We start from the raw sequence: 461373 nt of genomic DNA, 5'->3' as shown, positions 1-461373 counted from the left end.
TTCAAAGTAGGATTTTTGTTGATCTTATCGACCATTTGATCGTTCATTTCAGTTACTCCCCTCACAATGGTTTTTTTCACTTCTACTGCTTGTTTGCGTGTATAACCACCAGGATTTTTTTTAAATGCTTCGAACTCTCTTTTGGCATTCTGATAAGTTTGTTCAACATCTGCTCCAAACTTTTTGACATCTCTAATTACCCCTGGAGCATGCTCATGATAAACAGTAGGAAATTGAAGGTGTTTAATAACTGGTGCATTTTTAATGATCCAAGCCCTTAACATACCATCTACTTTTGTGATCCATTCGTTTTGCACCATAGCCGGATGTACAAAATAAGTATCCGCTACATAGTTGGCCAACGTTTCTCCGCTGGTACCACTTTTATATCTTGTTCCTACATCTCTTACCGCCATAATGGCCAACTCTGCGGCTAATTTGTGTAATGGATGATGTGGATCATCTTTGGCAATCTGCGTATGCGTAGGGTTATCGCCATAACCTTGAGGCAGCGACTGGATAATCTTAATTCCATCATCAGTAATATCTAAAAAAATATTAAAAGAGATATTCATTACAAAGGCAAGGCTATTCCCCATACTGTTCATTTGCTTATCAATAATAGTCATGCCTTTGCCCCAAACCGTATTTTTATTCTTCTCCATAAAGTCGGCTTTCCAATCAACGAAGTTTAGCCATTGGTTTAAGCTCTTTAAAATGGTACTTATGGCCATGCCTTTATAGGTTGCATTATTTTGAGTATGATCGCCTTTTTGAGATTTAGATAAATTGGTAAGCATAGTTAGCATAAAGCCTTCTGCAAAAGTACGTTCTCCTTTTTTTCTTGTTTCATAAGGCCTGGGCTTAATCGGAAACATGGCCTCAGCCATTTTTGGTGCCACGCTGGCCACCGTATCATCTAGTAAGAAAATACCAGTAACAATCGGGATTTCTTTAGCTGGCCTTCCTTGTTTTTTTTCTACCCATGGATATACCATTTTTGCACCATTTTTAATCAGGGCAACTTCCAAAAAATTAGAATGTGAAAAATAATCCTCCAAAACATGTAGTGCAGCACCAAAATGCATAAAACCTTCATTGTTTTTCCCTTTCCGGCTAGCCAGTATTAATTGCTGTTTCATATAGGTAACAGCAGAAGGATTTATGGCGTTCGATTTTTCTGAAGCATAACCCTTTCCATGGATATACATCTTCATGTTGCGTACAGGATCGATTGGGCTGGAACTACTTTGGCCGTAAAACAATTTTTTCTCGATACTCCCTTCTGGTGTTTGGTATGTAAATGCAACAGTTTTGCCGGTGGCCATATCAAGCGTTTTACTCTCATCAGGAAGTTTAAACGCATTATCAATATGTTCTTCTGGCCGATAAACACCTAAAACATCTTTGGAAAGTTGTTTAAATTTTTTCCTAAAGGTATTGAGGTGTGCCTGGTAATTTTCGGTTACCGGCTTTTTGGTTCTTTTCGCTTCTTCTACAGCCACATCATATACAAATTCCTTTGCAGCAAAAATTTCCAATAACTCTACCCATCCTTGATGCGACATTTTAAGGTTATTATTCTGAACAACTTTCTTGCTCGCCTGGCTTGCTGCTCCAGATGAATTAATGGTTGCAGCAACAATCATCTGCGAGTAATCACGCAGCCAATTGCCATAATAGATCTGTAAAACCTGATCTTTCTCAAAGATCTTTGGTGATTTAGAAAATAGTGCTTCCATCTCTATAGTGCCATGGCCATAACCATGTGCTGCATCTAGAAAACCAGCGCCAAAATATTCTACATCTGCCAAGGGGATACCATCGTACTGTTGCTCTTCGTTTACAAAAGCTTTAAGCTGTTCATGTTCCTTAGCAAAGTCAACAACCAGTTTTCCATTAAACTCAGGTGTTTCTGCTTCGGCATAAGTGATGCTACTTTCTTCAAATATGTTAAAGGTGAAAAAGTTATAAGCAAACCTGGCCCCTTCGTCGATAATATCATCATCAGCAATTGGTTCAGGACTAAAGTCTGTTCTCAATAAATTATCAATGTGGTGACCATACTCTTCTACCAGTGCGGCAAAAAGTACTGTTTTGCCATCGTTGCTCGCCACAGCCTCTTTTAAAACATTTTCCGAAACCAGAATTTGTTTTCGTTTATTGCTATATGCTGCTTTATGCCCCCCAACTGCACCTTTTACCACAATTATCTCGGGAGCCTGAAAACTTCTATCACTTAATGCCCGGTATAGTTTACTATAGGCCTCGGGTTTAATGTCGTGGCCGAAAAGATAGAGCGCCCAGTACATAAACATTTTCTCGCCCATTTCGTCGGCTAAAATGCAAAGCTGATCGTGTGCATAAGTACTTTTTAATTTATACTCACTTTTTTCTATCACCAGATCGGATGGCGCATATTTATTGTATTTTATTCCCTCTTCACCATTTATATGGATTGTTTTATGGCTTATGAACGATAAGTCGTCATTTTTAGCTTCGATATTTACCTTATTGGCAATTTCTATTAAACTTCCGGTATTTACAGTATAATCGCCGGTGGAAGTAATGAAAATATTTTTTGCTCTTTTTGTAATGGCCATAAATAATTTCTTTAGAAAGAGATCGATTTTTCTGCACTATTATGCTCTACAGTCTGTTTGCTCTGCAAAGTCATTTTATCGTTTTCACTAAAAATGCTGATTCCATTATTCGCAAGTGTTTCCATGTTATCAGATTGCCTGCGGATCTCCTGATCTGCAAATTCCATTCGTTTATCAGAACTTTCCTTAATATCTCCCGTGGCTACGATTTGCATATCACGACCAGCAATCTGACTAATGTTGTTTCCGGCATCTATAGAAATATTTTCACCTGCGCTTTCAGCAATATTTTTACCTACTTTGGTATTCATATTCTCCTGCACATTAATCTGCATATTTTTACAGTTTAACGTCATGTTTTCTAGTGCTGTTATCGTAATATTATTACCCTTGGTATCAATATGGATAATATTTTCGTGTATGTCGGTAATTTTGATGCCCTGTGTATTCGGATCGTCATCAAACTCAACAAGGTGGCCGCTTCTGGTAATGATACTCTTTAAATGGTTTTTAATCAAAGGGCTGCTATCTACACTGGCACTGTGGTAAACACTTCCCATTACCACCGGCCTGGCAATATTTCCTTCTTCAAAAGCGATCATCACCTGATCATCAATTTCGGGTATGGCAAAATAGCCACGGTTGTTTCCTCTATCGCCTATACCTGCACTTGGTGTAACTACGCGTAGCCACTCTGTAACATCGTTGGTTAAGCACTCCCATTTAAACTTCACTTTAATACGGCCCTGGCCTTTTGGATCGTTATTATCGATTACATCGGCAAGCTGCATATCTGGTTGTGGTTTTTCGAAGTTTTTTACCAGTATCCTTTCTGTGGTCGATATTTTCCCCTCAAAGGTGTTATGGTATTTGCCATTTTCATCGATATGATGTTTTATACTGGTAATCAGGAATTTGCCTAAACTTTCTGATGTAAAAGCCAGTTCTTTGCGTAAACTCATGGTGATTTCGGCAATCCCACCAATGCTTAAACCCGCATTATCTCCTTTAGCAGTTACCTTTAACAGCTCGCTTACATTTGCTTTTTCCTGATTTTCTACATGATTTGAAATATCGCTATTGTTATCAACCCGGATGGCTGAAGGCTGATTAAATGTTTTACTAAAAGTAAGGTTCGAGGCTTTAACGGCATGTGATAAATCGGGTGTACCATCAACACTTCCTGTACTTTCACTCTGCAGCATCTCATCCTGTTTAGGATTATAAGAGAAGCGTTTATTTTTAATCGGTGCAATTTCCATTGCATATTGCATTTCCTGAACGTCTCTGCCGTAAAATAAAGCTATTTCTTTTTGCGTGTTGGGTTTTCCAAAATTAAGCTGCTTACCATCATAGAAAAACCACTCGTGGTATTCGGCCGAAAGCCGGTTCAAAAAAGCAAAATCGCTTTCTCTATATTGAATAATGTAATCGATTGATGAGGTTCTGGCTGCATTTGCCACAACCTTTAAATCATTGGCAGGAGTATCTTTTGTGGCCAGTTTTACGATCTCATTTAAATCTTTATCCAAATAAGACCCAAGATCTGGCCCACGGTCAATCAAAATCGTTGGGCTATAGCCACTTACAATTAAAACCCCATGGTAACCATGGCTTTGAGACAGTTCTACTTTCGAAACCAGTCCAACAAAATTTTGCATGCCTTCTGGCGAATGACCAAAAGATGCGGTTAAGGTTTTGCCTACAAAATCCCGGCTATCCTCTAAACTGATCAGTCCCGGTGCGCCCATTTGATCGTGGTTAAAACGCAGCTCGAAATAATGATGTTCGTTAAAAGCCTGCTGAAGGCTAAAGGAAGCAAAATGAGTAATTCCCTTATCCTCTATATTGATTTCTGCTATGAGTTTCTTTTCCATATTGATTAATCTTGATCACAACAATTGCCCTTAGCTAAGCCTAATGCGGCGTTTTTTTTTGCATGGCCACCTCATAAAAATGAGTTTATTTTTATAGGCGGTATGTTCAGATGAAAATTGTGTGCTTGTACCAAACCAAATACTTTACCTGGGCGGTAATCGTTTTTTACGACAATATATTTGAACTGGTTAGACATGGTTGAGCTTTAATTTGATTGAGATAGCCTTAAGCTAATGACTGTAAGACTAAACGCGTTATTTAGTGTTTTAGGATGATAAAAATAGAGATGAACTCAAAGCGACCAGCATAAACCGGTCGCTTTTGTTTATTTTATAATTGATTACGATTAAGCTTTAGGCCAATCGTTTTCATGTTCTGCGTTGCCCAGTTTTAGCTTACGGGCCGATACCACAAAACTTAATGTCATAGGTGTATTGTCATTTACCGCAATACCCTCGTTATACTGGATGATGTAGCCATCTTCGAAAGATAGTTCCTTCATTTTTGCGTCTTCTTCGCCTTTTTTGAACACCAAGGTTCCGGAAAGCGGCTTGTACTGGTTGTTTACCATCGATTCGATCACAGAAGTATCTTCGGTTGATTCGATTTCGATGTGGATGGTGCCACCATAAACACCTGATGATGGACGCCCTTTTGCGTCGACGTCTCTATTTAATGAAAAGCTGCACTGTAGTACATCAAATTCTTTTGATCCTAAGTTTAAACGGGTTTTGAATGCCATTGTAGTAAGTTTAAATGTTTTGAAATGAATGAATTGCGGTTGGCGGTTGGCGTGGAGCGCATGGCGTTTGGCATTTATTTACCTCATGCCCTAAACCTTACACCCTCTACCTTTCTACCTTCAACCTTTCTCTAGGCTTTTGGCCAGTCGTTAAGGTGCTCGGCGTTTCCTAATTTAAGCTTTCTTGCAGAAATCTGGAACTTAAGCGTCATCGGGTGATCGCCCACAATGTTGATTCCTTCGGAATACTTAACAATGTAGCCATCCTCGAAGTTAACTTCTTTCATTTTGGCATCTTCCTCTGTTTTCTTGATCAGAAGTGTTCCTGTAATGGGTTTGTACTGGTTGTTTACCATCGCCTCGATAATTGAGGTGTCTTCGGTTGATTCGATCTCAATGTCGATGGTACCGCCGTAAACTCCGGAAGAAGGTCTTCCCTTTGCATCTACATCGCGGTTTAACGCATAGGCACAATGAAGCACATCGTACTCCTTGCCCGAAAAATTTAATCTAGCTTTGAAAGCCATAGTTTTAAAATTTAAAGGTTAAAAATTTGATTAATTGTAGCCTCCGCTACACGAATGTCTTTAACCAAAGATCAGGCCAACAACTCCCTATATCGCTCATCTATAGCGAATAATCTTATTTTTAAAACCAGGGCAAAATCAATAAATCATACTAAACGCTTAGTTAAACAAATATTATTGTGGAAAAAGTGTGGATAAGTTTTAAGATAATTTTAGTGTTACACATACAGCATCCCCATGAATAACTTACATAACTGTAGTTATTTCACCCAAGTTGTAGTGTTTTAGGACAAAAATTTACCTTAGTTTGATGACTAAATGAGCTGCGCACCAAATTTTTCCATTTTAGCTACCCATTTTTGGCTGTAATGATTTTCCAGAGAATGTAATTCGCCAATGGTATTGGTGAGCACAGGGCTCATTCTGCATTTTTCGAAAACTACTTTTTTAATCGAGAGATAAGTTGTTTTTTTATTTGCCTTCCATTCTTTAAAAGTTGCCTCATCTAAAATAGACACAATCCGCGCCGAACGGCCGCTAAAGTTATTGTTTACGTTTTGCTGCTGGGTAGTAAAAATCTGGTCGGGCATAAATAAGCGATCGAAAAAACCTTTAATCTTTGCCGGAATATGATCTACATACACCGGGCAAAAAAGCACCACATGATTGCTTTGCCTAATTGCAGTTAAAGCTTTTTGCAGATCGGGCTCTAACTCGGCAATTTGCCTGTTATTAAACTGCTTGTTCGAGTTAAATATCAGGTCGATGATGGCCAATTCTCTTACCGTTGCGCCAGCACTTTCAGCACCTTGCTTATACGCGTTAATCAGGAAATTTGTAGATGCGTTTTTTTCAATATCCCCATTCAGGATAAGTACTTGCTTCATTTTTTTTGATTAATCTGATCTGGCCGATGCATTACAAAATTATAAAGAATTTGTTAAGTGTTATGCATAACCCATAAAAAAACCCAACGCTAAGGTTGGGTTTTTATTTCAGCGCTCAAAAAACTACTGCTGATTGTACTCTGTATTCCAGGTGGTATTCTCATCTTCACCTTTATGGCCATCAAGCTTTACGACAAAACTTTTAGCCGGAAAATACGGCGTGATGTGAATATCCAGGTGGATTCTGTCTTTTTGAAGTTCGTCTCTCTCAAAACGCATGATCTTAAACCTTTCGATTAAACGATCTGCACCCTGGATTCCATCTAAAAATTTAACGATCTGGCTGCGCAAATCCTGTTCTGTTTTAGAAGTCCAGTTTTCGAATGCCCTTCTGTTTAAGAAATCGAACAATACTTTGGTGATATAATCGAATACCCGAACAACTGAATAGGTCTGTAAACCAATATTGTCGCCATTGAACAAGGTTTTAGCCGAAAAAGCCATTACTTTACCGTATTCGTTAACCATTGGCACTAAACCTACGCGCTCTAAATGAGAGATTTCACTTTTCTTTAAATCGAATTTTACACCGTCAACTTCGTTTATTGCACCATGTTTTTTACCTGCGGTAACCTGCGACATTAACGTGTAATACATTTTACCTGCAAGAGCGGCCGATCCAGGAACGGTAAGATCATCTTCCTCACCTACTTCTGCTACCTTACCACGACCTACCAGCCAGTTACAGGTCATAATTACGTTCGATCTAAAGGCATCGCCACCTGTAAAATTAGCTGCAGTAAATAAATCGAGTACATCATCAGGCTGGTCTAAATCGGCAAAATCTGTTACCAGCATCGCTTTATTGTTATGCGCTATTTTAGCCCATCTTTCTAACACTTTGTTAGAACCCATATAACCGGGAACAACCATTAACGAATAATTTTTACGGAGATCTAAACGATCGTAGTTTTGTTTTAATTCATCATCTACGTATTCGATAAAACGTGGATTATCGAGATCTTTCACCTGATCCATTGATGCATTTAACAGCACCACATTTTTCAGTTTATCAGACTCGGTGTTTTTATAGAATAAGTGAACCGATCGGTATGCCTGCTCCAGTTCTCTTGTACTTTCGAGCGCTGTACCAATATTTTTATTTAAGTTTTCTTCTGCAGCATTGAGTTTTTCGGTGCTTTTTTCAACCATATTGGCTACCGAGGTGGAAGACTCAAGCACATCTATCCAAAGCTGGATTTTCTTTTTCAACTCTTCACGTTCCTTCTTCTTTTCATCACCCGTTAAGAAAATCTGTTTTCTTGCTTTTCTTTCCGGATTTAAATTCTGAAGTCCATCAACAGTTGCTTCTAACAGATCGAAACCACCAACCCTGGCCAGTTTTTCTAAGTTATCTTTAAGCGATGTTTTTTCTATGGTTTTGCCTTCAGCAGGTTTAAAACCTGCCTGAGCTGTATTTTGGTCTGTTTTTAATTCTTGAGGATTTGACATGTTTTCTCAGCGTTTAGATTATTTATTTTGCTCCAATTCATCAACAAAGTTCTTCAAAGCACTTATGAAGGCCGCTTTAGTTTCTTCATCATCAAGCGTAGCTTTTAAGGTTTTGTTCGATTTTAACTGTTTAATTACATTCAAAGACATTTCTCGCTCGATATTAACATTGGTGAGGTAGTTACTTTGATTGATAATATTTTTCACGCCGAAATCGCCCAGGTCGTTAAAATTCAGGGTTTCGCCCACGGTAGATCCATCTTGCTTTTCGAAAGCTACTTTAACATTTGGTTTATAATGTTCGAATACCTCTTTTACGGTTTTTAATCCCTCTACCTTTTCGGGTTTAATGGGATCATTATCGGTAAGTTTTTGTACAAAAAGCGTTTTGTTGTGGGCAATTTCTGCGAAAGCTTCTGAGGTATCAATTTTCCGCTCATTACCACCAATTTCATAATTAAACATAGTATGTAGATTTAGATTTACGATTAATTTATTCTAATAATATAATAGTTAACGTTTTAGCTCAATTTTTGTTCCAATGTTGCAGCTTCTGGCTGAATTATATTCCATTGCAATGTATCTTCTTTAGGATGTTTGCTCACCTGTATCTTCGATCCTTTTTTGAGTTCGCCTGAAATGATGTATTTCGAGATTGGCCTGCGTAAAAGATTTCTGATTACTGCCGATAGCTGCCTTGCTCCATACTTAGGGGTAAAACCATCTAAAGCAATCATTTTTTTAGCATCATCTGCTATTTCAAATTCGATACCCATTTTATTTAACGATTGCACCAAACTGCTCAGCTGTATTTCGAAAATGCGCACCACATTGCTTTCGTTAATCGGTGCAAAAGGAACAATTTCTGAAATCCGTGCTAAAAACTCCGGACGGAAATGCCCTGCCATTACCTCCATCAACTGATTTGATGCCGGAATAATACCCTTGCTAATTTGTTCTGCTATCCATTCACTACCAATATTTGAGGTAAAAAGAATAAGGGAATTACTAAAATCGCCTTCTTTGCCCAAGCGGTCGTGCATATGGCCTTCATCCAAAATCTGCAAAAAGGTATCGAATACTGAAGGGTGTGCTTTTTCAATCTCATCAAATAGCAATACCGAATAGGGCTGCTGCCTGATTTTGTTCACCAATAAGCCACCTTCTTCATAGCCAACATAACCCGGAGGCGCTCCATATAGCAATGCGGCACTGTGTTCTTCTTTAAATTCCGACATGTCGAACCTGATCATCGCCTTTTCGTCGTTGAACAAAAATTCGGCTATTGATTTAGCCAGTTCGGTTTTACCCGTTCCGGTAGGCCCCAATAAAAAGAAAGATCCTATGGGCTGTCCTTTTTTGTTCAGTCCGCTGCGCGATTCCAATATCGCATCAGAAACCGCTTTAAGTGCCTGGTCTTGCCCTACCACACGTTTTTTCAGGTATTGCTCCATATTCAGCAATTTTTCTTTTTCACCAGCCTGCAGTTTTCCCATTGGGATACCTGTTTTATAAGCCACAATCGAAGCAATATCCTGTTTGGTAATGCGGTTGCTTTTTTCGGCAGCATATTTTTTTAGCTCCTGCAGGCTACTGTTAATGTAACCCTGATATTCATCGGCTGTTTCGAAGGCATCTGTTTGTGTTTCGTCGGTTAGCCGCCCTAATAAAACCGGACTTAATTTGTTCTGGAGCAAAGAGAAAAGCCATTTATAATCGGCAAAGCGCTCTGCCTCTGATTGATCTTTATTGGCATCTAATGCTTCCAGATCGGTTTCCAAGCTATTTATTACGGCGTCGGAGGTATCGTTCATCATTTTCATTGCCGCCATGGTTCTATCCAGCAAATCAAAAGCAGAATCGGGTAACCTCCTGTCTTTCATGTAACGTTTGGCTAAACGAACACATTCGCCCAAAGCATCGGGTTCGATGGTTAAAATATGGTGCTCTTCATACTTCACCGCCAGTTTTTGCAGCATTTTTATGGTGCTTTCCTCATTTGGCTCATTTACCTGAAGCACTTCGAAGCGCCTGCTAAAAGCCTGTTCTGGCTCAATAATTTTGCGATATTCGTCAATAGTGGTTGCACCAATTACCGTGATTTCGCCACGGGCGAGTTCTGGCTTTAGTAAATTGCCAATTCCGGCACCCAACGGGCCTTTGCTATCCAATAGCGTGTGGATTTCATCAATAAAGAGCACTGCTTTTTCAAACTGTTTTATTTCTTTGATGATGTTTTTTAACCGGTCTTCTATTTCTCCTTTGTACGATGCACCTGCGATTAACGAACCTAAATCCAACTCAAAAAGCTGAACCGGCTTAAGGTTTTCGGGTACATTCTGATTGACAATATCGATGGCAAAACCATCAACCAATGCGGTTTTACCTACACCGGCATCGCCAGTAAGAATTACGTTTGGTTTAGTGCGGCGACAAAGGATTTCCATCATCATCCTCGTTTCTTTATCACGGCCGATAATCGGATCAGTTTTACCATCACGAACCAGTTGTAACCGGTCTATACAATATTTATGCAGTGCATTGCCTGTACTTTTGCTTTCGGCACCAGTGGTTGTCTGACCTGGCGAAACTACCCTTGAAATTTCTTCATCCTTTACATAGAGGTCTAAAATCTCACGTTCTTTTATCGGAAAAGACTTTAACTGATCGGGCTGAAAACCGATTCCGGGTTTAGCCAATGCAGTTAACACACACACAGGTGTAATTAAATCCAAGCCCAGTTTAATGCGTACATTATCAGCCTCTTCAAAAACAACGGCAATTTCTGGTGAACCACTAACTGTATCGCTAAAACTTGCCGATTTGGTCTGTTCATCAATCCGGACTTCAGCCCACTCACTAATGTATTCTTCATCCTTCCCAATGGAAGTGATAAACGACCGTAAACCCACATCTTTATGCATTAAGCCTTTGAGCAAATGAGCCGCAGAAAATGTTTCGTTCCTGTATTCTTTTGCTAACGACTGTGCAATGTGCAGGGCTGTTTTTACCGATTCACTTAAATTTGTAATTGCCATATCCCTTAGTTGGTTGTAGGCAAAACTGCCGGGTTAAAATTATTTTCGGTGATGTAATAGTATATTTTTCCGTTTGAAACAAATTGTTGCTCAATCTGCGTAGCCCTTTTAATTTGTTGCACCGATTGGCTTAACAATTTGATATAACTTTCGAACTGATCGAGCGGCATTTTAGACGTGTTCTTCAAATCGCTTACCGTATATTTTGACAAGAACTCGTTATTTAAAGGCAAACCTGTTACCAATTTAATATAGTTGGCCAAAGTCATCGCTTTAATATCGCCTGATGATATTTTCATGCCCAGCAGTTGCTTAGGCATTTTAACGTAATTTTTAACCAGCTTGCTTCTGAAAGAAGACTGATCAGCCTGCAGGTTTTGCCCTAACATAATAGAAAAAACATCTACAATCTGCTTGTATTCCATATTATTTAATACAATGGCATACTGTAAGGTAGAACGATTGTTTTTTACCACATCGGCCGACAGGCTTGCCGTATTGTAATATTTAAAGGCGTTATGTGGCATCCGATCGGCTACTTCTATTCCAACCGGCGCAGGTAATAAACCTTCTACATCAGCTGATAGGTTTTTGCGTGTGATACCTGTTAAACGGAATGCACTGTCTAAAGAACTGATCTGGTTATAAATATCCATATTGGTTTCTTTAACAAAACGGCGTAAAGCAATGGTCATACTCTGGTTCGAGTTTACCGATCCTTTAGTGGGAAAAACCACTCCACCTTGTATTAAACTGTTTTTAGGATAATCCAAATAGTAAGAAATCGAATCCTGAAGGCTGGTATTATACGGCTGGAAGCTTTTTAATCCCTCGCCTTTAACCATCGTGTTTTTTCTGTACTCAGCAGCGCGGATGGCTGATTCTGATACCAATTTACGCGATTGAATTACAAAATCGTTAAATGACGGATTAAAATCGCTGTAAACCTGTAGTGCTAAAATCCGGGCATCGGCCAGTGCCACCTGCTCGCTCAGCTCATTAATGAGGTAATTATTGGTACCCCCTACATTGCCCGTACTGCCAACCAAAATAATTAAATTGGTTTCGTTCTTTTTGGCTTTAAACAAATTTAATCCGGCTTTTAGTGCGGCAAAAACAGGTTCTTCCGTAATTTCGCCATTACACCTCAGCGTATTTTTAGCCTGGTTTGACAGGAAAGTCATCAACTGGCGATAATCATCCTGAACCGGACTAACAAAAATTCCCTGCAAGGAGCATCCGGTTTCGCCACGATATACCACACCGCCATAATTTACTTTGGTTCCTTTTCCAAAATCGCCCATTATGCTTTCGAAAGACGCAATGGTATTGGTCATTCCCGCAAGATATTTGGTCATCGGACTTCCGCCATCAACCACAAAAACCACATTTACCTTGCTTTTATTTTTACGGAGCTTTAAATAATCCTGATATGATAATGCTGAACCGTTAATGGTTAATATTTTGTTGTCCTTTTTATTGTAAACATCGGCAGCTATGCCCACGGCATAAGCACCGGCATCATCAGAAACTACAGGGACACTTCTTAAAATCAGGTTTTCTCTTGGTAACAAAGGATCTACCACGAAAGCTGTTCCGTTGTTTATTCCATTTTTAATGGCTGTTGAAGTAGAATCATCGTTATCATAATTACCAGGCTTAACAGATGTAATATACAACCGATCTCCCCAGCTGTGTACTGCTTCGGCAGAAACCCATCCGTAAATGCTTTTTAAGGCGGTATCTGCAACCAGCTGATCATCAGATCCGATTAAGTATTTTTTACCGTCTTCCGATTTTTTGTAGATATAAGCAATTTCGTGCAACCGCACTTTGGTGCGCCTGTCTTTAAGTTCAGGAGTATTGTAAACCAGGATCGAATCGGTGGTATCGAAATAGAATTTTGGTTCGGTTAGTGCATTTTTGCCGTTGATAATGCCAATGGCTTTTTCGGCATAACCTGTTTTTTGATTAGAGAATGCCCGTTGCCATAAAAGCAGTTTAGATTTTGCTATCCAACCGTAACTGATGGCACTTTTTTTATCGTTTATTTTTCTTCCCCTGATCATTCCCGCCTTGTATTTGATTAGTTTCAGGTAACCGTTTTCTTCTTTTGAAACATAAAAAGGCTCCATAAAACTTATTTTTTTCATGATCAGGCTTCCACCTGGAGCAGTAGTGGTGTAATTATCTTCGCGGTCGGAAAAAACAATCCAGGGTAAACTGCTGCTACTGGTATTATCGTTAACATTTATGGTTTCGGCTGGCCTTTCATACGATTTAGGCATGTATTTTACTTTTTTGCCAAACGATGCGGGCGATTGTGCATACGCAAAGGATATTCCTAAAAACAGGATGGTTAAGGCATAATATTTTTTCATAATATTGTAGATGAGCTTTAAAATTAGGTTCAGATGTTAATCTATTTTGTTTTCGCCGCAGCATCAGTAGTTGCTGTTGCCGCAGGCTGGGCTGTTCCCGAATGTTGCTTAATGTTTAACAAACTGGCACAGGTAGAATTGGGCTTAATGGTTAACTGCGCTTCATCAACGGCTATTTCGCCACCAAAAGTTAGCCCCATGCAATAAGAATAAATATCGGTCTGCTTTTTCTTTCCGTTCATCTCCACATTTACCGTTACTTTTTCATTGTTGCACATGTATTTGTTAATGAGGTAATAATAGTTGGAGTTGAAATCGGCACCATTTGCAATGGCCTGTAAGCGGGCCCTGATATCATCAATGGTTTTACGTTCACCATCGCCGGGTGCAACCAGATCTTCCACTATTTCCGCATTGGGATCGGTAATCAGGATGGTTAAAAAAGCAGGCTTACGTGCTTTATCTGAGCGAAGTTTAACGACATATTTTCCTGGAGCGCGGTAAGTATATAGGGCGGTTTTTCCCTTAACATCAACCCTTCCGGTTTCGCCAAAAGACCATTCGAAATCTTTTCCTTCACCATCGCCCTCCAGCCTGATTTCTTCGTTAACCAGACCAGCAGTTGGCCCGCTTATGGTGAGTACGCTATCGATCACCGCTGCTTTCACAGTATCTCGTACGGTTATTGGAAATTCCTGGCGCAGTTCGCCGTCTACCGTTAAACGTACAATATAAGTATCCGGCTTGGTGTAATGATAGGAACCAGTTTTTGTAGTTGCTTTTTCGCCATTACCGAACTCCCATAACCATTTAGTGGCTTTTGGTGTATTATCGGTAAAAACCAAATCCTCGTTTAAATAAATTTCATCTTTAAGGATCCGTGCATCAATGGCCCTCTTTTCGAACAAGGAGCTTTTAAATAAAAAAATCAGGCCTGTTAAGAGCAGCACAGCCAAAAGGATGTAGAGAATAACGTAGCCTTGCGAATTTGAGTTAACTTGCTTGGTGTTTGTGTCAGACATAGGTAGCGTTTTTTATAGGTTGTGGGATGTTTATCTTGCAGATATGGTTTGCTGCAGCTGACGTCTGTTGGTAATGCAGTCGTCTAATTGCCTTTTGTGCAGTTCGATATCCGTAATATTTCTATTTTGTTCTTGTCTATCGTAAAATAACCTGTCGTACAATTGCGAGGTTTGAACGAAGATTTTGTATCGTGAATCTGATGCTTTGCGATCAAATGCGGCTTTAATGGAGCCTAACGAAAGCTGAATATCATTCTTTAAAAATACCGCCTGTACATTTGGGTTATAGCGTGTAATTTGTTTAAAGGTGGTGTCAACCGTAGGCATGGTTTCTTTCACCATATTTTCAAAGGCCTCGTTTTCACTAATTTTAACTTCCAGTTCTTCTTTAGAAATTTCGTACCGGGATGTACCGCTGTAAAAAATGCCAAAGCTTAAAAGCCCGACAGTAAAAACAAATAGGGCTAAAAAAAACAAGAATTGTTCCCGTCTTTCTTTTATGCTTAGTTTTATCATAATCTTTAATTATCGACCGTATCTGCCATTTCTAATTTTGTTCGCTGCCGACTGGTTTGCCCGATGGCAGTCGTTTATTTGTTCTTTATATCTTTGAATATCCCCTCTCGATTTGATCAGAGAATCCTGTAAATCGGCCATTGCACCAACATTATTATTGAGTTTTCCGTAAAGATCGAAACTCGGGCTCGCTTCGGTTTTCCTGGTAATCAAATCTTTTATCCTGTTGTTGGCGGTTTGAATGTCGCCCAATAAAATGCTTTGTTTGCTCATTTCGTTTGCATTATAATCGCGGTATTGGGCAAGCTCTTTAAAGCGGACTAAAATGAGATCGAAATTGGTATTGATATCTTTTCGTAAATAGGATAGTTTTTCAGTTTCTTTTACTTTTTTATCGAGTAAAGTGTATTCATAATCAGAAGCTGCAAAAAAGAGATAAATACAAAGAATGGAGAAGAGTGTTAGGAAAACAAAGTTTAAAATAAACTTCGTATATGAATTCCTAATTTCAGTGGCGTTAATGGGTTTCATATAGATTTAATAGTTTCACATAGCAATTGACTAGTAATTAATCTGACATCAACCTCACTGAAAATCATGCAAACCTTTTCAAATTAACATTGTACTATAACAATTTTTAATATTTGTTGTTTGGTTATTAAAAACGATTTTATTTCTTTTACTTTTAACAAACTTTAAGCCAAACATCTATGTCTGAAAATTTTTTCAACAAACCCTTCAGATTTAACTCCATCTTTTCAGGTGCTGGCCTACAGGCAACTAATCTCGGAAAATCGATTTCTAACCACATTGAATTGATTATTTTCACCCGTTTTGGAGAGCATAGATTCCATCGTGATTTCGGATGTGAGATATGGGATCTGGATTTTGAATTAATTGTAAGCGAGAGCATTTGGGAGGAAAAATTCCGCAAATCGTTGCTAAAATCCATTATTGATTATGAATTCAGGATATATAATACCGAGGTAGAAGTACGTATTACTGAGGTCGAAAATGTATACCCACTGCGTAAGATAACCGAGATTAAAAAAAAGGTAGATATTAGTGTTAGCGCACTAATAAAAACCACAGGAGAAAAATATTTCTTCAATACCGCTTTATTTCTTAGCCCACTATCAACTTAATCTAAAACGCCCAAAATATTCTACACATGAAACCAGTTTTTTATTCATCAAAAGATGAAATCCGGAACAGAATTTTAAAAAATGCCGAAGATTTTTGGAACGTTAAGGATAGTCATGATTTCGATCCGCTTGTAAAATTGATTATTGAAGCCTTAAGTAACGAACTTTTTAATGTGGCCAATGATGTTAAAAATCTTGAGAATAGAATTTTTGATAAGATCAGCCGCATTTTAGCTCCCGATCATCTCACCTCATCGTTGCCCGCACATGCGATTATCCATGCCAGGCCAATCGAAGATGAGGATTACCTTTCGCCCTATACACAATTTGCCTTTAAGAAAAATATTCAGCAAGAAAATGATAAGGCAAAAAAAATCGATATTTTCTTTAGTCCCTTACACCATGTAAAAGTTCAAAATGCTGCTGTAAAATATATTGCTACCGGAAATACCCTTTTTAATGTTGAGCAATTGAGCAAGCAACCTGTTTTAAACACATTACCCGGCTCAGCAATTGAAAAAAACACCATCTACATTGGTTTTAGCGGGATAAAAAACTGGATGGATTTTAATAAACTGAATTTATTTTTCGACTGGAAAAATTATTCGGTGCCTGAAAACACTTACGATCTGTTATCCTTAGGGAAATGGTTCTACAAAGACAATGAGCTTAGTGCTTATACCGAACGCTTTATGGACGAGCCTTTAACAGGAAAACAAGAGGCGCCTTTTCAGCATAAACAACTGCTTAATCTGATTAAGGCTGATGTGCTCCAGTTTTACAGCAACAGGTTTATTACCCTTGGCGATCTCAACGACTTTAACATTGATGAAAGCAAAGAATTGCCAGCTGCTTTTGAAAACATTTTCCAGTCAGCCAGCTTAAACCAGATAGACGAAAAAGTGAAATGGCTTAAAGTGGTTTTTCCTGCGGCCATCAATCAGGAAATGCTGAACGAACTTCATATCTACATCAATGCATTTCCGGTGGTGAATAAAAGGTTAAGCCAGATAAAACACCGGCTAAAAACGATGAATAACATCATCCCGATTAAAACCGAAGCGATGGACCAAATGCTGGCAGTAGAAAATCTGAAAGACAATAAAGGCAAAAGTTATAACGAAATTCCATACACCAACGAGAACGATAAGGGTGATGGTTCGTTCTCAATCAGATATGGTGGCACCGAACGTTTCGATACCAGAAATGCAAAAGAACTGGTCGATTACCTGTTTGAATTGCTGAGAGATGAAAAGGCTTCTTTTTCTGCCTATGGTCCTGATTTTTTAAGTACTGTGCTCAAAAATTTAGAACAAAACATTGCCCTCATTGAGCAAAAGAGCCGTTCGGCATTAAAAGATATCAAAGAATTACCCAGCTATATTGTTTTAAAACCGATTGATGATGCCGATATTCTATTTTTGGATATCTGGGTTACACAGGCCGAGGAGGCTAACCACATTAATGCAGGCAGCCGATTAGTGGCCTACGACAATAGCAAAGTTAATGCAGAAAGCATTTTTTTATTGAGCCAAACAAAAGGAGGCCGCAGCCGGCTAAATGCGACCAACCGCGTTCAGGCTTACAAGTATGGACTAACTACTGCAGATCGAATTATTACCAGGGCAGACGTGATTAACTTTTGCCGTTACGAATTGGCCCAAAAGCTTAAAGGCATTACTTTAGCCAAAGGTATTGTGATGGATAACAGGCCTAATGCTGGATTTATTAAAACCACCGATATTATAATTGAGCCGGCAGATAACCTAAACCTTACGCCGCAAGACTGGGAAGAACTGCTTGGCCTTACCCTGGCTAAATTAAAATTAAGGAGCACCATGAATGTGCATTACCGCTTACTATTAAAGCCAACGGTATATAAAATGGTTTAAGGTGCTAAGATGGATATGCTGGTTTGTAAGCAGTTAGTGAAATGACAAGAGGATCTTAAGGAGATAAATCTCTTTAAATGATCGTCATTTGAATTGCTTCTTTGTTCCTTCCTGCAATTAAATATATACCGTGTACCCTAAATAGGCGCTTTCACCATCTGCACTCAATACTGTTTCCTGAAAATCGGTTGCGGTAAGCAGCTCAACACTTACCTCCGCATCAAGCGGCATGAGGTAACTCAGCGCCATATCTAAAATGGCCCGGTTCTTTTGACCCGGAATAAAGCCAATCAGTTCTTGTGGTGTGGTGGGACCAATATTAACATGATAAGCCTCATGCTCTGGCATAAAACTATCGCCAATAATGGTATCAATGCCTAGTGCGCTGGTGCCAAGCTCCATCTGCAGTTCATCTGCAATTTTTAACGGGCCAATATTAGCCGTAGTATCAACAAGGTTTACCGGCAAATTAAACAAGGCGGTAAGCACTTTAGATACAAAGCCAATATCATTTCTTTTTAGTTGAATTTCGGGCAATAGATGCATCCAGATGATGCTTTGTTCTTTATTCAATAGGTTAAATTCACCCCAGCCAAATTCGAATATCTGGCTTAAATCAGAATAAGTGGTTTTTTTATCGAGCCTGTTTTCATAAAGCTCGGTCATAATCCTTACATGATTAATTTCAGCATCAAAGGGGGTGAAAAACAACCTCGCCTGCTTTTCTTCTTCTCTCCTATCCCTGATATCCTTAATCATCGACTCCTCATCCATCCCTGCACTGCCTGTTGGCGGCCGATGAAAAAGCCCTTCGGGCAGCATATCATATAAACTTTCTCTATTGGTGTTGATGCGGATACGGTCGTGCCTTCTTCTTTCAGTATAATAGGTACTGGTGTTTTCAATATCTTTTGCAAAAGCACGCTTATCTGGCCCTATTGGGATAACTTCAACACGATCAGCATCTATTACTTCACGCTCTATTAAGTCGGCAGCATGGGCTACGGCTTTATAATCGGTAAAGAGTTCGTTATTAATCAAAGTTCCTTTTTTCATTTAAACTTTAAGCTTGCTTATTTGTTATAGGTTAAATTTATATTATCGAAAAAAAATAGGATTATAATCAAATACTAAAGATACTATATTTGTAATACATCACATCTATAAAAATTAATGGACGTTCAATCATTTTTTATTCGCTTTCTCTTATTTCCGCTGATTTTCCTTATCTCAACGGCGGTTCTTTCCATCATTAATAAAAAGAACCAGTTTCTTAATAACAAAAGACTTATCGTAAGTGTTCTGCTCATCGGTATTATTTTAGCTGCTCCAGGTTTCCTGGGTTTTCTGAACTTTAATTTTATGCCCTGGGGTTATATTATTTGCTGTATTTTTTATCTTTTAATGGGTACAGTTTTCGTTTACCTGTTAACTAAATATTACCCAAAAGACGTACTGGAACGCAAGATTTTTATCTTTTTCGCCACACTAATCTCGGCTATTTTAGCTGTTTATTTATTTCAGCTGGCCTTTAACTGGTTAAGCTCGGTAAATTTTGGATGGTTTGGTGCGGGCAGCATTACCTGCTTTTTTGTTCCGCTTATTTTTTGGTGGGCTTATGTTTCATTGCTTGGCATCCCTTCCGAAATCTATAAAATCTGGAAATATCCTGATACGCCCCTGGACATCAATATGGACCATGTTGATTTTAACAGGTTATTGGTACTGGAACTGGAACTGTATAAAAAAAGTACCGATCCTGAGCCCCTTAAAGTAAAAGTAAAGGCGGTAGAAAACATGAATTTCGGCACCTGGTTCCATAAATTTATTGACGATTATAACCTGAAGTTTGCCAAAAGCCCGGTAGCTTTTAAAGGCGATGACCAGGAGAATTACAAATGGATTTTCTTTATTAAAACCTCCTTTTTTAAACGCAATATTTTTATTGATCCGGATCTGGATATTGTAGAAAATGGCATTACCGAAAAAATGACGATTTATGCCAAACGCGTTTCAGAAAATGTAAATAAGCCTAATGAAGTTGGAGAAAGTGCTATCTTTATCTAACCTATATAAAAACATTTACCATGATAAAGCCGCTAAAATATAAATCCATTAACTGGATTAATGGCATGAAGCTTTCTAGTGATCATTTTACAGTAAGCGACCTCTATTTACAGGATTTTGTTCGGGATGCCGTATCTATACATTTAAATAATAGCAATTATGGATTCTTGCCGCCGTTTACGGGTTACAAAAGTTCGCATGATATTGAGATTATCGAAAAAGCAACCAACCATATCGAGGTAAGGGTAAGATATTGTAATGCCATCACACCTGAAGGCTGCCACATTGATATTGTACAATCAGATAACATGGATACGCTGGTACATAACCACTATTTTGGTCAGTCAGAGCCGCGTAACTACGTTATTTTATTGGTGGTGAATCCGTTTAACCGCGTCCCAACAGGTACACCAAATCCCGAAGAAAGCCCAATCCGTTATCCTGAGCTGGCAAAAAGCTACTCCATTGCCGTTTTACCCGAAAGTGAAGTAAGCACGCAAACCGCCGACAGTTATTTTCTAACTATCGGGCAGGTTTATTACGAGAACGGAAGATTAACGATCAACAACAATTATATACCGCCCAGTTCAACCATAACCAGTCATCCGGCCCTGATCAGATACTATGAATCTTTTAGTGTTTTACTAAATGATTTACAGCTGGCGGCTTTTAAAATTATTGATAAAACTGGAGGACGTGATAATATTACCCCGCTAGGCAAGAATATCCGTTTGATCTCGGAGAAAATTGTAGATTATATTGCAGGTTTATTTTACGAATACAGAAACATAGCACACCGTGAATCGCCGGCAGTTTTAACCGGTTATTTCTCCAGTCTGGCTCATATCTTTTTTACAGCCATCAAACTGATTGATCCCCGTGAAAGAGAAGAACTGCTTAAGTATTTTTACGAGTGGAAAGATGTAACTCCAGGAAATTTTGAAGAGCTATTAGCCAAAACCATCGAACTGGTTTACGATCATAAACAAATTAATAACAGTATGCTAATGGCCAGCGAATTTATGAATGTACTGGTGGCGCTTTGGAATAAGTTGAGTGGATTAGAGTATATTGGCCAGCGCAAAGAAAATATTGTGGTTGCCGAACAGCAGGTTGTACAGCAGGTACAGGCCAGAAAAACCTGGACATTGCTCGATTAAAATAATTTCTCGGAGTAAATTGATAATGAAGCTGTACCCATAACCAAGTACAGCTTTTTTTTCTTATAAATTTAGAAATTAACCAGGGCCTGCCCATCATAATAGCTAGGCGCAGTGATTCCTAAAAACTTTAATATGGTTGGTGGCACGCTATATAAGTAAGGTGCGCCATGGTAATCGGTTATTTTACGTTTAAATATAGGTGTAGTTAAAGCACTCCAGGTAACCGTTGCGCTGTTTTTGGTGAGGATGCTAATTTGAGGGGTAACCAAACTTCCATTATAAGTGGTTCCGCTTCCTTCGTTTCCTTTGGTGTATAAAACCAGATTAGCGTATTGCGGGTGTGCTGAAGTTAAAGCAGTAAAGCTGTAAGCGCTAATGCTTGTTGCAGGCAGTGCAGATTTAAACAACCTGATTTCTGAAATATTACCTGTAAAGTATGGGCTGTAATTTCCAGTACCATCTTGCCCGATCTGAAAGGCAATATTACTCTGCAAATCGCCAACTGCCGAGATATTACCTTCGGCCACCTGAACCCCGCCATCGTACATGGTTGCTTTTTGCGTGCTGCGGTTAACCACTATCGCCACCTGGTGCCACAACTGATCGGTTAAATCAACACCATCAATATCCAACCTGTGGGTGCCATCGCCAAAGTTTGCTCTGATTACCCCGTTTCTATTAGCAATGATAATTCCTTTATTGTAACCGCTTGCCCAGTTTTTGTTCCCGATAATTACCGGATCGCTTGTGGCAGTTGTTGCCCTTGCCCTAAACTCGATGGTAAAACTACTGGTTGCACTAAGATTAAGACTACTGAGCGTAGGCAACTGACCATAAACATTGGTTTTAAAATTAACAGTAGAGATGCTGTGCGGCGTCGATTCTGTTGAGGTGGTTGGTAAAGCATTAACCAATTGAGGAGCAATGGCACTGTTGTTTAAAATGATAAATGCATTTTGTTCCAGATAACTCGCACCGCCATGAGTTAAATCTCCACCATGATCTGTTGCCACAACGATTAACCAATCTTCGTTATTATAAGTTGGTCTTGCTTTTAAAGCAGTTAATATCCTTCCTACACGCAAATCGACCGCTTTTACCGAATCCATGTACATTTGCGTTGTGGTTCTGTAATTACTGGCATGACCGGCATGATCAACATTATCGAAATGGCAAAATGCAACATCGGTATTGCTGGTGGTAATTTCCTGAATAATCCTGGTTTCGGTAGCATTATCATTTGCGCTGTTCTGTTTCACGGTTACATCAGGGGTTGCCACTATATAGCTATTGATCGATGACCAGGTAACAATTGATGCCGTGCGCAACGCAGGTAAACTCGTTTTAATCTGCCTAAAAAAAGACGGGTAGTTTACAAAATCAGAACCCGAAAAACTATTATCGGATGCTTTGTGTTTGGCTACGCCCACACCGGTAAACAATGCCGACCAGCCATTTGATGACCAGGTAGGCACCTGGGCCAATGCATTGGTACTGGTGTACGACTGATCCATTAAGGTTTTAAGGTTTGGTGCGTTTGTGGCCGTAATGGCTTTCCATACACAGCCATCAATACCAATAAACAAAACCTTTTTAGGTTTCACAACCAATGCACTCTTTGCTAAAGATTGTTCATCTGAAATTTGTTTTTCTTCTTGAATTGTCGTGCCGGCCTTTTTACAGGACATGATGGACAAAGCCGTTAACAAAATTAGGGATGGTAAAAGTTTTAATGTTTTCATAGTTAAGTTAAGGTTAAAATATTGTTTACATAAAACACAATTTTGTTTAACTAAACTAAACAAACAAATTGACAACTACAAACTTTTATTTCTTAAAACACTACATACTAGCGTGTTTAATACTACTCAATAATTGTTAGGTATATTGTCGCCTTAAATAACTTAAAACTGTATAACGGCTGATATCTATATTAAACGGGTCTATTAACCGGTTTTTTTAGGCCCGCGGTTGTCTAGAAATTCCCATTCTAACAGGTGCGCTGCCTGGTGTTCTTTTTTTACAATTTCATCAAACCGTTTTGCCAGTTCCGGATGTTCGGCAGCTACATCATGCGCTTCAAAACGATCATTCTTAATGTTGAAGATCTGCCAAGCGGTATTTTTCGGGTTTTTACGCACGGCTGTTTTAACACCTTTCCAATCACCCAGACATGATGGACAAAGCCGTTAACAAAATTAGGGATGGTAAAAGTTTTAATGTTTTCATAGTTAAGTTAAGGTTAAAATATTGTTTACATAAAACACAATTTTGTTTAACTAAACTAAACAAACAAATTGACAACTACAAACTTTTATTTCTTAAAACACTACATACTAGCGTGTTTAATACTACTCAATAATTGTTAGGTATATTGTCGCCTTAAATAACTTAAAACTGTATAACGGCTGATATCTATATTAAACGGGTCTATTAACCGGTTTTTTTAGGCCCGCGGTTGTCTAGAAATTCCCATTCTAACAGGTGCGCTGCCTGGTGTTCTTTTTTTACAATTTCATCAAACCGTTTTGCCAGTTCCGGATGTTCGGCAGCTACATCATGCGCTTCAAAACGATCATTCTTAATGTTGAAGATCTGCCAAGCGGTATTTTTCGGGTTTTTACGCACGGCTGTTTTAACACCTTTCCAATCACCCATCCTGATGGCGAGCTGACCTCCGTTTTCGGGATATTCCCAGTAAATATATTCGCGTTGTTTTTGTTTGGCAGGTGTTCCCAGCAAAGTTGGCAATAATGAAATGCCATCGGTGTTATTGGCTTTTGTTCCTGTTATTTCTGCAAAGGTAGCCATCATATCAAACTGTACCGATGCAAAATCGCTCATCGAATTTGCCGGGATTTTGCCTGGCCAGCGGGCAATTAAAGGTTCTCTTATCCCGCCTTCATAAACATCCATTTTTAAACCCCTTGAACCGTTAACACTATTAAAAAATTTCGCATCAACGCCCCCATTAAAAGTAGCCCCATTATCACTCGAGAACATAATGATGGTATTTTCATCAAGCCCCAGCTTTTTAATCTCCGCTAAAATAATGCCTACCTGATCATCTAAATACGTAATCATAGCAGCATAGGTTGATAAGGGATATTTAGTAGCGGCATAACCTTTTTGTCCGTAATATGGCCTTTCATTAAATAATCCTATGTATTTTTTGATGTATGCTTCTGGTGCCTGCAGCGAAACATGCGGGATAGTATAAGGCATATAAAGAAAAAAAGGTGCGTCCTTATGCCCTTCAATAAAATGGAGCGCTTTTTTAGTGATCAGATCTTGTGAGTATTCTTTTCCCTTGAAATAATCCCAATCGGCATCATTGAGTGTTTTTGTGCTGTCTAACTGGCGATGAACATCGATAAATGTATTGTTTAATGGAACCACCTTATCGTTTTCCCACAAATGGGTTGGATAAAAGCTATGCGATTGCTTTTGATCTAAATAACCATAATAATAATCAAAACCTTGTTTTAAGGGCGAACCTGAGGTATTATTCATTCCCAAACCCCATTTTCCCGTTAATGCTGTAGCGTAACCGACTTGCTTCAACATCTTAGGAATTGTAAAAACGCCTTCGGGTAAAGGCATCTGTCCGGCCTCTAAACTATCAGGGAAACCACCCATTTCATAATTCCCGCGGATATAGGAATGCCCTCCATGTTTACCAGTCATTAACATACACCTTGCAGGTGCACAAACGGGCGTACTGGTATAATGCTGCGTAAATTTCATCCCCTCTTTGGCCAACCGATCCAAATGAGGTGTCTTTATTTTTGTTTGTCCATATGGGCCGATATCAGCATAACCCAGGTCGTCTGCATAAATGTAAATGATATTAGGTAGTCTTTTGCCTGTCTTCTTTGCTTTTTGCTGCGCAAATACTGAAACTGCCATCATCATTACAGCAGCAAAAAACAGATACTTCTTGAATCTTCTCATAATTTTAGGTTTACATTACCAGCTTCTCACTCAAACCAGCAGTAAAGATTTCTAATAAAAGTATCACCAGAAATCTGCTTAATCAAGCTTAAAAATCACGCAAACGATTGACCAATTTTATTGTTACTCAACAAATTAGTTCATTATGATAAAAAAAATCCCGGTAGAAAATCACAAAACAAAAAAGACTCAGCTTATAAAAGCCAAGTCCATCAAAATCTATAAAGAATACTGATTAATCGAAAGCAATCTGTTGCGGACCTGAGATTTTATCGATGTGACAAGCGCACTTGCCCCCGCTAACTTTAATAATGGCAGATTTAGTCTGACTAGTTTCTACTGATGTACCCGTAATTTTTAAATCATCCCCTTCTTCAGACAAGCTTTGAATATTACCATCATCAACTACAACAAAGGCTCCTTTTATGGTATTAATCGAAATGCTCGAATTGGCCTGCAGTTTCTCTCCGGTTCGTTGGTTGATTACTTTAAAGTCTTTTACTTCGGTAGCCTCGCCTTTGTTGTTAACAAACCTGATCCCTACCGAGGCAAACTGGTAAGTACACATTTTCTTTTCACAATCAGAAGTTTTATTTTTTTTGCACGAAAGCAGGGCCATGCCCATTAATAATAGCAGTGTTATTTTTTTCATCGTTTTCCGGTTTTTAAGGAGAAACGACCAAAGCGATTAAAACGCTACAAAGGATTAGCTGCGAAAATGACCTTCGAATAATAGTTTGATTTCTACCTGTATCGGCTATTTGTGACAGATAGCTTTTTCACCAAGAAGCTTTTAACACGTTAACCAGCATTCTTGTACCCGCATCTTTCACTGAAAATAGCCTTACCAAAAACATCAACCAGATAAAAACTATAAAAATCAAAATAAAGGGGTCCTGAAAAAGACAAATCAGTACAATAATGCCTGTTAATAGGATTTCAAAGGTTAAAGTGATATAAAAAGTAAAAGTGATACTTCCACCTTCAGGGTTAATTTCGAATATTCCTCCGTCTACACGACGAAAGGTTTCACTCCGGGAACCCAATCGCCATATATTATCCTTAAAGTCTATACCCTTTTGATCTTGTCTAGTTACATTATAACCTGACTTATCAAGTTCAAATAATATATTTTTAATTAAGTCAGTATTTGACAAATTCGTTTGAGCTACCCGTTTTTTGTATTGTATTTTAAACATTTTGAAAATCTACGACAATATTTAAGGTTCAGGTAAGTGATTTGCCGGACCAATATAATAAGGTTTTCCTGCTATTATTGTAATGCCTTTAGATGATTGTTTATAGAGCGAAAAAGGTCTTAGCGAGATCTTAAGGCTAGTGTGATTCTTATGATAAATGGGAATCTTTACTACTCACCGTTATACGCTCATTAAACAAGAATACCCGCCTAGGCATTCAAACTAATTTTATTTTTATTCTTCACAAGCCATAGGCCTGTAACGGCTTCGCAACAATCAACTCACATCTTATTTAGCTCATTAATTAAGATTGCTATTCCCATTCCCGTTAAAATCAATCCTCCTAAAAATATTTTCAGTTCCGCTACAAATAGCATATCGCTTGATTTATGTTTATAGAATCTGTTTCTAATCATTAAGATTATTCCAATTATCATGGTAACAAAACCTATTGAAAAAAGTGTGATGTCCATACTTTATTTATCCATAATAAGGTAGGCTGCAGAGCTTAAAGTAATACTAATTGACAACCTTCTTTAGCTCATCATATAAAACCAACAGCCCAAACAAGGTTAAAACTGCAGAACCTAAAAACACCCTCAATTTAGCAACAAACAGCATATCGCTTGTTTTATATTTGTAAAACTTATGGTTCAACATCAAAACCACGCCCAATATTGCAGCTATAATACCAACTATGAAAAATTGAATATTCATATTAATTTTTGTCTTTCTTTTTCATCAATTCTTCAGACATGCTTTTTGCCACTTATTCCCCCCCTGTTAAGAAATTGTTACCACCTTCCATCAGGATTAGTAAACTTAATAGGATTATCAAATCCATAGTTATATGGTGACCATCTTCTACCAGGCTCTGCCTGCTAAGACTAGATGGGGACGCTAAGACCAGAAAGGCACCCAACTCGCCAAACTATATTCCCGAACATATGGAGCCTCAAAGCCAGGCTAATCAAACTGGAACTCTTACAAAAATAACAAAGCCCAACAGTTTTAAACTGCTGGACTTTGATTTTGTCTTAGGCAGAAGTCACCCTGCACTTAACACTTGCGCCAGATTGGAGATTAATTCTATTATTTAAAAATAAGAATAAAAATATTAAGGATTATAATTACAGATATTCTCCAATAATTTGTTGAATTAAAAACATCACTATTGTTTTTTCTATTTAAAAATATATACAAGCTAACAGATAAAATCAGTAAGGCTTCTATAAGATAAAAGAACCAGCCCAGTTCTCCAAACATTTTAACTGTACAAGCACCAATAATTAACCAGATTAAAGCATATAAGATCCCAAATGATATTGAGCGAAAAATCCTTTTTTCATTTTTCACAGCGAACAAATACCAACAAAAAGCCAAATAATAAAAACTCAACAAGCAACAAGATACTAGTGCTGGAACAACAGAGCCTGTTTCTAATATAATTGATGGAATAGCTATTCCTCCAAATATTAGCTCTTCTGGTTTAAACCCTTTTAACAACATAATTGATAGACAAATAAAAGTATACCAATAACAACGAAAAACAGCCAATATTTTCTGTAAGACGACCAGCCATCATTTATGGAAAACCTAAGCAATATTCCTAAAAAAATAATTAAGACTGGTGCCAAAAAACCAATAAAAATCTGAAAACTCATAAATTTAAAAAAATATACTACACCAATAATTAGAAAAAAATAACAACCAATTTCTAGGAATAATACTTCCTTTATCAAAAACTGTCTAAGCCCTCTGTTTTTTTCTTATGCAAGATCCACCTTTTATTTGATGTTTGTAAATGAGGGCAGTTTTATTACATATTCAGTTTTTTGTTGCCTCCGTTTTGGCCTTAGCGAGACGCTAAGACTAGATGGTCAAAGCGATTAAAACGCTACAAAGAATCGGGCTTAAGGCTTATAATGATCGAAAAGATCGAAAACAAAAAAACCCTTACTTTTTTCAAGTTAAGGCTTTTGTTGCGGAATGGACGGGACTCGAACCCTACTCATATATCTTTGACAGTTAGCTTTTTAAATTATACCGATGTAGCCTGCTCACTACATGCTCACCTTTTTTCTGCATATATTTGACTATAAATGACTATAGTAAAGGAAATATTAATTCTATCTAATGCAATTTATTTATAGGCCTTGTCTAAATACCTCATCTGCAGGCGTTGTGCTCACGGTTTAAATGCGGACGAATTGCGGTTTTTGCCAAAATGCCCAATCATCATTATATTGCATTTTATCCCAACGAAAAAATAACTCTTGCACCAGCATTCATAGAAACAGAAAACCCAACATTTCTGATGGGTTTTGCTGTTTACAGTTAACAATTGTGTCATACCGCAATACTCCGACTGGAAAGAGATTTAATATTTAAAACTTTGTTCTGATATTTCCTTTCGAAACTATCGACAACCTCGATAATTTCAAACCTTAAAATTCTTAACTCCTCTCCTAAGATCCCATCTAAAAGTATCTCACAGGCAATTTGTTTTTCATCAATAGATAGGCGGCTATCAACATTTTCACACTTAATCAATATTTCAAATACACCATCATCATATTTTAACAAGACATATTCCCATGTATTTGCGTTTACTTCAATCTGTTCTCCTGAATATCTATAGAAATCAAAAATAAGATCCCATTGCTTTGGTGGCTTAGCATAAAAAAAATCCCACCCTTTGCACTTTATAGAATATGAAATAATTTTTTTGGTCTTCTCTAATAAACTTAACTCACCACCTGGAGAAATAACCAGCATGTTGCTCGAATTAATTCCGGGGCCTAACTCCCAGGTAAAATCGCCAAGCGAACGAATTCTTTTATCCAAGTCATCAATTAAGTCGTAATTATCAAATGCCTCTCCGAAATCTTCACAAATCGAAGCAAACCATTTCCAAAATTCTTTTATTGAATTTACATTTAATTCCTTATTCATTTTTTTGAGTCTTTTTTTCTCCATTTCTATCAATCTTTCTTTACTCACTTCTCTCCTCTTATTGTCAAGATTTTCGACCCCACCTTTCGCATCAATTTCTTTTGCTCTTTATATTGGCCTTCCTTTGGATTTTTCGTATCGTACATTTATACCGTTTAATGTGCTCACCGAATTGCTCACCTTTTTATTGCGAAGAAATGAATAATTGCTATTATCAGAAAACAAAAAAGCCCTAACTTTTTTCAAGTTAAGGCTTTTGTTGCGGAATGGACGGGACTCGAACCCGCGACCTCCTGCGTGACAGGCAGGCATTCTAACCAGCTGAACTACCACTCCTTTTGTTCTCTTTAAAGTTCGAACCTCTTTCCCCTTTCGGGAATGCAAATATAGACACTATATTCAGTTTATCACTATAATAACCGACTTTTTAATCAATAATTACGTAACACACTGAACCTCATTCCAAATATTTTAATCAAAATGATTCTTAAACAAAAAAGCCTCAACTTTTTCAAGTTAAGGCTTTTGTTGCGGAATGGACGGGACTCGAACCCGCGACCTCCTGCGTGACAGGCAGGCATTCTAACCAGCTGAACTACCACTCCTTTTGTTCTTCTTTAAAGTTCGAACCTCTTGTCTCTTTCGAGGTTGCAAATATAGAGACTATATCTTAATTTGCAAACTTTTTTTTCAAAAATATTTAACTCCTTAACCTACAGCACCTTCCTGCATCTTCTCTGCATTTTCAGCAAACTGAAGCGCATCGATAATTTCCTGAATATCGCCGTCCATAATGGTTGGCAGGTTATACATCGTTAATCCGATGCGGTGTTCGGTAACGCGGCCCTGAGGATAATTGTAGGTTCTGATTTTCGCCGAACGATCGCCGGTTGATACCATTGTTTTACGTTTTGCAGCAATATCGCCATTCTTTTTCTGCAATTCGATATCGTAAAGTTTACTGCGCAACATCTCCATTGCAATAACGCGGTTACCCAACTGCGAGCGTTCCTGCTGACAAACCACCACAATACCCGACGGTTTGTGCGTTAGCTGCACCTTGGTTTCTACCTTATTTACGTTCTGTCCACCGGCACCACCTGAGCGCGAGGTTTGCAATTCAATATCGGCAGGATTAATGTAAAGATCAATCTCTTCGGCTTCTGGTAAAACCGCTACAGATGCAGCTGAAGTATGCACACGGCCCTGTGTTTCGGTATCAGGCACGCGCTGTACGCGGTGTACACCACTTTCGTACTTTAACTGGCCATAAACATCATCGCCACTCACTTTCAGAATCACCTCTTTATAACCACCAGCAGTACCTTCGGTTACATCAACGGTTTCTACTTTCCAGCCTTTGGTTTCGAAATAACGGGTATACATGCGGTATAAATCGCCGGCAAATAAAGCCGCCTCATCACCACCGGTACCGCCACGGATCTCGAATACGGCATTTTTAGCATCTTCCGGATCTTTAGGAATCAACATCAAACGGATATTACTTTCCATTTCTTCCTGTTGCTTTAACAAAAGATCGAGCTCTTCTTTTGCCATCTCACGCATTTCAGCATCTTTCTCAGTAGCTAAAATTTCTTTGTTGGCATCAATATTACTCATTACATTTTTGTAGATTTTATATTCATCCACAATCTTGCCTAAGTCTTTATATTCTTTATTTAAAGCCGCAAAACGCTTCATATCCTGAATAACATCCGGATTACTCAACGATTCTTCCACATCTTCCCAACGCAGCTTTATAGCTTCTAATTTATCTAACATATTTATTCTTGTTGAAATTTCCTGAGCTTGGCATAGACCCAAAAATTCAGGAAATGCAAAAATAAGGAAAAAAGCTGAATTAGTTTGGAAAGGAAGGATGGTTAATTGGCTAATCGCTTAGACATAAATTGAAATCGTTACAGTTCAATTTGAAAATGAAAGGTTCTGAGCCCGTGGAGGGCGGTGCTCTCAGGCACCAGGCAAACCCAAATAGCAGCAGGAACCTGCGTACCTAAACGGGATTGCAGTGGCAGCTCCCGGTTTTCCTTCAAAAATCGGGACTATAACGAAAAGCCCGGCAAACATTAAACTGATGCTACAGGCCCTACTTTCCAAAAAACATCAAATTATAGTGCTGAAAAACTGATTTACAAAGGGAAAGCATTATTTAAAGGTTTTGGAAATGAACAGTTAGATGCCCATGGCAGCCGGTAGCCCTGCTATCCCTCCAAGTCCTCACTCGTTCCTCGCTCCGGGCTTTTCGTTCTATCAGGTTTATAAACTGAGGGCGGTGTATCTAATCACTAGGCAAATCTAATAGCAGCACAAACCCGGGTACCTAAACGGGATTGAAGTGGCAGCTCCCGGTTTTCCTTCAAAAATCGGGACTATAACGAAAAGCCCGGCAAATATTAAACTGATGCTACAGGTTCTGCTTTCCAAAAAATAAATAGGAACTATAAATTTGGCTTATAATACTCCAGTTTCAACTCCTGTTCATCAAACACTGCGTAAGAATTATAATTAAGCCATTCACCAGTATTCACATAGCGGCTTCCGTTACCCAAATCGATATCGAGCGGCAGGTGCCTGTGTCCGAAAATAAAATAATCGAAATGTACTTTTTGTAATTGTTCTTTGGCATAAATGGCCAGCCATTCTTTATCCGCTCCTAAAAAAACTTCCTTTTCGGTTTGCGCAGCCCTGCTGCCCCGGCTCCATCCATTGGCAATACCAATGCCCAGGTTTGGATGCAAACGGGCAAATAACCATTGGCAAAATTTGCTTCTAAAAATCTTTCTTAAGAATTTATATTTTTTATCCCCTGGTCCTAAGCCATCGCCATGGTGTAAATAGAATTTCTTGCCACCCCTTTCAATAATCAGTTCATCGCTGATGATTTCCATACCTATTTCCTGAGTGAAATAATCGCGTACCCACATATCGTGGTTACCCTTAAAAAAGTAGATTTTTATCCCAGCATCGGCCATGGCAGCCAATTTACCCTGCAAGCGGATAAATCCCTTCGGAATTACTTTAGCATACTCGAACCAGAAATCGAAAATATCGCCCATCAAAAACAGTTCGCCACAATTTGGTTCTATAAAATTCAACCAGCTTACAATACGCGCTTCACGGGCACGGCTTTCGGCATAACTGGGTGTGCCTAAATGAAAATCGGAAGCGAAGTAAATATTTTTTGCCATGGATTTTCAAAGGTAAAGGAAAAAAGCGGAAAGACTAAAGAAGAAAGACCAAAGCTTAAACCACTATAATCTGTGCAATCAATAAATCTGTGCAATCAACCCGCAAGGAAAAAAGCGGAAAGACTAAAGAAGAAAGACTAAAGCCCTTAATCTGTGCAATCAACCCGAAAGAAAAAAGCGGAAAGATTAAAGTAAGGAACCAAACTCCGTGTAAATCTTTGTTTGATATGGGCAAGCAAGACAAAAACCTTAATGCCCTTAATTTCTCAATGGTAAAATTCTGGAAACTAAAGCTTAAAGCATCTAAATCTGCGAAATCTAAAAATCTGTGCAATCAAGCCGCAGGTAAAAACATATATTAGTAAATAATCTGAATACGAAGTATCTTCATTAAAAAAGACAATAAAACCATGAAAAAACAAATTCTATTGAGCTTATTTGCATTAAGTCTGTTTGCCTGTAACCAGGGCAAAAAACCTGCAGAAAAAATAACATTGATGAAATACCCTGAAACAAAAAAAGACAGCACAAAAGATAATTATTTCGGAACGACCATTGCCGACCCTTACAGATGGCTGGAGAATGATACCTCGGCCGAAACAAAAGCCTGGGTTATCGCCGAAAATAAGGTTACCCAAAACTACCTGGAGCAAATTCCCTACCGCGCGGATATTAAAAAGCGCTTAACCGAATTGTGGAATTACCCTAAAGAAAGTGCCCCATTTAAGGTGGGCGAATATTATTTCTTTACTAAAAATGATGGCCTTCAGAACCAAAGTATCTGGTTTATTAAAAAAGGTTTAGCAGGTAAGGAAGAGATTTTTCTCGATCCCAATAAACTCACTAAAGATGGAACAGCAGCCGTTTCACTGCTTGGTTTCTCGCACGACAAAAAATACCTGGCTTATTCGGTTGCACAGGCCGGATCAGACTGGAGCAATATTTATATCATGGAGGTTGCCAGTAAAACCAAATTAGCCGATGAGCTGAAATGGACTAAATTCTCTGGCGCAGCCTGGAAAGGCGATGGTTTTTACTACAGTAAATTTGACGAGCCTGCTAAAGGAACCGATCTTTCAGCAGCCAACAAATACCAAAAAGTGTATTTCCACAAACTGGGCGATCAGCAGCAAAATGATCGGTTAATTTTTGAAGACAAAAGCAATCCAAATCTATATTTTGGCGCCAACGTTACCGAAGATGAACGCTTTCTGGTGGTTTACGCCAGTGCCGGTACTTCAGGCAATGCACTTTATTATCAGGATTTAAAAGCGCCGGATAGCAAAATTGCCTTATTGGTTAAAGGTTTTGAAAACAACCACAGCGTTGTTGATAATATCGGTGATAAACTGCTGGTAAATACCGACCTCGGTGCCGAAAACAAACAGGTAGTTTTAGTCGATCCAAAAAATGCAGATCCTAAAAACTGGCAGAAAATTATCCCTGAATCGAAACTGGCTTTAGAAGGTATTGGAACTGGCGGAGGATTTCTTTGGGCATCCTACTTAAAAGATGCAAGCACCAATATTGTTCAGTTTGATTTAACAGGAAAGAAAATTGGCGATGTAAAACTGCCAGCTATCGGAACCGTTGGAGGCTTTGGCGGGTACAAAGAAGACAAAGAATTCTTTTACACCTTTACCAACTTCACCACTCCGGGTACAATTTACCGTTACGACATCAATAAAAGCGAATCGATATTATATAAAAAATCAGATCTGCAGTTTAACACCGATAACTACGAAACCAAACAGGTGTTTTACCCATCAAAAGATGGCACAAAAGTACCCATGTTTATTGTTCACAAAAAAGGTATCAAACTGGATGGCAACAATCCGGTTTATCTGTATGCCTATGGCGGCTTCCAGATTAGTCTAACCCCAGGCTTCAGCCTCTCGCGGATGCTCTTTTTAGAGCGTGGCGGCATTTACGTTCAGCCGAGTTTACGGGGTGGAAGCGAGTATGGTGAGGCCTGGCACAAAGGCGGTATGTTAGCCAAAAAACAGAATGTTTTCGACGATTTTATCGCCGCAGCCGAATACCTCGTTAAAGAAAAATATACCAATCCGGCTAAAATAGCCATATCTGGTGGCTCAAATGGCGGCCTGTTGGTCGGTGCCTGCATGACGCAAAGACCTGACCTGTTTAAAGTGGCTTTGCCTGCTGTTGGCGTTTTAGACATGTTGCGTTACCATAAATTTACCGTAGGCTGGGGCTGGGCCGTTGAATACGGGAGCAGCGACAAAAAAGAAGATTTCGATTACCTGATTAAATATTCGCCGCTCCATAACTTAAAAAGCGGGGTTAATTATCCGGCCACCTTAATCACAACTGCCGATCATGATGACCGCGTGGTACCCGCACACTCCTTTAAATTTGCAGCAACCTTACAGGAAAAATATAAAGGCGAAAACCCTGTTTTAATCAGGATCGAAACCAAAGCTGGACACGGTGCAGGCAAACCTACTACGAAATTGATTGAAGAGGCTGCTGATGTATGGAGTTTTGTATTTCAGAATTTAGGAATGAGTTGGTAACGAAAGATTATCATGGTAAAAAACAAAGCACTCTGGGCAGCCACTCTTGCTTTTTTCCTCATTATTCAAACCGTATATTATTGGGAAGGTAAAACTGGGCTATTTGCCTTCCCGATAACCATAGGGTTGTATATCTTTTACCTCATTTTATTTTTCTTTTTAATAAAGCAAATAGTTTTACTTATAAAGAGAAAATTCAAGGAAAAACATAGAATCTACATCAGTTCTACGTTGGCAATAGTTGTGATATCAACAGGTTTTTTTCCTTCGGGCATAATTGATTTCGAGAAATTTGAGGGTAAAGACGTATTAATTGCGGGCTGGACTGGTTCGGCTGGCTGCACAACAATATTAAAATTTAAAGAAAATGGCAGGCTTTATAAAAGAGTGACCTGCTTCGGAGTAAAAACAATGGATTCACGATACTATATAAAAAACGATACTATATTCTTTGTTAACAATATCGACTCCAAATTAGAAGACCAATATCAATTTGCGATAATTGGTAAGTCTAGATTATCATGGAACAACCGAGATGGCTTATTTTCTTATAAAACCAAAAACGACAGCCTACCTAATGAGCTGATAATTGTTTATGATAAATTGGCTTTGAAAAAACGATATAAAAATTAAATTCTACAATATCCATAGACCAATTATAATTTGCTTTAAACTCCTAAAAACCCTTAACTTTTGTTTTTAGCCAATGCAAAGCATATAAAATATTGAATACAACATTATTACAAAATTATCTAGAATATTTCTAAATAGCAGAATTGATAATACTTTATTTTGTAACTTTGCGTCAAATTTTTTTTAATGATCACTACTGATATAGCCGTAATAGGCGCTGGTCCGGTTGGCTTATTCGCCATTTTTGAAGCCGGTTTATTAAAAATGCGTTGCCATTTAATTGACTACTTGCCGCAGGTTGGTGGTCAGCTGTCTGAAATTTACCCTAAAAAACCGATATACGATATCCCTGGTTATCCTTCTGTGTTGGCTCAGGAACTTATCGATAACTTAATGGAGCAGGCAAAACCTTTCCATCCAACGTTTACTTTAGGCGAGCGTATTGAAGGTTTAGAAAAGCGTGGCGAAGCAGATTTCGTTTTAACCACGAACATGGGTACCGTTATTGAAGCTAAAGTGGTGGTAATTGCTGGCGGTTTAGGTTGCTTTGAGCCACGTAAACCGGCTGTAGAAAACTTAGAAAACTTTGAGAATGGTAAAGGCGTAAACTATATGATCCTTGATCCTGAGAAGTACCGCGATCAGAAAATGGTGATTGCCGGAGGTGGTGACTCGGCTTTAGACTGGACCATTTACTTAGCTGAAGTTTGTTCTGAATTAACTTTGGTGCACAGAAGCGAGAGTTTCCGTGGTGCGCCAGATTCGGTTGCCAAAGTAATGGCATTGGCAGAAAGCGGAAAAATCAATTTGATTTTAAACAGCAATCTTCAGGCCGTACAGGGAACGGATAAATTAGAACAAGTAGAAATTGTGCAGAACCGTACCATGGAAAAAACGGTGGTAGAGGCTGATCACTTAATTCCTTTATTTGGTTTAAGTCCTAAATTAGGTCCAATCGAAGATTGGAACTTAAATATCAACAAAAGTGCAATTGAGGTTAATGTGGATGATTATTCGACAAATATCCCTGGAATTTATGCCATTGGCGATATCAATACGTACACCAACAAATTAAAGTTGATTCTGTGTGGTTTCCACGAGGCAGCATTAATGAGCCACAGTGCTTATTCTTACATGAACCCAGGTGTGAAATATACCATGAAATATACAACTGTAAACGGAGTTTCAGAATTTTAAGCTTTCTCCTATATTTGTCGCTACAAACATAAGAGAACTAAAAAAATGGAAAACAACATTAACATATATATGCAGGAGCCGGATGGCTCGGTTACGGAACACGTTGCACCAACTGACATGGGTTTAAGCCTGATGGAGTTTTTAAAAGCATCAGAGTACGATATTCTGGCTACCTGTGGCGGAATGGCCTTATGTGCTACCTGCTGCGTAGATGTGTTAGAAGGCGAAGAGAAACTGAACGAAATGACAGACGATGAGTATGCCATGTTAGATACTTTGCCTGATCTGTTACCAAATTCGCGTTTAGCCTGCCAGTTGCAGTTAAATAACAACATGGACGGATTAAAAGTAAAATTACACGGCGTAAGCTAAGGCTGTAAAACATATTAAAGCAAAAAAGGCGATACGTAAAGTGTCGCCTTTTTTTGTTTTAGATCTTGTTGGTCGAGATTTGCAATCTCGACTCTCCGTACCTTGGATCCATCGGAATCTGGAGCAGCGCCCCTTGTTATTAAACCTGATAAAGCGAAAAGCCCGGAGCGCAGCGAGGACTTGAAGCGGATAGCAGGACTGCTGTCCGCCATTGAAAAAGAACCCATCATTTCCAAAAAAATCAATTTAACTAGTTTTTAATCAACCTTTAAGATTGCTTCGTACCTCGCAATGACGAACTTTGCTATTATTGAATACTTACTTTCTGCTTTGCTACGTTCCAGCCATATACCTCTACAGCCAGATTACTTTGTTTCCCTGTATATTCTACCGTTACCATTTTACTTTCGCCCGGTAAAATACTTACATAGTTATCATCATAAAAAGCAGGAAGTATACGTTCACCGCTATTGCCGTTTATTAAAGCAACACGGTTAAAAAATGCCACCGGATTTCCGCTTGCATTGCTCAAAGTCACGGTAACCTTACCGTTTTTCTGATCGACAGCTGCAACTTTTAAAGGTGTTTGTTTGATGTTTTTTAACCCTGAATATTCTCCATCCTTACCAGGAAGCCAGTAAATATTCTCACTTAAAATATTTTGCTTTTGATCTAAAATCCTTAAAGAAACAAATACACCTTCTTTTTTATCCAGTTTGGTTAAGAATTCGTTCATAGGAAAAAGTCTCCTCACTGAAGATGGGCCTACTGAGTTGAATACCTGCGAATAGAAATAATCTTTTCCATCCATGTCATAAGCTTTCGCTTGTACCATCAGGTTATTTCTGGTGCTAAACCCATTGTTTACGATGGTAACCATACTATCCAAAGGATTCATCATCACATGCAAGGGCTCACTCCCTTTTCTTAAGCCATATAAACAGGCATTAGGATCAAGGTAATAATCATACATCTGTCCACGCATGGCTGTCCATGGATTTTGGGTTTTCCAGATGATTGATCCGGTATACCAATCCCACATTTTATTAGAAAAGCCTTCCATTAATGCCCTGTATTGATCGTAATTGGCCAGCTGGGCCTTCATGACAAAATCTTCTGCACTTTTTGGCTTACCGTATGGATTAAGGTATTGCTCATAAGAAATATATTTATGATAATCCCATACCGAATCGGGCTTAGCTTTGTATTGCGGTGCAATCAGGTTTTCTTTTGGGATAAAACGGAGCAGGGAAACATAATCGCCCACACCTACCGATCCAACTTCCGAATTATAAGGAAAGGTCCTGGTACCCCAGAAAGTTTTAATGTCCTGTATGCCGTAAGGGCCATCGCCATTTCCACCGATTGAATTGAACGACATTTCGTCGCTATTAGAGAAATCGAAAAGTTTTCGAGTACCATCCAGGCGTGGCAGGATATCGTTTTTTAACGGCTCTAAAATGTCTTCTGGTGGTGTAATTTCATTCCCTCCACACCAAAAAGCCAGTGAAGCATGGTTCCTGATCATCTTGATCTGATCTTCAATGGCTGTTAAGGTTAAATTGTGGTCATCAGGATAATTTCTGCGCGTCCATTGATCTTCCTTTTTCATCGGATCTACCCAGCGACCGTTACAATCGCCGCTGAACCAGAAATCCTGAAATACCAATAAACCATATTTATCGCAGGCGTTGTAAAACTCTGGCCTTTCTAAAATTGCCCCTCCCCAAATCCTGATCAGGTTGAGGTTCATATCTTTATGGTAACGTACTTCGGCATCGTAACGGGCATCACTAAAACGGAGCATTGCATCAGAAATAATCCAGTTGCCTCCTTTAATAAAAATCTTTTGTCCGTTTACATAGGCGCCCATGCTTTGGGTATGTTCATTCCAGATATTGTCAATCTGGCGAACACCTACTTTAAGCTGTTCCTGATCTAATACCTGATTGGCGGCTACAAATTCGATCTTCACCTCATACAGGTTTTGCGGTCCATATCCGCTTGGCCACCATAATTTAGGGTTTTCGAGCTGTAAGTCCGGTAGTTTAACTGTGGTGGTTTTGTTTGCCGCGATAGTGGCGGGCTGTTTAATCAGCTTTCCGGCAATTTGATATTGCAAGGTACCCGAAACCGCCTGGGCGGTAGGATTTTCTACCTCAACTGAAACTTTAACTGTAGCTGGATTTTGTTTCCCTTCGGGTAAGCGTTTGCCCGGAACCAGGGTGATTACCTGTGGATGCTGGATATTTATACTTTTTGTTTTCTCGATAGTCACTTTATCCCAAATGCCCGTGTTACGGTCGCGCGTGGGCTGAATCCAGTCCCAGCCAGCTGTATATTGCGTGGTTAAGCCTTTTGCAATGGTACCATCGCCACCTTGTCCACCATTCGGATTACCCGGAAAATCTGGTGGATAAACGATAACAGCCAGCCTGTTTTTCCCGCTCGAAGATAACAGTTTAGTGATGTTGTATTGCGCCCTAAGGTGCATGCCTACCTGGGTTTTCGGATTAACTTTTTTCCCGTTTAAATAAATTTCGGCTTTGTAATTTATCCCTCTAAACTGCAGCCAAACCTGTTCGTTACCCACAGCACGCTCCTCAAAATCTTTTACAAACCAATAGGTATAATAGTCGTTACCCGTTTTATATACATCCGGAATTTTTTCATTATTCATTCCATAAAATGGATCTGGAACCTTTTTATTATTTAGCAAAGTGGTTAATACCGTTCCGGGAACAGTTGCAGGCATCCAGTTATTGATCGAAAAACCTGCTTTCGAAATTTCTGAGCCGGTAGCTTTCGCCTCTTTAATATTGGTACATACCCAGCCCGAATTCAACTCGTAACGCTGTTGCGCATCGACAATTAAAGCTGAACAGAGTAAAAAAAGTAAAAATATTTTCTTCATTTATTTAAGATATTTTAGTTGATACTTGTTTATGGTTAATGTTCATAAGGATGTATTTATAGTATAGAATTGTCATCCTGAGCTTGTCGAAGGACTTTCCACAACGCCGTGCGGAGCGTTTCGACAGGCTCAACGAGACAAAATCCAGATAAACTAACCTCTTTTTCATCTGGAATTATTTCCCGGATGTTGGTCTATCCCCAGGTTTTACGCCCCAGCTTTCCGATGGTTTATTGCCCATGTAAATTTGCATATTTCCTCCTGCTGTAATGGTTTTATGCAGGATAAATGATTTTGTATAAGCTTTGCCATTCAGTACAATTTTCTGAATGTATTTATGCTCAGCACTATTACCTATCACCTTAATATCGAATTTCTTATTCCCAGGCAATGAAATGTTAGCACTGTTAATCAAAGGCGTTCCAAAAACGTAAGCACCGTTTGCCGGATTTACGGGATAAAATCCCATTGCTGAGAAAACATACCAGGCACTCATCTGCCCTACATCTTCATTGCCGCACAATCCATCTGGTTTAGCCGAATAAAAATCTTTATCAATTTTACGGATCAGATCGGCAGTTTTCCATGGCTGGCCTGCATAAGTATATAAATAGGGAATGTGGTGATTGGGTTCATTTCCCTGTGCATAATTACCAATCAATCCGCTAATATCCGGCGAACCATTGGTCCCTAAATCTAAAGGTAAGGTAAATAGCGAGTCGAGTTTATTGGTAAAAGCTTTATCTCCTCCAAAAAGATTAATCAGCCCTTCTACATCTTGTGGCACCAACCAGGTATACTGCCAGGCATTGCCTTCTACGTAGTCATCTTCACGGTGTTTGGATGAAAAAGGATCGAAAGGACTTCTCCAGTTTCCATTGGTGAGTTTACCCCGCATAAACTGAACGTTTGGATCGAAATATAAACTATACAACTTCGATCTTTTGCTAAAGTAAGTGTAATCTGCCGTTTTGTTTAGTGCTTTCGCCATTTGAGCGATGCAATAATCGTCAATAGCATATTCCAAAGCCTTACCCACTGATTCGTTTATTTTATCGGCCGGAATATGTTTAAGCTCCTGAATGTATTCGATGCCATCCGTTTTCTGCATGGCCGATTGTTTTATGGCTTCGTATGCCAGGTTTACATCGAAACCGCGGTAGCCTTTTAAATAAGCATCAACAATAACCGGAACGGCATGATAGCCTACCATGGTATTGGTTTCGCTACCCATTAAATGCCAAACCGGTAGTTTACCCTGTTGCTTGTAAATGGCCAGCATGGTATTTACCACATCGTTTACCTTATCCTGGTGCAGGATCGTGAAAAGCGGATTTGCTGCACGGTAGGTATCCCAAAGAGAGAAAGTAGTTAAATTATTAAAACTGGCCTTTTTGTACACCTTTTTATCTGTACCCAGGTAATCTTTGTTTACATCGTTAAAAAGTGATGGCGCCACCATCGTGTGATACAAAGCGGTATAAAACACCTTTTTGGTTGTATTTGAAGCCTCAATCTTTACCTTGGCGAGTTCCTTCTCCCATTTTGCATCACCGTTTTTAACTGTTGATGCAAAGTCCCAGCCTGGTAATTCTGTTTTTAGATTTAAAATGGCATTTTCGATGCTTACCGGAGATAAAGCTACTTTAATCTGTAATTTATCGTTGTTAATGGCATTAAAACTTACCGCTGCTTTTAGTTTTTTGCCAGATAATGCCGCGCCACTTTTCACTGCAGTGCTGTCATACAATGCCAGACTTTTAATCGGTTGCGAAAGTTTAATTACAAAATATAAACGTTGATCGTTGGCCCAGCCTTTCGAATTACGATGCCCTACAATAGTGGTGGCATCAAGCTGTTTAAATGAAGCAGATACAGGTGCATCCCAGCCTATACCTTCAATCAAATCGATAATGATATGTGGATTTTCAGCATCTTTTTTAAAGGTATATTGGTGAAAGCCTACCCTTTCGGTCGCAGTTAGTTCGGCTTTAATGCCATACTTATCTAACAGCACACTATAATAACCAGCTTTGGCGGTTTCATGCTGATGAGAAAAGGTAGATAAATAACCTGCAGGATCATTGGCCGTTTTGCCCTTTTCTAAAAGCGTTTTTCCGGTTGCAGGCATAATCGAAATATCACCTAAATCGCCAATACCGGTACCACTTAAATGCGTATGCGCAAAACCGGTAATGGTGTTGCTGGCATAATTATATCCACTGCACCAGTCCCAGCCTTCAAAAATATTGTTCGGCCCAAGCTGTACTGCTCCAAACGGAACATTGGCACCTACAAAAACATGCCCATGTTTTGCTGATCCGATTAATGGATCGATATACTGGGTTAAATTCGTTTTTTGTTGTGCAAAGGTATTATTGGTAAAAAGAGAGGCCGTTAAAAATAGAATGGAAGAGATTTTCTTGAACTGCATGGTGCTTATAATTTCCGACAATAGATTTAAAAATCTAAAAGTAAAACGTTTTACGTTTATTTTCTTATAAAGAGGTGAAGAATTGTGTTGAAATTAAGTAAAAGCATTGAATTAAGCCCAATTATAGGAAGATAAATTGGCTTTTGAACAAGAGAGATCGTCATTGCGAGAAGGCTTTTTCAGCTGACAGCTTTTCCCGACCTTTCGGGGAAGCAATGAGAACTCTTTTGATTGGAATTCGGAAAGATCCTTCACTACATTCAGGATGACAGCATATATAAACGTCCTCTTAGCCAATCTCCAAAACGATTACCTGATCGGGTTCCTCTCCATTTAAAGTTGTGGTAATGGTTAATTTCGATTTTTTAAAGGTATAGTTTACCGGGCTTTTATCTTTCAGTAAATATGCCTTTTTAATTTTCTTTACCGGAACGTTTTCCAAATCAAGGGATGCCGTTTTTCCGTCAACCAGGTGAATGTAAATTTTATTGTCGCTTTGTGTAATGCTGCCCCAGGCTTGCGGTTTAATAAATCCTGCTTTTGTACCATAAATGCTTTCGCCATAAATTTTAAGCCAATCGCCCAGGCCTGTTAACCGGTCTTGAAACTCTGGCTGGATTTTACCGCTTGGCATCGGACCAATGTTCAGTAAAAGATTAGAACCCAAACTCGCGGCTTTAACCAACATATGAACCAGTTCTTTATTCGATTTGTAATAGGTATCGCTCAAATTATATCCCCACGAATTTGAAATGGTTTCACAGGTTTCGAGTGGCAATTTGTCTGATGCTTTTTGAAAGCTCAAGCCCGATTTATTCTCGCCCGGAAGATCGCGCTCAAACATCTGAAAATCTTCTCCGGCAAAGGGTGTAAGGTGATGGTTGTTACCAATCATACATTGTGGTTGAAGTTTGTGGATTAAACCATAAATTTCATTGTATTTCCAATCAATCCGCGAAGTCCGGTCTTTTGATCCTTCTGGCTCGGTTTGATCCCAATGCCCGTCAAACCAGATCCCTCCGATTTCACCATAATTGGTTAACAACTCGGTCAGCTGGTTTTTCATAAACTGCAAATAACTGGCGTAATCGCCTTTGCCGGTCCTGCCTGAATTCTGACCAGTACGGCCGGTTTCATGCGGATAATCTTCCCTGCGCCAATCTAACAAAGAATAATACAGGTATAGTTTTATACCCTGCTTATGGCACTCATCGGCCATCATTTTTACAATATCTTTTTTATAAGGCGTATTCATGATATTGAAGTCAGAATACTTTGTATCCCACATACTAAAGCCATCATGATGGCGGGTGATTAGCGTAATGTACTTCATTCCGGCATTCTTCGCCATACTCACCCATTGCTCAGCATTAAATTCAACCGGGTTGAAAAAATCTTTCAGGTTGGTATAATTATGAACATTCAGCTTCCGTTCGTTCATTACCCATTCGCCGCTTCCCGGTATGCTAAAAGGCCCCCAATGGATAAATAAGCCAAATCGGGCTTCGTTAAACCAGGCTCTTTGTTTTAAATTAGCGGCCGCAGGTGTATAATCCTGTGCTTTTAACTGTAAGGCGATTAATAGCACAAGGCATATCAGGGCTAATTTCTTCATAAGGGATAGCGGTATAGTTTGGTCGGGTTTAGTCTATTGATGCCGTGGCTTTGGTTGGTTTTCCAATCACCTTATAATTGCCATCTCCTTTTAAAATGGCCAGTATCTGCGATTGATTGGTAAAAAGATTTTTCGCCGCAGCCAATTCTTTATCGTATTGGAAGCTTTGCTCAATTCTTCCTTTTTCGTAAAAATAACGACTCACAATCTGTGTTTCTAAAACCCTTTTAATTTCTGCTTTATGGCTGACCAGATCAGTTTTTTTAGAAGAGGTAAGTTTATATTTAAGATTTTCCAGATCGGTTTTTACTTCAGCAGATTTATTTTCCTTTTCAGCCTCTAACCTTAAATCGGAAAGCAATCTTTCGGTACGGCTTTGGTAAGCCAGATCTTTATCGGCAAGGCTGCCAGAAAATGTTGCATAATCTGCATCTGATAGCTGGAAAGTTTTGGCTGATGCCAGACTTGGTTTCTCTTTACGGTATTGATTTGCGTAGTTGAAGAACAGGTTTTTATTGATCATTGAAATCGTAATCGGGCTGAGCTTTTTGGCATCAACCACAATATCAGGATAAACACCATTACCACTGTACACGTTTCTTCCTGCTTTGGTTTGGTACATGACCATGGTCGAATCGGCAAAACGCTCGGCAACGCCATCCGCATTTTTATGTGCATAATCTAATTTTTGGATACACCTGCCTGATGGGGTATAATATTTAGCAACCGTTACTTTAACCAAACTGTTATAAGGCAGGTTGAAGGTTTGCTGAACCAGGCCTTTGCCGTAACTACGTTGACCGATTACAATGGCACGATCTAAATCCTGTAACGAACCGGCCACAATTTCTGAGGCTGAGGCCGAATTTCCGTTTACTAACACCACCAGCGGAACAGAAGTGGAAACTGGGCTTAAAAGTGTTTTATAGGCAATGGTTTTCTCAACATTTTTACCTTTTTGGGTTACAATAAGCTGATCTTTATTCACAAAGAGGTTCACAATTTTAACCGCTTCCTGCAAGATACCACCACCATTGTTTCTCAAATCTAAAACAACACCTTTGGGATTTTCTTTTTGAATAGCCAACAGGGCATCTTTAACTTCCTGACCAGAATTTTCCAGAAATTTATCAAGCTTAATATAACCTATCCCATCGCCAACCATTCCGGAGTAAGAAACGTTAGGTTGTTTTATTTCATCACGGACAAGTTTTTTTGTAATTTCTTTACCATCTCTGATCACCAGCAAATCAACCGGCGTTCCTTTGGGGCCACGCAACAACTGACTAATTTCCTGACGGTCTTTACCTTTTACCGCAATTCCGTTGATACTCACTACCTGATCTCCGGCTTTAACTTCGCTTTTATTTGCCGGGTAACCTTCACTCACATCGTTAATAAACAGTTTGCCATCGATAAAAACAGTGCTGGCACCAATACCTCCGTACTGCGTGCTTACATATTTCAACTTGTAATCTTCAATTTCCGATTCGGGAACATACTCGGTATAAGGATCTAAACTATCCAGCATAGCATCAATACCGGTTTTCACCAATTGCGGGGCATTGGTATCATCTACATAGTTGATGTTGATTTCTTTATAGAGCGAAGCAAAAATATCCAGGTTTTTAGAAACCAGAAACAAATCTTCCTTAAATGAAAAAGATAAAACAGCCAGCCCAAAACCTGCTGCTAAAAGACCATATTTTAGTTTTTTCATCCCCTTTATATTTTAATTCCAAATCGTACAAATCAATAGATGAGTCCTGTTTGAAAGATTATTTAGTAATTGTGTACAAACGTAAATGTACAAAAAGCGATAAAGATTAAAAACAGCTTATTTGGTCGATGCGTAAATTAAGCGTTACGCTAAAAAGAAACAGAAATGGCTTTGTAAAGAGATAAACTAAAGTCTGTTGCCTTTGGTATCAGCAAGTGCTTTTTGAATTGTAAATTCGATGTAGGTACGGTCGCGTTTTACCAAACGCATTAAATCTTCAATTAACTGATCTTCTTTGCCTGGCGTAAATTCTAAAGGTTCGTTCGCCAGATCGCGGTATTTCCTTAAAAATTTAGTTTTTACTTTAAACGCAGTTTCTGAAGTAAGTTGAAAATTAGCCATGGCATATTTTGTTTGATGCAAAAGTAAAAAATATTTGCTCAGGTTAATACCTTTTTATGTGATGTGACAAAAAAAGTAGAGATTCGCGGAATATTTTTGCACGATAATTGTGTTAAAACCGCGTTATAAAACCTAACCCGTTATAACAACGGCTTGATGCGAATTTAAAAAGAACCATAGCACAAAAAATGCAGGTTAAATTACTCAAACGCTGTTTATGGTTTTATAACCCTTAAAAAACAATTTAAACAACATGAAAAAGATCATCTTCTCTATTGTTTTCCTAACCTTGGGTTGGGCAACATCAAAGGCACAAACCTTTAACCTTGGGGTTAAAGCAGGCGTAAACTTGGCCAAGTTAAATGCAGATTTCGCAAGTGAAGAAAACCGTTTAGGTTATCAGATTGGTGCCTGGGCACGTATTGGCGGTGCCAGCTTTTATGTACAGCCAGAGGCCTATATTGGCAGTAAAGGCAACAAATTTATCAGCATTACACAGGATAACGGGAATGAAGTTTCAGCTGAAGGAAAAGTAAAATTTACCACTTTAGATGTTCCTGTTTTACTGGGAACAAAATTTGGCGCTAAAAATTTAAACTTCCGCTTAATGGCTGGTCCGGTTATTTCGTTTGTTTTAGACGAAAATTCTTCATTTAGTTCTGCCTACCAGCAAGCTACCGATTTCGACAATTACAAAAACCAGGCATTAGGTTTACAAGCCGGTGCAGGTGTAGATGTTGGTAGTATTTCAGTTGATTTGCGCTATGAGGCTGGTTTATCAAACATCAGCAAAAGCGAAAAGTACACGCAAAAACCTAACTTATTTCAATTGAGTTTAGGTTTTAAAATTTTGTAAGGATTAATAAGCGCCAGATTATTTTTTCTCTGGCGCTCCTTTTAAATTCAGGTCTTTTAATCTATTTCTGACCCGCTTCATAAAAGACTTACCCGGGTCTGTTTTCTCGGTAAGATAATCTGGATCGCTTTCCTTCCATAAGTTTGTGCCGATAAACTGTTTATACTCATAATGCCCGATTACATACTCAATAGGGTATTTGGTTTTCAGGTACCGAACCAGATTTTCATTGGCCCGTAGCTGTTTACCTGTTAATGGTGCTTTTTCGCTACCTACGTTTTCCACTCCAATAGCACAGTAATTTAAGCCGATGACATGTCTGGCAAATACAGAATCGGGCATTAACTGAAAGATTGTGCCATCCCTGTCGATGAGGTATTGACTGGAAACATTTAATGATCCTGCTGTTGAAATGGCTTTTCTGGCTTCAGGCAAAGTTGGCGGATTAAAAGCATCGAATGTTTTCTCCAGACTAGGAATGGCGGTCCAGTGTAACACCACCATCACCGGTTTAATAAAGGCATTATCCTGTCTGATTCCGTGCCTGACCTTCAGGTAATCGATACTGAGCTGCTTGCGCTGATCGTCGAATATCACAGGTTTATAAAATGTTCGGAATGTGGGTTTAGCACAACCCGCAACGAAGGTTATTAAGAAGGATATGAAAAGTAGTTTTTTCATCTAAATCGGTTTAAAAAGAGGTTGTATCATAAATAAGAGTTGTCATTCTGGGCCTGTTGAAGGAATAGCTTAATGCTTAGCAAAGCGTTTCGACTACCTGTCCCAATTCATCGGGAAGCTCAACGTGACAAATTTGGATCAAATTTTATGATACAACCTCACATCAATAACTTAGTTGGTATCCCACCAAAGTGGTGTTAACAAACGGTATTTCTCTGAGTTATCGCCTACTGCTTCAGGGTTACGGGTTTGTTCGTTGGTTTCATAAACCATTCCCCTTATCCATTGATTTGCATTATTGGCATCAAAAACAACCGTATTCAGGTTTACGGGGCGCACTAATGACGGGCCATATATCGCCTGACTAAAATCAGCTCTTCGCATATCCACCCAGGTTTCGGGATTTAAACAAAGTGTGATATATTTTTGACGCATAATATGGCTCAAGCCTTGCGTAAGGTTTGCAAAATGAGCTGCTAAGCCATCTGCTAATTGTGCCGTCCAATACGTGTTAATTTCGGTTGCGGTAACACCTAGTTTACGCATATTGGCTTTAACACCTTCTTCATAAGCGGCAAGGGCACCGGCCACATCATTGGAACGCAGTTTGGCCTCTGCTTCGATCAACTTAATTTCGGAATAGGTAATAAAAGGAATGGGTGAGGTTTGTTTAGTATAAAAACCACTGTTACTGAACCGCCCATAATCGTTCCCGTTTGTTTTAGTGGCATCACCTGCCTGCCCATTGGCCAATATACCCTGACCACCCGCCAGACCAGCTCCGGCTTTTAAACCACGGTACTGCCCATCAGAAGCGGCTGGCTGCATAATCCTGCTTATCCTCGGATCTTGAAAAGTAGTGTTGGTAACAGGAAAAGACGATAACATATTTACAAAAAACTGGCTCCAGGCAAAATATCGTGGATCGTACAGGTTGTTGTTGGGATCTGTTACGGTTAATACAAAACCTCCCCAACTGTACCATGGGTTTTCATCTGTTTGAATACCACCAGATAAATAAGCGAATTGGGCATCCATACCATCGGCATTAAAGGCGTTATTACAAGCTTCGATAATTTTCGCAGGACTGTATAACGCTCCTTTTTTTGATAAGTGGTTCAGATATCTTGCTTTTAACGCCCAGGCAAATCTTTTCCATTTGGTTACATCTCCCTGAAACATAATATCGCCCCCGCTGGCATTAAGCCCGGTATTATTGGTTGTGCTGCTAAATGCCACAATAGCCTCATCAAGTAATTTATCTATGCGCTGATAAACATCTTGCTGTTGTTGCATTTTGGGCAATAGATTTAGCTGGGTTTTACCATCATAATAATCATCTACCACAATGGCACCGTACTGGTCGGTAAGCAAGCCAAAATTCATAGCTAACAATGTTTTTCCGGCCCCCACAAAATAGGGGCTCCCTTCTTCTTCGCCAAGGTTGATCAGATCGACACAATTAGGCATGGTATACACATAAGCATTCTGCCAAAGAAAGTAACTGGCGGTGAACCGCCATTGTTCTGCATTACGGTTTGTACCTGTTAGCAGTTTAGTAGTTCCGTACTGAACAAGCCCCGAGATCTCTCTGGTGCCTCTCCACAATGCCGCACCATTTGAGGTGGTAATGGCGCCAACCAAACGGCTCGCCGCCGAAATTTTTGTCGGGTTATTTGGATCTTTATTTACATCAAGGTACTTCTTGCATGAGGTACCTAAAAACATACCACTAATTAATGATGCTATTATTATTTTATTTTTCATGACGCTGCAATTAAAAAGTTAATCTTAAACCCATATCCACTCCACGGGTAGCCGGAATGCCGAGATTATCGAACCCGAACGAACCAGAGCCACCAACCCCAGCTCCGCTGCCCGAAACTTCAGGATCTACACCCGAATATTTGGTAATCAGGATCAGGTTCCTGCCAGTTATTGTAAATGCTAAACCTTTTAATTTCGTTTTAGTTAAAAAGCTGTTTGGCATATTGTAGGTTAAGGTAGCGTATCTCAATCTGTACCAGCTACCATCCTCCACAAAGTCGTAGCCTTGATTGGCATAGATGGTTTGATAATAATTTTGATTTAGTGGAACTGATATTGCACTTGGTAATCCGGTAGATTCTATAATTCCATCAAAAACTTTTGACCCGCGATCTAGTGTTTTTGTGCTTAAGCCCGAACGGACTAATGAATTTTCGGTTGCATTGAATACATCTCCACCTACACGAATATCGATCATAAAAGAGAGTGATAAATTTTTATAATTGAAGGTATTGGTAATGCCCGAAGTAAAATCGGGGTTCCGGTCGCCAATATTAGCTAAGGCTGTTTGCACTTGTGGATAACCAGTATTACTGAGTAATAATTGCCCCTGAGCATTTCGTTTCCAGACATTGCCATTAATACCAAATAAACTTCCGTTTAAGAATGCTGCACCCTGAGCAGCGTTGGCGGCTACCCAGGCATCAGATAATTCAACCCGATCTAAAGCCCCCGGAAGCTCTTTCACAATCGATTTATTATGTGCAAAATTGATATCGATAGTCCATCTGAAATCTTTTTTAACAATCGCCTGTGCATTCAACACCACCTCAATTCCCTTATTCTGAATAGCACCGCCGTTTAGATAAGTAAGGAAAGCTCCGGCTGAGGGCGGAACCCTGGTTGCCAATATCTGGTTATCTGATTTACTGCTGTAATAAGTAAAATCGATACCAAATCGGTTTTTAATGAACCTTAAATCTGCCCCAACCTCAAACGCCCTGGTAAACTCGGGTACAAGCTGTGGATTTCCAAATGCATTGTTGGCATTGGTAATAAAACCACGCGGATTGATGGTGAAGGTATTGGTAACCGCAGCAAGCGAAGTGGTCGTTACATGTGGCGGTGCATCTTTACCTACATTGGAGTAGGCTGCTCTGATCTTTCCATATGAAAAAACCTGATCATCCGATTTCAGTTTAAGCTCTTTCAACAAATCGGTTAAAACAACAGAGGTACTTATAGCCGGATAAAAGAAAGCATTATCGCCAACCGGAATGGTTGATGTCCAGTCGTTCCGCGCCCTTAAGTTTACATAAATAATGTTTTTCCAGTCGAAATTAAAATCGCCGAATAAACCTATAATCCTTCTGCGGTTTAAGGTTTCAGAAACAGAACGATCGGTAGCAACAGTATTATTTATGCTTGGAAATGTTGGATCGATAAAATTAATGGCATTGGCCGTTAAGGTTTGTATGCGTGTATTTTCGATGTTGTTACCTAAAGCCAGGCTAAAATTGTAATCATTCCAGAATGTTTTCTTTGCTGTGGCAATGAAAGTGGATGTGGTAATCTGATTGGTATTCGTATTTTGCCCGATAGCACCTTTCAATGCATCAGCTTCCAAGGTACCAGGCATCCGCACTGCCTTAAAATTCTCGGTATACAAATCTGTACCCAAACGATAGGTTAGATTTAAAAAGCTAAAGGGATTGTAGTTGATATTGGCTACCCCGATAAATCGATTGATTCCACTGGTAATAGGTTTGTTTTGGATGGTCCAGTATGGATTGTCATTTCCTCCCGGAAAAACCCTTTGCGAGCCGTTTGGATTTAAGTAATTGGTCATATCATCATTACGTGGCCAATAAAGTGCGCCCATTGTGCCATTCGAACTACCCTGTGGCACCGAAGTACGGTCTGTACGGACATAATTGGCAGATCCTCCTACAGTAAGTTTTTCGCCAATTTTAGTATCCGCATTCACCCTGAACGATTTTCTTCTGAAATCAGAATTATCTACAATGGAACCTTGATCGAGAAGTGAGGCTGAAGTATAAAAAGTGCTTCGCTCAGAGCTCCCACTTACCGAAAGATCGTGGCTTTGAGAGAAGGCTGTTTTAAAGAAATTATTCAGATTATCGTAAACGGTTTCATTTGCAGCAAATTCCGAACCCCATGAATTGGGTGCTGTTGCGCTAAAATTACCTGCCTCACCCTGTTTATATTTACCTTGCAGCTCGGGTAGTTGATTAACATTATCTAGCGAAAAAGTATTCTGATAAGTAATTTTTGCTGCCCCACCAGAACCTTTTTTCGTAGTGATTACAATAGCACCTGATGCCGCCCTAATGCCATAAAGTGCCGCAGCTGCTGGTCCTTTTAGTACTGTTAACGACTCGATATCTTCGGGATTGATATCAATGGCCCGGTTTGATGCAGGTGCAGTACTGGCTACAAGCCCTGCCTGACTTACCGGCGTTGAATTGTCGACAGGGATACCGTCGACTACAAAAAGTGGTTGATTATTTCCACTTAACGAGCTTCCTCCCCTGATCATAATATTTGCTGATGAACCTGGCGCTCCACTCGAGTTGGTGATTTGAACCCCAGCCACTTTTCCCTGCATGGCATTTACCAGATTGGGCTGTTGCGAATCGACAATTTCTTTGGCTTTAACGTTTTGGGTAGAGAAACCTAAACTTCTCACTTCCTGCTTAACACCAAATGCAGTTACGGCCACCTCATTTAACGTTTTCGCATCCTGCTTTAGCTGAACATTAATTACCCTGTTATTTCCTATTGGCCGCTCTTCGGTTATCGAACCGATGTAGCTAAAAACCAAAACCTGATCGCTGGTGGCTTTAATGGTATAACGCCCATCAGAATCGGTGCTGATTCCTGCAGTAGACCCTTTAACTTTTACTGAAACACCAGGTAACGGCGTACCGTCATCCGCTGATGTTACTTTACCAGAAATGCTTACTTGCTGGGCAAATATTTGCCCAACCAAAAAACACATTCCCAGAAACAAGAATAGTAGTTTTTTTTTCATAAAATTGATTAATTAAGGATTAGAAACTGATGAATTAATACGAAAAATGCAGGCTAATACTGCCTTATCTTAAATATCACTAATATTTTCTTATCAAAAGAAAGCATCTCAGCCTTTTTACATAAAATCTTAACGATTAGGCCGGTATGCAGCCATACATACAAAAAAACTCATTTTGAAACACTTAACCCTGCAGCACTAAACAATAAAGGGGCGATATTAAATTAATACCGCCCCTTTATCAAAAAATCAAAAATACATTTAACCAATTAAATCGAATCAACCCTTCGTATTTTCGACACCTATAAAACTCGATGCATCAATAAAAAGTGGTATAAAATGTTGCTGCAAAAGGATAGGTCGCATTACCTATTATCCCCCTTACATATATCGTGTATGCCCTACCCTTTGATAAGGCAAAGGTTGAACCTGCTGCAAGTAATGGTGTAGTTGTTCCGGTTGGGTTAATAAAAACTTTTATTGATGGAGATATTCCCGGCCCTAAATTAGGTATTTCAGTCCAGGTAGTTGCTATTCCGTATGCGACATTGGAGATGATTTTAGTTCCCGTAGCTACATCTTTAACCAGATCCAAATTTGGGCTACCAGCTGATAAATTAACCATGCGGACAAAGATTTTTGTTGTATCTAACAATGGTCTGTTATCCTCTACCATTAAAGAAGAAGGAATTTTTTTAGTTGTCGTGTTATACTGCCCTGTGGTATAAATGGTATAATACTTACCTGCCTCTGGGGCAATTGTGGTATTAAAAACCTCCAGATTAGCATCGGTAGCAGCTGAGGCAAGAATTTTACCTGTTAAATTCCGTGAGCCCGGGGTGGTAACTGCGTATCCCAAATCAGGAAATAATCCGTTATATGCATAACCCGCATTCTCCGTTCCTGACGTAGAAAGTGCTGATGAAAATTTAGCGCCATCCATGTAAAAAGTTAAGGCTGGACTTGCCGGGCTTAAATTCAGAATCTTAAGGTAAGTGTATTTAGGATCGCCTGGACTTATCTTTTCATAAGCCGTATTTTCAACAAGTTCACCTTTTTTACAAGCGGAAAGTAATCCTATACTCACCACAATAAAATATAATATTTTTTTCATTTTTCCTTTTGATAAATAGTGAAATTACGGTTGAGAAAACCACATTTTATAGGTGTGATAATCATTTTTGTCGGCTCCGATTTTTTTCAATGCATCCACATTCCATAAGTACTCGGAGTTGTAACGAGGGCGATAGCGTTGCGCTGGTTTTCCAGCATTATCTACATAAAAACTTGATGGAAATCTATAAACATTGAGGTATGGATTATTTCCAGCTGCATCTCCTACGTTATAGTTAAACTTCCTTAAATCGCACCAGGTTTCCACAAAACCGTAGCCATAAAGTGCCAGGTATTTTTGCAACATAATATCTCTTAAGGTTAAGGTTGCCGAACTTTGCTGAACTGAGGTACTTGCTAAATACGCCGCCTTTTCGGCAGGTGTAATTGCAGTACCTAAAGCGCTTACAAAATCAATACTTGATGTAATTCCGTTTAGGTATGCCGTATAAGCTAACGGACGATCACCTTTTCTAAACGCGGCTTCTGCTTTAATAAACTGCATTTCAGTATAGGTCATAATCGGGAAACCGGCATTATCTTTAAACAGGTATTTACCTTGGTTTGGCCCAGGGTTGGCTGAACCTAATGATCCCCATTGATTAGGAATCTGATTTTTATTGGCCACTGTACCTGCATCACTGGCATATGGCGCAGTACCCCGAAATATTCCGTCAGGAGATGCCGTTATCATATTATTACGACGCGGATCGATAACCAAAGGCGCGTTGGCTACTGCAAAAGAAGTACCATCAAGCAAGGCAACAATTATCGCTGTTTGGCGATACGCACCTAAATTTGCTCTTAACGGACCAAAAAAGTTACCGTTAATGGCAGTTGTTCCGGTATTCGGTACAATAAAGTTATCCGCATTGCTGGCTAAAGATTTATCAACATATTCAATCACTTTAGCCGGATCGTAAGTGGCTTTATTAACCAGGTTATTTGCATTTCGGGCCAGAATACCATAGTTAAATTTTATCCATTTAGCATTATCGCCGGCATAGATCAAATCGGCAGGGCCAAATTTCACCACTGTGCCTGCACCATCCGTTCTGGTAAAATTAGAAATAGATTGATTGGCTAGCCTTACTACCTCGGCATAAACCTCTGGTTGTGTATCGTAATCGTAAACATAACGGTTAACATCGAAGGCCTGCTTTAAAATAATCTCCCCATGATAATCGGTTGTGGTTTGCCAGCTCCAGGCTTTTAGTGCTTGCGCCATACCTACATAATTCCACTCTTGTTTAGCCTCAGAGTCTTTAATAATTAAGTTTAGGTTTGCGCCTAAGCCAAAATAATTGGTTCTCCATATTTCGCCCATGGCATCGCTACCGGCAATCCAGCCATGCTGCTCGCCAACATTTACTGCTCCGCCAAAATATTGAATAAGCCCCCCTAAATACCTCGAATCGAACTGAATTCCCCGCTCCATTTGGGCAAATAAAGGCGGTGTTAATGTTTTGCTCGAAACTTCCTGCGGGGTTGCCGGATCGGTATTTACATCCAGGTATTTTTTACACCCTGACACAATTACGAGTACAGCAAAAACCGATAATAATAAATATATCTTTTTCATCTCTTTAATCTTTAAAAACCAATTTTCACACCTAAATTATAACCTCTTGGTAAGCCTACAGAACCGAAATCGATACCTGTTCCGCCTAAACCACCCGATGCAGCACTTAATCCGTTAACTGATGGATCTACACCCTTGTAATTTGTAATCAACAACAAGTCGGTTCCGGTTACGAAAACACTGGCATTTTTAATCACCCTGCTTTTTTCAAAAATAGCTTTTGGCAGGTTATAACTTAAAGTAATATCTTTCAACCTGATCCAGTTGATATCTTTTTCTAAGAAATCGGCTGTATTGTAAAAAGTTGAATAATAAGAAGTGGTGATATAAGGAATAACCACTACATTATTTTTGGTTGGGTTAGCAGAATTTTCTAATCCATCACGCATTACGCCTGCTATAATACGAGGCTCTTCACGATCGGTGCTTAACTTAGATAAACCTCTTGCATATAAGTATAACTCTGTGGCATTATAAATATCGCCACCTTTGCGCATATCGAGCAAGAACGAAAGGTTAAAGTTTTTATAGGTAAAACTGTTGGTTAAACCCACCATAATATCAGGAGCACGATCTCCCATTTGAGTGAAATTGGCATCCTTAATCGGCATTCCATTTGCAGGATTGATTAAGAGCTGTCCGTCTTTATTTCTCAAATAATCTATACCGGCAAAAGCTGAAATTGAGGTTCCAACAGCATATTGCGCCCTAACGTTATCAAACAGCCAGCTATCAGATACATAAAACACATCCTGATTTGCTGGTAACGATAAAATTTTACCTCTGGATCTTGATGCATTTGCTGAGATATCCCAACTAAAATTCGATGTTTTTACCGGCGTACCTTTCACCAATAATTCAAATCCATGAACACGGATTTTTCCACTGTTAATGTACTGTAACACTGCACCTGAAGCATAACTTAAGCGGGGTGCGGTTATTTGTTTATCAGAAAGGTTATGGTAATAAGAGAAATCGAATGATAAACGGTTATTAAAGAAACCCAACTCCATACCAATTTCTTTAGCCGTGGTAAATTCGGCTTCCAGATTTGGATTGCCCATATTCACATCCAGTGCATAACCACCTCCTGTTGTTTGCTGGGCAATGAGTTTGTTATCTGTAACGTAGGCTACCCTGGCATCCTTACCCGATTGACCCCATGAACCTCTTAATTTACCGTATGACAACCATCCTAAATCTTTTACTGCCTGCAAATTAGAAAACACAAAACTTAATGATGTTGCAGGATAAAAGAAGGCATTATTTTTTTGCGGCAAGGTTGAAGACAAATCCTGACGACCAGATAAGGTTAAGTACAAGAAATTATCATACCCTAGCTCGGCATTAGCAAAGAAACCAACTTTACGTTTCAGCTCATTAGTGTAGGCAACTCTTTGTGTAGTTGGATCAATATTATTCATACTGAAGAAATTCGGCTGGTAAAAACGGGTACCAAACTGCGCATTTACCTGATAAGAATCATCTTTTATCTCTGTACCCACACGGATTACAGGCTTAAACTTTCCAAAATCTTTTTTAGCAGTTGCTACAAAGTTGGCTGTTACCAAACGCTCGTTTGCGTTATAGGTATTTAAGCCACCACCAGCATTTGTGGTTTGGGCTTTGTTGGCTTCGTAGGACTGAACATCATAAGCAGAAAGACCTGTTTGCGAAAATATATCCGCCCCGGCTGTTCCTTGCATGCTTAACCAGTTTGTTGGCGCATAGGTAAATCCGATGTTTCCAAGCACACGGTTCATTTTATCATAATTTGGATTTCGCTCCACACCCCAGTAAGGATTATCCAGTTCGCCACTCAAGCTTCCGGTAATGGTTCTTCTTTCGCCAAGTGGTGTTAAATAATTCCGCATATCATCTGTTAGCGGCCAAGATAATGCACTTAACATTGGGCTACTTACGCCTTTGTAGGTTTTATCGGTTCTTGATGAAATCAGGTTTAGCGATGCATTCATGCTTATCTTATCGCTAATTTTAGAAGTCGCATTTATTTTACCATTGATGGTATTGTAAGCAGTACCAGGAATTATACCTTTCTGATCGGTATAACCTACCGTAGTACGAACAGAGAGTTTATCACTTCCGCCTTCAATGGTTGCATTATGTTTTTGTGTAAATCCGGTTTTATAAAAATTGCCGATATTATCGTACATCGCTTTATTGGCCGGATATTTTGAACCAAAGAAAGTACGGGTTCTTTGTTCTTCGTCAAAAATACCTCCTGTACCACCACCATAAGTGGTTTGTACTTCAGGATAACGGTAAGTGTTTTCTATTCTGAAAGAGTTGCTATACGATACACGGGCGGTACCTGCTTTTGCTCTTTTCGTTGTAATTACCACCGCACCTGATGCACCATCTGTTCCATATAGCGCTGAAGCTTCAGGTCCTTTCAGGATGGTAAGCGATTCGATCTCCTCGGGATTAATATCCATCGCCCTATTTCCGTAATCGTTCTGACGGTTAAAAGTTCCCTGTCCTACCAGGTTATACTCACTAAAAGTACGGTTAGAGATAGGCAAACCATCTACAACAAAAAGCGGTTGATTATCTCCGTCTAAAGAAATCCCACCACGGATAATCATTGTTGCAGATGCGCCAGGTGTACCCATTGTTGGTGTAATGGTTGCACCGGCTACACGCCCTTGCAGGGCATTCAGAAAGTTATCCCGCTGCGTATCGGCAATATCAGCCCCCTTTAAGGTTTGGGCCGAATAACCTAAGGCGTCTTTCGATCTTTTAATACCAAAAGCAGTAACCACAACTTCGTTTAAGTTACCGGCATCGGTAGCCATTGATACATTGATAATGCTGTTAGCACCCACAGGCCTGTCAACAGTTGTATAACCAACAAAACTAAAGGTTAGCACATCGGTTTTTAAGGCCTTAATAGAATAGTTTCCGTCGGCATTGGTTTGCGAAACGACTGTGCTTCCTTTTATCCGAATGGAAACACCAGGTATAGGTCCATCAGCCGATGTAACCTTACCGGTAACGGTTATTTGCTGCGCAATGGCGTGAGCCAGCAACAGAAACGTACCAATAAAAATTAGTAGTAGTTTTTTTTTCATAAACTGCCAGTTTAGGGGAATGAAATGATTGTTTAGTTGTTAGTTTTTTTTGTTTGCCAAAACACGCATAATAACGCATTTTACTTTAATATTTAGCTAATATCATAAATGTTTTTAAATAAAAAAACAATTTAACAAAGTATATCTTCCTATTAAACAAAATTTTATCGCACAAACACGCATAAAAACGCAAACATTATAATTTTAAAATGTTTTTATACATTCGTAGAAAATCAAATGATTTATGCTAAAAAAAGAACGTCACGATTTCATCATGCGCCAGATTAACCTGCACAACCGGGTGCTAACCTCAGATCTGGTTCAATTGCTTAATGTTTCGGAAGATACGATCAGACGAGACTTGCAGGAACTTGTTGATGATGGCCTACTGTTTAAAGTGCATGGCGGAGCCTTATCTAAATCATATCATAGCTCTTTCGATGATAGTACTGTATATGCAAGAGACAGTAAAATTGTGATTGCAAAAAAAACAATCCGTTTGATCAAGGACGGCATGGTGGTGCTAATTGGCGGAGGCACAACAATCTTAGAATTTGTTAAACAATTACCGCAACACCTGGGCGCCACATTCTTTACCATTAGTCCGCTTGTTGCTGTAGAACTGGCCAAATACAACAATATTGAAGTGATATTAATTGGTGGTCTTTTTTCAAAAAACTCTCAGATAACCTATGGCGGCCATGTAATTAGTCAATTAGCTGAAATTAAGGTTGATTTATGCTTAATGGGTACAAGTGCGATACACCCGGAAGAAGGACTAACTGATACCGATTGGGAAATTAACCAGCTCAAAAAGGCCATGGTAGCCTGCGCGAAAAAAACGGCGGTGCTTTGTATTTCAGAAAAACTCGATATCACGTTGAGGCTTAAAGTTTGCCCGATAGAAAATATAAGCTATTTAATCACCGAGTTAGAAGTAGAACACCAATCCTTAGCCGGTTACCGCGCTAAAGAATTAAATATTTTATAAAAAGCGCCCCGATTTTCATCGGGGCGCTTTTATTCTGCTAGAAAGTAGGATCTGCAGGGGTATTGGTATTGTTATCTCTTTCTGCGAAAGGATAAGGAAAAAAATTACGTTTACGATCGGTTAAAGGCTGATTGAACCTTCTCATATCTTCCAGTTTTAGTCCAGACATAAAGAGCTCGATACAACGGTGTTTGTAAATCAGATCTAATAGCTGTTGCTGTGTATAAGGACCTGTTAGCGCTGGCAATGCCGCACCAACACCAAAAGGATCCGTAGCAGCAGTTTTGGTTACAATCTTATTCAGCTCAGTAAGCGAAGAAGTTAAGTTAGGCGTAGCTTGACGGGCATAGGCCTCTGCCTTAATTAAAGTCATTTCGCCAGGCAGATAAATGGGAAACTGGGTAAAAGTACCTGCACCAAAACCATTAATACGCACAGTAGTATTAACAACAGTATAAAATGGAATCCTGGCATCACCTGCATCGGGAACATTAGCTCCGGTTTGCCCGAGATTCAAATTTTTAGGTTGAATAACGTTATTGGTAGATGTTGCGATTTCAAAAATTGGGTTCAAATTTAATGCATCGTAAGTAAATGTTGATTTTTTCGTTAAATCAACCGTATTTGCAGCAGTTAATGCTAATGCATAGTTTCCTGCAAATAAAGCATAGCGAGCTTTGAGTGCATTTAAAGTACTAGGAATATCTACTCCTGATGGAATGTTTCCTAAAAAAGATGTACTTATCGAGTTTGCTGCAACTACCGCTAATGCATTGTCAATGGTCGCAATTGCTTTATTATAACCATCAACCCGACTAATAAAGGTAACGTTTTGGCCTGTCCCTGCTGGAACCTTTTCCCAATACTCTGATAAATTACCCACAGCCAGGGCTTTAAAAATACTTGCGTAAGCTATTAAACCTGCTGCGTAGTTTTTATCCGGAAGATTAGCGGCATTATTAATCACATTATCCGCATCATAGATAATTTTATTGGCTCCAGCCCAAACATTAAGCAATATCGAATTGGTACCATCTACCTGTACACCTCCAGCCACCAATCTTTCTTCATTGGTATTACCCGTATTAATGGATATCAACTCATTTGTAGTTAAGCCATTAAGTGTAATAGTCGCATACAGCATTCCAGCCCGAGTTGTAGAATAATTTTTCTGTAAACCTACCGTAACGCCTGTTAAACCTTTTGCCGAGGTTAATACATCATCGGCCGTAGCCGCATTAGGATTTAAGTACTCCTTTTTACAAGCGCTTGAAAAAGCCACTATAGTAAGCAGAAATGCATAACCTATATATCTTGATTTTAAATTTTTCATAACAACAGTTTTAAATTAGAATCTTGCTTGTAAACCCAAAGAGAAAGTACGTGGAATTGGTACTGAGCCGAAATCGATATTTCTCAAGATTGTCGATTGACCACCAGAGTTCAACTCAGGGTCGTAGCCTTTGTAATTATCCCACGAAATGAGGTTCCTTCCACTAAGATTAACGGTTAAGCTCTTAATAAATTTAACCTGACCAATGTTATAGCTCAAAGAAATCTCTCTCAATTTCACAAAAGATCCGTCGTCAATACGCCATTCTTCTACATTGTATGCACCAGCTACGTAACCCCTAGGTAATTGACCCATCTGCTCTGCTTCAGCAACTTTCCCGTTGCCTACACCTTGACGTGTTCTCCAATCCGCATTCCATACATCCCCCCCTTGAACAGCATCCAGCTGAATATGTAAGCTTAATTTTTTGTATGTAAAATCGTTAACAAAAGACCCCGTATAATCTGGGTTTGGATCGCCGATTACTTTACGTAAAACATTACCTGCAGCTTGACCTGCAGTTAAAGGAATACCAGCAGGGTTTGTTGCAATATCTCCGGTGGATGTCCGCTCAAAATATGTTCCATAAAAAACACCTACCGGATAACCGTCAGTGATGGAAACAGGTGCGCCAGCATTGGTTGAAATTAATCTCTGTGCACCTGAACCCACTATTTTATTTCTATTTCTGTTATAGATCAGGGTAGATGTCCAGCTAAAGTCTTCGGTTTTAACTGGCACACCGGTAAGCATTAACTCGATCCCTTTATTTTTTAAAGTACCGCTAATATTGTCTAACAGACTAGAAAAACCAGTTGTTGGCGCGATTACAACGGGTAATAATAAATCAGTTACATTTTTATTATAATAACTGAAAGTTAAACCTAAGCGATTGTTAAAAAATGACATATCTGTACCGATTTCAAGTTCTTTCTGGCGCTCTGGTTTTACACTTGTATTAGCCAATGTTGTTAAAGATGTTAAAGACGTTTTGCTGTTTAGCGCACTTGGCGAATAAACGTTGAAACGATCGTATGCGCCAATTCCTGTTAAATTTCCTGACTGGCCATAAGCAGCTCTCAATTTGAAAGCATTCCACCATGATGATACACCAAAATCTTTCCAATAATCGGCAGATGACAATACATAACTCACATTAGCTTTAGGATAAAACTGTGTTCTATTGTCTTCTCCAAATACAGTAGATTGATCTACTCTTATGGCGCCGGTTACAAACAAATGGTCTTTATATTTAAAATTTTGTTGTAAATAAGCCCCGCTAATGGAGAATTCTGAACGACTATCAACATTAGGCAAAGTAGTACTTGCTCCGTTTACCACCTGAACAAAAGGTGCTAACCCACGTCCGTTTAGCAAACTGTACAGGTCTTTTTGATATTGATAAGATCCGCCCAGTTGAGTAGTTGAACTTAACGATTCAGAAATCTTAGTATCATAGGTGAAGTTTAATTCATTATTAAATAGTGTTGTTGTAGCATTTGCGGCACTGGCATAACCGTTTAAAGATGGATCTAAAGTTGGTCCGCCACCATAAAAACCTGTACTTACATTATAAGCAAAAGGCGGAATAAATGTTGTTCCATTTTGAATTGAATTATCAACCCCCATGGTATAATCAATAGTTAAGTTTTTAACAGGAGTGAGCTTTAATCCTGCATTTGCAATAATGCGATTGGTAAACTGACGTTGTTTGATATCTTCAATTACCGATACTGGATTAACACGACCACGTTCTCCGATGGCTTTTAAATTGCCCAATGCATCTCTGGTAAACAAATCATGAAAATTACCAATAATCGTGACTGAATTCATGGGTGAGAAAAAAGAGTTCCCATCTGGTTTTTCGTTAGCATCACTATGGATATAATTGAATCCTGCAGTCATTTTTGCCCATTTATTAATGGTTTGATCCAGGTTTGCCCTGAAGTTCATCCTGGTGAAATCAGTGTTTTTTATGATTCCCTGGTTTGAAAAATAACCAGCAGAGGTATAGAATTTAGTATTGTCATTCCCCCCGGAAACTGAGACTGAATTATCTGTCCCGATACCTGTCCTGAAAATATAATCCTGGTAATTATACCTGGTTACCGGAGTGGTTGTGATTAAAGCAGGTGATAATACATCCTGAGTTTGCGCTGTTGGCCCATCCGTTGGTCCTCCAAATTTTGTTGGCGATTGATTGACATCAATTTGCTTGCGCAACTCACTAATCGTTAAACTTGTGCTAAAGCTCACTTGCGGCTCGCCGGTTTTACCTCTCTTGGTAAAAATCTGGATTACGCCTGCATTTGCCCTCGACCCGTAGATTGCTGCAGCGGCAGCACCATTTAAAACCTCAATATGATCAATATCAGAAGGGCTGATATCCACCATCCGGTTTTGTCCGATACTTCCAACAAAGTTTCCTCCATCATAATTGGCTGAGGTATTGGTTACCCTGGTTGTAGAATTGTTTACGATTACACCATCGATGATGTATAGTGGCTCAGAAGATGAGTTAACCGAGCTTACTCCTCTTAAACGAACAGATATCCCTCCTGCCGGATCACCGGAGTTTTGACTGATCTGTGCACCAGGTGTTTTACCCTGCAATGAGGCCAGGGCATTTCCACTGGGTGCTTTATTTAAATCATCGCCCTTCACTGTACTCACATAACTACCGAGCTGTTTACGGGTAGTTCCCTGAGACGTACCCGTAACGATAACTTCATCCAGCCCCACTGCATCGCCACTTAAAGCACTATTGGCCTGAACGGTGGTATTATCGCCAAGTGTTACAGACTCGATATTTGATTTAAAGCCGATGAAAGAAATCTGTATCTGGTATTTACCCGGCGCCAAATCAACCGAGAAACTATACGTCCCGGATGAACTTGTGCTTGTTACGAGATTGGTATTCATAATTTTTACAACAGCGCCAGGGACAGGGCTGTTATTTGAGGCATCGGTAACCTTACCACTTATGGTATACCGTTTGTTTTGTGCCTGTGCCATTCCTGTAAATAAGAGCAGCAGAAATGGGATCAACAAAATCGCGAAGAATCCTGGTGACCATTTTAGGTAACTTTTTTCCATAAAATTTGGTTTTGTTAGAAGATTAGTGTTAAAACAAATTTAACAAAATACCGCACAAACCAAATTTTTAACAGGTACAAACTGCTTTACAATTCGTAAAACGATCATATTTTATTAGGCTGGCAAACTAATTTTACCCATGCAAACCGAGGGTACACCTTGCCTGTTGCCAAAACTGATCGGTTTTCCACAAAGCGTTTCATTGGCTAACACAGCAAACAAAACAGCCTCTTTTGCATCGGGATTAATATTTAAATCATCAGTGGTTAGGAATTTACAAAAAGGCAACTTGCTTTGAAGAAGCTGCACCAGTAAAGGATTATGCATTCCGCCGCCACTCATAAAAACCTGTGCTTTAGCATCCTCACCAAAACAACGTTTAATTGCATTGGTAATGGTTTCTGCAGAAAAATGGCACAGGGTAGCCATCACATCATCCTTACTTAAATTTGTTGTTGAAGACTGTTCCTGTGCGCGGATTAAATATTCCAGGTTAAATAGCTCCGGCCCCGTGGTTTTAGGAAAATCTAAATCAAAGAAGCTGCAATTTAACAGCGCAGCCAATAGACTGGAATTAAATTCACCGGCCAAAGCGACAGCGGCATTTTTATCGTAAAATTGATTAAAGTGCTTTTGCATATACTGATCCATCAAGGTATTTCCGGGGCCAACATCCGTCGAAAAAATTTCACTGGCATCGGTACTTCCTGGCAAATAAGTGAAATTTGCTATACCACCTATATTTAACATCACCCGATCTTCACCAGTTTTCGAAAAGATCAAATAATCACCATACACAGCCAATGGCGCACCTTCGCCCCCGGCAGCCAAATGTTTTTGCCTAAAGTCAGAAAGCGTGATGATTCCAGTCCTTAATGCAATATGATCACCATCACCAATTTGCAAGGTACCATTGGGGTAATCGGCCAGTTGATGCAAGGATTTTGGCGCATGAAAAATCGTTTGGCCGTGGCTGGCAATAAAATCGATAGCTTCATTTTGATAACCCCATTCTTTTAGCGCTTCGTTTATGAGCTGCGCATGGGTATTTGCAATATGTTCGTTCATCAGGCATACCAACTGTAAGTCGACTTCTTTTTTAGAAAAAACGGCTTTTATTTTGGCCCTGAAATCATCGGAATAATCGCCGGTTTTAAATTCTAAAATTTGGATGTCCGTATCGGCGCCGCTTCCTTTAACCAAACAAAGCGCAATATCCAGCCCATCCATTGATGTGCCACTCATCAATCCTATAATTAAACGTTCCGATTTCGCTGCTTTCGAATACAACTTTTCAATCTGTGTGTTCATATTGGTTTTTTATCTGAAAAAGATCAAACGTTTGTCTGCCCCTTTAATCGAATTTTATATAAATACTTGCAATAAAAGTAAATAACCTTTGTTACAAATTGGGCATAACTCTCTATATTTACTGCTCCGTACATTAAAATCCATATAAAAAAAATGGCTAGATTAAATCTACTGGAGGAGACACGTTTCGAGAAATTACCGGTAAGCGTGTTCGAAAATCCAAAAATTGCTTCAATTAATGTAGCACACCGCATTGCCGAGCTCATTAAATCAAAACAAGCAAACAACACACCTGCAGTACTGGGCTTAGCAACAGGTGTTACTCCAATTGCAGTTTATGCCGAACTGGTTAGACTGCACAAAGAAGAGGGCTTGAGTTTTAAAAACGTAATTACTTTCAACCTGGATGAATATTATCCAATGGTGCCAACTGCGGCACAAAGTTATGTTACGTTTATGAACGAAAACCTTTTCAATCATATCGACATTGATAAGAAGAACGTTCACATCCCTGATGGCACGCTTGCACTGGAAGACATTCCTGCTTTCTGTCTGGAATACGAAAAAAAAATCGGCGATCTTGGTGGTCTTGATATCCAGATTTTGGGTATCGGCCGTACGGGTCACATCGGATTTAACGAGCCGGGCTCTGCACCAAATTCTGGTACGCGTTTAGTTACCTTAGATGATTTAACCCGTCGTGATGCTGCACGCGATTTCGGTGGAAAAACCTTCGTACCCACAAAAGCCATTACCATGGGTATTGGTACAATTTTCAAAGCAAGGGAAATTATATTAATGGCCTGGAGCCGTAAAAAAGCTTCGATTATCAAAAAAGCAGTTGAAGGCGAAATTTCAGGCGATGTTCCGGCAACATACCTTCAACTTTCTGATCATGTAGAATTCATTCTTGATGCACCTGCAGCTTCAGAACTAACCCGTTTTGATACACCATGGTTGGTTAAAGATTGCGTTTGGACCGATGCCTTGATCCGCAAAGCGGTGATCTGGTTGGCCAACACCTTGAAAAAACCGATCTTAAAATTAACGGAAGACGATTACAACAATAATGGTATGGCGCAACTGGCAACTGAAAAAGGACCAGTGTACAATATCAATATTCATATCTTTAATAAATTACAGCACACCATTACGGGCTGGCCAGGTGGCAAACCGAATGCTGATGATTCTCAACGTCCGGAAAGAGCAGAACCAGCGAAGAAGAGAGTCATTATTTTCTCTCCTCACCCTGATGATGATGTGATCTCGATGGGCGGTACTTTTCTCCGCCTGGTTGACCAGGGACATGATGTACATGTCGCTTACCAAACTTCAGGTAATACCGCAGTTTGGGATGACGATGCATTGCGTTTTGTGGAGTTCAATGTAGATTTCACAGAGAAAATGGGCATGGACAATACGCACTTAAAGGATCTTTATAACAAAATGAGAGCCTTTATCGAGCAGAAAAAACCAAACCAGATTGATACTCCAGAGATCCAAACAGTTAAAGGACTGATCAGAAAAGGTGAGGCTATTGCCGGCGCAAGATATTGCGGTCTTGAAGATGATCATATCCATTTCCAGGCACTTCCTTTCTACGAAAGTGGCAAGGTTCAGAAAAACCCGGTAACTGATGCGGATATCGAACTTACAATAGAATTATTACAAAAAGTTAAACCTCAACAGGTTTATGCAGCAGGCGATTTTGAAGATCCACACGGAACGCATATTGTTTGTTTCAATATTATTTTAGAAGCATTAAAGCGCTTACGTAAAACCGAAGCCTGGGCACAAGATTGCTGGTTGTGGATGTACCGTGGTGCATGGCACGAATTTGAAACGCATGAAATCGAAATGGCCGTTCCAATTTCGCCACAAGAGCTTGAGCGTAAAAAATATGCTATTTTCAAACACCAGAGCCAAAAAGATAGGGCAGTTTTCCCTGGTGATGATTCAAGGGAATTCTGGCAACGTGCCGAAGACCGTAACCGCGATACAGCAAAAGCTTATGATGAGCTTGGCCTTGCAGAATACGAAGCAATGGAAGCTTTTGTACGCTGGAAATTTGAAGATTAATTAAAAAAGAAAATAAATAGTAATCCTGCTTCGTTCATTCGAAGCAGGATTTTTTTTGCTACTTACTTCCGAAGTTTAGATGGCCAAAAGCGCTGCAAAACTTAGCAGTTTTGCTAAACATTTCCATAGGCTTCCGAAGTTAATCTGCCACTGCTGTCCACCCAAACTTCGGAAGTAATTTCTCATTCTAAAAACAATACTCTAAATTAGTTTGCTGAACCCCAAACAAACTAGCCATGACCGAACCTAAACAACGTTTACTATCTCTTGATTTTTTCAGGGGGTTAACCGTAGCCGCAATGATCTTAGTGAACAATCCGGGTAGCTGGGGGCATATTTACGCACCTTTAGAGCATGCGGAATGGAATGGATGTACACCCACCGATTTAATTTTCCCATTCTTCCTATGGATTGTTGGTGTATCTATTGCGTTTGCCATGAGCAGCAGCAAAACAGACCCAACCACCCATCAAAAAACAATCATAAAAGCCATTAAACGTGGCATTATACTTTATTTACTCGGGTTTTTCCTGGCCATTTTCGGGAAAATCATCAGCGCCATAATAGATGGCAGATCTATCTGGGAGGCTTTTCAAACGGTAAGGCTTTTGGGTGTTTTACAAAGAATCGGCATAGTTTTCATCATCAGCAGTATCATTTTCATCAAGGTATCTAACAAAACGATATTCAAAACATTAATTGTAATACTTGCTGTTTATTGGGCCTTAATGACCTTTATTCCGGTTCCTGGGGTGGGTTACCCAAACCTCGAAAAAGAAACCAACCTGGCCGCCTGGATCGACCGCGGAATTTTAACCGAAGCACATACCTGGGCATCATCTAAAACCTGGGATCCGGAGGGCATTCTGAGCACATTACCAGCAATAGGAACCTGCTTATTTGGCATTTTGGTTGGTGTTTGGATGCGCAGAAAAGATGTAGACAATCCAACTAAGGTGGCCTGGTTATTTACAACCGGCATAACCTCGGTAATTTTAGGTTTGCTTTGGGATTTACAATTCCCGATTAACAAAGCCCTGTGGACAAGCTCATATGTACTCTATGCAGGCGGATTGGCTTCTATAGGCTTGGCACTTTGTTACTGGATCATCGATGTTCAGGGTTATAAAAAATTCACCACTCCATTTGTTGTTTATGGTGTAAATGCCATAACCGTTTTTTTCTTAGCAGGATTAATGCCCCGGGTATTAAATCTCATCCAGATTACCAAACCCGATGGTACAAAAACAGGATTATTGGTTCGGTTTTACGAAACCTGCTATACTCCGTTTTTTAGTCCCATAAATGCCTCCTTGGTTTGGGCCATAACCTATGTGCTCGGTTTTTATGTATTGTTATATTTTATGTATAAAAAGAACATTATTATTAAGGTTTAGTAAATTTACGCTATAATTGATTGTCCCCCTCTGCAATTGAAAAAGAAAACCACCATATATGATATAGCAAAGGAGCTTGATATTACAGTATCAACTGTTTCAAGAGCGCTTAGCGGCTTTCCGGCGATAAGTGATACGACCAGAAAGGCTGTTGTCGAAATGGCTAAAAAATTAAATTATAGCCCGAATAAACTCGCATCTGCATTAAAATCTGGTAAAACCCATATCATTGGTGTAATTGTGCCCAGTGTACAGGCGCATTTTTTTGCATCTATCATCCATTGCATAGAAGATGGCCTGAAAGACAGCGGCTATCGCGTTATTATCTATCAATCCAACGAATCTGTAGAGAACGAAATAAATGGTGTAAAAACCTTGCTGGAGGCGCAGGTAGACGGCATTATGGCCTCCATGTCTTTAGAAACAGAGAATGTTTCGCACTTTGCCGAAATTATTAAACAAAATAAACCCCTTATACTATTCGATCGTGTAAACGTAGCATTAAAAGTCCCTACCATTACCCTTGATGATTTCAAGGCAGGTTATATCGCTACGAAACATTTAATCGATCAGGGTTATAAAAAAATTGCATTTGTAACCACCGTTCATCAGATTAAAATTTTTAACGATCGGCTAGAAGGATACAAAACAGCTTTAGCAGACCATCATCTTCCACTAATAGAAGAGCATATTATTTTCGGAGGTTTGTCAATTAAAGATGGCCGGTTTGGTGCGGGCAAGTTAATGCGCAGCAGAAACAAACCCGATGCTATTATTGCAGGTGATGATTTTACGGCACTGGGTGTAATCAAAAAACTTAAAGAGATTGATGAAACACCGCCTGAAGTTGGCGTAATTGGTTTCGCCAACGAGGCATTTTCCGCTTACATTACACCTAATCTGTCAACCATTGATCAGCATGCGCCACAAATGGGCAAAGAATGTGCTAAAATGTTTCTGAAAATGATTAATCAGGAGAGCCCATACGCCAATATGGAGCATATTGTGCTCGATCCAGCTGTTGTGGAAAGAGAATCGACCAATAAAAAGGATGAATAAAGCCTGTTACTCCTTCGCTAACGGAACTTCAATGCCAACAGGCCCGCTAGGCTCACTTTCATTTTTTAACCGGTCTAGCGCCGTTACCAGATAGCTATACCGCTTTCCACTTTCTACACTGGTATCAATAAATGAAAGATAATCTTCAAAGCTTATTTTAACAATATTCTTCGGGTCGAGGATCGAGATTTTCTCTCCTTCACTAAACCGGTAAATTACAAATCCCGAAGCCGTTTCTCCATCTTTTGCCTTTAACGGAAGTTGCCATTTTAAATGTACGCCATCTTTTAACGCATCAGCCGTTAAAGCCTGAGGCTCATTTGGCGGCACCTCATCCAGCCATGGCATTTGCGGCGGTAAAGCAGGGTATTTATAAAAATCGTTCCTTAGCGAGTCGCCAACGGCCTTAGCAACCGTACTTAACGATTTAGAACTAAAAAACACGCTACCCTGAATCCGGTTGTTATTTCTGATGTATCTAATCTGATTGGGTATTTCATTTAGGTTTTTCCATGCGGCTTCTGCCCTCGAATTAACCAGATAAGCACCCTGTCCGATATAAACATGCCTGCCAAAAGTATTATTGCTCCACCAATCAACTAAAATGCCATAAGGTGCTACTCTTCTGGTAAACGTAAAATAAATCTGAGGATTAATGTAATCTACCCAGCCTTCCCGCACCCATTTACGGCTATCGGCAAAAAGTTCTGCGTAATTGGATAAACCACTGGTAGCAGAACCTTCCGGATCTTCATACTTATTTTTCCAGATACCAAACGGGCTGATGCCAAATTTAACCCATTTTTTATAATGGTGAATACTATCATCTAACTGTTTGATCAGCAAATCGACGTTATTGCGCCTCCAATCTTTAATGTCAGAAATATTATTGGGGTATTTATAAAAAGTATTGCCATCGTTAATGGTCTGCCCTTCTACTTTATAAGGGTAAAAATAATCGTCGAAGTGAATACCATCAATATCATATCCCTTTACCACATCTAAAATTACCTGAACAATATATTCCCTTACATCTGGAATACCCGGATCAAACTGTTTTTTGCCACCATAGGTAAAAAACCAGTCAGGGTGTTTACGATAAGCATGGTTTTCACTCAAAACAGCCGTACTGCTCATACTGGCCCTGTAAGGATTAAACCAGGCGTGAAGTTCCATTCCCCTGAAATGGGCTTCTTTAATGGCAAAGGCCAAAGGATCGTAACCGGGGGCAGGTGCTAAACCTTGTTTACCCATTAACCATTGGCTCCAGGGCTCTCTTGATTTTGCGTAAAATGCATCAGCTGCCGGTCTAACCTGCAAAATAATTGCATTCATCCCCTGGCTTTTATGTCTTTCTAAAATACCAATCAGCTCCTGCTTTTGCTGATCAATGCTTAAACCTGGCTTCGATGGCCAGTCGATATTGGTAACAGTAGCCACCCAAACACCTCTAAACTCCCTTTTTGGTGCAATTTTTGATAAAGGTTGTGCATTTAATATATAAGGTACTACAGTTAAAGATAAAAGTGCGTATAGGAAGTTTTTAAGCATTATTTCTGTCTTATTTTTTATTCAGGTTGTGTGTTTGTGTTGATTTGAATACAAATGAACATTAGCAAGTAAACGATTTTTTTTAAAAACTCTTATAAGTTTATTAAAAATTTTAATTTGCGCCCTGCTAAAATTAATTGTGTACACCCATTTACCTATGGACAACAAAAGTATATTAATTTACAGAAGATACAGCGTTATTAAAAATGGAACCACAAAAGATTAATAAGGGTGATAGAAACAAAATTTACTTCCTGGTCATCGTTATTGCAGCTTTAATTGGCACAAATGCTTACTTGTTTTTTAAAGACCGACAGCAAAGTGAGCGATTTGTTACTGTTAGTGCAGAGAAGGATAAACTAAGGCTTGAGGTAGAAAAGATTGAGGTTGAGCTGGATAAGGTTAATGCTTTAAACCTCGATTTAAACGAGAAACTTGTTGAAGAACAGAAGCTTGCCCGTGTAAAAATCGAAGAACTTAAAACGGCTTTAGAGAAAAGCCAGATTACCCAGGGCGAACTCGACAAAGCCAATGCACAGATTAATGAGCTGAAAACATTTGTAAAAAACTACAATGATCAGATTATTCAGTTGCAGAAAGACAATATTTTTCTGAAAAATAGTCGTGATAGCTTACAGAACACCCTAAGAAACATCAGCAATAAGGCATCGAATTTAGAGAACGAAAACTCTAATCTAAATGCAAAAGTTAAAACGGCCGCAGCATTAAAACTTCAATCGGCCGAAATTATTGCTTTCAGAACCAAATCAAGCGGTAAAAAAGTCGAAGTAACTAAATCATCAACTGCAGAGAAGTTAAGCGTACGCTTTAATGTGGTGCCGAACCAGTTAGCAGAAAAAGGACATCACAACATTTATCTTCGGGTATTCGATCCGGCGGGGAATTTACTTGCCGACGAGGGAAACCATTTTGAGGCTGATGGGCAGGATATGCAGTTCAGCCATTCTATTTTTATAAACTACAATAACGATGACAGCACCTATGTTATCGACTGGGCAAATCCTAAGCCATTTATAAAGGGCATATATACCGTAATTTTATATGCTGACGGTAATACCATGGGTAAGGCTCAAGTGGAGCTGAGATAAACCCCACCACCTGATTAATTAAATCTCTACCTGTTATTTTAATTTAAGCTAAAGGAAAGTTCAAATAGAACGTTGTTCCTAAACCGCTTATCGAAGTAAATTTAACTGAACCGCCTGCGTTTTCTACAGCCTGCTTAACAAAGGCTAAGCCTAAACCCGTACCTGATGTTTTGGTCGTGAAGTTCGGCACAAATATTTTATCGTGCAGGGTCGGCGGAATACCTTTTCCATTATCTTTTATCTCTATATAGGCATTCTTTGCATCCACATAAACAATAATGGTAATACAGCATAAAGTTTCCTCATCTATAGCTTCTATTGCGTTTTTAAGTAAGTTATTAAACGTTCTTAGGAGCTGATCATGATCGGCCATGATTTCGATGTCCTTATCGCTTTTATTTAACACATCAATGGTTACATTTTCAGTGCTTTTAAATACCTCTCTTGCCTGGTCAATAATCGGAAGTAAAGAAAGACGCTCCAGGTTGGTATCGGGCATTTTGGCAAAATTAGAAAACTCAGAAGCGATTTTCGAAAGGCTATCAATCTGTTCTATAAAAGATTTGCTAAACTTATTAAACTTCAGTTCGAAGTTAGGATCTTTCTCTTTCCACGATTTCTCCAATAACTGAACACCTAATTTTAAAGGCGTTAGCGGATTCTTGATTTCGTGGGCAACCTGTTTCGCCATTTCGCGCCAGGCACTCTCCCGCTCCGATCTGGCCAGCTTAATTGCACTATCTTCCAGGGCTGCAATCATATGGTTATACTCCTTAATTAAAGAGCCAATCTCATCATGCCTGCGCCATATGATAGGCTCGTTCTTTTGCCCGATTTTCGTTTTACTAATGCTATCCTGAATAAAAGTTAAAGGATTGGTAATCTGATTGGCTAAAAATACAGCCAATACGCCAATAGCCACAAATACCAGTGCATATAGATTAATCAGGTTACTCACAAAAAGCGCCAGTTTATCGGTATATTCTTCTTCGGTAGAGTAATTTGGCAGGCCGATGTAGGCAATTGTTTTATTTTGAGCATTCCTAATCGGGGCATATGCAGCAGCATAGGTTAAATTGCCAATTTTCTCCTCAGCATTGATAAATTCTGACCGATGCAGGCCTTCTAAAGAAGCAAAGGCATATGGTCCCATTTTTTTACCGATAATTTTATAATTATAGAGTTTGGGATAGGTAGTCATGATCAGGTTGCCATTGAGATCATATAAATTTAAATCGGCATTATTGATATCTGCAAAGTTGTTAAAATCTGCAGCAGCACTTTCATCATTTGCAATAATGCCATTACTGAAAATCTGCTTTTCAAAATTCTGTTGAACCTTTCTTATTTTATCCTTTAATATAGCATCCTGCTGTCCACGGTACTCGTTGTTCATGTAATAATAAGTACCCCAACCTACAATAACCAGCGTGGCCACAACGGCCAATACTATAGAAACCTGGATTCTGGTTTTATACAAAATTTTATTGGCGTTAATCATCAACGACCTGTTAATACTAAACCAGCCGACCTTATCGTCATCAAGATTTTTGATTAACCATATTAAACCATACAGTAACAAGGAGAAGATGATAAATATCAGGAAGAAAAACGATAGCGCTGCCAAACGCTCTACATAATCAACCTTCTCTTTGCTGATCACCACCATTTTACTGTTAGTAGGCTTATAAATTAAATGGCTGTAATGAAGTTCATTGTCATTACTGGTGATAAAATCATCCTTTTTACCCTTAAATATGCTGCCATCTAAAGGATAGGTATAATTTCCAGATTGATTAAGCAATTTATTATTACTGTACAGGGCAATAGAATAACCCTTAAAATCTTCATCTTTGATCAATTTTTGATCGCCCAAAAGATCAGGTAGCCGATTGTTATAATTATATGGCTTGGACCGGAGTTCGATCACGAGTGTGCCTAATAAACTACCATTATTTACAACAGAAATGATTCCAAAATAATCCTGGTAACCAAACGTATTGTTAACCTGATAAAAAAAGTTAGATCCATCAATTTTGACCGAGCCAGCCTCGACCAGGTTTTTATATTTATCAATTGGTGGGGTATCAGAATTTTCTATCGCAGCACCCAATCTATCGTATGGATAGATCTGATAATCATACCGGTTTAAATAGCCATCTAAATAATCTTTAATGTGGTTTTTAAGTACGGCATAATTGCCCTTTCGATTTTGACTAAAATAGTTGGTCAGAAAATTATCTTTAACAATTTCATCACCCAAAGTACCTAAAGCAATAATGGCATTCGGATCTTCTGACGATTGTACTTTTCTGGCCAAAGGCTCGCGTAAACTTCTTTCTTTAATATCTTTATACTTGGTGTATTTAATGGAGGTATTAAAAGCCAGGCAGAAAAATACGATGGCAAACATGCCGATTGAAAAGTTCTTTTCCTTTAAATAAACAGCCCGCGCCACGATAAATAACACCAAGGCAAAAACGATAAAAAAGGCATTAAAATCTACCACTACTTTGTAGATAAACACACCTGCAAAACCAATTAAAAAAATTATAACCCGCTCTTTATTGCTTACATTTAACTGGCTGCTTACTGTTGCCGAAACGGCAGTGATCAGGTAAATCTGAAACCAGGCCAGACATAAAATCACAATGCCTACCCAGCTGGTTCCGCTGAGCTTAAGGATATTAACGATATCGAAATTAATTTTGGAGTTAAAAATCAATCCGAAGAAAATATCATCAGTATCCCAAACTATCCGACCAATCAGCACCATTAATCCGGCCTGAATAACCACTCCAATTATTTTGCTCCGCTTAATCCATCCCGGAAACTTATACTGTTCTTTATGGTTGTACATAAACAAGAGCAGCCAGGTTAATGCAATTACATTTAACAGAAAATCGCCCAGCGAAGGCATCAGGAAATTATCGGCATATATTCTCGGATCAAACAGATCTAAGGTAAACCTGTGGTTAAACCAACCATAATATAAATCGGTTAACCGAAAGGTTAAGAAGAAAAACAATAACAAAAAAGTACCCCATGCAATATGCCCACGTCTGGCAATAAACGAACTTAAAGAATTAAAAAACATGCAGATGCATAACATCCCGGCAACAAATAACCATAATTGTGTACCTGAATAATGGGTTTCTGCATAACCTGGTTTAACCTTAAGGCCAAATAAAAACTTATTGTCCAAACTTTTTATCACATATACATCCTTATCCGTAAAAGATGCAAACGTTAATATTTTGGTGGTTGATAAAATTGGATCGATATCATTTTTAAAATATTTTGTTTCTTTAAAAGGATATTGAGATTGAATGGTGATTAAGAAAATAAAGCTAAAATTTCCCTGGGTGCTTTTAATTACCTCGTACCAGCCGTTATAAAAAAACAAAACCGAGCTACCTTCCTTTATTGTAGCCGGATCTATTTCAGAAACTTTATTGGTACTCCAGAATTTAAGCTCGTTATTTTGATAGGTTAACAGGTTTATGCCGCTGTTTGTGCGGTAGGTTTTGATAAAATCTATTGCATGATTAGGATTGAGATGAAATTGTTTGGCTTTGGCAACCTGCTGTTTATCGGCCAGAAAACTTTGAACAGCTTTTTCTTTGATTAAAAGGTTGTGCTGAATTTCTTGTGCATCGTGCTCCAGAAGTTCGCTTTTGGTGGTAAAGCGGCTTAACGAAATAGAAGTTGCAATGAGGCAACAGCCCAAAACAAGCAATAGAAATCTTATTTTTACACCAAAGCTCATTTTCATCTACGGATAAAGATATTAAATATTGATAAAAAACAACGCCATAAACAGCTGAGTTTATGGCGTTGGCACTAATATTCTATTTTGAATAAAATTAAGCTATAGCAGCACTACTTGTTTGTACTTCGCGGCTTACCTTTTTAACCAATCCTTGTAACACATTACCTGGGCCAACTTCTACAAATTCAGTTGCACCATCGGCAAGCATATTCCCTACTGTTTGTGTCCAACGTACAGCACCGGTTAATTGTTTAATTAAATTGCCTTTAATTTCAGTTGGATCTGTATACGGCTTTGCATCAACGTTTTGATAAACCGGGCAAATTGGAGCAGAAATAGCAGTAGCTTCTATAGCTGCCTGTAATTCAATTTTTGCAGGCTCCATTAAAGGAGAGTGGAATGCACCACCTACATTTAATTTTAAAGCTCTTTTAGCACCTGCTTCTGTTAATTTAGCGCAAGCCAGGTCAATGCCTTCGATGCTGCCCGAAATGACCAATTGCCCAGGGCAGTTATAATTTGCGGGAACAACAACCGCATCAATTTCGGCACAGATTTTCTCCACTACATCATCGGCTAAGCCTAAAATAGCAGCCATGGTTGATGGTTGTGCTTCACAAGCTTTTTGCATGGCATTTGCACGCGCAATTACCAGTTTTAATCCATCTTCAAAGCTTAATGCATTTGCAGCCACTAAAGCCGAAAATTCGCCTAAAGAATGGCCTGCAACCATATCTGGTTTAAAATCATCGCCCAACACTTTAGCTAAAATAACCGAATGCAAAAAAATTGCCGGTTGGGTTACATTGGTTTGTTTAAGCTCTTCATCTGTTCCGCTGAACATAATATCGCTAATACGGAAACCAATAATCTCGTTGGCTTGTTCAAATAATGCTGCAGCTTTGGGGTTCTCGTAAAGATCTTTACCCATGCCTACAAACTGTGCTCCCTGTCCGGGAAAAATATATGCTTTCATACCCCTTAATCCCCTAAAGGGGAAATTAAATATTTAGTTAAATTATTATTGTTAAATCCATACCCCCCTCAAGGGGGATGGGGGTTAATCTAAACTTGCGGTAATTAACCTTAAAAACTCTGCTCTTGTTTTATCGTTACTTAAAAAAGTTCCTGTAAAGGCTGAGGTTGTAGTTACCGAGTTCTGTTTTTGCACACCACGCATTGACATGCATAAGTGCCTGCATTCCATCACCACCGCAACGCCCATGGGGTTAAGGGTATTCTGAATACAATCTCTGATTTCGTTCGTTAAGCGCTCCTGTACCTGTAAACGGCGGGCAAAAGCATCAACTACACGTGGAATTTTACTTAAACCCACAATGTGTCCGTTCGGAATATAGGCAATATGTGCTTTACCAAAGAATGGCAACATATGGTGTTCGCACATCGAATATACTTCAATATCCTTAACCACAACCATTTGGCTATAATCTTCTTCAAACATGGCACCCTTCAGGATTTCATCAGGTTTTAAATCGTAACCATGTGTTAAATATTGCAGCGCCTTAGCTACGCGCTCGGGTGTTTTTAATAAACCTTCTCGTTCTGGATTTTCACCCAACTGGCCAAGAATATCTTTATAATGTGTAGCTACAGCTTCAATTTTATCTTCGTTGTAACGGTCTATTTTCACATAACCGTCTCTCGATTCGCCTTTCAATACGTCTTTATCGCTCATTAATTCGGGTTTTTAACCAAAGTATTCAACAAAATTATTTTCGGTTTCGTATATTTTTACGCAATGTAAAACTGCGCCGCTCTCTGCAATCGGTGCCCATAATTGTTTCCAGATTTCTATGGCCAGATTTTCAGTTGAAGCCAACTTGCCTTTCATAAAATCTACATCAAGATTTAAGTTTTTATGATCAACCTTATCTACCACATAATCATTCATTACGTCTTTCAGCCATTTTAAATCAACAAGAAAACCTGTTTCCGGATTAACTTCGCCTTTAACTGTAACATATAACCAATAGTTATGGCCATGCCAGTTGGGGTTGGCACATTTACCATAAACTTCGTTGTTTTTATCATCATCCCAATCGGTACGGGCTAATTTGTGCGCCGCATTAAATGATGCTTTTCTCGTTATGTAAATCATTACTATAAAATAAAATGCAAATATACAGATAAAGGTTTAAGGTATGGAAAATGTATTAGGGATAATGGAAGATGTTATTAATTATCATTTCAAAAGCAAAATGCAAGTACTTCAATTTGCATCGAATTTTTATTCCATCATCCATATTACATCGGCCATACTACTTACACATCAGACTTCGCGCCATTTCATTAACTTTACCTTATGAAAACTTTAGTTGTTGCTGCTACAAAAGCCGAACTTGCCTTATTTTACCAGCATTTTAACTTGCAAGATGGAGATTTTGTAGAAAGTAAAAATTTCGATTTGCTGATTACAGGCGTTGGAATGGTGGCAACAGCCTTTGCCCTTGGCAAACATCTTTCATCTAAATACAACCTTGTGGTAAATTTCGGCATTGCCGGAAGCTTTGACCGGAACCTGGCCTTAGGTACGGTATTACATATTACGGAGGATACTTTTGCCGAATTGGGCGCCGAAAATGGAGACGAATTTTTAACCATAAGCGATTTAGGTTTTGGGGAGAACCACTATACCTCAAAAACACACCAAAGTATTAACCTGCCGATAGCAAAAGGCATCACTGTGAACTGTGTAACGGGAAGCGAAAAAAGCATTAAAAATCTAATTAAGAGGTTAAATCCAACGACCGAAAGCATGGAAGGTGCTGCTGTTTTTTATGCCTGCAAACAATTAAATGTAGATTGTTTACAAATCAGAAGTATCTCTAATTATGTAGAACCCCGAAATAAAGACAATTGGAAAATTGGTTTGGCCATTAAAAATTTAAACGACTGGGCCGTTGCTTTTGTTGGAGAAATGAACTGATTATGACTGATTAGTTTACCACAGTACTTAATTTTGATCTATGAAGCCGACACCGTTAAAATAATTATTTTAATTGTCAAAGGCTCCATCTAACAACTGAAGACAAAAAAATAAATAGATGAAACTTACACTTGGATTTTCTCCCTGCCCTAACGATACATTCATTTTCGACGCATTAATTCACCATAAAATTGATACGGAAGGATTAGAATTTGAGGTTTCTTATGATGATGTAGAAACTTTAAACCAAAAGGCGCTTAGGGGCGAATTAGACATCACCAAGTTAAGTTTCCATGCCTTTGCCTATGTTGCCAACCAGTATGCCTTATTGGATGCCGGGAGTGCCCTCGGATTCGGTGTGGGTCCGCTATTGATTAGCAAAAACCATTTTAACGGAGAAAAAGACACTGAACTGCAAACACCAAATTCCAAACTGAGGGTTGGCATACCAGGGAAATATACTACTGCAAATTTCTTGCTTGGAATTGCTTATCCCCACTTACAAAATAAGCAGGAACTTGTTTTTTCGGAAATTGAATCGGCTTTACTTAATGAGCAGATTGATTTAGGACTGATTATTCACGAAAACAGGTTCACTTACCAGGATAAAGGTTTAACCAAGATTGTTGATTTAGGCGATTATTGGGAAAAACTAACGGGCTGTGCTATTCCATTAGGCGGAATCGTAATCAACCGTAATCTAGACCGCGAGGTACAGTTAAAAGTAAACCGCCTGGTCCGACAGTCGGTAGAGTTTGCCTTTGCACACCCAAAATCGGGCATCGATTTTATCCGTCAGCATGCCCAGGCCATGGAAGAAAGTGTGATGTACAAACACATCGAATTATATGTAAATAAATACAGTATAAACCTCGGCGAAGAAGGCCGTAAAGCGGTTGATACTTTATTTAAACTGGCTCAGGAAAGGAATATCATCCCCGCTATTCAGGAGGATTTATATATCTAACGGTATTTCTTACCATGACGCGTCATGCTGAATTTATTTCAGCATCTTTCCTTTAATACCTTAAATTGGATCCTGAAACAAGTTCAGGATGACGAGCACTTTAATTGAATTTAACTCACCAATAGTTTATAGCCTTTTCCGTGCACGTTAATAATTTCAACTGCCGGATCAGCCCTAAGGTATTTACGCAACTTACTCAAAAACACATCCATACTCCGTCCGTTAAAGTAATTATCATCATGCCAGATGCTTAACAGTGCTTCTTCACGGGTTAAAACGGTATTCTTTTTCAAGCACAATAAACGCAACAACTCAGCTTCTTTGGTAGAAAGTTTTTGCTGGTGATCATTATCGGTAATAATCTGGGTAGTATAATCAAAATGATATTGACCGATAGAAAACTGCGTTTCGGCAGCCTCATCATTGTTATCTGTTTTATTGGCCACACGTTTAAACATGGCATTAATGCGCAATAAGAGCTCTTCTATACGAAAAGGTTTGGTAATATAGTCATCACCCCCTAAATCATAGGCAGCAGATTTATCTTCCAGCATGGTTTTAGCCGTTGCAAAAATAATGGGCACCTGCGTGTTTACCTTTCTGATGTCTTTCCCCAGGGTAAAACCATCTTTTTTAGGCATCATCACATCTAAAATACACAAATCGAAATTCTGCTTATTAAACGTTCTTAATCCATCCTCACCATCGGTGCATAATACTACATCAAATTTGCCTTTTAGCTGCAAATAGTCTTGTAACAATAAACCTAAATTGGGGTCGTCTTCTACCAGAAGTATTTTTTTCATTAGTATATAATTTATTTTCAATTGTGATGAAGCGATCAGATTTTTCACCAATGCAGCTGTTTTAACGGTGCTTAAGAAGGCTTGAGCCGGTTATTCATCTGCTTGTGATTTGAAAAATCATGATGGTTTCATTTCTCGTTTTTATTCAAATATGTGGGATTACCCACGCTGAAGGTTTGATTCTGAATATGCGTAACGGTTTAATTTATACTGTAGATTAAATTAATACTGTACTTATTAACCAAATTACACCTGTTCTATTTTAATGCATCGATAAAGCAAGCTTTTGTACCAACTGTTTATAAAGGTAAAGATATTTCGAACGTGGTTCCTCTATCTTTTTCGCTACTTACCTTAACTGTTCCGTTCAATTTTTTAATAATATCCTGAACATAATTTAAACCGAGACCAAAGCCTTTAACATCATGTAAATTACCCGTTGGCACCCTATAAAACTGATCAAAAATTCGTTTAGCATGCTCTTTGGTCAATCCAATGCCTTTATCTGCTATTTCGATAATTAAATTTTTGCCGGTATTGCGGGTAGTAATGGTAATCTCCGGAGTACCGCTACTGTATTTATTGGCATTATCAATAAGGTTATAAATTACATTCGACAGGTGTAGCTCGTCGCCATAAATAACGGCATGCTCTGCGTCGGTATGTACATTGATAATGGCATTTCTTTTCTGTAGCTGCAATTCCATGCTATCCAGCACAATCACGATCAAATCGTTCACATCTACTTCGGTGTTTTCCATTTTAAGTTCACCTTTTTCTAAACGGGCAATGCTTAAAACACGTTCGATATGACTACCCAGACGAACATTTTCATCATAAATAATCCCTGCCAAACGTTTTAACCGGGCTTTATCCTCTGTCACCTCCGGATCTTTCAAAGCTTCACTGGCAATCATAATGGTCGCTACCGGGGTTTTAAACTCGTGCGTCATGTTATTGATGAAATCTGTTTTCATTTCCGACAGTTTCTTCTGCTTTAATATAGCATACAGCGTATAAGAGAAAATGAAAACAAGTACCAGTAACAGACCTATTGATGAGGCGAGTGTTGCACTGAGGTTAGAAATAATTGCCGAATTTTTATCCGGGAAACTGACCAAAAGCATTCCGGGATCGCGAAAGATATCGTTTCCAAATAAAGGCGTTTTATAGGTGTTTTCGGGTAAAAACTCACCTTTAACATTAGCAGCCGCCATAAAAATGGTCGAATCTTTTCTGGCTAATGAAATCCGATAAGCAGGTTCCAGTGAAATATTATTGGCCAGGAGTTCTTGTTTTAATAAACGGCCTAAGGAGCTAAAATTAATGCGTTTATAAATTGGCACATTGGTTTCCTGCAATTCTTTAGATACATCCTCAACCACACTCGATCGGGTATACGAAAAAGTATCCTTACCCAGTGCTGCAATTTTAAGTTCCAGTTTTTTCCGCTCAATTTCATCTTCACGTTTAAATTTTTTCTCTAAATCGTCAGAAATCTTTGGAACGCTCACTGTAAGTGGCTTGGCATTTCCAGGATCGTAAACCAAATACCTTAACGTATCTGGCAAGCTTTGTAAACTTTTAAATTCGAATGCTTTTGGTGGCGCAGCAAAAGGTTTTGTGCGCATGCTATAACCTTTTAAAATAAGGCTTTTAACATCAATGAAAGCATCCATCTGCAAATCCAGCTTATCGCCGTTTTTCGAAGTCAGCGAAGTATATTCCATTTCAGAAATCACATTCGGCGCCCGATAAGATACACGGATAATACTATCTTGCTGGTTTAAGTAATTCTCAATCTGATTTTCTCTTTCCGCCTGCCTTAGTTCTGTCTCTTGTACATATTGCTGGCGCAAATCTTTAATATCTAAGGCACGTTGCCTGGAGTCTTGTAGTTGCTTCAGCTTATTTTCAGCATCTTTCCGGTTTAAGTGATCGGCAACATTTCTACGTTGTATTTTATTGACTACCGATGTTAGCGTTTGATTGACCTGTTCATCAAAAAGCTGAGATTTTAGTTTATACGATTCCCTGATGTAATACAGCTGCATTACAAAAACACCAAGCAAAGCTACCGTCATTAAAACAGTAATTAACCAAAAACTCTTTTTCTTCATTAAAGCATAGTATTCATATAGGTTGACAAAATGCTTTGAAAGGCATTTTTATATTAGTCAGTTATCAAAATTACCAATTACAGCGCTTGGACAATTGTTTTTAACATATTTTAACATGCTTATTGTATTGTAAATGAAGCTATAAGAACTAGCCTGATGAGTGTATATTATTATATTTCTTAGATCTTAAGGATATTATTTCTTCTATTCTTAGTATCCCGATACTAATAAGTTTCGTGATGCTTTTATCCCGCATTTTTGAAATCTATTGTAAGCCAACGCTGCTTTTGTTCTAACAGATTCATTATTACCACCTACAACATAACTACTTAGCGCATCGTGTAACGTATATGCCTCCGGACACATTAAACCTGTTGTCCAAATCACAGGAATTGCTTTTGTACTTTGTAAATACCTTGCAAAATACTTTTTACTGATGCAGGCCAAAATAATTGCATCCCGTTTTTTCCCATCGATACTTGTGAAAGTATCTGTTAAGCTAAAATCCATTAAACCGTCGTGTCCAATATAGGCCAACATTTTCGCATTACCATTTATACCAATAACGGTTTGGTTTACTTTAATTACCTCTTTAGTTTTTCCTGCGCAACTATTTAGGAAGTCGATCGTTGTTTGTTTAATATATCTACCATCATACGCATCTGCAACTAGATAATAGTTTTTCCTGGCATGCTTAAAAAGTAAACGTTCCATTCGTATTGCATCTATTTTTTGGCTTTTAATAAATTTCCATTCTTTACTTTTTTTAAAATAAGTACGTATGCCATTTGCACAGCCCCAGTACAAATTACTGTTTGGGTCTTGTCCATTGCCAATAGCTGCTGCTACTGGTACAATACCTTGATATTTGTTATCGCACAAAGCCACGAAGATGTGAATGGTTTTAGTTAATGTATCAAATTTCGATGTGTTTTTAGTTTTATCTGCTAAAATCGATGTGTTCTTGATTTGTCCATCACAACTCATGTTAAACAACATCAAACAAAGAAATAAGCCCTTAAAAATTAAATTGTTATTTTTCATTATTTAAGATATTAGGTTAAAAATCTCCTTGCTCAATATTCACAACGATTTAAACTATTAAAATCGGTTAATCCCTGGTCAAAACACTTCGCTTAAGATAACGTTTCCAAATCAGTGTTCAAAAAAAATGCCGAGGCTAAAGCCTCGGCATGGTTCAAAATTGTTTGCTTAAAAAAGATTCTTTATTTAGAAAGGCAAATCATCATCTTCACCTGGTGCATTGCTTACATCAACCGGAGCTGCATAAGCTGGCGTAGCTGCCGGAGCACCTGCTGCCACTGCATTTATACGCCAAATAACCAAACTGTTAAAATATGATGTTTTACCTGCTTTATCTGTCCAGGGGCGACCACGTAAATTAAAGAAAACCTCAACCTCATCGCCTGCTTTAAATGTATCTAATAATGCAGTTTTATCTTGTAAAGCCTCAAAACGGATATATTCTGGGTATGTTGGATTTTCTGCGTATTCTACTATTAAATCACGTTTTTTAAACGTTTCACTTACTTGTTGTGTGGCACCTACTTCGTGTACTTTTCCTTTAATTTCCATATCTAATACTACTTAATGTACTATAAACATCAAATCTCTATAATTTTATTGATAACTTCGCATATATTATGATGCAAGTTTTCCACAATAAAAGCAAGGTAATTATTACCTGCAACAAGCGCCTTTCGCCTTATTTACAAGAAGAGGTTACGGCTTTAGGTTATACCATCGAGCGGTCTTTTGCTACAGGCGTTGAGCTCAATATCACCCTTACAGAGTGTATAAAGCTAAATTTGAACTTGCGCTGTGCCAGTCAGATTCTATATGCCATCAAAAGTTTCAAGGCCATAACACCCGATGATTTATATAAAGAAATTGCAGCCATTGAGTGGGAAGAACTGATTGATTTTTCGGGGTATTTCTCGGTAACCTCAAATGTGGATAACCCAAATATTACGACACCACTTTTTGCAAACTTAAAAGTAAAGGATGCCATAGTTGACCGCATGAAAGAGAAAAAAGGCATTCGCCCTAATTCTGGATCTGATGCGAATAAAACGGTAGTACATTTATACTGGAAAGATGCAGATGCAGATGTTTTTATGGATACTTCCGGCGAAACCCTTGCCAAACACGGTTACCGTAAAATTCCCGGAAAGGCACCTATGTTAGAGGCTTTGGCCGCCGGGGTTATTTTAGCTACCAATTGGGATAAAAAATCCCCATTTATTAACCCCATGTGCGGCTCAGGAACCTTAGCCATCGAAGCAGCCCTGATTGCAACCAACCGAGCACCTGGTTTATACCGCATGAATTATGGTTTTATGCATATATTAGGTTACAATGAAGAAGATTTTTTCGCCGAGCGCAGAATTTTAAAAGATCAGGTAATTAAAAATGTTGATCTTAAAATTGTAGCTTCCGATCTTTCGGAAGATGCGGTTGAAGTAACCCGTAGAAATGCTAAAACTGCAGGGGTTGATACTTTAATCGAATTCGAAGTTTGTGATTTTGAATTAACACCAGTTCCTGAAGATGGCAAAGGTGTGGTTGTTTTTAACCCGGAGTATGGTGAGCGTTTAGGTGTGCATAGCAAGTTAGAATTAACTTATAAACGTATGGGCGATTTTATGAAAACGAAATGTAAGGGCTATTCTGGGTATATTTTCACTGGAAATCCTGATCTTGCAAAGAAAATTGGATTAAAAGCTGCTAAAAAAGTTGAATTTTATAATGGTAAATTAGACTGTCGTTTACTAGAGTATGAATTATATGATGGCTCTCGCCGGGCCCCATTAACTGAGGCCTAGTCTTTTTCATTGAAAATTAATATATTACGCTCTCTTACGTACCATAACGTAAAAAATTTTGAAAAATATGGAATTTGATGACATGGATCATATGCCCGAATGGGAGCATTTCAGCCGATTTGGCCGGGATGATGAGGATGAAGAAAATCTATCAAGTGTTGATGCGGAAAAGGTTAGGCTGAAAGTAACCAGGGCTAAAAGCCTTTATAACCAGGCAAGAGCCGTATACAAATATGCTGCCCTGTTCTGCGAAACATTAGAGGGAGAAATGGCCGAAATGACCGCTAACTTAATTATGCAGAATGCCCTCATGTTATGCCCTAAAATTGTTGGGGCAGAAGGTGCTGATATGTATATTTTAAGAATGGAAAATGCCTCTATTATCCGAACCAATTGCCGTGAATTAGAAACCCAGGTAAGGGCAGCAGACATGTTCGAAATCTGTACCCCTGAATATAAAGACATTGTTTTAGACGAAATTGAAAAATTTCGTCTACTCTTTATCGAATGGGTTAAATATTTCGAAAAAGATGAGTTTGAAGATGACTGGGGCTTATATTAACCCTTAAAAACAAACGCTGGATTTTCTCTTCCTTTTGTTGATTTGCACTGCATGTGTTATAAGTTCTTAAACACATCATATGCTGTTATCCATTCCATTTCCTATTCTAATCGCCTCTATCCAACCCACCACAAATACCTAATTATCAGCCAAAAATAGCACCCTTAAACATTTAGGTTGTTTTTTTGTTGTAACATTTAGTTCATTACTCCGTTTCGCGTAATTCTTAATAGTGCTAAAATTTATACTTTTAAAATCTGTTGAGGTGAAGGTTTCGTATATAATGAATAAACATTAAAAAATTTATCCCCTTTTTATGGAAGATGTATTGGCTTTAAAGACAAAGAATGTTGCCGGGAATATCAGAAAAATTAGAGAATACAGAGACTATACTCAGGATTATCTGGCGGCGAAATTGAAAATATCTCAAAATGCATACAGCAAAATCGAGCTCGGTTATAGTAAATTAACGATCGACCGTTTGTTTCAAATTGCTGCAATTTTAGAGGTAGAAGTATCTCATTTATTAACCCTTAACCACAATGATTTAATCAAAATTATTGCTGATGATGAAAACAGGGCAAAAGCGGCGAGCTAATGCGCAGGCACTGTTGATATCATTTCTTTTACCCTGCAAATAATTCCAATACCTTTGGAATAAATTTAGGACTATGCAGGCTACCATTCAAAAAACGATCGATTTTGTTCAGAAAACATTAGCTAACGCCGAGGCAGGGCACGATTGGTTCCATATTGAACGTGTTTTTAAAACTGCTAAAACCATTAATCAACAAGAAAATGGTGATGAACTGGTGGTAGCCTTTGCCGCGTTGTTGCATGATATTGCTGATCCTAAATTTAACAATGGCGATGAAGAATTGGGACCAAACATGGCTGCATCATTTTTAGCCTCGATTGCGGTTGATGCTGAAGTGATTGCCCATGTTAAACTGATTATCCAGAACATGTCGTTCAAAAATAGTTTTGATGGCGCAAGTTTTACGTCCAAAGAAATGCAGATTGTACAGGATGCAGATCGTTTAGATGCAATTGGGGCCATTGGTATTGCAAGGGCATTTACTTACGGTGGATTTAAAAACAGGGTGCTTTACGATCCGGCTATTTTACCGGAAGAACACCTCACCAAAGAGAGTTATAAAAATACCACCGCTCCTACCATTAACCATTTTTACGAAAAACTGCTACTGTTGAAAGACATGATGAATACGAATGCAGGGAAAGCAATTGCCACAGAGAGGCACAACTTTATGCTGCTGTACCTGGAGCACTTTTACAAAGAATGGGATGGTAAATAATTAAACAATTAGCGATAAAATACCGAATAGTAAGTATTCCAGAACGGTGCATTAGGACTTAACTTTATAAAAATTAATTCTCATGCATCCCTACAAGCTAAAATACCACAAAAACAGTGTTTTGTTAATCGCGATGGTTGGCATTCCTGTGTTCTTCATTTCCTTAATGTTGTATTGTCTTTTTAGTTTACCCTCATCGCTTTCAGAAACTTCTACTTTGATATTTGTTTCCCTTTCGATTATTTTAATGGCACTCCTTTTATTATGGATAACCAAAACACAGATTTTTGTCCATAGTAAAATTTTAATCAGCGAAAAAGGCATCAGCTTTAAGTTAAAAAGCACTTCATTTTTATATCGCAGGACCGAGTTTTTTTCTGGCTGGGAAAACGTAAGCAGCGTAACCGAAATGTTCGATAACCACAATGGAGGCTACTTTTATCAAATTGCATTTAAAAACCCCGATTTCGTAACCAATTTTAGTCCGCTTAAAAACCATGAAATCGAAGCAGATCGCTTCTTTTCTGAACTGCAATACTATCAGGAAAGCTATAATATTGCGCATCAACTGCCAATAAGCAGAAAGCTTAATCCCTCAAACAGTTTTTAGTTACTATTATTCCAAAATAGAATAGGTTAAACAAATCTATTTGCTAATATTTTTAGTTATTAAACTATCTTTGTTAGTAAATACATTCCTATGTCTGATCGAATTCGTGAAAAATTAAATATTCTTGCTGACGCCGCTAAATATGATGTTTCTTGTTCATCAAGCGGCGGCACGAGAAAAAACACCAATAAAGGCCTTGGCGACAGCCACACATCGGGCATTTGCCATACCTACACCGAAGACGGCCGATGTGTTTCACTGTTAAAAATTCTTTTAACCAACCATTGTATATACGACTGTTTATTCTGCGTTTCGCGGAAAAGCAACGATATAAAACGCGCAGCCTTTACCGTAGATGAAGTGGTAGAACTGACCATGAATTTTTATCGCCGCAATTATATTGAAGGTTTGTTTTTAAGCTCAGGGATTTTCAAAAATGCCGATTTTACCATGGAGCGGTTATTATTAGTGGTTAAAAAACTTCGTTTAGAGCAGAACTATAATGGCTATATCCATTTAAAAACCATTCCGGGCGCCAGCGACGAATTGATTAAGGAAGCCGGCTTATACGCCGACCGGATGAGCATTAATTTAGAAATGCCAACTGAAGCAGGTTTAAAACTTTTGGCCCCGGAAAAAAATCATGAAGATGTTATTAAACCTTTAGCCTTTGTTCAGCAACAAATTACACAGTTCTCGGCAGATAAAAAGTTAATCAGGCATGTACCTAAATTTGTTCCAGCCGGGCAAAGCACGCAAATGGTAATTGGTGCCACACCCGAAAGTGATAAGGATATTATGTATACCGCAAATGCATTTTACAAAAATTTCGCTTTAAAAAGAGTGTACTATTCGGGTTATGTACCTATCAGTAATGATACCCGCATGCCTATCTTAGGCACACAGCCGCCACTGTTAAGAGAAAACAGGTTGTACCAAACCGATTGGCTAATGCGGTTTTATGGCTTTAAAGTGCAGGAAATTTTAAACGATGCCAATCCAAATCTTGATGTAGATATCGATCCAAAATTAAGCTGGGCCATCCGCAATATGCAGCATTTCCCTGTTGATATTAATACGGCCGATTATAAAATGATTCTCCGGATACCAGGTATTGGCGTAATGTCGGCTCAAAAAATTGTACAGGCCCGTAAGTTTGGAAAATTAAGAATTGATCAGCTTAAAAAAATCGGCGTGGCTTATAACCGGGCCAAACACTTTATTATTTGTCTGGACAGCCCCTATCAGTTAAAAGATTATCAGGGCACTCAGATTAAAGCTTTTATTTTGGCAGAAAGCCAGAGTAAATATTTAAAAACAGATAGCAATCAGATGATTTTGTTTTAAAATGTCGATTAAGGAGACGCGTCATTCCCAACTTGATTGGGAATCTTAATGCCCTGGCTTTAAGATTCCCTCCTGCGCGGCAATGACGACCAATATAAATATGACTTACATTTTTGATGGTACTTTTCAGGGTTTATTAACTGCTGTTTTCGAATGGTTCGAACGCAAGCCGGGAAAGGTGATGCTAAAATCTACCTCGATTTTTCAACCCGAAGCTTTTGTTGAAAGCTTTACCGTGATCACCAATACAGAAAAGGCTGACCGGGTTTGGGCGGGACTGCAAAAGAAACTCAAAAAAGACTGGCAGCGCAAATACTATTGCAGTTATTTATCAGAAATTCCCGAAGCTTATAACCACCTCTTTCAGTTTACCCTATACATTTTTCAAAATCAACCGGGTGCAGAAAGTAATTATGGCAATCCGCATGTAATTGCATTGGCTAAATATGCCAAAAGTGTAGAAAGGGAAAAACACAGGATGGAAGCCTTTATTCGTTTTCAGAAAACCGGCGACGGGATATTTTATGCGAATATAGACCCTGATTTTAATGTGTTGCCCTTGATATCCAATCATTTTAAAAACCGTTATGCCGATCAGCCATGGGTAATTTATGATTTAAAACGCAAGTATGGCCTTCATTATAATTTAACTGCGGTGGAAGAAATTACGATCAGCTTTAGCAATGGGGTAAATAAACAAAACCCGGCACCGGTTTTAATGGACGATAGTGAAGCTTTATACGCAACGCTCTGGAAAGATTATTTTAAAAGTGCGAATATTGTTGCCCGAAAAAACACCAAACTGCATTTGCAGCATGTGCCTAAAAGGTACTGGAAATATTTAACAGAGAAAGCGATATAAAAGGGGCGAAACCTAAACTCATTTCAATCACCCAGCCCTCATCCCGATCCGATAGCTATCGGATAGAATGGAGCGCGCTAACCAGGCAGATTTAGCTTCGCTGAGCAATCGTGGTTCTCGACTTCTTTTCACTCTGCCCGAATGACAAGCGGTGATTCAATAATAAATCTGGCTCAAAAAACTAAAACTTACTGCCATGCTGACACCCACATTCTCAATTAGGGTAAAAAGTTTGACAGTTTGGTGAAAATTTGTCCCTCAAAACCGCTTGGCATAAAAAGTGTTAATTGTAAGCTTAGTTAAAAAACTCAAATCAAAATAAAAAAATAATAAAAGTTATGGCGTTAAACCTTAAACCAATTGCTGGCAGTTCGAACAGAGTAATAGTTGAACCGGCTGCGGCAGAAGAAAAAACTGCATCAGGTTTGTATATCCCTGATACTGCAAAAGAAAAACCATCTAAAGGAACTGTAGTTTCTGTTTCTGAAGAAGATGCTGAAGGTAAAAAAGCAAGTGTAAAAGTTGGCGATGTTGTAATTTATGGTAAATACGGTGGTACCGAATTCCCTTATGAAGGTAAAGATTACTTAATTATGCGCGAAACTGATATTTACGCGGTTGTTGGGTAAAAATTAAAATGTTGCAATGTTAAAACGTTGTAATGTTAACATAAATCGGAGGATTGAAATATTTCAACCTTCCAACATTAAAACTTTAAAATATTCTTAAAAATGTCAAAACAAGTAAAATATAACGTAGAAGCACGCGACGCCCTGAAAAGAGGTGTTGATATTCTTGCAAATGCAGTAAAAGTAACCTTAGGACCAAAAGGCCGTAACGTAATTATCGATAAAAAATTCGGTTCACCGGCAATCACTAAAGATGGTGTTACCGTTGCAAAAGAAATCGAATTGAAAGATGCGGTAGAGAACATGGGTGCTCAAATGGTTAAAGAAGTAGCTTCAAAAACAGCTGATATTGCTGGTGATGGTACAACTACGGCTACTGTATTGGCGCAGGCGATTATTACTACAGGTATTAAAAACGTTGCTGCTGGTGCAAACCCAATGGATTTAAAACGTGGTATTGATAAAGCGGTTGCTGCTGTTGTAGAAAACTTAAAATCTCAATCGCAAGCGGTTGGTGATGATAACAATAAAATTAAACAAGTTGCGTCTATTTCGGCTAACAACGACGAGGTGATCGGTTCGTTAATTGCTGAGGCCATGAGCAAAGTTGGTAAAGATGGTGTAATTACGGTTGAAGAAGCAAAAGGTACCGAAACTGAAGTTAAAACAGTAGAAGGTATGCAATTTGACAGAGGTTATTTATCTCCATATTTTGTAACCAATGCAGATAAAATGGAAGCTGAATTAGAAAATCCTTACATTTTAATCTACGACAAAAAAATCAGTAACATGAAAGAATTGTTACCGGTTTTAGAAAAAACTGTTCAAACAGGCAAACCATTGGTAATCATTTCTGAGGATTTAGATGGCGAAGCTTTAGCAACATTGGTAGTAAACAAAATCCGCGGTTCGTTAAAAGTTGTTGCAGTTAAAGCACCAGGTTTTGGCGACAGAAGAAAAGCCATGTTGGAAGACATCGCGATCTTAACTGGTGGTATTGTAGTATCAGAAGAAAGAGGTTACAAATTAGAAAATGCTGATTTAACTTACCTAGGTTCTGCAGAGAAAGTTGTTGTTGATAAAGACAATACAACTGTAATTAATGGCGCTGGTAACTCAGATGACATTAAATCTCGTGTTAGCCAAATTAAATCTCAAATCGAAACAACTACATCTGATTACGATAAAGAAAAATTACAAGAGCGTTTGGCTAAATTAGCTGGCGGTGTTGCGGTTCTTTACGTAGGTGCAGCTAGTGAGGTTGAAATGAAAGAGAAAAAAGACCGTGTTGATGATGCTTTACATGCAACCCGTGCGGCTGTAGAAGAAGGTATTGTTGCTGGTGGTGGTGTTGCTTTTATCCGTGCGGTTGAAGCTTTAGCTAACCTTAAAGGTGCTAACGAAGATGAAAACACTGGTATCCAGATCATCCGTCGCGCTATCGAAGAGCCATTACGTCAAATTTGCGAAAACGCAGGTATTGAAGGTTCTATCGTAGTTCAAAAAGTTAAAGAAGGTAAAGCCGATTTCGGTTACAATGCACGTACTGATGTTTACGAAAACTTAATTGGTGCCGGTGTTATCGATCCTACTAAAGTAAGTCGTGTAGCATTAGAAAATGCAGCTTCTATTGCAGCGATGTTATTAACCACAGAAGTTGTTTTAGCAGACGAACCTGAAGAAGGTGGTGCTCCAATGCCTCCAATGGGCGGCGGCGGTATGGGTGGTATGATGTAATAACCATTCTATAACGAAACGATTTCGTGTAAAAATACACCCTCAAGGTATAATGCCTTGAGGGTTTTTTTATGCTTTATTATAGCAAAAACACAGCTTTACCTGCGCTGTAACCTACTCATTTAGTTAAAGTTGGTGTAAAAATTTGGCACTGTAATGCAAAAATTACGTTCTTTGTAGCGAATATTTATTGACGCGTCTTAGGCCAAATACTCATTTCTGGTATTGGATTAAGCAAGTTGAACAAACAAAGCTTCCAGAACGCAATAAAATCATTCCCTAGTGTTAGAGATTTATGAAGATTCGTTGTACGAGGAAATGGCTTTCTTTTGTCCTATTTTTTGGGGCATTTTTGTTCACGTCAAATGTTTTCGCCCAAATTACCATAGGCTCAGTAGATGCAGGGCCTTTTACCCCGGGCAGTACCATTGCAGTTCCTTTTAGCATTAGCGCAGGCTGTGCGGCTCAAGGAAATCAATTTCAGCTCTATTTATCCGATCAAAACGGAAATTTTGGCACCGAAACGCTCATAGGCAATTACACAGGTTTTTATACGACTTATATAAACGGTAAACTTCCTGCAAGCCTTACACCCGGCACAGGTTACAAGGTTAGGATAAAATCAACTGCTCCGGCATTCACCAGCACCGCCTCGACGGCGTTTGAAATAAAGGCCGGACCTGCCGTAGAAGCCAAATTAACCTCAACGTTATTAAATCCCGCAAACGACGAAACTTTTGGTACCTGCACCAGCAAAGCCAATAATGCTTTTTTCCTTACAAATGCTTCTACAGCAAACAGCACGGTTACCGCAAGCATAACCGATGAGGTAAATGGAGGGAGCCCAACTTTAATCAATTTCCCTACAGCCATACAGCCTTTTACGGCCCAACAGACACATTATACCATTTATACCAAAGCCGTAATGCCCGATGGGTCTGTAGCAACCAAGGCTTATCTGCTCATCAACAATAAAGCAATAACCGCTTTTGCCAATTCGGGCAATACAGTGGTTTGTTTGCCACTGGGCGCCTTAACATTTAGTGTAGATGTAAGTTCGAGCGCAGGTATTCAAAATAACTTCCCCGGAGACATTTATACGATTACCTGGGGTGATCAAACGACATCAACCTACACCCTTTGTGAGATTATTGCCGATGGTGGTAAGGTTACACATGCTTATACCAGATCCTCTTGCGGAAGTGTTTCTACCTCAAGTGCCGGCACAATCTACAATGCTTTTGATGTATCTATTAATGTATCGAATGCATTCTGTACCACCATGGGCACGCCTGTTTCTTCTTCGGCTAAAGTGGTGGTTAAACCGATAAATTCGTTTGCCTTTAATACCCCCGGCTGTACCAATGCCAACATCACCTTTGTGAACACCTCTATTCTGGGCGAAAATCCGAACACCAATACCGCAGCCTGTACACCCAATAACGTAACCTATAACTGGTATGTTGATGGGGTGATTAAAGAAGTTGATAAACCAAAATCATACAATTTTGTATACAAGTTTCCAAGCCATGGAGAATATACTATCCGGCTAGAATCTAAAAACATTACAGGCGAGTGTGATGCCGATCCCGTAGAAATGAAAATCTGTATCCAGGATCCGCCCAAGCCCGATTTTAGTTTACCATCAACGACCATTTGCGCCGGAACCACATTAAAGGCGACCGATCTTTCTGTTTTAGATAATATCTGTAATGCAGCCAATAACTATTCATGGTCAGTTACACCTGCTGTGGCTTTTACAGGTGGTACAAATGCAGCAAGCAAAGAACCTGAGTTCAATTTTACCAGTCCGGGCACCTATACCATCACTTTAAGCATCAGTACGCCGTCGTGTGGAGTAATTACCAGCTTACCACAAACTGTTGTGGTTAATGCGAATCCCGTAGCTACACTATCGTCCGATATTACGTTGTGTAACCTGGCCACTTACGATTTTAACAATACCACAACAGGGCCAACCAAAACATTAATTACCGGTACTACGAAAGATTTACCAGACAGCTATACCTGGACGGTTGTTCCATCAGGCACAGGAACTTATAGTTTTACCGGAGGTACAACTGCTAATTCTAAATATCCATCCATCAAGTTTGATAGTTATGATACCTATACCGTAACGGTTGTTCACAAAAACAATTGCGGTACCGCAAGCGATACCCAAATCCTAACCTTCAGTACTGCACCGGTGATTAGCGCTGGACCTGATCAAAACATTTGTTTTAACGACCCGGGTTTTACGCTCAGCGGAACCATAACCGGCGCTACTGCGACACAAACCTGGATTGGCGGACTGGGAACCTTTAGCCCCAGCAGAAACGATTTGAATGCGACTTACACGCCAACCGCAGCTGAAAAAGCAGCGGGTACGGTGACTTTACGATTAAGGGTTACCACGGCACTGGCGGCACCCTGCAACCAGATTGACGATGATATTATCCTTAAAATAAAACCCAATATCAGTTTAACGAGCGCAGCAGCTAAAACTATCTGTACGGGAAATAATGTTGCCTATACACCTGCTTCTGCGGTCGCGGGTGTAACCTACACCTGGACCGCTACCGGAACCGCGTCAGCAACTGGCTATACTGCCAGCGGAAGCGGAGCCATTAACGATATCCTTAGCAATACCGATTTAAATGCCGATGCAAACGTAACTTATATCATCACACCTCATTTGGATGGCTGCGATGGAACACCCTTTAATTTGGTGGTGACCATTAAACCCAATCCTATTGTAACACCTACTGCCGCCAATGCAAGCATCTGTAATGCCACTTCATCGGCCATTACCTTAACAGCAAACCTAACGGGTGTAAATTATACTTATACCAGTGCGATCACCGGAGCAATAACCGGAAACAGCAATAGAGCAATCCCATCTGCAGGAACGCAAATCAATGATATCTTAACCAATACAGGCACCACCGCAGGTACAGTAACTTATACCATTACACCTGTCTCTACAAATGGCTGTCCTGGCACACCAAGCAGCATTACCATTACGGTTTTGCCGGGTGCAACGCTGCCCAATGCCGGGCCGGATGAAGCCATCTGTAATGCAAGCACTTACACCTTAAAAGGAAATACACCAGTAGTTGGCACAGGCAAATGGACAATCGTTACTGCGCCTACAGCCATAACTTTTGCTGATGATACGCATGGCAATACAACAATCACTGGTCTGCAGGCAGGGAATAGCTATACTTTAAGGTGGACCATAAGCGACACCAACTGCGCTACTTGGGGTGATGATGTCAGAATCACGGTTAACCCGCTCAGTGTTGGCGGCACAACCACAGGCGATGTGAGTGTATGTGCAGGTGCAAATGGCGGAAGCATCAGTTTAAGCGGGCAGGTTGGAAATATTATCCGTTGGGAAAGATCTATCGATAACGGTACAAACTGGTCTACCCTTACCTCTACAGCAAATCCATATGTATTTTCTAACCTTACCATAACCACGCTGTACCGTGCGGTAATTCAAAGTGGTAGTTGTGCAGAGGCCCTATCAACCGTAACCACCATCACGGTAAATCCGGGCACTGTTGCGGCCAATGCAGGGGCAGACCAAAACCTTTGCAGTGGAAACGGTATTACTTTAAATGGCAATAATCCTTCGCCGAACAGTGGTGCATGGACTTTAACTTCAGCACAAACCGGCATTACCATTACCGATCCTACGCTTTACAACACCACCGTTACTGGTCTGGTACCAGGACAAACTTATACCTTCAGGTGGACCATTTCTGGTTTTAATGGCTGTCCACCATCTGTGGATGATGTAACCGTCACCTATTATTCGCCTGTTACCAATAATATTACCGCATCAACAGCGCCGGTTTGTGCCGGACAAAGCATCACCGTTACCGGTGATACCCCAACAGGCGGAACCGGAACATTTGCCTATCAATGGCAGAGCAGTGCGGATGGAAATACCTGGAGCAATGTTCCTTCGGCCATTAATAAGGATTTAACCCTAATCGTAAACTCCTCAACTTACTTCAGAAGACTGGTAAACAGCACCATCTGCACTTCAATCAGTAATTCGCTACAGGTTACTGTTTTACCAGGCTTAACGAACAATGTTATTTCAGCCGATCAAAACATCTGTATTGGCACATCGGCAGCAGCTTTAACCGGTACTACGCCGAGTGGTGGCAGCGGGACTTATGTGTATCAATGGCAATCGAGCTTAAACGGAACAGCCTGGAGCGATGTACTGGGCGCAAATGGTGTAAACTTTACGCCTCCGACACCAACTGTAAGCATTTATTACCGCCGATCGGTAAGTAGCGGAGCTTGCAGCAACAACTTAAGCGACCAGATTAAGATCACAGTTAATCCACATGCTAAGGCAGAATTGGTTTTTAATACAGATAAAGGTTGCTCGCCCTTCGTTTTAACGGCCACCAATATATCGGCTACACCTTATACAGACCGCAACAATACGTACACCTGGTTTGCCAATGGCGTACAGATAGGCACAGGAATCACCTTTCCTGGCTATACCATTGCAACAGATAACGAAAACGTGATTATCAAATTGGTCGTAACAAGTAGCCTGGGTTGTAATAGTGATGAAACCACCCATACTTTTAGTACAATACAAAATGTAACCGCCGCCTATACACAAAATGCAACATCAGGCTGCGGGCCCTTAAATGTTGCTTTTACCAACACTTCCAATTCGTTAACAGCAGCAACCTTTACCTGGGATTTCGGAAACGGTACCACTTCAAATTTGGCTCAACCGCCGGCGGTTACCTATCAGGCAGACCCTGCAGGGAAAGATCTCACTTATACCGTTACTTTAAAGGCAACTACCGCCTGTGGTACGACCACACAAACATCAACCGTGTTGGTAAAAGCAAAACCAGTTTCCGTATTTTCTCCTGATAAAACAACAGGCTGCTCCCCACTGAACATTACCTTTAGCAATACATCACCTGGCAATTATACCAGCTATACCTACGATTTTGGAGATGGCTCAGCACCTTTAACTGTTACCGATAAAAATAGCGTAAGCCATACCTATACCACTTTGGCTGTGCGAGATTACATCGTAAAAATGACCGCTACCAATGAGTGCGGGAGTAATGAATCACAATATTCTATTCACGTTTCACCTAATGACATTATTCCAGAACTGGTGGTAAACAGCAACCAACTTAAAGGTTGTGCACCTTTAAAAGTCGATTTTTTTAACAATACCAAAGGTGCCGGCACTTTTGTTTACGATTTTGGCGATGGAAGCACTACGGTTACCCATACCGCTCCCGAAACCATATCGCATACATTTACCGAACCTGGAAAATATACCATTACCCTATACGCATCAAACAACTGTTCCAATGCATCAACAACCGAAACCGTTGAAGTTTTGCCACAACCCTTAGTGAGTTTTACATCAGATAAGACCAGTGGCTGTGATGGTGTTACCATAAAGTTTAAAAATACCAGTACAGGTGCAATTGGTTATGTCTGGGATTTTGGAGATGGTTCTCCAACATCAAATGCCATCGAGCCTACACATACTTTTAACGACGCTGGAAAAAATTATACGGTTACCTTAACGGCAACCAATGCACTCGGCTGTACAAACAGCGCGACAATATCCGATTTTATCCATGTGGTGCCACCACCCATAGCCACTTTTACTGTTAATCCGGGCAATGAAGTATCCATTCCCAATTACTCATTTACCTTTAAGGATATTAGTACCGATGCCGTAAGCTGGGAATGGACTTTTGGTGATGGATCGGGCTCAACCCTGCAAAACCCAAACCACACCTATGCCAACGAAGGCACTTATAATGTAACGCTAAAAGTGCTGAACAAAGAAGGTTGTTCTTCGAGCACGTTCCAATCAGTGCGGATTATCGGCGTACCGGGCTACTTAAATATCCCCAATTCATTTATGCCTGCAAGTGCGAAGAACGAAATCAAAGTATTTAAAGCAAAAGGCCGTGGCATTAAAGAATGGCAGATGTCTGTTTTTAACAAGTGGGGGCAATTACTTTGGGAAACCACCAAGCTGGATGATGGCGCACCGCTTGAGGGCTGGGACGGTACTTATAAAGGACAGGAACAACCACAAGGTGTTTATTACTGGAAAGTAGATATAAAATTTATTAATGGCAGCGATTGGAAAGGAATGACTTACGATTCATCTCCTCCAAGGAAAACGGGTGTAATATATTTAATAAGATGATGAGGAGAGGGATAATATTATTTTGGTTTGTGTTAGTGCTGCCTTTAATCGTTTCAGCGCAGGATCACATTTATTCGCAGTTTTACAATGCCCCTGTTTATTTAAATCCGGCTTTAACAGGTCAGTTTGAGGGCGACATTAGGTTTAATGCCCTATACCGAAACCAGTGGACGGGTTTAGCCAGCGATTTTTCCTACATGAGTGCTTCTGGTGATTTAAACCTTCACCAGTTTAACAGTGGTATCGGTTTAATTTTTAACCGCAGCAGCGAGGATACGGCCTACCTGGTAAAGAATAACATCGCGCTGAGTTATGCTTATATTATCGGTGGTGATGACTTTGCACTCTCCTTTGGGTTGCAGGGTGGCATCACCAATCAGAAATTAAACTGGGATAAACTTGTTTTTGGCGATCAGATCGATATCAATACCGGTTATATTCCGGGCAGTATTTCTGGCGCCGAGCGACCAAGCGTTGATAGCCGTTTTTATTTTGACGCCAATACAGGAGCGAATCTGGTTTATAAAAAATTTATGATGGGGCTCGCTGTTCATCATCTTAACCGTCCTGACGAATCGCTCTCCGGTTTCCAGGCGAAATTACCCATGCGCATATCGGGGAATTTAAGTTATAAACTCACCCTGATCCCTGACCAATATGATCGGGATGGAAGTTACCTGATCCCTTCCATTGTTGCCTACAAACAGGGCAATGTAAAATCATTCAGCGTGGGCACACAGTATAAATACGCCGGAATAAATGCAGGCATATGGTACCGAAATGATGGCAATTCGAACGGGAATGATGCCATTGTATTTTCTGTAATCTTCGATATATTTAACCGCAGAACAAACGGCGAGAAATTCAGGTTAGGCATCAGTCATGATGCTACAACATCTAAAATCAACTACACCAACACCGGCGGAACATCCGAAATTGGTGTGGGTTACGAAAAATATTTTCCAAATAGTTCAAATGGTGGCCGAGCAAATGGCCTAAGATGTTATGATTTTTATTAATTTGCCTGTGATAATTCAAGGCGATGAACGAAATCATAGACCAAAACCATTTCATTACACAGAGTGAAATCAATAAATTTTTATTGGCTACCCTACTTTGTGGCATCATTGGTGCCGAACGCGAGTACAGAAGTAAATCTGCCGGACTTAAAACCATGATGATGATTGGTTTGGGCGCTACCCTGTTTACCATCCTGTCCATCAAAATCGGACCAACCAGTCAGGATCGGATTGCCTCGAACATTGTTACCGGAATAGGTTTTTTAGGTGCCGGGGTAATTTTTAAAGAAGAAAACCGCGTTAAAGGGCTCACCACTGCCTGCATTATCTGGATTGTTGCCGCCATCGGAATGGCTGTAGGCTCAGGTTATTACGAACAGGCAATAGGCGTTACCATTGTGGTTTTACTGGCGCTGATTATTTTTCCCTTTTTAGAAGAAATTGGCGACCGTCGTTTTACCAAAAGGGTTTACCGAATCGTTAAAAAACAGCATACACACGGCAATTTAGAAAGCTACGAGGAGGTTTTTCGCGAAAGCAAACTTAAACCCCAGCGTGGGAAACACCAACTGGTGGATAATATCATCACCGGAAACTGGACAGCTACAGGTACCCCGCAAAACCATCAGAAATTTGTGGAGCGGATGCTTAAAGATGATGATATTATAGAGTTTGATTTTTAAAAAGATCTTGACCAGGGAATTGGAAATTCTTTTGTTCCATAGTCCAAATTTTTTCATCAACTACAATGGTGTCCGACCAGCGATCATGCCATGGCGTGCAAGGATTACCCAATGCACTTAATGCATTAAAAGGGATCGAGCGTACCATATTCCGGGTTAAAGCTTTTGCAAAATCAATTTCGGTGCCATCCACGTTCACCACCTTGGTACCGGTAATGAGTTTGCCGATTGATTTCCCATGCGAAACAGCCTCTGTTAAGCACATGATAAAACCATAACACACTATTGCAATCAAACGGACTAAAAGATCATTAATCCCGATCAACACACTTGGCATCAGGATTTGCGCGCAGATGCAGATTACAATGAAAATAATGAAAAAAGCAATTTGATCGATAATATAATTAGCGAACCTTTTTCCTGTACTGGCCCGGCAGTAATTCAGGTTTATAGTTTCTTTATAGCTGTATCCTTCCATTAGCGTGCTTATAATTAGACCTTTCTAAGGTAAAATATTTTCATCTTCGGCCAAAATTAATTCATCCAAAATCATAAAACAATCATAGCTTTGTATAACTATATTCATAATGATCAAGGAACAGATTTCAGTTTTCGATATTTTTAAAATAGGCATAGGCCCATCCAGCTCACATACCTTAGGTCCATGGCGGGCTGCACAACAGTTTACAGCTTCGCTTGCTCAAAACCATTTGATTGATGAAATTGAAGGGATAAAAATATTGCTTTATGGTTCACTTGCCAAAACAGGTAAAGGCCACGGAACTGATGTCGCGATTCTACTCGGCTTAACAGGTGCCGATCCGGTAACTTTTGATGTGGATGCCGTTACACCTACTTTCGAAAGCATCCAAAGAGATCAGAAATTAAATCTTGCTGGTCATTTAATCATTGATTTTGATTACGATAACGACCTGCTTTTTCTTTTTGCTGAAAGTTTGCCCTTCCACCCAAATGCAGTTACTTTTCAGGCATTTTTAAAGGGCGGAAAAGCATTTTCAGAAACCTACTACTCTATTGGTGGTGGTTTTGTGGTTAAAGAAGGAGAAGACAATAGTAAAAAACCACAGGTAGACCTTCCTTTTCCTGTAGAAAAAGCAAAAGACCTTTTACACTGGTGTTTATCTACCGGTTTAAAGGTGAGCGAAATTGTAATGGAAAACGAACTGGCCTGGCGCACTGAAGCTGAGACCAAAAAAGGCATCTTACAGCATTTTGCGGTAATGCGCGATTGTATTTATCGCGGATGTCATACCACGGGTTTTTTACCCGGCGGGTTAAATGTGGCGCGAAGGGCATTTCCGCTAAATAAACGATTAATTGGCAAAAGCGAATATTCAGATTACAATAGCTGGGTAGAAGCCATTAGAAAAGGTGGAAATGGTTTTAATTATACTTTAGACTGGGTAAGCTGTTTTGCGCTAGCCGTTAACGAAGAAAATGCATCATTTGGCCGTGTGGTAACTGCTCCTACCAATGGTGCTGCGGGAGTAATTCCAGCCGTACTACAATATTTTATTACCTTTTGCGATGGTTACAGCGAAGAAAAAATCATGCAGTTTATTGCCTGCGCTTCAGAAATAGGCAGTATTTTCAAAAAAGGAGCAACAATTTCAGCGGCTATGGGTGGCTGTCAGGCCGAAATTGGCGTTTCCTCTGCCATGGCTGCGGCAGCGCTGACAGAGTGTTTGGGCGGTTCGCAAAGGCAGGTTTTAATGGCAGCAGAAATTGCCATGGAACATCATTTAGGTTTAACCTGCGATCCGATTGGCGGCCTGGTACAGATCCCTTGTATCGAAAGAAACACCATGGGCGCCATCAAAGCCATCACTGCTAGTCAGCTCGCCCTGCAAAGCAATCCCGATAAGGCAAAAGTAAGCTTAGATGCAGTGGTAAATACCATGTGGGAAACCGCCCTCGATATGAATGCCAAATACAAAGAAACATCTGATGGAGGCTTGGCAACCAATATTCCAATCAGTTTGCCAGAATGTTAATTCAACATTGTTGCAATAAAATGATAAATGTTATCGATTTATTACAAACTTTCTGGTGTCAAATGAACAAGTATTTTTACATTCGCTGAATTATTAATTATTCATAAAAAAATGATCAACTACACAAAAATCAGTGTGATTGGTTTGGCTTTGTCGTTATCTATATCCGCGACTTATGCTCAAGACAATCTCGTTAATTCTTTAAAAAACAACCAAAGCGAAAACAGTGCTGCTTCTTTTAAGTTCACCGAAGTGATTAACCTGGCCAATACACCAGTTCAAAACCAGGGTTCTTCTGGTACTTGCTGGAGTTATTCTACCAACTCATTTTTAGAATCAGAAATGATTAAAGCGGGCAAACAACCCGTAACCTTATCTCAACTTTTTTCGGCCCGCAATGCTTATGTAGAAAAAGGTAAAAATTACGTGCGTATGCATGGTGCAGTTTCATTAGGCGATGGTGGTGCTTTGCACGATGTAATCAACATGTACAGAAAATATGGTGCGGTTCCACAGGAAGTATACACCGGATTAAATTACGGCACTAAAATTAATAAAACCGCAGAGCTTGGCGATATCGAAAAAGGTGTTTTAGAAGCTGTTGTAAAGAATGCAAATGGCGAGTTAACGCCAAACTGGTTAAAAGCTTATACCGGCGTAATTGATGCTTATTTAGGCGCTGTACCCGAAAACTTTACCTACAATGGCAAAAAATACACACCAAAAACTTTTGCTCAGGAAGTGGTAGGTTTAAATGCCGACAACTATGTAGAACTTTCATCGTTTAATGATCATCCTTTCTATAGTAAATTTACTTTGTTAGTGCCTGATAACTGGTCTTTTGATCAGGTTTATAATGTTAAAGTGAATGAGTTAACTGACATTATTGATAATGCTTTAAAAGGTGGTTATACAGTTGCCTGGGCTACAGATGTAAGCGAAAAAAACTTCAGCTGGAAAAATGGTGTGGCTTTTGTTCCGCAAACGCCTTTCGCTGATATGACAGCTAAACAAAAAGCAGATATGTTTAATGGTCCGCAGCCAGAGATGGAAATTACCCAGGAGAACCGTCAGCTTGCTTTCGACAACTATCAAACTACTGATGATCATGGGATGCACATTGTGGGTTTAGCCAAAGATCAAACCGGTAAAGAATATTATATCGTTAAAAACTCCTGGGGAGCAAGCAACGATTATAAAGGATATTTATACGTAACGAAAAACTATGTAAAATATAAAACAACCGCAATATTATTAAACAAAGCAGGGATTCCAGCTGCAATTTCTAAAAAATTAGCGTTGTAATTAAACCTAAATTATTCAGGAAGCCGCAGAAGAAATTTTGCGGCTTTTTTGTTGGGTTTAACCGCAAAGAACACGAAGGTTTTCGCAAGACCTAATGGTCGCCACCCTGACCTGTAGCGCAGCGGAAAGCTACGCAGTAACCCGAGCTTTAAGCGAGCTCACCGAAGGTAATTTATTTCAGGGTCTATCCTAGCAAGAAAGATGCTGAAACGAGTTCAGCATGACGATCGTGGTAAGAAATTGTGTTAAAATTGATCATGGCGGGTAAATGTTAATCAAACTTAAGCGCATAAGACTTCCTCTGCACTCACGTACTTGGTGGTTAAAAACGGAATAAATTAAACTAAACCCGAGTAGGTCAATACCAGCCACCATAAACCTGTGGTCATAAAAGACAATAAAATCCCGATCCCAACAACCAGATTAGAAAGTTTAGGATTAAGATTATACTGATCGGCTACCACTCCTGCGGTTAATAGCGTTGGCATAGCCATTTCGAAAATGGTTATTTTGGTTATCATGCCATTCATGCCTAAAACAAGTGCCAGAAGCAAAACAACCAGTGGCGCTAATATCAGTTTGTACAATAAAGCAAAACTGATGTGTTTTAGTTCACTGAACCAACCGCCAAATTTTAGCTGTAAACCGATTGAAAACAGCGCCAGCGGCCCAACCGTACCTGCCAGTTTCTCGAATAACGGATCAAGTGAAGAAAGATCAATAAAACGTGGGAGGCTTAGCGCCAAAACGCAACCAATGAGCGGCGGAAAAGTTAATACTTTTTTCAGCACCAGTTTCGGGCTTAACTTTTGATGCTGTGATGAGCGGATGGCGACAATAATGCCAATGGTAGACAAAAGCGTAAAGGTAACCTGATCGCAGATTATGGCTACAGCCAGTTCTTTTTCACTAAAATAGGCCACAATTAACGGGAAACCTACAAATGAAGTATTACTTAAAGAACTGGTTAGTTTTAAGCCGCCTGAAGTGGCTTTACTCATATTCTGGATGCGGCTATAAAGCGTGATAAACAACCAGCCAAATAGCCAGATACAAATTGGTGCCAGTGCCGGAAACAATAGGTCTTTAGTCCAGGTAATATGTGGCAGATATTTAAACGAAACTGCTGGCAGCGCAATGTAGATAATCCAGGCATTAATGCCTTTGTGTGCATCTTTGGGAAGCGATTTACTTTTTCTGAAAAGAATCCCCGCCACAATGCATAAACCGATAAGAATGAAGTTTGCCATTTGAATAGCTCGGAATTAATCTAAAAACTTGAACTCGATAAATGTTCGTTAAACATCACAAAGCAAAAATCAATGATGGAGCACAGGTTAAAAGCAAATGGATGAATCTCCTATCGCTAGATCAATCATCCATATTACATTTTTAAGCAGAAGGTTTTGGTTTTTTCTTTTTGTGCCAAACCTTTTTCTTGCCTTTATGCTGCGGTCTTTTTTCCTCCACATGTGTAATTTCCATTGCGGCTATACTTTCTGGCAATGGCATCCGGGGAACTTCCTTCTCAATTAACTTTTCAATGTTATCGAATTTACGTTTATCTCTTCCGTTAACCAATGTAATAGCTGTTCCTTTGGTTGCAGCTCTTGCGGTACGACCAATCCTGTGTACGTAATCGGCCGGATCGCCGGGAACATCATAATTGATGACCAGGTCGATTCCCTCTACATCGATTCCGCGGGATAATACATCCGTTCCAATTAAAATTGGCAACCTGCGGTTTTTAAAAGCCAGTAAAATATCTTCGCGTTCTTTCTGCCCCAAATCGGAGTGAAAAGCTTCGGCTTTGATGCCTAATCCTTTAAAAGTTTTAAATAAAGCTTTTACTTTATCCTTGGTCGAAACGAAAATAATGCTGCTTTTATATTGTCCGCTTTTAAAAATATCGGTTAATAAAGCCTGTTTCTGTTGATCATGAATATTATAGGCCTGTTGATCTATTCCCTCGGCAGGTTTAGCAATTGAAATGGTAATCTGCTTCGGTTCGTGCAAAATCTTGCCCGCCATAGTCCTTATTTTCGGGGCCATTGTAGCCGAGAATAAAAGCGTTTGCCTTTTCTTTGGCAGGTAGCTAATAATGCGGATAATATCGTCGTAAAAACCCATATCCAACATCCTATCGGCTTCATCTAAAATCAAATGCTGCAAATGTTCCAGTTTTAGCACGCCTGAAGATAAATGTGCCATTAGCCTGCCCGGAGTAGCAATAATAATATCTACACCTTCGCGCATTGAACGTTTTTGCTGTTCGTAGGCAATACCATCTCCGCCGCCGTAAACTGCTAATGAACTGATATTGGTAAAATAAGCCAGCGCCTCTACCTGTAAATCGATCTGTTGTGCAAGCTCACGTGTTGGAGCCAGGATCAAGGTATTGTTGTGTCTATCAGCCGCTTTGCTAATTTTATCCATTACGGGTAATAAATAGCTGGCTGTTTTTCCGGTACCGGTTTGCGCGCAGGCAATCAGATCATGATTATCTAAAATTACCGGGATGGCTTGTTCTTGTATTGGAGTAGCGCTTTTATACCCCATGGCCATTAAACCTTCGTATAAATCGGGGTTAAAATTAAAGTCGTTAAAATTCAATCTATTGTGTTTATGTCTTTTAGCAAAAGTACCTTAAAATACCGCTAATAGCAAACTGCATTTCAATATCCCTTTGCTTAGTAATATGAAAAGCAATAACGAATGTATTCCTGCCTGTTGAAATTAAATAAAATAGCCCCAACTGCTTTAAAACAATCGGGGCCTGGAAATTATAATAGACGAAACTTAGTCTACCAGAATATCTTTCTCTGGTGTGTTCGTTTCAGGGTTTTTAGGTAGTGTAACTTTCAAAATTCCATCAGCATAACTGGCTGAAATATTTTCTACTAAAACCTTTCCGTTTAAGCCAAAAGCCCTTTCGAAAGTGCCGTTGCTATATTCTCTACGGCTATACTTTTTAGCTGAATCGGCTTCTTCTTTCGCTTGGTAAGAAACGGTTAATACATCATCTTTGGTAACCACTTTTAAGTTCTCTTTAACCAAAGCCGGTGCAAAAAGCTCAATAATAAAGCTGCTTTCTGTTTCTTCTATGTTTACAGGCACTTTTCTAAAGCCCTGGTTAAACATACCGTGTTTATGGTGACCGAAAGGACCACCAAAGTGTCTTCCAAATCTTCCCTCTCCTGCGCCGAAGCGACCATGCATCTTGCCCGAATGGCATCTATGTTCGTTGTACATTTTATTTAATTTTAATTGTTATTTATTTTGTTAATTCATCAGCCTGGGCCAATATTAGTTATAAACTGCCTGCTCCGTTTTAGGGATACCCAACAGCTGCGTGATGATATTTGCGTAGGGATATGCCGGCGAGAAAACGGCATAGTCAAATTTTAAACCCCTTATCTGAACCAAAATATCATCGATAAATTTCATGGGCTCAAGCAGTGCGCTGATCAGTCCCGATTTAGGTTTCTCTTCTTCATCAATAGCCTTTTTCCCCTGAAAAATATTCAATTCCTTGCTGTAGGCTTTAAAGTCTGCACCAATTTGTTCTATAGGAGCTTTAAACTCATCCGAGCTAAAGAAAGTTACCTTCTCCCCCCGGGTAATCAGTTCGTTTGCCATGCCCAAAATCGGTTTGACATCAGACTGAGATGGATCGCTTAAAAAAAGTACCTGTGACATAACGCTATCTATTTAATGGATTTATACTGTCAACAGGTGTAATCATGGTATCGTCCATTTTTCTGCTGTGGTGACTGTAATTATGGTTTCTATGATGTCCTTGCTGGCAGTCATCATGATAATGCCTGTTTTTAAAATCTAACCGATCGCGGTATCCATTCTGAACGGCCAGTACATTTAAGCTGTAAAAAGTTCCTGCAGCAACAGCCAGTGCCAGTAATATTCTAAATGTTCTCATGGCGGTTAATCATTTATGTTAATGTTGTTAACTGTTCCGTTGCCTTGTACGGTTGGTCTGTACCATTGGTTATCAATCGGCACAATAGGGTTATAATAATTTTCGAAGCCGTTAAAGCGGTTATGGAAATAGTGGCGTCTTCTGCCGATAAAAATCCTGAACATTAAACCGATCAGCATGATGGCTAATATAAATTTGAACACAAATGGTATGAAGAAAGCGACTGTACCAAGTACAATCCCGAATCCTATGGTTTTTAATATTTTTTTCATCCGTTTATAATTTTAAAGCATGGTAATCAATTCACCGTAAATGAGTTGAGTTACCAACACTGTTGTTTTTGTTATTTATATAGGAAGACGGCGAACCTTTATTTTTACTTTAAATTATTTTGATTTTTTTATTTACTAAAGGATTTTGTCATCCTGAATGCAATGAAGGACCTTTTAGTCGTTACCCTTTCGGTCGGTGAGACACCAACCGATAGAATAAGCGCTTTAAGATTCCCGCCTGCGCGGGAAAGACGGACCACTCTACTAAAAATCTGTCTTGATAGATCTCTCCACTCCGCGTTGCTGTGGTCGAGATGACGATTCGCGGAGAGGCTTTCACGATGTTCAGAATAACGGAGAAATAGATAAAACAAAAAAGCTCCGAATTTCTTCGGAGCCTTTGGCTATTCCTTATTTCGGTGGTGGCCCCATCCGCCACATCTCCGTTTATATTCTTCCTTAAATTTTGCCCGCTCCTCTTCGTTCATCGAATCCCATTTGGCCCGCATTCCCCTGGCGCGCTCACGGAAACCGCCGCCACCGTGTCCTCCTTTATTGAAATTTCCGAACAATATTCTGCAAAGTACGAGCAAACCAAGGGCCTGCCAGTAATTAAGCCGCCCTGCATGGGCTACTTCCGGCAGAATCCAGTTCCATAAAGACATAACTACGTAACCCAGTACCGCTGCAATAAGCACCGCTACAGGGAAAAAGAACATGAATTTCTTACCGCGATTAAAATTTCTATTCATCATGTCTGTAAATTTAATAGTTAATAAATTCCTGATATAAATTTTGTAAGCGGTTACGCAGGTGTTTTACCGCATAACCTTTTCTTGATATTAATGTTTTGATATTCTCTCCGCTCTCATCGGCCAGCTCCTGAAAGGTACGTTCTTCGAGTTCGTTCTGAACAAATACATAACGTTGATTTTCGGGCAGCTCCTCAAGTGCCAAAAACAATTGATCCCAGAATAGTTTCTTTAAACTCTCTTCTTCAGGCGAGTAAGCCTCAGCTAGTAAAATTTCTTTAAAATTGATTTCACCATCCTCCCCTTCGAAAGTAAAATCTTCTAACGATTCTTCTTTTTGTTTGCGGTATTTATCGGTGATCTTATTTCTGGCCACCCGATATAACCAGCCACTGATCTGCTCGATGGCACCTGCTTCGGGTTGGTTGCTGAGCTGAAACCAAACATCCTGTAAAATATCTTCTGCATCCTCATCCGTATTCACCCTTCCACGGATGAAACTGAATAAGCGTTTACCATAATTGGCAACTGTTGAAATGATATTTTGAGGTTCGTTTGTTGGCACTAAATTTTGCTTAATAACCCAGTAAACGGATGAAACTCAATATTACTTTAAATTTTCTTTACTTTTTTCAGGAAATTAGCATTTTCGATTAAAATCGCCTGATTTTTAGCGATTTACAATGATCTTCTTTTGAGCAATCCTTCGTACAGTTTATGATAAGTTGGCGTAGCCATGCCAAGTTTTTCGGCTTCACGCACGATGTAGCCTGTTAATGCTTCTACTTCTGTTTGCGGTTTTTGGTTGAGATAATCGCGGTGCATGGATGAAGTAACCTCATAGGGCATCGATTTCATCGTATTTAATGTTTTATCCGAAATGTCATCACTGATGCTTACGCCTTTAGCCAGGGCAAGGTTTTTCACTTCTTCAATTAACTTCAGGACCGTTTGAAGATTTTCTTCCAGTACCTTTCCAATGGTGCTATCGAAATAAGACGTGGAAGTGGCCGTAGGAGAAATAAATATAAATTTTTCCCAGATGGCGGTAGAGATTTTATCCGAAACTGTTACATCGATTCCGGCATCAAACATTAAATTTTTCAGCTGTAAAACCGCATCACTAAGTGGCCCATCCATACCAAAAGACAGTTTTTGAATGTTGCCAGAATTTTCGATGATGCCGGGTGATTTGATTTTGGAAACGATAAAAGCACAGCCTTTCAAAACATTTGCATGTGGCAGGGTTTCTAAAATTTGATCGCTTGCACTAACGCCATTTAAAAGTGGCAATAATACCGTTTTGTGGTTGATTAAGGGTTTTAACTTTTCGATGGTTTGTTTTAAATCGTAGCTTTTGGTGCAGATGATCACATAATCGGCAATGCCGATCTTACCATAATCATCAGTAGCTAAAAATGGCTGAGTGATAAAACTTTCGTTGCCGTTTATTACCGTTAAACCCTTTTTTTGTATCTCATTTAAATGTTCACCGCGGGCAACAAAAACAACTTCCACATCATTTGCGCTGTTGTATTTCTTTGACAGCAAACCTCCGAAATACCCACCCACGCCACCAATTCCTACAATAACAATTCTTGTTTTATTTGGCATGATCATGCGGATTATTTCAATGCACCCGTTGGATTGTTTCCTTTATCCACTATTGTTTTAACATTCCCGTTTAAATCAGCAACATATATTTTGCTCTGCGTGAAAGGTTTTTCAGCGCCGCTGTAAAAGATCCTGTCATCGGCAGTGAGAAAAACATAAGGAACATTTATACCTTTTGGCGAAATACGCGTTACTTTTTTACTGGCCAGATCCAAAATATAAACGGCTTCACTAGGTCCTGTCAATCCGTCCAGAACATCGTTATTCCCTGCATTAAAAATCAGTTTGGCTCCATCTCTTGTATAAAAGAAACGGTTGCTACTTGCGATGGTAAATTCCTTCCCGATCAAATCGGCTATCGGTTTGGTATCGATTAACTTTCCTGTTAGATCAAAGGTGTACAGGTTATTAAGATCCTGCCCGATGATTTCCTTTTCATTTTTCCAGGTTGGGGCATAAACATTTATTTTAGATGCACTATCGAGCATCACATATCCCGAGTTATCGGTTTTAATTACGCCTATCTTCCATAGGTTTTTACTGTTAAAAATATTGAAAGCGATCGCGCTTCCATCAGCCGACCACATGGCCTGATAATAATTATGGCTGTTTACCTGCAATTTGCCCTGGCTTTTGTTTTCCATATCGGCAATCCAAATTGACCTGTTCCCGATAGAATCGCTCAGGGTATAGGCCAGTTTATTCCCATCCGGAGAAATCGCCGGATCGGCAGCGCCACCAAATGAAATCTGTTTCATCGTATCAATACTCGTGGCTACAATTTTATCTCCATCCTGATAAGCCAGCGCAAAATTTTTACTGCTTAATGAAACAGTATCTAAAACGGCTTTGGCACTCTCTTCGGATTTGTTGCTATTGCAAGCAGTTAATACCATTGCAATACAAGCTAAAGCAAATGGTTTGTTGAACTTCATCATGTACAATTTTACAAATAGTTTTTGGCTCTGTTGTTCCGGATAAGCTCGGGGAGCTATATTTTACTTAATACAAACTTTCTAATTTCGGTCTGTTAGGACATAGACCGAGGCAATTGATTCTTTCCGCCACGGTTCGTGTCCTCGCGAGCCACAATTAAACAGATTAAATCTTTTTCTTATCCGCGTAACCAAATACCTTTTGCAATAATGTAGTGCTTCTTGAGCTCAGGTTGCCCCTAATTTTGAGTTCTTCCTTCGCAACTTCCACAAATAAACCATCTATCGCTTTTTGCGTAACGTATTCCGTTAAGTTGGTATTTACGGGTTTTACCAATGGCAAGCGGTTGTATTGTGTAGTTAAATCGCTGTAATACTTGGTGGCATTTACCTTATTCAGGCTGGTGGTTACAATCGGGCTAAATTTTTGCATCAATTGTGCAGTGGTTACCCTTTTAAAATATTCGGTAGCTGCATCTTTGTTTCCTAAAAGGATATTCGTTGCATCGGTTAAAGTCATCTGTTTAATGGCTGATATAAAAATAGGCTTCGCTTCGGTAGCCGCATCTTCAGCGGCACGGTTTAAGCTTACAATCACATTATCGCAAAGTTTGTTCAAACCTATACTGCGTAATGTTTTTTCAACTTTTTGTGCTTCCGGAGGCATTAGGATTTTAACGGCCAGGTTACCCAAAAAGCCATCTTTTAGCGAAAGCCTGTCAGCACCTGCAGAAACACCAATTTGGAGCGCTTCTTTAATGCCCTGTCCTATTTCAAAAGTAGAAGGTGTTCCGGTAGCTGCTGTTGTGGTGCCCTGTTTTTCGGTTATCTTTTTAAATATATCACTCAGCTTAATCTGTGCGCTAACATTTAGGCTTGCAAATACCAGCATGGCCAGTGATGCCGTTACAATATTGATCTTTTTCATTTCGTGTGTTTAATCATGCTTAGCAAAACAACTGCCATACTTTCTTTTACCCTCAAAGATAATCCTTTGCATAGGACAACACCATTTAAACCGTTCAAAAAGATAGCCAACAACGTAAAATATTTAAGACCTTCTCTTCCTAAAAAATTAGTTTATGTCTCATCACTCAGAAATATTTTTTATACTTGAAAGATAATTCGAAATAGCTGCCATTTTTTTGAGGTTTATAAAAAACACAGCTGGGAACACCCAGCAAGACGATGCCAAACTGATTGCTGAGTATAAAAATACCGGCGATTTGGACGCGTTGGGTACGCTTTACAATAAATATATGCATTTGGTGTTCGGGGTTTGCTTAAACTACTTTAAAGATGAAGAGCAAAGCAAGGATGCGGTAATGCAGATTTTCGAAGAACTGGTAACGAAGCTGAAAATATATGAGGTCCAGAATTTTAAAAGCTGGCTTCATGTTTTAACGCGGAACCATTGTTTAATGGCACTTCGGAAATCGGCAAAGCAAAATAATGTCTCCATAGACGATACTTTTGTGGAAAACAGCGAGTTTGTGCATCTGGATATAGACAACACAAAAGAAACGCAGCTTACCATTATGGAAAAGTGTATGGAAACTTTGCCCGAAGAACAGCGAAAAAGCGTAGATTTATTTTATTTACAAGAAAAATGCTATAAAGAAGTAGCCGATATTACGGGCTACGACATGCTTAAAGTTAAGAGTTACATCCAAAACGGTAAGCGGAATTTAAAGATTTGTATAGAGAAAAACAGTAGTGAATAACGATTGGTTAGATATTGATGTTCTGGAAGATTACCTGGATGGTAAGCTTGATGCTAAAGCTATGCACTTCGTAGAAAGACAGGCTTTAGAGGATCCTTTTGTTGCCGAAGCCCTGGAGGGACTGAAACAATCGCCTAAACGCAAGCAAACACTGTCTATCTTACAAAAACAACTCTACGACCGTGTTGCTGAGAAACCTATAAAACGCAAGCTTTGGGGCATTACTACGCAAAGGTTAAGTATAGCGGCAACAGCAACGGTAGCCTTTATTGCAGTGAGCATTTTATTCTTCATGCGCGAAACCAACCGCCGAAACGCAGAAATTGCAGCACACAAACAAGGCGGTGTAATGGTTCAGTTGGATAGCACAACAACAATTGCGGCTGCAAAACCAAAAGAAGATACCGTAGCACAAATTAGCACAAGAGCCGCATTAGTTGATAAAGCCATTACAACAGCAAAAACAGGCGATTTAGCAAAAAACACGAAAACCAAACCTATTGCACAACCTGCCGAACAACAAATTGCCGAAGCAAAAGCTGTTTCAGATTACAATCGGGCAAGATCGGCAAAAGCAGAAAGCCCTGGCGCTTATGCTTATAAAGCAAAAGCGGAACAAAATGCACTAAATGAAGCCGTGGTGGCTGCAGCACCTGCTCCGGCATTAGCATCGAGTAAAATTGCATTTAGTGGCAATGTTGTAGACCAAAGCAATGGCCGACCTGTACAAGGGGCTGTGGTAAAATTAGCCGGCTCGAAAAATGTAACCGCTACAGATGCGAAAGGTTATTTTTATTTACCTGCTGACAGCAATGCAAAGGATAAGGATTTATTGATTAATGCCATTGGTTTTAAAGAATTGCCTGTAGCTGGCCTGCAAGATCCTAACGCGATTAAAAGTGCATTAAGCGGAAATAAATCGCTAAATGAAATTGCATTAATTACGGGCTCGAACGGACACAAAAAAGAAAATATTGCTGCACCAAAAATTACATTACATGCAGAACAAAACCTGGATGGAAAATCGGCAGATGATATTACGAAGCCTATTCCGGTTTCTACCATTAACTATGGCCAATATTTAGAGAGCAACAATAAACTTTATAACCCTAAAGGCCCTGCACAATTTGTAATTTTAAGTTTCAAAGTTAAAAGTAACGGCCGGCCGGCCAATGTTAGCGTTATAAAATCGCTCAACAAAAAAGCCGATGCGGAAGCGAAACGGCTGATTCAGGAAGGTCCGGATTGGGTATTGCCTAAAAATGGAGTTGATTCAGTTGAAATAAGCGTTAAGTTTTAAATTTCGGATATTCACCGCAAAAGAATTATAATAGCATAAGGATAACATCATCGCTAATTATATTCATCGTAATTCTCTTTTTCTCAGCAGTAAATATTTACTTATGTACAAATCGCCACATTTTGTCGCTAACAATCAAGATGAAATTCTTGAATTTATGTACAAAAATACTTTTGTAACATTAATCGGTTTTGACGGAGAGTATCCTGTTGCCACACAGGTACCTGTTAAAACAGTAGTTAATGGCAATTCGATAAAACTTATTGGCCACATCATGACCAAAACTGATCATTGCAGGGCTTTTGAACAGCATCGAAATGTAATGGCCATTTTTACAGGTGTACACGCTTACATTAGTGCCTCCGTTTATGAAAAACCTGCTTCGGTTTCCACCTGGAACTATAAAACCGTTCAGGCCAAAGGCATCATCAGACTCATGGGCTCGGAAGAAACTTATCAGGTGATAAAAGAATTAACCGATAAATACGAAGATCCTCAAACAAGCGCTGCAGCGTTTAACAAAATGGATGAAGCGTACATCCAGAAACACTTAAAGGCAATTACTGGTTTTGAGGTTTCCGTTAGTCATATCGATCATGTTTTTAAATTGAGCCAGAACCATTCACTCAAAAACCAGGAAAGCATTGTGGCCAACCTGGAGAAAAGCGAAGATCCACTGTCAAAAGAAGTGGCTAAAGAGATGAAAAAGGGCTTCTAAGAGATTTACCTATTTTGAACCACAGAGTTGCACAGAGAAGAGCACAAAGTATATAATTTTGGAGCACCGTACATCGACTGCAGAGCTATCTTAATTATACTTGAATAAAATCTCTGTGTTGCTCTGCGTGAAACTCAACATCCTTTATGGTGAAAACGCCAAAAAAAAAGACCAAGGCGATTCGCTTTGGTCTCTTGAGTATATTAAAGGATTTTGTTTTTACTTTAAGTAGTAAATAGCTGCATAAATAATGGCGGCCAGTGTTGCCGATACCGGAATGGTTAAAATCCAGGCCCAGATTAAGTTGATGGTTACCCCCCAACGTACAGCCGAAACACTTTTTACCACACCCACACCCACAATCGAACCTGTAATGGTGTGCGTTGTAGAAACCGGAATACCGAAATGCTCTGTAATACCTAAAGTTACTGCACCTGCACCTTCGGCAGCTACACCTTCCAGCGCGGTTACCTTGGTAATTTTCGATCCCATTGTTTTAACAATTTTCCAGCCACCACTCATGGTACCTAATGATATTGCCGAATAACAGGCAATCGGTACCCATGCCGGCATGGCATCGAAATTAGGAATCACTTTAGAGGCGATTAAAGCTGTAGCAATAATACCCATTACTTTTTGTGCATCGTTACCGCCATGGAAGAAACTCAGTGCAGCAGAAGATAACAACTGCAGGCGTTTAAACCATTTCTCAGCTGTTGCCGGCTTAGCATAACGACAGATATTGATAATGATCAGTGTTAATACAACTGAAATCACCATACCAATTATCGGTGCCAATACAATGAAAGAAACAATTTTTATTACATAACCCATGTTTACAGCATCAAGCGGGCTAGCGCCTGTAAGTAAAGCATGTGTCATACCCGCACCGGCAAAACCACCAATTAAGGTATGCGATGAACTTGAAGGGATACCATACCACCAGGTTAAAAGGTTCCAGATAATTGCAGCAACTAAACCTGCAAGGATAACTTCAAGTGTGATATAATTTTCGATTACCGTTTTAGCAACCGTATTAGCCACTTTGTGGTCGGTAAAATAAAAGTAAGCAGCGAAATTGAACAACGCAGCCCACAAAACCGCCTGAAAAGGCGTAAGAACTTTTGTAGAAACAACTGTTGCAATCGAGTTAGCGGCATCGTGAAAGCCGTTAATGTAATCGAAAGCAATAGCCAGAATTACAACAACAACCAATAAGGTAGTTACCATGTTTGTTTTTTATTAAGCGTTTTTAACCAAGATAGTTTCAAGCACATTCGCCACATCCTCACACTTATCTGTCGCTTTTTCTATCGTTTGTAAAACCTCTTTTTGTTTAATTAATTCAATCGCATTGGTTTCGTATTCGAATAAACGGGCTACCGCTAATGTAAATACATAATCAGCCTGGTTTTCGCCGCTGTTAATACGGATACAAGCATCGGCAATTACGCGGATGTTTTTGAAACTGCGTAATTCTTTAATCGCTTTATCAATATCAGTACACATCTCTACCAAAAGCTCGGCAATTTTAACAATTGGCTCGTTAATGGTATTCATGTTATACATCTGCATGCGGTTTGCAGTACCATAAATATAATCGGCAACATCATCAACGGCAGTAGCCAATGCATGGATGTCTTCTCTATCAAATGGTGTAATAAAGTTCCTGCTTAGTTCAAGAAAAATTGAATGGGTAATATCATCACCTACATGCTCCAGGCGCTCAATTTCTTTAAAAATTGTTTTCCTGCTTTCAGCATCACCCGTGCTAACCATTTCTAAAAGGGTTTCTGCAATTTTTAATGCATTGCTACCGGCTTGTTCGAAAAGCGGATGAAACTTTTTGTCTTGAGGTGTAAAGAACTTAAAAATATTGTTCATGTTAATTTTTAATATGTTGCAAAGCTACAAGCCCAATGTTAAGTTAATGTTAATTTATTAATTATATTAACTAATTATTGCCTTATTTAATCAGGTCTGGCTTATTTCGATATTTTTAGGTGGCTGACAATGAAATAAATAGGTTTTTTGGAAAACTGCGTGAACAAGTACTTCGGTACCGATAGCCCCGCTAAACGCTTTATCCTGATGAAAAATCAGGATGCCCGCTAATATCGGGTTTAGCAACAGTGGTCAATGGCTTTTCGGAACCAAATCAGACGCTATATTTTCATGCGTTCCTTATTTCCATGGCCAAAATTGAAGAATGATTATCAAGGCACTCAGGCTACCCGCCTTTTTGTAGCGTAAAAGCAAAGGTAGTGCCTATACCGGGTGTACTTCTTACCGAAATGGTTTGCTGGTGCGCTTCCAAAATGTGCTTCACAATGGCTAAGCCTAAACCTGTACCACCAACTTCCCTCGCCCGGTGGGTATCGATGCGGTAAAAGCGTTCAAATAAACGCAACAGGTGTTTTTCTTCAATGCCAATTCCATTATCGGTCACTTCTATCAAAACCTGATCGTGTAGCTCAAAAATCTTGATGGCCGTCTCTCCTCCGTCTATTCCGTACTTAATGCTGTTGACCATTAAGTTAATCAACACCTGCCTGATCTTTTCGCGATCGGCTGAAACCAAGGTAATGGCTGTGTATTTATCTTTAAAAAAGAGTTTAATATTTTTTGCTTCTGCGCGGTCTTCGAGGTTTTCCATTACCTCTTTCGCCAGCTGCACAAAATCGAATTTTTGGTAGTTAATAGGCGATTCGCCCGTTTCTAACTTCGAAATAACGTCTAAATCATTAATTAAATAACTCAGTCGCTCTACATTATTTTCTGCTTTTTTTAGGAATAAAACAGCCTGATCGGGATCATCTACCAAACAGTCCTGTAAAGTTTCGATATAACCCTGGATGGCAAAAAGCGGGGTTTTAAACTCGTGCGAAACATTTGAAAGAAATTCTCTCCTAAACTGTTCCTGTTTTTTTAATAGATCTATTTCTTTTTTCTTTGCGCCCGCCCATTCTTTTACTTCCTGCTCTACATCATTAATCGGATCGGAACTCACATACTCGCCCAGTGCATCTTTTAAATCCTTACCTAATTTAAGGTTATGGATAAGCTTGTAGATGAGTTTAATTTTAGTGTAAATGTATTTTTCCAGCAAATAATAAAAAACCAAAAAACTACACAGAAACGATACACCAAAAGAAATAGCCATATAATACAGACTATGCTGAAAATAAAAATTAACCATCCCGATGGAAAGACCAACGGCAAGAGCAGTAAATAGAACCAGCACACTTAATTTCATGTTGCAATTTAAAGCTTTTTATGTTAAATGTGTGTTAAGAGATCAAGGGGATTGATTCATTTATTACGGAATGGTAAAAAACAAAAAAGCTTTCCCTTTTGAGGAAAGCTTTATAAAATACGGGTAAGTATTACTTATTTCTTTGTTGAATCAGCTTTAGCCGGAGTTGAAGCTGCAGGTTTAGTGCTGTTTAAATTTCCGCCAAGTGGAGATGGTGATGGCGTTTTATCTAAACGCTCCTGAATAGCTGAGTTTCCAACCGCTGCAGTACCACCGCTGGTTTTAGCAATTGTAGTCACCGCAAGCGTTAAAACCACGATCAGGGTTAACAATACCCACGATCCTTTTTCTAAAACATCGCCGGTACGTTGTACACCAAACATGTTACTGGTGCCACCACCGGTAGCTAAACCTCCGCCTTTAGGGTTTTGTACTAAAACAAACAAGCCTAAGGCTACACACGCAATAATTAATAAAATGATTAAAAAGGTTACCATGGTAATATTATATTTTAAAATTTCTTTTCTATAGATTGGATAAGGTCGGCAAAGTAACGGCTTTTTTCCGGATATTTCAAACTTAATTTTTTATAAGTATCTATGGCTTTGTGATAAAGCATTTGCTCGATATAAATTTTAGCTAAAGTCTCCGAAACTAGGTCGTAATTGTCTTCTGCACTTTTCTTTGCCTTATTTTCATTATCTATCTGTTCTGGCTTTGGCGGCTTGATTGTTGGATCTTCTTTCAAAAATCGCTCAATAATTTCGGCTCCCTTTGCATCTTTAATTTCGGCAGAAGGATATTCGGCTAAATGATCAGCTACTTCGAAAGGGGTTTGAATGTGGAAGATATGCTCCACATACTGTTGCTGAAACTCCGCTCTTTCCTGCTGCTGGTTATTTTGTGGCTGTGTTTTTACCTTAGCAGCGTTAGGGTGCGCATAAGGCTGAAAAATTTGTTCGTGTTCTTTGCGGGTTTTAGCCAACCACCATAAAAACGTATACGGAAGTTTATCGTCGTTATATTGCGAAACAAAATTCCTTTCAGGTTCATCGGGAACTACGGTTTCAATTTCTGGTGCGGTGCTAACCACATCTGTGCTTAGTTTCTGCTCAAAGGCAAAAAAATCGGTAGCAGCTACACTTTCAATAAAAGAATCATCATCTGCCGGCAAGTCCATTAAATGACGATCAATACCCGGCAGGTTATCTGGCGTTTCTACATTCGCCGTTTGACTGGCAGGTGAAGGGGTATCTGCAGTAAATTCATTTATTTCTTCGAAAACTTCCTGTTCGTCTGGTATATGTTCAGTAAGCACTGTATTAATTTCAGCATCCTCTTCCTGCTTCGGCTCACGCACTGAAACCATATTTAATACATGGAACAATACGTGCCCCTGGCTATAAAGTGCCGCCTTTGGCACTGCTGATGCACTGGCCTTAGCCAATAGTAAATGAATGGGCTGGGCATATGGAAATTGCTGCACCATTTCCTGCAACATGGATACATGCTCTGGTCCAACCTTTCCGGGTTGCGCAAGTAAATCTGCCAGTAGCTTTTTGTTATCCATTATCGAGGTTTGCCGCTAAGTTAAAAAAATGTAGACGGGTTTTGAAAATTTTGTCTTTTTAGAATCCTGCTTTATTTACCACTGCGCAAATGCACGGTTAAAAATATCTTCTGATAATTGTTTATTAATCGCTTCTATAGCCCCAGGCAGTAACGATTGGATTGGCGCCCCGTTGATCGGAAAATCGAAAAACTTAGTAAAGCTTTCTTCAAAACTTTCTTTTTCGTGCTCTTTTATATTATTCTTATACTTTACTGAAACGGTTATGGTTAATCTGTTTGCACCTGATGTAGGTGTGGCACTATTTTGAAGCGCAACTGGTTTAATTTCGTAACCTGTTATTCTGCCCTCAAACGATGCATCGCCCTCACCTGTAGGAGAAATAATCAATTTCGTTTGCGTGCGGATCCGGGTTTTTAATGATTCCGTAATCTGATTACTTAACGTTGGCACAACCAATGGTGCATTATTTTCAAATACGCGAACAACCACCGTTTTTAATCCGGTTGTAGAGGCCCCGCTGAATTTGTAAGAACAAGCGTTTAATACCGAAGCCAGAAGGATTAAAGCAAATATTTTAATTTTCATAGATCATTATTGATGCTTAAAGCAATTGTACGTTAAATTATAAATTTAATTCTTTAATTTTTCGGTACAATGTTCTTTCAGAGATACCCAGTTCCTGTGCTGCAAATTTGCGTTTGCCCTTGTGTTTCTTTAGTGCTTTTTTAATCAGGTCCGATTCTTTATCCACTAACGACAAAGATTCTTCTACTTCTTCTGCCTCGTGTGCAAAATAATCAGTATTGCCATTGTTGTTGATGTTATTATTGCCTGGTGTAGGTTGCTGAATGGTAAAGGCGTGTTCCTGCCCTGCCGGCAATTCTACATCGCGATACAGCTGATTGATATATTGTGGATTATCTGCCAGAACAGTCGCGGTATTTCCACCATGTTGAATAATTTCTGCAACTAATTTCTTAAGCTCAACCATATCTTTTTTCATATCGAAAAGTACCTTGTACAAAATATCTCTTTCTGTAAAATCTTCTTTCGATTGAGCATTAATCGTCATGGGCAGGTTACTTCCTGCTTCATTCGGGATATAGTTTAAAATGGCCTGTCCGGTTACATTACGGTCTTTTTCCAACACACAGATCTGCTCGGCAATATTTTTTAACTGACGAACATTGCCCGGCCAGCTATAGTTAGTTAAAATCTGAATGGCATCTGGTTCCAGGTGTAATGCCGGACTACGGTATTTATCGCTAAAATCGGCAGAGAATTTTCTGAATAATAAATAAATATCTTCTTTACGCTCTTGCAAAGCCGGTATGCGCAATGGAACGGTATTTAACCTGTAATATAAATCTTCGCGGAATTTTCCGTTTTTAACGCGGTTATACACATCAACATTGGTTGCAGCAATAATGCGAACATCTGTTTTCTGCACTTTAGATGAACCTACACGTAAGTATTCACCACTTTCTAAAATACGCAGTAAACGTGCCTGTGTGCCTAAAGGCAGCTCAGCAACCTCATCTAAAAAAATGGTTCCGCCGTTGGCTACTTCAAAGTAACCTTTACGTGCTTCGTGTGCACCTGTAAAAGATCCTTTCTCGTGACCAAACAATTCTGAATCAATGGTTCCTTCGGGAATTGCACCACAGTTTACGGCAATAAAAGCACCGTGTTTACGGGCACTCATTTGATGGATAATCTGTGAGAACACCTCTTTACCGCTACCACTTTCGCCGGTTATTAACACCGACATATCCGTTGGTGCTACCTGGCTTGCAATATCGATAGCACGGTTAAGCAATGGCGAATTGCCAATAATACCGAACCGTTGTTTAATATTTTGTGTATCCATTCTTTAGATTTGAGTATTGAGATTTGAGATATTAGACCTTAAGCCTCTTGCCTTCTACCCTCTACCTTTTTTAAACTATTTTACCAATTAACGTAGCTGAAGTGCATTTTTCGATAAATACATTTGCATACTGGCCCGGTTTAACGCCTTCAATGGCTGGGAAAATGGCCATTGCGCCGCTATCTCCTCTTCCGCAATAATCCAGATCGGATTTTTTAGAAGTACCTTCAATCAAAACGCGAACGGTTTTACCCACCCACTCTTGCAAGCGCATTAACGAATGTGCCTGTTGCTTGGCTAAAATCTCCGCTAAACGGCGTTTTTTCACCTCTTCAGGAATATCATCTTCCAATTTACGGGCAGCTAAAGTTCCTGGTCTTTCAGAGTAAGTGAAGTTATAAGCAAAATCATACTCCACATAATCCATCATGCTCAGGGTTTCCTGGTGCTCTTCTTCTGTTTCCGTACAGAAACCAGCGATGATATCGGTAGAAATTGCACAACCCGGGATAATGTTGCGGATGGCATCAATACGGTTAATATACCATTCGCGGGTATAAGTCCTGTTCATCAATTCTAATATGCGGGTATTACCCGATTGAACAGGCAAATGGATATAATTACAAATGTTATCGTATTTAGCAATAGTATATAAAACCTCGTCGGTAATATCTTTAGGGTGCGAAGTAGAAAAACGAACCCTTAAATCAGGATTAACCAATGCCGTTTGCTCCAAAAGCTGCGCAAAATTTACGGTTTCTGTTCCATCTTCTGATGTCCAGGTGTACGAATCTACGTTCTGGCCCAAGAGTGTAACCTCGCGGTAACCGGCTTCAAATAAACCTTTTGCTTCTTCTACAATCGAATGGGCATCGCGGCTACGTTCGCGGCCACGCGTAAAAGGAACCACACAGAAAGAACACATGTTATTACAACCACGGGTAATGGAAATAAAGGCGGTAATTCCGTTGCTGTTTAAACGAACCGGACTGATATCTGCATAAGTTTCTTCGCGTGATAAAAGTACATTAACCGCTTTATGCCCACTTTCTACCTGCTCAATTAAGTTCGGCAGATCGCGGTAAGCATCTGGTCCTACTACTACATCAACCAAACGCTCTTCTTCTAAAAATTTAGATTTTAAACGTTCTGCCATACAGCCCAAAACGCCAACAATTAATTTCGGGTTACGACGTTTTTCGACGCCGAACTGCGAAAGGCGGTTTCTAACCCTGGTTTCGGCGTTTTCGCGGATGGAGCAGGTGTTGATAAAGATTACATCAGCCTGGTGATAATCCCCTGTGGTTTCAAATCCAGTTTCGGATAAAATAGAGGCAACAATTTCGCTATCAGCAAAATTCATTGCACAACCGTAACTTTCGATATATAATTTACGGGCATCGGCTTTAATTGGTGTATCTAAAATTAAAGCTTCACCTTGCCTTGCTTCATCGTGCGTCTTATCCTGTACTTGTAAATCAATCATTATTTAAAAACATTTTGGGGATTGCAAAAATACATAAATAAAATTAAAAGTGACAAATTGACATATTTTGTTTAAATGTTTACAGTACGATTATGATCATACCACGATTGGCACCGAATGACTTCATGCTGGTTAAGAAAGATTTTTTGGGAAACGTACAGTGCCGTGCCTGTGGAGGACTGCAGATCCGCTACGGTCGCGTTTAAATTACTATGAGGGGTCTCTGTGCCAGCAGCCTAGCCGATTTAGCCCTTGGCGAAGCGGTACCCTGCAGGCAGGAGGCATCTCGAAGTTTCGGGAAAGCGTACAAGCGTAGCAAAGAAGCAAACACTGTTACATACACTGCACCTGCGCTCCAAAAATTATTTCATCATTCTTCCTTATTCGTCTTTCAGCTTTAGTCTTTTCCCTATCCGCTTCAAAAAAACCTTTCGCTCTTCTATCTGTTACATATCGATAAGCCATAATAAATGACAGCTCAGCATAGAAATAAAATTTGGACCTGGATAGGAAGCATATTCGGCATATTGATCTTAATTGTTGCATTTGGCGCTATGTTTTTAAGTGCCCGTTGGAAACCTATGTTGACCGAAAAAATTAAGGCCGGGGTATATAATGGTTCCCATCACCTGTACCGGATAGATTTTAAAAGCATTAACTTAAATGTAATTACCGGCAGCTTAGCCTTGCGCGATGTTACTTTGATCCCCGATACAGCTGTTTTCGACAGCTTGAAGAAAAAACAGCTGGCTCCTGCACATACTTTCGAGCTTAAACTAAAGAAACTACAGATTAGCCGTGTTGGAATATTAACGGCCTACTTTAAAAAACGGATAGATGTAAATGAAATCATTTTACAAAAGCCATCTATCAACATGATTTTTAATAAGGTCACTAAAAAACCAGATACCCTAAAAGATGAAAAATCGCTTTATGAGCAGATTTCGAAAACTTTTAAATCGGTACACGTTAAAAGTATCAAAATTGTTGATGCAGATTTCGATTATATTAACAAAACTGCTGCAAAGAAGACCAAAAACTCCATAAAACACCTCGACATTACCATTAACGATTTCTTATTGGATTCGCTTTCTGGCAACGACACCACAAGGTTTTATTATACTAAAGATGCATCCTTTCAAATTGCCGGTTACAAATCGGTAACGAAAGATAAAATGTACAACATGAAAGTTGATACCATTAAGGGTTCTACTGCATCAAAAAAAATAACAGTTAAGGGTTTTAAACTGACGCCATTATATGATGAACTTACTTTTGCCAGAAAATACAACGTTCAGAAAGACCGGTATAACCTCAGTTTTGATAAAATAGAATTTAACGGCGTTGATTTTATTGGTTTAAATACCGACCAGAAACTACATGCCAAATCGCTAAGGATTGGTCCGGCCAATGTGGAGGTTTTTATGAGTCGCGAATCGCCACCTCCTCCGGGCTTTGATAAAGGCCAAAACTACCCGCATATGGCATTGAAAAGGTTAAATATGCCTACCCTGATTGATACGGTAAAATTAAGAAACGTTAATGTTAAATACGCTGAATTTAATCCGGCGAGCAAAAAAACCGGAACGGTTGATTTTAAAGCAATCACCGGAAACATTTTAAATGTAACCAACGATAGTTTGCAATTGAGCAAAAAAAACCACGCTGTGGCTGATTTAAATACGCTTTTAATGGGCACAGGAAAGCTGAATGTAAAAATCGATTTCAACCTTAGCGATAAAAACGGGGCATTCGCTTACAGCGGCAGCCTGGGCCGGTTTGACATGAAAAATTTAAATCCGCTATCAAAATCGCTGGGCCTGGTTGAAATAGAAAGCGGCAATATACAACATCTTGATTTTAAGGCGAACGGAAATTTAAGGTCGGCATCGGGATCGATGAATATGCTGTACACTGATTTAAAGGTGAAACTGCTATCAGACAATATTGATGGCGAAGGAACTAAAGAGAAAGGATTTTTATCTTTTCTGGCTAATGCCATTTTAGTTAAAAATGAAAACCCACAAAAAGGCGAAGCGCCAAGAACAGCAAACATGACCAATACCAGAATTAATTCGGCATCCTTTTTTAACCTGATGTGGAAAACCCTTTTTGTAGGCATAAAGGATATTGTAGGTGTTGGTGTAGTACCCGAAAAGAATCCGGTAAAACAGCAAAAAGTAATTGCTAAAAAAATAAGGGAACAAAAACGGGCAGACAGAAAAGCGGCAAGGAAAGCCCGGAGAGAAAAAAACTGATCTTACATTTTTCATATATATGTTTATAACCGTATATTGCTAATAAAATCACAGCTCTCATTTTTTAATGCCTGATACTAAAAGATACCGTTACAAAGTTTTTAAATGGATTGCGTGTACGTTACTCAGTGTTTTTATTGTACTTGCAGGTATCGCCTGGTTATTAAATGTAAAATCCCGCCCTATTTTAACTGATAGGATCAAAACACTGCTCTACAAATCGACCGATAGCTTATATACCATTAGCTTCACCAAGGTTTCTACCAATGTTTTTACCGGAAATGCCACTTTACAGAACGTAAAAATAATACCCGATACCAATAGGTTTAAGCAACTCATTGCCTTAAAAAGAGCACCGAACAATTTGTATACGGTTTCTTTAAAAAAACTGGTGGTTAAACGCTTCCACCCATTAACCTTATATCGCGAAAAAAAACTTCAGCTGGAAGAAATCATATTTGATAAACCTGAGGTTACCATGGTGAATCAGCAGTTTAGCTTTAACGAAGGGCGTGCACCGAGGCCCATTAAATCGCCTTACGCGATCATCTCAAAAAACCTGAAAGAATTTAGCATTAAAAGCATCCGGTTTAAAGATGTAAGCTTTAAATACATCGACAAAAACATAAGCAATTCATTGCCTTTCTCTATTGATGACCTCAATATTACCTTAACCGACCTCCTGGTTGATTCGACCTCTGCAGAAGATCCCTCGCGTTTTTATCTGATTAAAGATATTGTAATTAACCTCAATAACTATGTATACCACACTCCGGATAAGATGTACGATATTAAACTGGACAAACTGGATTTCAGGGCTACAACAGGTAAATTGAGGATTAACAGTTTTGCTTTAGTGCCATTACATGATGAGATGAACTTTGGTAAAGTTGCCGGATATGCCAGAGAGCGCTTCAACATCAAAATGAGCGACATTATGCTTAATGGGATTGATTTGCCACTATACATTAGCAAACAAGAACTCTGGGCGAAGGAAATGGCCATTACCAATGGTTTCATTTCGGTATTTAACCATAACGGCCTCCCCAAAAAACCGCAGGAAAACAAGATTGGAAAATTCCCCCATCAGCTCTTACAGCTTGTTCGTGCCCCTATTCTGGTTCAGAAAATCCAGCTGAAAGATATCAATGTAAATTACGCCGTTTACAACAACGAGAGTAACCAGAAAGGGCAGATTACTTTTGAGCATACTTCAGGCATTATCAAAAACGCCACCAACCTCGAAAAAATTAAAGCCATAAACCCCATTATGGAGGTAAACCTAAACACTTACCTGTTTAGCCAGGGAAAGCTGGATGTAAACTTTATATTTGATCTTACCGCTAAAGATGGTGCATTTTCGTACAACGGGGTTTTACACAACTTTAATGCGCGCGTTTTAAATCAGATTACCAAACCGCTTGGTTTGGTCCGCATTAACCGCGGAAGTGTCGATAAACTGAAGTTTAATTTTAAAGCCAACGATTTAGGTGCAAAAGGAACAGTAGCTTTCTCGTACTACGACCTTTCGGTAGCGCTGATGAAAAACGATCCGGAAAAAGATCACCTGGTTACCCGTGGTTTCCTTTCATTTTTAGCGAATGCTTTAATCATCAAATCAGAAAACCCGGGTGCAGACGGAAAGCTGGTACCTGTAACCGTAAATTACAGCAGGCCGGTAAATACATCATTCTTCAACATGATCTGGAAGAGCCTATTTACCGGTATAAAATATAGCATCGGTATAACGGAAGAAAAACAGAATGAAGTGCGCGAGCATATTGCAAAGTTTAAGGCCATGCGGGCCAATCATATCCAAAGGAAACAGAAACGATTAGAACGCCGGATAAAGAGAGCGCGGGAACAAAATGAAAAGCGATAACATTTTTGTAACCTTTTGTTATCTTTATTCTCTAAACCTTAAACTAAAATTATGATTATTGCCCTCGTTATTATCGGATTTATATTTCTTATCGGGATTTTCTTTTACAACTCACTTATCGGGAAGAAAAACCAGGTAACCAATGCCTTCTCGGCCATTGATGTAATGCTTAAAAAGCGCTTCGACCTTATTCCAAACCTGGTTGAAGTGGTGAAACAATACACGACTTACGAGCAGGGAACCTTGACCAAAATAGTTGAACTGAGATCTAAAGCGGGCTCACCTAACATCAGCAATGCAGAAAAAGCAGATTTAGATGCCCAATTGAGCAGTAGTGTGAAAGGTTTAATGGTTAATGTCGAAAATTACCCTGATTTAAAAGCCAATACTAACTTTATTAACCTGCAAACCACCTGGACCGAAAGCGAAGAACAGATTGCAGCTGCCAGAAGAACCTATAATGCTTCGGTAACAGATTACAACAATTCGATTATGATGTTTCCAGGGAGTTTATTTGCCGGCATGTTAAACTTCCAACCGATTGCTGTTTTAGAAACCGCAGCCGAAGAACGTAAAAACATTAGCGCTAAAGAACTTTTCAATAATTAATGTCGTTCGATATTGCAAGTAATGTAGCCTTACAGCAAGTTTTGGCTACAATGGAGGTAGAACGCAAAAGAATTGCCGCCGCCCAAACCAAAGGCTATATTTTTATTGCCGCGGGTATTCTGGTTTGTATTCTGGGTTTTTTCCTGAGCTTTCCCATTCCTGGTGTAGTTGGGGGTTTAATTCCCCTTATTTATGGTGGTGTTGTGCTATTCAAGATCAACGATGCTTTAACAGCTTATCAAAATGCCTATAAAACCAATGTAATTGGTGCAGCCCTTAAATTTTTAGACGAAAGCCTGTCAATTAATCCCTACGAGGGAATTGAAGCTTCGGAGTTTATGTACACACAGTTGTTCAGCACCGAGCCCGATCGTTATAAAACAGAAGACCTGGTAACCGGATGTGCTGATAAAACCCGGTTTTACTTTGCAGAGGTGCATGCCGAATATAAAACCGTAACCCAAACAAAAAACGGAACCCGAACCGAGTGGCACGACATTTTTAGGGGAATTATCTTTGCTGCAGATTTTAACAAAAAATTTAATGGTGTAACCATTGTCAGACCAAAAGATTTCGGAGCCGCTTTTGGTGCCTGGTTTTCAAAAAACCTGTTTTCTTTTGGCAGTAAGGATGTGATTCAATTGGAGAATGTAGAATTTGATAAGACTTTTGTGACTTATGGCTCCGATCAGGTCGAATCCAGGTACATCCTTACACCTGCGATGATGGAGCGGATATTAAACCTGAATCATCAAACCAAGTATAACATCAGTTTATCTTTTATCGAATCGAGAATGTACATTGGTTTCCCGCTGAACCGGAATTATTTCGAAGCGCCAGTTTTTAAATCATTGCTAAGCCCTGAAACAGTAAATGAAGATATCTCCACCATCAAGTTTATGTACGATATTGTTAAGGAGCTTGACCTGAACACCAGGATCTGGGGAAAGGAATAAAAGGTAGGGTATTCACAAGAATTAAAAAAAGCCGTCATCTCGACCGGAACGCAGTGGAATGGAGAGATCTGCCACGATAGATTTAGCTTCGCTGAGCACTACGTAGTTCCCGAATTCGTTACACTCTGCTCGAAATGACGATCTTTCGAGTCCTAGAAAACTTCGGAAGTTTAGCAGGGCTCATCCTAGACTCACGAAGTTTTCCTGCACACCCGCTTCTTCAAACTTCGAGGGTCTTCGGCGCTAGCTCAAATGTTTTTTCACAATTTCTTCGAGCGCAGCAATATCAAATGGTTTTGATAAGTAACTATCCGCGCCAGCTTCATCCGCTAATGAAGATATATCATTATTGGCCGAAAAATAAATCACCGGAATATGTTTTAAATCAGGGTGGCTTTTTAATGCTTTAGTAGCCTGTATTCCGCCCAGATCGGGTAACCAATTATCCATAAAAATCAGATCAGGCATATAGGCCGCAACCTGTTCTTCTATGTTATTGGCATTTTCAGATGTTTTTATCTCATACCCGGCATCTTCCAAAATAAATGTACAGAGATCAAGGATGTCCCTATTATCATCAAAAACAAATACTTTTTTTGCAACTATCATATTAACCTCCGAAAAGCAATTAATCATTTAACTTATTTATATAATCAGCCATATCATGGCTATCCAATAACACATGCGGTTTAACGTTCAGTACCGCCTGCTGTGGCATATACGGCATTATTGCCGTATTTGGATTTTGTATAACCACCCTACCGCCAAAATTGTTTACACTTTTTAACCCTTCTACTCCATCTGCGTTGGATCCTGATAGTAAAATACAGACTAATTTTTCTTTATAAACCTCAGCTGCTGATTGAAAGGTTACATCAATTGATGGCCGGGAATAATTTACTTTTTCCGAATAATCTAAAGATATACTTTGGTCTTGCTCCACCAGCATATGATAATCAGCAGGTGCAATAAAAACTTTGCCCGAACTTAAAAATTCCTTCTCTTCTGCTTCACTTACCGCCAGTGTAGTACGCGATTTTAATAAGTCGGTTAAAAGAGACTCATTACTGGCCTTACGGTGCACCACTAACACAATAGGAAAACTGATATCATTCCTTAAGGCAGGGAAAATTTCGAGCAGCACATCTAAGCTACCGGCCGAACCGCCGATAATTAATGCTCCACATGGCTTTAGGTTTACAGTTTCCGCCATATTTTCTCCATTTTAACCCTTTTATATTCTTTGGCTTTTGGCCAGAACTCCAGGCTTTCTTTACTTCCTAAGGCAAGGTACCCTAATTTCTCGATGCTACCATCAAATAGATTAAATACTTTATGCTGTAAGTCTTTATCGAAATAAATTAATACGTTTCTACATAAAATAAGCTGAAATTCGTTAAAAGAATGATCGGAAACCAGGTTATGTGTAGAAAAAATCATTTTATTATTTAAACTTTCATCAAATTTTGCCAATGAGTAGTTTGCCGTGTAATAAGTAGAAAAATCTTTTAATCCACCCGATTGTAGATAATTTTCAGAATATTGCTTCAGGTAATTTAAGGGAAACATGCCTTTTTTTGCTTTTTCTAAAACCGATGGATTAATATCTGTGGCATAAATAAGCGATTTATTGAGCAAATTAAGTTCTTTTAAAACAATGGCAAGTGAATAAGCTTCTTCTCCGGTAGAACAGCCAGCCACCCAGATCCGGATAAACGGATAAGTGCCCAGTACAGGAAGTACGTCGTTCCGCAAAGATTTATAAAAGGAAGGATCGCGGAACATTTCGGTAACATTAACCGTAATCTCCTCTAAAAAACGCTTAAAATACTGCTTATCTGTTTTAATGGTGTAACGAAATTCGGCGAAACTCACAAAATTATCCAGCCCGTAAAGGCGAATAATCCTTCTTTTTATCGATGCATGAGAGTATTCCAGAAAATCATAACCGTGAGTTTCTAAAACATCATTCAACAGGATTTCTACCTGTTCATTATCTATTGCATCACTTATCACCAGCTATTTTGTAAAGTTTTCTATTTGAATTAATAACTCGTCAACATTTATCGGTTTTGAAACATAACCCGAGGCTCCTGCACTTAAGCAACGTTCCTTATCGCCAACCATCGCCTGGGCCGTTACCGCTAATACTGGTATATTCTGCATTTTCGCCGATTTTTTCATGGCTGCAATGGCCTGATAACCGTCCATATCCGGCATCATCATATCCATTAAAACAATGGCAACATTATCGTGCTTTTCCAGGATAGAAAAACCTTCTTTGGCACTTATAGCAGATAAACAATCAAAACCTTTGGCCTTTAAAACAGCTTTTAAAGCAAAAATGTTTCGGTTATCATCATCAATTATGAGAATTAATTTTTGAGGCATAAAATAAAAAATGGTTTATGATTTATGATGATTTTCGTACAACCATACTCTTAATAAGGATATCAGCTGATCCATATCTACCGGTTTGCTTATATAATCGGATGCACCTGCAGCAATACACTTTTCGCGATCGCCCATCATGGCTTTTGCCGTAACGGCCAAAATCGGCAGATTCCGGTATTTTATATCCTGCCTGATGGCGGTTGTCGTTTCGTAACCATCTAATTCCGGCATCATCATATCCATTAAAACGACATCAATTTCCGGATTTTCGTTTAATAGTTTAAGCGCTTCTTTACCATCAGTGGCTGCTACAACTTTCATTTGATGCTGCTCTAACATTTTGGTTAAGGAGAAGATGTTACGTACATCATCATCAGCCACCAGCACGGTTTTACCCACCAATACATCCTGCAATTCTGAAAACTTTTTAGGTGTTTTGGTTTTTTCCTTACTTTTTTCTTCTACCAGGTGAAGGAACAGGCCTGCTTCATCCAAAATACGCTGATAAGAATGTGCCGTTTTTACCACAATGGAATCAGCATATTGTTTGATCCGGTTTTCTTCTCCTTTTGAAAGGTTTTTACCGGTGAAAATGATGATTGGTAAATTCTCTAAACCAGGTGTTTTCTTTACCACTTCCAGGGTTTCGTAAGCATGTTTATCAGGAATACCCATATCCAAAATCACGCAGTTAACCTCTGGCTTATGCAGGGCAGAAACACTTTCGTTTACCTGGTTAACAATTTCTGTCTGGATATTAAAATTGCTTAAAAAATAACTTAAAGCCTTGGCGTGTTGTTCATTTTCTTCAACGATAAGTACCTTTTTAGGGTGACGGCTTAAGGCATGCTCCAGTTTCGAAAATATCTCCTGCATGTGCTCAAAAGCAAAAGGCTTATTTATAAAGTCTACCGCTCCTTTTAATAAACTTTCTTTTTTAACCTGCAAAGAAGACATAATGTGCACTGGAATTGGTCGCGTTGAAGGGTCTGATTTCAGCTCTTCCATGACCTGCCAGCCATCTTTAACCGGCAGCTGGATATCGAGTAAAATGGCAAGTGGTTTAAAGGTTTTAGCCATTTCAATACCTGCATCGCCCCGAACGGCAACCAAACCTTTATAGTTTCTTTTACGGGTAAAATCTAAAAGTGTTTTGGCAAAAGGGGTATCATCTTCAACAATTAAAATCACTTTATCATCAGGCTGAATATTATCGCGGTCATCTTCAATCTCCTGCGGAATATTCTCGACGGTTAAATGGCTTACTTTTTTTACCGGCGGCTCTAAAGCGATTACCGGTTTATCTGCACTCGGCACAACACCGTCAAAACCTTTATTTCGATCAATAGGTAAGGTTAGCGTAAAAATACTTCCTTCGCCCTCCGTACTTTTTAAATCAATGTAACCGCCCAATAGTTTGGCCAGCTCTCTACTAATGGAAAGCCCGAGGCCTGTGCCACCGAACTTACGGCGTGTAGAGCCGTCGGCCTGTTGAAAGGCTTCGAATACCATACCTTGCTTTTCGGGTGCAATACCTACGCCGGTATCGGTAACTTTAAACACCAGCGCACCTAGCTTTTCATTTTTATTGATATTCAGGGTTACTGCACCTACGGTAGTAAATTTAATCGCGTTTGACAGCAGGTTTTTGATAATCTGCTCTAAGCGCATTTTATCAGTATGAAAAAACTCCGGAACCTCTGCTGATTTTTCGATCACAAAGTTTAGGTTTTTTTCTTTAGCCAAAGGGTTAAACAGCGAACGCATGTTAAAGATGATCTCATCAACCTTAATATTGGTGCGATCGAGTTCCATTTTGCCTGCTTCAATTTTAGAAAGATCTAAAATTTCGTCGATTAAACTCAAAAGCCCCTGACCTGAACTTTGAATAACCTCTGCATATTCCTGGTGCTCGCGATCCATCGCCTCATTTTCGGCCATTAACCGCGACAATAGCAATATCGAGTTGAGTGGTGTTCTTAACTCGTGCGACATATTGGCCAAAAATTCTGATTTATACCTTGTACTCAATTCTAAAGCTTCGGCCTTTTGCTGAATCTCTATATTGCGTTCTTCTATCAGTTCATTTTTTTCTTCCAGCAGGCTGCTTCTTTCTTCCAGTTCCTGGTTGCTTTGCAACAGTTCTTCTTGCTGTACACGTAATTCCTCTTCACTGGCCTGAAGTTTCTGTGCCTGTGCTTCGAGCTCCGCATTTAAGCCTTCCAACTCATTGTGCTGAACCTGTAATTCTTCTGATTGTGCCTGCGTTTCTTCTAATAACTGCTGAAGCTTTTGTCTGTTTTGTGCGCCCAGCAATGCAGTACCCACATCAGATAAAACCAAGTTTAAAAAGTGTAATTGCAGATCGCTGTATTTACCAATGGTACCTAATTCTAAGCCGCCTATTGAAATTTCATTTCTAATAATTGGCAGCACAATGAGCTGTGCCGGTTTTATATTCCCGGTAGCATGCGTAACGGTGAGTTCGTTCTGCGGAACATCGTCCAGAAATATTGGTTTACCTGTTTTAACCGACTGGCCAATTAAGCCCTGGCCAAGTTCTATGGTTTGGGCTAAATTTTGTCCTTGTAAAGCATACTGCCCTTTTAAGTGCAGGTATCCATCATCTTTAAATAAATAAATGGCACCAATCTGGCTTCTGGTATAATTGGCCAAAAACGCTATAATATCTTCTGCCAAATGGAAAACGTCTTTTTCGCCCACCATTTTTACGTTTAAGTTGGCTACACCAGTTTGCAACCATTCGTTTTCTTCTAATGTATCGAAAGATTTTTTCAATGATGTTGACATTGTATTCAACGAATCGGCAAGTTCGCCGATATCATCCCGGCTTTGGCTATCGAGTTTTACGCCATAATTACCGTTAGAAATTTGATAGGCAATTTCTTTAATGGCAACAATACGTTTCTCCATCTCGTATTTTTTATCTTCAATTTCCTGTTGAAGTTTAACACGTTCATCAAAATCGATTGATACTCTACGGTAAAAAAACAACGTAATCAGAATGGCAAGCAGTGCCGCAATTAAAATCAGTATCGGGGTATAAGCGGTTAGCTTATTTAATTCGTTGGTTCTTTCTTCAAGCAATCTTTTCTCTTCAGTTACCATTTTGCTGACGATTGACCTCGCCTCATCCATGTAAACCTTGCCCTGAAACAAAACTGTAGGATCAATAACACCGCCCAAAGTTTTAATCTCAATGGTCGATTTAATGATATCCATTCTTTTAAAAAGAATATTTTTAAGTGCTGCTATATTTTTTTGCTGAACGCTATTATCCTTAGTATCCAGTTCAACTCTTTTCAGTATTACAGCGGCAGAATCGCTTGCACCGTAATAAGGTGCTAAAAACACCTTGTTTCCGGTTAGTAAAAAGCCCCGCTGACCCGTTTCGGCATCTTTTAAATAGGATATAATACTCTCCGAGTTTAAAATCACTTCATCACTGTGTTTAACCAGTTCGGTACTTTTAATCAGGTTATTAATACTGATATAGGAAGCCAGCGAACTGATAAATAGAATAATTAGCGATAAGCCAAGGCCTAAACGTAAATTATTTTTAAGAGTTGTTTTCATTATATGAATTAAGGATAATTAGATTTGATTTTTAAGGATTTCTTCTTCGGTAGTGGGAATGATAAAATAAAATTCAGAGCCCTCATCCGGCACACTGTTTACGCCAATTGTGCCTCCGTGGCGGTTAATAATTTCCGAACAGATATATAAACCAATACCCAGGCCGTTAAACCGGTTACTGTTTTCTTCTACCCGATAAAATTTATCAAAAATTTTGTGCTGCTGTTCTTTTGAAATCCCAATACCAAAATCTTTTACAGCCAGATAAAGTTTTTCATCTTTAATGTGGATGGTTACGTTAACCTGGTTGGTACCAGGGGCGTATTTAATGGCATTGGTAATAAAATTGATAACCACTTGTTCCAGTCGCATTTCATCTCCAAATACCATTTCGTCGGTTTTACCCAGTTTGCTGATTTTGAAATCAGGATTAGATTGCTGCAACATCTCGATGGCATTGTTTACCATGTTATCAACACAAAAGCTTTTCATGTTAAACTTCATCTTTCCGCTTTCAATTTTCGAGATATCGAGCAGATCGACAATTAATTCATTTAATTTTTCGAGCTGGATGCTGGCTTTTTCGAGATGGTTCTGGGCCATCGTTTTATCATCTCTGTTGAGGCTGCGCTGCAGCAACTGAATATATCCCTTTACACTGGTTAAAGGTGTTTTTAACTCATGACTGGCAATGCTGATAAATTCGTCTTTTTTATGTTCGGCCTGCTTTCGGAATTCGATTTCTTCGAGCAATTTTTCCTGTACTTCGTTAAGTTTTCTGTTCTGCTCGTAAATGCGATAAAATGTTTTTATTTTGAGGAGCAGCACATTAATATCAACGGGCTTGGTAATGTAATCCAGTCCGCCGCTAAGGTATCCTTTGGTAATAAATTTTAACTCTGTATTTACAGCCGAAAGAAATATAATGGCGGTATCTTTTGCCTTACTAAAACCCGAAATGGCTTCAGCCACCTCGAAGCCATCCATATCCGGCATTTGTACATCGAGAATAATCAGGACGTAGTTGTTTTTTAAAACTTTTTTCAGCGCTTCTTCGCCAGATGATGCGGTATCAACCTCAAAATTGTGTGCTTGGAGTACTTTCTGTAACGAGATCAGGTTTTCGGGCCTGTCATCAACTATAAGGATCATCTTTATTAAAACAAATAAGAAGCCGGGATAATTATGTTTGGTTTTGAGATAAAAATCTCATTAACTGTAAACAAACAACACTCTTTTAAAAAAGTTTTGATTTTTTATAAATTATTTGAATTAAAGGTATCACCCTGTTTAATATCTCCGGTTTCAAAGCCTTTTTTAAACCAATACATGCGCTGTGCAGAGGTGCCGTGGGTAAAGGAATCGGGCTGAACATCGCCTGTAGCCTGTTTTTGCAATTTATCATCGCCGATGGCATTGGCAGCAGTTAACGCTTCTTCAATGTCGCCTTCATCTAGTTTAAAATCTTTTAGGTTTTGTGCATTATGCGCCCAAAGTCCGGCAAAAAAATCGGCCTGCAACTCCAATTTTACCGACAAGCGGTTATATTCTTTTTCACTCACCTGTCCGCGTGCCTGGTCGAGTTTTTCCGAAATGCCCAATAAATTTTGAACGTGATGGCCAACCTCATGTGCAATTACATAAGCCTGGGCAAAATCTCCGGCAGCACCGAAACGGTTCTTTAAATCATCGTAAAATGATAAATCGATATAAACTTTATGATCGCCAGGGCAGTAAAATGGGCCTACATTGGCTCCGGCATTTCCGCAGGCCGTTTGCACAGCATCTCTGAATAACCTGAGTTTAGGATATTCATACTGTTTGCCCATTGCCTGAAATTCCTTATCCCAAACCTGCTCGGTTGATTCTAACACACCCGCAACAAACTGTGCCTGTGGATCGTTAGCGGGTACGCCCTGCTTTACTTCTTCTGTCCCAGCAGTAGCCGGAATCTGGCCAACTAAACCCGTTAAATCTTTACCGAAAATTAACCCGAGTACAACAATTATTATACCTACACCGCCACCGAGGATGGTTTTTCCACCACCGCCACTTCTGCCGTCTTCTACATTATTACTGCCTTTACCAAACCATTGCATAATCTATTCTTTTAGTTTAATGAATAACCTTAATTACGGGACAATTGTTATACTAAAGTATAAATTATTTTTATTGATTTACCCTTTCGCATTTTCACAAAAAAAAGAAGCCAGGTTTTAAACCTGACTTCTTCTATTATCGCTTGTAGCCATGAGGCTTATGCTAGCTATTAAAAACAGCAATTGCTTTTGTTATTCTTGTTTTAGTTTCTGCTACGCCTAACAAAACTGCAATATCAAAAACGCCCGGGCCAAATTTACCGCCTACCAGCATAATGCGGAAAGGCAACATCAATTCGCCTGGTTTAAAGCCTTTTTCTTCTGCCAGGGCTTTAAAAGCCGTTTCAGCACTTGCCGCATCAGTTAAGGTTAAACCATTAGCAAAAGCATTAAAAAAATCAGCTTTTTCTGCTGTCCATTTTGGCTTTACCGAGTTTACATCATATACTTCCGGTGAAGCAAAAAAGTAACTGCTCTGCGCTACAAAATCGGGCAATAATGTACAGCGATCTTTAATTAAATCAATAACGGTATTTAAAAAAGCATTGTCATTTACTTCAATTCCTGCTTTTTCCAGCTCCGCTTTAACAGCTGGCGCTAAGCGCTCAGCGCCCTGCGATTTAATCCACTCATGGTTATACCACTTGGCCTTTTCAAAATCGAATTTAGCGCCTGCTTTACTGATTCTTTCTATTGAGAATTTGTCTTCCAGCTCTTTTAACGAGAATAACTCCTGGTCGGTACCATCATTCCAGCCTAAAAGTGCCAGCATATTGATAAAGGCTTCGGGCATAAAACCCATTTCCTTAAATCCTTTGGTTATATCGCCAGTTTTAGGATCGGTCCAGTTCATGGCATAAACCGGGAAACCTAAGCGATCGCCATCGCGTTTACTTAATTTCCCATGTCCATCGGGCTTTAAAATTAAAGGCAAATGCGCCCATGCAGGCATATCTGCTTCCCAGCCTAAATATTTCCAAAGTAAAATATGAACCGGTGCCGAAGGCAGCCATTCTTCTCCTCTAAAAGCATGGGTAATTTCCATCGCTTTATCATCAACCACAACAGCTAAATGATAAGTTGGCATTCCGTCGGCTTTTAAGAGTACCTTATCATCAACCAATGAAGTTTCGAAACTTACATCGCCGCGGATTAAATCATTAAAATGTACAATTTCCTCGGCTGGTACTTTAATGCGGATAACATGCGGTGTTTTGGCCACCAATAACTCCTCCACTTCGCTAATGGTAAGGGTTAAAGAATTGCGCATCTGCATCCGTGTGGCCTGTCCGTATTGGAAATTGGGAATTTCTTTACGTTTGGCATCTAAATCTTCCGGTGTATCGAAAGCGTAATACGCATAACCATCACTAATTAACTGCTCGGCAAATTTGCGGTAGCTGGGTTTACGCTCGCTTTGGCGGTATGGGCCATATGCACCAGGATTATCAGGGCTTTCATCTGGCGTAATGCCGCACCAGTCTAAACAGTTCACTATATATTGTTCTGCGCCTTCTACAAAGCGGTTTTGATCGGTATCTTCTACACGAAGTACAAAAGTTCCATTATTCCTTTTCGCAAATAAATAATTGAACAAGGCGGTACGCACACCGCCTAAATGCAAACCTCCGGTTGGGCTTGGGGCAAATCTTACTCTAACTTTTTTATCCATAAATTGGTTTGTTGAGCGGTTGGCGTTAGGCGTTGGGCGCTCTGGCGCTTACCGCTCTGCGCAAAACGCAAGACGTTGCAAAGATATGTTTTTCATCCATTTTATAGTGTTTTCATCTGCGATGAAGCTATTATGCATTCGAAATGATCGCTTTAAGGTTTTTGAAAAAGCATAATGGTTTGATGTTTTTTTCGTTTTGTTATTGTAATTTGGCTAGCTAAAGCATGAACCCTTATCAAAAGAAACGCCGCTGGAAGTTTTTCCTTCTCATTTTTGCCATCTTAATTGGCATTGCCTCAGTATTTTACACCGATTCTTTTGTAAAAAAAATGGAACGCGAAGAGGCGGACCAATTTCACCTTTGGGTGAAAATTCAGGAGCGGGCGATGTTTCTCTACGATAACGATGATTATCGCATAGTGGTTGAAACCGTGAGAAAAAATACGAAAACGCCTGTAATCATGACCGATTCGGCCGGAACCATTACCTCCTTTAATGGGCTCGATAGTACTAAAACCAACTATCCCATTTCGGATGCAAAACTTACTTATGACAGCCTATATTTTGTAAGGCAGTTAAGGCAAATGAAAGCCCAGCATCCACCGGATGAAATGAATATTTTTGGCAGAAAATTTAAGGCTTATTATCGTGACTCCTTTATTTTAACGCAGTTGAGGTATTTCCCCTATATCCAGATGGGCGTTATCTTTCTTTTTCTTTTGACGGCTTACGCAGCGTTTAGTTCAGCCCGGAGGGACGAACAAGACCATGTTTGGGTGGGTTTGGCTAAAGAAACGGCCCACCAGCTGGGTACACCAATATCATCACTGATGGCCTGGACAGAGCTGATGAAATCGAAATTTGATGCAGAAGATGACCCGCTGATTGCCGAAATGGAGAACGATATTAAAAGATTGGAAATTATTACCGACCGTTTCTCGAAAATAGGTTCTAAACCGATACTCGAAGACCATACGGTTTATATCGTGGTGAGCGATTTTATCCGCTATTTTAAGGTGCGTACATCCGACAAGGTTAAATTTAGCATTACCGGTGATGAGCAGGTAAGGGCGATGTTAAATGTTCCATTATTTGATTGGGTGATTGAAAACCTGTTAAAAAATGCGGCCAATGCCATCGAAAACGAAGGCTCGATTTCCATCAATATTATAGAAAATTTAGCCAAGGAGCAGGTATTTATTGATGTGAGTGATACCGGAAAGGGTATTCCAAGATCTAAGTTCGATGCAGTTTTTCAACCCGGCTATACCACGCGTAAACGTGGCTGGGGACTGGGCTTATCGCTTACCAAACGGATTGTAGAAAATTACCACAGTGGAGAAATTTTTGTAAAAGACTCTGAACTGGGTAAGGGCACAACTTTTAGAATAATATTAAAAAGCAGTTTAAGATATGAACCGACCACAGCCTAACGAATACCCAACCTGGGGCGAAACCTATATCAGTAAAGTTGATCGGGATATTTTCGAAATTTTAAACGATCAGATGCAAAGTCTTCCGGCCTTGTTTAGGGCAAACGCCGATAAGGCTGATTATGCCTATGCCGAAGGTAAATGGACACTGAAAGAAATGTTAGGCCATATTATCGACGCTGAACGTGTTTTTGCTTTTCGCATGACCTGTTTTGCCCGGAAAGAACAGCAGCCTTTACCTGGTTTTGAAGAAGATGATTATGTAATCAATGCCCGCTTTGCCCAACGCGATCTGGAAGATTTGATTGAAGAATTTATTGCCCTGCGTAAAGCTAATTTATACCTTTTTAAATCTTTAAACGAAGAAGAGCTCAACAGAAAAGGAATTGCTTCGGGCAGAGAAATTAATGTAAAATCTATTTTATTTATTGTTGGCGGACACATTATTCACCATGTTTCCATTTTAAAAGAACGTTACCATGTGGTTTAAAAACTTTACGGTTGATGAGCTGAACAACCGCCCAAAAAATCATCTTGGAGCCTTGCTCGATATCAGATTTACAGAAATTGGTGAAGATTTTATTATCGGAACCATGCCTGTTGATGAGCGCACGCACCAACCTGCCGGAATACTGCACGGAGGTGCCTCAGTGGTTTTGGCCGAAACCTTGGGTAGCATTGCTTCTTATATGTGTATCGATCCGGAGAAATATGTTGCCGTGGGTTTAGAAGTAAACGCCAACCATTTACGACCAGTAAAAAGTGGTTTGGTTAAAGGCATCTGCAAGCCTTTACATATTGGGGCCAAAACTCAGGTTTGGGAAATTAAAATTTACGATGAACGCGGAAAAATGAACTGCATTAGCCGCTTAACCGTTGCGATTATTAACAAACCGCAATAAAAAGCAGTCAAGTTTTACAGCAAACTGGCTATGAAACTTGACTGCTCTGATCAGACTGAGAATTCATGTTATCAGATAGCAATACCTGACAACACTATAACATTTTATTGTTATCCAGCCATTTCTTCTCTACCAGGTAAGAAACAATTAGCCCCAGTCCGCCGAAAATTCCGATGCAACCAAAGTAAATGGCTACTGATTGACCTTGCTCACTATTCGTCATATCGCTGCCGAATACGCCCCTAACGGTAAAGAGTGCTACCAATAAGCCAACCCCTAAACCAACCAAGAGCAAGCCGAACTTTAAACTTAAAAACGGTTTTGGGGTAGCCTTATGCACTCCCGGATCGATTCCCCTTTCGATCATTGCCATTTTCTCCTTATTTGATAAATAGCGCATTCCGAATACCATTGCGAATGCACCTAAAAAAAGTGAGATGGGAACTAATATACCTACCATGATTATAATTTTTTAATTTGTAAATATTCTATTGTCTAAATTGAACCGTGTTCTGTGTATTATGACTACATGCTTTTTAATCAGGTTACACCCTTGCTGAAAAAAAATCGATAGCTTTATCAAACATTCAAAAATCCCCTTGCACAATCAATTAAAAAATATAGAAATTTTTAAGCCGCTCAGTAATGAAGCTTTAGAAAGGTTAGCTGCTGTTTCCAAACCAGTAGTACATTCAAAGGGAACGATATTAATCCACGCAGATAAAACAGAACCTTATTTCTATATCCTCGAAAGCGGTATTGCCCGGGCCTATTCTGATGGCGAAAACCAGCAGATTACCTTTTGGTTTGGCGAAAGCGGTGCGGTTCTTTTTTCTTTTAACAGCTATATTAATAACCGCCCGGGATACGAAAATATTGAGCTTTTAGAAAATTGCTGCTTAATTCAAATCAGGCTAACTGATCTTTTTTTACTCTACGACCAACATTTAGAAATTGCCAACTGGGGCAGAAAAATTGCGGAACAGGAATTAATTGCTACAGAAAGAAGGTTAATAGACCGGGCTTTTAAAGGGGCGGCAGAACGTTATCAGGACTTTGTAAATCAATCTCCTGAGCTGATTAAAAGAGTGGCTTTAAAACATATTGCTTCTTACCTGGGCGTAACACAGGTTACACTGAGCAGAATAAGGGCTGCGCATAAATAAAACCATTTTTTAACATTTGTAAAATGTTGCCTGATAAATGTGCCTTAAATTTGCAGAAACACATTTATTATGAACTGGATTATCTTAATTATTGCCGGCCTTTTTGAAGTTGGCTTTACCACCTGCCTAAAATTATCGAACAATTTTTCGAATATAAAATGGAGTACCGCTTTTTTTGTCTGCATTATTTTAAGTTTTTTATTGCTAAATAAAGCCACTCAAACTTTACCCATGGGAACTGCCTATGCTGTTTGGACAGGTATCGGTGCTGTAGGAACCGTAATTATCGGCATTTTCTATTTCAATGAACCCGCAACCTTCTGGCGGATATTTTTTATCTGTACGCTTATTGGATCAATTGCAGGATTAAAGTTCTTCGCTTCGCATTAGTGCGTGGCACCTTGCGAAGTTTAACAGGCCCCGGAGCAGGATGAAATTTCGCAAGTTTCGGCACGCCACAACATTTCATTTCTAGGATTTGCAAGGTGCACACATGATGTTCATAAACCTGATGGCAGCGGCAGCTCCCGACTTCACGTCGGGACTATAGCGAACAGCAGGACTACAGTCCGCCATGAAAAACTGCCCTTTCATTTCCAATAAAAAAAATGATCTCTTCTTGGTGATCAGCTAATTTTCTTTTTGGAGCGCAGCGCCTGCATAAAAAACCAACCTGGTTCCCGTGTTGCGCTTGTACGCTTTGGCTTCGTACCTCAGCCTGCAGGGTACCGCTTCAACCGGGGCCAAATGGCCAGAGCAGCATTTCATTTTTAGGGCTGCCATGAGCACACACGATGTTCATAAACCTGCTGTTCGCCATGAAAAACTGCCCTTTCATTTCCAAAAAACTATACTAAGTTTATTATCCACCAGGCAACGAATAAATAATAAATCTCTTTAATGATGTTTCACGTGTAACCTACTTATCTTTAATGTAGTCTTATTGCTAAACATGGAGCAAAAACCTACAGATTTAGAGCTGATCCAGAAGGTATTGAATGGCGAAACCGATCAGTATGCCTTGTTGGTAAAACGCCATCAGCGGTTTGTATTTACCCTTGCTTTACGTTTTTCGAAAAACAGGGAAGATGCCGAAGAAATTGCGCAGGATTGCTTTGTAAAAGCCTATAAAGCATTGGGAACCTTTAAACAAACGGCTAAATTTAGTACCTGGCTGTACTCGATAACGTATACCACGGCCATGACTTTTTTAAGGAAAAACCGTTTAGATACCACATCAATTCATGATGAAGGTGCCATATTGCAGCTCGAAAACCAGACTTCCAGTTTTAATGCGAATGGTTACGAGAAACAGGATAGCCATGCTTTTTTAAATATTGCCATTACCCAGCTTTTACCAGACGATGCCGCTATTATCACGCTATTTTATAAGGGTGAACAGAGTTTGGAAGAAATTGGCGAGGCGCTGCATATGGAGCCCAACACGATAAAGGTTAAGTTGCACAGAGCGAGGCAAAGACTTAAAGAAAAATTACAATATTTGTTAAAAGATGAAGTAAAGGAGTTACTATGAACACAATAGAACAACAGCTTTGGGATTATATTGATGGGAATTTGGATGATTCTTCAAAAAAAGCCATCGAAGAAAAAATAGAATCGGATGCTGAGATTAAATCGCAGTACGAGGATCTGTTAAAGCTCAATTTAGTTTTTAATGAGCTCGATCTTGACGAACCCTCTATGTCGTTCAACAGGAATGTAATGGAAAGTATTGCAGCAGCCCCGGCCCCGGTAGCAATGAAAACGAAGGTCGACAAAAAGATTATTTATAGCATTGGGGGCTTTTTCCTGATCTCTTTACTAGCCTTAATCGGTTATGTGTTTTATAAGGTTAAGCTCGACATGCCTGCATTCGATTTGAAGGTGAATTTGGATTTCAATTTAAACCAATACATTACACCTACGGCTATTTATGCGTTTCTTTTTGCAGACCTGGTGATTGGATTAATTTTTTTGGATCAGTTTTTAAGGAAGAAAGTTGCCCAGAAGTAAGAACGCTAAATAGCGCCCGCAGATCAAAGTGATTGACGCAGATTTTATTCATCTGCGCTATCTGCGACATCTGCGGGAATTCAACAGGTCCTGAATAAGTGAAAAAGATCCCGAAAGAGTTCAGTCCTCGAAAAATAAAACAAAAAAAGGCCGCCATCGCAAGAAAGCAGCCTTCTCTGTAAATATGATAAATAAATTAAATTACTTTCACATTAACGGCGTTTAAGCCTTTTTTACCGTTAGCAACTTCGTACTGAACTTTGTCGTTTTCACGGATTTCGTCGATAAGACCTGTTGAATGAACAAAAATTTCGCTATCGCCATTCGCAGGGATGATAAAGCCAAAACCTTTAGTTACATTGAAGAATTTTACTGTGCCTTCTTGCATTGTATTAAATATTAAAATTAAGTATGCAAGGTAAGTTTTAATTTTTAAAATCAAAATAAATTTTAACATTTTTTTAACGTTAAAATTTTGTAAATAGCAGATTACTAAGGCTTTTTAATTGCCTTCCCAATTATTGTTAAAGTAATTTCGCTATTGTGTGGAATCCCCAGCGTTGTTCCGGGAGCCACATCAAAAAGGTTTCGAACGTAGATATCGGCTATGCCCTGTGCCACTTTTTTCTTAGCCTCCTTATTCTCCGGAAGCACGTTATAAATCGTTTTTACATGTATGCCTCCCTGAAAATCAACAACGGCTGCAACCTGGTAAGCAAAATCTTTATAAGCCCGGTCTATCCGAATAATATACTGCGGAAACATGTAATCGTAAGCCTCGGTTCTATTGTTCGCACGGTCTACCGTACTGATTTTTTCTACCCGTGCAATTTTACTTTTAGGGATAAACTGAACCGGGTCTGTAGCAGCGAAAGCATCATTACTATTCCGGTTTACCTTATTACATCGTTCCAGAATAAAAGCAGTATCGGCTTTGGTTGGTTTTTGCAGGTCAGCAGCCGTGGTTTTTAATTTATTTTTAATGTAATCCTGTGCGTAAAAGGTCATGTTTACATCCGAACGTACATCGGCGGCAATCACCCTTCCTTCTACCTGCACACGCTGAAAAACCAGGCTATCTTTACTGATGTGTTTCACCTTAAAAAATTCTGCGGCGAAATTATATACGTTTCCGTGATCGTACTGCATATAAAATTTCTGCATCTTCTTTTTCTGCGGACTCCAGGCCGACATGGTATCTTCTTTAACCACTTCAATAATCCAGGATGGTTTTTGCATAAAACCTTCTGCGTTAAAAGAAAGTCCATTTTTAAACCGGCGTTTTACCTCTTGATAGCGAATGGCTTTTACAGGCTCGAAAGTAAAATCTCTTAAAGTTGGATCGCTGGTTTTAGAGCCAAATTTACAGGCAGAAAGCATCAGCACAAAAAAGAAAAAGTATATTGTATTTTTAATCATTTCAAGAAAATCTTTGGCTAAAATAAGTTTTTTTAACCAGAGCTAAACATGCTTGTTATAGATGCCGGTTTATCTGCGGGCTTGTTTTTTCACCAAAATGACATTAGCTACTTTACGCTGCCCTTCGTGGTCCCATTTTTTATTGTCGGTTGGATAGTTAACAACACCATTATCGGGCATGCCGTTTACCCATAAAGTGGTAGAACCACCACCATCAAAATTAATGGCACTGGTACAGCCTAACCAACGCATTAATTTGGTTAGTTCGAACAAACTCATGCCTGCGGAGTTTTCATTTCTTCCGTCAACGGTTAACAAAATTACCCTCCCGTTTGGTTTTATGCCCAGGCAGGTGCGCGGATGACGCAAGCGGTTAAATCCAGCTGTATCTAGTATTTCATCAACACGGTTTAAGGTTAATAATGGTCCATTTAGCAAAACATTTTGGGCAGTTAATTTGGTTTCCCAGTCGGTTGTTCCATCCCACTTTTTGATCGAAATCTTTCCGTTTTCAATAACAAGCGCTGCTTCCTGGTGCCTTGCCCGATTGCCATGCTTGTCCAGGCGGTTAGTATTAATGGTTTTTCCGTTAACGCGAACAAAATCTACTGAGCCTCCATTTTTCACATCAAAAAAATTGCCGTTGACCGCAGCAATTGCGGTATCGCGCAGTCCAATACTACTGGTCGCAATCAGTTCCTTTTCTTCTGCACCAATGGCGAATACTGCTTTTCGTCCTGTATTTTTAATTTCGAGAAAAGAAATATTTTCGTTTGCAGCGAAAAGATTTTTCTGATCAAAGTGATGCCGGTATAAAACCACCTGTTTGGCAACCCTGTTTTTCTGCCATTTGGTTTTTACGATCGTTAGCGAATCTGCACTTTGGCCAAAAACAGATAAACTGCAGGTAAATAAAGCAATGGCAAATGTTATTTTTTTAAGCATGATAGCCGTTTTGATCATAAAATTAAAAAACTGTTGTGGGTTTAGCTTAAAGCATCAAGAATTATACAAACGAGCCAAAACAAAAAACGGAGCGATCAATTTAATGATCTGCTCCGTCCTTTTAATTTCGATTGAGTAGATTAGATAATGAGTGAATTTGGGCGCTCAATAAGCGAACATGCTATCATTCAATCCCTCCAACATTTAATTATTTTATTTCTTCGGATCTAAAATATCTTTAATTCTGATATTTAAATCTTCATAGTGTGCTTTGGTAATGGCATCGCCCGCTGCTGCCCTGGCTTTTGTTGTAGCCAATAAGGTTTTCAACTCTGCCCTAACCAATGGTCTGATATCAGATAAGCCAACATTGATTGGCGTTAAACCATAACTTGCAGCATAATCTGCAGGGAATCCAACCGGAAGTTCTGCTTCTTTGGTCATTAAATCTTGTAAACGGTCTACATAAGCACGTTGTAAATTACGTTTAAATGCATCTGCTCTTCCTGCAACAAATACCGATGATCTTAAGTCAGTAAATAATTCAGGCAAGGTGTATGCTTTGGCTGCACCGTTTTTAGTTTCGTTATCTAACAAACGTGCAATACGCGGAGCAGATAATAAGTTGCCTAAAGTATTCGCTTGAACACTTTTAATGCGGTTTAACAATACACCGTTATCAAATTTGCTCAACTGATCATTGCTGATTAACCAAAGTGGCGTCGTAAATAGCTGTTGATTGAAAAAGGTAACCGCTTCCTTTTGTTTTGCTTTAGGCAAATAAGCGTAAACCGGTCCTTTTTGCTCGTAGGTTTTAAAGTTTTCGCTTAATCCACCAACGTTTGCAGCCACATGTCCCATATAACGGTTAAACTGGCCAACAATTTCTGTGTAGATTTCTTTTAAATCGCTATAGTCTTTTCCTTTTTGGTAAGTCCATTTTTCTACATTAGGTAAAATGCGTTTTAAGTTGGCAATACCATAAGTACTTGCTTTCATCGCATTGTCGCCCAAATCTTCGCTTTGCAAACGAGGATCTAATGAAGTTCCCTGGCGGCCATAGAAATACAGCGGATTACCTGCATTTTTTAATGTCCACTGATCTAAAATTTCTTTTTCCTGCTCTGCAGTTTTGTTTCCAGGAATCCAGGAGTATCCCCATTTCACTACCCATTTATCGTATTCTCCAATTTGAGGGTGAAGTTTGGTTACGCCATCGCCAGGTTGAGCGATGTAGTTAAAACGCGCATAATCCATAATAGATGGCGCAGTACCATGTTTATCTGTAAATGCTTTCGAACGCAATGAATCTACCGGGTAAGCATAGCTTGAGCCAAAGTTATGAGGTAAACCTAAAGTATGGCCAATTTCGTGTGAAGAAACAAAACGGATCAATTCGCCCATTTGTGCATCAGTAAATTTAGCTTTACGTACTTCTGGGTTAATGGCTGCTGTTTGTACAAAATACCAGTTGCGCAACAGGTTCATTACATTATGGTACCAACCAATATGCGTTTCTAAAATCTGTCCGGTACGCGGATCGCTAATGTGCGGACCATAAGCATTTGCAATATCTGATGCAAAATAACGAACAACCGAATATCTCGAATCTTCTACACTAAATTGAGGATCTTGTTGCGGTGTTGGTGCTTCTTTACCAATGATGGCATTTTTAAAACCAGCCGCTTCGAATGCCACCTGCCAATCGTTAATACCCTGGATTAAAAACGGCACCCATTTTTTTGGTGTTGCAGGATCGATATAAATTACAATCGGTTTTACCGGTTCTACCAATTCACCACGTTTGTAAGCATTGGTATCTTTCGGAACTAAATTCCAGCGGTGGATATAGGCTGTACGCTCTGCCTTTTGTGCATTGGTTCCATAATCAATTTGAGATTGACCAAAGAAACCAACTCTGCTATCCATTATTCTGGCTTTTACAGGGGTTTTTGGCAATAACAACATCGATGTATTGAATTCGAAAGTAACTGCTCCATTACTATTATCGGTTGGAGATTCTGCTGCACGATATGTTTTAGCTGTTTTTACTTCAACGTTAATAGGGAAAGTTTTTACCGTATCGATATAAGAACGTGTTGCATCGTACATGGTCACTTTATAAGCCTTGCGGATCTGATCGGTAGCACCAATCGCCATTACATCACCGTTATAGAAATCGGTAACATCAATTACAACACCTGTAGTGTCTTTATTATAAGCTTTAATTTCAAAGCTGGCTAAAATCTGTGCAAGATTAGAGTTTTGTACCGATTCGTACATATCGCTGTTCGGATCGGCTTTTGTTGAATAACTTGGTACGCGAATGTAAACTTGTTTACCTCTACGCTCCCATTTCCACACTTGTTCGTTTAATTGTTCCCCACCATACTGCTGGTTGCCAACTTTTACGCCCGCAGGTACTTTTGCTAAACGGGTAACCACAAGCATTTCGCGGTTGATCATCGAATCTGGTATCTCAAAATACCATTTATCGTCTACTTTGTGTGTTTTAAATAAACCGTTTGTTGTTCTGGCTTTTGCGGTAATTACTTCTGAGAATGGTTTAATTCCTTCTTTTTTTGGAGCTGCTGCCGGAGTTGCAGTTGGCGCTGCTGGAGTTGCTCCTTTTGTGGTTTTAGATTTTTTCTGGGCATATACGGAACCTGATCCGGCTACACCAAGTGCTACGATACCTGCAAGGGCAAGTACCTTAAAGTTTTTCTTCATGTGTATATAAAAGTTAGTTTGCTTGACAATAAGAGGTTAAAGTTAGAATCTTGTTACACGACAATTGTTTTGTAACTGGAAAATTACGCTTTTCAGATCCGCTTTTCAAGGCGCACCACCTTAAAATAGACTTGATTATCTCTAAAAATTTCGAAAATTACATTTCTATCGGCTTTCGATTTAAACATTTCGGTCAGCTCGTTTAAAGTATAAGCATCTACGCTTTTAAAGTTTACCGCAATAATTTCATCATCAGGACATAGTCCCGCTTTTTCTGCCGGGCTATTTTCGTCTATCTCGCCAATCAATACTCTTTTATACTCTTTCTGATCGAGATAAAGCACCATACCGATCATATCGTGCTCGAAAGGGGTTTTACTTAATCCATTGGGTTTAACATAAATAAAGCCTTCCTGGTAATTAAACTGGATGTTAAATTTCCGCAATAAATCAGCCCCTAAATTTCCATTTCGCTTTGATAAATCGATCTTGTCTGCAATAGTCTTAAAATCGGGAAATCCGGCAACAACGTCTTTAAAAGGATAACCTCCAACATTAAATTTACCTACGCGACCCACGTATCCTTTAATCTGCCCACTGATACTCATCCCGAGATTAGCTTTGATTTTTTTTTCAGGCAGGGGGAATTCAGTTCCATTTAACATTTCGAGTGATAAAGCATGGCTGGCACCGGTATCCATTAAAAACCTGGCCTCAACAGCTTTGCCCCCGGGAACATCAACAGTGGCCAGAATATATGGTTTCTGATTCTCTATCTCAATGGGTATTTTTTTTCCACGGTATTTAATCTTGGCGTAGCGATCGTAAATAATCAGCCTATTTTCACTGTAACGGATATCAACAATAAAGCTGTTAAAAAAACTAAAGCCCAACAATCCATAAATTTTCAGTCCCAAGTGCCCCGACAGGTTAAAAAGATCTTCTTTTAAGATTGCCGTTGGTATATTCTTAATGTTTGTGCTGCCTACTTTAACATCGAGACTTTGAGAAACATAGGCTTCAACGGTTTCGATGCCCAGGCCAGAAACTTTAATTTTACGGAGTTTACTAAAATTCAAAGAATCGATAATGGATGGATCGGTAATAATCATCGGTCCAACGCCGGTATCTAGCACAAAATCATAGGGTCCTTTCCCGTTTACGTATACCGGAATAACCATTAGGTTTTTAATGCACTTAAAAGAAATGGACTGTTTTTGCCGGTTTCTTTTAAAAAGGAATTCCTGTCCAAATCCGGAAAAAGTAAGCAATACCAAGCCCAAACAAATTGTGAATTTGCGTAAACAGATTATTACACCGGGGCTATATTTGGTTAACATTAAACTAAATTTAATAAATTAGTTGATAATTATGTCCCCCTAAATTTAGAACATGTTTCCTTTAAAAAGCTATAATTTTATTTTTCTTGCATTTGTACTCGCTGTTTGTTTGTTAACGGGTTGTTCAACCAATAAGATCATTTCGAAAAAAGTAGCTAAAACATTCAAAAATTCGCAGGTAATCAAACAGTATCAGGTGGGTTTCGCGCTTTATAATCCTGCAGATCAAAAAATGATTTATCAGAAAGAAGCCGATAAGTATTTCACACCCGCATCTAACACCAAACTTTATACTTTTTTTGCGAGTTTAAAAATGCTGCCAGATTTAATGCCTGCTTTAAAATATATTGAGCGGAATGATTCATTGATTTTCTGGGGCACAGGCGATCCGGCTTTTTTACAGTTTGCCGTAAAAGACAAATCGGCTTACAATTTTCTTTTGGCTTCGAACAAAAAACTATTCTTTTCTCCGGGAAGATATTCGGGAAGTTTTTTTGGCGACGGCTGGTCGTGGGATGATTACGATTATTATTATCAGCCAGAAATTACCGAAATGCCAATTATGGATAACATGGTTACTTCTACTTATCTTACTCCAAATAAAATCAACATCGAACCAAAGGTTTTTGCGCCCTGTTTTGAAATAGATTCTACCAAAAAAGCTGGTAGTTTCCAGGTAAGCAGAGATTTTTTAAGCAATCGTTTTCATTATCCGGCCGTTTCAGTGCCGCCAGGTTATAATCAGCAAAACCCATATAAAACCAGTGCACAGGTTACCGTCGAAATATTATCAGATACCCTGCACAAAGCAGTGGGCATTGTCGATTTTAAAATACCCTCCTATGCTAAAACTTTACCGGGCGCTAAGCGCGATTCGGTTTTAAAACACATGATGTTACCCAGCGATAATTTTATCGCCGAACATTTGTTATTGGTTTGCTCCAATCAGATTGGCGATACATTGAGTACTACAAAAGCGATTGATTACATTACTAAAAACTACCTTTCTTTCTTGCCCGATAAAGTAAAATGGGCTGATGGATCTGGACTGTCCCGTCAGAATTTATTTACGCCGCGTGATAATGTTTACCTTCTCGATTCCATTTACAAATTGGTAAACAATCCGGAAAAGCTTTTTAACCTGTTACCTGCAGGTGGAAAAAGTGGTACTTTAAAAAGCGCTTACCCCAAAACCGACAAACCTTTTGTTTTTGGGAAAACCGGCTCGCTGGGTGGTGTTCATAATCAAAGTGGCTATGTACTCACTAAGAAAGGTAAAACCTATATCTATTCTTTCATGAACAACAGCTTTGTAAAACCAACTGCCGAGGTACGTGCAGAAATGGTGAGGATAATCACTTATATACACGATAATTTTTAAGTATATGTAACATCAGTTAATACCTACCCTATGAAAAAAATCTATTTATTGATGGGCATTTCTATCCTGCTGGTCATATCATCCTGTAAGAAAAACGATCCCATAACCGATCCTACTGGACCTCCTATACCTGCAACACCCTATATACCCGACAATAGTTTTAAAATTGTGAGCTATTTTCCTAGCTACCGGGATCCGGCGGGTGTGGCAGATTCGAAGTTCAAAATGATTACGCACCTCTTTTATGCTTTTCTAAACCCCAATACTGACGGAAGCTTAGCGACATTGGAACAACCTGGTCGATTTACAACCGTAATGCAAAAGGCTAAGGCTAATGGTGTAAAAACAGGCATATCGATATCGGGCACGAAAAGTATTTTTGTAACCATGGCGGCATCTGCAACGGCCAGAAACCTGTTTGTGAAAAATGTGCTAACTTTTGCCAAAACAAACAATCTGGATGGCGTAGATATGGATTGGGAATACCCAAGTACCAGCGATGGATCGGCAGACAATTACGTGCTCCTGATGAAGGAACTTTCAGATTCGTTACACAAATACCATAAATTTTTAAGTGCGGCCATTACCCCGGGTGTATATGCCGGCAGTATTAGAGATGGATTAAAATCGGAAGTTTTCCCTGTTTTAGATTTCTTTAATATTATGGTTTATGATGGCATTGGCTGGGATAAAAACGAACCTATTCAACATGCATCGTACAACATGGCCGTTGCCAGTTTAAATTATTGGTTAAGCACCCGTGGCATGCCGAAGGAGAAAGCTGTTTTGGGTATCCCGGCTTATGGTAAAAATGCGAGTAACTCGGCCAAGGCCTACCGTGATTTTGTAACCGCGGGGGCCGATGTAAGTTTAGATAATGCATTAATTGATGGCGTTCAATTTTACTTTAATGGAACGATAACCACCAGAAAAAAAGCTAAACTCGCCAAAGATATGGCAAATGGAATCATGTTCTGGGAATTCTACCATGACGACAATGGCGATAAATCTATTATCCGTGCTGCCAATGATGAGCTTGGGAGAAACTACAATTAATATGAAACCTAACTTCAGATCGATTGATCAGCCTTTTGCTAACCACATAAATATTGAGGGAAAGACCTATTTATATTTTGGCGGAACAGCTTATCTGGGCATTCCCAAAAATCAGGATTTCATTGATTTATATATCGAAGGGATTAAAAAGTTCGGTTTAAACAACGGAACAAGTCGTACCAACAACATTCAATTAGGTATTTATGATGATGCCGAAAAAGTAGCTGCACTACGCTACGGAACTGAAGCCGCACTGATTACGTCGAGTGGTTATTTGGCGGCGCAGCTTACCGTTAAAGAACTGTCGAAATTAGGAAAAGTAATTTATGCTCCGGCTACACACCCCTCGCTTTGGCTGGCAGAAAATCAAACCAAAAATTTAATGTTATTTCGAGATTGGGCTGCAGAAACGATTGAAAGCATAAATTCATCGGAAGAAAAAACCTGGGTTTTGATCAGCAATTCGATGAACAACCTTGTGCCCGAAATTTATGACTTCGACTTTGTAAAAGAGATCCGTCAGGATAAAAATATAATTCTTGTAGTGGACGATTCGCATGGAATCGGTGTAAATAATAACGGGACGAGCGCTATCGCAAATCTTCCCAAACAAGAAAACATCGAAAATATAGTGGTTGCCTCGATGGCAAAAGCACTAGGTGTAGATGCAGGCCTGGTTTTGGCCTCAGATAAAATGATTCTTAAACTTAAAGCCGCAAACACCTTTATTGGTGCTTCTCCACCAAGCCCAGCCGCACTTTATGCCTTTATCCATGCGGAAGAAATATATCGAAAGGCCCTAAATAAACTGAAAAACAATATGGCAATGTTCGAAACGGTTTCAAATCTTACCTGGAAACACGAATATGGTTTTCCGGTCTATCTGCTGGGCGATGTAAACTTTTCAGAACGTCTTTTACAACAGCAGATCCTGATTTCGTCTTTCCCTTATCCAAATCCCAACGACAAAATTTTAGATCGTATAGTCCTTTCTGCCTGGCACGAAAAAGAGGATATTGAAAAGCTGATAACAGCTATAAATTTTTAACCTTTCCTTATCCAATTAATTTTTCAATATTTATAACATGAAAAAACTGTTCGTATTCCTGTCGTTAACGCTTCTCTTTGCCAATGTAATTTCTGCACAAACCACCAATGTTTGGATTGTTAGACACGCAGAGAAAGATAAGTCCAATCCACAGGATACCAACCCCAATCTCTCTGATGAAGGAAGGATTCGTGCAGGAGATTTAGCAACCTACTTAAAAAAGGTAAAATTCGATGTTGCTTTTGCCACCCCAACTAAAAGAACGCACCAAACCCTAGATTCGCTAGTGATTCCGAAGGTGATCGATTATAAAGACATTAAATCGCTTGTTGACAGCATTAAAACCAATTATGTTGGCAAAACTGTTATTGTAGCCGGCCACTCGAACACCGTACTGGAGATTATTGAAGCCTTTGGCGGCAAAAAGCCTAAGGAGGAATTAACAGACGATGATTACGATTATATTTTTGAATTATCAGTAAAGGAAGATAAAGCAAGGGTAAAAATGGAGCAATACGGGAAACCGCATCATTTGTAAACCTGCCATCGTCATACTGAACTTGTTTCAGCGTCTACTTATTTACCCAAAAGATCCTGAAACAAGTTCAGGATGACGAGACTAATCTGATATGCTCCCAGCCCAATAAACCAATGACAGCTGAACTAATGAACCCTTAAAGCTTCTCGAAGGGAATATCCATCAAGTCGTACTTTTTCCATCCCGAAAAATCGTAGTGCCACCATTCGTTCTCTAGTACGTTCATCTGGTATTTACGCATGATAGCGATCAGAAAATCGCGGTTTTTCTTAAGCTCTGGCGATACATTTTCGTATTTCGCAGCAGCAGCGGCCAAAAAACTATCGTAAGGGGTTGGCATTGGTATTTCTTTACCTGTTTTCAGGCTAATCAAAGTTAAATCTACCGCACAACCTCTGTTATGTTTAGATCCTTTTGCCGGATTGGCCACAAAATTTTTATCGCTGGCCTTTTTATAAAACTCAATGGTAACCGCATAAGGACGATAACCATCAAATATTTTCAAGCCATAGCCTTTTTTATTTAATTCCTTCTGGATTTTTTTTAATGATGTTACAACTGGTTTTCGGGCAAAAGCCCTCGCCTGTTTATACATTACCTGCTGCATAAAGTTGTTCTTAGTGGCGTAGCGGATATCTAACTTGATATTGGGAATGGCTTTTTTGATTTCAACCAGTTCGTTATCCGGATTTGTTTTGATCGCTGCTAGGTATTGATTATAGGAACTTATCACCACCAGCTTTTTTACGCTTAGAGGTTTATTTTGAGCGCAAGCCACCACCGAGAGGAAAAGAAATAACGTAAAGAGGTTGAATTTCATTTTTTTTAATGTCAAGTAGCAAGTGTCAAAAGGTAACCCATTATCCAGCTCACATCGTCCATTTTACATTTTTGCTTATTGATTCGAAACCACCAATAATTCAAGATCTTTAAAGGGCAGATTAAACATATCAGACAGGTCTTTATTAGTACAATTACCCTGATAAATATAAAGTGCTTCGCGAATACCCGGATTATTCCAAACCATGTTCATTAAACCGCCAAATTCACCTATATCCAATAAAATGGGAGCAAAAATATTCGTTAAAGCGTAAGATGCCGTTCTCGGTACACGGGAAGCTATATTGGGTACACAATAGTGAATTACATCGTATTTTCTAAACACGGGATTGGTGTGGTTGGTCACCTCAGAAGTTTCAAAACAGCCTCCCTGATCAATGCTTACATCAATTACCACCGAATGCGGTTTCATGCGTGCAACAGTTTCTTCCATTACAATACATGGACTGCGGCCATGGCTTGCTCTAATGGCACCGATTACCACATCGCAGGTAACAATGGCTTTATTCAAAACGATAGGCTGCATTACCGAAGTAAATACCCTGCTACCCAAATTATTTTGCAGGCGGCGTAAGCGGTAAATGGAACTATCGAAAACTTTTACTTCGGCCCCTAATGCCAAAGCTGTTCTGGCGGCATACTCACCAACTGTTCCTGCGCCCAAAATGACAATTTCCGTTGGTGGAACACCGGTAAAGCCACCAAGCATTAAACCTTTCCCGCCTGTTACATTGCTCAAATATTCTGCAGCAATTAAAATGGAGGTAGACCCCACTATTTCGCTCATGGCGCGTACCACACTGAGTACATTCCCTTCGTCGCGAAGATTCTCAAAACATAATGCATTAATTTTTTTCTGCATTAATGCCTTCAGGTAATCTTGCTTTAAAGTTCCGGTTTGCAACGAAGAAATGAGTGTTTGCCCTTTATGCATCATCTCGATCTCTTCTAACATGGGTGGTGCAATTTTCACCAGGATATCAGCATCGAAAACTTCTTTTTTGTTATAGGCAATTTTAGCACCCTGTTCAGCATATTCGGTATCCGAAAAATTTGCGCCTGTGCCCGCTCCGCTTTCCAAAACCACACGATGCCCGTTGTTAACGAGCAGCGCCACAGATAAAGGGGTTAGCGCTATTCTATTTTCCTGGAAAGAAATTTCCTTGGGTATTCCTATGTATAGACTGTTTTTTTTATTTCTGGTTTCTAACTTTGCCTCTTGCGTTTGTAGTAAACCCTGACGAGCTATATCGGCCATTCCTTCGCGTAATCCTGTAGCCATGTTGAATTAAAATTTTGGTAGTTTTAGGTTGTTCAAGGTAAGGAAAATCTGTTAATTTATTGATAACTAATTGTTATACCTTCGAAAACCTGAATAATCTGCGGTTTTCATCCAGCACATTTATCTCAACCTTAATATGATTTTCGGGCAATAACTCTTCCACTCGTTCCGGCCATTCTATTAAACAAACGCCACCTCCATAAAAATATTCTTCATAGCCCAAATCATAGGCTTCGTGAATATCTTTTATTCTATAAAAATCAAAATGGAACACCGAACCGTTAGGACTTTCATATTCATTAACGATGGAATAAGTAGGACTCGAAACCACGTCATCAACACCTAAATGTTTACAGAAATTTTTAATGAAAGTTGTTTTTCCAGCCCCCATATCGCCCTCAAAAATGAAGACTTTTTGGCTCCCGGCAAAATCTGAAAGCTGTTGTGCAACAGCAGGTAAATCGGCTAAACTATTTACTTCGATATCCATTTTAAAAAAATAAAGGCAAAAGTAATACATAATTGCATTGCTTTTGCCTGATTATTTTGCGATTTGTCAGTCTGAGCCTGTCGAAGACCCAACATAGTAAATTACTGATCTTTCGACAAGCTCAAGATGACAATAGACTAAACGTGTAACTTGATATTTATCTCGGCGAATACGTCACTACCGGAATAATCATTTCCTCCAGTGAAATCCCGCCATGCTGGAAGGTTTCATTGTAATAATTCACAAACTGATTGTAATTATTCGGATAAACGAAATAACTGTCTTCCCTTGCAAAAATATAACTGCTGCTGATATTGATTTTAGGCAACAACGCATCATGAGGATTTTTAATCAAAAACACCTCCTTGGCATTAAAATTAAGGTTTCTACCCTGTTTGTACCTTAAATTGGTGTTTGTACTCCTGTCGCCAATTACTTTAACCGGTTTTTTAACCCTGATTGTCCCATGATCGGTGGTTATGATCACTTTCACCTTTTTCTGAGAGATTTTTTTCAATAAATCCCAAAGTGGCGAATGCTCAAACCAGGATAGGGTTAACGAGCGGTAAGCGGCGTCATCGTTAGCCAGCTCGCGGATCATCTGCATATCGGTACGGGCATGGCTCAACATATCCACAAAGTTGAATACAATGGCGTTAAAATCGTTCTGTAACAAATTATTGGTCTGGTCTACCAAATCTTTTCCCTGTTCGAAAGTTAAGATCTTGTTATAACTGAACTTACAGTCTTTTCTGATGTTGCGTTTAATATTATCGGCCAAAAATGCCTCCTCATGCATGTTTTTCCCACCTTCATCATCATCATTCTGCCAAAGCTGAGGGAAACGTTTCTCCATATCCAGCGGCATCAATCCAGAGAAGATGGCATTACGCGCATATTGTGTAGCCGTAGGTAAAATACTGGTGTACATATCTTCCTCATCAATCCTGAAATATTCAGAAATTAATGGATTGATAATTTTCCACTGATCGTAACGTAAATTATCAATCAGAATAAAAAATACTGGTGTAGTATCGCTAATATGCGGGAAGGCCTTTTTCTTTAATAACTCGTTAGAAAGTAAGGGCGCTTTATCTTTTTCTTTAATCCAGCCTAAATAATGTTCCTCAATAAATTTAGAAAACTGTGTATTGGCTTCCTGTTTTTGCATGGTCAAAATTTCATGCATCTGCGGATCGTCGAGTTTTTCTAGTTCCAGCTCCCAGAAAACGATTTTTTTATACACATCCACCCACTCTTCATAATTGAGCCTATCGCCTAGGGTCATCCCCAACCGGCGGAAATCCTGTTGATAAGCCATAGAAGTTTTCTCGCTTACCAGACGTTTGTTATCAATCAGTTTTTTAATGGTTAACAGAACCTGTTTAGGGTTTACAGGCTTGATCAGATAATCATCAATTTTACTACCAATCGCATCCTCCATCAAATTTTCTTCTTCACTTTTGGTAATCAGCACAACAGGTACATCGGGATTAAGGTTTTTAATGGCCGAAAGGGTTTCAATCCCGCTCATCCCTGGCATATTTTCATCCAAAAAAACCAGATCAAAATGAGCTTTCCCAAAGGCCTCTAACGCATCGTTCCCGTTGGTAAATGTGGTTACATTGTACCCTTTATCATTTAGCAATAATATATGCGGTTTTAATAAGTCGATTTCATCATCGGCCCATAATATTTTAGTTTCTTGCATGTTTTTGTAAAAATAGGTAAGTATTGCCTTTTAATTTTGGCAGGTAAATCAAACTATAAATAAAAATAGCAATTTTTGTACCGTATCTATCTATTTAACTATTTTTAACGATTGAACAAGAAGAAAATAATAAATGACCCGGTATACGGTTTCATCAGCATTCCATCCGAATTAGTTTACGATGTGATCTCACATCCTTATTTCCAGCGTTTGCGTTATATCAAACAGCTTGGAATGACACATTTGGTTTATCCGGGGGCATTACATACTCGTTTCCATCATGCTTTAGGTGCCATGCATTTAATGAGTTTGGCCATTAATCTTTTAAGAAGTAAAGGGCATAACATCACCGAGGGCGAAGAAGAAGCCGCCATTTTGGCCATTTTACTGCACGATATTGGCCATGGCCCTTTTTCGCACGCATTAGAACATTCTTTGGTAAGTGGAATCAAACACGAAGATATCTCGGCAAAACTGATGCACGATTTAAACGCACATTTTGATGGGCGGTTAACACATGCCATCGAAATTTTTAACGGCACCTATCCTAAAAAGTTTCTTCATCAATTGATTTCTGGTCAGTTAGATCTCGATAGAATGGATTATTTAAACCGCGACAGCTTTTTTACAGGGGTTAGCGAAGGGGTAATCAGTTTCGACCGGATTATTAAAATGTTTAACGTTTACGACGATAATCTGGTAATTGAGGAGAAAGGCATTTATTCTATCGAGAAGTTTTTAATTGCCCGCAGGCTGATGTACTGGCAGGTTTATCTGCATAAAACCGTTATTTCTGGCGAGATGATTTTGGTAAAGCTATTGGAGCGTGCCAAAGAATTATCAGTCACAGGAACCGATTTATTTGCTTCACCCTCATTAAATTATTTCTTAAAAAACGATATTAATGAGGCCAATTTCTTCGCCCAGCACGAAAATCTTGAACATTTTACCAACCTGGATGATCAGGACATTTATGCCGCAGTTAAGGTTTGGACCAAACACCCGGATAAAATTTTGTCTACCTTATGTAAAATGCTTACTTCCAGAAATCTTTATAAAGTAGAAATGGGTAATGAAATGGCAAATCAAGACCGTGTAAACTTTTTGCAGGATGCCGCGGTTAATTTATTAGAAATTAAGCCGGAAGAAGCCAGTTATTTTGTTTTTACCGATTCTATCCAAAACCGTGCTTATAATGCAGGCGTTGGAAATATTAAGATTTTGATGAAAAATAACGATATTGTAGATATTGCAAAGGCCTCTGATTTATCAAATCTGGAGTCGCTGCAAAAAACTGTAGAAAAATATATCCTCTGTTACCCCAGAGGGATTTAAGGTTATTTAACAAAATATTTAACTTTTAGTGCCGTTTTAAGTCTTATTATTGTGTAAAATATACACAGTTAACCCGAGCAGGTTTTTTTGTTCATATCAATTTAACATATACCTTTGTACGATGCAATTTACTGCCACGCAGATAAGTCAGTTTCTAAACGGTTCCATTGATGGTAACCCTGACGTAGCCGTTACCGAACTTTCTAAAATAGAAGACGGAAAGGAAGGCTCTTTGTCTTTTCTTTCGAACCCTAAGTATGAAAACTTCTTGTATTCTACTCAGGCTTCTGTCGTTATCGTTTCAAAGGACTTTGCGCCTACCCAGCCTTATACCAGTACCTTAATCAGGGTTGAAAATCCTTATAGTGCTTTTACGATTTTGCTGGATAAATATAACGAGGCGGTAAACGCACAGGCAGCACAATCTGGAATTGATAAGCTGGCTTTTGTGCACCCAACAGCAAAAATTGGCAAAAATGTATTTATCGATGCCTTTGCCTATGTTGCCGAAAACGTAGAAATTGCAGATGGATGTAAAATAAATGCGCAAACTTTTATTGGCGCTAATTCTAAAATCGGCAATAACAGCACTTTTTTCCCTGGTGTAAAAATTTATCACAACTCGGTAATCGGTAGCAGGGTTGTTATCCATTCCAATACTGTTATCGGAAGCGATGGTTTTGGTTTTGCACCGCAAAAGGATGGCACCTACAATAAAATACCACAAATCGGAAATGTCATTATCGAAGATGATGTAGAAATTGGGGCAAACACAACGGTTGACCGTGCAACAATGGGATCAACAATTGTGAAAAAAGGTGCAAAAATCGACAATCTGATCCAGATTGCGCACAATGTAGAGATTGGCGAAAACACCGTTTTAGCTGCACAATCAGGTATATCAGGCAGTACAAAAATTGGCCCTAACAGTGTTGTTGGCGGACAAGTGGGTATAGCCGGGCACTTAACGTTAGCTAAAGGCACCCAAATTGGCGCGCAGGCCGGTATCAATTTTAATATTACTGAAGAAAATAAACAATGGCATGGTAGTCCGGCGCAACCACTGCGCAACTGGATGCGTGCCTCCGTAATTTTCAAACATCTTCCAGATGTAGAAAAAAGAATAAACGCGCTCGAAGAGGAATTGAAAAAGCTTACAGCTGAACTGGAAAAGAATACAATACACAATGAACGTTAGACAAAAAACGATTAAACAAGAAATATCAGCATCTGGTGTTGGTTTACACACAGGCGCTAATGTTACTTTAACATTTTGCCCGGCCCCCGAAAATCATGGCTTTAAATTTCAGCGTATTGATTTAGATGGCCACCCGATTATCGAAGCCGATGCAGATAACGTTACAGATACCTCAAGAGGTACTACGCTAACCCAAAATGGAGCCAGCGTAAGTACTGTAGAACACGTAATGGCATCTTTGATTGGTATGGACCTTGATAACGTGCTCATTAAATTAGACGGACCAGAAACACCCATTATGGATGGCAGCTCTATCCAGTTTGTTGATTTGCTGGAAGAAGTAGGTTCAGTTGAGCAAAATGCAGATCGCGAGTATTTCACCATTCCACATAACATTACCTATACCGAAGAAGATAGAAAAGTAGAAATTGTAGCCATGCCGTTAGACGATTATCGTTTTACGTGTATGATTGATTATAATTCTCCTGTTTTGGGCAGCCAGCATGCCGGCATTAATACCATTGCAGAGTTTAAGAAAGAAATTGCTTCTTGCCGTACTTTCTGCTTTCTACACGAACTGGAATACCAATTATCTCACAATTTAATTAAGGGTGGCGATTTAAATAACGCCATTGTAATTGTAGATAAAGAAGTTACGAAAGATGAATTAAGCCACCTGGCTAAATTATTTAATCGTAAAGATATCGATGTTGCCCCTCAGGGGATTTTAAATAACATGGAACTGCGTTATCAAAACGAACCTGCCCGTCATAAATTATTGGATATGATTGGCGATTTGGCTTTGGTTGGGATGCATTTAAAAGGCCATATTATGGCGGCCCGTCCAGGCCACGCAGCAAACGTTGCTTTTGCAAAAAAGATTAAAGCAGCCATTAAAAAAGAGAAAAACAAAAAAATACAAAAGGTTTACGATCCCAGTGCAAAACCATTATATGACGTAGTTCAGATTATGGATATTTTGCCTCACCGCCAACCATTTTTATTTGTTGATAAAATACTAGAGCTTTCAAAAAACCACGTGGTAGGCGTTAAAAACGTAACCATGAATGAGGAGTTTTTTAAAGGTCACTTTCCTGGTGCACCGGTTTTTCCTGGTGTAATTCAAATTGAGGCTATGGCTCAAGTTGGTGGTATTTTAGTGTTAAGCACCGTTCCAGATCCTAGAAATTATTTAACCTATTTCTTAAAAATAGATAACGTACGCTTTAGAGCTCAGGTTTTGCCTGGCGATACTATTGTTTTCCGCTGCGATTTACTTGAACCCATCAGAAGGGGCATTGCCCAGATGAAAGGCGTGGGTATGGTTGGCGAAAAAATCGTTGTCGAAGCCGAAATGATGGCTCAAATCTCAAAAGTTAAACAAGCAGAACCCGCTCAATAATGATACAACCTTTAGCATATATACATCCTCAGGCAAAAATTGCCGAAAACGTGGTAATTGAACCCTTTGTAGTGATACATAAAGACGTTGTAATTGGAGAGGGAACATGGATCGGATCGAACGTGACCATTATGGATGGCGCACGTATCGGTAAAAACTGCCGAATATTTCCTGGTGCTGTTATTTCTGGCGAACCGCAGGATTTAAAATTTGCAGGCGAAATTACGACTGCAGAAATTGGCGACAATACCACCATACGTGAGTGTGTTACCATTAACCGTGGTACTAAAGACAAATGGAAAACCACTATCGGTAGCAATTGTTTAATTCAGGCGTATTCGCACATCGCGCACGATTGTGAGGTTGGCAATAATTGTATTTTCTCCAACAGCACCACATTAGCTGGCCACATTACCATTGGAAACAATGTAGTTTTGGCAGGCTTGGTGGCTATACATCAATTTGTTAAAGTGGGTTCATATGCTTTTGTAACCGGTGGTTCATTGGTGCGTAAAGATGTTCCTCCTTATGTTAAAGCGGCCCGCGAGCCACTTTCTTATGCGGGTATTAACTCTGTAGGTTTACGTAGAAGAGGTTTTACCAACGAGCAGATTGACGAGATTCAGGAAATTTACCGTGTACTTTTTGTAAAACACAATAATGTAACCAAAGCTTTAGACATGATCGAAGCCGAATTTAAACCTACTGAAATCCGTGATGAAATTGTAGATTTTATCCGCAATTCTAACCGTGGGGTAATGAAGGGCTTCGGAATGGGAAGCTAATTAAGGTAGCAGGCTGAAGGGTTTAAGGTAGAGGGTGAAACCCATTGCCTTGACCAAATTCTAATAAATATTCATGAGTGATTTAACGCTAATCAGGACCAATTCAGACGATACCGATTTTAGGAATTTGGTTGCTTTATTGGATAAAGATTTAGCGCTTAGAGATGGTGATGACCATGCGTTTTATGCTCAATTTAATAAAGTCGATACCATTAAAGAAGTGGTTGTCGCCTATCAAAATGGAAGCCCTGTTGGTTGCGGTGCTATAAAGCCTTTTTCAGCAACTGAAGCCGAGGTTAAAAGAATGTTTGTACACCCGGATTACAGAAACCAGGGCATAGCGGCTAAAGTTTTAAATGAATTAGAAAGCTGGGCTACAGAACTCGGTTTTGCGGCATGTGTTTTAGAAACCGGCAAGAAACAGCCCGAAGCCATTGCGCTTTATCAAAAGATGGGTTATCACATCACCCCCAACTACGGACAATACATTGGCGTTGATAACAGCGTTTGCATGTCTAAGCCACTTAACGCTAAACCCTAAACGCCCGGCACAAATGAACATCACTTTACAAAATGTTGGCAGAAGGTTTAATAAAGAGTGGATTTTCAGGAATTTAAGCACTGAATTTTCTTCTGGCAATAGCTACGCCATATTAGGACCTAACGGCTCTGGTAAATCAACCTTATTAAGTGTGCTGACGGGCAGTTTATCCCCTTCTGAAGGAGAAATCTCCTTCTCAGACACCAAAGATATTCCTGTAGAGAACATTTACCAATACATCAGTTTGGCAGCACCGTACCTCGAATTGGTGGAAACCTTCACCTTAAGAGAGATCATCGATTTCCATTTTAAATTCAAAAATTTTGCCTTAGGCCTTGATACTAAAAAGCTTATCGGCATATTAGGACTGGAAAAAGCAACCAACAAAGAAATTAAATACTTTTCATCGGGAATGAAGCAAAGAACCAAACTAGCTTTGGCCTGCTGCACTGATACGCCAATTTTATTTTTAGACGAACCAACGAGCAATTTAGACGTTCAGGGAATAAGTTGGTACCGCGAACTCATCGAAAATTTCGGAAAAGACCGCTTAACGATAATTGGTTCGAATCAAATACAGGAATACGACTTCTGCACAAATCAAATACAAATATCAGATTATAAGCTATTTAACGCTTAAAACCACCCCTTACAAAACGTCTGTTTTGTCATACATTTGTATTAAAAATAAATTTTTAAAAAAATATTTTGTAATTGATAAATTGTTCTTACCTTTGCACCACCAAAAAGAGAAACAATTATTAATTTATCTCTTTAAGTAAAAGATCATATTTTCCGCATTGAGGAATTAAAATATATAGCCTGATAAGGCAAAAGAGTTTTTCATAGTTTAGTTTGAGGTTTAGGTTGATTATGCCTTTGGAGTGGTTCCCAAAGGCATTTCTTTTATACCAATAATTCGTCATTGAAAGAGGGCTTTTTCAGCCGACAGCTTGTCCCGACCTTTCGGAAAGTAATCTACTTAAAAGACGGTCTTCACTGGCAGACTACTAATATCCATTCATTTTTTTAACTTTGGTGCTCAAAAATTAACAAAACAATATTCACTATTATAAAATGGCAAAGGCATCAGAAGTAAAAAGCGGAAATGTGCTTCGTTTTAACGGAGAGTTGGTAAGTGTAGAAGAGTACATCCACCGTACTCCGGGAAATTTAAGGGCGTTTTATCAGGCGCGTATGCGCAATGTAAAAACCGGAAAAATTGTAGAATACCGTTTCCGTACCGATGAAGAGGTGACCATTTGCCGTGTAGAAACCAACGACTATCAATATCTTTATGAAGACGGCGATTATTTAGTGGTGATGGACAACAACACTTTTGAGCAGTACAACATCCCTAAGTTGCTTTTCGGAAACTCCATTAAGTTTTTAAAAGAGGGTATGAATGTAACCATCGCTTTTGAAAGTGATGAACCGATTGTTGCACAGCTCCCTAACAGTGTAGAGTTAGAAATTACCTATTCTGAACCCGCTGTAAAAGGCGATACTTCTACCAGTGCACAAAAATACGCCACTGTAGAAACCGGAGCCGAAATCAGGGTACCCTTGTTTATTAACCAGGGCGACAAGGTTAAGGTTGATACTAAAACCGGCGAATATATGGAAAGAGTAAAATAGTATAACCGGGGTTCTAAATCTCCTTAAACCCTAAGCCTTATACCATAAAGCTTTATAGGTTTTTATCAAAATAATTTTACCTTTGCCGTCACGAAAAACTGAAATATAAATCCAATTTAGGATCATACAATATGGCAAAAGCATCAGAAATTAAAACAGGTAACATCCTTCGCATCAACAACGAACTGGTTACTGTTGACGAATGGAATCACCGTACACCTGGAAAAGGCGGCGCATTTTACACTGGTAAATTCCGTAACATTAAATCGGGCAGAATTGTTGAAGCACGTATGAATACCGACGAGGCTGTAGAAATCTGCCGCGTTGAAACCAACGATTACCAATATTTATACGAAGAGGGTGACTATCTGGTTGTAATGGACAATAATAGCTACGAGCAGTTTAACGTAGAGAAAGCTTTATTTGGTTCGGCTATTAAATTCTTAAAAGAAGGCATGAACATTATTGTTTCTATGGAAAGTGAAGAAGCCATTATGGCTCAATTACCAAACTTCGCTGAATTCGAAATTACTTATTCGGAGCCAGCAGTTAAAGGTGATACTTCTACAAACGCACTAAAAGCGGCGACATTAGAAAATGGTGTTGAAGTGAAAGTTCCGATGTTTGTAAATCAGGGCGATAAAATTAAAATTGATACCCGTACCGGCGAATACGTTGAACGCGTAAAATAATTTGATTAGAACACAAGAAAAGCCCCTGAAGTGAATGTTTCAGGGGCTTTTTGGTTTCTGCATTTAGACCTGTAAAAACAACCTGCTTCGCTATCTTGTTATAAAAACATAAATTTGAATATTATGTTAAAAGCCGAAATCAGAAAGCAAGCCTTAAAAGATAGATTATTACTGAGCGACGCAGAATACGAAAACCTGAACGAAGCGCTCTTAAATGAGTTTAAAACGCTCGATTTTAGCCAAATTAAAACCTTACATATCTTTTTACCCATTACAGAAAAAAAAGAGCCCAATACTTTTTTACTGATCGAATGGCTCAATAAAAATCACCCCGAAATTAAAATCATTGTACCTAAAGCCGATTTTGAAACTGCATTAATGACCAATCATGAATATTTGGGTGTAAACGATTTAAAGAAAAACCTGTATAACATCCTCGAACCGCAAAAGGGGAACCTGCATGAGGGCGAGGTAGATCTTGTTGTTGTTCCGCTTTTAGCTTTTGACAGGCAAGGTTATCGTGTGGGTTATGGCAAAGGCTTTTACGATCGTTTTTTACAGCATATAAATGCTCAAAAAATAGGCTTATCTTTGTACCCTGCTATTGAAAAAATCGATGATGTAAATGAACACGATATCAGATTGGATTTTTGCATTACGCCAACAGAAATTATAAATTTTTAAGCATGCCACCAGAAATCGTTATCAAAACCGAAAAACAATACGAAGACAATATGATTGCGGTATTCGAGTTACAGGAAAAGGAAGAATTAACCGCCGAAGACCTGAAACAAATCGAACTGATGTTAAAGGCAGGAGAAAGATACGAAGCGGAGCATTTGTAGGCTACCCCGTGAATCGTCATCCTGAACTTGTTTCAGGATCTACTTCCAGGGCATAAGCCTCTCAATTAATAAAAACAAGAAAGACCCTGAAATAAATTCAGGGTGACGCGCTTAGATTAATGCGCCTTAATAAAATCACTTACCAAATAAGCAACCAGCTTAGACGTGAGTTTACTCACCCTTCCATCCAGCATCCGGGTGGCACCTTCACTGAGGTGCAAATAAGAAAATTTCTTCGCACTGGTTAAAATCAACTTTCTAATATCATTAACCGCAAAACCAGATGGGGTTTCGGCGCTGGAAAGCACATTTTGAACACAATCTAAATCGATCTCCAAACCAGCAACCGATCCTATTTCATTCACCAGGTTAGTAAAATCAGCTCCAGTTAAAATATCATCATAAAATACAGCCTTAAGCTTTGGGTTTGTATCTATTTGATTTAAAATGGCTTCATTATTATAGTTTTGATGCAAGCCATACATTAAATAACTGTTCAGGTAATTTTCCTTTAACGCATAAGAAAAACCATTGCCACTATGCCTACCTTCCAATTCTCTTAAATCTGCATGTGCATCAACATTTAAAACCATTATAGGGCTTTTATGGGCCAAAGAAGTACCCTTAATCATCGGGTAGGCATTATTGTGTCCACCACCAATTACAACAGGTATTTTACCCGCGGCTACAATTTTCTCAATTACGGGATAAACCAGGTCATCAATCTGTGCTACTTTGTGGCGCAAACCTTTTAGCGAAGAATCTTCAGGCTCATCGATTTCGAAATGCCCTAAAACCAAGACCTCCTTCCCATTTAAAAAGCGGTTGCTCTGGATATTTAAAAAAGCCACTAAACCTGGTTTCCACATCGAGGCTGCACCTGCAATACCTAAGTTTGCACGCACGCCAATATCTTCTGGAATACCTAAAAGGACAAATTTAGCGCTGCTGGCTTTTAATCCTTCTACCGAAATTCCAGCCGTTGATGAAGAATCTCCAGAGTATACATTAACCCTTTCACCCAGTTTAGTTTCACCATCACGAGTGATAATTAAATGATCGATGTCGCCCTGCGAATATATTTTAAGGTTATCCATTATAAATTTCACCGTTTAAAATAACCGTTTCTATCTGCGTTTCACCAAAGCTATATGGCAAATAGGCTATGGAAGGCATCGGCTTAGTTATAAACAGGTTCGCTTTTTTCCCAACAGTAATGCTTCCATAATTTTCACTGATCTCCATCGCAGCTGCGCCATTTAACGTTGCAGCATTTATCGCCTGTTCAGGGAACATCTTCATTTTAATGCATCCCAGTGAAACCACAAAATTCATATTTCCTGAAGGTGTTGAACCCGGATTGTAATCAGTAGCCAAAGCAACCGGCAAATCGGCTTTAATAAAACTTTTGGCATCAGCAAAAGGAATACCTAAGTAAAACGAGCAAGAAGGGAGTAATGTTACAATGGTATCAGCATTTCTTAACGCTTGGATCGTTTCTTCATCGCTTTCTTCGAGGTGATCAACCGAAATGGCTTTATTTTGCACAGAAACCTCTACTGCGCCCGAAACGGAAAGCTGATTGGCATGTACTTTTGGTTTCAATCCATATTTTGCACCCGCCTTTAATACCTGCTCGGTTTCTTCTACAGAGAAAAATCCCTTTTCGCAAAACACATCAATATAGTCGGCCAGTTTTTCTGCTGCTATTTGAGGTAACATTTCATGAACGATTAAATCGATGTAAGCCTGATGATTGTTCTTAAATTCGGCAGGATAAGCATGGGCAGCCAAGAAAGTTGCCTTGATAGGAATCGGGAACTGATCTTTCAACCTGCGGATTACCCTGAGCATTTTGATTTCGCTGTCTGTGGTTAATCCATATCCGCTTTTAATTTCAACGGCCCCTGTTCCCTGGAGGATCATTTGTTTTAACCGCACAGATGCACTTTCAAACAACTCATCTTCCGAAGCTTTTTGGAGTTTATTGGCCGAATTTAGAATCCCCCCTCCTGCAGCGGCAATTTCCTCATAACTTTTTCCCTGGATTTTCATGGCAAACTCCTCTTCGCGTGAGGCCGCAAAAACAATGTGTGTATGGCTGTCGCACCAGGAAGGAAAAATGTATCTGCCTTCAGCACTGGAAGATGGAAGATGGGAAATGGAAGATGGAAAATTATCCATCTCACCGAAATCTTTAATCAGGCCATCTTCAATTAAAAGCCAGGCATTTTCGAGAATAGGTAAGTGATCCAGGTTATTGCCACGGAGCACCGTTATGTGTTTGGGATGCAGGCCTACGAGGCCTTTTATATTTGTGATTAGCATTGGTTAGATTGAAGGTTAATTGTTTAAACGGTATAAATTGGTTAATCGGGTTTTGGTTACAATTAGCCGAATTAACCAGTTACCCAAATACTTAATCGATCTCTAAAAGAACCGGACAATGATCCGAATGGATCGCATCGGGTAAAATTTTAACATTTTTCAGGCGGTTTTCCATAGGCTTAGTGGCTAAATGGTAATCGATCCGCCAACCCAGGTTCTTCCCTCTAGAGCCCGCACGATAGCTCCACCAGGTATAATGGTGAGGGTCTTTATTAAAATGACGGAAGGTATCAATAAAGCCATTATCCAAAAACAACTGCATCCACTCCCGTTCTTCTGGTAAAAAACCTGATGAATTGGCGTTCGATTTAGGGTTATGGATATCGATGGCGGTATGGCAGATATTGTAATCGCCACTGACAATTAAGTTGGGGATCTCTTTTCGCAATTCTCCGATGTACACATCAAAAAAACGCATAAATTCATACTTTTTAACCTGACGTTCATCTCCGCTTGAGCCAGATGGCATATAAAGGCTCATCAAGGAAAAATCGTCAAAATCGGCTCTTAAAATCCGTCCTTCTTTATCTATCCATTCCTCACCGCAGCCAAATTCGATATGATTGGGTTTAATTCTAGTCAGAATGGCTACGCCACTATATCCTTTTTTTTCAGCAGGGAACCAATAATGATGGTAGCCGAGCTGCTCAATCAGCGCAATAATTTCTGGAATCTGCAATGGCAAGGCCTTTACCTCTTGTAAACAGACCATATCAGCGTCTGTAGCCTGTAGCCAGCCAAAAAAGTTTTTGGTACTTGCCGCCCTAATCCCATTAACATTATAGGAGATGATTTTCATTTAGTTAAGTGTGTTTTCGATAACGATGAAGCCATCATGATTTTCGTAACATATGATCTGTTTATCATGATCTTCTCATTCAGTAAATTTCAATTGTTGTGGGCGGTAAATTTAGAAATTAATTGAATAAATGCTTAGTAATTGAAGTTCAATTAATCATATGTACTCAGAAAGCTATTTTAGTGATTGATTCAAGCAGCCTGCAGCCTGAACTTATTTCTGGTTCTTTACAGATAAATATTGAAACGTGTTATCGAAGATGGATGTCTATAGAAAAATCGTCATCTCGACTGAAGCTTCGCGAAATGGAGAGATCTACAATAGATTTCTCGACTGCGTTGTACTCCGCTCAAAATGACGATAATTGTTAACAAAAATTACTTAAGACCCCATAATCATTTTATCTTTCAAAGATCCCTGTAACAACTGCTTCTCTAACTTCTTGGCCGCTCTTCTTTTCAATATTGCAACTTCCATCTTCACGTCCTGTTTGGGACGGTTGTTTTTATCCGTTGCCAGAACCGCTATTTTATCAACCATATCCAAGCCAACCACTATTTCGCCATAAACGGTATAGTTCCGATCTAAATGAGGCGTACCGCCTATGGTTTTATATACCTCACGCTGCCACTCAGGAATTTTGAATTTCAGACGTTTTTCTTCTACATTATCCAATTGCTGATCGGTAAAAACTTTTCCCTGAACCAGGTAAAACTGACTACCACTCGATGCCTTGGCCGGATTAACATCATCACCTTCTCTGGCCGCAGCCAAAACGCCCTTTTTATGAAACAAACTATCATTAAACTCTGCCGGAATGGTATATTTAGGCCCACCCTCTCCAAGTAAGGAATCGGGTTTTGCATTTTTAGAATCCGGATCTCCACCCTGAATCATAAAATCTTTAATCACCCTATGAAATAAAACACCGTTGTAATAGCCCTTTTTCGTTAATTTCAAAAAGTTATCACGATGTAGCGGCGTTTGATTATATAGCCTAACGATGCATTCTCCAAATTCGGTTTTAATGCGTACATATTGGTTTTTAGGCTTCGCTGCAAAAGCCGAAAGTATTGAAAAGGCACAAAGGAATAATAATATTTTCTTCATTTGACTGGTGTTTAAGGCTAAAGTAAGCTAAAAAATGAAATTCAATAAATAATTGCTAGCATTATTAGATATTTTTTACTTTACCTTTGTATTAATGAAGTTAAAACAAAAAATAGCACTTTCTTTGGCTGTATTCTATGCAGTTAGTGTTATGGGTTTGGCTTTAAGTCTCCATTTCTGTGGAGGCAAACTAGAAAACGTTAAACTTTTTAGCAATGAAGTTTCCTGCAAATTCTGTGAGGAAATTCCGGCCGAAAAGAAAGATGACGGATGTTGCAAAAATACCCAGGTAACGGTAAAAGTTAAAGATAGTCACCAGGCAGAAGCACAGTTACAAATGCCGAAGTTGTTTTCTATCCAGCTTTTCCTTCATCCTCCGATTTTAGAATTTCTGACCAACATTACCCCAAGGTTTTTCAGTAAAATTTCGAATAAAGCGCCGCCACTCTCCTCGCGGGTTGCGTTGCATATTTTCAATTGCATTTTTAGGAATTAGGATTTCTAATCTCTTCGTCATGCTGAACTTGTTTCAGCATCCATTTTGCTATGTGCCCCCTGAAATGAATCCAAGGGAGACGACATCTTAAAAATTATTCTAATTCAAAAAAATCATGAAAGCAATAAAAATATTCAGCATCATTATGCTATTCTTCGCCGCTAATGTTTCGGCACAACAAATATCTTCAGCAGATTTACAGGTAACCGGTTTAACCTGTTCCATGTGTTCGAATGCAACACAAAAATCCTTAGAAACCCTAAACTTTATCAGTAGTGTAAAACCCGATTTAAACAAAAATACTTTTGTTTTAACCTTTAAAAAAGATGCCAGTATCAATCTCGACATGGTTCGCAAAAAGGTTCAGGATGCTGGTTTTTCGGTTGGTGGTTTAACGGCAAGTTTCAATTTTAACCAGGTAAAAATAGACGATAAAGGTCAGGCAGTGGTTGATGGCACTGTGTACCGTTTTGTAAATGCTAAAAGCAAAACACTTAACGGAACGGTAAAAGCCAGTGTGGTTGATAAAAACTTTATTTCTGGTTCGGCATTTAAAAAACAAGCCACAACCGCTAATTCTGATGCCTACGCGAGTGGTACCGGTGTAGTTAACGGAAAAAAAACGCGCATTTACCATTTAGTTCTTTCTTAAGATGAGAAAGATATTCGTATTGGCGTTGATGATGATCGGCGCCTATACCAATGGTTTTGCACAAGAACTGTATGTATTTACCGAACCTGCCAGTAATATGCCAACCAAATCGATTGGTGTAAGAATTACGAACGAAGGCATGTTCAATAATCCAGGTTTTGTAAGCAGAACCATTCCGGAAGTAATGATAGGTTTTAATAAAAACCTGATGATGCATGCTCAAGGTTTTATGTCTGATATGGATGGCCGATTTCGTTTAGAAGGCGGAAGCTTATATGCGAAATATCGTTTTCTATCCCTTGATGGTGCCCAGAGTCATTTCAGGGCCGCAGCTTTTGGGAGGATAAGCACAAGTAACCGCCCTAATTTTACGAGAGATATTAATTTAGAGGGAGATAACACGGGATGGCAAACAGGCCTAATTTTCACGCAGCTCTTGCACAAATTAGCGCTTTCGGCAACGCTGGGTTATGCTGATGCCATCATTACTGACAAAGTTTTGAGGTTAAATACACCTCAGCCTGATAAAATGCTTTCGTACAGTTTATCATCGGGTTATTTGGTTCTACCCATAGTTTACAAAGATTATAAGCAGCCGAACTTTAACGTATATTTAGAACTACTGGGCAAAACCGATCCAGGTAGTGGCCAATCTTATTTGGATATCGCCCCTGCCCTACAAGTGATTTTGAACAGTACCACCCGCATCGATTTAGGCTATCGCTTTCAGGCGACGGGTAACATGGCTAACCGGTACACCAAAAACATGTATCTGCTTCGGGCAGAATTTAATTTCTTTAACGTTTTAAAATAACTCTAAAAAGATGAAACGATATGGCTTTCATATTAAACTGAACATAAAACCATGATCGTTTCATTACCATTAAAAGCAATAAAAAAATGAAAAAAATATTAGGAATAGTTGCCATTATGACGATTGCAACAACAGCGTTCACCTACGCACAAAGCAAAACAGATGTAACCCTAAATCAGGTACTAACGGCTTATTACGATGTAAAAAATGCCTTAGCAACAGATAAAAAAAACTTAGCCATTGAAAAAGTAAAAATTTTATCAACAAAGGTAAATGCTGTAAACCATAAAGATTTACCAGCAGATCAGCACAAAGTATTTATGGAACAAGCAGCCATCATTAAAAGTAAGGCGGCACAGCTTGCGGGCTCTAACGATATTAAAACACAGAGAAAAGCTTTTGAAGGGATTTCTTATGCGATGATTAAAACCTTAAAGGGTCTAAAATTTAATAGCAAAACCGTTTACGTTCAACATTGCCCAATGGCTAAGGCAAGCTGGTTAAACGAAAAGGAAAACATCGAAAATCCATATTATGGAAGTATGATGTTCGATTGCGGGGACGTTGCTGAAACCATAAAATCAAAATAATGAAGCTGCATATCAAAAACATGGTATGCAACCGCTGTAAAATGGTGGTTAAAGCTGAGCTGGAAAAGCTTGGCTTTAAACCATTATTGGTTGAACTGGGTGAAGTTACTTTAGTCGAAAATATTTCTTCGGAGGATAAAATCAACATAGCAGAGCGCCTGACCCATTTCGGTTTCGAGCTGCTGGCGGATAAAAAAACCCAGATTGCAGAGCAGATTAAAACGGCTATTATTAACCTGGTCCATTACACCAAAGAGCCATTAAAAATTAACCTATCTGCTTATTTAAGCGAGCAGGTAAAAATGGAGTATACCAGTTTGAGCAGTATTTTTTCAGAAATAGAAAATCAAACCATTGAGAAATATTTCATCGCGCAAAAAATAGAAAAAGCAAAAGAAATGCTTACCTATGGCGAGCTTACCCTGAGCGAAATTGCCTATCAGCTAAATTACAGCAGTGTTGCGCACCTGTCAGCACAATTTAAAAAAGTAACCGGAATTACACCTTCGGTTTATAAAGCGGCATCTACCGACAGCAGGAAAATGCTTGACGAGATATGATGAGAGGTAAAATGGAAGAGGTAAGATGGTAAATGGTTAAATAGATAATAGTTGATAGCCTTTGGCCATGAACCATAAGACCATCAGCTATTAACCACAACAATTTCTTACCATAAATCAAGACTAACCGATTGATTCTGTGATAACTTTGTGCTTAAATAAATTTACTAGGTATGAAACCATCATGATTTTTCAAACCACATTGGTGAAAAATCTGATAGCTTCATCACAGTTAAAACTAAATTATAAACTGATGAAAAAATTATTCTTATTTCTGATCGCTACCTCAATCAGTGTGGCATCATTTGCACAAACCAGCTGGAAAATAGATCCGATGCACTCGTTTGTTAATTTTTCGGTTAAACACATGGGCATTTCTTTCGTTGACGGTTCTTTTAAAAAATTCGATGGAACGGTTACCGCTTCGAAACCAGATTTAACGGATGCTAAAATCAACTTTACTGTTGATGTAAACAGCATTACTACGGGTGTTGACATGAGGGATGGTCATTTAAAGACTGATGATTTTTTTAATGTAGAGAAATTTCCTACAATGAAGTTCGAAAGTACATCATTTAAAAAAAGACCAACTAAATCTCCGAAGCAGGTCAGTAATATTTACATTTTAAGTGGAAAATTAACCATCCGCGATGTAACCAAAGATGTAAAATTTGTCGTGGTTTACGGCGGCACAGCTAAAGATCAACAAGGTAATACCAAAGCCGGATTTGGGGCGACTACAACCATTAACCGTTTAGATTATAATATCAAATATGATCCAACAGGTGCTGGTGTGGCTAAAGATGTTGCCATTACATTAAACCTGGAGTTTGTTCAAGCTAAATAATATCGGCATTCCGGGCTTGACCCGGAATCTTTCTCATTAGATCCTGAAACAAGTTCAGGAGGACGATTATTTAAATTTATATAGACCAACCACAACATGATGTCTGCACTGTCACAATTCAGGAACTTCACTCAGCGTTTGCCTCAAACGGATTTAATGCCAGCACTTTTTATTGGTCATGGCTCGCCAATGAACGGTATCGAGAACAATGAGTTTAGCCAGAGTTGGGCAGAACTGGCCAAGAATATCCCTGTTCCAAAAGCAGTGCTGGTGGTATCGGCACATTGGTACACTCATGGTACTTTTGTTACCGCGATGGATTTTCCAGGCACCATCCACGATTTTGGGGGCTTCCCACAAGCGCTTTTCGATGTTCAATATCCTGCGCCCGGCGATCCAAAGCTGGCCGCTGAAATACCAAATTTAATCCATTCCACTCCTGTGGGTTTAGACCACGATTGGGGTTTGGACCATGGTACCTGGACAGTTGTTAAACATATGTACCCTAACGCAGATATTCCTGTTTTACAACTCAGCATCGATTATACCAAATCTCCTGAGCAGCATTACGAAATTGCTAAAGAAATTTATGCCCTCCGCAAAAAAGGGATATTGGTTATCGGTAGCGGAAATATGGTACACAACCTGCGCATGTTAAGCTGGGAAATGATTAATGGCGGCGGTTACGATTGGGCAATAGAGATGAACGATAAGTTTAAAAATTTAATTGCAAACGGCGATCATCAACCTTTAATTAATTATCGAAACCTGGGTACCGATGCGATGCTGGCCATCCCTACCCCAGAGCATTATTTACCATTAATTTATACGCTTGGCATGAAAAACGATAAAGAAGAAGTTTCTTTCTTTAATGACAAAGCGGTTGGCGGTTCGTTAACCATGACCTCGGTTTTGGTGGGATAAGCAGGGGTTTAGGGTTTAGGGTTTAGGGTTTAGGGTTTAGGGTTTAGGGTTTAGGGAGGAACAGATCGTTACAGAACTTGTTTTTACCTGAACCTTAATTTTCTTAACTCCTTAATGATGAAAAACGAAATAACGCTCTCTATCATAGAGAAAGGGAGCATGCGTAGACTTCTTGGTTTTGCTCGAAACGACGATTATTCACAGCATGTCAGTACATAAAATTCTATAAAACTTTATGATTATTCTGTAACGCTTATGGCCCTATGAAGCGGTAAATTTGTATAAAGATTTTAATCATGACACACACCTATCAACTCACCGGCATGACCTGTGGCGGTTGCGAAAATAAAGTAAAAAGTAATCTGCTCGTTTTACCAGATGTAACCGCTGTCGAAGTTTCGAAAGACACCAATTCGGCTACCATTAGTATGGATAAACACATCAGCTTAGATACACTTCAACAAGCCCTGGGCGGATCAGATAGTAAATATCAGATTTCTGCAGCCCATCACAACGAAACATTAGAAGAAGCAAAATCGTGGGCCGAAACTTATAAACCCATTTTATTAATTTTTGGATACGTTACCGCCATATCACTTGTCGTTTCCTGGCAGGGAAACAGCATTAATTTTATGGTATTTATGCGCATATTCATGGCCGGATTCTTCCTTACCTTCTCTTTCTTTAAAATGCTTAACCTGAAAGCTTTTGCAGAAAGTTATGCCATGTACGACATTGTTGCTAAAAAATTCAACGCATGGGGTTATATCTATGCTTTTATCGAGCTTGGATTAGGATTGTCTTTTGCTTTAAACTTATCGCCTGCCGCTGTAAATTGGGTTACGCTGGTTGTAATGACAATAAGCATCCTTGGTGTTTTGGAAAGTGTTTTAAATAAGAAAAAGATTCAGTGCGCCTGTTTGGGTGCTGTGTTTAACCTGCCCATGAGCACCGTAACCATTGTTGAGGATGCGATCATGATTGCGATGAGTGCAGCCATGCTGATTTTGATGTAAGCTATATTTTTGTAAGCAGTTCATCTGGTGGAAAAACTGGAATTTCAGAATCTTTGAAATCTTTAATGTTTCGGGTAACAATGTAATCCAGTTTTTCAATATTATAAGCGCAAAGCATTTGAAGCGCATCTTCAAAATCCTTATGTTTTGACTTCAAACCTTTCTTAATAATATCTTGATCAATTGCAATAATCTGAATATAGTATAGAACGTTATAGATTACATCCCTTAATTTTTTTTCTTCTAGATGTTTCTTAAGCAGATAATGCGTTGTTGCGATTGAATGAGAGGAGGTAAATAATTGCACCTCATTTCGCTCAGCTCTTTCAAAAATTTCAATAGCAAATTTACTGAAAGGCTTTCTATCGGCAATTAAATCAACGATGATATTGGTATCAACAAAAATCTTTTTCATAGATGTTTGCCTTCAAAATAATCACGAAGTTCAGTCTCTTCGTCAAAATCATCAGGTAGTTTCACCGCTCCTACAATACCTCTTAACTTTGATGAAACAATAGTCTCCTCATCAAGTGTTATAGTTTCTAAATACTTTTCAACCAGTTCGGACAAACTTCTCCCTGTATGCTTTGCATAGGACTTAGCCTTTTCGATAGTCGATTTTTGCACAGTTAAGGTTAATTTCGTTGTCATTACACGTGTGATTTATTCAAATATACGTATTATAACCTAAAAGATCAAAAAGGTTACTTTGTTGCAATTTTATTAATCCATTCAATATAAACTATTGCCGCTTATACTTAAATTCCGATTTCCTGCTTTTACCATTAAGCTCGCCTTCAATCCAGGCGAGCATTTCAGCTTTGCCCTGATCTTGATAGACTATTCGCTGTGGAAAATCGTGCGTTTTATTTTCGAAAATATAGATTTTATCCTTGGTCGAGATCAATTTGAAACAAGTCTCTTTTCCTCCGTTCTGTCCGGTTACAGTTGAACAATAAAAAGTCTCTTTTCCGATCTTTCTGATCTGAAGGCTTTCTGTAAGCAAACTATCGCCCTTAGCATTTATTCGATAGCTTTTGCCGTTCAGGGTTTTATCCGGATTTTGAATCCATTGTTCGACAATTTTTCCCTTCGGCGTTTGCATTTCCCACGAGCCTAGTACAAAAGCAAAAGTTTTTGATGGCGCCTTTTGCGCTTGCGCATGAGTGCAAAAGCAAATCAGGATTAGCATCGCGAAACTGAAGTGGGTTCTTTTCATTTTATGTTTACGGCTTGCCAAGATAGCGATTTCAGCAAAAATCTTCATAAAGAAGAACAAAACCCACCACTTTGGCGTGGTGTTGTTATCAGCTGGCGTTTCGTCTGCTTTGTGTTTGCTTTTTGTCATTAGCCTGAAATCAAATATGTAGTTTTTATTTATATTGCTCAATAAGTCTCGTTACTTCCTTGTCAAAATTTATATTACTTATTGAAATTAATTCGTTCAAAGTTTTAAAAAAATTGTCGTCACCTTTACCACAACTAATAAGCTTCTTGATACCTTCTATTCCTTTTTTTCTTTCTACTTCATCACAAAGTAAACTTGAAATAGTGGATCTTACAGAAACTTCAATCGGTAAATGTGTGAATATTTTTGTGTTTTTGTTGAATAGTTCCAGTAAACTAATCTTAGGATTCTCTTTTAAATAAGATTTCAACTGCTGAACTAATTCTTTCTGTTCTATCATTGCTCCATTTCTATTTGTGTAATAAGCATTTCCCCAGCTGTAAGCAATTCCTTCCTCAACGGTATGATTTCTTTTTGATTCTCCTCTTATCTTAGAAGAGTAGTAATGAAAAGTATCATGAGAGAAGTCTTCACTATTCATTGTTGAAAAAATAGTGTTAGCGTCAACACCATAGCCATTCTTATATTTTCCATTTGACTCTAAATCGTATTCATAACCTAACAATTTTAAAATTATCTGATAATTTGCACATAAATAGAAATTAAATTTTTCAGGGATTACACTTAACTTGTTTGCTATAATTGTGTTTTTAGAATTAAATTTATTTGCCACGTCAAGATTTAATTTGTCTTGGAAGTAATATGTTATATTTCCAATTTTTTGTGTTTTCCAATTCTTAGTTAAATAGTTTAATGGTATTGAAAATATAATCCTATCGTGTTCATTTTTTGCAATAAGATTAACAATAACTTTTAATACAGGAGTTTCATTTGGCTTACTGCCGATGTAGGCAATTGAAATAGAATATTCATTCGCAGAAATGGGATAGAGATTAATTAATTGTTTTTTATAAAGACTGTTTATACTATCACTATTTTCATAATCTCGCAATGAGTTGATAATGGAGAGATTTAATAAATAATTATTTTTATCAATTAAACTGGTGTCTGTTTTACCCCTAATACTTGTCAACAAAGACTCCAACGAGTTTGTAATTCTTGTTTTTAAAGATTCTTCAATCTCATAATTCAAAAAAGAAGGTTTTGTTATTAGATGCTGTGCAGTAGCTTGAAGTGTTGCAAGAATTAAAAGACCAAATGTGAGAAATTTTGTCATTTGTTTCATATTGTATGTGCCTTTTAAATGTCAAAGCTAATGATTGTCGTGTCGGCCTTCACGTTTAGTGGTAATAGTTATATTTGTAATGTGTGTCAAATGGTGTTTTCCGTGCCAGGCATACATACCCAGCATATTTGCTAAGCTAAGTTCTTTTCCCAGGGCAGGATGAATATATTTCCTTTGGTAATCTTCTGGTTTTAATGTTTTCAAAAAAGCTACCCAGCGCTGGTGCAACGCTGCTAATAAATCAATAGAAAGTTTAATATCTCCGCCCTTTGCTTCCCCTGTTTCGGCCCAGCGTTCTTCGTAATATGGCCTGATTACTGGAATATCTTCGGTAATGGCTTGTTTAAAACGGATGTAGGCATTAATGTGGCTATCAGGAATGTGGTGCACCACCTGCCTTAAGGTCCATCCCTCAGGGCGGTAAGTTTGATTTAATTCCTCATCAGTTAAGTTTTCTGTCGCATTTTTAAGCTGCCCGGGCAAAGCCTCAATTTCCGAAATCCAGGTATCAATCTGTTTTTGATCGAAAATTTCAGGCATAGAGAACTGACCGATGGGGTATTTAAGCTTTTCTAAATCCATAATACCAAAATAAGGAGAATTATCGATTTTATTCCAGAAATAAATAGTTGGAAAGTTACAAGTTGAAAGGTTGTAAAGTTGAGTTAACTTTCAAACGTTCCAACATTAAAACACTAACTACATCAATTTCTTCAGCCACTTCAACAAACCCATTTTTGATGCATATGGTGGATAAATCATTTTGGTTAAACCCAATTTTGACTGAAAAACCACGGCCCTTTCGTGCGAAAAAGTTTTGAAGCCGAAAATACCATGGCAACTGCCTATACCGCTATTGTTAACCCCACCAAAAGGCAAATCCGGATTGCCAATATGAACGAGCACATCATTCACACAGGTTCCACCGGCACTGGTCTCGCTGATGATTTTATTCTGGTTTGCAGGACTATCTGAAAAAATATACAGCGCCAATGGTTTCGCTTTCCGGTTTACAACATCGATGGCATCCTGCAAGTTTTGATAGGTAATAACCGGCAAAACAGGGCCAAAAATTTCTTCCTGCATAATTGCACTACTTTCAGCTACCGAAGTTAAAAGCGTTGGTGTAATGGTTAAATCTTTTTCGTCCGATTTTCCGCCAAAAGCCAATACTGCACCATCGCGAAGGGCTTCTTCAATCAATTTATTTAAGCGCTGAAACTGTTTTATATTGATGATTTTAGCATAATCATTTTTGTCGATTTCTGCTTTATAGAAGAACATTTTTTGAACTGCTGCCTGATAGTACATTTCAAAATCAGCCGAAATGTTTTCTTTAATCAATACATAATCTGGCGCTATACAGGTTTGGCCGGCATTAACCAATTTACCCCAGGCAATTTTCGCTGCTGCTTTTTTTAGATCGCAGGTTTCATCTACAATCGCTGGTGATTTCCCCCCAAGCTCTAAGGTAACTGAGGTAAGATTTTTTGCAGCAGCTTCCATCACCACCTTACCTATTGCAGTACTTCCTGTAAAAAAGAGATGATCGAAAGGAAGTTTTAACAGTGCGGTAGAAACTTCAGCATCGCCTTCAAAACAGGCAATTTCTTCTGCCTCAAAAGTATTTGAAATCAATTTACTGATCACGTACGCCGTGGCGGCACTCAGTTCAGAGGGTTTCAGGATTACGCAATTCCCTGCGGCTATTGCCGAAACCAATGGGCTCATGATTAACTGCAATGGGTAATTCCAGGGTGCAATAATCAGGCAAACACCTTTGGGTTCGTAATAAATTTTGTTACTGGCGAAAAAATTACTCAGGGTTCTGCCGGCCGATTTTGGTTTCATCCAGCCCAGCAATTTTTTTATAGCATGATCTATTTCTGCGTAGGTGAAAAACAGTTCGGTTACTGCAGTTTCGAAACGATTTTTACGCAAATCAGCTTCTAATGCCGCATATATCTCTTCTTCGGCTTTTTCTAAAGCTTGCTTCAGTAATTTTAATTTTCCAATACGGGTTTTAGCATCGGTTTTGCGCAGCTCGAATTTGTGTTTTTGCTGTAAATCGAAAACTGATTTTATCTGTTCTTCCATAATTAACAAACGTTCACAATTTTTACCATATAAACAATTTAAGGAAATATAAGCTTGGTGAGGTAATATGAAAATTAAATGCTTAATCGAGCGGGTTATAATTGTGAGTTAAATTTAGTTAAAATGCATGCATTTCATTAAAAATTCATTCATTTAAAGCATATTGCAGCAAATTTTAATATTCAAAGATGAAAAGATTGTTTTTTGTTTTCGCATTCATAATTCCCCTGGTTATACATGCCCAAACCCTAAAAACAGATGTGCTGGTTATTGGCAGTGGTGATGCCGCCTATGCCGCATCTTTTCAATCGTTCAAATCGGGTGTTAAAACCATTCTCCTCACGCAAAAAGAACAACTTGATCTTAAGAAAGTTGCTGAGGGCAAGCCTGAAACAGCGACTACTTTCTATCAGGTTTTTTTAAAAAGGGAAATTGAAAATGAAAAAAGTTTGGCGGCTCCAAAACCAAAAGCAGATAAAAAGAAGCCGGTAAAAGTGACAGTAGATAGTACGCTGCTATTGAATGTAATCAACAACACGCCTTACACCGAAATTAAACGGTCAGGCAGTGGCTGGGAAGTGAAACTCACGAAAGACAAAAGTGTTAAGGCAAAAATTCTCGTACTAGCTGATAGTCCTGAAAAATTAATAGCAGCATTAAAAATTACAAGCTTAAATCCTGCTGCTTCCAACCAGTTAAATTATAACGAAAACCTGTACAGAACCTCAATAGCCAGTATTTCTTCAAATGGTGCAGGTTTTCTATCCTTGTATAACTTACTCCTCCCAAATCAGGAAAACCTTTTATATATTCCTGCCAATCAGTTTGAAATCGGACCTGCGGCTGGTGCAACCGCTGCTTATGCGGCTTTTTTCGATACGAAAACCAGCTTATCAAACCTAAAAAGGATTCAGGGCGAACTGCTCAGCTACAAACATGCGTTGATGCCTTTTGAAGATGTAAAAGTGATCGATTCTAATTGGTTAGCGATTCAAAAAGTTGGTGTAACGGGCATTCTTAAGGCCGAAATAAAACAAAATAAGGCCTATTTCAATCCGGAAAAAGAGGTTACCTATGATGAAATTAAGCAGCCGATAAAAGATTATTATTACAAGGCACAGATCTGGTTTGATGACCATCAAAAGACTGCCATCACGCTAGAAAATACCATTGGCATGATTTGTTATGTGGGTAATAAATCGGTTGAGGCAACCAAAACGGAGCTGCAAAAAAAATGGAACAAAAATTACAAGTTCGTTGCTAAATACGATCTTAAAAAGGTATTAACCAGACGAGAATTTGCAGTAATCATCAACGAGTACCTCGAACCTTTTGATAAAGTGAATGTAGATAGAACCGGACAGGTAATCCGTTAACCTCACCCTATGTAAGTTAATGCAGCTACTTCTGTATTTCGTGTCCCTCTCCTCAAGGAGAGGGAATGAACAGCCTTTGCAATAAAGCATACCGTTCATAGGGTGAGGTTGTTGTAACATTTCCATTTCCTGCTAAAATTAGCGTGTCCATTCCCTAAATTGCAGCCAAACCTAAAATTCATGAAGAAATATTTACTTTTCCTTTTGCTTTGCACGGGCGAATATGCTTTTGCACAGCAATTAGCGCCTTTAACCGTTGAGAAGATCATGCGCGATCCAAAGTGGATGGGCGTTGCACCAACTAATTTCCGCTGGACTGCAGATAGCAAAACCCTTTACTTTAACTGGAACCCTGAAAATAAAGCTAAAGAAGAATTATTCAAAGTTTCAGCAACCTCTACCAAACCCGTTAAAGCGGCAGAAAAGGAAGATGAAAAGCTTTTAAGTTTAAACTACACCTATAATACTGATCGCTCGCTTGGTTTAATCGAAAAAAGCGGCGATATCTACTTACAGAATTTCAAAAGTAATAAAGAAACCCGTTTAACCAGTACACAGGAAAGAGAAAGTAGCCCGCTCTTTTTAACCAATGGAAATATTGTTTATCAATTGGGCGATAATTTATTCGAAGTTGATCTAAAATCAGCTGAAACCAAACAATTAACCAATTTTATTAAAGGTAAAAAAGCCGGAAGACCAGAAAGCAAACCAGTTACCGAACAGGACAAATGGCTGAAAGCACAGCAGACTGAACTGTTCGATATCATTAAAAAGAGAAATGCTGAAACCAGAAACAGTTCGCGGGCGGGAAGAGGCCGTTCTGGTGCAGCCGCCGGGGATACCAAACCATTAAAAGAACTTTATACCGAAGATAAATTTTTAAATGGCGTAAGCATTAGTCCGGATGGGCGCTTCATTACGTATAAGCTCACCACTCCGGCGCAGAATAACCACGGGACTATTGTTCCAAACTATATTACTTCTTCGGGCTATACTGAAGATATTGCGGGAAGAACCAAGGTTGGCGAAAACGAAAATGTCTCACAGGGTTTTATATACGATACCCAACGAGATACCCTCTATAATATTCAAACATCAACCATTCCAGGGATTAAAGACCTGCCTGATTACCTAAAAGATTACCCAAAAGAACTGGATACCCTAAAAAAGAAAAATGCAGATCGGCCTGTAAATTTTTTCGGTCCGCTTTGGAATGATAATGGGAGTACGGCAATTGTTGTCGCAGCTTCTACCGACAATAAAGACCGCTGGATTTTAAAGCTAGATGCCTTAACTGGTAAATTTTCTTTAATAGATCGTCAGCGCGATGAAGCCTGGATTGGTGGGCCTGGCATTAGTGGCTTTTACCAGGGCAATACCGGATGGATCGATAACAACCGTTTCTATTACCAAAGCGAAGCTACAGGATATTCTCACCTTTATATGGCCAATATTGCCTCTGGCGATAAGAAACAACTTACCTCTGGCAAATGGGAGGTACAATCTGTTCAACTTTCTAAAGACAAGAGTACATTTTATCTTAAGACAAATAAAGAGCATCCCGGGATTACAAATTTTTATAAAATCAATGTAAACGGTGGTGAACTTGTTCAGATTACTACCATGAAAGGTTTGAATGAGATTACCCTCTCTCCTGATGAAAAATACATAGCCATCAATTATTCCTTTATGGATAAACCTGGTGAGTTGTATCTTCAGCCGAATAAGGTGGGTGCCAAAGCGGAGAAAATCACGCAATCTACCTCTGCCGAATTCAATTCTTATAAATGGCGTCAACCGGATATGGTGAGCTTTAAAAACCGTTATGGTGCTGATGTATATGCGCGGGTTTATAAATCAGATAATCCGCATCCAAACCATCCTGCTGTAGTTTTTGTCCACGGTGCAGGTTATCTTCAAAACGTTCACTTTGGCTGGAGCACTTACTTCCGCGAGTTTATGTTCAATAATTTACTGGCTGATAATGGCTACACAGTAATCGATATCGATTATACCGGAAGTTCTGGTTATGGCCGCGATCACCGCACAGGCATTTACCGCCACATGGGTGGAAAAGATCTAACCGACCAGGTGGATGGCGTTAAGTTTCTGGTTGAAAAATATGGTGTTAATCCTCAGCATGTTGGTTTATATGGCGGCTCTTATGGTGGTTTTATTACCTTGATGGCCATGTTTAACGAATCAGATGTTTTTGCAAGCGGCGCCGCTTTACGTTCGGTTACCGATTGGGCACATTATAACCATGGTTATACTTCAAACATCTTAAACGAACCATTTAACGATCCGATTGCCTACAAAAGAAGTTCCCCTATCTATTTCGCCGATAAGTTAAAAGGCAACCTGTTAATGGCACACGGAATGGTTGATGTGAATGTTCATTTTCAGGATATTGTTCGCATTAGCCAACGTTTTATAGAGCTAGGCAAAAACAATTGGGAACTCGCCGTTTACCCTGTTGAAGATCACGGCTTTATTGAGCCCAGCAGCTGGACAGATGAGTATAAAAGGATATTTAAACTGTATGAGAATACGTTGAAGAAGTAACCTCCCCCAACCCCTCCTTGAGGAGGGGAGCTGGACACTACCATAAAGACTTCCTGATTAAGTTATTCGGGTTCTAATCACCTACTCCCCTCCTGTTTTAGGAAGGGGGTGGGTCATAAAGCGCCAGATATAATACTACCCCAATAACCACTGGTTTTTGTTAAATAAACCCGACAGCAGTGATTCCGATTCTTCATCGGAAGTAACGGATGGCGGGACTGCAGACGTTAAAAGCATCCCTCATTCATTTCCAAAACCTCTGAATAGAAGCCGACTATACATCCTAAACACAATATAGTTTTCATCTATATCGTTATCAATAAATACAATTAACAATTAGTGAATCGGGGTTGATTGACATCAGTTTTAGCCTTACCTTTGCAGCACAAAATTAAAGACAAAAAATTATGGCAATAGTAGGTAAAAAATTCCCGAGTGTTAGTATTGATGCAATGTCAGACATGGGTGATGACTTGAAAATCAATGTATTTGAAGAAGCTGTAAACAAAAATAGCAAAGTGTTATTGTTCTGGTATCCAAAAGATTTTACTTTCGTTTGCCCTACAGAATTACACGCTTTCCAAGCTGCTTTACCTGAGTTTGAAAAAAGAAATACAATTGTAATTGGTGCATCTTGCGATACGAACGAAGTTCACTTCGCATGGTTAAATACACCGAAAGATAACGGCGGTATTGAAGGTGTTACTTATCCAATCTTAGCAGATACACACAGACAACTATCTGGCATCTTAGATATTTTAGATCAGGAAGTTAACTACGATGAAGAAGGAAATGAATCTTTCTCAGGATCAAATGTTTCTTTCAGAGCGACTTATTTAATCGACGAAACTGGTAAAGTTTTCCACGAAAGTGTTAACGATATGCCACTAGGTAGAAACGTTAAAGAATATTTACGTTTAATCGATGCTTATGCGCACGTTCAAAAACATGGCGAAGTTTGTCCTGCAAACTGGGAAGAAGGAAAAGAAGCGATGAACGCAAACAGAACTGGCGTAGCTGAATATTTAGCTGCTAACTAATTAAATAAAACGTTATGTTTTTAGAATTAACAGAAGATAATCTTCAACAATATTTAGCCGATAACCCTAAGGTAATGGTTCAGTATGCTGCATCCTGGTGCGGAAACTGCCGGATCATGAAACCGAAGTTTAAAAAACTGGCTTCAGAAAATGAAGATGTAGCTTTCTTGATTGTTGATGCCGAAAAACTTCCAAACTCACGCAAATTTGCAAACGTTGATAATTTACCAACTTTCGCAGCTTTTGAAGGCGGTAGCTTGGTAGATCAGGTGCAAACCAACAAAGCAGAAGGTTTAATTGAACTATTTAACAAGATAAAGTAATGAAGATTCCGGTTATAAGACAATTATTTCAAAACACCACTCCGGCACAACTAGAGACAACCCTTGAGGTTTTAGAGGCTTTCTGTGAGTTTAGAGGGGTTAGCGAACACGAAGTTGATGTTGCAGGCGAAATGATTACCAATATTTGCGGTGCCTTAGAAGTACACCAGATGGTAAGCGAAGGTGCTGCCGAAAAGGATGCATTAAATGCTTTCGGACAAAAGGTAATGGGTTCGATTGATCGGTAATCGTCTTAAAGCTTAATCTGGCTTTTTCGAAATATAAAATCCCTCGTAGATGTAAAATTTACGAGGGATTTTTGTTTGTTTTTTTACTTCTCGTCATGCTGAATTTATTTTACAAGTAGAAATAGTATTTTCAATTGCCTTGTAGCTACTACGTGGTCAGCATCTTTCCTGCTATTAAGACCCTGAACTGAATTCAGGGTGACGCCCGAATATTTCTAACAAAAAAAGGTCTGTGAGGACACAGACCTTGGAGAGTATATTTTAACCTGTAAGGTTTAATATAGTTTGTAGATTGGGCTAAGCTAAATTCCTTCCGGCATTTACAATACCAAATACCGTTCTTACCGCTAGCTTTTCTAAAGCCTGCTGGTCTTTCTCGTTCTGATCATGTTGCAGTTTCTCTAAAGCAAAATGCTGAATCAATACCAGTGGTAAAATAATCTTTTCGCGGGTGGCGATTGATTTTTTATCTACCGGATAGTTCGCCATTAATGTTGGCTGTCCGGAGAGTTTTAAAAGCATCTCCTTCGCTAATTCGAATTCGTTGTGTAGTTGAGTCCAAAAAGCACCAAATTCTTTATCTGCGGCCAAATGCGCCGTAATGGTAAAGTCAGATTTGCTCATACTCATCATACAGTTATCTACAATGGTTTTCAGGTAATCAGAGTCCTGGTAAACTTTAGCTACCTTATCCCAGTTTCCTGCCTTTTCCTGGTTTTTCAAAGCGGTTCCCATTCCATAAAAACCAGGAACGTTTTGTTTCAGCATACTCCATGCAGTAACAAAACTAATGGCCCTTAAATCTTCGAGTTTCATCTCACCCCCACCATTTCTTTTTACCGGACGACTACTAATGTTCGCCTGCGACAAAAGTTTTAAAGGAGACAATTTTTCTAAATAACTCACAAATAACGGGTGCTCACGCAAATCGACAAAAGCCTTATAACTTTCTTCAGCCATCTCATCAAGCAGGGTTTTATTTTCAGGATCTAAAAGAATATTGTGTTTCTCTTTCAATCCAGAGGTTAATCCGGCATTGATTAATTGTTCGATATTAAATTCTGCACTTTCTACTGATCCGTATTGAGAGCTAATTGTCTGTCCCTGAACGGTTAACTGCATGTTTTTATTGGCAATTTCTTTACCCATTGAAGCGTAAAAACGGTGTGTTTTACCTCCGCCACGTGCAGGCGGTCCTCCACGGCCATCAAAAAAGGCCAATTGAATATTATGTTTTGCAGCAACAGCCGATAGAGAGGTTTTTCCGTTAAAAATAGACCAGTTGGCCATTAAATAACCACCATCTTTGGTACTGTCAGAATAACCAAGCATAATATGCTGTTTATTTCCACGGCTGGCCAAATGTGCTTTATAAAATGGGTTACTATAAAGCGTTTCCATAATTGCCGCTGCTCCCTTTAAATCGTTAACCGTTTCAAAAAGCGGCACAAAATCAATCGTTAAGGATTCTTTACTCCAGCCATTCCAAAGGAAAAGCTCAATCAATTGCAAAATATCGCTTGCCTGCTGGCAATTACTGATAATAAAACGGTGACAGGCTTTTTCGCCATTACGGCTTTGAATGCCTTTAATTTCTTTGATTACTTCGATTGTATCCTTTGTCAGGGCATCGGGTTCGCTTGCGTAAACAATGGTTGCCTCTTTAAAAGAAATTAAAGCTAATTTCTCCGCTTCTGATAGCTTATCATAATCAGCAGGATATAAAGAAGATATTGGTTTATTGGCGCGGCAGTAAGCATGTACATTCCTCAGGACACGGCTATCCTGACGGATATCGAGTGAAGCGAAGTAGTTGCCATATAAATCTATTTTACGGATCAGATCGTTAACCAAATCAACAAATAAACCATCGTGTTCGGCCAGCAATGTTTCCTTAATTTTATTCAGATTGTCCCTTAACTCGTTAGAAATATCATGGAGTTCGCAAGTTTGATCGAAAGCATTCAGATACAATACATCATGCAGTTTTGCGATATTCTCTTCAACGCCTCTAAAAGTAATGCGGCGTTTAATTACCCTGAAATCGCGGTAATAACAGCGGAACAGGATCTGGCGCAACATTTTAGAAACCTCCAGGGTGGTATCGGCATGGATGTTCGGATTTCCATCTCTATCACCTCCTGGCCAAAAACCCAGCTCTAAAATTTTCTTGGTTTCCAGGTTGTATTCATCCAGGTTCTGATCGATCTCTTCCTGTATGTTCGCCGCAGCAAAGTAAAATGTATTCTCCAAAAACCAGGCAAGGTTTAAGGCCTCATCAACCGGTGTTGGCGATTTTTTATTAAAAAACGGCGTTTTACCCAATTGCTGCAAAAGCGAATTCATCGAAGTAAGGTCGTTATCACGAATGGCCTTGGTTAAATCGGTAATAATGGCCAAAACACTTCCCGGGTAAAACTGGGTTGGGTGTGCAGTTAGAACCAAACGAAGCGAAAGCTCATCAATCAATTTCTCAATTTTTGATAACATGGGTTTGTTATCGGCATTCTTTTTTAAGATGAATGCCAGTGTACTCTGCTCATCAGTCGTATTGAGTTTGGTAAAAGAAGCATCTTCTACGGCATCAAAAAGTACCACCTGACGTTCGATATACTGGATAAAACGAAAGAGCAGGTCGACAATATCTTTGCGCTCGGTATAACTGGTATATTTGGCGAAAAATTCTTCGATAATCTGTGCAGGTTTTTCTCCGTTTGCAATGCCTTCTTCACAACTCTTAAAAAATAGCGGAAGCAGGGTTCCGGTGTCTTTAATTTTGTAAAAAGGCAAGGTGAGAAATAAACTGTTAAATAGTTCGAATTTTGAGATGACCTCATTATTAAAAATAGATTCTCGTTGCGTAGTTAAACGAAGTTTAGGCATAGCTTATGCAATAGTTTTGTATACCGTAATACTACAAAAAATGCATAAGGTATTAAAATTCTAAGGCTTACAATTTGGAAAATTGTAGAATAAATTTTAATTTTAGAATCTTATTTGGCCACTGTGTGGTTAAGTAAGAACATTTGCAATGTTTAAGGGCATTGCATTGATTGTTAATTTTTTGGGTTAAAACAGCCGATGTAATAAAATACACCGGCTGTTTTTGTTTTTTGCCATTTTTTATGGCATTTCTTTGCAAATTTTAGTGCACATCGGCAGGAATGTTTGCATTTTTCTTAAACTTTTGAAGATACAGCAGTGGAATGGAGAACAACATGATCAATCCTGCAACCCAATATGCATCGTCATAAGTAAGCAACATGGTTTGTCGGGTGACAATTCCTTCCATCGCTTTTGCAGCCATAATTTTAGCATCGAACAGCGTTTGTCCTTTTGCCATAAAACCTTTGATTAAACCGTTAAAACGATCAACAAATGGCTGGTTATAATCATTCACATTCGACAATAAAACGCTTCTGTGGAAACCTGAACGAATGTGGATTAACGTCGTTAACGCAGCGATACCAAATGAACCGCCCAACTGGCGCATCATATTGTTCAAACCTGAACCCTGGCCAATTTCTGGTCCTTTCAGATCCTGGATGGCCAATGTTGTTAATGGCACAAATAATAAGGCCATACCCACACCCCTGATAACCAATGGCCAGAAGAAATCGCCGGTTCCTGATTGTAGCGTCGAATTGCTCAACATCCAACAGAAAATAAAGAATGCAAGCATCCCGAACGTAGCCATAATTTGAGCCGGAACACCTTTTTTAAGCATAATACCAATAAAAGGCATCATGACAATGGTACACAAACCACCCGGAAATAAGATTTCTCCGGTTTGCAAAGGCGAAAATCCTAACAAATTCTGACAGAATACCGGAAATACGAATACGGAACCATATAAACCAAAACCTAAAATAAAGGAGGTAAACATACCCACAGAGAAACTTCTGTGTCTCATAATTTTAAAGTTCACAATCGGGTGGTCGGTGGTCATCTCTCTCCAAATGAAGAGCAACAAACCAAATACCGATGCAACAGCCAATGCGGTAATGTATGGTGTAGCAAACCAGTCTTCACTCTCGCCTTTTTCCAATAAGGTTTGTAAACTACCTACTGCAATAGCCAATAATGCGATACCCCACCAATCGACAGGTTGCCCCTGCCCTGATTTCGGGGTTGCCCGAACAAAGGTGTACGTACAGTAGGCCGCGAGTATTCCGACGGGAATATTCACATAAAAGATCCAGGGCCACGAACTGATTTCCAAAATATATCCACCAATGGTTGGGCCTACAGTTGGTCCAACTACTGCACCCAGACCAAACAAGGCGGTTGCAATACCCACATCTTCACGTGGCCAGGTTTCAATTAAAATAGCTTGCGCTGTTGATATTAAACCACCACCGGCCAAACCCTGAATAATCCTGAATAAAATAAGCTCGTTCAATGACGTGGCGTTTCCACATAAAAAGGAAACCAATGTAAAAACGATGATGGAGGTAAGAAAATAATTTTTCCTGCCGAATCGGTTACCTAACCAGCCCGACATTGGCAATACGATAACGTTCGCTACCGCATAGCCGGTAGAAAGCCAGGCCACATCCTCAAGGGTTGCGCCCAGGTTTCCCTGTATTTGTGGAATTGCCACGTTTACGATAGTCGTATCAATCAGCTCCAATAAAGAAGCTGTGATTACCGTAAACGTAATAATCCACTTTTTTAAACCTACTTCGGCCATTTTAAATATTATTTAGTAGATACTGATGCTTTAACGCTCATTCCTGGGCGCAACTTAGCCAACAGTTCTTTTGATGGATGGATTTTGATTTTTACCGGAACGCGTTGAACAACTTTAACAAAGTTACCGGTCGCATTATCAGGAGGTAATAAAGATCCTTTTGCACCAGTAATTGGCGAGAAATTATATACTTCACCATGGATTTTTTCGTCTGGATAAGCATCAACCTCGATCTCAACTTTAGAACCTTCTTTAATTTTCTCTAACTGTGTTTCTTTAAAGTTTGCGGTTACATAAATGCTTCCGTCATTCACGATAGAGAATAAAGATTGACCAGCCTGAACCAATTGTCCTTTTTGAACATTCTTTTTAGATACAATACCGGTTGCAGGGGCTTTGATATCGGTATAGGATAATTGAAGCTTTGCAAAATCGATATCGCTTTGACGCTGGCTGATTACATTGCTGCTCACCGCTAACTGCGATTGCGTAGTACCAACCTGTTTAACCGCAGCATTGTATTGATCTTGCGCTGCGCGGTATGCTGCCAGGGCAGATTGTCTTGCTGCTTCTGCAGACTCCTTATTTGCTTTAGCCTGATCGAAAGCCTGTTGTGTGATCGAACCGTCTTTCACCAGGTTTTCATAACGGTTATAATCTTTCTGCGCTAAATTTACTTTAACATTTGCAGCCTGAACATTTGATTTTGCGGCATCAACGTTCGCTTTTGCAGTACCTGTATTGGCCTGGGTAGCCACAATTTGCGATTCAGCCACACCAACACCTGCGCTTGCCCCTTTCTGACCAGATTGTGCCTGTTCTAATTTAACTTTATAATCGTTGTCATCAAGTTTCACTAAAATCTGTCCTTCAGTGACGTGTGTATTTTCTTCAAAACTGATATCCTTTACATAACCGCCAACACGTGCAACAACCGGACTGATATCACCATCAATCTGCGCATCATCCGTATCTACGTGTTTGCTATAATAATTCCATTCTGTAATCCCGAAGATTATGCCTATTACTAGTAAAACGCCTAAAATGATGGGTACTACTATGTTCTTTTTTTTCTTTTCAGTTGTCATTGCTGTATTTATTGCGTTATTTTTCCTGTTGATTTTAGTAGGGTATAGTAAGCCAAACCTGCGTCTGCTTTAGCTATCTCTAAGTTTATTTTTGCCTGGTACAATAAAGTTTCTGCATCGATACGATCGGTAACCGAAGCCACATTGTTTTTGTATTTAGATGCCAATAACTTATCGTTTTCGGTCGCCTGGGCAATTGAAGTTTCCAATACCTGGATTTTGTTCATCGCCACCTGGTAACCCTGGAAGTTTTTGTTGATATCTGTTTTTACCTGATCAGATAAGATATCTTTCTGAATGGTAATCGCACTTTGCTGAATTTTCGCTTCACTTACCTTGTTTTTGTTTGTCCAAAGGTTGCCGAAATTCCAGGAAACGGTTGCACCTAATGTAACAGGCATTAAATATTGGTTTGTTGGCGGGATAAAATTGCCACTTGGGTTAATGTAATATAAGTTAGCACCAACACCAACGGTAGGCAGCATATTTGCTTTAATGGTTTTAATGTTAAAATCGGCAACTTTGTTTTGCACATCAAGTTGTTTTAACTCCTGGCGGTTAGCCATTGCCTGACCAATGTATTCGTTTAATGAGCCCGGCGTTTTTAAGCCAGCGGTTGGATCAACAATTTTAACTTCGGTATCTTCTGGTAAACCCAAAAGGATATCTAAATTGTAGTTGATCACTTTACGGTTACTCTCGATATCCATTTGTGTTAGCGTAACATTTGCCTGTTGCAATTGGAAACGCAACACATCGTTTTTGGTTACAATGCCTTGTTCGAAGAAACGTTGTGCCTGTTTAATCTGTGCAGCAATTGATTCTAAATTCTGATCAACCACTTTTCTGCTCTGCAACACTTTGTACAAAGCATAATAGGTATTGATTACTGCATAAGTGATTTCTTCCTTGCTTTTATCGGCATCTAAACGTGCCACATCAGCCAATAACTTTGTCGATTCTTTTGCGTATCTTAATTTACCACCACCGTACACCAATTCCTGCACTGCTGCAGTTCCGACGAAAGCATCGGCTCTTTTAGGCAGGTGGAAAGAAGACTCGCTACCTGGTAATGTAAAAGTAGTGGTGGGTATTTCAGCGTGGTTGTACATAAAACTTGCATTTGCTGTTGGCAAAACATTGTCTTTTACAACTTCAAGCTGCGCTACCGCCTGATCGATTTTATTTTGGGAAAGTTTTAAGTTTTTACTATTGGCTATGCCGAGTTCTATTGCCTGATTGATATTTAATTCCTTCGCACTTTGTGCAAATAAGGCTGCAGGAATTAATGATGCCACAAGCATTAATCTAATTGATTTTGGGATCATTTTTTTGTTGTTAAATAAACGGTTGTTAGATCTTGTAAGTGAGCGATTGCCCGGTCTCTGATAATTTTTTTGTCTTTCGGATTGTTCAGATCGAAGTTAGAACAAGGCATTACCTTATTAGGCGCAATAACGATATTGGTAATGGTACCCATAATCGTCGCAATTACCATCCGTACATCTACTTTGTTAAAACTACCATCTTCAATTCCACCGGTAATAATGCGATCGATCAGCTGCATATTATGACTCATGGCATCTTTAATCTTATCGTACATTTCAGGCCTTTGGGTTAAAGAAAGTTCCCGGTGCATCATTTTATGGAATGCCGTGTTATTCAGGATTCTGTTTACGTATCCTTCTATCACCCTGTGCAATTTTTCCAATGCCGAAATCTTATCCTCATTGATGATTTTTAACTGAGAGGCAAAGCTTGCAATACGCTCGTTCATGATCTCTACAAAAACCCCTTCTTTAGAACCGAAATAATAATTTATCATCGCCATATTCGCTCCAGATTCTTTAGCAATCTGGCGGGTAGAAGTTCCCTCATACCCGGTCTCGCAGAACAGCTTTTCTGCTGCCTCAAGAATGGCCTGTCTTTTATCTACTTTTTCTGTTTTCATTTCTTTTTTGACGACACAAAATTAATCAAACGATTGATTAATTTCCAAATGTTTACCTACTTCTTTTACATTATCTTGATAAAACCCTAATTTTAAATGAAATAATCATCTATCATAATGAAAAATAAGTTCTTCCTGGCCTTAACCTTCTCGTTTGTCTTATGCTTATTATGTTCATTTATGGCTGTCCAGCGAAAATTTCAACAAAGCTGGATCAGGATTAATTTGCTGGGTTACCCCACTGAAAGCACTAAAGTTGCCGTGTGGGCAAGCAAAACGGGTGAGCTACCTGCCAAATTTGAGATCATCACAAAAGAGACCAACCAGGTGGTTTATACCTCAACCAATATTAAAAGTTTTGGCCATTATGGTCCTTTTAGCCAAACTGCCCGATTAAATTTCAGTGATTTTAAAAGTAAAGGGCGTTTTTACCTTAGGGCAAATGGTATTCTTTCTCCCCTATTGCTCATTAATAATAACGTTTATGAGGGTGCCGCAGATTTTTGTTTACAATATATGCGCCAGCAACGAAGCGGTTTTAATCCCTACCTGAAAGATAGCTGCCATACGCATGACGGCTTTGTTTTATATGGCGCCAAGGCTGGCCTTAAAGACAGTACACATATTGATGCTTCCGGTGGCTGGCACGATGCAAGTGATTACCTGCAGTATTCAACCACCTCTGCCAATGCGACCTATCATTTATTAATGGCTTATCGCGATTTTCCCAAAGTCTTTAACGATCGGCAGCTGGCCAATGGTTTAGACGGAAAAAACGGAATTGCTGATGTGCTGGACGAAGCAAAATGGGGTTTGGATTGGTTGCTGAAAATGCATCCCCTGAAAAACATCATGTTTAACCAACTGGCCGATGACCGCGATCATATCAGCATGCGGATTCCGAAAGAAGACAGTCAATATGGAAAAGGTTTTGAGCGCCCACTCTATTTTATTACCGGCGAACCGCAGCAACGCGGTAAGTTTATGAATAACACCACCGGAACATCTTCTACAGCCGCTAAATTTACAAGTGCTTTTAATTTGGGCTCGGTTTTATTTAAAGGGCGTGATCGTGCTTACGCCCAAACCCTTGCCAAAAAAGCCAAAACGGCCTATACATTTGCATTACAAAAACCTGGGGTAACACAAACTGCATCCGTAAAGTCGCCATACATTTATGCTGAAGACAATTGGGTTGACGATATGGAACTGGCCGAAACCTCATTCAATTTCGGAAGAGAAAAACCCGATCAAAAGAAAATAAAACTGGCCTTAAACTATGCCCGGCAAGAAAGCACCACACCCTGGCTACAAAAAGACACCGCAGCGCATTATCAATATTATCCATTCATCAACCTTGGTCACTACGAAATTGCCAGGCAAGATTTAAAAGACAGAACAGCTATTAATTATTATCAGGAAGGAATAAAGCAAGTTTGGAACCGCGCAAAAAACAACGCTTTTTACCGTGGTGTTCCTTTTATCTGGTGCAGCAACAATTTAACCGTTTCTTTCGCCATACAATGCCATTGGTATGCAACCTTAAGTGGCGATAAAAGTTATTCCGAGCTTGAACAAGCCAATTTCGACTGGCTTTTTGGGTGTAATCCATGGGGAACGAGTATGGTTTACGGCTTGCCTCAATGGGGAGATACACCAGCAGATCCGCACTCGGCCTTTACCCATTTAAAGAATTATCCCATAAACGGCGGATTGGTTGACGGACCCGTTTACACCAATATTTATAAAGGTTTAATCGGGATCAAACTCAATGATAGTGATGAATATGCTGACTTTCAGAGCGATCTGGCTGTTTACCATGATGATTATGGCGATTATAGCACCAACGAACCCACAATGGATGGAACCGCATCGTTAATCTATTTACTGGCAGCAAAAGAAGCACATGCTCATCCCCTGGCCGACCATAAAACTTACAGCTACGGCGCCAACATCCGGGGCGATTCTACCCAAAAGAAAATCTACCTGGTTTTTACAGGCGACGAATATGCGGATGGCGCTGAAACAATAAGCAAAGTGCTGGCGCAAGAGAAAGTTAAAGCGTCATTTTTTCTTACCGGAAATTTTTATCGGAATCCAAATTTTCATTCATTGATTAAAAAACTAAAGAATGATGGCCATTACCTTGGCCCACATTCTGACCAGCATTTATTGTACTGCGACTGGAATAAACGCGACAGTCTCCTGGTGACCCAAACAGGTTTTGAAACCGATTTAAACAACAATTATCAGGCAATGGCAAATTTTGGGATTAACAAAGAAGCAGCGGGTTATTTTTTGCCCCCCTACGAATGGTATAACCAAACCATCGCCGACTGGACCAAAGCACAGGATCTGCAACTGATTAATTTTACTCCGGGCACACGATCCAACGCCGATTACACTTATCCCGAAATGGGAAAAAGTTATCGATCGAGTGATGAGATATACAGATCGATTACTACTTTTAACGAAACCAAGCCCAATGGTTTAAATGGTTTTATCTTATTGCTGCACATCGGTACTGATGCCCGAAGAACTGATAAATTTTATAACAGGCTGGCCGAATTGATTACTTATCTGAAAAAGGCTGATTATAAATTGGCTAGAATTGATAATTAATTAGAATATTGGGCATAATGACAAATTAAAATTTAAAATAAATATTAACTTTGCCTCCAAATAACAAAAAACATGAGTGTACAAGAGAACAGCAGCAATAATTTCAACTGGTTATATTATGCTTTAGGTTTATTCTTCGGAGTTTTAACTGGAGCAATCATTACGCAAAACTATATTTTCGCTTTGTTAGGTGGTGTTTTAGGTCTGCTAACAGCAGGTTTATTCTTAAACGCTATCGTAAAAGGAAGAAAATACTAGTTTTTAGCCCTTTTATTACCATTAGATCCTTTTAAGGATTAAAAATTAATCCCACAGCAAATGAGGCCATTATGATTTTACGAGAAGCTGTAAAATCATGATTGCTCATCGCTACTGAAAACAAAAACCTACAAATGAAAAATATCTTCATTGTTGTTTTCGCTCTTATTTGTTTTAGCGCAAAGGCCCAACAAGCCCCTACTGCTGAAGTAAAATTTCCTGTTGCAGACCCAAGCCCTGCAGATATTGTTTATTTTCCGCTTAATGCCCCAAAGGCAAAAGCTGGAGATCTAACAAAACCGGTGATAAAGATTGTTTATTCGCGCCCACAGAAAAAAGGACGTGATATTTTTGGCGTTTTAGAACAATACGGAACCGTTTGGCGTTTTGGTGCCAACGAAAGTACAGAAGTTCGTTTCTTCAAAAAAGTAAACATCGGCGGCAAGAAAATCAAAGCAGGCACGTATAGCTTATTCGCTATCCCAAACAAAGATTCCTGGACCATTATTGTAAATAGCGAAACGGATAAATGGGGCGCTTTTACTTACAATCAGGCTAAAGATATTGTTCGTGTAAATGTTCCGGTTAAAACCCTGGCTAAACCGATCGAATATTTCTCGTTAACCTTTACCGAAATTACCGGAGGTGCGAATCTGGTTATTGGCTGGGACAGAACGCAGGTAGAATTACCCATTCATTTTTAAGTCGAAAAGAAAGAAAAATATAAAGTCCCGGTTATGGCCGGGACTTTTTTTGTTTTAAATCGTTTTGTTCTTAATGGAACTTAGGGAATTAATGCTAATTTGAAACCAGCTTTTTAGCTTCGCTTTCGCTGCTGATAAACACTTTATATACCTGAGTAATTTTCCATTCGCCTTCTTTATCTTTTTCCATGATGACAAAGTTTTGTTGTGCGCCATCAAATAATTCGTAATTAATATCTACACGTGCAATTACCAGGGCATCGGTTTCAGAAACAATAGTAGAACTGATATTACAATCGCGCTGAATGACGCCTTCATTTTTCTTCATCTGGTTTAACACATCACTCGCTTTATGTTTAATTACCCTTACATCTCTATTCGAAGTAAAAACAGCATCCTCACTTAAAACAGCTTTTAACTTTTTATAATCAGAGTTCATATAGCTGTCCATATAATAATTGATAACTGATTTATGGCTTGCAGTTGGTTTTTCAGCTGCAAAAACATTATTTGTGATTGTAATACCTAGTAATAAAATCACCAAAGCTTTTAGTCTCATAACTATCTGTGTTTTTTTATTAAATATCGGCTGGAATAAAGAAAAATAATATGCCGATAACACCGTAATGCTGAGGTAACTAAAATGTGATAAAAAGAAAAGGTTATGTTATCATTTGCTTAATTAAACGATAACATAACCTCTCTTCGGGGCTTTAAATGATTACGGATTTTGCTGTCCGGCCAGGCCAGAATTCGCTTCCATTTCTGCCCGTGGGATTAAAAACTGCCATTTAACATCTCCGGCAGGTATGGTTAAGGTTCCTGCAACAGAAGCCGAAACATAGTTTGGAACAACCGTTCTATCCAGCGGCAGGTTTAAGCGTTTTAAATCTAACCACCTGTGGCCTTCTCCCCAAAGCTCAATTCTTCTGTTAAAAAGAATCTCATTGATTAAGGCCTGTCCTGTATTTACCGAGATTACCGCAGCCGGGTCTCTCTGTTTAACCAGGTTAAATAAAACCGTTCTGGCCGCAGCCTCGCTTCCAGGCGTTTTTGCATAAGCTTCGGCTAAAATCAGGTACATTTCTGAAGTCCGCATTAAAGGCACATCGCCTAAAGACGGGCCGCCTACTTCTTTAACCGAAAACTTGCGGCTCATATAAGGTTGACGGGCAAAATTTGTAGCAGGCAATGGGAAATTTACTGTAGTTGGCACAGGTTCCCACATCTTTTTCCGAACGTCAGTAGCTGATATCTGATCGTATAATGCCGAATTAATCCTTTTTGGATTTCCACGCATAAAGCTTGTATTTGCATTGTAAGCAATCTGCGCAAAATATGACCCGAATGTATCACCCTGATCTAATGTTGGCATAGAAGCCCATATAAATTCGCCTAAAGCCGCGTTATTAAAGCCCGCCTGATAATCGGTAACCGACAATAGCGGGTATTGGTTGGCATCTACAATGTCTTTAGCATATTTAATGGCGTTTGGATAATCCTGCATCACCAGGGCTACCCTTGCTCTAATGCCTTTTGCTACCGTAGCACCTGCGTGGGTTTTATTCGAAGCGGCGGCATTAAGTGCAATTGCTGTTTCTAAGTCGCTAACAATTGCTGCATAAACACTTTCCACTGTTGCCCGTGGTTTATTGGTATCGGTTGAGGCCAATAAAAGAGGCACACCAAGCTGGTTGTTTGGTTTCGCTGCTGCATCATAGCGTTTACCATAAAGCTGTACTAAACCAAAATACGCGTAACCTCTTAAAGTTAGGGCTTCTGCTTTAACGATGTTTTTATCAGCTGCTGCGCCAGAGGCCTGATCGATGTTATCGATGATGTAATTCACATTTCCGATAATCCGGTAATAGGTACGGTACATATAGGTTAACAAGGTGCTGTTATCGGTACGATGACTAATCCACGATCCCCCATCAGAAGTATACCAGTTTGATGAGGATATACCAATATCTTCACCCATAAAGTCCATGTAAAGCATAATACCACCTACACCGGGCTTGTTTTGCTGCGCATTATCTGGTACGGTGGTAGAACGCTCAAACATATAGCGGTAAACACCATTTAATGCATTTTTTGCATTTGCGGCAGAGGTAAACAGCGCTGAATTATCAACCTGATCTGTCGGTTTTGTATCGAGATAATCTTTTTTACAGGCCGTAATACTCAATAGACTGAAACCTGCAAAAAGTAAATATTTTTTATATTTCATGATTGTATCTTTTATAGTGAAACATTGATTCCGAAACTAATCATCCGCGAAGGCACGTAATTAGTTGTATTTAAACCCGTAAACGATTCGGTCGGATCCATTCCTTTGCGTTTAGATATTAAGCCCAGGTTTTCGCCTGCTGCAAATACCCTAACATTGCTTAATGTTGCGCCTTTAATCCAGCTTTGTGGTAAAGTATAGGATAGATTTATGTTACGGAAAGCAATATAAGAGGCATCGACCAACCAGCGGCTTGATATCCCATTAAACTGGGCTGAGCGTCCAATATCCAATCGTGGTATATCGGTAACCTGGCCAGGTGTCATCCACGAGTTTAATACATCAACATGCAGCGCCGAACCATAGGTGGTGGCCATCAAGCCCTGGTAATTCTGATCAAAGAATTTACCTCCGATCTGGTAAGTGATCAGGAAGGATAAACCAAAGTTTTTATAGTTAAACGTATTGGTAACCGACCCATATAAATCTGGAATAGCCGTGCCCGAATAATCAGAACGTGCATTATTAATATCGGTGGTTAAAACACGGCCATTTACCGTGCGCAGATTGGTTGTTACACCAGCATTAGGCTCAAATAAAGCCGAACCATCTGCCGGATCTACTCCTGCCCATTGGCGCAGATAATAAGCATAAATGTCGCGCCCCACTTCAAGTCTTTTCGTTCCACTGGTTACGGTTGGCGTTTCTGCCGGCATTTTGGTGATTTTATTTTTTAACCAGGACCAATTACTTAATATGTTCCAGTTGAAGTTTTCAGATTTTAAAATATCGCCGCTTAATTGCAAATCGATTCCGGTATTGTACATAGAACCAATATTGCGACGGATAGAAGTGATTGGATCAGACAGTGGCTGAGGTACCGCAAACAATAAATTTGATGAACCACGTTTAAAATACTCGATCTCACCTCTCAGGCGGTTTTTAAACAAACCAAAGGCTATCCCGGTATTAAAAGTATTTACCGATTCCCATTTTAACTCGGGCGTTGCAGCGGTGGCCAATAACAAGCCTGGCTCGCTACCATTGTTCCAGCCTAACTCGTAAAAAGCCTGGTAATTGTAGTAAAGGCTGTTGTGCTCGAAAAGGTTTGCATCAATTAAATTATCATTTCCTACTTCACCATACGAAGCCTTCAGGCGTAAATCACTAATCCAATCGATGTTTTTCATGAAATCTTCTTTGTTAATTGCCCACGATGCACCTGCAGAGAAAAATGTTCCCCATCTTGATTCTGAAGACAAGCGCGAAGTACCATCACGACGGATAGAGGCATCTACAAAGTATTTTTCCAAATAGTTATAACCTACTTTACCGAAATAAGATTCTACCCGATAAGTATCTTTATATCCTCCGGCATCACTAGGGGTTACAAAATTCGGGAATTCTGTATTTCCATCTAAAATCTGGCTTTGTTTGGTTGCACTTAACCTGCGCCAATCGTAATCGTAGTTTTCATGTCCGGCCAAAGCATTTACACTATGATTGCCAAATGTTTTGCTGTACGATAAAACCTGGTTAAAGGTATAACTCTGTGTTGGCGTGCTCCGCTTGGTAGATGAACCACCAACGGTACTGCCATCGCCCACAACCGGGTTTCGATATTCGCTGCTATAGGCATTAATAAAATCGATACTAAAGGTTGGTTTAAAAGTAAAATCTTTTAAAAATTTAATCTCGGCATATGCTCTACCGTTAAGGGCAAGCCTACGACTCTGTACATCGTTTAGCAAAGTTTCGTAAATTACATTTCGACCAGCTAAAGCACCTTGTGGTCTGTTAACAGAACCAGGATGTCCTCCGTAGTCATACCATTGCTCGCCAGTGGCGGTTAAAACCGGATTGCCATTGGCATCATAAGCATGTACTGGATAAATGGGGCCAATAGTTCTGGCAAAATTGAAAACATTCACAAAAGCCGTGGCACTACCTGTTGAAGCATCCTGTGCTAAATTTCCGTTCGACAAACTTCCCGACAGGTTTACCCCTGTTTTTAACCAAGGTCGTAATTGAGTATTGGCATTAACACGAACATTAAATCTTTCGAAGTCAGTCTTAATTAAATAACCATTATCCTTCAGGTAATTCATAGAGAAATAATAGTCGGTTTTTTCATTTTTAGCACTCGAGTTCACATTAAACTCAGTACGTTTTCCAACGCGAGAAGACTGCTTAAACCAATCGAAGTCATCATAACGCAACTGTGCATTAGGATTCAATTTGCCATCCACACCTACAATCTGATTGTTTGGCACATTAAACGGATTATAGATCAATTGCCCCTGAATGGTATTGGAAGCTTGTGTAGCCGCAGCCGACTCGCTTATACCAGTTCCAGTTGCCGGATATACCAGGCTGTTTTTTAAAGCCTGCCACATTAGGGGGTAATAATCTGAAGCACCTATTCTATCATACTCGGGTATTCCTCTTTTAGAAAAGCCCTGATTATAGGTTGCGTTTAATGTTGGTGTACCGGATTTACCTTTTTTTGTAGTAATGATCACCACGCCATTTGCTGCCCTCGAACCATAAAGTGCTGATGAGGATGCATCTTTTAACAAAGAAATACTTTCAATATCGTTGGCGTTAATGTCGCCAAGCTCACCATCATAAACAGAACCATCTAATACAAAAAGAGGGCTATTCGATGCCGATATAGAACCAAATCCACGGATACGGATGGCCGAACTACTGCCTGGCTGGCCGTTTCCGGAGGTCGTTACCACGCCCGGCGCAACGCCCGACAGCACATTGGTAACATTCGTAATAATCCGGTTATCTAATTGCTTAGCGTTTAAAGTAGCCACAGAGCCTGTAATGGCTTCTTTCTTGCTTGTTCCATAGGCTACCACAATTACATCCTGCAGGTTTTTAGAAGAGGAAACCATGCGGATATTTAACGTTTCGCCAGTTATTTTTACTTCCTGCTCGGTATAACCAACATAGCTTAGCACTAAACTCTGTGCATTGGCTGGTACCGAAATCGAAAAGGTTCCTTGCCCCGTGGTTTGGGTCAGTTGTGCGGTCCCTTTTATTTTTATAGATACGCCTGGCAATGGTAAGCCATCATCCGCATCAACCACTTTTCCGGTAATTGTTCTATTTTGCGCTAAAGCGTTTAAATAAGACAAAACCGTCACCATTAAAATCAATAGTAATTTTTGTTTCATGTCTGGGAATAAATAGTTAGTAATTAATTAGTTCTGTAGGTTCTTAGCAGATGTGCACGAAACCAAATCAATAAGCAATTTAGGCGCTGTGAAAATCCAAAAATGTGCGAAAATCACCATTCTGGACAGAAGGAGGCTTTAAACGCAAAAAAGCAAACCCCAATCCTGGCAGTTTGCTTTTTAATCATTATTAACCTAAACAGGAAAAAACTTCTACAAATTGTCCTGCAAGAGCTTCAAAAATAGTTTCATCCTAACATTCTAAATATGCAGAAATCACTATTTATACTTTAGTTCAACCTACTCTTTCTATATTTTAGCGGGGTAATATTGAACGTGTGTTTAAATAACCTGATGAATGAACTTGGGCATTCAAATCCTACTAAACCTACTATCTCATTTAAGGAATAAGTGGTGGTTTGTAATAGTTTTTTAGCCCGGTTTAATCTTAAATGCACTAAAAACTGGTATGGGCTAATTTCATATGCTTCTTTAAAGGTTCTTAGCAAATGGTTAACCGATAAACATGCCTGTTCGGCAATATTTTCTAATGTTATATTTTGATTATAATTACTACTAATGTATTCTTTAGCCAGTGTTAATCTTTTTAAAACCTCTTCGCGGGTTTTTGTTTTGATAAAGCTGAGTTTATCCAATTTCTGAGCCACCTCTTTATCATAAATTTTATAATAGTTTAAAAGGCAATGGTACAGATACTCATTAATCAGCATTTCGTCTTTTAAACCTTTATCGAGCTGGCTTTTTAAGTGCAGTACATTAAAGCGCATATCGCCAGAAAACGGATAAAGCGATTCGATAAACGGAGGAGTTTCCCGGGCTTCTTTTCCGGCAAGTAAACTTTCGTTGCTGTTTGAAAAAGTATGATGAAAATCTTTAATAAAATTTTCGCCAAAGGAAACCGAAAATGTATTTACAGGACTTATTGAATCGATTTTGCTGCTAAAATTTGTACCGGCGTTTACCACGGCAAAAGTATCGGGATAAATGCTAAACTTACGTTTGTTAATTTCGCAGTCTTCGGTGCCGTTAAAAACAAATTTAATGGTATAAGCATCATTCTGCTGCTCGTAAAGCGCCTCACAGGTGCTTTCGCTTATAATTTTATTCCTATTGCTTAATTCTTTTACGTACCTCATAACATTAATCCTCATTATAGTTACGCTGCTCCAATATGATGAAATGATTACCATAAGGATCAGAAAATTCGATACTTAAACCCTCACTTAAGTAAGCCGGTCTATTTTTAAAAACAACCCCTCTCGATTTTAGCCTGCAATAATCTTCTAAACAATCATCACTGCTTAATACAATTTTATTGGTCTGGTTTTGATGCTTCCGTTCTGAAAGGAAAATATTGGTCTCATGATCTGCCTTTACCATGATTCCTTTTTCCTGCTCAGAAATCATTGTCGATTCTGTAGGCATGCCCAAACAGTTGGCATAGAATGCATCTGCATCATTTAGCTGCGTTACTTGCACATAAAAGAATTTTGCAGATTGGTTCATTGCCTTGTTTAATTGTATGATGTAAAATTAAACTGAAATTGAACCCAAAGGATCACCCAAAAAGGGTGATTTTCGCATTATTTTTTAGCAGGAAATGGGTATAGATTAAATAAAGCGCTTTTCTTTGGCTGTTTTAATCGCTTCTGATTTTGAATTTACATCGAGTTTGATGTAAATATTTTTCACATGGCTCCTTACGGTTTCCTGGTCGATAAAGAGATCATTGGCGATTTGAGATTTTGTTTGCCCGTTTGCAATCCGATCTAATATTTCGGTTTCGCGTTTAGTTAAAGGAGAATTGAGGTTTTTCTGAAAAGAATGCATAACAATGCGCGCTACATTGGTACTCATAGCACCTCCTCCGGTACTCACCTCTCTTACTGCATCTATAATTTTTGAGGCACTCGAATTTTTAGTGAGATAACCGCCGGCACCCATGGTCAGGGCTTCGAAAACCAATTCGGGCGAATCGAAAACAGTAAGGATAATAATATTTGCAGTAGGTAAGGTTTTTTTGATAAAAGGCAAAGCCTGCAGTCCATTGGTACCAGGCATCTGGATATCAAGCAAAATCACATCAGGATGATCGGCCTCTAAGTGTTTCCTGGCCAAATCGTACGAAGCATAAGCATTTACGACTACAAAATCGTCTACATCGCTTAATAACGATTCATAACCCATTCTTAAAATATCGTCGTCTTCGATTAGAACAATTCGTAAATTCTGGCTCATTTTTGTGGTTGGTTTTAATTAAGACGCTTTTAGTGCTATTTTGTAACAGGAATTCTGGTAGAAATTGTGGTAGTGGTACCTTTACCCTTAACAGATGAAATCTGGAAGGTCGATTTTATACGTTTGCAACGTGTTTGAATATTGTTTAGTCCTCTTCCTTTTTGTACCGTTTCAATATCAAAACCCGCTCCGTCATCTGTTGTCAGGATGTTTACCGTATCATGATCAGTTTCAATAACCATAATCAACACCTGGCTTGCTTTAGCATGCTTTAATACATTATTCAGCATTTCCTTAAAAATTAACGTGAGGTTTCGGTTAAACTCCATCGATAGGTGTAGTTTTTGGTATTTACTTAACACCCCTTCCATTTTAAATGTAACGCCTGTATTTTGAAAAAGGTCTACACCAAAATTTTTAATATGCATCAATATTTCAAATAGATTATCGCTATGTGGATCTAATGCCCAAAGGATATCTTTAGTTCCGGTATACAAAAGGCCGGCATTCTCTCTGATTAAGCGGATCAGTTCTTTTTGCTCTTTTTCAGCTCCGGATACCTTTTTATCCAAAATTTCTGACAAAACATTAATCCTGGTTAATTTATTGCCAATATCATCATGAAAATCCTCGGCAGTTTGTTTTCTTATTTTTTCCTGTTCTTTTAGCTTTAACTTCTCGAACTGGTGTTTTTTACGCTCTCTTGTTTTAAAAATCAGGTAAAAAATAAGCCAGATCAGAAATATAAGCACCAAAAACGCGATGATTTTAAATATAACGGTATCATAATATGGCGGCACAATGGTAAAACTAAACTGCTCTATATTTGATTGCTGACCATTTGCAATGGCATAAACCTGGAAGGTATAACTTCCCGGCCTTATGGCCGAATATTCGATTTCCGTATTGGGTACAGGTTTACTGAAATCGTTATCTACTCCAACCAGTTTATAGCGATAAAGTACGCTTTCGGGATTGGTGAGATAAACCCCTTTAAAACTTATCGAAATGTGGTTTTGACTGTAGTTCAGTTTATAAAATTTATGCCCTATTTTGCTTAGGTCTATTGAAATATCTTTTGCACGATCATTTTTATGAAAAACACTTACCTGTTGAATATGGATAAAAGGGTTCTTTTTGTTCTCAGTAGTCGGATTGGTTTTACATTGAATGAGTCCGTTTATAGTGCCCACCAATATGCTGTTTTTGTAATTGATAATGGCATTTTGGTTACACTCCACAATTAGTGGGTGATCTCTAAACACTTCATAACCTTGTTGCTGTTTGTTAAAAGTTAGTTTGTTGATCCCCCGCCCTGTTCCGGCCCACAAATTATTTTTCTTATCGGTTGCCAGGCTATAAATATCATTTGAGTTTAGTCCATCGGCAACAACATAGCGCTTAATGGCTTTGGTTTTTAAATTCCAGGTAATAATCCCATCACCGAGCGTGGCAAAAATTAAATTATCATGATGTTTTATAATGCTCAGTACGTAAACATTGCTGAGCGATTTGATGTGAAATGTTTTATCTATTTTTTTGTTTTTGATGAGCGTAATGCCATTTGAGGTACCAAGAAATACGCTATCCTTGGTCAAAGGGTAAATACAAGATAAATAGCCATCAAACCCACTGATTCGTTCGGTTTTCCCATCCTTTAAATAAGTAGTCCACATGAGTCCGTTTATCCAGATTCCACCTTCCTCGTCTTCAGCTATCGCGCTGTTATCAAATCGCTCTGGCTTTAATACCTGGCTAAATTTCTGTCCGTCGTATTTCCAAATACCCTGGCCATAGGTAGAAAACCAAACGTTTTTTGCTCTATCTGCATAAACGAAGTAGATTTTTTTATCCTTAAAAGCGGGGATATCGACATTTTGTACATCTTTACCATCGTACTTAAAAACACCCTTGTTAAAAGTGCCAAACCAGAGGTTGTCGTTTTTATCGGCTGCTATTCCGCTTATTGGATAAGCCAGGTTCTTGCCTTTAAACCTGTTGTACCTGATGAAAGCATCGCCTTCATATTTGTAAATACCATCACTAAAACAAGATATCCAGATATTATTTTCGGCATCACTAAATATTTCATTTACCTGGTTATCACTTAATCCATTTTCTCCGTTAAAATTAATGACTGCCCCGCTTTTATTGATGAAGTAAGCCCCCTTTTCAGAACCTACCCACATATTTCCACGATGATCCTGCGCGATGGAATAATAGGTATCAATACCTGCTTTTTTAAAAAATGGTTTAACTATTCCATTCTCCAGTACATAAATTCCACTACGGTAGGTTAAGAGATAAATTTTGTTCTTTACCGTTTTATCAAATAAGATCTTCCGGATCAATAAAGTATTGATGGCTGGCGGTAACTCCTGGTAGATTGCCCAATTGTTATTTTTTAATTGATAAATCCCGCTTCCTGATACTACAGCATATAGGTTTCCAGAACTGTCGCTGTTTATGGTATGGATATTTTTATCGGCGATGGAATAAGAAACAATTTTATCCTTTACAATTTTGAAAAGTTTATGTTCACTTATTCCCCAAATAACACCCTCTTTGTCTTTAAGCAAATGGCTTACTCCTTTACCAGAAAACAGGGTGCTTATTTTTCCGCGCTTCAGAATGCTAATGCCCGTTTCGGTGCCAAAAAGTACCTGACCCTGGTTATCTTCTGCGATGCAGTTTACGGAGTTCGATCCTAATCCATCAGCTTTGCTATACGAGGTAAATTGCCTGCCGTCAAAATTACTTACCCCGCCGAAAGTGCCAAGCCAGAGCGTCCTGTCTTTTGCCTGAAAAATTACCATTACCTGCGATTGAGGCAAGCCATCCTTCAGGCTATAATTGGTAAAATTATAGCTTTGGGCCGATAGCTTCAGGCTAAAAAGCAAAATGAAAGAAACTATGAGATTTATCTTGATTATAGACAGTTTACTGCACATGTAATACAAAATAAGCATAATTTCTTTCAAAAGCCATCCCCCTTTTTGGGGGATATTTTTTATGCGTTGCCCATGTATGGGTCGGTTTGGGTAATTTCTCCGGTTTCTATTTTACCGGCATAACGGTGTTTAAAGGTAATATTACCAGTCTGTACAATACTGAAGTCGTACCAGTTCGCGTTTTTAGCCAGATTAAATGAAATATTGCTACTCGATTTAGGCTTAATTGTTACCGTTTTAATCCCCGATTTGTATTTATTATCTACAATTTGGAGTGTAACTAAAGCGGCACCTTTGTTCTCTATAGCGAAAACCAGGGTACCTGTTAATTTTTTGGACACCAAACCTCCTTGCTCCGGATATGCTTTTACCACAATGGAAGGATTTTTTTTGCTGCCTGCAAAATGTCTGTAAAAACCATTAGGACCACTTACTGTCAGGTCATAAGCCTCGTTATCAAAATCATCCAGTTTAATGCTGTCTTTTAACACATCACCGGCCTTCACTGCATAAGCCCATGTTTTGCCCACAACACCTTTAAATTTGGCAATGGTATTCATGTTGAAAGGCGCACCAACCGTTTCTGTTTCACTACCGAACAAGGTTTTTGCCGATTGAAAAGTAAGTGCGATTTCATTATTAACCAGATTGGCATCAACCATTAAATGATAAGGTAAGGCACAGGCGTGTTTTGTTCCGTTTTCCTGTTTAGGTGCATGGTTAGATGTTTCAGGAGAAAAGGATTCGAATTTATTTATTTTTGCAACATCGGTTTTATTAAGTGCGGTAGGCCCAACCTGTGCGGGTTTATTTTTAGCATTACCGATATTGGTTACCACAACATCACGTTTTAATGATTCCGGAGATTTAATTTCCTCTCCGTTATATGGTCTAAACACCGAGGTTAAATCACCACAGATATTTCTTCGCCAATCACTAATGTTATTGCTTTTAATGGCTTTACCTGTTTTTTTAGCCAGCCATTTCTCCATAAACATTAATGATGAGGTATGGTCGAAAACCTGCGAATTTACAAAACCACCCTTGCTCCACGGTGAGGCAATAACCAATGGAACCCGATAGCCCAAGCCGATCGGACTTCCTTTTCTTGCTTCAAAATCGGTAGCATAGTTTATGCCTTCAGATACTTTTCCGCTGGTTGAATCATCAGGGTTTGGCACTACGAAAGGGGGCTGATGATCGAAGTAACCATCATTTTCATCGTAGGTTAAAACAAAAATTGTTTTTTTCCAAACCTCCGGGTTTTTAGTTAAGATATCCAGGGCTTCGCTCACATACCAGGTTCCGTACAATGGTGAGCTGGTGTGATCAGAAAAACGCTGAGGCGCAACCAGCCACGAAACCGTTGGTAATTTTCCGCTGTCTACGTCTTTTCTAAACTGGTGAAAAATATCGCCCTTAGGCACATTAATGGTTTCAGACTTACCCTGGTCATTTTTAAAGGTAAACGGTTCAAGATCGAGATAATCTTTTTGAGAAATGTTCGTAGTAAATGCTTTATCTACTAAGTTTTTTTCCTTTTGAGATAATTTATCGTATTTCTCCTGAACCTCTTTTGCGGTTAATGCTGGTTTAACGGTATTATCGCCATTTTTTCTAAAGTAGGCCGATAATTTAACATTGTGCCTGCTGATGTACTCAACCGGATTATCACCATAATTACCCAACCAATCATCTATTTCACCTTCCGGGAGTTTGGAGGTCCACAATTCGTTTTGGTAAATGCGCCAATCGATACCATTATCTTCTAATGTTTCCTGAAAGGTTGGCCAATCTACGAATACATTATTTTGCGATTCGGCCTGATCGTTATTCACCACTGCAACCCGGTTGGCGCTTTTTTCTCCGCGAACGGTTCCTGTAAAAAAGAACAGTCTGTTTGGTGTTGTTCCGGTTAACGATGAGCAAAAATGCTGATCGCAAATGGTAAAAGCATCGGCCATGGCATAATAGAACGGAATATCATTCCGATCATAATAAGCTAGTGTCATGGGTGTTTTAACGGGCAGCCATTTATCGTAACGGCCACCATTTCGTGCCGCAACCTGGTCATTCCACGAATGGGGTAAACCACCTTGCCAGGTGATTTTCGTTTTGTTAATGTCGACATGAAAGGGTGCATAGGTATATCCCTGACCATCTTTTTGTAACCAAACTTTGTTTCCATCAGGTTGAATGTGTGGGTGGGGATCATTAAATCCGCGAACACCTTTCATTTTACCGAACATATGGTCGAACGACCTGTTTTCCTGCATCAGGAAAACGATATGCTCTGCGTCGTAAAATGTACTACCCGGTTCAGGGTTAATCGACATGGCTTTTAGCACCGAACTGGGCAAGGTATTGGCCATACCAGTGGCTCCGGCAAACAAGGCCGCTTTTTTTAGAAATTCTCTACGTGAGTCCATAAATTATACAATATAGCTTAGATACCGCAAGTTATAGTTTTCAGTTAGCATTTTTCAGTTGACAGTTAAATTTATAGCTCAAGTTAGTCCGAAGTCCTTAGTCAATTTAACTAAGCACCATGACTGATCAAACTATAAACCATCATCTATCTCCTCTTCCATTACTTCTGAAATACCCTCACATAATCCACCTTCATTGTTGCAGGGAAAATAGATTCGTCTACGCCTTTTTGTCCACCCCAACCGCCACCTACGGCTACATTTAAAATAATGTGGAAGTTTTGATCGAATGGCCAGTCGCCGGATCCTTTTTTGGTGTTCTTAAACGTGAGGTATTTTTGGTTATCAATAAAGAAATCGATCCGATCGGCAAACCATTCTACCGCATAAATATGATATTCGGTATAAGGATGATCAACCTTTAAAGCCTTCCCAACCTGCGTTTTGATTATATGGTTAAACTTTTCGGTATGTACCGTTCCATGAACACTATCCGGATCATAACCCACATGTTCCATAATATCAATTTCACCGCTTTTTGGCCAGCCACCATATTTCCAATCGGTTGGTAAAGCCCATATTGCAGGCCATAAGCCTCTGCCTTTGGGTAACATAGCGCGGACTTCTACCCTTCCATATTTAAAATCGAATTTATTTTTCGTGACTAATCTGGCCGAAGTATAATGGTTGTTTTCCTTATCTGCTTTTACAGCAGTAATATTCAGATTCCCTTTTTTTACAACGGCATTCGTACTGTCGGCATCGGTATAATATTGAAGTTCGTTATTGCCCCAACCCTTTCCGCCAACATCATAACTCCAGTTTTTTGTTAAAGGTAATCCGGCATCGTTAAATTCATCAGCCCACTTCAGTTTCCAGCCTGTTGCAACTGGTGTTTTTTTAAGTTCTTCGAAAGTTAATTCTGGCTCATTGGTGGTAATGTAATCAACCTGGTGTGCCAAAAGCCATTGAATTTCGGGAACTGTATTTACCGTCCAGGCGTTTACCGTTAATCCTAATTTGTGGGCATTTTCGATCCACCCATCTTTTTGGTAAACGCTAAAATGATAGTCAACACCGGTTAATTTATCGGCTTTCATTTGTTCGGCACTGATTTCACCTTTTAAATAAGCCACTTTTGCTTTCGGCATTAATGCTAAAATGCGTTTGCAATAATCGTAGTCGAAACTGATGTACTCTGTCCACTCCACTACCCCGAGTTTCTGAACCATTTCAACACATTTATTGGTCACCTCAATTCCCCGGTCTTTGCTGATTAACGAAGGTTTGATCTCTAAAATCAGTTTAGTGGTTCTTTGCTTTTTACCCGCCAATAAATAGGCTTCGAGTGTTGGGATCTTTTCGCCATTACTCATCGTTTTGGTCAATAAATCAGCATAATTTACTTTTTCGATAACCAAACCCTGAAATTCAGGATCGTGATTAATGACCAAAACATTGTCTGCGGTCATCCATACATCGAATTCCGAACCATAACAACCCAACTTTACTGCTTCGTTTAAAGAGGCTATCGAATTTTGAGGGAAATTATTTTTCTTCCATGCGCCACGGTGGGCAATTACCTGGTTTTTATTCCAGTTAAATTTTTGAGCAAATGAGGCAGTAAAAATGAACAACATTAGTGCAGAAATAAATACTCGTTTCATATTTTGGTTTTATGATGATTGATCTGAAAATCATGATTGTCCCATCTCCATTGAAAATAATTTTATGGGATGAAAGATCAAAAGTAGATTTTTAGCCCGAATACAAAATAAAGTTAATGTAACCATTATATGAACAAAAACAAAAAGCTTACCCATCCAGATAAGCTTTTCGATCATTAACTATTTAACATGCACCCCTTCTACAAGGTGTAATTCTTATTTATTCAGAACCGGTTTCATTAACGGATTCTGTTTTCATTTTATACTTACTGGCATAGGTAGCAGCCATTTTCATAAATCTGTTATAAGCGGCTTCGTCCTGCGCGCGTTTATTTACCGCCGCAGCTGTTTTCATAAACTCAAGACCACTATCATCTGTAACAATGGCATCAGCCCATTTACAAAAGAGCTTCACCACTTCCGGAGTAAAACCGTTTTTAACCAATAATGTGCTATAAAGCGCATTGAAGTGATATTGGTATAAAACAGGATTTTTTATAGCGAATTTCAGAAAACCTACGGTATCTTTTTTCATCGCCAGGAAGTATTTATTTCCCAAAGTTTGCAGGCATATTTTCCATGTTTTTTCTGTGAAATATTTTTTCTGCCCCCCTAAAAAGTCTTCAAAAGCAGCATCATTCAAATTTGTTTTTAGTGCTTTAGCCAACTTGAGGTTTAAGCCATAATCGATCACAGGCTGCAATACATCGGCTCCATAAAGCGATACAAAACCATTGTAATCAGCAAAGATGGTTTCAATAGCCTTTTCGTCTGCCGATCTGGTAACCAGATAAGGCAACAAGGCATTTTCGGCTTTAAAGTTTTTTAAAGTATCGCTATAGGTTGCTAAGATAGCTGGAGTTATTCCCTTCCGGGTTTTACAGAATTCTACATAAAACGAGGGATATTTTTTCTCGTCATACTGTGTAGAAAAACCAGCTAAAAACTGCTGTTGATTTGCTTTTTGACGTGCATCGGTAAACAGGGCGAGCAAATTCCCCGGATCTTTATAGCCCGATGATGAGCTGATTAATTTCCCGTCACTGTTTAACACCAGGAAAGTAGGGAAGCCATTTAAAATGTGCTGCACTTTTAAAGTATCGCCAAGTTTATCCTTAAAGATGTCTACTTTGAGCATCAGGAAATTTTTATTCATTTCGGCTTTAACCAGCTCGTTTGGAAAAACATTTTCGTCCATTTGAGCACATGGGATGCAGCCAGTGAAATAGCAATCAACAAAAATGAGTTTGTTTTCTTTTTTGGCTTGTTTCAATACACTGTTTAAGGATTGATTTTGTGCCAGACAGCCTATGACAGCGAACATCAGGCAAATGGTATGGATTATTTTTTTCATAAATCTATTTTTTAGTTATTGAAATATTTTGTTTCACTCTATTGACGGTATAGACCATTTTGAAGATTTTACCTGAGGGAGCGGCCAAAACCGAAAGCATTTTCTTGCTGTCTTTAAGCAAAACTGGCGCTGCAATGCCGTCAATACTTTCAATTATCTGTCCTGCTTTTATCGTTTCGCTTTCTACCGGAGCAACTACACTTAACAGCTTTAATTTTCCATCCTGATCGAAGCCGAATAAATAGGCGCCCAAAACAAAATCGTTTGGAAAGTTAATGGTATGGTTAGGCACAAAATGGATTTCCTTTTTCTGCAGGTTAATGGTGAAGTTGTAACGCCCAATGGTCCTGATGCCAATTGATCCATCAAAACCCGGATTCCAGTTTTCGCTTTGCCCTCCGCCTGCCATCAGGGTAACCGGAAAATCGGTTAGCTTAGGCATATTTGAAAAAGAAAACGATGCTGCCCGGCCACTGTAGGTCGGTGTGCTGATACCCATACTGGTTGTGGTACCATTATATTCGGGTTTAAAACCACTTACCAATAGTTTATTCTTTTTAACAAATGGCCTGAAACAAATCAGGTTGTAAGATGCACCGGTATCGAAAACAAATTCACCGCTATGAGCTTGTCCGGGCATTACACTAACCTCGCCGGGGATAATAAACAACCCGGCAGGCACGGTAACCGGCACAGAAGTTCCTTGATCCTGATATTCATAATCGCCGAAATTGTAGAGCGAAAGTTCTTTTTTATCAAAATCTACCTTGGTGATGTAGTTTTTGGCAATGCTGTTTCCAATAATCCCGTCAGTTCCTTTGTGCATTTCGGGGAAAATGGCAAAACTTTGGTTTTTTAGCTTAAAAGTATCGAGCTGAATGGTATTTCCTTCTGAAACCGATATCTGCATATTGCCCCCTACAACGGAGGTGTTCTGCTGTCGGCTAGCTTTTATGCCCACAGAATCGGCAAGGGCTTTGGTAATGGCCATTCCATCAGCGCCGGTATCGAAAAGCAATTTTAATGGTCTTTGGTTATTGTTTACCTTAACCGTTAAGATGATAGCGCCATTGTACACTTCGAAAGGGATTTTAGCAACCAATACCGATTTTTTATACCGGTTCATACCATAGAGTTGATCGAAAATATCAGTGTAAAGGATTTTATACTGCGCATCGGTATAAATGGAACTTTCTTTACCTGCTTTTCCTTTGTTAAACGGTATCACGGTAAGCTGAACATTTCCGTTCTGTTTTACCTCGTTTTTCAATTGAAGCGAATCGCAGGCGTAACGTTCCAATATCGCTTTTAACATTCTATCGGTCGATGGTCTGGAGTAAGCGGCAATAGAAAAATTGCGACTTAAGTTTTCCATTATGGGATCGATAGATTTTTGAGCGAACATTTTGTTCATGCTTTCGATTATCGTTTTCGCATTTTGTGCCTGCACGTTTAGCGCTGATACCAAGACGCCCAAAAACAGTATTGCTTTAATTTTCATTTTATCTGAGTAGGTGGATTTAAAATCCATAAATTTTTTCGAGGGCCAGGTCAATATCATCAGTAGCACTCGAGGTAATACGGAGTATTATTTTACCCTCGCTGCTGAGCAGGATCTTGGTTGGAAAAGCCATAATGTTATAGTCTTTTACCAGATTCTGCTTATCCATATCCTCATTATTAAGTACATTGATGTAAGGTAATGCATCCTCTGCGATGGCTTTAAGCCAAAGCCCTCTTGCTTCTTCAAGATTCTTTTTCTGCTCCTGCGCAATGGCTATAATTTCAAAACCTTTAGATTGATATTTTGCATATAATGCCTTTAGATGTGGATTACTGGCCCGGCAAGGCCCGCACCAGCTGCCCCAAAAATCGAGCAGTACAGTCTTTCCCTTAAAATCAGCCAAATTGATGATTTTACCGTGATTATCGGTTTTCTGAAAACCAATGGCATCCGATCCTTCAGGTGTAGTACTTATTTTTTTGATGTATGTCTTGATTCTCTCTGCAATAGGATGGTTTTTATATTTGGATGATAAACTGTTCCACGTGGAAATAAAATCGCCAGCGGTATACAGGTTTTGCATTCGGGTTAATAAAAATACAGAAGCAAAGGCGTCCGGATGGTTTTTAACAAAGTCGCGCTTTACGTTAACCAACTTTCTGTTAATTGCGGTAGCCTCAGTACTAAGTGCCTTTGATTGCGCCGCATTAGTGTTTTTTTCTCCATTAAAAAGCAACTGCATAATTTCATAATTACGCATTTCTTCCTTTTTTACCAGCTGTTTATAGTTGTCAAACACATTGTTTTCTTCATCTCCACTTACTTTAGCAAACTGAACTAATAAGGCATCGCCAGTTATTTTAATCCCTTTATCAAAAACAAACAGATCGAGTACGGGCGATGGATTCGAAACGGTTTTGTCCTTGCTTGTAGCGTTTACTCCCCTTAATATCGAAACGTCAAACCGTGCGATAGCCGGCCTTTGCAAGCGGGGCACCTTTAAAGAAAAAATATCGTTAATGGCATTTGCTCTGTAACTTCTCGATACACCAGCATCATCAGCAAAAGAAATCCAAACCGATTTATTTCCCAGGCCTTTAAGCTGCCCGCTAATTTGTATACTATCATTCTGGCAATAGGCTTTGGGTAAAAAAAAGAGCAAAAGCGTAGCCAGCAATAGTTTTTTTATTGTTATCATAGAAGTTAGAAAATGTAAAAAGCTTTGCCGCCGATATAGCGGCAAAGCAATGACCTAATTGGCCAAAGTTTTTTGCAATAATGCTTTTAACTCTGGCTGAGAAGGGCGTGGTGAATCAACGGTTACAATTTTGCCCTGTTTATCGAAAACCAAAAAACGGGGAATGGTATTAATTTTATAATATTTAGAAAACTCATTAGCTGGTCCGCCGGCAAAAAGCTGTAAGCCGCCTAAATTTTCATCTTTGATCATTTTAAGCCACTTTTCTTTATCCTTTTCTGCATCAGTAGATAAACTGATAATCTGTACATCTGTCCCTTTCATCTCCTCTTCTAACTTCTTTAGAAATGGAATTTCAGCCTTGCAGGGTCCGCACCAGGTTGCCCAGGTATCAACCAACACCACTTTTCCTTTAAAATCTTTCATGCTATGCATTTTACCATTGTTATCTGCATAAGAAAATTCGTAAGCATCGGTACCTGGTTTATAGGTTAACAAAGGGTTCATTATGTTGCTGCTTCGCTCTTTTTGTGCTTTGGTAATCACGTATTTATCATATTTTGCCATTAAGGTTTGATAATCACCTATTGTTTTATAACTGGCAGCATTTTCTAAAGCCAAATCACCCTTTAAAGTATCATTTGGAAGATAAGAAGCAAAAATATCCACGCCCTCTACCCCTCTTTTATAGGCTTTGCCATCCTGACGCATATTTACACTGATGATGCCTGAAAGGGTGCGGTAACCCCATGGGTAATTGTACACCTTGTCGGTTGTTTTTGCAAAATCTACTGCTTTTAAACTGCTGTAAAAATTGCTGTACTCTTCAACCGAAGGATGTGCTGAACGCGGTGTATTTAAAAAGTTAGTTGCATAGCTAGCCAGATCTAAAGCCATGATATCTTTAATCTGTTTATCAAATTTTGCATTACCTGTGCTTTTTCCGTTTAAGAAAGTTTTGCTCTTCGCTACAATTTCTTCTTGCTCAGGAAAATAATCGACAAAAGTACTTTGCACTTTCATAAAGTTGATGGCTTTCTGCTCAAGCGGGAAAGTAAGATCGTGCCATTGGGTAAGTACTGTGTTTTCTTTAGAGTTTAATTTACCCGTTAGCACATAGCTCGAATCCAATAGACTTACGGATAACTGCTCACCACCCTTGAAATAGAATTTATAGTTATCGTTCGGGCTTCCTTCATTTCCTGTGCCGATTACATATAAACCTTCATACTCGGGATAGAACAAAAAGCCAAACTGGCCATTTGCACTCGGGCTAGCATTCGCAATTTCTATGCTCTTTCCGTATTTTACCTTAAACAGTTTAACGGCTGATGATCTTTTCTTTTTTAAAAGACCTTTTACTTCAACTGGCGCCTGTGCCATTGCAGTAAGTGTAGTGATGCACAAAAGTGCACTCAATAATGTTTTAATTTTCATTGGTTTAATTTGTATGTTGAAGAATTTTGATTAACGTTCTCTGTAAGTAAGGCTTTTCACTTTTCCGAAGCCAGAAAAACTTTTAGCCAAAACTAAATCGCCCATAACCGGTGGTACTACGTAGGTATTAATGCTTCCGTTGGAACCCTCCGGCAATGCCGGATTGTAAAAAGCAACCATCAAATTATTGGTATCTTTATATTTGGTCGTATTCTTAAAATCGTAAAACTGGATAAGTGAGATCTTCTTGTTGCCTAAATCAACAACTTGTTTTGTTGTTTTCAAAGACATATCGTACTCGTAAACTTTACCTCCAATACTGTAAAGAATATATCCTAACGCGGGGCTCACTGCATAAAACTCTGCGTTGGCAAAATTGGTAGCCGTAATCTCATCATAATAGCTTTGTACAAGCGAGGCACTGTTAAACCTGGCCAAGTATCTTTTAGTCGAATTTGGATCTTTTAAAACACTAAAAACTTCGCCACCATTGTAAGGTACCCAGGCCATATACAATAAATCCATTCCGGTACTGAAACTGAATTTTCTTTGGGGTATGTCTGGGTCAGGTAAAGTAGTACAGGTAGAATTCGATCCCGTATGTTTTACAAAACGTCGGTTTGTTTTATCATAAAAAATGGCATGTGCAGTAGCTGAAGTATTTTTGTCTCCGCCAATAAATGGTGCCACTTTAAATTCTTTCTGTTCAGCTGCGATGTAGCTAATTGGAGAAGAAAAGTAAATATTTTGAACTCGCTCATAATAGTATGCTCCCTCTTTTCCGATCATGTATGCTGTGCTGCTTCCTCTTTGTTGAATTACATCAGCATAAAAACCAGCGGTTGTACTGCCAAACATTTCGTAAGTTAGGTTCATCGTTGGTGTCCATTTAAACGTATTGGGCTCCACCTTAGTTGTAAACTGATCTGTTCCCAGGTATATCCCGAAGCTTATTTTATCTGGTCCGATTAAGAGCCCGGTATTGTAATTGTAAACCATAACAGGTTTTCCAGAAAGTTTAAGTTCTGATCCGGTACTGGCTAGTAAATCGTTAATTACGTCGAAACTTCCTGTTGTGTTAAGCGATAGCATATCAACCCTGGCCTGGTTGTTCACATCGCACATTAACATCCAGCCCTCATTAATTTCATTAACAACTTTTAATATAAAACCAACTTTGTATTTAACGCCACTGGCCTTATCTGTTATGGCATAATATGCTTGGTAAGAACCCGCTACGACACGCATTACCTGCTCTAAGTTGCGATTTTGATCTAAAATAAAGAGTTTGGTTCCGCCTAAACCATTTGGCCCGATATAACTCCATTCATAAGTATATTTAGATTCATCAAAGTTTGGATCAAGGCTAAACTTAGTAACCGGCTTAATAGAAATCGATTTGCCATAAGTGGCCACAACTTCGCTGGGTAAATCAGTAATGGTTTCTAATTTATTAATCTCATTGTAATCATAATTTCCCAGGTCTTTTTTACAAGCACCCATAGTCATGATTAATAGCACAATAAAAAGGCAATTGTATTGTTTAAGTTTCATTTTATTTCCTTCTAAAATTATTATTGAACAGATGGACCCATTATCATTATACTTCCATCATCTTCCAGAATGATATTACCCAGCAATTTTTGATCATTAAGATACCTTTGCATATATTTTGCATAAGCAACCATTTCTGCAATGGATACAGAGGTATCTAAATAGGCAGGGTCCACATCGAGTATCGATACCATAAGAAATAACTTTTTCCGGGTAAACGTACCCATGTAAGTATCCAACCATCTAGCTGGCCGTTTAATAATATCGTTTACATACCACCTGTAATTAACATATGATATTTTTTTTCCTGTGGTTTGATTGGTAACCTTGTTATTCATCGCCGTTACAAAATTCTCGTTATCCAGCAAATCGAAGCTCAATAAGAATGTGTTCGTTTGCATATCCGTTTTTCTCAAAAATTTTATCTTTACGGTATCCTTTAACTGGTCTTTTTTAATGGAAAAAGATTTATTCAAAATTTCAAAGTGCAGCCCTTCTTTAGCAGTAGAAGAAGCATTAACACTTAATTGGTATGGTCTATCTTTTGAAGATTTTGCACCGGTAGTGCTGATTACCATATTCAATACTGAATCTTGCGATTTAGCCAGACTGAAAGAAACAACTGTTGAATCTTTAATTACCTCCCCTGAAAACAGCGGTAATCTGGCGGCATCATTAAAATATATTGCGTCTTTAGAATCGTAGGTATTGAGTGGCTTTTCACAAGAAAGCATAATCATAGTAATAGCAATTGCTATGATTGGTATGATATTTCTTTTCATATTTATAAAGTCATGTTAACGATATTGAGATTCAGATAGCGGCAGCGGAATGGCATAGTTTACAGTAATATTGGATGTACTTGCGCCGTTTGGAATTGAGGTAACATTACGGCGCTTGTAGTAATAAAAAAGCTGACCTTCGCCGTAAAACTCCTTCTGGTATTCTTTCTGTAATTCTGTATTAATATTTACCGTGGTGGCTAGGTTGGTAAGTCCTCGGTTAAATCGAACAACATTTAAATAGTTATTAATCCCGTCTGCAGCATTTGGTTCTGACTCTGCAGCGATATAATATAATTCGCTGATTTTGATGAGGGGAATTGTAAACCGGAATAGTTTATTCTTATCGACCACATCAGCATATTTTAAAAATGTTTTGTATGGTTTAAGCCCGTTTGAGGGTGCCTGCCAGTTTAAATTATACCGATAATCATTCTCATTATTTTCGAATACAGCTGTAAGCCTTGCAGGAAGTGGCGCTAAAATATTTGGATCTGTATTGGATGGATCAAAAATAGAAGTGTAGGTGTTGTACAGTTGTGTATTCAAAGCGCCAAATATCATTTCCGTAGAAAATATCCGGTCAGGGTTTATTTTTTCAGAAAGCGCATTGGTTACTGTTGTCCACGGAAAAAAGCTAGCCTTTTCAATTACTGATTTGGCCGCTGCCAATGCAGAAATCTTATCTCCCCTGTATAAAAATACCCTAGCCTGCAGGCCTTTTACCGCATAATAATTAAGGCGATAGTTTCTATTGTTTTTTAAGAAATCGGCCGTTTGGGTATTTGCCACTAAGTTGACTCCGGATGTAATAACCACATCACCTTTGAGCAACTCTTCTGCCTTCTTTAAATCAATTATAACCTTGTTCATAAATTCGTTTGCTGGCAATAATGGATTGATCGAGATTTTTGTCGCATCATAATAAGGCAAACTCTGTTTGGTAGAATCGACAGTGCTATACCGAGGACCGAATAAACGCAGTAAATCAAAGTGCAGGTAAGCCCTTATAGCTAAGGCTTCTCCCTTGTATATCGATTCGGTATTTTGATCGACAACACCTTTATACTTTTCCAGGTTCTCTATAAAGCTGTTTACGTTAAGGATACCTGCATAAGCATCAACCCAGGCGGCTTCTAATTTGGTAGTAGCTGGTACATCTGTATAAGCATAATTGGCTATTTTAGTCAGATTATGGGTAGATGGGATGTTGTAACGTTGTGCTAGTACTTCTGTGGTATTTAGTGTTAGGTTTGCGCCATATAAATTACTACCGGCCAACGATATGTAGATTCCGTTCAGAACAGATTCAATACCCTTCTTGGTAGAAAAAAGTTGCGTTTCCATTACTTTATCCTCTGGCTGCACCTGCAAAAATTTCTTACAGGCTCCAAGTGTAATCACCACGGCAAGAGAACATACTATTAGTTTGAAATAATTCGTTTTCATATCTGAAGATTAAAATGAGGCTTTAAGTGAAAAGGCCAATGTTCTGGCGTAAGGATAATCTGTTCCCCTTTCTCTCCTTACCGTTGATAGGTAGAAAAGATCGTTGGTTTGTAAGTTGAGGCTCAGGTTGGTCAATCCGGCACTTTTTAGCCATTTTGCCCCATCAAACATATACCCAAAATTTAACGACTCGCTGGTAAACGAGTTTTCTGTCTGAACAAATCTTGACGATTGCTGGGTAGTCGCTGTTTGTGAAATCCCTTTGAACTGTGCTACATCTCCAGGACTTTTCCAGCGGTCGTAAAGTGCCCTTTTATCCTGGTTTAAAGCTGCATCGGCAAATGAAATGTTTTCAACTTTGTTAAATAAGGCCCAATTGTAAATGTCGCCACCTAATTTATACCTGAAACTTGCTCCCAGGCTGAAATTTTTATACCGTAAATTGGTAGAAACTACACCTTCTACTATTGATACAGTATTACCTACGTTTGTAATATCTGCTACATTATAATCGAAGGTATACTGGCCATCTTTTGTCAGAAAAATTTCTCTACCTGTTGCAGGGTCAATTCCCAGTGATCTTACTGCCCAAATAGCCTCCGCACTGTTTCCATCGTTGTATCTGATTAATGAACTGATGCCTTCTTGTTTTTCCTGTTGCTTATTAAGTGTGTTTAAAGTATTGCCGAAACCACTATATCTGCTTTTATATGATGAACCGGTTACACCTATGCTCCACGTGAAACGTTTAGCCAAGTTATAAATCGGAAAGAAAGTTAGTTTGGTTTCCAAACCCTTATAGGTAAGTGCCCCAATATTGTAGGGAAAAGCAACGACACCGGTAGATGATGGTAAATCGACAGGAACAACCAATGGATCTGTTTTCTTATTGTATGCATTAACATAACCTGTAAAACGGTTATTGAATAAGGCAAAATCGATTGATGTGCTGATTTGTCGGGTTTTCTGAGCGGCTAGGTTAGGATTTCCCAATGTACTTAAAGTAACTCCCTGACCAAATTGATTGTAATTGGTATTCGTATTGTAATTATATATTGAAACAGAACTTGTATTACCATAATTCTGGTTACCGGTTATACCCATATTTGCTGTTAGCCTTAATGAGTTTATCCAGGCACTACCTTTTGCGAAGCTTTCGTTGTGTATATTCCAACCTAAACCAAAGGCGTAGTAAGGCGAAAACTGTTTATTGCTACCATACGCTGTTGATCCGTCCAATCTATATACCGCATCCGCTAAGTACCTGTTATCATAAGAATAGTTGGCGGATACTGTAGAATTTAGAGTTCTGTAAATACGGTTGCTTGCCGAAGGCGCCTCATCTAATTGATAGCTATAGGCAAAGCGGGGATTTCCTGAATTTCCGGCAGGGAAGCCCTCTGCAACACTGCCATAACTACTGTTATTTTCTTCCGAAACAGTATTTCTCCAGTTTGCGTTGATTACGTGTTTTGCAGCAATTACCGTGTGATAAACAAGCATTAAATTGGCTTGATAAGAAAAATTCTCCGCGCGGTAATCGGTATATTTACCTTTTCTTAAATTTGGTGTATTCAGAAATTCTGACATTTCAGACGACCTGTAATCTTTATTAACCGAAGTTCCCTTTGTAATTTGTAATCCACCGTTCAATCGGAAGGTTCTACTTAAGTCATAATTCAAATTCAAATTGTTTTGAACCTCAAAGCCCTTTTTTGTGCTGTATTGAGGTTGTGTCGCATCGAATAGCGGGTTGGTTACATAAAGTTCTGTTCCATTAGAAGTTCTTGAAACCTCTAAATATCTGTTTTCATTGCTCTTTTCAAAATAAGGATTGGCATTAACGAAGTTAGAAAACGATCCATATGGCGAATCGCTACTGGAATTTCCCCTTATATAGGTAATGTTGTTGATGTTAAATCTTGAAGTCCTATAGGTAAGGTTAATGGTACCACTGTAACTATCTCTTCCGGAACCCTTCATTGCACCTTTACCCGTTCTGTAATTCATTCCTAAATTATAAACAAAAGTATTGTCACCCCCAGATGCATTAATTGAATTATTGGTAGAATAGCCGGTTTGTATTGGCTCACTTAACCAATAGCTATCTACTCCCCTTTGTACATTGGCCAGGTGCGAATTGTAGAGTGCGTCTAAATAAATAAGTTGAGTAGGATTTGCCTCTGCAGTACTATATCTGCCTGATAGGCGTTCAAATTCCAGTTTTTCTGCCGCATTCATCATGTTGTAAGCAGAAAGATCTGGTAATTCTACCCGGAAATCCTGAACATAACTGAACCTCAATTCGCCGGGAACAGGCTTAACAGTCTCAATTACAATTACACCATTAGAAGCCTGTGCCCCATATAGCGCTGTTGATGCTGCATCTTTTAAAATGGTAACAGAAGCTACCCTGTTCATGTCAAGATCAACAATGGTTTGAAGTGTAGTTGGAAATCCATCTAAAATAAATAGCGGTTGATTGGGATCCTGCCCAAACTGATCTTTTAATGTGGTACTTGGAATACTGCTTTTACCACGAACCTCAATAACAGGTAAAACATTCGGATTTGAACCTGCTGCAACATTTTCCATCACCAGAAATGACGGGTCTACTGTTCTTAAACTTTGAATAATGTTGTTATTTCCAATCAATTTAAGGTCCTCACCCGAAAAAACTGCTGTTGTACCTGTAAAACTATCTTTTCTCCTATTAATCCCTGTACCTGTTACAACGACCTCTTTATCAAGCAAGGTATTACTTTCTCTTAGTTCAATAGAAAGCGAGAAAGTTCCTCCGTCTTTAACTTGGCCGGTAATGGTTTTTGTTTCGTAACCAATAAAATTGATGGTGAACTTGTATGAACCTGCCGCTAGTCTTGGAAAACTAAATACGCCGTTCTTATCTGATGAGGTTGTTGTTTTAGTCCCTGTTTGTACATTTTGAGCGATAACAGTTGCACCTACAATGGTTTCTTTTGCGTCTTTAATAACCCCTTTAACAGATGGCGTTTGTGCATAGGCGCTTAGCCCAAGATAAAGGCAAAGCAGTAGCAGTAAGACACGTTTTGGAACGTTCCTTTTAGTAAAAATTTTAATCATGAAGTTAGTTAGTTTGGTCTAGTTGTGTTTAGGGTTTTTGTTTACTTCTTCTTTATGTTATATCCCACCTCTGTTTTTTCTGGTATCAGGTTATTGAGCGAACAAAGCATATTTAAGAAAGAGTCAATGTCATCGCGTCCGAATTCATATTGTCCTGTAAATACTTTTTTGTTTAACTGACCTGCAGAATATTTTATTTTAATGTTCAATTTCGTTTCAAGTGCATCAAAAACGCCAGCTAGAGATTCGTTATCGAAAATAATGGCGTTTTCGGTAACAATAGCCTTATTCTGATCTAAAGTTTCCAGTTTCTTAGCTGGCAGGATATTAACCTCTTTCACATTTGCAGCATAGGTTTGCATATTCACCGTAAATACTTTTCCCGGTAATAAATACACTGTTTTAACACCTGCTGCCAGCAATTTATGTTGAGCCTTAACCACCACCTTTCCTTCAATCAATCTCACTTTAGTGTAGAGCCCCTTTTTAAAGGCTGTTATTTTAAAAACTGTACCTAAAGCAGTAGTAGCCAGGTTATTGGCAAAAACTGTAAAAGGTTTGGTCTTATCTTTATGTACCCTGAATAATGCCTGTCCGATTAAAACCACATCTCTTTTTCCCTGATCAAACGGAAAATAACTCACCTCACTGTTTGGATCTAGTTCAACAATAGTTCCATCCGGAAGCGTGTGCATCTGTTTTACCTGAGAGGTATTGGTCACAAACTTAGCAACCCTTGCAGGTACCCTCGCTTTAGTTAAAGCAGCAACATTAGAGGTAGAAACCTGATTACTGTTAAATTTATAAACCACCAATCCGATGGTAGCAATCAATGCGATTGAGGCGGCATAAGCTAAATAACGCAACCGGCTTCTCTTCATTTCTTTAGTATCGTGGATATGATCTAATACATTTACATAAATCCGGTCTGATACTTCGCCATCAACTTTTTCTTTCGGTTCAAAATGCTCCCATTCCTCGCTGTTTAAATAAATTTCGCGGTTGTCTCCATCAGCTAAAAATTTACTTACCATGCGGGCTTCCTCGGCAGTACACTGGCCGGCAAAAAACTTCTCAACAAGCTTTTGGTTGATTTGCATAACTACATTACGTTTTTGAAAGCACTTTACCCCTATAGGGCTGAAATTATTTTATATAATTTCTGAAAACAGCTTTTTGTGGCCAAAAAAGGCAATAATTATTTATTAATAATGGCCGACATGATGATGGCCAAAGAAATAATAGAAGAAAATGCAGCTCTTAGCTGTTTTAATGCCTGTGATATGTGATTTTCGACCGTTTTAGGAGAAATAGAAAGCATTTCTGCAATTTCTTTATAAGAATAACCCTCTACCTTACTTAATTTGAATACTTTTTTTCTAACGGGTGCCATTTGCTCGATCGCCTGCTCCAATGCATGATGCACTTCTGGCTGATCAACTTCTGTCCGCAAAGCATAATCATTTTCTACTACAGTCAAATGTTTTTTGCCAACCGCCTCCTTTCTAAGCTGATCGATAAGGATCGTACCCGCAATGCGGAAAATCTGTGCCGATAAGCTATACTCCATGGAAAGATTTTCTCTCTTTTCCCAAAGTTTGATAAAAGTAAGCTGCACCACCTCTTCGGCCATGTAAACTGAACCTGTTTTTTTCAGTACATAAGCGTAAAGTTTTTGGTTGAACAAACGGTAAACTGTTTGAAAAGTTTGTAAGCAACCCGACGCTAAATCAACAACATAGTCCATTAATAGGGATTCCTGAGAAAATATAAAGGGTGATTTTACTAGTTATTCGGAGCGGATGATAGGCCAAAGATATTTTTTCATGAAATAAGAATCAACCCATTGTTAAGTTTTTCACGCATTTTAATGAAAAAAATAGCTTCTCATCACTAATCAAACGTTTGTCTTATTTTTACCTTTTTCATCATTTTATAAGAATTTCGATTAAAAACCTGCAAATAATTAAAATTGATAACCAATTTGTAATAAACACGTTATCCTAATATCAGATTTCTTTCAATTGATTAGAACTATTTTTACATTTACGGTGATATGGTGAGCAATAACTACAGTGATTTATTACGGAAGATAGATGAGTTTATCCGCAAATTTTACCTGAATAAAATTTTGCGTGGCAGTATTTATGCTGCAGCCATACTTTTAGGGTTGTATCTCCTGGTTTTCCTGAGCCTGTATTACCTCAATCCAACTGCTGGTTTTAAAACCTTTGTATTTTTTGCCTATCTCCTCATTGGTATCCTACTGGTTGGCTTTTTAATCATCAAACCCTTGCTTTCCATGCTCAAACTGGGCAAACACCTTACCTTCGACGAAGCATCGGTTATCATTGGAAATCACTTTGCCGATATTAAGGATAAATTATTGAATACCTTACAACTTCATCATTTATCCGAAAATCACCCTGAAAACAACCACCTTATTCTCGCCAGTATCGATCAAAAGATCCTGGAGCTTAAACCTGTCCCCTTTTACACGGCCATTAGCATTAACGATAACCGGAAATATTTAAAATATCTTTTTGTTCCCCTTTCAATCATTCTGCTAATTGCCATTATTGCGCCGACTATTTTACGCGAGGGTACGAACAGTTTCTTTAAGTACGATGAGTACATTGCACCTAAAGCCCCGTTCAGCTTTACGGTTTTAAATAAAAGCTTAACAGTTACACAAGGCGATGATTTAACCTTAAACGTAAAACTGGCCGGCGACGAACTCCCTGCCGAAATTTACGTTGAAGACGGAAAAAACACCTATAAACTTGAAAAAGAGAACATCACGAAGTTTCATTACAGCATCAAAAATATACAGAGCGATAAAAAACTGGTTTTTAAAGGTGGCGGCTTTAGTTCAGCGGCGTTTACAGTTTCCGTTAAACCACGTCCCGAGCTGCTCAATGCAACCGCAACTTTAAATTACCCCGCTTACCTGGGCAAAAAACAAGAGTTGATTGCCAATGTTGGCGATATGCTCCTGCCCGAAGGCACCAAAGTAACCTGGAATTTTAAAACCGGACAAAGCAGTTCCCTTCTGTTTGTTTTAAATGGAACCGAAAATATTTTAAAAGTTGAGGATAATGAATCCGCCTTTAATGCCACCATCCGGAACAATTCAAAATACAGCATTAGCCCTAAAAATCAATACGTTACCATCAGAGATTCGCTTTCACACCAAATTACGGTAGTTAAAGATCAGGCTCCGGAGATCATCGTAGAAGAAAAGCCCGATTCAGTTAGTAATAAAGCCTTATATTTTAGCGGACAAGTAACGGATGATTACGGTTTTAGCCGCTTAAGTTTTAAATACAATATCAAAGAAAATAACCGCATTGTCGGTACGGTCACCAAAAATATTGCCATTAAAAGCAATGCGACCGAAAATACCTTTTTCTATTTCTGGGATTTAAAAACAGCATCAGCCAGGCCGGGTCAGGAAATTGAATATTATTTTGAAGTAGCCGATAATGATGGTGTAAATGGCGCAAAAATTACCCGATCGGAAATTAAAACCTTTAAACAACCCACCAAAAAAGAAACCGCCGAACAGGTTAATGCCAGTAACCAGGCATTAAAACAAAAAATGCAATCGGCCATACGTTTAGCCAATACCATCGAAAAAGAAAGTAAAAAAGTGGCCGAAAGCCTGATCGATAAAAAACAGATTTCTTTCGAAGATAAAAAACAGATTGAAGCCCTTTTAGACAAACAAAAGCAACTTGATGAGGCCGTTAAGGAAATTAAAGAGCAGAACGATAAAAATATTCAGCAACAGGAAGACCAAAAGCAAACGGAAGAGCTTTTAGAAAAACAGAAACAGATTAAGGATCTGTTTGATAATGTGCTGGATGAGAAAACAAAAGAACTTTTGAAGAAGCTGCAAAACCTGATGAATGAGAAAAATAAAGACCAAACGCAAAACGAACTTTCGAAGATGCAATTGGACAATAAAACCCTCAAAAACGAACTCGACCGGATTTTAGAACTCTATAAACAATTAGAATTTGAACAAAATCTCCAAACGGATATAGACCGTTTAAATGAACTGGCTAAAGAACAAAAGCAACTTGCTGAGCAAACCAAAGATAAAAAGCAGGATAACGAATCGTTAAAGCAAAAACAGGAGGCGCTTAACAAAGAGATGAAAGATTTGAAAGACGATTTAAAAAAACTGGAAGAAAAAAATCAATCGCTTGAAAGGCCAAATCCCTTCGAAAATCCTGAGAAAGATGTTCAGGATATACAAAAAGAACAACAAGACAGTAAAGATGCTTTAGATAAAAAGGATTCGAAAAATGCAAGCCAGAAACAGCAAAAAGCGGCTGAGCAAATGGAGAAATTATCAAAAAAAATGAGCGATATGCAGCAGCAGGGCGAAGAGATGGAAAATAACTTAAACGCTAAAGAGTTGCGCCAGTTACTGGAAAACTTGTTAACTACCTCTTTCGATCAGGAAAAAGTTATGCTTGCCTTAAAGAAAATGACTGCTGCCGATCCATCCTATACCAGTAATGTCCAGAAACAACGTAGCATTAAAGATAACCTTAAAACCATTGCCGATAGCTTGTACAGTTTAAGCAAACGGGTTCCACAGATAGAATCGACGGTAAATGAGGAAATGAACAAGATTAATTTCAACCTGGATAAAAGTTTAGAAAGTTTGGGCGATAGAAGAACTCCCGAAGCCAACCGTTTTCAGCAGTTTACCATGACTTCTATCAATAATTTAACCCTGATGTTGAGCGAGGCCTTAAGTCAGCTGCAAAATATGCAGAAAAACGGTAAAGGCGGCAGTGGAAAGAAACAAAAACTAGGCATGAAACAGCTTTCGCAGCTGCAGGATCAACTGAATAAAAGCATGCAGAAAGCCCGCGAACAGATGCAAAAACAGGGCGGCAATCAAGGCACGGTAGGGAAAGGACAAATGAGCCAGGAGTTTGGTAAAATGGCTCAGCAGCAGCAAATGATCCGTCAGGCTTTAGAAAAAATTAACCGTGAAGAAAATAAAGATGGTACAGGTAAAATGGGCAACCTAAACGAAGCCATTAAAGAAATGAAACAAACCGAGAGCGATCTGGTTAACAAACGTTTACAGCAGGAAACCTTAAACAGACAGAAAGAACTATTAACCAAACTACTAGAAGCCGAAAAAGCAGAACGCGACCAGGAAGAGGATTCCAAACGTGAAAGTAAAGCTGCCAAAGAGTTTCCGCCATCTTATCAAAAAATGGTCGATCAGTATAAAAAACAACAACAAAACGGCAACGATATGTTGCAGAAACTGCCGCCAAGTTTAAATTACTACTATAAAAATAAGATTGCTGAGTATTTAAAATCGTTGAATATGGTTCGATAATGTTAAAGGAGTTGCATCACCATGACCTGTAGCGCAGCGGAAAGCTTACGGAGTAACCCGAGCTTTAAGCGAGCTCACCGAAGGTAATTTATTTCAGGATCTTTGTCCAAAAGATGATGAAACAAGTTCAGCATGACGACTGTCGGAATATTTCTTAAATTTGCAGCCATAAACACCACAATATGCCTGCAATATCCCTTTTCACAGAATCAGTTAGCTATAATCTTCCTCAGAAACTTAAGGTGAAGAAATGGATTAAAGCAACCATCGAAAAAGAAGGTTTTAAATTGCAGGAGCTTAATTTTATCTTCTGTAGCGACGAATACCTGTTGGGCATTAACCAACAATATTTAAACCACGATACCTACACAGATATCATTACTTTCGATAATTCTGAAGAAGAAAAACAGATTGTAAGCGATATTTTTATCAGCATTGAGCGTGTTAAAGAAAACGCCAAAACCTTTAAAACACTTGAATTTGATGAGGTTTGCCGCATTATGATCCATGGTACCCTTCATTTATTGGGTTACAAAGACAAAGGAAAAGTAGCTAAAACCCTTATGACTCAAAAAGAAGATGAATACCTGGGTTACAGAGCTGAGGCTGGCTTAGTTTAAATTATTATTTTCTTCTACTTGGTGCCACATTAGGGTTGATTTAATTTCTCTTTTTTCGATTTTTTCTAATACGATCATTATGCTGAACTTGTTTTACAAGTAGAAGTAGTATTTTCAATTGTCTTGTAGCTACTACATGGTCAGCATTGCTCATACGATCAAGACCCTAAAATAAGTTCAGGGTGACGGTGACTAATACAAAATAAAAAACAATTACTCCCTTCCCTATTTTTTTTATGGCGTTCGTCTAAAAGTTATGGGCGTTCGTCGACTATTAGGCTATACTGGTATAATACATCAGAAACCGCTGCAACTTTTACGGCCTGTTGCAGTCTTATATTAAAAGCAACAATAAAAAAAGATGAAGAGTTGAGTTTTCAAACCTGTTTTCTAGTCATCATACAAGATAAAGTTTAGTTTTAGTTAATGATTGAAGCAGCGGTGGAGCGAGTCCGACCGCTGTTTTCTTTTATATCCCCTTACGACCGCATGCGATATAAATCCATACTTTCCAGATAGATAAAATCATCAATAACAGGCCATTTTTAGCCTGATACAGATTGCTTTACAATTTGATTATGCCGTTCCAAATATTTTATACTTACTTTTGCACTAATTTTCCTTTATAAATCCGAAATACAAAAAAATTGAGCACACTAATTGCGGCAGAAGGCTTAGGGCATGGTTATCATGACGAATGGCTATTTAAAAATTTAACCTTGGGTATTAACTCTGGTCAGCGCGTGGCGTTGGTTGGAATTAATGGTGCAGGTAAGAGTACACTTTTGAAATTATTGGCAGAAAGGTTCCCTCCGCTCGAAGGTAAAATTGTAAAAAATAAAGCTGTTAAAATCGGTTTCCTCGATCAGGAGCCTCAATTTACGGAGGGTTTTTCTATTAGCGACCATATATTCTCGCTGGAGAATAAACAACAACAGCTGATTAAGGAATATGAGGAGTTAATTGAAGATCCAAACCCGGATGAGAAAACACTTAACCGTTTATATGAGGAATTAAGTGAGCATAACGCCTGGGAATATGAACATGAGATCAAGACCATTTTAAACAGAATGGGTATTACTCATCTTCAGCAGAAAATATCAACGTTATCTGGTGGGCAAAAGAAACGTTTGGCTTTGGCTAAACTCTTAATTGAGGATCCAGAAATTTTGGTGCTCGACGAGCCAACCAACCATTTGGATATTGATACGATTGAATGGCTGGAGAAATTATTAACTACCGGACAAAAAACAATTTTACTCGTTACCCACGATAGGTACTTTTTAGATAATGTTTGCAATACCATTGTAGAGTTAGACAGGGGAAAAATATTTAACTATAATGGAAATTATGCTTACTTCTTAGAAAAGAAAAGCGAAAGAGAGGCTTTAGACGCGACGGTTTTACACAAGAACCAACAGCTATTAAAGAAAGAATTAGAGTGGATGAGGCGTATGCCACAAGCCCGAGCGACGAAATCTAACGCAAGAATTAATGCTTTTTACGATTTAGAGGAAAAAACTAAGAAAAAGACTGATAATCAGAGTATTAACCTCCAAATGAAGATGTCTCGTCAAGGCGGGAAGATTATTGAGCTGGAACATGTTCAAAAAGCATTTGACGGGCGTCCGATCATCAATGATTTTAGTTACACCTTTAAAAAAGGTGATCGCATTGGCCTGGCCGGAAAAAACGGAACTGGAAAATCTACGCTATTAAATATTATTACCAGTCAATTGAAACCGGACAATGGTAAAGTTGATACTGGAGAAACAACCGTATTTGGCTATTATAAACAAGGTGGTTTAACTTTCGACCCGAAGGAAAGAGTAATTGATATTGTAAAGTCTGATGCCGAATATATCAAGATGGCCGACGGCTCAGTAATTACCGCTTCTGCCCTATTAACCTTATTTCTCTTCCCACCGAAGAAGCAACATGGCATGGTAGAGAAATTAAGCGGTGGTGAAAAGAAGCGTTTGAACCTGATGAAGGTCTTGATGCAAAATCCAAATTTTTTGATTTTGGATGAGCCCACCAACGATCTTGACATCGACACCTTAAATGTTCTTGAAGAATTTTTAGAGAATTTCCCAGGCATTTTAATGCTGGTTTCACACGACAGATACCTACTCGATAAAATGAGTGATCAGCTATTTATCATGGAGGGTGAAGGCGTCGTTAAAATTTACAATGGTAATTATTCCGAGTATCGTTTGAGTTTAGAACAACCAAAAGTTAAAACTGAAACCAAGAAAAGCCCTGCTCCTGTTGTAGAACAAGCACCAGTGAAAGCAGTAAAAAAATTGAGTTTCAAAGAACAAAAAGAATTAGAAGATAGCGAAAAAGGCATCGCAGAAATGGAAAATAAAATAGCTTCGCTTAACGAAAGCCTTGTAAAAATTGATGCGGCCGACTATGTAAAGATTCAAGAAGTTTCCGCAGAAATAGAATCGCTTCAGGCCAAGCTCGACGAATTCACCATGCGTTGGCTTGAACTTTCAGAATAACAAAAGCGCAATTCAAAGATGTTTTCCGCGTTATGTTTCACGTGGAACATCAACAAATCGTGATGCTAAAAATAAACTCAGCATCTCGTAATATTAAAATAAAAACCAATTGTTTCACGTGGAACAATTAAAGAAATATAAAATAAAATGTTTTCAAAATACGATTTGATTGTTGTTGGTGCTGGTCACGCGGGCTGTGAAGCTGCTGCTGCCGCTGCCAATTTAGGGTCATCTGTTTTATTAATCACAATGAATATGGGCACCATTGCCCAGATGAGTTGTAACCCTGCCATGGGTGGTGTAGCCAAAGGACAGATTGTTCGCGAGGTGGATGCAATGGGTGGTTACTCAGGCATTATCTCTGATAAATCGACTATTCAGTTTAGAATGCTCAATAAATCAAAGGGTCCTGCAATGTGGAGCCCAAGAGCACAAATTGATAGAATGCGCTTTGCTGAAGAGTGGCGTTTAGCATTAGAGAGAACACCTAATCTTGATATATGGCAGGATAGCGTGGTAGGCCTATTAGTAAAAGATAATACGGTATACGGCGTTAAGACTTCTTTAGGTATAGAGATAGAAAGTACAGCAGTAGTCTTGACTAACGGTACATTTCTAAATGGCGTAATGCACATCGGAGAAAAGAAATTTGGAGGTGGTAGAACCGCAGAAAGAGCTTCAACCGGAATTACCGAACAGCTGGTGGAATTGGGTATGGAAGCGGGCCGAATGAAAACTGGTACTCCCCCACGCGTGGATGGAAGAAGTTTGGATTATACCAAAATGGAAGAACAATGGGGTGATGAAAACCCAGGTAAATTCTCCTACACAGATACTGAAGTTTCAACCGATCAACGTTGTTGCTGGATCACTTATACCAATGGGGATGTTCACGAAACTTTAAAAGAAGGTTTCGAAAAATCGCCTATGTTTACCGGAAGAATTAAAGGTTTAGGACCGAGATACTGCCCATCTATCGAAGATAAAATTAACCGTTTTGCAGAGCGTGACAGACACCAGATTTTTGTTGAACCTGAAGGATGGAATACCTGCGAAATTTATGTAAATGGATTTTCAACTTCACTTCCGGAAGATGTACAATTTAAAGCCTTGAGATTAATACCAGGTTTTGAGCAGGCAAAAATGTTCAGGCCGGGTTATGCCATCGAGTACGATTTCTTCCCACCTACCCAATTGTCTTTAACATTAGAAACTAAATTGATCAGCAATTTATTTTTAGCAGGACAAATTAACGGAACTACAGGATACGAAGAAGCGGCTTGTCAAGGTTTCATGGCCGGCATAAATGCACATCAAAAAATCACGGATAAACATGAACTGATCATGAAAAGATCTGACAGTTATATTGGTGTTTTAATTGATGACCTGGTGACTAAAGGAACGGAAGAACCTTATCGTATGTTTACCTCCAGAGCCGAACACCGTTTATTATTGAGACAAGATAATGCCGATATCCGCCTATCTCCTATCGGTCATGAATTGGGTTTAATTTCTGACGAGCGTTTAGAAAAGGTAAATCAGAAAATTGCAAATGCTGATGCTTTAGTTAAGTTCACCAGAAACCAGGGAATCGAAATGAGTGATGCCAATCCAATGCTCGAAAGTTTAGGATCGAGTGTTTTAAATCAAAATGTAAAAATACACAGTCTGGTTGGAAGACCTCATGTTGGATTACCCGATTTAATTAAGGTAAGCAAACCTCTTGCTGAAGCTACAAAAGATTTAAACAACGAAACGATTGAGCAGGCAGAAATCAAAATTAAATATGAAAGTTATTTTGAAAAGGAAAATGAGATTGTAGCCAAGATGTTGAAGATGGAAGACAAAGAAATTAAAACAGATTTCGATTACAATAAAATTGTTTCCATTTCAAAAGAAGCGCGTGAAAAATTATTTAAGATCAAACCACGTACTTTAGGTCAGGCTTCACGAATTTCAGGCGTTTCACCTTCAGATATATCGGTTTTAATGGTTTATATTAATAAGTAATTGATTATCAATACTTTAACTATTTTAGAACAGACTCAAAATAAAGCGATATAAGCTAAAAAAAAGATTTTTTAATGTTACGGTTCCAAAAAGTATAAAAATTCGTCAGAACGTTTAAAATATGCCAAATTTAAAAGCTCAGTATTTTAACCTTAAAAATTTAGCGGTTGTGGTAACCATGCTCCTATTTTTTGGTTGTGCAAGTATCCAAACGCCTCAGGGCGGACCAAAAGATACCAAGCCACCAAAAGTTTTAAGCATGACTCCAAAAAATCAAACCAGAAATTTTAATGCTAAAAAAATAGTAATCGAGTTTGATGAATATTTTAATCTTAAGGATGAGTTTAAAGAATTTTCTATTTCGCCCGATCAGGAAAAACTTCCGGAATTAAAAAAGAGACAAAAGAGATTAGAAATTAATCTTAAAGATACTTTAGAAAAAAATACAACTTATACGTTAAACTTCGGAAAATCTGTTGCCGATGTGAACGAAGGAAATGTTGTTAAAAATTTATCCTATGTTTTTTCTACCGGACCCGAAATAGATTCGCTATCATTAAGTGGTAAAGTAATTAATTCGTTAACCGATGAACCCGAGAAAGAAGTTACCGTATTTATTTTGCCTTTGGAAAGAGATACCATTTTCGGGAAAAAACGTCCTTCAATTTATACCACCACTGACAGTGCCGGAACGTACAAATTGAATAACTTAAGGAAAGGCACTTATAAAGTATATGCGGTTAAAGAAAGTAGCGGAGGAGGCGATAAAATATACCAGCAGCTTTCAGATGAAGTTGGATTTATAAAGGAACCCATTGTAATAGATAAAAATATTGAGAATATAGATCTGCAGATATTTAAAGAGTTAGCACCAGAATTCCGCGTATTAGACCGAAAATTAAATAATGATGGAAGTATATCAATCAGTTTAAATCAGCAGCTTAAAAGTCCTAAAATAACCATTACAGACCCGCCAGCTGTAGATGTAGGTAAGTTTGTCCATTTTTCAAAAAATAATGATACTGCCAAAATCTGGCTAAAGGATTTAAGTTTCGATTCGGTTAAAGTTGCCATACAAGATCAGGGTAAGGTTTTACAGACTTTAAACTTTACCAGGGGTAAAAAAGACACTTATACACGCGATGTAGCGATCTCAGATAATTTATTAGGTGGTAAATTAAATCCTTTCCAGCAGTTAACCCTAACCTTTCCTTTTCCGATGACTGCTGCAGATCCATCTAAGATCACGCTTTTAGAAGATTCTGTAAAACGAACAACTTTTGAGGTGGTAAAAGACAGTGTAGATTTTCTTAAATATTACATCAAATACCCCTGGAAAAATAAAAGAACTTATGATTTAAAATTAGCTGCAGGTGCCTTTACAGCTATATTTAACGCTAAAAACAAAGATGTAACCAAACGTTTTTCATTAGAAAGCGCGGATGCTTATACCACCCTGGTATTAAATGTAACTGTTCCGGATACTTCGAAAAGGTATGTTGTTCAGTTTTTAAATGAAAAAAAAGACATTATAAAATCTTTTCCGGTAAGCAAAAATTCGAAAGTTACTTTTTCTAAATATCCTGCCGGCAAATATATGCTCAGGGTAATTTATGATGAAAATAAAAACGGAATCTGGGATACCGGAAATGTTAAGGAAGGATATCAGCCCGAAAAAGTCTGGTATTTAAAAGCTTTAATGGATTTAAAACCGAATTGGGAACGCGAAGATCCATTGGCGATACCTGCACCACCTAAAAGTGATTAAAATTATAGATATCGTCATGCTGAATTTATTTCAGCATCTTTCTAGCATGATAGACCCTGAAATGAATTCAGGGTGACGACTCTTAATAATTTGACTTAGTCGAAATGAGTAATTTAACTAGTAAACCAACCCGAATACATAATATAATTATCAGGCAATTTATTCAATAAAGCCCTTTGCTCCTCAGTAATGGGCTTTATTTTTTTAGCTGGTGTACCCGCGTATAAATAACCTGTTTCGCAAACAGTATTCTCTAGTACCACAGATCCCGCTGCAATGATACAATACTCCTCTATCACCGCATGATCCATTACAATTGCACCCATACCGATTAAAACATTATCCTGGACGGTACAACCATGTACTATTGCATTATGCCCTACAGATACCCGGTTACCGATGTGTGTAGATGCTTTTAAATAGGTAGCATGAATTACAGCACCGTCTTGTATGTTCGATTCATTTCCGATTGTAATGGCATTTACATCGCCTCTAATCACGGCATTAAACCACACTGAACATTTATCACCGATTATTACATCACCAACAATGGTGGCGTTTTCAGCAATAAAATTATCTTTTCCTATTTCAGGGTATTTATCTTTTACGGGTAGTATTAAAGGCATAACATTATTTTACGTCACCCTGAATTTATTTCAGGGTCTTTTTAAGTATTATATATGTGATATTTAGATGCTGAACTAAATTCAGCATGACGATTCTACATTAAAAAACGGTATCTACTAATTCTTTTGCATGCTCAGGATAATCAGTAGTATAATGTAGTCCCCTGCTCTCTTTCCGTTGCATTGCAGATTTAATCACCAGATAAGCGGTTTGAATTACATTACGCAATTCGCAAAGTTTAACCGAAACCTTATTCTTTTTATAAAATTCTTCTGTTTCCTGATAGATTAAAAACAAGCGGCGATGTGCCCGCTCTAAACGAAAATCAGAACGTACAATACCTACATAATCGCCCATTATTTTTTGTAGCTCCCTAAGGTTATGTGTTACCAATACATCTTCATTGCTTTGCGTAACACCTTTCGAATCCCATTCAGGAATGTTCTCGGGGATGATATTATTTTTAAAGTTTTCTATCGCATCCTGATAAATACGGTGTGCAAAAACGGTAGCTTCCAGTAAAGAATTGGATGCCAAACGATTAGCACCATGTAAACCAGTTGAAGAACATTCTCCACAGGCATATAAATTTTTGATCGAAGAACGGCCATATTCGTCAACCAGAATGCCACCACACATATAATGAGAAGCAGGTGTAACCGGGATATAATCTTTCGTCATATCTATCCCTATTGATAAACACTTGGCATATATATTAGGAAAGTGTTTCAGAATATCTGCTTTCTTACGCATGGTAATATCCAGGTAAACAAAGTCATCACCCGATTTCTTCATTTCATTATCTACCGCACGGGCTACAATATCACGTGGTGCTAACGATTTACGCTCATCATATTCATGCATAAACTCTTCACCATTTTTACGCCTTAAAACGCCACCAAAACCCCTAACTGCTTCCGAAATTAAGAAGGATGGATACTCACCGGGATGGTATAAGGCTGTTGGATGGAACTGAATAAACTCCATATTTCTCACTTTTCCTTTAGCGCGATAAACCATTGCCATCCCATCACCTGTTGCAATAACCGGATTTGTTGTCGCCGAATACACATGTCCGGCACCACCCGAAGCCATCACAGTCACATTTGCCACAATCTTTTCCACATCGTTAAGCTCTGTGTTAAAGGCATATATGCCATAACAGTTAATATCTTCGGTACGTTTATCCACAAACTCACCCAGGTGATGCTGGGTAATTAACTCCAGTGCGAAGTAATGTGTTAATATCTCTATGTTGTTATTCTCATGAATTTCATTTAGCAACACCCGTTCAATCTCGTATCCGGTGATATCTTTATAGTGTAAAACACGGTGTTCAGAGTGTCCTCCCTCCTTAGCTAAATCATAGAAACCAGCGTTATCTTTATCGAAGTTTATACCATAATCAATGATCTCCTGAATACGCTGAGGCCCCTCTTTTACAACGATTTCCACAATTTTTTCATCACATAATCCATCGCCGGCAATCAAGGTATCATCAATATGTTTCTCAAAAGAATCACCTTTATCTACCACAACTGCAACACCGCCCTGAGCGTATTTTGTATTCGATTCGTCTTCGTTCGATTTAGTAACAATTAAAACCTTACCAAACTTTGCCGCTTTAAGCGCGAAACTCAAACCCGCTATACCTGAACCAATTACCAGAAAATCTACTTTTCTCATTAATAAAAACATTTACTTTATCCACGATGTTAACAACTAGTTGATAAATGTTAACTCTGTGTCTAAATTATCCTAACAAATAAATTTGAATGTTTAAAGCTACTCTAAAAAGACAATTTGCCACAATCTTTTAAGTAATTTTTGAGCACCTTTGTACAAGTAATTAACTTTTTACCCACTTATAAACAATTAACATTCGGGTATTGATAAAAATTAAGCGACTTTTCGATAGTGCTGAAAATCAAACTCATGATATTATAGAAATGTAATCTAAATGTTAGTAAACGATTAACAACTTATATAAAAGAACTTTTTTTTGAAACTTGTCAACAATACTAACACACTAATAAACAAACAAGATTTATTTATTTAAAAATACTTATTAATTATTGAGACGTTGAAAGCTTTATCTTTGGCCAACGTCAAAATTCAAAAAAGGAAAATTTTAAAATGAACATAGATGTCTTAGAAGAAATCAACAAAAAAGGTTTCGCAGAAGAAGAAATTGATCCTACACTCGATCTTTTTGCGGAGATTGAGAAATTAAAAAAGGAAAAGAATGCCATCATTCTTGCACATTATTACCAAGAACCTGACATTCAGGATATTGCAGATTATATTGGCGATAGTTTAGGCTTATCTCAGGAAGCTGCAAAAACGGATGCTGATGTAATTGTGTTTGCAGGTGTGCATTTTATGGCCGAAACAGCAAAGATTTTATCACCGAATAAAACGGTTTTATTACCAGATGTAAAAGCAGGATGCTCATTAGCAGATAGTTGTCCGCCGCATTTGTTTAGAAAGTTTAAAGAAAAATATCCAGATCACCTGGTGATCACTTATGTAAACTGCACGGCCGAATTAAAAGCTTTAAGTGATATTGTTTGTACCAGTACCAATGCGGTTCAAATTGTAGAGAGTTTACCTAAAGATCAAAAAATAATATTCGGCCCCGACCGGAATTTAGGTGCTTACGTGGCCAAGAAAACTGGTCGCGATCTGGTATTGTGGAATGGTGCCTGTATGGTACACGAAATTTTTTCACAGGAGAAAATTACCAAGCTGAAAGAACGCCATCCGAATGCTAAGTTTATTGCCCACCCGGAATGTGAAGAAGTGGTTTTGAAAATGGCTGATTATATTGGTTCAACAACCGGACTTTTAAAATATACCATTACCAATCCGGCAACAGAATTCATTGTAGCTACCGAAAGTGGAATTATCCACCAGATGGAAAAGGCAAATCCAACAAAAACATTTATTCCGGCACCGCCAAATAACAGCTGTGCCTGTAACGATTGCCCTTACATGAAAAGAAATACTTTAGAAAAACTATATTTATGTATTAAAAATGGTTTGCCAGAAGTTACTGTACCTGAGCATATTATCGAGCAGGCACGTAAACCGATTCAAAGAATGCTGGATATTTCGGCAGAATTGGGTTTGTAAAAATTACCAAACCTTACAGGTTTCAAAAACCTGTAAGGTTTATTGAAATATTTATGGAAAAAAACAACATCCTTAAAAATTATTCAGGCTTATTATGGCTTTTGGCAGGTATAACTGTTGGAAGTATTGTGGGTTTAATTTTCGGGAAAAGTGTAGAGAGTATAAAACCATTAGGTGATATATTTTTAAACCTGTTGTTTACTGCCGTTATTCCATTGGTATTTTTTGCAGTTTCGTCGGCAATTGCCAATATAGATCGGACAAAGAAATTAGGAAGATTATTAACCATTATGGTTTTGGTTTTTCTTTCTACCATACTCATTTCTGCGGTTTTAACACTGGTTGCCACATGGATTTTTCCAATTCACCAACAATTGGGAAATACGCCTTTACCAACTGAACCAGAAAAAATACAGTCGTTTGGGGAACAAATGACCCAACTTTTAACCGTAGGTGAATTTTTTGAGATTGGAAGTAGAAAAAATATGCTGGCGCTGATTATTTTTTCAGTATTAGTGGGTTTTTCTACACTGTATTCCGGGAAAGAGGGCGATGGCTTTAAAAACTTCCTGGTTTCGGGCAATGAAGTGATGAAAAAACTCATCATTTTAATTATGAAACTGGGACCAATTGGTTTGGGTGCTTATTTTGCCTATCAGGTTGGGGTTTTTGGGCCACAGCTTTTTGGAACTTATGCTAAAGCTTTAGGTTTATATTACGGAGTAGGCGCATTTTATTTTATCGTCTTTTTCACCTTATATGCTTTTGTAGCAGGTGGGTTTAAAGCGATAAAAGTATTTTGGAAAAATAATATTGTCCCGTCTTTAACTTCTATCGGAACCTGTAGCAGTATTGCCACGATTCCGGCGAATTTAGATGGTGCCCGAAAAATGGGCGTGCCCGATTACATTACCAATGTAACGATTCCCTTAGGTTCAACCTTGCATAAGGATGGTTCGAGTATCAGTTCTATTGTTAAAATCGCGGTTGTTTTTGCCATTTTTGGTAAGGATTTAGTTCATGTTGATACCATTATTTTGGCCTTGGGCATCACCGTTTTAGTTAGTATTGTTGAGGGCGGAATACCAAATGGGGGCTATATTGGCGAATTATTAATGATTTCGGCTTACCAATTACCACCCGAAGCTTTACCACCGGCTATGATTATTGGAACATTGGTTGATCCGATGGCGACTTTATTAAACGCTACGGGTGATAATGTGGCTGCGATGTTAATTGCCAGGTTTACCGAAGGTAAAAATTGGATGGAGAGTAAATAAAATAGATAAATCCGTCATGCTGAATTTAGTTCAGCATCTTATTAGTAAGGCTCTGAAACAAGTTCAGCGTGACGATAATTGTAATATAATTTATGTTTGAGAATAAAGAGCGTACAGATATTAATGAATTAGGTGAGTTTGGGTTAATTAAACACCTGACTACTAATTTTAAAATTAAAAACGATTATTCGGTAAAAGGGGTTGGCGACGATGCTGCTGTTTTAGATGCTAAAGGAAAGCAAACCTTAATTTCGACTGATTTATTGCTGGAAGGAATCCACTTTGATTTGGCTTATGTGCCTTTAATGCACTTGGGTTACAAGGCTGTTCAGGTAAATTTGAGTGATATTTATGCCATGAACGGAAAAGCAAGTCAGATTACAGTTTCGCTGGGTTTGTCGAGTAAATTTCCCTTAGAAGCAGTTGAAGAAATTTACAAAGGAATTGAACTGGCCTGCAACAAATACAACATCGATTTAATTGGTGGAGATACTTCATCAAGCAAGCAAGGTTTAGTAATTAGTATTACCAGTATTGGTTATGCCGATGCCGATAAAGTAGTGTACAGAAATGGTGCTCAGGAACATGATTTATTGTGTGTTTCTGGCGATTTGGGCGGTGCTTATTTAGGCTTGCAAATTTTAGAAAGAGAGAAATTAATCTATCTGGAAAATCCACAAATCCAGCCAGATTTAGAAGGTAAAGATTACATCATCGAAAGACAATTGAAACCAGAAGCAAGGATGGATATCGTTGCACTTTTAGATGAAATGAATATAAAACCCACTTCGATGATTGATGTTTCGGATGGTTTAGCTTCCGAAATTTTGCATTTGGCAGAACAATCAGATAAAGGAATAACCATTTATGAAGAGAAAATCCCTTTAGACCCAATGACTTATGAAACCGCCCGCGAGTTAGGTTTAGACCCGACAGTTTGTGCTTTAAGTGGTGGCGAAGATTATGAGTTATTGTTTACCATCAGTCAGGAAGATTATAAAAAACTGAAACATGATGTAGACATCACCGTGATTGGCCATGTTACCGATAAAAATTCGGGCTGTAAAATGGTTTCAAAATCAGAAAAAGTACATGAGTTGAAAGCCCAGGGATGGAATGCTTTTAATAAGTAAATATTATATATTCGTCATTGCGAGAAGGCCTTTTTAGCCGACGAAGCAATCTTTATCACTAAAAAGATTGCTTCGTCATTCTTCCTCGCAATGACGGTTTTTTTCTTTGAATTCAAAAAAGACTAAAGTATTCACTGAAAAAGAGAAAATTTTAAAAAAAATCGTTTACAGTGTCTCACAAAAAATCACTAACTTTACAAGTTTTTGTAATCACTTTTTAAGTAATCACTTTTCTAAAAATCGGGGGGCTTCGCCTCAAAATTTTAAAAACCGCTTTAAAAACTAATCCTCATTGGCATCCAGATATTTTGTATCAATCTGTTTGGTGGTTTTTGCCCCAAGTTTTTTAATCTTTTCAGAAGTATTTGTTAAATTTCCGGCGCCGACTGATAATTTATTAATGGCTTTATCATAGGCATCCTGTCCATTTTTGATGTGTTTACCAATGTTTTCCATGTCAGCAACAAAGCCTACAAATTTATCGTACATGCTGCCGCTTAAACGGGCAATTTCCATTACATTCCGGTTTTGGCGTTCCTGTTTCCACATGCTGGCAATGGTACGCAAGGTGGCTAATAAGGTTGATGGACTCACGATTACTACCCTTCTATCCCATGCGAAATTGAATAGTTCGGCATCTTTTTGTACGGCAATACTGAAAGAAGATTCGATCGGAACAAACAGCAAAACAAAATCCGGAGAATTGATCTTATATAAATCCTGGTAATTTTTAGAAGAGAGCTCTAATATGTGATTCTTGATTGAGGCTAAATGGGCTTTTATAAAGCCATCACGCTCTTCATCCGTCTCTGCAGATACAGAACGCTCATAAGCAACCAGCGATACCTTAGCATCAACTACAAGATGTTTGTTGTCTGGAAGATCTATCACCACGTCGGGCTGGTAGCGACCGCCTTCGGCGGATACATGCGAGGCTTGAATGCGGTATTCCTGATCGCGCACTAAACCGGAGCGTTCTAAAACTTTTTCTAAAATTACCTCTCCCCAGTTGCCTTGTTTTTTGCTATCTCCTTTTAATGCTTTGGTTAAATTATTGGCATCTTCCTGGATCTGTTTGCTTTGGTCCATTAATAAAGAGATTACACCTTTTAAAGTATTTCTTTCATCAGATTCGGCTTTGTACACCTTTTCTACCTTATCTTCAAAAGCTTTAATGTTTTCTTTCAAAGGATTTAAAATAATATCCAGATTGGTACGGTTCTGCTCAATAAATTTGCTCGATTTTTCCTCCAGGATTTTATTGGCAATTAATTCAAAGTCTTTGTTCAGTTTTTCTTGCGACTGCTCATAACTTAGCTTTTGTTCGGCAAGTTTTTCTTTTTCGGCGACATAGAAAGATCGGGTGCTTTCGAGTTCACGGTTGGCATCTGCAAGCCGATCGCGTTCAGCCTGTAATTCATCAATCAATCGCTGCTGCTCCTGCTTAAGCAAAATCGTAATGTGTTCTTTTTCAACCGATAAATTAGAAACACGCTCGTCGGCTTTGGCTAAACTAATTTTTAACGATTCATTTTCACTTTTTATTCTTTCGAAATCTTCTACCGAGATAATAGAAATCGCAGCCTGTGGTTTCTTTAAGAATAAAAGTACCAAAACAATTAAAATAACGATTAGTAAAGCAATACCGGCGATCTCCATAATGATAAAAATTTTAGCAAAAATGAATATTTAAAATAGATATACCAAAAATTTTTAGTTATAGTAAAAGGGGTATAACGAAAAAAAATTTCTATAATTGAACATTAGTATATTATAAATGAATGCATTAACAGTCCTCATATCCTGCCCCGATCAAGTTGGTTTAGTTACAAATATTACCCGCGTGCTGGCTGCACATCAATTGAATATTATTGCAATGCGCGAGTTTGTAGATGAAGCCAATAAATCTTTTTTTACCCGTATTGCCTGTACCGGAAATTTAGAGAATGCAGATAAATTAAGAGAAAAACTTTTAGAAAACTTGCCCAATGCTGCCGAGGTAAATTTAATTACCCAGCAGGAAAAACAGATTGCTGTTTTGGTCACTAAAGAGTACCATTGTTTAGCCGAGATACTGATTAAAAATCAGTTTAAAACTTTAGGGGCCAATGTTAGGTGTGTAATTGGTAATTATGAAAGCCTGAGGGATTTTACTGAAAAATTGGGTATTCCCTATTTTTACGTCGATCATACGAATAAAGATAAAAGTGCATTTGAAGCTGAAGTAAAAGAAATTATCAACCGGTTCGGGGTAGATTATTTGGTGCTGGCCAAATTTATGCGAATTCTATCCGCTGATTTTGTAAAAGATTATGCAGGTAAAATCATCAATATCCATCATTCGTTTTTGCCCGCTTTTATAGGTGCCAATCCCTACCGTCAGGCTTTTGAACGTGGTGTAAAAATTATTGGTGCTACTGCCCATTTTGTTACCGATAACCTGGACGAAGGACCGATTATTACCCAACATACCAATCATGTAGATCATAATTTTGGGGTGAAAGAAATGGTTCGTGCAGGCAAAGAAATAGAGAAAAAAGTATTGTTAGAAGCCCTGGAACTTATTTTTGAAGACCGCGTTTTTGTGAGTGGGAACAAGACGATTGTGTTTAAGTAAGCGCTTGGCGTTATTGCAATTTTTGAATTGGTATAAATAAATTTCTATATTTAAGTACACACAAATAACTTGATAATGAAATATTTATTCATCCTACTATTGCTATGCGCCATCGGCGCCAAAGCCCAGAATGGGTTAACATTCGACAAACGTTTACTGGAGTGTGAAAATAAGTGGATCGCTATGTCTCTTGATAGTGAAAGCACTTATGCCTACGGTTTTGTATATCTGGATTATTCGGCAGGACTTACCTTTGATTGCTATGGATCATTCACAATTGATAGTGGTATATACAAGCCTAAAACAGTGGATAATCAGAGAAGTAGGATTCAGCCAACCGAAGTTAAAGTAGCTATTATTCCAGCTGAAAGATTAAAAGAATTGGCCGTTGAAGAATTTCCCACTAAGTATAAAAACTATGCTGGAAATAGCAATACGAATTACCGTTACATCAAATTTATTCAAATATATAACAGTTGGAAAGAGTACAATGTGGCTTCCAAATATGTATTGGCGTTATCAGAAACAGAACGTGGTGCTCCAAGTTATATAGAACAAGATCCAATTGATAAAAATAAAAAAATCCGTAAAACATTTGAAATAACCACGGCTAACTTTGGCAATTATGCAAAAAAAGCAGAAGCCTATAAGAAGGATATTTTTATGTTTACACAGGCAAATAAAATGGAAGATGCCGAACAGACCTATTTGCACGCATTAATATATTGTAGTGATGAAGCATTTAAAGCAGATATGGCATACAATATCATGTACCAGTATTATAAAAATGCAAACAGAGAAAAATTCGATTTTTGGTGTAAAGAAATAAACAGATGGATTATACCTCAGGATATTTATAGAGATAAAATAAAAATGATGGAGGGTAAATTATAGCTTACCATTTATTCAGGAGAAGGTGGCTACATCATCTCCTGTTTGCGATCAAAATGCAATACCCTCCGCATTTTCCATCGGCTTCACAAGCTGTTTTGTATGTAAATAAATTTCTATATTTAAGTACACACAAATGACTTGAAAAATGAAATATTTATTCATCCTGCTATTGCTATGCGCCGTCGGCGCCAAAGCCCAGAATGGGCTAAAGTTCAACAAACTGCTAATCGATTGCGAAAACAAATGGATCGCCATATCGCTCGATGATGGTGCCCCCTACACATTTGGTTATGTTTACCTGGATAATTCTGCAGGACTTAGCTTTAAACAGAAAGGGACGTTTACCATCGAAAATGATGTTTATCTGCCAAAACATACCGATGAAGTAAAGAGTAGAATTGAACCAACTGAGATGAAAGTTTCAATTATTCCTGCTAAAAGACTTGCTGAGCTTAAAGTAGAGGAATCGCCAGGCGAGCTGGAATATATAGGTAAAAATAATAGTAGAGACCGTTATGGTAAACTGGCACAAACCTACAAAAAATGGAAGAGGTATAAATTAGCAGATAAGTTCGAGAATTTAGCAAGTGGTACCTATACTCACTTTTATTTTGATGGTGGAGATTTTGTTACTGAAACGGTCTCAAGTCCCCAAAAAACGCGTAAAATAAAAGCCTTTAACGGCAATTATACCGATAGCTATAAACAGGAAATTTTTTGGCTCACACAGGCCAAAAAAATGAGGGAGGCGCAGCTTACCTACATCGATGCGATAAGGAATTGCGATGATGAAACGGCTAAAGCCGATATGGCTTATAATATTGCTTACCAGTATTACATCATGGCTGATGCGAAAAAGTTTAATATTTGGAGCAACGAGGTAAAAAGGTGGATCGTTAAGGATAATAACTATTTAGGTAAAATGGAAAAAATGCAGGCCATGCTTAAAAAGTAATTATTCAGCTGCTTAATGGCAGATGATGCAGATTTTAATTATAGCTTACCATGTATTCAGGAGAAGCCTGGCCACATCTTCTCCTGTTTGCGAACCAATGGCTATGCCCATTCCGTTGCAGCGCGTAGCACAAAAGATATTGGGCTTAACCTCTTTTATGAGTGGTTCCAGAATTTTTCCAAAGGCCATAATACCACTCCAGCGATAATCGATTTCATAATTAACTTTAGGGAGGATTACATTTTTCAATAAATCTTCCAGTGCCAGCTGAACCTGTTCAGTTTGACCAAACTCGGTTGTTTCTTCGGCTTTAAAATCAATATTTCGTCCACCACCTAATAAAATCCTATTATTTATGTTTCTGAAATAGTAATAACCGCTATCGTAATGGAAGGTACCTGCTATTTTTAACGCTTTAATGGGTTTGGTAATTAAAACCTGGCCACGGCCCGGATAAATATCAATATCAGGTAATAAATCTTTTATAAATGCATTTGTGGTGACCACCAGTTGCTTACAAAAAAAGGGTCCATTTTTGGTTATTAGTCGCGAACCGGATATTTCGGAATGAACTTCTTCTACCGTACAGTTATTAAACAGGCTAACACCGAGTTTTTGTGCGTATTGAATCAAGGCAAACATCATTTTACCACTATCAATCTGTGCTTCGTATTGGTTTTCGATTAAAGTGCTGATGCCTTCAAAACCAAAGGCACTAATTTTCTTATTGGCAAGGCCAAAAGCATCTTCGCCAATAACATCGTTAATGAGACGATTAAAATGTTCAATTTTGGATACACATGTGTCGGCCAAAAAAATGTCATCCTTTTTAAATAATTCATAGCCGCCTAAACATTGGTAATCAATGGTTTTATCACCCAACAAACTCCGCAGTTTAAGCAGGCCTTTCCAGCGTTTTTCTATAAGTAATGCGAGGCCATCCAAGCCAGCACTTTCTTCTTGCTCAATCAGTTCAGAAATGCTACCGAAGCATGCAAAACCCGCATTTTTGGTGCTGGCACCACTTGGTAAAAAGCCCCTTTCCAGTATGGCTATTTTTAAAGTCGGCGCTGTTTTTTTAAGTTGGATGGCCGCATTTAATCCCACAATTCCGCTGCCGATAATGATGATATCGTAAGTAAAAAACGACTCCTTTTCCCAATATGAAAACGCTGTTGGCATAGTATAAATGTAGCATTTTTTAACACTCAAATAATATGGGAACGCTTTTTGATATATGCTAAGCGAAAAACATACAGAAGAAAATGGGAGTTTATTTAATATTAATCATCCCGGTATTATTGCTGAGCATGTTTGTACAATGGCGATTTAGAAATAAATTTTCTAAATATGCAGAAATGCAACTTAGCTCTGGTTTATCGGGCAAAGAGGTAGCAGAAAGAATGTTACATGATAATGGGATATACGACGTGAAGGTGATGAGTACCGAAGGACAATTAACAGATCATTACAATCCATCAGATAAAACCGTTAATTTAAGTACAGATGTATATTATAGCCGAAGCGTTGCTGCCGCGGCTGTAGCCGCCCACGAATGTGGACATGCCGTACAACAGGCGAAATCGTATAACTGGTTACAGTTAAGAAGCAGTATGGTTCCGGTGGTAAGTATATCATCTAATCTTTTACAATGGGTATTATTAATTGGTGTATTGCTGATCGGTTTTACCGGAAATCCAATTGTTTTGGCAATTGGTGTAGTCGGTTTGGCACTGGTAACTATCTTTAGTATCATTACCCTGCCAGTCGAATTTGATGCCAGTAACCGTGCATTGGCCTGGCTAAAAAACAATAACGGTGTAATGCAAACACAAGAAGAAAATGCACAGGCCAAAGATGCACTTTGGTGGGCAGCCATGACTTATGTTGTAGCAGCTGTAGGTGCATTAGCCAATTTATTGTATTACGCATCAATGCTTTTTGGAAGAAGCAGAGATTAGAGATATTTAATTATGAAAAGCACAGAGCGGCCGGGTTAATCCTGGCCGTTTTTGGTTTGTATCGGTTTGGAAAATAGAATCATTATTTTCTCTTTTTTGGAAAGCGGGTTTGGAAGCTTTTCGGTTTGATGCAGTCCCGCTATCCGCTTTACTTCGTGTTCGCTCCTATCGGGTTTAGGTGGGTAAGTTCGTTGTGCTATTTGGGGTTGCAAGGTGCAGAAAAAGGATTTTACCTGCATGATGAGTTAACCTTTAATAATTGCAGTGTCACTGCTTTTTAAACCTGATTGACGTGAAAAGCCCACAGCGCAGCGAGGACTTGAAACAAAAAGCAGGACTAACTCTAAAACGGAATGCTGCAACTGCTTTTCTAAAGAATAGATAAAAGAGATTGGTTGCTGTTTACAGCATTGTTGAGGCACCTGTAGACTTAATTTGCTTCAGAGATTTCTCCATTTCGCTTCACTTCAGTCGAAATGACGATTTTTCTAAGAATTAATTCAGTTTATAAGGCGCGATTAACTGAAACTCTGGAATATCAACTTCGAATTCAGATCCGTCAATGTCGCGTTTCATTAAATAGGCACCTTTCATGCTGCCCATATCGGTTTTCAGATTACAGCCAGAAACATATACATGCGTTTCGCCAGGCTGGATAATGGGTTGTAAACCAACCACACCCTCACCTTCTACCTCTCTTCGGCTACTGTTCGAATCGAAAATAAACCACTGTCGGCGCATCAATTGCACAGCATAATCAGAAAGATTAGAAATTTCTACGCGATAAGCGAACATATAATGCTCGTTGGCCGGATTTGAATATTCTGGCTGGTAAACTGTTTCAACTGAAACTTTAACCCCGTCTGTGATAGCTGTAACCATGATGATTTACGAATGTATAAAAAAACCTTTCAAAAATCAAGCCAGTACTTTAGTGGCATCGTAGTCGGCAAATTTTTCTGCCACTTCTTCTAAAATACTGTAAATGTTGTTGATATCTGGCTCGGCCACCAAACGCATACGGTAAGGTTTAAAATCTGGCAGGCCTTTAAAATAGTTGGCATAATGGCGGCGCATTTCGAAAATTCCGGTTTTAGGACCTTTCCATTCCAGCGATTTATCTAAGTGTGTACGGCAAACTTCAATACGTTCTTCAATAGTTGGTCCGGCAAGGTGCTCGCCTGTTTTAAAAAAGTGTTTTACCTCTCGGAAAATCCATGGATAACCAATTGCAGCACGACCAATCATAATGCCATCGATCTCGTATTCCATGCGCCAGTTGGCCGCTTTTTCAGGACTATCCACATCGCCATTACCAAAAATGGGGATTTTGATGCGTGGATTGCGTTTAATCTCACGGATAAGCGACCAGTCGGCCTCGCCTTTATATAACTGAGCCCTTGTTCTGCCATGAATGGTAAGAGCCTGAATGCCCACATCCTGAAGGCGCTCGGCCACTTCGTAAACGTTTTTGGTGTTATCGTCCCAACCCAGGCGGGTTTTAACCGTAACAGGTAAATGTGAAGCTTTAACTACGGCTTCGGTCATTTTTACCATTTTATCAATATCCTGTAACAGGCTGGAACCTGCGCCTTTACATACTACATTTTTAACGGGACAGCCATAATTGATGTCTACGAGATCGGGTCCTGCAGCAGAGGCAATTTCTGATGCTTCTCTCATGTGATCGATATCGCCACCAAAAATCTGGATACCAATGGGTCTTTCGTACTCGAAAATATCAAGCTTTTGTATGCTTTTTGCAGCATCACGGATCAAACCCTCCGAAGAAATAAATTCGGTATACATCATATCAGCTCCGTTTTTTTTGCATACATAACGGAATGGCGGATCGCTTACATCCTCCATTGGAGCCAGCAATAACGGGAACTCACCTAAATCTATATTTCCTATCTTAACAGACATTTTCTATCTTCAACGATTAATAAAACATACAAAGGTACAAATAATGAATTTTGTAACACCTAACAAGGAGGAAATCAATCCTTTCTTACAATTACTTTTACTTTTATTTTACGCAGTTATAGGCGGGCTTGTGTTTGGGATTCTGGCTATTGCCATCGTTTTAATGATGTATGGCTTAGGAATAGTAAGTAATCTAGACATGCTTTTAGCTGGTAATCCTAAGTATATTGGTGGTTTTAAAGTGATACAAATATTAAGTTCCATCGGAACATTTATATTACCTCCAATCGCCCTGGCTTTAACAGAGCGGAAAAAAGTAACCGAATTTTATCTTTTCAGGCAACCAAAATTCTTATTGGTTGTGCTGGTTCTCGCTATTATGATCCTGAGTATGCCATTTATGGAGTGGACGGTGATCTGGAACCAGAAAATGGTTTTGCCTGATTTTTTGCATAAGATAGAACAGTGGATGAAGGAAAAGGAGGCTATTGCAATGAAAATGACCATTCAATTGATCACCGTACGCAGTAATTTCGATTTTATCGTAAACCTCATTATGATTGCCGTTATACCTGCGGTTGGCGAAGAACTGATGTTTCGTGGAGGTGTACAACGATCGTTAAACAGGGCTTTTGAGAATCCCCATGTGGCTATCTGGTTATCAGCCATTATTTTTAGCGCCATCCATGTGCAGTTTTATGGTTTTGTACCACGGATGTTATTGGGTGCAGGATTTGGTTACCTGTATTATTTTAGCGGAAGCATCTGGTATGCCATGCTGGCGCACTTTATAAACAATGCTTATGCGGTTTGTGCGGCTTTTTATATGCAGAAACACCATATGCCACTCGATAAAGCAGATGAACCAATCGGTTTTCCATGGTATGGCTATTTAATTAGTGCAATAATTACCATAGCTTTGTTTAAATTTTTTAAAGATAGCGCAACACGTGAGCGAAAATTGGGTTAAAGTATATACCACCAGCGATGCCTTTGCGGCCGAGGTATTAAAACAGGGATTAACAGAAGCCGGGATTCCGGCAGTAACGATGAATAAACAGCTCTCGGCCTATAATATTGGCGAAATAAATGTTTTGGTGAATAAGGTAGATTTCGATAAAGCCATAGAATACATCGTTGAAAACGAAATTGAGTAGTAATAATGACCTTAAACCTTACACCCTTTACCTCTTACCTTAAATGAAAACCAGGGCAATAACCGCTTTCTTTTTTACCATTGTAATGCTTGGCTCCATCTTACTGGGGAGTTATACTTTTACTATTTTTTATCTTGTTTTAAGTGTTTTGGCTTTGTTTGAGTTTTATAAGCTGATTAAAAACGCTGGAATCAGGCCACACCGCAATATTGGTTTGGCGGCTAGCTCATTAATATTTTTAATGGCTGCAGGTTTACACTACCTCAAATACGATGTGAAATACCTTTTGCTTTGTATCCCGCTAATTTTCTCGGTTTTTATTAAGGAGTTATATAAAAAGAACAAAATTCCATTCGCCAATATCTCCTACACTTTTGTGGGCTTTGTTTATGTAACCATTCCTTTCTGTTTTTTTCATGCGCTGGGTTTTTTAAAAAACTGGAGCGAATATAATTTTCATCTTCCACTGGCATTTTTACTGATGCTTTGGGCTAATGACACAGGCGCATATCTTTTCGGCGTAAAATATGGTAAACGCAAATTGTTCGAGCGACACTCGCCGAAGAAAAGCTGGGAAGGTTTTTTCGGAGGCATGTTTACCAGTGTTTTGGTTGCTTTTGGTTTATCATTTCTATTTACCGAAAGTCCTGCCTGGGTTTGGATTGGTATGGCTGTATTGATTGCCTGCTTTGGTACACTGGGCGATTTAGTAGAATCGATGCTTAAACGCAGTCTGGATACGAAAGATAGTGGTGGTTTGTTACCTGGCCACGGTGGTTTGTTAGATCGTTTTGATGGCTTGTTACTGGCAGCTCCAGTAGTTTATGCTTATCTGTACCTGATTTTGTATTAAAATTGAACTTATTATCGCCCTCATTTGCAACGGGGATGAATGAGATCTACATTTGTAATGTGTTTATGCTATTAGCGATACAATCGCTATTTCACTAAATTAGGCCTATGATTTTTTCTTATGCAGTAGCCGTTATCACGTAATATTCCCTTTCCAGCTGTTCGCCGGTTTTACTTTGTAGCTGCTCTAATTTTTTAAGGGTATTTTTAATGGTAAGACCTGCTTTTTCTAATAATTTTTTTACGGTTTCTACCTCATAAAGTGTAAATCCATAAGGGGTAAAAGGGAGGTTTTGCATGAAAGTTTTATCAGCAAAACCTATAGAAAAAGTGCCCTTAGGTTTTAATATTCGCTTAATTTCGTTAAGGTATTCGCTGGGATTTGTCCAGAAGTATATTGTATTAACCGTAAAAATTTTATCGAACCGATCATCATCAAAAGGCAATGTAATGCCATCTGTTAGCTGAAAGTGAACCTTTCCTTTTGTTATGAAATCCTGATTGATTTTTCCGGCTTCAGCAATAATGGTTGGAGAAATATCGGCACCAAAATAATGGAGGTTTTCGGCTTTTGATAATAATTGAGCGATGTGTCCGCCGTTGCCATGACCGATTTCTAAAACAGTTTCATTGTTTTGAAGATCAAGTGAATCAATCGCAGCAGTAGTCATACCGATATTATTGGCATGCATCATTTCGCCTGTTTTAATGCCGTGTTCGCCTTCGGGACAAGCCAGTTGCCTGGCAATATTTTTTAAGTCTTCCTCAGAAAGTTGCTGTTCCATAATCAAATTTAAAGATTCCGGCGGTATGATTTTTACATCTTTTTGGCCAAAGCTTATTTAATTACCTGAACCGGCTTTTTATTTTCATCAATGGCCACAAAAGTAAAATCGCCATGTACGGCCAACTCTCTTCCTTCAGCATACATCTGCTCGATATAAATTTCTACATTAACCTTTAAACTGGTATTTCCCACATGGTTTACCTTACCGATAAGCTCTACAATAGTGCCTGCCGGGATTGGTTTTTTAAAATCTATCCGGTCGCTGCTTACGGTAACCATAATCTGACGGCTAAAGCGGGTTGCGGTAATAAAAGCAACCTCATCCATTAAATGCATGGCGGTGCCTCCGAAAAGGGTATCATAATGATTGGTTGTGTTGGGGAAAACGGCTTTAAAAATGCTGGTTTTAGAATTTTCTATTCTTTCTTCTAGGGTCATGGGTTAAATATAGGTGCTGTAAAAAGCTTTGACAACTTTCTTTATTAGAAAGTTGTCAAAGTAAAGCTTGGCTTTGGATAACAGGAATAGAAAAATCCGTGTTTCCGTAGCAAAAATAAGCAGGGTTAATTCGCCTGAAGAGCTGCAGCCAAAACCTCTTCGGCTTTACGCATCTCTTTGGCGGCCTCGACCATTTCTATTAAAGCCTTTTTGGTTTCGTCCCAACCACGGGTTTTTAAACCACAATCAGGGTTTACCCAGAGTTGTTCGGAAGGAATAACAGCCTTTGCTTTTTTGAGCAACTGAACCATTTCTTCCCGCTTCGGAACCCTTGGAGAGTGGATATCGTATACACCCGGGCCAATTTCATTTGGATATTTAAAATCGGCAAAAGCGTCTAATAATTCCATCTGCGACCGTGAAGTTTCAATGGTGATTACATCTGCATCCATATCGGCAATGTTTTGGATGATATCGTTAAACTCCGAATAACACATATGCGTGTGGATCTGTGTATCGTCTTTCACGCCACTGGCCGAAATTTTAAAGGCTTTAACTGCCCAATTCAAATAGTTTTGCCAATCGGCTTTGCGTAATGGTAAACCCTCTCTAATGGCGGGCTCGTCAATCTGAATGATCTTTATCCCTGCATTTTCCAGGTCGCAAACCTCATCACGGATGGCCAGGGCAATCTGCGTGCAGGTTTCGGATTTTGGTTGATCGTTACGGACGAACGACCATTGTAAAATCGTTACCGGACCAGTTAACATCCCTTTCATGTATTTCGAGGTAAGCGATTGTGCATAGGCTGTCCACTTTACGGTCATGGGTTTCGGGCGCGAAACATCACCAAAAATGATCGGTGGTTTTACACAGCGTGAGCCATAACTCTGTACCCAGCCATTTTTAGAGAAAGCAAAGCCATCCAGCTGCTCGCCGAAATACTCCACCATGTCGTTACGTTCAAATTCGCCATGAACCAACACGTCCAGATCGATTTCTTCCTGCCAGTTTACGGCTTTAGCAGTTTCTTTGGCGATCAGATCATCATATTCTTCCACGGTAAAAGTTCCGTTTTTAAGCTTAGCCCTCCAGCTTCTTACTTCTGCTGTTTGCGGAAACGATCCGATGGTGGTAGTGGCATAAATGGGAAGATTAAGTTCCTGTTGCTTTATTTTTCTGCTTGAAAACGGGCTCAATCGTTCGGCATCCTGTGCTTTTAAACCCAGAACACGTTCTTTTACTTCAGGGTTATGGATGATTTTAGAAACTTTGCGGTTAGCAATGGCAATTTTGTTTTCCTCCATTTTTTGCAGGGTAGATGCAGGGCTTTCGTTGGTGATTAGCTTTTTTAAGGTCGCTAGCTCCGAAATTTTTTGTTTCGAATAAGCCAGCCATTGTTTAATTTCTGCTGAAAGATTTTGCTCATTGGTTTCATTGTCTAAATCAACCGGTGAGTGGATTAGTGAACAAGATGGAGCGATCCAAACTTTATCTAATCCTCTTTTTTCTACCACTTGATTAATGATTGAAACGGATTTTTCGAAATCGTTTTTCCAGATATTTCTTCCGTCTACCAAACCTAATGAAAGGATGGTCTCTTCTTTTAATGAAGCCAAAACAGCCGATAATTGATCTTCAGCACGTACCAGATCGATATGTAAACCATTTACCGGTAATGAAGTTGTTAGGGCTAAATTATTGCCCAAACCTTCGAAATAAGTAGCCAAAACAATTTTTAGCCTTGGGAAAGTCTTTCTGATCTCTTTATAAACATATTCGTAAGCTTTTTTGTCTTTCTCGCTAAGGTCTAAAGTCAAAAAGGGCTCATCAAACTGAACATATTCTACATCCAAAGCATCCAGGCGGGATAAAATCTCAATATAAACCGGAAGGAGATTTTTGATCAGGTCGATTTTTTCGAAACCAGCTTCTTTTTCTTTCCCCAGTAAAAGGTAAGAAACCGGACCGATTAAAACAGGCTTGGTCGTAATGCCCAATTGTTTCGCCTCATAAAACTCATCGATCACTTTAGTAGAGAAAAGTTTAAAAGGCTGGTCTTTATAAAATTCAGGAACAATGTAATGATAATTGGTATCGAACCACTTGGTCATTTCCATGGCTACTACATCCAATCCCTCCTTTTGATAACCCCTGGCCATGGCAAAATAAAGATCAAGCTCAGAATTTCCTTTTTTCAGGATTACTTCGTTGTACCTTTTTGGGATGGCCCCAAAAGTTAAAGAATGATCGAGCACATGATCATAAAAAGAAAAGTCGTTCGAAGGAATAACATCAATTCCAGCTTCTTTTTGAAGGTTCCAGTTTTCGTGGCGAATGTTTTTTCCCACCTGAAGTACATTTTTGTACCCAGTTTTATCTGCCCAGTAATTTTCGCAGATTTTCTTTAATTCCCTTTGGCTACCTATTCGCGGATAGCCCAGATTTTGCGTTAGCATCTCTTTTAAAGATTAAGTAAATAAATCGTTTAAAAGCCCTCAAGCAATATTTTGTAATACTTTATATTAAAAATTAAAAGGAAAGGTTATGGCACAGCCTGCCTACTCAATAGCCAAAAGCTTAAAGCAAGCCTATAAAATTTTAATTTTATGGTGTACAATCAGACCTGACCAATTACTTTATAACGCGAAAGCACCGTCAATTCAATATAGGCAGGTCTCCTGGCTTATTCCCGATCTTATCGCCTTCCCATACCGATAAACGGCACAGTGGCATGAATGATAAGACCGTTGTCTTTTAGATAAAGACAGAATTTACAGTTGCGCGACAGCTCGTGATTTGCACACGATTCCCTATTAATCCCGGGTGTAATTCCGGGAACCTGTATCGGTTGATGAAAAATAAAGTTAAGAACTTACATCAGGGCAAATGTATGGATTAGGATTTAAAACTTGTAACAAATTTACAGCAAGCCGTTTTTGGAGCTTATTCTCTATTATATTTGAGTACCTAACTAAACCCTTATTATGATAAAAATCTACTTTAAAAGGCTTTGTATTGCTTTTTTAATGGTAAATAGCTGTGCGGTGCTGGCACAGGAAGTACCAACGCCAAAGTCGCATTTTGGTTTTGATATCGGCGACGATTACCAACTGGCCAATTATACCCAAACCGAAGCTTACTTTAAGAAACTCGCGGCAAGTTCTGACCGCATTAAACTGGTTGATATCGGTAAAACCGAAGAAGGCAGAAGCCAGTATATGCTGATTGTTTCTTCACCGGAAAACCTGAAGAAATTAGACCGTTATAAGGAAATTTCGCAACAACTGGCACATGCCGAAATTACACCTGAGCAGGCAAAAGCATTAGCCCAGGAAGGCAAAGCGGTAGTGTGGATAGATGGTGGCTTGCATGCAAACGAGGTAGTGGGTGCACATCAGCTAATCGAAACCGCTTATGAGTTTGCCTCCAGAAAGGATCCTGAAACCCTTCGTATTTTGGATAATGTAATCATCTTGTTTACCCATGCCAATCCTGATGGGCAAGAACTGGTGAGCAATTGGTATATGCGAGAGAAAGATCCCAAGAAAAGAACAACCTCAGGCTTGCCCGTTTTGTATGAAAAATATGCAGGGCACGACAACAATCGCGATTTCTTTATGCTCAACCTTAAAGAAACGCAGAATATTGGACGTCAGCTTTTTGTTGAATGGATCCCGCAGATTATGTATAACCACCATCAGGCTGGTCCGGCTGGAACCGTTGTGGCAGGTCCACCCTACCGCGACCCGTTTAATTATGTTTTCGACCCAACCCTGCTAACCAGTTTAGATGCCGTTGGTGCGGCCATGCACAATAGGATGAATGTAGAAAACAAACCTGGTTATACCCAGCGAGGGGGATCTGTTTATTCTACCTGGTACAATGGTGGTTTAAGAACCACCACCTATTTTCATAACATGATTGGGCTGTTAACTGAAATTATCGGGAACCCTACACCCGCTGAAATTCCGCTAGTTCCTTCGAGGTTATTGCCGAACGGCGATTCACCAAACCCAATTACCCCAAGGAAATGGTACTTTAAAAACTCGATCGATTATTCGGTATCGTTAAATTATGCCGTTTTAAATTATGCACAACGTTACCGCGATGAATTGTTGTTTAATATTTACCAGATGGGCAGAAATTCTATTGAGCGGGGTAAGAAAGATACCTGGTCTTTTTCTCCAAAAAAAATAGAGGCCATTAATAATGCTGCCAAAGGCGAAAAAGGTGCTTCAGTTGCTGGAGGAGATGCCGATTTTGGTGCAAGACGACAAATTAGTATGAAAGCGTTTGATACCGTGATGAAAGCTCCTTTAAACAGAGATCCACGCGGATATATTTTATCGGCAGATCAGCCGGACTTTAATTCTGCTGTTAAGTTTTTAAATGCTTTGATCAGGACAGGTATTGTAGTTCAAAAAGCGACGGCTTCGTTTACTGTTGCCGGCAAAAATTATCCTGCCGGAAGTTACGTGGTTAAAACCGATCAGGCGTTTCGTCCACATGTTTTGGATATGTTCGAGCCTCAGGATCACCCGAACGATTTTAAATACGAGGGAGGTGCACCAATTCCGCCATATGATGCCGCAGGATGGACCCTGGCCTATTTAATGGATGTGAAGTTCGATCGGATTCTCAACGATTTTTCAGGGCCGTTTGAGAGAAATCCTTATGGTGCTTTATTGAAATTTGAGCATAAATTGCCAAATGGATCGGGTTACGTATTGAGTGCGGCGCAAAACGATTCTTATACTGCAGTAAACGACTTATTGAAAAACAAAGTTGAGGTGTATCGTTCGACGGAGAATGGCGATTTTTATGTTTCATCGGCAGGGAAATCCATATTGGAAAAAGCGAATATCAAATTAAAAAGCGCAGCTGTACCAAAAGATAAAATTAAAATTTCTGCTGGAAGAATTGCCCTTTGGGACACCTATGGAGGTTCTATGGCTTCGGGTTGGGTGCGCTTTTTAATGGAGCAATACCATTATAACGCAACAGTAATTTATCCACAGGATATTGATGCGGGCAATTTAAAATCTAAATACGATGTAATTGTTTTTGTGGGTGGAGCAATACCTGCTGTTCAGGGCGGAGGGTTTGGAAACAGATCTTTCGGACCAAAAGCAGAAGAAATCCCTCAGGAGTTTAGAAATCGTTTGGGTAGGATTACGGCAGATAAATCGATCCCTGAATTAAAGAAATTTTTAGAAGCCGGTGGGAATATTGTAACCATTGGTAGTAGTACCAATTTAGCCTATCATTTAAACCTCCCTGTTCGAAATGCAATGGTCGAAATTGTAAATGGAGAGGAAAAGCGGTTACCTTCTGAAAAATATTATGTTCCGGGAAGTGTTTTAAACGTTGGTGTTGATACTACTTTGCCAACCAATTGGGGCATGGAAAAAGAAGCAGATGTATATTTCGACAATAGCCCTGTTTTTAAACTCACCGGCGATGCTATTGTAGCCGGAAAGATTAAACCTTTAATGTGGTTCGAAAATGCAACACCATTACGCAGCGGCTGGGCCTGGGGTCAGGCTTACCTGCAGGACGGGGTAACTGCTTTTGAAGCTAAGGTTGGTAAGGGTAAATTGCTTGCTTTCGGACCAGAAATTGCTTTTAGGGCACAAACGCATGGTACATTTAAACTGATATTTAACCAGTTATACAAGTAATAAAGTATTTGTAAATGAGAGCCGCTATCCTGAACGATAGCGGCTTTTTACTTTGGCCTTACTATAGGCAAGTATAATCACCTTAATTTTGTACCATGAAAGTAGAAATCTGGTCGGATGTAATGTGTCCGTTTTGCTATATCGGGAAAAGACATTTTGAACAGGCTATAGAAAAATTGCCTTTCAAAAATGAAATTGAAGTGGATTGGAAAAGTTATCAGCTCAACCCTGAATACCATAATACAAATAATGAAACGGTATACGATTACCTTTCGCGAAGCAAAGGAATGCCTATTGAACAAGCCAAACAAATGACCAAACAAGTGGTTGATATGGCTGCAAATGCCGGTTTAACCATCGATTTTGATGCCAATATCCCTGCCAATACCTTTAATGCACACCGTTTGATCCATTTGGCCGCAAAGCATAAGCTTCAGGATTTAGCCGAAGAGAAACTGTTTGAAGCTCATTTTGTAAACAGCAAAAATATTGGCGAAACCGATGTTTTGGTTGATCTTGCGGTAGAAATTGGCTTGGATCGCACAGAGGCAGAAGAAGTTTTAAAGGGAGATCAATTTGCGGAGGCTGTTCGTTACGATATTTACGAAAGTCAGAATTTAGGGATTCGCGGTGTACCTTATTTTGTAATGGACCGCAAGTACGGCGTTTCGGGTGCCCAACCTGTTCAGGCTTTTACCGATGCACTTACCCAAAGTTTTACCGAATGGAAAGAAGCTCAACCCAAAACAACACTGACTTCATTAAATAAAAATGATGATGCGGTTTGTGATGAGAATGGTTGTGAAATATAGATTTGTTTCCCGCAGATTAAGCTGATCAACGCAAATTTTTTTGCGAAAGCCATTTTGATCTGCGGTTTTTACAGATTAGTCGTCATCTCGACTGGAGCGCAGCGCAATGGAGAGATCTATTCAAAACGATCGTCTTTCCCGCGCAGGCGGGAATCTTAATGCAACCTGCGACCCTATTAAGGCATTACGATTTCCAATCAAGTTGGGAATGACGATTCCTCTATACCTGCCACTATCACTTTTTGGTTTGGGAAGACAGTAGCCCGAAATAAATATTCGCATTAACCTATCATTCTTAACTATCGATTTTGATTCTTCAACGGTGTTAACAGATACTCTAATCCATTCACCCGTATTTCGAACATGGTAGCCATTAAATCGCCCAATTTTCCTTTCGGGAAGCCTTTGTCTTTATACCAAAGCAAATAACTTTCAGGGATATTGCAGATCAGATAACCTTTATATTTTCCATAAGGCATCTGCATTTTTACTAAATCGAGCAATAAGGTGGGGTCTAACATTTATAATATAAAGTCTAAATAATTCTCTTTGTTAATTACAGAAAATGTGGCTTCTGTGTAATTTTTGGCAAAAAAGCCTGGTATTTTTTTCTTTTGGTTCCCCCATTTAAAGTCGGCAGCTAAAATTTCTCCGTTTTTTACTTCTATTAGGTCAATTTCCTGTTGGTCATAGGTTCTCCAAAAGTAGTAAGTGGCATTGTGTTGTTCGTATTCCATTTTTTTTATACGCTCACTAAAACAATAATTTTCCCATAAAAGCCCTTGGTCATTCCGGAGTGCAATTAACCTGAAATCATTAATTATTGCATTGCGGATGCCATTATCGTGGAAGTACCATTTTGAAGATTTTGTAATTTCTTTATGTAAGTTATTGCTATATCCACCAACTTTATAGATGATGAAAACCTTTGAAAGTAAATCGAGATAACGGTCAACAGTATTTTTACTGATGCCCAGGTTGCGCGAAATCTCATCTATAGAAACTTCTGAGCCCACTTGGTAGGCGATAAGTTTTAATAATTCTAATAATTTAGCGCTATTCTGAATATTCTCATACATCAGAATATCCTTTAACAGATATGATTTAACCAGCTCCGTTAAATATTGTGCTTTTTCTGTTATTGAATTTAAATGGAATAACTCCGGGTACGAACCAAAAATTAAACGTTCTTCGAGGTTTTGCGCGGTTTGTAAAGCATTTTCCTGCTTATCCAATTCAACCTGTGCTATTGGATAAAGATAGTAGGTTAAACTTCTTCCCGTTAGCGGCTCGCCTGTTTGGTTAGAAAGATCAAAAGTGGAGGATCCGCTCGCAATAATCGTAAGGTCTTTAAAGGTATCGATAAGCAATTTCAATACTTTACCGATTTCTGGTATAACCTGGGCTTCATCAATAATAAGTAATTTGGCGTCTCCCAGAACTCTTTTATAGTTAGCCGCAGTCCGGGTAGATAGTAATACCTGTACATCCTGATCTTCTCCATTTAAAGAAAGATGGTTGATGTTGGCATCTTTAATAATGCTTTCCACTAGCCAGGTTTTGCCCACTCTCCTAGTCCCGAAAATTAATATGACCTTATTTTTCCCAATTTTATTGAGGATAATAGGCTTCAGAGATCTAATAATTTGACTTTCCATAAAGTCAAATGTAGTAAAAAACGTTAATTCAGTCAATAGACTGACTCAATTAACGTTAATTCAGTCAGCGGACTGACTCAATTAATGTTTTTAATCAATTAATTCTAAAGTTTCAATCGCTTCCTCAACGGTACTTATATTATCGAAGGCTATCCTTAAAGTGTTTTTTACCTCTTTTAAATTACACATCCTAGGATGATTTTGCGCAAAAGTTAAAATCCTGGTGAAAGTATTCGAGTCGAAATAAGCCGATTGTTTATCACTTAAGAAATAACCGCGCAAACTATTTTTCTTGAAACTGATTTTCTCGAAGCCCAATTTTTTACCCAGCCACTGCAGGCGTACCACACTCAGCATGGTTTTCACCTGTGGCGGAACCGGTCCGAAACGATCAGCCAAATGTTTTTCAAAAATGGCCAGTTTAGCCTCGTTATCGAGTTTAGAAAGTTCGGTATATAAATTGTAACGCTCGGTAATATTGGTGATGTAAGCATCCGGAATATATAGCTCCAAGTCGGTATCAACTTGTGTAAAACCCACAAACGGACGGGCAGGTTCATTTTCAAAGAGGCCTTTAAACTCAGCTTCTTTTAATTCCTGGATGGCTTCGTCCAAAATTTTGTGGTACATCTCAAAACCGATTTCGGCAATGAAACCGCTTTGCTCGGCACCGAGTAAATTTCCACTTCCACGGATATCCAAATCGCGCATGGCGACATTAAAGCCACTTCCCAAATCAGAAAATTCTTCAATGGCACTTAAACGTTTACGGGCTTCAGAAGTTAAAGTAGATAATGGTGGTGAAAGTAAATAACAGAAGGCTTTCTTGTTGCTCCGGCCTACCCTGCCACGCATCTGGTGCAAATCGCTCAAACCAAACATATGCGCATGGTTAATGATAATGGTATTGGCATTGGGAATATCTAAACCAGCCTCAATAATTGTGGTAGCCACTAAAACATCTTTTTCTCCATTAATGAAATCGAGCATTACATCTTCCAGTTGATCGCCATCTAGCTGACCGTGGGCTATACCGATCCTTGCTTTTGGAACCAGTTTCTGGATTAACCCACCCAATTGCATCAGGTCGTTTACGCGGTTATGGATAAAGAAAACCTGCCCGCCACGATCCAATTCGAACTGAACGGCTTCCTGGATCAGCTTATCGTTAAAAACATGTAATTCGGTACTCACCGGCTGGCGGTTAGGTGGTGGCGTACTGATGATGGATAAATCCCTTGCACCCATTAAAGAAAAATGGAGCGTTCTCGGAATCGGTGTAGCCGTAAGTGTTAAAGTATCGACATTTACACGTACCGCTTTTAATCTTTCTTTTGCGGTAACACCGAATTTTTGCTCTTCATCAATAATCATAATGCCGAGATCTTTAAACTTCACGTCCTTGCTCAGCAAACGGTGTGTGCCGATTAAAATGTCAACCTTACCGGCGGCGGCTTCGGCGAGCGTGTCTTTAATCTGCTTACTGGTTTTAAAACGGTTAATGTAATCAACCGTAACCGGAAAATCTTTTAAGCGCGAAGAGAAGGTTTTAAAATGCTGTAAAGCCAAAATAGTGGTAGGCACCAGAATAGCGGCCTGTTTACCTTCTGCCACTGCTTTAAATGCTGCACGGACGGCGATCTCTGTTTTTCCAAAGCCTACATCACCACACACTAAACGATCCATTGGATGTGGCGATTCCATATCTTTTTTCACGTCCTGAGTAGCTTTTAACTGATCGGGGGTGTCTTCGTAAATAAAAGAAGCCTCCAGTTCGGTTTGTAAATAGCTATCTGGTGAAAATGCCGTTCCGGCCTGGGTTTTGCGTAAAGCGTATAACTTGATCAGGTCCCGGGCGATATCTTTAACTTTTTTTTTAGTGGTTTTTTTTAGCTTGTCCCAGGCATCGGTACCCAGTTTATTCATCTTGGGCACACCACTTTCTTTGCCACTGTATTTGGCGATGCGGTTTAAGGAGTTGATGTTTACATAAAGCAGGTCGTTATCTGCATAAATTAAACGGATCATTTCCTGGGTTTTGCCATTTACCTCTACTTTTTCAAGTCCGGCGTATTTGCCAATCCCGTGATCGATGTGGGTAACATAATCTCCGGATTTTAGTTCGCGAAGATCTTTCAGGGTAATGGCCTGACTTTTCTGATAACCCTTTTTAAGTTTATATTTATAATAACGGTCGAAAATCTGGTGATCAGTGTAAAATGCCGTTTGGATCTGCGGATCTACAAAACCCTCGCGCAGCATACTATTGATTGGCGTAAACTTGGCGGTTTTATCGATATCCTCTAAAATGGCATATAAACGCTCAATCTGTTTTGGCGAATCGGTAAAAATAAAATTAACAATGCCTTCTTTTTCGTTTTCCTTAAGGTTGTGGATCAGGAGGTTGAAATCTTTATTAAACGATGGCTGCGGCTTGGTTTCAAACTCAAAACGGTCGTCGGTTTTATAAAAAAACTGCTTGCCGAATTCGATAATCGGAAAATCCTGAAGATGATCACCCAATAATTTTTCGTCAGTAAAGGCAAATTTAGGGTCAATCCATTCGGGATTTTGGTTTTTATCTGTCGCTGGAAGGGCTTTCCACAGCTCAACGGCTTTTTTAAAACCCGCTTTAATGATATCGAGCGTAAACTCTACATCTTTAAACCAAAGCTGTGTATCCTGATCAATGTAATCGAGAATGCTGATGTTGCTTTCGGTTAAAAACTTGGCCTGAACGTTGGGTACAATGGTTAACGATTTAACATCTTCAACCGACAATTGGCTTTCAATTTCAAAACTTCTGATGCTTTCTACCTCATCGCCAAAAAACTCAATGCGGTAGGGCAAATCAGAAGAAAAAGAAAAGATATCTACAATACCACCACGGATAGAAAACTGCCCTGGTTCGTAAACAAAGTCTCTTCTGTCGAAATCGTAATCAATCAAAAATTCATTGATAAAATCGATGCCCAATTTAGCACCTAAACTAATTTCTAACGTGTTTTTTTCTAATGCAGACCGGTCAATAACCTTTTCGGCAATGGCTTCGGGGTAAGAAACTACAATTTTTCCATATTCCGAATCGTGGTTCAGCTCATTCAATACCTCTGCCCGGGCTAGCACATTGGCCGTATCTACCTGGGTAAAATCGAAAGATTTGCGGTAAGAGGAGGGGAATAATAAAACCTGCTTATCCAATACGCTTTCAAGGTCGGATTGAAAATAAGCGGCCTCTTCCCTGTCGGGCAAAACGAACAGGATGGGCTTATGTAACAGGAAATAAGAAGAAAGTGCAACGATAGCGTCAGCCGAACCCACCAATCCCTTTAATTGTATTTTTGGGTTTTTGCTGCTGTTCAACGCTTTGGTAAATTGAGTTACCCTATCGTCGGTTTTGTATCGGTTTATTAAATCGCGGATGTTCAAGGCACAAAAATAAGCTTATCTTTTAATATTAACCCGCAATTTGTGTAAAGGTTTTTTTAACTATTTTTGACCGGGTTGCAGGTGAAAATCAAAAAAGGAAAAGAAATAAGATCTTATTCTTAGATTCCATTACTCGTTTTGTCGAAATATATCCCCCTTTCGTCGATTAGGGGCAAATTGATGTAACAAAGGGTGCACTATAACCTCTAAACCATATAAAAAGTGAAACAATGAAGTACATCAAAAGCTTTCCACTAGAACTTTTTTTCTGGGTAGCGGCTTTAGTATTACTGGTAACAGCGAATAGCCACGAGCATCACTTTACACTTTGTCCTTTGGCCAATTTGGGTTTTAAAGACTGGTGTCCGGGATGCGGTATAGGCAGGTCAATCAGCCATATTTTACATGGCGAGTTTACCGAAAGCTTTTCCGAACATTGGTTTGGGTTTCCGGCACTTTTGATTATCGTTTATAGAATTTACACATTGATAAAAAATAAAAATAAGTTTAAAATTTCAACCACAAATACATAGAAACCATGGATATATATCAATCACCGCTAATGTCGTTACCAGGCATAACGCCAGAAGAATTTTCATACTTACAACAGGCCACCACCGGATTAACCGAGCAGCAGTTGCGTAACTTCTTAATGGTTTACAGCAGCAAAAGGAAAAATCCATCAGATATGCTTATATTCTGTTTAATCGGATTATTTGCTGTTCCAGGATTGCAAAGGTTTATCATCGGGCAGATTGGGATGGGTATTTTATACCTGGTAACCGCAGGTTTATGTTTTATCGGGTCGATCATCGATGTGGTAAACCACAAAACCCTGGCTTTTGAACATAACCAGAAAATGGTTTTCGAAAGCTTACAGATGGTAAGAATGGGCGGTTTTCAGTAAACCTATCATTTTTTTACGGTTAATATTTTTTGGAAAGCCAAGACAGAACAGATTTTAATGTTCGGCCCACCATACATGACAAGTCCGTCCCGATTTTATATCGTGACGGACTTTTTGTTTGATATTCAAACTCCAGAGGGTTTTAAAAACTTGTGAGGTTTAACTATATTTATCAAATGAAATTAGCCGAAATAACGAACTATTTAGAAAGCATCGCACCACTTAATTATCAGGAAGATTATGATAACTCTGGTTTAATTGTTGGCGATCCGAATATGGAAATCCGCGGTGCTTTGGTCGCTTTAGATTGTGTAGAAAAGATTGTGGATGAGGCGATTTCGACAGGCTGCAACCTGATTATTACCCATCACCCAATTGTTTTTAAAGGTTTAAAAAAGCTCAACGGTAAAAATTATGTGGAACGGGTAGTGCTTAAAGCCATCAGGAATAACATTGCACTTTATGCCATCCATACCAATCTTGATAGTATCCATACCGGCGTAAACGCAAGGATTTGTGAACGGTTGGGCTTAACAGGCACCAAGGTGCTTTCACCTAAAACAGGTCTGTTGAAAAAACTGGTTACCTATTGTCCGCAGGCACAGGCAGAGCAGTTGCGATCTGCATTGTTTTATGCGGGTGCAGGTAACATTGGCAACTATAGCGAATGCAGTTTCAATGCCGATGGTTTTGGTACATTTAAGGGTAACGAAGATTCGGACCCTTTTGTGGGTGAAAGAGGAATTCGTCATCGCGAGGCAGAAGTGCGGATTGAAATGGTTTACCCTACACAAGCCGAACGCAAAATTCTGGTCGCACTGTTCGAAAACCACCCTTACGAAGAAGTTGCTTACGATATTTACAAACTCGAAAATAAACACCAGCTGGTGGGCTCGGGTATGGTGGGCTGGCTGGAGTATGATATGGATGCCTATGATTTTTTACACCTGGTAAAAGACAGGATGCAGGCGAAAGTGGTTAGGCATACCGAGGTGATTGGTAAAAGAATCAAAAAAGTGGCCGTTTGTGGTGGCTCAGGAAGCTTCCTGTTAAAAGAGGCCATAGCTGCCGGGGCGGATGCTTTTATTACCGCAGATTTTAAATATCATGAGTTTTTTGATGCAGAGGAAAAACTGATCATTGCCGACATCGGACACTTTGAAACTGAACAATTTACCTCAAATTTATTGCTTGAAATTATTCAGAAAAAATTTACTAACTTTGCAATCCGTTTAACGGAGCAAAATACAAACCCCATAAATTACTTGTTTTGACGGAAGGCTTTTAAGTGCCTTTTTAAGTGTTTAAACAGTCATAAAGAATTAATATATTGCTTCAATAGTCCCTAATTGAGTCCCTATTTTGTATCTTTGTTTAATCAAATTTAAATATGGATACAGCAGCGCTATTAAACCCTCATTGTAATATTCCTTTTCTTTCAAAGGATAAACACAAATGGAGCATTAGGTTTTATTATAACATTGATGGAGTAAGGAGATCTAAAAAGGAAAGCTTTGATCTCAACAGTAGCCGTTATATACAAAAAACCCCCACACAATACAAGGAACTTAATAAAACAGAGCGAAAATCGTATGCTGATATTCTGTTAAGGAAACTAAAAGAAAGATTAGGCGTGGATTACTTCAATCCTTACACCCAAGAGTTTGAGCTCTCTGATATGTCAGAAAGACCATTTTTGGAGTATCTAGATAACTTTATTGACCATAATCCCCATTTGGAACGTAGTGAGTCAACGAAGAAACTATATCGTTCTTACAATAGCGTTATAAAGGCTTATTTCACTTCAAAAGGCTTTTCTGCCATTAAATTGAATGAGGTAACACGAAAGCACATTGAGACGTTTCTGATTGATCACAAATCGGATTCTGGCAGCACAGTTCACCGGGATAATTATGTTACTTATCTGAAGAGTTTCTTCAACTATTGTGTAGATTACGAAGAGTTGCTGCCAAAGAACCCATTAAAGCTGCTTCATCGCATTAATGCTAATACAAGTAAAACTAATAAAGCCTATCCACGTGAATTGTTAGTTAAAGTGTTCGAGGAAGCCGAGAAGCTAGATGAATGTTTCTTTTTATTGCTTAAGTTGATTTATTATACATTACGTCGACCCCAGGAGCTTTTGAAGGTTAGGTATAGGGATATTGACTTTGAGGAAGGAACGATCGACTTTGATAGTGATATTATTAAAACCAACAAAAAGCAATACAGTAAAGTTCGTAACGAATTATTAAGCCGCATAAAGTCGGGTATACCTAAGGGAACGAAGCCTAATCACTTTTTATTCGGTACAGTTAATGAAAAGGTTACCAAAACGGAACACAGAGTTAAAAATATGTTTGGAGCATTTGAAACCCCTCTCCACCACTTTCAAGATAAGTTTAAGACGTTAAAACAGCGTTTAAGTTTAGAAGATGGTTATACTTTATATAGTATGAAACATAGTGGTGTGGTTTATCTAATCGAGGTTGCGAAATGGACAGACAAGCAAATCATGGATTACACAGGGCACACGAATGTTGCGATGTTAGGAAGGTATGCAAGGGATGCAAAACGGTCTCGTGAAGATCACCCTGACACAATTTAATACTAATGCCTTGGGCGATGAGCCCAAGGCATTGTTCTTACAATATACTTTCATCCGCAAAACTGTAATAGCTGTAATTAGTAACTATCAAATGGTCGCATACTTCGATATCTAAAAGCTTCCCTCCGTCCATCAATTTTTGGGTTAGTTTCTTGTCAGCCTCGCTAGGTTTTGTATTAGAACTTGGATGATTGTGCGCCAATATTATTTTACTGCTATTGGTCTTTAAAGCAACAGAAAATATAATCTTCGGATCTGCCAATGTTCCCTGTATTCCACCAGTGGATATATCCACTATTCCCAATACTCGATTACTTGTATTTAGCAATATCACCTTAAATTCTTCTAACAGTTCAATCTTGCCCAATTGCCAATGTTGCATTAACACTCGGTAAGCATCTTGCGAACTGTTAATTTTTGGTCTTTCCGTGATATTGTAGTTTGATTTGTAGCTTACTTCAACTTCAGCCACTTTAAAAGGAGTTTGTTCCTGTACCATAAGATTTGAATTAATTATGGTACGATGTCAAGCTTTAAGATCAACTTAGCAAAGGAGGAACGGAATAAATGGACTATGGGTTGGGATTGAGCGTTTATGCCGTAGTTCCTTTAGGCGTGTTGAGATTACAAGCTTAAATTTGATTAATAATTGATTGTCGCTGTATTGTAATAGCTAATATATTTTAGCTAATAGCTATTTAAAGTTATCTTACTATCTTTATGAAAAAGGATACATTTATGAATGAAAGAGAATTAGGTACAATTTTAAAACAGATGTACACAGATGCGCCAAGAGGTGAACAAGTAGCCATGATACATTTATTTGGTGTCAAGTATCATAAAGAAATTAAACTTGCTGGCGTTAAGGAGGTAGTCCGTGAAGCAGGAATTAGCTCGACCTATTCGACGGAAGTTTCCAAAGCGATGAGTTTGGCAAAGTATGTTAAAGCAATATAGGTCATAATATGTTGATAACGTATTTTATCGAGTTTAAGTAAATTCAAATCGAATTTTAAGAACAGAAGCAGCGCCATTAATGAATAGTGCCTTGCTTCTGTGTCTATGGCGAAATCTTTAAATTAGTTGAGATTACAATATCAATTTTGATTGATGACTATGATAAGATTCCCCTGTTACAATTATTTAGTTATACACAGTATATTTGATCTTAAAGTACTTTTGGATTAGCTGTAATCATTAATCTATATTGGAATAAAATGATCCACCTGCTTCATCATTCATGCCCCTCATTTCGTGATCGATATCACTTTGATCATATCCGTAGTCATTTTGTATTTCGTCTTCAAATTCTGCCTTAAAACGGTTTTTAATATCACTTCTTATATTCATGAAGTTGCCATATCCTCCGTTGTATAGATCGTCATTTGTGAACACATCAAACCCTTTTCCAGGTAATCTAGGAATCATATGATTAAGTTCTAGCTTATCAGAGAAATTCTCCAATACACTTCGGGAAAAAGTTCCTTTTACCACTCGCTCTCCTTCCCAAGAAGGAAATAATAAAGCCGTATAGCCTAAGTAGGGATTTTCAGCCAAATAATTAACTAGTTCAGTCGAAAGATGCTCAGTTACGAGTTGTCGAAATATCTTGCCGCTAGTACCTTTTAGTAAAACATTAAGGCTGGAAACCTTCTCAGACCATATTTGGTAGGTTAGTCTATTCGCGTTAAATAAAGTCCTTAAGCTTTCAGAATTATAGGGGGAGTTTTCACTATTACTGGTGACAAGGGGTCGCAGATCAATCACGGAATTTACTTTGATGGCTTTAACGAATGTTACTAGCCTTTCCGGATAAAACTGTTTTCTATTCGTTCTGGATATATGTTGACCAATTGTTATAGCTCTTGCCATTGAATTATTAACTTGAAATTACGTGTGAACTAATTGTTTTATTGGTTGCCTAACGAACTCAATTGTGCTTATATATAATTAGAAGTTAAATGCTTTGCTTTGTCGCTCATAAATTTCGTTTAAAGCTCTTTCCATCATCGAAGCCAGCATTTTCTCTGCTTCTTTGTCACCTTTTGTAAGCAGTTTATAAAGCTCAGCTCCCATAATCTGTTGTTTGAAATCTGGATTGTTTAATAAATTGTACTTAACAACCTCATAGCTTTGTAGAAACGTCTCTTTTGAATCTTTATAGAAAAAGCTTGATTCTGCAGTTTCTGATTCAAGGTAAGCAACAACGACATTTCTTTTGGCTATCAGTACTTCAAACATGCGACTGAAATTCTGTAGCACCTCCTCGGTTTTCACCTCTTTGCTGGCAGATATATAGCCGCTGTAAGGTGATTTTAATTCTGGATCAACCCCATCGGACAAATATCTCCCAAAACAAGAAGCAAGTGAAATATATAAAGCGTTACAGCTTGCAATGTTAATTTCTCTAAAGTAGGTTGCCAGATCATTCCATGTTATTAATGAGTGATCTGAGCACAATAGTCCATCGTGATTGAGGCTTCCATGCATTTCAAGATGTATTAAAATCCCATCTTGCATTAAAGGGGCATTTTGCGCTATGTATCTGATGTATTCTATAAATGCATCTTTAGTTTCAGGCGCAAAGTACATATGACTCATCTTATCTTTTTCTTGATAATAATCTATGTGGCGCTTAACAGTATCGTAATAAAGTTCCTCCCCACTTCTGTAGTCCCCTTTAAATAAACTTTGTATGATGAAAATATGCTTAATGTTTCCGACTTCAAACGTCATTTTATAATTAAGCTAGAGCGTTAATTTCTTCAAGCTGAGTCGTTTTTTGCGCCACGAACTTTTGATAATTAGTTATTAAGGCATTAGCCACATGCCACATTAAAACGGGTGGTATAGCGTTACCAATTTGGCGATAAGCCTGTGTTTCACTAACCGGAAATTTAAAATTAAGTGGAAATGATTGAATGCTTGCAGCTTCTCTTGGTGTAAACCTCCGATAAACTTCCTTTATTGGATCAACCAGTAAAACAGGATCTCGTGAATTGAGACTAGTTTTAGCCAAGTGTGAAGTAACTGTTAAACATGGTTTTGATAAATCTTGATATAAGCCTCTCTTCATGTTCTTTTTGGCGTTCTTCATGCCTAATACCGCTCGTTCAGAAAAATAATACTTTTGGTCAACATCATCCAAGCTAGGGATAACTTTCCCAAGTGGTACCCAAGATGTTTCTATTTCTCCACTTGTCTCGGAATGTGTGTCAGTTGGGAACGAATAATCAACCTTGATATCATTTCTTATACCGATGATAAATAAACGTTCTCTCCGCTGTGGTATTCCGAAATTTGAAGCATGTAGAAGTTTATATTTAACTTTATATCCAACAGATTCGAATTCAGCTATAACTTTCTTTAAAATGTCACCTTTCTGTAGGGTCATCAATCCTTTAACGTTTTCCGCTATAAAGAACTTTGGTTGCTTTGTCCTGAGTATCTTGACCAATTCTTTATAAAGATTGGCTCTATCATCATTTGTATCTTTATTAGGATTAACAGTACTGAATGATTGGCAGGGAAAGCCCCCAACCAATAAATCAAAGTTTTCCAATTCTTCAACTTTAACATTTTTGATGTCATCACACACAGCAGGGTGCTCAAAATTAGCATTGTATGTTTCAACTGCTGGCTTATCAAAATCCAAAGCATAGTTGATCTCGAAGTTTAGGGACGAATACTGTTTATTTAAGTATGTAAAGCCGCCAATAATCCCGAGATCGGAACCACCACATCCACAGAAGAATGACGCCACTTTTAATCTCTTTTTCATTATTAATATTGTTTATCTATACTAGAAGAACCAAAGTCCATTCTGTAAAGTGTTGGTAAAACTGTTATAATCCCACTTTCATTCTTCTGAAAAGGATCATTAATCTTTCTAACAACAGTAGAATTAGGTGTAAAGTATACTCGGTAAATATTATATCTCTGACGATGTTGCTTGGCAGCTATCCATTCTTTTCTTGTTAAATTTATGGTGTCTGTCCAAGATGCATCTAGTAAATCCGGTTCAGTTATACGTTTTGTGGATTTAACTTCGATATATCTATCAAATTCTGGATCTTCTTGGTCTTCATCGGCCTCAACTGAAGATATGTCATATCCTAACCCTCGCTGACTGCCAAATGGGAGTACTTTGTTTAATAATCTAGGATGTGTTCGTTTAACTCTTGCTAATTCAAGTTGATAAACAAATTCTTCTCCCTCATCCCCTAGAATTGTATGGTTTGTTCCCTTTGTCTTAACAATAGGTTCAATCAAATTGGTTTCTCCTTGTAATGCGGCAATTGAAGTTTCAATGATAGAGTAGTCATTTACAGCTATATTTCCATAGTATCTGTCCCAATCATTCTGCAATTTAATTCTGTCTGTGCCTGAGTTCAAATCATATGAGTATACGTCAAATGAAAGGGGGGTATAAAGCTTGCTCATAAACAGATCTAAGGTTTTTCTTTCCGCTAAATTCAATGATATGCTTTCCTTATCAATCTTTACTAAGTTGGCTAGCTCAAGCAAATTAAACTGCTCGGTGATGTGCTGATTATCTCTTGAACCTTTTAGCTGTTTCTTTTTGCCTTTGCGTCTATCTTCCAAAATAGCATCTAAGACAACGCTTGGCGTTACTTTGCCTTGCAAAACTTCAAGAGATCCCAGAGCATAGTATCCTATTTCAGCTTTTGTCAGTGATACACCTCTTTGTTGAGCATCAAATAATAGTGCTATAACAAAGTGAAAAGGCTTAAGCTTAATCTTATTTATTATTCGATCTTTAAGTGTCGTAAGAATCTTTTGTGAAACATTAGGAAACTGAAAATTCAAGCATAGGTTCTTGAAGAACGCAGGTTGATCATTATCCGATAATAGCTTTCTACTGCTCTCCGATTCAAAAATAACACCATCTTGGCAATAATATAAGCCAAACAACTTTCCTGCTATCTCAGTTCTGTGGTTTCTAATGGTTTTCTGATGATTCTCGTCTAAAGTCTCATATCCAATATTGTAAATAATCTTTGATAGTTCATCGTCAAACTGTTTGATGAATTGATTTTTAGGACAGGGACAGATTTCTGACACAATATTCGCATACGCAGGTAACAGATTGTCTAAATCCGTCTGAGCCTTACCTCTTATTATTGTACATCTATATTGTAGATCTGGGTTAAACATTTCAGTTTTAGGGTTGTTGAGTGCAATTATTTAACAATATAACACAATTAGTCTTTACTCCAAAAAGTTTGCTCATAAGGTAGCTAAATGTCAATATTTATGTGTTCTTAGATGTATCTCTTGATTTCATTAGCTAGAACTTGCGCTAAAACTGGAGGTACTGCATTTCCAACTTGTTTTAATTGACTTGTTTTGCCTCCTATAAAGATAAATGTATCGGGGAATGACTGAAGTCTTGCGCTTTCCCTCGTTGTTGGAACCCTATTAAATGTGTAATGAAAATGATGATTATGTCCGGTGTCAATTGTAAAACTAGGTTTCTTGCTATTTAGTCGCGTCCATGCGATATTAACTTTTCTTGTTTGATGTAGCTCGACAGGAAGACTTTTATAGTTCCCCCCATCTGGAACCATATTAATTATATCGATGGTTTGTTGCTTATGTTCTGTTATTTGATGGTTGTATACTGACTCTGAACCTTTACGCATGCTTTTTTGGTACTCTGACTGTGGTTTTAAATTGTATTTGTCCCCATCATTAATAGAATGTTCCGGCAGATCTGAGATAGCATCTTCGGAATTTATAAATGAGTTTACAAATGGTTCAGGAAATTCAAATTTGGTATCTCCTTTGATCCCAACGAAAAATGCTCGTCTTCGATTCTGGGGAACACCATACCCTGCCGCTAAAAGAACCTTGTAAACGACAGTATAACCTAGCTTTTCAAAATCCTGAATAATATTATCTCTCACGACACCGCCACCCATAGAAACTATAGTAGGTACATTTTCCATTAAGAATGCTTTTGGTTTATAATACTCAACGAAAGCAACAAATGACTTATACAGTTTATTACGTTCGTCGTCGACAATTCTTTTTCCCGCAATGGAAAATCCTTGGCATGGGGGGCCTCCAATTATTAAATCTGCTGATTTGACACCAGTTTTGTTACTTATGCTTTCCGGTGTTTCATTAAAAAGATCAGCAACTAAACCAATGGAATCTTTATGATTCTTTTCATACGTCACGATAGCATCTTTCCAATGATCAATCCCTAAAGTAACCTTGTAACCAGCTTCTAAAAATCCATGTGATAGACCACCACAACCACAAAATAGGTCAATCACTGTATTCCTGTTATTCCTCATTAAGTAATATTTTTAATGTTTTAGCATTGATATTCTGTTTAGCTGCTAATAATGCGCAAAAGTACGGCTTATAATTAAAGATTGAACTCTAAAGCGAACTATTAATCCTTTAAAAGGATTAACATTAATGTCCAGTTAATATTGATCATGTGTTAGGCTGTTTGTAATAATCAATCACCCTTTTTACAAATACTTCCATTCTATCCTTTAGTGATTGAAGCTGATCGTAAGCGGCATTAATTCCCTCCACAGGATCTTTTATTTGTAAACGTTCCAATCGCTTTGGATCTCCACCGGATATTCTCTTTTCAAGTTCTAAAAACTCTTCAGGTGTTTGCCAACGTTTGATCTCTGGATCATAAATCCATTGATTAGCTGATTTGGCCTGTTCATATATTGTAAAGTAAGTTACAGTTAGTGTCAGCGGTTCGTCAGGTTTATAGCTCTCCCACCTCTTCTCCATTTCACTTTCTCTTATAAGTTCCTTAGGCTTCATAATACTAATTTTATTAGCAAATATAATGTCTGAATACGAATATTTATAGCTTTATTGTCAAATTAGTGAATGAAATTTGTTTTCTAAGGAACAAAGTTGTTTTGTATCAGTGCATTAGCTATATTATAGTATAAGAACACTTTAGCATGGAAACACAAGCAATTAGAGATTTAAATCATTATCGTACTAAACTAGAAGATTTAATAATAAGTGATGATGGTAGAACAGAATTTAGGTTTACTTCAAGAAAACAAAAGATGCCTGATCTGTATTTAATGGAAACAGATAATAATATCGGCTCTCTTAGTATAAGAGATGCCATAAATGATAAACTGTATTCTGCAAGATACGAATTGAATGATTTACATGGCAGAATCGTATTAAATATCAATTTCCTAGATTTCCGTATTCAAATGAATGGATTGTTATCTTTAGGGGTGCTATCTGGACAGCAAGGACAACTGGCTGGTAATTTTGATGACGTTATGTTGCAATTGGCAGGTTTTCCTCATTTTATAAATGGGTCTGCATAGAATAGTATCGGTTAGAGTCGATATAATAGCTCTTTATCATTTGGCAATCTTTAAATTTAAAACAATAAAAAGTGTTCAAGCACCCCAATGCTTAAACACTTTAATAACCTATTGATATTAGGCATTATTATCGTCCTTTTTTATTGAATTAGCAATAAAAAGTGCTGTATCCGGATCAATGTCGATAAAGTTTGCCTCATCTTCTTCAACATCAATTCCATTGTCGGCCTCGAAATCTTCACCGCAATCATTGCATATGAATTGATTCGAATCATAACTTAAATTTGTAACATTGTCTGAGTGACAATCAGGATTTGGGCATTGTACTATCATAGCTGTTTTGTTTAGAAATTATCAATCTAATATACGAATGAAAACAGATTATTAAAAGTTTTAGGGTTCCGACAAACATATGAACCGTGGTTATCGCAGTTGCATAAGTTAGAACGATGCAATGTTATGTTTTACGAAATAAGACATAAGAATGCTGAGATTACTTTCCTCCTATTTGCTTTTTGAGATCTCCTTTAATTGCACTGATAAGGTTTGTAAAGCTTTCCAACTTTAGACCATTGGAAACAATCATTTCATCGACTTGTTCAGAATCGTAAAATTCATTTCTTCGATAACTTATTAGCTCTGATTTTCCGATTTGATAGTCTGAAAAGTGTTTTATCAAGGTTGACAACTCTTCGTAATGATTCTCTTCAATAAACAGTGATGCTTTCTCAATCTCAGTTTTTGTAGCTTTAAGCTGCTTGGAGAATCCCTCAAGCCTTATTGCATCAGCTTTTTGCCAAAGATCATCAGCTGAAAGTTTTAAATCATATAAACTTGCCCATAACTTACTATAGTGTTCAAACTGCTTGTCTGAATATCTAATAGTTGTTTGTTTAAGAATATCTAGTTTAGCTTGATAAGCATTAATTTCGTTTTGAAATTCTGCTTTTATCTTCTCTTCATATCTTTTCGCCAATAGCTGGCCGAAGTAATTCGACAGTCCTAAAATGATTGCTCCACCTCCACCTAGTGCTGCTATCACACCAGTAACTATTTTTAATATATCTGTCCAACTCATATTGTATAAATGATAAGCAAGGTAAGAAATTAGAAGTAAATAGGTTCTGTTTCTTGTGCTCGCCGCTGCGAACTGAGAAAATGTGTGAGAACTGGTAATTGCGGAGCAATGAGGTTCGATCTATGTTATACACAAGCGACTGGCGAGATATTTGATAAATATCATGACAGTCGTGCAGCATTTTCGATTGCGCAGGTGAGCTGAAAAGTGGAGCCTGACTAGATTTATCCAGGATAAAGCGAAGCAAATCCTAGATAAAGATAGAGAGAAGGCTCATGCAGCACTCCGCTTGCTCAAAAGAAAAACCATGACAGAGTGCAGCGATGGCGTGTTGTTTTTCATGAGCTTAGACAGTGCGAAATACCTTATTTCCTAATAATGTGAGCACTGCATTAGCCAAAGCACCACTGGCTAAAAGTAACCGCAGAAACTTAAAAGAATGCACCACCATTGCAGCACCACCAATATAAAGACTAAACCATTCCTTTCTCCGCGTAAGCCGCTTTTTTGGAGAGAGGAATGGATTTAGGATTGCCTTTAGTTATTTAACTGTTACCTTAAATAGTATAGGTTCCTTTAATATTATTGATGCTAATGGATCAGCCAATTCTCTTGTTACTTGTCCCATTTTGGCCTTTATACTTGTTACTTTAACTATATAAATAAAAGCCTCTTTTGGTGATGATGCTAAGACTTCCAATTCATTTGAAGATATAAAAAATGTATTTAGATCTCCTGTCGTTGCCTTTACTTCGATTAGGCGCAGATTATTGTTATAATTTGACAATATGTCGTAACCTGCACCTTGATCCTCTTTTGATACTTGTAAAACAAACTTACTTGGCTCTGTACAACCTAAGGATTTCAGTCTATCATATTCATACTCAAGTGCGATCTCCTCGCCAATTTCTCCAATTGCTCTCTTTTGTTCAAGAGCTTCGAGGAAATCATCTTGCGTTTGTTTCTTTCGAATCTTATGATGGGGTTTTAGTCTAGATGGGGAATTGATAGAGATGAAGTGGGCGTTTTGTATGTTGTACTCCGGATAAAAGTTGAATACCCAACGTTTAAATGACTCTTGAGTTCTTTTATCAGAGTCGCCGTATCTAATCCATTTAATGGGTTTCATAATTCTTGCAATATCGTCCTTCACTTGACCACCACCTTTAGCACTTCGACGTAGAAATCCGATATAGGACGGCAGCGATGCGCCTTCAAATTGGCAGAATTTAGATAGGCAGAATAGGGTTTTTCCGTCAACTATCGAATGAGGAAAGTATTTTGCCCTACTGGCTAACGCTGACTTCATAACAGCGCCATCGTAATTATTAAACTCGACGATTGACTGGTAAATTGAATCTGAATCCATTAGAGATAATTTAGTTTACCCAAGTATAATAAAAATGAGCCATATTGCTATGGCTCACATTCATGGGCTTGTTATTCCAAAACTTCGAATTATTCCATCTGTGTAGATACTTTGGTTAACCTTTTTAATATCTCCGTCCATTGACAATAGAATTCGTTTGTAAATGTCCATTTCAGCATCATAAACGTATAATGAATTGGTAAATGATCCTGCATCACAGGCAATATCTCCATAATCCACAATTGGTGACTGTAGTAGATCCGCTATCATTTCTTCTGTTATAATGTTGATTTTCTTTTTATATCCAAACCACGGCTTATACTGAATAGAATTCTTTAGGTTCTCAAATAGTTCAGCAGGTGTTATTGCATCATCTTCTTCGTGTTCATAAGCTGTGCTTTGCATGGGGTCAACTGTTTCGGTGGGTGTGCACCAGTTCCATTTATTGGTAACGGCATAGCGATAGTCCTTTGATGATCTGTAGTTGTATTTCCGTCCGTGTGGATCGATAAAGAAACCATAATGTTCCATTCCCCATGCTATGCTATAAAATTCACTTTGGTAAATGAATGGGAGTGCTTCGGTACTAAATTTCATGCTAGTAATGTTAAATAAACTATTAGTAGTATCAATGAGTTCTTAATTAATTGAATTTTACTTTGGAAATCCACTCAAACTGGTAAATACATAAATATCTCCTGCACACAATGCTTTCTGGGTTTCGGTATCAAAAATGTATGCATTATTACCACTATATCCTGTTTTGAAAGCTTTTCTTTCTAAAATAGTATTATCAGCTCTAATTTGACCCTTATAAACCACAATGTCTTCCTTATCTTGATCGGTAATGCGCAAAGAATTCCAATTACCATAATCTTTTGCAAGTGTATTGAAAATCAGGTTTCCAGTTGACCAACGACTCTGCTTGCTATTTTTTGGTGCTTGAGCATCATAAGCTTCCAATGCTATGGTTACCCTAACGAGCTGTTCGTTATTGAAATCTAAATAAATGTAATTTACCGGATAGTGATAGAAATTATAACTGCTTACGTCATCAACCTGACATTGAATCAAATTTTGATTGTTTGGATAGGTCCCTAGAAAACTTATGTTTGCAATCCCTTTAATGTGCTCTAAGCTTGATCCAAATGTGAACTTCCCCCAGCCATTTTCTTTATCTAGTTTTAATATTGTATTCTGAATGGCATTAACAACTGTTTGATTTTCCGCAGCAATTATATTAGATCCATTTGTCTGGAGTCCACTCTTTTTATCTTCAAATTGCGTTAACAATTTATAAATACCGTACTGCCTGTTCCATGTTGAGAAGTCAGCATACTTCTTCATTTCTGAGACATTATAGGTGCCAATATTGACCCAGTTATCTAATGAATCTTTACCGTATCTATCCTTATACAGGTGCCTGATTTTTATGGCCACTTCGCTTGAATTTGCCTCCCCATTGAAAACGGACAGAATACCTTTGCCTGTGATGAGGTTGTACACGTTTTCGTCTAATTTCTCAAAGGAAAAGTCATTCGGATAGCTTTGGGTGTTAATTCCCATAATGCCCATTCTAGGTAAGGGGAATTTGTCTATTAGTATTTCAGAGCTTGCTTTTTCATAAGTTACTGTTGTTTCATCAGCATCTCTTTTATGACAGGAAGTTAATAATAAAATGAAAATAATCAGCAGCGAATAGCCGATGTGGCCATTAGATTTGGTTTTGGATACCAAAACGTTTTTAGCCTCATTAATGTAATTATGAACCATGTTGTGAGTGTAATTTAAAATGTTCATGTAAAACTAGCAAATACTTAGTAATAGCTAAGTATAGTGTAGCGATTTAATTTATTCTTTAGTATGTGGCTAAAGAAACGGTAAAATCAGAGATTGAATTGTTTGTTATCAGTAAAGCGAAAGCTTTAAGGGAGCAGGCAAATCTTAGCCAATCTGAGCTTGCTTTTAAACTAGATGTTTCTAACGGGTTTATTGGACAAGTTGAAAGTCCTAATTCACCATCTAAATATAACCTAGACCATATTGATAAACTGGCTCTAATATTTAGCTGTTCCCCTAAAGATTTTATGCCTGAGAAAAATGTAAACAGATAAGTATAATACTCTGTCTTTTCAGAGCATCTTTTATCTGTAAAAACTATATATAAAGGGCTGGTTTACTTTAGTTTTAATGTAACAGCGAACTTAACAGCCTTTAGATTTTCTTTGAATGCCTCGAATATAAAATCAATAGTCTCGCTTTCGTAAGAGCAACTTAGATTATCATGTTTGTCATGGATAATCTTCATTCCTGGTGTTTGGTAAAGAAATTCTATTGCTCTGGCCAACTCCTGTTCATCCCTGCACCCGAAAATGATTTTTAATTCCTGATTATCATTTTTTATAATAGTGAGCGTTTCTTTAGGCCCTGATGCATCATTAACCAAATTGTATTGTAGAGTGGATTGAGGATCAGATTCAGCCGGAATTTTTGTTGATTTCGAATTTAAAATCAAATAGGTTTCGAGATCATTAAGACTAGCTCCATCTTGGAATATCTTGTTAAAAATGGTGGCGCACAACATCGAAGTTGGTAACCGTAGATCCTTAGCAAGAAATTGATTCTTTTGTGATGCAGAATAGTACATTGGTATCGATTTATCTTTTAAATTGAATTTAGGCAAAAATAGAAAGTAAAACCAAAATAAGCGCATCGCTGCGCTTATTTTTATGATTCTTGTTTATCAACTGTGGAAATTGAAACGTAGTTGTTCTCTCCTTCTGCAATTCTCCTGTAAAAGAAGTTGTGGTGCTGATCAGCTTCTCGAAAGTTTACTCTTAACGCGTATTCAATCCCCGCTGTGTTATCATTCGACTGAGTAATTTCATACGCCTTACGGAGGAAAATATTCGTTAAACCTGAGCCGAAACGCTCTAGAGCCTCACCACCTAAGTCTATAAATATAAATGATCGTCCGTCCTTACTATTTGATAAGGTAATGTTCCAGAAGTAGTTTAAATGCTCGCTGATCATGTTACTTTTGTATTCGTTCTTTACATGGTCAACCGTTGCGTATGTTCTGTATTTAGCTAGATCGAACTTTCGTAATTGTTCTGTAGCTGCATCAACAATTAAATTGTATGCCTTTTGAACTTCTTGGTTTACTAAAACTTGTTGCTCGTTTATAACAACAAATTGTGTCTGTGTTGGTACTGCCTTTGCAGTTCTTGCTTTTGCTTGCATCTTAATAGAATTTTAAATGTGAATTTTGGATTAAATAGAAAATGCCTCCAATTGGAAGCATTCGTAGTAAATTGGTATATAAATGGAAATACACCGTTTTTAGGCGGTGCATTGTGTTATTGTCGATTTTGATATCGTTGTATTGCTAAGAATATTTAGTCGATTTTACCTTGTTTATATCCTTTTAGAAGTAAAATGTCGATAGGGTTTAATAGTGAATTTTGATAAATGGTAAATCGGAATCCATCAGTTTTTAAATCGAAAGTGGCGGTTTTAGATAGGCTTGTTGTTCGACTTTTAGGCTATATTTTTCTATGGTAAAGTTGGAAATCATTTTAAATCCCCCTGACATAAAAGCCGGGGGTATGATATGATATAGGCTGCGTCCAGAGAGCACACATATAGTTTAAAGCCCTAACAAAAAAAATAAAAAATAAAAATTATTTCTAGGGACTAAAGCGCTCTTAGAGGTGAATCCCTCAGATAATACTCGTCAATGGCTTTATGCTTCTGTAATGTGCAGCCTATCCTCCTCATCTAGCATAGTAAATTTTTTGATGTGAACACGAACCCTTTGCCCATGTTCGTTAACTCCCTCCCATCTTGGGTATGGGTAACTATCATATGGACGCCCATCATCATGTTTTACACTTTCAACAATGTTTGTCCATTCAATCTTTAATTTTCTAAAAGCCATATCGTTTAAATTCGTTTAGACAAAGCTAAAGGAGTTAATTCGTGAATTTTTACGGTTTCCCATAATTGGTATTAATAATGGGTTTCCTCAAATTCTAAACTTTTTGACGCTTACTATATACTGTCAAAAACAATATAAAAAAGGGAAATGCCCAATTAGGCAGCCAATTGCATGTCAAAATGTTTCCTGATCAGTTTGTATCCATGAATCCATTTGCCCTTATTATCTTTCAGTTTGCATTCATCAGCATCAAAAAAAGACAATATGTCTGTAGCTTTTGCAACGACTGCTAATCCTGATGGCTTTACAATGCCCAAGGTGTTATAGTGTAACTGTAGCTTATCTTTTATGTAATGCTTTGAATATGATTTGTAAACCTTAAATTCTAAACCGATTAACTTGATTAGTTTTATTTTCTTTACCGGATTCTCTGCATCAATTATCAATTGTGTTACTTTCTTTGCGTTATATTTAACTGTATTCATTTGGTCGATGGTTAAAAGTTTAAAAGCCTTGAAGGCTAAAGGGTTTCGATCTTTTATAGTTTGAGTTTCATCTATTCCAATGTAATAAGGTAAAGAGTTAGCACCATTCTGTACCAGCAAAAGGTAATCGTCTTTAAGTGTATTAGCATTGCTTTTACGATTAATATCGCGTTGGCTTTCCCATTTATCATATCTTAATAAAGTTTGGATTTCGAATCCATAGCTCTTCCATCCTGATTCAATGTAACTGAGATGATTAAAAGCTTCATTGCTAGCTTGTTCGTTAACAATCTGATCGAACTTATAGGTGTTGAATTTCGGATTCTCTGTATCGTAATCATCACAGTATCTTTTAAGCATCTCATGCGGTTTGTGCGGAATCCCATTCTTTATGGAGTGCTCAAGCTGCTCTGAATTTTGTTTCAGTAACATTTCACCCCGTTCTTTATATATTTTAGCTATTTCGTGGATGCTTCTATAATTCTGCATTTCTCTAGTATTAAAAACATGATACAACTTGGGCAATTCATATAATCCATTATCGGGCGTTCTCCATCTTCCCAAGGCCTGAACGCATTTATTTAATCCAACTAGCGTATTCTCTTGACGAATATCTGTAGCAACATAAAGATTGGCTTTTGTTTCACCTTTTAAATTCCATCCCTCAAAAGCTTTCGTGGTAAAGAAGTTAATTAGACTAAATGCACCTTTGATTGTTTTTGGCTTATAAAACTTCCAGTTGACTCCTAATTTTGACTTGTTCTTTCCGTCCTTATCATCAGAGCAGTAGACATTGCAATTTTGTAGTGAACAGGCATTTATTAACCTATTAATGGATTTAACGGAGTTTATGAATATGAAGGTCTTCTCCTTTTTTGCAACGGCATTATTTATAATCGCTTTTAAAGTTCCCTCGACACTGGTGCAATTAATAAGATTTACTTTGCCAACTGTTCCCACTATCTTAACATTGTGATAAATCAGATCTTGCATCCGTGGGTCACTAAAATAGTATGGAGTTGCAGAGATAACACTCTTGTATGTGAAATCAAAAAAAAAGTCGAATGGTGCAAGTATGTTATCTCTGAATTCTTCAGTGATATAGCTGTGGCATTCATCTAACAATAAGAACCATTCAGACTTCAATTCATCGGACATAGAACCATTTGGGCGAATTATATTCTCTGATACCCTCATTAGGCGAGTAAAACTTTCTGGGGTACACATAATCTTCTTTCCTATGCTGCATTTGGCAAAGAATGCAATTAAATCGCCATCTGCAATCTCAGAATGAAACGGCTGAATAGAATCATCCTCAGCGATCATTGAATTAATTATTTCTTTGGTTGGTACAGGTATAATTGTATTTCTATTCTGATTTGTAAGTTCGAGATGGTTACCCCCATTACCGCATCTGCCCTTATTGATGAATGAGTTAATGGGTATCTCTCTAAAAATCTGTGATAAATAAGCATCGCTGCTTAGGTAATAGTCCTTTTGTGTTTTAAAATGCACTTTAAGTTTCTGTAAGTCAAGATCAATATATGAGGATCTAAGGAATGCGTAGGATCTTGTTTCTAACCTCATAACAGAAAAAAGGAAAGTTTAAAGCAAAGAAAATCGCTAGATGGCCATCTAGCGATTATATATATTGATTTGACTTGTTTCTGAATCGGTGTTACAAATTTAACCATTATTGGTAAGTACAACAAATTCCTAATATCATTTATTTATGAAGCTTGAGTAGCTATTTGTGGAGTTTTGTCATTATAATCTAACGAAAATAGAAGGTAAGTGTTTTAATTTGATGTTTAAGTTACATTTTTTATCTTTGCAGCAGTTAGAATAGAAATGTCCATCACAGTATCTTTCTAATAGTTTCCGAGGCGAATCCTTTGCAGAAGCAAAGAGTTAGACAAGAGCGGAATTGATCAGTTCGATCAATAACATAATTAGCAAACGGAGCCTAGTTTGCGGTTAAAAACAAGGTTGGTTTAGCTTCAATAGCTTGAGCACTGCTGTGTTCATTTTTGATTCTAAACGTATTATTTAACTAATCCTAATCACTCTTCTTTAAGTGACATAGGATGTTTTTAATTGAACGTTATGTTTAATATTCATAAATTAGTGGATACTCCTGTAGTATCAAAAGAGGTTGTAGTTTACAATCCATCGGTTGTAGTTGAAAATTCAACTCCCAAATTAGCGAAGCCTTCTCCCAACAATGAACTGGTCACAGAAGAGACAATGAGTGATGTTCAAAGGAACAGATTTTATTACCTTACTGTACTGTACGGTGAAGACAAGGCATTGTTGATTATTAGGAATTTAGAGTCGCACGGCGTTAACGCATGGTCCAACGTTTCTGAGAAGATCAGCGAAGCTAGTACCACTGAGGTAAGTCCGTATTTCCAAGCAATAGCCAATGATATAGTAATAGGTAAAACGTACAGTAATATGGATATCATCAAATTTATCTCAATACTCCGTAATAAGTTTAAACTTCCTCCTTATCTTAATGCAGATATGTATAAAGCCTGTTCGGATGACTTTTTAGCCAATCATATAGCTAAGGCGGTACGATCAACAGCTAAAGCAAAAAAAGGAATTAAGCCTCCGGTAATTGCTTATATTCCTTTAATCTATTTAAATAGCTTTAACTAAATAATATATGTTAACTGGTTTCTGATTTGATGGTAAGGAGATCAGTTAACATTCCTAAAGTTATGGATAATACACTATTAAATATTGTAGCCTGGGCAGAGCGCAACAATTCACCCATTAGATCGATGAGTGATGCTAATATCTTGGAAGAGGATCTTATTTCCTGTGGCTATTTTAAAGGTAAAGGTGAGTTAGAGGTGGAACGATTATCTGACGTTCAATATGAAATGTTTCTGCAATTGCGATCGTTGAGGATTAAACAAGATGAATCACAAAAAAAACACGATGAGTGCATTCAAATGCTGGCTGAAGTATTACGTCAAATTAAACCAACTCGATCTGCTTACAAAAATCGCAAAGATTATTTAGAGGCTCTTGGAACGCAGCAGATTAACACTAAAATGTATGGTAAAAGAGGAAATTAATGTATATCTTTGCGAGCTTAAATAAGATGCAAACTGGCTAGAAGAATTTTAAAGTTCACTTTACGTAGTCCCTAGTTGAGTCCCTTGTTTAAGAGTTGATAGTTCAACACGTTGATAATTAGAATATTACAAATATACCCATAAATTACTTGTTTTAATGGAACAAACCGTAGAACAAAAGCTAAAAGCTTTATACGAATTACAAAATATCCACACAAAAATTGATAAGATCCGCCAGGTACGTGGTGAATTACCAATGGAAGTAGCCGATCTTGAGGATGACGTTTTAGGATTAGAAACTAGAATTGCAAAAATCAAAGGCGAACTTGATGATCTTGAGGATTCAATCGTAACCCGTAAAAATACAATTAAAGATGCGCAAGCAGCCATCAAAAGATACGATACTCAATTAAAAGAAGTTAAAAACAACCGTGAATACGATGCTTTAACGAAAGAAATTGAGATTCAAGGTTTAGATATCCAGGTTTCTGAAAAGAAAATTAAAGAACATGGTTTCGAAATCACTTCTAAAACTGAAATCTACGAAGCAGCTAAAGCAGAGTTAGATGGCAGAAAGAAAGATTTAGACATTAAAAAAGGTGAACTTGATGTAATTACTGCTGAAACTGAAAAGGAAGAGCAGGATTTACAAAAGAAAGCAGATAAAGCGGAGCCTCAGATCGAAGAACGTTTATTGGTTGCCTACAAACGTTTACGCAAAAATGCGGTAAATGGTTTAGCAGTTGTAACAATCGATCGCGATTCTTGCTCAGGTTGTTTTAACCAGATTCCACCTCAACGTCAGTTAGATATTCGTCAGCGTAAAAAAATTATCGTTTGCGAGCACTGTGGTCGTATTTTGGTTGATGAAGCTTTAACTCACGAAGTAGCAGAAGCCTAATCAATAGCTTAAAATTTTTAAAACGTCCCGATTTAATCGGGACGTTTTTGTTTTGGCCTATTTTTGTTTACGCAAAACAAGAGTACGATTTTAGCGTTTAATGTAGATATTTGTTTAAATGTGAATTACTGTTGCTTTAGCGCAGGATCAAACTGAAATATAATCCCGAATGACTAAAATCTTCCCTGTTTTTGCGTTTTCTGCTCTTCTCCTGTTACCGACATCTTTATTTGCAAATTTCGACTTTAACAACAATTGCCTAAATGCGTATAAAAGTATATTCGAACTTAAATTGGGCAATGCGAGAGCTTATATCTCCACAGAGAAAAAACAACACCCCAATAATTCCATTATTCCGCTTTTAGAAAACTATGTAGATTATTTTACGGTTTTAACTTCTGAGAGCAAAGCTGATTTTGATCGCCTGAAAGGCAATAAATCTACACGCTTAGATCAGATAAGTGATGATGATAAAAGCTCGCCCTATTACCTATATGCGCAGGCAGAAATTAATTTACAATGGGCGCTCATCCGTGGGCGTTTTGGTGAATATTTTAATGCGGCTATGGAAGTTAAGAAAGCAAACAGTCTTTTGCAGGAGAACAATAAAAAGTTTCCGAACTTTCATCTGAACTTAAAGGGATTGGGACTGATTAATGCTGTTCTGGGCAATCTTCCGGATGGCGCTTTAAAAACAGCTTTATCTACTTTTGGAATTAAAGGAAACCTTCAGAACGGATTAAACATGTTCGAAAAGCTGGCTGATAACCTACCTAAATCTTCCTACGAACCTTTTTACGAAGAAGTGGTGTTTTATTATGCGTATGTATTAACCGATGTGGCGCATAGCCCGCAGGCCTATGCCAAAACCATAAAATATACCGAGCGAATTGCCGATACCAGTTTACTGAAAAGTTATTTGCAGAGTTATGTGTGCATTAAAAACGGGCATAGCGAAGAAGCCATTGCTATTTTAGCCAAGAGGCCTGAAGGCGGCGTCTATCAGCCTTTTCCCTACTTAGATTATCTGGAAGGCATAGCTCACCTGAATAAACTCGACCTTAATTCGGCAACCTATTTTAACCGATTTTTGCAGGCCACCAGAGGCGTTAATTTTGTGAAGGACGCTTATCTTCATTTGGGCTGGATCTCGCTTCTGAAAGGAGATAAGGCGGCTTATGCGGCATTTGCAGCCAAGGCAGTTAAAAACGGATATACTTATATGGAAAAGGACAAGCAGGCGAAAGCCGAAGCTACCGCAGGAACGCCAACCATTGACCTGCTAAAAGCCCGGCTGTTGTTTGATGGTGGTTATTCGAGCAGGGCCTTGCAGATACTTGATGATAAAAAAGCGGCTGATTATACCAACGATAAGGATAAAACGGAACTGAATTACCGTTTGGGTAGGATTTATGATGATTTAGGAAAAGATGATCAGGCGTTAGCAGCCTACCAGCAAACCATTAATGAAGGTAAAAATCTAAAATATTATTTCGCGGCAAATGCTGCGGTACAGATGGGGAAGGTTTACGAGCGAAGGAAAAATAGCGTAAAAGCGAAAGAGGCTTTCAATACAGCCATTGCCATGAAAAATCATGAATTTGAAAGCAGTATTGAAAGCCAGGCTAAAGCCGGATTAAAACGGTTAGCGAATTAGAAGCGGTGTATAAAAGCATTAATGTGCATCCCTGCTCCCACTGAAGCAAAGACAGCCACATCGCCAGCCTTAACTTTATAGCCTTTAACTTCGCCTTTTAATACCAGGTCTAATAAGGTTGGCACAGTGGCAACCGAACTGTTTCCTAACCATGAAATCGTCATTGGAACTAGGTTTTCAGGCACCGTATCTTTGCCATAAAGTTTGAACAAACGTTTCATGATAGCGGTATCCATTTTGCCGTTGGCCTGGTGAACGAATACAATATTTACATCTTCAACACTTAAGCCAGCTTTATCAATGGCTTTTTTAATTACCTGGGGTACCTGGATTACCGCAAACTCGTACAGTTTACGCCCGTTCATTTTCAGGTAAAAGTTTCCGCTGGTTTCATCCGGATGAGATCCTTTGCCCATGGTGAGTAAATTACCATGATTAACGGCGTGTGTTTCTGTTTTATGTGCTAATATTCCTCTTTTTTCTGCTGATTCTTCTGCTTCGAAAATTACCGCTCCGGCACCATCCGAAAAAATCATGCTATCACGGTCATGCGGATCGATAATACGGCTTAAGGTTTCTGCACCAATCACCATAACACGTTTTGCATCGCCGCTTTTAATATAATAATCTGCCTGTATTGCGCCCTGAACCCAACCCGGACAACCAAAAATAATATCGTAGGCAACGCAGTCTGGATTTTCAATCCCTAACTGTTGTTTCACCTTTGAGGCTAAAGATGGCAAAATGTCGATGCGGTTGCTACCCAAAGGGATATCGCCAAAATTATGGCAGAATATAATATAGTCTAAAGTTTCTTTATCAATACCTGCATTTTCAATGGCTTTTTCTGCAGCTTTTGCGCCGATATGATTGCTTAACTGCTCGGGGCAGGCGTAGCGTCTTTCTACGATTTCCGTAATTTCAGAGAATTTATCAATGATCTCTGCATTCTCTTTCTCTAATCGGTTACCATTCTCAAAAAACGTAGAATTTAAGAATTCACGACCAGAAATAATATTCTGTGGGATATAACTTCCAGTGCCGGTAATTACCGTATTTATTGCTCTGCTCATAATTATAATACCGCATACTAAAACGGTATGTAGTATAAAAATATCAATTATATTCGGTAATCGAAAATAAATTTAATTTTAACGAAACTTATTTTCAAGCGCAAACTTTAATAATCCAGCTTTTCCGGTTACGTTTAGCTTCTGTACCATATTTTTACGGTGAGTATCAACCGTGTTTAAAGCTATAAATAATTTTTGGGCAATTTGCTGTGACGAATAGTCTTCTCTTATTAATTTCAGAATTTCCATTTCCCTTGCTGTTAAATTGTGGCTTTTTTGGAAATGATCGCCATCGTTAAATGCCGACGATGCCTGTGTATCAGGTTTTATTTTCTGGAAGTATTTTTCGCCTTGCTGTATACCCCTTATAATTTTAAATAATGTTTCGGCATTGGTATCTTTTTGAATGAAAGCCATTACCCCAATGCCTTCGAGCTTTACCGCTAGCTTTTCAGTGTAATACATTGATAAGACCATTATTTTAACAGCAGGGAATAATTGTCTGATTTTTTCAGCGGCAATTTCGCCGTCTAAAACCGGCATGTTCAGGTCAAGAATTAAAATATCAGGTACCTGGTTGTTCAGAAGATGTAAAACCTCTTTTCCGTTCGATGCCATCCCGATTATTTTAAAATTGGGCTGTTCAGAGAGAATGGCCGATAATCCTTCGGCAAACAGTTTATGATCATCAGCGATCATCAACGTGGTGGGTTTCTGTTGAATCGTGTCCATTATTTTAGCGGAATATCAATAGTTGTTGTGGTACCGTTTTGATTACTGTCGACATGGATTTTGCCGTTAAGGTAATTTACCCTCGATAGAATATTTTGCATTCCTAAACCCTTTTTGTCTTTATCGGGATTAAAACCAATGCCATTATCTTCGGCCATAATGCTAATTCTTTCGTCGAAAGATAAAATCTGTATGGTTGCCTTTGAAGCAAAAGAATGCCTAATGATATTGTTTACCAGTTCGTTAACAATCCGGTATATGGTAATTTCCATTCCGCTTTCAATAGGGTGTTCAACCTGGAAAACAAATTCGAATGCAATTTTGCCAGAATGGTTCAGGGTTCTGAAATGCTCATTTAAAGTTTCAATCAGACCATATTGCTCAAAATTTTTCGGCATTAAATTGTGCGATATTTCCCTTAAATCGGCACATGCCTTTTCAATCATGCCAATGGTCTGATCATAAAATACGCGGTCATTTTCAGTAAGTTTTAAAACTTTGTGCTGAAAAGCGGTGATATTCAGTTTTATAATGGAAAGTGTGCCGCCGAGGTCATCATGAAGATCACGGGCCAGGCGTGTGCGTTCATCTTCCTGCGCATTAAAAATACCATCCGCGAGGTCTACCTGATGTTTGCTTTTTTCTTCTAAAAGGATTTCTTTTTCTTTTTTTAGAAAGTTATAACGCTGTGTTAAAGCAAATGAAAGGAAAATGATTTCGGCAGTTAAACCCACCACCAAACCATTTGGCTTTAGTAAATTAAAGTTGGTAAGCCCTAAGGTGTTAAAAACATAATTAAAAACCCCAAATAACAACATTACGGTTGCAATAAAATAATACCAGCCCAACTTATAACCTGCCCTTATCCTTTCCACTACGCAGATAATAATAATGATTACCGTAAGGAGCGCAAGAAAATTGTTGATGTAAAAAACCGTTTTCTCTAAGAGAATAAATGATTTGAACAGCATAAATACCGGAATGATGGACATGGCCCAGCAAAACTTTTTATAATAGTTGGTAAAGCGGTATAACCGGCTATTGGTGCTGTTTTGGTTAACAAACAGCTGCATCACCTGGATTAACAGGCCACAGCTTAGTGATGCCATTATTAAGCGCATATAATCCTGGAGACCTGGTAAATTTGGATAGAACCATTGAAAGGCCAGTCCCTCCTCTTCCAGGATAAAAATTAGGGTGCAAAAAATGTAAATGGCATAATACAGGTGGATATTATCTCTAACAGAAGCAAATAGCAACAGGTTAAAAATCACAGCAAAAACAAAAATGCCCGTGTAGAAACCAAACAGCGTGTGCTGCGGAATTTCAGCCTGAATAATATCAACATCGCGCCCGATTGATATTGGCATGTACATGTTCTGTCCGCGTTTATCGGCCCACAAATAAAAAGTGGCTTTTTCATGCGGTAAAAGAACCATTGGATAAATAAAACTTCTGTTGCGATAAGGGCGTTGCTTAAAAGGAAAATGATCGCCTGTTAAGCCTAAGGGATAAATTTTACCAAGCTGATCTGCTTTAAACAGCTGGAGCTGGTTAATGCTTGAGCTCTGCTCCTTAAACATGAGGTGCACCGATTGATTTAAGGTATTTTCGATATCAAAAGCAACCCAGTAATAAGATTGGGTGTAACCTTTACTAAAAACTTTTCCTGGTGTTAATGGCAAGAGTTTACCGGCCTGTTTATATTTTATAATAGAATCGATACTGAGGTTTAAATTTTTATCCTCATAGAAATAGCCATGTTTGCTAATATTGAATTTTTTAGCCGTATCGATTAAAATTGGGTTGCCCTGTTGTGCAAAGCACATGCAAAACGGATGCACGATAAATAAGAATAGCAGGAAAACTTTATTCATTTTTTTGAGAGAATTAGTGGCGTGTTTTAATCTACCAGTCAATATTTCATAAATATAGGATATAAAATAAGCACTAAATATACCGAGTATAGGGTATATAGATCACTTTGGCTGTCGATTACTTTTACATCAAATTAAACGACTTAAAAATGAAAAGTTTCTTAACTATTATCTTGCTCCTGTTTATGGTACAGGTGGCAAGCGCCCAATCGCATGTTTCGAAGAGCGAATATGCCCGTTATAACTGCCGTTTTGCGCCTAAGGGCTGGAATAACGCGGAGGGAAAACTGATGTGCCCTGCTTGTGACAAAGAAAATGAAGACGCCCGCAAAAAGAAGATTGCAGATGATAAAGCTGCCTATGAAGCAAGTAAGATCCGAAATGCAAAACTTAAGGCTGAAAGGGAGGCAGACTTTAAAAAGAAACAGGCCGAAACGGCAGAGAAAAATAAAGTGACCGAAGTACGCGTAACGATGGGAAAAATGCCTGTAACGGCAATCAAAAAGGCTGAAGTGCCCGTAAAAAAAGCACCATCTAAACCCACAAAAGATATATTGGTTTTTGCCGATTATCCAGGATCAATGTCGATGAGTGGTAAAAACTTAAACTATTTTTTGAACGAAAATGGTGATACGGTTTTAAAAAGCAAGGATTATATAAGCACTTTCGCTGCTTTTGGAGACAATAAAAATAATTTCCCTAAGAGTATAGGAATCGTGATTTTGAATGAAGAAAACACCTTAACCAATGGTAAAATGAGAAATGTTGCAGATATAGTTGACCTGAAAGGAAAACGACTTTTCAATGATAAGAGCATCAGTACCATCTTTCATTTAATGAACGATTATTTTGTGATTGGTAGGAGCAAGGATTTTGGGGAAGATTCTAGCTGGGGCTATAATTATAGAAGGATTCAGGATGTTGACATTTACAATGTAAAAACGAAAAAAACCATCACTTTGGATAAAGATCGCTCTAGAGTAGAACTTTATTTGACATTTGATCACCATAAACTGGAAGATGAGGGGTTAAAACCGGTGCTATCAAGAAGATATTCTAACTATGATGAAGACATATATTGCATAAATAGTGCAGGTGAGTTAGTGGTGAAAAGGTTTCAGAGCTCCAGATAGATTTATTGTGTAATGGGATGGGTTTTATAAAGGAAGATAATAGAGGTCTATATGCTCATCCCATTAACTAAAATCATCAATCAAGAACACAAAAAGCTCTTTAGGACCGTGCGCACCTAAAACCAATGTTTTTTCGATATCCGCAGTTCTGCTGGGGCCTGTAATGTTGGTGATCATGGATGGGATTTGATTACCATACTTGTTTTTCAATAACAGAAAAGCATCTTTAAGATCTAAAACCAACTGACTTGTTTTGGCAATCACAATATGGTGATGTGGGAAGATGCTGAGTCGCCTTCCTGCAGCGCCCTGGTTGGTTACCATTACGCTTCCATTGCGGGCAATTAAGGCTTCGCAAAGGGTAATGCCTACCTCGGCCTGTTCAAAATCTTTATCGGTTTGGTAAAAAGGAAATTCGTATTTACTTAAAAACTGCTGAAGTTCAGGTTCCCAGCAGTATATTTTCCGCCATTTAAACTTATCGGCCAGCTGCAACATGTTTTCAAAAAAATCAATCCCGTCCTCACAAAAGATAAAGTTACCGGATATAGCAGTAAGCTGCTCGGCAAATAGTACCTCCAGCTCATCTGTATTTTTTTTATACAATTGACTTTCCTCTAAATTAGGATAAGGGTTTTCGCGCTTCTCTAATAGTGCTTTCCTTATCTTTTTTAGTATTTGTTCCTTCGCTGTCGTATTATCCTTCATTATAAAAAAAAGCTACCCTAATAATTAAACTAGGGTAGCAAATGTAATAATAGAAATTATTTATTTATGCTTCTACCGGAGTAATATGTCCGGGAGTTCCGCTTTCTCCCTGGTTTTCGAATAATCTTTTACCAAAAATCACTTCTAAATCGTCTTTAAATAAAACTTCTTTTTCGATCAGGATATCTGCCAACTGGATCAATTTATCTTTATTTTCTTCTAATAAATTAATTGCTCTTTGATATTGGCCTTCAATTAATGCCGAAATTTCTTTGTCGATCGTTAAAGCGGTATCCTCTGAATAGGGTTTAGAGAAGTTATACTCATTCTGACCAGATGAATCGTAATAAGTAATGTTTCCTAATTTCTCATTTAAACCATAAATGGTAACCATTGCCCTGGCTTGTTTATTTACTTTTTCTAAATCGCTAAGTGCGCCGGTAGAAATGGTATCGAACATTACTTTTTCTGCTGCTCTGCCACCCATGGTTGCACACATTTCATCAAGCATTTGGTGAGGACGAACAATTAAGCGTTCCTCTGGCAAGTACCATGCAGCACCTAAGCTCTGTCCGCGTGGAACAATCGTAACCTTAACCAAAGGCGCGGCATGTTCTAACAACCAGCTTACTGTGGCGTGACCAGCCTCGTGAATCGCAATAGCGCGTTTTTCACTCGGTGTGATGATTTTGTTTTTCTTTTCTAAACCACCTACAATCCGATCTACAGCATCCAGGAAATCTTGTTTGTCAACTGCCGATTTGTTTTTACGGGCAGCAATTAATGCCGCTTCGTTACAAACATTTGCAATATCAGCACCTGAGAATCCTGGCGTTTGTTTAGCTAAAAACTCAGTATCAAGCTCTTCTGATTTTTTAAGTGGCGTGATGTGGACTTCGAAAATTTGTTTACGTTCGATAACATCCGGTAAATCAACATAAATCTGTCTGTCAAATCTACCCGCTCTTAATAAAGCTTTATCTAAAACATCAGCACGGTTAGTGGCGGCTAAGATAATAACATGTGTATTGGTGCCGAAACCATCCATTTCAACTAAAAGTTGATTTAAAGTGTTTTCGCGTTCATCATTTCCACCCATTACACCGTTTTTACCACGCGCACGGCCAATCGCATCAATCTCATCAATAAAAATGATACAAGGTGATTTATCTTTTGCTTGTTTAAATAAGTCGCGCACACGTGATGCACCTACCCCTACAAACATCTCTACGAAATCAGATCCTGATAAAGAGAAGAAAGGAACCTGAGCCTCGCCTGCAACCGCTTTAGCCAATAGGGTTTTACCGGTACCTGGCGAACCAACCAATAAAGCACCTTTCGGAATTTTTCCACCCAGGTCAGTATATTTTTTAGGGTTTTTAAGGAAATCTACAATTTCCATTACCTCCGTTTTTGCTTCTTCTAAACCTGCAACATCGTTAAACGTAATGTTTACCTGGCTTTCTTTGTCGAATAAAGTAGCTTTTGATTTTCCGATACTGAAAATCTGACCGCCACCTCCGGCGCCACCGCCCATTCTGCGCATCATAAAAATCCAGAAACCTATTAAAAGCAACACCGGTAAAATAATGCTTAAAAACCAGCTGGCTAATGGATTGCTGCGACTGGTTTTTTCTGCCAATACCCTCGGTTGGTTAGCTGGAAGATCTTTTTGCGAATCGGCAAGTTGTTTATCAAGGCCATCCATGGTGCCGGCATTGAAAAATACAACCGGACTTGCAGTATTATTTACACTAAAAGTGCTGGTGCTTTTATAGGCATCGTACGCCGGTTTTTTTAAGCTGTCTTTTTTAATATAAACCTCTACCCGTACTAAATCATCAGATTTATAAGCGACAACTTTTTGAACGTCACCCTTAAGTAACATCTGTTGTTCAAACTTTTGGTAAGTAACCTCTTTACCACCATCAGTAGTAAATAAAAACTGCGCCGCTATAATTGCGATGATAATGGCCGCATAAACCCAGAAAATATTAAATTTTGATCCTTTTTGTGGTTTTTTGGGGATGTTTGGAATCCTCTTCCCCTGTTTTTCGTTGGTATTTTGATTGTCGTTCATTTGTCTTTGTCAAAATGGTTCTATAGGTTATGCGCTTTGATAATTTGTGCTTTCAGCATCCCCCCAAAGTTCTTCTATGCCATAAAAGTGGCGCTTTTCGGTTTTAAAAATGTGCACAACCACATCGAAATAATCAAGAATAATCCAATCTGCTGATTCGAAACCTTCCTTATGTCTGGGATCGGCCTGAGTGGCTTTATATATTTCTTTTTCTACACTATCGGCAATAGCTTTTACCTGCGTACCGGAGTTGGCGCTCGCAATAATAAAGTAATCAGCTACTGAAGTATGAATATTTCTAAGATCTAACCGCACAATATCTTCTCCTTTTTTCTCCTGTATGCCGTGAACGGCTAACTCAGAAAGGTATGTAGAAAGGGCTACTATTTTCTTTTTTACCATTAAAATGCTTTAATTTTGGAATTACAATATTATAAATTCAACACTTGCAAAATAACACTTTTTCGACACTATTTGTTGGTCAAAATTTAATCAAATTAAAAGAAGTTGATTCTACTAATAACTTTTTAAAAGATTTGGTGTCAAAATCCGAGCCATTAGCCGAAGGGACTGTAATTATGGCAGATAATCAGTTTGCAGGAAGAGGACAGCAGGAAAGCGTTTGGCAAACCCAGGCCGGGAAAAATATTAGTACAAGCATTTATTTAAAACCTTCTTTTTTGCCCCTTGACAAGCAGTTTTATTTAAATATAGCCGTTAGTTTGGCTGTTAGTGATGCTTTATCTTTTTTTATACCAGATGGGATAAAAGTAAAATGGCCGAATGATATGTATTACCAGAATAAGAAATTAGGCGGAATATTAATCGAAAATACACTGACAGGCAGTTCTATTAAATCATCCGTAATTGGCATTGGTTTAAATATAAATCAATCCGAATTTTCGGATAACATTAGCCATCGTGCTACTTCCGTCATTCAAATTTTACAAAGAAATGTGCCTTTAATGGATATTATGGATAAAATATTCATATTTATGGAAAAATACTACTTAATTTTGAGGGCCGGGAAGTATAGTATTTTACAAAATGATTACCTTTCAAAGCTTTATAACTTTAACATCCCGGCGTTGTATATACAAAATGGAGAGATTTTTGAAGGTACAATAAAAGGAGTTGAAGATGGCGGTAGGTTAACTGTTGATACAAAGAACGGTTTAAAAGCCTTTAACTTTAAAGAAATTGAATTTACACACACAAAATAAACACATAATGAAAAAAATCACATTAGTACTTTCGATGGTGCTTTTTACCATTGCAGGTGCATTTGCTCAGATCGAAAAGCCTGTTATTTGGTCTTATGCAGCAACAAAGGTTAGCAAAACTGAAGCTATAGTACTTTTAAAAGCAACTATTGAGGATAGATGGCACATCTATTCGCAAAATGTAAAAGATGGTGGCCCGGTAAAAACTACTTTTACATTTACGCCTTCAAAAGATTTTAGCCTGGTTGGTAAAACCACTGAGCCCAAAGCCATTGTAAAATATGAAAGTACGTTTAAAATGAACGTAAGTTATTTCGAAAAATCTGTAACTTTTCAGCAAAGAGTAAAGCTAAACAAGGGCACAACTGTTGTTAAAGGCAAGGTTGAATTTATGGTTTGTAATGATAAACAATGTCTTCCGCCAGAAGAAGTAGAGTTTAGTATACCAGTTAAAGATAAGAAATAGTAATAATAAAAAGAAAGCTCTCCATTCGAGAGCTTTCTTTTTATCTTTTTAAGTCAGAATTGTTTAAAAGGTCTCATCTGTAAAGCCATATCTTTTAGATCGCTTTAAGCTAAATACTAAAATAATAAACATGACTTATGTAAGAAACGGCTATATTATAGGGCTACCCAAATGGTATAAAACACCCACTCCAACCTCCCCCTGGGCAAGCGGGATCCGATACCCATTCGCATTTACCTTTTGCTTCAGCTGTTCCGCATTCACTACCAACAGCTAAACAGGTACTTGAGCATGCGCCACCGCTGCCAGTTCCACTACCTAAACCTCCTATTACTTTTTTCAATTGTGCTCTAGTTAGCACTTCCCCCTTGGTCAAGTTTGATTTTAAAGTTAACTTTTTCATAGATTTTATTTTTAAAAAATTTAAAATATAGTAAAGATAAACAGACAAGGATAAATCAGGTATTTTGATGAGAATAGCATTATGCTAAACAAGAATGAATTTATTATTAACAGGAATAAATTTATTCCTGTTAATAATAAAAAAACAGATTAACTTTAAAATATGAGATTGGAATTAGGAAGTTTTATTAAAAACGGGCAAATTTTAAATCGTAAAGATTTAAAATTTATATCATGTGAAGATATTCGCAAGTATAGAGATGAGAAGTGTTATACCCAAGCTTATGTTGCAAACGAACTAGGTATTGGGCAAAGTGCTTATCAAAAAATAGAAGCAGGTGAAGTTAAAATTTCTATGGAACGTTTAATTAAAATTGCTAATATTTTAGATAAACCTATTGAGGCTTTTATTAATAACCAAGATGCAGGTAAAAAATTGGCTAATAATGATTTGAATGGAGATAAGATAACTATTTCAGCAAGAGAATTTGATTTAATGAATAAGATAATTCTTCAGCAAGAAAGACGTATTATTGAATTAGAGGAGAAATTAAAAAATATAGCGGCGTTTGAAAAGTAAACTAAATACATAAAGCAAACAAAAAGAAACAGTCCCGAATTTTCGGGACTGTTTCTTTTTAAAGTAAAATCTACGTGGTGTAGGGCTTAAGAAAAAATCGTTTCTAAAATTATTCTTAATTTCACGGTTTCAAAACACACACACACACAAAACACACAAATGAAAAAGGTCTTATTATTGTTGTTAATGGCTACAATGTTTATGGCATTGCCTGCCGTTAAGAGTTACGCTTTAGTAACACAAGACACCACAGCAACTGCTCCTCCTGATGATATTGTTTTTACCGAAGTAGGCTCTGCACAGGATAGTGCAGCAAACAGCGCAGTAAAAACGGTTAATGATACGGTTAAAAAGGATACCGCCAAAGTAGAAAAAGCTTCGGTTGCTGTAAATGCAGCCCCGAAACAATCGCTATGGGGTATATTCATTGCTGGTTTAATTGGCGGTTTCATAGCTTTTTTCCTGCCTTGTATTTATCCAATGGTTCCGTTAACAATTAGTTTTTTTACTAAACGAGCAGAAACCAAAGGCAAAGGAATTCGTGGCGCAATCATTTATGGACTATCAATAATTATAATTTATGTTGCGCTTGGGTTTATTATTACCTTGATTTTTGGTGCCGGCGCATTAAATGAACTTGCAACAGATGGCATATTTAACATTTTTATATTTGCCGTGCTATTGGTTTTTGGTATTTCTTTCTTAGGGGCATTTGAAATCACGCTTCCGAGCTCATTCGTAAACAAAATTGATGCGAAATCAGATTCTAAAGGCCTGGGCGGGATATTTTTTATGGCGGCTACACTCGCTGTAGTTTCATTTTCATGTACCGGACCTGTTATTGGTTCTGTTTTAGTAGCTGTTAGTAGCACTGGTGACTACCTTGCGCCGGTAATGGCTATGTTTGGATTTTCTCTGGCTCTGGCATTAATTTTTACGGTCTTTGCCATATTCCCAAGCTGGCTAACCTCACTTCCAAAATCCGGAGGCTGGTTAAATGCTGTTAAAGTTGTTTTAGGCTTTTTAGAAATAGGTTTAGCTATGAAATTTCTCTCGATGGCTGATGCCGCTTATAACTGGAGGATTTTAGATAGAGAAGTATTTTTGGTGATTTGGATTGCGATAGGAATACTATTAACATTATATTTATTGGGTAAAATTAAACTTTCACACGATAGTGATTTAAAATATATTTCTATTCCTCGATTATTTTTAGCCGGAACATCACTTGCTTTTACTTTATATCTTATACCTGGATTATGGGGTGCTCCACTCAAATTTATAAGTGGATTGGTTCCCCCTCTTTATACTCAGGATTTTGCCATCAACACATCTTCAACTGGAGTCTTAAGCCAATCTGAATCCCCAAAGAAAGGTAAAAACAAAAAATATTCAGATTTATTCCATATTCCACATAATATTGATGGCTTTTTTGATTATGATGAAGCGCTAGCCTATGCTAAAGAAGTGAAAAAACCTTTATTCCTTGATTTTACTGGGAAACAATGTGTTAATTGTCGCGAGATGGAAGCCCGGGTTTGGTCTGACCCAAGGGTGCTTAAAAAGTTAAAAGAAGATTATATCGTTGTATCGCTTTATACTGATGAAAAATCTGAGTTACCTGTAGCTGAACAATTCGATTCTGAAATATTAGGATCTAAAACCAGCCCTGTCAGAGTGAATACTATTGGTAAAAAATTTAAACATTTGCAGGCCGAAAGATTTAATACCATTTCGCAACCATATTATGTACTTTTGGGTACTGATGAAAAAGAATTAGTTTCGCCTCCTATTGGAGTTGAATTTGATATAGATAAATATTTGCAATATCTGGATAAAGGATTATCCGAATTTGCTAAGAAACAAACAAATGAATAAGATTAAGAATATTGGCGTTTTAACCTCTGGCGGAGATTCGCCAGGCATGAATGCCGCAATCAGAGCTGTTGTTAGGGGCTCTATTTATTATGACATTGAAGTAACCGGCTTTATGCGGGGATACGAAGGGCTGATCAGCAATGATTTTATCCCTATGGACCGCAAATCTGTAGCGAATATTATTCAACGTGGGGGAACCATTTTAAAAACAGCCCGTAGTGAGGCATTCAAAACCGTAGAAGGCAGAAAAAAAGCATACGAAAACCTGAAAGCCAATGGAATTGATGCCTTGGTTGTAATTGGTGGTGATGGAACATTTACAGGAGCCAATATTTTTTCTAAAGAGTTCGATTTCCCGATTGTAGGCCTGCCGGGCACTATTGATAACGATTTGGCGGGTACCGATTTTACCATTGGATACGATTCTGCGATTAATACGGTTATCGATGCGGTAGATAAAATCAGAGATACAGCCGAATCGCACGACAGGCTTTTTATTGTCGAGGTAATGGGTCGCGACTCGGGGCTAATTGCTTTGAGAAGTGGAATCGGTGTTGGTGCCGAAGCCATCATGATCCCGGAAGCAAATATGAATGCAGATGATATTTTGCACAAGTTAGAGCATAGCCGTAAGGATAAGGCATCAAAAATTATTATTGTTGCCGAAGGTGATGATACTGGTGGTGCATTTAAAGTTGGCGAAATTTTGCAGGCAAAATACCCACATTACGATACAAAGGTTTCGGTTCTGGGACACATTCAGCGCGGAGGTAAACCAACCTGTATGGACCGCGTATTGGCCAGTCGCTTAGGCGTTGCGGCGGTAGAAGGTTTAATTAATGGCGAAAGTGGTGTAATGGCTGGCCAGATCAACCGCGAAATTGTTTTTACTCCTTTTGATCATGCGATCAAGCACATCAATGCCGAGAAAGTGAGTTCTAAATGGTTAAAACTAATTGATATTCTTTCGTTTTAAACGAAAACAGTTTATAAAAGAAAAGTCTTTCCCGCACCGGAAAGACTTTCTTGTTTTTGCTTAGTTTCGCAATAAGCAAATTTCTTAATCTTCTAAAATCACAGCAGTGCCATTGGCACTCACCATTAACATGCTTCCGCCGCTTCCTACAGTTTCGTAATCTAAATCTACACCAACAATAGCATTTGCACCAAGGGCTGCTGCATATTGCTGCATTTCGTTAACTGCAGTATCTTTACCCTCTCTTAAAACGCGTTCGTAAGAACTCGATCTTCCCCCTACGATATCCGTTATTCCTGCAAATAAATCCTTAAAAATATTTGCCCCAATAATCGTTTCTCCGGTAACAAGACCAATATATTTTACAATTTTTCTGCCCTCAACCGTGGGCGTTGTAGTGACTAACATAGTTTCAGTTTTAATAATTAGAACAAATTTTTTTAGAAATGTTACATTTTTTAGAAAAGTCAATTTCACTTTAGGCTGGCAATGGCGAATGTTAAATCAAATAAAATGTGTTTCGCTTAAAATAAATTTATGCAATCGGGAATGCTTTTGCATCACTATTTAAAATTACCATTATGAAACCATCTAAAACCTTAGTCCTCTTTGCCTTATTATTGATTAGATCTTTCGTTCAGGCGCAAATGCCCGTGTTAAAAGTACAACAAGCGGTAACCGGCGAACAAAAAGATGCCGTTAAACTTAAAAAGTTAAATATTGATGTGCAGATTACCGGAAATGTGGCTACCACGGTAATGACCATGACCTTCCACAACAGTAGTAACCGCATTTTAGAGGGTGAACTCACCTTTCCAATGCCGGAGGGGGTAAGTATAAGCCGTTACGCTTTAGATATCAACGGGAAAATGAGACAGGCTGTTCCGGTAGAAAAAGCCAAAGCAACTGAGGTTTTTGAAAGTATTGAGCGAAGAAGAGTTGATCCGGGCTTGCTGGAGAAAGTAGAAGGAAATAATTTCCGTACCAGGATTTATCCCTTGCCTGCCAATGGCAGCAGAACCATAATGGTTGGTTATGAAGAAGAGCTCGGATTTAATAATAACAACGTTTTAAAATATCATTTACCGCTAGATTACAATCAGGCAATTGAAAGCTTTACACTAAAAACCACTGTTTTCGAAAGCATCATCAAGCCTGAGCTTGGCGAACAGCCCGATGGCAGCTTCGATTTAAAGGCCAATGGCAATACCTATATCGGAGAGATCAATAAAACCAATTATCAGCCTAAAAAAGGTCTGACTATCAATCTGCCAAAACGAAATGACCTGACCGAGGTGCAAATGCAAAAAGCATCAACAGGTTATTATTTTCTGGTGAATGTTTTCCCTAAAGCCGAGAGTCGCAAAAAACAGTGGGGTAATCAAATCGGTTTAATATGGGACGTTTCTTTAAGCGGTCTTCAGCGTAATACGGAGAAGGAAATCGAACTCTTGGATTTGATTATCCAACAAAAACAAAATTTAACCATACAGTTGGGCTTGGTTAACAATGGCTTTAAAGATGCAGGAACTTTTGTAATCTCGAACGGTAATTGGACCCCATTAAAAGATAAACTGAAGCATCTGGTATATGATGGAGGTACAAATTTCAGCGCCATCAACACTAAAAGCCTGCAGGCCAACGAATATATCTTATTTACTGATGGCTTATCTACGTTTGGGAAAAATACGGTCAACTTAAATAAACCTGTCCACTGCATTAATACAGCCCTTAAAGCTGATTATAGTACATTGAAATTGATCAGTATGAAAACTGGCGGACAGTTTGTAAACCTCAATTCCACTTCCGTTACAGAGGCTTTTAAACAATTGAACCAGCAAAACCTTCAGTTTTTAGGGATTAAAAACGGCGCAGACGTAAGGCAGACTTATCCGTCAATGAAAGTAAATGTAAACGGCCATTTCTCTCTGGCCGGCATTATGAATGAGTTTAACACCGAATTTACGTTGCAGTTCGGCTTCGGAAATACAGTCATTTCAGAACAAGTTGTTCGGTTAAATGTTACGGAGCATGCTTTAAGCAGCATTGATGTTAGCCGTGTTTGGGCACAGAAGAAAATTGCTGAAATGGACATTCAATATGAAGATAATAAGGACGATATTAGTGTTTTAAGCAAACAGTTTGGTATCGTTACCCGCAATACCAGTCTTATCGTTTTAGAAAACCTTGATGATTATTTGCGTTATGATATCGTACCACCCGTTGAATTGCAACAGGCCTATAATGCAGTTTTAAAACAACGTAGAGCAGCTATTTTAGAACGTAAAGAAGATTTGATAAAAGCGGCGGTAGCCATGACCAAAGAGCTGAAAACCTGGTGGAATACCGATTTCTATTATAAAGGAACAGAAAAGAAGAAAGAGGGATATCCTGATCCGCAGCGAAGGGATATAAATGGAGATCCCACAGCGAATATTGCCATCTCAGATCCGGTTGGCGAAGAGAGAAGAAGAGATCAGGCTGCCGACCAAGCGCGTGCGAGAAACAGGGCCGAGTCTGCAAGTCAGGTAAGAATGCCTGCTGCGGTTGCCAAACAGGCATTAACCAATAATGAAGCTAACGCACTTAATGAAGTTGTCGTCGTGGGATATGGTACTCAACGAAAAACAACTGTTACGGGCTCCGTAGCAACCATTAGTGGAAAGGATTTACAGCAAAGTTCATCTACTGATGTAATGAGCCAGCTTCAGGGTAAGGTGGCTGGTCTGAATATAACCCGCTCCAGAACCATAGCAGAAAACCAGCCGGCTATAATAATTCCCGAATTTAAAAGCGATAAGGATTATATGAAAAACCTGGTGGGAAAACCAGATAGTGCTTATCAGGCTTATCTGAAAATGCGTTCGGCTTACATGAGCACGCCTATGTTTTATTTTGATGTGGCCAATTGGTTTTATCAACAGAAAGATAGCGTTAGGGCACTGACCATTTTAAGTAATATTGCTGATCTGGATCTCGAAAATGCCGATTTATATAAAACGCTAGCCTATAAATTAAAACAAACCGGTAATTATAAAGATGAGATTTTTATTACACAGAAGGTTTTGCAATGGCGGCCAATGGACGCTCAAAGTTACCGCGATTATGCCCTGGCCTTAGCCGATGATGGGCAGTACCAAAATGCCTTAGATAACCTTTATAAGGTACTTACCCAAAGTTATAATACGCAGATTGCTGATCGCGACCAGGGAATTGAAGAGATTGTGATTTCCGAAATCAATAATCTGATTGCCAAACATGGCAATAAATTAAGTACCAAAGGAATTGATAAAAGGTTAATTCAGCCATTGCCAGTAGATGTGCGCGTAGTGCTAAACTGGAATAAAAATGATACTGATATCGACCTCTGGTTAACCGACCCAACAGGCGAAAAAGGATTTTATGGAAACTCGAAGACAAAAATAGGTGGCAGGATTAGCAACGATTTTACTTCAGGTTATGGTCCTGAACAATTTATGATCAAAAAAGCGATCAAGGGAAAATATAAAATAGAAGTGAACTATTATGGCGACAGGCAGATTAACATTAGTGGCCCAACAACCGTAACCGCTGAAATTTATACTCGATATGCGACAGGTAAACAACAAAGAAAAGTAATTGTACTGCCTATGGCGGCTGGAAAAAGCGGGGGAAATTTAGTCGGGGAGTTTAATTTTTAGAAATGATATTGATTTTCACATTCATGGGCGTCGACTTAAGTCGACCCCTATGAATTATTATTACAATAATAATCCAGCAACCTCTTCCCAGGTATTAACGCGCTCGTATTCGGTTACCAGTAAATTATGCGGAGAGGTAAACAATAATGGCCTGCCGGCAAAATTCACAAAGTTTTTAGTACGGTCGTCGATAATAATGTCAACATTCACAATTTTATTTCCGCAAAACATGATGTGTTGCCAGTCAACGAAAGGAAAATGTTCGGCCATCCAATCGTATTTATCAAGCAATGAATTACGGAATTCCATTGCTGCAGAAACAATGTAAACATCATATTTCTCTTGTAGCGCTTTAATTACCCGCTGGCTATCGGCAATAACCTCAAGATCGCGGAAAAAGCCAGGTTCATTTATATATTCGAACCATTTTTGGTTAACATCCTGCGGAACATGGTGGTAAATTTCATTTCCGGCATCAATTTTTAAATCTAAGGGAACATTAAAATCCCGGTTGTATAGTTTAATAAATTTTCCAAGGGGATCGGCAATCACCTCGTCCATATCAATCGCAATTCTTTCCATTTTGTATCTGCAAATATTTTGGCGCAAATATCCTGAAAACAAAGAAATTAAACTATGTTTTTAATTTACAGTATTTTAGTTATCTTTGCAGCCCCGCAGCATGAAGCTCCGGGAACTATGTTGAATACATAAATACAAAAAGAAATGGCAACTAAAATCAGATTGCAAAGATTCGGTAAAAAAGGAAAACCTTTTTTCCACGTTGTGGTAGCAGATTCTCGCTCTCCACGTGATGGTAAATTTATTGAGCGTTTAGGTTCTTATAACCCAAACACCAATCCTGCTACCATCGAAATTAACTTCGAAAAAACTTTAGCTTGGGTAAACAGTGGTGCACAACCAACTGATACCGCTCGTGCTATCCTTTCTTACAAAGGTGTTTTATACAAAAAACACTTAGAAGGTGGTGTTAAAAAAGGAGCTTTAACTCAAGAACAGGCAGATGAGAAATTTGCTGCTTGGTTAGATGCTAAAGCTGGTAAAATCTCTGGTAAAACAGAAGGTTTAGCTACTTCTAAAGCAGATGCGCGTAAAGCAGCATTAGCAGCAGAAGCTAAGAAAAAAGAAGATAAAGCAGCAGCTATCGCAGCTAAAAATGCACCAGTTGCAGAAGAAGTTGTTGAAGAAGAAGTTACTGAAGAAGCACCAGCTGTTGAAGCTGAAGCAACTGAAGAAGCTCCTGCAGCAGAAGCTACTAAAGAAGAAGGAGCAGAATAATTTTAATTATTTTGTCTCACAAAATAGCGTTCCGGATATTCGGAACGCTATTTTTTTAATACCCCCTGCCCCTAAAGGGGGGTGTTAAAAAGTCCCCTTTAGGGGATTTAGGGGTAGTTATGAAGCACGAAGAAGCATTTTATATAGGTTACGTTACCAAAACAAGGGGTTTAAAGGGAGAAGTTCAGGTATTTTTCGAATTTGATGAATACGAACAACTGGAATTTGATGTGGTATTTGCCGATATGAATGGTAAGCTTGTTCCCTATTTCGTGGCTTCGGCAAAACTACAAGCCAATAAAACGGGCTATTTCAACTTTGATGATGCTGACCATATCGATAAAGTACAGCCGCTATTAAAAAAGAAATTATACCTGCCCCTGGCGCAAATGCCCGAGCGGGAAGAAGGAGAATTTTTCTATACCGACTTTAAAGGTTATTTAGCCATCGATGAAACTTTGGGCGAACTGGGCGAAATTCTGGAGGTGAACGAATATCCGCAACAATTTGTGGCTACCGTGATGTATAAAGAAACCGAAATCCTGTTCCCGTTAAACGAAGATTTCATTGTAGAGTACGATGAGGATGAAAAAACACTAACCCTCGATTTACCAGAAGGTTTGCTGGATGTTTACTTAATGCAATAGTAATCTAACAAGAAACTTTTTTTGTGGTTTTTCGTTCTATCTGTTATGAGGTATTTACTGATCATCGCAGTGTTTCTTTTTTTCGCCTGTAATCAAACCAAACAAAATGATCAGGCCGGAAATAAAACGACTTTAAATAAGGCACGAAAGATCACCCAAAAAGATTCGATTCAAAAAGTGGCTTCCATAGTGTTAAGCGCTCTAAAAGCAAAAGATTACAGCCGTTTCGCATCGTGTTTCCATCCTGTTGAAGGCGTACGTTTTTCTCCATACGGTTTTATAGATTTTACGCATAAACAAATCCTGGCCAAAGACTTTTTGGAGGCCATTGATAAACATTGGATATTAACCTGGGGACATTACGATGGATCAGGAGAAGCAATTAAGCTGCGGGTTAAGCCTTATATCGACCGTTACATTTACAATGCCGATTATTTAGCTGCCGAGAAAAAAGACTACGATGCTTTTATCGGTAATGGCAATTCGATCAATAACCTCAAAGAAATTTATCCTCAGCTTCATTTTACCGAATATTATTTCAGTGGTTTCGATCAAAAATACAATGGTTTAGACTGGAGTAGTTTGAGGCTTGTTTTTAAAAAATATGAGAATGGTTATTACTTAGTTGCTGTTATACACGATCAGTGGACAACTTAGTAATCGCAAAATTCTACTTCTGAGTAAAGACTTCAGACTAAAGACTTACCTTTGCACCATGCGTTTCGATATTATCACAGTTTTGCCCGCTTTATTAGAAAGTCCGTTTGCTCATTCTATTTTGCAACGTGCGCAAAAAAAAGGCATAGCCGAAATTGTTGTTCATAACCTGAGGGATTATGCCACCAACAAACAAAAAAGTGTAGACGATTACCAATATGGCGGCGGTAGCGGCATGGTGATGAGTATTGAGCCTTTTGCGGCATGTATCGAAAAACTGCAGGCAGAAAGAGCATACGATGAAATTATTTTCATGAGCCCGGATGGTGTTACTTTAAACCAGAGCACAGCCAATGAACTTTCCATTAAAAAGAACATCATTATTTTATGCGGCCACTATAAGGGCATAGATCAGCGTATACGCGATATTTTTGTAACGAGGGAGATATCGGTTGGGGATTATGTTTTGAGTGGCGGAGAGCTGCCTGCTGCAATTGTGGTAGATGCTGTTGTGCGTTTAATCCCAGGGGTTTTAAATGATGAAACTTCTGCCCTATCTGATAGTTTTCAGGGAGAACTGCTTGATGCACCAGTTTATACCCGTCCGGCAGACTGGCGCGGGCATAAAGTGCCTGATGTTTTATTAAGCGGTCACGAGGCTAAAGTGAATGAATGGAGGCACGAACAGGCTTTGGAGCGAACTAAAACGCGCCGTCCTGATCTTTTAGAGTAAAATTTCCTTGTAAATAATAAAGGTAAATTCTATTTTAGGAGAAAAGCTTCTAGTCCCGATCATATGCCCAAACAGATTGTTATTTGTGATGACCATTTACTTTTTTTAAATGGCATTTCCGAATTGCTTAAAAATACGGGGAATAACTACGACATTTTTAAATTTAGTGATGCGCATTCTTGCAGAAACCATTTAATGCAAAACCATGCTGATGTGTTCATCTGTGATCTAAATATTAACCACTTTGATGGGTTTGTATTGATTGAAGAACTCAAACTTCAGCTGAAAAATACCAAAATAATTGTACTCACTGCTTATTACGAGGATTTTCTGATTCAAAAGGCAAAGAAATTGGGTGTAAATGCTTTCCTGAAAAAAGAAACACCAGCCGAGGAGCTGATCAGTATTATCGAATCAAACAAAAACAGGGAGTTTTATACCAATAAGGTTTATAAAAAAGGCGAGAGTGTATATAGTGCCATTGATGGTTCAATCGTTAATAAATTCCGGATATCTAAACAGGAGAAAGAGATTATTAAATTAATCATCAAAGGATTAACCAGTAAGGAAATTGCTGAAGTACTGTTTATCAGCATCACCACCGTAACTACCCATCGGAAGAACATCCACCGGAAGCTGGAAATCAATAACAGTAGTTCGCTCATTAAATTTGCTCATGAGAATAATCTACTTGATTAGCTTTCTGCTATTCCCGCTATTCTCCCGGGCACAAACCACAAGCAAATCAGTATCGGTAGTTTCCAGCTATGCCGTAGACCAAAACTCATCGTGGACGATCGACCTTCTCCAGCAACAAAAATTTCATGTATTTAAGCAAAACGACAAAATTAACATCGGCTACAACAGAGATGCAGCGGTATGGTGCAGGTTCATTGTAAAAAATGTAAACACTTCACAAAGCACAAAAATGTGGCTATGTTTTAATAATAACCACATCGATAGCCTGAGCCTTTATGATGGTAAAATAATTAAAACCATTGGCGATAGAACGGTTGGCAAAAGCCCTTTTATCGAAACCCTGGCATTCGAGCTTAATCTGCAGCCAAACGAAGAAAGGTTAGTCTGGGTGAGGGTTAAAAAAGTGACCTCCTATTTAGATTTTTCCTACAGCCTTGAAAATCAGGATTACCTGGAAGCTAAATCATCAAGAAAAACAGCGCTGACTTCCTTTTTTATCGGCATTGTCTTTTTGCTGCTCATGATCAATGCAATATTATTTTTGATGACGAAGGACAGGCTGTATGTTTATTACATTGGCTACTCGATACTAACCGCATTTTACACGGCAATTACAACCAACTTTGCCAAGCATGTTTTATTTCCGGAGTTTAGGTTTTTTAGCGAGGGCCGGGTTTACACCGGGGCACTTTGGTACATTGCCCTGAGTATTTTTCTTGGACATTTTTTAAAGCTCAAAGAAAATCAGCCCGTTAAGCATAAATTAATTATAGTACTCGGAGGCATAAACTTTTTGCTGATTTTAATTTCGGTTTCGTTATTGGTGTTTTTTAAAGATGTTGAGTTCCGTTACTTTTTTGTGCTGGGCTACATCATATTCCTGGCTTCAATATTCATACTTTTCTGGTCGGCCGTGGCACACCTAAAAATAGAAAAAACCCAGGCCGTTTACGCGCTTCTTGCCTTTGTTCCTCAACTTGTATGGGGCGCATGTTTAATTTTAAAAACATTTGAAATTATTCCACAATCGCTGGGCGATAACTGGATGTTGTTTATCAGTCTTTATGAGGTATTTTTATTCGGATACATTTTATCGAGAAATTATATCGATATTTTTTTGAAGAACAACGAGCTGATGCAGGAGGTTATATTCGAAAAGGAAAGCTCATTAAGGGCCATTAGTGAAGTTCAGCTACGTGAGCGGAGAAATATCGCCAATATCATTCACGACAATGTAGGGAGTAAAATCGCGCACATTATCCACCTCTTCGACATGAGAAATGTTGGGCTTGCCAAACAAACCATAAATGAACTGGCTGAAGACATCAGAGAAATATCTCATAAAATACTGCCAAAAGCACTTGATGAAGGGGCATTGGTGTCTAGTCTGCAAAGCCAGATTTCAAGTTTAAATGCGGGTTTAACAGATGCAAAAATTGAACTTTTCTGTTATGATTTTCCCGATAAAATTGATGAAAAATGGATTTATGATGTATACCTTATCACCCTGGAGGTAATCAACAATGCCATTAAACATGGTAATGCGGAGTTAATTACCATCGAACTTTATAAATATCCCAAAAACTACCATTTTCAATTTACCGATGATGGACTCGGCTTCGATCTGCAGAAAACAAGTAAAGGCTTTGGCCTCGAAAACATCGAAAAGCGGGTAAATTATTACAAGGGTAATTTCGAAATCAGTAGCGTTAAAAACGAAGGCACGATTATTCAGATCAATATCCCATTCCATCGCTAAACTTTAGCCGTTTCCGTAAATTCTGTATCTGTAAATATACCCTTTACTGGGTATTCCTGTCGGAGTATCTTTCATATACTTTAGCTTAACAAATTAATCCATCCTCTAAATTAATGAAAATGAGACAATTAATCGCTGCAGCATTGCTGTGTGCACTGGGTATTACAGGTTATGCACAAAATTTAAAATCCAAACGAAACGATAAAGGCAAATACGGATTTATAGACAGAACCGGAAAGGAAGTTGTTCCTTTTACTTACGATGAGGTTGGCTATAGTTTTAAAGAAGGCATAATAAACGTTAAACTGAATGGAAAACATGGTTTTATCGATGAAAGCGGAAAAGTAGTTATCCCATTAATATATGAGGATAGCCGAAGTTTCGAGGAAGGTTTGATTGCTGTTAAACAAAACGGAAAATTTGGTTTTATTGATAAAACAGGTAAAGTAATTATTCCTTTTAAATATGATAACGCTACTTATTTTAAAGAAGGTTTCGGTAAGGTTGAACTAAATGGGAAAGAAGGTTATATCGATAAAACAGGTAAAGAAATCACAGCCATAAAATACGATGTTGCCTTTGATTTTTATGGAGGATTTGCCTGGGTAAGATTAAACGATAAATATGGTTTTGTTGACCCAACAGGCAAGGAAATTACAGCCCTAAAGTATGAAGGCGTGAATTCTTTTAAAGATGGTTTTGCGGGTGTTAAGCTAAAAGACAAATGGGCTTTTATTGATAAAACAGGTAAAGAAATTACCAAATTTAAATACGACTATGTGAAAGATTTTTCGGACGGGGTGGCGCCGGTTGAACGGAATAAAGTTTATGGCGCCATTGATAAAAACGGGAATGAAATTATTCCTTTTAAATACAGGTTTATCAGCGACTTTGAGGGGGGCTTAGCCAAAGCCGGGCTTAATGGAAAAGAAGGTTTTATCAGTAAAACAGGCGAAGAAGTGATCCCAATAAAGTATGATGCGGTTGGTGAATTTAAAAATGGGGCAGCCATTTTTAGGTTAAATGGCAGATGGGGATCGATGGATAAAACAGGAAAAGAAATTACACAATAACGCTTTATTTCACTAAAAATAAAATAGATATGAAAAATATAATATTGCTATTGTTTTTATTTCAGGGAACCGTAGCCTTTAGTCAGATAAAATTTGAGAATAAAAAACTAGCCCTCATTTACGATGTGTATTACAAAACGACAAGGGGAAACGTCGACTCTTTTATGAAGGATAAAGGGTTTAAAAAGGGAGAGGTAGACAAAGGCTATGATGATGACACCAATGAAATATTTACCTTTAGTTCGCAGTTCGATTTGGTTGGTGTGAATTATAACAAACAAAATAAAACCACCGGAGTAAGTTGCATTTATGCTGGCGCACCAAATAATGTTTTTATTGAGATGGAGCTAAAAGATAAAGGGTACAAAGCTAAAGTGATTAAAGAAGATGTTGACGGGGAAACAATAACCACGAGTGTATGGAGCATAAAGGGATCTAAACTTAATTTTGTTACTTCCGCTAATGAAAAAGATAAATCGGGTACAGTAGGCTATGGGGTTTATGAAGAATAAGGCTAAGTAATGAAACTCAAAGGAGCGGAAAAACAGTTCTGGTGGCATTTTGGGCAAATTACCGAAGCGAAAAACATTCCTGCTGAGCTGCCTGGTTTTACCAGCATCGATTCGTTGGTTGATGATGAGTATTTAGCCATGCTTTTTGCAAAAGTTTCGGTTATGGGGAGCGTTTATCTGAAAGAAACGAGGGTAACCGATGAGGGCGTGAAATTGATCAGCACGGTTAAGCAGCTTAAGCATTTAACGCTCATGAAACATGAAAATATTACTAAAGCGTGCCTGCCCTATCTGAACAAACTAACCGATTTGGAATACCTTGATATCTGGAGAACTAAAATCAGGTTAGAAGATATATGGGTTTTAAAAGATTTAAAAAACCTTAAAGAACTGCATATATCCCCTCACGATGAAGGAGTAGAAGAAAGCCGGGAGACTATTTTGGAAAAAATTATTAAAGCAGAAGAAACATTGCCCAACTGTGCCATACACACATAAATGAGCAGTGGGTAAATAATTTAGCGCAGAATATTATTGGCTAAATTTAGCAATAAGCTGGCGAATAAGTGCCCTGCTGACCTTTTGGAATAGAAGCATTTAACACAATCGAATGTGGAATTCATAAAGATTGTGGAAAAAATTAAAATAGGTTTTTTTATATGAAAAAAAATCCCTAATATTGCAATCCGATTTTCAAGGTAAAGAAAGTTGGTTTAATAGCTTAAAATCATGGATTTAGTAAAATTTGTTGAAGAGCAGGCCATCGCGAAAAAAGATTTTCCTGCGTTCAAGTCTGGCGATACAGTGAGCGTACACTATAAAATTCGCGAAGGTAATAAAGAACGTGTTCAAATTTACCAAGGTGTTGTAATACAACGTAACAGTGCAGGTGCTAATGAAACCTTCACCGTTCGTAAAATGAGCAACGGCGTTGGTGTTGAGCGTATTTTCCCTTTTAGTTCTCCAAACATTGAGAAAGTAGAAGTGAATAGCTATGGTAAAGTTCGTAGAGCGAAATTGTTCTATTTACGTGCTTTAACTGGTAAAGCTGCTCGTATCAAATCTTTGAGAAAATAATACTCTTTATTATAAGATATAGCCTTCACGATTAATTTCGTGGAGGTTTTTTTGTTTGTACCTTTGTTAAATGTTAGATTCTGCTTTTTTCGACCAAGTTTTTTGGGGTAACACCGTAAAAGCCTATTTCCTTTTCGGAGGGATACTTTTTTTAGGCTTAGTTTTCAAAAATATTGTTTCTAAGCTGTTGAGCAGGTTGCTGTTTAAGCTTTTTAAAAACTTTTCCAGTCAATCTCATAACGATGCTTTCGTTGCCTTACTGGTAAAACCTATTGAGGTTTTTATTCTGTTAACTACACTTTATCTTTCCATCAACCAGTTAAAACACCCTTTAGAGGTAGCCGTATTCCATTACAGCAAATTAATTGGCAAGGTTAAAGAATTAATACCCGTAACCATTGGAGATTGTATCGACCGGATATTTTTGTTTGGGATCATCCTGTCTGTTTTTTGGATTATTTTAAGGATAATCGACTTCATTAGTCACGTTTTGTTATATAAAGCTTCGCTTACCGATAATAAGGCCGACGATCAGTTGGTGCCCTTTTTAAAAGAACTGTTTAAAACAATCGTAATCTTTATCGGTTTTTTCACCCTTCTGGGCTTTGTTTTTGAGGTTAATGTATTGACGCTGATTACCGGATTGGGTATTGGTGGTATTGCCATTGCTTTGGCCGCTAAAGAGAGCTTAGAGAACTTAATAGGTTCGTTCACCATCTTTTTAGATAAACCTTTTACTGTTGGCGACCTGGTAAAGGTTGACGGTGTGGAAGGCACAGTTGAAAAGGTTGGTTTCAGGAGTACAAGGATCAGGACTTCCGAAAAAACCATGGCTACGATCCCCAATAGAGGGATGATTGATGGTGTTTTAGAAAATCTTTCACTAAGAAACTCGCGGAAAGTATCTTTTATTATCGGTCTTACCTACGAAACCAATTCAGCTTCACTCAGAAAAATCATTAGCGAAATAGAAAGTTACATCAACAACCATCAGGGTACCAGTGATGATGGCAATGCTTCATTTAAAAGCTTTGGCGACTCTGGTTTGAATGTAGAAGTTAACTATTTTGTAACAGTACTGGAATATGCCGAATTCCTTAAAATCAGGCAGGAAATCAATCTGGAAATTATGGATATCGTTATCCGGAATAAATCAGATTTTGCCTACCCTACTCAGCGTTTAATTAGTGATAGACCGGCTCCTGCAGGCACGAACGAAGAGGTGGGTAATGATGCTACTGATTAAAATCTACCAGGTCTGATCCCGTGGTCTATGCCTCCACAGACCACCGCTTTAATTAATAAAAGTGCTATCGGTGTGGCCATGTTGGGCTAATAAAGAAATTACTTTTTGGAAAGCAAGGTAAAAACAAAAAAGCCGATTTAGCATTCACTAAACCGGCTTTTTTTTAATATGATGTCCTTAACTTAAAGTCGCCAGGGTAGTGATACCACCTTTTACAACCTGGTTAAGTTCTACGTTCACTTTTGTGCCTACAGGCAAAAATACATCAACCCTCGAGCCGAATTTAATGAAACCGAATTGTTCCGCTTGTACCACCTGATCTCCTTCTTTTACATACCATACAATTCTACGGGCCAGGGCGCCGGCAATTTGACGGAACAATACAGGCGTACCATTTTTATGTTCTACAACAGTTGTCGTGCGTTCGTTCTCCGTTGAAGATTTTGGATTCCATGCAGCCAGATATTTTCCCGGGTGATATTTGAAGAACTTCACCACACCCGAAATCGGATTACGGTTAATGTGAACATTTATTGGCGACATAAAAATCGAAACCTGTAAACGTTTATCTTTAAAATATTCACCTTCTTCTGTTTCTTCAATTACAACAACTTTACCATCTGCCGGGCAGATCACCAGGTTTTCGCCTGAAGAAAAGCTGCGGCTCGGGTTGCGGAAAAACTGCAGCACAATAATAAATAATGCAGCTGAAAAAATGTAAATGAACCAGCGTAACCAGGTGATGTCGTGATATTTATAATCGACTACGGCGTTGATTACGAAGATAAACAAGATGCTTAAGGCAATGGTGGTGTAGCCTTCTTTATGTATGGTCATTGTTTTAGAAATTATTGGGCAAAGGTGCGAAAAATAAATTAATCCAATCTAAAAATTATGCGCCTGTTGCTCTGTAAATATCTGTCAGGTTTCTACCCAGGCCATTATAATCCAGTCCGTAGCCCACTACAAACTCGTTAGGTATTTCAAAACCAACGTATTCCAGTTCTTCAATTTCATATTTTAAAGCACTTGGCTTAAGTAAAAGCGAAGCGACTTTAACCGAAGCCGGATTTTTTTCTTTTATCGTTTTTAAAATATGCGTTAAGGTTAGGCCTGTATCAACAATATCTTCCACTATGATAATATCTCTGTCTTCAATGTTATCTGGTAATCCGATTAATTCCTTTACATTTCCCGAACTCGCTGTTCCTTCGTAGGAAGCCACACGCATAAAAGCAACTTCGCAGGGCACGTCAATTTCTTTGATCAGGTCGGCCATAAACAGGAAACTGCCGTTTAGTACACCAATAAACAAGGGGCATTTGCCCTCGTAGTCAACGTTCATCTGGATGCCCAGCAAACGGATCCTTTTGTTTAAGGTGTCATTCTCTAAAAATATCTCGAACTCTTTATCCTCTACTTTTATTTTGTGCATGCTGCTGTTAGATGGTTTAATATGGGAAAGTTGTAATGTTATTGTTTAATTGCTTGGCTCAACTCTGAACGCCAAACGCCAGACTCTAAACTACTGCTGACTTTTCTCCAGTTCCTTTTGTCTTCTTCGTTCTTCCCTTCGCTCCTGCCTTAGCTGTTTTTTGGTTTTACCCGTATCAGCTGGGTTGGTTATCTGTTTGCTGGAAGTATCTTTTTTAGATCCGCCGCCAAAAATACGATCGAATAAACTTTTGTTTTTATCCTGTACAATTACCGGTGGCAAGCCATCTTCATCATCATCAAATACGGTTGTGTCAATAACAGCCGTATCAGGTGCTAAATATTGGCGTAAACCTTCTCTTAAACGGACGTTATAAAAGCCATAACCCGAAGTATCACTTGCAACCAGACCTCTTCTTGCCATGATATTTCCCATAAACCTGAAGTAGTTGAACATGTAAGGTTTCAAACTGCCATCGGCCATAAATTTGTACATAGATGCTTTAGGCTTAGGTACAATACTCGCCAGAAAAAGGCCATCACCAATGGTTAAATCGGCAGGTTGTTTTCCGAAATAATAGCGCGAAGCCTCACCTATTCCATAAATATTCTGACCAAGTTCCATAATGTTGAAATATACCTCCAGCATCCGTTGTTTGCTTACCAGGTGATTGTGTTCGATAAGCCAAACAATTAGAATTTCTTCAGCTTTACGGGCCAATGTTTTTTGACGGCTTAAATAAACATTTTTAACCAACTGCATACTGATGGTACTTCCACCGCGTTTAAATTTCTTTTCTTTAAAGTTTACGGCGATAGATTTACGGATCGATTCTTCAACAAAACCATTATGTGTAAAAAATGAAGGATCTTCTGCCGTTAAAACCGCATTGATAAAGTTTTTAGATATTGATGATAAAGGGGTGAAATTTGAGTTTGAAGGCCCTATGGTAATATCGCGCATCGGTTTGCCGTACTCATAAGGGGTATAAACAAACGGACTGTTGATTTTTTGCAGATTGGTTTTGCCCCATTGTACAATTTTGAAATTAACCGGTGTTAAGGTAGAGCTAAAACGGACACTATCTGGTATTTTAGTGTCTAAATAAAAATTCAGGTTATATTTAACCTTACCCTGTACTTTTAAGCCTTCAAGCGATTCGAACAAACCTTGCGGAAAAGCATCTAAAACCCCTTGCGCGTCCTGCTCTTCGGCATTTAGTTTTAACTCATATATTTTATTCTTTCCTAAAGTATATTTAACAAAAGGATGGATCTGTGCATTTTTGAGGTAAGCTGTTGAAGTGCTGTCTAAAGCAATGTAATTAGGTCCCACTAAAATATCGGCATCCAGTTTTGCGTTTTGGACAATGATATCGTTTGACGCAATGCGGGGCTGATTAATCAACATGTTTTTAACCGACCATGAGCCTGAAATCTTATAATCATCACCACTGTATTTCGCATTTTTTAACTCGGTTTGCAAAGTATCAAAACTGATTTTTGCGTGGAGTTTGTTATTGAGGTAAGGTAATTCCAGCTTTTTTCCATCGGCATAAGCCGTAAAGCTTAATTCTTTGCTTCCTGGGTTTACATAACCATCTACATGCCAGGTAGATTCGTGACCATTCACATCAATGGTTGATTTAAGGTCGCCGCCATCAATTGTGGCAGTGGTTGCAAAACTCAATTTGGCTGTATCATGGTCGTTTAATTTAAAAACCATGTTTTTTACGTCCATATCATCAGGGATTTTATATAAAACCTGATTTAAAATATTGCTGGCTATTTCTGGTAAATTGGCTTTTGCATTGGTTTGGGTACTGTCTTTTTTCTTTCTTTTTAAGATGAAATCGATGTTTGTGGTAGAATCTTTAAGCACTACGCTTACAAAACCATTGTTCAGGTTTACTTCTGAGAGTTTTACTTTACCAAAAATAAGCGGGAAAAGTTTTACGCCTACACTGAGCTCACCTATGTTAGAAAGGGTGTCTCTGTCTTTCGGAACAACAGAAATATTGGTCATTTTTACGGTGCTGAGTCCGGTAAAACCAGCCGATCCGATTTTAACCTCCAAACCATAATCCTTATCGGCTTTAGCAATTGCTTTGGCCACCATTTTTTTAAGAAGTGCTTCCCTTTTGCTATAGGCAACCGCACCTAAAGCAATACAAACAACTAAAAAAACACCTAAAACCCAGGCTCCGATTTTTAAATATTTTTTGGGGATCTTAATTTTTGGTATTCGCATATAGTCGTTAAAATGGTTAATTGCTTAAACGTAACAATTAAATGTTTATTTCGTGTTAAAATTACAGTTAAAAAGCCTAAATAAAAGTATTTGTGGCTATGTTTTGTTAATTTTGAATTTAAATTAATACCATGCAGATTAGCCCGCAACAAGTTTTAGATGCGCTTAAAAATGTCGAAGATCCCGATCTTAAAAAAGATCTGGTTACTTTAAACATGATTAAAGATTTACAGATTACCGATAACCAGGTCAATTTTACATTAGAGCTTACTACACCGGCATGTCCGATGAAGGAAATGCTAAAAAATGCCTGTACAAATGCCATCAAACATTTTGTATCGCCAACGGCAGAAGTAATCATCAATGTAACTTCGAGGGTTACCCAGCCAAGTAATTCATCATCGTTAGATAACATCAAAAACATCATTTTGGTTTCATCCGGAAAAGGAGGCGTTGGTAAATCTACTGTAGCGAGTAATCTGGCTGTTGTATTGGCTAAAGATGGTGCCAAAGTGGGGCTTATCGATGCCGATATTTATGGGCCATCGGTACCAACCATGTTCGATCTGGTTGATGCTAAGCCAGGTGCGGAAGAAACCGCTGATGGTAAAACGAAAATTTTACCAATCGAAAAATACGGGATCAAGTTATTATCCTTAGGTTTTTTTGCCGATCCGGGGCAGCCAGTGCCATGGCGCGGGCCAATGGCATCGAATGCGGTAAAACAATTGTTTAACGATACCAACTGGGGTGAGCTGGATTATCTGATTGTAGATCTTCCACCGGGAACTGGCGATATTCACATCACGATTACGCAGAGTTTCCCAATTTCAGGGGCGGTTGTGGTTACTACGCCTCAGCAGGTTGCACTGGCCGATACGCATAAAGGTTTGGCGATGTTCAGGATGCCGGGGATTAATATCCCGATTTTAGGTGTTATAGAAAACATGTCGTATTTTACACCAGCAGAATTGCCGGATAATAAATATTATATTTTCGGAAAAGGTGGTGGTACTGAACTTGCTGCACGTTTTGATGTGCCATTTTTAGGCGAAATTCCAATTATCCAGAGCATTTCGGAGGCTGGAGATCAAGGCAAACCGGTAGCATTGAACCAAAATCCTTTACTGGATGTGATATTTGGCGATATTGCGAGTAAAATTGCACAGCAAATATCCATCAACAATGCGCAAATGGTGAATTGCTAAAAAATTACTATTTTTATAAATTAAAATATATATAATGAATTTAACAGAACAAGTAGAACAGGCATTAGAAACTATTAGGCCGTATTTAAAGGCTGATGGAGGTGATGTTTCTGTTGAAGAAATTACATCTGAAGGAACAGTAAAGCTTAAACTTTTAGGCAACTGCGGTTCTTGCCCGATGAGTTTCATGACTATGAAATCTGGTATCGAACAAGCCATTATGAAAGCTGTTCCTCAGATCACTTCAGTAGTTGCCGTTAACATGGCCGAGCAAGAATAAGCTTTAACACTATTTAACAAGGAAGTTTTATTAATAAAATTACTTTTGTCTTAATGAGATATTGTGTTGCCCTAATTTGCCTTATTTTTTCTGTTACCGCTTTTGCACAACAAAAGCCGGCACAGGATAAACTCATCCAATTTTCTGGGATTATTACCGATATCGACAGCTCAAATGTAATTCCTTACGTTACCATCACCAACCTTTCTGCGAAGAGTAAAAGGGTTGGTGCCGATTATAGAGGGTATTTTACCTTCATTGTAAAGCCTGGTGATACCATTTTGTTTACCGCTATTGGTTACAAAAAGTTTTCTACGGTAATTCCTGAAAGCACACCAGACAGCAAGTACACCATCATGGTTAAACTGAAAGCCAATGTAATTGATTTACCTTCGGTGCGTGTTTTTCCATGGGCAACAACAGAAGAATTTACCCGCGAGTTTTTATCAATGAAACTGGCGGATGATGATATGGCCATAGCCAAAAAGAACCTTTCACGTTCATCAATTGATGGGTTGATCCAAACCTTACCACGCGATGGACAGGAAATTGGCAGCCAAAACTATCGGTATAATTTCGATAGGATGATCAATAAGAATATGGTGCAAACCAACCCACTGCTTAATCCTTTCGCCTGGGGCAAACTAATGCAACAGATTTTTGATGGCGATAAAAGCCGGACGAATTAGTCGGGAGTCTGGAGTTCGGGGTTTTGAGCGGAGAAGACTCCGATTTACTCAATCATTACAATGATTTATTAAGTTATCATCCTGAATTTATTTCAGGATCTATGCTGCTATAAAGGTCGGGAAACATTTCAGGATGACGCCTGCGTCAATTGCACAAATAAAAAAAGGGAAAACGTTTCCATTTTCCCCTAACATCTTACATCAAAACTTATCTTTTTTTGCTTTTATTTGGAAACTTCATTTTGTAATCTGTTTTGATATTTCCTTTCGAAATCGCATCCAGTTTACTTTTAAGCATCGTTTTACGAAGCACGCTTACCTTATCGGTAAATAATTTTCCTTCAATATGATCGTACTCGTGCTGGATTACGCGTGCCGCCATTCCATCTACATCCTCGGTATGTTCTACCCAGTTTTCATCAAAATAAGTAATCTTCACATTCGGCTTACGCATAATGTTTTCGCGGATATCTGGAATACTTAAGCAGCCTTCGTTAAAACTCCAGGCCTCTCCTGTTTCTTCCAAAATTTCTGCGTTGATAAATACTTTTTTATAACCTGGTTTGCCATCTTCGTCTTCGCCTGTGTCTACAATAAACAAACGGATAGGTAAACCAACTTGAGGAGCAGCCAGGCCCACACCATTTGCATAATACATGGTGTCGAACATGTCGCTGATTAATTGTTTTAATTCAGGATAATCTTTATCAATATCGGTTCCTACCTTTTTTAAAACAGGGTCACCGTAAGCTACTATTGGTAATTTCATTATATTATATTTATGTCGTCCGTCATTGTGAGGTATGAAGCAATCTTAATGCGCCAGAGTAACTAGCGATCGTTGTAGGATTGCTTCGTGCCTCGCAATGACGAAAAAGTCAAGCAATGCAAAAGCATTATTTTTACAAAAATAAGAATTATTCCTCTATTGGGCAGAAAGTAAAGATATTCAGTTGCTCAATATTTAAAATCTCATCGGTAACTTCAGCCATTTGCTTCGTGGTAACGGCATTTATTTTCTCAAAAACAGTTTCCAGAGAATCGATTTTATTGTGATCGATGAGGCTTTTGGCCATGGAAATGATTAAACCAATCCTGTTTTCTTCTCCCAAAGCAATCTGACCAATAAATTTGTTTTTGGCTTTTTGTAGCTGTAATTCATTTAATGGATGTTCCCTGAGCTTTTTAATCTCTTTAAAGATTAAAGAGAGTGCTTTAGCTTGTTTTTCTTTATCGGTGCCGAAATAAATCGAAAAAATGCCGGTATCGCTTAATGGCGAAAAATTAGATTCGATGGTATATGCAATTCCATACCGCTCTCTGATCTGCAGATTTAGTACCGAGCTCATTCCGTTGCCACCGAAATAATTATTCAACAGCATTAAAGGCACCTTTTGCGATTGGTGCGTAGAATAAGCCTGTGTGCCTAAAATGCAGTGTGCCTGCGTAATTGGCTTATAAATGGTGGTATTGCTTTGCGCAATTATGCCTGGTTTAATCCTTTCTTTGTTTGGATTATTCTCTTCAACGTCAGCAAAATGTTTGCTCCCTTTGTTTACCACACTATTTAAGGTGTAATTGCCTAAAACGGCTACTACAATTTCGGTCGTGCGGTAATTGGCTTTCCTGAAATTGATGACATCTGCTCTGGTAAAATGCTGAACGGACTCGGTTGTACCCAAAATATTGTTGCCCAATGCATGGCCAGCAAAAAGCATATCTTCAAAATCGTCATTTATGGCCTCTTCCGGTTGATCTAAATAAGAAGAAATCTCATCCAGGATTACACTTTTTTCTTTATCCATTTCCTCTTCCGGGAAAGTGGAGTGAAACAGGATATCGTTGAAAAGATCTAATGTTCTATCTAAATATGGATTTAAAAAAGAAGCATGCACACAGGTATATTCTTTCGTGGTATAAGCATTTAAATCTGCCCCAACACTCTCCAAACGATTTAAAATCTGGTTGGTGCTCCGTTTTTCGGTACGCTTAAAAATCAAATGCTCAATAAAGTGTGCTAAACCCGCTTTGTTTTCAGGTTCATCGCGCGATCCTGTATTGACGATGATGCAGGCGTGAGATATGGCAGAGGCCGCGGGCACATGCAATAAGCGTATGCCGTTTGGCAAAGTGTGAACATTGTATTCCATTGAGGGGCAAAGATAAGGCTAATTGCTTACAAAGACTCGGTATCCGGGTATTGCAATTGTAAAGCGGAAATCAATTTATCCTTAGTTGGCCTCTTGAGTATCAAAAAAATAAAATTAGCGACACCAAATATTAAAAAGAATGAATTATGGGTCATAAAAAAACCAACAATGTTGAAAAGTGCGCCTCCTTCCAGTAAAGCCGAACTAATGATAAATGCACTTTGGTACATATTAATTTTTATGTCGGCAGGCGCAGCTTTATCAATTTTGGCGATTAAATTTCTGTAAAAAAAGATACTCGCTGAGATCGTAATCAATCCCATTATCGGAAATATCGGATTAAAAGGCGAAGTGGTTTTAGGGTTCGCATCAAAAAACATGATTTCGCGGTTGAGAAAAATGGTTACCAATGCAAAGAGGAAAACCCCTGCGCATAAAGCAAGATGAATAGTTTGTAGTGTTTTTAGTTTGGTGTTCATTGTGGATTTTAGCTTAATTTAAATTTTAAAAGATAATCGTCATTCCCGCGCAGGCGGGAATCTTAATGCGGGTTGCATTAAGATTCCCAATCAAGTTGGGAATGACGAATCTATTAAAAAATTATTTCGTTATCCCTTCCAGCGAGAATAAAAACGCCCAGCGTAACGATACATCTTTTAAATAATCGAAACGACCAGATGCGCCGCCATGACCAAATTCCATATTGGTTTTTAGCAATAATACATTTTTATCAGTTTTTGTGGCCCTTAATTTGGCTACCCATTTGGCCGGTTCGAAATATTGCACCTGGCTATCGTGTAAGCCTGTCGTAACCAGCATATTCGGGTAAGCTTTTTTCTCTACATTTTCATAAGGAGAGTAGCTTTTCATATAATCGTAAGCTGCTTTTTGTTTCGGATTGCCCCATTCGTCAAATTCATTGGTTGTTAGCGGAATGCTTTCATCCAACATGGTATTAATTACATCTACAAAAGGAACATCGGCAATTATACCATTCCATAAATCGGGCGCCATATTGGCTACTGCACCCATTAATAAACCACCGGCGCTACCACCGTGTGCATATAAATGGCCTTTTGAAGTATATTTCTGATCAACAAGGTATTCCCCTGCCGAAATAAAATCGGTGAAAGTGTTTTTCTTTTTCATCAGTTTACCATCTTCATACCACTGGCGCCCCATTTCTTGTCCGCCACGAATATTGGCAATTGCGAAAACAAAGCCACGGTTTAACAAACTCAGCCTTGGTGAAGAGAAATTTGCATCCGTGCTCGATCCGTAAGATCCGTAGGCATAAAGGAGTAATGGAGCATTGCTGTTCTTTTTGAAGCCTTTTTTATAAACCAAGGCAATCGGTATTTTTGTGCCATCTTTTGCCGTAGCGAAAACACGTTCAGTTGCGTAATCTTTTGGATCGTAGCCGCCAACAACTTCCTGCTGTTTCATTAGCTTTTTATCCTTTTTCTCCAGATCGTAATCGTAAACCGAATTTGGCGTAGTTAGAGAGGTATAGGAATAACGTAATGTTTTACTGTTGTACTCGGGGTTCGCACCAACGCCAGCCGCATAAACAGGTTCATCGAACTTAATATAATAATCGCTGCCATCTTTTTTCAGTACACGCAGTTCGGTTAAGCCGTTTTTACGCTCTGATAACACCAAATGATCTTTAAATTCTTCTCCATATTCGAGTAAAACATCCTTTCGGTTAGGAATAACTTCTTTCCAGTTTTCTTTTCCTGTTTTATCCAGCGGGCACTGCATCAGGCGGAAATTTTTAGCATTCCAGTTCGTAGCGATGTAAAACTTATCATCTACCGTTAAAATATCATATAAAACATCTTTTGAGCGGGGCGAAAATACTTTAAAGGCTGCTTCCGGATGATCGGCATCAATCATTCTGTATTCAGTAGTTAATGTTCCTTGTGAGGCGATGAAAATAAAACGGCCATTTTTGGATTTCATCACACCGATATAGTTGCTGTTGTCTTTTTCATCATAAACCACTACATCTGTTTTAGCATCGGTACCCAGCGTGTGTTTTTTGATTTTTTCGCTTAAGAGGGTAACCGGATTTTTTGAGGTATAGAAAAGCGTTTTATTATCATTCGCCCATGCTACCCCACCTTCGGTATTGGTGATGGCATCTTTCAGGATTTCACCGGTTTCTAAATTTTTAACATTAATGGTGTATTGACGGCGGGAAACCTGATCTACGCCAAAGGCCAAAAGTTTATTGTCGGGACTAACACTAAATCCGGTTGCGCTGTAATAGGCATGGCCTTTTGCCAGTTTATCAACATCCAAGAGTATTTCCTCCGCGGCAGATAAACTCCCTTTTTTACGGCAATATTTAAAATATTGTTGTCCGTCTTCAGTTCTGGTATAATAGAAATAGCCATTTTTGAAAACAGGAACAGATTCGTCTTTTTCTTTAATCCTACCTTTCATTTCTTTAAACAGATCAGCCTGAAATTGATCCGTACTTTTCATCATTGTGTTCAGGTAGGTGTTTTCGGCTTTTAGATAATTGACAACTTTTGTACTATCGGGACCTTTTTTAAAATAATCGATCATCCAATAATAATTATCTACTACGGTATCGCCGTGTATAACTCTTTGGTGCGGAATAATTTCTGCTACCGGAGCTTTGGCATCGGGCCACTTAATCGCTTTCATTTCTTTCTTTTGAGGGTTATTACAAGCCGTAATTGCACTAAGTACAATTAAGCCAGGTAAGATACGTTTCATAGGCGGTTTGAATTTAGGTTGAATGCAATTTAATCATTTAGTTCAATAGTTCATTAGGCATTAGTTCGGTGGTTCATTTGTCATTGGTTCATTAGTGCGGAAAGGGTTAATCGTTTAAATCGGTTAATTGATGCCAAACGCCCACCCCAAACGCTTCACGCCATACGCCAAACCCATTACCATTTTTGTAAAAATCCATTATGCCTATAGATAATGATCTGAATTAGAAAAATTGATGGTAAATTGCCACATCAAATCGTTTGAAAATAATAATGAAATTAGGGTACAAAAAAATAGTTGTTAAAGTTGGTTCGAATGTAATTACGCAAGCGAATGGTTTGCCTGATGAAGGAAGGATTAAACACCTTGTAAATCAACTTGCGGACATTAAAAAGCAGGGGATTGAGGTTATTTTGGTTTCTTCCGGAGCAGTGGCATCGGGCAGAAGTTTGATCAAAGTTTCCGAAAAACAAGATGCCGTAACTACCCGACAACTACTGGCGGCCATTGGTCAGGTAAAACTGATTAATACCTACGCTAATTTTTTTGCAGCACATGCGATACAATGTGCACAGGTTTTGGTTACCAAAGAAGATTTCCGTGACCGGGCACATTATTTAAACATGAAAAACTGTCTGCAGATTTTGCTTCAGAACGAGGTAATTCCTGTGGTAAATGAGAATGATGTGGTTTCGGTTACCGAGCTGATGTTTACTGATAACGATGAATTGGCCGGATTAATTGCTTCGATGTTAAATGCCGACGCTTTGATTATCCTATCGAACGTAAACGGCATCTACAATGGTGATCCCAAAGTGGAAGGATCAGCGGTTATTGAAGAAATTAATGGTTCGGTTGCTAACCTAGCTTCTTTTATCCAAACCGGTAAATCACAATTTGGCCGTGGCGGAATGATCACCAAATCGACTATGGCACAAAAAGTGGCTAAACTGGGCATCACGGTTCATATTACCAATGGGACGAAAGACAATGTGCTGACTTCTTTGTTAAATAACGAATTGGTGCATACACGCTTTGTGCCCGAAAAAAGCAAATCTGGCAAGAAAAAATGGATTGCCCATTCTGAAACTGCTGCAACGGGCGTTGTGAAATTAAATGATGGCGCAAAAACAGTATTAACCTCCGGCAAAGCAACTAGCTTACTGCCGGTTGGGATTATCGAAATTCAGACAGACTTTTTAAAAGGCGATATTATTAAAATTGTTGATGAAAAAAACAACCTGATCGGACTGGGAATCGCTGAATATGGATCGGATAAAGCCAGAGAAAGAATCGGTCAGAAGAAACAAAAAGCGCTGGTACATTACGATTATTTTTACTCGGCTATTTAATAAAATCATACGTCATCCTGAACTTGTTTCAGGATCTTAAATAAACCAATGGATTATAAACAATACTTCGAAAAAGCACAACAGGCTAGTCGTACCTTAATTAGCCTGAGCAAAGAAACAACAGATGCTATTTTAATAGCGCTGGCTGCTGCTTTAGTGGCCAATACTGAATTAATTCTTGCTGAAAACGGTAAGGATTTAGCTAAAATGCCTATCGAAGACCCCAAATACGACAGATTAAAGCTAAGTAGAGAACGTATAGCTGATATTGCAAAAGACCTTAAAAATGTTGCCGGCTTAAGAAGTCCATTGGGTAAAATTATTTCGGATAAAACGCTGGAGAACCAGCTTCATATACAAAAAGTAAGTGTACCGTTAGGTGTGGTTGGAGTAATTTACGAAGCCCGTCCAAATGTTACGGCCGATGTATTCTCGCTTTGTTTTAAAACCGGAAATGTTGCTGTGCTCAAAGGCGGCAGTGATGCGGAGTTTTCAAATTTAGCCATTGCGAAAGTAATTCATGGGGTGTTGGATAAAAACGGAATCAATGCTGATATTTTAACGCTTTTACCTGCAGAACGCGCAGCAACCGAAGCTTTATTAAATGCAAGAGGTTTTGTTGATGTTTTAATTCCGCGAGGAAGCCAATCTTTAATTAATTACGTACGCGAAAACAGTAAAATCCCTGTTATTGAAACCGGAGCCGGAATTGTGCATACTTATTTTGATGAAACTGGTGATTTAGAGAAAGGCAAAGCGATTATTTTTAATGCGAAGACCAGAAGAGTAAGTGTATGCAATTCTTTAGATTGTGTGCTGATTAATCAAAACCGGCTTACTGATTTGCCTGCGCTTTTATCACCTTTGGCCGATGGAAATGTAGAACTGTATGCTGATGAAAAAAGTTATGAAGCACTAAAGGTTTCTTACCCTGCGCAACTGTTAAATCAGGCTTCACCAGAACACTTTGGTACAGAGTTTTTATCTTTAAAATTAGCAGTTAAAATCGTAGCTGATTTAACTGAAGCTTTAAACCACATTGCCGATTATAGCTCTAAACATAGCGAAGCCATTATTTCTGAAGATGCCGATAATATTGCTCAATTTTTAAATAAAGTAGATGCCGCCGCCGTGTATGCCAATGCCTCTACCGGATTTACAGATGGTGCACAGTTTGGCCTTGGTGCCGAAATTGGCATTAGTACGCAAAAACTTCATGCCCGCGGTCCGATGGGATTAGAAGAATTAACCAGTTACAAATGGGTGGTAAGAGGTGACGGACAAGTAAGGGGTTAATGATGGAAAATGTAAGAGTGCGGATGTGAGATGTTTGGGTTCATACAAGCCTTGTTATTCTGGTTGCAGTGAAGATCTGTTTTTTTGATGGTTTATTAGCCGTGATGGCGATCAACGATGAACCACAAGACCATAAACTGTCAAGAAAAACCATCATCACCAATGAACAATTGAGCCTACAACTCAAAAACCGCCCCTCTTTCAGGCACTTCTACATTAAAACCCTCTTCCTGTAAAGCTGCCGACAGGCTCTGCAAGCTTTTATCTTCACCATGAACCAAAAAAACCTTTTTGGGCTGCCCCGTTTGTTTAATGGTTTTCACTAAGTCGTTGTGGTCGCCATGGCCACTAAGCAGATCGGTTTGGCGTATTGTTGCGTAAACCATCATTTCGCGGTCTTTAATGCGCACAATTGGCGCTCCGCTCAATAACTTATATCCAAGTGTTCCCTTAGCACAATAGCCGATAAAAAGAATGGTACAGTAGTAGTTCTGGATGTTGTAATAGAGGTGATCCTGAATCCGTCCGCCTTCTAACATACCCGCAGAAGAAATAATAATGCAGGGATCGAAATAATTGGAAACATCTTTACTTTCTTTCATGGTTTGAACGTAAGCCAGGTGCTCAAATTCGAACTCATCGCCCATAGTTTGGTAAAAATCCTTCGCCTCCTGATTAACCAGGTTGTGGTGTTTCCGGTAAACCTCTGTAGCTTGAATAGCCATTGGGCTATCTACAAAAATCTGTATGGGTGGTAATAGCTTTTTGGTGAAAATCTGATTCAGTGCAAATACCAGCGATTGCGTACGGCCAATACTAAATGCTGGAATAATCAATCGACCAGGACTTTTAATACAGGCTTCGGTAATTTCCTGAACCAACCTTTCTTCTAACGTTTGATCTTTGGTGTGCATTCTCCCGCCATAAGTTGCTTCGCTAATCAGATAATCAACCTCTGGCAAGGGCTCTGGGTTAACCAAAACCGGATAGTTCTCTCTTCCGATATCACCTGTAAAAGCAATTTTCTTCTCCAGGCCATTATCATTTACGGTTAAAATAGCAGCAGCAGCACCAAGCAAATGGCCAACCGGCACAAATGTTAGACTGATATCGCCATTGATTTTGAAGGGCTTGTTAAAGGCAATAGTTACAAAACGGTCTATTGTATCCATCACGTGTTTGTGCAGGTACAAAGGTTTTGGCCCGCTAAAGTTGCCACGTTTAGTTCTGGGTTTTCGGCCAGCTTTCCTTAAGAAAAGTTCAACAGAATCGAATAATAGTATCGAAGTAAGGTCGGCAGTTGGGGGTGTACAAAGTACCTGGCCGTCGAAACCCAATCGAACCAGCGTAGGTAAATTTCCAGAGTGATCGATATGGGCATGGGTTAAAATGACGAGGTTAATGCTTGCCGGATCGAATGGGAATTGTTGATTTTCTTCCTGGTAGGTTTCTTTCTCATAATCTAATCCACAATCTATCAGTATTTTATAATGTCCAACTTCGAGCAGGTGCATACTTCCTGTTACCTGTTGTGCTGCTCCCCAAAACGTTAACTTCATCTTCTTATCTGTACAGTAAATTCTATAGCCGTAAAGTAATATAAATGATGGGATTTTTAAACAATCAGGCGTAATTTTTTAATTATAGAATATTCAAGGGCATTGCATTACGGATATTGGTTTTCATCAGGAAGCTCAGGTTGACTGCAATTATCCAAAGAAAAGATTTTTTATCTTTGAAGAAAAATATTCGCCATGCAAGAACCTTTTGATATAGAAATAGGGCCAGTTAATTATTCAGTTTTTCCGGAGGGAAATGATTCATATACCATTTTTAAAGATGGAAAAGAATACATCCAGATTCAAAAAGATACTTCATCCATCTGGTTGAAAATGGACTATAAAACCGAACTTCCGATTTTTGAGGAAGATGAAGAAGTAAATGCCATTGGGCAGGCCATTGAAAAGTATGTCCCCGAAGAAGAGGACGATGAGGAAGAAGAATTATAAACATAAAAAAGGCCCGATTGTTAAAATCGGGCCTTCTGTTTTTTTAAATGGTTTACCTCGTGCAATTTGCCGTCCAGGTTTTTCCATCTTTTGAAACCAAAATTTTAAGGGTGCTGGCGTCAATACTGATACCGGTTAAACCCGAGCCAATACTTACGTAACTGTTGTCGCCTGTTTTTTCAAACTTTACACCTGTAATGTCAGGAATGTTGTTGCCAAAGTAAAAGTTATACGTTTCGCCAACTTTGCTTACCGTTACTTTACCATCGGTACTGTTAATCGTAGTTTCGCCACTGCGGTAAGAAACGGTTCCATTGTAAGTGCCCACAAAGAAATCTCGATCTGCAGGATCGGTATCTTTTTTACACGATACCATCACGGTTAATGCTATTAATAGCATGCTAAAAATTTGAACTGTCTTTTTCATCTCTTTCACTTTTTTAATTTTAAATAGGTAATAAATGTAACAGTGCTATGACAACGACTGTGCCAAAGGTGGCCAGAGCATGGTGAAAATGAAGGGATTTGATTTATTTTTTAAATTTTAATTCGCTGGTATTAAGTGTCTTATGTTGTAGTTTGGCAGGGTGGTCTCGTCCTGGCTATGAGGATAAAAAACAACCGGAAGGAGTAAAAAACTGTTTAGTTTACAGGAGCCGGGTTCAATTTACCCCTAACTATGGAAATGATTTTTGCACCGCAGTTTCTTTATTCAATAAGAGGACATGTTTTCTTTGGTGCTGGTAAAAAAGAAAAAGGGATACCCTTCTCAAGAATATCCCTTTTCACAGGTTTTAATCATAAAAACTGCTTTTGTGATAATTTTAACGCTGTTTTCCAAATTAATTAATTTTCAATCGGCATGATTCTTTTATTTAATATACGAATATATACATTTTATTATTTTTTTGAAATACTGAAGCTAAAGCCTTGCCCTGGCACCAGAAATTCAATTAACTCATAAGAAATTTTCGTGCCAGTTATTTTAGGGTTAAAGTTTGCCCTTGGAAATGTGGGATATACAATAAACGAATATTCTTTGGGGAAATTATTAATCTCAATACTCATGTTGATGGTGTGTAAGTTTGAGAAATAGTTGTCAACGGTACCTTCTCCGCCGATATTATAGGTTGCTTCTAATATTTGATAAAAACTATTTTTTTCGTTTTTGGCAATTGGTACGTTGGTAGTCATTTTATAAACATCATTTTGTTCTTTCTTAATCCCTCCATTTTCAGCGCCTTCAAGGTGATATAGCTTATCCCAGTCATCACCTGATCGATGCCCAGCCTCTTCAAATTTATAATCGGCAACCGGGGTTTTACTCAGTTTTAAATACAAATCATAGTCATAATGTGATTTTGATCCTGAAATATACCTAATGTCAAAATCCATACGTTGGTTAAAAATGATATTGTCTCCTTCGATCCTTAAATAATCGAAAGTAAGTTTTAAGTTTTCGCGGAGGATTGCGGCATTCAGGAATTTGCTGCTTAACATCTTTTCTACAATTTGATGGGGTAATTTCTCTCTCAAAATAGCAGCAAAAATTCCATTAACCTTTAAATCTTCGAGTGTTTCTTTTGTTTCCTGTTTAAAGCCAATTATTAAATTGTTAAATTCTGTATTAAAATTTTGAGACTGTTCTTGTAAGAGGGAGTAACTGTAATCATGATTTCTTTTTTCGACAAGTAAGTGTAAGGTGAACATTACAAAAATGGCTTCGCCTAAAATAATCAGGAAGTGGCAGCCAAATAAGTAATATATTTCGTGCGACATTTCGTAAATATGGTTAAGGAATAATCCTGCCATAATGAGTAATAGTGCCAGCACTATCCAAGTTTTGATAAACCTCAATATCCAATGTTGCTCGTGTTTAATTTGAGGCTTGATTAACTGCTGTTTGTTTTCTGTTTCTGACATGTTAATTTATTTAGATTGTTTGTAAATTCTTAAAAATCAGCTTATTGTGTTTTATTCATGCTGTAGGAGCACAATACGTTACCCTGCCCAACCCTCTCTATCCAGGCTCCTGTAATTAATCGATTCGGCTAAATGTTCGAGCGCTATATTTTCGCTACCTGCTAAATCGGCAATGGTACGTGCTACTTTTAAAATCCGATCGTAAGCACGTGCAGATAATCCTAATCTTTCCATAGCTGTTTTTAAAAGGCCGGTGCCTGCTTCACTTATCTCACATACTTTCCGAACCATTTTAGGATTCATCTGCGCGTTGCAGTGTAGCTCCTTTTTATCTGCAAAACGTTTATCCTGAATTTCACGGGCTTTAATTACTCGTTCTCTAATGAGGTTGCTTTTTTCTGCTTCCTGTGAAGAGGCTAGTTCTGTAAAATCAACAGGGGTAACTTCTACATGAAGATCAATGCGGTCTAAAAGTGGTCCGGATATTTTACTCAGGTATTTCTGTACCACGCCAGGTGCGCAAACACAATCTTTCTCCGGGTGATTATAAAAGCCGCAAGGACAGGGATTCATCGAGGCCACCAACATAAAGCTGGCTGGATATTCTACCGAAAACCTTGCCCTTGCGATGGCCACTTTACGGTCTTCTAAAGGTTGACGCATCACCTCTAAAACGGTACGCTTAAACTCAGGTAGTTCATCTAAAAAAAGCACACCATTGTGGGCCAGCGATATTTCACCAGGCTGCGGGTTTATTCCGCCACCTACCAGGGCTACATCGCTAATGGTGTGGTGTGGGGAACGGTAGGGACGGATGGTCATTAAAGCATCCGCTGCTGAGAGCTTTCCGGCTACGGAGTGGATTTTTGTGGTTTCTAAAGCCTCATTTAAATTTAAGGGGGGTAAAATGGTGGGCAGGCGCTTGGCCAGCATGGTTTTGCCTGCCCCCGGCGGACCAATCAATATCACGTTGTGTCCACCTGCAGCAGCAATTTCTAAGGCTCTTTTTATATTTTCCTGGCCTTTGACATCGGCAAAATCGTGCTCGTAATTATTGATATTTTTTAAAAATTCTTCTTTGGTGTTTACTTTAACCTGTTCCAATGTTTCAGTTTTATTAAAAAAAGCAATCACTTGAGCAAGGTTTTCTACCCCATAGGCAACCAAATCGTTTACAATGGCTGCTTCGCGAACGTTTTGCCTGGGTAAGATAAATCCTTTAAAACCTTCCTGTTGTGCTTGTATCGCAATCGGTAAAGCTCCTTTTATGGGCTGTATACTTCCATCTAAAGAAAGTTCACCCATAATAAAATAATCTTCCAGTTCTTCGGCAGGAATTTGCCCTGAAGCGGCTAAAATGCCAATGGCAATGGGAAGGTCGTAAGATGAGCCTTCTTTTTTGATGTCGGCAGGTGCCAGATTGACCACAATTTTCTGCCTGGGCATGTGATAACCTGAAACCTTGATGGCACTAGCCACCCTTTGCAAACTTTCTTTTACGGCATTATCGGGCAAGCCGACCATATAGTATTTGGTCCCCGAGCTAATATTCACTTCGATTGTTATGGTCAGTGCATTTACCCCATAAACAGCACTCCCGTATGTTTTTACAAGCATTAATTTTTAATTAAAATAAAGCGGGATGTAAATTATTCGGGAATGAATATTGATTTGTACTAAGATAGTAATTGTTTAAATAAAAGCAATGTTTAGGTGTTATAACTTATATGTTTGGCTGAAACCAAAGACAATGATAGTTAGAGCGAATAATACTTTTGTCTCACTTGCAGCAAACTTTGTTAATTAAACCTGATTGGACGGTCCCGACTTTCTGTCGGGATAGCGAAAGCAGAGCGGTGCTCTCCAATGAAATACAGCACGCTCATTTCCAAAAACCTTTTAAAAAAAAATCCCAATCATTACTGATCAGGATTTGTATTATTTTAAAAGATGCTGATCCCGAAGGTTCGGGACAGCATGACGCAACTACTGTACCTTACGCCCTAAACCTTCTGCCTCAAAGCTCTCTACTATCTGCCGAATGGCATTTTAGGCATACCTTTCATCATGGCTGCAGCTGCTGCCGGGTTCGAAAACTGCTTCATCATTTTACGCATATCTTCAAACTGTTTAATCAGCTTGGTTACTTCTTCTACTTTACTGCCCGAACCTTTCGCAATACGTAAGCGGCGGCTTTGTTGAATCGCATCCGGGTTTTCTTTTTCAAATGGGGTCATCGAATTGATAATCGCTTCGATTGATTTAAAAGCATCGTCCTGGATATCTACATTCTTCATCATTTTACCTACACCTGGTATCATGCCCATCAGATCTTTCATGTTACCCATTTTCTTGATCTGCTGAATCTGGTTGTAGAAGTCGTTGAAATCAAATTTATTTTTACGGATTTTCTTCTGAAGTTCTGCTGCCTCTTTCTCATCGAACTGCATTTGTGCACGTTCCACAAGTGAAACCACATCACCCATACCCAAAATTCGCGATGCCATACGGTCTGGATAGAAAACATCAAGTGCTTCCATTTTCTCGCCGGTACCGATAAATTTAATTGGCTTGTTTACCACCGATTTAATCGAAAGTGCTGCACCACCGCGGGTATCACCATCTAATTTGGTTAAAACCACACCTGTAAAATCAAGCCTGTCGTTAAATACTTTGGCGGTATTTACTGCATCCTGACCAGTCATCGAATCCACCACGAATAAAATCTCGTGTGGCTGCGTTTTAGCCTTAACTTCCGATATTTCGTTCATTAAAGATTCGTCGATCGCTAAACGACCCGCGGTATCAATAATGATGACGTTATTTCCATTTTGTTTACCGTGTGCAATACCTTCTAAAGCAATACCTACTGGATCGTTTGATGCACGGTTAGCGTAAACTGAAACACCAACTGAAGTTCCTAAAACCTCCAATTGATCTACAGCCGCCGGGCGGTACATATCGCCTGCAACCAATAAAGGTTTTTTACCCTTGCCTTTTAAATGCAAAGCCAGTTTACCTGCGAAAGTAGTTTTACCCGCACCGTTTAAACCTGCAATTAAAATAATGGTAGGATTTGCTTTAGTATCTAACTCTGTAACTTCGCCACCCATTAAGGCTGCAAGTTCATCGTTCATTATTTTGGTAAGCAATTGACCTGGAGAAACGGCAGTAAGCACGTTTTGCCCCAAAGCTTTTTGCCTTACATCATCGGTAAATGCTTTCGCTGTTTTATAGTTAACATCGGCATCTAATAATGCTTTGCGGATTTCTTTCATGGTTTCTGCCACGTTGATTTCCGTAATGCTGCCTTGTCCTTTTAGTACTTTAAATGCTCTGTCTAGCTTGTCCTGTAAATTATCAAACATCTTTTTTTAAGCTAAAGGCTTCATGCCGAAAGGCAAAAAGCTACTTGTTTTTAATAAAAGGCAAATGTATCAAATTTTGCTTGTAAATCTTAGCAACTCAAAGTCAAAACTTTAGGAACATGAATATTAAATTTTTCTTTTGATGCAACATTTTGCTAAAGGCACGGTCTTATACCTAACTAACCTAAACGAATGAAACGCTGCATCCTCCTTTTTTTTATATTTATTTGTGCTTTTTCTCAAGCACAGGATATTTCAAAACAGCGCCAGTTAGCAGCAAAAAGAACCTCTCTAAGCCCCAAAATTGATGGTATTTTAGATGATGAGTGCTGGAATAATGTTCCCATAGCAACAGATTTTATTCAGATCAGACCAAATCCTGGAAAAATAGAAACTCCCGATCGGCGCACCGAAATGAAGGTGCTTTACGATGATGTGGCGATTTATGTTTATGCCCGGATGTACGATCATCCAGACAGTGTTTCGCACGAACTGGTTTCGAGGGATAATATTGGCAATGCCGATTTCATTTCGATTATTGTCGACCCCTTTTATGATAAGATGAACGGAAATGGCTTTTTCGTTACCGCTGCGGGTGTTCAGTTCGATGCCAAATACTCGCAGGTTGGTGATGAAGATTCAAACTGGAATGCAGTATGGGAAAGTGCAGTTAAAATTGACGATAAAGGCTGGACTTGTGAAATGAAGATTCCTTATTCGGCACTGCGTTTTTCCAGCAAGGATATTCAGAACTGGGGTTTGAATTTTAGCCGCAGGGTGCAGCGGAAAAACCTTCAAACCTTTTGGAATTTTGTAGATCCTAAGGTAAACGGCTTTATCAATCAGGAAGGCTTGTGGGTGGGCATAAAAGATGTTAAACCGCCGTTAAGATTATCCTTTTCGCCGTATATCTCGGCCTATGTAAACCATTATCCGGTTAATTTGCCCGGCGTAAAAAATACAACCTCAAGGTTTAACGGCGGCATGGATGTTAAATATGGAATCAACAACAGTTTTACGCTCGATATGACTTTGGTGCCCGATTTTGGGCAGGTACAATCGGATAACCGGATATTAAACCTCACGCCTTTTGAAGTGAAATTTAATGAAAACCGACAGTTTTTTACCGAAGGGACAGAACTGTTTAATAAAGGCGACCTGTTTTATTCCAAGCGGATTGGTTCCATACCTTCTTATTATAATTATAGCGGGGTGGGCAGCAGTGATAAAATTGTAAAAGATCAAACGGAGGCCAAGGTGTTAAATGCCACAAAAATTTCCGGACGCACAGCTAAAGGCCTGGGCATTGGTATTTTTAATGCCATTACCAATCGCATGGAAACCGAGGTAGAAGATGCGCAGGGTAACCTTCGTATGGTAGAAACGCAACCACTTACCAATTATAATATTCTGGTTTTCGATCAGTCGTTAAAAAACAACAGTTCGGCTACTTTTATCAATACAAACGTGCTGAGGCAGGGTGCTGCTTATGATGCCAATGTAAGTGCCTTGCTTTTCAATTTAAATAATAAAGGCAATAAATATTTCGTAAACGGTGGTGGTAAAATGAGCTACTTACGGGGCGAAGAATCGAGTACGGGTTATAGTTATACCTTACGGTTTGGGAAACAGAGTGGCAATTTTACCTGGAGCTACAATCAGGTATATGCTGATGATAAATTTGACCCATCAGATATGGGTTTCTTTACCAATAACAACTTTTTAGATCAGCGGATAGGCATTGGTTATAACGTATACAAGCCAAGCAAATGGTATAATCAATTTGAAAGCTGGCTTAATCTGACCTATTCCCGGAGGGCAATACCGAGTGCTTATCAAAAAATCGGAACAAATGCAGGATATTGGGTTCAGTTTAAAAATCAATGGTCGGCAGAGTTAGACTTAAGCTGGGATAGAAAAAGTAACGACTTTTATGAGGCAAGAAACGGACAGCTATACCGTGCACCTGAAAACTACGGCATTAGCCTGTATATAAACCCCAACCGTGCCAAGGCCTATAATTTTGGCGGAAATGTTCGCTATTTTGAGCAACAGCTTTTCGGTGGCAAACAATATAACTTTTACTTTTTCCAGAATCTGAGGTTAAATGATAAGATTGCTTTTGGACTAGACCTGAATTTCAATCCGAATTACAACTATGTAAACTGGGTAACTGCACAGGGAGATCAAGCTATTTTCTCTAAATACGACCGCAGAACGGTAGAAAACTCATTTGATGCTAAATACACTTTTACCAACTTAATGGGACTAACGGTGGTACTAAGACATTATTGGAGTGATAGAAGAAATAAAGAATTTTATTTGCTTAAACCTGATGGCAACTTAACAGCATATCAAGGGGCACCATTAACCGGAATGGATAGGAACTATAATGTGTTTAATATTGATTTAATTTATACCTGGCAGTTCGCACCAGGGAGTACCCTTTCTGTTTCGTACAAGGATGCAGCCGAAACTTACGATACCTTTTACACACAGCGTTACGATAAAAACCTAAGCGGGATTTTAAATGCGCCTCAGAACAACAGCCTTTCGGTAAAGGTGTTATATTATATTGATTATCTCGATTTAAAGAAAAAGCGGAAAAACGATTAAGTTTGGTCGGTTCTAGCCTTGGGTTTAAACCCAAGGCTACTCAACTCCAAATCCTCAACGCTAAACTAACGTGCTTTTCCGGGACTGATGCCGAATTTTTTACTAAAGGCACTGCTGAAATGTTGTACCGAAGAATAGCCCAACTCATCAGAAATGTGCTTAATGTTTTTTGTGTTATCGGCCAGGAGCTCTTTGGCCCGCATCAATTTATAATCGCTTAAATAACCAAAAACAGTGTTCTGGAAAACCTCTTTAAAGCCTTGTTTTAATTTAAACTCGTTTATTCCTGCTGTTTTTGCCAGCTCGGTTAAAGACGGCGGATGGTTGGCATTGGCCAACAAATATTCGCGGGCATAATAAATGCGGTCTTTATCGTAAGCTGATTTAATGGCAGAGCTGTCGGTTTTTTTTGCTGCGAGCTCAAAAGCCTGGGCTTGCAATGCCAAAAGTTCGAGGCATTTAGATTGCAGGAACAAGAGTTTTAAGCCTCCTGTAAAATGACAGTTCATAATATCATTTATGCAACTGTGCATCGCCAGACTGATGGGTAGATTTTCTGATGAAAGCTCTACTGAATGGTTATTCATGATTTTTTCGGCGAAATTTTTTAACAAAGTGCTGCTTTCGCTGGTTAGATCAATAAAGCGGCTCCTTTCAAAATTTACTTCGAAAAACTTATGCGGGCCATTGGTGGGGAATTCTGCCATCCCATCAAAATCCGGGCTGTAGATAATATTATGCTGGTTTGCCTTAATATCGAGCCGCTTATTGGTGAGGTAATTTTCCATTATTCCACCACCTATAAGCGAAAAATGTAATTCTACCAATTCGGGCTCGTCGAAAGCTTTAATACGCAAACGGTTCTGCTTCACCAGCATATCGCCGTAAACAATGTAAATGCCGGAAAAAGATATCTGCACGATTTCTGCATCGCCAAAGGGAAAGCTGTACTTGTCTCTTCTTTCGGTGACCAGTGCCTGATTAAGTTCGATATTGTCGAATTTGCTTCCAACAATATAATACTTATCATCACCATCATAAATGTTTAAAGCCATAAAATCCTTTTGATATAAACTTTAATCCCTTTGATATAAAAAGATGCGTTTGTTAGACAATTACTTTTGTTCAAAGTTACTAAACAAAAAGAATACGATGCCAAAATTACCATCATGGCTGGCCAATACAATGGAAAAAGTGATCAGCAATAAAATATATCAGGTAGAAGTTGTAGAAACTAAAATGTTAAGCAGCAACCTAAAGTGTGTTACCTTTAAAGGCAATTTTTTTGATGCCAAGTTTATTCCTGGCATGGAAGTACTGTTTAGGGTTAATGCCAATGAGTACCGCCATTATACCCTATCTGCCTTTAATCAAACGGAAGAAACCTGCGAAGTTATCTTTTATTTAAACAGGCAAGGACCGGGACACAGCCTCGCTGTGAATATTCAAAAAGGAGATTCTTTAAAGCTTATTCTAGACCGTGCAAGAGTTAAATACGTGGATGAATCGAACCAGCATTTCTTTTTTGGTGATGAAACCAGCCTGGGTTTATATGAATCGCTAGGGAAAAAAGTGGTGGATGAGGATGTGGAATATTTTGGAATTTTAGAGCTACAGGAAGAAAACCTTTGCGCTGCTGAACAGCTCAATTTGTTGATCGATGTGGTGCCTTCTGACCCCAATACTCCGGCTAAAAATGCCATCAACTGGATGGAAAACATGCATCCGATCTGCTGGGAAATGTGGCAAAATGCTACTTTTTACTTAACCGGAAGGGCAAAATCGATACAGTCTTTTAAAAAGTACCTAAAGCAAAGGGGCGTAAGCTTCAGGCAAATTATTACGATGCCATATTGGGAAATCGGTAAGGTTGGTGGCGGCTAAACCTATCTGGGAAAGGTAAAGCCAAAACCCAATGCTAAAGTTTGGTTCGCCTGTATTTTGTTTGTGCCGGTATCGTCATCAAATAATAGAACACCTGTTAAACTGGTGTTCATAAAACGGTTGATTTTTGCAGTTAAAGCAATGTCTAACCTGTGGTCGATTTTACTTGTCTTAAAATCTTTATAGGGAATAAACATCTGATAACGTGCTTTAAGGTTTGTGTTGGTAAATATATCCTTATCAAATGCACTTACAATCTGAAAAGCAAGCTCATTACGCACTTTTTTGCCATACTCTACGCCATAAACACTAGCCTTTGGCGGCTTGGTATTATCAATCGGATCAAGAAAAAGCTTTTCGTCTAAAACAAAAGTTTGGCGTGCGGTACCCGTACCGATACGGGTAGAAAAATATTTAACAGGTTTGTACTCAAAACCGATAGATTCTGTTAAATAACCCGGACCCATAAATTTTGAAATTAGCGTAGCGGTTTCTTGGCCGTTTGTCATGCTGTAAGAATAACCATTATCAAATTGGGATTCGAAACTTAACGATCCGAAAAAGAACCAGCTTTTAGAGAGTTGAAAAGAAGCTTTATTATCCCAAAAAATACGGTCGTTCGTTTTCTTTTGCAGCTGATCTTTGTTTTTGATTTTACCATATTGTAAAACCAGCTCACTGATGTAACTATAGCTGTTTTTATTGTATTCTGCTTTCCAGTTTAACAATCCGCCAACGGCCACAGAGTTGGTACCCCCACCTTTCCAGTTGTTACTGAATTGGGCCTGGTTAACATTAATGCCGATGTTGGTTCTTGTTTTCCAGTAATTAATCTTGGCGTTTACCACCAAAGGTTTAATTTTTACGGGCTCAAAGTTTAATGGCCCTTGTCTGCTTGGCAAAGGACTACGCTTTAACTTTATATTCAGGTCTTTTGTATTGATCGGAATAGTATCAATTTCCTGTGCATATAATTTTGTAGAGCAGAAACTTAGAATCAGGATTATGGCAGCTAAACAGTTCTTCATTACCTACAAAGAAAAAGAAAAAATTTAGAGATAAAAAGCATTTAACAAAATGATTGTCAGATTGACAATTGAATTAGAGGCAAAAACTGTTGTTTCAGATCTTTTTAAGCCAGCCGTACCAATTCCCCTTTTTTAGATAGTTTAGCTCGCTTTCGTGCGCATAGGCTTCCTGTTCAAAAACGATGTTGCGGTAGGCTAAATCGTGGTTTTGGTATTTAATCAGATTAACCAGGTAGTTAATTAGGTATAAGAGATAAAAAGGAAAAATAAGCAATTCTAATTGCTGGCGTAAGTGGATTTTTTCGTGGTTAATGATTGTTGGATCGTTTTTAAGCCCTGATGATTTTAACAGGATGAATGGAAAGATGGCCATACCTGCTGCCGGGAGTTTTTTAACGATCAGAATGGGCGCTTTCACAACTTATCGATGGTTATTGCCGGCAATTTTGGCAATTGTAAGGCTTTAGGATTTAACCTGTAGCTTTTATAGGCATTCCGGATAAAAAGATTAAAGGAATAATCGGTTGCATCCAATACAAATTGATAAGTAGGACGATACTGCTGCATAAAATCAGTCAGTTCAGCATCTTTTATGCCTAATACCTGGCTAACCAGACTGGCGCTGAAACGATAATCGATCAGATCTTCACGATAATCTTTTTCGAGGATTTTTTGAAGATGACGGGCGTTTCTTCCTTGTTTGCTTAACAGATTGTAGATGGCATCGATACCTAACCCAACACCCCCATTACCTAAATTCAATAAATCTTTACTGCTTCCTTTCATGGTTTGGTAACGATATTCCTGAACGTTTTTTTCGTATTGCTGCTGCGGGCTCAATCTTTTTTGCTGAATAACGACGTCACGCAGTCTGATGCCCAGCGATCTGAGTTGAAAGTACGCAGCGGTTTGGCCTTTAAAAACAATTGTATCTACCCCATAGCCCGATAAAGCGGCAACCAGCGTATCGCCAGGCAGCGCAAAGGTGCTAAATTCGCCTTTTGTATTGTTATATAAACCATCGCCTGTACGGAGGTTATAGATGTAAACCTTGGCCAAACGCTGCTTGGTTTCTTTATCAATAACAATTCCCTGCACAGGTTTATTCTGTGCATGAAGCAGCGTAGAGAAGCTGAAAACAAATATAAAGGGAATAAAAAATTTCATTAAGCTACAAAACTACAAATATCTGGCAGGCTATGTTTGTACTTAACATTATTTAACCTTAAGTATCTGGCCCAGTTTGATGGCATCGGTACTCATTTCGTTCAGCATTTTTAACTGATCGACCGTTAAATTAAAACGTTTTGCAATATTGTAGAGTGTATCTCCTTTAACAACGGTATAAGTGCCATCGGCAAGAATGGGTTTGGCGCCTGCTGGTGGCGTTTCAACTGGTGTAAACTTTGCCTTTTCCTGAGGGATATTCTGGTTGATTTCTGCAAAGACACGATCCTCACGGGCAATCTTTTGCTTTTCGTTTTCCGATTGATCGTATTGGTAAAGCTGGTATTTTTCGATGGTGTTGATTAACAGATCTGGATATTTCGGATTGGTTGCATAACCCGCTGTTTTTAATCCCTGTGCCCAACTTTTATAATCATTCTTATCTAACTGGAAAAGAAAACTGTAACGTTTGCGTTTTAAAAATTCAGAATGATCCCTGAAAGATTCGCGGGCATCTTTATACACCCTAAAACAGTCGTTTTTCTGGTCATCATCGCGGAAATAGTTTTTCCCTTTCCAGTCTGAGGTACATTTAATGCCGAAGTGGTTGTTTGCGTACTTAGCCAAATCGCTGTTTCCACTGCCCGATTCTAAAATTCCCTGTGCTAGCGTAATACTTGCGGGGATACCGTTTGCATTCATTTCCTCAACCGCTACGCCTTTAAACTCATCAATATAACTTAAGGTATTGTAGCTTTTGTACGAATTGTTATTGGCTTTGTTGGCTGCTTTTTCTATCTGCTTGTTGTTTTTAGAGAATTTCCGCGAACCGCAAGAATTAAAAAAAAGGAGGGCTGCTACAACAAGGAAGTACTGAATGGATGAACGCATTGGTGGGTATATAGGGTTAATTGTTTAACTGTAGATTAATAGACTTAGGACTGATGACTACGGACTCAAGACTCAAAACTTCAACTTCTGTCCTGGTTTTAAATTTGCTTTTTCTATGCCGTTTTTCTGCATGAGGGCCTTAACGGTGGTACCTTTCTTTTTGGCAATTATGCTCAGGTTATCACCAGATTTTACGGTATAACTTTTTGTTGTTCTTCTGCTTTTTGAGCGGTGGCGAACTGGTGCCGCATAAACGGGCTCTTCATAACCCTCTGGTCTTTCATCGTATTGATAAAGTTCGTACTTTTTGATCAACCCGATTACCTGGCTGGCCCAGCTTCTGCTGCTGGCGTAACCACAACGGCGGATTCCGTAAGCCCATCCTTTGTAATCGTACTGATCGTATTTTCCAAAAAGGTTATTAAAAGGTTCGCGGGTTTCCATAATTTCTACAAAATGGCTGTAAGATTCATCTGCATTTAAGTAATCGCGATAGGATGAACGGATTTCGGTATTATTATTAGGACCTTTTACGCCGAAATGATTGTTAAGGTGTTGTGCAATTTTACTGTTTCCTGCAGCCGATTCGTGAATAGCGACAGCCAGGATAATACTGGCGGGGATTTTATGATCGCGCATTAAATCCTGCGCATATTCTACATGCTCTGCAATATACTCGTCTGTATCTTGTGCACGGGCAACAATCCCTGTTAAAAGGAGCAGACAAAAAGTAAAGATTTTTTTAGTCATGGTTAACTGTACAAATTGTTTAACGGGTTAACTGTGCAATTAACCGATTTAAACAATTAACCGATTAATCATTATATGTTAAGCTTTCTTCCTGATCACAAACAAACCATCCCGAACAGGTAAAATCAATTTCTCAACCCGTTCATCTGCAGCTATTTTATCATTAAAACTAGTAATATTTCTGGTGTCTTTATCCTGTTTCTCCTGAAGTACTTTTCCACTCCATAGTACATTATCCACAATGATAATTCCGCCAGGGCGAACGCGATCAAAAATGAGATCGTAATAGGTGCCATTGTTTTTCTTATCTGCATCGATAAAAACAATGTCGAAAACTTCGTCTAAAGCAGCTATCGTATGGGTGGCATCGCCCAGGATGTAGTTGATCTGATGGTTAAAGGCCGATTGGGCAAAGTTACGGCGAACCATATCTTCCAGTTCCTCATTAATATCAAGGGTATACAACAGGCCATCGCTGACTAAACCCTCAGCAAGACATAAAGTGGCATAACCGGTAAAAGTGCCGATTTCTAAAATCCTTTTAGGGGAAATCATTTTGCTGAGCATGCTCAAAACCCGGCCCTGATAGTGGCCAGATAGCATTCGGGGCATTAAAACTTTAAGGTTGGTTTCGCGGTCTATCTGTTGAAGCAGTTCGCTTTCAGGTTCGCAGTAGGCGATTAATAAATCTTGTAAATCGTCGTTTATCAGGCTCATTTGTTGGTTATAAACGGTTACTTTCCATAAAATATTGTAAAATGATGGTTGCAGCAATAGTATCAACCCGGTCTTTGTCTCTTCTGTCCATCTTTTTTAAACCACTTTGCATAATGGCCTGGTGGGCGAGTTTAGAGGTAAAACGCTCATCAACCCAGTGCCTGGGGATGTCAGGGAATGATTTTTTTAACAAGGTAGCAAAACCCTTTACGTGTTGTGCCGAATCGGATGGCGAGCCATCCATTTGTTTCGGGTCGCCGAGTACAAAAGCCTCTACCTGCTCGCTAAGCATGTATTTTTTAACATATTCGATCACATCTTTCGGATGCACCGTATCGAGGCCTGTTGCAATAATCTGTAAAGGATCGGTTACTGCGATGCCGATGCGTTTTGTTCCGTAATCAAATGCGAGGATTCTGGCCATAAGTTAAGCGCCGGGCACTTAGCGTAAAGCGGTGGCCCATCTTTAATTTTTAAAAAGCCAAAGGTAAGGTTTTTGAAATAATCGATAAACATTACAGGTAATGCTTGGTAAGGTTTGTGTTATTGGTGTTTATGGCTAAAAAATCATTTGTTCTGTTTTTATAAAGCAAAACCTGTAGTGCGTGGCTATGTCCAGTCCTGCTGTATGCTTTAGCCCTCATGCTTCGGGGCTGCCGCTTCCATCAGGTTTTTTGATGCAGAGCCCGTACGGTTTGGGTAAATTTGCAGGGCGTAAATTGGATGTTTCCGAAGAATTACTGACTTAGTTAAATAAACCTGATCGCGCGTAAAGCCCACATCCCGATTTTTCATCGGGAGAGGACTTGAAGCAATAGCAGGACTTTCGGAACCGAAACGCACAAGCCTTGCTTTTCTAAAAAATAAAATGTCGTTTTAATCTAAAAAATACAGATTCTGAAACAAGTTCAGAATGACGAGGCTGTGAATATCATATCTATTTCTTATTTTGCACCAAATGCAGTTTAAAGAAATCATCGGACAGGAAAGAGTGAAGCAACAATTGGTGCAAACGGTTAAAGAAAACCGCATTAGCCATGCGCAGTTGTTTTTGTCGCCTGCTGGTTCTGGTGCTGTACCGCTGGCTATTGCCTATGCACAATATATCAATTGCCTTAATAAAGGCGAAAATGATAGTTGCGGCGAATGTTCGAGTTGTAGAAAGTACGAACGTTTAATTCATCCCGACCTGCATTTCTCCTATCCTTTTTTTGCCTCGGCAAATGTAAAAACGGCTATAGATGTCCTGGAAGAATGGCGGGCAATGCTGATGCAGGATCCTTATTTTGATATGGATATCTGGCGATCGAAGCTCGATGCGGCCAATAAACAGGCCAATATTAACATTGCCGAATGCCACGATATTATTAAAAAACTAAGTTATAAAGCTTTCGAAGCCGAAACCAAGGTTTTAATTATGTGGCTGCCCGAATACCTGGATAAGGCCGGGAATGCGCTACTTAAATTAATTGAAGAGCCACCTGCAAATACCTTATTCATATTAATCGCACAAAGCCAGGATCAGATTTTAACCACCATTTTATCCCGAACGCAAATTGTCAAGATTCCGAAACTTTCATCAGAAGAGGTCACCGGATATTTACTAAATGCGAGTGGATTAACCGAGCATCAGGCCATTGATTACTCCTTTTTGGCCGATGGAAATTTAATTGAGGCAAAAGCACTGGCAGCAGATACGCAAAGCGACAGTTCGGGTACATTTACGGCCTGGCTGAGGATGGGTTTTGGTAACAAAGTTCCCGATCTAATCGAGTTTACCGATGAAGCGGCGAAGTGGGGAAGAGAAAACCAGAAGAATTTTTTAAAATATGGCGTAAATTATTTACGCGAATGCTGTTTAATTTTAAGCGGCGCTGAAGAATTGGTGAAATTACCCCCCTTAACCTTCGAAACCGCCAAAAAACTCAGCACACACGTACTTACCTTGCCCATGGCAGAGGCCATAATTGGCGAACTGGAAAAGGCACATTACCACATTGAAAGAAATGCAAACCCAAAAATTCTGTTTTTAGATGTATCTTTACAATTGGTAAAAATTATCAAGTTTAAAACGCTCCCTGCGGGGACTCAATATATATACAATTAATATGGGATGTGGAAGTTGTTCAACAGGTGGTGGTTGCACCCCTAATGGATGCAAAAGTAATGGCTCATGCGGCACCGGTGGTTGCCAAACAATGGAAGTTCACGATTGGCTGTCTAATTTGGATATGCCTTCTAATTATAAACCTTTTCAGGTTACAGAAATAAAATTTAAAGGTTCTCGGAAAGAGTTTTTCTTAAACAGCGAAAACATTTACCTCGAAATTGGCGAGCTGGTGGCTGTTGAAGGACCAACTGGTGGTTTTGATGTAGGGCATGTTTCGCTTACCGGCGAATTGGTGCGGATCCAGATGAAACGCCGTAAAACCACACTCGATCAGGTGGTGAAGAAGATTTACCGCAAGGCTACAGAGGCCGATGTGGAGAAATGGAATGCCGCTAAGGGAATGGAATGGGAAACCATGCACAAAGCCCGTAAGCTGGCTTTAGATCTCCGTTTACAGATGAAAATCAGTGATGTAGATTATCAGGCCGACAAAACCAAAGCAACTTTCTTTTATACTGCTGATGGCCGTGTCGATTTCCGCGAGCTGATCAAGAAAATGGCGGAGAGTTTCCGCATCAGGATTGAAATGCGCCAGATTGGGATGCGCCAGGAAGCTGGCCGTTTGGGTGGAATTGGTTCTTGTGGCCGCGAATTATGCTGTTCTACCTGGTTAACCAACTTTAAAACCGTTTCTACAGCTGCAGCACGTTACCAGAATTTATCTTTAAATACATTAAAGCTTGCCGGACAGTGTGGCAAATTAAAATGTTGCCTAAACTATGAGCTGGATACCTATCTGGATGCCTTAAAAGATATTCCCGATAGAATCGAAAACTTAGATACCGAAGCGGGTTACGCCCGTCACCAAAAAACGGATATTTTTAAAAAAATCATGTGGTTTAGTTACCAGGGCGATGAAAACTGGATTCCGGTTAAAGCTGCCCGGGTAAAAGAAATCATGGCCATGAATAAGGCCGGTAAAAAAGCACCTAATTTAAAAGAAGAAGCGGTGCAGATTGCAGCGCCTGTGGTGGTAGAAAAATCTTTCGATTATGAAAATGTGGTTGGTCAGGATAGTTTAACCCGTTTGGATGAACGTTCGCGGGGTAAAAACAACCAGAACAAAAACAATAATCAGAAAAACAACCGCAACAACAATCAAAACAGAAGAGAAAGAGTACCTGCCGGAGAGAAGAATGCCGGGCCTAATAATAAGCAACAGCCTCATCAAGGTGGTCAAAAAAACCAGCAAGGCGGAAAACCACAGCCTAACGGACCAAAGCCGCAACAAAACGGCGGACAGAAACCACAGCAACAGGCAGTACCAAAACCACAGCATGTTAATGGGCCAAAACCTCAAAACAATAAGCCAAAACAGCAACAGCCACAGGTGCAAAAACCTGAAGGAGGTGTAGCGGCAGAGGGTGTTAAGCCAGAACAAAATAAGAACAAGAATAGAAATAACCGTAGGAAGAATAATAACCGCCGAAACAATAATAATGGCTCAGAAAATAAACCTGCTGCTGAATAAAAGACAAGTTTTTTTGCTTGGCTTTTTATTTATGGTTACCCTATTTATGGGCTGTACGACCAGCGTAATCGATAGCAATGTAGAAATTGCCGATCGCAGGTGGACTTACCGTAACCATATTTCGACAACATTTGAAATAAAAGACAATACCAGGTCTTATAATGTTTATTTCAAGCTAAGGCATACGGCAGATTATAAATACGCCAATATATTTATCCTTGCCCATTTTAAGGATGGTAAAAAGATGGTAACCAAACGTTATCAGTATAAACTTGCTAAAAATGATGGCGAATGGCTGGGTAGCGGCTCAGGAAACGTGTTCAGTTATAATTTGCCTATGCTTACTAATTATCGTTTTCCAAGAAACGGCAAGTTTGATATCGAAATTGAGCAGAATATGCGCGATAATCCATTATTGGAAGTAAGCGATGTTGGGTTGTTGGTAGAATAGTAAAGCGCATGGCGCCACGCGTCCACCCTACAAATATTGCAACAAACTTTCTAGTTTCATCCCCCTTGAGCCTTTCAGTAACACTAAATGATCTCGAACAGGATTATCTTGTAAATATTGCGCAGCCTCTGCAGGCGTTTCGAAAAACAGGCCTTTAATTGTATTTTTAAAAGCATAAAAATCTTTTCCAATAAAAATCAACTGATCCAAACCGCTTTCGCTGGCCTGTTTGGCAATTATTTCGTGCTGACCAGGAGATTCTGGCCCCAATTCGAACATATCGCCCAAAATGGCAGTCTTTTTATTGGCCGATAGTGCGGCAATATTTTTTAATGCTGCGGTCATACTGCTTGGGTTGGCATTGTAGAAATCGCATATCACGGTATTTTTTTCGGTTTTTGTTAACTGTGACCGGTTGTTTTTGGGCTGATAGTTCGCTAAACCGGCATTGATTTCTTCAGGACTCATATCAAAGAAATCGCCAATACAAATGGCGGCAAGGATATTTTCGAAATTATAACTTCCTGTTAAATTGGTTTTTACTGATGAAGAAACTTCATGGTTGGTCCAGTCGACTTCGATAAAAGGATCGCTGCTTTTTAACGAGCCTTTAATGGTATTGCCATTTTCTGTTCCGTAATAAATGAGTTTGTTTAAACCGGCGGCAGCACTCATTTCTATTAAATAAGGATTGTCTCTATTGATAAAGGTGTAACCCTGGGTCTCTTTTAAATAAGCATAAAGTTCAGCCTTTCCCTTTTTTACGCCCTCAAATCCACCAAAACCATCTAAATGTGCCATGCCCACATTGGTAATAATACCATGGGTGGGCTGAGCAATGGTGCAAAGTAGTTCTATTTCCTTTTGGTGGTTTGCCCCCATCTCGATTACCGCAATCTGAACCTCATCAGTAATGGATAATATAGACAATGGAACACCTATATGATTGTTTAAGTTGCCAAAGGTGGCAAAGGTTTTATATCGCTCGGTCAGCACAGCATTTACCAATTCTTTACTGGTTGTTTTACCATTACTGCCGGTTAAGCCAATAACAGGGATGTTCAGTTTTTTACGGTGATGGCGAGCCAGATCCTGCAAAGTGTTTAATACGTCTTCAACCAATAGGCATTGATGATTTGTTGCATATTTTTCTTCATCTACAACCGCATAAGCGGCACCCTTTTCAATAGCCTGAGCAGCAAATTCATTGGCATTAAAAAGATCTCCCTTAAGTGCAAAAAAGATACAGCCGGGGCTAATGTTTCTGGTATCGGTAGAAATAACAGGGTTTTCTTGGTAGTAATCGTATAATCTTTCGGTTGTAATCATGCCTATGGTAAAAAATATGATGTAAAATTAAGCTTTCGCATCAACAAAAAACAAAATTAGTACATTAGGTAAAATTATTTTCCTATGAAAAGACTCTTAACGTTCTGCCTGATCTCCTTAAGTTCAATTCTGTTTGTACAAGCGCAGCTAAAATCTCCTGATGATTTTTTAGGCTACGAGTTAGGCTCGCACTTTACCCCTCATCATAAAGTGGCGGATTATTTCAGGCAAACTGCTGTTGCTTCCCCAAAAAATATGAAGCTGATCGAATATGGTAAAACCAATGAAGGCAGGCCGTTAATGGTGGCGATTGTTTCTTCAGCAGAAAATATAGCGAAACTGGAACAGATTAGGAATAACAATTTAGTTTTGGCAACGGGAGCCAATAATAGTGTCGATTTAATAAATCAACCTGCTATACTTTGGTTAAGTTATAATGTACATGGTAATGAGGCAAATTCGACCGAAACTTCCATGAAGATGCTTTATACGCTAGTTTCGGGCAGTAATAAACCTGCAACAGATTGGTTAAAAAATACTGTAGTAGTGATCGACCCTTGTTTAAACCCCGACGGAAGAGATCGTTACGTGAATTATTTTAATAGCGTGGTGGGCAAAACACCCAATTCTGATCCATTATCGAGAGAACACATAGAGCCGTGGCCAGGCGGCAGGCCAAATCATTATTATTTCGATTTAAACCGCGATTGGGCCTGGCAAACACAAATTGAAAGTCAGCAAAGGTTGGCACTGTACAACCAATGGATGCCTCAGGTACATGTCGATTTTCATGAGCAAAGCTATAATGAACCTTATTATTTTGCACCAGCAGCAGAGCCGGTTCACCAGGACATTACGCCCTGGCAAAAAAGTTTCCAGGTGGTGGTAGGTAAAAACAACGCTAAATATTTTGATGCAGAGGGCTGGCAATATTTTACCAAAGAGCGCTTCGACCTGCTTTATCCATCGTATGGCGATACTTATCCCTTATATAATGGATCAATCGGTATGACCTACGAGCAGGGCGGAATACGGGCAGGGTTATCAGTGGTAACCAATGATGGTGATACCTTAACTTTAAAAGATCGTATCGCGCATCACTTTACTACAGGAATGTCTACCCTTGAAGTAACTTCCTTAAACCATAATAAATTATTAGAAGAGTATAAAAAATATTTCCAGCAAGAGCTGGCCAATAGTCCAGGCATTTATAAAAGCTATATTATAAAAGCAACTAATTTGTCGCGCTTGAAAAAACTGGCTGAACTGCTCACCAAAAATAAAATCGAATTTGCGTTTGGAGGGGATAAAACTGGTAGAGCTTATGACTACGATACCCAAAAAGAAGAAAATTTTAGCATAACCCGCAACGATTTAATTGTGAATATTCAGCAACCAAGGGCAGTTTTGGCTAATGTTTTATTAGAGCCTCAAACCCTGGTAACCGATTCTAATACTTACGATATTACAGCATGGGCCCTTCCTTACGTGTATGGATTAAAAGGTTATGCCAGTAAAGAAAGTATCAAAGGAAAATTCTCAGCGATTGAAGAACCTAAAATAATCAATAATGAGGTGGAGAAACCCCTCGCCTGGTTGTTTAGCTGGGGAACAAGCGAAGATGTTCAGGTATTAACTGCGCTGCAAAAGGAAAATATAAAAGTCAGACAGGCCGATCAGCCATTTGCTGTAAACGGTAAAGACTATCCTGCCGGAACCCTAATTGTGTTGAGGGCAGAAAACGAAAGGCTGATAAAAGGGATGAAAGATAAGGTAGCATCAATTGCAAAAACCTTGAACAGGCCAATCCAGGCCATAAGCAGTGGCTTTGTAGAAAAAGGTAAGGATTTTGGCTCTAACGTTTATCCATTGTTAAAACAGCCTAAAATTGCCATTGTATCGGGTATGGAGGTTTCTTCTCTTGCGTTCGGCGAAGCCTGGTTTTTTCTTGAACACGATCTGAATCTTTCACCCAGTATTATTAATGCTAAAGATTTAAATAACCTGGATATTAATAAAGTAAATACCTTGATTTTGCCAGATGGAAGTTATAGTCCTTTTATAGGCGATGGTTTAACTGCATGGTTAAATAAAGGAGGAAGATTGATTTTAATGGAAGATGCTATCGAAAGTGTATTCGAGAAAAAAGGATTTGATATTAAAAAGAAAGAAGCTGCTGTAAAAAAAGATGAAAAGCCAGAGGCAAACAAACTTCTTTTCAAGGATAAGAACAGAGATGATTTTGAAACAACGATACCAGGTGCAATTTATCGGATCAATCTCGATGCTAGCCACCCCTTTTCTTATGGTTTGGGTAAAACCTATTATAGTTTAAAAACAGACCGTAAGATTTATGAGCCATTTGTTAAAGGTTGGAATGTGGGTTTGATTAACGAAAAAAGTTTAATGGCTGGCGTAGTGGGCAAAAAAGCCAGGGAAGAACTTAAAACCGGGCTTTTAATTGGGGTACAAGATTTCGGCCGGGGCCAGGTAGTTTATTTGGCCAACGACCCCCTGTTCAGAAACTTCTGGGAGGGTGGAAAAACCTTATTCGGGAATATAATTTTTTGTGGATATTAAAAGTTCGAAATTTATATCATGCCTACCTTTTGATCTCTAGATTATTAAGGGTAAAAAATTATTAAAAGGAGATCAATTTTTGTAGATTTTATTAGAATAGTTGGACCAAAATTACATTTAGCTCCTAAATCTATAGTTTGTAAGGTGAAATTTAAGGTTAAGAAGGATGTAAAATCACCTTTAATTAATATTATATTAACATTTTTTGGCGCTAAAATAATATTTAACATTTCGTATTGTGCTGTAATACAGGTTATTGATTTTTGTTTGGGCGCTTTTGTTAAAAATTGTTAAAAAAAATTTTCTAACATCCTTTTCATCCCTTAAATTAGACCCATCATTAACTAACCTATTTTCTAATTATGAAAAAACTTCTACAAAGTTTGTTCATTCTTATGTTTTTTGCTGTAACGGCAATGGCACAAGATCGAACGGTTACTGGTACTGTTACTTCTCAGGATGATAAACTTCCGATTCCTGGGGTAAGTGTAAGGGTAAAAGGAACACAGAATGGCACTACGACAGATGCCAGCGGTAAATTTTCAATTACTGCAAAAAATGGATCGGTTCTGGTCTTTTCTTACATCGGATATGCCGCATCAGAGGCAACTGTAAGCGCATCAAATTCGATTAATATTTCATTAGTACCCGATGCAAAACAATTAAATGAGGTAGTCGTTACTTCTTTCGGCGTTGTGCGTCAATCAAGGTCACTTGGAGCGAGTGTTGGAAAAGTAAACAACGAACAAATCACTCAGGTTTCTGAACCAGATGTATTAAAAACACTTCAAGGTAAAGTAGCCGGTGTTGATATCCGTGCTTCTCAGGGTACACCTGGGTCTGCTACGCGTATCCAGATTCGTGGTAATACCTCCTTTACTGGTGATGCTCAACCACTAATTGTTGTTGATGGAGTACCATATAGCAATGATCAGGTAACTACCTCAAGCCAATTAGGCGGTGGTGGTGCTTACGGAAGTGGTTTTTCAAATATCGATCCAAACGATATTGCTTCCATTCAGGTTCTTAAAGGATCTGGTGCTGCAGCCTTATATGGTTCCAGAGCATCAAATGGTGTATTATTGATTACAACAAAATCAGGTAGTGCAACAGCAGGTAAAAAAGGATTGGAAATCAGTTTAAAGAGTTCAGCTTCATTGGAGCAAATTGCAGCATTGCCTGAGCTACAAAATAATTACGGTACGGGTTCTTATGGCAATTATTCTGCTTCAAATGGTTCATGGGGGCCTAAATTTGGTGGCGCGTTAAAAGAAATTCCGGCCTGGCCTGCTTATTTAGCTGCTTATCCAGAATTATTCCCTACTGGTACTGTTCCTTATCAGGCTTATCCAGATAACGTGAGCAGCTTGTTTAAAGACGGTTATGTTTTAGAGAATTCCATCAATCTAAATGGGGGTAACGAAAAAAGCGCTTTTGTAATTACAGCATCGCAATTAGATCAAAAGGGATATGTAACCAACTCAGACTATAACCGTACAAATATTGCGGTTGGTGGTAGCTCTAAATTGGATAATGGTTTAAATATCCGTGGAAACTTAAGTTATAGCCGTTCGGTGCAAAATGGAGGTTATTTTGGTGAAACCCAAAATGGTGCGCCTTCACTGTTCTCAAGAACACTATTTTTAGGACGTAACTGGGATTTAAGTCTTCCTTTTGAGGATAAAAACGGAAACAGTATTATTTACGCAGGTGCCGGACAGTTTGATAACCCGTTATGGTCTGCTAAATACAATACCACAAATACGGCAGAAGAACGTTTCATCGCAAACTTAAAAGCTGATTATGATATTACCAAATGGGCTAATTTTTCAGTTGCGGTAGGAACAAACGTAAATACACTTGGCAGACGTGAGGTGATCGAAGTAAGCTCTAGAGCTGCAGAAGGATTGGGTAGACTAACCCTTGACAACTATCGGAAACAAGAAATCGAATCGACCGCTTTATTAAACTTAAAACCAAAAATCAACGATGATTTTACTTTCAACGGTTTATTGGGCTTTAACTTTAATCAGAGAACGACTGATAGACAGGCTAACAGAGGAAATCAATTTATTGAAAGAGGTATACATAATCTAAACAATACCGTTCAGCAATCGTTTTTAGTAGATTCGTATGGCAGAAGAAGGATATTCGGCTTGTTTGCTGAGGCTACCTTTGGTTACAAGAACTATGCTTTCATTACTGCCACTGGCCGTAACGATTGGTCTTCGACCTTACCATCTGATAACAGAAGTTATTTCTACCCAGCAATTTCAGGAACATTCATCTTTACCGATGCTTTTCAGATAAAAAGCAAAGTGCTTGATTATGGAAAGTTAAGAGCAAGTTATGCAAAGGTAGGACGTGATGCGAGTCCATACGGAATAACCAATGGTTTTAGTTTTAACTCAAATTTCTTAGGTGTACCTAATGCCGGTTCAAATATTACAGCAAACGATCCTAATTTAAAGCCAGAGTTTACTAAAGAGTTTGAGGTAGGTACAGAATTAAGTTTCTTTTCTCAGCGAATTAACTTTGATTTCACTTATTACAACAAAATCTCAACCAATTTAATTCAGGCCATTGATGCGCCTGCAAGTTCTGGTTATCTTTTCTATAATACCAACATTGGTCAAATTAGTAACAAGGGTTTTGAGGTTCAGTTAACCGGTGTGCCTGTTAGGACTAAAGATTTTAACTGGAACCTGACTCTAGCTTTCACCCGTAATAAAAATATGGTTGATAAGTTAAAAGATGGTGTGACCAGAATTGATTTAGCCGGCTTTTTTGCTTCAACAGGTTATTCTGCCTATGCAGAAGCAGGTATGCCTTACGGATATTTAAGGGGTACGACAAGTGCACGTGATAATGAAGGTAATTTATTAATCGATCCTGCTACGGGGGCATTGATTGATAATACCGAGCCAAGTTTTATTGGTGATCCAAATCCTAAATTTAAGTTAGGCTTTACCAATACCTTTACGTATAAAGGTATCGTTTTAACAGCATTGTTAGATTATACTAAGGGTGGAAGCATTTATTCAACAACCATCCAAAACGAGCTTGGTCGTGGTACATCAAAGCTGACTGATGATAGAGAAACGACATGGGTAATTCCTGGTGTTTATGGAGATCCAAATACGTTTCAGCCTATTTTAGATGCTAGTGGAAACAAAATTCAAAACATTACCCGACTAACCACTAACGATCTTTATTTTAATGGAGGTGGAGCATCTACTTTTGCTACCAATGGAGCGAATGAGTGGAGTGTTTTTGATGGAACAGTATATCGGTTAAGAGAAATAAGCTTAGGCTATAATCTTCCGAAAGCCTGGTTCAAGAAAACACCAATTGGCTCGATCCGTGTAAGCGCAACAGGTAGAAACTTATGGTTTTATGCACCTAACATTCCTAAAGGAACCAATTTTGATCCAGAAACCAACAGTTTTGGTGCAACAAATATCCAGGGAATCGAGCTTTCTACCGCACCTACAGTTAAGCGCTATGGTTTTAATGTTAACATAACTTTCTAACAAAAAACATACGATAATGATACGTAAATTAAAATACTTTATACCCGCGGTGATTTTGTTAGCAACCTCTTGCAAAAAATCACTGGACATCAATGTAGATCCATATAGTCCAACTTCTGTAAACGTTAATAAATTACTGCCGGCAGCGCAATTAAACCTAGGTGTAAATTTGGCTACTTCAAGTGGCATTTCTCAAGTGCTTGAAGTGTATATGCATCGCCTGGTGGTTAGAGAAGATCCTAATCAATACAATGCTACCGGATCAAACTTTAATATCCTTAATAGTTGGAACGGGATGTATTCATCTGTTTTTACCAATCTGGATTTCATCATTTCTGAAGGTACCGCAAAAGGTAACCTAAAATATGTAGGTATTGCTGAAATACTAAAAGCATATGGTTATAGCCAAATGGTTGATATTTATGGAGATGTTCCATTTAGCGATGTGAACAAATTGGTCTCTGAAAATAAATTTGGTGCAAAATTCGATAAGGGATCTGATATTTACCCGCAATTAATAGCTTTATTAGATAAAGGCATTGCTGATCTGAATGCAACAGCATCAAATCTTGTTGTGCCTGGTAATGATGATGTAATATATAAAGGTAACATCACAAGATGGATCAAAGCAGCCAATACCATTAAATTGAAATTGTTATTGCAGCAACGGTTGACTAAAAATGTGGCAGCTGATGTAAATGCATTAATTACAGCTAACAATTTAATCAGTACAACTGCTGAGAGTTTCTTATTGCCATTTGGCCCGAATGGCGCTACTGATGACCGAAACCCAGGTTTTGGCGATTATTTTGCAGCACAAAGATCACAGTATCAAAGTCCTTGGTTTTATGAAATTTTAAAAGGATATAACCCTACTATTTATACTGGAATCAAAGATCCGCGTCTTCCATATTATTTTTACAATCAGATAAAAGCAAACGCTTCGGCAACAAATCCAACCGAATATAGAGATGGCGGCTTTTTATCGATATATTTTGGTTCAACAGGGCCAAACGCGGCACAGTCACAACAAAATTTTATGACACTATTTGGTATTTATCCAGTAGGCGGTCGTTATGATGATGGTGCAGGTGGTACGGCAAGTGCAGCAAGTGGTACCGGAGCAGCTCCTTACCGTTTTATTACTTATGCTGATGTATTGTTTATGAAGGCAGAGTTAATGAAAACAGGTGTAATTACTGGTGATGCAAAAGCAACATTGCAGGCGGCCATTACAGAGGCATTTGCTCAGGTTGATTATGTGATTACTACTTATGTAAAACCTTCTCAAACCGTTCCTGCTGTAGCAGGCACACCAGCAGCAACGACTTATATTGCAGCGGTTATGGCCCAGTATGATGCAAAACCTGCACAACAACTAGAATCTATTATGACACAAAAATGGATCTCAAGTTATGGCAGTGCAGTAGATGCGTATACTGATTATAGAAGAACAAAATTCCCTGTGTTGTTTGATCCTTCTAACCCTGCGCAAGCTCCGGGAGGAAAGGTTCAACCGCCAGTAAACGGAGACCCCTCTCAGGCCGTTCAGCCTGCTGTAGATGTTCAGGTGTCTAAAAAGTATCCATTAACTTTACCTTGGTCTAATTCAGAATTATCTGCAAATGGTAGTGCTCCTGCACAGAAATCAGATCCGTCTACTTTCAAGCCATTCTGGTTACCATAAAACATTATTAAATTAACTTAATATGAAAAAATTAGTCATATATCTATTAATGTCATCATTCTTTATCGCGGCATGCCGTAAAGAAGATAACCCTAAATTGCCGGTGCTTGAAAGGGTGCCACTTCCGCAATTAACGATTGATAAAACGGGTGATGCTACAATTTCTGCTTTAGCCCCAGATGCATTTGTTGGAAAATTTTCGGTTTCGATGTTCTATCCGGAAGATGTTAAGCCATCTAAATTGGATATTGTTGTAATTAAAAATGGTAACGCTGCAGTTGTTAAAACTATACAGGCTGGTGTTACTTCTTATCCAACCAACATTACGCTTACTGGTACCCAGATTAAGTCGCTCTTTGGTGTATCTTCGGTTCTTGGTGATTCTTATACCATTGGTGCAAATATCACTACCGAAGGCGGGAAGTTTTATCCGGCATTCTCTACTTTAGGAGAAACCAATAACGGTGGACTATCTTCAATTGCAGGCTCAACACCTCAAATTACCTTCGCTGCGGTTTGTCAGTTCAAAATGGCTGATTACGGTGCTGTTGGTACAGTTGTTCCCTATACTGTAGTAACGGATGAGTGGGCTGATTATTCAGCCGGACAAACAGTTCCTGTAACTATTATTGATGCGACACACCTATCTTTCTTTTATGGAACTGATGTGAGTGTTAAACCTATTGTAATTACAATCAATCCTACTGATAATACTACATCAGCAGCAAGTGTAGCATATGGTGGTTATGGTGGGCCTCCTATATTCACTGCTGTGAGTGTTGCTGGTAGTGCAGCAAATGCTGTAGCGCCTTGCGATTTAACTGTTGGCGTAAGATTGGCTCATACTTCTCCTTTAGGAAGTTATGGCAGCTTTACCATAAAACTCAAAAAGAAATAATAGCAACAGGTAGCTAAATTTTTAGCAGCTTAAATAAGCTAATTATTGCGCCGTTCTAAAGTGAGTCCTTTCAAAGGTTACTGATTTTAGAGCGGCGCTTTTTTTTGATTTGTTTAATTTTTTTTCCAAAAGCGGCTGCTTAATGATGAACTCATTAACCACCTCAAAATTATTATTAACAAATAGATTTTCTGGACTGAAAATCTATTTGTGTTTAAAGCCTAATTTAATTGTAAAGCGCTTGCGCATAAAATTTGATTTTTTGGCACAGTTTTTTCGGTTTTATAAACTATTGTTTACAGCCTCCTAATGACAATTTTAGCCTATTTGAGGTTAAAATATGATTATAGGTGCTCATAATATTCTACATTTTGTGGAAAAATTCCCCCAAACGCCTTTTTAATCATACAGGTTTATTGTCAAAACAAAGTCATTATAAAGGCTTGTTTTGTTAAAATTTGTTAAATTGTTAACAAACTCCATTATATTTAGGAATTCAAATTACTATTTCATTAACTAACTTAAAATTCATGAAAAAACTTCTACAAAGTTTGTTCATGTTCTTGTTAATCGCATCAACCGCGATGGCACAGGACAGAACGATTTCAGGTACAGTTACAGCTAAGGAAGACGGATTGCCGATTCCTGGGGTAACAGTAAAAATTCAGGGCTCTAAAGTGGGAGCTACAACCAATTCTAGTGGTCAGTATACCATTAAAACTTCAGCTGGAGCAGTTGTGTTAGAATTCACCTCTATTGGTTTCGGTTCAATCACGAAAAACGTAGCGGCAGGAACAACTTCAGTTAATGCTATTTTAGAAAACGACAACAGGGTATTAGACGAGGTTGTTGTTACGGGTTACGGTTCAGGAAGAAGAATTTCTTCTGTAGTAGGATCGGTAGCTACAGTGAGTGCAAGAACTGTAGAAAACAAACCAGTAGCGAATGCTTTCGATGCCATGCAAGGTAAAGTAGCAGGTTTACAGGTATTTACTTCATCAGGTGAGCCATCTCAAACCGCATCAATCAGATTACATGGTGTTGGATCATTAGGTGCAAGTAACACACCTTTGTATTTATTAGATGGTATACAGGTTGATGAGACTTCTGTGCTTAACATGAATCCGAATGATATCGAAACGGTATCTGTATTGAAAGATGCATCTTCTACATCTATTTATGGTGCGCGTGCTGCGAATGGTGTAATTTACATTACAACCAAAAGAGGTAAAGTAGCTAGCGCTGCTACCATTACCGTTCAAGGACAGTATTCGGTAGCTAACCCAGCTAGTGATAAGTTCTACAGAAACTTCCTGAATACTGCACAATTAAGCCAGTTACAGATTGAGCAAGGTTTAAGAACTGCAGCAGCAACGGCAACTTTACTGGCACAATATCCAAATGATACAAAATGGTATGACTATTATTATAAAAAAGATGTGCCTACCTATCAAACCGATGTAACCGTTTCAGGTGGTGGCGGTAAAACGGCTTACTATATTTCAGGTAGTTTCTTTGAAGGTGAGGGAAATAGATTCCGTTCGGCCTTTGATCGTTATACTTTCCGTTCGAATCTGACCACTACTTTGAACGATTATATTAAGATCGGTTTAAATTTAGCGGGCGGTAGTTCAGATACTCAAACCAACCCTTTAGCAACCAATGATACCAATGGTCCTTTGGCTTTATTGGCTCAGCCATGGTATTCTCCTTATGATGCTAATGGTAATGAATATTATGGAACACTGATTCCTGGATGGGGCAGATATAGCCCAAGGTATTTAGCAGACAATACGCCTTACAACAGAAACAGATTGACTTTCAATCCTAGTGGATTTGTTGAAATTACGCCAATCAAAAACTTAACTTTTAAATCTCAAGGAGGTATAGATGGTTGGATTGATAGAACTACGGATGTAAGGTTACCTTCTTATGCTGCTTTCCCTGGTGCTGGAACTTTAAGCGAGACTTATACAAGAAGAATCAATAAAACAGCAACTAATACATTAGAGTATAGATTCTCATTAGAGAAAAACAATTTCTCTGTATTGGCTGGTCAGGAATATGTTGATGGTGTAGATCAAACTTTTAATGCCAACACTAGTGGTCTTCCAAACGATAACCTTTTAGTTCTTCAAAACGGAAACGCAACAAACAGAGGTGTAAGTTCTGGTAAAACTGAGTATGCATTTAAATCTTTGTTCGGCCGTTTAGAATACAACTTCAATAACAGATATTTTCTTGATGCTTCCATTCGTGAAGATAGATCATCACGTTTCGGTGCAAATAAACAAAATGCTACTTTCTGGTCAGTTGGTGGTATGTGGAGAGCTAAACAAGAAAATTTCTTAAAAGATGTTAAATGGTTAGATGACCTTACCTTGAGAGCAAGTACCGGTACAAGTGGTAACTCTGCAATTGGTAACTATGAGAGTTTAGCTACTGCAGCAGGAAGCTCAAACTATAACGGATTACCAGGTGTGGCTCAGAATGCACCAGGAAACCCTGATTTAGGATGGGAAAAACAACAAAAAACAACGATTGGATTTAAGTCATCATTCTTAAACCGCATCAGATTAGATGTTGAATTCTATTACCGTGAAACTAGTAACCAGTTGATTAATGTTCCTCAGGTATACACTACTGGTTATTCTCTTGTTAGAACAAATGTTGGTGCCTTGCAAAATAAAGGTATGGACATTACTTTGGATTTTGATGTTTGGACGAATGATGCTCATAAAGCTTTTATTACCCCTTATATTAATGCCAACTTTAATAAAAATAAAATTACCGAACTTTTTCAGGGTAAAAACTATTACATAAACCCTGGAACGGGTGTGTTATGGGCAATCGGCCAGCCGGTATCATTTGTATATCCAATGTGGAAAGGCGTAAACCCTGATAATGGTTTGCCTCAATGGTATGTTCCGAATGCGGGTGATGGAAGTATTATCACCAGAACTGATGATAATGCAGTAACCAGTAGCTTCTCTGCAGCTAACCTGCAGCAAAATACAGGTATCGAGCGTTATCCTTGGTTAAACGGTGGATTCGGATTTAACTCAGGTTACGAAGGCATCTTTTTAAGTGTTGATTTTACTTTCTCACAAGGTAAATACCTGATCAATAATGACAGATATTTCTTCGAAAACCCAACTTCATTCTCTGGCTTTAACCAGTCGACTACAGTATTGGATTATTGGAAAACACCTGGTCAGGTTGCAAGATTCCCTAACCTTAACCAACAATTCACGCAGTTTGACAGCAGATTAATTGAAAATGCTTCTTTCCTAAGATTGAAAAACTTACAATTAGGATATAACTTGCCTCAATCTGTATTAGAGCGTACTAAAGTTCTAAAAGGTGCCAAAATCTTCTTTGTTTCCCGTAACCTGTTAACCTTTACTGATTATACAGGACCAGATCCAGAGGTAGACACGAACTTGACATTGGGAGTTAATCCTAATACCAGACAGGTTGGTTTTGGTTTACAATTGACGTTTTAATAAATAGGAAATTATACTTTAAAATATAATAAAGTTATGAAAAATATAATATTGGGATTAGTAGGGGCGGCAATGACTTTAACAACGATTACTTCATGTAAAAAGTTGGATTTAAAGCCGGTTGATGCCGTAGACATTGCTACTGGTTTTAACACCATTCAAGATGCTAAATATTGGAATACTGGTATTTACTCCGCACTAAGAGCACGTACCTACGGAAATTATAACATTTTACAAGAGGTTCAGGGTGATCAGTTAAATGCTTCATTAGATTTCGGTAACAGAAATGGCGCGCCACATCGTTGGGGTAGCTTTTTAAATAATGATGACTTTTCTGGTATATACCAAGGTTACTATAGTGGTTTATCTAATGTAAATGTAGTAATTAAAGGATATGAGCAAATTCAGGCAACTGCTGGAGCACAAACTGATAGTTTAAATACTTACAAAGCTGATGCACGCATGGCTAGAGCGCATTATCTGCACGAATTGGTAATCAGATATGCTAAAGCTTATAACCCTGCAACTGCAGCTACTGACTTAGGTGTGCCTTTGCTTACTGAGTTTGATTTATCTGCAAAGCCTGCGAGAGCAACTGTAAAAGCAGTTTATGATCAAATTATCGCGGATCTTACGGTTGCAAAAGCTTTGAATACCAAAAGAGCTAACGTTAAAGGCGCGAGGTATTTTACACCAGATGCTGTTTTAGCGCTTGAAGCAAGAGTAAGATTAGATATGCAAGACTGGGCTGGTGCTTATACTGCTGCAAATACCTTAATTACTTCAAACAGGTATCCTTTATATAATACTGCTGCTGGCTTAAAATCGTATTGGGCAACTGATGCAACGCAAGAGGATATTATGCGCATCAATGCTACTACTGCAGAAACCGTAAATACCAATGCAATTTATTTAGGTTTGAATGGTGCAGGTGGATTTTTCGCTCCTGATTTTATTCCAACGCAAGCAGTTGTTGATAGCTATGACAATGCTGATTTAAGAAAGGCTGTTTATTTTGAGCAGAAATTAATTCGGATACAAGGTGTTAACTATGCTAACGTTTGGTTGGTGAATAAATTCCCTGGTAACCCGGCATTATTCACAACATCATTTACCAACTATCAGAATGCAAATAAAGTATTCCGTATTGGAGAGATGTATGCAATTGCTGCTGAGGCTGCTGCAAACTTAACTAATCCTGGAAATGCTTTAACGGCATTAAATGCATTGCGCCAGGCTCGTGGTTTAACAGCACTGGTTGGTTTAACCGGAGCTGCGCTTACTGCTGAAGTTAGAGCAGAACGTACACGTGAGTTAAACTTTGACGGTTTCCATCTTTTCGATTTAAAACGTTGGGGCTTAGGATTTACAAGAGGTACTCCTCAAGTGCCGGCTGCAATCCAGTTAGGTACAGGTTTCAATGGTTTGGTAATCGCAGCAACTGATCCTAAATTTATTTGGGGCTTACCAACGAATGATATTATTTTAAATCCAAACTTGGTGCAAAACCCAGGATGGTAATATACATTATAGGTAAACGATAGATAAAATATCGTTAACTAATATTAAACCCCAGGATTAATTATTAATCCTGGGGTTTTTTCGTTATTAATAGGTTTTTTATGTCATTATTTAATGTCATAAGCTATTGTTCTTCGTTTTTGACTCTTATTTTTATCTTTTTTTTAGTTTTTTGTGTATTTTATGGAATAATATAATGTTTTTGATTATAAATATTTGTATTACGGGGTGGTAATCATTATATTGTGAAATATTATTAACTAAACTAAATTTTTTATGAAAAAACTTCTACGGGGTTCGTCCGTATGGCCGTTTATTGCTGCCTCAGCAATAACATACGATCGAGCTATTGCGAAAATCCCAATCTCATGGGCTAATTCGCCATCCTCTTCCGATTTATGTGTTGAAATGGAAATACAATTGACAGAACCACTACAGTTGTAATTCACCAGAACATATTTTAGCTATTCAATTAGCAATAATTATTTCTTTAAAGTTTAAAAAAAGCAGTTTTTTGACTGTACAGGGCTAACCGCTTCTTTATAAGGGCATTGATTTTTATTGAATAATGCAAAATTAAAAATGTAAAATTTGCATTACAGAATACTAAATCATATATTGGATTATTATTAACTAAACTAAATTATTTTTTATGAAAAAACTTCTACAAAGTTTGTTCATATTGCTATTTATTGCCACCTCAGCAATAGCGCAAGATCGAACAATCACTGGAACAGTTACGGCTCAGGAAGATGGATTACCCCTCCCTGGCGTAAGTGTAAAAATCAAAGGTGCAACTGGCGGAACCACTTCAGGGGCAGATGGTAGGTATTCACTTAAAGTAAATGGCAAAGCAACCGCACTGGAATTCTCCTATATTGGTTTTTTAAGCCAAACCAAAGCGATCGGCGGTAGTAATGTGGTTAATGTACAGCTACAAAGCGATTCTAAAACATTATCTGATGTAGTGGTAACAGGTTATACCACGCAATCAAAAAAGGATGTTACCGGGTCGATAGCAAGTGTAAGTGGAGAAAAGCTTAAAAATGTACCAGTACAGAGTTTTGAGCAGGCACTTGCGGGTAAAGCGGCAGGGGTAAACATCATTCAGCCAAACGGCGTTTTAAATAACCCTCCCGTTTTCAGGGTTCGTGGTTTTAACTCCATCTCTTTAAGTTCTTATCCATTAATTATTGTTGACGGTATTCCGGTATTTACAGGCGATCAGTCTGCCAACAGTGCGGCAGGTAATGCATTGGGTGATATCAACCCGGCCGATATTGAATCGATCGACATCTTAAAGGATGCGGCTTCATCTGCAATTTATGGTTCCAGAGCAGCTAATGGCGTTGTTGTAATTACTACCAAAAAAGGAAAGCAAGGCAGCACTAAAATTAACTATGAAGGATGGGTAGGCTCTACCAAAGCGCAAAACCTCACCCCATTATTAAATGCAGCAGAGTATGTTCAGATCAAAAATGAATCAAGAACGAATATAGGCCTTGCACCGGCATTTTTTCTACAAACCAGATCAGATGGATCGCAGGTAGAAACAAACTGGTATGATTATGCTTATAGAACGGCAACATCTCAAAACCATGCCTTAAACTTTTCAGGAGCAAATGAAAAAACATCGTATTATGTTTCCCTTGGCTATAGCAATCAGGAAGGCTTTATTTTAGGCAACTCGTTCGAAAGAAAAAATGGCAGGGTAAATTTAGATCATAAGTTATTTAAGAATGTAACTATCGGAACTAATTTCTCATATAGTAATACCATGAACCGTGCGCCAAACACAGGCTCGCTTCCTGGTCAAACCTTTTCAACTGTAGGTTTGGGTAGGTTAGCTATTGTGTTACCTCCAAACGTTGCTGCTTATAATGAAGATGGATCTTATAACATGGCAGGATCTGCTGTTGGTTTAGGCGCAAATACGATCGCTTCGAACTATCCAAATGCTGCAGTTCTGGTAAATGAAGATAAAAATACATCTGAAAGTGATCGGATTATTGCTAATGTTTATGCCTCTATTCAATTGCTTAAAGGATTGAGTTTCAAAACCACTTATGGATTAGATAATTTAAAGATTGATAATAACGCTTTTGTAAACCGTTTACAGGGCGATGGTGTTGCTTATAATGGTGGTGCTACCAGTAGTTTTGTTAAAAATGCAAGGTGGAACTGGTCCAATACATTAAACTATGCAAATACCTTTGGCGACCATAGCTTAGGCGCCTTAATTGGTGCTGAAGATCAGCAAACCAGATCGGATGGCTATGGCGCAACCAGACAAAATGTAATTGATCCTTTTATTAAAGTATATCAGGGCGCCTTTGGTATTATTACTCCGTCAGGATTAGTACAAGGCGATAATTCGTTCCGGTCTTATTTTGGAAGTTTAAGCTACGATTATAAGAAAAAATATTACTTGTCAGGTTCATTCAGGAGAGATGGTTATTCTGGTTTATCTGCAGGTAATAAATATGGTAACTTTGGCGGTGCTTCAGCAGGTTGGGCAATCTCTGAAGAGGGTTTTTATAAAAACTCAGGCTTAAGCAAAGTATTAACCCGTATTAAATTACGTGGTAGTTATGGTGAGGTTGGTAACATTAATATCGGTAATTATCCATCTCTGTTTTTATATAGCCCCGGTTTATACGGATCTGACCCTGCATTATCATTCTCGCAAGCAGGTAATCCCGATCTTCAATGGGAAACCAGTAAAAAGGCCGATGTTGGTGTTAATTTAGAGTTTTTAGATGGTAGGTTCTCATTAGAAGTTGACTATTATCATAACAATATCGATAATCTGGTTCAAAATGCTCCTCAGGCGCCTTCAAAAGGTGTTCCGGGCAATGCCATCACCACAAACGTTGGTAAGATGTATAATAAAGGATTTGAGTTTACCGTAAATTCAAGGAATATCGATACTGATGATTTCACCTGGTCAAGCACTTTTACCTTTAGTACGCTAAAAAATGAAGTTACTGCTTTGGGTAATAACAATGCAGATCTTTTTGGTGCCACCTCTTTAGAAACAGCAAATATTACTCGTGTAGGTTATCCAATCGGATCAATTTATACCGTACAAACAGCTGGAGTTGATCCGGCAACCGGAGAGCGAATTTTTATCAACAGAAATGGCGAGAAATTAAGATTCAGTTTCCAAAGAGCAACAGCTGCCCGTTATCAATACCTTGATGGACCAAAAGCAGGTCAAAACGCACCTGCAATTGATGCCGCGCTTGATGCTGTAATTGATGGACCTTCAATTCCGAAATGGTTTGGCGGGCTTGATAACAATTTCCGTTATAAAAACTTCGACCTTACCCTGGGTTTAACATTCTCGGGTGGTAATAAACTTTATTATGGATCATTAGCAGGTCTTCGCGATCAGCGTTTTTGGAATAATGAAGCAGGTGTATTGAACAGGTGGACAACTCCTGGCCAGGTAACAGATATTCCTCGTTTGGTTTATGGCGATAACACTTCAAATGGATCAGCTTTTGCACAATCTCAAAATGTTTTCTCTGGCAATTTCTTAAAAGTTAGAAATTTAGCTTTAGGTTACACACTGCCAAAAACACTTTTAAGTAAATATGGCGTTTCGAACATTAGGGTATATGCTCAATCTAGCAACCTTTGGATTATATCAGATTATCCAGGACCAGATCCGGAGGTTTCTGTAAATGGAAACTCTACTGCAACTGGAAATAGTGGTAACCTTGCTCCAGGTGTGGATAGAAACTCGGTGCCATCTGGCAGAACATTTACTTTTGGTATTAATGTTGGATTTTAAACTTAGAGATCATGAAAATTAAAATAAATAATAAAGTAAAATATCTTTTTCTTGTCGCACCGTTTTTCTTTGCAACATCATGTAAAAAGAATTTCTTAGATGCCGCGCCCGATACATCCTTGCCTATTGAAGATGCCTTTTCAAATCCTTCGAGAATTTTATCTCAGGTAAATGGCATATATGCAGGTGTAAAAAATGGTCAGTTTTATGGCGGAAGGTATTTAATCTATAACGATATCCGCGGAGAGGACTTTGTGGTAAACAAACCGAACGGAGTAACAGGTTTAGATACCTGGAGGTTCAATTTAACGTCGAATACCAATGAGGTTGTGAATTTATGGGGTGCAGTGTATGCGGCGATAAACAGGGCTAACCTGGTTATTGAAGGCGTAAATGCCAATGCATCGTTACTTACCCCTGCGGTTGCAAAACAATATATCGCTGAAGCCAAATTTTTGCGTGCCTTATGCTATTATAGCTTGTTGCAATTATATGCCAAACCTTATATCACCGATGCGGGTGCTAGTTTGGGTGTACCGCTTAGGCTTAAAGGCGAAAAGGATTTAACAGGTAACGATTTAAAAAGAAGTACAGTAGCTGAAGTTTATACTCAAATTTTAAAAGACCTAAATGAAGCCGAGCCTGATTTAGCTTTAACTTTAACGGCAACGAGGGCATCTCGAAATACTGCAATTGCTTTTAAAACTCGTGTATATCTTTCTATGGGCAATTTGCCTGCTGTAGTAACTGAAGCAAATAAGATTGTTAGTGCAACAGCTCCATTTCAGGCTACAACAGGTGCTCCTTTGAAGCTGGAAAGTAATGTTACGACACTATTTGGCGGTACTTATACAGGTAATGCAACCGCTACTGAAGTTGCATTAACTTTGCCTATGGCAGATCTTGATGCCCCTGGCACACAAAATCAGTTGGCATATTATTATAATGTTACGCCGAATGGAGCTGGTGGTAACGAAGAGTATTTCTTAAACCCAACAGGGATTTTTGGAAATGCAGCTTTTGCAGCCGCTTCAACTGATGCCAGAAAAGGTTTAACAACTGTTTCGGGTGCCAATACTTATTTAACCAAGTTTAAAAGGCCATCTCCATATACAGATTATATTCCTGTAATTAGATATGCGGAAGTTTTATTGAACTTAGCAGAAGCAACGGTGGTGACCGATCCTGTAAGATCGATCGCATTACTAACGGCGGTTAGACAGCGTTCTAACCCTGGTTATGTGTTTCCTGCGGCAGATTTATTACCGGCAAATCTTAAAAATACCATTCTTACGGAAAGAAGAATTGAATTATTAGGCGAGGGATTAAGATCGCCAGATGTAATGCGACTAGGCGCAAACTTCGCTGCGAAAAGCGGATCTCAAGGTACTGCGCCTGCAATTCCATTTAATACTTCAGGCTATATCTGGCCAATATCGGCTAATGAAGTTCAAAACAATAAATTAATTGTTCAGAACTAAATTTATGCCTTAACAGGAAAGCCCATCGAAGAAGTTCGATGGGCTTTCCTGTTTTATAAAGTAATGGCTTATTTCTTATCCACACTATATTTCCCCGGGCCGATAAAAATCAATCCGAAAAAAACAATACCTAATTCAATCGCATGGCTGGCACCTTGTAAGCCATCTCCTTTACCAAAATGAACCAATGCCGCTATAATCATTGTAAAGATTAATAAAATTAGTGCCGGACGGAAAAACAATCCTACAATCAAAAGGAAACCACCGAAGGTTTCGGTAGCGGCCGCCATAAAACCCCAAAATATCGGTAAAAAGTTGATGCCGATTACTTTCATACTTCCCCCTAAACCCGTCCAGCCATCTGGCCCGCCTGCAAGTTTCGGAAAACCATGAATAATAAACATTACGCCTAAACCGATGCGTATCAGTAACAAGCCTGTATTGCGGTATTTTCCTAAATTGTCTAAAATCGCCATCTTATAAATATTTAAATTGAACGTTGTTTGTTTCTACTTTTAAGTGCACCTCAGCACCTAAAACCATACTCAGGTTATTGTCGATATGGCCGGTTGGGAAATTAAAACAAACCGGAAAATTATAGTCTTTAACAATATCCCAAATTACCTCATCCGCTGTTTGTCCGAAAGAAATTTTTTCTTCTTCAATTTCATTAAAGGCGCCAATAATTAAACCCTTTAAGGCTTTTAGCTTTCCCGCCCTTTTCAACATGCGCAACATGCGGTCTATGCCATATTCTTGCTCGCCCACATCCTCCAAAAAGAGAATTTTATCCGTAAAATCCATTTCTGAAACTGAGCCCTGTACCATGGTGAGCAAACTTAAATTACCACCAATCAAAAGCCCGGTTGCTTCTCCTGCCCTGTTTTTAAAGTCGCTTTGGAAAGAATAAGTCTGTTTTTCACCAAATAGTGCTTTTTTTAAAGAGATTAAAGCTTCTTCAGTAGATTCATCAAAAGTATAAGGCATTTGGGCGTGTAAACACTGCGTATGGCATTGGGCAATTATATGGGAGAGCAACACGGTAATATCGCTGAAACCAACAAACCACTTCGGGTTTTTGTTAAATTCAGTAAAATCCAGGTCATCAATAATCCTGATGGTACCATAACCACCACGGCCCGAAATAATCGCTTTTATAGATGGATCATCTAAAAAACGCTGAATGTCTTTAGTTCTTAAAGCATCGGTTCCTGCAAACTGGTGGTGACTGGCATATACACTTTCGCCAATAATAACCTCCAAACCCCAGCTTTCTAACTGCGCAATGGCATGGTCTATAGGTTTGGGTAATTTCTTTGCCGGACATACCAAGGCAATCTTATCTCCTTTTTTTAAATACGGGGGCTGCTTAATCATCTTCAAAACACTTATCTTTGCCAAATTAATAAAAATTGTTTTGGATAATAGTAAAATAAAAAGATATACCGTAACTGCAGCGCTTCCATATACCAATGGACCGGTTCATATTGGACACCTGGCTGGTGTTTACATCCCTGCAGATATTTATGCCCGTTATTTAAGGTCGAATAAACGCGATGTAAAATTCATCTGTGGATCTGACGAAAATGGTGTGCCCATTACTTTAAAAGCCAAAAGAGAAGGAATTACGCCTCAGGAAGTGGTAGATAAGTACCATAAAATTATTGGTGATTCGTTTAAAGAATTTGGGGTATCTTTCGATATCTATCACCGCACCTCATCGCTTACCCATCACCAAACGGCTGCCGATTTCTTCGAAACCCTCTACGATAAAGGTGTTTTTACAGAAGAAATTACCGAACAATATTACGATGCCACTGCAAAACAATTTTTGGCCGATCGTTACATTACCGGTACCTGCCCTAAATGTGGTAACGAAAATGCTTATGGCGATCAGTGCGAAAACTGTGGCTCTACGCTTAATGCAACCGACTTAATCAATCCAAAATCGACGCTATCAGGCGATAAACCCATTTTAAAAGAAACAAAGAACTGGTTTCTGCCACTGGATAAATACGAAGACCGTTTACGTACTTATATCGAAAGCCATAAAGAGTGGCGCCCGAATGTATATGGCCAATGCCAAAGCTGGTTAAATGCAGGCTTACAGCCAAGGGCAATGACCCGCGATTTAGATTGGGGGGTGCGTGTTCCGCTTCGCGATGCCGAAGGTAAAGTGCTTTATGTGTGGTTCGATGCTCCTATTGGGTATATTTCTGCAACCAAGGAGCTATGTAACTATGCGAAGCTTGATGTGTGGAATCCTAAGGCTGAAGAATATTACATCAGCAGTTACGAAAACGATAAGTGTGGTTGGGAAGAATACTGGAAAAGCGATGAAACCAAATTGGTTCACTTTATCGGTAAAGATAATATCGTTTTCCATTGCATTATTTTCCCTGCGATGTTAATGGCACACGGCGAATATACTTTGGCGGATAATGTGCCGGCAAACGAATTCTTGAACTTAGAAGGACAAAAAATATCGACTTCTAAAAACTGGGCAGTTTGGTTAAACGAATATTTAAGAGAGTTTGAAGGCAAGCAGGATGTATTGCGTTATGTATTAACTGCAACCGCTCCTGAGACTAAGGATAACGATTTTACCTGGAAAGATTTTCAGGCGAGAAACAACAACGAACTGGTAGCCATACTCGGCAACTTTGTAAACCGCGTAGTCGTGCTTACGCATAAATACTTTGGCGGTACGGTGCCTACCTGCATGGAAATTACAGAGGTAGATCAGGCGGTTATAGACGAGCTGGCCAGCTATCCTGCTAAAATCTCTGCATCTATCGAAAACTACCGTTTTAGAGAGGCATTATCAGAGGTAATGAATGTTGCCCGTTTAGGAAATAAATACCTGGCCGAAACCGAGCCCTGGAAACTCATTAAAACCGACGAAGACCGCGTAAGAACAATCTTGCATATTGCACTTCAAATTGCAGCCAATATCCAGATCCTGATTGAACCCTTCCTGCCATTTACGGCCGAAAAGTTAATGAAGATGCTTAAAAATGGCGGTCATGACTGGGATGATGCAGGTACAGTGAGCCTGTTAAAACGTGGTCATGAAATTGGCGAAGCCGTGCTCCTATTTGATAAGATTGAAGATGCTGAGATCGACTTTCAGATCGAGAAGCTCAACCAAAGCAAGGCCAGTAATGCGGCGAGTAATGTTGTTGCTGTTCCGGCAAAAGAAAATATCCAGTTCGACGATTTCTCGGCGATGGATATCCGCGTAGCCACCATTATAGCTGCAGAAAAGGTAGAGAAAACCAAAAAACTGTTAAAGTTAACAGTAAATACAGGTATTGATGAGCGAACTGTGGTTTCTGGTATTGCCGAATATTATAAACCTGAAGATATTGTAGGCAAACAGGTCAGTATGATTGTTAACCTGGCGCCCAGAGAAATCAAAGGGATTTTATCGCAAGGCATGATTTTGATGGCCGAAAATGCTGAAGGCAAACTTACTTTTGTGGCACCTGTAGAAAAGTTCCAGGAAGGTAGTGTAATCAGATAGTATTTTAAATGCATTAAAATATAAAGCCATTTGATTCATTTCAAATGGCTTTTTTTATTGCTTATCCCTATGCATTATCCTAAGTAGCGTCTATTATAATTGATTTTTTATGTTTTTAAAGGCAATTATCCTTAGATAAATGCTTGTTAAAATGAATTCTCTTGCGACAAAACTTTTGTTATATTTGCGCAACAAATGGTCCCGTAGTTCAACGGATAGAATAGAAGTTTCCTAAACTTTAGATATGAGTTCGATTCTCGTCGGGACCACACCTTTCGCCAGTAGTTATGTATAACTGCTGGCTTTTTTGTTTCAATGGGAGAAAAGTGGCGAGTAAATATGGCTTCTCTCTTATTTAGGTTTCCAGATTATGCTGGAGATAGGTTATTGCTCAAAGCAATAATATGAACTGAGGACTGGTCCTAAGAAATAGTTTGATAACGGAGACCGTTTTCGGTAGTGATAATCAATTATGATTGCCAATAGACATCACCAGCCAAATTAGAAAATATGTTTTCGGATTTAACTATTAAGTTCCTCTTTTCGAAAATTAGACTGTCGTTTAACTGTTTTTTTTGCCTTAGTTTGTCGATAATGGCCTGTGCAGGGTAAGCTTCAAGCTTAAGATTATCATTGCGCTCGGGCAGTAATTTTGTTTGATGAAATTACTGGTACTTGAGATTAAATGACGCTAGTTAAATGCTAAATAAATTAGTAAAATATACTTAATTTTATATCTTTGTATAACTTTTTAACAATTATATATAGACTTAGGGTATTTCAGTTATGTTATTTACTTAATGTGCATAACTTGATAAGTGTGCTCGATGATTTTAAATTATATTAGATGGCCTTATACCGAAATCTATGCAGAGCGAATTAAAACTTTTATATTTTGAGTATGCCATCAAAGACTTACTGCGGTGGTATGAAGAAATTGGCTTTAAGGAAGATCGAAATAACTTTAGTGTACTGAAATCCTTAAAGCTACTTTTCTTTGTATCTGCTGCTAAATCAGAACGTTCTAAAAAGAGTTTGCTTCTAGAAGATGTCTTTAACGAATTTTATGCTTTACCCTATGGTCATGTAGAAAGTGTAGTTTATAAAGAAGTAAAGCGCCTAGATGGTAAATTAAACTATTACCAAATAAATAACAGCCGAGTTTCTGTTTTAGATCAAGCTAGTTCTGACGTTTTTAAAAACCTGGACCAAAAAATTACAGAAGAGATAGATGCTTCGATTGAGTATTTAAAGGATGTAAATAAATACTTGGTCACTATGTCTCCCTTTGACTTAGTTAATCTAAGTCATGCTTGGTATTCTTGGCAAAAATATTATCAAATTGCTAAAGACTCAGGAGGTTTAAGTAATAAAATTCCATTTGAAATTATCAAATCTGAAGATAAACTATTTAAACTTAATGCTTTCTAAAATTGTCAAGTCCATCAGATAATATTCTCGAAGTCATTGCTAAGACCTTTCCAGAAAATTGGTACAAGGATTATCGTTTCGACGATGAAGAAATAGACGATTTTGATGATAATTATCTTGCCTTTAAAAATAAACTGGCACAGTCTAAAGAAGATATATTTGATAGTATAAACAAGTCAATCTTAGTTGGCGAGTACATTTCTATTCCGGATTTTAAACTAGTTATTATCGGAATTAAAGAAGCACTTGAAAATATTCCACAGCCGTTACCTTCTATTGTAATATTACAGGAGAACTTGCAAAGTGATCTCAATATTAATTACATCCAATGTTTGAAAGTAGCCCTGAATATGTATCTGGATTTTATAGTTTGGGTATTGGTTAAGGCGAGATTATCAAATGTCGATTACATAAGTCAAAGCAATGAAGAACTGTCTGAAGCATTAGAGAATCAGGATTTTGATGATCTATCATTTAAACACTTACTATTTGTACAGGCTAACTTGATAATAAGTCGACGCGACCACTATCAGACGCCAGATATAGCGGATTATAGCGATCTTTTTACTTACTCTAGAGATCTGCTTAAGCCAAAAAAGCTAGGGGGCAATAAATATTCCATTTTGCTCAAGGAAAAGAATGACTTTCTTCTTTGCAAATGGATACTTAGGAAGAAAGATCTTAACCGTTTCCCTGTCTATCAAATTAAAGATAGCATTGAACATGAATTAGGTATAACAGATATTTCCAACAATTACTTTAAAGCATGGATCGATATTATCAACTCTCATTATCAATTCGATCCTGATTGGAAACAAAAAAGTCATAATGATTTCAACTTATTGAAGTATAAAGAATTGAAGAAAATGTCAGTTCTTGAATTACACCGGCTAATTAAATATTTCAAAGATATTTCAAAGAATCAAAAAAGATTAAAGGAAATACGATTAGAAATCCAGCGGCGTTATGACGAGGCAAAGAGTGAACAATCTACTTACAATGCCTTTGTATATTCCATTATAGTCAACTATGCGATAAACAATGAATTTTCTCTTATAGAAGAAAGTAAGAATTTTGATGAAATAATAGAGCTTTATTCGGAAGTCAGCGATTTACAGTCTTCTACTGGGATAAAAAATTTTTTTCCGCAAAACAAATTAATTGACTTTTTGACAAAGCTACTCAAAAATAAATTTGAAGGAAAAACCGCACTTACTGATCTAAAAGAAGTACGCAAATTAATAGCAACTTGCAAACAAACCATTGAAAAGTATAAGACTAATGTTACTTGGTCTGAAAGAAACTATAACTATGTTTTCTATTTGCCCTTTGAAGAATGTTTCGTAAATACTGGAAGTTCAGAGGTTGAAAAGATTTTTATCGCATCGTCTTTTGTTCTGACTTTAGACAAGAGAAAGTATATTGAAGATTTTGACAGATTCAAAATGACGATTGATTCTATTGATACATCATTAACTATAATGGAAAACGTAGAGTCTGAATTAATTTCTCTTAGTCAAATAAAAAATGACTTACAGACCGTCAAAAGTGAGATTGTTGCGAAAGAGATGAAATCTTTGGAAACCATTGCCATCTTCACAACGATAGTAACCTTTGTTTTGAGCTCCGTTACTAACTTTAAATTTATAACAACCGCATACCAGGCATCTCTATTTGTTTTGTGTCTAGCAACATCATTAGGATTCTTCGTATTTCTTTTAATAATAATAAGGCAAGGAGAGATTTCAGATAAAATTCGGAAGTATTTTTGGAACTTATTTCTACTTGTCGTTTTAGGTGCCTTTTTTTGGATTCTATTAGTGTTTTCGCCAGAAATAAAAGCTTTTATTAAACAACATTCCTCTGTAGATGAAATCGCTCAGCCAAGTAATAAGCCAAAGGAAGAACATTAGATTTTATTTATTTTAAATATATATGAGCCTCATTGCATGCAATGAGCTTATTGGGGAATTTCTCATTGAGGCATTTGATTAATATAAAAATCTTTACCTTTAGAATAAAAATATTCTTACAATATGGCCTCAAAAACATTTAATTTGTCTGAAAAAACAATTGAAGCATTTAAAATTAACTCAAGCGATAAAGATGAATTACTCCAAGATGAATTGAAATTAAATACATCCCAGATTCGTGCAATTATTTATGATCACGTGCCAGATGGATTTGAATTAGACGACAGAGTCGAACTGAAATCTTTAACTAGTAATGGTGAAACAGGAAGCATGGACGTAAGGTATACTTATCGCAGGTATATAGGAGATGGTGAAGATGAAGATAATTCGGATGATTTAGATATTGATTTTGAAATTCATACTGAAACACTTGAGATCACTTTAAAAGATAGTTAATAAATATTCCCTACTAAGTCGTTATGGTTTAGATCGACGATAAACAGGGTGAATAAAAGGGAAAAGAACTTGATTCAATATGCCCTTTTTGACCACTTATGATTAATTTAATTATGCTCTGACAGTCAGTTTTTTCTCGTCGGGACCACACCAAAGCTTCAGGTTTTTACCTGAAGCTTTTTTTATGCTTTAGCATCTGTAAACTCAAGCCCGTAAATTAAACTAATTGCAGCCTTAATTGTTTCATTTCTATCATGCAAAAAATACCCCACCCTCAACCCGATACCTGGTCGGCGGCGCAGTATCGTAAATTCGAAAAAGAGCGTAACCGTCCTATTGTAGATCTTTTATCGCGGGTTCCTACAGGAGAAAGGGCTAAAGTGATCGATCTTGGCTGCGGGCCAGGCAATTCAACCGAATTTCTTCATCAATATTTCCCCAATGCATCCCTTAGCGGGATAGACAGTTCTGTGGACATGATCGAGGCTGCCCGTAAGCGATTACCTAATCTGCAGTTTGAGGTAGCCGATATTAGCCAGTGGGAAGGTGATGGGCCTTATGATCTGATTTTTGCCAATGCTTCCTTACAATGGGTGCCTGATCATGCGGTTTTATTCCCGGCTTTAATTGAAAAACTAGCTAAAGGTGGTGTTTTGGCAGTTCAAATGCCCGATAATTTAGATGAACATACACATCGTTTAATGCGGGTGACCGCTGCCAATGGCCCCTGGGCAGAAAAGTTAGCCATTGCTGCAAAACGTTTACCACGAGAAGGTGCCGAATGGTATTATCAAAATTTGCAGAGTAAAGTAGAAACATTAGATATCTGGCGTACCACCTACTACCATATGCTTTCGGGTGGTGCAGCCGCTATAGTAGAATGGTTAAAGGGCACAGGTTTACGTCCCTTTCTTGATCCTTTAACAAACGATGAAAAAGAGGCTTTCCTTGCCTCATATCAGGCGGAAATTAGTAAGGTATATCCTGTATTTCCTGATGGAAGTGTGTTGCTGCCTTTTCCACGTTTGTTTATGGTCGCCACTAACCATAAGTAAAAATTAGTTTGAGTCTGTATCATAAATATAGAATTGTCATCCTGAGCCTGTCGAAGGACCTGTTTTAAATATCTTACAAGATGTTTCGACTACTTGTACCGATTTTAATGACAGGCTGGCTTGACAAATTCAATTGAATTACAAATATGATACAGCCTCAAACATTATCTTTTTTTCAAATCCTGATTAATTGTAAAGGCCCAATTCGGCAATGGCGGCATTTTGTGTGCCATCCCATGATGAGTTTGCAATTATTTTAAAGTACCTGAAAGTTTGCGGACTACTAAAGTTAAAGTATTGGGTGGTGGTTACATTTTGTGCCACATAATTCCCGCGGGAGGTAAAATTAACCCCATCGGTACTGGTGAGCAGTTCAAAATTTTTGATTGAGCGATAAGCACCTGCACGGTGTAGTAAACTGACGCCTTTAGCCGTTTTTGCAACACCTAAATCGATACTCACGTAGTGCGGATAGGTTCCTGTTGGGGTCCCCGACCACTTGCTGTGCCAAAACGTTGCCGGATCGTTATCCAATACTTTTGCTGCGCTCTCTGAAGTGGTATTTTGCTGCGTGCTAAAGCCTGCAATGGTCCATCCGCTTTTGCTTAACTCTGGTTTGGTGCCAAAATTGATCACCGGAATACCGCCCTGGAAAGTAAAGAAATAAATGGTTTCGGTAATGGTACCGTTGGTATGTACCGTTCTGATTTTAAATTCGTAGGGAATACCGTCCGTTTTATATTTAAGCTCAGCAACCGGTATGGTGACGTTAAAACTATCGGTACCTATTGATGGCGTAGCCCAGGTAATGGCATTGTAATCCTTATTGGTTCCGGTTCCTTCGTTATTCACGTTAGGATCTAAGAAATAGGTAAACTTACTTACCGTACCTGTACTGTTGTATTTTCCGGATACTTCTATATTGCCCGAAGTTGAATTGTAGCCCGCATAAATTTTGCTGATGTTTGTAGTCACCGCGCCATAGTAGGTACTGGCATCGTTGTTAAATACTTCGCACCTGTCGAAAATGGCTGCGGTAGCATCGGTAATAAAACAAGGACGCACTTCGAGGTAATAATTACTCAAAGCCATAATCGGCTCTTTAAAGTTGGCCCCAGGCCAAATATTCTGCGATTCGTGTTGTTTATCGTGCGGTGCATTAAAGGCATGACCTATTTCGTGCATCATACCACCCACCCATTTGGCAAAATTGTTTCTTCCACTGTTAATTACGCCTTTTAAAGCCATAGCCATATACACGTTATCCATGGCGAAACAGTAACGGCCGGTGCCATAAAAGGGTTGTACGCCCTCTAAAGGTTGCGGACCTTCTACACTGTTATTGTCGTAACCAAAAGCAGGCACCAGAATCAGTACGTGGTTACTGGTTTTTAAGCCGCTGTGCGAAGCAAAGTAAGCCTCTATTTCTGTTTTGTAAGCGGTAGAATTGGTATTGTAACTGGCTTTAGGGTTGGCGCCTCTAATTAATACAATTTGTGTTTTCAGCGTGACCGGATCTTTAGATAAACCAAATGTTTTGTTGCCATATCCTGCGGCCTGCATCTGCTGGCCATACCATTCTTGCGCATAAGCCATTACATCTGGTAAACGCGTTTGCCAGCCGGCCACCGTATCCAGATCGGACGGGATAAAATAAACCACGGCCAGGTTGCGGCTATGGGTAATGATGTTGGTGGCTGAGTAATCTGTAGTTTTGGGTTTAAGTGTTGTCGTCTGGTTTTCGATCGGTAATTCGGCTTTCTTACAGGAAGACAGGTAAAGGCCAAGGCAGCTAATGCCAAGGAATAACAAGGATTTGTTTTTCATTATGATATAGGTGTTTAGTGTTTTGTCTGTTCCGGTTTGCACTACCCTGCCAAGCCATCAATCTCTGTTCACGATGCCTTGAGCGGCCATATTTTATTTCTTCAGGATGCGATTGCACAAAATTTAAATCAAAACGTTTGTGAAGATCAGCTCATGCCTTAAAATAATAATTGAAGTTAATTAGATCTATGGCCTGATGTTTACTATATCTTAACTTTGTTTAACGCATTATTGCTTAATTTAAACCTGGTTTAAGCTAAATCCTTTGCTTTTGCCTTTTATGAAAGCCAAATATTATTTGGTTTGCAGCCCAGAAGCATTTATGGTGATTTTCTTACCATATAAGAAATATAAGGTCATTTAAGCTTCTCCTATAATTTGATGGTTTTAAGTTCATCATTCGCAACTGGATCGGATCAGGATGGCTCATTGAAGATAATCGTTTTATCCTGGTAGGTTTTTATCACATTAAGATGCCCACCCGCGTGGGAATAATGCCAGACTTTAGCAAGTCATGCTGAATGCGATGAAGAATCTTTATTTGAATAAGATTATGCTTTGTTCATCACCTTCCCAAATACAAAAGCCCAACTATCTTTTACTTTACGTTTTTCGGGTCAGGCCTCTTTCTTTTTTCATCAAAAGAAAAAGGCCTGTTTGGTTAGGACAAATAGAACAGACCAGCCAGCGGGCACCTCTGCTGAAAGAGGGGAATTGCACTACAATTCTATATATTATGATATAGCCTGCTCATTTTTTATTTAAACAAATTGAGGCGGGTTAAAGCGCCATGTAAGTTATGAAGTGATATTTTCGGTTGGGGCATCCGGTGCATCGCATTTAACGGCTTCAATGCCATTTTCCCGGTTTGCAGCTGTGGTGTAGTTTCCGCTCCGGCCTATGATTTCGCCATTAGCGGCTTTTAAATTAAAGGTGTAATTACCGGCAGCATCTGTTCGGATAAAATGACGATCCTGCAATACATTCAGCCTTACACTGGTAATGCGACTCAAACAGTTTTGCCTGGTGGTGTAAACCTCGCTGCTTAAAATAATTTCACCGTTACCGGTTTTTAATCTATAGTAGTATTCTGAATTCTTCGAACTCTGGAAAACCTGAAACTTTGGGTTTTTCATCTGATTATTTTGACAGGCCAAAATATTGCGGCCACTCATAATTGTATTGAACAGTTCCCGGGATGTTTTATTGGTGGCGCCCGCTTAGGGAGAACCCCTGCTCAGGCTAATGAGGCCAAGGTTAAAAGAAATACCCGCCACCCTGCAAGGGCAGCTGCCATGGGCATAAACCAGGTGTTTATGTCTGTTATCCGGGAATCTTAAAAATAGGGATGAATAAATAACGGGGGTTAATTTGTTCATCTGTTGTGGATTTAATTCGTAAATCAGGTTTAAAATGGTTATACCTAATATAGTGAATAACGGTAAATTATTCGAATCGCTTATCAAAGAGATTTTATTTTTTCACAAATTTTGGGTTATTCACATTGTTGTTTTGGAAACTGCTTAAGGTTAATAGGCACAATCAATTTTGAGTGAGATAGATCTGACCAGAATAGCTATTCAATAAATTTTATTTTTTAAAATGTTTTGCTGATGCCACGTTATCGCTTCCATTTCAGGTATTATGTAAGTTTTTTGGTAATTATAATCTGTTAATCCATCAGAATGTCAACTACCTCATTTTCACGATATAAGGTGGGGAGGAATTGCGACTTTATTCTAAATTGACTGCGCTTTTTTATTGTTGGCTTTAAAGCTGAGGCATTTTCCATCTTGATTCCAGGATCAAAATAAATATTCCCCAAGGCCATTTGTGCTAAAAATAGCTGAAAATCTGTACCTTTTCCCAAAATGATTTTGTTGCCATAACTGTACTGCCTTAAATGCTCTTTCATATTTAAAGAAGGGACATAACAGGCCTGATTGTGTTTTCGATTCCAATGTAATAACATTGACGAAAAATCCCATGAAGCGGCTTCTACTCCATTATGATCAACTAAACATATTTTTCCCGAACTGTTTCTGATCTTTCCTTCAATAGCATCAAAGCCATCTAAATGCATGGTCAAATTGGTTAAAGGTTGTAGTACCCCAGTTTTATGAATACCACCAAAATTTAATCTGTCTTCACGCCCGTTTCTATCTTCATATCCATACTTCCGTATAAAAGTATTAGCACCTTCATTTCTGTAAACCCCACCTGTTGGCTCGGGTGTCATTAGGGTAATCACCGCATTATTCACTCTTGCGAAATTTGGCACACCGAATTGTTTGATTTCCCATCCCAAAAAATCCGGTTCTGAATATCCATTTGGTATAATTCCCAGTTCAGCTTCCAACGTATAACCACCGCAATTGGGTGACTCGCAGCCAACAATTTCGCCAAGGTTATTAAGGCGTTTTGATCTAATCCAGCCAAGTTGATGTATTCTTAGTAGCTCAGCAAGAAGCTGCTCCCTGTCATTTAATAACAGTGCTGACTTTAATACCCTAAAAACACCAAACTCAATCGGGTTATTTTGTTGATTAAATTCATTTGTAATTTCTGAATCAGGCGACGAAACATATCCTATTACTTTTCCTTCTCTTGTTACTCCAAAAAACAACAATCTGCCAGCCAATCTTATTGTCATCAAATCGGATGGTGCATTTTCACATTGCTGCAAAAAGCCTGAAAAACGAACCTCCGGATATTTTGGGTATAAAATGAGTTGTGCATTTGGCGCAGGAAAAAGCTGACCGCCAATTCCTATCCAAGAAAAATTCAGTTTGGCTTTGAATCTTTGCTTTTTCCACTCACCAGCCTCAACAGCTGTTATATTGGTGACGGGAAGAATGTTAAGAACTTCAAAGCTACCGGCAAAATAAACCTGATTTTTTGAATTATCATTTGGAGATAATGTTTTGACGTAAATTTTTTCACAGCCATTATTGTGAAAAATATTTATGAGGTTATTGAGCGTCATTTTTTCTTGCGGCTATAATTGTTTTATGAGCTCTTTGCCAATTGCTTGTATTAATGGCATTACCACTGAATTGCCAAACTGACGATACGCCTGATTGTCTGATACAGGGATCACTAATGATTTTTTCTGATCATCAGTATTAATTGGATAAATTGGGTAACCTTGTAAAGCGCCAGCCTCTTGAGGGGTAAGACGGCGTGGATTTTTATCAGATTGAGGAATGAGAATTTCTGCACCGTCTTTATAATATCTGGCACTAATAGTTCTACTAACACCATCAAGGTTCGCTAAGCCAAAGCCAAAACCATTCCCCTTTTCTTTATGTTTTTTCGCATATTCCTGTAAATAGTTCCATAATTTATCACTTAGAGTAAACTTAGGTAATACATCCGCTTGTAGAATAGTTTTTAATTGTTGCTTTTCTTCAGGTAATTCTATCTGTCCAAAATCAAATTTAATATCATCACCGTAAACGTGTTTATCAAAACCAACCATTATTGTCCTTTCGCGGTGTTGCGGAACAAAGTATTTTCCGTCAATTACTTTATGATCGAATGAATAGCCTAATGCTTCTAAAGTTTCTTTGATAACTTTAAAAGTTTGCTTTTTATCGTGTGATACAAGATTCTTTACATTCTCTAAGAAAAATGCTTTTGGACGATGCTTTTCAATAATGTCGGCAATGTGAAAAAAAAGATTACCTTGCTTTTCATCTGCAAAGCCATGCAACCGGCCTAAGCTAATTTTTTTCGAAACGCCTGCAATTGAAAAGGGTTGGCAAGGGAATCCACCGCAAATAATATCAAAATTTTCGGGAATATATTGCTTAGTTAGATCTTTCGTAATATCACCGAAGGGGTATTCACCATAGTTGGCGAAGTAGGTTTGCCTTGAATATTTATCCCATTCTGAAGTGAATACACACCTTCCTCCGAGATTTTGAAGTGCCATTCTAAAACCTCCTATTCCTGCAAATAAATCTATAAATGTGAATAACTCTTTACCTTCTTTAGGTCCAGGAAATGGTATGTCAGTGTTTTCAAAAAGATTTTGTTGGATCGCCCGATAAATGTTTTCAATATTTGGCTCTTCAACAACATGACTGAATTGCTCAGCAATATTTATCGCATCCCCATACATCGTCTCATTAGTTGAGTGGTAGTGAGTTAGTAATGCCAGATCTTGATCTTGAGGCCATAGTACCTTAACTGATTTTTTATTCCTTGCCTTATAAACTGCTCTTTCTTCCATACTTAAATCCTACAATGACCACAAACTAAAAAAAAAATCTGAATTCATATGTTGAAATTTTCAACATATTGAGAGTGCAAATATAATAATTGCTAATTAATTTAGTATCGCTTTGAGTAAGAAGGTAATAGTCGTCATTTTAAATTATCTATTAGGTTTTCAAGTGTAGTGATACGTTGTTGTGGCTTTAGTTCACATTCCCAGATTTCCAAGACATGCCAGCCCGCTTGCCGTAATAATTCGATGTTAGCTATATCTTTAGTCTTATTTCCGTTTATTTTATCTAGCCACCAATTGGTTTTTGTTTTAGGAACTACGTAATACTTACATTGATTATGGCCATGCCAAAAGCACCCCTGAATAAAAATGACTGTTTTGTATTTTGGTAACACAATATCGGGTTTTCCTGGTAAGTCTTTCACATGAAGGCGGTATCTGAAACCATTGGCATGTAGAAACTGACGAACCAGCATCTCTGGTTTTGTATTTTTTCCCTTAATGCGGCTCATGTTATATGAACGGGTTTCTTTGCTGTGTACATCTGCCATGTTATGGTAACAATGTAAATAATAATATGTTGGGCGCAAGTAGACCTTATAGTGATTTTAAATTTAAAGCTTCTTTTGTCAATTTGTTTCCTTTCCTTTTAATATACCACCAGTTACCAAGCCGAGTCCTTTTAGTTTTTTCCCATTCCAATTTAATAATGTGCCTCGAAATCAGCATTAATAAGTCTTGTTTACTTGAGGAGTCTTTTAGAAGTTGGGAATAATCGTTTCCTTTTACGGCCATTAAATTATTGAAAAGATCCATATACTTATCAAGCTCACTTTCAAATCTTTGGTGAAGGGGTTCTTTAAGATTTAGATTAAGCTTGATTAGATCATGTTTTAAGTTAATAATATGCAGTTTGCCTGCGATCTCAAAGTTTAGCTTTTCATAATCCAGATTATTTTTCTCATTCTTGGGATCATCCTGGCGCCTAAGGTCGATTGCCCTTGACAATGCATCTTTTAACATTAAGTCTGTAACTTCGGAGAAAAACTCTGCAATCAATAACTTTAATCCCTCGAGCCATTTTAATCTGGCATTGGTAATATTATTGGTTTTAATTTGATAGAGGGCAAAAAAACCAGCAATAAAAACTACTAAAACGGGCACCCACTTTACAATTTCATCTTTCATTTATTAATCTTTAAAAATTTCAAGCAGAACTGGTTTGTGTAATGCCGGGTCATACTTGGTACTCTGTGTGTGGAGAGTAAAGGCTTTGAGATATTTTTGGCGAGCACGATTCACGGAAGTTAGGGCTTAGTTTTAAATACTTTTTAATGCTTTGCCAATAATCGAAGCGATTGGTTTAAATTCATCATAAGAAAAGAAATTTGATTTTGCATTATTACACCAGTAGCAACACCAAACAATATTATTTAGATCGTCATAAGGTTTAAATGGATCTTTTCTATCCAATTCAAGCCGCTTTCCTCTCTTACCGCCACGTGTTGCATCGGGTCTGATGCCTGATCTTTGCATATTATACAACCTTAAACTTTGCTCGTTCGTAGTGCCACAATAATGACAGCCTAGATCAAAATTACCTTTATTGAACCATTGGTTAAATTCATTAAAGCTTATTACCCTAAATCCTGCTGTAAATTTTAGGTTCTTTTTATTCCATTTTTCTTTCTTTTGATTGTATATTTTCTTTAATTCTTCTCTGGTCATACAGTAGGCTTGAGTAATATATATTAAATTTTAGGGAGGCCTGTTAACCTACAAACCAATTCATCAAATTTTTGAGTTATAAAAGCGGAAAGAGATGCAGGAGTTACCTGATGTACTCTTGTAAAATCAACCAAAAAACGAGGATAGATCAGGTTATGATCAACGGCTTTACTGGTTGCTCCCCTGGCCCTACAACAACAGATAATAATATCAGAATTTCTGGCAATTGCATCTTTTAAAAATCTATCCACTTCATGGCCGTAATCTCCCTGTGTAAAGAAAGAAATTTCAAGTTTTCCAATTTGCATAACTGATTCAAAATCTCTATTGTGATGATCTTTATAAAAAGTCTCACTAACAGTGTAGTTTCTTTTAATCCAATCATACAAATCGTTTAAAACAGTAGTTTTTCCACTATGTGAACTGCCTTTTACCACAATTGCTCTTTTCATCTACATTGAAGGGTTTAATATTTTATTTAAATAATTAACATAAATTAAAAGGAAGGGCTAGTCTTAAAGAGACTATATGTTTTTTGATGGTGTTATTCTTGTCTACCTAGGGCTAAAGCTTAATTTATTTGATAATCGAGAAGATTATAAATTGTAATTATTTTCTTGGCTTAGAAATATACACCCTTATTCTATGGGTTGGGATTCTGGCGCCATGGCTAATGGCCTGGTGATGATTAGAAATTGCGGTGTACATTAACACATCAACCTGGTCATTGGCATCCCATCTATCGGTGCGGGTTAATCCACCAAGGCTATCAATTTTGGCGAGATTGGTTAAATCACCTTTGGTGATGCCTGTACCATATTTTTTGGTAAAGTAGGTTAAAAGGTTATTGTAGCGCTTAATTAAAGCCTTGTCAAAGGAGATGGGTTTAACGTTATGGTCCGATTTTTCAAAGTTCCTTAAATCCCATTCGTATTCTATGTTATTTATAATAGAATCTTTTTCACTAAAGGTATATTGTACAATCAGGTTAGGGATGTTTTTTTCAGTTCTGATATATCGAATTGGAAAGGCCATGCCTCCCGGGATAAGAATATCACCATCACCTTTATAGATTTTACTTTTGAGCTGTTGTTCTTGTTTAATGGCTGCAGCCATCTTTTTTCCGATTAGGTCTGGATTAACGCTTTGGGCAAAACTGGTTGTACCAGCAAGAACAAGGGTAATAATAATGTATAGTTTGTTTAACATGAGGGCGCGTAATTAATGCTCAATAATAATTAATTATTTCAGGATATCAATGATGATATTCCTTACTTTGTTAAAATAGTCCTGGGATTCCGCCATGCCCAGGGCGCTACGGCATCTGCTTCCTGCCATAAGCCTACCTTATTTTTCCGGGCGGTGATTTCCAGCTGCGCATAAAGCAAATCATTCGAGTATTTTTTATAATGCCAGGCCATACCTTTCTTGATCATTTCCTGGTTCACCACTTGTTTTTTAGCGTTGATGATCACGGCAATTAACCTTTTGTAGCGGTCGTATTTTTGGCCTTGTACACTTACCATTTGCCCGAAACATAAATCGGATAAGGCCTTTTTAGCATTGTTGCCAAAAGGTTGCGAACCGCGTTTTTCAGGGCAATCGATATGCGCCAAACGGATTTTGATGGGCTGGTTGTGGTATAACACTTCCATGGTGTCGCCATCCATAATGCGGATGACTTTCGCGGTAAAAACAAGGTGGTTGTGGTTTAAAGGTTTGCTCTCGCTGGGCTGTATGAAGCAGCTTTGCAGTGTTAACAATAATAAAACCAATACACTTACTTTTCCCAACCGCATAATGTTTTTCCGTCTTTTTTAGCCTTTTCTATATCCGCTTTTACAATTTTATAGCTGCAATTGCTTAAACCACGGCAATTGGAGGTATAGTGGTATTTTTTAGCGCCAGGACTGTTGCAAAGGTACACCGTTGTATTTTCTGTACAAGTAATGTTGATAAAGAAAAAGAGAAGGATGGAGAGCATTTTCATGATTGTGTGGTTAATACAATAATTGATTTAGTTTTGTTATTTATCAATATTGTTGATTCTAGGGTTTATATAAATTGAAATAATTAATCCGATGGCTACGATCACATCTACCACGTTCCATAAGAAGCGCCCCAATGCTATTTTAAATATTGGCTGAAACAGTATTGTTAATATTATATAAGTAACGGTCATGGTTAGAATGCCTTTTTGATTTGCGCGGTAAGCCATTACCCCAAAGCCGACCATTGCTAAGAATCTAACCAATTGATAATAGCCATAAGGCATGTTTGCCAGACAAATAAGAAGTAGCATTGCTAATAAAATTTTTATTAAGATTTCCATTATTGGTTTTGTAAAGCTAACGAATCAAGATAAATCGGGATACGTTTTATGGTATCGCCAGTAAAATAAAATGAGTTCTTGCCCAATTCTTTAAAGCTGTTGTTGTTTAAGCTAATCAATAACTTGCCATAATTGTCTTTTTGATATAGGTAAGCCTTTTTAATATCTGAGGGGTTAGCATCAAAAATAAGCTGAACAACTTCATCTAATTTCATATCCCTTAACACCTTATTTGCAACCACTTTATACCCTTTTTCATTAAGTTCATTATTAGAGTTTGGAACTAGCCCCTGAATAGTTTGTGGATAAATCAAAGGTTGCTCGACTTTAAATTTTTCTTCTTCCGATAATAATATGCTATTTTCTTCATGGGTATAAAACGCAAAAAAATAGGTTAAAATACCAGCTAAAAGAAGGATTAGGAATAAAGAAATTATTTTATAAATATTTATACTGTCATCCTCATCTCGCTTGCCGTGCATTCTATTTGAAATAAAATTCTGCTCAGGATATATTGTTTCTCTTACTTCTTGCAATCCTGTTTTAATATGAGGTTTATGAATATTGTTAAGGGAAATCGGCATTTTTTGTTGATTAAGATTTCCAATAAAAATTCTTTTATTTTCATTATGTTGCCGTTGTACTTCTTCAAGTTTTTCATCTGTTCTGAGCTGTTCTATCGAGACCTCAATCTTTCTCGAATAGTTTGCATAATTTTGATGGATATGACCTATTGCATTTTTTGACTCAGCAATTCTTCTTTTATTTTCTTGATGCAATCTTTCATTTTGTTCAATCTGCAGGTTGTACTCCTGTATTAGTTTCCTTTTATCTTCTTCTAATTTTTCTTTCTCTTTTTCAAATTCGGCAATTGACTCTTGAGTTTTACGTTTTCTTTCTTCGTGTAAATTTTGAATCTCTTGCTCGAAGCCATCCTCTTCCACCAACTTGAAAAGTCCTTTTTGAATAATGAATTTTGCTATTTCGTTATTATTTGTAAAATAAATATTATCATAAACATTAAGTAAATCTATTGCCTTTTTAAAAAGCTGTTGCAGTTTATTGGGATTTATTTTACTATAAACCACTAGGTTTTTATTCAAAGATTGAAATAAGCTTATATCTTCAATCTCTCTTAAATGGAAATTGATTTTATCAAAATCTTCAGGTACACTTACAGAAAAATTATCGGAATGATTAACCATGATGATATCATTCTGAATGTTTTTACTAACTAGATTTTCATGAAATTCATTCAATTTGTTAATAGTAATATTTTCATCAGCAATTTCATTTACAAAAATAATTCCCGAGCCAATAAATGTACCTCCTCTACTTGAGTTCTGTTCTTTAGCAAAAGAATAAATAGCATATGATACAATACAATTTCCATCAACTAATTCTTTTCTAATGCTGTAAATTTTACCCCCTGGAAAAAGTTTAATGGCATTGGTATTCAGATCAAATGTTTTTATTTGTCCGGCCAAGGTTTTATAACTTTCTCCTATCAATGTTTGCCTAAAACCATATGGATTTCCGCAGGTTGCAAAGGCTATTAACCTAATTTTATTGTTCATTAATTTGTGAAGCTGAATTTAATACGTTCCCAAAAAGTTCCTTCATAATCCAAATCATAACCAACAATACTGCAATAGAGCCAGTTTGATAGAATTTCTGCTGTTGCTAAACTAAGCAGGGCAATTTTTTCCTGCCCGTTGGTATTCTGGATATTACCGATTGTATAATATGTCTTACTTAAGCTATAGGTATTAACCCTTTGACTCGTCCTACTTAAACGTTCATCTATAAAGCTATCTAATTCATCAGTATTCGCCACATCCATTCTTCCTGATTTATCCCACATAGAAACAACAAGAATAACATTAATCGATTTTAGGTTTTTCCCTTTTCGCTCAAGCTCATCTAAAAATTCATTAATTAAAGTATCATCTTCGTGGGCTTTGGTATAACTGGTTACAATTATAAATGTTAATGGAATGTTAGCATTGAGGTATGTTTCTATACTACTATGATAACTCCCGCCCCGTCTGATATCTTTGTGGTTTTCTCCTGATGTCTCTAAAAATGTTAAATTAATAGGTGTAACTTTTTTGGATTTATTGTTGGGTTCAAACACCAGATCGAGTCGGGTTACCTGATCTCTTGTTGTTCTATTTGGCAAAACCCCTTGCCTAATATTCTCAAAAAAATCTGATAATAAGACCTGAGCTTCTTTAGTATTTGGCGTACCCAGTTTCGGACGTAGAACGCCAGCTTGTGAGCTTAGGTAATATAACATTGACGATAATATTACCGATTTACCGGATTCACCAGTTCCAAAAAAGAAAATAAAATTACTGTCTTTGTTTTTTATATCGTTACCTCCAGCTTTTGCGAGGGGTACAAAGTTTTCTGGTGCCTCATATTTCGGTTCAAAGGATAATGGCTGTAATGTATCTTCATTATCTAATGATAAGGGCATTAAAACCTCTTCATCATGATCAATAGATAACGGCTTCAAATTTTCGTTTTCCATAATTTTTAATTGTTCGGTATCAAAGTTCTTCCACTCCTTTTATTGTTAAAGACACTTCTACTACCCTGTTTTTGATCGGGATTTGTTACCAACATGATGATGATCACGATTACAAAATCTAATAAAACGCATCCCGCTAAAACAACAAACTGATACATCCCAAAATTTTTAATGGCGTGATCGAATGCATATCCGATTTTCCCAACATCTTGCGTTTTAGAAAATACAGGTTCAAACTTATATTTCTCTTCCCCTAATACGGAGTGTGCTCTGTTACCCAGCTTATTGTATTCTGTTAGTGATTCATCTATTAAGCCCTGCGCCATGGCATCTTTGTCTTTTTTGGATAAAAGCAAGAAATCCTGAATCTTTTTATTCCATTTTAATACAGAATTATTAATGTCAGCCTTTAGATCTCTTTCATCCTGCGAAAGATCAGTAATCATATTATCAATCTGTGCACCCATTCTCTCGGCCAGATCCTCGTAGTCCCTACCAACTGATTTTAATATATCAATCTTTTGTCCACTCATTTTTTCAATATCTCTAATCAGCCCGAGTGCCCTACTACCAAGACCTTTATTTCCGGGATCCTTGATTTGCTGCATAAGTTGCTTCTTTTTTATTTCTATATTTTGCGAAGTAGCTTTGTTGTATTTATAACTTAATTTTGATTGTACGTCAGTTTCAAGATTATTAAACTTCTCATTTATATCTCTTAATTCTTCTGTGTAGATATCTGTGCGCATGAATCTTGTGTAAAGCGCATTGAAATTAGAGATGAAGCAAAATGAAGCTATAAATATGTAGATCCAAATTAAGCTTGTAGTTGAGCGCCCTTCCATCTTTGCAGCCCTTAACATCCAACACAAAAAGAGAAGTAACAACGAGAGCACCAATGCAATTACAAATGAGGCTGGGCCAAATATTTGCTCCAGTCCAATCCAGGTTTGGTAGAAACTCACACTAATTAACATTATGGCGAGTATTGCCAAAAACAGGTCGGTTGCGGTAATAGATTTTTTATACATTTTAGTTATGCTTGTTTGGTTTTGAAAACATATTTTGTTAATATGTTATGTGCAAATCTATATAGGCTTTCAATGTTTATTTTACGGGAAACCGTAATTGTAAATTCATTAATGGAAGCCATTTATACACGTGATAGAATTTCATTTTTCTTGCCATCAAATTCTTCCTGGGAAAGAATTCCGTTTTCTAACAAGGATTTTAATTTTTGCAGAACGGCAAAAGGATCCTCTTGCTGAACAATGTTTTCATTTGGTGCAACCGGAGTGTTATTTACAACAATGCCACCACCTGCGGCAGCTCTTTTATCTTCCAGTTCTTTGTGCCTTCTATATTCCCGCATTTCTTCCTCTTTCTCCTGAGCATACTGATAGAGTTTTCGGGCTTGATTTTTTGGCAGATAATCCATCATGTTATTAGAATTCCTTACAGTCCTCATTGTAAATGTAGCACCTAATATCCCCTCTTTCATGTGGCAATCTGCAACATCTTTCCAACTATAATCTTGAAAATCCATCGACAAGCCAAAGTTTTTTGGTTTACAGAAGATTATTCGCCTACTCGTTAAGGCAATACAGTCTGGAGAGAAATTTATAGCTGGTTTCTTTTGTACTGCAATGTATTCTACCTGTTCGTTAGAAGTAAGCAGGCTATTAATGCGCTCTAAAATCTTTTCTACTGCTTTAGGATCTTGTTCTTCATTTAAGAACTTTTTTAAATCATTGATCATCATCTTTTGTTTCGGGTTATGTATAATTTCATATCAAAAGTATACAAGCCGCAGCCCTATACCTTACGGGAAACCGTAAAAAGAAAAAGTATTTAAGAAAAGTTATGACTTGATTTACAGTTGATTATATGTTTTTACGGAGAATATAAACACCAAAGAAGGATTGCCTCATCTTCTTAAACGAACATGAAACAATCCTTTAATTTTTAAGCACTTAAAAGCCATATCAGTTTTACGTTGTGTGGCAGTCTATAGAACATGTTCTGCAACCGTTTGATTTGCTGTAAGTTTTTTTCGCTTCTGTTACCGCGCCTTTACATGAAGAAAATTCACCCAAATACTTTCTGTTATCACTAGACGGTAAGTAAATACAGTTTTCATCATGAACTTCATGATCGCCGTTACTTTGGGCATTTTTGTTTACATAATACTTTTTCATCTTAAATTATTTTAGACTATAAACCTATAGCGACAAGAAATATTTTCCTAAAGGAAAACCGTAAAGCAAAATTTATAAGGTTCTTTTTATGAGATTTCTCCACTGCGGTCGAAATGACGACCTCGCGAGATGTATAGCCCTACTCAAAATCGACAATCGTTTATATGGATTTTTAAGAAATGAATTATTCCTTCGGCTTCACATAATCTTCGGATTTTTCTTTTTTCCACCAGCTATTGTCGAGGCGTTTAATGGAATAGAAGGCGCGGTTTATACCAGGTTTCATGGTTGCGGTATCGAGGTGCCTGCGCCATACGTGGATAATGGTATCGGTGCCAATTACTACCCACCAGAAAGTTTTGCCGTAACGTTTGGTGGTGTATACTTCGCTAATGGTTCCTTTAATTACCTTGGTGTTAAAACCAGGTTCCATTAACTGATAGGTGATCACTTTCTGTTTTTGCGCCTGAGCCTTACTCATTAAAAATGTTAATAATAGCAATGTAACTAGCTGTTTCATGCCACTAAGGTATTCAGGCCAAAAATGGATTCCTTACGGGTAACCCTAATGCCTTATGCAGTTAATGAATTTGGAAGTGGATCTGATTATTTAAGCAATAATTTAAAGATCTCTTCACTACCCTCAGGATGAGCTCACTCCGGGTAACAAAGGAGCACTTGGGCTGGTAGAAGAATAAAAAATGAGCGGTTGCCCTGCCTGCTACCAACACCAGACGATGAAGCAACCTCTGCATTTTTTGAGTATTGAAAGGTTAATTATAAAGGGCTAAGGTTTGATGCAGCTGGTTTCGGTAATCGTAAAGCTCATCCAGGTTGAACAATTGTTTTTTCTCTCCGGCATCTTTCCCTTTCTCGAAGGTTTCGATGTACTTGTTAACGGTATTAAAATGGAATCTGCAAATTGGTTTACGGTTATTGTCATCCAGCAGTACGCCAAAATAAGATTGGGTATCGCGTGCAGCGATCCTGGCAGACGGAATTTTCTCGCGTAAAATGGCCTTCACAATCTGGAAGGCTTCTAACTCCTCCTCGGTGGTTAGGATTTTAGAAACATCAGGATCTTCATTAATAGGTATCACTTTACCCTCTCCTTTTTCCTCGATTTTCTCGTTGATGTTCAAAGCCGATTTTAAGCGATCGCTGATGGATTCGTTGATGGAAATGGTCAGGGCTTTTTTGGTATATTCTTTAAACGCAATCATCCGGTTTGCCGTTAAGGGCTTATCAAAAAAACGGTTCACTAATAGTTTCACCATTTCGTCGGAAGGGCTGTCGATTTCTTTTTCAAATTCCTTTCTGATGGCTTTAATGTATTTTAAACCCTCGGCCGAATCGAGGATGTTTTCTAAATTGTATTCGTTTTTGGTAAAACTTTCGAGGATTTTAATTGCATTATCTTTCAGGTCTTCAATATCGATGGTTAAGAAAGGTTTCTCGTCCATAATATTTGGCTTTTCCAAATCGGCGTAAAAGTTGTAAACGGTACCATTGGTGAGTACGCCAAAACGAGCTTTCGACACATGGTAGTAGCGGTGTAACTGAGAGTTATGCGCATCAGCACTTTCTTTCCAATGTTTACATTCGAAAATGAGTATCGGTTCGTTGTTTCTACGGATGACATAATCTACCTTTTCGCCTTTTTTGGTGCCGATATCGCAAATGTGCTCGGGAATCACCTCTGTAGGGTTAAATATATCGTAACCGAGAATTTGAATAAAAGGCATTACAAATGCATTTTTTGTAGCCTCTTCGGTATTGATCTGATCTTTTAATCCGACTACCCGCTGATGAAGTTGTGTTAACTTTAGTTTAAGATCCATAAGTTTTTACATTAAATGGTTTCATCTACAACTGTTGCATGAGGTGCATTTACTTTAACAGATTCAATTCCGTTATCTCTGGCATCCGTGGTCGTATACATTTGGCTAGTACCGATAATTTCGCCATTCGCAGCTTTCAAATTAAAATAGTATGCTCCGTTTTTGGCCTCTTTCCTGTCGTACCTGGCATCGGTTGGCGAATTGGTTTTCACCGATTCGAGACCCTTGTTACAGCCTGCTTTTGTGGTGTAGCCTTCGCTGGTGAGGATAACCTTTCCGTTTGCGGCTTCGAGATTAAACTGGTATTGACCGTTTGTTCTTTTGGTAATGATAAATTTTCCCATCGTTATTTTTTTAGCTACTCAAAAGTATAACGGGCTTGTTTCTTATCCTTACGGGAAACCGTAGCCGGCTTCATTTAATTGGACGTTAGTTCATCGTTAATCAGGGCACACAAAATCCTCGTAACCATAAAGCATACAGCAATTATTAAAAACAGTTGAATCCATTGCTAAAGGAAAAGATCCTTCAACTACGCTCAGGATGACAATCATGTGGAATTAAACGAAATTAACCGATTCCTGAGTATAGGCTAGAACCAGTCTTTTAATTAAATTACCTTATTTGCAATGCAGTAAGCAATCAGCTGGCCATTATTTGAAATATTCAGCGCGGTTTTGATGTAATTGATCCGTTTTTCGATACTGCTCAAGCCAGACGGTTCCATGTTTTTTTGTTTCAGAATGCCCGACATTTCTTTCTGGGTTTTTCCGTCTAAGATGAGCGAAACAATTGTTTTATCATAGGGTGTAAAATCGTGCAGGTATTCTTCTTTTTGCCTCAGGTTGGGCGAATGGTATTTCTTATTTTTATAAATGCTTTCTAAAGCCAGTTTAAGGTCTTTTGCATCATGGCGGGCTTTAGGTACATAAGCATCGATATTTAATTCTTTAAATAGTGTATTGGCAATTAAAGCCCTATTTTCTATAGAAAATACCAGCACTTTTAAATCTGGTTGTATTTCTTTTAAGGCTTTGATCAGTTCCCTGCCTCCTGATAGCTGTTGTTTCGGATAGTCTTCGTCAAAAGAAAGATCGGTAATAATCAGTTCGTAAGGGTTACCATCACGAAGTGCTTTTTGTACACGTGTAAATGCATCATCACAATAAAACACATAATCTTTGTCGGTTATGGTAATGCCAAGATCTGTAAGTGCACTACGGAGCGATTTACTAACAATTTCATGATCTTCGGCGATGAGTACGTTTTTGAACATATTTAATATTTTTAAAAGGTTGGAAATGAAAATTCAATATGAAGCCCTTCATCAGGCCTGGTATCAAAAGTAATATGGCCCGAAATACTTTCTATACGGGTTTCCGTATTCTTCCATCCATTTTTAGGGATTAAAATCTCCATTCCTTTTCCATTATCTATATATAAAACCGTTATACGATCATTTTCCCGCTTAAAACTTATAGTAACGGTGTCTGCGCCACTATGCTTTTTCATATTGGTCATCAGTTCTTGCAAAATGCAAAATACTTCAGCTTTAGTATCATCTTTAACCGCTTCCCAAAGTTTTTCGCCACTGCCTTCAAGCTCAATATTCGTTTTAGCCGAGGCATAAGCGTATAACATTTTCGATAGTTCAATCGAAAAGCTTTCTTCATTATGGGTATCTTTATTGTCGTAAGATAGATCCCTCGATATTTTATAGATCACATCAAGTTTGTCGGCCAGGTCGTTTTTGTCTATTTCGGTGGTATTTTCCACCTCCGACATGACCTGGTATACCCTGTTGGCTACGCGGTCGTGAATTTTTTTTACATACTTGAGTTCCGTTTTTTTAACTTCTATTTCTTTTTCCTGTTGAAGTCTTTTTTTCCGTTTTTGGTATAGGAAATAACCAAAGATTAAAAATGCAGCTAATACAATCAGGATAATATATAATCTTAAGATGTTATTTTGTTTCTGTGTATTATCTGTCTGTGATTTTAGCAAATCTGCCTTACTTTTTTCAGTTTCATATCTAATTAATGCAAACTGATTTTTTGCAGCATTACGGGCTGTTTGCAAACTATCTGCTAATTTCTGATAGATTTCGAAATACTGTTTAGTTGCTATTGGCGAACTTAACTTAATGAGTTTCTGCAAAGCCTGTAGCCGATCTACTGGGCTGCTAATCTGTGTGGCTACACGATACATTTTTTTGGCATAATCTATTGCAAGCCCGGGATTTTTAGTGATATAATAATCAGCAAGATGTGCATAGCTGGCATTTAATCCCCATAGATCTTTTTCTTGTTCCCTGATTTTTAATGCATTTAAAAATTCAGCTTCGGCATTATAGTTAGGATTGATTAGCCATTTGGTTTTAGCTAAGTTAGATAGTGCCCTGGCATATTCTTTTTGGTTTTTGCTGTTTTGGGATAGAATTTGATTGTAAATTTTTAAGCTAGCCTGATAATTTTTGGTGTCTTGATAAACCTTAGCCTTGTTATTTAAGTATAAATTTACATCTGTAGTGTTTTCAGAAAAGGCAATGGCTAGATCGTAAAATTTTAAAGCATTCTGGTAATCGGCCAATTTAAAAGTCGCTATGCCAAGATTATTGTAATTGGAATGGATGAATGGATACTGGGTTTTATCAGTTTTATCAAGATATTTAAGTGCATTCAAAGAAATTTCCTGTCCACCAAAATTATCTCCTTTATCAGTGGAGATGATCCCCATATTTACTAAGCACTTTGCTGCGCCTAAACTATCGCGTTGGGATAAGAATAAATCTTTAGCTTGATTGAAATAGCTAAAAGCGCTGTCAATTCTTCCAAGTTCCCGATACTCGAATGCCTTATCATATAGCGGATTCTCTTTTTTGATTTTCTCTTTTAGTTGAGGCTTGGAACAGGAAAATAAAAGTCCCAGCGGTAATAATAAGATGGAGAGGCGTTTCACGATTTTTAGTTTTCCCCTAAGTTAAAAAAATAAACAATATTGATTGTTTATTAAGATTAGGATAAACTAAGCTTCTCATTTGGAATTATAATTGTTTTAAAACTAAAAAAAGCAAGGCGGATGTACCGCCTTACTTTATACATTAACCGATTTTTGGCGGTGGATTTTGTCCGGTTTCGCCACCGGTATCTCCACCTGCTTCACCATCGCCACCAAGATCTGGTGTTCCAGGATCATCATTAGTGGTTACGGTTGTACCGCTATTCGGATTACAATTGTTATTTGTATTTGTAGGCGTTGCCAGGCCAAGTAATATGGCAATAAAAAGAGGTAAAAACATCTTGTCAAAAATTAAAGGGTTGATAAATTTGTAGGTCCCCGCGAATCCTATCGCGGGGGTTGCTACGATTGTATCAGAAGGCCTTCTGAAATTTTTGGGAAGTATGGAGTGTCTGTCGCGGGAGCCAATAACTGCTTCCCAGGCCGGCTAGTAACTACCGCGATTTCTGCTCTTTTATTAATCAGTTTTTTAATTTAGCTTTGATAATGAATCGCCGCCTGTGCCGATCAACGATACAAATATGGGGTGAGTCAAAAGATTAGTTATCAATACATTCCGATGTTTCCAAAGTTTCCGCTGTAATTCCGGAAAACCGTAAATATTCCACTTATTCCGCCTTATTTTTACGCTAAATTTTTAAAGAAAATGTTTGAGGAGTATAAAAAAGACCTGTTAAAATTCTACCGGATAAAGAAAGAAAATCATCGGCTTCCTGATAATTTGGCCCCTCTTAGACGAGAAAGATTAAGGGCTGCCTGCATCGAGATGTTTCAACAAAATAATGCACAAAAAGATAAAGATTTGATGAGATCTGTGTTTGGTCCTGCAGATGTAGGTGAGGATCAAATGCGGAGCATTGAAAGGTTTGACTTAGATAGATTTAGACCTTTAATAAGTTTTTTAACTAAAGAAGGAAGAAATATTAGAGATGATAAACTTGTTAAGCTTTTTGCCTGGTTAATAGATTTTCCTCCTAATGAAGAATGGCAGGAACTTAGTGATGAAGAAAAACAACATGTTTTTAATGAGGCAGCGAAGAAAAGGGAGGTAATTAAAAAAAACGGTAGAGGTAAAACGACAGACACTAAGCCTTATCATTATACAGCAAGACTAATCCCTTACAACTATATTGTCATTTTTTGCATTCTCTTACTCTTTATCACTAGCATTTCTTTTATAGTCTGGGAGCGTATGGCTACAGCTGTAAGAATGCCTAAGGCAGGTGAGAAACACATGTATTGGGATGGCGATCATTACGAACCCGTAAAAAATGGGGAACAAGAGCCTGGGGTCACCATCATTCCATTAAACGCTAAAAAGTTACAACAGCAAAGGAAAATTACTTTGCCTGATACGTTAACGAAATACTCCTTGGGCAAGGTTTGGTATAAAGGTTATGGAAGTAATCATGAGTTTTTTACCGATAGTGGTGCATATCCAATGGATACACAAAGAATACTTAAGCCACTTTCAAACATAATCTTAGCCAAGTACACTTCTAATCATAGGTATATACTTACACGTTTAACATGGTTCTTATATGCCACTATTTTTGTAAGCCTTTGTGGTTATGGGGTAAGTAGGATGAAGAGAAAAGTTAGCATACCCGTTCAAAATTCTGATGATCGTATTAACGATTTTTCAGAAGGCCAATTAGCCCAACAATAAGTTTAACTTATTATTGCCCGATATGGGATATGTAGCGGCTATTAAAGGTTTAACCCAAATGGATAACACCTGGGTTAAACCATTTCTTATTTTATTGTCCCCAGTTTACCTGGATGTTGTTTTGTTGGGCATAAGCTTTGCCCTTTTCCATTAAGGCGTTAAAGTTTTGTTCAAAGCGGGCGCCATATTTCTGGTCGATGCTGTTGATGATTTCATCTTTGGCACTTTGGCTGCCTTTGCTGTCGCAGAGTTTGGCGTAAGCCAGGTATTCATTTTTGTAAACGGGGATAACCAGTTCGTATAATTGCTGCGAAAGGGCTTTAATTTCTTTTTCTTCATCGCCGGAAGCGGAGAGCTTTTTTACCTTTTCGAGCGATTGCTCCAGGTATAAAATTTTATTATTGATGGTGGTGGTGGCTTCGTTGCCTTTCTTTTTACTGGATGGGATATCGGGATATTCTTTGGTTTCGTCGTTAATATGGCGGGCCAGGTCGGCGCTGGCAAAATCGTTGATCATGTTGGTATTGAGAATGGCAATATCGAAAAAACGTTCTGGTGTTTCGGAACAGGCGGAGCAGAAAAGGGTAAACAGGATTAAAATAGTAGCTAGTGGTTTTGGGGATAGGGCTGGTAATTTGTTCATGATCTAAATGGGTTTCCTGATGAAATTTATTTTGGGGAGGAGCAAAGATTGAGCCGATTTTTGAGTCGGGAATCAGCAGTCCAAAATCTCTCCCTGCCTGTACTGGCAGGCACTCCGCGTTGCTTCGGTCGAGATGACGATCTTTTTATAAAAAAAATACGCCCGGCTTTGTACCTTCTCTCTGCGTACTTTGTGGTTAAAAAATGGATGATGGATGATGGAATTGGTCAGGCCTTGGCCTACATACAGTTAACCGATTTAAACAATTAAGCAGTTAACCCAAACCCAAAAAGCCCACCCTTCAAGCTATACACTTCTCCCTGGTAAAGCCCGGCCAATAACTGCACGGCCATTTTGCTTCTTTGCCCGGTTTGGCAGTAACACACTACTTTTTTGTTCTTTGGGATCGCGGCAAGCGAATCCGTTAGTTCGTACAGCGGAAGGTTGATGCCTCCAATATTGTCCTCTTCGTGTTCGTAACTTTCGCGTACATCAATTAAAAAAACATCATCAGCATGGGTTTCCAGCCAGTTATTTAAGGTGGTTTTATTGATTTCTTGTAGGACTTTATCGTTTTTTGCAGCGGTTGGTTTTGCGGGATCAGCTGATTTTTCGGCTGCAATTTTAAATACCAGTACGGTATTGTTCAGCGCATTGATGGTCATGAGTTTGCCGGAAAGGGTTTCGCCAATACCACAAATTAATTTCAGGGCTTCGTTGGCCATGTACAAACCCACTATGCCGGGTAAAATACCAATTACCCCCCCTTCTACACAGTTCAGGTTTTCAGTGGGTGGTGCCGGATAGAGGTCCCTATAGTTGGCACTGCCCTGGTGGTTAAATACAGCGACCTGCCCTTCAAATTGTAAAATAGAGCCGAACAAGAGTGTTTTGCCTAAAGCCACACAGGTATCGTTTACGAGGTAGCGGGTACTAAAGTTATCAGAACAATCGATTACCAGATCGTAATCCTGACAGATCTTGCCGGCATGTGCTATTATAAAACGTTCCTGATAAGCTTTAAGGCAAATATGTGGATTAAGCATGGCCAGTTTCCCGGCCGCTACCTGTGCCTTCGGCTGACCAATGTCGGTATGGTTATATAGGATTTGCCGGTGCAGATTGCTCAGTTCCACTACATCATCATCGATAATGCCGATTTCGCCCACTCCGGCTGCGGCCAGGTATTGCAAAATGGGGCAGCCCAGACCACCTGCACCAATGACGAGTACCTTAGCGGCCTTTAGCTTTTCCTGTCCCGCCAAACCCAGTTCAGGCAAGATCATTTGCCGGTTGTAACGGCTCAGTTCTTCTTTTATTAACATCATTTGCTCATTAAAATCCTGTCCCAATCTTTCCAGATCGGTTCGTAACCCTGTTTTCTGATCATGGCGGCAATTTCTTGTGCAGAGCGCTCGTCAGATATTTCGAACTGTTCTAAGGATTGTGGTTCTACCTGGTAACCACCGGGATTGGTTTTAGAACCCGCACTGATGGCGGTAATACCCAGCTTAATCACCTGGTTCCGGAAAGCCATGGTTTCGCGGGTAGAGATGGATAATTCTACTTCGCTGTTAAATAAACGGTAGGCACAAATTAGCTGCACCAACTCTTTATCGTTCATCACCACTTTAGGTTCTAAACCACCGCTAAAGGGACGTAACCTGGGGAACGAGATGCTGAATTTACTTTGCCAATACTGTTTTTCGAGGTAAGATAGATGCAGGGCCGTAAAAAATGAATCTGTTCGCCAGTCTTCCAGTCCGATTAAAACACCAAGTCCCATTTTATGGATACCGGCCTGCCCTAAACGGTCAGGGGTTTCTAATCTGTATAAAAAGTTAGCTTTTTTGCCTTTAGGGTGATGTTTGCGGTAATCGTCCTGATGATAGGTTTCCTGGTAAACGAGTACCGTATTTAAACCATGCGGAATAAGCGTTTCGTAATCTGCTACATCTAAAGGCTGTACCTCCATCGATATATGGGCAAAATGTGGACTGATCAGGTCTAATACTTTTTTAAAATAATCGGTATGCACACTTTGGTTGGCTTCGCCGGTAACGAGTAAAACATGGTCGTAACCCATGCCTTTAATCACGGCCACTTCCTGCATAATTTCCATCGGGTTAAGGGTGCGCCGCCGCACTTTATTATCGTAACTGAAACCACAATAGGTACATATGTTGTTGCACTCGTTGGATAGGTAAAGTGGAATATACATCTGGATTACCCGGCCAAAACGATCTAAGGTTAAGCGCTGGCTTATCTGCGCCATATCCTCGAGATAAGGCAAAGCCGCAGGCGAAATCAATGCCTTAAAATCTTCGAGGCTGCGTTGGCTACTGTTGAGTGCCCTTTCTACATCAGCCGCTGTTTTATCGTAAATGCTGGCTTTGGTATCATCCCAGCTATAGGATTCGAATACCTCGTTAAAACTGTTCATCAAGAAATGCGGTTAGTGGACTGCTGGCTGCAGCGTAATGTTGCTGGCTACCCAGTTTAGATTCGAAGGCCATTCTGCCAGCTTCTACAGCCAGTTTAAAGGCAGTGGCCATATCAGTTGGGTTTTTGGCGATGGCAATTGCGGTATTCACCAAAACGGCATCAGCACCAATTTCCATGGCTTTAGCCGCGTCAGATGGTGCACCTATACCGGCATCAATAATGACCGGAACCCTGCTCTGGCTGATAATAATTTCTAAAAAATCGATGGTTCTTAATCCTTTATTACTGCCGATGGGAGAACCTAAAGGCATTACCGCTGCGGTACCTACATCTTCTAAACGCTTACATAAAACCGGGTCGGCATGGATATAAGGCAACACCACAAATCCGAGTTTAACCAGTTCTTCTGTTGCCTTAAGTGTTTCAATCGGGTCGGGCATCAGGTATTTGGGATCGGGGTGGATTTCTAACTTAATCCAGTTGGTTTCCAGGGCTTCGCGTGCCAGCTGCGCAGCAAAAACAGCTTCTTTGGCATTACGAACACCTGAAGTATTGGGCAATAAATTAATATGTGGATGTTTAAGGTGCTGCAGGATGTCGTCGTCCTTGCCTTTTAAATCGACACGTTTAAGGGCAACGGTAACCAGTTCGGAGGCCGAAGCAATTAATGCGCTTTCCATTTCCCTGGCCGAACTAAATTTTCCTGTTCCGGTAAAGAGGCGTGAGCTAAAGGTTTGATTTGCAATTGTTAACATAGCTGTTGTTTTAAAGCGAATGCACGGTGAATTTGCTGTTAATTTCGGCTAATACCGCCGAAGTTTGGATTTGGTTGGTGAGTGCTGCCGATACCGCAACACCATAAATACCGGTTTCGAGTATGGCAGGAATATCTTCGGCTTCGATACCGCCTATAGCAATAATCGGCGTGCTGATACCGGCCTTTCTTACTTTTTCCATTAATTTATGGTAACCTTCCAGCCCTACGATGGGGCTCAGGTTTTCTTTGGTTCTGGTAAAACGGAAAGGGCCAAGGCCTATGTAATCGGCACCTTCGGCCACCCGTTGTAAAATGTGTTCGAAGGTATTGGCTGTACCACCAATAATTTGTGTCGGGCTGATGATTTTCCGGGCTTCGGCAATGGGCATATCCTGTAAACCCAGGTGTACGCCATAACTGCCTACAGCTTTAGCGAGGTGTGGAAAATCGTTTACGATGAGTTTGGCGCCATATTTTTCGCATAAAGCCTGCGCTGCTTTTGCAAAAGGCAGTATTTCGCTTTCGGCCTGGTTTTTAATGCGGAGCTGAATCCATTTTCCGCCAGCCTGAAGTACGGCTTCAATGGCATCTAAGTGGTTGCCGGTTCGGGGTGCCTGCGAAATATATTGTAAGGGTTGAATGATCATGATGTTTTTAAAGGTTTTTGTGGGGGCGCCAGGCATTGGCGCTGTGCTTTTTTAAAATTGGTTAAGGCTTGTGCCGGATCGTTCCAGATACAGCCCAATAGGGCCAGGCCATCGAAATTCATGTCTTTTATCTGATCAATCTGGTTTAAACCAATGCCACCAAGGGCGATTATTTTTAGCTGGGTATCAGTCTTCTTCAACTGAAAACCCGGAGGGATAATTCCTTTATAACCAGGTTTGGAAAGGCTGTTGAACACCGGACCAAAAAAGCTGTAATGGTATGACGCGATTTGATCGAAGTCTGATAACTGGTGGATGGAAGTGCTGAATACCTTATTTTTAGGTAATGCTTCACCTCGGCTGCTTTTTCTGAAACTTTCGGTATGGTGAATTCTTTTCATGTTATAATCGCTGGCCAATGTATGGAAATGGTGTAAAGCAATACGGGGATGATATTCGGGTAAAATCCCTTCGATAATTCTCCTGTAGTCAGCTTCACTGGCATTTTCCTTACGCAAATGGAACACCTGTAAACCGGCTTCGAAAAGCTGGTTTACAAGATGACATTCTTCCTTAAAAAGGCTTGGCCTAGCAATTACAATCAGTTCCATTTGGCTTAAGAATAAATTTCGCTTCCTTTTTGGGTAAACTCTTTCGATTTTTCCTGCATACCCTGCGCCAAAGCCTCTTCTGCTGCTACGCCTTGTTTTGCCGCATATTCGCGCACATCCTGCGTAATTTTCATGGAACAGAAATTCGGACCGCACATCGAACAAAAGTGTGCAATCTTGGCACCTTCTGCAGGTAAGGTTTCATCATGAAACTCCTTTGCGGTATCCGGATCGAGGGAGAGGTTAAACTGATCTTCCCATCTAAACTCGAACCGTGCCTTACTTAAAGCATTATCGCGGTATTGCGCACCCGGGTGACCTTTAGCTAAATCGGCCGCATGGGCAGCAATTTTATAGGTAATTACGCCATCTTTAACATCCTTTTTGTTGGGCAGGCCTAAGTGTTCTTTCGGGGTTACGTAACAGAGCATCGCTGTGCCAAACCAGCCGATCATGGCAGCGCCAATGGCCGAGGTAATGTGGTCGTAACCGGGTGCAATATCAATCGTAAGCGGACCTAAAGTGTAAAAAGGCGCTTCGCCGCAATGTTCGAGCTGTTTTTCCATATTGGCCTTAATCAGGTGCATGGGTACATGCCCGGGCCCTTCTATAATCGTTTGTACATCATGTTTCCAGGCGATTTTGGTGAGTTCGCCAAGGGTTTCGAGCTCCGAAAACTGCGCGGCATCATTGGCATCGGCAATACAGCCAGGCCTTAAGCCATCACCTAATGAAAAGGCGACATCGTATGCTTTCATGATTTCGCAGATCTCCTCAAAATGGGTATACAGGAAATTTTCTTTGTGATGAGCCAGGCACCATTTGGCCATAATTGATCCGCCCCGTGACACAATACCGGTAATCCTTTTAGCGGTTAAAGGCACATAACGGAGCAGTACACCGGCATGGATGGTAAAATAATCTACACCTTGTTCGGCCTGCTCAATTAAAGTATCGCGGAAGATTTCCCAGGTCAGGTCTTCGGCTTTTCCGTTTACTTTTTCCAAAGCCTGATAAATCGGGACAGTACCAATAGGCACAGGTGAATTGCGGATAATCCATTCGCGGGTTTCGTGGATATTCTTTCCGGTTGATAGATCCATAATGGTATCGGCTCCCCAGCGGCAGGCCCACACGGCTTTTTCTACTTCTTCTTCGATGGTTGAGGTAACAGCTGAATTGCCAATATTGGCATTAATTTTCACCAGAAAGTTTCGGCCAATAATCATCGGCTCAAGCTCGGGGTGGTTGATGTTGCAGGGAATTACGGCACGGCCAGCGGCTACCTCTGCCCTTACGAATTCGGGTGTGATGTAACCTTTCGGGGTATTTGCACCGAAGCTATTGCCCTGGTGCTGGTGGTTCATTACCTCGTGCTGTTCGCCTAGTTGTGCATTAAGCAGTTCAATCTGTTGGTTTTCCCTGATGGCGATATATTCCATTTCGGCCGTAATGATTCCTTTTCTGGCATAATGCATTTGCGATACATTGGCGCCAGCCTGTGCTTTATAGGGTTTGTTGATGAAATTAAAGCGTAAGGCATCAAGTTTTTCATCGGCCAGACGCTGTTGTCCGTAGGCAGAAGATAGTTCAGCAAGTTCTTCTACATCCAGCCTGTCTTTAATCCATTGCTCCCTGATGCGTGGCAAGCCTTTTTTCACATCAATAACCGCATTAGGATCGGTATAAGGTCCGCTGGTATCGTAAACGGTTACAGGCGGATTAGGTTCGGTTAAACCAAAGCCATTGTGGATTTTGGTTTCGGTTAAACTGATCTCGCGCATGGCCACTTGTATATTGTGGATTTTTCCGGGTACAAATATCTTACGTGAGGCCGGGAAAGGACTCCGGCTGATGACTTCTTGAGTTGGGGTTTTTTCTTGTTTCATATATGGGTAGGTTCGATTATTGAGTAATTGAATGAAGGAATGATTGAATGGATTGTGAAATGCTCATTCACTCCTGCTCTCATTCAACATTATCCGCCCTGCGTGGCTTTAATGATGATGACCTGGTCGCCTGGATTTAGCAGATACCTGTCCCAATCAGATTTGGAAATGATGGTTTGGTTTACGGCTATGGCAAGGCCATTGGTTTCTGAAAAGAGCACCAGAGCAAGCATCTGTGCGATGGAACAGGCTTCGTTAAGGAGATGGTTTTGATTGTTTATAGTTACTTCCATATTAAAAAAATTGGAAAAACTATAGAGATTGCCCCGTAACGGGGTCGAAAAGACAGCAATGGTATTGCTTTCACTTTTCCCTTCGGCAGTACTAACTGCATCAGGTTCAAAGGGTATTTCTCAGCACGTAGGCACCCCTAAAGTTTTTTGTAAATATATAGGATTAAATTTCTATTGCAAATAAAAATTTATATAGATAAAATCTATATGAGGTTTAGTCTAATATAGAAGCATACATTCGATGTGCTTAAAGTTCAGTTCATTACATATAAGAATGTAAGAAATATAAGGCCTTGAGCTTATATGCCTCATGTTTTTAACCGCAAAGAACACAGAGAGAGCCAAATATCGCAGCGCTAGGCGTAAAAGATGAAGTTTTAACCATATAAGGAATGTAAGAAAATGTAAGAACCCTGAGCTTATATGCCCCCTCTATGCCTTATATGGTTCAATTAAAGGTTATTGGGCATGCGTGGGATGACAAGACGTTTATTGACTCCTGACTCTGGACTCCCGACTTCGGACTAAGAATTCCATAATTCATCTTACATTTTCCATCATCAAAGACTCTTCACTCCAAACTAAACTCCCTATCTTCGTACCTTAAACCAGAATACATGCAAAGCCTGTTAGCATTACAAAGCGGAAAACTTAAAGGAGCGGTATCGTTAAAACTTTCAGAAGATCTTCGTTCTTTCCCTGAAGAAATATTCGATCTGGCTGATACACTTGAGGTACTCGATCTTTCTTTTAACAAGCTAAGTACGCTGCCGGCCGATTTTGGACGTTTAAAGAAACTGAAGATTTTCTTCTGTTCTGAAAATCTTTTTACGGTGATGCCTGAGGTACTTGCCGATTGCCCTTTGCTGGATATTGTGGGTTTTAAATCTAACCAGATTAAAACGGTGCCATCAAAATCGCTCAATCCCAATCTTCGCTGGCTGATTTTAACGAATAATAATATTGCGGAATTACCAAAAGAGATCGGGCTGTGTACGCGTATGCAAAAGCTAATGTTGTCGGGTAATCTTTTAACTGCCTTGCCAGAAGAATTAAGCCACTGCCAAAATTTATCGTTATTGCGTATAGCCGCTAATAAACTGCATGCACTGCCACAATGGATAGCCGCCATGCCTAAACTATCATGGATTGCTTTTTCCGGAAACAACTTTAGTAAAACACCAGCTGTGGAAGCGCTCTCGCTAGTTAACTGGCACGATTTGGAGATTAACCATTTATTGGGTGAAGGTGCTTCGGGTGTTATTTCGAAAGCAAACAGGACTATTGGTGATGAAACGCAGGAGGTGGCCGTTAAAATATTTAAGGGCAATGTAACCAGTGATGGTTTGCCGGAAGATGAGATGACAGCCTATATTGCTGCCGGGTATCATCCTGGTTTGGTTAATTTAATCGGACAGATTGCCCTGCATCCGGAAGATAAAAAAGGACTGGTGATGGACCTCATTCCGCATCATTTTTATAATCTGGGCAATCCACCAAGTTTGGCAAGCTGTACCAGGGATGTTTTTCCGGCAGGTATGCAGTTGTCAGAAAAACAATTGTTGGGTATTGCCAAAACCATCGCCTCGTTGGCTGCGCAATTACACGAGGCGGGAATTATGCATGGCGATTTATATGCACACAATACTTTGATTGATGATGAAGGCAGTACCTTGTTCGGTGATTTCGGTGCCGCAAGTTTTTACGATCAGACTGATGTTACATTGGCCCATGCGTTGGAGCGCATAGAAGTGAGTGCTTATGGTTACCTGCTGGATGATTTACTTTCTTTAAAAAATGAAGCGGTAAGCAGCACCTGTGTCAATACGTTGAGTGCGTTACGGGATGCCTGTTTAGCTCCATCGCCAATAGACAGACCTGGTTTTCAGGATTTGGTTGAGGCATTGGCTGATATTTAACCTGAGTTTGGGTCTTAATTTCGTTGGGAAATTAACAGCATTTCTTTTGTTCAGGCTTATTTGTTGCCATAACACAGATCATTTATGTGAAAAAGAATGATTTTAAACATACTAAAATGTTTTATTCATTCTATAGCGGCTTTTTAGGTAAGCGGCTCCTTTACAGATGAATAAAACTGAACGGAAATAAATCCTTTATCTTTTTCATATTTGTATCAGGGTATTAAACACTTTATTTGGATTAATTCTCAATCGTCCCAAAATAATTTTAGATTTGAATGAACACGTCCTCTTTAGGGACGTGTTTTTTTTGCAAAAAAAAGCCTTTCATTGCTGAAAGGCTTCGCGTTTTAATCTAAATCGTCCCGTTGATTTAATTTTAACATGATAAATATAGTTATCAACATGTTAACATCAAATTAAAAGGTAAAAATACCCCTTTCTGGGTAGTGGTTTTCACTACAAGGCGATAACAAAATTTTAATGTGGATAATTATTTACCTGCTTCTATACTCCATTTATAAGTAGGCAGTGTGGCCAGTAACAGGCTGGAGGCGCTTACTACGAAAACAGAATAGTTAAACGGAGCCCTGTAATTGGCAAAGATGAGCATAGAGAGGGCAAAGGCTAGTGTGAGCAAAAAACTACCGATAGCGGCCAGCTTAATTTTGTAGCCCACGATAAGCAATACCGCAAAAATTAACTCGCCGGCTGTGGCCAGAATAGCCATTACATTGGCTGCAGGCCTTGCTAAAAAGGGCATTAAGGAGTTGGTGTAATCTAAAAAGGCAGACCAATTGCCCCAGCCAACAGTTGGCGAGCCTGGTGCGCCCAGCCAGCCAAAGCGGTCCATAACAGGAAGTATAAAACCAATACCCAAAGCGAGGCGAAGAAATAATTGAGGGAAATGTGCGCTGTTTTTCATTTTGCTGGATAATTATTTAAACGGCAAATTAATACCTGCGGCGCACAATTTTCTTAAACTAGATTAAGAAATGAAGCTTGTTTCGCTATTTTTTCTTAAGCCACTAATCCACCTAAAAACACTCTACTTCCCAGAACCGCGACCAGTTTTCGCCGGCATCAAGTTTTATCATACCCTCTTTGTGTGTTAATTCCTGATCGTGGTGAACGCCATCGGCCACTCCGCACCAGGGTTCTAAACAAACAAAAGGCGCATCGGTGGCGGCCCATATACCGAAGAAAGGAAATTCTTCGAAATGAAAATGCAGGCCATAATCGTTTTTAGTGTTGAGCAAACTAATGCAATTGCTCTGCAGGGTTTTAAAAACCAGTGCATCATTATAAAACAAGTCGTGCTTAAGGTTTAACCTGTGGCCACCTAGTTCAATGAGCTCCGTTTCATCGGCCACTAAGCCATCTTCGAGTTTCCAGAAAGTTAGTTTCTCGTCGGCATTAAAGGCCAGGTAATAATCTTCGTAAACAGTATTGGGTGTATTGGGTACTGCAAATGCCGGATGTGCACCAATGGAGAATAAAAGCTCGGCAGTACCTGTATTTTTTACCTCGTAGGTTAAGTTCAGCTTTCTGTCTATTAACCGATACCGCAGTTTCAGCTCGAAATAAAAAGGATATACTTTTAAGGTATCTTCGTTTTGGCTTAATGTAAAGATGGCTTCAGTTTCACTTATTTTTTCGAAATTAAAAACATGATCGCGGGCAAAACCATGGCGTGGCAGCTCGTAACTTTTACCCTGGTAAGTAAAGTGGTTGTTTTTTAATGAGCCAACAATAGGAAATAAAACCGGACTGTATTTTGCCCAATATTTAGGATTAGCATTCCATAAATATTCCAGCCTGGTTTCTTTACTAAATAAGCCTTGAAGTTCTGCGCCTTTAGCCGCCAGGCTAACTTTTATATAGTCGTTCTCGAGAGTTATCATTACAAGCTAAAAGTAACAAAAAGATGTACTTTAAAAATATCTTTTTTATTAATTTTGATCACTGCTTAAAGCTTAAGCTCATGAAAAAGCTTAATGCACTGTTTATTTTATTACCCGCGCATTTACTTTCGCTCAAAAACAAAATCAGAAACCTATGGCGATAGATTTAACAAAATTATCAAATGCAAAAGTAAAGGCCGCTATTACCGCTTTGCAAAAAGGTGATGAAAAAACATGGTTTCCTTTATTTGCGACTGATGTTGCCTTTTTCGACGACGGGAACCAGATGAAATTTAATAATTTCTTTAAAAAAGCACTCGGACATGAGCGTTTTACCAAAATAGATAAAGTCGAAAACAACGGAATGGAGGTCTATGGCGATTTCCACTCCGACCAATGGGGCGATTTTAAAACCTATTTTAAGTTTCAGCTGAACAAGGAAGGAAAAATAGCACGGCTGGATATTGGGCAGGCTGCTTATTAGTCTTTAGTCCTGAGTCTAATCATCGAATGATAAGGACTCAAGACTTTGGACTCTAGACTAAGGACTCAGGACTTACCCCTTCTCTTCCCAGATACAGGCAATATTAATAATGGTTTGAACGGCTTTTTCCATATCCTGTACGCTTACCCATTCTTGTTTGCTATGAAAGGCATGTTCTCCGGCAAAAATATTAGGGCAAGGTAAACCCATGTACGAAAGTCGCGAGCCGTCGGTTCCGCCACGGATACTTTGTTGTTTGGCTACTACTCCAGCTCTTTCAATGGCTTCAATTCCGTATTGTACAATTTTAGGATGCTGATCTAAAACCTGTTTCATGTTGCGGTACTGTGTTTTAATATCAAACTTGTAAGTAGATTTCGGATAGTTCGCCATCACCTTTTTTACGGTTTCTTCCAGGAACTGTCCATGCGCGGCGAGTTTTTCATCGGTAAAATCTCTGATGATAAACTGTGCTTCGGCCTCTTCTACCTGCCCGTGCATGCTTACCGAATGGATAAATCCTTCTTTTTGGTGTGTGGCTTCTGGTGTGAGTGTATCTTTTGGCAGCGCATCTAAAATTTCAGCAAGGATTTTAATGGCACTTTCCATTTTTCCTTTTGCAAAGCCCGGGTGTGTACTTACGCCATAAATTTTAAGGGTAGCGCCATCGGCGGAAAAAGTTTCATCTTCAATAGAGCCCAGTGTTTCGCCGTCTATGGTATAACCAAAATCGGCGCCTAATTTTTTTAAATCAGCTTTGTCTACACCGCGGCCTATTTCTTCATCCGGGGTAAAAAGAAGTTTTATGGTGCCGTGTTTTACCTCAGGATTTTTCATTAAAAAGGCAGCCGCTTCCATAATTTCTGCTAATCCTGCTTTATTATCGGCACCCAATAAAGTTGTTCCGCTTGCTGTGATAATATCATTGCCAATCTGATGTTTTAGGTCTTTATGTTCCGCGAGTTTGATTACAATATTATTATCGTCAGGCAGAATTAAGTCCTGTCCTTGATAATTGTCATGAATAATCGGTTTAACATTTTCGCCGCTACAATCAGGCGAGGTATCCATATGCGAACAGAAGAAAATTACCGGTATCTGCTTGCTTGTATTTGAAGGGATCGTACCATACACGTAGCCGTTATCGTCCATTTCGGCATCAGAAATGCCAATTTCTAATAATTCCTGAACCAATTCTTTGCCTAAATTCTTTTGTTTCAGGGTTGATGGACAAGTAGGAGAATTTGGATCAGATTGGGTATCAATCTTCGTATATTTTATAAACCGCTGCTCGAGAGATTTGTTAAAGTTGGTGTATGTGCTCATAATTCAAAGGTAAAAGTTATAGATATTCGATAAACATATTATTTTTGTAAAAAAACGATATGATTTTTAATTTGCTGAGAGCTACTTACATAACCCTTCTGCTTGTTTTTATAGGAAGTTTTTCTTTTGCCCAGTCCAACTATTTTAAAATGTCGTACGGTTTTGGCGGAGGAATAAACAAATCTTATACCGACGTATACAAAGGAAGTTATGGATACACAGCTTATGGCGTTTTTGATTATCATATCACGCCGTTTGTAACCTTAGGTTTAGAAGGGCAATATGGCATGGTTCAAGGCGGAGATATCGAAACCGACCCGCACAACCGCCAGTTTGTAAATAAATATACCGCCATTACCGCCAATATCAAACTGATGCTTGGCGAAGTGGCGAACTACGATAAAAGCGAATTTTTATACAACATCAGGGGTTTGTATGTGGGTTTGGGTATAGGGGCTGTTAACAATAACATTACCGACATCGTAAGATATAAACCAAGCTGGGCTGCCTCTAATCCAGGTTATGGTCCTTTTCCGGGTAAAGACAAAAGCCTGAACCTCCTGGTACCCTTAAATTTCGGTTTTAACTATTACATTAATGATGGTTATGGTTATATGCGGTATGTGATCAATATCAATGCGCAATCGAACTTTACTTTCGGCGAAGGTTTAGATGGTTATAACGATCCGAGTATCAAATTTAAAAACTACTCTCCTGATGTTTATAACGCTTATACCATAGGCTTTAAGTACATGTTGGGCAGGATTAAATCTTATCGTAAAACCCTTTAATAAGCGCATTTCATTTCTTAGATTTAAGGCATGAAAAAATTCTTTGTGTTTTGTTTGCTATCCATCCGGTTAAAAGCTGCGGCACAAAAAACGCCTTTCGAATTAAGTGGAAAAATTGAAACCACTACCTACACTGCTGCCATAACCTATTACGAAAACCTGGCTAAAACCTATCCGGAGGCCAAATTGTTGAGCTATGGAAATACAGATTTTGGTAAACCTTTGCATGTTTTGGTTTTATCGCGAGACCGGGTTTTTGACCCTTCGGAGATTAGGAAGCATAATAAAAGGATTTTATTAATCAACAACGGCATTCACCCGGGCGAGCCTGAAGGTGTAGATGCCTCGATGATGCTGGCCCGCGATCTGCTTAAAGCGGGTAAACTACCAAAAGATGTGGTCATCTGCATTATCCCCCTCTACAATATAGATGGCAGTTTTAACCGTAGCGGAACATCAAGGGCTAACCAGAACGGCCCGGTTGCTTATGGTTTTAGGGGCAATAGCAAAAACCTCGATCTCAACCGTGATTTCATTAAAACCGATTCGAAAAATTCGGCGGCATTTCAACAGCTATTTAATACCTGGCAGCCCGAAATATTTGTAGATACGCATACCAGTAACGGTGCCGATTATCAATATGTAATGACGCTTATCCCTACACAAAAAGATAAACTCAACCCGATCCTTGCTGATTATTTAACTAAAACATTGGTACCTGATTTATATACCGGAATGGAGAAAATGGGGTACCCGATGATTCCATATGTAAACTCGATAGGCGAAACGCCAGAGAGCGGAATCAGTGGGTTTATAGATCCCCCACGTTACTCTACCGGGTATACCACGCTGCACAATACCATAGGTTTTATGCCAGAAACGCATATGTTAAAATCGTACGATTTGCGTGTGGATGCAACTTATAAACTTTTGCAAACCTACATTCAGCTTGTAGAACGTGATGCCAGGATTATTGGCGCGAATAAACGAAAGGCCGATGCATTTGTGGCTGCACAAAAGGAATTTCCTTTAGAATGGCAACTCAATAAAACCGAGGTAAACGACTTGACTTTTAAAGGCTTTGAGGCTGGCCAAAAAACCAGTACCGTAAGTGGCGCCGACCGTTTATACTACGATCGCAGTAAGCCTTACACCAAAACGATTAAAGAATGGAATAAATTCGAACCTGCATTGTCTGTTCAGAAGCCGGTTGCTTACATCATTCCAAAAGCCTGGGATCGCGTAATTGCCCTGCTTAAACTGAATAATGTTAAACTCAGGGAACTTAAGGCCGATCAGAAAATTGCAGTAGAAAGTTATTATATCGGCGATTTTAAAACCGGAACCCGTCCATATGAAGGGCATTATCTGCACTCGGGTGTAAAGGTAAATCCGGTTAAGCAAAACCTGCAATATTATACCGGTGATTTTGTTGTTTATGTTGATCAGCCAGTTAACCGGTATATTGTAGAAACATTAGAACCACAGGCTACTGATTCTTATTTCAACTGGAACTTTTTCGATTCTATTCTGGATATGAAAGAGCACTACTCAGCTTATGTTTTTGAAGACACGGCAACTGCACTATTGAAAAATAATCCAGAATTAAAAAGTAAACTGGAGGCGAAAAAAGCTTCAGACACCGAATTTGCGAAGAATGCGGCTGCACAACTTGATTTTGTGTATAAAAATTCTGATTATTACGAAAAAACGCACAATAGATATCCGGTAGCCCGTTTGCTAACAGACGTAAAACTTGATTTAAAATAACCCTAATGGAATACTTCAATATCGCACCAGTTGCCTCCGTAATTTTCGTTTTTACCATTATTACCAGCCTATACGCTTTCTACGATCACTCGCTTTATGGAAAGTTTATGCTGCATCCTTTTAGTGTTTCGAAAGGACAGAATGTATATACCTTGATTACCAGCGGGCTTGTGCATGCCGATTGGATGCACTTGTTTTTTAATATGTTTACCTTTTATGCTTTTGCCTTTACACTGGAAAGTTTAATGGGTAGCTGGCAATTTGGATTACTTTATTTTTTAGGCTTGGTGCTGAGTGATTTACCTACGGTTATTAAACATAAAGATCATTTTAATTACAATAGCCTTGGTGCATCAGGAGCAATTAGCGCAGTGCTTTTCAGCTATATTTTGTTTAATCCAATGTCTAAAATTTACATCATGTTTATCCCGATCGGGATTCCTGCTGTAGTTTTTGGGATTTTGTATTTGGTTTACTGTGCTTATGCTTCGCGCAATTCGAGAGATCACATCAATCACGATGCACACTTTTTCGGCGCCTTAACCGGATTGATTTTTACGATCATTTTCGTTCCGGGTATTTTGCAAAACTTTATTACCATGTTAACTGGCGGGAGGTAGATTCTGTCAGGATGAATCGTCATTCCCGTGAAAACGGGAATCCTAATGCAAGGTGCTACATGTTTTTTTGCTTTAAGATACCCAATTAGGTTGGCTATGATGAAACTTAAGATAATACTCTTCCTTATTTCTTAATGCTCTTAATTCCTTAATCGTAAAATGGCCTTGGGCCTAACATTAAGAAGTTAAGATAATTAAGGTACATTTTTTAATGTTCTTAATTCCTTAATGGTAAAAAAAGCCTATCCCGCATTTGGGAGAAAAGGCTTCTCGAAGAAACTCATTGGTTCATCAGGGTTTTTAATAATTTCGAATACCACATAACCCCAGGGTTTCCAGAAGTTTTCCAATACCTGGGCATATACTTTATGTTGCCAGACATCAAAAAGTGGTTTAGTCATGTTTCCACGTAAAGGCATTGCTTCGATATAGGTGGTGCCTTCTACCGGCATAAAAGTATATTCGGGCAGGCGATTGAAAAGGTAAGCTGAATAATAAAAACGCGCACTCAGCTCTTCAAACTGTTCGGCGGTTAAAGCTTTTCCTTTTATTTCGTTAATGATATCCTGGTGGTAGCGTTTATTGGTGCCGTTATCCTGTAAACAAGCGATGATACCAAAATCTTTCATTTTTAACGAGAAGGTTAAGGTGTTAATTTCATCACGGAAACTGAAGGGCGTTTCTGCGTTTTCTAATTTTACGACAGTGATAGACCACGGCGAAAAATCTTCGAACTCCAGGCTGGTATACAGGTTCTGCATCATGAAATTCAGGTTGGCAAATTTCATCATTAACGATTGCGACATGTTTAAACCATCGGCAGTCATTTCCTTACGTAGCGCCGAATGCATTTCGATATAGACGAAGCCATATAGAAACTTGCCAATCCAGTTAAAAAGATCCAGTTCTGGTAATGCAGAAACGGCATCATAACCGTTTGCAAACGCGGCTTCGATTTTTGCCTCCAGCGGATTTAAAAACTGCTCATTTACTTCGCTGTTTACCGGAATAACCAAGGTATTATACGAGCGGATACTTTCATCCAAAAACTGGATCTGCTCTTCACCACTCAAACCTGCCTGTTCCAGCAACCATTTTGGAATTAAGGGCACCTGAATAACAGGTGAATGAAAGGTTTTGCCACTTAAGAAGCAGATTTTGTATAAAAAATCGAAGTTTTGGAAAGGATTGTATAAGCCGGTATTCATCACTGCAATATTAACCATTATATTTTTAGTGCTTTGTACCGATATTTTATTTTAACGCAGGGATTACAACCACCTCACCCTGTTAGCATCTGTAGTATGGCAATGTCCTTCGTTTCCCTCTCCTGCAGGAGAGGGACGTTACTACAGTGGGTGAAACCATTTCCATTAACAGGGTGAGGTCTAAAGGTTATTGTAATAGTAACTGATATCATCAACCAATTGGTTGTAAATCGGTTTGGTAAATTCTAAAAATAAAGCACTTGGTGGTGGAGGCAATTGCTCTCTCCTTCTGGTAATGGCCAATTGTTGTTTACTCAAAGCCCTGTCATCGCCTTTATAGGTTGCCCAACTGTCTCTCCAAACATAGGTTCCAGGGAATTTTTGCTGGCGTACCAGCTTTTTAGTCTTCCAATCGGTAATGCTCATGTCCAATAGGCCTGATGAGGATATGTTCTTTTCGAAAATACTTAAGGTGGCTTTTACGGTACCATAAATAGGTTTTTTCTGGCGGGTTTCGCCAATAACTACGCTATCGCGTTTTAACTTTTCAACCCTTTCTTTTACATAGGTTTGGCCCACCACGAAATCGTCAAAATTTAGGCTCAATACCTGATCTGGAACAATTTTTTGATCGGTAGCCTGGGCCTCGCCATAAAAAATCACAAACTTATTTCTCGAGTAATTTCCAATAAACTGATCAATCTGCTGCTGGAAATAATCAGCACTTAATTTGTACATACCACTGTTTACAATAATGGGCTGAACCACAACCCGGGTTACTGCCGCCCAATAGGCATCTTCCATTTTAGCCTTGGCATCTTTATAATTGGCTTGAAGATTTTGTGTTTTCTCGAACTCGTAATAGGCTTTTTTCGCCGATTGACGGTTGTTTTCTCTTAAATAACCTAAACCCGAATTATACCTTGCCCCGGCAGCATTATACTTACTGTCTGCAAGTTCATTGATGTATTTGGAAGGATTAGGAACAATGGCTAAACAGGCAGGGCAACTGTTGATATCATCGGCAATTTGATTGATTTTCTGATAATCGTACATCACCGATTCCCACCTGAATAAATCGTTAGACATTTTAGCTTCTTCAATTTTTCGTAAATGGTCTTGCAGTGCTAAATCGTATGCTGTTTTTAACACTTCCATGGCTTCACTGTTTTTAGGCGAGTTTTGCAGCCTGCTAACTGCTTTGGCAACCGAAGCATCATAATCACCCTTTTGTAAGGCTTTTTTCCCGGTGGTACATCCTCCAATAATTATTAAGGATAAATAAATAAAATACCGTAATCTTGAAATGTTTTTCATGGCAGTGGTAGTTGCGTTAATAAACAAAGATAATTTGTAAGACGATAATTACCTTATTTATTTAGAAGACGATTGATAATGAAGATTAGTTGCAGGCAATTTGAATTAGAATTAAAACATCCTTTTTCGATCTCGAAATTTACCCGTACCAGCACCCCCTTAATGTTGTTAAAGGTGGAGCACCAAGGCGTAACAGGTTATGGGGAGGCCTCTATGGTACCTTATATGGGCGAGAGCTACGAAAGTGCGGCGGCTTTTCTGAGCCTTGTAGATTGGGATAAAATCCAATATCCCTTCGATTTCGAAGAAATTATTGCTTATCTGGACCGTCTTGCTCCCGGCCAGCCGGCCATTAAAGCCGCGATAGATATTGCCCTTAACGATATTCAGGGGAAGCTGTTAAACAAACCCTGTTATGAAATTTACGGTGCCGATCCAGCTAAAATGCCGGTCACTTCTTATACCATTGGGATTGATACCCCTGAGGTAATCCGCGAAAAACTGAAAGATGCCGAAGCTTTTAAAGTGATCAAAGTTAAACTGGGGCGGGATAACGATCAGGAAATTATCGAAACCATTAGGAGCATGACCAGTGTACCCTTATATGTGGATGCGAACCAGGGCTGGGCAGATAAGATTAAAGCGATTGATTTAATTTATTGGTTACATAACCAGGGCGTGGTATTAATCGAGCAGCCTATGGATAAAAATAACCTCGATGGAAATGCCTGGCTAACCGAGCGTAGTCCGATTCCTTTGCTGGCAGACGAGGCCGTTCAGCGTTTAGCCGACATGGACAAACTGAAAGGCGCTTATCATGGTATTAACGTAAAACTGATGAAAAGCTGCGGCATGTATGAAGGGCATCAGATGATTTTGAAAGCCCGTTCTTTTGGGATGAAAGTGCTGATTGGCTGTATGAGCGAAACCAGTTGTGCTACGCTGGCTGCAGCTGCTTTGGCGCCATTGTGTAACTGGGCCGATTTGGATGGGCCATGGCTCACGAAGAATAATCCTTTTACTGATCCGTCATTCGAAAACGGCAAGTATATTTTAAAAGACCTGCCCGGTTTAGGGCTGGAGGGTATTACTTCGGATCTTTTTCTTTAAAGCTTTTCCTGATGTCTTTAGTCAGTTGATACTTAAAGTAGAATAAACAAGCTGTTGTGCCGACCAAAAAGCCAGCCGGAAGATATTTAGCATTGTTATAACACCACACCAATCCGAAAATAGATAGGATAATGGCTAAGTTATAGAAGATATTTAAAGCAAATTTTTTACCCACAATGAGGAATTTATCTTGTAATAGAATGGACTAATTAATGACCAAATTGTAATAACCAATTATCAAACCCTTGTGTGGAAAAGGAATACTTACGATTCATTTCAGCGGTTGCAGTTTGATAATTGGAATTTGTTTATTGGTTATTATTAATATACTGGCATACTTGGATCGAAAGCCTCTTGCCAGGCTAAAATACCGCCTTTTAAGTTATAAAGATTATCGAATCCATATTGTTGCTCCAATTGCATTACTGCTGCTGCGCTTCTTTTTCCACTGCGGCACTGAATAATTACCGGCTTATCTTTCGCAACCTTATCAGCCTCAATTAAAATTCCACCTAAAGGGATATTCTCACCTTCAAGATTGGAAACCTCATATTCGAATGTTTCACGAACATCAATCAATTGAAAATCTTCTTTGTTATCGATTTTCTCTTTTAGTTCTTGTACCGATATTTCTTTCATTTTATTAAATGTATTTATGCAAATATAGGAAAATCAAATTTACGCTCCCCATCAAAAAAATGCCATAAATTTTGTGCAAAACTGTAACAACTTTAACCCTTAGGCGTTTAATTATAAATAGTTACAAATGGACAAACTGAACCGTTTCTTTTGGTTTTGCTCTGGCGCTCACATCCCGACACTGGAAAAGTATCCTTCAGAACAAAATAAATATACTGGCATTGGCGCCACCATCTTCTTTACAGGCCTGTTTGCAGCCCTTTCCGGGGGGTATGCCATGTATTTTGTGTTTAAGGGTGATGATCTGGCGGTAATTTTTGCCATTGTTTTCGGCTTTTTATGGGGAGCGGCCATCTTTAATATGGACCGCTATATCGTATCGAGCATTAACAAAAGCGCCAGTACCAATAAACAATTGTTACAGGCTACACCGCGTATTCTGTTGGCCATTATGATTGGTTTGGTGATCTCGAGACCCATAGAACTTAAAATTTTCGATAAAGAAATTAAAGAGCGCCTAAAAGTTAGTTATCTGAATGGTCAGCGTTCCAAAATAGATACCCTGAACAAAGCTTTTGAGAAAAAATACCAGGTAGAATTTGGCCGGTTAAATCAACAGAAAGCCACACGGGATTCGCTTGAAAAAGGCATTAAAGCAGATAGGCAAAAGCTTAATTTCGAGATTTTTGGCAACAAAACCACCGAAACATCAGGTGTAATGGGCTATGGACCATATGCTAAACGTAAGGAAGCCGAAATTGCGCAGCGCACCGCAGAATTAGATTCGCTAAAAGCCAATATCAATAAATCAGAAGCTTTTGTCGATAAACGCAAGGAATTTGATGGACTGTTTACCGAAAAACTGTATACTAAAAAACAGTTAGACAGTTTATCGGATATTGCTGGTTTTGCCGATCGGAACTGGGCATTGGGGCAACTTAAATTTAATGTTGATGGTACTCGGGATAACAATACTGCAATTGCCGTTACTTTTATTGGCCTGCTGTTTATCTTTTTTGAATGTTTGCCTGTGTTTGTAAAACTGATGAGTGCACGTGGACCTTACGATTATGCTATCGCGGATGGGGACGAAGTATCGATCTATCATTCTAAAAAGGATAGGGATTTCCATTTCGAAGTGGCCGATAATATTCACGAAACCAGGGTCGATTCCGAATCGTCAAAAAAGAAGGAAATTATAAAAGGAAAAGCTTACCGCGATCTCGAAAAATACGATTGGGACGGAGAGTAGATGGAAGATGGGTAATGGAAGAGGGATGATGGAATGAACAGTTCATCGATCATGGCCTAAATTGTAATGTGGAAAGGTTTGAAGGTTGAATGTAAAATACAAACCGAAACTATTATCAAGCTATGGCTATCAACCATGAACGATCAAACCATTAACTAACAACCATCAATCAACAAGACATCAGGCAAAAAATCCGGAACTACCGGGCAAAAACCTTAATTTTTCCTAAATTGAACCCGTTATAACTTATTATATGAAAAAAATATTTCTTTTTACCCTTGTCGGGATGGCAAGTTTGCAGCTCAAAGCGCAAAATATAGATAAAATCATCACCCGCGAATACACCGACCACCTGATTAAAACCTTAAGTGCCGATGATATGCAGGGGCGTGCAACCTTTACACCAGGTATTGATAAAGCAGCCACTTTTATCGAATCTGAATTTAAAAAGATCGGTTTAAAGCCTTTAACCGGCGAGAAAACTTTCCGCCAAACCTTTAACAAATACCAGGTTACCAATCAGAGTACAAGTGTTAAGATAGACGGACAGGAAGTTGCCCCCGAAAATTTAATTATTTCAGGCGTCACTTCAGCAAGCGTTACACTCGATAAGTCGAATACTACAGTTGTTAAGTTAGATGCCGAAAAAGCATTTGTGCCTCAACTCAGGGCAATGATGAGTGCTGAAAAAAACCAGATCGTTCTGGTTGACAGTAAATTCGCTGATCTGTTTAAGCGTTACAGCAGTTATTTTGGCAAACCGGCAACTGTTGATGAGAAAGATGTTAAGGCAACGACAAGCGCTGTGCAGGTTTTTGTTTTGGGTAAAGATGCGGCAACAGATTTTTCCGCAACAATTAAAAGTAAGGTAGATAAAATGCCTTTATTTAATGTTGCAGGCGTAATTCCAGGTAAATCAAAAGCGAAAGAAATCGTGGTTTTCTCAGGCCATTACGATCATTTGGGCTTTTTAAAAAGCGTTGATGGTGATAGCATTGCCAATGGCGCAGACGATGATGCCTCGGGTACAACGGCAATGATTGCCCTGGCCAAGTATTACAAAGCGCAGAAAAACAATGAGCGTACTTTAATCTTCGTGGCCTTTACCGCTGAAGAAATCGGTGGTTTTGGGGCTAAATATTTCTCAGAAAAATTAAATCCTGATGATGTTGTGGCCATGTTCAATATTGAGATGATTGGTAAGGATTCGAAATTTGGCAAGAACACAGCCTTTATTACAGGTTATGAAAGATCTGATTTTGGGAAGATTTTGCAGAAAAACTTAGCGGGAACTGAATTTACTTTCCACCCAGATCCCTATCCGGATCAAAACCTATTCTATAGAAGTGATAACGCAACGTTGGCTGCTTTAGGTGTTCCGGCGCATACCATTAGTACCGATAAAATTGATATCGATAAACTCTACCACAGTGTGAAGGATGAATACAGTTCTTTAGATGTAGAAAATATCCTATCTACCATTAAAGCGATTGCCAAGAGCGCAACGAGCATTGTAAATGGAAAAGATACGCCAACAAGGATTCCGAAATTGAAACAATAGCGGCGTGCAACTGCCTTGCGAAACGGTTATAAAACGGCCGTCATTCCCGCGCAGGCGGGAATCTTAATGCAAGAAGCTTTAAGATTCCCAATCTAGTTGGGAATGACGAGTCGCCAAATACTTTATTATAAAAAAAGGCCAGTGATTTTTCACCGGCCTTTGTTATTATTTGCAAACTTACGAAGTTTCTCCTGCACTGTGCCTTTCGAAACTTTGTAAGAAATTACTTACTCAAATACATCGATTTGTCTTTGTAAAGCTTACGGAAGTAAGGATCTTCTAAATCTTTGATGAAACGGATGGCCTCACCTGTAGATTTCATTTCAGGTCCTAATTCTTTCGCCACCTCCGGGAATTTCTCGTAAGAGAAAACCGGTTCTTTAATGGCATAACCTTCAAGCTTACGAACAATCGTAAAATCTTTCAGTTTGGCTACACCTAACATGATTTTAGCTGCAATGTTGATGTATGGCACATCGTAAGCTTTTGCGATGAAAGGAACTGTACGAGATGCCCTTGGGTTTGCCTCGATTACATAAACTTTCTCATCCTTAATGGCGAACTGAATGTTTAATAAACCACGTACATCTAAGGCTTTAGCAATTTTGATCGAGTATTCCTCCATTGCTTTAGTTACCGTTTCTGATAAGCTGAATGTAGGTAATACGGCAAATGAATCTCCTGAGTGGATACCTGCAGGCTCGATGTGTTCCATCATACCCACAATGTGTACATCCTCGCCATCCGAAATCGAATCAGATTCTGCTTCTTCTGCCCTATCTAAAAAGTGATCGATCAATACGCGGTTACCCGGTAAATCGCCCAATAATTTTACTACTGCTTTTTCAAGGTCTTCATCGTTAATTACGATGCTCATGCCCTGTCCACCCAATACATAACTCGGACGAACCAGCACTGGATAACCTACTTCATTTGCTACAACAATGGCTTCTTCAGCATTCTCTGCAACACCATATTTCGGATATGGAATATCTAAATCTTTCAACAAGTCTGAGAAACGGCCACGGTCTTCGGCGATGTCCATATTCTCGAACGATGTTCCGATAATTTTGATGCCTTTTTCAGTTAACTTCTCCGCCATTTTCAAAGCGGTTTGTCCACCTAACTGAACGATAACGCCCACCGGTTTTTCCAGCTCGATAATTTCGCGAACATGTTCCCAGAATACAGGCTCGAAATATAATTTATCGGCCATGTTAAAGTCTGTTGAAACCGTTTCAGGGTTACAGTTAATCATGATGGCCTCGAAACCTGTTTCTTTAGCCGCCAATAAGCCGTGTACACAAGAGTAATCGAATTCGATACCCTGACCGATACGGTTAGGTCCTGAACCCAATACAATTACCTTTTTCCTGTCAGAAGGAACAGATTCGTTCTCTTCTTCGAAAGTAGAGTAGTAATATGGTGTTTTGGCCGGGAATTCCGCAGCACAGGTATCAACCATTTTATATACCCTGTTTATGCCTAAAGCTTTACGGCGATCGTAAACTTCGTCTTCCGTAACATTACCTAACAACCAGGCGATCTGAATATCAGAGAAACCTTTTTGTTTAAGTGTTACGAAGAAATCCTGAGGGATATTGTTTAGTGAATATCTTTTTAATTCAGTTTCAAGCAATACAAGCTCCTGAATCTGATTTAAGAACCATTTATCAATTTTGGTTACCTTACGGATCGACTCCAAAGGTACGCCCATTGCCATGGCATCTTTTATTAAGAATAAACGGTTCCATGAAGCATGCTCCAAACCGTCCATAATCTCTTCAATATTGCGCACCTGTCTGCCATCTGCACCTAAACCAGCGCGGTTGATCTCTAAACTCTGACAAGCTTTTTGTAAGGCCTCGATAAAGGTACGGCCAATGGCCATTACCTCACCAACCGATTTCATTTGCAGACCCAACTCTTTGTTGGCGCCTTTAAATTTATCGAAGTTCCAGCGAGGTACTTTAACGATTACGTAATCTAAAGTAGGTTCGAAATATGCTGAAGTGGTTTTGGTGATCTGATTTTCAATTTCATCCAGGTTGTAACCGATGGCCAGTTTTGCCGCGATTTTTGCAATTGGATAACCAGTTGCTTTACTTGCTAAAGCTGATGAACGTGATACACGGGGGTTAATTTCGATGGCGATAATTTCATCATCAACCGGGTTAACCGAAAACTGAACATTACAGCCGCCGGCGAAGTTACCGATCGCACGCATCATTTTGATTGCCTGGTTACGCATTTCCTGGTAACAACGATCAGATAAAGTCATTGCCGGAGCAACCGTGATCGAATCTCCTGTGTGGATACCCATTGGATCGAAGTTTTCGATCGAACAGATAATGATTACGTTATCGTTGCTATCTCTTAACAACTCCAACTCATATTCTTTCCAGCCTAAAACAGCCTTCTCTACCAGTACTTCGTGTGTTGGCGAAGCTTCTAAACCACGTTTTAAAGCAGCATCGAACTCTTCTTTTTTGTGTACGAAACCACCACCAGAACCACCTAAGGTATATGATGGACGGATTACCAATGGATAACCGATTTCTTGTGCGGCTTCTTTACCTTCTAAAAATGAGTTGGCAATTTTCGATTCTGCAACACCTACACCGATATCAACCATTAGCTGGCGGAAAGCTTCACGATTTTCTGTTTTTTCGATTGCAGCAACGTCTACCCCAACTACTTTAACACCGTATTTTTCCCAAACACCACGTTCTTCAGCTTCTTTACAAAGGTTTAATGCGGTTTGGCCTCCCATGGTAGGAAGTACGGCATCAATTTTAGGTAAATCTGCAGAGTCGATATGCTCTTGTAAAATAACCTCTATTGAATCAACAGTTAACGGGCGCAGGTAAACATGGTCACCGATAACCTTATCCGTCATAATTGTAGCCGGATTGGAGTTGATAATGGAAACGGTAATCCCTTCTTCTTTTAAAGAAAGAGCCGCTTGCGAACCCGAGTAATCAAATTCACAGGCTTGGCCAATAACAATTGGTCCAGATCCGATAATCAGTACTGAGCGTATGGAAGTGTCTTTAGGCATGATAAAGCTTAAACAATAATTAAAATTCTAAAGTGTTGGTTCTTTTAAAACCCTGGAAGCAACGAGATTTTGTGCTTGTAAGAAGAAAAATCCCAACTGTTCTGTCGGGATGCAAAGATACATCTTTAGCGTGATTTTAAGGCCTTTTTTTTAAAATAAAAAAGAGCCCTATTAAAGTGCTCTTTTTAGATTTTTCTTTTGCGAAATGAACTACTGCTGTAATTTAATTTCGCCTAAATCTGTAGTGGCGCTATCTTTTACGGCAACCTTTTCTATCACAGCATCTTTATATGGGGCATTGGCTTTTACTACAACGGTATAAACGCCTTCTTTAAGGTTGGTAAAAGTAAAAACGCCCTGGCTAATCTCCGCTTTTAGCGTGTCTGTCGCCGCTACAAGCGATACCGCAGAAGCCGCATCACCTGGCGTAATTTTTCCGATTATTCCTCCCAATTTAATATTTGTAAAGGCAATTGAGCCTAAAGCAAATACAATAAGAAGAGATAATACAACACATAACTTTTTCATGGTATAACGTTTTAGTTGTTGATGTCTTAAATAAATAACACCTTTTAGTACAAATAGTTTTAAATAATGAACACTAATTTTTGGAATGTACTATAAATTATACATGGCTGTCAAAATCAATCGTACGGTTTTGCTTTAAATGTTAATTAGTGTTAAAAGAATTTCGCAAAAGTGGCGCTATGAGTCAGAATTAAGTCACGAAGTTGTGATGATCGGAATATTGGCAATAATGTTGTAATAAGCAGAACATATATGCGTTTTGTATATACTTTAGACAATGATCTAAAGCTTCCTCCGCGGATTAGTTACCCGCCATGAGGATTTCTTCATAAATAGTTTGTTTGGTTTATTATCCGGTTAGAGGAGCCCTCCTCAACCGGATTTTTTCTTTTAAGGCTTTTTCTTTTACATTTGACCGTATTCAGAAAATATATCGTGAATAAAAATATTAAAAAGATCGCTATTGTTGGCCCGGAAAGTACGGGAAAATCTACTATATCTCAATTGCTGGCAAAATACTATAAAGTTTCGTGGGTACCCGAATACGCCCGTTATTACTGCGAAAACCTGGTTGCCGATTATACCCTGCAGGACGAAGTGAATATGTACTACGGACAGGTTGCTTTAGAGGATGCCATTTTAGTCACTTCCGAAAGCGATTTTATTATTTGTGATACTACTTTTATTACGGTAAAAATCTGGAGCGATGAAGTGCTCGGTGAAACACCACAACTCGTATTAGATGCGCTGCCGAAAAGACCATACGATCTGTACCTGTTAATGGACATCGATTTGCCCTGGCAGGACGATCCGTTACGCGATTTTCCGGAGAAACGCGAATATTTTATGCAGGTTTGGCACAAGGAACTATGCGCCCTGAATGCGAATTACAAAGTAGTTGGCGGTTTAGGCGATGAGAGGATTGCGAATGCGATTAGAGCGATTGATGACTTTCTTGGAGCATAAAATATATTTCTCTTTATTAAAAGAGTGATTTTTTTGGAAACGATTGTCAGTGTTTCATAGCTGCTTTAGTCCCGCCCTTTGCTTAATCCCGATAGATAAACTCTTAAATAAAACAATCCTCCAATCGGGTTAACGCTGTCGGTCGGGTTTATTGAACAGGGGGCTTATTGCCATGATGCGTAAACACGAAACGTTCCAACGGAACGAAAAAAATATTTCATTTTTTTCTACCTGGCAGTCGTCCCGATGGGACGATTTGTGAATATTATTTCTTTAGCCAAATCATTGCGGGGTTTCATACAGTTAAATATAAATGATTTCATATGACGTCTTTAATAGCCTAATACAAAAAGCATTGTCATTGTGCCTGTGGAAGGACAAAATTGCCGGGAATTATAAAGGGTATTTCTGCTTTATTCCTAACTTGATCAAAGTCGTCCCATCGGGACGCCCCATGGGTAGCCAATTTACAATTGGCGTTTCGTTGCGTAGGAACGTTTGGTGATCAATCCGTTAATAGTTCTACCTACCTGGCCACCTAAACCCGATCAAAGTGGGATGCTGCCGAATTAAGCACAATCTTTTTGCTTTTTATGGTGTGCTTGCTTGTTTCACAGGATCCATCGGCAGCAGAAGCGGGAGCGGGACTGAAAAGGCCTTGCACACTGAACCGTTCATTTTCTAAACCTATGCACCAGTTAATTCATTAAACTATGCTATTAAGCTGTCAATTTTTAGCCAATTACCCCATAAAGCTTTAAAAACCGTTCGAATTGCTAAATATTTTCTACATTTGCCCCATCATTAGGGGTGCCTTGTTTAAATAAACACAAAAACAGGCTGAGATCATACCCATTTTATAGGTGAAAGGTAGAAGGTAAAAGGCGGAAGGTAAAACCCTAAGCCCTAAACCTCAAAACCCTAAACCTTATAAATGCACCTGATCCGGGTAATGCCGGCGTAGGGATTGGAGTTATGGAAGTTTAACTGAAAATCGGCAATGCCCCTTTTCCGATGAGTTTAACTAAAAAACAATAAAATTGAAAAATTTACTTTTTGCAGCGCTTGTTGCAATGTTGCCCTTCTTCGTATCGGCACAAATTTCTGTTACAGGTAAAATAACAGATCAAAACCAGCAACCACTTCCAGGTGCTACCGTTAAATTGAGGAATCAAAAAACAGCAGTGGTAAGCGATGCAGCCGGAAATTACAGCATTACAAACCTGGTTAACGGAAAATACACGATTGTGGTTAGTTATGTAGGTTATAGAACAATCGAGAAAGCAGTAGAACTTAAGCAGCATACTACACTGGATTTTAGCCTCTCTCCACAAAATTTCTTAGCTGATGAAGTCATTGTTCGTGCAACGCGGGCTACAGAAAAATCGGCCACTACCTACAAAAATATTGGTAAAGAAGAAATCCAGCAGAATAACTTCGGACAGGATTTGCCTTTCATTCTTCAAAATACGCCGGGCGTTGTGGTTAACTCTGATGCCGGTGCTGGTGTTGGTTACACGGGTATCCGTATCCGCGGTAGCGATAACAGCAGGATCAACGTAACCGTTAACGGTATTCCGATAAACGATAGCGAAAGTCAGGGTACATTTTATGTAAACATGCCCGATTTTGCTTCATCGGTAGATAATGTACAGATTCAGCGCGGTGTAGGTACCTCAACCAATGGTGCAGGTGCGTTTGGTGCCAGTTTAAATATTCAAACTACGGCAAGCGAGTTGGAGCCTTATGCAGAAGTAAACAGCACTTATGGCAGTTTCGATACCTGGAAAAATACAGTAAAGGTAGGAACAGGTTTAATTAATAACCGATTTAGCTTTGATGGCCGTTTATCGAGAATTAGTTCTGATGGTTATGTAGACCGTGGTTCATCGTTGCTTAAATCTTATTTTCTATCCGGTGCTTACCATGGAAATAAAGACCTGTTGCGTGTAAATGTTTTTTCAGGAAACGAGAAAACCTATCAATCGTGGAATGGTATTCCGCAATCACGTTTAGAAAATGATGTAGCCGGAATGAATGCCTATATCGCGAGAAACGGCTTAAGTGCAGAGGATGCTGCAAATCTTTTGAACTCAGGCAGAACTTACAATAGTTTCCTGTACAATAACCAGACAGATAACTATACGCAGAACCATTACCAGTTAATTTATGCCAGACAGCTTTCTGATCAGTTTTCTTTTAATGGTGCCTTACATTATACTCAAGGTGAAGGCTATTATGAAGAATACAGGGTACAGGATGAATTGAAAAATTATGGTTTAAACCCTGTAGTTGTTCCAGGAGGAACACCTATTACTTCAACAGATTTAATTCGCCGCCGTTGGTTAGATAACGATTTTTATGGCGTTACCTATGCTTTCAATTATGTGCCTGAAAAGAATTTAAACTTTACTTTAGGCGGTGCATATAATGAATATAAGGGTGCACACTTTGGGCAGGTGATTTGGGCACAATATGCATCAAACGGAAACATAGACAGGCATTATTATGATAATGATGGTTTTAAAACCGATTTTAACGTTTACGGTAAAGTAAACTATAGTCCGGTAGAATCGTTAAGCTTATTTGCTGATTTGCAATACCGCCGGGTATATTTCGATATTGCAGGAACGGAAAATAAACTAAACACCCTGACGATTAACGAAAACCTAAATTTCTTTAACCCTAAATTTGGAGCCACTTATTTTATTAATCCACAAAGCAATGTATATGCCTCGTTCAGTGTAGCCAACAAGGAGCCTAACCGTGATGATTATACAGATGCATCGGTAGCCAATATTTCACCTAAAGCTGAGCGCTTGAACGATGTAGAATTAGGATACCGTTTTAAAAACGATAAATTTAATGTTGGTGCCAATGCCTATGGTATGTTTTACAAAAACCAGTTGGTGGTTACCGGACAGTTAAACGATGTTGGTGCTAGCTACCGTCAGAATGTAGACAGAAGTTACCGTTTAGGGATTGAGCTAGACGGATCTTACACCATTAGCCAGCAATTTGTATTAAATGCTAACGCTGCATGGAGCAGAAACAAAATCAAGAACTTTACCGAGTATTATGATGATTATGATAACGGTGGAGAAGTGGTAAACAATTACAGCTTAACCGATATCTCTTATTCTCCAAGTGCGGTGCTTTTTGGTGAGCTGGTTTATAAGCCTATCAGTGGTTTTGCGGTGGCACTACAAAGTAAATATGTAAGCAAACAATACCTGGATAATACGCAGAACAACGATAGGACCATTAACGGTTACTGGGTAAGCAATGCGCGTTTGGGTTACGACTTTAAATTTGCAGGGGTTAAAAACGTTAACCTGGGTTTATTGGTAAACAATATTTTCGATAAGAAATACGAAAGCAATGGTTATACCTATGGCTACCAGGCAGGCGGAAGCAGGGTAACCGAAAACTTCTTTTATCCACAAGCGGGAACTAACCTTTTGCTAAGCCTGAATGTGAAATTTTAATCTGTATTCAGTGTTGACAACTTTCTGGGCAAATAGCCTGTAAAATTGTCAACCCAAAGCTAAAAATAGGATCGTCATTGCGGAATATACTTGCAATGGCGATTTTGTTTTATATTGGCAACCTGATTTAAAACCTTCAATCCTACCATACCGATATGAAATACATAGAGAAACTTCATTACATCACGCACGATATCCCACATTTAAGCCATATCGACCAGGTACAACAAGCCTGTGAGGCTGGTGCAAAGTGGATCCAGTACCGTTGCCTGAGTAAAAGTGATGAAGCACTCTTGCAGGATATTAATGCTATTGCAGAAATCTGTGATGATTGGGGTACCACTTTAATTGTTACCAATCATGTTCATTTAAACGGAAAGGCCGATATCCAGGGTTTTCATATGGAAGATATGGGTGCCGATTTTGTCGCCCTGCGCAAACGGGTTGGCTATGATATTACCCTTGGAGGATCTGCCAATACAGTAGAAAATGTAATCAGACTTGCACAAGAGGGTGCCGATTATGTTGGTTATGGGCCATTTGCAGAAACTGAAACCAAGCCCAACGATTACAAGCTCTTAGATATTGAGGGCTATCAGCAAGCAATAAAAGAATTGAATGCTCAGCACATCAGTATTCCGCTGCTGGCTGTGGGCGGGATAAAAACCTACGATGTAGAAGCTTTAATGCAAGCTGGCGTTTACGGTATAGCCGTTTCAGGAGCCATTAATTTTGCCGATGATTTTATTGAAGCCTATCAGGATTTTTACACATTAGTTAAAGAAAGCGCTGTTAATTAACATTTTATAATTTGAAGCCCACGTGATAATTTTTAGTTTTGGATAAATCCTAACTAATATGTCAGAAAACGCTCTTCAAACCAATACACCCTGGAACATCTATAAAAAAATATCCTTCAGGTTCTTTTTCCTGTTGTTGTCTCTTTTCATTATCCTGAACAACAACGGCGCTTTTCCATTCTTCTATTATGTAATCAAATATCCTACGCTGGTGTTACATGATTTAATTCCGTGGTTTTCTCAGCATGTTCTTCATTACAATTACGATTTTAAAATTTACACCAACGGCAGTGGCGATACCTCGTACGATTGGGTATTACTGGTATTTATGTTTTTAATTTCAGTTGTTGGTTGTATCATCTGGTCGGTATTCGACCGCAAACGCAAAAGCTACCATACTGCTTATTACTGGCTCATCGTACTCGTACGTTTTTATCTGGCGTTTACCCTGGTGATGTATGGTGCCATAAAAGTAATCAAGCTTCAATTTCCTGATCCATCTTTATTCCGTCTGCTTCAGCCTTTTGGCCAAGCCTCACCAATGGGCCTCGCCTGGACATTCCTCGGATTTTCTAAAGGTTACAATGTTTTTATGGGGATTATTGAAGTTTCTGCTATTTTATTGTTGTTCCGCAGAACCGTGATTATTGGTGCATTTCTATCGCTTGCGGCAACTGTACATGTAATGGCGATGAATTATTTTTTCGATGTGCCGGTAAAGCAACTATCAACCGCACTGGTGGTGATGTGCCTGTTTATTTTAGCCCCTCATTTTTTAAAGTTATACCGGTTTTTTGTCAGGTATGAAAACCAGCAGCTCGAAAAAATACATCGTCCTGTTTATAAAAAACGATGGCTTTTTATGGTGGCCTATACAGGTAAATACCTGGTTATCGCTGCATCAATGCTTTTCCTATTATCAACGTTGATTGCGCAAAGCAAAACCTATGGCAGCAATGCCCCAAAGCCATTTATGTATGGCATTTATAATGTAGAAAGCATGAGCTTTAAAGGCAAAACCCTGCCTCCGCTAACCACTGACAGCACACGCTGGAAACAGATGATTATTAATTACGCCGGTTACGCACGCGTAAAAACAATGAACGATAGTATCTTTAATTTTGCCACCGTTTTTAATGCAAAAAAGAAAACGCTCGTGTTAAATTCTCAGGATAAAGAAGCTGCTCAATATATTTTAACCTATAGTGTTGTCGGCAAAGACAAACTGCTTATTTCCGGACTTAAAGGGAAAGATTCTATTTCGGTGAGCTTTAAGCGGAAAGACCTTAAAGATTTTAGACTCATAAACAGGGGCTTTCATTGGGTAAATGAATATCCGTACAACCGTTAATCATTTTACCCCTGGCTGATTCTTCCTATACTGTACTTAAAGCGAAATTTCTATATTCGCAGTATGTCTTCACACCATATTGTAAAAGAAAAACAGGAGCCGGCTTTATACATCGATGAGCTTGGTAATTTTAACGAAGAGCTTTTGGGGCAGCTGCTCGAATGGAGCCCTACGCTTCTGGTTAACGGAGAAAATTACGATAAAATATTTTCTTTAGGTTTAAAGGTAGATGTTCTGGTAAATGGAATCGGACAGGAAACGCAAGAGGATACAAAAGTTATTCAGGGACCTGTTGATGCATTAATGGTGGCTATTAATTATTTGTATGAAGAGCGGTATCCTGCTGTAAATGTAATCGCCAAAAAATTCGATCTGGAGAAATTTGCAGGATTTGAAGACAAAATCAACCTGGTGGTGTTTACCGAAAGGGCAAAACATTATGCCATAAAATCGGGGTTCTCCGTGTGGAAACCTGCCGGAAGTGAATTTCTGATTCACGGCAACCAATATATCGAAGTAACAAACCTCGCGCAGAATGAAGATGAAATTTTTACCGTGGTTAAAGATGGCTTTGTAGAATTTACCTTTTCAGGACAACCAATTTTTATTAGTGAACCAATATGATTACCCTTAGAAAAGCAAAAGAAGAAGATATAGAAATCATCAGGGATATTGCTGCGGCAACCTGGCCATCAACCTACCTCGATATTATCGGGCAGGCACAGATTGATTACATGCTCGATAAAATGTACAATAAAGGGGAGCTGCTGAAACAATTTATGGAAGGGCATATTTTCCTGATTGCAGAGGAGGGCGAAAATCAGTTCGGTTTTGCAGGTTACTCTATTGTTGGACACGAAGAACGTATTTACAAATTGCACAAACTTTATGTGCTGCCATCAGCACATGGCAAGGGCGTCGGAAAAATTTTAATTAACGAGGTTTTTAACCAGGTGAAAGATGCGGGGGGAAGTGCTTTACAATTGAATGTGAACAAGCATAATAAAGCCAAAGATTTTTACCTCAAAGGAGGCTTTACCATTAAAGAATCGGTAAAGCTAGATATAGGTGAAGGTTACTTTATGGATGATTATGTAATGGAATATAAGTTCTAATCTATCTTTTTCAGGTTCAAATAATATTCACGGTCACTTTTATCAAAATGTTCTATGGCGTAGCGCAGCATGGTACGCGGCATTGTTGCGCCATGTTTTTCTAAAAAAGCCATTAACTGAACTTTGTTTTTTGTGCCCGCCTGCCTGATCCAGCCGCCAACTGCTTTCTGAATTAAGTCTTCGCGATCATTTAAAAGGATTTCTGCAATGCCAAAAGTGTCGGTAAAATCGCCTTTGCGGATAAAATAAGAGGTACTTACCATTGCCGTCCGGCGTTCCCACATGTTTTCAGAAATGGCTAATCGGTACAAAATATCCCTTGCTTTATCAAATAAGTAACTGCCCACTACAAAACATGCGGCACGATCTACCAGGTCCCAATTGTTAATCCGGTCGTGCCGGTTAAGGTAAAGTTCAAAAAGGGCTTTCTTTACATCTTCACTTGTTTTTTTATCCCTCGCCCTAAAATCCATTATGCTTACTGCACCAGCCCGGTGTTCATGAAACGGACTTTCCAAAAGTTTTTCTATTTCCCGGATAGGCATGGCCACAAAAGCCCTGGCCACCTCGAAAACCTGTCCCATCCGAACACCAATAAACTGGTCTCCTTCCCCGTATTCACCATCCTCAGTTTTAAAATAACGGGAAATCTTTTCCAATTCTATGTTAGATTGGTAAGTACTTAATTTTTCAATAAAGGCAGCCGCTGTTACATTCGCGGTTGGTTTGGAGATTTTCTCGACAGACATTTTGTTCAGGTTTTCCAGTTTAAATATACTGAAAACAGAAAACCCGACCAGCATAATGTTGATCGGGTTTTCTTAATTGAGGGGTTGAATGTTAATTTTTCATCCTGCCTTGCTCTGCTTCGGTACCTGTTGCGCGGCGGCGGGCTGGTTTGATTTCATTTTTACCAAAACGATAGGTAAAGCTGATCCTACCAATACGGGTTTCATTTTTTTGATGCACCGTATAAGTTAAGCCGGGATAGGCGCTTGATAGATTGTTTTCAGAGATGTTAAATACATCTGATAAAGCCAGCTTCAAACTTGCTTTTTTCTTAAATAACGATTTGCTTAAACCTGCATCAACATAATAACGGGCCTTTAAACTTAAGGTACCATAATCAAGCGGCGATTCGTAACTGCCATTTATCTCTGCCGTAAAACCATCCATAATAGTAAACGTTTGCTGTGATTTAAACTGGAAAGATGTTTTTCCGGTTTTTAAAGCACTTCCGGCCAGATCTGGCGCTTCGAAACTGAGGTAAAAAACATTTAAGTTGTTATTGGTCTGCCACCATTTCGTAATCTGAACAGGCACATTTAAATTGGCATTGTAGCTAATGTTGGTGGCAATATTGGCATTGGTTTGATATAACGATTGATTTGCTGCGTCGGGCAAAATTACCTCTGCAATAACATCATTAACCCTGCTATAGCCTATCGAGAGCATGTATTTTTGTAATAGCGTATAACTCAACTCGAAATTGTGCGTATACTGCGGATTTAAAAAAGGATTTCCTTTGCTATAGGTAAATTCGTCCAAATAATAAATAAAGGGATTTAAAGCATCATAACTTGGGCGGTCTATCCTTCTGCTATAAGAAAAACCTAGCTGATTGTTTTTCGAAAGCGTTTGCTGAACAAACAATGTTGGAAAGAAATCCCAGTAATTTCGTTCCACCACAGTGTTTTTGGTAATCAGATTTCCTTTCGAATTGGTTTGCTCAACCCTTAGGCCAACCTGTACGCTGGTGTTTTTAAACTGTTTGTTGATATTGGTGTAAGCCGCATTTACATTTTCATCGTATACAAATTGATTGCTTCGTTTTACGTCGTTTTGCCAAACATTACTTACAAATTCTTCTGCCTGAAGATCGTTATCGGTTTTAACCCAGCTGCTTTTCACCCCAGCTTCGAGTTTAACCGTTTTGCTTAATGAAACGTTATAATCGATTTTAAAGGCTTTGATATCAATGATCGATGGGGTATTATTCCGGGTATACCTGATTGGGCGGATTCTGTCTCCATTTTGAAACCGGTAATCGTTTTCATAATTAGAACCATCGTTTCCTTTGTATTTGGAATAATCTACATCTGCCGAGATTTCCGAACCTGCCGTATCGAGAACAGATTTATAATTTAAGTTATAAGAAATGTTATTGTATTTATTTGCCTGTAATGAGTTGGTGATCAGACTCGAATCTACTTTTGTAAAAGATGGACCAATTAAGGTATTGTTTACTGAAGTTTCATTCCCATGGTTAAAGTAACCGTTTACTAAAAGACCAATCGTATTCTTTTTATCAATAAAGTAATCTATACCTGCTTTAAAGTTATTGTTTTGCTGTTTTCTATGACTGGTGCCCACCTGCGTAAAATAAGTATCAGGTGTTCCGTTCGAAATACGGTCGATGGCGATGAGGTTGTCGCGCTCATTTCTTCCGTAATTGTAGTTACCGAAAAGATTTAGCTTTTGTGTTCTATGGTTTAGGTTTAAACCGGCATTTCCCCTAAAGTTTTTGCCGTAACCTGCCGTTGCACTAACACTGCCATTGGTTCCGCCGTTTTTATTTTTCTTTGTTTTAATGTTGATAATCCCTGAGTTGCCGGAAGCATCATATTTTGAAGAAGGGTTGGTAATCAGTTCGATGCTCTCGATCTCCGAGCTCTGCATATTGCGGAGCAGGTTGGCCACATCGGCACTGCTCATGTAAGTCTGTTTTCCATCCAGCTGAATTAAAACACCTTGTTTGCCCATCATCGAAATTTTATCGTTCTGATCTACAGTTACGCCTGGTGCTTTTTGCAAAACCTCTAGCGCAGTAGAACCGGTCATAATCGAACTATTGGAAACGTTCATCACGATCTTATCCATTTTTCTTTCGATTAAGGGTTTGGTTACTGCTACATTCACCTCTTTTAGGTTTTGAGTGCTTGCGCTGAGTTGTGCCGTTCCGAAATCTACCTTTTGATTATCTTCTGTTAAAACGATGGTTTTACTTTTAAGCGTTTTATACCCCATGTTACTGGCTTTATAATAATAGCTCCCCTTAGTCGAAACATTAAAATTAAAGGCGCCGTTTGGATCAGTAAATGCTGTTTTAACCACGCTCGAATCGGATGCTTTAAATAGGACAACGGTAACATAATCTGCTGGTTTTTTGGCTTCATCTAAAATGATCCCGCTAATGTTTGCTTTAGGGTTTGTTTGCGCGAAACCCACTGCAGCGGTAAAAAGGAGCGTAAGGATCAGCGATATTCTGTAAAATGTTTTCATTTTTAGGTATTTATTCTTAAAAAAATGGGCAAAAAGATTTCCATACCGCATGTGCATGCGCTTTCAATTTAATTGCTTGCTTATTTTAAAGTTTAGCCGGAAACGAAAGGTTTCCATTGTTTAGTTATCAGTAAGACGACCGTTTTTTAAAAAGGTTACAAGGATTTTGAAAAAGTCCGAAGTCGGAGGTCCGACGACAGAAGTTTAGGCGTTTAATTCCCTCTTCAGCCCTAACCTTGAGGATTTTACCGTATAAATATAAATGACGATTTTTCTTTTATAGCGGAGGGAAAGATTTTTAAAGGAACTTAATCAATTAACCCAGCCCCACAAATGAACCAATGACTAATGAACGAGTGACCCAACAACGCAAAAAAGCCACAGACAAACAAGTTTACACCTGCGCATCTATGGCCTTAAATTTCTATTATAAGAATTTTACTTTACCCCAAGTACATCAACACCTTGTTCAAAAACAACATCAACCGGAATATTCTTTTTGGTTAAGCGGTCCAGATCTGTTTGAAGTTCTGCGTGGATAATCGCTTTTTCTTTTTGTGCTTTTTCTACCGCAACTTTATCGCCATTACCTTGAAGCGTAAGAATAAATGCGCTTAAATCGTTCATTGCAGTAGCAAATTTTTCGAAGTTTACTTTGTAAGTACCTTTAGCTGTACGCTCAAAAGCACCTTTTTCCTGGAAATAATTAAAGCACTGCATATTGGCTTTTCCATGCGCCTCAGAAACGCCAAAGCGAACTGAACGTAAAATGCCAGCCATAAACGTGGTATAATAATCCTTTATGTCGCCCTTTAACTCCCCTTTTTTAAGTAAACCGGTTACCATATATAAACCTAATATATCAGCTTTGCCTTCTTCCAGCCAGCTGTACTGCTCTTTTAATGCTGCACGTACAAAACCTTTCCCGGTAATGGTTTTTTTAATGCCTAAACCATGTGCTACTTCGTGAAACATGACGTTTGCAAAAAAAGCATCGAATTTAATGTATTGCTGCTGATCGGCTTCAATTAATTCTTTAGAAATCGGTACCAGGATTTTATCAAATTTCGCTTGCATCGCATTTTTCAACTGCGAGCGGCGTGTACCTTTTTCCTGCTGGATTTTTTCGTCGTTGGGAAGATTAACGGCAATGGTTTTCGATCCGGCATTACAGTCTCCTGCATAATAAACCACATCATAAGCATTTAACTCAGAATCAGTTCCAGGGGTTTCGGTTTTGTATTTTGCTGCCACAGGCAGGTTTTTCTGTAATTCGGGAAGCATTTTTACATACTTGGCCAAACGTTTACTCCACTCTTTATCTTTGATTAAAACATAAGCTTCGTAACTGGTACGGGCATTAAACAGTTTATCCTCGTAATTTTCAATCGGGCCAATAATAATATCCAAACCATTGGTTTTCATATCTAACCAGGCATAATCACTTGCAGTAAAATTATCGGTAACTAAAGCATCGGCCCGTAAGTTTAAATATTTTTTTAAACCTGCATCCTCAGCAATTAATGCGGCTTGTTTTAATAATGAACTTGCTTTTTGTAATTCTGAAGCAAATAATACATGGTAAGGTACAGTTGATAGCTTGCCTGTGCTGTCTTTTTGAACAACAGAATATGCGCCAAATTTATCAGCAAGGTCTGATTTCTCTATTGCTTCTTTTGTAATGCCGTATGGATAAAAGGATGCGCCTTCTGGTTTGGCACCAACACCTTCAACAAAAGGTTTATCGTTATTTAATCTATCCCAGGGACCATAATTGATATTAACAAAATCGCGTGTTTTTTCGTCTTTAATCGTGGCCAGCAAACTATCTCTTTGGGGGTAGGCTTGTTTCCAATAGAGTTGATCCATAATTTCTGCGGCCTGAATTAACAAAGGCAGAATTTTACGGTCATTAACACTTAATTCGTTTATATTGGTGGTTAATTTTACCTTTTCGTAAATGGGCAATCTTTGCGCAACATAATTCGTTAAGCTATCTTTTTGTACCACCACAGCATTTTCATCTTTAGATTTATTGTTGCCGGTACAAGACGATAAGACGCCTGCTGAAATAGCTACTGCCGATAAAAACAGTGTTGATTTGTATAAATTCTTCATATCAAAGTATATGGCTGCTAAATTAGTAAATTTTAAAAGCTTTGTATAAAGTTTGATGCATTGGGTGAAGTTTAACATAACTTTGTAACTTCAACTCGCTAACAATTCATACCATGTTATTTTCCAGGTCATCAAAATCATTATCTATTTCCGCTTTTTCTCTTGTACTTATTTTATCTGCCTGCGGAAGCAGCAAATATGCCGCAACAGAAAAAATCTATAAGGAAAAGGCAAAAGATTTTTCGAAAATAATCAACACCACGCCACCGGTTGGTCAACTTTACGATTCATCAGGAGCAACAAATCAGGAATGGATTGGTTCTGTAAATTTTGGGATACGTAAACCAAATTTTGTGGTGATCCATCATACTGCGCAGGATAGTTTGGCGCAAACGATTAAAACATTTTTCTCCACTAAAGCAGGTACCAGCGCGCATTATGTGATTAGCCGCGATGGTAAAGTAGTGCATATGGTGAATGATTATTTACGGGCAAACCATGCAGGTGTAAGTAAATGGGGAAAAGATACCGATTTAAACTCCTCATCAATTGGTATCGAGCTGGATAATAACGGCTTAACAGATCCATGGCCTGATGCACAGATAAATAGTTTGATAAAGCTATTGGTCACTTTAAAGAAAACCTATGGCATCCCTACGGCAAATTTTATCGGTCATGCCGACATTGCCCCTAAACGTAAAAACGATCCAAAAAATTTTCCCTGGAAAAAACTGGCTGATAAAGGTTTTGGTTATTGGTATGATGATGTGCTGAAAAACCCACCGGTAGATTTTAATACCGAAATGGCCTTAAAATACATTGGTTACGATACCAGTAATCTCCCTGCAGCCATCACGGCGTTTAAAATCCATTTTATCCAGAGTGATATTACACCGACTTTAACGCCTGTTGATATCCTGGTGCTTTATAATGTTTATACGAAGTATTAGCGAGTAGCGTTTGGCGGTTAGCGTAAATAAGTCCGAAAGTTAGAGGGCAGAGGTCCGAAGTTCATGGGGCAAACGAATATACCAACCCTTCCAAAAGCTGGACGGTTGAAGCCCGTTAACCGATTCAAACAATTAATCGGTTGATCACCTAATAAAAAAGCACAGATAAACACTAAAATCCGTGTTTATCTGTGCATATCTCAGGCCAAAGTGGCTAAATCTAATTCGGTTTCTTAAAAGTATCCTTTAAGGTAACTGTGCGGTTAAAAACCAGTTTATCTGCAGTAGAATCTTTATCTAAACAGAAATAACCTTTACGGATAAACTGATAGCGGCTTTCTAAATCGGCCTCTGCCAATGCCGGTTCGATGTAAACGTTAGGTAAAACCGTTAAACTTTCAGGATTTAAGTAATCTTTAAAATCGCCTTCCTCAGCATCTGGTGTTTCAGAAGTAAACAAACGGTCGTACAAACGGATTTCAGCAGTTTTGGCATGCAGGGCGCTTACCCAATGGATCGTCCCTTTAACATTTATACCGCTGGTATCATTCCCGCTTTTCGATTCTGGGATGTAAGTACAACGGATTTCAGTAACGTTTCCGTTTTCATCTTTCACAAAATCTTCGCACTTCACAATGTAGGCAAATTTTAGGCGCACCATTGCACCAGGTGCTAACCGGAACCATTTTTTTGCCGGTACTTCCATAAAGTCTTCACGCTCGATCCAAAGTTCATTGCTGAAAGGAATTACACGTGTACCTCCGCCATCTTCAGCTTCCGGATTGTTTTCGCCGATTAAATCTTCTGTTCCTTTTTCGTAATTTGTAATCACCAGTTTAATCGGATCTAAAACCGCCATTACGCGGTTAGCCGTTTTATTTAAATCTTCGCGGATACAAAATTCTAACAGACTCAGCTCAATTAAATTTTCGCGTTTGGCGATACCGATACGTTCGCAAAACTCGCGAATGCTCTTTGGTGTAAAACCTCTTCTGCGTAAACCGCTGATTGTAGGCATACGTGGGTCATCCCACCCGCTTACTAAATTTTCGTTAACCAGTTGCAATAGCTTGCGTTTACTCATTACCGTGCTGGTCAGGTTTAAACGGGCGAATTCATATTGTTTTGAAGGGAAAATCTCTAATTTTTCGATAAACCAATCGTAAAGTTCGCGGTGCGAAACATATTCCAGAGTACAGATCGAATGGGTGATGTTTTCGATACTATCACTTTGTCCGTGCGCAAAATCGTACATCGGGTAAATGCACCATTTGTTACCTGTACGGTGATGTTCAGCATGTTTAATGCGATAAATAATCGGATCGCGCATTAACATATTTGGACTGGCCATGTCGATTTTTGCCCTCAGAATATATGCGCCATCGGCAAATTCGCCATTTTTCATTTTCGTGAAAATGTCTAAATTTTCTTCGATGCTGCGGCTACGGAATGGGCTGTCCTGTCCTGGTTCTGTTGGCGTGCCTTTTAAAGCTGCAATTTCATCTGCAGAACTTTCATCAACATAAGCCAAACCTTTTTCGATCAGTTTAACGGCAAAACCATACAGCTCATCAAAATAATCTGAGGCGTATAATTCATTTTTCCAGTTAAAACCCAACCATCTGATATCTTCTTGCTGGCTGTTTACGTACTCTGTTTTTTCAGTTACCGGATTGGTATCGTCAAAACGCAGGTTGGTATAGCCGCCGTATTTTTGTGTTAGTCCGAAATTTAAGCATATTGCTTTCGCGTGGCCAATGTGTAAATAACCATTAGGTTCCGGCGGGAAACGCGTAACCAAAGTTTCATACTTACCACTATTTAAGTCGTTCTCAACAATTTCTTCAATAAAGTTCAATGACTTCTCTTCACTCATAAAAACCTGTAAATTAGGAATGCAAATGTAAAAAGATTAGTCTAATTCTACTTGTTTTAGTTAATGATTAATTTGAGAATCAAAATCAATACATTTACGTCAACTTAATATTCAATATGAGCAAAGTATTAAATCGGCCTATACGCGTTTTAGTGGCTAAGGTTGGATTAGATGGTCACGACAGGGGAGCCAAAGTAATCGCAACTTCCTTACGAGATGCCGGCATGGAAGTAATTTATACCGGCCTGCGCCAAACACCCGAAATGGTGGTAAACACAGCGCTTCAAGAGGATGTTGATGCCATTGGGATTTCTATCCTATCGGGCGCACACATGACGGTTTTTCCAAAGATTATTCACTTTATGAAAGAAAAACAGTTAGATGATGTGTTGTTAACCGGCGGAGGGATTATTCCGGAAGCAGATCGGCTAAAACTGGCAGGTATGGGGGTTGGAGAACTATTTCCTCCAGGTACAACCATGGCCAGTATTGTAGAATATATACAGAATTGGGTTACAGAAAACAGAAATTTTTAAGCTATGGCATACCAGAATTTAATCTCAGAAATAAAAGAAAACATTTTATACGTTACCATTAACCGCGAAAAAGCACTGAATGCTTTAAATAAAGATACTTTGGCTGAACTGGCGGATGTAATTGCTTTTGCAGGTAGAACAGATGAAGTAAGAGGTGTTATTTTAACCGGAGCAGGTGAAAAGGCATTTGTTGCAGGGGCCGATATTAAAGAGTTTTCTGATTATAGTGGCAAACAAGGAGAAGAATTGGCAAAACGCGGTCATGAGCTGGTTTTTAATGCCATTGAAAATTCTTCAAAACCATTTATCGCAGCAATTAATGGATTTGCTTTAGGCGGAGGACTGGAGTTGGCAATGGCCTGCCACATACGCATTGCATCAGATAACGCGAAATTAGGTTTGCCGGAAGTTACTTTAGGCTTAATTCCCGGTTATGGTGGCACCCAGCGCCTTACGCAATTGGTTGGAAAGGGTAAAGCCATAGAAATGATTACTACCGCAAATATGATTACCGCTACCGATGCAGAAAAAATAGGCCTGGTAAATGTTGTTGTTCCACAGGCAGACCTCATTGGCAAGGCTGAAGAAATGCTGAATGTGATTAAGCAGCGTGCACCTTTGGCTATTTCAGCAGCAATAAAATCGGTGATTGCATCAATAAATAATACCAATGGTTATGCTACCGAAATTGAAGAATTTGGCAAATGTTTCGAAACCGCCGATTTTAAGGAAGGTGTAACGGCATTTGTGGAAAAGAGAAAAGCAATTTTTACAGGTAAATAATAGATTTGTAGTATTAATTCTATCGTTGTACTAATTAAATGTGTAAAATGTTTTTAAGTTCAATATTTTTTAAGTAATTATGCATAATCTAAAATGCTTAATCTCAATCATTTTGATTCATCCCACTAAATTATTCGGGGTTCTTTTTAGGGCTAAAAATCCTATTAATGAAAAACAAGATACTTATAATTGATGATGAAATAAATATTGGCTTATTACTTTCTAAATTTTTAACGAAAAGTGGTTTTGATGTACTACATACAACCACCGGAAGTACTGCATTAGAAATTCTAAATAAGGAAAAGTTCGACCTGGTTCTCTGCGATTACCGTCTTGATGATACAGATGGTAAAGAAATTTTAAAATATATAAGCGAAAGTCATCCGGCAACAGGCGTTATTATTATTACCGGATATTCGGATGTTAAACTTGCTGTTGAACTCATAAAACTGGGGGCTTATGATTATATTGTTAAGCCATTATATCCTGATGAGATATTAAATACGATTAACAAAGCGCTTGAAGCGCAGCAACTTTTAAAAAAACATAAAAGTACCGGGAACAAAATCGAAGCAACTGATTTTTTTAACCAGCCTCAGTATATTGAAGGTAAGAGTAAAGTTTCATTAAATCTTTTAGCGCAAATTAATGTTGTTGCCCAAACAAATTACAGCATTATTTTAACCGGGAAAAGTGGCACAGGAAAAGAATGTGTGGCCAAGGCTATTCATAGGAATAGTTTACGCAGTGCAGGCAGCTTTGTTGCCATGGATTGTGGTTCTTTAACGAAGGAGCTCGCCGCAAGCGAATTTTTCGGGCATGAAAAAGGATCATTCACTGGTGCGCTTTTTACTAAAATAGGACACTTTGAACAGGCAAATGGCGGAACATTATTTCTTGATGAGGTCAGTAATTTATCATACGAAATTCAGGCTATTTTACTCAGGGCAGTTCAGGAGCGGAAAATAAAGCGGATTGGAAGTACAAAGGAGATTGATCTGGATGTACGGCTTATTGTAGCTACCAATGAAAATTTAGAAGAAGGCATTCAAAAGGGTACATTTAGGGAAGATTTATATCACCGCTTTAATGAATTTTCTATACATGTTCCATCATTGAAACACCGGGGCAATGACATACTCCTATTCGCTGAGCGCTTCCTGTCCATAGCAAACCAGGAACTGAATAAAAAGATTAAAGGCTTTTCTGATGAGGTAAAGAAATGTTTATTGGCCTACCCTTGGCCAGGTAATGTACGTGAGCTGAAGAATGTAATCAGAAGGGTTGCTTTATTAACCGATGGAGATTGCATAGAAGCCCATGTTTTACCCTTAGAGTTCGGAATGATTGATCACCGAAGCACTCAGTATGAAAAAAAAGCCCTTCTTTTGCCTCAAAAATCACATCATGAAAAATCACTTCATTTACGGAATGCAGCTAAAGAGGCCGAATATAATGCTATTTTAGAAGTGCTAAAAGAGGTTAATTTCAATAAAACCAAGGCAGCCAAAATCTTAAACATCGACAGAAAAACACTTTATAATAAAATTAAATTTATTAGGGTCGATAATGGAACTTAAATTTTAAATCAACAAAACAAAAGGGGGCATTTTAACATTTAAAGAATAGCCTTATTATCTAAATATGTCAGTATTCTCTTATAAGCAACGCAATAACATTAACCTCGTCATTATTATTGCACTTGGGGTGTTAATTGCATATTCTTTGCAGAGTATTTTTAGCGCCATTTTAAGCACTTTGGTGCTTTATACCATCATGCGGCCAGCCTATATCCATTTGGCTGAAAATAAGGGGTGGAATAAAAGAGTAACGGCTATTTTTCTGATCACCATCTCTATCATACTCATTGTTATGCCTTTTTATGCATTAAGCAGTATGGTTATCAGTAAAATTTCAGAATTGAGGAACAATGAAGTTTTTTTCAGGAACCTATTGGTTAAACTACAACACCTTATTCCGGTTAAAATTAATCAGGATGTTATTCAGGAAGGATTAAACCGTTTGGGGAATTGGGCTACTCAGCTTTTTCCATCCTTAATATCGAGTGCAGTAAATATTGTATTAAGTTTATTGGTGATGTACTTTTTACTCTACTTTATGTTAATTGAGCGGAAAAAATTCGAATTTTCATTGATTAAATATGCGCCTTTCAGAGAACAGAACGCCCTCCGTTTTGGCGATGAAATGAGGAATACAACTTATGCAAATGTGTTGGGCCAGGGACTGATCTGCCTCGTTCAGGGTTCGCTTTTAAGTCTTTCTTTTTATGTGCTGGGTTATAAAGATCCCGTGTTTTGGGGCGTAATTACAACATTTATTTCCTTTGTGCCTGTTTTGGGGCCACCAGTTGTTTTTGTTCCGGCTGCGATTTTGCAGATTGCGAACGGGAATAATTTTGCTGGCTGGGCCATGCTTATTTTTGGTTTTGTAGTCATCATCAATATTGACAATGTGCTCAGGTTTATCATCGCAAAAAAAGTTGGCAATATTCACCCCATAATTACTGTAATTGGCGTAATTATTGGTATCCCTTTATTTGGAATATTGGGCCTTGTTTTTGGTCCCCTACTATTATCTTATTTTATATTGCTTGTTAAGATTTACGAAACCAGTACGCTTGCATCAGAAAGATTGGAAAGAATTAAAACAAATAATGAGCATACGGAGTTATAAATATAGCTTAACAATAAATAATGTAGTAGTTTTATATTGTACATAATTGTTAAACCCTTAAAATACATTAATTATGAATGATAACTCAAAAGTTGTAGTTGCGCTTTTAGCAGGATTAGCTGCTGGTGCGGCGCTTGGAATTTTGTTCGCACCAGATAAAGGTGATGAAACCCGCGATAAATTAAGCCAATCTCTTAAAGACCTGGGCGACTCTATTAAAGATAAAGCTGCTGATGAAATTAACCATCTTGCCAGCCTTAAAGATAAAGTGGTAAGCTCAATTAAAACAAAATTAAGAAGCGTAGAAGAAGAATATAGTGACGACGTTGAACACGCGTAATAAATAAAATATTGCATAGCCGGGCAATTGCCCGGTTAAATATCATCTGAATTATGCAGGAAAATAAAGATAAAAGTATCGAAGATCTTGTAGACGATGCTAAAGGCTTTTTAGAGGCCAGAGTGGAGTATACGAGGCTTTACCTGGTTGAAAAAGTCTCTAAAGTATTTGCCGATCTGGTAACCAGTACGGCAGTTATTGTTTGTTTTATATTGGCCTTTTTATTTGGCTCGGTAACTTTGGCGCTTTATCTGTCTGATCTTTTAGGTAGCTATGCCGGAGGCTTTGGCTGCGTATCTTTGTTCTATATCCTATTGGCAATAATTGTTTATTTAACTAAGGATAAGTATATCGAAAAGGCCATTATTAATGTAGCCATTAGAAAATACTTTGATAAACTTGCAGATAAGGAGGAAGATGAAAAGGTATAAAGACATCCGAAACCTAGAAGACCTGCAGGCTAGAAAATTAGAACTGAAGGTTGAATATACCCTTAAGCAAAATATGCTTAAATCGGATACGAAAGCTTATTTTAAACAATTTACCTTGGGCGCACTGATAAAAAGGTATGCTACACCAAGTAACCTGTTTAAAGCCGACGAAAAATTAAATATTAGCGGAACCGCCATGTCGTTGCTTTTGCCCATGTTTATGAATAAAACCCTGTTTAGAGGTGCCGGTTTTTTAACCAAAGCAGCTGTAGGTCTGGTTTCAGGAAAAATTGGTAAATCGCTTGACGCAGAACATTTGTCAGCAATTTTTAATTCTGTAAAGAGTTGGTTGGGTAAAAAGAAAGAGAAAAAAGAAAAGAAATTTATTGACTACGGCATTCCGCCTGATAGTGAAACGTATTAGTTCAATGGTTCATTAGCCATTGGTTCATTCGTTAGCAAAGCGCAAAATGACATCATTAAAAAGCCTCAGAATTTTAAATCCTGAGGCTTTTTTTATGCGTTTCGTCATCCTGGTTTTTCAGGTTCTTCTTGAAAAGATGTTGAACCAGGTTTAGTGCGACGCATCTATTTACAAATCTGTCTTAATCTTCAATTCTTTCAATTGTTTCTCGTCAATAGTGCTCGGGCTATCGATCATTACATCTCTGCCTGAGTTGTTTTTAGGGAAAGCAATTACATCACGAATGGAATCTAAACCTGCAAAAATTGAGGTTAAACGATCGAAACCAAAAGCAATACCACCATGTGGAGGTGCACCAAACTCGAAGGCATCCATTAAGAAGCCAAATTGTTTTTGGGCTTCTTCTGCACTGAAACCTAAATGTTTAAACATTAAAGCCTGTAATGCCCGATCGTGAATACGGATCGATCCACCACCAACTTCAGTTCCGTTGATGACCATGTCGTAAGCATTGGCACGTACATTTTTAGGATCGGTATCTAATAAGGCAATATCTTCAGGTTTAGGCGAAGTGAATGGGTGGTGCATGGCATGGTAACGTTCAGTTTCCTCATCCCATTCTAAAAGTGGAAAATCCAATACCCAAAGTGCAGAGAATGTATTTTTATCGCGTAAACCTAAGCGGCTACCCATCTCTAAACGAAGCTCATTTAACTGTTTGCGTACTTTATCGGTAGAGCCGGCTAAAATCAATAATAAATCGCCTTTTTCTGTGCCGAAAGCTTCGCTCCATTGTTTAAGGTCTTCTTCGTTGAAGAACTTATCTACTGATGATTTAATGGTTCCATCTTCATTGTGGCGTGCATAAATCAAACCTGTGGCGCCAATCTGCGGGCGTTTGATGAAATCTGTTAATTCATCTAATTGCTTACGCGTATAACTTGCTGCACCTTTTGCATTGATACCTACTACCAATTCTGCATTGTCGAAAACAGGGAAACCTTTACCTTTTACCAGGTGGTTAAGCTCCACAAACTGCATCGCAAAACGGGTATCAGGTTTGTCAGATCCATATAAACGCATCGCATCTGCATATTGCATACGTGGCACTTCTGGTAAATCGTAGTTGCGTACTTCTTTAAATAAAGTGCGGATCAAACCTTCAAAAGTGTTTAGTATATCTTCTTGTTCGATGAATGACATTTCGCAATCAATCTGGGTAAACTCAGGCTGACGGTCGGCTCTTAAGTCTTCATCTCTAAAACATTTTACAATCTGGAAGTAACGGTCGAATCCTGAAACCATCAACAATTGTTTAAAGGTTTGCGGCGATTGAGGCAAAGCATAAAACTCACCTTCGTTCATGCGGCTAGGCACAACGAAATCTCTTGCACCTTCTGGTGTTGATTTAATTAAAACAGGTGTTTCTACTTCGATAAAATCTAAAGCATCTAAATAGCGGCGAACCGATTGTGCCATTTTATGACGTAAAACCAGGTTATTGCGAACCGGATTACGGCGTAAGTCTAAATAGCGGTATTTCATGCGCAGCTCATCACCACCATCGGTTTCATCATCGATCATGAAAGGCGGTAATTTCGCAGCATTTAAAATCTCTAATGCAGAAATTTTAATCTCCACATCACCTGTAGCCATTTTTGGGTTTTTGTTGCTTCTTTCAACAACGGTACCAATCGCTTTGATTACAAATTCACGACCTAAAGTACGTGCGGTTTCGCAAAGCTCACGATTATCGTCCATGTTAAAAACCAACTGAGTAATACCATAACGATCGCGGATGTCGATAAAAGTCATACCGCCTAAATCTCTTGATTTTTGTACCCAACCACATAGCGTAACACTTTCGCCTAAGTTATTTAGGTTTAATGCACCACAAGTTACTGTTCTTAACATATATATAATCTAAATTGAGCGGCAAAAATACCGATTTTGTTTTAAAGTTAATGCTATAACCAAAGGTTTTTGAATCAGGTATTTTAATTTTAAAAAGTTTGCAAATTGAAAACTTTTGTATATATTTGATTAATGAAAATTTTAGTGAAGAAAACTATTTTGTATTATGTTAAAACTTATCCTTTAGCGGAAATACCATTATTAGTTTGGTTTCATGAATTTAGTAAAATACAGTTCGATAATTTTAATCAACTGAAAAGTGTATACGGAAATGCAAGTATTGTTGCGAACAACAGGGTTGTTTTTAACATTAAAGGCAATGATTTCAGATTGATTGTATCTGTAAATTTTATACAACGAGCGTGTTATGTGATCTGGTTTGGAACACATAAGGAATATGACAAAATTGATGTTGAAACAATTGCTTTCGACACTAAAATTTTAACAGATAATGATTTATAACGATGAATTGGAAAATATTAAAAAGCGAGGCTGACTATAATAAAGCATCAATAAGATTGATGGAGATTTTTCATGCAGCACCTAACACACCTGAAGGTGATGAACTGGAGTTATTACTTGTTTTGGTAAAAGATTTTGACGAAAAAAATTACCAACTACCAGAATTGGATGCTTTAGAAGTAATTAAGTATAAAATGAAAGAAATGGGCGTAAAAGCCAAAGATTTGGAGCCAATTATTGGAAGTAAAGGACATGTGTCAGCAGTGCTATCAGGAAAAAGGGATATCACTTTAAAAATGGCACAAAAGCTTAAAAATTATTTTAGCATTCCATCCGATGTATTTTTACATTCAGCCTAACTAAAATTTTCTTTGCCCATTATTATAGAATTCAGGCTTTTGATTTTAATCTGCTTAAAGTTTCCTGCGAGATATTTAAATAAGAGGCAACCATTTTGTTTGGCATGCGCATAACCACACTTGGGTTTTGGGCAAGCAGCTGGCGGTAACGCTCGGTGGCATCGAGCGTAATAAACGACATTAAGCGATTGGTATTGGTTACGTAGGCATACTCCAAATAATGGCGGTAAAGTTTCTCCCACTGCGGAATGATTTTAAGCAAGTGATAAAAATCTTTTTGCGAAATGTAATACAGCTCGGTATCTTCAATAGCCTGAACGAATTCTTTCGAAGTTTCGTTCGTAATAAAACTGACCAAAGCGGTGGCAAACTGCTTTTCGAAAGCAAAATGCCGGGTAGCTTCAGTGCCTCCTTCAGTTAGAAAAAAAATCCGCAAGCAGCCTTTGTCAACAAAATAAATGCGCTGGCTCGTTTCGCCAGGGCTGATCATGATTTCGTTCTTTTTTACCTGCATCATCTTGAAAAAAGACAATACCTGTTCCAGATCCTCATCGCTGATGGTAATTTTTTCTCTTATATAACTTGAAAGCTGTTTGTGCATTTAATTCAGGTTAACTACATTAACAATGTTTAGGTTTTCGAGGTAATCTTTTCAGCCAGTTTCCGTGCATTGGGGATGATGAGAAAAGCCGCAAGATAAGCTACCGGAAGCATAATGCTCCAGGCTTGTAGAAATTTGATAAACCAATCTTCGCCAAAACCGTAGTTACGCATTAACCCTACAAATGCCATAATTAATGTCATAGGGATAACGACGAAAAGTGTATTGATGTATTTGAAATGTTCTTTCTTCATTTTTTGATCTGTTTTTTATAATGATGCAAAGGTGCAGTCATTAAAAATCTTAAACTTTGATGTAGGTCAAAAAAAATGAGGAAGCTAATTATTAAAGAGACTTTTTTGCATCCAATATTCTTCTTTTAAAAATTATGAGAATAGCGATAAGGATTACAGAAATAATAAAGTAAACTTTCATATTTCTGATACTCTCGCAAAGATTATCTCCAGAAGCTACAGAAATACAGTCGCTAGCGTTGTCTGTTTCATATTTCTGGCTTACCATTGTATTAAGTATTCCAAAAGGGAATAAGAAGAAGCCGATTATTGCCATTATTAGAATGATGTAATACGATGTTCTTTTTAATATCATGTTATTTGAAGTTGATGCCTGTCATCTAAGCAGCTTTCGGCGTAATCAATAATCTCTTTTTCTGCCAAATTCTTTAATTCATCGTTAATAGGTTTATAATTTAGATTAGGCGGGATATCAATTACGAAATAACCATCGCTAAACTTTTCGATTTCTGCCCCTAAAGCTTCAATCATGGTAATGATTTCATTAGTAGAACTTGCTTTGTTCATTAACACCACCTGAATAGTAGAATGGCCAGAATAAACAACGGTTTCGCGATAGGTCAACATACCTTCATTTTCATCATATTCTGCAAATACAAGGTCGTTGTAGGCAAAGGGTGCATAAAAAGGAATGTTCTCTAGCTTATAATGGCCTTTTTCCTGATCTACAGTTTCGCACCATAGGGTTTCTATAGTCCATTCTTCCAAGGCATCGCTATGAAAAGCAAAGAGGACTTTTACTAGTTTATCTTCAGTCATTAGTATTTCTCCTCCAGCACGATTTCAATAGCGATTACCTTCCATTGGCCATTAATATTTTTCCAGTGGTAAATTTCTTCGGTTTGGATGGTTTGTTTTTTCGAAAAGATAAGCAGATTCGGTTTTAAAAGAACCGATTTTCGGGCAATTTTTTCAGTGAAAATATCATCTTCCATGGATGATTTAATCCTGTAATAACTCGTATGGATTTCTTTAAGGTTACCAAAGTATTTTTTTAAATCAATGGTGTAATCACGCTTATTTAAAGCTGTTCCTTCTGCTGGCGTAAAGCTTAAACGGTCATCAAACATAGCAGTATAGGCGGTTAGATCTTTACTTTCTAAAGCCTGATTTGCTTTTTGGTGTAGCTCGTTTATTGCTGAAATGATTAAATCGGTATCCATGGCATGAAGTTAAAGGTTTGTATCAGGGTTTTCAAATTTATGATGTTCCGGTAGCTGATTTTCCACAAATTTCAAAAATCCAAAGCACCAGTTTGTCATTAATGATCAAATGCCTTTCGTATTTCTAATGTTTAAAGGCTTTTATTTTTTTGTAATGAAAGATCAGCTTTTCATCGCTGCTTTAGCCCTGCCATTCGCTTTATCCCGATAAAACCTGTGAAACAAGCAAGCACACGATAAAAAACAAAACAGACAGTGCTTAAATCGGGATGTTCGCTCCTGTCGCCCGCCTGCAACGGGCAGGGGTTTAGTTAACAGCCATTTGTTTTCCAGGCACCGACCTCAGTTAAATAAACCTGATTGTCGGGAAGAGCTTCCGATCCTCTACCGATAAATCGGCACTACATTAGCATCGGAACTCGTACCAAAAAGCAGGGCTGCAATGGCCAAAAGCACAAAACCAACCATTTCCTAATGATCTTAAATATTTTTTCTTTTTTAGGAAATGAAAGATCAGCCTTTCATAGGCACTGCAGCCCCGCCATTCGCTTTATCCCGATAGAAGAATCGGGATGCCCGCTCCTGTCGCCCGCCTATAACGGGCAGGGGTTTATTTAACAGCGGTTTGTTTTCCAGGCACCGGCCTCAGTTAATAAACCTGATTGTCGGGAAGAGCTTCCGATCCTCTACCGATAAATCGGCACTAAATTAGCATCGGAACTCGTACCAAAAAGCAGGACTGAAATAGCCAAAAGCGCAGAACCAACCATTTCCTAATGATCTTAATATTTTTTCTTTTTAGGAAATGAAAGATCAGCCTTTCATAGGTGCTTTAGCCCCGCCATTCGCTTTATCCCGATAGAAGAATCGGGATGCCCGCTCCTGTCGCCCGCCTATAACGGGCAGGGGTTTATTTAACAGCGGTTTGTTTTCCAGGCACCGGCCTCAGTTAATAAACCTGATTGTCGGGAAGAGCTTCCGATCCTCTACCGATAAATCGGCACTAAATTAGCATCGGAACTCGTACCAAAAAGCAGGACTGAAATAGCCAAAAGCGCAGAACCAACCATTTCCTAATGATCTTAATATTTTTTCTTTTTAGGAAATGAAAGATCAGCCTTTCATAGGTGCTTTAGCCCCGCCATTCGCTTTATCCCGATAGAAAAAATCGGGATGCCCGCTCCTGTCTGGTTTATTTAACAACGGTTTGTTTTCGAGGCACCGGCCTCAGTTAATAAACCTGATTGTCGGGAAGAGCTTCCGATCCTCTACCGATAAATCGGCACTACATTAGCATCGGAACTCGTACCAAAAAGCAGGACTGCAACGGCCAAAGGCACAGAACCAACCATTTCCTAATGATCTTAATATTTTTTCTTTTTAGGAAATAAAAGTAGTGTACGGTACATAACAGCATGCCTGATCTTATTCTTAAAACTGCGTTAATATATTTTTAAACTTTTTTTCTACCTTGATGCAACGTTTTAAAATCCCTTATGTCTTATAATCAGAATATTCGAAATTTTGGAAGCCGTATACATCGATAAAAACCTGGAACTCGTAAAAAAATGCATGCAGGGCAGCCGCGCAGCACAGTTTGAATTGTACAAGCTGTATGCAAAGGCCATGTATAATGTGGCACTGCGCATTTTAAATTATGAGGAAGAGGCAGAAGATGTTTTACAGGAAGCATTTTTGGATGCGTTTACCAGAATTGTAGATTTTAGGCAGGAAACCACTTTCGGACTTTGGTTAAAGCAGATCGTGATCAACAAATCCATCAATTATTTACGTAAACGTAAGATGGAATTTGTAAGTACCGATGAAATATCGGAAGTGCCGGATGAAGATAGTTTTGATGACCATGAAGTGCAGTTACAGGCTGAAGAAATAAGAACAGCCATAACCCAATTGCCAGATGGCTACAGGGTGGTACTGAGTTTGTACCTGTTAGAAGGTTACGACCATGAAGAGATTGCACACATTTTAAAAATTAGTGAAAATACCAGCCGCACACAGTATATGAGGGCTAAAAAGAAGTTAAAAAGTATTTTAGAACAGAAAGGGATGAGAGATGAATAATAGATTAGAAACCTTTGTAAAGGAGAACCGTAAAGCTTTCGACGTAATGGAGCCATCGGCAGGACTTTGGGCAAAGATTGAACAGGAGTTAGACAATAAAAAGAAAAAAAAACCGGTAAAACTGTATTTATGGATGAGTGCAGCAGCAGCTATTGTGATAGTTTTCGGTTTAACCTGGTTATACGTAGGAAAATTACAAAACAAAGATTTAGAAATAGCCGACGTTAGCGCTTCATACGCCAAAAAAGACGTTCATTTCGCTGGTTTAATTACCGAAAAAAGGGATAGTCTGGCCATTTTCGCCTCTGCGAATCCAGAGCTGTATAAAAAATTTACCGCTGATTTGAAAAAACTGGACGAAGATTATGAAAGATTAAAGACGGAATTACCAAGCTCGCCCAACCAAACTTTTGTGGTAAAGGCTATGGTTAAAAACCGTGAAATACAATTGCAGTTATTAAAACAACAATTATTGATTATTAACCAGGTTGACGATTATAAAAGGGTTAACCAAATTTAAGCAAAACCGAGATAAAACAATAACAAGATTCGTCTTGATACCTGATTAAACATACTGGATACCAATCAGGAGACGCTCACCACATCGAAAGCTTATGGCTAGCCGGCAGGTTTTAAGTGTATAGGTGTTTAACAATTAACAACATGAAAACAATAAAAATATTTTTAGCCTTTATGGCTTTAATTGCCGTAAAAACTAATGCGCAAGAAGGGGTCGTAAACAGCCCGTCAGAGAAAGTAGTTATAGAAAATGTAGAGAAATCGTCAACAATGGCGATGGTTAACACTTCAAAGTATAAACAAACAGGCAGTGATGCCGAACGATCCAAATCTTTTAGCAAGAGTTTTAATGTAGATAATAACGATAAGGTTAATTTAAACAACCAATTCGGATCTATCGTAATTAAAACCTGGGATAAAAAAGAAGTACGTGTTGACGTAGATATTAAAGCTTATAGCAACTCAGACAGCGATGTACAGAAACTGATTGATGGCGTAAGTATTGATGCTGCTAAAAATGGTGATGTGGTTTCTTTCAAAACCAATATGGGCGACAGAAACGGACGGTATGGCCGCGGGATGAAAAATGGTGTAACCACCTGGCGCAGGGAAGTAAAGGTAAGCTATGTGGTGTATATGCCTGCAGTAAACCCTTTAACGGTTTCACAAGAATATGGCAATGTAGAATTGGGTAATTTTTCTGGTCCAACTTCTTTAAAGGTAGAATATGGCAATTTGGTTGCCGGTAATTTAAGCAACGTGAATAACTACATCAATGTTCAATATGGCAAATGCGATATCCAGGATCTGAATGCTGCTGTAGTAAAACATGAATATAATGGGCCTGTAACCATTGGTTCGGTAGGTACTTTACAGCTTAATGCCGAATATGTGGCCGTAAACATCAATACCATCAGAAGATCAGCCGATATTAAAGTAGAGTATGGCAAAGGTTTAACCATTGGTACTATTGGTGGCAACTTGCTTTTAAATGCCGAATATGCCAAAGTAAACATCAATACGGTTAAAGGTAATACAGTGGTTAAACAAGCTTATGGCGATTTAAATATTGCATCTGCAGGTAAAATTGCCGTTAATGCCGAATATTCGAATGTTACTTTAGGCTTGCTGAATGGCGATGCAAACATCAACATGGATTATAACCGTTTAAATGTGAGCGAAATTACCCCTGCTTGTAAAAACTTCACCTTCGGAGGCGAATATGTAAGCATCGGCTTGGGCTTTGCAGACCGGTACAATGCCAATTTCAACGTTTCTACATCGTATGCAGGCTTTAAATACGGTTCAAACGTAACATCGAGCCTGGTTAGTAAAGACGATGAAACTAAAAAATATACTGGCAAGATTGGTAGCGGTGGTGCTGCAAACGTATCTATTAAAACCGAATACGGCTCAGTTACCTTTAAATAAGATTTTCTAAACCAAACAAACAATGAAGTCCTGCCAAATTGGTAGGACTTTTTTTATATTTTGCGCTGATGAAAATTTACCTTATTCTTCTGCTTTCTATTTTTTCCTTCACGGTATTGGCACAAGATGCCCCGGTTAAATGGGCCACACAGGAAACTTTCTTCGAAGATTTAATAGGTAAAGATTTACCTGCTTTTAAAGGTTTAACCACCAATAAAAAGCCGTTCTCTAATACCGATTTAAAAAAACAGGTAGTGGTGATTAACTTTTGGTTCGAAAAATGCCCGCCATGTATAGCCGAAATGCCCGAATTAAATAGTTTGGTGGCTAAATATGGTAAAAAGGCCGTAAGGTTTATCGGCATTACGCATGATCATCCCGCTAGTGCCAAACGCTTTCAAAAACGAAGCGGATATAAATACGAAATTGTATCGTTAAGCAAGGATGAGATCAGAAAACTGAATATTAATCACTGTTTTCCTTCGAATGTATTGGTTGGGAAAGATGGAAAGATTATTTATGCCACAGCCAATATTTCCTTTTCCGACCCTCAGTTCAAAGCTAAATCGATACTTTTTGAGGAGAAATTAAAAAGTGCATTAACAGGTTATTAGCCATTTCCTGAAGCGAAAAAAGACCACTTAAATTTCATTCCTTCATATTAATTTCCTACTTTTCTATCACACTCAATATTGCCCTAGCTTATGGATTTAAAAAATAATTTCAGGCCTTTTGTTATTGGTGCTGCTATTGTGGTTTGGTTCTCCCTCGCATTGCAATTCCGCGTAAGTTTACAGCTCTTGAATAACGATTATCCTGTAACAATTAAAGCGTTTTTATCTTACTTTACTGTAATCACCAATATTATTGTTGCCATTTGCTTTACGCGTTTGTCTTTTGTTAAACGAAGTGAATCAGGGAGTTTATTTACCCAATCTTCTACTTTAACGGCCATAACGGTTTATATTGTGGTAGTCGGTCTGATTTACAATATCATGCTGCGTGGTTTGGCATCGCCTGTAGGCTGGGCGAGGCTGGCCGATGAACTTTTGCATGTGGTAAGCCCTTTGATCTTTTTATTTTTCTGGCTTTTCTTCGTTAAAAAATCAACACTACAATACAAACAGGCTATCCACTGGCTGGTTTATCCGCTGCTTTATGTGTTATTTATTGTGGTTAGGGGTTACCTGATTAATAAATATCCCTATCCATTTATCGATGTAATACAATTGGGTTATCCAAAAGCCATTCTGAATGCAGTTGTGATCCTGTTTATCTTCTGGCTTTTATCACTGCTTTTCATCTTTATCGGGAAGAAAACAGTTAAGATTTAAAGGACATATTCGTCATTTATCGGTTTAACAGGTTCAGGAATCTCATCATCTTCGAGCATCTGCAAAAGGTTGATCTCAATCGTTCTGGTAATCTGATTAAGCGGAACACCTGCAGAATTGTTTTCAAAAGGATTAACCAGGCTCATTCCATTAATCTGCGTAGATACAAATACGAAACCAATTAACCAGCCCAAAAATATGGCTGCAGGCCCTGCATCCTGACTAATGACGAGGGTAAAGGTGACCACAAATAACCAGATAAATACTTTGGTTAAATAGGTGTAAGTGGTAGGGAATATGGTGTTTTTAATACGCTCGCTCATGCCCATCGAATCAGAAAACCGGGTAAGCATCTCATTAATTTCAATAAAACGGAAACCATCAATGGCATTAGCTTTTGATAATTTTTGTAAATCTCTCGACTGTATATTTAAAATCGCATTATGCGTATTGTTGTGTTTTTCTATTTCTTTTAAATCTGCTTCAGATAAATATTTGGTGTAAATTTCATCTACTGTGCCTCTTAAATTCGCTTTTAACGCATATAAAAAGGCAATGTGCCGGTAAACCATTCGTTTTACACTTTCTTCATCTTCATCCACGTAATTAATCAATGCTCTTGCAAAAGAACGCGAATCGTTTACCAAAGCACCCCATATTTTTCGGGCTTCCCACCACCTATCGTAAGCTTGATTGTTATTAAAACCAATAAAAAAGGCAATGGCTGTACCTAAAACCGTTGGAATAATGGATGGAATGGAGAAATGATGGGCAATTAAATACTCGCGTACAAAGTACGCGGCGGTGCAGGAGGCAATCATGATCAGATCAACGTGCCAGGTATTTCTTAAAATTCTACTTAACCTAATGTTTTGTATTAAAAGCATATTATCTAAATGGAGAATAAATTCGTTACGGATGAAAATACAAAACTAAAGCCGAAATGTTTGGTCATGTAACAAATTAATTGACAGACAGTACAGGTTGCCGA

General features: G+C 38.7%; 402 protein-coding genes, 3 tRNA genes and 2 riboswitches (1 of these 407 only partly in view). Of the genes, 175 read left to right on the top strand and 230 right to left on the bottom strand.

Annotated elements, in window-relative coordinates; all coding sequences use genetic code 11:
• The 12 genes from AC04QZ_RS11315 to tssO (AC04QZ_RS11260) form a co-directional block, all read right to left on the bottom strand.
• Nucleotides 1–2603, bottom strand: partial view of an HET-C-related protein gene (locus AC04QZ_RS11315; RefSeq protein ID WP_478357843.1) — the 5' portion only. The gene continues 82 nt to the left of window position 1, outside the view; the window shows 2603 of its 2685 coding nt (coding positions 1–2603); the start codon lies at nt 2601–2603; its stop codon lies beyond the left edge, outside the window.
• Between the two features lie 11 nt (nt 2604–2614).
• Nucleotides 2615–4480 carry a type VI secretion system Vgr family protein gene (locus AC04QZ_RS11310; RefSeq protein ID WP_478357842.1) on the bottom strand — a complete coding sequence of 622 codons (1866 nt, stop codon included), beginning with the start codon at nt 4478–4480 and terminating at the stop codon, nt 2615–2617.
• Nucleotides 4481–4827: 347 nt separating this feature from the next.
• Nucleotides 4828–5223, bottom strand: coding sequence for a type VI secretion system tube protein TssD (gene tssD / locus AC04QZ_RS11305; protein ID WP_025141860.1), 396 nt, complete (start codon nt 5221–5223; stop codon nt 4828–4830).
• A 131-nt stretch (nt 5224–5354) separates the two neighbouring features.
• Entirely contained in the window at nt 5355–5750 is a 396-nt protein-coding gene (gene tssD / locus AC04QZ_RS11300) for a type VI secretion system tube protein TssD (RefSeq protein WP_025141859.1), read from the bottom strand.
• A gap of 314 nt (nt 5751–6064) precedes the next feature.
• On the bottom strand, nt 6065–6637 hold the full coding sequence (locus AC04QZ_RS11295; RefSeq protein ID WP_478357841.1) for an NAD(P)H-dependent oxidoreductase: 573 nt from the start codon (nt 6635–6637) through the stop codon (nt 6065–6067).
• Between the two features lie 123 nt (nt 6638–6760).
• Nucleotides 6761–8149, bottom strand: a complete 1389-nt coding sequence (locus AC04QZ_RS11290; RefSeq protein ID WP_086548630.1) for a DUF5458 family protein — start codon at nt 8147–8149, stop codon at nt 6761–6763.
• Nucleotides 8150–8167: 18 nt separating this feature from the next.
• Complete coding sequence (locus AC04QZ_RS11285; RefSeq protein ID WP_086548629.1) at nt 8168–8614, bottom strand: hypothetical protein; 447 nt, start codon at nt 8612–8614, stop codon at nt 8168–8170.
• A gap of 56 nt (nt 8615–8670) precedes the next feature.
• Nucleotides 8671–11187, bottom strand: coding sequence for an ATP-dependent Clp protease ATP-binding subunit (locus tag AC04QZ_RS11280; protein ID WP_478357840.1), 2517 nt, complete (start codon nt 11185–11187; stop codon nt 8671–8673).
• 5 nt (nt 11188–11192) lie between these two features.
• Nucleotides 11193–13568: a type VI secretion system protein TssR domain-containing protein gene (tssR, locus tag AC04QZ_RS11275; protein ID WP_478357839.1), complete on the bottom strand. Its 2376-nt coding sequence runs from the start codon at nt 13566–13568 to the stop codon at nt 11193–11195.
• A 41-nt stretch (nt 13569–13609) separates the two neighbouring features.
• Nucleotides 13610–14590 (bottom strand): PKD domain-containing protein, encoded by a 981-nt coding sequence (locus AC04QZ_RS11270; protein WP_086548626.1) that lies wholly within the window; start codon nt 14588–14590, stop codon nt 13610–13612.
• Nucleotides 14591–14620: 30 nt separating this feature from the next.
• On the bottom strand, nt 14621–15106 hold the full coding sequence (tssO, locus tag AC04QZ_RS11265; protein WP_086548625.1) for a type VI secretion system TssO: 486 nt from the start codon (nt 15104–15106) through the stop codon (nt 14621–14623).
• Nucleotides 15107–15115: 9 nt separating this feature from the next.
• The gene (gene tssO / locus AC04QZ_RS11260) at nt 15116–15637 is read right to left on the bottom strand and encodes a type VI secretion system TssO (protein WP_086548624.1); all 522 of its coding nucleotides are present in this window, start codon (nt 15635–15637) and stop codon (nt 15116–15118) included.
• Nucleotides 15638–15816: 179 nt separating this feature from the next.
• Between tssO (AC04QZ_RS11260) and AC04QZ_RS11255 the strand changes: the two genes are divergently transcribed.
• Nucleotides 15817–16251, top strand: a complete 435-nt coding sequence (locus tag AC04QZ_RS11255; RefSeq protein WP_086548623.1) for a GPW/gp25 family protein — start codon at nt 15817–15819, stop codon at nt 16249–16251.
• Between the two features lie 26 nt (nt 16252–16277).
• Nucleotides 16278–18143 (top strand): type VI secretion system baseplate subunit TssF, encoded by a 1866-nt coding sequence (locus AC04QZ_RS11250; protein ID WP_478357838.1) that lies wholly within the window; start codon nt 16278–16280, stop codon nt 18141–18143.
• Between the two features lie 117 nt (nt 18144–18260).
• On the opposite strand, the gene AC04QZ_RS11245 is transcribed toward AC04QZ_RS11250, so the two are convergent.
• On the bottom strand, nt 18261–19199 hold the full coding sequence (locus AC04QZ_RS11245) for a type VI secretion system baseplate subunit TssG (protein ID WP_086548621.1): 939 nt from the start codon (nt 19197–19199) through the stop codon (nt 18261–18263).
• Nucleotides 19200–19316: 117 nt separating this feature from the next.
• Between AC04QZ_RS11245 and AC04QZ_RS11240 the strand changes: the two genes are divergently transcribed.
• On the top strand, nt 19317–20210 hold the full coding sequence (locus tag AC04QZ_RS11240) for a TssN family type VI secretion system protein (RefSeq protein WP_478357837.1): 894 nt from the start codon (nt 19317–19319) through the stop codon (nt 20208–20210).
• A gap of 20 nt (nt 20211–20230) precedes the next feature.
• A complete protein-coding gene (locus AC04QZ_RS11235; RefSeq protein WP_478357836.1) occupies nt 20231–21370 on the top strand; it encodes a hypothetical protein in 1140 nt (379 codons plus the stop codon).
• Nucleotides 21371–21441: 71 nt separating this feature from the next.
• Here the strand turns inward: AC04QZ_RS11235 and AC04QZ_RS11230 are convergent, their stop codons facing one another.
• From AC04QZ_RS11230 to AC04QZ_RS11175, 12 genes are all read right to left on the bottom strand, one after another.
• A complete protein-coding gene (locus AC04QZ_RS11230; RefSeq protein ID WP_478357835.1) occupies nt 21442–23115 on the bottom strand; it encodes an alkaline phosphatase family protein in 1674 nt (557 codons plus the stop codon).
• A gap of 204 nt (nt 23116–23319) precedes the next feature.
• A complete protein-coding gene (locus AC04QZ_RS11225; protein WP_478357834.1) occupies nt 23320–23514 on the bottom strand; it encodes a hypothetical protein in 195 nt (64 codons plus the stop codon).
• 292 nt (nt 23515–23806) lie between these two features.
• Entirely contained in the window at nt 23807–25327 is a 1521-nt protein-coding gene (locus AC04QZ_RS11220) for an arylsulfatase (RefSeq protein WP_478357833.1), read from the bottom strand.
• Between the two features lie 235 nt (nt 25328–25562).
• Nucleotides 25563–25979 carry a hypothetical protein gene (locus AC04QZ_RS11215; RefSeq protein ID WP_478357832.1) on the bottom strand — a complete coding sequence of 139 codons (417 nt, stop codon included), beginning with the start codon at nt 25977–25979 and terminating at the stop codon, nt 25563–25565.
• 127 nt (nt 25980–26106) lie between these two features.
• Nucleotides 26107–26526, bottom strand: a complete 420-nt coding sequence (locus AC04QZ_RS11210; RefSeq protein ID WP_478357831.1) for a hypothetical protein — start codon at nt 26524–26526, stop codon at nt 26107–26109.
• Nucleotides 26527–27045: 519 nt separating this feature from the next.
• Nucleotides 27046–27243 carry a hypothetical protein gene (locus AC04QZ_RS11205; RefSeq protein WP_478357830.1) on the bottom strand — a complete coding sequence of 66 codons (198 nt, stop codon included), beginning with the start codon at nt 27241–27243 and terminating at the stop codon, nt 27046–27048.
• 375 nt (nt 27244–27618) lie between these two features.
• Nucleotides 27619–28035 carry a hypothetical protein gene (locus AC04QZ_RS11200; RefSeq protein ID WP_478357829.1) on the bottom strand — a complete coding sequence of 139 codons (417 nt, stop codon included), beginning with the start codon at nt 28033–28035 and terminating at the stop codon, nt 27619–27621.
• 840 nt (nt 28036–28875) lie between these two features.
• Complete coding sequence (locus tag AC04QZ_RS11195) at nt 28876–29529, bottom strand: hypothetical protein (RefSeq protein ID WP_478357828.1); 654 nt, start codon at nt 29527–29529, stop codon at nt 28876–28878.
• Nucleotides 29530–29743: 214 nt separating this feature from the next.
• Nucleotides 29744–29817: transfer RNA gene (locus tag AC04QZ_RS11190), tRNA-Asp, on the bottom strand.
• Nucleotides 29818–30012: 195 nt separating this feature from the next.
• Nucleotides 30013–30086 (bottom strand) — tRNA-Asp (locus AC04QZ_RS11185).
• A 103-nt stretch (nt 30087–30189) separates the two neighbouring features.
• Nucleotides 30190–31263 (bottom strand): peptide chain release factor 1, encoded by a 1074-nt coding sequence (prfA, locus tag AC04QZ_RS11180; RefSeq protein WP_086548609.1) that lies wholly within the window; start codon nt 31261–31263, stop codon nt 30190–30192.
• Nucleotides 31264–31940: 677 nt separating this feature from the next.
• The gene (locus AC04QZ_RS11175; RefSeq protein WP_478357827.1) at nt 31941–32690 is read right to left on the bottom strand and encodes a UDP-2,3-diacylglucosamine diphosphatase; all 750 of its coding nucleotides are present in this window, start codon (nt 32688–32690) and stop codon (nt 31941–31943) included.
• 410 nt (nt 32691–33100) lie between these two features.
• Between AC04QZ_RS11175 and AC04QZ_RS11170 the strand changes: the two genes are divergently transcribed.
• The 4 genes from AC04QZ_RS11170 (at nt 33101) to AC04QZ_RS11155 (ending at nt 37429) form a co-directional block, all read left to right on the top strand.
• Complete coding sequence (locus AC04QZ_RS11170) at nt 33101–35227, top strand: prolyl oligopeptidase family serine peptidase (protein ID WP_478357826.1); 2127 nt, start codon at nt 33101–33103, stop codon at nt 35225–35227.
• Between the two features lie 12 nt (nt 35228–35239).
• The gene (locus tag AC04QZ_RS11165; protein ID WP_478357825.1) at nt 35240–35860 is read left to right on the top strand and encodes a hypothetical protein; all 621 of its coding nucleotides are present in this window, start codon (nt 35240–35242) and stop codon (nt 35858–35860) included.
• Nucleotides 35861–36046: 186 nt separating this feature from the next.
• A complete protein-coding gene (locus AC04QZ_RS11160; protein WP_029274634.1) occupies nt 36047–37057 on the top strand; it encodes an NAD(P)/FAD-dependent oxidoreductase in 1011 nt (336 codons plus the stop codon).
• A 45-nt stretch (nt 37058–37102) separates the two neighbouring features.
• On the top strand, nt 37103–37429 hold the full coding sequence (locus AC04QZ_RS11155) for a 2Fe-2S iron-sulfur cluster-binding protein (protein ID WP_025141835.1): 327 nt from the start codon (nt 37103–37105) through the stop codon (nt 37427–37429).
• 307 nt (nt 37430–37736) lie between these two features.
• Here AC04QZ_RS11155 and AC04QZ_RS11150 read toward each other — a convergent pair whose 3' ends face one another.
• The 5 genes from AC04QZ_RS11150 to AC04QZ_RS11130 all read right to left on the bottom strand — a co-directional run bounded on the left by AC04QZ_RS11150 (nt 37737) and on the right by AC04QZ_RS11130 (nt 46514).
• Nucleotides 37737–40343 (bottom strand): glycoside hydrolase family 2 protein, encoded by a 2607-nt coding sequence (locus tag AC04QZ_RS11150; protein ID WP_478357824.1) that lies wholly within the window; start codon nt 40341–40343, stop codon nt 37737–37739.
• Nucleotides 40344–40518: 175 nt separating this feature from the next.
• Nucleotides 40519–42777: a GH92 family glycosyl hydrolase gene (locus tag AC04QZ_RS11145; RefSeq protein ID WP_478357822.1), complete on the bottom strand. Its 2259-nt coding sequence runs from the start codon at nt 42775–42777 to the stop codon at nt 40519–40521.
• Nucleotides 42778–43066: 289 nt separating this feature from the next.
• On the bottom strand, nt 43067–44392 hold the full coding sequence (locus AC04QZ_RS11140; protein WP_478357820.1) for an alpha-L-fucosidase: 1326 nt from the start codon (nt 44390–44392) through the stop codon (nt 43067–43069).
• A gap of 28 nt (nt 44393–44420) precedes the next feature.
• Nucleotides 44421–46112, bottom strand: coding sequence for a S41 family peptidase (locus AC04QZ_RS11135; protein ID WP_478357819.1), 1692 nt, complete (start codon nt 46110–46112; stop codon nt 44421–44423).
• A 186-nt stretch (nt 46113–46298) separates the two neighbouring features.
• Complete coding sequence (locus AC04QZ_RS11130; RefSeq protein ID WP_025141830.1) at nt 46299–46514, bottom strand: hypothetical protein; 216 nt, start codon at nt 46512–46514, stop codon at nt 46299–46301.
• A 253-nt stretch (nt 46515–46767) separates the two neighbouring features.
• On the opposite strand from AC04QZ_RS11130, the gene AC04QZ_RS11125 reads away from it, so the two are divergent.
• On the top strand, nt 46768–47370 hold the full coding sequence (locus tag AC04QZ_RS11125) for a porin family protein (protein WP_086548601.1): 603 nt from the start codon (nt 46768–46770) through the stop codon (nt 47368–47370).
• Nucleotides 47371–47388: 18 nt separating this feature from the next.
• Here the strand turns inward: AC04QZ_RS11125 and AC04QZ_RS11120 are convergent, their stop codons facing one another.
• The 6 genes from AC04QZ_RS11120 to AC04QZ_RS11095 form a co-directional block, all read right to left on the bottom strand.
• Complete coding sequence (locus tag AC04QZ_RS11120) at nt 47389–48051, bottom strand: N-acetylmuramoyl-L-alanine amidase (RefSeq protein WP_478357818.1); 663 nt, start codon at nt 48049–48051, stop codon at nt 47389–47391.
• Between the two features lie 171 nt (nt 48052–48222).
• On the bottom strand, nt 48223–49818 hold the full coding sequence (locus AC04QZ_RS11115; RefSeq protein WP_478357816.1) for a SusD/RagB family nutrient-binding outer membrane lipoprotein: 1596 nt from the start codon (nt 49816–49818) through the stop codon (nt 48223–48225).
• 10 nt (nt 49819–49828) lie between these two features.
• Entirely contained in the window at nt 49829–52873 is a 3045-nt protein-coding gene (locus tag AC04QZ_RS11110; RefSeq protein ID WP_478357815.1) for a SusC/RagA family TonB-linked outer membrane protein, read from the bottom strand.
• A 319-nt stretch (nt 52874–53192) separates the two neighbouring features.
• Entirely contained in the window at nt 53193–53987 is a 795-nt protein-coding gene (locus tag AC04QZ_RS11105; protein WP_478357814.1) for a DUF4397 domain-containing protein, read from the bottom strand.
• A gap of 24 nt (nt 53988–54011) precedes the next feature.
• Nucleotides 54012–55568, bottom strand: a complete 1557-nt coding sequence (locus AC04QZ_RS11100) for a SusD/RagB family nutrient-binding outer membrane lipoprotein (RefSeq protein WP_478357812.1) — start codon at nt 55566–55568, stop codon at nt 54012–54014.
• Between the two features lie 11 nt (nt 55569–55579).
• A complete protein-coding gene (locus AC04QZ_RS11095) occupies nt 55580–58660 on the bottom strand; it encodes a SusC/RagA family TonB-linked outer membrane protein (protein ID WP_478357811.1) in 3081 nt (1026 codons plus the stop codon).
• Between the two features lie 244 nt (nt 58661–58904).
• On the opposite strand from AC04QZ_RS11095, the gene AC04QZ_RS11090 reads away from it, so the two are divergent.
• Nucleotides 58905–59651 (top strand): DeoR/GlpR family DNA-binding transcription regulator, encoded by a 747-nt coding sequence (locus AC04QZ_RS11090; protein ID WP_478357810.1) that lies wholly within the window; start codon nt 58905–58907, stop codon nt 59649–59651.
• Between the two features lie 37 nt (nt 59652–59688).
• Here the strand turns inward: AC04QZ_RS11090 and AC04QZ_RS11085 are convergent, their stop codons facing one another.
• The 3 genes from AC04QZ_RS11085 to AC04QZ_RS11075 form a co-directional block, all read right to left on the bottom strand.
• Nucleotides 59689–60984: a RagB/SusD family nutrient uptake outer membrane protein gene (locus AC04QZ_RS11085; RefSeq protein WP_478357809.1), complete on the bottom strand. Its 1296-nt coding sequence runs from the start codon at nt 60982–60984 to the stop codon at nt 59689–59691.
• Nucleotides 60985–60999: 15 nt separating this feature from the next.
• The gene (locus AC04QZ_RS11080; RefSeq protein WP_478357808.1) at nt 61000–64080 is read right to left on the bottom strand and encodes a SusC/RagA family TonB-linked outer membrane protein; all 3081 of its coding nucleotides are present in this window, start codon (nt 64078–64080) and stop codon (nt 61000–61002) included.
• Between the two features lie 114 nt (nt 64081–64194).
• Nucleotides 64195–65391, bottom strand: a complete 1197-nt coding sequence (locus AC04QZ_RS11075) for an anhydro-N-acetylmuramic acid kinase (protein ID WP_478357807.1) — start codon at nt 65389–65391, stop codon at nt 64195–64197.
• Nucleotides 65392–65544: 153 nt separating this feature from the next.
• On the opposite strand from AC04QZ_RS11075, the gene nagB reads away from it, so the two are divergent.
• The 3 genes from nagB (at nt 65545) to AC04QZ_RS11060 (ending at nt 69926) form a co-directional block, all read left to right on the top strand.
• Nucleotides 65545–67470: a glucosamine-6-phosphate deaminase gene (nagB, locus tag AC04QZ_RS11070; protein WP_478357806.1), complete on the top strand. Its 1926-nt coding sequence runs from the start codon at nt 65545–65547 to the stop codon at nt 67468–67470.
• A gap of 236 nt (nt 67471–67706) precedes the next feature.
• On the top strand, nt 67707–68867 hold the full coding sequence (locus tag AC04QZ_RS11065) for an acyltransferase family protein (protein ID WP_086548592.1): 1161 nt from the start codon (nt 67707–67709) through the stop codon (nt 68865–68867).
• Between the two features lie 36 nt (nt 68868–68903).
• The gene (locus AC04QZ_RS11060; RefSeq protein WP_478357805.1) at nt 68904–69926 is read left to right on the top strand and encodes a LacI family DNA-binding transcriptional regulator; all 1023 of its coding nucleotides are present in this window, start codon (nt 68904–68906) and stop codon (nt 69924–69926) included.
• 6 nt (nt 69927–69932) lie between these two features.
• On the opposite strand, the gene AC04QZ_RS11055 is transcribed toward AC04QZ_RS11060, so the two are convergent.
• Complete coding sequence (locus tag AC04QZ_RS11055; RefSeq protein ID WP_478357804.1) at nt 69933–71477, bottom strand: glycoside hydrolase family 10-like protein; 1545 nt, start codon at nt 71475–71477, stop codon at nt 69933–69935.
• Nucleotides 71478–71683: 206 nt separating this feature from the next.
• Here AC04QZ_RS11055 and AC04QZ_RS11050 point away from each other — a divergent pair, with 206 nt between their 5' ends.
• Nucleotides 71684–72586 carry a hypothetical protein gene (locus tag AC04QZ_RS11050; RefSeq protein WP_086548589.1) on the top strand — a complete coding sequence of 301 codons (903 nt, stop codon included), beginning with the start codon at nt 71684–71686 and terminating at the stop codon, nt 72584–72586.
• Between the two features lie 43 nt (nt 72587–72629).
• Here the strand turns inward: AC04QZ_RS11050 and AC04QZ_RS11045 are convergent, their stop codons facing one another.
• From AC04QZ_RS11045 to AC04QZ_RS11030, 4 genes are all read right to left on the bottom strand, one after another.
• Complete coding sequence (locus tag AC04QZ_RS11045; RefSeq protein ID WP_478357803.1) at nt 72630–76361, bottom strand: sensor histidine kinase; 3732 nt, start codon at nt 76359–76361, stop codon at nt 72630–72632.
• Nucleotides 76362–76452: 91 nt separating this feature from the next.
• Complete coding sequence (fabD, locus tag AC04QZ_RS11040) at nt 76453–77334, bottom strand: ACP S-malonyltransferase (RefSeq protein WP_086548587.1); 882 nt, start codon at nt 77332–77334, stop codon at nt 76453–76455.
• 84 nt (nt 77335–77418) lie between these two features.
• A complete protein-coding gene (folE, locus tag AC04QZ_RS11035) occupies nt 77419–78054 on the bottom strand; it encodes a GTP cyclohydrolase I FolE (protein WP_029274208.1) in 636 nt (211 codons plus the stop codon).
• A 12-nt stretch (nt 78055–78066) separates the two neighbouring features.
• Nucleotides 78067–78477, bottom strand: a complete 411-nt coding sequence (locus AC04QZ_RS11030; protein WP_029274209.1) for a 6-pyruvoyl trahydropterin synthase family protein — start codon at nt 78475–78477, stop codon at nt 78067–78069.
• Nucleotides 78478–78681: 204 nt separating this feature from the next.
• Here AC04QZ_RS11030 and mqnB point away from each other — a divergent pair, with 204 nt between their 5' ends.
• Together mqnB and AC04QZ_RS11020 are read left to right on the top strand one after the other, a co-directional pair.
• On the top strand, nt 78682–79305 hold the full coding sequence (gene mqnB, locus AC04QZ_RS11025) for a futalosine hydrolase (protein ID WP_478357802.1): 624 nt from the start codon (nt 78682–78684) through the stop codon (nt 79303–79305).
• A 118-nt stretch (nt 79306–79423) separates the two neighbouring features.
• Nucleotides 79424–80272: a menaquinone biosynthesis family protein gene (locus AC04QZ_RS11020; protein WP_086548585.1), complete on the top strand. Its 849-nt coding sequence runs from the start codon at nt 79424–79426 to the stop codon at nt 80270–80272.
• A 110-nt stretch (nt 80273–80382) separates the two neighbouring features.
• Here the strand turns inward: AC04QZ_RS11020 and AC04QZ_RS11015 are convergent, their stop codons facing one another.
• The 4 genes from AC04QZ_RS11015 to AC04QZ_RS11000 form a co-directional block, all read right to left on the bottom strand.
• On the bottom strand, nt 80383–81078 hold the full coding sequence (locus AC04QZ_RS11015; RefSeq protein WP_478357801.1) for a response regulator transcription factor: 696 nt from the start codon (nt 81076–81078) through the stop codon (nt 80383–80385).
• A gap of 299 nt (nt 81079–81377) precedes the next feature.
• The gene (locus AC04QZ_RS11010) at nt 81378–83198 is read right to left on the bottom strand and encodes a sensor histidine kinase (protein ID WP_478357800.1); all 1821 of its coding nucleotides are present in this window, start codon (nt 83196–83198) and stop codon (nt 81378–81380) included.
• Nucleotides 83199–83408: 210 nt separating this feature from the next.
• Entirely contained in the window at nt 83409–84242 is an 834-nt protein-coding gene (locus tag AC04QZ_RS11005; RefSeq protein WP_478357799.1) for a hypothetical protein, read from the bottom strand.
• Between the two features lie 186 nt (nt 84243–84428).
• Nucleotides 84429–84794: a DUF3127 domain-containing protein gene (locus tag AC04QZ_RS11000; RefSeq protein ID WP_057933226.1), complete on the bottom strand. Its 366-nt coding sequence runs from the start codon at nt 84792–84794 to the stop codon at nt 84429–84431.
• A 71-nt stretch (nt 84795–84865) separates the two neighbouring features.
• On the opposite strand from AC04QZ_RS11000, the gene AC04QZ_RS10995 reads away from it, so the two are divergent.
• The 12 genes from AC04QZ_RS10995 to AC04QZ_RS10940 all read left to right on the top strand — a co-directional run bounded on the left by AC04QZ_RS10995 (nt 84866) and on the right by AC04QZ_RS10940 (nt 101041).
• Nucleotides 84866–86044, top strand: a complete 1179-nt coding sequence (locus AC04QZ_RS10995) for a THUMP domain-containing class I SAM-dependent RNA methyltransferase (protein ID WP_086549476.1) — start codon at nt 84866–84868, stop codon at nt 86042–86044.
• A 67-nt stretch (nt 86045–86111) separates the two neighbouring features.
• The gene (locus tag AC04QZ_RS10990) at nt 86112–86606 is read left to right on the top strand and encodes a hypothetical protein (protein ID WP_057933225.1); all 495 of its coding nucleotides are present in this window, start codon (nt 86112–86114) and stop codon (nt 86604–86606) included.
• Between the two features lie 316 nt (nt 86607–86922).
• A complete protein-coding gene (locus AC04QZ_RS10985; protein WP_086548582.1) occupies nt 86923–87204 on the top strand; it encodes a helix-turn-helix domain-containing protein in 282 nt (93 codons plus the stop codon).
• Nucleotides 87205–87277: 73 nt separating this feature from the next.
• A complete protein-coding gene (locus AC04QZ_RS10980) occupies nt 87278–87922 on the top strand; it encodes an HD domain-containing protein (RefSeq protein WP_478357798.1) in 645 nt (214 codons plus the stop codon).
• A gap of 82 nt (nt 87923–88004) precedes the next feature.
• A complete protein-coding gene (locus AC04QZ_RS10975) occupies nt 88005–88532 on the top strand; it encodes a hypothetical protein (protein WP_478357797.1) in 528 nt (175 codons plus the stop codon).
• Nucleotides 88533–88622: 90 nt separating this feature from the next.
• Nucleotides 88623–89879, top strand: coding sequence for a putative DNA modification/repair radical SAM protein (locus tag AC04QZ_RS10970; RefSeq protein ID WP_478357796.1), 1257 nt, complete (start codon nt 88623–88625; stop codon nt 89877–89879).
• A gap of 100 nt (nt 89880–89979) precedes the next feature.
• Entirely contained in the window at nt 89980–90741 is a 762-nt protein-coding gene (locus AC04QZ_RS10965; RefSeq protein WP_478357795.1) for a TIGR03915 family putative DNA repair protein, read from the top strand.
• Between the two features lie 338 nt (nt 90742–91079).
• On the top strand, nt 91080–91370 hold the full coding sequence (locus tag AC04QZ_RS10960) for a co-chaperone GroES (protein WP_010599229.1): 291 nt from the start codon (nt 91080–91082) through the stop codon (nt 91368–91370).
• Between the two features lie 102 nt (nt 91371–91472).
• Nucleotides 91473–93107 (top strand): chaperonin GroEL, encoded by a 1635-nt coding sequence (gene groL / locus AC04QZ_RS10955; RefSeq protein WP_057933220.1) that lies wholly within the window; start codon nt 91473–91475, stop codon nt 93105–93107.
• Between the two features lie 352 nt (nt 93108–93459).
• Nucleotides 93460–99339, top strand: coding sequence for a PKD domain-containing protein (locus AC04QZ_RS10950; protein WP_478357794.1), 5880 nt, complete (start codon nt 93460–93462; stop codon nt 99337–99339).
• Complete coding sequence (locus AC04QZ_RS10945) at nt 99336–100358, top strand: PorP/SprF family type IX secretion system membrane protein (RefSeq protein ID WP_478357793.1); 1023 nt, start codon at nt 99336–99338, stop codon at nt 100356–100358. Before AC04QZ_RS10950 ends, AC04QZ_RS10945 begins: the two co-directional genes overlap by 4 nt.
• 23 nt (nt 100359–100381) lie before the next feature.
• A complete protein-coding gene (locus tag AC04QZ_RS10940) occupies nt 100382–101041 on the top strand; it encodes an MgtC/SapB family protein (protein WP_086548575.1) in 660 nt (219 codons plus the stop codon).
• On the opposite strand, the gene AC04QZ_RS10935 is transcribed toward AC04QZ_RS10940, so the two are convergent.
• On the bottom strand, nt 101022–101519 hold the full coding sequence (locus AC04QZ_RS10935) for an RDD family protein (RefSeq protein WP_478357792.1): 498 nt from the start codon (nt 101517–101519) through the stop codon (nt 101022–101024). The genes AC04QZ_RS10940 and AC04QZ_RS10935 overlap by 20 nt on opposite strands.
• A gap of 109 nt (nt 101520–101628) precedes the next feature.
• On the opposite strand from AC04QZ_RS10935, the gene AC04QZ_RS10930 reads away from it, so the two are divergent.
• Complete coding sequence (locus AC04QZ_RS10930; RefSeq protein ID WP_478357791.1) at nt 101629–103056, top strand: L-serine ammonia-lyase; 1428 nt, start codon at nt 101629–101631, stop codon at nt 103054–103056.
• Between the two features lie 111 nt (nt 103057–103167).
• Nucleotides 103168–104361, top strand: coding sequence for a C1 family peptidase (locus tag AC04QZ_RS10925; protein ID WP_086548572.1), 1194 nt, complete (start codon nt 103168–103170; stop codon nt 104359–104361).
• Nucleotides 104362–104699: 338 nt separating this feature from the next.
• Here AC04QZ_RS10925 and AC04QZ_RS10920 read toward each other — a convergent pair whose 3' ends face one another.
• From AC04QZ_RS10920 to AC04QZ_RS10870, 11 genes are all read right to left on the bottom strand, one after another.
• The gene (locus AC04QZ_RS10920; protein WP_478357790.1) at nt 104700–105611 is read right to left on the bottom strand and encodes an AEC family transporter; all 912 of its coding nucleotides are present in this window, start codon (nt 105609–105611) and stop codon (nt 104700–104702) included.
• Nucleotides 105612–105753: 142 nt separating this feature from the next.
• The gene (locus AC04QZ_RS10915; protein ID WP_478357789.1) at nt 105754–106974 is read right to left on the bottom strand and encodes a DEAD/DEAH box helicase; all 1221 of its coding nucleotides are present in this window, start codon (nt 106972–106974) and stop codon (nt 105754–105756) included.
• 186 nt (nt 106975–107160) lie between these two features.
• Nucleotides 107161–107613, bottom strand: coding sequence for an Hsp20/alpha crystallin family protein (locus AC04QZ_RS10910; protein WP_478357788.1), 453 nt, complete (start codon nt 107611–107613; stop codon nt 107161–107163).
• A gap of 54 nt (nt 107614–107667) precedes the next feature.
• Complete coding sequence (locus AC04QZ_RS10905) at nt 107668–108060, bottom strand: hypothetical protein (protein WP_478357787.1); 393 nt, start codon at nt 108058–108060, stop codon at nt 107668–107670.
• Nucleotides 108061–108064: 4 nt separating this feature from the next.
• Nucleotides 108065–108298: a hypothetical protein gene (locus AC04QZ_RS10900; protein WP_478357786.1), complete on the bottom strand. Its 234-nt coding sequence runs from the start codon at nt 108296–108298 to the stop codon at nt 108065–108067.
• A gap of 5 nt (nt 108299–108303) precedes the next feature.
• Entirely contained in the window at nt 108304–108570 is a 267-nt protein-coding gene (locus AC04QZ_RS10895) for a hypothetical protein (RefSeq protein ID WP_478357785.1), read from the bottom strand.
• A gap of 404 nt (nt 108571–108974) precedes the next feature.
• Nucleotides 108975–109325 carry a hypothetical protein gene (locus tag AC04QZ_RS10890; RefSeq protein WP_478357784.1) on the bottom strand — a complete coding sequence of 117 codons (351 nt, stop codon included), beginning with the start codon at nt 109323–109325 and terminating at the stop codon, nt 108975–108977.
• Nucleotides 109326–109335: 10 nt separating this feature from the next.
• Nucleotides 109336–109887 carry an RNA polymerase sigma factor gene (locus AC04QZ_RS10885; protein ID WP_057933206.1) on the bottom strand — a complete coding sequence of 184 codons (552 nt, stop codon included), beginning with the start codon at nt 109885–109887 and terminating at the stop codon, nt 109336–109338.
• A gap of 113 nt (nt 109888–110000) precedes the next feature.
• Nucleotides 110001–110936 (bottom strand): ketopantoate reductase family protein, encoded by a 936-nt coding sequence (locus tag AC04QZ_RS10880; RefSeq protein WP_478357783.1) that lies wholly within the window; start codon nt 110934–110936, stop codon nt 110001–110003.
• Nucleotides 110937–110947: 11 nt separating this feature from the next.
• On the bottom strand, nt 110948–111874 hold the full coding sequence (locus AC04QZ_RS10875; RefSeq protein WP_478357782.1) for a hypothetical protein: 927 nt from the start codon (nt 111872–111874) through the stop codon (nt 110948–110950).
• Between the two features lie 163 nt (nt 111875–112037).
• Nucleotides 112038–112799, bottom strand: a complete 762-nt coding sequence (locus AC04QZ_RS10870; RefSeq protein WP_086548564.1) for a DUF4197 domain-containing protein — start codon at nt 112797–112799, stop codon at nt 112038–112040.
• Between the two features lie 217 nt (nt 112800–113016).
• On the opposite strand from AC04QZ_RS10870, the gene AC04QZ_RS10865 reads away from it, so the two are divergent.
• From AC04QZ_RS10865 to AC04QZ_RS10855, 3 genes are all read left to right on the top strand, one after another.
• Complete coding sequence (locus AC04QZ_RS10865) at nt 113017–113595, top strand: RNA polymerase sigma factor (protein WP_086548563.1); 579 nt, start codon at nt 113017–113019, stop codon at nt 113593–113595.
• On the top strand, nt 113588–114895 hold the full coding sequence (locus AC04QZ_RS10860) for a carboxypeptidase-like regulatory domain-containing protein (RefSeq protein WP_478357781.1): 1308 nt from the start codon (nt 113588–113590) through the stop codon (nt 114893–114895). Before AC04QZ_RS10865 ends, AC04QZ_RS10860 begins: the two co-directional genes overlap by 8 nt.
• A 103-nt stretch (nt 114896–114998) precedes the next feature.
• Nucleotides 114999–115613: an FMN-binding negative transcriptional regulator gene (locus tag AC04QZ_RS10855; RefSeq protein WP_478357780.1), complete on the top strand. Its 615-nt coding sequence runs from the start codon at nt 114999–115001 to the stop codon at nt 115611–115613.
• 219 nt (nt 115614–115832) lie between these two features.
• Here the strand turns inward: AC04QZ_RS10855 and AC04QZ_RS10850 are convergent, their stop codons facing one another.
• From AC04QZ_RS10850 to miaB, 8 genes are all read right to left on the bottom strand, one after another.
• A complete protein-coding gene (locus AC04QZ_RS10850) occupies nt 115833–116843 on the bottom strand; it encodes an inorganic phosphate transporter (protein ID WP_086548561.1) in 1011 nt (336 codons plus the stop codon).
• Between the two features lie 12 nt (nt 116844–116855).
• A complete protein-coding gene (locus AC04QZ_RS10845; RefSeq protein ID WP_029274248.1) occupies nt 116856–117497 on the bottom strand; it encodes a DUF47 domain-containing protein in 642 nt (213 codons plus the stop codon).
• 346 nt (nt 117498–117843) lie between these two features.
• On the bottom strand, nt 117844–118869 hold the full coding sequence (locus AC04QZ_RS10840) for a sensor histidine kinase (protein WP_086548560.1): 1026 nt from the start codon (nt 118867–118869) through the stop codon (nt 117844–117846).
• Between the two features lie 134 nt (nt 118870–119003).
• Nucleotides 119004–119366, bottom strand: a complete 363-nt coding sequence (gene secG / locus AC04QZ_RS10835; RefSeq protein WP_086548559.1) for a preprotein translocase subunit SecG — start codon at nt 119364–119366, stop codon at nt 119004–119006.
• Nucleotides 119367–119380: 14 nt separating this feature from the next.
• Nucleotides 119381–120439, bottom strand: a complete 1059-nt coding sequence (locus AC04QZ_RS10830) for a hypothetical protein (protein ID WP_478357779.1) — start codon at nt 120437–120439, stop codon at nt 119381–119383.
• A gap of 75 nt (nt 120440–120514) precedes the next feature.
• Nucleotides 120515–121027 (bottom strand): LptE family protein, encoded by a 513-nt coding sequence (locus tag AC04QZ_RS10825; RefSeq protein WP_086548557.1) that lies wholly within the window; start codon nt 121025–121027, stop codon nt 120515–120517.
• Between the two features lie 37 nt (nt 121028–121064).
• Nucleotides 121065–122312, bottom strand: coding sequence for a sigma 54-interacting transcriptional regulator (locus AC04QZ_RS10820; protein ID WP_086548556.1), 1248 nt, complete (start codon nt 122310–122312; stop codon nt 121065–121067).
• Between the two features lie 70 nt (nt 122313–122382).
• Nucleotides 122383–123798, bottom strand: a complete 1416-nt coding sequence (miaB, locus tag AC04QZ_RS10815) for a tRNA (N6-isopentenyl adenosine(37)-C2)-methylthiotransferase MiaB (RefSeq protein WP_478357778.1) — start codon at nt 123796–123798, stop codon at nt 122383–122385.
• A 470-nt stretch (nt 123799–124268) separates the two neighbouring features.
• Here miaB and AC04QZ_RS10810 point away from each other — a divergent pair, with 470 nt between their 5' ends.
• The 4 genes from AC04QZ_RS10810 to AC04QZ_RS10795 all read left to right on the top strand — a co-directional run bounded on the left by AC04QZ_RS10810 (nt 124269) and on the right by AC04QZ_RS10795 (nt 129503).
• The gene (locus AC04QZ_RS10810; RefSeq protein ID WP_478357777.1) at nt 124269–126056 is read left to right on the top strand and encodes an AsmA family protein; all 1788 of its coding nucleotides are present in this window, start codon (nt 124269–124271) and stop codon (nt 126054–126056) included.
• A gap of 67 nt (nt 126057–126123) precedes the next feature.
• Complete coding sequence (locus AC04QZ_RS10805) at nt 126124–127938, top strand: hypothetical protein (RefSeq protein WP_478357776.1); 1815 nt, start codon at nt 126124–126126, stop codon at nt 127936–127938.
• Between the two features lie 51 nt (nt 127939–127989).
• Nucleotides 127990–128547 carry a LemA family protein gene (locus AC04QZ_RS10800; RefSeq protein ID WP_478357775.1) on the top strand — a complete coding sequence of 186 codons (558 nt, stop codon included), beginning with the start codon at nt 127990–127992 and terminating at the stop codon, nt 128545–128547.
• Nucleotides 128547–129503, top strand: a complete 957-nt coding sequence (locus AC04QZ_RS10795; protein ID WP_478357774.1) for a DUF3137 domain-containing protein — start codon at nt 128547–128549, stop codon at nt 129501–129503. The genes AC04QZ_RS10800 and AC04QZ_RS10795 overlap by 1 nt, the downstream gene beginning before the upstream one ends.
• Nucleotides 129504–129746: 243 nt before the next feature.
• Here AC04QZ_RS10795 and AC04QZ_RS10790 read toward each other — a convergent pair whose 3' ends face one another.
• From AC04QZ_RS10790 to gltX, 8 genes are all read right to left on the bottom strand, one after another.
• On the bottom strand, nt 129747–130112 hold the full coding sequence (locus tag AC04QZ_RS10790; RefSeq protein ID WP_086549472.1) for a response regulator: 366 nt from the start codon (nt 130110–130112) through the stop codon (nt 129747–129749).
• 19 nt (nt 130113–130131) lie between these two features.
• A complete protein-coding gene (locus AC04QZ_RS10785) occupies nt 130132–130716 on the bottom strand; it encodes a chemotaxis protein CheB (RefSeq protein ID WP_478357773.1) in 585 nt (194 codons plus the stop codon).
• Nucleotides 130701–131519: a CheR family methyltransferase gene (locus AC04QZ_RS10780; RefSeq protein ID WP_478357772.1), complete on the bottom strand. Its 819-nt coding sequence runs from the start codon at nt 131517–131519 to the stop codon at nt 130701–130703. The genes AC04QZ_RS10785 and AC04QZ_RS10780 overlap by 16 nt, the downstream gene beginning before the upstream one ends.
• Before the next feature lie 3 nt (nt 131520–131522).
• Nucleotides 131523–131894 (bottom strand): response regulator, encoded by a 372-nt coding sequence (locus AC04QZ_RS10775; RefSeq protein ID WP_086548547.1) that lies wholly within the window; start codon nt 131892–131894, stop codon nt 131523–131525.
• A 15-nt stretch (nt 131895–131909) separates the two neighbouring features.
• Entirely contained in the window at nt 131910–135494 is a 3585-nt protein-coding gene (locus AC04QZ_RS10770; protein ID WP_478357771.1) for a response regulator, read from the bottom strand.
• 18 nt (nt 135495–135512) lie between these two features.
• Nucleotides 135513–136646 (bottom strand): sensor histidine kinase, encoded by a 1134-nt coding sequence (locus AC04QZ_RS10765; RefSeq protein WP_086548545.1) that lies wholly within the window; start codon nt 136644–136646, stop codon nt 135513–135515.
• A 104-nt stretch (nt 136647–136750) separates the two neighbouring features.
• Nucleotides 136751–137593 (bottom strand): KPN_02809 family neutral zinc metallopeptidase, encoded by an 843-nt coding sequence (gene ypfJ / locus AC04QZ_RS10760; protein ID WP_086548544.1) that lies wholly within the window; start codon nt 137591–137593, stop codon nt 136751–136753.
• Nucleotides 137594–137756: 163 nt separating this feature from the next.
• On the bottom strand, nt 137757–139265 hold the full coding sequence (gene gltX / locus AC04QZ_RS10755; RefSeq protein ID WP_478357770.1) for a glutamate--tRNA ligase: 1509 nt from the start codon (nt 139263–139265) through the stop codon (nt 137757–137759).
• 224 nt (nt 139266–139489) lie between these two features.
• On the opposite strand from gltX, the gene AC04QZ_RS10750 reads away from it, so the two are divergent.
• Genes AC04QZ_RS10750 through AC04QZ_RS10740 form a run of 3 tightly spaced genes read left to right on the top strand, consistent with a single transcriptional unit; the run spans nt 139490 to nt 141600 of the window.
• Nucleotides 139490–140698, top strand: a complete 1209-nt coding sequence (locus tag AC04QZ_RS10750) for a sensor histidine kinase (protein WP_086548542.1) — start codon at nt 139490–139492, stop codon at nt 140696–140698.
• Nucleotides 140679–141188 (top strand): DinB family protein, encoded by a 510-nt coding sequence (locus AC04QZ_RS10745; protein ID WP_478357769.1) that lies wholly within the window; start codon nt 140679–140681, stop codon nt 141186–141188. The genes AC04QZ_RS10750 and AC04QZ_RS10745 overlap by 20 nt, the downstream gene beginning before the upstream one ends.
• The gene (locus tag AC04QZ_RS10740) at nt 141178–141600 is read left to right on the top strand and encodes a hotdog fold thioesterase (protein WP_086548540.1); all 423 of its coding nucleotides are present in this window, start codon (nt 141178–141180) and stop codon (nt 141598–141600) included. Before AC04QZ_RS10745 ends, AC04QZ_RS10740 begins: the two co-directional genes overlap by 11 nt.
• 94 nt (nt 141601–141694) lie before the next feature.
• On the opposite strand, the gene AC04QZ_RS10735 is transcribed toward AC04QZ_RS10740, so the two are convergent.
• The gene (locus tag AC04QZ_RS10735) at nt 141695–142060 is read right to left on the bottom strand and encodes a DUF6249 domain-containing protein (RefSeq protein WP_086548539.1); all 366 of its coding nucleotides are present in this window, start codon (nt 142058–142060) and stop codon (nt 141695–141697) included.
• A 139-nt stretch (nt 142061–142199) separates the two neighbouring features.
• Between AC04QZ_RS10735 and AC04QZ_RS10730 the strand changes: the two genes are divergently transcribed.
• The 4 genes from AC04QZ_RS10730 to AC04QZ_RS10715 all read left to right on the top strand — a co-directional run bounded on the left by AC04QZ_RS10730 (nt 142200) and on the right by AC04QZ_RS10715 (nt 144779).
• Nucleotides 142200–142766 (top strand): Crp/Fnr family transcriptional regulator, encoded by a 567-nt coding sequence (locus AC04QZ_RS10730; protein WP_478357768.1) that lies wholly within the window; start codon nt 142200–142202, stop codon nt 142764–142766.
• Nucleotides 142767–142835: 69 nt separating this feature from the next.
• On the top strand, nt 142836–143156 hold the full coding sequence (locus AC04QZ_RS10725) for a DMT family transporter (RefSeq protein WP_057931064.1): 321 nt from the start codon (nt 142836–142838) through the stop codon (nt 143154–143156).
• A 562-nt stretch (nt 143157–143718) separates the two neighbouring features.
• A complete protein-coding gene (locus AC04QZ_RS10720; RefSeq protein ID WP_478357767.1) occupies nt 143719–144300 on the top strand; it encodes an RNA polymerase sigma factor in 582 nt (193 codons plus the stop codon).
• Nucleotides 144297–144779: an anti-sigma factor family protein gene (locus tag AC04QZ_RS10715; RefSeq protein ID WP_478357766.1), complete on the top strand. Its 483-nt coding sequence runs from the start codon at nt 144297–144299 to the stop codon at nt 144777–144779. Before AC04QZ_RS10720 ends, AC04QZ_RS10715 begins: the two co-directional genes overlap by 4 nt.
• Nucleotides 144780–144975: 196 nt before the next feature.
• On the opposite strand, the gene AC04QZ_RS10710 is transcribed toward AC04QZ_RS10715, so the two are convergent.
• From AC04QZ_RS10710 to AC04QZ_RS10690, 5 genes are all read right to left on the bottom strand, one after another.
• Entirely contained in the window at nt 144976–145167 is a 192-nt protein-coding gene (locus tag AC04QZ_RS10710; protein WP_010599196.1) for a cold-shock protein, read from the bottom strand.
• A gap of 104 nt (nt 145168–145271) precedes the next feature.
• Nucleotides 145272–146198, bottom strand: coding sequence for a hypothetical protein (locus tag AC04QZ_RS10705; RefSeq protein WP_478357765.1), 927 nt, complete (start codon nt 146196–146198; stop codon nt 145272–145274).
• A 69-nt stretch (nt 146199–146267) separates the two neighbouring features.
• A complete protein-coding gene (locus AC04QZ_RS10700; protein ID WP_478357764.1) occupies nt 146268–147143 on the bottom strand; it encodes a phosphodiester glycosidase family protein in 876 nt (291 codons plus the stop codon).
• A gap of 213 nt (nt 147144–147356) precedes the next feature.
• Nucleotides 147357–149873 carry a zinc-dependent metalloprotease gene (locus tag AC04QZ_RS10695; RefSeq protein ID WP_478357763.1) on the bottom strand — a complete coding sequence of 839 codons (2517 nt, stop codon included), beginning with the start codon at nt 149871–149873 and terminating at the stop codon, nt 147357–147359.
• A 92-nt stretch (nt 149874–149965) separates the two neighbouring features.
• On the bottom strand, nt 149966–151054 hold the full coding sequence (locus tag AC04QZ_RS10690) for an aspartyl protease family protein (RefSeq protein ID WP_478357762.1): 1089 nt from the start codon (nt 151052–151054) through the stop codon (nt 149966–149968).
• Nucleotides 151055–151265: 211 nt separating this feature from the next.
• Between AC04QZ_RS10690 and AC04QZ_RS10685 the strand changes: the two genes are divergently transcribed.
• Genes AC04QZ_RS10685 through AC04QZ_RS10670 form a run of 4 tightly spaced genes read left to right on the top strand, consistent with a single transcriptional unit; the run spans nt 151266 to nt 155236 of the window.
• Nucleotides 151266–152594, top strand: coding sequence for a D-alanyl-D-alanine carboxypeptidase (locus tag AC04QZ_RS10685; RefSeq protein ID WP_478357760.1), 1329 nt, complete (start codon nt 151266–151268; stop codon nt 152592–152594).
• 30 nt (nt 152595–152624) lie between these two features.
• Entirely contained in the window at nt 152625–153650 is a 1026-nt protein-coding gene (locus AC04QZ_RS10680; RefSeq protein ID WP_478357759.1) for a glycosyl hydrolase family 18 protein, read from the top strand.
• Nucleotide 153651: 1 nt separating this feature from the next.
• Nucleotides 153652–154698, top strand: coding sequence for an aminotransferase class I/II-fold pyridoxal phosphate-dependent enzyme (locus tag AC04QZ_RS10675; protein WP_478357757.1), 1047 nt, complete (start codon nt 153652–153654; stop codon nt 154696–154698).
• A gap of 37 nt (nt 154699–154735) precedes the next feature.
• Nucleotides 154736–155236 carry a phosphoglycerate mutase family protein gene (locus AC04QZ_RS10670; protein ID WP_478357756.1) on the top strand — a complete coding sequence of 167 codons (501 nt, stop codon included), beginning with the start codon at nt 154736–154738 and terminating at the stop codon, nt 155234–155236.
• 136 nt (nt 155237–155372) lie between these two features.
• On the opposite strand, the gene AC04QZ_RS10665 is transcribed toward AC04QZ_RS10670, so the two are convergent.
• From AC04QZ_RS10665 to porX, 4 genes are all read right to left on the bottom strand, one after another.
• Nucleotides 155373–156056 carry a M15 family metallopeptidase gene (locus tag AC04QZ_RS10665; RefSeq protein ID WP_478357754.1) on the bottom strand — a complete coding sequence of 228 codons (684 nt, stop codon included), beginning with the start codon at nt 156054–156056 and terminating at the stop codon, nt 155373–155375.
• 75 nt (nt 156057–156131) lie between these two features.
• On the bottom strand, nt 156132–157358 hold the full coding sequence (locus tag AC04QZ_RS10660; RefSeq protein WP_086548528.1) for an alanine dehydrogenase: 1227 nt from the start codon (nt 157356–157358) through the stop codon (nt 156132–156134).
• A 73-nt stretch (nt 157359–157431) separates the two neighbouring features.
• A complete protein-coding gene (gene tsaE, locus AC04QZ_RS10655; RefSeq protein WP_478357753.1) occupies nt 157432–157848 on the bottom strand; it encodes a tRNA (adenosine(37)-N6)-threonylcarbamoyltransferase complex ATPase subunit type 1 TsaE in 417 nt (138 codons plus the stop codon).
• 157 nt (nt 157849–158005) lie between these two features.
• A complete protein-coding gene (porX, locus tag AC04QZ_RS10650; protein WP_478357752.1) occupies nt 158006–159559 on the bottom strand; it encodes a T9SS response regulator signal transducer PorX in 1554 nt (517 codons plus the stop codon).
• Nucleotides 159560–159670: 111 nt separating this feature from the next.
• Here porX and AC04QZ_RS10645 point away from each other — a divergent pair, with 111 nt between their 5' ends.
• The 10 genes from AC04QZ_RS10645 to AC04QZ_RS10600 all read left to right on the top strand — a co-directional run bounded on the left by AC04QZ_RS10645 (nt 159671) and on the right by AC04QZ_RS10600 (nt 167995).
• Nucleotides 159671–160894 (top strand): HD domain-containing protein, encoded by a 1224-nt coding sequence (locus tag AC04QZ_RS10645; RefSeq protein ID WP_478357751.1) that lies wholly within the window; start codon nt 159671–159673, stop codon nt 160892–160894.
• Nucleotides 160895–161015: 121 nt separating this feature from the next.
• Nucleotides 161016–162092, top strand: coding sequence for a UDP-3-O-(3-hydroxymyristoyl)glucosamine N-acyltransferase (gene lpxD, locus AC04QZ_RS10640; protein ID WP_086548525.1), 1077 nt, complete (start codon nt 161016–161018; stop codon nt 162090–162092).
• Complete coding sequence (locus tag AC04QZ_RS10635) at nt 162082–163494, top strand: bifunctional UDP-3-O-[3-hydroxymyristoyl] N-acetylglucosamine deacetylase/3-hydroxyacyl-ACP dehydratase (RefSeq protein ID WP_478357750.1); 1413 nt, start codon at nt 162082–162084, stop codon at nt 163492–163494. Before lpxD ends, AC04QZ_RS10635 begins: the two co-directional genes overlap by 11 nt.
• Entirely contained in the window at nt 163494–164279 is a 786-nt protein-coding gene (lpxA, locus tag AC04QZ_RS10630; RefSeq protein WP_025141731.1) for an acyl-ACP--UDP-N-acetylglucosamine O-acyltransferase, read from the top strand. Before AC04QZ_RS10635 ends, lpxA begins: the two co-directional genes overlap by 1 nt.
• 73 nt (nt 164280–164352) lie before the next feature.
• Entirely contained in the window at nt 164353–164820 is a 468-nt protein-coding gene (locus AC04QZ_RS10625) for a GNAT family N-acetyltransferase (RefSeq protein WP_478357749.1), read from the top strand.
• 13 nt (nt 164821–164833) lie between these two features.
• On the top strand, nt 164834–165460 hold the full coding sequence (locus tag AC04QZ_RS10620; protein WP_478357748.1) for an ABC transporter ATP-binding protein: 627 nt from the start codon (nt 164834–164836) through the stop codon (nt 165458–165460).
• Nucleotides 165461–165897: 437 nt separating this feature from the next.
• Entirely contained in the window at nt 165898–166458 is a 561-nt protein-coding gene (gene efp, locus AC04QZ_RS10615) for an elongation factor P (protein ID WP_055904075.1), read from the top strand.
• A 131-nt stretch (nt 166459–166589) separates the two neighbouring features.
• A complete protein-coding gene (efp, locus tag AC04QZ_RS10610; RefSeq protein ID WP_086548521.1) occupies nt 166590–167150 on the top strand; it encodes an elongation factor P in 561 nt (186 codons plus the stop codon).
• Between the two features lie 123 nt (nt 167151–167273).
• Nucleotides 167274–167834, top strand: a complete 561-nt coding sequence (locus AC04QZ_RS10605) for a 5-formyltetrahydrofolate cyclo-ligase (RefSeq protein WP_478357747.1) — start codon at nt 167274–167276, stop codon at nt 167832–167834.
• 2 nt (nt 167835–167836) lie between these two features.
• On the top strand, nt 167837–167995 hold the full coding sequence (locus AC04QZ_RS10600; RefSeq protein WP_478357746.1) for a hypothetical protein: 159 nt from the start codon (nt 167837–167839) through the stop codon (nt 167993–167995).
• Nucleotides 167996–168111: 116 nt separating this feature from the next.
• Here AC04QZ_RS10600 and AC04QZ_RS10595 read toward each other — a convergent pair whose 3' ends face one another.
• From AC04QZ_RS10595 to AC04QZ_RS10580, 4 genes are all read right to left on the bottom strand, one after another.
• A complete protein-coding gene (locus AC04QZ_RS10595) occupies nt 168112–169092 on the bottom strand; it encodes a formimidoylglutamase (protein WP_478357745.1) in 981 nt (326 codons plus the stop codon).
• Nucleotides 169085–170323, bottom strand: a complete 1239-nt coding sequence (hutI, locus tag AC04QZ_RS10590; protein ID WP_478357744.1) for an imidazolonepropionase — start codon at nt 170321–170323, stop codon at nt 169085–169087. Before hutI ends, AC04QZ_RS10595 begins: the two co-directional genes overlap by 8 nt.
• Nucleotides 170324–170414: 91 nt before the next feature.
• On the bottom strand, nt 170415–171182 hold the full coding sequence (locus tag AC04QZ_RS10585) for an exodeoxyribonuclease III (RefSeq protein ID WP_478357743.1): 768 nt from the start codon (nt 171180–171182) through the stop codon (nt 170415–170417).
• A gap of 381 nt (nt 171183–171563) precedes the next feature.
• Nucleotides 171564–172292: a peptidylprolyl isomerase gene (locus tag AC04QZ_RS10580; protein WP_478357742.1), complete on the bottom strand. Its 729-nt coding sequence runs from the start codon at nt 172290–172292 to the stop codon at nt 171564–171566.
• A 94-nt stretch (nt 172293–172386) separates the two neighbouring features.
• Here AC04QZ_RS10580 and AC04QZ_RS10575 point away from each other — a divergent pair, with 94 nt between their 5' ends.
• The 8 genes from AC04QZ_RS10575 (at nt 172387) to AC04QZ_RS10540 (ending at nt 178191) form a co-directional block, all read left to right on the top strand.
• Nucleotides 172387–172788: an HYC_CC_PP family protein gene (locus AC04QZ_RS10575; protein ID WP_478357741.1), complete on the top strand. Its 402-nt coding sequence runs from the start codon at nt 172387–172389 to the stop codon at nt 172786–172788.
• Nucleotides 172789–172903: 115 nt separating this feature from the next.
• On the top strand, nt 172904–173440 hold the full coding sequence (locus AC04QZ_RS10570) for a heavy-metal-associated domain-containing protein (protein ID WP_478357740.1): 537 nt from the start codon (nt 172904–172906) through the stop codon (nt 173438–173440).
• 1 nt (nt 173441) lies between these two features.
• Complete coding sequence (locus AC04QZ_RS10565) at nt 173442–174254, top strand: hypothetical protein (protein ID WP_478357739.1); 813 nt, start codon at nt 173442–173444, stop codon at nt 174252–174254.
• An 86-nt stretch (nt 174255–174340) separates the two neighbouring features.
• Nucleotides 174341–174844 (top strand): DUF3347 domain-containing protein, encoded by a 504-nt coding sequence (locus tag AC04QZ_RS10560; protein ID WP_478357738.1) that lies wholly within the window; start codon nt 174341–174343, stop codon nt 174842–174844.
• A complete protein-coding gene (locus AC04QZ_RS10555) occupies nt 174844–175404 on the top strand; it encodes a helix-turn-helix domain-containing protein (RefSeq protein ID WP_478357737.1) in 561 nt (186 codons plus the stop codon). The genes AC04QZ_RS10560 and AC04QZ_RS10555 overlap by 1 nt, the downstream gene beginning before the upstream one ends.
• Nucleotides 175405–175657: 253 nt before the next feature.
• Nucleotides 175658–176251, top strand: a complete 594-nt coding sequence (locus AC04QZ_RS10550) for a YceI family protein (RefSeq protein WP_478357736.1) — start codon at nt 175658–175660, stop codon at nt 176249–176251.
• A 156-nt stretch (nt 176252–176407) separates the two neighbouring features.
• Nucleotides 176408–177175, top strand: coding sequence for a 4,5-DOPA-extradiol-dioxygenase (ygiD, locus tag AC04QZ_RS10545; RefSeq protein ID WP_478357735.1), 768 nt, complete (start codon nt 176408–176410; stop codon nt 177173–177175).
• A 296-nt stretch (nt 177176–177471) separates the two neighbouring features.
• Nucleotides 177472–178191, top strand: a complete 720-nt coding sequence (locus tag AC04QZ_RS10540) for a heavy-metal-associated domain-containing protein (RefSeq protein WP_478357734.1) — start codon at nt 177472–177474, stop codon at nt 178189–178191.
• Between the two features lies 1 nt (nt 178192).
• Here the strand turns inward: AC04QZ_RS10540 and AC04QZ_RS10535 are convergent, their stop codons facing one another.
• From AC04QZ_RS10535 to AC04QZ_RS10510, 6 genes are all read right to left on the bottom strand, one after another.
• A complete protein-coding gene (locus AC04QZ_RS10535) occupies nt 178193–178606 on the bottom strand; it encodes a type II toxin-antitoxin system VapC family toxin (protein ID WP_307524535.1) in 414 nt (137 codons plus the stop codon).
• Nucleotides 178603–178842 carry a DUF6364 family protein gene (locus tag AC04QZ_RS10530; RefSeq protein WP_478357733.1) on the bottom strand — a complete coding sequence of 80 codons (240 nt, stop codon included), beginning with the start codon at nt 178840–178842 and terminating at the stop codon, nt 178603–178605. Before AC04QZ_RS10530 ends, AC04QZ_RS10535 begins: the two co-directional genes overlap by 4 nt.
• Before the next feature lie 91 nt (nt 178843–178933).
• A complete protein-coding gene (locus AC04QZ_RS10525) occupies nt 178934–179539 on the bottom strand; it encodes a DUF6265 family protein (RefSeq protein WP_478357732.1) in 606 nt (201 codons plus the stop codon).
• A 25-nt stretch (nt 179540–179564) separates the two neighbouring features.
• Nucleotides 179565–180725, bottom strand: coding sequence for a hypothetical protein (locus AC04QZ_RS10520; protein WP_478357731.1), 1161 nt, complete (start codon nt 180723–180725; stop codon nt 179565–179567).
• Between the two features lie 27 nt (nt 180726–180752).
• Complete coding sequence (locus tag AC04QZ_RS10515) at nt 180753–181307, bottom strand: YfiT family bacillithiol transferase (RefSeq protein ID WP_478357730.1); 555 nt, start codon at nt 181305–181307, stop codon at nt 180753–180755.
• A 117-nt stretch (nt 181308–181424) separates the two neighbouring features.
• The gene (locus tag AC04QZ_RS10510) at nt 181425–182822 is read right to left on the bottom strand and encodes an aldehyde dehydrogenase family protein (RefSeq protein WP_478357729.1); all 1398 of its coding nucleotides are present in this window, start codon (nt 182820–182822) and stop codon (nt 181425–181427) included.
• Nucleotides 182823–183010: 188 nt separating this feature from the next.
• On the opposite strand from AC04QZ_RS10510, the gene AC04QZ_RS10505 reads away from it, so the two are divergent.
• The 5 genes from AC04QZ_RS10505 (at nt 183011) to AC04QZ_RS10485 (ending at nt 188374) form a co-directional block, all read left to right on the top strand.
• Nucleotides 183011–184198 (top strand): hypothetical protein, encoded by a 1188-nt coding sequence (locus tag AC04QZ_RS10505; protein ID WP_478357728.1) that lies wholly within the window; start codon nt 183011–183013, stop codon nt 184196–184198.
• Between the two features lie 180 nt (nt 184199–184378).
• Nucleotides 184379–186763: a S9 family peptidase gene (locus AC04QZ_RS10500; RefSeq protein ID WP_478357727.1), complete on the top strand. Its 2385-nt coding sequence runs from the start codon at nt 184379–184381 to the stop codon at nt 186761–186763.
• Between the two features lie 407 nt (nt 186764–187170).
• A complete protein-coding gene (locus AC04QZ_RS10495) occupies nt 187171–187803 on the top strand; it encodes a peroxiredoxin (protein ID WP_025141704.1) in 633 nt (210 codons plus the stop codon).
• 14 nt (nt 187804–187817) lie between these two features.
• Nucleotides 187818–188126: a thioredoxin family protein gene (locus AC04QZ_RS10490; RefSeq protein WP_478357725.1), complete on the top strand. Its 309-nt coding sequence runs from the start codon at nt 187818–187820 to the stop codon at nt 188124–188126.
• Nucleotides 188126–188374 carry a DUF6952 family protein gene (locus AC04QZ_RS10485; protein ID WP_010599336.1) on the top strand — a complete coding sequence of 83 codons (249 nt, stop codon included), beginning with the start codon at nt 188126–188128 and terminating at the stop codon, nt 188372–188374. The genes AC04QZ_RS10490 and AC04QZ_RS10485 overlap by 1 nt, the downstream gene beginning before the upstream one ends.
• A gap of 297 nt (nt 188375–188671) precedes the next feature.
• Here the strand turns inward: AC04QZ_RS10485 and AC04QZ_RS10480 are convergent, their stop codons facing one another.
• The 5 genes from AC04QZ_RS10480 to AC04QZ_RS10460 all read right to left on the bottom strand — a co-directional run bounded on the left by AC04QZ_RS10480 (nt 188672) and on the right by AC04QZ_RS10460 (nt 196106).
• A complete protein-coding gene (locus tag AC04QZ_RS10480) occupies nt 188672–191257 on the bottom strand; it encodes a phosphoenolpyruvate carboxylase (RefSeq protein ID WP_478357724.1) in 2586 nt (861 codons plus the stop codon).
• A 262-nt stretch (nt 191258–191519) separates the two neighbouring features.
• Nucleotides 191520–193067 carry a DHA2 family efflux MFS transporter permease subunit gene (locus AC04QZ_RS10475; RefSeq protein WP_086548503.1) on the bottom strand — a complete coding sequence of 516 codons (1548 nt, stop codon included), beginning with the start codon at nt 193065–193067 and terminating at the stop codon, nt 191520–191522.
• An 8-nt stretch (nt 193068–193075) separates the two neighbouring features.
• A complete protein-coding gene (locus AC04QZ_RS10470; RefSeq protein ID WP_478357723.1) occupies nt 193076–194155 on the bottom strand; it encodes an HlyD family secretion protein in 1080 nt (359 codons plus the stop codon).
• A gap of 8 nt (nt 194156–194163) precedes the next feature.
• Entirely contained in the window at nt 194164–195483 is a 1320-nt protein-coding gene (locus AC04QZ_RS10465) for a TolC family protein (RefSeq protein ID WP_478357722.1), read from the bottom strand.
• Nucleotides 195480–196106, bottom strand: coding sequence for a TetR/AcrR family transcriptional regulator (locus AC04QZ_RS10460; protein WP_086548500.1), 627 nt, complete (start codon nt 196104–196106; stop codon nt 195480–195482). Before AC04QZ_RS10460 ends, AC04QZ_RS10465 begins: the two co-directional genes overlap by 4 nt.
• 180 nt (nt 196107–196286) lie before the next feature.
• Between AC04QZ_RS10460 and AC04QZ_RS10455 the strand changes: the two genes are divergently transcribed.
• From AC04QZ_RS10455 to AC04QZ_RS10445, 3 genes are all read left to right on the top strand, one after another.
• Complete coding sequence (locus AC04QZ_RS10455) at nt 196287–198728, top strand: bifunctional glycoside hydrolase family 9 protein/polysaccharide deacetylase (RefSeq protein WP_478357721.1); 2442 nt, start codon at nt 196287–196289, stop codon at nt 198726–198728.
• Nucleotides 198729–198800: 72 nt separating this feature from the next.
• Nucleotides 198801–198986, top strand: coding sequence for a hypothetical protein (locus AC04QZ_RS10450; protein WP_025141696.1), 186 nt, complete (start codon nt 198801–198803; stop codon nt 198984–198986).
• 134 nt (nt 198987–199120) lie between these two features.
• Nucleotides 199121–199690, top strand: a complete 570-nt coding sequence (locus AC04QZ_RS10445; RefSeq protein WP_086549466.1) for a DUF2911 domain-containing protein — start codon at nt 199121–199123, stop codon at nt 199688–199690.
• A 94-nt stretch (nt 199691–199784) separates the two neighbouring features.
• On the opposite strand, the gene AC04QZ_RS10440 is transcribed toward AC04QZ_RS10445, so the two are convergent.
• The 19 genes from AC04QZ_RS10440 to AC04QZ_RS10350 form a co-directional block, all read right to left on the bottom strand.
• Nucleotides 199785–200249, bottom strand: a complete 465-nt coding sequence (locus tag AC04QZ_RS10440) for a nuclear transport factor 2 family protein (RefSeq protein WP_145954291.1) — start codon at nt 200247–200249, stop codon at nt 199785–199787.
• Nucleotides 200250–200411: 162 nt separating this feature from the next.
• Complete coding sequence (locus AC04QZ_RS10435; RefSeq protein ID WP_478357720.1) at nt 200412–201920, bottom strand: RagB/SusD family nutrient uptake outer membrane protein; 1509 nt, start codon at nt 201918–201920, stop codon at nt 200412–200414.
• A gap of 11 nt (nt 201921–201931) precedes the next feature.
• A complete protein-coding gene (locus AC04QZ_RS10430) occupies nt 201932–205108 on the bottom strand; it encodes a SusC/RagA family TonB-linked outer membrane protein (RefSeq protein ID WP_478357719.1) in 3177 nt (1058 codons plus the stop codon).
• A gap of 290 nt (nt 205109–205398) precedes the next feature.
• On the bottom strand, nt 205399–206265 hold the full coding sequence (locus AC04QZ_RS10425) for a helix-turn-helix transcriptional regulator (RefSeq protein ID WP_478357718.1): 867 nt from the start codon (nt 206263–206265) through the stop codon (nt 205399–205401).
• A gap of 4 nt (nt 206266–206269) precedes the next feature.
• The gene (locus AC04QZ_RS10420; RefSeq protein ID WP_086548494.1) at nt 206270–206635 is read right to left on the bottom strand and encodes a VOC family protein; all 366 of its coding nucleotides are present in this window, start codon (nt 206633–206635) and stop codon (nt 206270–206272) included.
• Nucleotides 206636–206740: 105 nt separating this feature from the next.
• The gene (locus AC04QZ_RS10415; protein ID WP_086548493.1) at nt 206741–207367 is read right to left on the bottom strand and encodes a response regulator; all 627 of its coding nucleotides are present in this window, start codon (nt 207365–207367) and stop codon (nt 206741–206743) included.
• 35 nt (nt 207368–207402) lie between these two features.
• Nucleotides 207403–210267, bottom strand: coding sequence for a ligand-binding sensor domain-containing protein (locus tag AC04QZ_RS10410; protein WP_478357717.1), 2865 nt, complete (start codon nt 210265–210267; stop codon nt 207403–207405).
• A 110-nt stretch (nt 210268–210377) separates the two neighbouring features.
• The gene (locus tag AC04QZ_RS10405; protein ID WP_478357716.1) at nt 210378–212747 is read right to left on the bottom strand and encodes a phosphocholine-specific phospholipase C; all 2370 of its coding nucleotides are present in this window, start codon (nt 212745–212747) and stop codon (nt 210378–210380) included.
• A 161-nt stretch (nt 212748–212908) separates the two neighbouring features.
• Nucleotides 212909–214414, bottom strand: coding sequence for a glycerophosphodiester phosphodiesterase family protein (locus tag AC04QZ_RS10400; protein WP_478357715.1), 1506 nt, complete (start codon nt 214412–214414; stop codon nt 212909–212911).
• A gap of 220 nt (nt 214415–214634) precedes the next feature.
• On the bottom strand, nt 214635–215768 hold the full coding sequence (locus AC04QZ_RS10395) for a thioredoxin family protein (protein ID WP_478357714.1): 1134 nt from the start codon (nt 215766–215768) through the stop codon (nt 214635–214637).
• Between the two features lie 4 nt (nt 215769–215772).
• On the bottom strand, nt 215773–217299 hold the full coding sequence (locus AC04QZ_RS10390) for a retropepsin-like aspartic protease (RefSeq protein ID WP_478357713.1): 1527 nt from the start codon (nt 217297–217299) through the stop codon (nt 215773–215775).
• Complete coding sequence (locus AC04QZ_RS10385) at nt 217289–218470, bottom strand: TlpA family protein disulfide reductase (protein WP_478357712.1); 1182 nt, start codon at nt 218468–218470, stop codon at nt 217289–217291. Before AC04QZ_RS10385 ends, AC04QZ_RS10390 begins: the two co-directional genes overlap by 11 nt.
• 54 nt (nt 218471–218524) lie before the next feature.
• A complete protein-coding gene (locus AC04QZ_RS10380; protein ID WP_478357711.1) occupies nt 218525–219907 on the bottom strand; it encodes a TlpA family protein disulfide reductase in 1383 nt (460 codons plus the stop codon).
• Between the two features lie 30 nt (nt 219908–219937).
• A complete protein-coding gene (locus AC04QZ_RS10375; RefSeq protein WP_478357710.1) occupies nt 219938–221461 on the bottom strand; it encodes a PKD-like family lipoprotein in 1524 nt (507 codons plus the stop codon).
• Between the two features lie 20 nt (nt 221462–221481).
• On the bottom strand, nt 221482–222243 hold the full coding sequence (locus tag AC04QZ_RS10370) for a DUF4843 domain-containing protein (protein WP_478357709.1): 762 nt from the start codon (nt 222241–222243) through the stop codon (nt 221482–221484).
• A gap of 15 nt (nt 222244–222258) precedes the next feature.
• Nucleotides 222259–223692 carry a RagB/SusD family nutrient uptake outer membrane protein gene (locus AC04QZ_RS10365; RefSeq protein WP_478357708.1) on the bottom strand — a complete coding sequence of 478 codons (1434 nt, stop codon included), beginning with the start codon at nt 223690–223692 and terminating at the stop codon, nt 222259–222261.
• Between the two features lie 9 nt (nt 223693–223701).
• The gene (locus AC04QZ_RS10360) at nt 223702–226794 is read right to left on the bottom strand and encodes a SusC/RagA family TonB-linked outer membrane protein (RefSeq protein ID WP_478357707.1); all 3093 of its coding nucleotides are present in this window, start codon (nt 226792–226794) and stop codon (nt 223702–223704) included.
• 41 nt (nt 226795–226835) lie between these two features.
• Nucleotides 226836–227894 carry a FecR family protein gene (locus AC04QZ_RS10355; RefSeq protein WP_478357706.1) on the bottom strand — a complete coding sequence of 353 codons (1059 nt, stop codon included), beginning with the start codon at nt 227892–227894 and terminating at the stop codon, nt 226836–226838.
• Nucleotides 227895–227992: 98 nt separating this feature from the next.
• Entirely contained in the window at nt 227993–228541 is a 549-nt protein-coding gene (locus AC04QZ_RS10350) for a sigma-70 family RNA polymerase sigma factor (protein WP_478357705.1), read from the bottom strand.
• 309 nt (nt 228542–228850) lie between these two features.
• Between AC04QZ_RS10350 and AC04QZ_RS10345 the strand changes: the two genes are divergently transcribed.
• The 5 genes from AC04QZ_RS10345 (at nt 228851) to AC04QZ_RS10325 (ending at nt 239076) form a co-directional block, all read left to right on the top strand.
• Nucleotides 228851–232168, top strand: a complete 3318-nt coding sequence (locus AC04QZ_RS10345; protein ID WP_478357704.1) for a DUF4175 family protein — start codon at nt 228851–228853, stop codon at nt 232166–232168.
• A 182-nt stretch (nt 232169–232350) separates the two neighbouring features.
• Nucleotides 232351–232788 (top strand): rRNA maturation RNase YbeY, encoded by a 438-nt coding sequence (gene ybeY, locus AC04QZ_RS10340; protein ID WP_478357703.1) that lies wholly within the window; start codon nt 232351–232353, stop codon nt 232786–232788.
• 647 nt (nt 232789–233435) lie between these two features.
• Nucleotides 233436–235298, top strand: coding sequence for an ABC-F family ATP-binding cassette domain-containing protein (locus AC04QZ_RS10335; RefSeq protein WP_478357702.1), 1863 nt, complete (start codon nt 233436–233438; stop codon nt 235296–235298).
• A gap of 147 nt (nt 235299–235445) precedes the next feature.
• Nucleotides 235446–237308, top strand: coding sequence for a tRNA uridine-5-carboxymethylaminomethyl(34) synthesis enzyme MnmG (mnmG, locus tag AC04QZ_RS10330; protein ID WP_478357701.1), 1863 nt, complete (start codon nt 235446–235448; stop codon nt 237306–237308).
• Nucleotides 237309–237429: 121 nt separating this feature from the next.
• Nucleotides 237430–239076, top strand: coding sequence for an Ig-like domain-containing protein (locus AC04QZ_RS10325; RefSeq protein ID WP_478357700.1), 1647 nt, complete (start codon nt 237430–237432; stop codon nt 239074–239076).
• Between the two features lie 113 nt (nt 239077–239189).
• Here the strand turns inward: AC04QZ_RS10325 and AC04QZ_RS10320 are convergent, their stop codons facing one another.
• Together AC04QZ_RS10320 and nadB are read right to left on the bottom strand one after the other, a co-directional pair.
• Complete coding sequence (locus tag AC04QZ_RS10320) at nt 239190–239702, bottom strand: gamma carbonic anhydrase family protein (RefSeq protein ID WP_478357699.1); 513 nt, start codon at nt 239700–239702, stop codon at nt 239190–239192.
• A 100-nt stretch (nt 239703–239802) separates the two neighbouring features.
• A complete protein-coding gene (gene nadB, locus AC04QZ_RS10315) occupies nt 239803–241389 on the bottom strand; it encodes an L-aspartate oxidase (RefSeq protein WP_478357698.1) in 1587 nt (528 codons plus the stop codon).
• A gap of 450 nt (nt 241390–241839) precedes the next feature.
• Between nadB and nadA the strand changes: the two genes are divergently transcribed.
• The 3 genes from nadA (at nt 241840) to thiL (ending at nt 245251) form a co-directional block, all read left to right on the top strand.
• A complete protein-coding gene (gene nadA, locus AC04QZ_RS10310) occupies nt 241840–242838 on the top strand; it encodes a quinolinate synthase NadA (protein WP_138819280.1) in 999 nt (332 codons plus the stop codon).
• 53 nt (nt 242839–242891) lie between these two features.
• Nucleotides 242892–244118, top strand: coding sequence for a dicarboxylate/amino acid:cation symporter (locus AC04QZ_RS10305; RefSeq protein WP_478357697.1), 1227 nt, complete (start codon nt 242892–242894; stop codon nt 244116–244118).
• Nucleotides 244119–244210: 92 nt separating this feature from the next.
• Nucleotides 244211–245251, top strand: a complete 1041-nt coding sequence (gene thiL, locus AC04QZ_RS10300; protein WP_086548472.1) for a thiamine-phosphate kinase — start codon at nt 244211–244213, stop codon at nt 245249–245251.
• Between the two features lie 282 nt (nt 245252–245533).
• Here the strand turns inward: thiL and AC04QZ_RS10295 are convergent, their stop codons facing one another.
• Complete coding sequence (locus AC04QZ_RS10295; protein ID WP_478357696.1) at nt 245534–246910, bottom strand: DNA recombination protein RmuC; 1377 nt, start codon at nt 246908–246910, stop codon at nt 245534–245536.
• Between the two features lie 118 nt (nt 246911–247028).
• Between AC04QZ_RS10295 and purU the strand changes: the two genes are divergently transcribed.
• The 3 genes from purU (at nt 247029) to AC04QZ_RS10280 (ending at nt 249717) form a co-directional block, all read left to right on the top strand.
• Nucleotides 247029–247868: a formyltetrahydrofolate deformylase gene (gene purU, locus AC04QZ_RS10290; RefSeq protein WP_478357695.1), complete on the top strand. Its 840-nt coding sequence runs from the start codon at nt 247029–247031 to the stop codon at nt 247866–247868.
• Between the two features lie 75 nt (nt 247869–247943).
• On the top strand, nt 247944–248762 hold the full coding sequence (locus AC04QZ_RS10285) for a hypothetical protein (protein WP_478357694.1): 819 nt from the start codon (nt 247944–247946) through the stop codon (nt 248760–248762).
• 145 nt (nt 248763–248907) lie between these two features.
• Nucleotides 248908–249717, top strand: a complete 810-nt coding sequence (locus AC04QZ_RS10280) for a hypothetical protein (protein WP_478357693.1) — start codon at nt 248908–248910, stop codon at nt 249715–249717.
• A gap of 45 nt (nt 249718–249762) precedes the next feature.
• Here AC04QZ_RS10280 and AC04QZ_RS10275 read toward each other — a convergent pair whose 3' ends face one another.
• Nucleotides 249763–250899, bottom strand: a complete 1137-nt coding sequence (locus tag AC04QZ_RS10275; RefSeq protein WP_478357692.1) for an NAD(P)/FAD-dependent oxidoreductase — start codon at nt 250897–250899, stop codon at nt 249763–249765.
• Nucleotides 250900–250982: 83 nt separating this feature from the next.
• Between AC04QZ_RS10275 and AC04QZ_RS10270 the strand changes: the two genes are divergently transcribed.
• Nucleotides 250983–251678 carry a zinc metallopeptidase gene (locus AC04QZ_RS10270; protein ID WP_057930995.1) on the top strand — a complete coding sequence of 232 codons (696 nt, stop codon included), beginning with the start codon at nt 250983–250985 and terminating at the stop codon, nt 251676–251678.
• 495 nt (nt 251679–252173) lie between these two features.
• On the opposite strand, the gene apaG is transcribed toward AC04QZ_RS10270, so the two are convergent.
• Both apaG and dusB read right to left on the bottom strand, forming a co-directional pair.
• Nucleotides 252174–252560, bottom strand: coding sequence for a Co2+/Mg2+ efflux protein ApaG (gene apaG / locus AC04QZ_RS10265; protein ID WP_029274928.1), 387 nt, complete (start codon nt 252558–252560; stop codon nt 252174–252176).
• Between the two features lie 36 nt (nt 252561–252596).
• Complete coding sequence (gene dusB / locus AC04QZ_RS10260) at nt 252597–253604, bottom strand: tRNA dihydrouridine synthase DusB (RefSeq protein WP_086548465.1); 1008 nt, start codon at nt 253602–253604, stop codon at nt 252597–252599.
• Between the two features lie 43 nt (nt 253605–253647).
• Here dusB and AC04QZ_RS10255 point away from each other — a divergent pair, with 43 nt between their 5' ends.
• Genes AC04QZ_RS10255 through AC04QZ_RS10245 form a run of 3 tightly spaced genes read left to right on the top strand, consistent with a single transcriptional unit; the run spans nt 253648 to nt 255614 of the window.
• A complete protein-coding gene (locus tag AC04QZ_RS10255; protein ID WP_478357691.1) occupies nt 253648–254574 on the top strand; it encodes a lysostaphin resistance A-like protein in 927 nt (308 codons plus the stop codon).
• Nucleotides 254555–254761 (top strand): putative signal transducing protein, encoded by a 207-nt coding sequence (locus AC04QZ_RS10250; protein ID WP_316845330.1) that lies wholly within the window; start codon nt 254555–254557, stop codon nt 254759–254761. Before AC04QZ_RS10255 ends, AC04QZ_RS10250 begins: the two co-directional genes overlap by 20 nt.
• A 43-nt stretch (nt 254762–254804) precedes the next feature.
• On the top strand, nt 254805–255614 hold the full coding sequence (locus AC04QZ_RS10245) for a phosphatidate cytidylyltransferase (protein ID WP_478357690.1): 810 nt from the start codon (nt 254805–254807) through the stop codon (nt 255612–255614).
• Nucleotides 255615–255732: 118 nt separating this feature from the next.
• Here the strand turns inward: AC04QZ_RS10245 and AC04QZ_RS10240 are convergent, their stop codons facing one another.
• From AC04QZ_RS10240 to metE, 3 genes are all read right to left on the bottom strand, one after another.
• Nucleotides 255733–256398 (bottom strand): class I SAM-dependent methyltransferase, encoded by a 666-nt coding sequence (locus AC04QZ_RS10240; RefSeq protein ID WP_478357689.1) that lies wholly within the window; start codon nt 256396–256398, stop codon nt 255733–255735.
• Nucleotides 256399–256451: 53 nt separating this feature from the next.
• A complete protein-coding gene (locus AC04QZ_RS10235; RefSeq protein ID WP_025141655.1) occupies nt 256452–256838 on the bottom strand; it encodes an acyl-CoA thioesterase in 387 nt (128 codons plus the stop codon).
• A gap of 125 nt (nt 256839–256963) precedes the next feature.
• Nucleotides 256964–259297, bottom strand: coding sequence for a 5-methyltetrahydropteroyltriglutamate--homocysteine S-methyltransferase (gene metE, locus AC04QZ_RS10230; RefSeq protein WP_478357688.1), 2334 nt, complete (start codon nt 259295–259297; stop codon nt 256964–256966).
• 195 nt (nt 259298–259492) lie between these two features.
• A riboswitch (cobalamin riboswitch) is annotated at nt 259493–259699 on the bottom strand.
• Between the two features lie 126 nt (nt 259700–259825).
• On the opposite strand from metE, the gene AC04QZ_RS10225 reads away from it, so the two are divergent.
• Together AC04QZ_RS10225 and AC04QZ_RS10220 are read left to right on the top strand one after the other, a co-directional pair.
• The gene (locus AC04QZ_RS10225; RefSeq protein ID WP_478357687.1) at nt 259826–262522 is read left to right on the top strand and encodes a M14 family metallopeptidase; all 2697 of its coding nucleotides are present in this window, start codon (nt 259826–259828) and stop codon (nt 262520–262522) included.
• Nucleotides 262523–262617: 95 nt separating this feature from the next.
• Nucleotides 262618–263334, top strand: coding sequence for a DsbA family oxidoreductase (locus AC04QZ_RS10220; RefSeq protein WP_478357686.1), 717 nt, complete (start codon nt 262618–262620; stop codon nt 263332–263334).
• Nucleotides 263335–263633: 299 nt separating this feature from the next.
• Here AC04QZ_RS10220 and AC04QZ_RS10215 read toward each other — a convergent pair whose 3' ends face one another.
• The 3 genes from AC04QZ_RS10215 to mfd all read right to left on the bottom strand — a co-directional run bounded on the left by AC04QZ_RS10215 (nt 263634) and on the right by mfd (nt 268421).
• Entirely contained in the window at nt 263634–263855 is a 222-nt protein-coding gene (locus AC04QZ_RS10215) for a DUF3820 family protein (RefSeq protein ID WP_029274918.1), read from the bottom strand.
• The gene (locus AC04QZ_RS10210) at nt 263856–264992 is read right to left on the bottom strand and encodes an ATP-binding protein (RefSeq protein ID WP_478357685.1); all 1137 of its coding nucleotides are present in this window, start codon (nt 264990–264992) and stop codon (nt 263856–263858) included.
• A gap of 90 nt (nt 264993–265082) precedes the next feature.
• Complete coding sequence (gene mfd / locus AC04QZ_RS10205) at nt 265083–268421, bottom strand: transcription-repair coupling factor (RefSeq protein WP_478357684.1); 3339 nt, start codon at nt 268419–268421, stop codon at nt 265083–265085.
• A gap of 230 nt (nt 268422–268651) precedes the next feature.
• On the opposite strand from mfd, the gene AC04QZ_RS10200 reads away from it, so the two are divergent.
• The 4 genes from AC04QZ_RS10200 to AC04QZ_RS10185 all read left to right on the top strand — a co-directional run bounded on the left by AC04QZ_RS10200 (nt 268652) and on the right by AC04QZ_RS10185 (nt 271936).
• Nucleotides 268652–268954, top strand: coding sequence for a DUF2752 domain-containing protein (locus AC04QZ_RS10200; protein WP_478357683.1), 303 nt, complete (start codon nt 268652–268654; stop codon nt 268952–268954).
• 5 nt (nt 268955–268959) lie between these two features.
• Nucleotides 268960–269328, top strand: coding sequence for a TM2 domain-containing protein (locus tag AC04QZ_RS10195; RefSeq protein WP_086548454.1), 369 nt, complete (start codon nt 268960–268962; stop codon nt 269326–269328).
• Nucleotides 269329–269504: 176 nt separating this feature from the next.
• Nucleotides 269505–270602, top strand: a complete 1098-nt coding sequence (locus AC04QZ_RS10190) for a Nif3-like dinuclear metal center hexameric protein (protein ID WP_086548452.1) — start codon at nt 269505–269507, stop codon at nt 270600–270602.
• Between the two features lie 116 nt (nt 270603–270718).
• Nucleotides 270719–271936 (top strand): site-specific integrase, encoded by a 1218-nt coding sequence (locus tag AC04QZ_RS10185; RefSeq protein WP_478357682.1) that lies wholly within the window; start codon nt 270719–270721, stop codon nt 271934–271936.
• 37 nt (nt 271937–271973) lie between these two features.
• Here AC04QZ_RS10185 and AC04QZ_RS10180 read toward each other — a convergent pair whose 3' ends face one another.
• On the bottom strand, nt 271974–272435 hold the full coding sequence (locus tag AC04QZ_RS10180) for a JAB domain-containing protein (RefSeq protein ID WP_478357681.1): 462 nt from the start codon (nt 272433–272435) through the stop codon (nt 271974–271976).
• Nucleotides 272436–272656: 221 nt separating this feature from the next.
• Between AC04QZ_RS10180 and AC04QZ_RS10175 the strand changes: the two genes are divergently transcribed.
• Nucleotides 272657–272893 carry an HTH-like domain-containing protein gene (locus AC04QZ_RS10175; RefSeq protein ID WP_478357680.1) on the top strand — a complete coding sequence of 79 codons (237 nt, stop codon included), beginning with the start codon at nt 272657–272659 and terminating at the stop codon, nt 272891–272893.
• A gap of 240 nt (nt 272894–273133) precedes the next feature.
• Here AC04QZ_RS10175 and AC04QZ_RS10170 read toward each other — a convergent pair whose 3' ends face one another.
• The 6 genes from AC04QZ_RS10170 to AC04QZ_RS10145 all read right to left on the bottom strand — a co-directional run bounded on the left by AC04QZ_RS10170 (nt 273134) and on the right by AC04QZ_RS10145 (nt 278758).
• Entirely contained in the window at nt 273134–273808 is a 675-nt protein-coding gene (locus AC04QZ_RS10170) for a hypothetical protein (RefSeq protein ID WP_478357679.1), read from the bottom strand.
• A gap of 78 nt (nt 273809–273886) precedes the next feature.
• Nucleotides 273887–274672: a hypothetical protein gene (locus AC04QZ_RS10165; protein WP_478357678.1), complete on the bottom strand. Its 786-nt coding sequence runs from the start codon at nt 274670–274672 to the stop codon at nt 273887–273889.
• 7 nt (nt 274673–274679) lie between these two features.
• The gene (locus AC04QZ_RS10160) at nt 274680–275717 is read right to left on the bottom strand and encodes a DNA cytosine methyltransferase (protein WP_478357677.1); all 1038 of its coding nucleotides are present in this window, start codon (nt 275715–275717) and stop codon (nt 274680–274682) included.
• A gap of 2 nt (nt 275718–275719) precedes the next feature.
• Entirely contained in the window at nt 275720–277114 is a 1395-nt protein-coding gene (locus AC04QZ_RS10155; RefSeq protein WP_478357676.1) for a protein NO VEIN domain-containing protein, read from the bottom strand.
• A gap of 107 nt (nt 277115–277221) precedes the next feature.
• Complete coding sequence (locus AC04QZ_RS10150; RefSeq protein WP_478357675.1) at nt 277222–278262, bottom strand: DNA cytosine methyltransferase; 1041 nt, start codon at nt 278260–278262, stop codon at nt 277222–277224.
• Nucleotides 278263–278407: 145 nt separating this feature from the next.
• Entirely contained in the window at nt 278408–278758 is a 351-nt protein-coding gene (locus AC04QZ_RS10145; protein WP_478357674.1) for a hypothetical protein, read from the bottom strand.
• 146 nt (nt 278759–278904) lie between these two features.
• Between AC04QZ_RS10145 and AC04QZ_RS10140 the strand changes: the two genes are divergently transcribed.
• Nucleotides 278905–279291, top strand: a complete 387-nt coding sequence (locus tag AC04QZ_RS10140) for a hypothetical protein (RefSeq protein WP_478357673.1) — start codon at nt 278905–278907, stop codon at nt 279289–279291.
• Between the two features lie 117 nt (nt 279292–279408).
• On the opposite strand, the gene AC04QZ_RS10135 is transcribed toward AC04QZ_RS10140, so the two are convergent.
• The 5 genes from AC04QZ_RS10135 to AC04QZ_RS10115 all read right to left on the bottom strand — a co-directional run bounded on the left by AC04QZ_RS10135 (nt 279409) and on the right by AC04QZ_RS10115 (nt 283538).
• Nucleotides 279409–279624: a hypothetical protein gene (locus AC04QZ_RS10135; RefSeq protein ID WP_478357672.1), complete on the bottom strand. Its 216-nt coding sequence runs from the start codon at nt 279622–279624 to the stop codon at nt 279409–279411.
• Between the two features lie 160 nt (nt 279625–279784).
• The gene (locus tag AC04QZ_RS10130; protein ID WP_478357671.1) at nt 279785–280369 is read right to left on the bottom strand and encodes a hypothetical protein; all 585 of its coding nucleotides are present in this window, start codon (nt 280367–280369) and stop codon (nt 279785–279787) included.
• Between the two features lie 541 nt (nt 280370–280910).
• The gene (locus AC04QZ_RS10125) at nt 280911–281738 is read right to left on the bottom strand and encodes a protein NO VEIN domain-containing protein (protein ID WP_478357670.1); all 828 of its coding nucleotides are present in this window, start codon (nt 281736–281738) and stop codon (nt 280911–280913) included.
• Between the two features lie 60 nt (nt 281739–281798).
• Nucleotides 281799–282335: a hypothetical protein gene (locus AC04QZ_RS10120; RefSeq protein WP_478357669.1), complete on the bottom strand. Its 537-nt coding sequence runs from the start codon at nt 282333–282335 to the stop codon at nt 281799–281801.
• Nucleotides 282336–282392: 57 nt separating this feature from the next.
• Entirely contained in the window at nt 282393–283538 is a 1146-nt protein-coding gene (locus AC04QZ_RS10115) for a hypothetical protein (protein WP_478357668.1), read from the bottom strand.
• Between the two features lie 65 nt (nt 283539–283603).
• On the opposite strand from AC04QZ_RS10115, the gene AC04QZ_RS10110 reads away from it, so the two are divergent.
• On the top strand, nt 283604–283852 hold the full coding sequence (locus tag AC04QZ_RS10110; RefSeq protein ID WP_478357667.1) for a helix-turn-helix domain-containing protein: 249 nt from the start codon (nt 283604–283606) through the stop codon (nt 283850–283852).
• A gap of 62 nt (nt 283853–283914) precedes the next feature.
• Here AC04QZ_RS10110 and AC04QZ_RS10105 read toward each other — a convergent pair whose 3' ends face one another.
• The 4 genes from AC04QZ_RS10105 to AC04QZ_RS10090 form a co-directional block, all read right to left on the bottom strand.
• Nucleotides 283915–284385, bottom strand: a complete 471-nt coding sequence (locus tag AC04QZ_RS10105) for a hypothetical protein (RefSeq protein ID WP_478357666.1) — start codon at nt 284383–284385, stop codon at nt 283915–283917.
• Between the two features lie 80 nt (nt 284386–284465).
• Nucleotides 284466–284981, bottom strand: coding sequence for a hypothetical protein (locus AC04QZ_RS10100; RefSeq protein ID WP_478357665.1), 516 nt, complete (start codon nt 284979–284981; stop codon nt 284466–284468).
• 502 nt (nt 284982–285483) lie between these two features.
• Complete coding sequence (locus tag AC04QZ_RS10095) at nt 285484–285678, bottom strand: hypothetical protein (RefSeq protein WP_478357664.1); 195 nt, start codon at nt 285676–285678, stop codon at nt 285484–285486.
• Between the two features lie 155 nt (nt 285679–285833).
• Nucleotides 285834–287678, bottom strand: a complete 1845-nt coding sequence (locus AC04QZ_RS10090) for a hypothetical protein (protein WP_478357663.1) — start codon at nt 287676–287678, stop codon at nt 285834–285836.
• A 591-nt stretch (nt 287679–288269) separates the two neighbouring features.
• Between AC04QZ_RS10090 and AC04QZ_RS10085 the strand changes: the two genes are divergently transcribed.
• The 4 genes from AC04QZ_RS10085 to AC04QZ_RS10070 all read left to right on the top strand — a co-directional run bounded on the left by AC04QZ_RS10085 (nt 288270) and on the right by AC04QZ_RS10070 (nt 291810).
• Entirely contained in the window at nt 288270–288827 is a 558-nt protein-coding gene (locus AC04QZ_RS10085) for a hypothetical protein (protein WP_478357662.1), read from the top strand.
• Between the two features lie 62 nt (nt 288828–288889).
• A complete protein-coding gene (locus tag AC04QZ_RS10080; RefSeq protein WP_478357661.1) occupies nt 288890–289252 on the top strand; it encodes a hypothetical protein in 363 nt (120 codons plus the stop codon).
• Nucleotides 289253–289409: 157 nt separating this feature from the next.
• On the top strand, nt 289410–290153 hold the full coding sequence (locus AC04QZ_RS10075; RefSeq protein ID WP_086548451.1) for a zinc ribbon domain-containing protein: 744 nt from the start codon (nt 289410–289412) through the stop codon (nt 290151–290153).
• Between the two features lie 169 nt (nt 290154–290322).
• The gene (locus tag AC04QZ_RS10070; RefSeq protein WP_478357660.1) at nt 290323–291810 is read left to right on the top strand and encodes a YfgM family protein; all 1488 of its coding nucleotides are present in this window, start codon (nt 290323–290325) and stop codon (nt 291808–291810) included.
• On the opposite strand, the gene AC04QZ_RS10065 is transcribed toward AC04QZ_RS10070, so the two are convergent.
• From AC04QZ_RS10065 to AC04QZ_RS10055, 3 genes are all read right to left on the bottom strand, one after another.
• A complete protein-coding gene (locus AC04QZ_RS10065; protein WP_086548449.1) occupies nt 291807–292883 on the bottom strand; it encodes a 3-oxoacyl-ACP synthase III family protein in 1077 nt (358 codons plus the stop codon). The two genes, AC04QZ_RS10070 and AC04QZ_RS10065, sit on opposite strands and share 4 nt — an antisense overlap.
• A 78-nt stretch (nt 292884–292961) precedes the next feature.
• Entirely contained in the window at nt 292962–293615 is a 654-nt protein-coding gene (locus AC04QZ_RS10060; protein ID WP_478357658.1) for a response regulator, read from the bottom strand.
• Nucleotides 293615–295492, bottom strand: a complete 1878-nt coding sequence (locus AC04QZ_RS10055) for a sensor histidine kinase (protein WP_478357657.1) — start codon at nt 295490–295492, stop codon at nt 293615–293617. Before AC04QZ_RS10055 ends, AC04QZ_RS10060 begins: the two co-directional genes overlap by 1 nt.
• Before the next feature lie 149 nt (nt 295493–295641).
• On the opposite strand from AC04QZ_RS10055, the gene AC04QZ_RS10050 reads away from it, so the two are divergent.
• Nucleotides 295642–296625 carry a cell envelope integrity TolA family protein gene (locus tag AC04QZ_RS10050; RefSeq protein WP_478357656.1) on the top strand — a complete coding sequence of 328 codons (984 nt, stop codon included), beginning with the start codon at nt 295642–295644 and terminating at the stop codon, nt 296623–296625.
• A 63-nt stretch (nt 296626–296688) separates the two neighbouring features.
• On the opposite strand, the gene AC04QZ_RS10045 is transcribed toward AC04QZ_RS10050, so the two are convergent.
• The 3 genes from AC04QZ_RS10045 to rsfS form a co-directional block, all read right to left on the bottom strand.
• The gene (locus AC04QZ_RS10045) at nt 296689–297333 is read right to left on the bottom strand and encodes a LutC/YkgG family protein (RefSeq protein WP_478357655.1); all 645 of its coding nucleotides are present in this window, start codon (nt 297331–297333) and stop codon (nt 296689–296691) included.
• 64 nt (nt 297334–297397) lie between these two features.
• The gene (ftsH, locus tag AC04QZ_RS10040) at nt 297398–299413 is read right to left on the bottom strand and encodes an ATP-dependent zinc metalloprotease FtsH (RefSeq protein WP_086548444.1); all 2016 of its coding nucleotides are present in this window, start codon (nt 299411–299413) and stop codon (nt 297398–297400) included.
• Nucleotides 299414–299440: 27 nt separating this feature from the next.
• Complete coding sequence (gene rsfS / locus AC04QZ_RS10035; protein ID WP_057930976.1) at nt 299441–299815, bottom strand: ribosome silencing factor; 375 nt, start codon at nt 299813–299815, stop codon at nt 299441–299443.
• Between the two features lie 44 nt (nt 299816–299859).
• Here rsfS and AC04QZ_RS10030 point away from each other — a divergent pair, with 44 nt between their 5' ends.
• The 5 genes from AC04QZ_RS10030 to pfkA all read left to right on the top strand — a co-directional run bounded on the left by AC04QZ_RS10030 (nt 299860) and on the right by pfkA (nt 304938).
• Nucleotides 299860–300636, top strand: a complete 777-nt coding sequence (locus tag AC04QZ_RS10030; protein ID WP_478357654.1) for a biotin--[acetyl-CoA-carboxylase] ligase — start codon at nt 299860–299862, stop codon at nt 300634–300636.
• A gap of 7 nt (nt 300637–300643) precedes the next feature.
• Entirely contained in the window at nt 300644–301102 is a 459-nt protein-coding gene (locus tag AC04QZ_RS10025) for a protein-disulfide reductase DsbD N-terminal domain-containing protein (RefSeq protein WP_478357653.1), read from the top strand.
• 565 nt (nt 301103–301667) lie between these two features.
• A complete protein-coding gene (locus AC04QZ_RS10020) occupies nt 301668–302084 on the top strand; it encodes a helix-turn-helix domain-containing protein (RefSeq protein ID WP_478357652.1) in 417 nt (138 codons plus the stop codon).
• A gap of 159 nt (nt 302085–302243) precedes the next feature.
• Nucleotides 302244–303962: a protein-disulfide reductase DsbD family protein gene (locus tag AC04QZ_RS10015; protein WP_478357651.1), complete on the top strand. Its 1719-nt coding sequence runs from the start codon at nt 302244–302246 to the stop codon at nt 303960–303962.
• Nucleotides 303955–304938 carry a 6-phosphofructokinase gene (gene pfkA, locus AC04QZ_RS10010; RefSeq protein WP_478357650.1) on the top strand — a complete coding sequence of 328 codons (984 nt, stop codon included), beginning with the start codon at nt 303955–303957 and terminating at the stop codon, nt 304936–304938. The genes AC04QZ_RS10015 and pfkA overlap by 8 nt, the downstream gene beginning before the upstream one ends.
• 84 nt (nt 304939–305022) lie before the next feature.
• Here the strand turns inward: pfkA and AC04QZ_RS10005 are convergent, their stop codons facing one another.
• Nucleotides 305023–305346 (bottom strand): heavy metal-binding domain-containing protein, encoded by a 324-nt coding sequence (locus AC04QZ_RS10005; RefSeq protein WP_025141635.1) that lies wholly within the window; start codon nt 305344–305346, stop codon nt 305023–305025.
• 173 nt (nt 305347–305519) lie between these two features.
• On the opposite strand from AC04QZ_RS10005, the gene AC04QZ_RS10000 reads away from it, so the two are divergent.
• Nucleotides 305520–308618 carry a VIT domain-containing protein gene (locus AC04QZ_RS10000; RefSeq protein ID WP_478357649.1) on the top strand — a complete coding sequence of 1033 codons (3099 nt, stop codon included), beginning with the start codon at nt 305520–305522 and terminating at the stop codon, nt 308616–308618.
• 60 nt (nt 308619–308678) lie between these two features.
• On the opposite strand, the gene AC04QZ_RS09995 is transcribed toward AC04QZ_RS10000, so the two are convergent.
• Nucleotides 308679–309200 (bottom strand): 5' nucleotidase, NT5C type, encoded by a 522-nt coding sequence (locus tag AC04QZ_RS09995; protein ID WP_478357648.1) that lies wholly within the window; start codon nt 309198–309200, stop codon nt 308679–308681.
• Nucleotides 309201–309344: 144 nt separating this feature from the next.
• Here AC04QZ_RS09995 and AC04QZ_RS09990 point away from each other — a divergent pair, with 144 nt between their 5' ends.
• The 11 genes from AC04QZ_RS09990 (at nt 309345) to AC04QZ_RS09940 (ending at nt 318320) form a co-directional block, all read left to right on the top strand.
• Nucleotides 309345–309917, top strand: coding sequence for a 30S ribosomal protein S16 (locus AC04QZ_RS09990; protein ID WP_426326855.1), 573 nt, complete (start codon nt 309345–309347; stop codon nt 309915–309917).
• Between the two features lie 119 nt (nt 309918–310036).
• Nucleotides 310037–310564 (top strand): ribosome maturation factor RimM, encoded by a 528-nt coding sequence (rimM, locus tag AC04QZ_RS09985; protein WP_478357647.1) that lies wholly within the window; start codon nt 310037–310039, stop codon nt 310562–310564.
• A gap of 45 nt (nt 310565–310609) precedes the next feature.
• Nucleotides 310610–311221 carry a hypothetical protein gene (locus AC04QZ_RS09980; protein ID WP_086548437.1) on the top strand — a complete coding sequence of 204 codons (612 nt, stop codon included), beginning with the start codon at nt 310610–310612 and terminating at the stop codon, nt 311219–311221.
• A 58-nt stretch (nt 311222–311279) separates the two neighbouring features.
• Nucleotides 311280–311954 (top strand): tRNA (guanosine(37)-N1)-methyltransferase TrmD, encoded by a 675-nt coding sequence (gene trmD / locus AC04QZ_RS09975; RefSeq protein ID WP_086548436.1) that lies wholly within the window; start codon nt 311280–311282, stop codon nt 311952–311954.
• Nucleotides 311955–312017: 63 nt separating this feature from the next.
• Nucleotides 312018–312653 (top strand): response regulator, encoded by a 636-nt coding sequence (locus AC04QZ_RS09970; RefSeq protein ID WP_478357645.1) that lies wholly within the window; start codon nt 312018–312020, stop codon nt 312651–312653.
• A complete protein-coding gene (locus AC04QZ_RS09965) occupies nt 312631–314412 on the top strand; it encodes a sensor histidine kinase (RefSeq protein ID WP_478357644.1) in 1782 nt (593 codons plus the stop codon). Before AC04QZ_RS09970 ends, AC04QZ_RS09965 begins: the two co-directional genes overlap by 23 nt.
• A gap of 119 nt (nt 314413–314531) precedes the next feature.
• The gene (locus AC04QZ_RS09960) at nt 314532–315485 is read left to right on the top strand and encodes a WG repeat-containing protein (protein WP_478357643.1); all 954 of its coding nucleotides are present in this window, start codon (nt 314532–314534) and stop codon (nt 315483–315485) included.
• Nucleotides 315486–315514: 29 nt separating this feature from the next.
• Complete coding sequence (locus tag AC04QZ_RS09955; protein ID WP_086548432.1) at nt 315515–315997, top strand: hypothetical protein; 483 nt, start codon at nt 315515–315517, stop codon at nt 315995–315997.
• A gap of 9 nt (nt 315998–316006) precedes the next feature.
• A complete protein-coding gene (locus AC04QZ_RS09950; protein WP_478357642.1) occupies nt 316007–316495 on the top strand; it encodes a hypothetical protein in 489 nt (162 codons plus the stop codon).
• Between the two features lie 231 nt (nt 316496–316726).
• The gene (gene rplS, locus AC04QZ_RS09945; RefSeq protein ID WP_057930964.1) at nt 316727–317074 is read left to right on the top strand and encodes a 50S ribosomal protein L19; all 348 of its coding nucleotides are present in this window, start codon (nt 316727–316729) and stop codon (nt 317072–317074) included.
• A 70-nt stretch (nt 317075–317144) separates the two neighbouring features.
• Entirely contained in the window at nt 317145–318320 is a 1176-nt protein-coding gene (locus AC04QZ_RS09940; protein WP_478357641.1) for a mechanosensitive ion channel family protein, read from the top strand.
• 177 nt (nt 318321–318497) lie between these two features.
• Here AC04QZ_RS09940 and AC04QZ_RS09935 read toward each other — a convergent pair whose 3' ends face one another.
• The 3 genes from AC04QZ_RS09935 to AC04QZ_RS09925 form a co-directional block, all read right to left on the bottom strand.
• Nucleotides 318498–319157: a phosphatidylserine decarboxylase family protein gene (locus tag AC04QZ_RS09935; RefSeq protein WP_086548430.1), complete on the bottom strand. Its 660-nt coding sequence runs from the start codon at nt 319155–319157 to the stop codon at nt 318498–318500.
• 55 nt (nt 319158–319212) lie between these two features.
• A complete protein-coding gene (hpt, locus tag AC04QZ_RS09930; protein ID WP_086548429.1) occupies nt 319213–319755 on the bottom strand; it encodes a hypoxanthine phosphoribosyltransferase in 543 nt (180 codons plus the stop codon).
• Between the two features lie 90 nt (nt 319756–319845).
• The gene (locus tag AC04QZ_RS09925; RefSeq protein ID WP_478357640.1) at nt 319846–322005 is read right to left on the bottom strand and encodes a transglycosylase domain-containing protein; all 2160 of its coding nucleotides are present in this window, start codon (nt 322003–322005) and stop codon (nt 319846–319848) included.
• A gap of 131 nt (nt 322006–322136) precedes the next feature.
• Between AC04QZ_RS09925 and AC04QZ_RS09920 the strand changes: the two genes are divergently transcribed.
• From AC04QZ_RS09920 to AC04QZ_RS09910, 3 genes are read left to right on the top strand one after another with little or no spacing between them, the layout of a single operon-like run.
• Complete coding sequence (locus AC04QZ_RS09920) at nt 322137–323213, top strand: Mrp/NBP35 family ATP-binding protein (RefSeq protein WP_086548427.1); 1077 nt, start codon at nt 322137–322139, stop codon at nt 323211–323213.
• A gap of 34 nt (nt 323214–323247) precedes the next feature.
• Nucleotides 323248–323493, top strand: coding sequence for a NifU family protein (locus tag AC04QZ_RS09915; RefSeq protein ID WP_025141622.1), 246 nt, complete (start codon nt 323248–323250; stop codon nt 323491–323493).
• A 53-nt stretch (nt 323494–323546) separates the two neighbouring features.
• The gene (locus tag AC04QZ_RS09910; RefSeq protein WP_086548426.1) at nt 323547–324182 is read left to right on the top strand and encodes a peptidase associated/transthyretin-like domain-containing protein; all 636 of its coding nucleotides are present in this window, start codon (nt 323547–323549) and stop codon (nt 324180–324182) included.
• Nucleotides 324183–324390: 208 nt separating this feature from the next.
• On the opposite strand, the gene def is transcribed toward AC04QZ_RS09910, so the two are convergent.
• From def to AC04QZ_RS09890, 4 genes are all read right to left on the bottom strand, one after another.
• Complete coding sequence (gene def, locus AC04QZ_RS09905) at nt 324391–324951, bottom strand: peptide deformylase (protein WP_086548425.1); 561 nt, start codon at nt 324949–324951, stop codon at nt 324391–324393.
• A gap of 148 nt (nt 324952–325099) precedes the next feature.
• Entirely contained in the window at nt 325100–326332 is a 1233-nt protein-coding gene (locus AC04QZ_RS09900; RefSeq protein ID WP_478357638.1) for a M16 family metallopeptidase, read from the bottom strand.
• A 26-nt stretch (nt 326333–326358) separates the two neighbouring features.
• Nucleotides 326359–326811 carry a hypothetical protein gene (locus AC04QZ_RS09895; protein WP_478357637.1) on the bottom strand — a complete coding sequence of 151 codons (453 nt, stop codon included), beginning with the start codon at nt 326809–326811 and terminating at the stop codon, nt 326359–326361.
• Nucleotides 326812–326932: 121 nt separating this feature from the next.
• The gene (locus tag AC04QZ_RS09890; protein ID WP_478357636.1) at nt 326933–329083 is read right to left on the bottom strand and encodes a S9 family peptidase; all 2151 of its coding nucleotides are present in this window, start codon (nt 329081–329083) and stop codon (nt 326933–326935) included.
• A gap of 272 nt (nt 329084–329355) precedes the next feature.
• Here AC04QZ_RS09890 and proB point away from each other — a divergent pair, with 272 nt between their 5' ends.
• Both proB and AC04QZ_RS09880 read left to right on the top strand, forming a co-directional pair.
• Nucleotides 329356–330435 (top strand): glutamate 5-kinase, encoded by a 1080-nt coding sequence (gene proB / locus AC04QZ_RS09885; protein WP_478357635.1) that lies wholly within the window; start codon nt 329356–329358, stop codon nt 330433–330435.
• Between the two features lie 48 nt (nt 330436–330483).
• Nucleotides 330484–331731, top strand: coding sequence for a glutamate-5-semialdehyde dehydrogenase (locus AC04QZ_RS09880; RefSeq protein WP_478357634.1), 1248 nt, complete (start codon nt 330484–330486; stop codon nt 331729–331731).
• A gap of 176 nt (nt 331732–331907) precedes the next feature.
• Here AC04QZ_RS09880 and AC04QZ_RS09875 read toward each other — a convergent pair whose 3' ends face one another.
• Complete coding sequence (locus AC04QZ_RS09875) at nt 331908–333290, bottom strand: MBL fold metallo-hydrolase RNA specificity domain-containing protein (RefSeq protein WP_086548419.1); 1383 nt, start codon at nt 333288–333290, stop codon at nt 331908–331910.
• A 195-nt stretch (nt 333291–333485) separates the two neighbouring features.
• On the opposite strand from AC04QZ_RS09875, the gene AC04QZ_RS09870 reads away from it, so the two are divergent.
• The gene (locus AC04QZ_RS09870) at nt 333486–333740 is read left to right on the top strand and encodes a hypothetical protein (protein WP_086548418.1); all 255 of its coding nucleotides are present in this window, start codon (nt 333486–333488) and stop codon (nt 333738–333740) included.
• 52 nt (nt 333741–333792) lie between these two features.
• Here the strand turns inward: AC04QZ_RS09870 and AC04QZ_RS09865 are convergent, their stop codons facing one another.
• The 4 genes from AC04QZ_RS09865 to ffh all read right to left on the bottom strand — a co-directional run bounded on the left by AC04QZ_RS09865 (nt 333793) and on the right by ffh (nt 339031).
• Nucleotides 333793–334167, bottom strand: a complete 375-nt coding sequence (locus AC04QZ_RS09865; protein ID WP_086548417.1) for a hypothetical protein — start codon at nt 334165–334167, stop codon at nt 333793–333795.
• Nucleotides 334168–334640: 473 nt separating this feature from the next.
• Complete coding sequence (locus AC04QZ_RS09860; RefSeq protein WP_086548416.1) at nt 334641–335663, bottom strand: hypothetical protein; 1023 nt, start codon at nt 335661–335663, stop codon at nt 334641–334643.
• 78 nt (nt 335664–335741) lie between these two features.
• Nucleotides 335742–337280 (bottom strand): YifB family Mg chelatase-like AAA ATPase, encoded by a 1539-nt coding sequence (locus tag AC04QZ_RS09855; protein WP_478357632.1) that lies wholly within the window; start codon nt 337278–337280, stop codon nt 335742–335744.
• Nucleotides 337281–337693: 413 nt separating this feature from the next.
• Nucleotides 337694–339031, bottom strand: a complete 1338-nt coding sequence (ffh, locus tag AC04QZ_RS09850) for a signal recognition particle protein (protein WP_086548338.1) — start codon at nt 339029–339031, stop codon at nt 337694–337696.
• A 192-nt stretch (nt 339032–339223) separates the two neighbouring features.
• Between ffh and AC04QZ_RS09845 the strand changes: the two genes are divergently transcribed.
• Nucleotides 339224–341647 (top strand): DUF5916 domain-containing protein, encoded by a 2424-nt coding sequence (locus tag AC04QZ_RS09845; RefSeq protein ID WP_478357631.1) that lies wholly within the window; start codon nt 339224–339226, stop codon nt 341645–341647.
• Between the two features lie 65 nt (nt 341648–341712).
• Here AC04QZ_RS09845 and AC04QZ_RS09840 read toward each other — a convergent pair whose 3' ends face one another.
• Nucleotides 341713–342702 (bottom strand): helix-turn-helix transcriptional regulator, encoded by a 990-nt coding sequence (locus AC04QZ_RS09840; RefSeq protein ID WP_478357630.1) that lies wholly within the window; start codon nt 342700–342702, stop codon nt 341713–341715.
• 97 nt (nt 342703–342799) lie between these two features.
• Between AC04QZ_RS09840 and AC04QZ_RS09835 the strand changes: the two genes are divergently transcribed.
• Nucleotides 342800–343531, top strand: coding sequence for an SIP domain-containing protein (locus AC04QZ_RS09835; protein WP_478357629.1), 732 nt, complete (start codon nt 342800–342802; stop codon nt 343529–343531).
• Nucleotides 343532–343533: 2 nt separating this feature from the next.
• Here the strand turns inward: AC04QZ_RS09835 and AC04QZ_RS09830 are convergent, their stop codons facing one another.
• The 7 genes from AC04QZ_RS09830 to ruvX form a co-directional block, all read right to left on the bottom strand.
• The gene (locus tag AC04QZ_RS09830) at nt 343534–344559 is read right to left on the bottom strand and encodes a DUF3078 domain-containing protein (RefSeq protein ID WP_478357628.1); all 1026 of its coding nucleotides are present in this window, start codon (nt 344557–344559) and stop codon (nt 343534–343536) included.
• Nucleotides 344560–344653: 94 nt separating this feature from the next.
• Nucleotides 344654–344977 (bottom strand): hypothetical protein, encoded by a 324-nt coding sequence (locus AC04QZ_RS09825; RefSeq protein WP_086548333.1) that lies wholly within the window; start codon nt 344975–344977, stop codon nt 344654–344656.
• Entirely contained in the window at nt 344974–345726 is a 753-nt protein-coding gene (locus AC04QZ_RS09820; protein ID WP_086548332.1) for a hypothetical protein, read from the bottom strand. Before AC04QZ_RS09820 ends, AC04QZ_RS09825 begins: the two co-directional genes overlap by 4 nt.
• 48 nt (nt 345727–345774) lie before the next feature.
• Nucleotides 345775–346617, bottom strand: a complete 843-nt coding sequence (locus tag AC04QZ_RS09815) for a glucosaminidase domain-containing protein (RefSeq protein WP_478357627.1) — start codon at nt 346615–346617, stop codon at nt 345775–345777.
• Between the two features lie 72 nt (nt 346618–346689).
• Nucleotides 346690–347367: a glucosaminidase domain and LysM peptidoglycan-binding domain-containing protein gene (locus AC04QZ_RS09810; RefSeq protein WP_478357626.1), complete on the bottom strand. Its 678-nt coding sequence runs from the start codon at nt 347365–347367 to the stop codon at nt 346690–346692.
• 78 nt (nt 347368–347445) lie between these two features.
• Nucleotides 347446–348084 carry an O-methyltransferase gene (locus tag AC04QZ_RS09805; protein ID WP_478357625.1) on the bottom strand — a complete coding sequence of 213 codons (639 nt, stop codon included), beginning with the start codon at nt 348082–348084 and terminating at the stop codon, nt 347446–347448.
• Nucleotides 348085–348091: 7 nt separating this feature from the next.
• Nucleotides 348092–348508: a Holliday junction resolvase RuvX gene (ruvX, locus tag AC04QZ_RS09800; RefSeq protein WP_057930933.1), complete on the bottom strand. Its 417-nt coding sequence runs from the start codon at nt 348506–348508 to the stop codon at nt 348092–348094.
• 534 nt (nt 348509–349042) lie between these two features.
• Here ruvX and AC04QZ_RS09795 point away from each other — a divergent pair.
• The 3 genes from AC04QZ_RS09795 to AC04QZ_RS09785 are packed head-to-tail and all read left to right on the top strand — an operon-like array spanning nt 349043 to nt 352176.
• On the top strand, nt 349043–350191 hold the full coding sequence (locus AC04QZ_RS09795; protein WP_478357624.1) for a DNA polymerase III subunit: 1149 nt from the start codon (nt 349043–349045) through the stop codon (nt 350189–350191).
• Between the two features lies 1 nt (nt 350192).
• Nucleotides 350193–351725 (top strand): regulatory iron-sulfur-containing complex subunit RicT, encoded by a 1533-nt coding sequence (gene ricT, locus AC04QZ_RS09790; protein ID WP_478357623.1) that lies wholly within the window; start codon nt 350193–350195, stop codon nt 351723–351725.
• On the top strand, nt 351694–352176 hold the full coding sequence (locus AC04QZ_RS09785; RefSeq protein WP_478357622.1) for a gliding motility lipoprotein GldH: 483 nt from the start codon (nt 351694–351696) through the stop codon (nt 352174–352176). The genes ricT and AC04QZ_RS09785 overlap by 32 nt, the downstream gene beginning before the upstream one ends.
• 27 nt (nt 352177–352203) lie before the next feature.
• On the opposite strand, the gene AC04QZ_RS09780 is transcribed toward AC04QZ_RS09785, so the two are convergent.
• Nucleotides 352204–353505, bottom strand: a complete 1302-nt coding sequence (locus AC04QZ_RS09780; protein WP_478357621.1) for a UDP-N-acetylmuramoyl-tripeptide--D-alanyl-D-alanine ligase — start codon at nt 353503–353505, stop codon at nt 352204–352206.
• A gap of 84 nt (nt 353506–353589) precedes the next feature.
• Here AC04QZ_RS09780 and AC04QZ_RS09775 point away from each other — a divergent pair, with 84 nt between their 5' ends.
• The 8 genes from AC04QZ_RS09775 (at nt 353590) to AC04QZ_RS09740 (ending at nt 372510) form a co-directional block, all read left to right on the top strand.
• Entirely contained in the window at nt 353590–356085 is a 2496-nt protein-coding gene (locus tag AC04QZ_RS09775) for a M14 family metallopeptidase (RefSeq protein ID WP_478357620.1), read from the top strand.
• Between the two features lie 362 nt (nt 356086–356447).
• Nucleotides 356448–359618, top strand: a complete 3171-nt coding sequence (locus AC04QZ_RS09770) for a SusC/RagA family TonB-linked outer membrane protein (RefSeq protein WP_478357619.1) — start codon at nt 356448–356450, stop codon at nt 359616–359618.
• A 16-nt stretch (nt 359619–359634) separates the two neighbouring features.
• A complete protein-coding gene (locus AC04QZ_RS09765; RefSeq protein WP_478357618.1) occupies nt 359635–361305 on the top strand; it encodes a SusD/RagB family nutrient-binding outer membrane lipoprotein in 1671 nt (556 codons plus the stop codon).
• Between the two features lie 22 nt (nt 361306–361327).
• Nucleotides 361328–362203, top strand: a complete 876-nt coding sequence (locus AC04QZ_RS09760) for a hypothetical protein (protein ID WP_478357617.1) — start codon at nt 361328–361330, stop codon at nt 362201–362203.
• 530 nt (nt 362204–362733) lie between these two features.
• Nucleotides 362734–365709, top strand: coding sequence for a SusC/RagA family TonB-linked outer membrane protein (locus tag AC04QZ_RS09755; protein WP_478357616.1), 2976 nt, complete (start codon nt 362734–362736; stop codon nt 365707–365709).
• 36 nt (nt 365710–365745) lie between these two features.
• A complete protein-coding gene (locus AC04QZ_RS09750) occupies nt 365746–367230 on the top strand; it encodes a RagB/SusD family nutrient uptake outer membrane protein (RefSeq protein WP_478357615.1) in 1485 nt (494 codons plus the stop codon).
• 652 nt (nt 367231–367882) lie between these two features.
• The gene (locus AC04QZ_RS09745) at nt 367883–371029 is read left to right on the top strand and encodes a SusC/RagA family TonB-linked outer membrane protein (protein WP_478357614.1); all 3147 of its coding nucleotides are present in this window, start codon (nt 367883–367885) and stop codon (nt 371027–371029) included.
• 11 nt (nt 371030–371040) lie between these two features.
• The gene (locus AC04QZ_RS09740) at nt 371041–372510 is read left to right on the top strand and encodes a RagB/SusD family nutrient uptake outer membrane protein (protein WP_478357613.1); all 1470 of its coding nucleotides are present in this window, start codon (nt 371041–371043) and stop codon (nt 372508–372510) included.
• 68 nt (nt 372511–372578) lie between these two features.
• Here the strand turns inward: AC04QZ_RS09740 and AC04QZ_RS09735 are convergent, their stop codons facing one another.
• Together AC04QZ_RS09735 and AC04QZ_RS09730 are read right to left on the bottom strand one after the other, a co-directional pair.
• Nucleotides 372579–372986 carry a DoxX family protein gene (locus AC04QZ_RS09735; protein WP_478357612.1) on the bottom strand — a complete coding sequence of 136 codons (408 nt, stop codon included), beginning with the start codon at nt 372984–372986 and terminating at the stop codon, nt 372579–372581.
• A 1-nt stretch (nt 372987) separates the two neighbouring features.
• A complete protein-coding gene (locus tag AC04QZ_RS09730) occupies nt 372988–373887 on the bottom strand; it encodes a S66 peptidase family protein (protein ID WP_478357611.1) in 900 nt (299 codons plus the stop codon).
• A gap of 40 nt (nt 373888–373927) precedes the next feature.
• Between AC04QZ_RS09730 and metG the strand changes: the two genes are divergently transcribed.
• The 6 genes from metG to tam all read left to right on the top strand — a co-directional run bounded on the left by metG (nt 373928) and on the right by tam (nt 380891).
• Complete coding sequence (metG, locus tag AC04QZ_RS09725; RefSeq protein WP_086549458.1) at nt 373928–376036, top strand: methionine--tRNA ligase; 2109 nt, start codon at nt 373928–373930, stop codon at nt 376034–376036.
• A 197-nt stretch (nt 376037–376233) separates the two neighbouring features.
• Nucleotides 376234–376305: transfer RNA gene (locus tag AC04QZ_RS09720), tRNA-Arg, on the top strand.
• Nucleotides 376306–376903: 598 nt separating this feature from the next.
• The gene (locus tag AC04QZ_RS09715) at nt 376904–377467 is read left to right on the top strand and encodes a type II toxin-antitoxin system antitoxin SocA domain-containing protein (RefSeq protein ID WP_478357610.1); all 564 of its coding nucleotides are present in this window, start codon (nt 376904–376906) and stop codon (nt 377465–377467) included.
• 2 nt (nt 377468–377469) lie between these two features.
• Nucleotides 377470–379380, top strand: a complete 1911-nt coding sequence (locus AC04QZ_RS09710) for a hypothetical protein (RefSeq protein WP_478357609.1) — start codon at nt 377470–377472, stop codon at nt 379378–379380.
• Between the two features lie 123 nt (nt 379381–379503).
• On the top strand, nt 379504–379836 hold the full coding sequence (locus AC04QZ_RS09705) for a hypothetical protein (RefSeq protein ID WP_478357608.1): 333 nt from the start codon (nt 379504–379506) through the stop codon (nt 379834–379836).
• Nucleotides 379837–380090: 254 nt separating this feature from the next.
• On the top strand, nt 380091–380891 hold the full coding sequence (tam, locus tag AC04QZ_RS09700) for a trans-aconitate 2-methyltransferase (protein ID WP_478357607.1): 801 nt from the start codon (nt 380091–380093) through the stop codon (nt 380889–380891).
• A gap of 186 nt (nt 380892–381077) precedes the next feature.
• On the opposite strand, the gene AC04QZ_RS09695 is transcribed toward tam, so the two are convergent.
• The 24 genes from AC04QZ_RS09695 to AC04QZ_RS09580 all read right to left on the bottom strand — a co-directional run bounded on the left by AC04QZ_RS09695 (nt 381078) and on the right by AC04QZ_RS09580 (nt 400885).
• Complete coding sequence (locus AC04QZ_RS09695; protein WP_478357606.1) at nt 381078–382718, bottom strand: discoidin domain-containing protein; 1641 nt, start codon at nt 382716–382718, stop codon at nt 381078–381080.
• A gap of 797 nt (nt 382719–383515) precedes the next feature.
• The gene (locus AC04QZ_RS09690; RefSeq protein ID WP_478357605.1) at nt 383516–383854 is read right to left on the bottom strand and encodes a YegP family protein; all 339 of its coding nucleotides are present in this window, start codon (nt 383852–383854) and stop codon (nt 383516–383518) included.
• 84 nt (nt 383855–383938) lie between these two features.
• Nucleotides 383939–384097, bottom strand: coding sequence for a hypothetical protein (locus AC04QZ_RS09685; protein ID WP_478357604.1), 159 nt, complete (start codon nt 384095–384097; stop codon nt 383939–383941).
• A gap of 293 nt (nt 384098–384390) precedes the next feature.
• Nucleotides 384391–385704: an MvaI/BcnI family restriction endonuclease gene (locus tag AC04QZ_RS09680; protein WP_478357603.1), complete on the bottom strand. Its 1314-nt coding sequence runs from the start codon at nt 385702–385704 to the stop codon at nt 384391–384393.
• 12 nt (nt 385705–385716) lie between these two features.
• Entirely contained in the window at nt 385717–386955 is a 1239-nt protein-coding gene (gene dcm, locus AC04QZ_RS09675) for a DNA (cytosine-5-)-methyltransferase (protein ID WP_478357602.1), read from the bottom strand.
• A 134-nt stretch (nt 386956–387089) separates the two neighbouring features.
• Complete coding sequence (locus tag AC04QZ_RS09670; RefSeq protein ID WP_478357601.1) at nt 387090–387503, bottom strand: very short patch repair endonuclease; 414 nt, start codon at nt 387501–387503, stop codon at nt 387090–387092.
• Between the two features lie 46 nt (nt 387504–387549).
• Entirely contained in the window at nt 387550–388140 is a 591-nt protein-coding gene (locus AC04QZ_RS09665; protein ID WP_478357600.1) for a hypothetical protein, read from the bottom strand.
• A gap of 132 nt (nt 388141–388272) precedes the next feature.
• The gene (locus AC04QZ_RS09660; protein ID WP_478357599.1) at nt 388273–388680 is read right to left on the bottom strand and encodes a hypothetical protein; all 408 of its coding nucleotides are present in this window, start codon (nt 388678–388680) and stop codon (nt 388273–388275) included.
• Between the two features lie 23 nt (nt 388681–388703).
• Nucleotides 388704–389132: a hypothetical protein gene (locus AC04QZ_RS09655; RefSeq protein ID WP_478357597.1), complete on the bottom strand. Its 429-nt coding sequence runs from the start codon at nt 389130–389132 to the stop codon at nt 388704–388706.
• 157 nt (nt 389133–389289) lie between these two features.
• A complete protein-coding gene (locus tag AC04QZ_RS09650) occupies nt 389290–389889 on the bottom strand; it encodes a hypothetical protein (protein ID WP_478357596.1) in 600 nt (199 codons plus the stop codon).
• Between the two features lie 62 nt (nt 389890–389951).
• Nucleotides 389952–390479, bottom strand: coding sequence for a thermonuclease family protein (locus tag AC04QZ_RS09645; RefSeq protein ID WP_478357595.1), 528 nt, complete (start codon nt 390477–390479; stop codon nt 389952–389954).
• Nucleotides 390461–390670, bottom strand: a complete 210-nt coding sequence (locus AC04QZ_RS09640) for a hypothetical protein (RefSeq protein WP_478357594.1) — start codon at nt 390668–390670, stop codon at nt 390461–390463. Before AC04QZ_RS09640 ends, AC04QZ_RS09645 begins: the two co-directional genes overlap by 19 nt.
• A gap of 36 nt (nt 390671–390706) precedes the next feature.
• The gene (locus tag AC04QZ_RS09635) at nt 390707–391012 is read right to left on the bottom strand and encodes a DUF6804 family protein (protein ID WP_478357593.1); all 306 of its coding nucleotides are present in this window, start codon (nt 391010–391012) and stop codon (nt 390707–390709) included.
• The gene (locus tag AC04QZ_RS09630) at nt 391012–392589 is read right to left on the bottom strand and encodes a hypothetical protein (RefSeq protein ID WP_478357592.1); all 1578 of its coding nucleotides are present in this window, start codon (nt 392587–392589) and stop codon (nt 391012–391014) included. The genes AC04QZ_RS09635 and AC04QZ_RS09630 overlap by 1 nt, the downstream gene beginning before the upstream one ends.
• Nucleotides 392589–393548 (bottom strand): hypothetical protein, encoded by a 960-nt coding sequence (locus AC04QZ_RS09625; RefSeq protein WP_478357591.1) that lies wholly within the window; start codon nt 393546–393548, stop codon nt 392589–392591. The genes AC04QZ_RS09630 and AC04QZ_RS09625 overlap by 1 nt, the downstream gene beginning before the upstream one ends.
• 5 nt (nt 393549–393553) lie before the next feature.
• On the bottom strand, nt 393554–394579 hold the full coding sequence (locus tag AC04QZ_RS09620; protein WP_478357590.1) for a hypothetical protein: 1026 nt from the start codon (nt 394577–394579) through the stop codon (nt 393554–393556).
• Between the two features lie 122 nt (nt 394580–394701).
• Nucleotides 394702–395310 carry a PH domain-containing protein gene (locus tag AC04QZ_RS09615; RefSeq protein WP_478357589.1) on the bottom strand — a complete coding sequence of 203 codons (609 nt, stop codon included), beginning with the start codon at nt 395308–395310 and terminating at the stop codon, nt 394702–394704.
• A 229-nt stretch (nt 395311–395539) separates the two neighbouring features.
• Nucleotides 395540–395746 carry a hypothetical protein gene (locus AC04QZ_RS09610; protein ID WP_478357588.1) on the bottom strand — a complete coding sequence of 69 codons (207 nt, stop codon included), beginning with the start codon at nt 395744–395746 and terminating at the stop codon, nt 395540–395542.
• 184 nt (nt 395747–395930) lie between these two features.
• Nucleotides 395931–396266, bottom strand: a complete 336-nt coding sequence (locus AC04QZ_RS09605; protein ID WP_478357587.1) for a hypothetical protein — start codon at nt 396264–396266, stop codon at nt 395931–395933.
• Between the two features lie 253 nt (nt 396267–396519).
• A complete protein-coding gene (locus AC04QZ_RS09600; protein ID WP_478357586.1) occupies nt 396520–397587 on the bottom strand; it encodes a type I restriction endonuclease in 1068 nt (355 codons plus the stop codon).
• 11 nt (nt 397588–397598) lie between these two features.
• On the bottom strand, nt 397599–397931 hold the full coding sequence (locus AC04QZ_RS09595) for a YegP family protein (RefSeq protein WP_478357585.1): 333 nt from the start codon (nt 397929–397931) through the stop codon (nt 397599–397601).
• Nucleotides 397932–398197: 266 nt separating this feature from the next.
• Complete coding sequence (locus AC04QZ_RS09590) at nt 398198–398863, bottom strand: DNA-binding response regulator (RefSeq protein WP_478357584.1); 666 nt, start codon at nt 398861–398863, stop codon at nt 398198–398200.
• An 11-nt stretch (nt 398864–398874) separates the two neighbouring features.
• Complete coding sequence (locus tag AC04QZ_RS09585; RefSeq protein WP_478357583.1) at nt 398875–400545, bottom strand: tetratricopeptide repeat-containing sensor histidine kinase; 1671 nt, start codon at nt 400543–400545, stop codon at nt 398875–398877.
• 142 nt (nt 400546–400687) lie between these two features.
• Nucleotides 400688–400885, bottom strand: coding sequence for a hypothetical protein (locus AC04QZ_RS09580; RefSeq protein ID WP_478357582.1), 198 nt, complete (start codon nt 400883–400885; stop codon nt 400688–400690).
• Nucleotides 400886–401251: 366 nt separating this feature from the next.
• On the opposite strand from AC04QZ_RS09580, the gene AC04QZ_RS09575 reads away from it, so the two are divergent.
• Nucleotides 401252–402274, top strand: coding sequence for a hypothetical protein (locus AC04QZ_RS09575; protein ID WP_478357581.1), 1023 nt, complete (start codon nt 401252–401254; stop codon nt 402272–402274).
• A 91-nt stretch (nt 402275–402365) separates the two neighbouring features.
• On the opposite strand, the gene AC04QZ_RS09570 is transcribed toward AC04QZ_RS09575, so the two are convergent.
• From AC04QZ_RS09570 to thiS, 8 genes are all read right to left on the bottom strand, one after another.
• Nucleotides 402366–402917, bottom strand: coding sequence for a hypothetical protein (locus tag AC04QZ_RS09570; protein WP_478357580.1), 552 nt, complete (start codon nt 402915–402917; stop codon nt 402366–402368).
• Nucleotides 402918–403183: 266 nt separating this feature from the next.
• Nucleotides 403184–404245 carry a molybdopterin-synthase adenylyltransferase MoeB gene (gene moeB / locus AC04QZ_RS09565; RefSeq protein WP_478357579.1) on the bottom strand — a complete coding sequence of 354 codons (1062 nt, stop codon included), beginning with the start codon at nt 404243–404245 and terminating at the stop codon, nt 403184–403186.
• On the bottom strand, nt 404242–405360 hold the full coding sequence (thiH, locus tag AC04QZ_RS09560) for a 2-iminoacetate synthase ThiH (protein WP_478357578.1): 1119 nt from the start codon (nt 405358–405360) through the stop codon (nt 404242–404244). The genes moeB and thiH overlap by 4 nt, the downstream gene beginning before the upstream one ends.
• Nucleotides 405347–406117, bottom strand: a complete 771-nt coding sequence (locus AC04QZ_RS09555) for a thiazole synthase (RefSeq protein WP_478357577.1) — start codon at nt 406115–406117, stop codon at nt 405347–405349. The genes thiH and AC04QZ_RS09555 overlap by 14 nt, the downstream gene beginning before the upstream one ends.
• 10 nt (nt 406118–406127) lie before the next feature.
• Entirely contained in the window at nt 406128–406766 is a 639-nt protein-coding gene (locus tag AC04QZ_RS09550; protein WP_478357576.1) for a thiamine phosphate synthase, read from the bottom strand.
• Nucleotides 406763–407377, bottom strand: a complete 615-nt coding sequence (locus AC04QZ_RS09545; protein WP_478357575.1) for a thiamine phosphate synthase — start codon at nt 407375–407377, stop codon at nt 406763–406765. Before AC04QZ_RS09545 ends, AC04QZ_RS09550 begins: the two co-directional genes overlap by 4 nt.
• 5 nt (nt 407378–407382) lie before the next feature.
• Nucleotides 407383–409266, bottom strand: coding sequence for a phosphomethylpyrimidine synthase ThiC (gene thiC, locus AC04QZ_RS09540; RefSeq protein WP_478357574.1), 1884 nt, complete (start codon nt 409264–409266; stop codon nt 407383–407385).
• Between the two features lie 89 nt (nt 409267–409355).
• A complete protein-coding gene (gene thiS / locus AC04QZ_RS09535; protein ID WP_086548290.1) occupies nt 409356–409559 on the bottom strand; it encodes a sulfur carrier protein ThiS in 204 nt (67 codons plus the stop codon).
• A gap of 60 nt (nt 409560–409619) precedes the next feature.
• Nucleotides 409620–409708: riboswitch (TPP riboswitch) on the bottom strand.
• A 468-nt stretch (nt 409709–410176) separates the two neighbouring features.
• Between thiS and AC04QZ_RS09530 the strand changes: the two genes are divergently transcribed.
• Nucleotides 410177–411478, top strand: coding sequence for a leucine-rich repeat-containing protein kinase family protein (locus AC04QZ_RS09530; protein WP_478357573.1), 1302 nt, complete (start codon nt 410177–410179; stop codon nt 411476–411478).
• 493 nt (nt 411479–411971) lie between these two features.
• On the opposite strand, the gene AC04QZ_RS09525 is transcribed toward AC04QZ_RS09530, so the two are convergent.
• Together AC04QZ_RS09525 and AC04QZ_RS09520 are read right to left on the bottom strand one after the other, a co-directional pair.
• Entirely contained in the window at nt 411972–412403 is a 432-nt protein-coding gene (locus AC04QZ_RS09525) for a DoxX family membrane protein (RefSeq protein WP_478357571.1), read from the bottom strand.
• 112 nt (nt 412404–412515) lie between these two features.
• A complete protein-coding gene (locus AC04QZ_RS09520; protein ID WP_478357570.1) occupies nt 412516–413382 on the bottom strand; it encodes an aldose 1-epimerase family protein in 867 nt (288 codons plus the stop codon).
• A 154-nt stretch (nt 413383–413536) separates the two neighbouring features.
• Between AC04QZ_RS09520 and AC04QZ_RS09515 the strand changes: the two genes are divergently transcribed.
• On the top strand, nt 413537–413866 hold the full coding sequence (locus tag AC04QZ_RS09515; RefSeq protein WP_478357569.1) for a hypothetical protein: 330 nt from the start codon (nt 413537–413539) through the stop codon (nt 413864–413866).
• 72 nt (nt 413867–413938) lie between these two features.
• Here AC04QZ_RS09515 and pepT read toward each other — a convergent pair whose 3' ends face one another.
• The gene (pepT, locus tag AC04QZ_RS09510; protein ID WP_478357568.1) at nt 413939–415192 is read right to left on the bottom strand and encodes a peptidase T; all 1254 of its coding nucleotides are present in this window, start codon (nt 415190–415192) and stop codon (nt 413939–413941) included.
• A gap of 149 nt (nt 415193–415341) precedes the next feature.
• Between pepT and AC04QZ_RS09505 the strand changes: the two genes are divergently transcribed.
• The 3 genes from AC04QZ_RS09505 to AC04QZ_RS09495 are packed head-to-tail and all read left to right on the top strand — an operon-like array spanning nt 415342 to nt 418373.
• Nucleotides 415342–415983 carry a hypothetical protein gene (locus tag AC04QZ_RS09505; protein ID WP_478357567.1) on the top strand — a complete coding sequence of 214 codons (642 nt, stop codon included), beginning with the start codon at nt 415342–415344 and terminating at the stop codon, nt 415981–415983.
• Between the two features lie 30 nt (nt 415984–416013).
• Entirely contained in the window at nt 416014–417753 is a 1740-nt protein-coding gene (locus AC04QZ_RS09500; protein ID WP_478357566.1) for a M14 family metallopeptidase, read from the top strand.
• A 5-nt stretch (nt 417754–417758) separates the two neighbouring features.
• Complete coding sequence (locus AC04QZ_RS09495; RefSeq protein ID WP_478357565.1) at nt 417759–418373, top strand: rhomboid family intramembrane serine protease; 615 nt, start codon at nt 417759–417761, stop codon at nt 418371–418373.
• A gap of 242 nt (nt 418374–418615) precedes the next feature.
• Here the strand turns inward: AC04QZ_RS09495 and AC04QZ_RS09490 are convergent, their stop codons facing one another.
• Complete coding sequence (locus AC04QZ_RS09490) at nt 418616–419599, bottom strand: hypothetical protein (protein WP_478357564.1); 984 nt, start codon at nt 419597–419599, stop codon at nt 418616–418618.
• Between the two features lie 162 nt (nt 419600–419761).
• On the bottom strand, nt 419762–420898 hold the full coding sequence (locus AC04QZ_RS09485; protein WP_086548281.1) for a hypothetical protein: 1137 nt from the start codon (nt 420896–420898) through the stop codon (nt 419762–419764).
• Between the two features lie 78 nt (nt 420899–420976).
• Between AC04QZ_RS09485 and AC04QZ_RS09480 the strand changes: the two genes are divergently transcribed.
• Nucleotides 420977–422008 carry a dipeptide epimerase gene (locus tag AC04QZ_RS09480; protein WP_478357563.1) on the top strand — a complete coding sequence of 344 codons (1032 nt, stop codon included), beginning with the start codon at nt 420977–420979 and terminating at the stop codon, nt 422006–422008.
• Here AC04QZ_RS09480 and AC04QZ_RS09475 read toward each other — a convergent pair.
• A complete protein-coding gene (locus AC04QZ_RS09475; protein ID WP_086548279.1) occupies nt 421986–422183 on the bottom strand; it encodes a DUF6358 family protein in 198 nt (65 codons plus the stop codon). The two genes, AC04QZ_RS09480 and AC04QZ_RS09475, sit on opposite strands and share 23 nt — an antisense overlap.
• 146 nt (nt 422184–422329) lie before the next feature.
• Entirely contained in the window at nt 422330–422647 is a 318-nt protein-coding gene (locus AC04QZ_RS09470) for a rhodanese-like domain-containing protein (RefSeq protein ID WP_029277953.1), read from the bottom strand.
• 127 nt (nt 422648–422774) lie between these two features.
• Between AC04QZ_RS09470 and AC04QZ_RS09465 the strand changes: the two genes are divergently transcribed.
• Together AC04QZ_RS09465 and AC04QZ_RS09460 are read left to right on the top strand one after the other, a co-directional pair.
• Nucleotides 422775–423899 carry a DUF4407 domain-containing protein gene (locus AC04QZ_RS09465; protein ID WP_086548278.1) on the top strand — a complete coding sequence of 375 codons (1125 nt, stop codon included), beginning with the start codon at nt 422775–422777 and terminating at the stop codon, nt 423897–423899.
• Between the two features lie 253 nt (nt 423900–424152).
• On the top strand, nt 424153–425460 hold the full coding sequence (locus AC04QZ_RS09460) for a M20/M25/M40 family metallo-hydrolase (RefSeq protein WP_478357562.1): 1308 nt from the start codon (nt 424153–424155) through the stop codon (nt 425458–425460).
• Between the two features lie 223 nt (nt 425461–425683).
• On the opposite strand, the gene carB is transcribed toward AC04QZ_RS09460, so the two are convergent.
• Together carB and AC04QZ_RS09450 are read right to left on the bottom strand one after the other, a co-directional pair.
• Complete coding sequence (carB, locus tag AC04QZ_RS09455; protein ID WP_086548276.1) at nt 425684–428521, bottom strand: carbamoyl-phosphate synthase large subunit; 2838 nt, start codon at nt 428519–428521, stop codon at nt 425684–425686.
• Between the two features lie 210 nt (nt 428522–428731).
• Nucleotides 428732–429049, bottom strand: a complete 318-nt coding sequence (locus tag AC04QZ_RS09450; protein WP_086548275.1) for a carboxypeptidase regulatory-like domain-containing protein — start codon at nt 429047–429049, stop codon at nt 428732–428734.
• A 435-nt stretch (nt 429050–429484) separates the two neighbouring features.
• Between AC04QZ_RS09450 and AC04QZ_RS09445 the strand changes: the two genes are divergently transcribed.
• From AC04QZ_RS09445 to AC04QZ_RS09420, 6 genes are all read left to right on the top strand, one after another.
• Complete coding sequence (locus AC04QZ_RS09445; RefSeq protein ID WP_478357561.1) at nt 429485–430015, top strand: AAA family ATPase; 531 nt, start codon at nt 429485–429487, stop codon at nt 430013–430015.
• Between the two features lie 1040 nt (nt 430016–431055).
• Nucleotides 431056–433503 carry a TonB-dependent receptor gene (locus tag AC04QZ_RS09440; RefSeq protein ID WP_478357560.1) on the top strand — a complete coding sequence of 816 codons (2448 nt, stop codon included), beginning with the start codon at nt 431056–431058 and terminating at the stop codon, nt 433501–433503.
• 155 nt (nt 433504–433658) lie between these two features.
• On the top strand, nt 433659–434303 hold the full coding sequence (locus tag AC04QZ_RS09435; RefSeq protein ID WP_478357559.1) for a thiamine phosphate synthase: 645 nt from the start codon (nt 433659–433661) through the stop codon (nt 434301–434303).
• Between the two features lie 58 nt (nt 434304–434361).
• Nucleotides 434362–435654, top strand: coding sequence for a hypothetical protein (locus tag AC04QZ_RS09430; RefSeq protein WP_478357558.1), 1293 nt, complete (start codon nt 434362–434364; stop codon nt 435652–435654).
• Between the two features lie 63 nt (nt 435655–435717).
• Nucleotides 435718–436278, top strand: a complete 561-nt coding sequence (locus AC04QZ_RS09425) for a thiamine pyrophosphokinase (protein ID WP_478357557.1) — start codon at nt 435718–435720, stop codon at nt 436276–436278.
• Nucleotides 436275–436769 (top strand): GNAT family N-acetyltransferase, encoded by a 495-nt coding sequence (locus AC04QZ_RS09420; protein WP_086548269.1) that lies wholly within the window; start codon nt 436275–436277, stop codon nt 436767–436769. Before AC04QZ_RS09425 ends, AC04QZ_RS09420 begins: the two co-directional genes overlap by 4 nt.
• Here the strand turns inward: AC04QZ_RS09420 and AC04QZ_RS09415 are convergent.
• From AC04QZ_RS09415 to AC04QZ_RS09405, 3 genes are all read right to left on the bottom strand, one after another.
• Nucleotides 436766–437518 carry a DNA alkylation repair protein gene (locus tag AC04QZ_RS09415; RefSeq protein WP_478357556.1) on the bottom strand — a complete coding sequence of 251 codons (753 nt, stop codon included), beginning with the start codon at nt 437516–437518 and terminating at the stop codon, nt 436766–436768. The genes AC04QZ_RS09420 and AC04QZ_RS09415 overlap by 4 nt on opposite strands.
• Nucleotides 437519–437609: 91 nt before the next feature.
• The gene (locus AC04QZ_RS09410; RefSeq protein WP_478357555.1) at nt 437610–440051 is read right to left on the bottom strand and encodes an outer membrane beta-barrel protein; all 2442 of its coding nucleotides are present in this window, start codon (nt 440049–440051) and stop codon (nt 437610–437612) included.
• 438 nt (nt 440052–440489) lie between these two features.
• Entirely contained in the window at nt 440490–442169 is a 1680-nt protein-coding gene (locus tag AC04QZ_RS09405) for a dipeptidyl-peptidase 3 family protein (RefSeq protein ID WP_478357554.1), read from the bottom strand.
• A 113-nt stretch (nt 442170–442282) separates the two neighbouring features.
• On the opposite strand from AC04QZ_RS09405, the gene AC04QZ_RS09400 reads away from it, so the two are divergent.
• The gene (locus AC04QZ_RS09400; protein WP_478357553.1) at nt 442283–443119 is read left to right on the top strand and encodes an N-acetylmuramoyl-L-alanine amidase; all 837 of its coding nucleotides are present in this window, start codon (nt 442283–442285) and stop codon (nt 443117–443119) included.
• Between the two features lie 220 nt (nt 443120–443339).
• Here the strand turns inward: AC04QZ_RS09400 and AC04QZ_RS09395 are convergent, their stop codons facing one another.
• Nucleotides 443340–444995 (bottom strand): glutamine--tRNA ligase/YqeY domain fusion protein, encoded by a 1656-nt coding sequence (locus AC04QZ_RS09395; RefSeq protein ID WP_478357552.1) that lies wholly within the window; start codon nt 444993–444995, stop codon nt 443340–443342.
• 116 nt (nt 444996–445111) lie between these two features.
• Between AC04QZ_RS09395 and AC04QZ_RS09390 the strand changes: the two genes are divergently transcribed.
• The 7 genes from AC04QZ_RS09390 to AC04QZ_RS09360 all read left to right on the top strand — a co-directional run bounded on the left by AC04QZ_RS09390 (nt 445112) and on the right by AC04QZ_RS09360 (nt 450203).
• The gene (locus tag AC04QZ_RS09390) at nt 445112–445531 is read left to right on the top strand and encodes a cobalamin B12-binding domain-containing protein (protein ID WP_086548263.1); all 420 of its coding nucleotides are present in this window, start codon (nt 445112–445114) and stop codon (nt 445529–445531) included.
• A gap of 3 nt (nt 445532–445534) precedes the next feature.
• Nucleotides 445535–446314, top strand: coding sequence for an enoyl-CoA hydratase/isomerase family protein (locus AC04QZ_RS09385; protein ID WP_086548262.1), 780 nt, complete (start codon nt 445535–445537; stop codon nt 446312–446314).
• Nucleotides 446315–446481: 167 nt separating this feature from the next.
• Nucleotides 446482–447894, top strand: coding sequence for a sigma-54-dependent transcriptional regulator (locus AC04QZ_RS09380; protein WP_478357551.1), 1413 nt, complete (start codon nt 446482–446484; stop codon nt 447892–447894).
• Between the two features lie 64 nt (nt 447895–447958).
• Nucleotides 447959–449008, top strand: coding sequence for an AI-2E family transporter (locus AC04QZ_RS09375; protein WP_086548260.1), 1050 nt, complete (start codon nt 447959–447961; stop codon nt 449006–449008).
• 73 nt (nt 449009–449081) lie between these two features.
• Nucleotides 449082–449348 (top strand): YtxH domain-containing protein, encoded by a 267-nt coding sequence (locus AC04QZ_RS09370; RefSeq protein ID WP_057930800.1) that lies wholly within the window; start codon nt 449082–449084, stop codon nt 449346–449348.
• Between the two features lie 53 nt (nt 449349–449401).
• Complete coding sequence (locus tag AC04QZ_RS09365) at nt 449402–449779, top strand: phage holin family protein (protein WP_086548259.1); 378 nt, start codon at nt 449402–449404, stop codon at nt 449777–449779.
• Nucleotides 449766–450203 carry a hypothetical protein gene (locus AC04QZ_RS09360; protein WP_086548258.1) on the top strand — a complete coding sequence of 146 codons (438 nt, stop codon included), beginning with the start codon at nt 449766–449768 and terminating at the stop codon, nt 450201–450203. Before AC04QZ_RS09365 ends, AC04QZ_RS09360 begins: the two co-directional genes overlap by 14 nt.
• A gap of 168 nt (nt 450204–450371) precedes the next feature.
• Here the strand turns inward: AC04QZ_RS09360 and aspS are convergent, their stop codons facing one another.
• A complete protein-coding gene (aspS, locus tag AC04QZ_RS09355) occupies nt 450372–452117 on the bottom strand; it encodes an aspartate--tRNA ligase (protein WP_086548257.1) in 1746 nt (581 codons plus the stop codon).
• A gap of 144 nt (nt 452118–452261) precedes the next feature.
• On the opposite strand from aspS, the gene AC04QZ_RS09350 reads away from it, so the two are divergent.
• Entirely contained in the window at nt 452262–452579 is a 318-nt protein-coding gene (locus AC04QZ_RS09350) for a type II toxin-antitoxin system HigB family toxin (protein WP_478357550.1), read from the top strand.
• Nucleotides 452580–452581: 2 nt separating this feature from the next.
• Nucleotides 452582–452938, top strand: a complete 357-nt coding sequence (locus AC04QZ_RS09345) for a helix-turn-helix domain-containing protein (RefSeq protein ID WP_478357549.1) — start codon at nt 452582–452584, stop codon at nt 452936–452938.
• A gap of 31 nt (nt 452939–452969) precedes the next feature.
• Here AC04QZ_RS09345 and AC04QZ_RS09340 read toward each other — a convergent pair whose 3' ends face one another.
• The 4 genes from AC04QZ_RS09340 to AC04QZ_RS09325 all read right to left on the bottom strand — a co-directional run bounded on the left by AC04QZ_RS09340 (nt 452970) and on the right by AC04QZ_RS09325 (nt 455016).
• The gene (locus tag AC04QZ_RS09340) at nt 452970–453539 is read right to left on the bottom strand and encodes a Crp/Fnr family transcriptional regulator (RefSeq protein WP_478357548.1); all 570 of its coding nucleotides are present in this window, start codon (nt 453537–453539) and stop codon (nt 452970–452972) included.
• Nucleotides 453540–453568: 29 nt separating this feature from the next.
• Nucleotides 453569–453793, bottom strand: a complete 225-nt coding sequence (locus AC04QZ_RS09335; RefSeq protein WP_478357547.1) for a DUF2798 domain-containing protein — start codon at nt 453791–453793, stop codon at nt 453569–453571.
• Nucleotides 453794–454144: 351 nt separating this feature from the next.
• Nucleotides 454145–454612: a DUF4265 domain-containing protein gene (locus AC04QZ_RS09330; protein ID WP_478357546.1), complete on the bottom strand. Its 468-nt coding sequence runs from the start codon at nt 454610–454612 to the stop codon at nt 454145–454147.
• On the bottom strand, nt 454612–455016 hold the full coding sequence (locus AC04QZ_RS09325; RefSeq protein ID WP_478357545.1) for a hypothetical protein: 405 nt from the start codon (nt 455014–455016) through the stop codon (nt 454612–454614). Before AC04QZ_RS09325 ends, AC04QZ_RS09330 begins: the two co-directional genes overlap by 1 nt.
• Nucleotides 455017–456540: 1524 nt before the next feature.
• Here AC04QZ_RS09325 and AC04QZ_RS09320 point away from each other — a divergent pair.
• The 5 genes from AC04QZ_RS09320 to AC04QZ_RS09300 all read left to right on the top strand — a co-directional run bounded on the left by AC04QZ_RS09320 (nt 456541) and on the right by AC04QZ_RS09300 (nt 460382).
• Nucleotides 456541–457098, top strand: coding sequence for an RNA polymerase sigma factor (locus tag AC04QZ_RS09320; protein WP_478357544.1), 558 nt, complete (start codon nt 456541–456543; stop codon nt 457096–457098).
• Nucleotides 457091–457618, top strand: a complete 528-nt coding sequence (locus AC04QZ_RS09315; RefSeq protein WP_478357543.1) for a hypothetical protein — start codon at nt 457091–457093, stop codon at nt 457616–457618. The genes AC04QZ_RS09320 and AC04QZ_RS09315 overlap by 8 nt, the downstream gene beginning before the upstream one ends.
• A 143-nt stretch (nt 457619–457761) precedes the next feature.
• A complete protein-coding gene (locus AC04QZ_RS09310) occupies nt 457762–459048 on the top strand; it encodes a hypothetical protein (protein WP_478357542.1) in 1287 nt (428 codons plus the stop codon).
• Between the two features lie 68 nt (nt 459049–459116).
• Complete coding sequence (locus AC04QZ_RS09305) at nt 459117–459662, top strand: TlpA family protein disulfide reductase (RefSeq protein WP_478357541.1); 546 nt, start codon at nt 459117–459119, stop codon at nt 459660–459662.
• Between the two features lie 90 nt (nt 459663–459752).
• Nucleotides 459753–460382, top strand: a complete 630-nt coding sequence (locus tag AC04QZ_RS09300) for a Pr6Pr family membrane protein (protein ID WP_478357540.1) — start codon at nt 459753–459755, stop codon at nt 460380–460382.
• Here the strand turns inward: AC04QZ_RS09300 and AC04QZ_RS09295 are convergent.
• Nucleotides 460379–461269: a bestrophin family protein gene (locus AC04QZ_RS09295; RefSeq protein ID WP_478357539.1), complete on the bottom strand. Its 891-nt coding sequence runs from the start codon at nt 461267–461269 to the stop codon at nt 460379–460381. The genes AC04QZ_RS09300 and AC04QZ_RS09295 overlap by 4 nt on opposite strands.
• Nucleotides 461270–461373: the final 104 nt, after the last annotated feature.

The sequence above is a fragment of the Pedobacter folensis genome, from assembly GCF_056490665.1.
Note: the sequence above shows the minus strand (reverse complement) of the source record. Positions and strands in the feature narration are given on the sequence as shown.

Excerpts from the sequence above, each read along its gene's own strand:
- AC04QZ_RS11310 (WP_478357842.1), bottom strand. The coding sequence starts at position 4,480 with ATGGAAAAGAAACTCATAGCAGAAATCAATATAGAGGATAAGGGAATT.
- tssD (WP_025141860.1), bottom strand. The coding sequence starts at position 5,223 with ATGGCATTCAAAACCCGTTTAAACTTAGGATCAAAAGAATTTGATGTA.
- tssD (WP_025141859.1), bottom strand. The coding sequence starts at position 5,750 with ATGGCTTTCAAAGCTAGATTAAATTTTTCGGGCAAGGAGTACGATGTG.
- AC04QZ_RS11295 (WP_478357841.1), bottom strand. The coding sequence starts at position 6,637 with ATGAAGCAAGTACTTATCCTGAATGGGGATATTGAAAAAAACGCATCT.
- AC04QZ_RS11290 (WP_086548630.1), bottom strand. The coding sequence starts at position 8,149 with ATGTCAAATCCTCAAGAATTAAAAACAGACCAAAATACAGCTCAGGCA.
- AC04QZ_RS11285 (WP_086548629.1), bottom strand. The coding sequence starts at position 8,614 with ATGTTTAATTATGAAATTGGTGGTAATGAGCGGAAAATTGATACCTCA.
- AC04QZ_RS11280 (WP_478357840.1), bottom strand. The coding sequence starts at position 11,187 with ATGGCAATTACAAATTTAAGTGAATCGGTAAAAACAGCCCTGCACATT.
- tssR (WP_478357839.1), bottom strand. The coding sequence starts at position 13,568 with ATGAAAAAATATTATGCCTTAACCATCCTGTTTTTAGGAATATCCTTT.
- AC04QZ_RS11270 (WP_086548626.1), bottom strand. The coding sequence starts at position 14,590 with ATGTCTGACACAAACACCAAGCAAGTTAACTCAAATTCGCAAGGCTAC.
- tssO (WP_086548625.1), bottom strand. The coding sequence starts at position 15,106 with ATGATAAAACTAAGCATAAAAGAAAGACGGGAACAATTCTTGTTTTTT.
- tssO (WP_086548624.1), bottom strand. The coding sequence starts at position 15,637 with ATGAAACCCATTAACGCCACTGAAATTAGGAATTCATATACGAAGTTT.
- AC04QZ_RS11255 (WP_086548623.1), top strand. The coding sequence starts at position 15,817 with ATGTCTGAAAATTTTTTCAACAAACCCTTCAGATTTAACTCCATCTTT.
- AC04QZ_RS11250 (WP_478357838.1), top strand. The coding sequence starts at position 16,278 with ATGAAACCAGTTTTTTATTCATCAAAAGATGAAATCCGGAACAGAATT.
- AC04QZ_RS11245 (WP_086548621.1), bottom strand. The coding sequence starts at position 19,199 with ATGAAAAAAGGAACTTTGATTAATAACGAACTCTTTACCGATTATAAA.
- AC04QZ_RS11240 (WP_478357837.1), top strand. The coding sequence starts at position 19,317 with ATGGACGTTCAATCATTTTTTATTCGCTTTCTCTTATTTCCGCTGATT.
- AC04QZ_RS11235 (WP_478357836.1), top strand. The coding sequence starts at position 20,231 with ATGATAAAGCCGCTAAAATATAAATCCATTAACTGGATTAATGGCATG.
- AC04QZ_RS11230 (WP_478357835.1), bottom strand. The coding sequence starts at position 23,115 with ATGAAAACATTAAAACTTTTACCATCCCTAATTTTGTTAACGGCTTTG.
- AC04QZ_RS11220 (WP_478357833.1), bottom strand. The coding sequence starts at position 25,327 with ATGAGAAGATTCAAGAAGTATCTGTTTTTTGCTGCTGTAATGATGATG.
- AC04QZ_RS11215 (WP_478357832.1), bottom strand. The coding sequence starts at position 25,979 with ATGAAAAAAATAACACTGCTATTATTAATGGGCATGGCCCTGCTTTCG.
- AC04QZ_RS11210 (WP_478357831.1), bottom strand. The coding sequence starts at position 26,526 with ATGTTTAAAATACAATACAAAAAACGGGTAGCTCAAACGAATTTGTCA.
- AC04QZ_RS11205 (WP_478357830.1), bottom strand. The coding sequence starts at position 27,243 with ATGAATATTCAATTTTTCATAGTTGGTATTATAGCTGCAATATTGGGC.
- AC04QZ_RS11200 (WP_478357829.1), bottom strand. The coding sequence starts at position 28,035 with ATGTTGTTAAAAGGGTTTAAACCAGAAGAGCTAATATTTGGAGGAATA.
- prfA (WP_086548609.1), bottom strand. The coding sequence starts at position 31,263 with ATGTTAGATAAATTAGAAGCTATAAAGCTGCGTTGGGAAGATGTGGAA.
- AC04QZ_RS11175 (WP_478357827.1), bottom strand. The coding sequence starts at position 32,690 with ATGGCAAAAAATATTTACTTCGCTTCCGATTTTCATTTAGGCACACCC.
- AC04QZ_RS11170 (WP_478357826.1), top strand. The coding sequence starts at position 33,101 with ATGAAAAAACAAATTCTATTGAGCTTATTTGCATTAAGTCTGTTTGCC.
- AC04QZ_RS11165 (WP_478357825.1), top strand. The coding sequence starts at position 35,240 with ATGGTAAAAAACAAAGCACTCTGGGCAGCCACTCTTGCTTTTTTCCTC.
- AC04QZ_RS11160 (WP_029274634.1), top strand. The coding sequence starts at position 36,047 with ATGATCACTACTGATATAGCCGTAATAGGCGCTGGTCCGGTTGGCTTA.
- AC04QZ_RS11155 (WP_025141835.1), top strand. The coding sequence starts at position 37,103 with ATGGAAAACAACATTAACATATATATGCAGGAGCCGGATGGCTCGGTT.
- AC04QZ_RS11150 (WP_478357824.1), bottom strand. The coding sequence starts at position 40,343 with ATGAAGAAAATATTTTTACTTTTTTTACTCTGTTCAGCTTTAATTGTC.
- AC04QZ_RS11145 (WP_478357822.1), bottom strand. The coding sequence starts at position 42,777 with ATGCAGTTCAAGAAAATCTCTTCCATTCTATTTTTAACGGCCTCTCTT.
- AC04QZ_RS11140 (WP_478357820.1), bottom strand. The coding sequence starts at position 44,392 with ATGAAGAAATTAGCCCTGATATGCCTTGTGCTATTAATCGCCTTACAG.
- AC04QZ_RS11135 (WP_478357819.1), bottom strand. The coding sequence starts at position 46,112 with ATGAAAAAACTAAAATATGGTCTTTTAGCAGCAGGTTTTGGGCTGGCT.
- AC04QZ_RS11130 (WP_025141830.1), bottom strand. The coding sequence starts at position 46,514 with ATGGCTAATTTTCAACTTACTTCAGAAACTGCGTTTAAAGTAAAAACT.
- AC04QZ_RS11125 (WP_086548601.1), top strand. The coding sequence starts at position 46,768 with ATGAAAAAGATCATCTTCTCTATTGTTTTCCTAACCTTGGGTTGGGCA.
- AC04QZ_RS11120 (WP_478357818.1), bottom strand. The coding sequence starts at position 48,051 with ATGAAAAAACTACTTTTCATATCCTTCTTAATAACCTTCGTTGCGGGT.
- AC04QZ_RS11115 (WP_478357816.1), bottom strand. The coding sequence starts at position 49,818 with ATGAAAAATAAAATAATAATAGCATCATTAATTAGTGGTATGTTTTTA.
- AC04QZ_RS11110 (WP_478357815.1), bottom strand. The coding sequence starts at position 52,873 with ATGAAAAAAAAACTACTATTCTTGTTTCTGGGAATGTGTTTTTTGGTT.
- AC04QZ_RS11105 (WP_478357814.1), bottom strand. The coding sequence starts at position 53,987 with ATGAAAAAAATATTATATTTTATTGTGGTGAGTATAGGATTACTTTCC.
- AC04QZ_RS11100 (WP_478357812.1), bottom strand. The coding sequence starts at position 55,568 with ATGAAAAAGATATATTTATTATTATCGGTTTTTGCTGTACTCGTAATT.
- AC04QZ_RS11095 (WP_478357811.1), bottom strand. The coding sequence starts at position 58,660 with ATGAAAAAAAAACTACTACTAATTTTTATTGGTACGTTTCTGTTGCTG.
- AC04QZ_RS11090 (WP_478357810.1), top strand. The coding sequence starts at position 58,905 with ATGCTAAAAAAAGAACGTCACGATTTCATCATGCGCCAGATTAACCTG.
- AC04QZ_RS11085 (WP_478357809.1), bottom strand. The coding sequence starts at position 60,984 with ATGAAAAATTTAAAATCAAGATATATAGGTTATGCATTTCTGCTTACT.
- AC04QZ_RS11080 (WP_478357808.1), bottom strand. The coding sequence starts at position 64,080 with ATGGAAAAAAGTTACCTAAAATGGTCACCAGGATTCTTCGCGATTTTG.
- AC04QZ_RS11075 (WP_478357807.1), bottom strand. The coding sequence starts at position 65,391 with ATGAACACACAGATTGAAAAGTTGTATTCGAAAGCAGCGAAATCGGAA.
- nagB (WP_478357806.1), top strand. The coding sequence starts at position 65,545 with ATGGCTAGATTAAATCTACTGGAGGAGACACGTTTCGAGAAATTACCG.
- AC04QZ_RS11065 (WP_086548592.1), top strand. The coding sequence starts at position 67,707 with ATGACCGAACCTAAACAACGTTTACTATCTCTTGATTTTTTCAGGGGG.
- AC04QZ_RS11055 (WP_478357804.1), bottom strand. The coding sequence starts at position 71,477 with ATGCTTAAAAACTTCCTATACGCACTTTTATCTTTAACTGTAGTACCT.
- AC04QZ_RS11050 (WP_086548589.1), top strand. The coding sequence starts at position 71,684 with ATGGAACCACAAAAGATTAATAAGGGTGATAGAAACAAAATTTACTTC.
- AC04QZ_RS11045 (WP_478357803.1), bottom strand. The coding sequence starts at position 76,361 with ATGAAAATGAGCTTTGGTGTAAAAATAAGATTTCTATTGCTTGTTTTG.
- fabD (WP_086548587.1), bottom strand. The coding sequence starts at position 77,334 with ATGAAAGCATATATTTTTCCCGGACAGGGAGCACAGTTTGTAGGCATG.
- folE (WP_029274208.1), bottom strand. The coding sequence starts at position 78,054 with ATGAGCGATAAAGACGTATTGAAAGGCGAATCGAGAGACGGTTATGTG.
- AC04QZ_RS11030 (WP_029274209.1), bottom strand. The coding sequence starts at position 78,477 with ATGATTTACATAACGAGAAAAGCATCATTTAATGCGGCGCACAAATTA.
- mqnB (WP_478357802.1), top strand. The coding sequence starts at position 78,682 with ATGAAAACTTTAGTTGTTGCTGCTACAAAAGCCGAACTTGCCTTATTT.
- AC04QZ_RS11020 (WP_086548585.1), top strand. The coding sequence starts at position 79,424 with ATGAAACTTACACTTGGATTTTCTCCCTGCCCTAACGATACATTCATT.
- AC04QZ_RS11015 (WP_478357801.1), bottom strand. The coding sequence starts at position 81,078 with ATGAAAAAAATACTTCTGGTAGAAGACGACCCCAATTTAGGTTTATTG.
- AC04QZ_RS11010 (WP_478357800.1), bottom strand. The coding sequence starts at position 83,198 with ATGAAGAAAAAGAGTTTTTGGTTAATTACTGTTTTAATGACGGTAGCT.
- AC04QZ_RS11005 (WP_478357799.1), bottom strand. The coding sequence starts at position 84,242 with ATGAAAAATAACAATTTAATTTTTAAGGGCTTATTTCTTTGTTTGATG.
- AC04QZ_RS11000 (WP_057933226.1), bottom strand. The coding sequence starts at position 84,794 with ATGGAAATTAAAGGAAAAGTACACGAAGTAGGTGCCACACAACAAGTA.
- AC04QZ_RS10995 (WP_086549476.1), top strand. The coding sequence starts at position 84,866 with ATGCAAGTTTTCCACAATAAAAGCAAGGTAATTATTACCTGCAACAAG.
- AC04QZ_RS10990 (WP_057933225.1), top strand. The coding sequence starts at position 86,112 with ATGGAATTTGATGACATGGATCATATGCCCGAATGGGAGCATTTCAGC.
- AC04QZ_RS10985 (WP_086548582.1), top strand. The coding sequence starts at position 86,923 with ATGGAAGATGTATTGGCTTTAAAGACAAAGAATGTTGCCGGGAATATC.
- AC04QZ_RS10980 (WP_478357798.1), top strand. The coding sequence starts at position 87,278 with ATGCAGGCTACCATTCAAAAAACGATCGATTTTGTTCAGAAAACATTA.
- AC04QZ_RS10975 (WP_478357797.1), top strand. The coding sequence starts at position 88,005 with ATGCATCCCTACAAGCTAAAATACCACAAAAACAGTGTTTTGTTAATC.
- AC04QZ_RS10970 (WP_478357796.1), top strand. The coding sequence starts at position 88,623 with ATGTCTGATCGAATTCGTGAAAAATTAAATATTCTTGCTGACGCCGCT.
- AC04QZ_RS10965 (WP_478357795.1), top strand. The coding sequence starts at position 89,980 with ATGACTTACATTTTTGATGGTACTTTTCAGGGTTTATTAACTGCTGTT.
- AC04QZ_RS10960 (WP_010599229.1), top strand. The coding sequence starts at position 91,080 with ATGGCGTTAAACCTTAAACCAATTGCTGGCAGTTCGAACAGAGTAATA.
- groL (WP_057933220.1), top strand. The coding sequence starts at position 91,473 with ATGTCAAAACAAGTAAAATATAACGTAGAAGCACGCGACGCCCTGAAA.
- AC04QZ_RS10945 (WP_478357793.1), top strand. The coding sequence starts at position 99,336 with ATGATGAGGAGAGGGATAATATTATTTTGGTTTGTGTTAGTGCTGCCT.
- AC04QZ_RS10940 (WP_086548575.1), top strand. The coding sequence starts at position 100,382 with ATGAACGAAATCATAGACCAAAACCATTTCATTACACAGAGTGAAATC.
- AC04QZ_RS10935 (WP_478357792.1), bottom strand. The coding sequence starts at position 101,519 with ATGGAAGGATACAGCTATAAAGAAACTATAAACCTGAATTACTGCCGG.
- AC04QZ_RS10930 (WP_478357791.1), top strand. The coding sequence starts at position 101,629 with ATGATCAAGGAACAGATTTCAGTTTTCGATATTTTTAAAATAGGCATA.
- AC04QZ_RS10925 (WP_086548572.1), top strand. The coding sequence starts at position 103,168 with ATGATCAACTACACAAAAATCAGTGTGATTGGTTTGGCTTTGTCGTTA.
- AC04QZ_RS10920 (WP_478357790.1), bottom strand. The coding sequence starts at position 105,611 with ATGGCAAACTTCATTCTTATCGGTTTATGCATTGTGGCGGGGATTCTT.
- AC04QZ_RS10910 (WP_478357788.1), bottom strand. The coding sequence starts at position 107,613 with ATGTACAACGAACATAGATGCCATTCGGGCAAGATGCATGGTCGCTTC.
- AC04QZ_RS10905 (WP_478357787.1), bottom strand. The coding sequence starts at position 108,060 with ATGTCACAGGTACTTTTTTTAAGCGATCCATCTCAGTCTGATGTCAAA.
- AC04QZ_RS10900 (WP_478357786.1), bottom strand. The coding sequence starts at position 108,298 with ATGAGAACATTTAGAATATTACTGGCACTGGCTGTTGCTGCAGGAACT.
- AC04QZ_RS10895 (WP_478357785.1), bottom strand. The coding sequence starts at position 108,570 with ATGAAAAAAATATTAAAAACCATAGGATTCGGGATTGTACTTGGTACA.
- AC04QZ_RS10890 (WP_478357784.1), bottom strand. The coding sequence starts at position 109,325 with ATGATGAATAGAAATTTTAATCGCGGTAAGAAATTCATGTTCTTTTTC.
- AC04QZ_RS10880 (WP_478357783.1), bottom strand. The coding sequence starts at position 110,936 with ATGCCAAATAAAACAAGAATTGTTATTGTAGGAATTGGTGGCGTGGGT.
- AC04QZ_RS10875 (WP_478357782.1), bottom strand. The coding sequence starts at position 111,874 with ATGATGAAGTTCAACAAACCATTTGCTTTAGCTTGTATTGCAATGGTA.
- AC04QZ_RS10870 (WP_086548564.1), bottom strand. The coding sequence starts at position 112,799 with ATGAAAAAGATCAATATTGTAACGGCATCACTGGCCATGCTGGTATTT.
- AC04QZ_RS10855 (WP_478357780.1), top strand. The coding sequence starts at position 114,999 with ATGTACAAATCGCCACATTTTGTCGCTAACAATCAAGATGAAATTCTT.
- AC04QZ_RS10850 (WP_086548561.1), bottom strand. The coding sequence starts at position 116,843 with ATGGTAACTACCTTATTGGTTGTTGTTGTAATTCTGGCTATTGCTTTC.
- AC04QZ_RS10845 (WP_029274248.1), bottom strand. The coding sequence starts at position 117,497 with ATGAACAATATTTTTAAGTTCTTTACACCTCAAGACAAAAAGTTTCAT.
- AC04QZ_RS10840 (WP_086548560.1), bottom strand. The coding sequence starts at position 118,869 with ATGAAATTAAGTGTGCTGGTTCTATTTACTGCTCTTGCCGTTGGTCTT.
- secG (WP_086548559.1), bottom strand. The coding sequence starts at position 119,366 with ATGGTAACCTTTTTAATCATTTTATTAATTATTGCGTGTGTAGCCTTA.
- AC04QZ_RS10830 (WP_478357779.1), bottom strand. The coding sequence starts at position 120,439 with ATGGATAACAAAAAGCTACTGGCAGATTTACTTGCGCAACCCGGAAAG.
- AC04QZ_RS10825 (WP_086548557.1), bottom strand. The coding sequence starts at position 121,027 with ATGAAAATTAAAATATTTGCTTTAATCCTTCTGGCTTCGGTATTAAAC.
- AC04QZ_RS10820 (WP_086548556.1), bottom strand. The coding sequence starts at position 122,312 with ATGGATACACAAAATATTAAACAACGGTTCGGTATTATTGGCAATTCG.
- miaB (WP_478357778.1), bottom strand. The coding sequence starts at position 123,798 with ATGATTGATTTACAAGTACAGGATAAGACGCACGATGAAGCAAGGCAA.
- AC04QZ_RS10810 (WP_478357777.1), top strand. The coding sequence starts at position 124,269 with ATGACAGCTCAGCATAGAAATAAAATTTGGACCTGGATAGGAAGCATA.
- AC04QZ_RS10805 (WP_478357776.1), top strand. The coding sequence starts at position 126,124 with ATGCCTGATACTAAAAGATACCGTTACAAAGTTTTTAAATGGATTGCG.
- AC04QZ_RS10800 (WP_478357775.1), top strand. The coding sequence starts at position 127,990 with ATGATTATTGCCCTCGTTATTATCGGATTTATATTTCTTATCGGGATT.
- AC04QZ_RS10795 (WP_478357774.1), top strand. The coding sequence starts at position 128,547 with ATGTCGTTCGATATTGCAAGTAATGTAGCCTTACAGCAAGTTTTGGCT.
- AC04QZ_RS10790 (WP_086549472.1), bottom strand. The coding sequence starts at position 130,112 with ATGATAGTTGCAAAAAAAGTATTTGTTTTTGATGATAATAGGGACATC.
- AC04QZ_RS10785 (WP_478357773.1), bottom strand. The coding sequence starts at position 130,716 with ATGGCGGAAACTGTAAACCTAAAGCCATGTGGAGCATTAATTATCGGC.
- AC04QZ_RS10775 (WP_086548547.1), bottom strand. The coding sequence starts at position 131,894 with ATGCCTCAAAAATTAATTCTCATAATTGATGATGATAACCGAAACATT.
- AC04QZ_RS10770 (WP_478357771.1), bottom strand. The coding sequence starts at position 135,494 with ATGAAAACAACTCTTAAAAATAATTTACGTTTAGGCCTTGGCTTATCG.
- AC04QZ_RS10765 (WP_086548545.1), bottom strand. The coding sequence starts at position 136,646 with ATGATCCTTATAGTTGATGACAGGCCCGAAAACCTGATCTCGTTACAG.
- ypfJ (WP_086548544.1), bottom strand. The coding sequence starts at position 137,593 with ATGCAATGGTTTGGTAAAGGCAGTAATAATGTAGAAGACGGCAGAAGT.
- gltX (WP_478357770.1), bottom strand. The coding sequence starts at position 139,265 with ATGGATAAAAAAGTTAGAGTAAGATTTGCCCCAAGCCCAACCGGAGGT.
- AC04QZ_RS10750 (WP_086548542.1), top strand. The coding sequence starts at position 139,490 with ATGAACCCTTATCAAAAGAAACGCCGCTGGAAGTTTTTCCTTCTCATT.
- AC04QZ_RS10745 (WP_478357769.1), top strand. The coding sequence starts at position 140,679 with ATGAACCGACCACAGCCTAACGAATACCCAACCTGGGGCGAAACCTAT.
- AC04QZ_RS10740 (WP_086548540.1), top strand. The coding sequence starts at position 141,178 with ATGTGGTTTAAAAACTTTACGGTTGATGAGCTGAACAACCGCCCAAAA.
- AC04QZ_RS10735 (WP_086548539.1), bottom strand. The coding sequence starts at position 142,060 with ATGGTAGGTATATTAGTTCCCATCTCACTTTTTTTAGGTGCATTCGCA.
- AC04QZ_RS10725 (WP_057931064.1), top strand. The coding sequence starts at position 142,836 with ATGAACTGGATTATCTTAATTATTGCCGGCCTTTTTGAAGTTGGCTTT.
- AC04QZ_RS10720 (WP_478357767.1), top strand. The coding sequence starts at position 143,719 with ATGGAGCAAAAACCTACAGATTTAGAGCTGATCCAGAAGGTATTGAAT.
- AC04QZ_RS10715 (WP_478357766.1), top strand. The coding sequence starts at position 144,297 with ATGAACACAATAGAACAACAGCTTTGGGATTATATTGATGGGAATTTG.
- AC04QZ_RS10710 (WP_010599196.1), bottom strand. The coding sequence starts at position 145,167 with ATGCAAGAAGGCACAGTAAAATTCTTCAATGTAACTAAAGGTTTTGGC.
- AC04QZ_RS10705 (WP_478357765.1), bottom strand. The coding sequence starts at position 146,198 with ATGATTAAAAATACAATATACTTTTTCTTTTTTGTGCTGATGCTTTCT.
- AC04QZ_RS10700 (WP_478357764.1), bottom strand. The coding sequence starts at position 147,143 with ATGCTTAAAAAAATAACATTTGCCATTGCTTTATTTACCTGCAGTTTA.
- AC04QZ_RS10695 (WP_478357763.1), bottom strand. The coding sequence starts at position 149,873 with ATGAAGAAAAACTTTAAGGTACTTGCCCTTGCAGGTATCGTAGCACTT.
- AC04QZ_RS10690 (WP_478357762.1), bottom strand. The coding sequence starts at position 151,054 with ATGGTTATTCCGGTATACGTAAACGGGAAAGGACCCTATGATTTTGTG.
- AC04QZ_RS10685 (WP_478357760.1), top strand. The coding sequence starts at position 151,266 with ATGTTTCCTTTAAAAAGCTATAATTTTATTTTTCTTGCATTTGTACTC.
- AC04QZ_RS10680 (WP_478357759.1), top strand. The coding sequence starts at position 152,625 with ATGAAAAAAATCTATTTATTGATGGGCATTTCTATCCTGCTGGTCATA.
- AC04QZ_RS10675 (WP_478357757.1), top strand. The coding sequence starts at position 153,652 with ATGAAACCTAACTTCAGATCGATTGATCAGCCTTTTGCTAACCACATA.
- AC04QZ_RS10670 (WP_478357756.1), top strand. The coding sequence starts at position 154,736 with ATGAAAAAACTGTTCGTATTCCTGTCGTTAACGCTTCTCTTTGCCAAT.
- AC04QZ_RS10665 (WP_478357754.1), bottom strand. The coding sequence starts at position 156,056 with ATGAAATTCAACCTCTTTACGTTATTTCTTTTCCTCTCGGTGGTGGCT.
- AC04QZ_RS10660 (WP_086548528.1), bottom strand. The coding sequence starts at position 157,358 with ATGGCTACAGGATTACGCGAAGGAATGGCCGATATAGCTCGTCAGGGT.
- tsaE (WP_478357753.1), bottom strand. The coding sequence starts at position 157,848 with ATGGATATCGAAGTAAATAGTTTAGCCGATTTACCTGCTGTTGCACAA.
- porX (WP_478357752.1), bottom strand. The coding sequence starts at position 159,559 with ATGCAAGAAACTAAAATATTATGGGCCGATGATGAAATCGACTTATTA.
- lpxD (WP_086548525.1), top strand. The coding sequence starts at position 161,016 with ATGCAATTTACTGCCACGCAGATAAGTCAGTTTCTAAACGGTTCCATT.
- AC04QZ_RS10635 (WP_478357750.1), top strand. The coding sequence starts at position 162,082 with ATGAACGTTAGACAAAAAACGATTAAACAAGAAATATCAGCATCTGGT.
- lpxA (WP_025141731.1), top strand. The coding sequence starts at position 163,494 with ATGATACAACCTTTAGCATATATACATCCTCAGGCAAAAATTGCCGAA.
- AC04QZ_RS10625 (WP_478357749.1), top strand. The coding sequence starts at position 164,353 with ATGAGTGATTTAACGCTAATCAGGACCAATTCAGACGATACCGATTTT.
- AC04QZ_RS10620 (WP_478357748.1), top strand. The coding sequence starts at position 164,834 with ATGAACATCACTTTACAAAATGTTGGCAGAAGGTTTAATAAAGAGTGG.
- efp (WP_055904075.1), top strand. The coding sequence starts at position 165,898 with ATGGCAAAGGCATCAGAAGTAAAAAGCGGAAATGTGCTTCGTTTTAAC.
- efp (WP_086548521.1), top strand. The coding sequence starts at position 166,590 with ATGGCAAAAGCATCAGAAATTAAAACAGGTAACATCCTTCGCATCAAC.
- AC04QZ_RS10605 (WP_478357747.1), top strand. The coding sequence starts at position 167,274 with ATGTTAAAAGCCGAAATCAGAAAGCAAGCCTTAAAAGATAGATTATTA.
- AC04QZ_RS10600 (WP_478357746.1), top strand. The coding sequence starts at position 167,837 with ATGCCACCAGAAATCGTTATCAAAACCGAAAAACAATACGAAGACAAT.
- AC04QZ_RS10595 (WP_478357745.1), bottom strand. The coding sequence starts at position 169,092 with ATGGATAACCTTAAAATATATTCGCAGGGCGACATCGATCATTTAATT.
- hutI (WP_478357744.1), bottom strand. The coding sequence starts at position 170,323 with ATGCTAATCACAAATATAAAAGGCCTCGTAGGCCTGCATCCCAAACAC.
- AC04QZ_RS10585 (WP_478357743.1), bottom strand. The coding sequence starts at position 171,182 with ATGAAAATCATCTCCTATAATGTTAATGGGATTAGGGCGGCAAGTACC.
- AC04QZ_RS10580 (WP_478357742.1), bottom strand. The coding sequence starts at position 172,292 with ATGAAGAAAATATTATTATTCCTTTGTGCCTTTTCAATACTTTCGGCT.
- AC04QZ_RS10575 (WP_478357741.1), top strand. The coding sequence starts at position 172,387 with ATGAAGTTAAAACAAAAAATAGCACTTTCTTTGGCTGTATTCTATGCA.
- AC04QZ_RS10570 (WP_478357740.1), top strand. The coding sequence starts at position 172,904 with ATGAAAGCAATAAAAATATTCAGCATCATTATGCTATTCTTCGCCGCT.
- AC04QZ_RS10565 (WP_478357739.1), top strand. The coding sequence starts at position 173,442 with ATGAGAAAGATATTCGTATTGGCGTTGATGATGATCGGCGCCTATACC.
- AC04QZ_RS10560 (WP_478357738.1), top strand. The coding sequence starts at position 174,341 with ATGAAAAAAATATTAGGAATAGTTGCCATTATGACGATTGCAACAACA.
- AC04QZ_RS10555 (WP_478357737.1), top strand. The coding sequence starts at position 174,844 with ATGAAGCTGCATATCAAAAACATGGTATGCAACCGCTGTAAAATGGTG.
- AC04QZ_RS10550 (WP_478357736.1), top strand. The coding sequence starts at position 175,658 with ATGAAAAAATTATTCTTATTTCTGATCGCTACCTCAATCAGTGTGGCA.
- ygiD (WP_478357735.1), top strand. The coding sequence starts at position 176,408 with ATGCCAGCACTTTTTATTGGTCATGGCTCGCCAATGAACGGTATCGAG.
- AC04QZ_RS10540 (WP_478357734.1), top strand. The coding sequence starts at position 177,472 with ATGACACACACCTATCAACTCACCGGCATGACCTGTGGCGGTTGCGAA.
- AC04QZ_RS10535 (WP_307524535.1), bottom strand. The coding sequence starts at position 178,606 with ATGAAAAAGATTTTTGTTGATACCAATATCATCGTTGATTTAATTGCC.
- AC04QZ_RS10530 (WP_478357733.1), bottom strand. The coding sequence starts at position 178,842 with ATGACAACGAAATTAACCTTAACTGTGCAAAAATCGACTATCGAAAAG.
- AC04QZ_RS10525 (WP_478357732.1), bottom strand. The coding sequence starts at position 179,539 with ATGACAAAAAGCAAACACAAAGCAGACGAAACGCCAGCTGATAACAAC.
- AC04QZ_RS10520 (WP_478357731.1), bottom strand. The coding sequence starts at position 180,725 with ATGAAACAAATGACAAAATTTCTCACATTTGGTCTTTTAATTCTTGCA.
- AC04QZ_RS10515 (WP_478357730.1), bottom strand. The coding sequence starts at position 181,307 with ATGGATTTAGAAAAGCTTAAATACCCCATCGGTCAGTTCTCTATGCCT.
- AC04QZ_RS10510 (WP_478357729.1), bottom strand. The coding sequence starts at position 182,822 with ATGGAAGAACAGATAAAATCAGTTTTCGATTTACAGCAAAAACACAAA.
- AC04QZ_RS10505 (WP_478357728.1), top strand. The coding sequence starts at position 183,011 with ATGAAAAGATTGTTTTTTGTTTTCGCATTCATAATTCCCCTGGTTATA.
- AC04QZ_RS10500 (WP_478357727.1), top strand. The coding sequence starts at position 184,379 with ATGAAGAAATATTTACTTTTCCTTTTGCTTTGCACGGGCGAATATGCT.
- AC04QZ_RS10495 (WP_025141704.1), top strand. The coding sequence starts at position 187,171 with ATGGCAATAGTAGGTAAAAAATTCCCGAGTGTTAGTATTGATGCAATG.
- AC04QZ_RS10490 (WP_478357725.1), top strand. The coding sequence starts at position 187,818 with ATGTTTTTAGAATTAACAGAAGATAATCTTCAACAATATTTAGCCGAT.
- AC04QZ_RS10485 (WP_010599336.1), top strand. The coding sequence starts at position 188,126 with ATGAAGATTCCGGTTATAAGACAATTATTTCAAAACACCACTCCGGCA.
- AC04QZ_RS10480 (WP_478357724.1), bottom strand. The coding sequence starts at position 191,257 with ATGCCTAAACTTCGTTTAACTACGCAACGAGAATCTATTTTTAATAAT.
- AC04QZ_RS10475 (WP_086548503.1), bottom strand. The coding sequence starts at position 193,067 with ATGGCCGAAGTAGGTTTAAAAAAGTGGATTATTACGTTTACGGTAATC.
- AC04QZ_RS10470 (WP_478357723.1), bottom strand. The coding sequence starts at position 194,155 with ATGACAACTGAAAAGAAAAAAAAGAACATAGTAGTACCCATCATTTTA.
- AC04QZ_RS10465 (WP_478357722.1), bottom strand. The coding sequence starts at position 195,483 with ATGATCCCAAAATCAATTAGATTAATGCTTGTGGCATCATTAATTCCT.
- AC04QZ_RS10460 (WP_086548500.1), bottom strand. The coding sequence starts at position 196,106 with ATGAAAACAGAAAAAGTAGATAAAAGACAGGCCATTCTTGAGGCAGCA.
- AC04QZ_RS10455 (WP_478357721.1), top strand. The coding sequence starts at position 196,287 with ATGGCTGTCCAGCGAAAATTTCAACAAAGCTGGATCAGGATTAATTTG.
- AC04QZ_RS10450 (WP_025141696.1), top strand. The coding sequence starts at position 198,801 with ATGAGTGTACAAGAGAACAGCAGCAATAATTTCAACTGGTTATATTAT.
- AC04QZ_RS10445 (WP_086549466.1), top strand. The coding sequence starts at position 199,121 with ATGAAAAATATCTTCATTGTTGTTTTCGCTCTTATTTGTTTTAGCGCA.
- AC04QZ_RS10440 (WP_145954291.1), bottom strand. The coding sequence starts at position 200,249 with ATGAGACTAAAAGCTTTGGTGATTTTATTACTAGGTATTACAATCACA.
- AC04QZ_RS10435 (WP_478357720.1), bottom strand. The coding sequence starts at position 201,920 with ATGAAATATAAAAAATATTTACTTTTTGCAGGTTTCAGTCTATTGAGT.
- AC04QZ_RS10430 (WP_478357719.1), bottom strand. The coding sequence starts at position 205,108 with ATGAAACAAAAATTACTATTGATTTTAATGGTGACGGTTTTGTCTTAT.
- AC04QZ_RS10425 (WP_478357718.1), bottom strand. The coding sequence starts at position 206,265 with ATGAGGTACGTAAAAGAATTAAGCAATAGGAATAAAATTATAAGCGAA.
- AC04QZ_RS10420 (WP_086548494.1), bottom strand. The coding sequence starts at position 206,635 with ATGAACCAATCTGCAAAATTCTTTTATGTGCAAGTAACGCAGCTAAAT.
- AC04QZ_RS10415 (WP_086548493.1), bottom strand. The coding sequence starts at position 207,367 with ATGAGCCAGAATTTACGAATTGTTCTAATCGAAGACGACGATATTTTA.
- AC04QZ_RS10405 (WP_478357716.1), bottom strand. The coding sequence starts at position 212,747 with ATGGACTCACGTAGAGAATTTCTAAAAAAAGCGGCCTTGTTTGCCGGA.
- AC04QZ_RS10400 (WP_478357715.1), bottom strand. The coding sequence starts at position 214,414 with ATGAAACGAGTATTTATTTCTGCACTAATGTTGTTCATTTTTACTGCC.
- AC04QZ_RS10395 (WP_478357714.1), bottom strand. The coding sequence starts at position 215,768 with ATGAAAAAAATAATCCATACCATTTGCCTGATGTTCGCTGTCATAGGC.
- AC04QZ_RS10390 (WP_478357713.1), bottom strand. The coding sequence starts at position 217,299 with ATGGATTTTAAATCCACCTACTCAGATAAAATGAAAATTAAAGCAATA.
- AC04QZ_RS10385 (WP_478357712.1), bottom strand. The coding sequence starts at position 218,470 with ATGATAACAATAAAAAAACTATTGCTGGCTACGCTTTTGCTCTTTTTT.
- AC04QZ_RS10380 (WP_478357711.1), bottom strand. The coding sequence starts at position 219,907 with ATGAAAATTAAAACATTATTGAGTGCACTTTTGTGCATCACTACACTT.
- AC04QZ_RS10375 (WP_478357710.1), bottom strand. The coding sequence starts at position 221,461 with ATGAAACTTAAACAATACAATTGCCTTTTTATTGTGCTATTAATCATG.
- AC04QZ_RS10370 (WP_478357709.1), bottom strand. The coding sequence starts at position 222,243 with ATGAAAAGAAATATCATACCAATCATAGCAATTGCTATTACTATGATT.
- AC04QZ_RS10365 (WP_478357708.1), bottom strand. The coding sequence starts at position 223,692 with ATGAAAACGAATTATTTCAAACTAATAGTATGTTCTCTTGCCGTGGTG.
- AC04QZ_RS10360 (WP_478357707.1), bottom strand. The coding sequence starts at position 226,794 with ATGATTAAAATTTTTACTAAAAGGAACGTTCCAAAACGTGTCTTACTG.
- AC04QZ_RS10355 (WP_478357706.1), bottom strand. The coding sequence starts at position 227,894 with ATGCAAATCAACCAAAAGCTTGTTGAGAAGTTTTTTGCCGGCCAGTGT.
- AC04QZ_RS10350 (WP_478357705.1), bottom strand. The coding sequence starts at position 228,541 with ATGGACTATGTTGTTGATTTAGCGTCGGGTTGCTTACAAACTTTTCAA.
- AC04QZ_RS10345 (WP_478357704.1), top strand. The coding sequence starts at position 228,851 with ATGGTGAGCAATAACTACAGTGATTTATTACGGAAGATAGATGAGTTT.
- ybeY (WP_478357703.1), top strand. The coding sequence starts at position 232,351 with ATGCCTGCAATATCCCTTTTCACAGAATCAGTTAGCTATAATCTTCCT.
- mnmG (WP_478357701.1), top strand. The coding sequence starts at position 235,446 with ATGTTTTCAAAATACGATTTGATTGTTGTTGGTGCTGGTCACGCGGGC.
- AC04QZ_RS10325 (WP_478357700.1), top strand. The coding sequence starts at position 237,430 with ATGCCAAATTTAAAAGCTCAGTATTTTAACCTTAAAAATTTAGCGGTT.
- AC04QZ_RS10320 (WP_478357699.1), bottom strand. The coding sequence starts at position 239,702 with ATGCCTTTAATACTACCCGTAAAAGATAAATACCCTGAAATAGGAAAA.
- nadB (WP_478357698.1), bottom strand. The coding sequence starts at position 241,389 with ATGAGAAAAGTAGATTTTCTGGTAATTGGTTCAGGTATAGCGGGTTTG.
- nadA (WP_138819280.1), top strand. The coding sequence starts at position 241,840 with ATGAACATAGATGTCTTAGAAGAAATCAACAAAAAAGGTTTCGCAGAA.
- AC04QZ_RS10305 (WP_478357697.1), top strand. The coding sequence starts at position 242,892 with ATGGAAAAAAACAACATCCTTAAAAATTATTCAGGCTTATTATGGCTT.
- thiL (WP_086548472.1), top strand. The coding sequence starts at position 244,211 with ATGTTTGAGAATAAAGAGCGTACAGATATTAATGAATTAGGTGAGTTT.
- AC04QZ_RS10295 (WP_478357696.1), bottom strand. The coding sequence starts at position 246,910 with ATGGAGATCGCCGGTATTGCTTTACTAATCGTTATTTTAATTGTTTTG.
- purU (WP_478357695.1), top strand. The coding sequence starts at position 247,029 with ATGAATGCATTAACAGTCCTCATATCCTGCCCCGATCAAGTTGGTTTA.
- AC04QZ_RS10285 (WP_478357694.1), top strand. The coding sequence starts at position 247,944 with ATGAAATATTTATTCATCCTACTATTGCTATGCGCCATCGGCGCCAAA.
- AC04QZ_RS10280 (WP_478357693.1), top strand. The coding sequence starts at position 248,908 with ATGAAATATTTATTCATCCTGCTATTGCTATGCGCCGTCGGCGCCAAA.
- AC04QZ_RS10275 (WP_478357692.1), bottom strand. The coding sequence starts at position 250,899 with ATGCCAACAGCGTTTTCATATTGGGAAAAGGAGTCGTTTTTTACTTAC.
- AC04QZ_RS10270 (WP_057930995.1), top strand. The coding sequence starts at position 250,983 with ATGGGAGTTTATTTAATATTAATCATCCCGGTATTATTGCTGAGCATG.
- apaG (WP_029274928.1), bottom strand. The coding sequence starts at position 252,560 with ATGGTTACAGCTATCACAGACGGGGTTAAAGTTTCAGTTGAAACAGTT.
- dusB (WP_086548465.1), bottom strand. The coding sequence starts at position 253,604 with ATGTCTGTTAAGATAGGAAATATAGATTTAGGTGAGTTCCCGTTATTG.
- AC04QZ_RS10255 (WP_478357691.1), top strand. The coding sequence starts at position 253,648 with ATGAATTTTGTAACACCTAACAAGGAGGAAATCAATCCTTTCTTACAA.
- AC04QZ_RS10245 (WP_478357690.1), top strand. The coding sequence starts at position 254,805 with ATGAAAACCAGGGCAATAACCGCTTTCTTTTTTACCATTGTAATGCTT.
- AC04QZ_RS10240 (WP_478357689.1), bottom strand. The coding sequence starts at position 256,398 with ATGGAACAGCAACTTTCTGAGGAAGACTTAAAAAATATTGCCAGGCAA.
- AC04QZ_RS10235 (WP_025141655.1), bottom strand. The coding sequence starts at position 256,838 with ATGACCCTAGAAGAAAGAATAGAAAATTCTAAAACCAGCATTTTTAAA.
- metE (WP_478357688.1), bottom strand. The coding sequence starts at position 259,297 with ATGCTAACGCAAAATCTGGGCTATCCGCGAATAGGTAGCCAAAGGGAA.
- AC04QZ_RS10225 (WP_478357687.1), top strand. The coding sequence starts at position 259,826 with ATGATAAAAATCTACTTTAAAAGGCTTTGTATTGCTTTTTTAATGGTA.
- AC04QZ_RS10220 (WP_478357686.1), top strand. The coding sequence starts at position 262,618 with ATGAAAGTAGAAATCTGGTCGGATGTAATGTGTCCGTTTTGCTATATC.
- AC04QZ_RS10215 (WP_029274918.1), bottom strand. The coding sequence starts at position 263,855 with ATGTTAGACCCCACCTTATTGCTCGATTTAGTAAAAATGCAGATGCCT.
- AC04QZ_RS10210 (WP_478357685.1), bottom strand. The coding sequence starts at position 264,992 with ATGGAAAGTCAAATTATTAGATCTCTGAAGCCTATTATCCTCAATAAA.
- AC04QZ_RS10200 (WP_478357683.1), top strand. The coding sequence starts at position 268,652 with ATGAAGTACATCAAAAGCTTTCCACTAGAACTTTTTTTCTGGGTAGCG.
- AC04QZ_RS10195 (WP_086548454.1), top strand. The coding sequence starts at position 268,960 with ATGGATATATATCAATCACCGCTAATGTCGTTACCAGGCATAACGCCA.
- AC04QZ_RS10190 (WP_086548452.1), top strand. The coding sequence starts at position 269,505 with ATGAAATTAGCCGAAATAACGAACTATTTAGAAAGCATCGCACCACTT.
- AC04QZ_RS10185 (WP_478357682.1), top strand. The coding sequence starts at position 270,719 with ATGGATACAGCAGCGCTATTAAACCCTCATTGTAATATTCCTTTTCTT.
- AC04QZ_RS10180 (WP_478357681.1), bottom strand. The coding sequence starts at position 272,435 with ATGGTACAGGAACAAACTCCTTTTAAAGTGGCTGAAGTTGAAGTAAGC.
- AC04QZ_RS10175 (WP_478357680.1), top strand. The coding sequence starts at position 272,657 with ATGAAAAAGGATACATTTATGAATGAAAGAGAATTAGGTACAATTTTA.
- AC04QZ_RS10170 (WP_478357679.1), bottom strand. The coding sequence starts at position 273,808 with ATGGCAAGAGCTATAACAATTGGTCAACATATATCCAGAACGAATAGA.
- AC04QZ_RS10165 (WP_478357678.1), bottom strand. The coding sequence starts at position 274,672 with ATGACGTTTGAAGTCGGAAACATTAAGCATATTTTCATCATACAAAGT.
- AC04QZ_RS10160 (WP_478357677.1), bottom strand. The coding sequence starts at position 275,717 with ATGAAAAAGAGATTAAAAGTGGCGTCATTCTTCTGTGGATGTGGTGGT.
- AC04QZ_RS10155 (WP_478357676.1), bottom strand. The coding sequence starts at position 277,114 with ATGTTTAACCCAGATCTACAATATAGATGTACAATAATAAGAGGTAAG.
- AC04QZ_RS10150 (WP_478357675.1), bottom strand. The coding sequence starts at position 278,262 with ATGAGGAATAACAGGAATACAGTGATTGACCTATTTTGTGGTTGTGGT.
- AC04QZ_RS10145 (WP_478357674.1), bottom strand. The coding sequence starts at position 278,758 with ATGAAGCCTAAGGAACTTATAAGAGAAAGTGAAATGGAGAAGAGGTGG.
- AC04QZ_RS10140 (WP_478357673.1), top strand. The coding sequence starts at position 278,905 with ATGGAAACACAAGCAATTAGAGATTTAAATCATTATCGTACTAAACTA.
- AC04QZ_RS10135 (WP_478357672.1), bottom strand. The coding sequence starts at position 279,624 with ATGATAGTACAATGCCCAAATCCTGATTGTCACTCAGACAATGTTACA.
- AC04QZ_RS10130 (WP_478357671.1), bottom strand. The coding sequence starts at position 280,369 with ATGAGTTGGACAGATATATTAAAAATAGTTACTGGTGTGATAGCAGCA.
- AC04QZ_RS10125 (WP_478357670.1), bottom strand. The coding sequence starts at position 281,738 with ATGGATTCAGATTCAATTTACCAGTCAATCGTCGAGTTTAATAATTAC.
- AC04QZ_RS10120 (WP_478357669.1), bottom strand. The coding sequence starts at position 282,335 with ATGAAATTTAGTACCGAAGCACTCCCATTCATTTACCAAAGTGAATTT.
- AC04QZ_RS10115 (WP_478357668.1), bottom strand. The coding sequence starts at position 283,538 with ATGAACATTTTAAATTACACTCACAACATGGTTCATAATTACATTAAT.
- AC04QZ_RS10105 (WP_478357666.1), bottom strand. The coding sequence starts at position 284,385 with ATGTACTATTCTGCATCACAAAAGAATCAATTTCTTGCTAAGGATCTA.
- AC04QZ_RS10100 (WP_478357665.1), bottom strand. The coding sequence starts at position 284,981 with ATGCAAGCAAAAGCAAGAACTGCAAAGGCAGTACCAACACAGACACAA.
- AC04QZ_RS10095 (WP_478357664.1), bottom strand. The coding sequence starts at position 285,678 with ATGGCTTTTAGAAAATTAAAGATTGAATGGACAAACATTGTTGAAAGT.
- AC04QZ_RS10085 (WP_478357662.1), top strand. The coding sequence starts at position 288,270 with ATGTTTAATATTCATAAATTAGTGGATACTCCTGTAGTATCAAAAGAG.
- AC04QZ_RS10080 (WP_478357661.1), top strand. The coding sequence starts at position 288,890 with ATGGATAATACACTATTAAATATTGTAGCCTGGGCAGAGCGCAACAAT.
- AC04QZ_RS10075 (WP_086548451.1), top strand. The coding sequence starts at position 289,410 with ATGGAACAAACCGTAGAACAAAAGCTAAAAGCTTTATACGAATTACAA.
- AC04QZ_RS10070 (WP_478357660.1), top strand. The coding sequence starts at position 290,323 with ATGACTAAAATCTTCCCTGTTTTTGCGTTTTCTGCTCTTCTCCTGTTA.
- AC04QZ_RS10065 (WP_086548449.1), bottom strand. The coding sequence starts at position 292,883 with ATGAGCAGAGCAATAAATACGGTAATTACCGGCACTGGAAGTTATATC.
- AC04QZ_RS10060 (WP_478357658.1), bottom strand. The coding sequence starts at position 293,615 with ATGGACACGATTCAACAGAAACCCACCACGTTGATGATCGCTGATGAT.
- AC04QZ_RS10055 (WP_478357657.1), bottom strand. The coding sequence starts at position 295,492 with ATGAATAAAGTTTTCCTGCTATTCTTATTTATCGTGCATCCGTTTTGC.
- AC04QZ_RS10050 (WP_478357656.1), top strand. The coding sequence starts at position 295,642 with ATGAAAAGTTTCTTAACTATTATCTTGCTCCTGTTTATGGTACAGGTG.
- AC04QZ_RS10045 (WP_478357655.1), bottom strand. The coding sequence starts at position 297,333 with ATGAAGGATAATACGACAGCGAAGGAACAAATACTAAAAAAGATAAGG.
- ftsH (WP_086548444.1), bottom strand. The coding sequence starts at position 299,413 with ATGAACGACAATCAAAATACCAACGAAAAACAGGGGAAGAGGATTCCA.
- rsfS (WP_057930976.1), bottom strand. The coding sequence starts at position 299,815 with ATGGTAAAAAAGAAAATAGTAGCCCTTTCTACATACCTTTCTGAGTTA.
- AC04QZ_RS10025 (WP_478357653.1), top strand. The coding sequence starts at position 300,644 with ATGAAAAAAATCACATTAGTACTTTCGATGGTGCTTTTTACCATTGCA.
- AC04QZ_RS10020 (WP_478357652.1), top strand. The coding sequence starts at position 301,668 with ATGAGATTGGAATTAGGAAGTTTTATTAAAAACGGGCAAATTTTAAAT.
- AC04QZ_RS10015 (WP_478357651.1), top strand. The coding sequence starts at position 302,244 with ATGAAAAAGGTCTTATTATTGTTGTTAATGGCTACAATGTTTATGGCA.
- pfkA (WP_478357650.1), top strand. The coding sequence starts at position 303,955 with ATGAATAAGATTAAGAATATTGGCGTTTTAACCTCTGGCGGAGATTCG.
- AC04QZ_RS10005 (WP_025141635.1), bottom strand. The coding sequence starts at position 305,346 with ATGTTAGTCACTACAACGCCCACGGTTGAGGGCAGAAAAATTGTAAAA.
- AC04QZ_RS10000 (WP_478357649.1), top strand. The coding sequence starts at position 305,520 with ATGAAACCATCTAAAACCTTAGTCCTCTTTGCCTTATTATTGATTAGA.
- AC04QZ_RS09995 (WP_478357648.1), bottom strand. The coding sequence starts at position 309,200 with ATGGAAAGAATTGCGATTGATATGGACGAGGTGATTGCCGATCCCCTT.
- AC04QZ_RS09990 (WP_426326855.1), top strand. The coding sequence starts at position 309,345 with ATGGCAACTAAAATCAGATTGCAAAGATTCGGTAAAAAAGGAAAACCT.
- rimM (WP_478357647.1), top strand. The coding sequence starts at position 310,037 with ATGAAGCACGAAGAAGCATTTTATATAGGTTACGTTACCAAAACAAGG.
- AC04QZ_RS09980 (WP_086548437.1), top strand. The coding sequence starts at position 310,610 with ATGAGGTATTTACTGATCATCGCAGTGTTTCTTTTTTTCGCCTGTAAT.
- trmD (WP_086548436.1), top strand. The coding sequence starts at position 311,280 with ATGCGTTTCGATATTATCACAGTTTTGCCCGCTTTATTAGAAAGTCCG.
- AC04QZ_RS09970 (WP_478357645.1), top strand. The coding sequence starts at position 312,018 with ATGCCCAAACAGATTGTTATTTGTGATGACCATTTACTTTTTTTAAAT.
- AC04QZ_RS09965 (WP_478357644.1), top strand. The coding sequence starts at position 312,631 with ATGAGAATAATCTACTTGATTAGCTTTCTGCTATTCCCGCTATTCTCC.
- AC04QZ_RS09960 (WP_478357643.1), top strand. The coding sequence starts at position 314,532 with ATGAGACAATTAATCGCTGCAGCATTGCTGTGTGCACTGGGTATTACA.
- AC04QZ_RS09955 (WP_086548432.1), top strand. The coding sequence starts at position 315,515 with ATGAAAAATATAATATTGCTATTGTTTTTATTTCAGGGAACCGTAGCC.
- AC04QZ_RS09950 (WP_478357642.1), top strand. The coding sequence starts at position 316,007 with ATGAAACTCAAAGGAGCGGAAAAACAGTTCTGGTGGCATTTTGGGCAA.
- rplS (WP_057930964.1), top strand. The coding sequence starts at position 316,727 with ATGGATTTAGTAAAATTTGTTGAAGAGCAGGCCATCGCGAAAAAAGAT.
- AC04QZ_RS09940 (WP_478357641.1), top strand. The coding sequence starts at position 317,145 with ATGTTAGATTCTGCTTTTTTCGACCAAGTTTTTTGGGGTAACACCGTA.
- AC04QZ_RS09935 (WP_086548430.1), bottom strand. The coding sequence starts at position 319,157 with ATGACCATACATAAAGAAGGCTACACCACCATTGCCTTAAGCATCTTG.
- hpt (WP_086548429.1), bottom strand. The coding sequence starts at position 319,755 with ATGCACAAAATAAAAGTAGAGGATAAAGAGTTCGAGATATTTTTAGAG.
- AC04QZ_RS09925 (WP_478357640.1), bottom strand. The coding sequence starts at position 322,005 with ATGCGAATACCAAAAATTAAGATCCCCAAAAAATATTTAAAAATCGGA.
- AC04QZ_RS09920 (WP_086548427.1), top strand. The coding sequence starts at position 322,137 with ATGCAGATTAGCCCGCAACAAGTTTTAGATGCGCTTAAAAATGTCGAA.
- AC04QZ_RS09915 (WP_025141622.1), top strand. The coding sequence starts at position 323,248 with ATGAATTTAACAGAACAAGTAGAACAGGCATTAGAAACTATTAGGCCG.
- AC04QZ_RS09910 (WP_086548426.1), top strand. The coding sequence starts at position 323,547 with ATGAGATATTGTGTTGCCCTAATTTGCCTTATTTTTTCTGTTACCGCT.
- def (WP_086548425.1), bottom strand. The coding sequence starts at position 324,951 with ATGAAATTACCAATAGTAGCTTACGGTGACCCTGTTTTAAAAAAGGTA.
- AC04QZ_RS09900 (WP_478357638.1), bottom strand. The coding sequence starts at position 326,332 with ATGGAATACAATGTTCACACTTTGCCAAACGGCATACGCTTATTGCAT.
- AC04QZ_RS09895 (WP_478357637.1), bottom strand. The coding sequence starts at position 326,811 with ATGAACACCAAACTAAAAACACTACAAACTATTCATCTTGCTTTATGC.
- AC04QZ_RS09890 (WP_478357636.1), bottom strand. The coding sequence starts at position 329,083 with ATGAAACGTATCTTACCTGGCTTAATTGTACTTAGTGCAATTACGGCT.
- proB (WP_478357635.1), top strand. The coding sequence starts at position 329,356 with ATGAAATTAGGGTACAAAAAAATAGTTGTTAAAGTTGGTTCGAATGTA.
- AC04QZ_RS09880 (WP_478357634.1), top strand. The coding sequence starts at position 330,484 with ATGGATTATAAACAATACTTCGAAAAAGCACAACAGGCTAGTCGTACC.
- AC04QZ_RS09875 (WP_086548419.1), bottom strand. The coding sequence starts at position 333,290 with ATGAAGTTAACGTTTTGGGGAGCAGCACAACAGGTAACAGGAAGTATG.
- AC04QZ_RS09870 (WP_086548418.1), top strand. The coding sequence starts at position 333,486 with ATGCAAGAACCTTTTGATATAGAAATAGGGCCAGTTAATTATTCAGTT.
- AC04QZ_RS09865 (WP_086548417.1), bottom strand. The coding sequence starts at position 334,167 with ATGAAAAAGACAGTTCAAATTTTTAGCATGCTATTAATAGCATTAACC.
- AC04QZ_RS09860 (WP_086548416.1), bottom strand. The coding sequence starts at position 335,663 with ATGTCAGAAACAGAAAACAAACAGCAGTTAATCAAGCCTCAAATTAAA.
- AC04QZ_RS09855 (WP_478357632.1), bottom strand. The coding sequence starts at position 337,280 with ATGCTTGTAAAAACATACGGGAGTGCTGTTTATGGGGTAAATGCACTG.
- ffh (WP_086548338.1), bottom strand. The coding sequence starts at position 339,031 with ATGTTTGATAATTTACAGGACAAGCTAGACAGAGCATTTAAAGTACTA.
- AC04QZ_RS09845 (WP_478357631.1), top strand. The coding sequence starts at position 339,224 with ATGAAACGCTGCATCCTCCTTTTTTTTATATTTATTTGTGCTTTTTCT.
- AC04QZ_RS09840 (WP_478357630.1), bottom strand. The coding sequence starts at position 342,702 with ATGGCTTTAAACATTTATGATGGTGATGATAAGTATTATATTGTTGGA.
- AC04QZ_RS09835 (WP_478357629.1), top strand. The coding sequence starts at position 342,800 with ATGCCAAAATTACCATCATGGCTGGCCAATACAATGGAAAAAGTGATC.
- AC04QZ_RS09830 (WP_478357628.1), bottom strand. The coding sequence starts at position 344,559 with ATGAAGAACTGTTTAGCTGCCATAATCCTGATTCTAAGTTTCTGCTCT.
- AC04QZ_RS09820 (WP_086548332.1), bottom strand. The coding sequence starts at position 345,726 with ATGAAATTTTTTATTCCCTTTATATTTGTTTTCAGCTTCTCTACGCTG.
- AC04QZ_RS09815 (WP_478357627.1), bottom strand. The coding sequence starts at position 346,617 with ATGCGTTCATCCATTCAGTACTTCCTTGTTGTAGCAGCCCTCCTTTTT.
- AC04QZ_RS09810 (WP_478357626.1), bottom strand. The coding sequence starts at position 347,367 with ATGACTAAAAAAATCTTTACTTTTTGTCTGCTCCTTTTAACAGGGATT.
- AC04QZ_RS09805 (WP_478357625.1), bottom strand. The coding sequence starts at position 348,084 with ATGAGCCTGATAAACGACGATTTACAAGATTTATTAATCGCCTACTGC.
- ruvX (WP_057930933.1), bottom strand. The coding sequence starts at position 348,508 with ATGGCCAGAATCCTCGCATTTGATTACGGAACAAAACGCATCGGCATC.
- AC04QZ_RS09795 (WP_478357624.1), top strand. The coding sequence starts at position 349,043 with ATGCAGTTTAAAGAAATCATCGGACAGGAAAGAGTGAAGCAACAATTG.
- ricT (WP_478357623.1), top strand. The coding sequence starts at position 350,193 with ATGGGATGTGGAAGTTGTTCAACAGGTGGTGGTTGCACCCCTAATGGA.
- AC04QZ_RS09785 (WP_478357622.1), top strand. The coding sequence starts at position 351,694 with ATGGCTCAGAAAATAAACCTGCTGCTGAATAAAAGACAAGTTTTTTTG.
- AC04QZ_RS09780 (WP_478357621.1), bottom strand. The coding sequence starts at position 353,505 with ATGATTACAACCGAAAGATTATACGATTACTACCAAGAAAACCCTGTT.
- AC04QZ_RS09775 (WP_478357620.1), top strand. The coding sequence starts at position 353,590 with ATGAAAAGACTCTTAACGTTCTGCCTGATCTCCTTAAGTTCAATTCTG.
- AC04QZ_RS09770 (WP_478357619.1), top strand. The coding sequence starts at position 356,448 with ATGAAAAAACTTCTACAAAGTTTGTTCATTCTTATGTTTTTTGCTGTA.
- AC04QZ_RS09765 (WP_478357618.1), top strand. The coding sequence starts at position 359,635 with ATGATACGTAAATTAAAATACTTTATACCCGCGGTGATTTTGTTAGCA.
- AC04QZ_RS09760 (WP_478357617.1), top strand. The coding sequence starts at position 361,328 with ATGAAAAAATTAGTCATATATCTATTAATGTCATCATTCTTTATCGCG.
- AC04QZ_RS09755 (WP_478357616.1), top strand. The coding sequence starts at position 362,734 with ATGAAAAAACTTCTACAAAGTTTGTTCATGTTCTTGTTAATCGCATCA.
- AC04QZ_RS09750 (WP_478357615.1), top strand. The coding sequence starts at position 365,746 with ATGAAAAATATAATATTGGGATTAGTAGGGGCGGCAATGACTTTAACA.
- AC04QZ_RS09745 (WP_478357614.1), top strand. The coding sequence starts at position 367,883 with ATGAAAAAACTTCTACAAAGTTTGTTCATATTGCTATTTATTGCCACC.
- AC04QZ_RS09740 (WP_478357613.1), top strand. The coding sequence starts at position 371,041 with ATGAAAATTAAAATAAATAATAAAGTAAAATATCTTTTTCTTGTCGCA.
- AC04QZ_RS09735 (WP_478357612.1), bottom strand. The coding sequence starts at position 372,986 with ATGGCGATTTTAGACAATTTAGGAAAATACCGCAATACAGGCTTGTTA.
- AC04QZ_RS09730 (WP_478357611.1), bottom strand. The coding sequence starts at position 373,887 with ATGATTAAGCAGCCCCCGTATTTAAAAAAAGGAGATAAGATTGCCTTG.
- AC04QZ_RS09715 (WP_478357610.1), top strand. The coding sequence starts at position 376,904 with ATGCAGAGCGAATTAAAACTTTTATATTTTGAGTATGCCATCAAAGAC.
- AC04QZ_RS09705 (WP_478357608.1), top strand. The coding sequence starts at position 379,504 with ATGGCCTCAAAAACATTTAATTTGTCTGAAAAAACAATTGAAGCATTT.
- tam (WP_478357607.1), top strand. The coding sequence starts at position 380,091 with ATGCAAAAAATACCCCACCCTCAACCCGATACCTGGTCGGCGGCGCAG.
- AC04QZ_RS09695 (WP_478357606.1), bottom strand. The coding sequence starts at position 382,718 with ATGAAAAACAAATCCTTGTTATTCCTTGGCATTAGCTGCCTTGGCCTT.
- AC04QZ_RS09690 (WP_478357605.1), bottom strand. The coding sequence starts at position 383,854 with ATGAAAAACCCAAAGTTTCAGGTTTTCCAGAGTTCGAAGAATTCAGAA.
- AC04QZ_RS09685 (WP_478357604.1), bottom strand. The coding sequence starts at position 384,097 with ATGAACAAATTAACCCCCGTTATTTATTCATCCCTATTTTTAAGATTC.
- AC04QZ_RS09680 (WP_478357603.1), bottom strand. The coding sequence starts at position 385,704 with ATGACGCTCAATAACCTCATAAATATTTTTCACAATAATGGCTGTGAA.
- dcm (WP_478357602.1), bottom strand. The coding sequence starts at position 386,955 with ATGGAAGAAAGAGCAGTTTATAAGGCAAGGAATAAAAAATCAGTTAAG.
- AC04QZ_RS09670 (WP_478357601.1), bottom strand. The coding sequence starts at position 387,503 with ATGGCAGATGTACACAGCAAAGAAACCCGTTCATATAACATGAGCCGC.
- AC04QZ_RS09665 (WP_478357600.1), bottom strand. The coding sequence starts at position 388,140 with ATGAAAGATGAAATTGTAAAGTGGGTGCCCGTTTTAGTAGTTTTTATT.
- AC04QZ_RS09660 (WP_478357599.1), bottom strand. The coding sequence starts at position 388,680 with ATGACCAGAGAAGAATTAAAGAAAATATACAATCAAAAGAAAGAAAAA.
- AC04QZ_RS09655 (WP_478357597.1), bottom strand. The coding sequence starts at position 389,132 with ATGAAAAGAGCAATTGTGGTAAAAGGCAGTTCACATAGTGGAAAAACT.
- AC04QZ_RS09650 (WP_478357596.1), bottom strand. The coding sequence starts at position 389,889 with ATGTTAAACAAACTATACATTATTATTACCCTTGTTCTTGCTGGTACA.
- AC04QZ_RS09645 (WP_478357595.1), bottom strand. The coding sequence starts at position 390,479 with ATGCGGTTGGGAAAAGTAAGTGTATTGGTTTTATTATTGTTAACACTG.
- AC04QZ_RS09640 (WP_478357594.1), bottom strand. The coding sequence starts at position 390,670 with ATGAAAATGCTCTCCATCCTTCTCTTTTTCTTTATCAACATTACTTGT.
- AC04QZ_RS09635 (WP_478357593.1), bottom strand. The coding sequence starts at position 391,012 with ATGGAAATCTTAATAAAAATTTTATTAGCAATGCTACTTCTTATTTGT.
- AC04QZ_RS09630 (WP_478357592.1), bottom strand. The coding sequence starts at position 392,589 with ATGAACAATAAAATTAGGTTAATAGCCTTTGCAACCTGCGGAAATCCA.
- AC04QZ_RS09625 (WP_478357591.1), bottom strand. The coding sequence starts at position 393,548 with ATGGAAAACGAAAATTTGAAGCCGTTATCTATTGATCATGATGAAGAG.
- AC04QZ_RS09620 (WP_478357590.1), bottom strand. The coding sequence starts at position 394,579 with ATGTATAAAAAATCTATTACCGCAACCGACCTGTTTTTGGCAATACTC.
- AC04QZ_RS09615 (WP_478357589.1), bottom strand. The coding sequence starts at position 395,310 with ATGATGATCAATGATTTAAAAAAGTTCTTAAATGAAGAACAAGATCCT.
- AC04QZ_RS09610 (WP_478357588.1), bottom strand. The coding sequence starts at position 395,746 with ATGAAAAAGTATTATGTAAACAAAAATGCCCAAAGTAACGGCGATCAT.
- AC04QZ_RS09605 (WP_478357587.1), bottom strand. The coding sequence starts at position 396,266 with ATGAAACAGCTAGTTACATTGCTATTATTAACATTTTTAATGAGTAAG.
- AC04QZ_RS09600 (WP_478357586.1), bottom strand. The coding sequence starts at position 397,587 with ATGGATCTTAAACTAAAGTTAACACAACTTCATCAGCGGGTAGTCGGA.
- AC04QZ_RS09595 (WP_478357585.1), bottom strand. The coding sequence starts at position 397,931 with ATGGGAAAATTTATCATTACCAAAAGAACAAACGGTCAATACCAGTTT.
- AC04QZ_RS09590 (WP_478357584.1), bottom strand. The coding sequence starts at position 398,863 with ATGTTCAAAAACGTACTCATCGCCGAAGATCATGAAATTGTTAGTAAA.
- AC04QZ_RS09580 (WP_478357582.1), bottom strand. The coding sequence starts at position 400,885 with ATGTTTTTACCTCTTTTTATTGCCATATTACTTGGCCTGGCAACGCCT.
- AC04QZ_RS09575 (WP_478357581.1), top strand. The coding sequence starts at position 401,252 with ATGTTTGAGGAGTATAAAAAAGACCTGTTAAAATTCTACCGGATAAAG.
- AC04QZ_RS09570 (WP_478357580.1), bottom strand. The coding sequence starts at position 402,917 with ATGAACAAATTACCAGCCCTATCCCCAAAACCACTAGCTACTATTTTA.
- moeB (WP_478357579.1), bottom strand. The coding sequence starts at position 404,245 with ATGATGTTAATAAAAGAAGAACTGAGCCGTTACAACCGGCAAATGATC.
- thiH (WP_478357578.1), bottom strand. The coding sequence starts at position 405,360 with ATGAACAGTTTTAACGAGGTATTCGAATCCTATAGCTGGGATGATACC.
- AC04QZ_RS09555 (WP_478357577.1), bottom strand. The coding sequence starts at position 406,117 with ATGTTAACAATTGCAAATCAAACCTTTAGCTCACGCCTCTTTACCGGA.
- AC04QZ_RS09550 (WP_478357576.1), bottom strand. The coding sequence starts at position 406,766 with ATGATCATTCAACCCTTACAATATATTTCGCAGGCACCCCGAACCGGC.
- AC04QZ_RS09545 (WP_478357575.1), bottom strand. The coding sequence starts at position 407,377 with ATGGAACTGATTGTAATTGCTAGGCCAAGCCTTTTTAAGGAAGAATGT.
- thiC (WP_478357574.1), bottom strand. The coding sequence starts at position 409,266 with ATGAAACAAGAAAAAACCCCAACTCAAGAAGTCATCAGCCGGAGTCCT.
- thiS (WP_086548290.1), bottom strand. The coding sequence starts at position 409,559 with ATGGAAGTAACTATAAACAATCAAAACCATCTCCTTAACGAAGCCTGT.
- AC04QZ_RS09530 (WP_478357573.1), top strand. The coding sequence starts at position 410,177 with ATGCAAAGCCTGTTAGCATTACAAAGCGGAAAACTTAAAGGAGCGGTA.
- AC04QZ_RS09525 (WP_478357571.1), bottom strand. The coding sequence starts at position 412,403 with ATGAAAAACAGCGCACATTTCCCTCAATTATTTCTTCGCCTCGCTTTG.
- AC04QZ_RS09520 (WP_478357570.1), bottom strand. The coding sequence starts at position 413,382 with ATGATAACTCTCGAGAACGACTATATAAAAGTTAGCCTGGCGGCTAAA.
- AC04QZ_RS09515 (WP_478357569.1), top strand. The coding sequence starts at position 413,537 with ATGGCGATAGATTTAACAAAATTATCAAATGCAAAAGTAAAGGCCGCT.
- pepT (WP_478357568.1), bottom strand. The coding sequence starts at position 415,192 with ATGAGCACATACACCAACTTTAACAAATCTCTCGAGCAGCGGTTTATA.
- AC04QZ_RS09505 (WP_478357567.1), top strand. The coding sequence starts at position 415,342 with ATGTCGTACGGTTTTGGCGGAGGAATAAACAAATCTTATACCGACGTA.
- AC04QZ_RS09500 (WP_478357566.1), top strand. The coding sequence starts at position 416,014 with ATGAAAAAATTCTTTGTGTTTTGTTTGCTATCCATCCGGTTAAAAGCT.
- AC04QZ_RS09495 (WP_478357565.1), top strand. The coding sequence starts at position 417,759 with ATGGAATACTTCAATATCGCACCAGTTGCCTCCGTAATTTTCGTTTTT.
- AC04QZ_RS09490 (WP_478357564.1), bottom strand. The coding sequence starts at position 419,599 with ATGGTTAATATTGCAGTGATGAATACCGGCTTATACAATCCTTTCCAA.
- AC04QZ_RS09485 (WP_086548281.1), bottom strand. The coding sequence starts at position 420,898 with ATGAAAAACATTTCAAGATTACGGTATTTTATTTATTTATCCTTAATA.
- AC04QZ_RS09480 (WP_478357563.1), top strand. The coding sequence starts at position 420,977 with ATGAAGATTAGTTGCAGGCAATTTGAATTAGAATTAAAACATCCTTTT.
- AC04QZ_RS09470 (WP_029277953.1), bottom strand. The coding sequence starts at position 422,647 with ATGAAAGAAATATCGGTACAAGAACTAAAAGAGAAAATCGATAACAAA.
- AC04QZ_RS09465 (WP_086548278.1), top strand. The coding sequence starts at position 422,775 with ATGGACAAACTGAACCGTTTCTTTTGGTTTTGCTCTGGCGCTCACATC.
- AC04QZ_RS09460 (WP_478357562.1), top strand. The coding sequence starts at position 424,153 with ATGAAAAAAATATTTCTTTTTACCCTTGTCGGGATGGCAAGTTTGCAG.
- carB (WP_086548276.1), bottom strand. The coding sequence starts at position 428,521 with ATGCCTAAAGACACTTCCATACGCTCAGTACTGATTATCGGATCTGGA.
- AC04QZ_RS09450 (WP_086548275.1), bottom strand. The coding sequence starts at position 429,049 with ATGAAAAAGTTATGTGTTGTATTATCTCTTCTTATTGTATTTGCTTTA.
- AC04QZ_RS09435 (WP_478357559.1), top strand. The coding sequence starts at position 433,659 with ATGAAATACATAGAGAAACTTCATTACATCACGCACGATATCCCACAT.
- AC04QZ_RS09430 (WP_478357558.1), top strand. The coding sequence starts at position 434,362 with ATGTCAGAAAACGCTCTTCAAACCAATACACCCTGGAACATCTATAAA.
- AC04QZ_RS09425 (WP_478357557.1), top strand. The coding sequence starts at position 435,718 with ATGTCTTCACACCATATTGTAAAAGAAAAACAGGAGCCGGCTTTATAC.
- AC04QZ_RS09420 (WP_086548269.1), top strand. The coding sequence starts at position 436,275 with ATGATTACCCTTAGAAAAGCAAAAGAAGAAGATATAGAAATCATCAGG.
- AC04QZ_RS09415 (WP_478357556.1), bottom strand. The coding sequence starts at position 437,518 with ATGTCTGTCGAGAAAATCTCCAAACCAACCGCGAATGTAACAGCGGCT.
- AC04QZ_RS09410 (WP_478357555.1), bottom strand. The coding sequence starts at position 440,051 with ATGAAAACATTTTACAGAATATCGCTGATCCTTACGCTCCTTTTTACC.
- AC04QZ_RS09405 (WP_478357554.1), bottom strand. The coding sequence starts at position 442,169 with ATGAAGAATTTATACAAATCAACACTGTTTTTATCGGCAGTAGCTATT.
- AC04QZ_RS09400 (WP_478357553.1), top strand. The coding sequence starts at position 442,283 with ATGTTATTTTCCAGGTCATCAAAATCATTATCTATTTCCGCTTTTTCT.
- AC04QZ_RS09395 (WP_478357552.1), bottom strand. The coding sequence starts at position 444,995 with ATGAGTGAAGAGAAGTCATTGAACTTTATTGAAGAAATTGTTGAGAAC.
- AC04QZ_RS09390 (WP_086548263.1), top strand. The coding sequence starts at position 445,112 with ATGAGCAAAGTATTAAATCGGCCTATACGCGTTTTAGTGGCTAAGGTT.
- AC04QZ_RS09385 (WP_086548262.1), top strand. The coding sequence starts at position 445,535 with ATGGCATACCAGAATTTAATCTCAGAAATAAAAGAAAACATTTTATAC.
- AC04QZ_RS09380 (WP_478357551.1), top strand. The coding sequence starts at position 446,482 with ATGAAAAACAAGATACTTATAATTGATGATGAAATAAATATTGGCTTA.
- AC04QZ_RS09375 (WP_086548260.1), top strand. The coding sequence starts at position 447,959 with ATGTCAGTATTCTCTTATAAGCAACGCAATAACATTAACCTCGTCATT.
- AC04QZ_RS09370 (WP_057930800.1), top strand. The coding sequence starts at position 449,082 with ATGAATGATAACTCAAAAGTTGTAGTTGCGCTTTTAGCAGGATTAGCT.
- AC04QZ_RS09365 (WP_086548259.1), top strand. The coding sequence starts at position 449,402 with ATGCAGGAAAATAAAGATAAAAGTATCGAAGATCTTGTAGACGATGCT.
- AC04QZ_RS09360 (WP_086548258.1), top strand. The coding sequence starts at position 449,766 with ATGAAAAGGTATAAAGACATCCGAAACCTAGAAGACCTGCAGGCTAGA.
- aspS (WP_086548257.1), bottom strand. The coding sequence starts at position 452,117 with ATGTTAAGAACAGTAACTTGTGGTGCATTAAACCTAAATAACTTAGGC.
- AC04QZ_RS09345 (WP_478357549.1), top strand. The coding sequence starts at position 452,582 with ATGAATTGGAAAATATTAAAAAGCGAGGCTGACTATAATAAAGCATCA.
- AC04QZ_RS09340 (WP_478357548.1), bottom strand. The coding sequence starts at position 453,539 with ATGCACAAACAGCTTTCAAGTTATATAAGAGAAAAAATTACCATCAGC.
- AC04QZ_RS09335 (WP_478357547.1), bottom strand. The coding sequence starts at position 453,793 with ATGAAGAAAGAACATTTCAAATACATCAATACACTTTTCGTCGTTATC.
- AC04QZ_RS09330 (WP_478357546.1), bottom strand. The coding sequence starts at position 454,612 with ATGACTGAAGATAAACTAGTAAAAGTCCTCTTTGCTTTTCATAGCGAT.
- AC04QZ_RS09325 (WP_478357545.1), bottom strand. The coding sequence starts at position 455,016 with ATGGATACCGATTTAATCATTTCAGCAATAAACGAGCTACACCAAAAA.
- AC04QZ_RS09315 (WP_478357543.1), top strand. The coding sequence starts at position 457,091 with ATGAATAATAGATTAGAAACCTTTGTAAAGGAGAACCGTAAAGCTTTC.
- AC04QZ_RS09310 (WP_478357542.1), top strand. The coding sequence starts at position 457,762 with ATGAAAACAATAAAAATATTTTTAGCCTTTATGGCTTTAATTGCCGTA.
- AC04QZ_RS09305 (WP_478357541.1), top strand. The coding sequence starts at position 459,117 with ATGAAAATTTACCTTATTCTTCTGCTTTCTATTTTTTCCTTCACGGTA.
- AC04QZ_RS09300 (WP_478357540.1), top strand. The coding sequence starts at position 459,753 with ATGGATTTAAAAAATAATTTCAGGCCTTTTGTTATTGGTGCTGCTATT.
- AC04QZ_RS09295 (WP_478357539.1), bottom strand. The coding sequence starts at position 461,269 with ATGCTTTTAATACAAAACATTAGGTTAAGTAGAATTTTAAGAAATACC.